This window comes from Janibacter zhangyanbonis, from assembly GCF_050507325.1.
Taxonomy (GTDB): Bacteria; Actinomycetota; Actinomycetes; order Actinomycetales; family Dermatophilaceae; genus Janibacter.
Genome location: NZ_CP191481.1, coordinates 1,517,614 through 1,969,234 on the forward strand (window position 1 = coordinate 1,517,614; position 451,621 = coordinate 1,969,234).

The 451,621-nt window shown below is 71.1% G+C and carries 427 protein-coding genes, 9 tRNA genes, 3 pseudogenes and 1 riboswitch (2 of these 440 running past the window's edge); of the genes and pseudogenes, 196 read left to right on the forward strand and 243 right to left on the reverse strand.

The genetic code is table 11. The features are described from left to right. The 3 genes in view from ACQBJO_RS07390 to ACQBJO_RS07400 are tightly spaced (each overlapping or abutting the next) and all read left to right on the forward strand, a layout consistent with a single transcriptional unit that may run on beyond the window. Positions 1-262 carry the 3' end of a DUF3710 domain-containing protein gene (locus ACQBJO_RS07390; protein WP_421008538.1) on the forward strand. The gene continues 470 nt to the left of window position 1, outside the view, so only the last 262 of its 732 coding nucleotides appear in the window; its start codon lies off the left edge, out of view; its stop codon occupies positions 260-262. Beyond that, positions 262-630: an OB-fold nucleic acid binding domain-containing protein gene (locus ACQBJO_RS07395; protein WP_255186115.1), complete on the forward strand. Its 369-nt coding sequence runs from the start codon at positions 262-264 to the stop codon at positions 628-630. Before ACQBJO_RS07390 ends, ACQBJO_RS07395 begins: the two co-directional genes overlap by 1 nt. Next, positions 620-1,339, forward strand: a complete 720-nt coding sequence (locus tag ACQBJO_RS07400; RefSeq protein ID WP_421008537.1) for a DUF3159 domain-containing protein — start codon at positions 620-622, stop codon at positions 1,337-1,339. Before ACQBJO_RS07395 ends, ACQBJO_RS07400 begins: the two co-directional genes overlap by 11 nt. A 39-nt stretch (positions 1,340-1,378) precedes the next feature. Here ACQBJO_RS07400 and ACQBJO_RS07405 read toward each other — a convergent pair whose 3' ends face one another. After that, positions 1,379-2,062 (reverse strand): potassium channel family protein, encoded by a 684-nt coding sequence (locus ACQBJO_RS07405; RefSeq protein ID WP_255186117.1) that lies wholly within the window; start codon positions 2,060-2,062, stop codon positions 1,379-1,381. A gap of 3 nt (positions 2,063-2,065) precedes the next feature. Then, on the reverse strand, positions 2,066-2,731 hold the full coding sequence (locus ACQBJO_RS07410) for a potassium channel family protein (protein WP_421008536.1): 666 nt from the start codon (positions 2,729-2,731) through the stop codon (positions 2,066-2,068). Positions 2,732-2,770: 39 nt separating this feature from the next. On the opposite strand from ACQBJO_RS07410, the gene ACQBJO_RS07415 reads away from it, so the two are divergent. The 11 genes from ACQBJO_RS07415 (at position 2,771) to ACQBJO_RS07465 (ending at position 17,282) form a co-directional block, all read left to right on the forward strand. Further along, complete coding sequence (locus ACQBJO_RS07415) at positions 2,771-4,780, forward strand: APC family permease (protein ID WP_421008535.1); 2,010 nt, start codon at positions 2,771-2,773, stop codon at positions 4,778-4,780. Beyond that, positions 4,777-6,084, forward strand: a complete 1,308-nt coding sequence (locus ACQBJO_RS07420; RefSeq protein WP_421008534.1) for a class I SAM-dependent RNA methyltransferase — start codon at positions 4,777-4,779, stop codon at positions 6,082-6,084. The genes ACQBJO_RS07415 and ACQBJO_RS07420 overlap by 4 nt, the downstream gene beginning before the upstream one ends. A 114-nt stretch (positions 6,085-6,198) precedes the next feature. After that, on the forward strand, positions 6,199-9,000 hold the full coding sequence (gene acnA / locus ACQBJO_RS07425; protein WP_421008533.1) for an aconitate hydratase AcnA: 2,802 nt from the start codon (positions 6,199-6,201) through the stop codon (positions 8,998-9,000). A 188-nt stretch (positions 9,001-9,188) separates the two neighbouring features. Beyond that, positions 9,189-9,632: a hypothetical protein gene (locus tag ACQBJO_RS07430; protein WP_421008532.1), complete on the forward strand. Its 444-nt coding sequence runs from the start codon at positions 9,189-9,191 to the stop codon at positions 9,630-9,632. Between the two features lie 101 nt (positions 9,633-9,733). After that, entirely contained in the window at positions 9,734-11,596 is a 1,863-nt protein-coding gene (gene dxs, locus ACQBJO_RS07435; protein ID WP_421008531.1) for a 1-deoxy-D-xylulose-5-phosphate synthase, read from the forward strand. A gap of 189 nt (positions 11,597-11,785) precedes the next feature. Then, positions 11,786-12,985, forward strand: a complete 1,200-nt coding sequence (locus ACQBJO_RS07440) for a substrate-binding domain-containing protein (protein ID WP_421008530.1) — start codon at positions 11,786-11,788, stop codon at positions 12,983-12,985. Next, positions 12,982-13,716, forward strand: a complete 735-nt coding sequence (locus ACQBJO_RS07445) for an ABC transporter ATP-binding protein (RefSeq protein ID WP_255186124.1) — start codon at positions 12,982-12,984, stop codon at positions 13,714-13,716. Before ACQBJO_RS07440 ends, ACQBJO_RS07445 begins: the two co-directional genes overlap by 4 nt. Beyond that, complete coding sequence (locus ACQBJO_RS07450) at positions 13,713-14,441, forward strand: ABC transporter ATP-binding protein (RefSeq protein ID WP_255186125.1); 729 nt, start codon at positions 13,713-13,715, stop codon at positions 14,439-14,441. The genes ACQBJO_RS07445 and ACQBJO_RS07450 overlap by 4 nt, the downstream gene beginning before the upstream one ends. Next, positions 14,438-15,322 (forward strand): branched-chain amino acid ABC transporter permease, encoded by an 885-nt coding sequence (locus ACQBJO_RS07455; RefSeq protein ID WP_421008529.1) that lies wholly within the window; start codon positions 14,438-14,440, stop codon positions 15,320-15,322. Before ACQBJO_RS07450 ends, ACQBJO_RS07455 begins: the two co-directional genes overlap by 4 nt. After that, a complete protein-coding gene (locus tag ACQBJO_RS07460; protein ID WP_421008528.1) occupies positions 15,319-16,350 on the forward strand; it encodes a branched-chain amino acid ABC transporter permease in 1,032 nt (343 codons plus the stop codon). Before ACQBJO_RS07455 ends, ACQBJO_RS07460 begins: the two co-directional genes overlap by 4 nt. Further along, on the forward strand, positions 16,347-17,282 hold the full coding sequence (locus tag ACQBJO_RS07465) for an alpha/beta fold hydrolase (protein WP_421008527.1): 936 nt from the start codon (positions 16,347-16,349) through the stop codon (positions 17,280-17,282). Before ACQBJO_RS07460 ends, ACQBJO_RS07465 begins: the two co-directional genes overlap by 4 nt. A 46-nt stretch (positions 17,283-17,328) precedes the next feature. Here the strand turns inward: ACQBJO_RS07465 and ACQBJO_RS07470 are convergent, their stop codons facing one another. Both ACQBJO_RS07470 and ACQBJO_RS07475 read right to left on the reverse strand, forming a co-directional pair. Next, positions 17,329-19,197, reverse strand: coding sequence for a helix-turn-helix domain-containing protein (locus tag ACQBJO_RS07470; protein ID WP_421008526.1), 1,869 nt, complete (start codon positions 19,195-19,197; stop codon positions 17,329-17,331). Between the two features lie 26 nt (positions 19,198-19,223). Then, the gene (locus tag ACQBJO_RS07475) at positions 19,224-20,006 is read right to left on the reverse strand and encodes a 3-hydroxybutyrate dehydrogenase (RefSeq protein ID WP_421008525.1); all 783 of its coding nucleotides are present in this window, start codon (positions 20,004-20,006) and stop codon (positions 19,224-19,226) included. Positions 20,007-20,186: 180 nt separating this feature from the next. Between ACQBJO_RS07475 and ACQBJO_RS07480 the strand changes: the two genes are divergently transcribed. Continuing rightward, complete coding sequence (locus ACQBJO_RS07480) at positions 20,187-21,686, forward strand: GntP family permease (RefSeq protein WP_421008524.1); 1,500 nt, start codon at positions 20,187-20,189, stop codon at positions 21,684-21,686. Positions 21,687-21,776: 90 nt separating this feature from the next. Here the strand turns inward: ACQBJO_RS07480 and ACQBJO_RS07485 are convergent, their stop codons facing one another. From ACQBJO_RS07485 to ACQBJO_RS07505, 5 genes are all read right to left on the reverse strand, one after another. Next, positions 21,777-23,318 carry a helix-turn-helix domain-containing protein gene (locus tag ACQBJO_RS07485; RefSeq protein WP_255186132.1) on the reverse strand — a complete coding sequence of 514 codons (1,542 nt, stop codon included), beginning with the start codon at positions 23,316-23,318 and terminating at the stop codon, positions 21,777-21,779. 159 nt (positions 23,319-23,477) lie between these two features. After that, a complete protein-coding gene (locus ACQBJO_RS07490) occupies positions 23,478-25,550 on the reverse strand; it encodes a 3-hydroxyacyl-CoA dehydrogenase NAD-binding domain-containing protein (protein ID WP_421008523.1) in 2,073 nt (690 codons plus the stop codon). Positions 25,551-25,552: 2 nt separating this feature from the next. Beyond that, positions 25,553-26,764 carry a thiolase family protein gene (locus ACQBJO_RS07495; protein ID WP_421008522.1) on the reverse strand — a complete coding sequence of 404 codons (1,212 nt, stop codon included), beginning with the start codon at positions 26,762-26,764 and terminating at the stop codon, positions 25,553-25,555. Between the two features lie 554 nt (positions 26,765-27,318). Then, a complete protein-coding gene (locus ACQBJO_RS07500; protein ID WP_421008521.1) occupies positions 27,319-28,608 on the reverse strand; it encodes an HRDC domain-containing protein in 1,290 nt (429 codons plus the stop codon). After that, positions 28,605-29,186 (reverse strand): DUF3000 domain-containing protein, encoded by a 582-nt coding sequence (locus tag ACQBJO_RS07505; protein ID WP_255186136.1) that lies wholly within the window; start codon positions 29,184-29,186, stop codon positions 28,605-28,607. The genes ACQBJO_RS07500 and ACQBJO_RS07505 overlap by 4 nt, the downstream gene beginning before the upstream one ends. Before the next feature lie 63 nt (positions 29,187-29,249). Here ACQBJO_RS07505 and hemE point away from each other — a divergent pair, with 63 nt between their 5' ends. Next, the gene (hemE, locus tag ACQBJO_RS07510; RefSeq protein WP_421008520.1) at positions 29,250-30,302 is read left to right on the forward strand and encodes a uroporphyrinogen decarboxylase; all 1,053 of its coding nucleotides are present in this window, start codon (positions 29,250-29,252) and stop codon (positions 30,300-30,302) included. A 12-nt stretch (positions 30,303-30,314) separates the two neighbouring features. Here the strand turns inward: hemE and ACQBJO_RS07515 are convergent, their stop codons facing one another. Beyond that, complete coding sequence (locus tag ACQBJO_RS07515) at positions 30,315-31,295, reverse strand: DUF4349 domain-containing protein (protein WP_421008519.1); 981 nt, start codon at positions 31,293-31,295, stop codon at positions 30,315-30,317. A gap of 126 nt (positions 31,296-31,421) precedes the next feature. Here ACQBJO_RS07515 and hemG point away from each other — a divergent pair, with 126 nt between their 5' ends. Then, positions 31,422-32,837, forward strand: a complete 1,416-nt coding sequence (gene hemG, locus ACQBJO_RS07520; protein ID WP_421008518.1) for a protoporphyrinogen oxidase — start codon at positions 31,422-31,424, stop codon at positions 32,835-32,837. Beyond that, a complete protein-coding gene (hemQ, locus tag ACQBJO_RS07525; protein WP_255186140.1) occupies positions 32,834-33,553 on the forward strand; it encodes a hydrogen peroxide-dependent heme synthase in 720 nt (239 codons plus the stop codon). Before hemG ends, hemQ begins: the two co-directional genes overlap by 4 nt. 50 nt (positions 33,554-33,603) lie before the next feature. Here hemQ and msrB read toward each other — a convergent pair whose 3' ends face one another. Continuing rightward, positions 33,604-34,032 (reverse strand): peptide-methionine (R)-S-oxide reductase MsrB, encoded by a 429-nt coding sequence (gene msrB, locus ACQBJO_RS07530; RefSeq protein ID WP_255186141.1) that lies wholly within the window; start codon positions 34,030-34,032, stop codon positions 33,604-33,606. A gap of 102 nt (positions 34,033-34,134) precedes the next feature. Next, on the reverse strand, positions 34,135-36,561 hold the full coding sequence (locus ACQBJO_RS07535; RefSeq protein ID WP_421008517.1) for a lamin tail domain-containing protein: 2,427 nt from the start codon (positions 36,559-36,561) through the stop codon (positions 34,135-34,137). 157 nt (positions 36,562-36,718) lie between these two features. On the opposite strand from ACQBJO_RS07535, the gene ACQBJO_RS07540 reads away from it, so the two are divergent. After that, positions 36,719-37,801, forward strand: a complete 1,083-nt coding sequence (locus ACQBJO_RS07540) for a DNA polymerase domain-containing protein (RefSeq protein WP_421008516.1) — start codon at positions 36,719-36,721, stop codon at positions 37,799-37,801. A gap of 86 nt (positions 37,802-37,887) precedes the next feature. On the opposite strand, the gene ACQBJO_RS07545 is transcribed toward ACQBJO_RS07540, so the two are convergent. After that, entirely contained in the window at positions 37,888-38,910 is a 1,023-nt protein-coding gene (locus ACQBJO_RS07545; RefSeq protein WP_430407173.1) for an ATP-dependent DNA ligase, read from the reverse strand. A 97-nt stretch (positions 38,911-39,007) separates the two neighbouring features. Between ACQBJO_RS07545 and ACQBJO_RS07550 the strand changes: the two genes are divergently transcribed. After that, positions 39,008-40,153, forward strand: coding sequence for an alpha/beta hydrolase family protein (locus ACQBJO_RS07550; RefSeq protein WP_421008628.1), 1,146 nt, complete (start codon positions 39,008-39,010; stop codon positions 40,151-40,153). 20 nt (positions 40,154-40,173) lie between these two features. Here the strand turns inward: ACQBJO_RS07550 and ACQBJO_RS07555 are convergent, their stop codons facing one another. Continuing rightward, positions 40,174-40,851: a dihydrofolate reductase family protein gene (locus ACQBJO_RS07555; protein WP_255186146.1), complete on the reverse strand. Its 678-nt coding sequence runs from the start codon at positions 40,849-40,851 to the stop codon at positions 40,174-40,176. Between the two features lie 46 nt (positions 40,852-40,897). Between ACQBJO_RS07555 and ACQBJO_RS07560 the strand changes: the two genes are divergently transcribed. Further along, positions 40,898-41,767 carry a polyphosphate kinase 2 family protein gene (locus tag ACQBJO_RS07560; protein ID WP_255186147.1) on the forward strand — a complete coding sequence of 290 codons (870 nt, stop codon included), beginning with the start codon at positions 40,898-40,900 and terminating at the stop codon, positions 41,765-41,767. Between the two features lie 15 nt (positions 41,768-41,782). Here the strand turns inward: ACQBJO_RS07560 and ACQBJO_RS07565 are convergent, their stop codons facing one another. Next, positions 41,783-43,456, reverse strand: a complete 1,674-nt coding sequence (locus ACQBJO_RS07565) for an acyl-CoA dehydrogenase family protein (protein WP_421008514.1) — start codon at positions 43,454-43,456, stop codon at positions 41,783-41,785. Positions 43,457-43,577: 121 nt separating this feature from the next. On the opposite strand from ACQBJO_RS07565, the gene ACQBJO_RS07570 reads away from it, so the two are divergent. From ACQBJO_RS07570 to ACQBJO_RS07605, 8 genes are all read left to right on the forward strand, one after another. After that, positions 43,578-43,650 (forward strand) — tRNA-Gly (locus tag ACQBJO_RS07570). A 31-nt stretch (positions 43,651-43,681) separates the two neighbouring features. Then, positions 43,682-43,756: transfer RNA gene (locus ACQBJO_RS07575), tRNA-Val, on the forward strand. Positions 43,757-43,981: 225 nt separating this feature from the next. Then, a tRNA-Gly gene (locus tag ACQBJO_RS07580) sits at positions 43,982-44,054 on the forward strand. Positions 44,055-44,079: 25 nt separating this feature from the next. After that, a tRNA-Cys gene (locus ACQBJO_RS07585) sits at positions 44,080-44,150 on the forward strand. A 26-nt stretch (positions 44,151-44,176) separates the two neighbouring features. Further along, a tRNA-Val gene (locus tag ACQBJO_RS07590) sits at positions 44,177-44,251 on the forward strand. Positions 44,252-44,654: 403 nt separating this feature from the next. Next, positions 44,655-45,215, forward strand: a complete 561-nt coding sequence (locus ACQBJO_RS07595) for a SigE family RNA polymerase sigma factor (RefSeq protein WP_421008513.1) — start codon at positions 44,655-44,657, stop codon at positions 45,213-45,215. Then, positions 45,212-46,024, forward strand: a complete 813-nt coding sequence (locus tag ACQBJO_RS07600) for a hypothetical protein (protein ID WP_421008512.1) — start codon at positions 45,212-45,214, stop codon at positions 46,022-46,024. The genes ACQBJO_RS07595 and ACQBJO_RS07600 overlap by 4 nt, the downstream gene beginning before the upstream one ends. Positions 46,025-46,076: 52 nt before the next feature. Then, positions 46,077-46,616, forward strand: a complete 540-nt coding sequence (locus ACQBJO_RS07605) for a PH domain-containing protein (protein WP_421008511.1) — start codon at positions 46,077-46,079, stop codon at positions 46,614-46,616. A 34-nt stretch (positions 46,617-46,650) separates the two neighbouring features. On the opposite strand, the gene ACQBJO_RS07610 is transcribed toward ACQBJO_RS07605, so the two are convergent. Beyond that, positions 46,651-48,864 (reverse strand): MMPL family transporter, encoded by a 2,214-nt coding sequence (locus tag ACQBJO_RS07610; RefSeq protein WP_421008510.1) that lies wholly within the window; start codon positions 48,862-48,864, stop codon positions 46,651-46,653. 192 nt (positions 48,865-49,056) lie between these two features. On the opposite strand from ACQBJO_RS07610, the gene ACQBJO_RS07615 reads away from it, so the two are divergent. Both ACQBJO_RS07615 and ACQBJO_RS07620 read left to right on the forward strand, forming a co-directional pair. Next, positions 49,057-50,418: a condensation domain-containing protein gene (locus tag ACQBJO_RS07615; protein ID WP_421008509.1), complete on the forward strand. Its 1,362-nt coding sequence runs from the start codon at positions 49,057-49,059 to the stop codon at positions 50,416-50,418. After that, positions 50,415-51,806: a condensation domain-containing protein gene (locus tag ACQBJO_RS07620; protein WP_421008508.1), complete on the forward strand. Its 1,392-nt coding sequence runs from the start codon at positions 50,415-50,417 to the stop codon at positions 51,804-51,806. Before ACQBJO_RS07615 ends, ACQBJO_RS07620 begins: the two co-directional genes overlap by 4 nt. 25 nt (positions 51,807-51,831) lie before the next feature. Here ACQBJO_RS07620 and ACQBJO_RS07625 read toward each other — a convergent pair whose 3' ends face one another. Further along, entirely contained in the window at positions 51,832-52,686 is an 855-nt protein-coding gene (locus tag ACQBJO_RS07625; protein WP_421008507.1) for a helix-turn-helix domain-containing protein, read from the reverse strand. 262 nt (positions 52,687-52,948) lie between these two features. On the opposite strand from ACQBJO_RS07625, the gene ACQBJO_RS07630 reads away from it, so the two are divergent. The 5 genes from ACQBJO_RS07630 to ACQBJO_RS07650 all read left to right on the forward strand — a co-directional run bounded on the left by ACQBJO_RS07630 (position 52,949) and on the right by ACQBJO_RS07650 (position 56,075). Beyond that, entirely contained in the window at positions 52,949-53,353 is a 405-nt protein-coding gene (locus ACQBJO_RS07630; protein WP_421008506.1) for an MmcQ/YjbR family DNA-binding protein, read from the forward strand. 21 nt (positions 53,354-53,374) lie between these two features. After that, entirely contained in the window at positions 53,375-54,397 is a 1,023-nt protein-coding gene (locus ACQBJO_RS07635) for a chorismate-binding protein (RefSeq protein WP_421008505.1), read from the forward strand. Beyond that, entirely contained in the window at positions 54,394-55,242 is an 849-nt protein-coding gene (locus tag ACQBJO_RS07640; RefSeq protein WP_421008504.1) for an aminotransferase class IV, read from the forward strand. The genes ACQBJO_RS07635 and ACQBJO_RS07640 overlap by 4 nt, the downstream gene beginning before the upstream one ends. A 26-nt stretch (positions 55,243-55,268) precedes the next feature. Beyond that, a complete protein-coding gene (locus tag ACQBJO_RS07645; RefSeq protein ID WP_421008503.1) occupies positions 55,269-55,820 on the forward strand; it encodes a PGPGW domain-containing protein in 552 nt (183 codons plus the stop codon). Between the two features lie 178 nt (positions 55,821-55,998). Beyond that, a tRNA-Val gene (locus ACQBJO_RS07650) sits at positions 55,999-56,075 on the forward strand. Between the two features lie 56 nt (positions 56,076-56,131). Here ACQBJO_RS07650 and ACQBJO_RS07655 read toward each other — a convergent pair. Next, the gene (locus ACQBJO_RS07655) at positions 56,132-56,401 is read right to left on the reverse strand and encodes an Ada metal-binding domain-containing protein (RefSeq protein ID WP_421008502.1); all 270 of its coding nucleotides are present in this window, start codon (positions 56,399-56,401) and stop codon (positions 56,132-56,134) included. 46 nt (positions 56,402-56,447) lie between these two features. On the opposite strand from ACQBJO_RS07655, the gene ACQBJO_RS07660 reads away from it, so the two are divergent. Next, a complete protein-coding gene (locus ACQBJO_RS07660; RefSeq protein ID WP_421008501.1) occupies positions 56,448-57,584 on the forward strand; it encodes a methyltransferase in 1,137 nt (378 codons plus the stop codon). 8 nt (positions 57,585-57,592) lie between these two features. Here ACQBJO_RS07660 and ACQBJO_RS07665 read toward each other — a convergent pair whose 3' ends face one another. Next, complete coding sequence (locus ACQBJO_RS07665) at positions 57,593-58,714, reverse strand: cysteine desulfurase family protein (RefSeq protein WP_421008500.1); 1,122 nt, start codon at positions 58,712-58,714, stop codon at positions 57,593-57,595. A 65-nt stretch (positions 58,715-58,779) separates the two neighbouring features. Here ACQBJO_RS07665 and ACQBJO_RS07670 point away from each other — a divergent pair, with 65 nt between their 5' ends. The 3 genes from ACQBJO_RS07670 (at position 58,780) to ACQBJO_RS07680 (ending at position 61,642) form a co-directional block, all read left to right on the forward strand. Then, positions 58,780-59,619, forward strand: a complete 840-nt coding sequence (locus tag ACQBJO_RS07670; RefSeq protein ID WP_421008499.1) for a PhzF family phenazine biosynthesis protein — start codon at positions 58,780-58,782, stop codon at positions 59,617-59,619. Between the two features lie 15 nt (positions 59,620-59,634). Continuing rightward, the gene (locus ACQBJO_RS07675; RefSeq protein WP_421008498.1) at positions 59,635-59,868 is read left to right on the forward strand and encodes a superinfection immunity protein; all 234 of its coding nucleotides are present in this window, start codon (positions 59,635-59,637) and stop codon (positions 59,866-59,868) included. 88 nt (positions 59,869-59,956) lie between these two features. Then, complete coding sequence (locus ACQBJO_RS07680) at positions 59,957-61,642, forward strand: ABC-F family ATP-binding cassette domain-containing protein (RefSeq protein WP_421008497.1); 1,686 nt, start codon at positions 59,957-59,959, stop codon at positions 61,640-61,642. Between the two features lie 15 nt (positions 61,643-61,657). Here ACQBJO_RS07680 and ACQBJO_RS07685 read toward each other — a convergent pair whose 3' ends face one another. From ACQBJO_RS07685 to ACQBJO_RS07705, 5 genes are read right to left on the reverse strand one after another with little or no spacing between them, the layout of a single operon-like run. Beyond that, positions 61,658-63,592: an acyl-CoA dehydrogenase gene (locus tag ACQBJO_RS07685; RefSeq protein ID WP_421008496.1), complete on the reverse strand. Its 1,935-nt coding sequence runs from the start codon at positions 63,590-63,592 to the stop codon at positions 61,658-61,660. Between the two features lie 25 nt (positions 63,593-63,617). Then, positions 63,618-64,859, reverse strand: coding sequence for an acyl-CoA dehydrogenase family protein (locus tag ACQBJO_RS07690; RefSeq protein ID WP_421008495.1), 1,242 nt, complete (start codon positions 64,857-64,859; stop codon positions 63,618-63,620). A gap of 9 nt (positions 64,860-64,868) precedes the next feature. Beyond that, the gene (locus ACQBJO_RS07695; protein WP_421008494.1) at positions 64,869-65,921 is read right to left on the reverse strand and encodes a phosphotransferase family protein; all 1,053 of its coding nucleotides are present in this window, start codon (positions 65,919-65,921) and stop codon (positions 64,869-64,871) included. Next, entirely contained in the window at positions 65,914-67,560 is a 1,647-nt protein-coding gene (locus ACQBJO_RS07700) for a class I adenylate-forming enzyme family protein (protein ID WP_421008493.1), read from the reverse strand. The genes ACQBJO_RS07695 and ACQBJO_RS07700 overlap by 8 nt, the downstream gene beginning before the upstream one ends. 7 nt (positions 67,561-67,567) lie before the next feature. Then, a complete protein-coding gene (locus ACQBJO_RS07705) occupies positions 67,568-68,524 on the reverse strand; it encodes a cyclase family protein (RefSeq protein WP_421008492.1) in 957 nt (318 codons plus the stop codon). A 137-nt stretch (positions 68,525-68,661) separates the two neighbouring features. Here ACQBJO_RS07705 and ACQBJO_RS07710 point away from each other — a divergent pair, with 137 nt between their 5' ends. Then, positions 68,662-69,570 (forward strand): TetR family transcriptional regulator, encoded by a 909-nt coding sequence (locus ACQBJO_RS07710; protein ID WP_421008491.1) that lies wholly within the window; start codon positions 68,662-68,664, stop codon positions 69,568-69,570. 230 nt (positions 69,571-69,800) lie between these two features. Here the strand turns inward: ACQBJO_RS07710 and ACQBJO_RS07715 are convergent, their stop codons facing one another. Genes ACQBJO_RS07715 through ACQBJO_RS07725 form a run of 3 tightly spaced genes read right to left on the reverse strand, consistent with a single transcriptional unit; the run spans position 69,801 to position 73,262 of the window. Continuing rightward, entirely contained in the window at positions 69,801-71,219 is a 1,419-nt protein-coding gene (locus ACQBJO_RS07715; RefSeq protein WP_421008490.1) for an MFS transporter, read from the reverse strand. Next, positions 71,216-72,568 carry a M20/M25/M40 family metallo-hydrolase gene (locus tag ACQBJO_RS07720; protein WP_421008489.1) on the reverse strand — a complete coding sequence of 451 codons (1,353 nt, stop codon included), beginning with the start codon at positions 72,566-72,568 and terminating at the stop codon, positions 71,216-71,218. The genes ACQBJO_RS07715 and ACQBJO_RS07720 overlap by 4 nt, the downstream gene beginning before the upstream one ends. 10 nt (positions 72,569-72,578) lie before the next feature. Beyond that, positions 72,579-73,262: a TetR/AcrR family transcriptional regulator gene (locus tag ACQBJO_RS07725; protein ID WP_421008488.1), complete on the reverse strand. Its 684-nt coding sequence runs from the start codon at positions 73,260-73,262 to the stop codon at positions 72,579-72,581. Between the two features lie 124 nt (positions 73,263-73,386). Between ACQBJO_RS07725 and ACQBJO_RS07730 the strand changes: the two genes are divergently transcribed. Genes ACQBJO_RS07730 through ACQBJO_RS07740 form a run of 3 tightly spaced genes read left to right on the forward strand, consistent with a single transcriptional unit; the run spans position 73,387 to position 76,893 of the window. Next, positions 73,387-74,676: an acetyl-CoA C-acetyltransferase gene (locus ACQBJO_RS07730; RefSeq protein WP_084452727.1), complete on the forward strand. Its 1,290-nt coding sequence runs from the start codon at positions 73,387-73,389 to the stop codon at positions 74,674-74,676. 34 nt (positions 74,677-74,710) lie between these two features. Beyond that, entirely contained in the window at positions 74,711-76,048 is a 1,338-nt protein-coding gene (locus ACQBJO_RS07735) for a 3-oxoacyl-ACP reductase (RefSeq protein ID WP_421008487.1), read from the forward strand. Next, positions 76,048-76,893, forward strand: coding sequence for a MaoC family dehydratase (locus ACQBJO_RS07740; RefSeq protein ID WP_421008486.1), 846 nt, complete (start codon positions 76,048-76,050; stop codon positions 76,891-76,893). The genes ACQBJO_RS07735 and ACQBJO_RS07740 overlap by 1 nt, the downstream gene beginning before the upstream one ends. Before the next feature lie 61 nt (positions 76,894-76,954). On the opposite strand, the gene ACQBJO_RS07745 is transcribed toward ACQBJO_RS07740, so the two are convergent. Beyond that, positions 76,955-78,343, reverse strand: a complete 1,389-nt coding sequence (locus ACQBJO_RS07745) for a GH1 family beta-glucosidase (protein ID WP_421008485.1) — start codon at positions 78,341-78,343, stop codon at positions 76,955-76,957. 9 nt (positions 78,344-78,352) lie between these two features. Next, complete coding sequence (locus ACQBJO_RS07750) at positions 78,353-79,633, reverse strand: MFS transporter (protein ID WP_421008484.1); 1,281 nt, start codon at positions 79,631-79,633, stop codon at positions 78,353-78,355. Between the two features lie 146 nt (positions 79,634-79,779). Here ACQBJO_RS07750 and ACQBJO_RS07755 point away from each other — a divergent pair, with 146 nt between their 5' ends. Continuing rightward, entirely contained in the window at positions 79,780-80,145 is a 366-nt protein-coding gene (locus ACQBJO_RS07755; protein WP_421008483.1) for a VOC family protein, read from the forward strand. Between the two features lie 2 nt (positions 80,146-80,147). Here ACQBJO_RS07755 and ACQBJO_RS07760 read toward each other — a convergent pair whose 3' ends face one another. The 3 genes from ACQBJO_RS07760 to ACQBJO_RS07770 form a co-directional block, all read right to left on the reverse strand. Beyond that, positions 80,148-81,416 carry a NupC/NupG family nucleoside CNT transporter gene (locus ACQBJO_RS07760; RefSeq protein ID WP_421008482.1) on the reverse strand — a complete coding sequence of 423 codons (1,269 nt, stop codon included), beginning with the start codon at positions 81,414-81,416 and terminating at the stop codon, positions 80,148-80,150. 77 nt (positions 81,417-81,493) lie between these two features. Then, complete coding sequence (locus tag ACQBJO_RS07765) at positions 81,494-82,228, reverse strand: MOSC domain-containing protein (protein ID WP_421008481.1); 735 nt, start codon at positions 82,226-82,228, stop codon at positions 81,494-81,496. A gap of 25 nt (positions 82,229-82,253) precedes the next feature. Beyond that, on the reverse strand, positions 82,254-83,360 hold the full coding sequence (locus ACQBJO_RS07770) for a sterol desaturase family protein (RefSeq protein WP_421008480.1): 1,107 nt from the start codon (positions 83,358-83,360) through the stop codon (positions 82,254-82,256). Positions 83,361-83,504: 144 nt separating this feature from the next. On the opposite strand from ACQBJO_RS07770, the gene thrS reads away from it, so the two are divergent. The 7 genes from thrS to ACQBJO_RS07805 all read left to right on the forward strand — a co-directional run bounded on the left by thrS (position 83,505) and on the right by ACQBJO_RS07805 (position 90,172). Further along, positions 83,505-85,553, forward strand: a complete 2,049-nt coding sequence (gene thrS / locus ACQBJO_RS07775; RefSeq protein WP_421008479.1) for a threonine--tRNA ligase — start codon at positions 83,505-83,507, stop codon at positions 85,551-85,553. Between the two features lie 97 nt (positions 85,554-85,650). After that, positions 85,651-86,115 carry a GNAT family N-acetyltransferase gene (locus ACQBJO_RS07780; protein ID WP_421008478.1) on the forward strand — a complete coding sequence of 155 codons (465 nt, stop codon included), beginning with the start codon at positions 85,651-85,653 and terminating at the stop codon, positions 86,113-86,115. 69 nt (positions 86,116-86,184) lie between these two features. Continuing rightward, a complete protein-coding gene (locus tag ACQBJO_RS07785; protein ID WP_421008477.1) occupies positions 86,185-86,745 on the forward strand; it encodes an HIT family protein in 561 nt (186 codons plus the stop codon). 67 nt (positions 86,746-86,812) lie between these two features. Next, complete coding sequence (gene pgsA / locus ACQBJO_RS07790) at positions 86,813-87,451, forward strand: phosphatidylinositol phosphate synthase (protein WP_421008476.1); 639 nt, start codon at positions 86,813-86,815, stop codon at positions 87,449-87,451. Continuing rightward, the gene (locus ACQBJO_RS07795) at positions 87,448-88,398 is read left to right on the forward strand and encodes a phosphatidylinositol mannoside acyltransferase (RefSeq protein ID WP_421008475.1); all 951 of its coding nucleotides are present in this window, start codon (positions 87,448-87,450) and stop codon (positions 88,396-88,398) included. Before pgsA ends, ACQBJO_RS07795 begins: the two co-directional genes overlap by 4 nt. After that, positions 88,395-89,612, forward strand: a complete 1,218-nt coding sequence (locus ACQBJO_RS07800) for a glycosyltransferase family 4 protein (protein ID WP_421008474.1) — start codon at positions 88,395-88,397, stop codon at positions 89,610-89,612. The genes ACQBJO_RS07795 and ACQBJO_RS07800 overlap by 4 nt, the downstream gene beginning before the upstream one ends. Beyond that, positions 89,600-90,172, forward strand: coding sequence for a hypothetical protein (locus ACQBJO_RS07805; protein ID WP_421008473.1), 573 nt, complete (start codon positions 89,600-89,602; stop codon positions 90,170-90,172). The genes ACQBJO_RS07800 and ACQBJO_RS07805 overlap by 13 nt, the downstream gene beginning before the upstream one ends. A 41-nt stretch (positions 90,173-90,213) precedes the next feature. On the opposite strand, the gene ACQBJO_RS07810 is transcribed toward ACQBJO_RS07805, so the two are convergent. Continuing rightward, positions 90,214-91,545, reverse strand: a complete 1,332-nt coding sequence (locus ACQBJO_RS07810; protein ID WP_255186195.1) for an aminotransferase class I/II-fold pyridoxal phosphate-dependent enzyme — start codon at positions 91,543-91,545, stop codon at positions 90,214-90,216. 124 nt (positions 91,546-91,669) lie between these two features. Here ACQBJO_RS07810 and pdxS point away from each other — a divergent pair, with 124 nt between their 5' ends. Then, positions 91,670-92,569, forward strand: a complete 900-nt coding sequence (pdxS, locus tag ACQBJO_RS07815; protein WP_421008472.1) for a pyridoxal 5'-phosphate synthase lyase subunit PdxS — start codon at positions 91,670-91,672, stop codon at positions 92,567-92,569. Positions 92,570-92,637: 68 nt separating this feature from the next. Here pdxS and ACQBJO_RS07820 read toward each other — a convergent pair whose 3' ends face one another. The 7 genes from ACQBJO_RS07820 to ACQBJO_RS07850 all read right to left on the reverse strand — a co-directional run bounded on the left by ACQBJO_RS07820 (position 92,638) and on the right by ACQBJO_RS07850 (position 96,390). Further along, entirely contained in the window at positions 92,638-92,826 is a 189-nt protein-coding gene (locus tag ACQBJO_RS07820) for a hypothetical protein (RefSeq protein ID WP_421008471.1), read from the reverse strand. Next, positions 92,823-93,197, reverse strand: coding sequence for a hypothetical protein (locus tag ACQBJO_RS07825; protein ID WP_421008470.1), 375 nt, complete (start codon positions 93,195-93,197; stop codon positions 92,823-92,825). Before ACQBJO_RS07825 ends, ACQBJO_RS07820 begins: the two co-directional genes overlap by 4 nt. After that, complete coding sequence (locus ACQBJO_RS07830) at positions 93,194-93,985, reverse strand: hypothetical protein (protein WP_421008469.1); 792 nt, start codon at positions 93,983-93,985, stop codon at positions 93,194-93,196. Before ACQBJO_RS07830 ends, ACQBJO_RS07825 begins: the two co-directional genes overlap by 4 nt. A 165-nt stretch (positions 93,986-94,150) precedes the next feature. After that, on the reverse strand, positions 94,151-95,209 hold the full coding sequence (locus ACQBJO_RS07835) for a YihY/virulence factor BrkB family protein (protein WP_421008468.1): 1,059 nt from the start codon (positions 95,207-95,209) through the stop codon (positions 94,151-94,153). Continuing rightward, a complete protein-coding gene (locus tag ACQBJO_RS07840; RefSeq protein ID WP_255186200.1) occupies positions 95,209-95,595 on the reverse strand; it encodes a DUF3618 domain-containing protein in 387 nt (128 codons plus the stop codon). Before ACQBJO_RS07840 ends, ACQBJO_RS07835 begins: the two co-directional genes overlap by 1 nt. Next, positions 95,592-96,032 (reverse strand): phage holin family protein, encoded by a 441-nt coding sequence (locus ACQBJO_RS07845; protein WP_421008467.1) that lies wholly within the window; start codon positions 96,030-96,032, stop codon positions 95,592-95,594. Before ACQBJO_RS07845 ends, ACQBJO_RS07840 begins: the two co-directional genes overlap by 4 nt. Next, on the reverse strand, positions 96,025-96,390 hold the full coding sequence (locus tag ACQBJO_RS07850) for a YtxH domain-containing protein (protein WP_255186202.1): 366 nt from the start codon (positions 96,388-96,390) through the stop codon (positions 96,025-96,027). The genes ACQBJO_RS07845 and ACQBJO_RS07850 overlap by 8 nt, the downstream gene beginning before the upstream one ends. 123 nt (positions 96,391-96,513) lie before the next feature. On the opposite strand from ACQBJO_RS07850, the gene pdxT reads away from it, so the two are divergent. The 10 genes from pdxT to ACQBJO_RS07900 all read left to right on the forward strand — a co-directional run bounded on the left by pdxT (position 96,514) and on the right by ACQBJO_RS07900 (position 106,707). Then, complete coding sequence (gene pdxT, locus ACQBJO_RS07855) at positions 96,514-97,125, forward strand: pyridoxal 5'-phosphate synthase glutaminase subunit PdxT (RefSeq protein ID WP_421008466.1); 612 nt, start codon at positions 96,514-96,516, stop codon at positions 97,123-97,125. 43 nt (positions 97,126-97,168) lie between these two features. Then, the gene (locus ACQBJO_RS07860) at positions 97,169-97,930 is read left to right on the forward strand and encodes a YebC/PmpR family DNA-binding transcriptional regulator (RefSeq protein ID WP_255186204.1); all 762 of its coding nucleotides are present in this window, start codon (positions 97,169-97,171) and stop codon (positions 97,928-97,930) included. Positions 97,931-98,030: 100 nt separating this feature from the next. Further along, a complete protein-coding gene (ruvC, locus tag ACQBJO_RS07865) occupies positions 98,031-98,549 on the forward strand; it encodes a crossover junction endodeoxyribonuclease RuvC (RefSeq protein ID WP_421008465.1) in 519 nt (172 codons plus the stop codon). Then, positions 98,546-99,142 carry a Holliday junction branch migration protein RuvA gene (gene ruvA, locus ACQBJO_RS07870; protein ID WP_421008464.1) on the forward strand — a complete coding sequence of 199 codons (597 nt, stop codon included), beginning with the start codon at positions 98,546-98,548 and terminating at the stop codon, positions 99,140-99,142. Before ruvC ends, ruvA begins: the two co-directional genes overlap by 4 nt. Before the next feature lie 17 nt (positions 99,143-99,159). After that, the gene (ruvB, locus tag ACQBJO_RS07875; RefSeq protein ID WP_421008627.1) at positions 99,160-100,263 is read left to right on the forward strand and encodes a Holliday junction branch migration DNA helicase RuvB; all 1,104 of its coding nucleotides are present in this window, start codon (positions 99,160-99,162) and stop codon (positions 100,261-100,263) included. A 142-nt stretch (positions 100,264-100,405) separates the two neighbouring features. Beyond that, on the forward strand, positions 100,406-100,708 hold the full coding sequence (gene yajC / locus ACQBJO_RS07880) for a preprotein translocase subunit YajC (protein WP_255186207.1): 303 nt from the start codon (positions 100,406-100,408) through the stop codon (positions 100,706-100,708). Position 100,709: 1 nt separating this feature from the next. Then, the gene (gene secD / locus ACQBJO_RS07885) at positions 100,710-102,584 is read left to right on the forward strand and encodes a protein translocase subunit SecD (protein WP_421008463.1); all 1,875 of its coding nucleotides are present in this window, start codon (positions 100,710-100,712) and stop codon (positions 102,582-102,584) included. Beyond that, positions 102,581-103,864 carry a protein translocase subunit SecF gene (gene secF, locus ACQBJO_RS07890; RefSeq protein WP_421008462.1) on the forward strand — a complete coding sequence of 428 codons (1,284 nt, stop codon included), beginning with the start codon at positions 102,581-102,583 and terminating at the stop codon, positions 103,862-103,864. The genes secD and secF overlap by 4 nt, the downstream gene beginning before the upstream one ends. Further along, positions 103,861-104,409 (forward strand): adenine phosphoribosyltransferase, encoded by a 549-nt coding sequence (locus ACQBJO_RS07895; protein WP_255186210.1) that lies wholly within the window; start codon positions 103,861-103,863, stop codon positions 104,407-104,409. Before secF ends, ACQBJO_RS07895 begins: the two co-directional genes overlap by 4 nt. Before the next feature lie 9 nt (positions 104,410-104,418). Beyond that, positions 104,419-106,707, forward strand: coding sequence for a RelA/SpoT family protein (locus tag ACQBJO_RS07900; protein ID WP_421008461.1), 2,289 nt, complete (start codon positions 104,419-104,421; stop codon positions 106,705-106,707). Positions 106,708-106,969: 262 nt separating this feature from the next. Here ACQBJO_RS07900 and ACQBJO_RS07905 read toward each other — a convergent pair whose 3' ends face one another. Then, positions 106,970-108,343 (reverse strand): DUF349 domain-containing protein, encoded by a 1,374-nt coding sequence (locus ACQBJO_RS07905; RefSeq protein ID WP_421008460.1) that lies wholly within the window; start codon positions 108,341-108,343, stop codon positions 106,970-106,972. A gap of 56 nt (positions 108,344-108,399) precedes the next feature. On the opposite strand from ACQBJO_RS07905, the gene ACQBJO_RS07910 reads away from it, so the two are divergent. Beyond that, complete coding sequence (locus tag ACQBJO_RS07910) at positions 108,400-109,101, forward strand: MBL fold metallo-hydrolase (RefSeq protein ID WP_421008459.1); 702 nt, start codon at positions 108,400-108,402, stop codon at positions 109,099-109,101. After that, positions 109,101-110,477, forward strand: a complete 1,377-nt coding sequence (hisS, locus tag ACQBJO_RS07915) for a histidine--tRNA ligase (protein WP_421008458.1) — start codon at positions 109,101-109,103, stop codon at positions 110,475-110,477. Before ACQBJO_RS07910 ends, hisS begins: the two co-directional genes overlap by 1 nt. 10 nt (positions 110,478-110,487) lie before the next feature. On the opposite strand, the gene ACQBJO_RS07920 is transcribed toward hisS, so the two are convergent. Continuing rightward, complete coding sequence (locus ACQBJO_RS07920) at positions 110,488-111,165, reverse strand: helix-turn-helix domain-containing protein (RefSeq protein WP_421008457.1); 678 nt, start codon at positions 111,163-111,165, stop codon at positions 110,488-110,490. 392 nt (positions 111,166-111,557) lie between these two features. Continuing rightward, positions 111,558-112,193, reverse strand: coding sequence for a hypothetical protein (locus ACQBJO_RS07925; RefSeq protein WP_421008456.1), 636 nt, complete (start codon positions 112,191-112,193; stop codon positions 111,558-111,560). Between the two features lie 104 nt (positions 112,194-112,297). On the opposite strand from ACQBJO_RS07925, the gene ACQBJO_RS07930 reads away from it, so the two are divergent. The 9 genes from ACQBJO_RS07930 (at position 112,298) to ACQBJO_RS07970 (ending at position 120,291) form a co-directional block, all read left to right on the forward strand. Continuing rightward, entirely contained in the window at positions 112,298-113,209 is a 912-nt protein-coding gene (locus ACQBJO_RS07930; protein WP_421008626.1) for a site-specific tyrosine recombinase XerD, read from the forward strand. A gap of 62 nt (positions 113,210-113,271) precedes the next feature. Then, entirely contained in the window at positions 113,272-114,159 is an 888-nt protein-coding gene (locus ACQBJO_RS07935) for a ParA family protein (protein WP_255186217.1), read from the forward strand. Next, positions 114,156-115,070, forward strand: a complete 915-nt coding sequence (locus ACQBJO_RS07940; RefSeq protein ID WP_421008624.1) for a segregation and condensation protein A — start codon at positions 114,156-114,158, stop codon at positions 115,068-115,070. Before ACQBJO_RS07935 ends, ACQBJO_RS07940 begins: the two co-directional genes overlap by 4 nt. Continuing rightward, positions 115,063-115,749, forward strand: coding sequence for an SMC-Scp complex subunit ScpB (gene scpB, locus ACQBJO_RS07945; RefSeq protein ID WP_421008455.1), 687 nt, complete (start codon positions 115,063-115,065; stop codon positions 115,747-115,749). Before ACQBJO_RS07940 ends, scpB begins: the two co-directional genes overlap by 8 nt. Next, on the forward strand, positions 115,749-116,660 hold the full coding sequence (locus tag ACQBJO_RS07950; protein WP_421008454.1) for a pseudouridine synthase: 912 nt from the start codon (positions 115,749-115,751) through the stop codon (positions 116,658-116,660). The genes scpB and ACQBJO_RS07950 overlap by 1 nt, the downstream gene beginning before the upstream one ends. After that, positions 116,657-117,781: a prephenate dehydrogenase gene (locus ACQBJO_RS07955; protein ID WP_421008453.1), complete on the forward strand. Its 1,125-nt coding sequence runs from the start codon at positions 116,657-116,659 to the stop codon at positions 117,779-117,781. Before ACQBJO_RS07950 ends, ACQBJO_RS07955 begins: the two co-directional genes overlap by 4 nt. A 22-nt stretch (positions 117,782-117,803) precedes the next feature. Next, positions 117,804-118,502: a (d)CMP kinase gene (gene cmk, locus ACQBJO_RS07960; protein WP_421008452.1), complete on the forward strand. Its 699-nt coding sequence runs from the start codon at positions 117,804-117,806 to the stop codon at positions 118,500-118,502. A 74-nt stretch (positions 118,503-118,576) separates the two neighbouring features. Beyond that, a complete protein-coding gene (gene der, locus ACQBJO_RS07965) occupies positions 118,577-120,058 on the forward strand; it encodes a ribosome biogenesis GTPase Der (RefSeq protein WP_421008623.1) in 1,482 nt (493 codons plus the stop codon). 159 nt (positions 120,059-120,217) lie between these two features. Beyond that, positions 120,218-120,291 (forward strand) — tRNA-Pro (locus tag ACQBJO_RS07970). 234 nt (positions 120,292-120,525) lie between these two features. Here the strand turns inward: ACQBJO_RS07970 and ACQBJO_RS07975 are convergent. After that, positions 120,526-121,479 carry a site-specific integrase gene (locus tag ACQBJO_RS07975; RefSeq protein ID WP_421008451.1) on the reverse strand — a complete coding sequence of 318 codons (954 nt, stop codon included), beginning with the start codon at positions 121,477-121,479 and terminating at the stop codon, positions 120,526-120,528. A gap of 4 nt (positions 121,480-121,483) precedes the next feature. On the opposite strand from ACQBJO_RS07975, the gene ACQBJO_RS07980 reads away from it, so the two are divergent. Continuing rightward, positions 121,484-122,731, forward strand: coding sequence for an IS256 family transposase (locus ACQBJO_RS07980; RefSeq protein WP_421008218.1), 1,248 nt, complete (start codon positions 121,484-121,486; stop codon positions 122,729-122,731). 32 nt (positions 122,732-122,763) lie between these two features. On the opposite strand, the gene ACQBJO_RS07985 is transcribed toward ACQBJO_RS07980, so the two are convergent. From ACQBJO_RS07985 to ACQBJO_RS08020, 8 genes are all read right to left on the reverse strand, one after another. Continuing rightward, positions 122,764-123,144 (reverse strand): hypothetical protein, encoded by a 381-nt coding sequence (locus ACQBJO_RS07985; protein WP_421009157.1) that lies wholly within the window; start codon positions 123,142-123,144, stop codon positions 122,764-122,766. Beyond that, positions 123,137-123,430, reverse strand: a complete 294-nt coding sequence (locus ACQBJO_RS07990; RefSeq protein ID WP_421009158.1) for a helix-turn-helix domain-containing protein — start codon at positions 123,428-123,430, stop codon at positions 123,137-123,139. Before ACQBJO_RS07990 ends, ACQBJO_RS07985 begins: the two co-directional genes overlap by 8 nt. Further along, the gene (locus tag ACQBJO_RS07995; protein WP_421009159.1) at positions 123,339-123,935 is read right to left on the reverse strand and encodes a hypothetical protein; all 597 of its coding nucleotides are present in this window, start codon (positions 123,933-123,935) and stop codon (positions 123,339-123,341) included. The genes ACQBJO_RS07990 and ACQBJO_RS07995 overlap by 92 nt, the downstream gene beginning before the upstream one ends. Before the next feature lie 12 nt (positions 123,936-123,947). Continuing rightward, positions 123,948-124,442, reverse strand: a complete 495-nt coding sequence (locus ACQBJO_RS08000; protein WP_421009160.1) for a single-stranded DNA-binding protein — start codon at positions 124,440-124,442, stop codon at positions 123,948-123,950. A gap of 83 nt (positions 124,443-124,525) precedes the next feature. Next, positions 124,526-126,304: a type IV secretory system conjugative DNA transfer family protein gene (locus ACQBJO_RS08005; protein ID WP_421009161.1), complete on the reverse strand. Its 1,779-nt coding sequence runs from the start codon at positions 126,302-126,304 to the stop codon at positions 124,526-124,528. Beyond that, positions 126,301-126,858 carry a hypothetical protein gene (locus ACQBJO_RS08010; protein ID WP_421009162.1) on the reverse strand — a complete coding sequence of 186 codons (558 nt, stop codon included), beginning with the start codon at positions 126,856-126,858 and terminating at the stop codon, positions 126,301-126,303. The genes ACQBJO_RS08005 and ACQBJO_RS08010 overlap by 4 nt, the downstream gene beginning before the upstream one ends. Next, positions 126,858-128,345 (reverse strand): ATP-binding protein, encoded by a 1,488-nt coding sequence (locus tag ACQBJO_RS08015; RefSeq protein ID WP_421009163.1) that lies wholly within the window; start codon positions 128,343-128,345, stop codon positions 126,858-126,860. Before ACQBJO_RS08015 ends, ACQBJO_RS08010 begins: the two co-directional genes overlap by 1 nt. Further along, a complete protein-coding gene (locus tag ACQBJO_RS08020; RefSeq protein WP_421009164.1) occupies positions 128,342-129,160 on the reverse strand; it encodes a hypothetical protein in 819 nt (272 codons plus the stop codon). The genes ACQBJO_RS08015 and ACQBJO_RS08020 overlap by 4 nt, the downstream gene beginning before the upstream one ends. A 156-nt stretch (positions 129,161-129,316) precedes the next feature. Here ACQBJO_RS08020 and ACQBJO_RS08025 point away from each other — a divergent pair, with 156 nt between their 5' ends. Next, entirely contained in the window at positions 129,317-130,087 is a 771-nt protein-coding gene (locus ACQBJO_RS08025; protein WP_421009165.1) for a hypothetical protein, read from the forward strand. A gap of 3 nt (positions 130,088-130,090) precedes the next feature. Here the strand turns inward: ACQBJO_RS08025 and ACQBJO_RS08030 are convergent, their stop codons facing one another. Genes ACQBJO_RS08030 through ACQBJO_RS08040 form a run of 3 tightly spaced genes read right to left on the reverse strand, consistent with a single transcriptional unit; the run spans position 130,091 to position 133,257 of the window. Then, a complete protein-coding gene (locus ACQBJO_RS08030) occupies positions 130,091-131,551 on the reverse strand; it encodes an SCO6880 family protein (RefSeq protein WP_421009166.1) in 1,461 nt (486 codons plus the stop codon). A 5-nt stretch (positions 131,552-131,556) separates the two neighbouring features. Continuing rightward, the gene (locus tag ACQBJO_RS08035) at positions 131,557-132,942 is read right to left on the reverse strand and encodes a conjugal transfer protein TrbL (RefSeq protein WP_421009191.1); all 1,386 of its coding nucleotides are present in this window, start codon (positions 132,940-132,942) and stop codon (positions 131,557-131,559) included. Between the two features lie 42 nt (positions 132,943-132,984). Further along, positions 132,985-133,257 (reverse strand): DUF6112 family protein, encoded by a 273-nt coding sequence (locus tag ACQBJO_RS08040; protein WP_421009192.1) that lies wholly within the window; start codon positions 133,255-133,257, stop codon positions 132,985-132,987. A 194-nt stretch (positions 133,258-133,451) separates the two neighbouring features. Here ACQBJO_RS08040 and ACQBJO_RS08045 point away from each other — a divergent pair, with 194 nt between their 5' ends. Continuing rightward, positions 133,452-134,315: a TIGR02391 family protein gene (locus tag ACQBJO_RS08045; RefSeq protein ID WP_421009167.1), complete on the forward strand. Its 864-nt coding sequence runs from the start codon at positions 133,452-133,454 to the stop codon at positions 134,313-134,315. Here the strand turns inward: ACQBJO_RS08045 and ACQBJO_RS08050 are convergent. The 11 genes and pseudogenes from ACQBJO_RS08050 to ACQBJO_RS08100 all read right to left on the reverse strand — a co-directional run bounded on the left by ACQBJO_RS08050 (position 134,312) and on the right by ACQBJO_RS08100 (position 144,044). Continuing rightward, the gene (locus ACQBJO_RS08050) at positions 134,312-134,578 is read right to left on the reverse strand and encodes a DUF6112 family protein (protein WP_421009168.1); all 267 of its coding nucleotides are present in this window, start codon (positions 134,576-134,578) and stop codon (positions 134,312-134,314) included. The two genes, ACQBJO_RS08045 and ACQBJO_RS08050, sit on opposite strands and share 4 nt — an antisense overlap. A gap of 11 nt (positions 134,579-134,589) precedes the next feature. After that, a pseudogene (locus tag ACQBJO_RS08055) lies at positions 134,590-135,780 on the reverse strand (M23 family metallopeptidase); the annotation flags it as partial. Positions 135,781-135,795: 15 nt separating this feature from the next. Further along, the gene (locus tag ACQBJO_RS08060) at positions 135,796-136,482 is read right to left on the reverse strand and encodes a hypothetical protein (RefSeq protein ID WP_421009169.1); all 687 of its coding nucleotides are present in this window, start codon (positions 136,480-136,482) and stop codon (positions 135,796-135,798) included. Positions 136,483-136,524: 42 nt separating this feature from the next. Then, entirely contained in the window at positions 136,525-137,526 is a 1,002-nt protein-coding gene (locus ACQBJO_RS08065) for a ParB N-terminal domain-containing protein (RefSeq protein WP_421009170.1), read from the reverse strand. Continuing rightward, positions 137,523-138,380 carry a hypothetical protein gene (locus tag ACQBJO_RS08070; RefSeq protein WP_421009171.1) on the reverse strand — a complete coding sequence of 286 codons (858 nt, stop codon included), beginning with the start codon at positions 138,378-138,380 and terminating at the stop codon, positions 137,523-137,525. Before ACQBJO_RS08070 ends, ACQBJO_RS08065 begins: the two co-directional genes overlap by 4 nt. A 91-nt stretch (positions 138,381-138,471) precedes the next feature. Continuing rightward, positions 138,472-138,843: a hypothetical protein gene (locus ACQBJO_RS08075; protein ID WP_421009172.1), complete on the reverse strand. Its 372-nt coding sequence runs from the start codon at positions 138,841-138,843 to the stop codon at positions 138,472-138,474. Further along, positions 138,840-139,520: a DUF2637 domain-containing protein gene (locus ACQBJO_RS08080; protein WP_421009173.1), complete on the reverse strand. Its 681-nt coding sequence runs from the start codon at positions 139,518-139,520 to the stop codon at positions 138,840-138,842. The genes ACQBJO_RS08075 and ACQBJO_RS08080 overlap by 4 nt, the downstream gene beginning before the upstream one ends. Further along, positions 139,520-140,416, reverse strand: a complete 897-nt coding sequence (locus ACQBJO_RS08085) for a bifunctional DNA primase/polymerase (RefSeq protein WP_421009174.1) — start codon at positions 140,414-140,416, stop codon at positions 139,520-139,522. The genes ACQBJO_RS08080 and ACQBJO_RS08085 overlap by 1 nt, the downstream gene beginning before the upstream one ends. Before the next feature lies 1 nt (position 140,417). Beyond that, positions 140,418-141,497, reverse strand: coding sequence for an ArdC-like ssDNA-binding domain-containing protein (locus ACQBJO_RS08090; protein WP_421009193.1), 1,080 nt, complete (start codon positions 141,495-141,497; stop codon positions 140,418-140,420). A gap of 275 nt (positions 141,498-141,772) precedes the next feature. Further along, positions 141,773-142,654 (reverse strand): helix-turn-helix domain-containing protein, encoded by an 882-nt coding sequence (locus ACQBJO_RS08095; protein ID WP_421009175.1) that lies wholly within the window; start codon positions 142,652-142,654, stop codon positions 141,773-141,775. A 274-nt stretch (positions 142,655-142,928) separates the two neighbouring features. Next, a complete protein-coding gene (locus ACQBJO_RS08100; RefSeq protein ID WP_427385412.1) occupies positions 142,929-144,044 on the reverse strand; it encodes an MFS transporter in 1,116 nt (371 codons plus the stop codon). A gap of 131 nt (positions 144,045-144,175) precedes the next feature. Between ACQBJO_RS08100 and ACQBJO_RS08105 the strand changes: the two genes are divergently transcribed. Continuing rightward, complete coding sequence (locus ACQBJO_RS08105) at positions 144,176-144,835, forward strand: CGNR zinc finger domain-containing protein (protein ID WP_421009177.1); 660 nt, start codon at positions 144,176-144,178, stop codon at positions 144,833-144,835. Then, positions 144,832-145,371 (forward strand): MaoC/PaaZ C-terminal domain-containing protein, encoded by a 540-nt coding sequence (locus tag ACQBJO_RS08110; protein WP_421009178.1) that lies wholly within the window; start codon positions 144,832-144,834, stop codon positions 145,369-145,371. Before ACQBJO_RS08105 ends, ACQBJO_RS08110 begins: the two co-directional genes overlap by 4 nt. A 25-nt stretch (positions 145,372-145,396) precedes the next feature. Here ACQBJO_RS08110 and ACQBJO_RS08115 read toward each other — a convergent pair whose 3' ends face one another. Continuing rightward, positions 145,397-146,257 carry an EamA family transporter gene (locus ACQBJO_RS08115; RefSeq protein ID WP_421009179.1) on the reverse strand — a complete coding sequence of 287 codons (861 nt, stop codon included), beginning with the start codon at positions 146,255-146,257 and terminating at the stop codon, positions 145,397-145,399. Continuing rightward, on the reverse strand, positions 146,257-147,108 hold the full coding sequence (locus ACQBJO_RS08120; RefSeq protein WP_421009180.1) for a MurR/RpiR family transcriptional regulator: 852 nt from the start codon (positions 147,106-147,108) through the stop codon (positions 146,257-146,259). The genes ACQBJO_RS08115 and ACQBJO_RS08120 overlap by 1 nt, the downstream gene beginning before the upstream one ends. 149 nt (positions 147,109-147,257) lie before the next feature. Between ACQBJO_RS08120 and ACQBJO_RS08125 the strand changes: the two genes are divergently transcribed. Beyond that, complete coding sequence (locus ACQBJO_RS08125) at positions 147,258-148,085, forward strand: oxidoreductase (RefSeq protein WP_427385414.1); 828 nt, start codon at positions 147,258-147,260, stop codon at positions 148,083-148,085. 21 nt (positions 148,086-148,106) lie between these two features. Here ACQBJO_RS08125 and ACQBJO_RS08130 read toward each other — a convergent pair whose 3' ends face one another. Beyond that, positions 148,107-148,859: an SDR family oxidoreductase gene (locus tag ACQBJO_RS08130; RefSeq protein WP_421009182.1), complete on the reverse strand. Its 753-nt coding sequence runs from the start codon at positions 148,857-148,859 to the stop codon at positions 148,107-148,109. A gap of 154 nt (positions 148,860-149,013) precedes the next feature. On the opposite strand from ACQBJO_RS08130, the gene ACQBJO_RS08135 reads away from it, so the two are divergent. From ACQBJO_RS08135 to ACQBJO_RS08190, 12 genes are all read left to right on the forward strand, one after another. Beyond that, the gene (locus tag ACQBJO_RS08135; RefSeq protein WP_421009183.1) at positions 149,014-149,835 is read left to right on the forward strand and encodes a helix-turn-helix transcriptional regulator; all 822 of its coding nucleotides are present in this window, start codon (positions 149,014-149,016) and stop codon (positions 149,833-149,835) included. A 319-nt stretch (positions 149,836-150,154) separates the two neighbouring features. Beyond that, the gene (locus tag ACQBJO_RS08140) at positions 150,155-151,288 is read left to right on the forward strand and encodes a hypothetical protein (RefSeq protein WP_421009184.1); all 1,134 of its coding nucleotides are present in this window, start codon (positions 150,155-150,157) and stop codon (positions 151,286-151,288) included. 51 nt (positions 151,289-151,339) lie between these two features. Then, complete coding sequence (gene mobF, locus ACQBJO_RS08145; RefSeq protein WP_421009185.1) at positions 151,340-154,888, forward strand: MobF family relaxase; 3,549 nt, start codon at positions 151,340-151,342, stop codon at positions 154,886-154,888. A gap of 270 nt (positions 154,889-155,158) precedes the next feature. Then, positions 155,159-156,205, forward strand: coding sequence for a hypothetical protein (locus tag ACQBJO_RS08150; RefSeq protein WP_421009186.1), 1,047 nt, complete (start codon positions 155,159-155,161; stop codon positions 156,203-156,205). A 173-nt stretch (positions 156,206-156,378) separates the two neighbouring features. After that, complete coding sequence (locus ACQBJO_RS08155; RefSeq protein WP_421009187.1) at positions 156,379-156,723, forward strand: sulfate permease; 345 nt, start codon at positions 156,379-156,381, stop codon at positions 156,721-156,723. 136 nt (positions 156,724-156,859) lie between these two features. Further along, positions 156,860-157,816: an AAA family ATPase gene (locus ACQBJO_RS08160; protein WP_421009188.1), complete on the forward strand. Its 957-nt coding sequence runs from the start codon at positions 156,860-156,862 to the stop codon at positions 157,814-157,816. A 119-nt stretch (positions 157,817-157,935) separates the two neighbouring features. Further along, the gene (locus ACQBJO_RS08165; RefSeq protein WP_421009189.1) at positions 157,936-160,431 is read left to right on the forward strand and encodes a S8 family peptidase; all 2,496 of its coding nucleotides are present in this window, start codon (positions 157,936-157,938) and stop codon (positions 160,429-160,431) included. 93 nt (positions 160,432-160,524) lie between these two features. Next, positions 160,525-163,200 carry a hypothetical protein gene (locus ACQBJO_RS08170; protein ID WP_421009190.1) on the forward strand — a complete coding sequence of 892 codons (2,676 nt, stop codon included), beginning with the start codon at positions 160,525-160,527 and terminating at the stop codon, positions 163,198-163,200. Positions 163,201-163,269: 69 nt separating this feature from the next. After that, entirely contained in the window at positions 163,270-164,619 is a 1,350-nt protein-coding gene (locus tag ACQBJO_RS08175; RefSeq protein ID WP_234993782.1) for an ISL3 family transposase, read from the forward strand. Between the two features lie 368 nt (positions 164,620-164,987). Continuing rightward, positions 164,988-166,165, forward strand: a protein-coding gene (locus tag ACQBJO_RS08180; RefSeq protein WP_421008223.1) for an IS3 family transposase whose coding sequence is annotated in 2 segments (ribosomal slippage) — positions 164,988-165,254 and positions 165,257-166,165 — 1,176 coding nt in all. Because the reading frame shifts where the segments join, the coding sequence is not laid out codon by codon here. 53 nt (positions 166,166-166,218) lie between these two features. Continuing rightward, positions 166,219-166,686, forward strand: coding sequence for a hypothetical protein (locus ACQBJO_RS08185; protein WP_421008224.1), 468 nt, complete (start codon positions 166,219-166,221; stop codon positions 166,684-166,686). Between the two features lie 377 nt (positions 166,687-167,063). Next, positions 167,064-167,195 (forward strand): hypothetical protein, encoded by a 132-nt coding sequence (locus ACQBJO_RS08190; protein ID WP_255186223.1) that lies wholly within the window; start codon positions 167,064-167,066, stop codon positions 167,193-167,195. 135 nt (positions 167,196-167,330) lie between these two features. Here the strand turns inward: ACQBJO_RS08190 and ACQBJO_RS08195 are convergent, their stop codons facing one another. After that, complete coding sequence (locus tag ACQBJO_RS08195; RefSeq protein ID WP_421008225.1) at positions 167,331-167,669, reverse strand: hypothetical protein; 339 nt, start codon at positions 167,667-167,669, stop codon at positions 167,331-167,333. Between the two features lie 262 nt (positions 167,670-167,931). Between ACQBJO_RS08195 and ACQBJO_RS08200 the strand changes: the two genes are divergently transcribed. Continuing rightward, positions 167,932-168,081 carry a hypothetical protein gene (locus ACQBJO_RS08200; protein WP_421008226.1) on the forward strand — a complete coding sequence of 50 codons (150 nt, stop codon included), beginning with the start codon at positions 167,932-167,934 and terminating at the stop codon, positions 168,079-168,081. 577 nt (positions 168,082-168,658) lie between these two features. Here the strand turns inward: ACQBJO_RS08200 and ppgK are convergent. The 4 genes from ppgK to zwf (ACQBJO_RS08220) are packed head-to-tail and all read right to left on the reverse strand — an operon-like array spanning position 168,659 to position 173,322. Beyond that, positions 168,659-169,438: a polyphosphate--glucose phosphotransferase gene (ppgK, locus tag ACQBJO_RS08205; RefSeq protein ID WP_185222156.1), complete on the reverse strand. Its 780-nt coding sequence runs from the start codon at positions 169,436-169,438 to the stop codon at positions 168,659-168,661. After that, positions 169,431-170,057 (reverse strand): bifunctional 4-hydroxy-2-oxoglutarate aldolase/2-dehydro-3-deoxy-phosphogluconate aldolase, encoded by a 627-nt coding sequence (gene eda / locus ACQBJO_RS08210; RefSeq protein ID WP_068312821.1) that lies wholly within the window; start codon positions 170,055-170,057, stop codon positions 169,431-169,433. Before eda ends, ppgK begins: the two co-directional genes overlap by 8 nt. Next, positions 170,054-171,868 (reverse strand): phosphogluconate dehydratase, encoded by a 1,815-nt coding sequence (edd, locus tag ACQBJO_RS08215; protein ID WP_421008227.1) that lies wholly within the window; start codon positions 171,866-171,868, stop codon positions 170,054-170,056. The genes eda and edd overlap by 4 nt, the downstream gene beginning before the upstream one ends. After that, the gene (gene zwf / locus ACQBJO_RS08220; protein WP_255186229.1) at positions 171,865-173,322 is read right to left on the reverse strand and encodes a glucose-6-phosphate dehydrogenase; all 1,458 of its coding nucleotides are present in this window, start codon (positions 173,320-173,322) and stop codon (positions 171,865-171,867) included. The genes edd and zwf (ACQBJO_RS08220) overlap by 4 nt, the downstream gene beginning before the upstream one ends. Positions 173,323-173,411: 89 nt before the next feature. On the opposite strand from zwf (ACQBJO_RS08220), the gene ACQBJO_RS08225 reads away from it, so the two are divergent. From ACQBJO_RS08225 to ACQBJO_RS08240, 4 genes are all read left to right on the forward strand, one after another. Then, complete coding sequence (locus ACQBJO_RS08225; protein WP_421008228.1) at positions 173,412-174,593, forward strand: ROK family transcriptional regulator; 1,182 nt, start codon at positions 173,412-173,414, stop codon at positions 174,591-174,593. 100 nt (positions 174,594-174,693) lie between these two features. Then, positions 174,694-176,388 (forward strand): glycoside hydrolase family 13 protein, encoded by a 1,695-nt coding sequence (locus tag ACQBJO_RS08230; protein WP_421008229.1) that lies wholly within the window; start codon positions 174,694-174,696, stop codon positions 176,386-176,388. After that, positions 176,389-177,402, forward strand: a complete 1,014-nt coding sequence (locus ACQBJO_RS08235) for a LacI family DNA-binding transcriptional regulator (RefSeq protein WP_421008230.1) — start codon at positions 176,389-176,391, stop codon at positions 177,400-177,402. It begins immediately after the preceding gene. Positions 177,403-177,476: 74 nt separating this feature from the next. Beyond that, positions 177,477-177,830: a helix-turn-helix domain-containing protein gene (locus ACQBJO_RS08240; RefSeq protein ID WP_421008231.1), complete on the forward strand. Its 354-nt coding sequence runs from the start codon at positions 177,477-177,479 to the stop codon at positions 177,828-177,830. A 3-nt stretch (positions 177,831-177,833) separates the two neighbouring features. On the opposite strand, the gene ACQBJO_RS08245 is transcribed toward ACQBJO_RS08240, so the two are convergent. Together ACQBJO_RS08245 and ACQBJO_RS08250 are read right to left on the reverse strand one after the other, a co-directional pair. Continuing rightward, positions 177,834-178,421, reverse strand: coding sequence for a ClpP family protease (locus tag ACQBJO_RS08245; protein ID WP_421008232.1), 588 nt, complete (start codon positions 178,419-178,421; stop codon positions 177,834-177,836). Next, positions 178,418-179,047 carry a ClpP family protease gene (locus ACQBJO_RS08250; RefSeq protein ID WP_421008233.1) on the reverse strand — a complete coding sequence of 210 codons (630 nt, stop codon included), beginning with the start codon at positions 179,045-179,047 and terminating at the stop codon, positions 178,418-178,420. The genes ACQBJO_RS08245 and ACQBJO_RS08250 overlap by 4 nt, the downstream gene beginning before the upstream one ends. A 90-nt stretch (positions 179,048-179,137) precedes the next feature. On the opposite strand from ACQBJO_RS08250, the gene ACQBJO_RS08255 reads away from it, so the two are divergent. Both ACQBJO_RS08255 and ACQBJO_RS08260 read left to right on the forward strand, forming a co-directional pair. Then, positions 179,138-180,538 (forward strand): magnesium chelatase, encoded by a 1,401-nt coding sequence (locus ACQBJO_RS08255; protein WP_421008234.1) that lies wholly within the window; start codon positions 179,138-179,140, stop codon positions 180,536-180,538. Continuing rightward, positions 180,528-182,552 (forward strand): vWA domain-containing protein, encoded by a 2,025-nt coding sequence (locus ACQBJO_RS08260; protein WP_421008235.1) that lies wholly within the window; start codon positions 180,528-180,530, stop codon positions 182,550-182,552. The genes ACQBJO_RS08255 and ACQBJO_RS08260 overlap by 11 nt, the downstream gene beginning before the upstream one ends. 234 nt (positions 182,553-182,786) lie before the next feature. On the opposite strand, the gene ACQBJO_RS08265 is transcribed toward ACQBJO_RS08260, so the two are convergent. From ACQBJO_RS08265 to ACQBJO_RS08285, 5 genes are read right to left on the reverse strand one after another with little or no spacing between them, the layout of a single operon-like run. Beyond that, positions 182,787-183,575, reverse strand: coding sequence for a putative hydro-lyase (locus tag ACQBJO_RS08265; RefSeq protein ID WP_421008236.1), 789 nt, complete (start codon positions 183,573-183,575; stop codon positions 182,787-182,789). Further along, on the reverse strand, positions 183,568-184,491 hold the full coding sequence (locus ACQBJO_RS08270) for a biotin-dependent carboxyltransferase family protein (protein WP_421008237.1): 924 nt from the start codon (positions 184,489-184,491) through the stop codon (positions 183,568-183,570). Before ACQBJO_RS08270 ends, ACQBJO_RS08265 begins: the two co-directional genes overlap by 8 nt. Continuing rightward, positions 184,488-185,102, reverse strand: coding sequence for a 5-oxoprolinase subunit B family protein (locus ACQBJO_RS08275; protein ID WP_255186239.1), 615 nt, complete (start codon positions 185,100-185,102; stop codon positions 184,488-184,490). The genes ACQBJO_RS08270 and ACQBJO_RS08275 overlap by 4 nt, the downstream gene beginning before the upstream one ends. Beyond that, the gene (locus ACQBJO_RS08280; RefSeq protein WP_421008440.1) at positions 185,099-185,869 is read right to left on the reverse strand and encodes a LamB/YcsF family protein; all 771 of its coding nucleotides are present in this window, start codon (positions 185,867-185,869) and stop codon (positions 185,099-185,101) included. Before ACQBJO_RS08280 ends, ACQBJO_RS08275 begins: the two co-directional genes overlap by 4 nt. Positions 185,870-185,907: 38 nt before the next feature. After that, positions 185,908-187,167: an NRAMP family divalent metal transporter gene (locus tag ACQBJO_RS08285; RefSeq protein ID WP_421008441.1), complete on the reverse strand. Its 1,260-nt coding sequence runs from the start codon at positions 187,165-187,167 to the stop codon at positions 185,908-185,910. Between the two features lie 131 nt (positions 187,168-187,298). On the opposite strand from ACQBJO_RS08285, the gene ACQBJO_RS08290 reads away from it, so the two are divergent. Then, positions 187,299-187,979, forward strand: coding sequence for a GntR family transcriptional regulator (locus ACQBJO_RS08290; RefSeq protein WP_421008238.1), 681 nt, complete (start codon positions 187,299-187,301; stop codon positions 187,977-187,979). Positions 187,980-188,050: 71 nt separating this feature from the next. After that, positions 188,051-188,953, forward strand: a complete 903-nt coding sequence (locus tag ACQBJO_RS08295) for an SDR family oxidoreductase (protein ID WP_421008239.1) — start codon at positions 188,051-188,053, stop codon at positions 188,951-188,953. A 4-nt stretch (positions 188,954-188,957) separates the two neighbouring features. On the opposite strand, the gene nhaA is transcribed toward ACQBJO_RS08295, so the two are convergent. From nhaA to ACQBJO_RS08315, 4 genes are all read right to left on the reverse strand, one after another. Continuing rightward, entirely contained in the window at positions 188,958-190,238 is a 1,281-nt protein-coding gene (gene nhaA, locus ACQBJO_RS08300) for a Na+/H+ antiporter NhaA (protein ID WP_421008240.1), read from the reverse strand. Between the two features lie 63 nt (positions 190,239-190,301). Continuing rightward, a complete protein-coding gene (locus ACQBJO_RS08305) occupies positions 190,302-190,472 on the reverse strand; it encodes a hypothetical protein (protein WP_421008241.1) in 171 nt (56 codons plus the stop codon). 79 nt (positions 190,473-190,551) lie between these two features. Continuing rightward, complete coding sequence (locus ACQBJO_RS08310) at positions 190,552-191,976, reverse strand: MFS transporter (RefSeq protein ID WP_421008242.1); 1,425 nt, start codon at positions 191,974-191,976, stop codon at positions 190,552-190,554. Positions 191,977-192,097: 121 nt separating this feature from the next. After that, entirely contained in the window at positions 192,098-192,589 is a 492-nt protein-coding gene (locus tag ACQBJO_RS08315; RefSeq protein ID WP_421008243.1) for a DUF6328 family protein, read from the reverse strand. Positions 192,590-192,730: 141 nt separating this feature from the next. Between ACQBJO_RS08315 and ACQBJO_RS08320 the strand changes: the two genes are divergently transcribed. Beyond that, positions 192,731-193,234 carry a type 1 glutamine amidotransferase domain-containing protein gene (locus ACQBJO_RS08320; protein WP_430407174.1) on the forward strand — a complete coding sequence of 168 codons (504 nt, stop codon included), beginning with the start codon at positions 192,731-192,733 and terminating at the stop codon, positions 193,232-193,234. Positions 193,235-193,238: 4 nt separating this feature from the next. On the opposite strand, the gene ACQBJO_RS08325 is transcribed toward ACQBJO_RS08320, so the two are convergent. Further along, positions 193,239-193,868 (reverse strand): cysteine hydrolase family protein, encoded by a 630-nt coding sequence (locus tag ACQBJO_RS08325; RefSeq protein ID WP_421008245.1) that lies wholly within the window; start codon positions 193,866-193,868, stop codon positions 193,239-193,241. Positions 193,869-193,969: 101 nt separating this feature from the next. Here ACQBJO_RS08325 and ACQBJO_RS08330 point away from each other — a divergent pair, with 101 nt between their 5' ends. Next, the gene (locus ACQBJO_RS08330; RefSeq protein WP_072624543.1) at positions 193,970-194,239 is read left to right on the forward strand and encodes a DUF7218 family protein; all 270 of its coding nucleotides are present in this window, start codon (positions 193,970-193,972) and stop codon (positions 194,237-194,239) included. A gap of 82 nt (positions 194,240-194,321) precedes the next feature. Here ACQBJO_RS08330 and ACQBJO_RS08335 read toward each other — a convergent pair whose 3' ends face one another. The 4 genes from ACQBJO_RS08335 to ACQBJO_RS08350 form a co-directional block, all read right to left on the reverse strand. After that, entirely contained in the window at positions 194,322-194,711 is a 390-nt protein-coding gene (locus ACQBJO_RS08335) for an ectoine synthase (protein WP_072624544.1), read from the reverse strand. Between the two features lie 46 nt (positions 194,712-194,757). Further along, on the reverse strand, positions 194,758-196,038 hold the full coding sequence (gene ectB, locus ACQBJO_RS08340; RefSeq protein ID WP_421008246.1) for a diaminobutyrate--2-oxoglutarate transaminase: 1,281 nt from the start codon (positions 196,036-196,038) through the stop codon (positions 194,758-194,760). Positions 196,039-196,090: 52 nt separating this feature from the next. Beyond that, positions 196,091-196,615, reverse strand: coding sequence for a diaminobutyrate acetyltransferase (gene ectA / locus ACQBJO_RS08345; RefSeq protein WP_255186250.1), 525 nt, complete (start codon positions 196,613-196,615; stop codon positions 196,091-196,093). A gap of 139 nt (positions 196,616-196,754) precedes the next feature. Then, positions 196,755-197,882: a MalY/PatB family protein gene (locus tag ACQBJO_RS08350; RefSeq protein ID WP_255186251.1), complete on the reverse strand. Its 1,128-nt coding sequence runs from the start codon at positions 197,880-197,882 to the stop codon at positions 196,755-196,757. 101 nt (positions 197,883-197,983) lie between these two features. On the opposite strand from ACQBJO_RS08350, the gene ACQBJO_RS08355 reads away from it, so the two are divergent. From ACQBJO_RS08355 to gcvP, 9 genes are all read left to right on the forward strand, one after another. Further along, the gene (locus tag ACQBJO_RS08355; protein WP_421008247.1) at positions 197,984-198,982 is read left to right on the forward strand and encodes a DUF881 domain-containing protein; all 999 of its coding nucleotides are present in this window, start codon (positions 197,984-197,986) and stop codon (positions 198,980-198,982) included. Further along, positions 198,979-199,311 carry a small basic family protein gene (locus ACQBJO_RS08360; RefSeq protein ID WP_130629221.1) on the forward strand — a complete coding sequence of 111 codons (333 nt, stop codon included), beginning with the start codon at positions 198,979-198,981 and terminating at the stop codon, positions 199,309-199,311. Before ACQBJO_RS08355 ends, ACQBJO_RS08360 begins: the two co-directional genes overlap by 4 nt. Next, the gene (locus tag ACQBJO_RS08365) at positions 199,308-200,198 is read left to right on the forward strand and encodes a DUF881 domain-containing protein (RefSeq protein ID WP_421008248.1); all 891 of its coding nucleotides are present in this window, start codon (positions 199,308-199,310) and stop codon (positions 200,196-200,198) included. The genes ACQBJO_RS08360 and ACQBJO_RS08365 overlap by 4 nt, the downstream gene beginning before the upstream one ends. 22 nt (positions 200,199-200,220) lie before the next feature. Continuing rightward, positions 200,221-200,610: a glycine cleavage system protein GcvH gene (gene gcvH, locus ACQBJO_RS08370; protein ID WP_421008249.1), complete on the forward strand. Its 390-nt coding sequence runs from the start codon at positions 200,221-200,223 to the stop codon at positions 200,608-200,610. An 80-nt stretch (positions 200,611-200,690) separates the two neighbouring features. Continuing rightward, positions 200,691-201,140 (forward strand): FHA domain-containing protein, encoded by a 450-nt coding sequence (locus ACQBJO_RS08375; protein WP_421008250.1) that lies wholly within the window; start codon positions 200,691-200,693, stop codon positions 201,138-201,140. A 2-nt stretch (positions 201,141-201,142) separates the two neighbouring features. After that, on the forward strand, positions 201,143-201,862 hold the full coding sequence (locus tag ACQBJO_RS08380) for a MerR family transcriptional regulator (protein ID WP_421008251.1): 720 nt from the start codon (positions 201,143-201,145) through the stop codon (positions 201,860-201,862). A gap of 33 nt (positions 201,863-201,895) precedes the next feature. Next, on the forward strand, positions 201,896-202,384 hold the full coding sequence (locus ACQBJO_RS08385; RefSeq protein WP_255186257.1) for a bifunctional nuclease family protein: 489 nt from the start codon (positions 201,896-201,898) through the stop codon (positions 202,382-202,384). 143 nt (positions 202,385-202,527) lie between these two features. Then, positions 202,528-203,103 carry a MerR family transcriptional regulator gene (locus ACQBJO_RS08390; protein WP_303708361.1) on the forward strand — a complete coding sequence of 192 codons (576 nt, stop codon included), beginning with the start codon at positions 202,528-202,530 and terminating at the stop codon, positions 203,101-203,103. 44 nt (positions 203,104-203,147) lie between these two features. Further along, positions 203,148-203,242: riboswitch (glycine riboswitch) on the forward strand. A gap of 70 nt (positions 203,243-203,312) precedes the next feature. Beyond that, positions 203,313-206,186 (forward strand): aminomethyl-transferring glycine dehydrogenase, encoded by a 2,874-nt coding sequence (gene gcvP, locus ACQBJO_RS08395; protein WP_421008252.1) that lies wholly within the window; start codon positions 203,313-203,315, stop codon positions 206,184-206,186. Positions 206,187-206,736: 550 nt separating this feature from the next. Here gcvP and ACQBJO_RS08400 read toward each other — a convergent pair. After that, on the reverse strand, positions 206,737-209,934 hold the full coding sequence (locus ACQBJO_RS08400; protein WP_421008253.1) for an AAA family ATPase: 3,198 nt from the start codon (positions 209,932-209,934) through the stop codon (positions 206,737-206,739). Next, positions 209,931-211,631, reverse strand: a complete 1,701-nt coding sequence (locus ACQBJO_RS08405; RefSeq protein ID WP_430407164.1) for an exonuclease SbcCD subunit D C-terminal domain-containing protein — start codon at positions 211,629-211,631, stop codon at positions 209,931-209,933. Before ACQBJO_RS08405 ends, ACQBJO_RS08400 begins: the two co-directional genes overlap by 4 nt. A 310-nt stretch (positions 211,632-211,941) precedes the next feature. Here ACQBJO_RS08405 and ACQBJO_RS08410 point away from each other — a divergent pair, with 310 nt between their 5' ends. After that, on the forward strand, positions 211,942-213,423 hold the full coding sequence (locus tag ACQBJO_RS08410) for a glutamate--cysteine ligase (protein ID WP_421008255.1): 1,482 nt from the start codon (positions 211,942-211,944) through the stop codon (positions 213,421-213,423). Positions 213,424-213,427: 4 nt separating this feature from the next. Here the strand turns inward: ACQBJO_RS08410 and ACQBJO_RS08415 are convergent, their stop codons facing one another. Further along, positions 213,428-214,024 (reverse strand): histidine phosphatase family protein, encoded by a 597-nt coding sequence (locus tag ACQBJO_RS08415; RefSeq protein ID WP_421008256.1) that lies wholly within the window; start codon positions 214,022-214,024, stop codon positions 213,428-213,430. Between the two features lie 82 nt (positions 214,025-214,106). On the opposite strand from ACQBJO_RS08415, the gene ACQBJO_RS08420 reads away from it, so the two are divergent. Then, on the forward strand, positions 214,107-214,562 hold the full coding sequence (locus tag ACQBJO_RS08420) for an OsmC family protein (protein ID WP_255186264.1): 456 nt from the start codon (positions 214,107-214,109) through the stop codon (positions 214,560-214,562). 6 nt (positions 214,563-214,568) lie between these two features. Then, positions 214,569-215,537: pseudogene (locus tag ACQBJO_RS08425) on the forward strand (FAD-dependent oxidoreductase); the annotation flags it as partial. A 69-nt stretch (positions 215,538-215,606) separates the two neighbouring features. On the opposite strand, the gene ACQBJO_RS08430 reads toward ACQBJO_RS08425, so the two are convergent. Beyond that, on the reverse strand, positions 215,607-216,161 hold the full coding sequence (locus ACQBJO_RS08430) for a YceI family protein (RefSeq protein WP_255186266.1): 555 nt from the start codon (positions 216,159-216,161) through the stop codon (positions 215,607-215,609). Between the two features lie 126 nt (positions 216,162-216,287). Here ACQBJO_RS08430 and ACQBJO_RS08435 point away from each other — a divergent pair, with 126 nt between their 5' ends. Further along, positions 216,288-216,908, forward strand: a complete 621-nt coding sequence (locus ACQBJO_RS08435; protein WP_255186267.1) for an L-threonylcarbamoyladenylate synthase — start codon at positions 216,288-216,290, stop codon at positions 216,906-216,908. Positions 216,909-216,959: 51 nt separating this feature from the next. Here the strand turns inward: ACQBJO_RS08435 and ACQBJO_RS08440 are convergent, their stop codons facing one another. Both ACQBJO_RS08440 and tdh read right to left on the reverse strand, forming a co-directional pair. Beyond that, positions 216,960-218,162, reverse strand: coding sequence for a glycine C-acetyltransferase (locus ACQBJO_RS08440; RefSeq protein ID WP_421008258.1), 1,203 nt, complete (start codon positions 218,160-218,162; stop codon positions 216,960-216,962). Positions 218,163-218,165: 3 nt separating this feature from the next. Further along, positions 218,166-219,206, reverse strand: coding sequence for an L-threonine 3-dehydrogenase (gene tdh, locus ACQBJO_RS08445; protein ID WP_421008259.1), 1,041 nt, complete (start codon positions 219,204-219,206; stop codon positions 218,166-218,168). Positions 219,207-219,354: 148 nt separating this feature from the next. Here tdh and ACQBJO_RS08450 point away from each other — a divergent pair, with 148 nt between their 5' ends. After that, complete coding sequence (locus tag ACQBJO_RS08450) at positions 219,355-219,678, forward strand: DUF4190 domain-containing protein (protein ID WP_421008260.1); 324 nt, start codon at positions 219,355-219,357, stop codon at positions 219,676-219,678. A gap of 16 nt (positions 219,679-219,694) precedes the next feature. Here ACQBJO_RS08450 and ACQBJO_RS08455 read toward each other — a convergent pair whose 3' ends face one another. Next, positions 219,695-220,822: a methyltransferase domain-containing protein gene (locus tag ACQBJO_RS08455; RefSeq protein ID WP_421008261.1), complete on the reverse strand. Its 1,128-nt coding sequence runs from the start codon at positions 220,820-220,822 to the stop codon at positions 219,695-219,697. Between the two features lie 111 nt (positions 220,823-220,933). Between ACQBJO_RS08455 and ACQBJO_RS08460 the strand changes: the two genes are divergently transcribed. Beyond that, positions 220,934-222,235, forward strand: coding sequence for a mechanosensitive ion channel (locus tag ACQBJO_RS08460; RefSeq protein WP_421008262.1), 1,302 nt, complete (start codon positions 220,934-220,936; stop codon positions 222,233-222,235). Positions 222,236-222,305: 70 nt separating this feature from the next. Here the strand turns inward: ACQBJO_RS08460 and ACQBJO_RS08465 are convergent, their stop codons facing one another. Next, positions 222,306-223,934: an AMP-binding protein gene (locus ACQBJO_RS08465; protein WP_421008263.1), complete on the reverse strand. Its 1,629-nt coding sequence runs from the start codon at positions 223,932-223,934 to the stop codon at positions 222,306-222,308. 76 nt (positions 223,935-224,010) lie between these two features. Here ACQBJO_RS08465 and ACQBJO_RS08470 point away from each other — a divergent pair, with 76 nt between their 5' ends. Next, positions 224,011-224,514 (forward strand): GNAT family N-acetyltransferase, encoded by a 504-nt coding sequence (locus ACQBJO_RS08470; protein ID WP_421008264.1) that lies wholly within the window; start codon positions 224,011-224,013, stop codon positions 224,512-224,514. A 54-nt stretch (positions 224,515-224,568) separates the two neighbouring features. Here ACQBJO_RS08470 and ACQBJO_RS08475 read toward each other — a convergent pair whose 3' ends face one another. The 5 genes and pseudogenes from ACQBJO_RS08475 to ACQBJO_RS08495 form a co-directional block, all read right to left on the reverse strand. Continuing rightward, positions 224,569-225,771, reverse strand: a complete 1,203-nt coding sequence (locus ACQBJO_RS08475) for an MFS transporter (protein WP_421008443.1) — start codon at positions 225,769-225,771, stop codon at positions 224,569-224,571. 35 nt (positions 225,772-225,806) lie between these two features. Beyond that, the gene (locus ACQBJO_RS08480) at positions 225,807-226,256 is read right to left on the reverse strand and encodes a MarR family winged helix-turn-helix transcriptional regulator (RefSeq protein ID WP_421008265.1); all 450 of its coding nucleotides are present in this window, start codon (positions 226,254-226,256) and stop codon (positions 225,807-225,809) included. Positions 226,257-226,280: 24 nt separating this feature from the next. Then, positions 226,281-228,373 (reverse strand): annotated as a pseudogene (gene betT, locus ACQBJO_RS08485) (choline BCCT transporter BetT). Beyond that, positions 228,373-230,130, reverse strand: a complete 1,758-nt coding sequence (gene betA / locus ACQBJO_RS08490; protein WP_421008266.1) for a choline dehydrogenase — start codon at positions 230,128-230,130, stop codon at positions 228,373-228,375. Before betA ends, betT begins: the two are co-directional and overlap by 1 nt. Beyond that, a complete protein-coding gene (locus ACQBJO_RS08495) occupies positions 230,127-231,635 on the reverse strand; it encodes an aldehyde dehydrogenase family protein (RefSeq protein ID WP_421008267.1) in 1,509 nt (502 codons plus the stop codon). The genes betA and ACQBJO_RS08495 overlap by 4 nt, the downstream gene beginning before the upstream one ends. A gap of 91 nt (positions 231,636-231,726) precedes the next feature. On the opposite strand from ACQBJO_RS08495, the gene ACQBJO_RS08500 reads away from it, so the two are divergent. Next, a complete protein-coding gene (locus ACQBJO_RS08500; RefSeq protein WP_255186280.1) occupies positions 231,727-232,314 on the forward strand; it encodes a TetR/AcrR family transcriptional regulator in 588 nt (195 codons plus the stop codon). A 3-nt stretch (positions 232,315-232,317) separates the two neighbouring features. On the opposite strand, the gene ACQBJO_RS08505 is transcribed toward ACQBJO_RS08500, so the two are convergent. Beyond that, positions 232,318-233,055 carry a class I SAM-dependent DNA methyltransferase gene (locus ACQBJO_RS08505; protein ID WP_421008268.1) on the reverse strand — a complete coding sequence of 246 codons (738 nt, stop codon included), beginning with the start codon at positions 233,053-233,055 and terminating at the stop codon, positions 232,318-232,320. 113 nt (positions 233,056-233,168) lie between these two features. Here ACQBJO_RS08505 and ACQBJO_RS08510 point away from each other — a divergent pair, with 113 nt between their 5' ends. The 5 genes from ACQBJO_RS08510 to ACQBJO_RS08530 are packed head-to-tail and all read left to right on the forward strand — an operon-like array spanning position 233,169 to position 239,588. Next, complete coding sequence (locus ACQBJO_RS08510) at positions 233,169-235,532, forward strand: ATP-binding cassette domain-containing protein (RefSeq protein ID WP_421008269.1); 2,364 nt, start codon at positions 233,169-233,171, stop codon at positions 235,530-235,532. Between the two features lie 53 nt (positions 235,533-235,585). After that, the gene (locus tag ACQBJO_RS08515) at positions 235,586-236,638 is read left to right on the forward strand and encodes a FecCD family ABC transporter permease (protein ID WP_421008270.1); all 1,053 of its coding nucleotides are present in this window, start codon (positions 235,586-235,588) and stop codon (positions 236,636-236,638) included. Next, positions 236,635-237,708, forward strand: a complete 1,074-nt coding sequence (locus ACQBJO_RS08520) for a FecCD family ABC transporter permease (RefSeq protein ID WP_421008271.1) — start codon at positions 236,635-236,637, stop codon at positions 237,706-237,708. Before ACQBJO_RS08515 ends, ACQBJO_RS08520 begins: the two co-directional genes overlap by 4 nt. Next, positions 237,705-238,550, forward strand: coding sequence for an ABC transporter ATP-binding protein (locus ACQBJO_RS08525; RefSeq protein WP_421008272.1), 846 nt, complete (start codon positions 237,705-237,707; stop codon positions 238,548-238,550). The genes ACQBJO_RS08520 and ACQBJO_RS08525 overlap by 4 nt, the downstream gene beginning before the upstream one ends. A gap of 27 nt (positions 238,551-238,577) precedes the next feature. After that, the gene (locus ACQBJO_RS08530; protein ID WP_421008273.1) at positions 238,578-239,588 is read left to right on the forward strand and encodes an ABC transporter substrate-binding protein; all 1,011 of its coding nucleotides are present in this window, start codon (positions 238,578-238,580) and stop codon (positions 239,586-239,588) included. Positions 239,589-239,597: 9 nt separating this feature from the next. On the opposite strand, the gene ACQBJO_RS08535 is transcribed toward ACQBJO_RS08530, so the two are convergent. The 5 genes from ACQBJO_RS08535 to ACQBJO_RS08555 all read right to left on the reverse strand — a co-directional run bounded on the left by ACQBJO_RS08535 (position 239,598) and on the right by ACQBJO_RS08555 (position 245,373). Continuing rightward, the gene (locus tag ACQBJO_RS08535; RefSeq protein ID WP_421008274.1) at positions 239,598-240,458 is read right to left on the reverse strand and encodes an SDR family oxidoreductase; all 861 of its coding nucleotides are present in this window, start codon (positions 240,456-240,458) and stop codon (positions 239,598-239,600) included. Continuing rightward, entirely contained in the window at positions 240,455-241,597 is a 1,143-nt protein-coding gene (locus ACQBJO_RS08540; protein ID WP_421008275.1) for a hypothetical protein, read from the reverse strand. Before ACQBJO_RS08540 ends, ACQBJO_RS08535 begins: the two co-directional genes overlap by 4 nt. Positions 241,598-241,667: 70 nt before the next feature. Then, positions 241,668-242,732 (reverse strand): AraC family transcriptional regulator, encoded by a 1,065-nt coding sequence (locus ACQBJO_RS08545; RefSeq protein ID WP_421008276.1) that lies wholly within the window; start codon positions 242,730-242,732, stop codon positions 241,668-241,670. 43 nt (positions 242,733-242,775) lie between these two features. After that, positions 242,776-243,789: a TerC/Alx family metal homeostasis membrane protein gene (locus tag ACQBJO_RS08550; RefSeq protein WP_421008277.1), complete on the reverse strand. Its 1,014-nt coding sequence runs from the start codon at positions 243,787-243,789 to the stop codon at positions 242,776-242,778. 174 nt (positions 243,790-243,963) lie between these two features. Then, positions 243,964-245,373: an FAD-binding oxidoreductase gene (locus ACQBJO_RS08555; RefSeq protein WP_421008278.1), complete on the reverse strand. Its 1,410-nt coding sequence runs from the start codon at positions 245,371-245,373 to the stop codon at positions 243,964-243,966. A gap of 177 nt (positions 245,374-245,550) precedes the next feature. On the opposite strand from ACQBJO_RS08555, the gene ACQBJO_RS08560 reads away from it, so the two are divergent. The 6 genes from ACQBJO_RS08560 (at position 245,551) to ACQBJO_RS08585 (ending at position 248,162) form a co-directional block, all read left to right on the forward strand. Further along, entirely contained in the window at positions 245,551-245,883 is a 333-nt protein-coding gene (locus ACQBJO_RS08560) for a single-stranded DNA-binding protein (protein ID WP_255186292.1), read from the forward strand. Positions 245,884-245,903: 20 nt separating this feature from the next. Next, the gene (locus ACQBJO_RS08565; RefSeq protein ID WP_255186293.1) at positions 245,904-246,038 is read left to right on the forward strand and encodes a hypothetical protein; all 135 of its coding nucleotides are present in this window, start codon (positions 245,904-245,906) and stop codon (positions 246,036-246,038) included. Between the two features lie 19 nt (positions 246,039-246,057). Continuing rightward, positions 246,058-246,975: a dihydrodipicolinate synthase family protein gene (locus tag ACQBJO_RS08570; RefSeq protein WP_421008279.1), complete on the forward strand. Its 918-nt coding sequence runs from the start codon at positions 246,058-246,060 to the stop codon at positions 246,973-246,975. Continuing rightward, positions 246,972-247,496, forward strand: a complete 525-nt coding sequence (locus ACQBJO_RS08575) for a putative immunity protein (RefSeq protein WP_421008280.1) — start codon at positions 246,972-246,974, stop codon at positions 247,494-247,496. Before ACQBJO_RS08570 ends, ACQBJO_RS08575 begins: the two co-directional genes overlap by 4 nt. 82 nt (positions 247,497-247,578) lie before the next feature. After that, complete coding sequence (locus ACQBJO_RS08580; RefSeq protein ID WP_255186296.1) at positions 247,579-247,815, forward strand: hypothetical protein; 237 nt, start codon at positions 247,579-247,581, stop codon at positions 247,813-247,815. Between the two features lie 8 nt (positions 247,816-247,823). Further along, positions 247,824-248,162 (forward strand): hypothetical protein, encoded by a 339-nt coding sequence (locus ACQBJO_RS08585; RefSeq protein ID WP_421008281.1) that lies wholly within the window; start codon positions 247,824-247,826, stop codon positions 248,160-248,162. A 166-nt stretch (positions 248,163-248,328) separates the two neighbouring features. Here the strand turns inward: ACQBJO_RS08585 and ACQBJO_RS08590 are convergent, their stop codons facing one another. The 5 genes from ACQBJO_RS08590 to ACQBJO_RS08610 all read right to left on the reverse strand — a co-directional run bounded on the left by ACQBJO_RS08590 (position 248,329) and on the right by ACQBJO_RS08610 (position 251,635). Continuing rightward, the gene (locus tag ACQBJO_RS08590) at positions 248,329-248,796 is read right to left on the reverse strand and encodes a phage tail protein (protein WP_421008282.1); all 468 of its coding nucleotides are present in this window, start codon (positions 248,794-248,796) and stop codon (positions 248,329-248,331) included. Positions 248,797-248,895: 99 nt separating this feature from the next. After that, positions 248,896-249,969: an FUSC family protein gene (locus tag ACQBJO_RS08595; RefSeq protein WP_421008283.1), complete on the reverse strand. Its 1,074-nt coding sequence runs from the start codon at positions 249,967-249,969 to the stop codon at positions 248,896-248,898. A 27-nt stretch (positions 249,970-249,996) separates the two neighbouring features. Then, positions 249,997-250,383, reverse strand: a complete 387-nt coding sequence (locus ACQBJO_RS08600) for a VOC family protein (RefSeq protein ID WP_255183405.1) — start codon at positions 250,381-250,383, stop codon at positions 249,997-249,999. A gap of 9 nt (positions 250,384-250,392) precedes the next feature. Then, entirely contained in the window at positions 250,393-251,124 is a 732-nt protein-coding gene (locus tag ACQBJO_RS08605; RefSeq protein ID WP_421008284.1) for a VOC family protein, read from the reverse strand. Between the two features lie 49 nt (positions 251,125-251,173). After that, positions 251,174-251,635 carry an Lrp/AsnC family transcriptional regulator gene (locus tag ACQBJO_RS08610; RefSeq protein ID WP_255183407.1) on the reverse strand — a complete coding sequence of 154 codons (462 nt, stop codon included), beginning with the start codon at positions 251,633-251,635 and terminating at the stop codon, positions 251,174-251,176. Between the two features lie 112 nt (positions 251,636-251,747). Between ACQBJO_RS08610 and ACQBJO_RS08615 the strand changes: the two genes are divergently transcribed. From ACQBJO_RS08615 to ACQBJO_RS08645, 7 genes are all read left to right on the forward strand, one after another. Then, a complete protein-coding gene (locus ACQBJO_RS08615) occupies positions 251,748-252,515 on the forward strand; it encodes a hypothetical protein (RefSeq protein ID WP_421008285.1) in 768 nt (255 codons plus the stop codon). After that, on the forward strand, positions 252,512-253,414 hold the full coding sequence (locus ACQBJO_RS08620; RefSeq protein ID WP_421008286.1) for a ketopantoate reductase family protein: 903 nt from the start codon (positions 252,512-252,514) through the stop codon (positions 253,412-253,414). Before ACQBJO_RS08615 ends, ACQBJO_RS08620 begins: the two co-directional genes overlap by 4 nt. Positions 253,415-253,494: 80 nt before the next feature. After that, positions 253,495-254,451 carry a dimethylsulfone monooxygenase SfnG gene (sfnG, locus tag ACQBJO_RS08625; protein WP_421008287.1) on the forward strand — a complete coding sequence of 319 codons (957 nt, stop codon included), beginning with the start codon at positions 253,495-253,497 and terminating at the stop codon, positions 254,449-254,451. A gap of 42 nt (positions 254,452-254,493) precedes the next feature. Continuing rightward, positions 254,494-254,628, forward strand: a complete 135-nt coding sequence (locus ACQBJO_RS08630; RefSeq protein ID WP_421008288.1) for a hypothetical protein — start codon at positions 254,494-254,496, stop codon at positions 254,626-254,628. A 12-nt stretch (positions 254,629-254,640) separates the two neighbouring features. After that, positions 254,641-255,087, forward strand: coding sequence for an alternative ribosome rescue aminoacyl-tRNA hydrolase ArfB (gene arfB, locus ACQBJO_RS08635; RefSeq protein ID WP_421008289.1), 447 nt, complete (start codon positions 254,641-254,643; stop codon positions 255,085-255,087). A 108-nt stretch (positions 255,088-255,195) separates the two neighbouring features. Beyond that, positions 255,196-256,572 carry an APC family permease gene (locus tag ACQBJO_RS08640; protein ID WP_421008290.1) on the forward strand — a complete coding sequence of 459 codons (1,377 nt, stop codon included), beginning with the start codon at positions 255,196-255,198 and terminating at the stop codon, positions 256,570-256,572. Position 256,573: 1 nt separating this feature from the next. Beyond that, a complete protein-coding gene (locus tag ACQBJO_RS08645; RefSeq protein WP_255183413.1) occupies positions 256,574-257,050 on the forward strand; it encodes a universal stress protein in 477 nt (158 codons plus the stop codon). 38 nt (positions 257,051-257,088) lie between these two features. Here ACQBJO_RS08645 and ACQBJO_RS08650 read toward each other — a convergent pair whose 3' ends face one another. Beyond that, entirely contained in the window at positions 257,089-257,673 is a 585-nt protein-coding gene (locus tag ACQBJO_RS08650; protein ID WP_255183414.1) for a hypothetical protein, read from the reverse strand. A gap of 126 nt (positions 257,674-257,799) precedes the next feature. On the opposite strand from ACQBJO_RS08650, the gene ACQBJO_RS08655 reads away from it, so the two are divergent. Together ACQBJO_RS08655 and ACQBJO_RS08660 are read left to right on the forward strand one after the other, a co-directional pair. Then, entirely contained in the window at positions 257,800-258,579 is a 780-nt protein-coding gene (locus tag ACQBJO_RS08655; RefSeq protein ID WP_421008292.1) for an NYN domain-containing protein, read from the forward strand. Between the two features lie 97 nt (positions 258,580-258,676). After that, complete coding sequence (locus tag ACQBJO_RS08660) at positions 258,677-259,993, forward strand: D-alanyl-D-alanine carboxypeptidase family protein (protein ID WP_421008293.1); 1,317 nt, start codon at positions 258,677-258,679, stop codon at positions 259,991-259,993. Positions 259,994-260,019: 26 nt separating this feature from the next. Here ACQBJO_RS08660 and ACQBJO_RS08665 read toward each other — a convergent pair whose 3' ends face one another. Beyond that, positions 260,020-261,378: an MFS transporter gene (locus ACQBJO_RS08665; RefSeq protein WP_421008294.1), complete on the reverse strand. Its 1,359-nt coding sequence runs from the start codon at positions 261,376-261,378 to the stop codon at positions 260,020-260,022. Between the two features lie 254 nt (positions 261,379-261,632). On the opposite strand from ACQBJO_RS08665, the gene ACQBJO_RS08670 reads away from it, so the two are divergent. Next, entirely contained in the window at positions 261,633-261,989 is a 357-nt protein-coding gene (locus tag ACQBJO_RS08670) for an RNA polymerase-binding protein RbpA (RefSeq protein WP_084452036.1), read from the forward strand. A 125-nt stretch (positions 261,990-262,114) separates the two neighbouring features. On the opposite strand, the gene ACQBJO_RS08675 is transcribed toward ACQBJO_RS08670, so the two are convergent. Genes ACQBJO_RS08675 through ACQBJO_RS08690 form a run of 4 tightly spaced genes read right to left on the reverse strand, consistent with a single transcriptional unit; the run spans position 262,115 to position 265,419 of the window. Then, a complete protein-coding gene (locus ACQBJO_RS08675) occupies positions 262,115-262,585 on the reverse strand; it encodes an FxsA family protein (protein ID WP_430407094.1) in 471 nt (156 codons plus the stop codon). Positions 262,586-262,638: 53 nt separating this feature from the next. After that, positions 262,639-263,427 carry a polyprenol monophosphomannose synthase gene (locus tag ACQBJO_RS08680; protein WP_421008296.1) on the reverse strand — a complete coding sequence of 263 codons (789 nt, stop codon included), beginning with the start codon at positions 263,425-263,427 and terminating at the stop codon, positions 262,639-262,641. Further along, positions 263,420-265,006 carry an apolipoprotein N-acyltransferase gene (lnt, locus tag ACQBJO_RS08685; RefSeq protein ID WP_421008297.1) on the reverse strand — a complete coding sequence of 529 codons (1,587 nt, stop codon included), beginning with the start codon at positions 265,004-265,006 and terminating at the stop codon, positions 263,420-263,422. Before lnt ends, ACQBJO_RS08680 begins: the two co-directional genes overlap by 8 nt. Further along, positions 264,997-265,419 (reverse strand): Lrp/AsnC family transcriptional regulator, encoded by a 423-nt coding sequence (locus ACQBJO_RS08690; protein ID WP_255183421.1) that lies wholly within the window; start codon positions 265,417-265,419, stop codon positions 264,997-264,999. The genes lnt and ACQBJO_RS08690 overlap by 10 nt, the downstream gene beginning before the upstream one ends. A gap of 35 nt (positions 265,420-265,454) precedes the next feature. Here ACQBJO_RS08690 and ACQBJO_RS08695 point away from each other — a divergent pair, with 35 nt between their 5' ends. After that, positions 265,455-266,390: a 5'-3' exonuclease gene (locus ACQBJO_RS08695; protein ID WP_421008298.1), complete on the forward strand. Its 936-nt coding sequence runs from the start codon at positions 265,455-265,457 to the stop codon at positions 266,388-266,390. 29 nt (positions 266,391-266,419) lie between these two features. Here ACQBJO_RS08695 and ACQBJO_RS08700 read toward each other — a convergent pair whose 3' ends face one another. The 6 genes from ACQBJO_RS08700 to ACQBJO_RS08725 form a co-directional block, all read right to left on the reverse strand. Further along, a complete protein-coding gene (locus ACQBJO_RS08700) occupies positions 266,420-269,221 on the reverse strand; it encodes a DEAD/DEAH box helicase (RefSeq protein ID WP_421008299.1) in 2,802 nt (933 codons plus the stop codon). A gap of 22 nt (positions 269,222-269,243) precedes the next feature. After that, on the reverse strand, positions 269,244-270,149 hold the full coding sequence (locus ACQBJO_RS08705) for a diacylglycerol kinase family protein (protein WP_255183424.1): 906 nt from the start codon (positions 270,147-270,149) through the stop codon (positions 269,244-269,246). A 10-nt stretch (positions 270,150-270,159) separates the two neighbouring features. Then, a complete protein-coding gene (tatC, locus tag ACQBJO_RS08710) occupies positions 270,160-271,017 on the reverse strand; it encodes a twin-arginine translocase subunit TatC (protein ID WP_255183425.1) in 858 nt (285 codons plus the stop codon). Positions 271,018-271,043: 26 nt separating this feature from the next. Continuing rightward, complete coding sequence (gene tatA / locus ACQBJO_RS08715) at positions 271,044-271,289, reverse strand: Sec-independent protein translocase subunit TatA (protein WP_421008300.1); 246 nt, start codon at positions 271,287-271,289, stop codon at positions 271,044-271,046. A gap of 88 nt (positions 271,290-271,377) precedes the next feature. Continuing rightward, positions 271,378-272,340 (reverse strand): helix-turn-helix transcriptional regulator, encoded by a 963-nt coding sequence (locus ACQBJO_RS08720; RefSeq protein WP_421008301.1) that lies wholly within the window; start codon positions 272,338-272,340, stop codon positions 271,378-271,380. Next, positions 272,337-273,326 carry a helix-turn-helix transcriptional regulator gene (locus tag ACQBJO_RS08725; RefSeq protein WP_421008302.1) on the reverse strand — a complete coding sequence of 330 codons (990 nt, stop codon included), beginning with the start codon at positions 273,324-273,326 and terminating at the stop codon, positions 272,337-272,339. The genes ACQBJO_RS08720 and ACQBJO_RS08725 overlap by 4 nt, the downstream gene beginning before the upstream one ends. Positions 273,327-273,364: 38 nt before the next feature. Here ACQBJO_RS08725 and ACQBJO_RS08730 point away from each other — a divergent pair, with 38 nt between their 5' ends. Beyond that, positions 273,365-274,486: a DUF3866 family protein gene (locus ACQBJO_RS08730; RefSeq protein ID WP_421008303.1), complete on the forward strand. Its 1,122-nt coding sequence runs from the start codon at positions 273,365-273,367 to the stop codon at positions 274,484-274,486. Between the two features lie 43 nt (positions 274,487-274,529). Here the strand turns inward: ACQBJO_RS08730 and ACQBJO_RS08735 are convergent, their stop codons facing one another. The 8 genes from ACQBJO_RS08735 to ACQBJO_RS08770 all read right to left on the reverse strand — a co-directional run bounded on the left by ACQBJO_RS08735 (position 274,530) and on the right by ACQBJO_RS08770 (position 281,350). Next, the gene (locus tag ACQBJO_RS08735) at positions 274,530-274,916 is read right to left on the reverse strand and encodes an FKBP-type peptidyl-prolyl cis-trans isomerase (RefSeq protein ID WP_255183430.1); all 387 of its coding nucleotides are present in this window, start codon (positions 274,914-274,916) and stop codon (positions 274,530-274,532) included. 43 nt (positions 274,917-274,959) lie between these two features. Then, a complete protein-coding gene (locus ACQBJO_RS08740) occupies positions 274,960-276,003 on the reverse strand; it encodes an FKBP-type peptidyl-prolyl cis-trans isomerase (protein ID WP_421008304.1) in 1,044 nt (347 codons plus the stop codon). 91 nt (positions 276,004-276,094) lie between these two features. Further along, the gene (pafA, locus tag ACQBJO_RS08745) at positions 276,095-277,483 is read right to left on the reverse strand and encodes a Pup--protein ligase (RefSeq protein ID WP_421008305.1); all 1,389 of its coding nucleotides are present in this window, start codon (positions 277,481-277,483) and stop codon (positions 276,095-276,097) included. 9 nt (positions 277,484-277,492) lie between these two features. Beyond that, positions 277,493-278,179, reverse strand: a complete 687-nt coding sequence (gene prcA, locus ACQBJO_RS08750; protein WP_421008306.1) for a proteasome subunit alpha — start codon at positions 278,177-278,179, stop codon at positions 277,493-277,495. Then, positions 278,176-279,006, reverse strand: a complete 831-nt coding sequence (gene prcB / locus ACQBJO_RS08755) for a proteasome subunit beta (protein ID WP_255183434.1) — start codon at positions 279,004-279,006, stop codon at positions 278,176-278,178. The genes prcA and prcB overlap by 4 nt, the downstream gene beginning before the upstream one ends. Then, positions 279,003-279,200, reverse strand: coding sequence for a ubiquitin-like protein Pup (locus tag ACQBJO_RS08760; RefSeq protein WP_255183435.1), 198 nt, complete (start codon positions 279,198-279,200; stop codon positions 279,003-279,005). Before ACQBJO_RS08760 ends, prcB begins: the two co-directional genes overlap by 4 nt. Before the next feature lie 35 nt (positions 279,201-279,235). Continuing rightward, the gene (dop, locus tag ACQBJO_RS08765) at positions 279,236-280,732 is read right to left on the reverse strand and encodes a depupylase/deamidase Dop (RefSeq protein ID WP_421008307.1); all 1,497 of its coding nucleotides are present in this window, start codon (positions 280,730-280,732) and stop codon (positions 279,236-279,238) included. A gap of 9 nt (positions 280,733-280,741) precedes the next feature. Continuing rightward, positions 280,742-281,350 carry a GNAT family N-acetyltransferase gene (locus ACQBJO_RS08770; protein WP_255183437.1) on the reverse strand — a complete coding sequence of 203 codons (609 nt, stop codon included), beginning with the start codon at positions 281,348-281,350 and terminating at the stop codon, positions 280,742-280,744. A gap of 63 nt (positions 281,351-281,413) precedes the next feature. Here ACQBJO_RS08770 and ACQBJO_RS08775 point away from each other — a divergent pair, with 63 nt between their 5' ends. The 5 genes from ACQBJO_RS08775 to ACQBJO_RS08795 are packed head-to-tail and all read left to right on the forward strand — an operon-like array spanning position 281,414 to position 284,717. Continuing rightward, positions 281,414-282,382, forward strand: coding sequence for an alpha/beta hydrolase (locus ACQBJO_RS08775; protein WP_421008308.1), 969 nt, complete (start codon positions 281,414-281,416; stop codon positions 282,380-282,382). Next, positions 282,379-283,383: an alpha/beta hydrolase gene (locus ACQBJO_RS08780; protein WP_421008309.1), complete on the forward strand. Its 1,005-nt coding sequence runs from the start codon at positions 282,379-282,381 to the stop codon at positions 283,381-283,383. The genes ACQBJO_RS08775 and ACQBJO_RS08780 overlap by 4 nt, the downstream gene beginning before the upstream one ends. Further along, on the forward strand, positions 283,376-283,978 hold the full coding sequence (locus ACQBJO_RS08785; RefSeq protein WP_421008310.1) for a DUF3054 domain-containing protein: 603 nt from the start codon (positions 283,376-283,378) through the stop codon (positions 283,976-283,978). Before ACQBJO_RS08780 ends, ACQBJO_RS08785 begins: the two co-directional genes overlap by 8 nt. Positions 283,979-283,987: 9 nt before the next feature. Next, positions 283,988-284,341, forward strand: a complete 354-nt coding sequence (locus ACQBJO_RS08790) for a hypothetical protein (protein ID WP_421008311.1) — start codon at positions 283,988-283,990, stop codon at positions 284,339-284,341. A 10-nt stretch (positions 284,342-284,351) separates the two neighbouring features. Next, positions 284,352-284,717 (forward strand): hypothetical protein, encoded by a 366-nt coding sequence (locus ACQBJO_RS08795; RefSeq protein ID WP_421008312.1) that lies wholly within the window; start codon positions 284,352-284,354, stop codon positions 284,715-284,717. A 31-nt stretch (positions 284,718-284,748) separates the two neighbouring features. Here the strand turns inward: ACQBJO_RS08795 and arc are convergent, their stop codons facing one another. The 3 genes from arc to ACQBJO_RS08810 are packed head-to-tail and all read right to left on the reverse strand — an operon-like array spanning position 284,749 to position 288,596. Continuing rightward, a complete protein-coding gene (gene arc, locus ACQBJO_RS08800) occupies positions 284,749-286,407 on the reverse strand; it encodes a proteasome ATPase (RefSeq protein ID WP_068315979.1) in 1,659 nt (552 codons plus the stop codon). A 54-nt stretch (positions 286,408-286,461) separates the two neighbouring features. After that, the gene (locus ACQBJO_RS08805) at positions 286,462-287,478 is read right to left on the reverse strand and encodes a tRNA (adenine-N1)-methyltransferase (RefSeq protein WP_255183444.1); all 1,017 of its coding nucleotides are present in this window, start codon (positions 287,476-287,478) and stop codon (positions 286,462-286,464) included. Between the two features lie 11 nt (positions 287,479-287,489). Continuing rightward, a complete protein-coding gene (locus ACQBJO_RS08810) occupies positions 287,490-288,596 on the reverse strand; it encodes a site-2 protease family protein (RefSeq protein WP_421008313.1) in 1,107 nt (368 codons plus the stop codon). Positions 288,597-288,672: 76 nt separating this feature from the next. On the opposite strand from ACQBJO_RS08810, the gene metH reads away from it, so the two are divergent. Then, entirely contained in the window at positions 288,673-292,395 is a 3,723-nt protein-coding gene (gene metH, locus ACQBJO_RS08815; protein ID WP_430407095.1) for a methionine synthase, read from the forward strand. After that, positions 292,392-293,216 (forward strand): RecB family exonuclease, encoded by an 825-nt coding sequence (locus tag ACQBJO_RS08820; RefSeq protein ID WP_421008314.1) that lies wholly within the window; start codon positions 292,392-292,394, stop codon positions 293,214-293,216. Before metH ends, ACQBJO_RS08820 begins: the two co-directional genes overlap by 4 nt. On the opposite strand, the gene ACQBJO_RS08825 is transcribed toward ACQBJO_RS08820, so the two are convergent. Then, a complete protein-coding gene (locus ACQBJO_RS08825; RefSeq protein WP_430407175.1) occupies positions 293,213-293,851 on the reverse strand; it encodes an HAD family hydrolase in 639 nt (212 codons plus the stop codon). The two genes, ACQBJO_RS08820 and ACQBJO_RS08825, sit on opposite strands and share 4 nt — an antisense overlap. Positions 293,852-293,930: 79 nt before the next feature. Between ACQBJO_RS08825 and ACQBJO_RS08830 the strand changes: the two genes are divergently transcribed. After that, positions 293,931-294,788 carry a PAC2 family protein gene (locus ACQBJO_RS08830; protein WP_255183449.1) on the forward strand — a complete coding sequence of 286 codons (858 nt, stop codon included), beginning with the start codon at positions 293,931-293,933 and terminating at the stop codon, positions 294,786-294,788. A gap of 5 nt (positions 294,789-294,793) precedes the next feature. On the opposite strand, the gene mshC is transcribed toward ACQBJO_RS08830, so the two are convergent. Genes mshC through ACQBJO_RS08850 form a run of 4 tightly spaced genes read right to left on the reverse strand, consistent with a single transcriptional unit; the run spans position 294,794 to position 298,126 of the window. Further along, positions 294,794-296,035 carry a cysteine--1-D-myo-inosityl 2-amino-2-deoxy-alpha-D-glucopyranoside ligase gene (gene mshC, locus ACQBJO_RS08835; protein ID WP_421008315.1) on the reverse strand — a complete coding sequence of 414 codons (1,242 nt, stop codon included), beginning with the start codon at positions 296,033-296,035 and terminating at the stop codon, positions 294,794-294,796. A 59-nt stretch (positions 296,036-296,094) separates the two neighbouring features. Continuing rightward, complete coding sequence (locus ACQBJO_RS08840; RefSeq protein WP_421008316.1) at positions 296,095-296,883, reverse strand: SCO1664 family protein; 789 nt, start codon at positions 296,881-296,883, stop codon at positions 296,095-296,097. 2 nt (positions 296,884-296,885) lie between these two features. Further along, positions 296,886-297,413: a DUF3090 domain-containing protein gene (locus tag ACQBJO_RS08845; RefSeq protein ID WP_255183452.1), complete on the reverse strand. Its 528-nt coding sequence runs from the start codon at positions 297,411-297,413 to the stop codon at positions 296,886-296,888. Next, entirely contained in the window at positions 297,410-298,126 is a 717-nt protein-coding gene (locus tag ACQBJO_RS08850) for an MSMEG_4193 family putative phosphomutase (protein ID WP_421008317.1), read from the reverse strand. The genes ACQBJO_RS08845 and ACQBJO_RS08850 overlap by 4 nt, the downstream gene beginning before the upstream one ends. 48 nt (positions 298,127-298,174) lie before the next feature. Here ACQBJO_RS08850 and corA point away from each other — a divergent pair, with 48 nt between their 5' ends. Next, positions 298,175-299,179 (forward strand): magnesium/cobalt transporter CorA, encoded by a 1,005-nt coding sequence (gene corA, locus ACQBJO_RS08855; RefSeq protein WP_421008318.1) that lies wholly within the window; start codon positions 298,175-298,177, stop codon positions 299,177-299,179. Between the two features lie 10 nt (positions 299,180-299,189). Here corA and ACQBJO_RS08860 read toward each other — a convergent pair whose 3' ends face one another. Continuing rightward, positions 299,190-299,504 carry a primosomal protein gene (locus ACQBJO_RS08860; protein ID WP_421008319.1) on the reverse strand — a complete coding sequence of 105 codons (315 nt, stop codon included), beginning with the start codon at positions 299,502-299,504 and terminating at the stop codon, positions 299,190-299,192. A 38-nt stretch (positions 299,505-299,542) separates the two neighbouring features. Here ACQBJO_RS08860 and ACQBJO_RS08865 point away from each other — a divergent pair, with 38 nt between their 5' ends. Next, positions 299,543-299,743, forward strand: coding sequence for a DUF5703 family protein (locus tag ACQBJO_RS08865; RefSeq protein WP_421008320.1), 201 nt, complete (start codon positions 299,543-299,545; stop codon positions 299,741-299,743). 9 nt (positions 299,744-299,752) lie between these two features. Here the strand turns inward: ACQBJO_RS08865 and ACQBJO_RS08870 are convergent, their stop codons facing one another. The 4 genes from ACQBJO_RS08870 to ACQBJO_RS08885 form a co-directional block, all read right to left on the reverse strand. Next, entirely contained in the window at positions 299,753-301,078 is a 1,326-nt protein-coding gene (locus tag ACQBJO_RS08870; protein WP_255183456.1) for a M20/M25/M40 family metallo-hydrolase, read from the reverse strand. Positions 301,079-301,107: 29 nt separating this feature from the next. Further along, positions 301,108-301,353, reverse strand: a complete 246-nt coding sequence (locus ACQBJO_RS08875; RefSeq protein ID WP_255183457.1) for a hypothetical protein — start codon at positions 301,351-301,353, stop codon at positions 301,108-301,110. 110 nt (positions 301,354-301,463) lie between these two features. Beyond that, positions 301,464-301,549 (reverse strand) — tRNA-Leu (locus tag ACQBJO_RS08880). A 115-nt stretch (positions 301,550-301,664) separates the two neighbouring features. Continuing rightward, on the reverse strand, positions 301,665-302,078 hold the full coding sequence (locus tag ACQBJO_RS08885) for a VOC family protein (RefSeq protein ID WP_255183458.1): 414 nt from the start codon (positions 302,076-302,078) through the stop codon (positions 301,665-301,667). A 57-nt stretch (positions 302,079-302,135) separates the two neighbouring features. On the opposite strand from ACQBJO_RS08885, the gene ACQBJO_RS08890 reads away from it, so the two are divergent. The 3 genes from ACQBJO_RS08890 to ACQBJO_RS08900 are packed head-to-tail and all read left to right on the forward strand — an operon-like array spanning position 302,136 to position 303,875. Continuing rightward, on the forward strand, positions 302,136-302,903 hold the full coding sequence (locus ACQBJO_RS08890) for a HipA family kinase (protein ID WP_421008321.1): 768 nt from the start codon (positions 302,136-302,138) through the stop codon (positions 302,901-302,903). Continuing rightward, the gene (locus ACQBJO_RS08895; protein ID WP_421008322.1) at positions 302,900-303,280 is read left to right on the forward strand and encodes a DUF3037 domain-containing protein; all 381 of its coding nucleotides are present in this window, start codon (positions 302,900-302,902) and stop codon (positions 303,278-303,280) included. The genes ACQBJO_RS08890 and ACQBJO_RS08895 overlap by 4 nt, the downstream gene beginning before the upstream one ends. Before the next feature lie 49 nt (positions 303,281-303,329). Continuing rightward, the gene (locus tag ACQBJO_RS08900; protein ID WP_421008323.1) at positions 303,330-303,875 is read left to right on the forward strand and encodes a YbhB/YbcL family Raf kinase inhibitor-like protein; all 546 of its coding nucleotides are present in this window, start codon (positions 303,330-303,332) and stop codon (positions 303,873-303,875) included. 35 nt (positions 303,876-303,910) lie between these two features. Here the strand turns inward: ACQBJO_RS08900 and ACQBJO_RS08905 are convergent, their stop codons facing one another. The 7 genes from ACQBJO_RS08905 to ACQBJO_RS08935 form a co-directional block, all read right to left on the reverse strand. Next, complete coding sequence (locus ACQBJO_RS08905) at positions 303,911-304,144, reverse strand: DivIVA domain-containing protein (RefSeq protein WP_421008324.1); 234 nt, start codon at positions 304,142-304,144, stop codon at positions 303,911-303,913. After that, entirely contained in the window at positions 304,141-304,950 is an 810-nt protein-coding gene (locus tag ACQBJO_RS08910; RefSeq protein WP_421008325.1) for a TrmH family RNA methyltransferase, read from the reverse strand. Before ACQBJO_RS08910 ends, ACQBJO_RS08905 begins: the two co-directional genes overlap by 4 nt. A 9-nt stretch (positions 304,951-304,959) precedes the next feature. Next, positions 304,960-305,685 (reverse strand): TSUP family transporter, encoded by a 726-nt coding sequence (locus ACQBJO_RS08915; protein WP_421008326.1) that lies wholly within the window; start codon positions 305,683-305,685, stop codon positions 304,960-304,962. After that, positions 305,682-306,455, reverse strand: coding sequence for a sulfite exporter TauE/SafE family protein (locus ACQBJO_RS08920; protein WP_421008327.1), 774 nt, complete (start codon positions 306,453-306,455; stop codon positions 305,682-305,684). The genes ACQBJO_RS08915 and ACQBJO_RS08920 overlap by 4 nt, the downstream gene beginning before the upstream one ends. A 54-nt stretch (positions 306,456-306,509) precedes the next feature. After that, positions 306,510-307,688, reverse strand: coding sequence for an SPFH domain-containing protein (locus ACQBJO_RS08925; RefSeq protein WP_421008328.1), 1,179 nt, complete (start codon positions 307,686-307,688; stop codon positions 306,510-306,512). Positions 307,689-307,715: 27 nt separating this feature from the next. Further along, positions 307,716-308,165: an NfeD family protein gene (locus tag ACQBJO_RS08930; protein ID WP_255183467.1), complete on the reverse strand. Its 450-nt coding sequence runs from the start codon at positions 308,163-308,165 to the stop codon at positions 307,716-307,718. Between the two features lie 104 nt (positions 308,166-308,269). Further along, the gene (locus ACQBJO_RS08935; RefSeq protein ID WP_255183468.1) at positions 308,270-309,055 is read right to left on the reverse strand and encodes an ABC transporter ATP-binding protein; all 786 of its coding nucleotides are present in this window, start codon (positions 309,053-309,055) and stop codon (positions 308,270-308,272) included. A gap of 38 nt (positions 309,056-309,093) precedes the next feature. Between ACQBJO_RS08935 and ACQBJO_RS08940 the strand changes: the two genes are divergently transcribed. Continuing rightward, complete coding sequence (locus ACQBJO_RS08940) at positions 309,094-309,849, forward strand: hypothetical protein (protein WP_421008329.1); 756 nt, start codon at positions 309,094-309,096, stop codon at positions 309,847-309,849. Continuing rightward, entirely contained in the window at positions 309,849-310,367 is a 519-nt protein-coding gene (locus ACQBJO_RS08945) for a GNAT family N-acetyltransferase (protein WP_421008330.1), read from the forward strand. The genes ACQBJO_RS08940 and ACQBJO_RS08945 overlap by 1 nt, the downstream gene beginning before the upstream one ends. On the opposite strand, the gene glgA is transcribed toward ACQBJO_RS08945, so the two are convergent. Then, a complete protein-coding gene (glgA, locus tag ACQBJO_RS08950; RefSeq protein WP_421008331.1) occupies positions 310,340-311,536 on the reverse strand; it encodes a glycogen synthase in 1,197 nt (398 codons plus the stop codon). The two genes, ACQBJO_RS08945 and glgA, sit on opposite strands and share 28 nt — an antisense overlap. An 86-nt stretch (positions 311,537-311,622) precedes the next feature. On the opposite strand from glgA, the gene glgC reads away from it, so the two are divergent. Both glgC and serB read left to right on the forward strand, forming a co-directional pair. Then, positions 311,623-312,870: a glucose-1-phosphate adenylyltransferase gene (gene glgC / locus ACQBJO_RS08955; RefSeq protein WP_421008332.1), complete on the forward strand. Its 1,248-nt coding sequence runs from the start codon at positions 311,623-311,625 to the stop codon at positions 312,868-312,870. A 44-nt stretch (positions 312,871-312,914) separates the two neighbouring features. Next, positions 312,915-313,610, forward strand: a complete 696-nt coding sequence (gene serB / locus ACQBJO_RS08960; protein WP_421008333.1) for a phosphoserine phosphatase SerB — start codon at positions 312,915-312,917, stop codon at positions 313,608-313,610. Between the two features lie 100 nt (positions 313,611-313,710). Here serB and fabI read toward each other — a convergent pair whose 3' ends face one another. Together fabI and fabG are read right to left on the reverse strand one after the other, a co-directional pair. Next, positions 313,711-314,466: an enoyl-ACP reductase FabI gene (fabI, locus tag ACQBJO_RS08965; RefSeq protein ID WP_421008334.1), complete on the reverse strand. Its 756-nt coding sequence runs from the start codon at positions 314,464-314,466 to the stop codon at positions 313,711-313,713. A gap of 46 nt (positions 314,467-314,512) precedes the next feature. Further along, on the reverse strand, positions 314,513-315,223 hold the full coding sequence (gene fabG / locus ACQBJO_RS08970) for a 3-oxoacyl-ACP reductase FabG (RefSeq protein WP_421008335.1): 711 nt from the start codon (positions 315,221-315,223) through the stop codon (positions 314,513-314,515). Positions 315,224-315,350: 127 nt separating this feature from the next. Between fabG and ACQBJO_RS08975 the strand changes: the two genes are divergently transcribed. The 3 genes from ACQBJO_RS08975 to ACQBJO_RS08985 are packed head-to-tail and all read left to right on the forward strand — an operon-like array spanning position 315,351 to position 316,611. Continuing rightward, on the forward strand, positions 315,351-315,626 hold the full coding sequence (locus ACQBJO_RS08975; protein WP_255183476.1) for a DUF3099 domain-containing protein: 276 nt from the start codon (positions 315,351-315,353) through the stop codon (positions 315,624-315,626). Then, a complete protein-coding gene (locus tag ACQBJO_RS08980; RefSeq protein WP_255183477.1) occupies positions 315,626-315,835 on the forward strand; it encodes a hypothetical protein in 210 nt (69 codons plus the stop codon). The genes ACQBJO_RS08975 and ACQBJO_RS08980 overlap by 1 nt, the downstream gene beginning before the upstream one ends. After that, on the forward strand, positions 315,835-316,611 hold the full coding sequence (locus ACQBJO_RS08985) for an SURF1 family cytochrome oxidase biogenesis protein (protein WP_421008336.1): 777 nt from the start codon (positions 315,835-315,837) through the stop codon (positions 316,609-316,611). Before ACQBJO_RS08980 ends, ACQBJO_RS08985 begins: the two co-directional genes overlap by 1 nt. Before the next feature lies 1 nt (position 316,612). Here ACQBJO_RS08985 and ACQBJO_RS08990 read toward each other — a convergent pair whose 3' ends face one another. From ACQBJO_RS08990 to ACQBJO_RS09010, 5 genes are all read right to left on the reverse strand, one after another. Next, a complete protein-coding gene (locus ACQBJO_RS08990) occupies positions 316,613-318,496 on the reverse strand; it encodes an ABC transporter ATP-binding protein (RefSeq protein WP_421008445.1) in 1,884 nt (627 codons plus the stop codon). Between the two features lie 88 nt (positions 318,497-318,584). Next, positions 318,585-319,232, reverse strand: a complete 648-nt coding sequence (locus ACQBJO_RS08995) for a sirohydrochlorin chelatase (RefSeq protein WP_421008337.1) — start codon at positions 319,230-319,232, stop codon at positions 318,585-318,587. 4 nt (positions 319,233-319,236) lie between these two features. After that, a complete protein-coding gene (locus tag ACQBJO_RS09000) occupies positions 319,237-319,977 on the reverse strand; it encodes a phosphoadenylyl-sulfate reductase (protein WP_421008338.1) in 741 nt (246 codons plus the stop codon). Then, positions 319,974-321,623, reverse strand: coding sequence for a nitrite/sulfite reductase (locus ACQBJO_RS09005; RefSeq protein WP_421008446.1), 1,650 nt, complete (start codon positions 321,621-321,623; stop codon positions 319,974-319,976). Before ACQBJO_RS09005 ends, ACQBJO_RS09000 begins: the two co-directional genes overlap by 4 nt. A 91-nt stretch (positions 321,624-321,714) precedes the next feature. Continuing rightward, positions 321,715-323,313, reverse strand: a complete 1,599-nt coding sequence (locus ACQBJO_RS09010; RefSeq protein ID WP_255183481.1) for an ABC-F family ATP-binding cassette domain-containing protein — start codon at positions 323,311-323,313, stop codon at positions 321,715-321,717. 116 nt (positions 323,314-323,429) lie between these two features. On the opposite strand from ACQBJO_RS09010, the gene ypfJ reads away from it, so the two are divergent. After that, positions 323,430-324,356, forward strand: coding sequence for a KPN_02809 family neutral zinc metallopeptidase (ypfJ, locus tag ACQBJO_RS09015; RefSeq protein ID WP_255183482.1), 927 nt, complete (start codon positions 323,430-323,432; stop codon positions 324,354-324,356). A gap of 7 nt (positions 324,357-324,363) precedes the next feature. Here the strand turns inward: ypfJ and ACQBJO_RS09020 are convergent, their stop codons facing one another. Genes ACQBJO_RS09020 through ACQBJO_RS09065 form a run of 10 tightly spaced genes read right to left on the reverse strand, consistent with a single transcriptional unit; the run spans position 324,364 to position 333,579 of the window. After that, positions 324,364-326,391, reverse strand: coding sequence for a BNR-4 repeat-containing protein (locus ACQBJO_RS09020; protein ID WP_421008339.1), 2,028 nt, complete (start codon positions 326,389-326,391; stop codon positions 324,364-324,366). A gap of 55 nt (positions 326,392-326,446) precedes the next feature. Next, entirely contained in the window at positions 326,447-327,034 is a 588-nt protein-coding gene (locus ACQBJO_RS09025; RefSeq protein ID WP_421008340.1) for an acVLRF1 family peptidyl-tRNA hydrolase, read from the reverse strand. Between the two features lie 13 nt (positions 327,035-327,047). Further along, the gene (locus tag ACQBJO_RS09030; protein ID WP_255183485.1) at positions 327,048-327,377 is read right to left on the reverse strand and encodes a metal-sulfur cluster assembly factor; all 330 of its coding nucleotides are present in this window, start codon (positions 327,375-327,377) and stop codon (positions 327,048-327,050) included. Continuing rightward, entirely contained in the window at positions 327,374-327,844 is a 471-nt protein-coding gene (gene sufU / locus ACQBJO_RS09035) for a Fe-S cluster assembly sulfur transfer protein SufU (protein ID WP_084451629.1), read from the reverse strand. The genes ACQBJO_RS09030 and sufU overlap by 4 nt, the downstream gene beginning before the upstream one ends. Then, positions 327,844-329,124 carry a SufS family cysteine desulfurase gene (locus ACQBJO_RS09040; protein ID WP_421008341.1) on the reverse strand — a complete coding sequence of 427 codons (1,281 nt, stop codon included), beginning with the start codon at positions 329,122-329,124 and terminating at the stop codon, positions 327,844-327,846. The genes sufU and ACQBJO_RS09040 overlap by 1 nt, the downstream gene beginning before the upstream one ends. A 2-nt stretch (positions 329,125-329,126) precedes the next feature. Continuing rightward, on the reverse strand, positions 329,127-329,906 hold the full coding sequence (gene sufC / locus ACQBJO_RS09045; RefSeq protein ID WP_255183487.1) for a Fe-S cluster assembly ATPase SufC: 780 nt from the start codon (positions 329,904-329,906) through the stop codon (positions 329,127-329,129). 28 nt (positions 329,907-329,934) lie between these two features. Continuing rightward, positions 329,935-330,270: a non-heme iron oxygenase ferredoxin subunit gene (locus ACQBJO_RS09050; RefSeq protein WP_192910302.1), complete on the reverse strand. Its 336-nt coding sequence runs from the start codon at positions 330,268-330,270 to the stop codon at positions 329,935-329,937. Then, a complete protein-coding gene (sufD, locus tag ACQBJO_RS09055) occupies positions 330,267-331,436 on the reverse strand; it encodes a Fe-S cluster assembly protein SufD (RefSeq protein WP_421008342.1) in 1,170 nt (389 codons plus the stop codon). The genes ACQBJO_RS09050 and sufD overlap by 4 nt, the downstream gene beginning before the upstream one ends. Continuing rightward, entirely contained in the window at positions 331,436-332,857 is a 1,422-nt protein-coding gene (sufB, locus tag ACQBJO_RS09060; protein ID WP_255183490.1) for a Fe-S cluster assembly protein SufB, read from the reverse strand. Before sufB ends, sufD begins: the two co-directional genes overlap by 1 nt. Next, on the reverse strand, positions 332,854-333,579 hold the full coding sequence (locus ACQBJO_RS09065) for a helix-turn-helix transcriptional regulator (RefSeq protein WP_421008343.1): 726 nt from the start codon (positions 333,577-333,579) through the stop codon (positions 332,854-332,856). Before ACQBJO_RS09065 ends, sufB begins: the two co-directional genes overlap by 4 nt. Before the next feature lie 87 nt (positions 333,580-333,666). On the opposite strand from ACQBJO_RS09065, the gene ACQBJO_RS09070 reads away from it, so the two are divergent. The 3 genes from ACQBJO_RS09070 to ACQBJO_RS09080 all read left to right on the forward strand — a co-directional run bounded on the left by ACQBJO_RS09070 (position 333,667) and on the right by ACQBJO_RS09080 (position 336,102). Then, complete coding sequence (locus ACQBJO_RS09070; protein WP_421008344.1) at positions 333,667-334,377, forward strand: ABC transporter ATP-binding protein; 711 nt, start codon at positions 333,667-333,669, stop codon at positions 334,375-334,377. Next, a complete protein-coding gene (locus ACQBJO_RS09075; protein ID WP_421008345.1) occupies positions 334,367-335,125 on the forward strand; it encodes an ABC transporter permease in 759 nt (252 codons plus the stop codon). Before ACQBJO_RS09070 ends, ACQBJO_RS09075 begins: the two co-directional genes overlap by 11 nt. A 65-nt stretch (positions 335,126-335,190) precedes the next feature. Then, entirely contained in the window at positions 335,191-336,102 is a 912-nt protein-coding gene (locus ACQBJO_RS09080) for a COX15/CtaA family protein (RefSeq protein WP_421008346.1), read from the forward strand. Between the two features lie 281 nt (positions 336,103-336,383). Here the strand turns inward: ACQBJO_RS09080 and ACQBJO_RS09085 are convergent, their stop codons facing one another. Further along, on the reverse strand, positions 336,384-337,334 hold the full coding sequence (locus tag ACQBJO_RS09085) for a heme o synthase (RefSeq protein WP_255183495.1): 951 nt from the start codon (positions 337,332-337,334) through the stop codon (positions 336,384-336,386). 314 nt (positions 337,335-337,648) lie between these two features. Here ACQBJO_RS09085 and tkt point away from each other — a divergent pair, with 314 nt between their 5' ends. From tkt to pgl, 6 genes are read left to right on the forward strand one after another with little or no spacing between them, the layout of a single operon-like run. Beyond that, positions 337,649-339,745 (forward strand): transketolase, encoded by a 2,097-nt coding sequence (gene tkt, locus ACQBJO_RS09090; protein WP_421008447.1) that lies wholly within the window; start codon positions 337,649-337,651, stop codon positions 339,743-339,745. Then, positions 339,742-340,881, forward strand: coding sequence for a transaldolase (tal, locus tag ACQBJO_RS09095; protein WP_255183496.1), 1,140 nt, complete (start codon positions 339,742-339,744; stop codon positions 340,879-340,881). The genes tkt and tal overlap by 4 nt, the downstream gene beginning before the upstream one ends. After that, positions 340,878-342,494: a glucose-6-phosphate isomerase gene (locus ACQBJO_RS09100; protein ID WP_421008347.1), complete on the forward strand. Its 1,617-nt coding sequence runs from the start codon at positions 340,878-340,880 to the stop codon at positions 342,492-342,494. The genes tal and ACQBJO_RS09100 overlap by 4 nt, the downstream gene beginning before the upstream one ends. After that, positions 342,491-344,035, forward strand: a complete 1,545-nt coding sequence (gene zwf, locus ACQBJO_RS09105; protein ID WP_255183498.1) for a glucose-6-phosphate dehydrogenase — start codon at positions 342,491-342,493, stop codon at positions 344,033-344,035. The genes ACQBJO_RS09100 and zwf (ACQBJO_RS09105) overlap by 4 nt, the downstream gene beginning before the upstream one ends. Next, positions 344,032-345,144, forward strand: coding sequence for a glucose-6-phosphate dehydrogenase assembly protein OpcA (opcA, locus tag ACQBJO_RS09110; protein ID WP_421008348.1), 1,113 nt, complete (start codon positions 344,032-344,034; stop codon positions 345,142-345,144). The genes zwf (ACQBJO_RS09105) and opcA overlap by 4 nt, the downstream gene beginning before the upstream one ends. A gap of 1 nt (position 345,145) precedes the next feature. Next, the gene (gene pgl / locus ACQBJO_RS09115) at positions 345,146-345,874 is read left to right on the forward strand and encodes a 6-phosphogluconolactonase (RefSeq protein WP_421008349.1); all 729 of its coding nucleotides are present in this window, start codon (positions 345,146-345,148) and stop codon (positions 345,872-345,874) included. A 155-nt stretch (positions 345,875-346,029) separates the two neighbouring features. Here the strand turns inward: pgl and ACQBJO_RS09120 are convergent, their stop codons facing one another. The 10 genes from ACQBJO_RS09120 to ACQBJO_RS09165 all read right to left on the reverse strand — a co-directional run bounded on the left by ACQBJO_RS09120 (position 346,030) and on the right by ACQBJO_RS09165 (position 355,197). Then, positions 346,030-346,380, reverse strand: coding sequence for an RNA polymerase-binding protein RbpA (locus ACQBJO_RS09120; protein ID WP_255183501.1), 351 nt, complete (start codon positions 346,378-346,380; stop codon positions 346,030-346,032). A gap of 27 nt (positions 346,381-346,407) precedes the next feature. Beyond that, positions 346,408-346,653 carry a preprotein translocase subunit SecG gene (secG, locus tag ACQBJO_RS09125; RefSeq protein ID WP_421008350.1) on the reverse strand — a complete coding sequence of 82 codons (246 nt, stop codon included), beginning with the start codon at positions 346,651-346,653 and terminating at the stop codon, positions 346,408-346,410. Positions 346,654-346,788: 135 nt separating this feature from the next. Next, a complete protein-coding gene (gene tpiA / locus ACQBJO_RS09130; protein ID WP_421008351.1) occupies positions 346,789-347,583 on the reverse strand; it encodes a triose-phosphate isomerase in 795 nt (264 codons plus the stop codon). A 1-nt stretch (position 347,584) separates the two neighbouring features. Beyond that, a complete protein-coding gene (locus ACQBJO_RS09135) occupies positions 347,585-348,790 on the reverse strand; it encodes a phosphoglycerate kinase (protein ID WP_421008352.1) in 1,206 nt (401 codons plus the stop codon). Between the two features lie 45 nt (positions 348,791-348,835). Next, complete coding sequence (gene gap, locus ACQBJO_RS09140; RefSeq protein ID WP_421008353.1) at positions 348,836-349,843, reverse strand: type I glyceraldehyde-3-phosphate dehydrogenase; 1,008 nt, start codon at positions 349,841-349,843, stop codon at positions 348,836-348,838. 108 nt (positions 349,844-349,951) lie between these two features. Beyond that, complete coding sequence (whiA, locus tag ACQBJO_RS09145) at positions 349,952-350,932, reverse strand: DNA-binding protein WhiA (RefSeq protein ID WP_421008354.1); 981 nt, start codon at positions 350,930-350,932, stop codon at positions 349,952-349,954. 45 nt (positions 350,933-350,977) lie between these two features. Then, positions 350,978-351,928 (reverse strand): gluconeogenesis factor YvcK family protein, encoded by a 951-nt coding sequence (locus ACQBJO_RS09150; RefSeq protein ID WP_255183506.1) that lies wholly within the window; start codon positions 351,926-351,928, stop codon positions 350,978-350,980. A gap of 3 nt (positions 351,929-351,931) precedes the next feature. Beyond that, the gene (gene rapZ / locus ACQBJO_RS09155) at positions 351,932-352,849 is read right to left on the reverse strand and encodes an RNase adapter RapZ (RefSeq protein WP_255186344.1); all 918 of its coding nucleotides are present in this window, start codon (positions 352,847-352,849) and stop codon (positions 351,932-351,934) included. Then, positions 352,849-354,792 carry an excinuclease ABC subunit UvrC gene (uvrC, locus tag ACQBJO_RS09160; protein ID WP_255183507.1) on the reverse strand — a complete coding sequence of 648 codons (1,944 nt, stop codon included), beginning with the start codon at positions 354,790-354,792 and terminating at the stop codon, positions 352,849-352,851. Before uvrC ends, rapZ begins: the two co-directional genes overlap by 1 nt. 9 nt (positions 354,793-354,801) lie before the next feature. Next, a complete protein-coding gene (locus tag ACQBJO_RS09165; protein ID WP_421008355.1) occupies positions 354,802-355,197 on the reverse strand; it encodes a Rieske (2Fe-2S) protein in 396 nt (131 codons plus the stop codon). A gap of 286 nt (positions 355,198-355,483) precedes the next feature. On the opposite strand from ACQBJO_RS09165, the gene ACQBJO_RS09170 reads away from it, so the two are divergent. The 5 genes from ACQBJO_RS09170 to ACQBJO_RS09190 all read left to right on the forward strand — a co-directional run bounded on the left by ACQBJO_RS09170 (position 355,484) and on the right by ACQBJO_RS09190 (position 361,052). Next, positions 355,484-356,680, forward strand: coding sequence for a branched-chain amino acid ABC transporter substrate-binding protein (locus tag ACQBJO_RS09170; protein ID WP_430407096.1), 1,197 nt, complete (start codon positions 355,484-355,486; stop codon positions 356,678-356,680). A 157-nt stretch (positions 356,681-356,837) separates the two neighbouring features. Continuing rightward, complete coding sequence (locus ACQBJO_RS09175) at positions 356,838-357,797, forward strand: branched-chain amino acid ABC transporter permease (protein WP_255183510.1); 960 nt, start codon at positions 356,838-356,840, stop codon at positions 357,795-357,797. After that, the gene (locus tag ACQBJO_RS09180) at positions 357,794-359,461 is read left to right on the forward strand and encodes a branched-chain amino acid ABC transporter permease (RefSeq protein WP_255183511.1); all 1,668 of its coding nucleotides are present in this window, start codon (positions 357,794-357,796) and stop codon (positions 359,459-359,461) included. The genes ACQBJO_RS09175 and ACQBJO_RS09180 overlap by 4 nt, the downstream gene beginning before the upstream one ends. After that, positions 359,458-360,342 carry an ABC transporter ATP-binding protein gene (locus ACQBJO_RS09185; protein ID WP_255183512.1) on the forward strand — a complete coding sequence of 295 codons (885 nt, stop codon included), beginning with the start codon at positions 359,458-359,460 and terminating at the stop codon, positions 360,340-360,342. The genes ACQBJO_RS09180 and ACQBJO_RS09185 overlap by 4 nt, the downstream gene beginning before the upstream one ends. Positions 360,343-360,347: 5 nt before the next feature. Further along, on the forward strand, positions 360,348-361,052 hold the full coding sequence (locus ACQBJO_RS09190; RefSeq protein WP_255186345.1) for an ABC transporter ATP-binding protein: 705 nt from the start codon (positions 360,348-360,350) through the stop codon (positions 361,050-361,052). A 282-nt stretch (positions 361,053-361,334) separates the two neighbouring features. Here ACQBJO_RS09190 and uvrA read toward each other — a convergent pair whose 3' ends face one another. After that, positions 361,335-364,421 (reverse strand): excinuclease ABC subunit UvrA, encoded by a 3,087-nt coding sequence (gene uvrA / locus ACQBJO_RS09195; RefSeq protein WP_421008357.1) that lies wholly within the window; start codon positions 364,419-364,421, stop codon positions 361,335-361,337. A 79-nt stretch (positions 364,422-364,500) separates the two neighbouring features. On the opposite strand from uvrA, the gene ACQBJO_RS09200 reads away from it, so the two are divergent. Further along, complete coding sequence (locus tag ACQBJO_RS09200) at positions 364,501-366,318, forward strand: glycoside hydrolase family 15 protein (protein ID WP_255183514.1); 1,818 nt, start codon at positions 364,501-364,503, stop codon at positions 366,316-366,318. Next, positions 366,315-366,992 carry an MBL fold metallo-hydrolase gene (locus ACQBJO_RS09205; protein ID WP_421008358.1) on the forward strand — a complete coding sequence of 226 codons (678 nt, stop codon included), beginning with the start codon at positions 366,315-366,317 and terminating at the stop codon, positions 366,990-366,992. Before ACQBJO_RS09200 ends, ACQBJO_RS09205 begins: the two co-directional genes overlap by 4 nt. 3 nt (positions 366,993-366,995) lie before the next feature. Here ACQBJO_RS09205 and ACQBJO_RS09210 read toward each other — a convergent pair whose 3' ends face one another. After that, a complete protein-coding gene (locus ACQBJO_RS09210; protein ID WP_421008359.1) occupies positions 366,996-367,613 on the reverse strand; it encodes a LysE family translocator in 618 nt (205 codons plus the stop codon). Positions 367,614-367,636: 23 nt separating this feature from the next. Between ACQBJO_RS09210 and ACQBJO_RS09215 the strand changes: the two genes are divergently transcribed. Next, on the forward strand, positions 367,637-368,527 hold the full coding sequence (locus ACQBJO_RS09215) for an EamA family transporter (protein ID WP_421008360.1): 891 nt from the start codon (positions 367,637-367,639) through the stop codon (positions 368,525-368,527). Between the two features lie 58 nt (positions 368,528-368,585). On the opposite strand, the gene ACQBJO_RS09220 is transcribed toward ACQBJO_RS09215, so the two are convergent. From ACQBJO_RS09220 to rpsA, 5 genes are all read right to left on the reverse strand, one after another. Further along, positions 368,586-369,575: a TerC family protein gene (locus ACQBJO_RS09220; RefSeq protein ID WP_255186346.1), complete on the reverse strand. Its 990-nt coding sequence runs from the start codon at positions 369,573-369,575 to the stop codon at positions 368,586-368,588. 244 nt (positions 369,576-369,819) lie between these two features. Further along, positions 369,820-371,913, reverse strand: coding sequence for an excinuclease ABC subunit UvrB (gene uvrB / locus ACQBJO_RS09225; protein WP_421008361.1), 2,094 nt, complete (start codon positions 371,911-371,913; stop codon positions 369,820-369,822). Positions 371,914-371,946: 33 nt separating this feature from the next. Beyond that, positions 371,947-372,300 carry a hypothetical protein gene (locus ACQBJO_RS09230; RefSeq protein WP_421008362.1) on the reverse strand — a complete coding sequence of 118 codons (354 nt, stop codon included), beginning with the start codon at positions 372,298-372,300 and terminating at the stop codon, positions 371,947-371,949. Then, entirely contained in the window at positions 372,300-373,508 is a 1,209-nt protein-coding gene (gene coaE, locus ACQBJO_RS09235; protein WP_421008363.1) for a dephospho-CoA kinase, read from the reverse strand. Before coaE ends, ACQBJO_RS09230 begins: the two co-directional genes overlap by 1 nt. A gap of 83 nt (positions 373,509-373,591) precedes the next feature. Beyond that, positions 373,592-375,079 carry a 30S ribosomal protein S1 gene (gene rpsA / locus ACQBJO_RS09240; protein WP_255183522.1) on the reverse strand — a complete coding sequence of 496 codons (1,488 nt, stop codon included), beginning with the start codon at positions 375,077-375,079 and terminating at the stop codon, positions 373,592-373,594. A gap of 150 nt (positions 375,080-375,229) precedes the next feature. Here rpsA and ACQBJO_RS09245 point away from each other — a divergent pair, with 150 nt between their 5' ends. Continuing rightward, complete coding sequence (locus ACQBJO_RS09245; protein WP_421008364.1) at positions 375,230-376,069, forward strand: class I SAM-dependent methyltransferase; 840 nt, start codon at positions 375,230-375,232, stop codon at positions 376,067-376,069. A gap of 76 nt (positions 376,070-376,145) precedes the next feature. Here the strand turns inward: ACQBJO_RS09245 and ACQBJO_RS09250 are convergent, their stop codons facing one another. From ACQBJO_RS09250 to ACQBJO_RS09265, 4 genes are all read right to left on the reverse strand, one after another. Continuing rightward, entirely contained in the window at positions 376,146-377,189 is a 1,044-nt protein-coding gene (locus ACQBJO_RS09250) for a DUF3068 domain-containing protein (RefSeq protein WP_421008365.1), read from the reverse strand. A gap of 76 nt (positions 377,190-377,265) precedes the next feature. After that, a complete protein-coding gene (locus ACQBJO_RS09255) occupies positions 377,266-377,835 on the reverse strand; it encodes an HAD-IIIA family hydrolase (protein WP_421008366.1) in 570 nt (189 codons plus the stop codon). A 29-nt stretch (positions 377,836-377,864) separates the two neighbouring features. Continuing rightward, a complete protein-coding gene (locus ACQBJO_RS09260; protein ID WP_421008367.1) occupies positions 377,865-378,473 on the reverse strand; it encodes a D-sedoheptulose-7-phosphate isomerase in 609 nt (202 codons plus the stop codon). Next, the gene (locus tag ACQBJO_RS09265) at positions 378,470-379,513 is read right to left on the reverse strand and encodes a GHMP kinase (RefSeq protein ID WP_255183527.1); all 1,044 of its coding nucleotides are present in this window, start codon (positions 379,511-379,513) and stop codon (positions 378,470-378,472) included. The genes ACQBJO_RS09260 and ACQBJO_RS09265 overlap by 4 nt, the downstream gene beginning before the upstream one ends. Positions 379,514-379,594: 81 nt before the next feature. Between ACQBJO_RS09265 and ACQBJO_RS09270 the strand changes: the two genes are divergently transcribed. Further along, entirely contained in the window at positions 379,595-380,782 is a 1,188-nt protein-coding gene (locus tag ACQBJO_RS09270; protein WP_421008368.1) for an acyltransferase family protein, read from the forward strand. Here the strand turns inward: ACQBJO_RS09270 and ACQBJO_RS09275 are convergent. The 3 genes from ACQBJO_RS09275 to ACQBJO_RS09285 are packed head-to-tail and all read right to left on the reverse strand — an operon-like array spanning position 380,673 to position 386,237. Then, positions 380,673-384,707 carry an alpha-(1->3)-arabinofuranosyltransferase domain-containing protein gene (locus ACQBJO_RS09275; protein WP_421008369.1) on the reverse strand — a complete coding sequence of 1,345 codons (4,035 nt, stop codon included), beginning with the start codon at positions 384,705-384,707 and terminating at the stop codon, positions 380,673-380,675. The genes ACQBJO_RS09270 and ACQBJO_RS09275 overlap by 110 nt on opposite strands. Further along, a complete protein-coding gene (locus ACQBJO_RS09280) occupies positions 384,674-385,396 on the reverse strand; it encodes a class I SAM-dependent methyltransferase (RefSeq protein ID WP_421008370.1) in 723 nt (240 codons plus the stop codon). Before ACQBJO_RS09280 ends, ACQBJO_RS09275 begins: the two co-directional genes overlap by 34 nt. 13 nt (positions 385,397-385,409) lie before the next feature. Continuing rightward, positions 385,410-386,237 (reverse strand): class I SAM-dependent methyltransferase, encoded by an 828-nt coding sequence (locus ACQBJO_RS09285; protein WP_421008371.1) that lies wholly within the window; start codon positions 386,235-386,237, stop codon positions 385,410-385,412. A 99-nt stretch (positions 386,238-386,336) separates the two neighbouring features. Here ACQBJO_RS09285 and ACQBJO_RS09290 point away from each other — a divergent pair, with 99 nt between their 5' ends. Then, complete coding sequence (locus tag ACQBJO_RS09290) at positions 386,337-387,569, forward strand: glycosyltransferase family 4 protein (RefSeq protein WP_421008372.1); 1,233 nt, start codon at positions 386,337-386,339, stop codon at positions 387,567-387,569. 81 nt (positions 387,570-387,650) lie between these two features. Here the strand turns inward: ACQBJO_RS09290 and ACQBJO_RS09295 are convergent, their stop codons facing one another. The 5 genes from ACQBJO_RS09295 to ACQBJO_RS09315 all read right to left on the reverse strand — a co-directional run bounded on the left by ACQBJO_RS09295 (position 387,651) and on the right by ACQBJO_RS09315 (position 395,929). Next, positions 387,651-387,803, reverse strand: coding sequence for a hypothetical protein (locus ACQBJO_RS09295; protein ID WP_255183533.1), 153 nt, complete (start codon positions 387,801-387,803; stop codon positions 387,651-387,653). Positions 387,804-387,874: 71 nt separating this feature from the next. Further along, on the reverse strand, positions 387,875-389,572 hold the full coding sequence (locus ACQBJO_RS09300) for a hypothetical protein (protein WP_421008373.1): 1,698 nt from the start codon (positions 389,570-389,572) through the stop codon (positions 387,875-387,877). Next, positions 389,569-390,678, reverse strand: coding sequence for a glycosyltransferase family 4 protein (locus tag ACQBJO_RS09305; protein WP_421008374.1), 1,110 nt, complete (start codon positions 390,676-390,678; stop codon positions 389,569-389,571). Before ACQBJO_RS09305 ends, ACQBJO_RS09300 begins: the two co-directional genes overlap by 4 nt. Beyond that, a complete protein-coding gene (locus ACQBJO_RS09310) occupies positions 390,675-391,526 on the reverse strand; it encodes a glycosyltransferase family 2 protein (RefSeq protein ID WP_255183536.1) in 852 nt (283 codons plus the stop codon). The genes ACQBJO_RS09305 and ACQBJO_RS09310 overlap by 4 nt, the downstream gene beginning before the upstream one ends. Then, a complete protein-coding gene (locus ACQBJO_RS09315; protein ID WP_421008375.1) occupies positions 391,523-395,929 on the reverse strand; it encodes an alpha-(1->3)-arabinofuranosyltransferase domain-containing protein in 4,407 nt (1,468 codons plus the stop codon). The genes ACQBJO_RS09310 and ACQBJO_RS09315 overlap by 4 nt, the downstream gene beginning before the upstream one ends. Positions 395,930-396,078: 149 nt before the next feature. Here ACQBJO_RS09315 and ACQBJO_RS09320 point away from each other — a divergent pair, with 149 nt between their 5' ends. After that, the gene (locus ACQBJO_RS09320) at positions 396,079-397,347 is read left to right on the forward strand and encodes a lipopolysaccharide biosynthesis protein (RefSeq protein ID WP_255183538.1); all 1,269 of its coding nucleotides are present in this window, start codon (positions 396,079-396,081) and stop codon (positions 397,345-397,347) included. A 6-nt stretch (positions 397,348-397,353) separates the two neighbouring features. Here ACQBJO_RS09320 and ACQBJO_RS09325 read toward each other — a convergent pair whose 3' ends face one another. Continuing rightward, complete coding sequence (locus ACQBJO_RS09325) at positions 397,354-398,190, reverse strand: class I SAM-dependent methyltransferase (RefSeq protein WP_255183539.1); 837 nt, start codon at positions 398,188-398,190, stop codon at positions 397,354-397,356. Then, complete coding sequence (locus tag ACQBJO_RS09330; protein ID WP_255183540.1) at positions 398,190-398,792, reverse strand: hypothetical protein; 603 nt, start codon at positions 398,790-398,792, stop codon at positions 398,190-398,192. Before ACQBJO_RS09330 ends, ACQBJO_RS09325 begins: the two co-directional genes overlap by 1 nt. Before the next feature lie 58 nt (positions 398,793-398,850). Here ACQBJO_RS09330 and ACQBJO_RS09335 point away from each other — a divergent pair, with 58 nt between their 5' ends. Further along, positions 398,851-400,797, forward strand: a complete 1,947-nt coding sequence (locus ACQBJO_RS09335) for an acyltransferase family protein (RefSeq protein WP_421008376.1) — start codon at positions 398,851-398,853, stop codon at positions 400,795-400,797. Positions 400,798-400,841: 44 nt separating this feature from the next. Further along, the gene (locus ACQBJO_RS09340) at positions 400,842-401,786 is read left to right on the forward strand and encodes a sugar phosphate nucleotidyltransferase (RefSeq protein WP_430407097.1); all 945 of its coding nucleotides are present in this window, start codon (positions 400,842-400,844) and stop codon (positions 401,784-401,786) included. 13 nt (positions 401,787-401,799) lie between these two features. Here ACQBJO_RS09340 and polA read toward each other — a convergent pair whose 3' ends face one another. Next, positions 401,800-404,466 (reverse strand): DNA polymerase I, encoded by a 2,667-nt coding sequence (gene polA, locus ACQBJO_RS09345; protein ID WP_421008377.1) that lies wholly within the window; start codon positions 404,464-404,466, stop codon positions 401,800-401,802. A gap of 87 nt (positions 404,467-404,553) precedes the next feature. Between polA and ACQBJO_RS09350 the strand changes: the two genes are divergently transcribed. The 3 genes from ACQBJO_RS09350 to ACQBJO_RS09360 are packed head-to-tail and all read left to right on the forward strand — an operon-like array spanning position 404,554 to position 407,469. Beyond that, positions 404,554-404,997: a hotdog fold thioesterase gene (locus ACQBJO_RS09350; RefSeq protein WP_255183543.1), complete on the forward strand. Its 444-nt coding sequence runs from the start codon at positions 404,554-404,556 to the stop codon at positions 404,995-404,997. Positions 404,998-405,000: 3 nt separating this feature from the next. Further along, on the forward strand, positions 405,001-406,701 hold the full coding sequence (locus ACQBJO_RS09355; protein WP_421008378.1) for a hypothetical protein: 1,701 nt from the start codon (positions 405,001-405,003) through the stop codon (positions 406,699-406,701). A 15-nt stretch (positions 406,702-406,716) separates the two neighbouring features. After that, entirely contained in the window at positions 406,717-407,469 is a 753-nt protein-coding gene (locus ACQBJO_RS09360; RefSeq protein ID WP_421008379.1) for a DUF554 domain-containing protein, read from the forward strand. Between the two features lie 55 nt (positions 407,470-407,524). Here ACQBJO_RS09360 and ACQBJO_RS09365 read toward each other — a convergent pair whose 3' ends face one another. From ACQBJO_RS09365 to hisI, 14 genes are all read right to left on the reverse strand, one after another. Further along, positions 407,525-408,124: an ANTAR domain-containing response regulator gene (locus tag ACQBJO_RS09365; protein WP_255183546.1), complete on the reverse strand. Its 600-nt coding sequence runs from the start codon at positions 408,122-408,124 to the stop codon at positions 407,525-407,527. A gap of 28 nt (positions 408,125-408,152) precedes the next feature. After that, positions 408,153-408,238, reverse strand: a tRNA-Leu gene (locus ACQBJO_RS09370). A 43-nt stretch (positions 408,239-408,281) separates the two neighbouring features. Then, positions 408,282-409,766 (reverse strand): pyruvate kinase, encoded by a 1,485-nt coding sequence (gene pyk / locus ACQBJO_RS09375; RefSeq protein WP_421008380.1) that lies wholly within the window; start codon positions 409,764-409,766, stop codon positions 408,282-408,284. Positions 409,767-409,852: 86 nt separating this feature from the next. Next, on the reverse strand, positions 409,853-411,310 hold the full coding sequence (locus ACQBJO_RS09380; RefSeq protein ID WP_255183548.1) for a glutamate synthase subunit beta: 1,458 nt from the start codon (positions 411,308-411,310) through the stop codon (positions 409,853-409,855). Continuing rightward, the gene (gltB, locus tag ACQBJO_RS09385; RefSeq protein ID WP_421008381.1) at positions 411,303-415,868 is read right to left on the reverse strand and encodes a glutamate synthase large subunit; all 4,566 of its coding nucleotides are present in this window, start codon (positions 415,866-415,868) and stop codon (positions 411,303-411,305) included. The genes ACQBJO_RS09380 and gltB overlap by 8 nt, the downstream gene beginning before the upstream one ends. 124 nt (positions 415,869-415,992) lie before the next feature. After that, positions 415,993-416,865, reverse strand: a complete 873-nt coding sequence (lgt, locus tag ACQBJO_RS09390) for a prolipoprotein diacylglyceryl transferase (RefSeq protein WP_255183550.1) — start codon at positions 416,863-416,865, stop codon at positions 415,993-415,995. Further along, positions 416,862-417,659 (reverse strand): DsbA family protein, encoded by a 798-nt coding sequence (locus ACQBJO_RS09395; RefSeq protein ID WP_421008382.1) that lies wholly within the window; start codon positions 417,657-417,659, stop codon positions 416,862-416,864. Before ACQBJO_RS09395 ends, lgt begins: the two co-directional genes overlap by 4 nt. Further along, entirely contained in the window at positions 417,656-418,135 is a 480-nt protein-coding gene (locus ACQBJO_RS09400; RefSeq protein WP_421008383.1) for a MauE/DoxX family redox-associated membrane protein, read from the reverse strand. Before ACQBJO_RS09400 ends, ACQBJO_RS09395 begins: the two co-directional genes overlap by 4 nt. Continuing rightward, positions 418,132-418,929 carry a tryptophan synthase subunit alpha gene (gene trpA / locus ACQBJO_RS09405; RefSeq protein WP_421008384.1) on the reverse strand — a complete coding sequence of 266 codons (798 nt, stop codon included), beginning with the start codon at positions 418,927-418,929 and terminating at the stop codon, positions 418,132-418,134. The genes ACQBJO_RS09400 and trpA overlap by 4 nt, the downstream gene beginning before the upstream one ends. Beyond that, positions 418,926-420,146: a tryptophan synthase subunit beta gene (gene trpB / locus ACQBJO_RS09410; RefSeq protein ID WP_255183554.1), complete on the reverse strand. Its 1,221-nt coding sequence runs from the start codon at positions 420,144-420,146 to the stop codon at positions 418,926-418,928. Before trpB ends, trpA begins: the two co-directional genes overlap by 4 nt. A gap of 14 nt (positions 420,147-420,160) precedes the next feature. Beyond that, a complete protein-coding gene (gene trpC, locus ACQBJO_RS09415; protein WP_255183555.1) occupies positions 420,161-420,949 on the reverse strand; it encodes an indole-3-glycerol phosphate synthase TrpC in 789 nt (262 codons plus the stop codon). Between the two features lie 9 nt (positions 420,950-420,958). Next, positions 420,959-421,549: a Trp biosynthesis-associated membrane protein gene (locus ACQBJO_RS09420; RefSeq protein ID WP_255183556.1), complete on the reverse strand. Its 591-nt coding sequence runs from the start codon at positions 421,547-421,549 to the stop codon at positions 420,959-420,961. After that, on the reverse strand, positions 421,546-423,117 hold the full coding sequence (locus ACQBJO_RS09425) for an anthranilate synthase component I (RefSeq protein ID WP_255183557.1): 1,572 nt from the start codon (positions 423,115-423,117) through the stop codon (positions 421,546-421,548). Before ACQBJO_RS09425 ends, ACQBJO_RS09420 begins: the two co-directional genes overlap by 4 nt. Continuing rightward, on the reverse strand, positions 423,114-423,488 hold the full coding sequence (gene hisI, locus ACQBJO_RS09430; protein ID WP_421008385.1) for a phosphoribosyl-AMP cyclohydrolase: 375 nt from the start codon (positions 423,486-423,488) through the stop codon (positions 423,114-423,116). Before hisI ends, ACQBJO_RS09425 begins: the two co-directional genes overlap by 4 nt. Before the next feature lie 95 nt (positions 423,489-423,583). Between hisI and ACQBJO_RS09435 the strand changes: the two genes are divergently transcribed. Beyond that, complete coding sequence (locus ACQBJO_RS09435; RefSeq protein WP_255183559.1) at positions 423,584-424,222, forward strand: TIGR03085 family metal-binding protein; 639 nt, start codon at positions 423,584-423,586, stop codon at positions 424,220-424,222. An 18-nt stretch (positions 424,223-424,240) separates the two neighbouring features. On the opposite strand, the gene hisF is transcribed toward ACQBJO_RS09435, so the two are convergent. After that, positions 424,241-425,029 (reverse strand): imidazole glycerol phosphate synthase subunit HisF, encoded by a 789-nt coding sequence (gene hisF, locus ACQBJO_RS09440; protein ID WP_255183560.1) that lies wholly within the window; start codon positions 425,027-425,029, stop codon positions 424,241-424,243. A gap of 82 nt (positions 425,030-425,111) precedes the next feature. Between hisF and ACQBJO_RS09445 the strand changes: the two genes are divergently transcribed. Further along, a complete protein-coding gene (locus tag ACQBJO_RS09445; protein ID WP_421008386.1) occupies positions 425,112-425,660 on the forward strand; it encodes a hypothetical protein in 549 nt (182 codons plus the stop codon). 28 nt (positions 425,661-425,688) lie between these two features. Here the strand turns inward: ACQBJO_RS09445 and ACQBJO_RS09450 are convergent, their stop codons facing one another. From ACQBJO_RS09450 to pnuC, 4 genes are all read right to left on the reverse strand, one after another. Next, positions 425,689-426,120 carry a PH domain-containing protein gene (locus tag ACQBJO_RS09450; protein ID WP_421008387.1) on the reverse strand — a complete coding sequence of 144 codons (432 nt, stop codon included), beginning with the start codon at positions 426,118-426,120 and terminating at the stop codon, positions 425,689-425,691. Continuing rightward, positions 426,108-426,896: an ATP phosphoribosyltransferase gene (hisG, locus tag ACQBJO_RS09455; protein WP_430407176.1), complete on the reverse strand. Its 789-nt coding sequence runs from the start codon at positions 426,894-426,896 to the stop codon at positions 426,108-426,110. Before hisG ends, ACQBJO_RS09450 begins: the two co-directional genes overlap by 13 nt. Positions 426,897-426,957: 61 nt before the next feature. Next, positions 426,958-427,221, reverse strand: a complete 264-nt coding sequence (locus tag ACQBJO_RS09460; protein WP_255183564.1) for a phosphoribosyl-ATP diphosphatase — start codon at positions 427,219-427,221, stop codon at positions 426,958-426,960. A gap of 11 nt (positions 427,222-427,232) precedes the next feature. After that, complete coding sequence (gene pnuC, locus ACQBJO_RS09465; RefSeq protein ID WP_421008388.1) at positions 427,233-427,946, reverse strand: nicotinamide riboside transporter PnuC; 714 nt, start codon at positions 427,944-427,946, stop codon at positions 427,233-427,235. A 224-nt stretch (positions 427,947-428,170) separates the two neighbouring features. On the opposite strand from pnuC, the gene ACQBJO_RS09470 reads away from it, so the two are divergent. After that, positions 428,171-429,028 (forward strand): hypothetical protein, encoded by an 858-nt coding sequence (locus tag ACQBJO_RS09470; RefSeq protein WP_421008389.1) that lies wholly within the window; start codon positions 428,171-428,173, stop codon positions 429,026-429,028. A gap of 186 nt (positions 429,029-429,214) precedes the next feature. Here the strand turns inward: ACQBJO_RS09470 and rpe are convergent, their stop codons facing one another. Genes rpe through fmt form a run of 4 tightly spaced genes read right to left on the reverse strand, consistent with a single transcriptional unit; the run spans position 429,215 to position 432,738 of the window. Further along, positions 429,215-429,871, reverse strand: a complete 657-nt coding sequence (gene rpe, locus ACQBJO_RS09475; protein ID WP_421008390.1) for a ribulose-phosphate 3-epimerase — start codon at positions 429,869-429,871, stop codon at positions 429,215-429,217. 25 nt (positions 429,872-429,896) lie between these two features. Next, positions 429,897-430,280, reverse strand: a complete 384-nt coding sequence (locus ACQBJO_RS09480) for a VOC family protein (RefSeq protein ID WP_255183568.1) — start codon at positions 430,278-430,280, stop codon at positions 429,897-429,899. 2 nt (positions 430,281-430,282) lie between these two features. Next, on the reverse strand, positions 430,283-431,809 hold the full coding sequence (locus ACQBJO_RS09485; RefSeq protein ID WP_421008391.1) for an RsmB/NOP family class I SAM-dependent RNA methyltransferase: 1,527 nt from the start codon (positions 431,807-431,809) through the stop codon (positions 430,283-430,285). Beyond that, complete coding sequence (gene fmt / locus ACQBJO_RS09490) at positions 431,806-432,738, reverse strand: methionyl-tRNA formyltransferase (RefSeq protein WP_421008392.1); 933 nt, start codon at positions 432,736-432,738, stop codon at positions 431,806-431,808. The genes ACQBJO_RS09485 and fmt overlap by 4 nt, the downstream gene beginning before the upstream one ends. Positions 432,739-433,134: 396 nt before the next feature. On the opposite strand from fmt, the gene ACQBJO_RS09495 reads away from it, so the two are divergent. Next, positions 433,135-433,260 carry a hypothetical protein gene (locus tag ACQBJO_RS09495; RefSeq protein WP_421008393.1) on the forward strand — a complete coding sequence of 42 codons (126 nt, stop codon included), beginning with the start codon at positions 433,135-433,137 and terminating at the stop codon, positions 433,258-433,260. Here the strand turns inward: ACQBJO_RS09495 and ACQBJO_RS09500 are convergent. The 15 genes from ACQBJO_RS09500 to pyrR form a co-directional block, all read right to left on the reverse strand. Beyond that, a complete protein-coding gene (locus ACQBJO_RS09500; protein WP_421008394.1) occupies positions 433,247-435,253 on the reverse strand; it encodes a primosome assembly protein PriA in 2,007 nt (668 codons plus the stop codon). The genes ACQBJO_RS09495 and ACQBJO_RS09500 overlap by 14 nt on opposite strands. Before the next feature lie 26 nt (positions 435,254-435,279). Continuing rightward, positions 435,280-436,086: an alpha/beta fold hydrolase gene (locus ACQBJO_RS09505; RefSeq protein ID WP_421008395.1), complete on the reverse strand. Its 807-nt coding sequence runs from the start codon at positions 436,084-436,086 to the stop codon at positions 435,280-435,282. 5 nt (positions 436,087-436,091) lie between these two features. Continuing rightward, a complete protein-coding gene (gene metK / locus ACQBJO_RS09510) occupies positions 436,092-437,312 on the reverse strand; it encodes a methionine adenosyltransferase (protein ID WP_255183574.1) in 1,221 nt (406 codons plus the stop codon). A 76-nt stretch (positions 437,313-437,388) separates the two neighbouring features. Continuing rightward, on the reverse strand, positions 437,389-438,624 hold the full coding sequence (gene coaBC / locus ACQBJO_RS09515) for a bifunctional phosphopantothenoylcysteine decarboxylase/phosphopantothenate--cysteine ligase CoaBC (protein WP_421008396.1): 1,236 nt from the start codon (positions 438,622-438,624) through the stop codon (positions 437,389-437,391). A 13-nt stretch (positions 438,625-438,637) separates the two neighbouring features. Next, positions 438,638-438,952 (reverse strand): DNA-directed RNA polymerase subunit omega, encoded by a 315-nt coding sequence (gene rpoZ, locus ACQBJO_RS09520; protein ID WP_168635252.1) that lies wholly within the window; start codon positions 438,950-438,952, stop codon positions 438,638-438,640. A gap of 25 nt (positions 438,953-438,977) precedes the next feature. Further along, positions 438,978-439,538, reverse strand: a complete 561-nt coding sequence (gene gmk / locus ACQBJO_RS09525; protein ID WP_255183576.1) for a guanylate kinase — start codon at positions 439,536-439,538, stop codon at positions 438,978-438,980. Next, positions 439,535-439,846 (reverse strand): integration host factor, actinobacterial type, encoded by a 312-nt coding sequence (gene mihF / locus ACQBJO_RS09530; protein ID WP_421008397.1) that lies wholly within the window; start codon positions 439,844-439,846, stop codon positions 439,535-439,537. Before mihF ends, gmk begins: the two co-directional genes overlap by 4 nt. Before the next feature lie 41 nt (positions 439,847-439,887). Continuing rightward, on the reverse strand, positions 439,888-440,784 hold the full coding sequence (pyrF, locus tag ACQBJO_RS09535; RefSeq protein WP_421008398.1) for an orotidine-5'-phosphate decarboxylase: 897 nt from the start codon (positions 440,782-440,784) through the stop codon (positions 439,888-439,890). Then, positions 440,781-441,764, reverse strand: a complete 984-nt coding sequence (locus ACQBJO_RS09540; protein ID WP_421008399.1) for a dihydroorotate dehydrogenase — start codon at positions 441,762-441,764, stop codon at positions 440,781-440,783. Before ACQBJO_RS09540 ends, pyrF begins: the two co-directional genes overlap by 4 nt. After that, positions 441,761-442,660: a dihydroorotate dehydrogenase electron transfer subunit gene (locus ACQBJO_RS09545; protein WP_421008400.1), complete on the reverse strand. Its 900-nt coding sequence runs from the start codon at positions 442,658-442,660 to the stop codon at positions 441,761-441,763. The genes ACQBJO_RS09540 and ACQBJO_RS09545 overlap by 4 nt, the downstream gene beginning before the upstream one ends. Further along, positions 442,657-445,959, reverse strand: coding sequence for a carbamoyl-phosphate synthase large subunit (gene carB / locus ACQBJO_RS09550; protein ID WP_255183581.1), 3,303 nt, complete (start codon positions 445,957-445,959; stop codon positions 442,657-442,659). Before carB ends, ACQBJO_RS09545 begins: the two co-directional genes overlap by 4 nt. Beyond that, positions 445,959-447,116 (reverse strand): glutamine-hydrolyzing carbamoyl-phosphate synthase small subunit, encoded by a 1,158-nt coding sequence (carA, locus tag ACQBJO_RS09555; RefSeq protein ID WP_421008401.1) that lies wholly within the window; start codon positions 447,114-447,116, stop codon positions 445,959-445,961. The genes carB and carA overlap by 1 nt, the downstream gene beginning before the upstream one ends. After that, positions 447,113-448,429: a dihydroorotase gene (locus tag ACQBJO_RS09560; RefSeq protein WP_421008402.1), complete on the reverse strand. Its 1,317-nt coding sequence runs from the start codon at positions 448,427-448,429 to the stop codon at positions 447,113-447,115. Before ACQBJO_RS09560 ends, carA begins: the two co-directional genes overlap by 4 nt. Further along, positions 448,426-449,400, reverse strand: coding sequence for an aspartate carbamoyltransferase catalytic subunit (locus ACQBJO_RS09565; protein WP_255183584.1), 975 nt, complete (start codon positions 449,398-449,400; stop codon positions 448,426-448,428). The genes ACQBJO_RS09560 and ACQBJO_RS09565 overlap by 4 nt, the downstream gene beginning before the upstream one ends. Next, complete coding sequence (gene pyrR, locus ACQBJO_RS09570) at positions 449,397-449,924, reverse strand: bifunctional pyr operon transcriptional regulator/uracil phosphoribosyltransferase PyrR (RefSeq protein ID WP_430407098.1); 528 nt, start codon at positions 449,922-449,924, stop codon at positions 449,397-449,399. Before pyrR ends, ACQBJO_RS09565 begins: the two co-directional genes overlap by 4 nt. 298 nt (positions 449,925-450,222) lie before the next feature. Here pyrR and ACQBJO_RS09575 point away from each other — a divergent pair, with 298 nt between their 5' ends. Together ACQBJO_RS09575 and ACQBJO_RS09580 are read left to right on the forward strand one after the other, a co-directional pair. Further along, positions 450,223-451,209: a methionine ABC transporter ATP-binding protein gene (locus ACQBJO_RS09575; protein ID WP_421008449.1), complete on the forward strand. Its 987-nt coding sequence runs from the start codon at positions 450,223-450,225 to the stop codon at positions 451,207-451,209. Then, on the forward strand, positions 451,206-451,621 hold the 5' portion of the coding sequence (locus ACQBJO_RS09580; protein WP_421008404.1) for a methionine ABC transporter permease. 286 nt of this gene lie beyond the right edge of the window; the window shows 416 of its 702 coding nt (coding positions 1-416); its start codon is at positions 451,206-451,208; its stop codon lies off the right edge, out of view. Before ACQBJO_RS09575 ends, ACQBJO_RS09580 begins: the two co-directional genes overlap by 4 nt.

Here is a 451,621-nt window from a genome sequence, read left to right on the forward strand (position 1 = left end):
CGTCGACGGACCGCGGTGGTTCCTGCGGGCCGTCTACTCCGGCTCGGCCGCCGTCGACGACGCCGCCCGCGCCGACCTCGACGAGATCGTGCGCAGCGCGGTCGTCGTCCGCGGCGACGACCCGCGCGCCCCGCGCGAGATGCTGCCGCTGAAGATGCCCGTGGCCCGGCAGTCCCGGTCGCAGGCCCCGACCGAGCCCGAGGGCCCGGTCGACGACCTCAAGCCCTTCGAGCGCGGCCCCGAGATCACCGAGGTGCGCTGATGGCCACCCTGCTGCGTCGACTCATCGACCTCGGCCGCTCCGACGACGAGGTCGCGGCCGACGAGTTGCGCGACGCGGCAACCGCCCACGGCTGCACCCAGATCACCGAGTCGACCGACCGCGAGGTCGTCACCGTGGCCGGCACCGTCACGGCCGTGACCCTGCGCCCCAAGGTCACCGTCCCGGCGCTCGTGGCCGACGTCTTCACCGGGTCGGCCACCGTGCAGCTGGTCTGGCTCGGCCGCCGCAGCATCGGGGGGATCAACCCCGGCGCCTACGTCAAGGCCACCGGCCTCGTGTGCCGCCCCAAGGGCACACCGGTCATGTACAACCCCGCCTACGAGATCCTCCCCGGCCATGGCGGCTGACGGGCCGGACGCCCCCGCGATCTCCGCGCCGGTCCACCCCACGGTCGAGGCGCTCATCCGGCACCGCCTCGGCGAGGCCTTCGGCGGTCTGCGCGGTTCCCTCGAGGCCGCGCTGCCGATGCTCGTCTTCGTCGTCGTGTGGTCGGTGACGAAGGACCGCACCCTCTCGCTCGGCTCGGCGGCTGCGCTGACCGTCGTCCTCGCCGTCGCGCGTCTCGCGCAGCGCCAGACGCTCCAGTACGTCCTCACCTCGATCTTCGCCACCGGGCTCGCGGCCTTCTTCGCGCTGCGCTCGGGCAATGCCGAGGACGCCTTCCTCCCCGGCATCCTCACCTCGCTGGCCTACCTCGTCGGCTCGCTCGTGTCGGTCCTCGTCCGCTGGCCGGTCGTGGGGCTGATGGTCGGCGTGGCCGACCAGGCGGCGGTCGCCGCGGGTGATCCCTTCCGCTGGCGCCGCAATGCGGCGGCCGTGCGCGTGTGCAGCCGCCTGACGCTCGTGCTCGTCGCGGTCTACGTCATCCGCGTCGGCATCATGGGCCCGCTCTACCTCGCGGGCAATGTCGCCGGTCTGACGATCGCCAAGGTCGCGCTCGGCTGGCCGCTGTGGGTCGGCGCGGTGGCCGTCATGGGCGCGATGCTCATGAAGGGCCACACCCCGATCGACCCCGACGACGAGCTGGTCCAGCCGGTCGACGTCACCCGGGCCTGACCACGGACGAAGGGGAGGGGCCTCCCCTTCGTCATGGGGTCACGCGGGGCGGCGCCGGGGTGCGGCGCCCGGGCGCATCATCGCCTCGAGCTCCGGCTCCGCGTCGGCGGTGGTGAGCAGCAGCAGCTCGTCGTGCGCCTCGAGGGAGTCGTCGGCCGTGGGGCCGAAGGGGCGACCGTCGCGGATGATGCCGACGAGGAGGGTGTCGGCAGGGAAGTCGATGTCGCCGACGCGACGCCCGACATTGGGGTTGTCGGCGGGCAGGGTGATCTCGGCCATCGACGCATTGCCCTGCTGGAAGTCGAAGATGCGCACGAGGTCGCCGACGCTCACGGCCTCCTCGACGAGAGCGGTCATCAGGCGCGGCGTCGAGACGGCGACGTCGACACCCCAGGACTCGTCGAACATCCACTCGTTCTTGGGGTTGTTGACGCGGGCGACGGTGCGCGGGACGCCGAACTCGGTCTTGGCGAGCAGCGAGACGACGAGGTTGGCCTTGTCGTCACCCGTGGCGCAGACGACGACGTCGCAGGTCTGGACCTCGGCCTCCTGGAGCGTCGAGAGCTCGCAGGCGTCGCCGGAGAGCCAGCTGGCGTCCGGCAGCTTGTTGACCCGGCTCTCGTTGGCGTCCTTGTCGATGAGCAGGACGGCGTGCTCGTTCTGCAGGAGCTCCTGGGCGATGGACCGGCCGACCGACCCGGCGCCGACGATGACGACACGCATGACTCAGACCTCCTGCGGGGGGTGGCCGTCGAGGACGCGCTCGACGTCGGGGACACGGTCGCGCGGGATGACGAGGTGCACGAGGTCGCCCTCCTGGTGGACCGTCTCGGGGCCGGGGATGATGCCCTCGCCGAGGCGGGTGACATAGGCGATGCGGGCGTCGGTCGCCTCCTCGAGTCGCGTCAGGCGATGGCCGACCCAGGCCGGGGAGACCTGGATCTCGGCGATGACGAGGCGGCCGGAGGCGTCGGTCATCTCGGTCGCCTGCCCCTGGGGGAGCATGCGCCGCAACACCTGGTCGGCGGTCCAGCGCACGGTCGCGACCGTGGGGATGCCCAGGCGCTGGTAGACCTGCGCCCGGTCCGGGTCGTAGATGCGGGCGACGACGTGCTCGACCCCGAAGGTCTCGCGGGCCACCCGGGCGGCGAGGATGTTGGAGTTGTCGCCGCTGGAGACCGCCGCGAGGGCATAGGCCTCCTCGATGCCGGCCTGCAGGAGGGTGTCGCGGTCGAAGCCGACGCCGGCCACGCGGCGCCCGCTGAACTCGCTGCCGAGGCGGCGGAAGGCGGCCGGGTCCTGGTCGACGACGGCCACGTCGTGCCCGAGGCGCTCGAGGGATCGGGCGAGCGAGGCGCCCACGCGGCCGCAGCCCATGATGACGAAGTGCACGGGTTGACGGTACCCCTCCCGGGACGGGCCTACACTCGCGTGGTGTCTTCAGGACGACTCATCAAGCGTCTCCTCGTCGGTCGCGCGATGCGCAGCGATCGGCTCGGCGAGACCCTCCTTCCCAAGCGGCTCGCCCTACCCGTCTTCGCCAGCGACGCACTGAGCTCCGTGGCCTACGCCCCGGACGAGATCCTGCTCACCCTGGGGCTCGCCGGAGGCGCCCTCGCCGTCACCCGGTCGTGGCCGGTCGCGCTCGCCGTCGTCGCGGTCATGGTCGTCGTCGTCGCGAGCTATCGGCAGAACGTGCACGCCTACCCTTCGGGCGGAGGCGACTACGAGGTCGCGAGCACCAATCTCGGCCCCAAGGCCGGCCTGACCGTCGCGAGCGCGCTGCTCGTCGACTACGTCCTCACCGTCGCCGTGTCGATCTCCTCGGGCGTGCAGAATGCCGCGGCCGCCTTCCCCTGGCTGCGCGGGCACGAGGTGCTCGGTGCGCTCGCCCTCGTCGCCGCCCTCACGGGGATGAACCTGCGCGGCGTGCGCGAGTCGGGCAAGGCCTTCGCCATCCCGACCTATCTCTTCATGCTGTCGGTCGTCGGCATGGCGCTCGTCGGCCTCGTGCGCCGGGCCACCGGCTCCCTGCCGCCCGCCGAGAGCGCGGGGCTGACGCTGGCCCCGGAGCCGGGCATGGAGCAGCTCGGCACGCTCGCCATGGCCTTCCTGCTGCTGCGCGCCTTCTCGTCCGGCTGTGCCGCGCTCACCGGTGTCGAGGCGATCAGCAACGGCGTGCCCGCCTTCCGCAAGCCCAAGAGCGCCAACGCCGCCTCGACGCTGCTGCTCATGGGCGGCATCGCCGTCACCATGCTGCTGTCGATGATCGCGCTCGCCACGTGGACCGGGGTCAAGGTCGCCGACGACCCGGCCACGCAGCTGCTGCGTGACGGCGTCCCAGTGGGGGACAGCTATGTCCAGCACACGGTGATGGCGCAGGTGGCCAGCTCGGTCTTCGACGGGTTCCCTGCGGGGGTCGTGATCGTCTCGGTCGTCACCGGCCTGATCCTCGTGCTCGCCGCCAACACGGCATTCAACGGATTCCCCGTGCTCGGCTCGATCCTCGCCCGCGACGGCTTCCTGCCCCGGCAGCTGCACACGCGCGGCGACCGGCTCGCCTTCAGCAACGGCATCATCCTGCTCGCGGCGTCCGCGGCGCTGCTCATCGTCATCTACGACGCGCAGGTCACCAAGCTCATCCAGCTCTACATCGTCGGCGTCTTCGTCTCCTTCACGCTCAGCCAGATCGGCATGGTCCGGCACTGGAACCGGCACCTCGCCGTGGAGAAGGACGTCCCGGAGCAGCGGCGGATGGTGCGCCGCCGGGCGATCAACGGCGTCGGCGCGCTGATGTCCGGGGTCGTCCTCGTCGTCGTCGTCCTCACGAAGTTCACCCACGGCGCCGGCTTCGCGATGGCCGCGATGGCCGCGCTCTTCGTCCTCATGGGCGCGATCAGCAAGCACTACCAGCACGTGAGCCAGGAGCTCGCCGTGCCCGAGGGCGACACGAAGCACCAACTGCTGCCCTCGCGCGTGCACGCCATCGTGCTCGTCAGCACGATCCACCGGCCGACGCTGCGGGCCCTCGCCTATGCCTCGGCGACCCGGCCCTCGCGGCTCGAGGCGATCACCGTCGAGGTCGACCACGAGGCGACGCGCGGCCTGCAGGCCGAGTGGGACCGGCGGGGCATCCCGGTGCCGCTCAAGGCGCTCGACTCGCCCTACCGCGAGATCACCCGGCCGGTCGTCGACTACGTCAAGTCGATCCGGTCGGGCAACCCCCGCGACCTCGTCGTCGTCTACATCCCGCAGTACGTGCTCGGCCACTGGTGGGAGCAGGCCCTGCACAACCAGTCGGCGCTGCGGCTGCGCAGTCGCCTGCTCTTCACCCCGGGTGTCATGGTGTCCTCCGTGCCCTGGCAGCTGGCGAGCTCCGAGGGCGCCGAGGAACGCATGGACGGCCCCGTGGTGGGCGACGTACGACGAGGTGGAGCATGACCGGACCGAGCGCAGACGAGCTGACCGTGGGGCACGAGGTCGACGTCGAGGTGGGCCCCGTCGCGCACGGCGGGCACTGCGTGGCCCGCTACGAGGGGCGGGTGCTCTTCGTCCGGCACACGCTGCCGGGAGAGCGGGTGCGTGCCCGGATCACCGAAGGGGGTCCCGGTGACCGCTTCCTGCGGGCCGACGCCGTCGAGGTCGTCGAGGCATCACCGCACCGCGTCTCCTCCCGCTGCCCGGTCGCCGGGCCCGGCGGGTGCGGAGGCTGCGACTTCCAGCACGTCGACACCGCCCACCAGCGCGAGCTCAAGGCGGCCGTCGTCGCGGAGCAGCTGCAGCGGCTCGCGGGGGTCGAGCGGGAGGTCGTCGTCGAGGCGCTTGCCGACGACGACGGGCTGCGCTACCGCACCCGGGTCGAGCTCGCCGTTGCGGACGGTCGCATCGGCCTGCGCCGGCACCGCAGCCACGACGTCGTGCCGGTGACCGGCTGCCCGATCGGGGTCGCGGCCGTCGACGAGGCGATCACCGACGCGCTCGCCGAGACCGAGAGCGCGCCCGGCGCGCTCGACGGGATCAGCGCGCTCGACGTCGTCGTCCCGTCGGGGGAGAGCGACACCGTCGTCGTCGAGGTCCCGCACGACGCGCCGACCCCGCCGATCACCGTGACCGAGACCGTCGTGACCGCAGCAGGGGAGCGGGCCATGCACGTCGACGCCCGGGGCTTCTGGCAGGTGCACCGGGATGCCCCCCGCGCCTTCGTCGAGGCCGTGCTGGCCGCCGCGGACGTCCGGCCGGGGGAGCGGGTGCTCGACCTCTACAGCGGCGTTGGCCTCTTCTCCGTCCCGCTCGCCGAGGCCGTGGGCCCCGAGGGTCAGCTCGTCGCCGTCGAGTCCGACCGCCGGGCCACCGACCACCTGCGCGACAACCTCGCCGGTCACCCGTGGGGCCTCGTCGTGCCGGGTCGCGTCGACGACCTGCTCGGCGTGCCCCGCAAGGGCCGCCGCCGCGGGCCGCGCCGCCCGGCGCGCTCCGACCTGCTGCCGCCGAGCGCGGACGTCGTCGTCCTGGACCCGCCCCGCACCGGGGCCGGACGCCAGGTCGTCGAGGCGCTCACCTCCCTTCGCCCGCGTCGTCTCGTCTACGTCGCCTGCGACCCCGCGGCACTGGCCCGGGACACCGCCTACCTCGCGGACCAGGGCTTCGACCTGGCGGGCCTGCGGGCCTTCGACGCCTTCCCGATGACCCACCACGTCGAGTGCGTGGCCACCTTCGAGCCGAAGGGGGCGCCGCCCGCCCCGTGACAGGGGAGGGCGACGTGGGGAAGAGTGCAGGGGAGCGCGCCGGTGGGTTCGCGTCCGCAGGCGCTGTGATAGTTTTATCTTGACGTCAAGATAACCACGACAGAGGAGTCGACTGTGGCCAGCTCGAACACCTTCAACGCCAAGGACACGCTCACCGTCGGTGACGAGTCCTACGAGATCTACCGGATCGACAAGGTCGAGGGCTCGAAGAACCTGCCCTACAGCCTCAAGGTCCTGCTGGAGAACCAGCTGCGCACCGAGGACGGCGAGAACGTCACCGCCGACCACATCAACGCGCTCGGCTCCTGGGACGAGAACGCCCAGCCCGAGACCGAGATCCAGTTCACGCCCGCCCGCGTGATCATGCAGGACTTCACCGGCGTCCCCTGCGTCGTCGACCTCGCCACGATGCGCGAGGCCGTCGCCGAGCTCGGAGGCGACCCGACGAAGATCAACCCGCTCGCGCCCGCCGAGCTCGTCATCGACCACTCCGTGCAGATCGACGAGTTCGGCACGGCACAGGCCTTCGCGCACAACGTCGACTTCGAGTACGAGCGCAACAACGAGCGCTACCAGTTCCTGCGCTGGGGCCAGACGGCCTTCGACGACTTCAAGGTCGTCCCCCCGGGCACCGGCATCGTCCACCAGGTCAACATCGAGCACCTGGCCCGCGTCACGATGACCCGCGACGGCGTCGCCTACCCCGACACCTGCGTCGGCACCGACTCGCACACGACGATGGAGAACGGCCTGGGCGTCCTGGGCTGGGGCGTCGGCGGCATCGAGGCCGAGGCGGCCATGCTCGGCCAGCCGGTCTCCATGCTCATCCCGCGCGTCGTCGGCTTCAAGCTCTCCGGCTCGATCCCGGCCGGCGCCACCGCGACCGACGTCGTCCTGACGATCACCGAGATGCTGCGTGACCACGGCGTCGTCGGCAAGTTCGTCGAGTTCTACGGCGAGGGCGTCGCCCAGGTGCCGCTGGCCAACCGCGCCACCATCGGCAACATGAGCCCCGAGTTCGGCTCGACCGCCGCGATGTTCCCCATCGACGACGTCACCCTCGACTACCTGCGCCTCACCGGCCGCTCCGAGCAGCAGGTCGCCCTCGTCGAGGCCTACGCCAAGACGCAGGGCATGTGGCACGACCCCTCCGTCGAGCCGCGCTTCTCCGAGTACCTCGAGCTCGACCTGTCGACGGTCGTCCCGTCGATCGCCGGCCCGAAGCGCCCGCAGGACCGCATCGCGGTCACCGAGGCCAAGGAGCAGTTCCGCGGCGACCTGAAGAACTACGTCGTCGACGGCAACGGCATCGAGAAGTCCTCGGTCGACGCCGAGCTCGCCGGCACCTTCCCGGCCTCCGACTCCCCGAGCCACGACGCACTCGAGGCGTCCGAGAGCGCCGGTCGGCCGTCGCACTCCGAGCCGCGCGCCAACGGTGACCGGGCCTCCAACCCGGCGAAGGCCGTCATCGACGGCGCCGAGGTCGAGATCGACCACGGCCACGTCGTCATCGCCTCGATCACCAGCTGCACCAACACGTCCAACCCGTCGGTCATGATGGCCGCCGCGATGCTCGCGAAGAACGCCGTCGAGCGCGGCCTGCAGGTCAAGCCGTGGGTCAAGACGTCGATGGCGCCGGGCTCGAAGGTCGTCACCGAGTACTACGAGAAGGCCGGCATGTGGCCCTACCTCGAGAAGCTCGGCTACCACCTCGTCGGCTACGGCTGCACGACGTGCATCGGCAACTCGGGCCCGATCATCGAGGAGGTCTCGCAGGCGGTCAACGCCAACGACCTCGCCGTGACCTCGGTCCTCTCCGGCAACCGCAACTTCGAGGGGCGCATCAACCCCGACGTGAAGATGAACTACCTCGCGTCGCCGCCGCTCGTCATCGCCTACGCGCTCGCCGGCACGATGGACTTCGACTTCGAGACCGAGGCCCTCGGCCAGGACGCCGACGGCAACGACGTCTTCCTCAAGGACATCTGGCCCAACCCGGCCGACGTGCAGAGCACGATCGACACCGCGGTCACGCAGGAGATGTTCACCGAGAAGTACGCGGACGTCTTCGCCGGTGACGAGCGCTGGACCTCGCTCGAGACCCCCGAGGGCAACACCTTCGAGTGGGCCGACGAGTCGACCTACGTGCGCAAGCCCCCGTACTTCGAGGGCATGAAGATGGACCTCGACGCCGTCGAGGACATCTCCGGTGCGCGCGTCCTGGCCAAGCTGGGTGACTCGGTCACGACCGACCACATCAGCCCGGCCGGTGCGATCAAGGCTGACAGCCCGGCGGGCGTCTACCTCGCCGAGCACGGCGTGGAGCGCAAGGACTTCAACTCCTACGGCTCGCGCCGTGGCAACCACGAGGTGATGATCCGCGGCACCTTCGCCAACATCCGGCTGAAGAACCAGCTGCTCGACGGCGTCGAGGGTGGCTTCACCCGCGACTTCCTCGGCGACGGCGGCCAGACGACGATCTTCGAGGCCTCGGAGAAGTACATCGAGGCCGGCGTCCCGCTCGTCGTCCTCGCGGGCAAGGAGTACGGCTCCGGCTCGTCGCGTGACTGGGCGGCCAAGGGCACGCGCCTGCTCGGCGTCCGCGCCGTCATCGCGCAGTCCTACGAGCGCATCCACCGCTCCAACCTCATCGGCATGGGCGTCATCCCGCTCCAGTTCCCCGAGGGGCAGAGCGCCGACTCGCTCGGCCTGGACGGCACCGAGACCTTCGACATCGCGGGCATCACCGAGCTCAACAACGGCTCGACGCCCAAGACGGTCAAGGTCACGGCGACCCGTGAGGGTGGCGAGAGCGTGGAGTTCGACGCGGTCGTGCGCATCGACACCCCCGGTGAGGCGGACTACTACCGCAACGGCGGCATCCTGCAGTACGTGCTGCGGTCGCTCGTCGGCTGACCTCCGACGCACCACCGAAGGGGGGTGGCCACCTACGGGTGGCCGCCCCCCTTCGTCGTGCGTGCTGTGCACGCTCCCCACCCTGCAGGACCCTGGGGTTGTGCAGGGTTGTGACCTCCGAACTCTGCAAGACCCTAGGGTTTTGCAGAGTTCTGGTGGGGTGGGTTCAGGGGCGTACACTCGAACACGTGTTCGATCAGTCAGTGCGTCCGCCGGTGCGGACGGCGCTGCCCGGGTCGCCGGGCGCGCGGACCGAGGCTGCGGGGGCGAAGGGGGGGCCGCCGGGGTGGCCGGACCGGGTCCCGCCGCCCGGGGTGCGCGGCTGGCAGCCGGCAGCGGTCTCGTGGCTGCTCGATCTGTGCCCGCCCGACTACCGCGGGCACGCGGTCCTGCGGCGCCACCCGGTCGCCCTGGCCTGGCTCGCGGAGCAGCACGTCGCCGCCCAGGTCGAGGCGATGCGACAGGCCTATCGCACCGTGCGGGTCGACCTCGCCGAGGCCCTGCCCGAGGGGACCGTCGACGCCCTGCTCGTGTGCCTCGAGCACGAGGGTCTGCGGCTGCGCTCGGCGCAGCGCAGCATCCTGCTGCTGCGCGAGGCGCTCGACGGCAACGTCTTCGTCGAGCGGCTGTGACCCCCTTCGCCCGACGTGGTGAGGACCGAGGCGGGTCACAGCCACGTGCCAGCCTTCGAGACGTAGACTCAGGCGGTCCCCGACACCGGAAGGAAGCCCGCGTGGCAGTCCTCGAGACGATCACCTCTCCCGCCGACCTCAAGCGACTCCCCGAGGAGCTGCTCGACACCCTGGCGCAGGAGATCCGTTCCTTCCTCGTCGCCGAGGTCTCACGCAGCGGCGGGCACCTCGGCCCCAACCTCGGCGTCGTCGAGCTGACCATCGCCCTGCACCGGGTCTTCGACTCGCCCGACGACACGCTCGTCTTCGACACCGGTCACCAGTCCTACGTGCACAAGCTGCTCACGGGGCGGCAGGACTTCAGCGCGCTGCGCACCCGTGACGGGCTCTCCGGCTACCCCAGCCGCGCCGAGTCCGAGCACGACGTGGTGGAGAACAGCCACGCCTCGACCTCTCTGTCGTGGGCCGAGGGCATCGCCAAGGGCTACCGCCTGCGCGGCGAGGAGCGGCACGCCGTCGCCGTCATCGGCGACGGTGCGCTCACCGGCGGCATGGCCTGGGAGGCGCTCAACAACATCGCGGCCGACAAGGACCTGCCGCTCGTCATCGTCGTCAACGACAACGAGCGCTCCTATGCGCCGACCATCGGCGGCCTCGCCGACCACCTCGCGATGCTGCGGACCAACCGTCAGTACGAGCAGGTGCTCGACTGGGGCAAGGACAAGCTCAACCGCACCCCGGTCGTCGGGCGGGCGGCCTACCAGGCCATCCACTCGATGAAGAAGGGCGCGAAGGACTTCTGGGCGCCGCAGGGGATGTTCGAGGACCTCGGCATCAAGTACGTCGGCCCCGTCGACGGGCACGACGAGGCGAGTGTCGAGCAGGCGCTGCGCCGGGCCAAGGCCTTCGGCGGGCCGGTCCTCGTCCACGTCATCACGCAGAAGGGCCGCGGCTACGAGCACGCGGTCGGTGACGAGGCCGACCAGTTCCACGCCGTCGGCAAGATCAACCCCGAGACCGGCCTGCCGCTCGAGATCGCCGGTCGCTCGTGGACCGACGAGTTCGGCGACGAGATGCTCGCGCTCGGGGCCGAGCGGCCCGAGGTCGTCGCGATCACCGCCGCGATGATGATGCCCGTCGGGCTGCAGCCCTTCGCGCTGGCCCACCCGGACCGGATCTTCGACGTCGGCATCGCCGAGCAGCACGCGACGACCATGGCGGCCGGACTCGCCTTCGCCGGGATGCACCCGGTCGTCGCGATCTACGCGACCTTCTTGAACCGCGCCTTCGACCAGCTGCTCATGGACTGCGCCATGCACAAGGCAGGCGTGACCTTCGTCCTCGACCGCTCCGGCGTGACCGGCCCCGACGGCGCCAGCCACCACGGCATGTGGGACATGTCGCTCGCGAGCATCGTGCCCGGCCTGCGCCTGGCCGCCCCCCGCGACGGGCAGCAGATCAGGGTCGCCCTGCGCGAGGCCGTCGACGTCGAGGACGGCCCGACGGTCATCCGCTTCCCCAAGGGCAGCGTCGCCGACCCGCTCGAGGCCGTCGCGACGGTCGACGGGCTCGACGTCCTCGCCGGTGACCCGGCGGTCGACCCCGAGGTGCTCGTCGTCTCGGTCGGCTCGATGGCCGGCACGGCGACGACGGTCGCCGAAAAGCTTGCGGCAGAGGGCCACTCGACGCTGGTCGTCGACCCCCGCTGGGTCCTGCCGGTGCCCGCTGCCCTCGTCGAGCTCGCCGCTCGCTCCGGCCGGGTCGCCGTCATCGAGGACAACAACGTCTCCGGCGGCGTCGGCGCCGAGGTCGCCCGCGTCCTCGACGAGGCCGGGGTCACCGCCCCGGTGCACCGCTTCGGCCTGCCCAAGGAGTTCCTCGCCCACGCCTCGCGGGCCCAGGTGCTCGAGAGCGTCGGGCTGACTCCCGAGCCGATCGTCGAGCGGCTGCGCGCGCACCTCTGAACCGACCACGAGACGAAGGGGGCGGAACCCCCTTCGTCGTGGTGCGGCATGCCATGACCCGGCGCCAAGAGTGGTGCGACAACCCACGCCACGGCGTGACCGCCACCGGTTGACTCCCGCCATCGGTCGAGCGTCAACGGTTCTCGTTGCAGCAAAGGCGCGAGCGCTCGCCGGGGTGGAGGTCCTGCCATGTCCATGTCGTGGAAGCTCGCTCTCGCGAGCGTCGCCGTCAGCCTGAGTGTCACCGCGTGCGGTGCCCCCGGCAGCCCCGGGTCGGGCGGCGACGGGGGAGACGCGGACGGGCCGCACAAGGTGGGCCTCGTCTACAGCAAGTCGGGACCACTCGCGACGTACGGCGCCCAGTACCGCGCCGCCTTCGACGCCGGCATCGACTACGCCACCGACGGCACCGGAGAGGTCGACGGCCAGCCGATCGAGATCACCGAGAAGGACGACGCCGGCGACCCGGCCAAGGCCGTCTCCGGCGCCACCGACCTCATCGGCCAGGACACGAAGATCATCGCCGGCTCGACGGCCTCGGGCGTGGCCCTGCAGGTCGCCCCGCTGGCCGAGGACAACAAGGTTCTCTTCATCTCCGGTCCGGCGGCGGTCGACGGCGTCACGGGCGCCAACGACTACACCTTCCGCTCCGGCCGCCAGACCTATCAGGACGTCGCGACCGCCGGGACGATGCTCGGCGACGTCAAGGGCAAGAAGGTCACCGTCCTGGCCCAGGACAGCGCCTTCGGCACCGCCAACATCGACGCGGTCAAGAGCGTGCTCGGTGCCCAGGGCGCGAAGGTGACCGCCGTCGAGGCGCCTGCGGGAGCCAAGGACTTCACCCCCTTCGCCACGAAGATCAAGGCCGGATCGCCCGACCTGCTCTTCGTCGCGTGGGCCGGCGACAACGCGACCGCGATGTGGAGCACGCTGTCCCAGCAGGGGGTCTTCGACGAGACCAAGGTCGTCACCGGCCTCGACATCAAGGCGACGCACGCGCTCTTCGGCGAGGCCGGGACCAAGATCGACTTCCTCAGCCACTTCTTCGCCGGTGCCGCCGACAACGAGGCCTACACCGCGCTGGAGGAGAGCCTGGCGAAGGACGGCGAGGAGGTCGACCTCTTCAGCACCGACGGCTTCGTCGCCGGCCAGATGGTCGTCCAGGCGATCAAGGAGGGCGGCAACGACCCGGACAAGATGGTCAAGGCCCTCGAGGGGTGGAGCTTCGAGGGGCCCAAGGGGCCGATGGAGATCCGCGCCGAGGACCACGCGCTGCTGCAGCCGATGTTCACCGTGTCGCTGGAGAAGAAGGGCAAGAACTTCGTGCCCGTCCTCGGCAAGACGATCGACGCCGCGGACGTGGCCCCGCCCGTCGCCGGGTCGAAGTGATCGCCGCTGCCGGTGTCGGGTGGCGCATCGGCGGCGCGCGGATCCTCGAGGACATCACGCTCGAGGTCGGCGTCGGCGAGCTGCTCGGCATCATCGGTCCCAACGGCGCGGGCAAGTCCTCGCTCGTCAACATCCTCTCCGGCGTCACCCGGCCGAGCGACGGGCGAGTGACGCTGGGGGAGGACGACGTCACCCGGCTGAGCGCGACGAAGCGCGCCCGTCGGGGGCTCGCCCGGTCCTTCCAGACCTCGGCGCTCTTCGACGGGCTGTCCGCGAGGGAGAACGTGCGGCTGGCCATCCAGGCGGCGGGGCCGGCGCCCTTCTCGCCCTTCCGTGCGGCCGGCGCCGTCGGCGGGGACCGGATCGACGACCTGCTCGCACGGGTGCGGATGCCCGGGAAGGGGCAGACCCTCGCCCGGGACCTGTCGCACGGCGATCGCCGCAAGCTCGAGCTGGCGATGGCGCTCGCGTCCGACCCCAAGGTGCTCCTGCTCGACGAACCCATGGCCGGCGTCTCGGCCGAGGACGTCGACGGGCTCACCGAGATCATCGGCGACGTGCGCGACAGCGGTGTCTCGGTCGCCATGGTCGAGCACCACATGCACGTCGTGCTCGGCCTCGCCGACCGGGTGGCCGTGCTGCACCACGGTCAGCTGCTCGCCGTCGGCAGCCCGACCGAGGTCACCTCGGACGAGCGCGTCCAGCAGGCCTACCTGGGAGAAGCACTGTGAACGACACGACCACGCCGCCGGTCCTCACCGTCGAGGACCTCCACGTGCGCTACGGCGGCTCGCACATCCTCCAGGGCGTCTCCTTCGAGGTGCCGTCCACCGGGGTCACCGCCCTCCTCGGGCGCAATGGCGTCGGCAAGACGACGACCCTCAAGGCGCTGCTCGGGCTGGCCCCTCGCACGGGCACGATCCGGCTCGACGGGCAGGAGATCCAGGGACGTCAGACGGTCCGGATCGTCCGCGACGGGATCGGGTACGTCCCCGAGGACCGGGAGGTCTTCGGTGGCCTGAGCGTCGACGAGAACCTGCGCCTCGTCGACGCGGCTGCCGGGGCGGACGCTCCGATCGTGCGTGACCTCTTCCCCGACCTGGTGACCCGCAGGGACCAGCGGGCGGGGACGCTTTCCGGCGGGCAGCAGCAGATGGTCTCGCTCGCGCGGGTCCTCCTGCGGGACAACCGGTTGCTCCTCATCGACGAGCCGACCAAGGGGCTGGCGCCCAAGCTCGTCACCGAGGTCGCCGACGTCCTCGCCGAGGTGGCTCGCACGACCCCGATCCTGCTCGTGGAGCAGAACCTGCCGCTCGTGCGCCGCATCGCCGACACCGTCGTCGTCCTCGACGCCGGCAGCGTCGTGCACACCGGCACGGCGGCCGACCTCGTCGCCGACCAGGAGCTCACCCGCGAGCTGCTCGGCGTGTCCATGCGAAGGGAGAGCGCGGCATGAGCGACCTGACCCTGATCCTCGGTACCGGCCTCGGGCTGGGCGCGCTGTACTTCCTCGCCGCGGCCGGGCTCAGCCTCATCTACGGCCTGATGGGCGTGCTCAACTTCGCCCACGGTGCCTTCATGATGGCCGGCGCCTATGCCGGCTGGGAGACCATGCAGCGGCTGCCCGGCGAGCTGTCCGTCAGCCTGCGGCTGCTCGCCGCGGTCGTCGTGGCGCTCCTCGTCGGGGCCCTCATCGGCGTGGTCGTCGAGGTCTGCCTCATCCGCCCCCTCTACAAGCACCACATCCAGCAGGTGCTCGTCACCGTCGGGCTCTCCCTCGCGGCGGTCGCCGTCGCCCAGGCCGTCTGGTCCGCCGACCCCAAGCCGGTGGAGAAGCCGTCGTGGATGGCGTCGACGACCCAGCTCGCTGGCGCGCACCTGCCCAACGACCGGCTGCTCTTCGTCCTCGTGGCCGGGCTCGTCTTCGCGGGGTTGCACGCCCTGCTGCGCTACACGCGCCTCGGGCTGGTGATCCGGGCCGGCGTCGAGAACCGCACGATGGTCGAGGCACTCGGCATCAACGTGCGGGCGACCTTCACCATCGTCTTCGCGATGGGCGGGGCCGCCGCCGCGCTCGCCGGTGTCCTGTACTCGCAGTACGCCGGCTCGGTGTCGCCCGCCCAGGGTGGCTCGCTGCTCATCTACGCCTTCATCGTCGTCGTCATCGGGGGCATGGGGTCGCTCACCGGCACCGCGGTTGCCGCGGTCGCCGTCGGGCTGGTGCAGCAGCTCGCCAACTACTACGCGGCCAGCGGTGTCGGCGACCTGTCCGTCGTCCTCCTGCTGGCCCTCGTCCTGCTGGCTCGTCCCGCCGCCATGAAGGGAGCACCCGCATGAGTGCCCGATCGGTCGCCAAGGCCCTCCCGGGCCTGGCCCTCCTGCTCGTCCTCGTCGCCCTGCCCTACGTGTCGGCGACGGTCCCGGGCGTGCTGCCCGGCCGGGTCAACGGCCCCGGCTCCTTGCAGCTGCTCGCCACCTGCTTCATCTTCGCCGGCTTCGCGCTGGGCTACGACGTGATCTTCGGCCGCACCGGTCTGCTGAGCTTCGGCCACGCGCTCTTCGTCGCGGTCCTCCTCTCGCTCGGGGTGACGCTCCTCCTCGCGCTCGTGGTGGGTGGCATCGCCCTGCGGGTCGGTGGCATCGCCTTCGCCATGGTGACGCTCGCCTTCGCCCAGGCCGCGTCGATCATCGTGCTGCGCAACCCCGGCGACGTCACCGGCGGTGAGGAGGGGCTCATCCTCCGCCGTGAGGCGGTCCCGGCGCTGCTCGTCGGGGTGCACAACGCCCCCTACCGCTACTGGCTCGCGCTCGCCTTCGTCGTCCTCGCCTTCGTCGCCGTGGCGCTGCTCGTCCGCACCCGCGCCGGGCACGCCATGGCCGCCGTCCGTGAGAACGAAGCGCGTGCCGCCGTCCTCGGCTACGACGTCTACCGGGTCAAGCTCCTGGCGATCGTCGTCGGCGCCCTCCTCGGTGGCCTCGGAGGCATCGTGCACGCCATCGTCCTCGGCGGCTCGAGTCCGCACGTCACGACGACCGAGTTCACCCTCGCGCTGCTCGTCATGGTCGTCCTCGGGGGAGCGGGTCGGCTGTGGGGCGCGGTCGTCGGCGGGTTCGTCTACCACTACGCCGACGCCCGGCTGGTCGAGGTGAGCGGCTCGTCGGCCGTCGCCGCCATGCCCGACATCGTCCAGCGCCTGCTCGGGGAGCCGCTGCTCATCCTCGGCGTGCTCTTCATCGTCGTCGTGTACTTCGCGCCCGAGGGGCTCACCGGCCTGGGCGCCCGACTGCTGCAGCGCTCCCGGTCCGGCCGATCCCGGCAGACCGAGGGCGCTCGGGGCCTCCTGCCGAGGAGGTCGGACGCATGAGCCCCGACGAGTCGACCTTCGTCATCGAGCAGCCCGTGGGCTCGCTCGCGGTCCACGACCTCACCGTCGCGCCTGCGCGCGAGGGGGCGCCCGTCGTGCTTGCCGTCCACGGCATCACCGCCAACGGGCTCTCGTGGCGTGCGCTCGCCGACGAGCTGCACCGACGTCACGGGCCGGGCGCGGTCCGGGTGCTCGCACCGGACCTGCGGGGCCGTGCGGCCAGCCGTGAGGCGTCGGGCCCCTATGGTCTGGCGGTCCACGCCCAGGACCTGGCCACGATCTCGGCGGTCTTCGGCGTGCGGCCGGTCGTCGTCGGGCACTCGATGGGAGCCTTCGTCGCCGCGCTCGCCGCCGCAGCCCAACCGGGCCTCTTCAGCTCCGTCGTCCTCGTGGACGGTGGGCTGGCCTTCCCCGCACCTGCGGACCTCGACATCGACGCGGCCCTCCAGGCCGTGATCGGGCCGGCCATGGACCGCCTGGCGATGCGCTTCGAGAGCCCTTCGGCCCACCTGGGCTTCTGGGCCCGGCACCCTGCGGTCGGCCCGCTGCTCGCGGGTCCGGCGGCGTCCGTCGTGCGGGCCTACCTCGGTCACGACCTCGTGCCGGCGCCCGACGTGCCGGGCCGGTGGATGAGCTCGTGCATCCTCGACGCCGTCCGCGCGGACGGTGCCGACGTGCTCGCCGACGCGACCGTGCACGCGGCCGCACGTCGAGCGCTCGAGCAGGACGTGCACCTCGAGCTCGTGTGGGCCGAGCGGGGGCTCATGGACGAGCCCCAGGGGCTCTACGACGAGTCCCGGCTGGCGGCGCTCGACCTCCCTTCGTCCCTGGCGACGCACCGGGTCGCGGCCAACCACTACGACGTCATCCTCACCGGAGAGGGGCTGACGACCGTCGCCGACGTCGTCGACCGATCGTTGGGCGACGGGTAGAGGTGCCAGCGACCGGATAGTCGGTCGGGGATACCTCAACCTGGCGTCAGCGGCTCTCGAGCAGTCGTCGCATGCGCAGGGCGAGCTGGATCTCCAGCGCGCGGTCGGGGTGCTGCCAGTCGTCCCCGAGCAGGGCGGAGACCCGAGCCAGTCGTTGCGCCACGGTGTTGACGTGGACGTGCAGCTCGCCGGCCGCGTGGCGCGGGCTCGAGCCGGCGGCGAAGTAGGCCACGAGGGTGCCGACGAGGTCGCTGCCCCGCTCCGCGTCGTAGTGCAGGACCGGACCGAGGACCGACTGGACGTAGTCGTGGACGTCGGGGTCGGAGCCGACGATGAGGCCGGCGAAGCCGAGCTCACGGGCCGCGGCGCCCGTGCCCGAGCGCCCCAGGGCGATGAGCGCGCCGGCGGTCCGGGCGCCGTCCTCGAAGGCCCGGGGGAGGTCGTCGACGTCGGTCAGCGGGCCGCAGCCGCCGACGGTCAGTCGGGGTCCGCGGGTGACGCGCTCGGCGAGCGAACGGGCGAGGTGGTCGGCGTCGTCGCCCCCCACGAGGGCGACGATCGCGCCGTCGTGCGTGCCGACGAGCGAGCCCTCGCCGAGGAGCGTGCTCACCGTGAGGGCCAGCGCTCGCTGCTGCGTGGGGTCGCCGCCCCGGGCGAGGAGGAGGCACATCGGCTCGCGCGGCTCGAGGCCGGCCGAGCGCAGGTAGCCGGTCCGTTCCTCGTGGCTGCCGCGACCGCTCAGCAGGTCGGCGAGCAGTCGGTTGCGGGCGGTCTGGCGGGCGTCGTCGGCCTGGCGCTCGAAGAGCAGGACGAGGGCGGTGACGACTGCGGCCCGCTCCACCGTGCGCTGGTCGGCCTCCTCGAGGGTGCCCGGGGCACCGACGACGAGGGTGCCGAGCTCCTCGTGCGAGGCGATGACGCCGATGGCGTGCACCCCGTCCTCCTCGACGAGTCGCCCGGCCTCGTGCCGCGCGCGGTCGACGACGGGCAGCGAGAGGAGCGCGTCCCGGTCCCCGTCGGGGGCCGGCGCCGGCCCGAGGGTGCTGCGCCGCTCGCCGGTGCCGTCGAAGAGCACCGCCCACCCACCGAGCAGGTCGACGAGGGCCCGCGTGACGTCGGCGACGCCACCGCCCTCGAGCACGACGGAGGCGAAGCGGTCGTGGGCCGCCGCGGCGCGCGCGACACCGGTGGCCTGCTGCCGGACGGTCTCGTGCGCCTCGGTGAGGGCGGCGAAGGCCGTCTGCGCGTCGGCGAGCGCACGGGTCTGGACGATGGCCAGGGCGGCGAAGGCCGCGAGGTCGCCGAGGAGGACGACCTCGGACCGGGAGAAGGGGCGCGGGCTGCGGTTGGCCGCGAAGAGCACCCCGACGAAGTTGGACTCGACGATGAGCGGGGTGCCGCAGATGGCGATGATGCCCTCGTCGCCGACCCCGTGGTCGATCTCGTGGGTGTGGCTGAAGCGCTCGTCGGCGGGGTAGTCGGCCGTCCAGTAGGGCTTGCGGGTCGAGGCGACGAGCCCGCCGAGGCCGTCGCCGAGGGAGAGCCGCAGTGACTGGAAGTCCGCGGACACCGAGCCGTCGGTGACCTTCATGAAGGTGTCGCCGGCCTCGGGGTCGTAGAGCGTCAGGTAGGCCAGGTCGGTGCCGATGAGGGTGCGGGCCCGCCGCACGATGGCCTCGAGGACGACCTCGGGTTCCTTCTCGGTCGACAGCTCGCGGGCGATGTCGAGCAGCGAGGACTGCGCCGACTCCCGTCGCCGGTGCAGCTCGCGGGTGGCTCCGATGCGCAGGGCGAGGTCGCGGGCCCGCTCGGGGGCCGGCGCGTCGGCGAGCTGGTCCACCGGGGCGTCTGCGGCGAGCAGCTCGAGCAGGTGAACCACCTGCTCGGTCTGCTCGTGATCCTCGGTGCCCGACATGGCCTGCATCCTAGGTACGCGGCCGCTCAGTGTGCGGTCCAGCCCCCGTCGACCGGCAGCGAGGACCCCGTGATGCTCGTGGCGGCGGGGGAGCAGAGGAAGAGCGCCATCGCGGCCACCTCGTCCACCTCGACGAGACGCTTGATCGCGACCGGTCCGAGCATGATCTGCTCGAGGACCTCCTCCTCGGCGATGCCGTGGGTGCGGGCCTGGTCGGCCACCTGCTTCTCCACGAGCGGGGTGCGCACGTAGGCGGGGTTGAGGCAGTTGCTCGTCACGCCGTGGGCAGCGCCCTCGAGAGCCACGACCTTGCTCAGCCCCTCGAGCCCGTGCTTCGCCGAGACGTAGGCCGACTTGTAGGCGCTGGCTCGCAGGCCGTGGACGCTCGAGACGTTGATGATCCGGCCCCAGCCCTGGGCGTACATGTGCGGCAGGACCGACCGGATGAGCCTGAAGGGGGACTGGAGCATCAACCTGTGGATGAGGTCGAACTTCTCGACCGGGAACTCGTGGACCGGGCTGACGTGCTGGATGCCGGCGTTGTTGACGAGGACGTCGACGTCCTCGGGCAGGTCGGCCAGCCCGTCGAGGTCGGCGAGGTCGACGGCCCGGGTCTCCACGGCCAGGTCGGGCAGCCCGCCGGCCAGGGCGGTCAGACCCCCTTCGTCGAGGTCGACCGCGGTGACGCGCGCCCCCGCGGCAGCGAAGCTCGCGACGCAGGCGGCGCCGATCCCGCTCGCGGCGCCGGTGACGAGGACGTGACGACCGGTGAGGTCGGTGAGGAGTGCGGACTCGGGCTGCTGGCTCATGACGAGCAAGGTACGAGCCCGACCACGCCGGCGAGGTGGTGCGCCGCCACGTGATATCGGTGAAATGGTGTGGCGACACACCCACGCCGCGACTCGTGGCCGGTGCGACCATCGACGGCGCCACACCTGGCGTCGGCCCCGCCGACGCCACCCCTGATCCCCCGAAAGTAGGAGACACCGATGTCCCTCGGACTTGTCGGCATCATCGCCTCGCTCGGCCTGCTGATGTATCTGGCCTATCGCGGCATCAACGTGCTGATCCTCGCCCCGATCCTCGCCCTGCTGGCGACCCTGATGTCCGGGGGGCCCTTGCTCGCCACGTACACGCAGGTCTTCATGCCGGCCCTGGGCAAGTACGCCATCACGTACTTCCCGCTCTTCCTCCTCGGCGCGATCTTCGGCAAGCTCATGGACGTCAGCGGCTCGGCCAAGGCGATCGCCGACTTCATCGTCGACAAGATCGGTGCGCAGCGCGCGATCCTCGCGATCACCCTCGCCTGCGGCATCCTCACCTACGGGGGTGTCTCGCTCTTCGTCGTCGCCTTCGCCGTCTTCCCGATCGCCGCGGCCCTCTTCAAGGAGTCGGGCATCCCGAAGCGGCTCATCCCGGCGACCATCGCGCTCGGCTCCTTCACCTTCACGATGACCGCCCTGCCGGGCACCCCGGCCATCCAGAACGCCATCCCCTCGCCCTACTTCTCGACCAATGCCTTCGCGGCGCCCGGCCTCGGCATCATCGCCGGCCTGATCATGTTCGTCGGCGGTGTCGCCTGGCTGCAGTACCGCTCGGGCAAGCTCGTGGCCGCGGGTGAGGTCTACGAGCCCCCGGTCGCCACCGGGGGTGGCTTCTTCGGTCGTGGCCGCACCGGCTCCGACGACGCGCCGCGCGGCGACGCCGACGGTGAGGGTGCCGTCACCGTCAAGGAGAAGGTCGAGGTCGAGCAGAGCGAGGCCGATGCCCAGCTCATGGACCGTCCGCACGTGCCGTGGGTGATCGCCTTCGCGCCGATCGTCGTCGTCATCGCGCTCAACTACGCGCTCGTCAACTGGATCTTCCCCTCGATGGACTTCGCCTACCTCAAGCAGGAGGCCTACGGCTCCGTCGGCATCGACGACGTCGCCGGCATCTGGGGCATCATCGTCGCCCTCGTCGCGTCGATCGCCCTGGTCCTCGCGGCCAACTGGACCCGGATCGTCGACGTCAAGGACGCGGTCAACGAGGGCACCATGGGCTCGCTGCTGCCGATCTTCAACACCGCCTCCGAGGTCGGCTACGGCGCCGTCATCAGCTCGCTCGCGGCCTTCGGCACGATCAAGGACGCCGTCCTCGGTGTCTCGAGCAACCCGCTGATCTCGCTGGCCCTGTCGGTCAACGTCCTCGCCGGCATCACCGGCTCCGCCTCCGGCGGCATGAGCATCGCGCTCGAGGCCCTCGGCGACCAGTTCAAGACGATGGCGCTCGAGCAGGGCATCTCGCTCGAGCTCGTCCACCGCGTCACGGCGATCTCCTCCGGCGGCTTCGACGCCCTGCCGCACAACGGCGCGGTCATCACGCTGCTGGCGATCTGCGGCCTGACCCACCGCCAGTCCTACAAGGACATCGCGGTCGTCGCGATCGCCGTCCCGGTCCTCGCCCTGATCACGATCATCGTGCTGGGCTCGGTCTTCGGCAGCTTCTGACGCAGGCGCGCCAGCGCCGTGACGAAGGGGAGGCCCCCACCGGATCACCGGTGGGGGCCTCCCCTTCGTCGTGGACCGTCCGCGGCGGCGTCAGCCGATGTCGCGGAAGGGGTGCACGCTGGCACCCAGGGCGTTGAGGCGCTCGGCGAGGTCCTCGTAGCCGCGGTTGATGACGTAGACGTTGCGCAGGTAGGACGTGCCCGGGGCGGCGAGCATCGCCAGCAGGACGACGACTCCGGGGCGCAGCGCGGGCGGGCAGGTGACCTCGTTGGCGCGCCAGCGGACCGGGCCCTCGACCAGCACGCGGTGCGGGTCCATGAGCGTGACCCGGCCACCGATCTTGTTGAGCTCGGTGAGGTAGATCGCGCGGTTGTCGTAGACCCAGTCGTGGATCGTCGTCGTGCCCTCGGCGCAGCTGGCGATGAGCGCGAAGAAGGGCAGGTTGTCGATGTTCAGACCCGGGAAGGGCATCGGGTGGATCTTGTCGATCGGTGCCTTGAGCGGCCCGGGGTGGGTCGTGATGTCGACGAGCCGGGTGCGGCCGTTGTGCGCGAGGTACTCCTCGGAGAGCGAGTACTGCATGCCCATGCCGGTGAGGGTCGCCAGCTCGATCTCGAGGAACTCGATGGGGGAGCGGCGGATGGTGATCTCCGACTTCGTGACCACGGCGGCCGCGATGAGGCTCATCGCCTCGATCGGGTCCTCGCTCGGCGAGTACTCGACGTCGACGTCGATCTCGCGCGCACCGGTGACCACCAGCGTGGTCGTGCCGATGCCCTCGACCCGGACGCCGAGCTTTTCGAGGAAGAAGCACAGGTCCTGGACCATGTAGTTGGGCGAGGCATTGCGGATCGTCGTGCGGCCCGGGTGGCGGGCGGCCGCCATGAGCGCGTTCTCGGTCACGGTGTCGCCGCGCTCGGTGAGCACGAAGGTCTTGTCCTGCGTGCCCTGGCCGGTCACCCGGGCCTCGTACCAGCCGTGCGTCGCCTCGACGTCGAGACCGAAGTGGGTCAGCGAGGTCATGTGCGGCTCGACCGTGCGGGTGCCCAGGTCGCAGCCACCGGCGTAGGGCAGGCGGAAGGAGGGGAACTCGTGCAGCAGCGGGCCGAGGAACATGATCACCGTGCGCGTGCGGCGGGCGGCCTCCTCGTCCATGCCGTCGAGGTCGAGCCGCTCCGGCGGGATGATCTCGAGGTCGGAGCTGTCGGGCAGCCAGCGGGTCTGCACGCCGATGGAGTGCAGCACCTCGAGGATGCGGTTGACCTCCTCGATGCGGGCGAGGTTGCGCAGCGTCGTCGTGCCCTTGTTGAGCAGCGAGGCGCACAGCAGCGCGACGGCGGCATTCTTGCTCGTCTTGACGTCGATGGCGCCGGAGAGGCGGCGGCCGCCCTCGATCTGCAGGTGGACGGCGCCACTGGTCGAGGTACGGGTCAGCGCGACGAGCTCGGTGTCGAGCGCTTCGCTGATCCGGGCGAGGTTGTCGAGCGTGAGGTTCTGCCCTCCAGCCTCGATGCGCGCGACGGCGCTCTGGCTCGTCTCGAGCTTGGTGGCGAGGTCGGACTGCGACAGGCCGGCGCGGTGACGCGCCTCCTTGATCGTCGTGCCGATGCGGGCGAGGTAGTCATCAGACATGCCGACAACGGTAACCCATATATGAGATATGTACAGCCCGTGTGGTTCCCCGCGTGTCGCCCCACCTCGATGCTGCCACACCCGGCCCATGACGAAGGGGAGGCCCCGCGCCGTGGCGGGACCTCCCCTTCGGGCTGACGCGGACGCGCCGAGCCGTGATCAGGCCGGGACGCTGGCCGCACCCGGCGGCAGGAAGCGCTGACCGGTGACCTTCTCCGAGACGCCCTCACGGTCCAGGAGCGGGGTGAGGCCGCCGTTCCAGAACTGGAAGCCGGCACCGGTGATCATCGCGAGGTCGATGTCCATCGGGGCCTGCGCGACACCGTCGTCGAGCATCGTGCGCACCTCCTCGGCGAGGACGCCGAGGACGCGCTCGCGCACCTGCTGCGCGGTGAGCACGACGGGGGACTCCGGAACGGTGAGCAGCTCGGCCGCTCCCTCGTCGTCGTAGGAGCGCTTGCCGGCCTCGACGAGCGCCTTGAGGTTCGGCGAGACGTAGAAGCGCTCGCCGAGCTCACGGTGGAGCGTCTCGCTGTTGTGCAGCGCGATCGCCGGGCCGACGAGACCGACGAGGACCAGCGGCGGCATCGGGGCCAGGCCCGCGATGCCCTCGTTGGCGACCTCGACCGGCGTGCCCTCGTCGACGATCTTCGAGAACTCGCCCATGAAGCGACCGAGCAGACGGTTGGCGATGAAGGAGGGGCTGTCCTTGACGAGGATGCACGTCTTCTTCAGGCCCTTGCCCGTGGCGAAGGCCGTCGCCAGCGCGGCGTCGTCGGTCCGCTCGCCCGGGATGATCTCGAGCAGGGGCATGACGGCGACGGGGTTGAAGAAGTGGAAGCCCACGACCCGCTCCGGGTGCTGCAGCTCGGACGCCATCTCGGTGATCGAGAGCGACGAGGTGTTGGAGGCGAGGACGCACTCGGGGGTGACGATCTGCTCCACCTCGGCCCAGACCTTCTTCTTGACGCCCATCTCCTCGAAGACGGCCTCGATGACGAAGCCGGCGTCGGCGAAGCCCTCCTTGCTCGTGGAGCCGGTGATCAGGCCCTTGAGCTGGTTGGCCTTGTCCTGCGTGATCTTGCCCTTGGCGAGGGACGCGTCGATCTCGCCGTGGACGTAGGCGACGCCCTTGTCGACCCGCTCCTGGTCGAGGTCGGTCATGACGACCGGCACCTTGAGCGAGCGGATGAAGAGCATCGCGAGCTGGCTGGCCATGAGGCCGGCGCCGACGATGCCGACCTTGCCGACGGGGCGCGCGAGCGCCTTGTCGGGTGCGCCGGCGGGGCGCTTCGCCCGCTTCTGCACCAGGTCGAAGGAGTACAGGCCGGCGCGCAGCTCGTCACCCATGAGCAGGTCGGCCAGGGCCTCGTCCTCGGCGGCGAAGGCAGCATCGCGCTCGGCGGTGCGGGCGGCGGTCACCAGCTCGATGGCCCGGTAGGGCGAAGGGGACTTCCGTGCGGTCTTCGCGTCGGCCAGCTTCGTGGCGGCCGCGGCAGCGGCCTCCCACACGGCGGCGTCGTCGCTGACCGGCTCGCGCTCGACCTTCGTCTCGCCGGCGAGGACACCCGCGGCCCAGATGATCGACTGCTCGAGGAAGTCGGCGGCGTCGAGGAGGGCGTCGGCCAGGCCGAGCTTCGCCGCGGCCGGGCCGTTGAGCATCCGGTTGGTGTTGAGCGGGTTCTCGACGATGACCTTGAGGGCCTTCTCCGGACCGACGAGGCGGGGGAGCAGGTAGCAGCCGCCCCAGCCGGGGACGAGCCCGAGGAAGACCTCGGGCAGCGCGATGGCCGGCACGGCCTTGCTCATCGTGCGGTAGTCGCAGGCCAGCGACAGCTCGACGCCGCCGCCCATCGCCGCGCCATTGACGAAGGCGAAGGTCGGCACGGGCAGGTCCATGATCGCCGCGTAGGCCGCGTGGCCGGTGCGGGCGATCTCGAGCGCCTGCTCGCGGCTGGTGATGCCCGGGACTCCGGTGAGGTCGGCGCCGACGGCGAAGATGAAGGGCTTGCCGGTGACGGCGACGGCGACGATCTCGCCGGCCTCGGCGCGCTGCTGCAGCGTGGCGACGGCGGCGCGCAGGCCGGCCATGCCCTCGAGGCCGAAGGTGTTGGGCTTGGTGTGGTCGTGGCCGTTGTCCAGCGTGACGAGGGCCAGCGTGCCGCCGTCGGCGGGGAGCTGGACGTCCTGGACGAGGGCGCGGGTGACGACCTCGGGCTTGGGCTCGCTCATGCTCAGTTCTCCTTGCCGTAGTCGGCGTGGTGCGGGTTCTCCCAGATGACGGCGCCGCCCATGCCGATGCCGATGCACATGGCGGTCATGCCGTAGCGGACGCTCGGGTCCTCGGCGAACTGCCGGGACAGCTGCGTCATGAGGCGCACACCCGAGGAGGCGAGGGGGTGACCGGTCGCGATGGCGCCGCCGTAGCGGTTGACCTTGTCGGAGTCGTCGTCGATGCCGAAGTGCTCGAGGAAGGAGAGCACCTGGACGGCGAAGGCCTCGTTGAGCTCGAAGAGACCGATGTCGTCGATCGTCAGACCGGCCTTGGCCAGCGCCTTCTCGGCGGCGGGGACCGGGCCGTAGCCCATGACCTCCGGCTCGACGCCGACGAAGGCGAACTCGACGAGGCGCATGCCGACGGGCAGGCCGAGCTCGGCGGCGGTCTCCTCCGCGGCGAGGATGCAGGCGGTCGCGCCGTCGTTGAGCCCGGCGGCGTTGCCGGCGGTGACCTTGCCGTGGGGGCGGAAGGGGGTCTTCAGGGTCTGCAGCGACTCGAGGGTCGTCTGCGGGCGCGGCGGCTCGTCGGTCGTCGCCAGGCCCCAGCCCTTCTCGGAGTGGCGGGTCGCGACCGGCACGAGGTCGGGCTGGATCTTGCCGTCCTCGTAGGCCTGGGCGAGCTTGCGCTGGCTGTTGACCGCGAACTCGTCCGAGCGCTGCTTGGTCAGGCTCGGGTAGCGGTCGTGCAGGTTCTCCGCCGTCTTGCCCATGACGAGGGCCGACGGGTCGACGAGCTTCTCCGAGACGACGCGCGGGTTGGGGTCGACGCCCTCACCCATCGGGTGGCGGCCCATGTGCTCGACACCGCCGGCGACGGCGACGTCGATCGAGCCGAAGGAGATGGCACCGGCGATGTTGGTCACCGCGGTCATCGCGCCGGCGCACATGCGGTCGATGGAGTAGCCGGGCGTGGTGTTGGGCAGCCCGGACAGCAGGGAGGCCATGCGGCCCAGGGTCAGGCCCTGGTCACCGATCTGGGTCGTGGCCGCGATCGCGACCTCCTCGACCCGCTCGGGCGGCAGCTCCGGGTGACGGCGCATGAGCTCGCGGATGCAGGTGATGACGAGGTCGTCGGCGCGGGTCTGGGCATACATGCCCTTCTCCCCGGCCTTGCCGAACGGCGTGCGAACGCCGTCGACGAAGACGACCTCACGTGAAGTGCGGGGCACGGTGGGCCTCTCTGTCGTGGTGCAGGTGGCACGACGGGCTGGAGCCCGTCCGCGATCAGGCTACTAAGCGCTTGCTCACCTCGGACAGGTGCGCCTCACGTGACCCCGCCCACGTTCGCCTCCGGTGGTCGAGGTGCAAGGAGCTCTGCGACGAGCCTCGAGACCCGGCTCCGGTCGACGGGGGACGTCGGCGCCCGACCCGCTCCCGGCGAGGAGGGCCGGCGCGCTGCGACGAGCCTCGAGACCCGGCTCCGGACGAAGGGGGACGTCGGCGTCCGCCGAAGTCCTTCGTTCGCGCATGGCCGGAGGTTGTCGTGCCTGACTTCGGCTTGATGTGCGCCGACATCCCCCTTCGACCTGCGCCTCACCCGCGGCCGCCTCGAAGGCAGCCCCGCGCCCGACTGCCGGGTTGAGGTGATCGCGTCCGACTATCCGGTCGCTGCTACCTCCACCCGCTCCCGCGCCCCGCCCCCGAGTGGTGGATTGAGGTGATCGCGTCCGACTATCAGGTCGCTGGTACCTCCACCCGTTGCGGCGCCCTGCCCTCGAGCCCGTCAGGCGTCGGGGTGGGCGGCGAAGGCGTCGGCGAGCATGGGGGCGACGATCTCGCGCTGCCAGGGGCGCACGCCGAGGTCGGCGAGGGCCTCGGTGAAGCCCTCCGGGCTGAGGTCCTGCGGCGGTGACCACACGACCCGGCGAAGGGGGTCGGGGGAGCAGACGTTCTCGATCGGGATGGTGCGCTCGTCGGCGAAGCTGCCCAGGGCCTCGCGGGTGGCCGTCAGTCGGTCGGCGGCGAGCGGGTCGCGGTTGGCCCAGGAGCGCTGCGGCGGAGGGCCGTCGGACTTGACCGAGGCCGGCGGCAGCTCGTCGTCGGGCAGGCGTCGTGCCCGGGCGACGGCGTCGAGCCAGGCGCGCTGGCTGCGCTGGATCGCGCGGTGCCCACGCGGCAGGTCACCGGGCGCCTGCGGGTCGGCCAGGGCGATGTCGACGAGAGCGGTGTCGGGGATCACCCGGCCGGGGGAGGTGTCGCGGTCGCGGGCGATGCGGTCACGCTCGTACCAGAGCTCGCGCACCGTCGCGAGGACCCGTGGCTGGCGGATCTTGTGCAGGCCCGAGGTCCGACGCCACGGGTCCTCCTTGACCGCCGGCCGCCAGCTGAGCAGCGCCTCGAACTCCTGCCGCGCCCACTCGCTCTTGCCCTGCGCGGCGAGGTCGGCGCCCATGAGGTTGCGCACCTCGGTGAGCACCTCGACGTCGAGGGCGGCGTAGCGCAGCCACGGCTCGGGCAGCGGCCGGGTCGACCAGTCGACGGCCGAGTGCTCCTTGGCCAGGCTGATGCCGAGGTAGTGCTCGATGACCGCGGCGAGGCCGACGCGGGGCAGGCCGAGCAGCCGGGCCGCGAGCTCGGTGTCGAAGATCTGCCGGGGCGCCAGACCGAGCTCGCGCAGGCAGGGCAGGTCCTGGGTCGCGGCGTGCAGGATCCACTCGCCGGTGCCGATGGCCCGGTCGAGCGGGGTGAGGTCGGGCAGGGTCACCGGGTCGATGAGCCAGGTGCCCGAGCCCTCGCGGCGGACCTGGACGAGATAGGCGCTCTGCCCGTAGCGGTAGCCGGAGGCGCGCTCGGCGTCGAGGGCCACGGCCCCGACACCGCTGCCGATCGCCTGGGCGCAGGCGTCGAGCTCGGACTCGAGGGTGATGACCGGCGGGATGCCCTCGGCGGGCTCGGTGAGGACCGGCAGGGGAGCCGGCTCGGGCGTCGAGTCGGGAGTCTCGTCGCCGGGCGGGGCGGCCACCTCGGGAGTGCTCTCGGGCTCGGGCGGGGCCCCGGTGTCCTGCGGCGTCACCGGCGACGCCCCGGCAGGGCCACGACACCAGAGGGCAGCGGCGGCAGACCGCCGACCGTGCCCAGCATGTCGGCCCAGGCCAGCAGGTGGGGGCCGACCGCGGAGTCGGCGGGGCTCCACGAGGCGCGGATCTCCATCTCGACGTCGGGCTCTCGGTCCTCGAGGTCGGCGAAGGACTCGGAGACGACGTGCGTCACCGTGCCGGCGAGGTTGGCGGCCTCGATGCCGTGCTCCTCGAGGGCGTCGGTGAGCCACGACCAGCCGACGGCTCCGAGCATCGGGTCGCCGGCGACCTCGGGCTCAAGCTCGGCGCGGGCGAAGGTGACGATGCGCCAGGCGCCGCCCCACGGCTCGGGCTCGCTCGGGTCGTGCAGCAGGACGAAGCGTCCGGTCGCGAGGTCCTCGCCGTCGGCGGAGTCGACGATGTCGGCGGTCATCGCGACGGCGTGGGGGGCCAGACGGGTCGGCGCGGGCACCTCGGTCAGGCGCACCTCGGGGCGTAGCCGGGTCTCGTGCAGGCTCCGCAGCGCATGGGCGAAGTCCGGCGACTGCGCCTCGGAGATCTCTCGGGTGGCCACCTGTCGAGCCTAGGTCGCGAGAGGCCCCGTCGGCGGGAGGGCACGCCGGGCGGGCATGGGAGGATGCGCCCCGTGACCACCCACGCCTCGCCCTCCGACAGCCCCCTCGTCCGCGCGGCCCGCGGAGAGTCCGTGCCCCACACCCCCGTGTGGTTCATGCGGCAGGCCGGCCGGTCGCTGCCCGAGTACCGCGAGGTGCGCCGCGGCACCGACATGCTCGAGGCCTGCCGCACGCCCGACCTCGTCACCGAGATCACCCTGCAGCCGGTGCGCCGGCACCGGGTCGACGCGGCAATCTTCTTCTCCGACATCGTCGTGCCGCTCGCCGCTGCGGGGGTCGACATCGACATCGAGCCGGGTGTCGGGCCGGTGCTGGACCTCCCCTTCGCCTCCCGCGAGGACCTCGACCGCCTGCCCGAGCTGACCCCGGACATGGTCCCCGACATCACCGAGTCGGTCCGCCGGATCGTCCTCGAGCTCGGTGCGACGCCGCTCATCGGCTTCGCCGGCGCGCCCTTCACCCTCGCCTCCTATCTCATCGAGGGCGGGCCGAGCCGCAACCACGAGCTGACCAAGTCGCTCATGCACGGCGACCCCCAGCTGTGGCACGACCTGTGCGCCCGGCTGTCGCAGATCTCCGCGGCCTTCCTCAAGGTCCAGGTCGAGGCGGGGGCCAGCGCGATCCAGCTCTTCGACTCGTGGGCCGGCTTCCTGTCGAAGGCCGACTACCGCCGCTACGTCCTCCCGCACACCGAGGCCACCCTGGCGGCGCTCGCCGACGCGGGCGTGCCGCGCATCCACTTCGGCGTCGGGACCGGTGAGCTGCTGCCGGACATGGCCGCGGCCGGCACCGAGGTCATCGGGGTGGACTACCGGGTGAACCTCGCCGAGGCCATCGAGCGCGTGGGTGGCAACCAGCCGGTGCAGGGCAACCTCGACCCGGCACTGCTCTTCGCGCCCTGGGAGGTCGTCGAGCGCGAGGTCCGTCGCATCCTCGACGAGGGTCGCGCCGCGCCCGGCCACATCTTCAACCTCGGCCACGGCGTGCTGCCCGACACCGACCCCGTGGTCCTCACCCGCGTCGTCGAGCTGGTCCACGAGGTCAGCGCCCGCTGAGCCCCGCGGGGCTCAGGCCTCCGCGGTCGGGGCCGTCGGCGTGGCGAGCGGACGAGACGCCCGCCGGCGCCGGACCCACCGCGCGAGCGGCCAGCCGACGACCAGGCCCACGACGGCGAAGGGGGTCACCGCACCCAGCACCGTCAGGCCGACGGTGAGGGCCCCGGTAAAGGCCGACCACCCGGACCCGAGCCCTGCGAGGAAGCCGGTGCGCTCCTCCTCGGGCTCGTCGGCGGGTGCGTCCTGCGTCGACAGGCTCACCGTGATCGGTGCCGTCGTCGTGCGCTTCTCGAGCGACTTCTGCTGGCTCGTCATCGCCTCGAGGTCCGCCTCGCGTCGGCTCAGCTCGCTCTCGAGCGTCACGACCTGGTCGAGGCCCTCGGCCGAGTCGATGAGCTTGCGCAGGCGCTCGACCGACTTCGTCATCGTGCGCACCCGCGCCTCGGTGTCGGTGTACTGCGCGGTGAGGTCCTCGGCCTCGCTCGAGCGGTGGGTCACCTCGCCGATGTCCGCGAGACGGGTCATCGTCGCGTCGAGGTCGTCGACGGGGACGGTGACGGTGATCTCGGCCCAGTCGCCGCGGTGCCCGTCGTCGGCCCGCGAGTCCTCGCTCGAGACGTAGCCGTCGACCCGGGCGGCCGTGGAGCGGACCTTGGCGGTCGACTTCTCGACGTCGTCGACGGTGATCGACAGGCTGGCCGTGCGGGCGACGTGCGTCCCGCTCGCGACCTGCGTCGTGTTGCCCGCCCGCTTCGACGAGCCCGAGTCGCCCGACCCGGAGCCGGCGGCTCTGTCGGAGCTGCCCGACTCCTGGTCCGCCGCTGAGGTCGCGGACGAGGCGGCGCCGCCCCCTTCGTCCTGGCTCATCGGTCGGCTGCTCACCGACTCGTCACCGCCGCCGCCTCCGCACCCGGCGAGCGCCAGCCCGCCGGCCGCGACGAGCGCCGCCCACCGTGCCGTCGTCCACCGTGCCGTGCCTGCCGTGGTGCCCATCGTCGTACCCCCTGCGTCGTGCGGCGGGTCGGTCCCGCCGCGGTGTCGTGGGTCTGACGGGAGCGGACCCCTGTTCGGTTCCCACCCCCGTCCGCGGGGCTCGAAGCGCGGTGGGAGAGTGGGGCCATGGGTCCGCGGGTCGTCGTCATCGGTGGTGGGCTGGCCGGCCTGGCCACCGCCCACCACCTCCTGCGGTCACGCCCCGACCTCGACCTCACCGTCGTCGACGGCGGTGACCGCCCCGGCGGCAAGGTGCGCCGCGAGCAGGTCGGCGGCGTCCTCGTCGACGTCGGCGCGGAGTCGGTCGTGGCCAGCAGCGCCGCCGCCCGGGACCTCGTCACCGGGCTGGGCCTGGCCGACCGCCTCGTCCACCCCGAGCCGGTCCCGGCCTCCATCTGGTCCCGCGGGCGCCGGCACGCGGTGCCCGGCCGCACCTTCATGGGGGTGCCCGGCCACGAGACCGACACCTCAGGTCTCCTCGACGAAGGGGAGGTCGCTCGCGCCGCGCAGCCGGCCCCCTTCGCCCTCGACCGTGACGACGTCACCGTCGCCGAGGCGGTCGCCACGGTCCACGGCCGGGCGGTCGTCGACCGCATCGTCGAGCCGCTGCTCGGCGGGGTCTATGCCGGCCGCGTCGACCGGCTGTCGCTGCGCGCCACGATGCCGGTCCTGTGGTCGGCGATGGCCGGCGGTCGCACGATGACCGAGGCCGTCGACGGGCTGCTGCCACCCCCGAGCGCCACGCCGCGACCCCGGGTCATGGGACTGTCCGGTGGCATCGGCGGGCTCGCCGACGCCCTCGCCGCGTCGGTGCAGGCCGCAGGCGGCCGGATCGAGACCGGCACGCTCGTGCGACGGATCGAGCGCATCCCGACGGGGTGGCGGGTCGTCACGGGAGCGACCACCGCGCCCCGGGCGCTCGACGCCGATCTCGTCGTCCTCGCGACCCCCGCGACGCCGACGTCGCGGCTGCTCGCCGACCACGCGCCCGCGGCCTCGACCGCGCTCGCGGGCATCGACTACGCGTCGATGGCCGTCATGACGATCGCCCTGCCCGCCTCGGCGGCACCCGCCCTCGCCGGCAGCGGATTCCTCGTCCCCGCGGTCGACGGCCGCACGATCAAGGCGAGCACCTTCTCCGCGAGCAAGTGGGCGTGGGTGCGCGAGGCCAGCGACGAGGTCGTCCTGCTGCGCGCCTCCGCCGGTCGTGCGGGGGAGGTCGCGGCCCTGCAGCGCGACGACGACGAGCTCGTCGCCGATGCGCTCACCGAGATCGGCCAGGCGCTCGGCGCACCGCTGCCGGCGCCGGTCGACCACCACGTGCAGCGGTGGGGCGGCGGGCTGCCGCAGTACGACCTCGGGCACACTGAGCGGGTCGCCGCCGTGCGCGCGGCGGTCGCCGAGCTGCCCGTGATCGAGGTCACGGGCGCGGCCTACGACGGTGTGGGCATCGGTGCGGTCCTCACCGGGGCCGCCGCCACGGCCACCACGATCCTCGACGCACTTCCCCCTTCGTCCACCCCTCGACAGGAGCCCAGATGACCACCCGGCCCGTCCCCGCCAAGCCCTCCCGCGAGCAGCTCGAGGCGATCAACAGCAGCGTGCACTACGCGATGTTCTCCGCCTTCGCGCTCGTCACGCCGATCGGCGACGACGACCGCGCGGCGATCACGCGCGAGGTGGAGGAGCTCTTCGCCGAGCTCACCGAGGACGGCGTGCGCATCCGCGGTGTCTACGACGTGGCCGGACTGCGCGCCGACGCCGACGTGCTCGTGTGGTGGCACGCCGACGACATCGAGCAGCTGCAGGACGCCTACAAGCGACTGCTGCGCACCGAGCTCGGCGCACACCTCGACCCGGTGTGGTCCAACGCCGCCGTCCACCGTCAGGCGGAGTTCAACCGCAGCCACGTGCCGGCCTTCCTCGCGGGGGAGGAGCCGCGCGACTACGTGTGCGTCTACCCCTTCGTGCGCTCCTTCGACTGGTACGTCATCGACGAGAAGGAGCGGCGCACGATGCTCGCCGAGCACGGCGCGATGGCCCGCGACTTCCCCGACGTGCGCGCCAACACGATCCCCGCCTTCGCCCTGGGCGACTACGAGTGGATCCTCGCCTTCGAGGCCGACGAGCTGCACCGCATCGTCGACCTCATGCGCGAGCTGCGCGCCTCCAAGGCACGCCTGCACGTGCGTGAGGAGATCCCCTTCTTCACCGGTCCGCGGGTGAGCGTCGAGGCGCTCGTCGCCGGCCTGCGCTGACGACATGCCTCGGGGGCCCCACCCGATGGTGGGGCCCCCGAGGGACGGGCTCAGCCCTGTGCCGGGCGCAGCGTCATCGAGATCGAGTTGATGCAGTAGCGCTGGTCGGTCGGGGTGTCGTAGCCCTCGCCCTCGAAGACGTGGCCCATGTGGCTGCCGCAGTTTGCGCAGCGGACCTCGACGCGGGGGCGGCCGGGGAGGGAGTCGTCCTGGATGTACTCGACCCGGTCCTCGGCGAGCGGGGTGTAGAAGCTCGGCCAGCCGCAGTGGCTGTCGAACTTCGTGTCCGAGGTGAAGAGCTCGGTGCCGCAGGCGCGGCAGGCGTAGACGCCCTCGGTCTTGGTGTCGGTGTACTCACCGGTGAAGGGCCGCTCGGTCCCGGCGGCCCGCAGGACGGAGAACTCGTCGGCCGACAGCTCCTCGCGCCACTGCTCGTCGGACTTGGTGACCGCGTAGTCGCGGCCGGTGGGCTCCATCATCGTCTGGCTCCTCGTCGATCGGTCTGCTCATCATGCAACGCGACGGCCCCCGGAGATCATCCGGGGGCCGTCGCACGCCGTGGTGGGCGAAGGGAGGTCAGCTCACTTCTTCAGGTCGAGGTGGACGACCTGCGGGTCGTGGTCGCTGTCCTGGTCGGCGAAGGGTGAGTTGGTGTGGACGATGTCGTAGGTGAAGGCCGGCCGCTGGCCCTTGCCGGGACGGAAGGGGCCGACCTTCGTGTCGAGCGTCGCCAGGGCCGGCGAGACGAAGATGTGGTCGAGCACCTGGCTGTTGCCCTCGTAGACATAGGTCCACCGCTCCGACTCCGGCAGGGTGCGCGGCAGGTCGGTCAGGGCCTTCGACCCGGAGCCCTCGACGATGTCGGCGAGGATGTCGCTCGTCTCGCTGAACTCGAAGTCGTTGACGTCGCCGGCGACGACGAGCTTCGCCTGCGGGTCGGCCGCGAGCAGGTCGTCGGCGAAGGCGCGCACCTCACGGGCCTGCTCGTGGCGGGCGTCCTCGCTCGAGCGCACCGGCTGCTGCCAGCGACCGAAGAGCGGGTCGTCGCCCCCCTTCGAGCTGAAGTGGACCGCGGCGACGAAGACCCGCTCACCGCGGTAGCGGTACTCGCCCACGAGCGGCTTGCGCGAGTCGTCGAAGGCCGCCGACGAGGGGGCGATGCGACCGGGCGACTCGGTGAGGTGGGCGCCCTTCTTGTCCGCGACCACGTCGGTGGCGTGGTCGGCGGCACCCGAGCTGCGCTCGACGAAGTCGATGTCGCGGTCGGTGCGGTGGAGCAGGACGTTGCGGATGTTGCCGCCGGGCTGACCGCCGTCGGTCTTGTCCTGCGGGTCGACCCAGTGGGCCTCGTAGGTGGGTCCGCCCGCGGACTCGATGGCGGCGATGAGCTTGTCGGTCGTCGCGCTGGAGTCGACGGTGCCGTCGTCGGTGGGCCCGCTGTTGTCCTGGACCTCCTCGACGGCGATGACGTCGGGGCTGCGCAGGTTGGTGACGACCTGACCGGCGAGCCGGTCGAACTTGCTCTGGTCGTTGCTCGGCGCGAGGTTCTCGACGTTGAAGGAGGCGACGGACAGCTCGCGGTCGTGCTGCGGCTGGGTCACCTCACGCTCGAGCCCGCCGTCCTCGACGGTCGGGACCTGCGTCGCCAGCAGCTTGAAGTTGGCGAAGGAGTAGTCGAGCGGGCCGGCGACGAGACCGGGCAGGCGGTCGCGGACGTCGGCGTCGGGCAGCGAGCCGCTCGGCAGGAGCACGTCGTCGACGAGCACCCGCATCGCATTGGGCTGGTCGTAGCCGCCGTAGACGACGCCACCGGCGGACGAGCGGGTCGCCTCGACCTGCGAGCCGGGGACGACGGGGATCTCGTAACCGGTCGGCCCGACGACCTGCGCGTCACGGACGGCGACCTGCATGCCCTCCATCGACTCGTAGAAGTCGATCGCGTCGCGGTCCGGGCGGAAGGCCGCCTCGGCGTACTCGACGCTCTTGGGATCCTCGGCGTCGATGGTCTGCTGCGGCGCGACGCGGTCCTCGCCGAGGACGACGGGCGCGGGCACCTCGCCGGTGCCGGTGCGGGTCACGACGGGGGAGACGATCTCGGTCGTCGTGAGGTTGTCCCATCCGCTCGAGCCGCCGGGGCGGAACTCGTCGACGACCCCGTCGACGCTCGCCGTGTCACCGACGGCGACGGTCGGCGTCGAGCGGGTGTAGACGAAGATCCCCTCGGACGTCGCCTCGTCGTCGTCCGGCGTCGTGCTCTGCAGCCAGAACCCCGAGGACGAGACCGCGGTGACGACGCCCTCGACGCCGTTGACCTTCGACCCGTCGAAGGGGGAGATGTGGTGGCTGCCCTGGATCTCGGCGATGGTCTCGGGCTCGTCGACCGGCGGCTCCCCGCCGTCGTCGGGCTCGCAGACGACCGGCGTGGTCGAGGAGTTCTGCGGGGTCGGCGCGCCAACGGCGAAGTCGGCGGCGTTGTTGTCGGTGTCGACGCACACGTCGGTGCGCGCCACGGAGGTCTCGTTGCTCGTCGCGTCGGCGGCAGCGCCCTCGGCGGTCGTGGCCGCGCCCCATCCGAGGCGGTCGGCGACCTGGCCGTCGGGTCGCACGATCTCGACGCGGGCGCCGGAGGAGGACATCGGCACGGTGCCCGTGGCATCCGGCGTCGGCAGTGCGGGCAGCGAGGTGTTGGCGCCGTCGGCCTGCTTGACGAGGTAACGACCGCCGGCGACGACCTGGCCGCTCAGCGACGTCGTCTGCGGCGTGGTGCCGCTCGCGGAGTAGTAGCGCAGCGTCCAGCCGGTGAGGTCGACGTCGGTCTGGCCGCGGTTGGCCAGCTCGACGAAGTCGCTGCGCAGCATCGCGCGCGAGTTGCCACCCCCTCCGTAGGCCTCGGAGATGACGAGGTCGGGGGAGGCGGCGGAGGCGCTCGGGGCGAGCACCGCGAGGCCGGTGAGGCCGAGCGGCGCGACGGTCAGTGCCGCGAGCACGCGGCGACGACGGGAGGGCATGTGGGCTCCTAGGAAGGGGTGGGTGTGGCCACGGGCACAGTAGGACCACCGGGTGCTCCGCGCAGCGCGAGCGGGTGAACGTCGCGTGACGATCACCCGACGGGACGAAGGGGGCGAGCCGCCCCCCTTCGTCGGTGGCAGCCCATACGCTGACCGCATGGCCAAGACCCCCGCCGTCATGGTGCCCGCCGGCGACCGGGAGGTGCGCGTCTCGAGCCCCGACCGGGTGATCTACGAGGCCACCGACCGCACCCCCGAGATCACGAAGCTGCAGGTGTGCGAGTACTACGCCGCCGTGGGCGAGGCGATGATGCGCCAGATCGGCGACCGCCCCACGGCGATGGAGCGCTGGCCCGACGGGTGGCGCGAGGGGATGCGCCTGGCGGTCGGGCCGCGGGACAAGGACGCCGACGGCTTCTACCAGAAGCGGCTGCCCCGGGGAGCGCCCGAGTGGATCGAGACGGTCGGCATCACCTTCCCGAGCGGCCGTGGTGCCGAGGAGCTGTGCCCGAGCGAGCCGGGGGCGCTCGTGTGGGCGGCGCAGATGGGCACGCTGACCTTCCACCCGTGGCCGGTGCGCCGACCGGACGTCGACCACCCCGACGAGCTGCGCATCGACCTCGACCCGCAGCCGGGCACGACCTTCGCCGACGTCCAGCGGGTCGCCGGCGTCGCCCGGGAGCTCCTCGAGGACCTCGGCATGCGCGGCTACCCGAAGACGAGCGGCAACCGCGGCATCCACGTCTACGTGCGCATCGAGCGGCGCTGGTCCTTCGAGGACCTGCGGCACGCGGCGATCGGCTTCGGCCGCGAGCTCGAGCGGCGTGACGACGGGGTGACGACGGCCTGGTGGAAGGAGGAGCGCGGCGAGCGGATCTTCGTCGACTTCAACCAGAACAACCGCGACCGCACGATCGCCGGCGCGTGGAGCCTGCGCGCCCGGCCCGGTGCTCCCGTGAGCACCCCGATGACCTGGGAGCAGATCGCCGAGGTCACCGACCCGGCCGAGCACAACATCCTGACCGTGCTCGACCACCTGGCCGGCGGCGACCCCTGGGCCAACATTGACGAGACCGCCCACTCGCTCGAGCCGCTCCTCGAGCTGTGGGAGACCCTGCCGGGCGGCGAGCTCAACTTCCCGCCCGACTACCCGAAGATGCCCGGCGAGCCGCCCCGGGTGCAGCCCAGCAAGAAGGTCGCCTCGCACTGGGACGAGGACGGCAACCGCATCGAGGAGTAGGTGCGTTGGCCCGCCTGCGTGACGGTCTGCTCACCTGTGTCACGCCATCGGGTCACACACGTGCACATGTCGTCACTCAGGCCAGATCAGTCGAGGACCTCGCCCAGGTCGTAGGCCGCGGCCCGGTCGATCTGGTCGAGCGTGCACGACTCGGGATCGCGGTCGGGCCGCCAGCGCAGGAACTGCACGGTGTGCCGGAATCGCCAGCCCTCGAGCTGGTCGAAGGCGACCTCGACGACCCGCTCGGGTCGCAGCGGCACGAAGCTGACGTCCTTGCCCGAGCTGAAGCGTGAGCGGTCGGTCTCGGCGTGCTCGATGTTGCCGTCGGCGTCGCGCCGCACGAGCGGCTCGAGCTCCTCGACGAGCTCGAGCCGCCGCTTCGCGGTGAAGGCCGCGATGCCGCCGACGTTGAAGAGCTGCCCCTCGTGGAAGAGCCCGAGGAGCAGCGAGCCGACCCCCTGGCCGGACTTGTGCACGCGATAGCCGGTGACGACCGCCTCGGCGGTGCGCTTGTGCTTGATCTTGAGCATCGTCCGCTTGCCGGGGGAGTAGGGCGAGGCGAGCGCCTTGGCGACGACCCCGTCGAGCCCGGCGCCCTCGAAGCGGGTGAACCAGTCGCGGGCCTCGTCGGCATCGCGGGTGACGCGCGTCAGGTGCAGCGGCGCCCCCTTCGCCATGCCGTCGAAGAGCGTCTCGAGCCGCTCCCGCCGCTGGGCGAAGGGAGAGCCCGTCACGTCCTCGTCGCCGACGGCGAGCAGGTCGAAGGCGATGAGCTCCGCGGGCGTCTCCTGCGACAGCTTGGTGATCCGCGACTCGGCCGGGTGGATCCGCTGCCCGAGGGCCTCCCAGTCGAGGCGCTGGGCCCCCGGCTCGCCACTGCGGACGACGACCTCGCCGTCGACGACGGCGCTGCCGGGCAGGTGCTCACGGATCGCGGCGACGAGCTCGGGAAAGTAGCGGGTGAGCGGCTTCTTGCCCCGGCTGACGAGCTCGACGTCGTCGCCCTCCTTGCGCACGATGCACCGGAAGCCGTCCCACTTGGGCTCGTAGGAGTAGCCACCCTCCACGGCATCCGGCGCGGGCACGTCCGTGACGGCCTTGGCGAGCATCGGGTCGAGCACGAGGTCAGCGGGAAGTGGTGTCACTCACCACATTCTGCCCGCGAGCCACGACATTTGAGACGATGACGCCGTGACTCAACGGACGGTGGCCGAGCGGGCCCTGACCTACGGCGCGGTCGCCGCGGGATCCGCCCTCATGGGCGCCGGTTCGGTGTGGGTCGGGGCGGGCACCTACTTCGCGCGCAAGGTGCTCACCCCCGACCTTGTCCGCCCCGACGACACCCGGATCCACGTCATCCACTCGGACAGCGTGACCCTCTCCGGCACCCCCGACCTGCTCGTCCCCGGTCGCTACGGACTGTGGCTGGACGGCGGTCGTGGCCACGCCCGCATCGGTGGGGTCCTCGAGGTCGACCACCGCCGGCAGCGGGTGCGCCGCGAGCTCCTCGGCGTCGACGAAGGCGTGCTGCAGCCCGGGACGGCCCGCTTCAACGGCTACTACTACGGCCGCGACCCCCAGGCCGACCTCGGCCTCGAGACCCAGGACGTCGTCGTGCCCGCGGAGCTCGGGCCGATGCCCGCGTGGGTCGTGCCCGGTGGCAGCGGCGACCGGTGGGCCGTCCTCGTCCACGGGCGCGGTGCGCGCCGGCACGAGACGCTGCGCGCCATCCCGGCGCTGCACGCCGCCGGCCTGACCTGCCTGGTCCCGAGCTATCGCAACGACGGCGACGCCCCGCGCGGTCCCGACGGGCGCTACAACCTCGGCCTGTCCGAGTGGCGCGACATCGAGGACGCCGTGCGCCTGGCGCTCGCCCGTGGCGCCCGCGAGATCGTGCTCGTCGGGTGGTCGATGGGCGGGGCGATCGTCCTGCAGTTCCTCGACCGCTCGCCCCTCGCCTCCGACGTCTCCCGGGCGGTCCTCGACGGTCCGGTCGTCGACTGGGGCGACGTGCTGCGGCACCACGCGGAGCTGCACCGCGTGCCCGCGCCCGTGTCCCACCTCGGCAGCGCGCTCATGGGCAAGCACTGGGCCCGTCGTCTCGTGGGCGTCAGCGAGAGCGTCGACGTCGCGAGGACCAACTGGGTCACCCGGGCGGAGGAGCTCGAGCACCAGATCCTGCTCATCCACTCGCGTGACGACGAGTTCGTGCCCGTCGGGCCGAGCGAGGCGCTCGCCGCGGCACGGCCCGACCTCGTGACCTTCGAGCCGTGGTCCCTCGCCCGGCACTGCAAGGAGTGGAACGTCGACCCGCGTCGCTGGACCGACACCGTCCTCGACTTCGTCCGCTAGCGCCGACTGCCGTCAGCCGGTCAGCGGCTCACCCGCCACAGGCCGAGGAGGGTCCCGTCCTCCTCGAGCAGGTGCCGGCACGACAGGCGAAGGGCGACCCCGTCACCGTCGAGGATGCGCGGGTGGTCGACGCGGCGCCCCCCGACGACCTGCGGGGTCCACGACAGGCCGAGCTCGTCGACGAGTCCGGCGCCGGCGAGGTCCGCGGCCAGGGAGGGCCCCCCTTCGCACAGCACGTGGGGCCCGAAGGTCTCCCGGGCGCGCTCGAGGACCTGCGCCAGGTCGACGGTCTCGTCGCCGCACAGCCAGGTGTTCTCCTCCTCGTCGATGCCGGCGGCGCTCGTCGTCGCGAGCACGACGTCGGGCTCGCCCCGGAGGGTCTCGGGCAAGTGCCCGCGGCGCGAGACGACGACGAGGGGCATGTCGGCGCTGCCATAGCCCTCCGCGCGGGCGGTGCCGGCGCCGACGAGCAGGACGTCCGCCGCGAAGCGCATCGCCGTGAAGGCCCGGTGATCGGCCGAGGAGTTGATCGACCCCGAGAGCCCGTCGCTGCCGGTGGCGGCGCCGTCGAGGGTCGTGACGAAGTTCAGCCGCAGGAGCGGACCGTCGTGGGCGTAGAGCGCGTCGAGGGTCTCCTCGTCGACGTCGGAGCCGGGGGAGACGTCGGTCGCCGCGTCGTCGGCGCTGAGGATCCGCATGGCGCGAGTCTGCCCCACGGGACCCCCGCCCTGACATGATGCGGCCATGGCCAAGGACAAGAAGTCAGCCAAGACGTCGTCTGCCACGTCCTTCCGCGAGGTGCTGCGTGCCGACCCCGGCACCGACCTGTCGAAGATCGACCCCCGTGGCACCCCCGGCTTCGACGGGGACAAGGCCGCCGGGCAGGCCGCGCTCGCCGAGCTCGCCGATGTCCTGTCCGAGCTGCAGGAGCGGCTCTTCGCCGAGTCCAAGGCGGGCGGCGGTCGCAGCGTCCTGCTCGTCGTGCAGGGGATGGACACCGCCGGCAAGGGCGGCATCATGCGACACGTCGTGGGCGCGGTCGACCCCCAGGGCGTCGACATCACGAGCTTCAAGGCGCCGAGCGCCGAGGAGCGCAAGCACCCCTTCCTGTGGCGCATCCGCAATGCGCTGCCCGAGCCGGGGATGATCGGGGTCTTCGACCGCAGCCACTACGAGGACGTGCTCATCGTGCGGGTCCACGACCTCGTGCCGCGCGCGCAGTGGTCGCGCCGCTACGGGCAGATCAACACCTTCGAGGAGACCGTCGCCGACAAGGGCACGACGATCATCAAGGTGATGCTGCACATCAGCAAGGACGAGCAGAAGGAGCGCCTCACCGAGCGTCTCGACCGCCCGGACAAGCACTGGAAGTTCAACCCCGGCGACATCGACGAGCGCGAGCACTGGGACGACTACCAGGAGGCCTACCAGGCCGTCATCGACAAGTGCTCGACCGAGGTCGCGCCCTGGTATGTCGTGCCGGCCGACCGCAAGTGGTTTGCCCGCCTGGCCGTGATGCAGCTGCTCAAGGAGCACCTCGAGGAGCTCGACCCGCAGTGGCCGAAGGCCGACTTCGACGTCGCCGCCGAGCAGAAGCGGCTCAAGAAGTCCTGACCCGCAGGACTCGGGTCAGGCGGTGACCGAGGCGCGCTCGATGGCGGCGGGGCCCGCCGCGGCCACGAGGCCGGCGTCGAGCGTGCCGAAGCTGTCTCCCTTCGCCCCGCCGAGCCGCGACTCGACGAAGGCCTCGGCCAGCTCGGCGGGCGAGTGCTGCACCATGAGGCTGCCCTGGAGGGTCAGGGCCAGCCGCTCGACGAGCCGGCGGGCGCCCGTGGCGGCCTCGACCCCGTCGAGCGCGGCGAGCCCGGCGCAGTCGCGCTCCACCTCGTCGAGCGCGGTGTCGAGCGTCGTGAGCCGGCCCCGGGCGACCGAGGCCTCCTTGAGCAGCGCCATGAGCGACGCCGGCTCGCGGCCGATCGCGCGCAGCACGTCGAGCGCGTTGACATTGCCCGAGCCCTCCCAGATGGAGTTGAGCGGCGCCTGCCGGTACAGCCGAGCCATGCCGTTCTCCTCGACGTAGCCGTTGCCGCCGAGGCACTCCAGCGCCTCCGCGACGAAGGGGGAGGTCCGCTTGCAGACCCAGTACTTGCCGACGGCGACGCCGAGGCGGGTCAGCTCGGTCTCGCCCTCGTCGACGGCGTGGGCCAGCCGCATCCCGAGGAGGGTCGCGGCCTCCGACTCGAGAGCGAGGTCGGTGAGCACGTTGCGCATCAGCGGCTGGTCGACGAGCAGCGCGCCGAAGGCCCGACGGTGGCGGGTGTGGTGGACCGCCCGCGTCAGGGCCGTGCGCATCGTGCCGGCGGAGCCGAGCACGCAGTCGAGGCGGGTCGCCGAGACCATGTCGATGATCGTGCGGACCCCACGCCCCTCCTCGCCGACGAGCGCGCCCCAGGTGCCGTCGAGCTCGATCTCGGAGGAGGCATTGGACCGGTCGCCGAGCTTGTCCTTGAGCCGCTGCAGAGCGAAGGGGTTGCGCGTCCCGTCCTCGAGCACCCGGGGGACGAGGAAGCAGCTCGGCGCGGCCTCGGGCGAGGTCTTGGCCAGGACGAGGAAGACGTCGCTCATCGGGGCGGAGCAGAACCACTTGTGCCCGGTGAGCCGGTAGGTCTCGCCGGTGAGCGGGCCGTCGGGGGTGCGCACGGCGAGCGTGGAGTTGGCCCGCACGTCGGACCCGCCCTGCTTCTCCGTCATCCCCATGCCGGCGATCGCCCCGGCCTTGGTCCCGACCTCGCGCAGCCCGAAGTCGTAGTCGCGGGAGGCGAGCTTGGGCGTCCACCGCTCGGCGAGCTCGGGGGAGTGGCGAAGGGCGGGGACGGCCGCGTTGGTCATGGTGATCGGGCAGATGTGCCCCGGCTCGACCTGGCTCCACGTGAGGAAGCCGGCGGCGCGGGTGACGTGGGCCCCGCTGCCCTGCGGTCGGGTCCACGGCACGGCGGTCAGGCCCGCGGCGGTCGCGTGGCCCATGAGCGCGTGCCATGCGGGGTCGAACTCGACCTCGTCGATGCGGTGGCCCCAGCGGTCGTGGGTCACGAGGCGGGGGATGTTGCGCTGGGCCCGGTCGGCGAGCTCGGCGGCCTCGGGGGACCCGGCGAGCCGACCGAGCGCGGACAGGTCCCTCATGGCCCCGGCGAGGTGCTCCGTGGGAACCCATCGCTCGACACCTTGTGCGACAACGGGATCGCTCGCGAAGACGTCGTGACCCCCGTAGGGCGGGACCTGGTTGGTGACCTCGTGCGTCGGCATGACCGCACGATACGGCCAGCGACGGACAGGGATCCCGGCAGCGTTCACCCTCGGTTTGGAATCTGGCCTCGCTCTGGGCTACTCTCGCTCAGCGCGGTCAGCAGAGATGCCGACAGCGAGTGCGGATGTAGCTCAGTTGGTAGAGCGCAACCTTGCCAAGGTTGAGGTCGCCGGTTCGAGCCCGGTCATCCGCTCTGATGGCGCCACTCCGGTGGCGCCGTCCCCGGGCGATTGGCGCAGCGGTAGCGCGCTTCCTTGACACGGAAGAGGTCACTGGTTCAAACCCAGTATCGCCCACCAGTCCCGGTCCGGTGGCGCGGCCCGGGACTACGTGTTTTCCAAATGCTGCACGTGGAGGCCCCGGACGGGAGAGCGGTCCGGGGCCTTCGTCGTGCTCGGACGTGGGCCTCGGGAGGGGGCGGGCGCCGGTGGCGGCGCGCCGTCCGGGCCGGGTTGGGAGTCTCGGGGGCCATGGGTTAATGTTTCTCCTCGTGCCCCGCGTTACAACGCGACCTGGCGGGGCGTGCGGATGTAGCTCAGTTGGTAGAGCGCAACCTTGCCAAGGTTGAGGTCGCCGGTTCGAGCCCGGTCATCCGCTCAGAAGGTTGAAGACCACCTTCGGTGGTGGAGTGGCCGAGAGGCGAGGCAACGGCCTGCAAAGCCGTCTACACGGGTTCAAATCCCGTCTCCACCTCGACCATGCAGACACCTGCATGACCCGGGCGATTGGCGCAGCGGTAGCGCGCTTCCTTGACACGGAAGAGGTCACTGGTTCAAACCCAGTATCGCCCACCAGTCCCTGTCCGCTGGCGCGGCCAGGGACTTCATGTTTCCCAGAAGCCATCCCTGTCCGCTGGCGCGGCCAGGGACTTCGTGTTTCCCAGAAGCCATCCCTGTCCGCTGGCGCGGCCAGGGACTTTGTGTTTCCCAGAAGCTGTCCCTGTCCGCTGGCGCGGCCAGGGACTTTGTGTTTCCCAGAAGCTGTCCCTGTCCGCTGGCGCGGCCAGGGACTTCGTGTTTCCAGAAGCAGATTCTTCCCATGCCAGCCAGACAGGCCCCGATCCGTCCGCGGACCGGGGCCTTCGTCGTGCTCCAGCGTCCCGTGCGCACCCTCGCTCCGCAAAGATCGTCGTGGGGACCGACCGATCGGCGGGCTGCACCGTGATGTCTGGTGAGAGCAACCGGAGAAGGGGAGAGCATGAAGGACACCGAGGTGGACGCCTTCAGGGAGTTCGCCGGTGCGGCCATCCCGCAGCTGCATCGCATCGCCCTCGCGGCCTGCGGCGACCGCCACGACGCCGACGACCTGGTCCAGACCACGCTGGAGAAGATGTGCGGCGCCTGGAGCCGGATCGAGCGCCGCGACGAGCCGCCCATGGCCTACGCCCGCACCGTGCTCGTGCGGGCCTTCATCGACAGCGGTCGACGGGCCTGGCGCCGGTCGGAGCGCTCCTTCGAGATCCTGCCCGAGACCGCCTTCGCCGAGCGCGGCTACGGCCAGGTCGACGACACCCCCGGCCTCTACGCGGCCCTGAGCACGCTCACCGCCCGACAGCGTCTCGTCGTCGTCCTGCGCCACGTCGAGGGTCTGCCGGTCGCCGAGGTCGCGCGCGTCCTCGGGTCGAGCGAGAGCAACGTCAAGTCGGCATCGGCCGAGGGGCTGGCCCGGTTGCGCCGGGCCATCGCGAGCCCCGCCGACGCCCGCACACCCACCCACCCGGCAGCACACCGGGTCGTCACCCAAGGAGCCCAGCGATGACCCGCACCGTCCTGCAGCCGTCCGACGAGGAGCTCGCTGCCCGCCTGCTCGCCGAGCTCAACGCGATGCCGCCGAGCATCGATGTCGAGGCCACGGTGACCGGCGCGCGACGGCACCGCCGACGTGCCGTCGTCGCGACCGCGGGAACGGTGGCCGGTGGCGTCGCCATCGTCGCCGGCGTCGTGGGGCTGGGCCTGGCCAACATGCCGCGGTCCGACTGGCCTGTCGCCCCCGCCGCGCCCGCCACCATGAGCGGGTGCACGCTGGCCCCGGCCACCTGCGACCCCGACGTCATCGACGCCTGGGTCGACGAAAAGGTCGTCGGCGGCACGACGACGGTGCACATCGGTGAGTACGGACCGTCGCCGACGGGCGACGGCGAGGGCACGACGATGGGCGCCTACGAGTCGCTCGTCACCGTCTACCGCGACCGGTCGGGGTCCAAGCCTCCCGAGATCGTCGGCGAGATCACCGTCTCGGTCAGCACGAGCGTGCAGGCGGACCGCCTCGTGGCGCTCAACGAGAGCGAGGGCACGCTGACCGAGCGCGAGTCGACGTGGCAGGTCGGCGACGAGGAGGTCACCGCCCGCGTGGTCGACATCGACCGGGGCATGCAGACCGAGGGCGAGCTCGACCAGCTGTGGATCGTCGAGGAGGACCAGTCGCACGGCGGACTGATCGTGTGGGCGTCGAGCTTCAAGGGCGCGGGCCGGTTCGTGCCCAGTGACGGCAGCGGTCCGGGCGTCACCGATGCCTCGGTCCAGGACCTCATCACCCGACTGCTCACCGAGCCGCCGGAGCAGGGCTGACCCAGGGGTCGCATCCTGCCGCGACGTCCCGTCCGGTGGCAGGATGCGACCCATGGGCCTCAAGGACAGTCAGCTCTCCGACGGCGAGGAGATCCGCCTCGAGATGCACACGCACTGGAAGGCGCTGATCCAGCCGCTGCTGACCCTCGTCGTCCTCGTCGCGGTCGTCGTCGCCGCAGCGATGCTCACGCGGGACTCCGACCAGGCTGGCTGGATCACGCTCGTCGTGGGGGTCGTCGCGCTCCTGCTCGCCGTCGTCGGGGTGCTCCTGCCGCTGTGGCGCTGGCGGTCGACCCACTACGTCTTCACCAACCGCAGGGTGAGCCACCGCTATGGCCTGCTCACGAAGCACGGTCGCGACATCCCGATCTACCGGATCAACGACGTCGCCGTCGAGAAGGGCCTGCTCGACCGGATGCTCGGCTGCGGCACCCTGATCATCTCCGACGCGACGGACAAGGCCGGCATGGAGCTGACCGACGTGCCGCACGTCGAGCAGGTCCAGGTCGAGCTGCAGAACCTGCTCTTCGCCGCCGACGACGGCAGCGACGACGGGGAGTGGCCGCCGACGGAGCCGCGTCGCCGCCGGTGACCGGCCCCGGCCTCCGGTGTCGGCCGGCCGGAACCTACTCGGTGATCCCGAACCGCGCGTGGAGGCGCTTCATCCACCGCGGCGCCCACCAGTTCCACTCGCCGAGGACCGACATGGTCGCGGGGACGAGCAGCATGCGCACGAGGGTCGCGTCGATGACGATCGCCAGCACGAGGGCGACACCGGTCTCCTTGACCGCCAGGACCCGCGCCAGCACGAAGCCTCCGAAGACGATGCACATGAGCAGCGCGGCGCTCGTGATGATCTTGCCCGAGCGCTGCAGGCCGAGCCGGACCGCCTCGTTGGTCGAGTGGCCGCGCTCGTGCAGCTCGACGATGCGCGAGAGCAGGAAGACCTCGTAGTCCATCGACAGCCCGAACCCGAAGGCGAGGACGAGCACCGGGATCGAGACCTCGACCGCCCCGACCGAGTCGTAGCCCAGCAGCCCCTCGAGGTGGCCGTCCTGGAAGACCCAGACGAGCACGCCGAGCGAGGCGCCCAGCGAGACGATGTTCATCAGCAGCGCCTTGATCGGGACGACGACCGAGCCGGTCATGAGGAAGAGCAGGACGAAGGTCGCGAGCACGACCGTGCCGATGGCCAGCGGTGCCGTGTCGGCGATCGAGCCGGTGAAGTCGGCGAGGTCGGCTGCCTGGCCGCCGACCTTGGCGTCGAAGGGGGGACGCTCCTCGTGCAGGTGCGTCACGAGGTCGCGCGTGCCGGGCCCGAGCGGACCGTCGGACGTGCGCAGGTCGACGCTGCGGACCGTCTGCCCGTCGAGCGTGCCGATGGTGACCACCTCGGCGGACTCGACACCGGGGAGGTCGCGGGCATCCCCCTTCGCCCAGTCCTTGACCTCGTCCGCCTCCGCCGTGGTCACGACCTGCAGGTCCGGGGAGGCGAGGAGGGGGTAGTCGCGGCCGAGGTCCTCGAAGAAGGTGCGCTGCTCGTTGTCGGCCGGGAGCAGCTCGACACCCGAGGAGGTGACCTCCATGCGGGTGGCGGGCAGGGCCATGGCGACGAGTGCGGCGAGGACGAGACCGACGACGAGCCACGGGGCGCGCTGCACACCGCCGGCGAGCGAGGCGAAGACGCCGGTGTCGGAGGTGCGGTCGGTGCGGCCACGCAGGAGGCGGCGGGCCGACAGGGCACAGATCGCGGGCACGAGGGTGACGGCCACCAGCAGGCAGAGGACGACGACGGAGACGCCCGCGGCGCCGGCCGCCTGCATGAAGACGGTGGGGAAGAAGAGCAGACCGGACAGCGCGATGGCCACGGTGACCGCTGAGAAGACGACCGTGCGTCCGGCGCGGTCCACGGTGCGCCCGGTGGCCTCGACCACGAGCTCGCGCGCGTCCGCGCCGAGCGGTTGGCCGTCGAGGAGGTCGCGCATCTCCTCGCGAAACCGGGAGACGACGAGCAGCCCGTAGTCGATGCACAGGCCCAGCCCGAGCACGCTCACGATGTTGACGACGGTCGCGTCGAGGTCGATGAGGTGGGAGAAGCCCCACAACGAAGCGAGGGCGCCCCCGATCGAGGCGAGGGCACCGGCGATCGGGATGCCCGCGGCGAGGAAGCCCCCGAAGACGAGGACCATGACGACGAAGGAGATCGGCAGGGCCAGGCCCTCGCCCACCTTCATGTCGGTCTCGACCTGGCCGACGACCTCGTCGACGAGGTCGGCGACGCTCCCGCGCTGGCTGCTCGTGCCCTGGGAGCCGAGGACGACCTGGTCGAGCTGGACGTCGACGTCGCGTCGCACCTTCGCCAGCTCGTCGTCGTTCAGGGTGCTGTCGTACTCGACGACGGTGAGGAACCCGTAGCGGCGGTCTCCGGGCTCGTCGACGACGAGCGGCTCGGCACGGGGGTTCTTGACGCCACCGTCGAGGACGAGCGGGTTGACGACCGAGGCGACCCCGTCCATCTCGTGGATCCGGCGGAGGGGCTCGGCGACGCCACGGCGGACGAAGGGGTCCGTGGCCGGCGACCCCGACACCATGAGGGTGTCGCTGGCCAGCTCGCTGCCGCCGGAGTCAGCAAGGAGGTCCCGGGCCTGCTGGGCCTCGCCGGGCGTGGTCATCTCGCCGCTGTGCAGCCGGTCGAAGAGACCCTGGCCGGTGACCCCGCCGAGCGCGAGCGCGAAGAAGGAGACGACGAGCACCGCCCAGGCCCCGACGATCGCCCACGGGTGCCTGGCCGTGCCGGAGCCGAGTCGGTGCAGGAGGGTGCGGCGGTCTCGGCTGGTCACCGGGACAGCCTGCCACCCGGGCGGACCCCGGGCGTCGTGGCGGCCGATCCTGCCCACCATGTGGCGCGGAACCGTTGCGGCACAAGCGGATTCGCGACGTCGAGGGAGGTCCAGATCACACCGGGAGCGGTCGCGAGACCTGCGCTCCGCTGCGACGCTTGCACCGCACCTCACCGACCCCAGGAGGCCTGCATGATCCCCTGCACGCTGGCCGACCAGGAGCTGCGAGGCGGTGACGTCACCCGCTGGGAGCTCGATGTCACGACGCTCGCACGCTGGAGCGAGCAACCCACCGACCCGCGCCCCGCGAGCTTCGACCAGCAGGGCCGACTGCACGAGGACCCGGACGGCACGGCCCCCTCGTCGGCGTGGATCGGCCTCTCGGTGCTGCTCCCGGACGCGACGCCGAAGAGCCTGCGCGCCACTCTCACCGCATGGGTGCGACAGCACGAGTCACTGCGCAGCCGCCTCACCCTCGACGACGGCAGCATCCGTCGGCGGACCCTGCCGGCCGACGCCGTCGACGTCACCGCGACCGCGCTCGGAGACCACGACGAGGAGGCACTGCGCGCGCTCCTCGTCGACGAGTTCCACACCCGGTGCCGCCCGAGCGCGGCGCCGGCCTTCGCCATCTTCACCGTCGAGGTCGACGGCGGCCACGTCCTGCACGGCGCCTTCGACCACATCACCTTCGACGGGCTGTCGGCCTACGCCGCGGTCGGCGCTCTGGCCGGACTGCACACCGCGATCGTCGCCGGCCTGCACGAGCCGCACACCTCCCCGAGCCACGTCGAGACGACGACGCTCGAGCGCGCCGTCGGCGACGGGCTGGGCGACGACGACGCGCGACTGCGACCATGGCGGGACTTCCTCGCCGGGGGGTCGGTGCCGGGTGCCCCCGCTGCGTCCGGGATCGACCCCGAGGGCCGGTACGAGCACGACCTCGTGCGCCACGACATCTGCGACGGCGACGTCGCTGCCACCCTCGACCTGCTCTACGCCGCCGAGGGGATCCCGACCGGCATGCTCTGGACCGCGGTGCTCATGCAGGCGATGGGCGACGAGGTGCACGCGATGGTCTCCACCCACGGGCGGCCCTCCGCGCTGTGGACCGAGTCGGTCGGGTGGTTCGCAGGGGTCGCCCCCTTCGCCCTGAGCATGCCGGCAGGTGCCACCTCCCGCGACTGGGTCCTCGCCGCCGTCGACAGGTGGCGCGCGTCCGCGCCGGCCGCAGCGCTCCCGCTCGGCCTCGTCCACCGGGTCCTCGACGTGCCGGTCGCCCCCCAGGTCGTGCTGTCGACGATCGACGGGTCACGGGTCGAGGGGCACGAGTGGTGGCGGCCGCTCGAGGCGGGGATCCAGCTCGGCGACGTGCCACCGAGCAGCCAGACCCACCTGTGGCTGACGATCCTCCCCGAGGGCGTCAGCCTCGTCACCCGGCTGCCGCTGGCACCGGGCAGCCGCGACTGGCTCGACGGCGTCGCCGCACGCCTCGCCCGGCTCGTCGACGGCGAGACGTCCGCCCCCTTCGTCCAGCAGGAGCTGTCCGCATGATCAAGATGCAGCGCATCACCGACCGCGACACGATCGGCGGCGACTACCTCGCCTTCGTGCCGACCGCCGGGATGGAGCGTGCGATCGCCACGGCGACGCCGGGGGACCGGCAGCCGTCCTACATGCAGGCCGCGCACCTGGACCTGCGCTCCGACACGCTCGGGACGGGTGCGCAGGACGACATCTGGCTCGGCTTCACCTACCGGATCCCCGGGCGCCTCGACGCCGACGCCCTCGCGCGCACGATCTCGCGCTGGGTGCGCCGGCACGGCGTCATGCGCGGCTGGTTCACCCGCGACGAGCAGCGCCAGACCGGCTGGGCCCGGGTCGACCTCGCGCCGGAGGACATCGCCTTCGAGCCCCGGGGCGAAGGGAGCGTGGCCGCGGAGAACGCCAACGCGCGGGTGAGCGACGACTTCCGGGTCGGCTGCAACCCACTCGGCCGCATCGGCTACTGCTTCCGGGCCGTCGTCGCCGAGGACGAGACGATCCTCTACCTCGGGCTCGACCACACCTACACCGACGGGTTCTCCTTCTTCCTCGTCTTCTTCGAGCTCGACGCGATCTATCGCGAGGAGACCGGGGGAGAGGCGATCGAGCTGCCGCCGGTCGGCGACTTCATGGACTTCGCCCAGGCCGAGCGCGAGCGCACCGCCGACATCGACCTGACCCACCCCGCGCTCGCGGCCTGGGCCGGCTTCTGGTTCGCCGGCGACGAGGAGCTGGGCCGCTTCCCGCTGCCCCTGGGCACGACTGCGGACCAGCCCGTGGAGCTCGAGCGCTACCACGAGCCGCTGCTCACCGGGGAGGAGGCCGAGGCCCTCGACCTCGTCGCCGAGCGGCTCGGCGCGCGCACCACCCAGCTCGTCTACGCCGCGGTCGGGGTGGCCGCGCGCGAGCTGGGCGGGGCGCAGAGCCTGCGCTTCCTCAACCCCGTGCACACGCGCGACGCCCCGGAGTGGCTGCTCGCCGCCGGGTGGTTCATCAACGTCATGCCGGTGCACGTCGACGTGGCCGAGGGTGATCTCGTCGAGGTGGCCGGACGCGTGCGGCAGTCCTTCCGCGAGGCGCGCGGGGCGTCCGCGCTGCCGGCGCGGAAGGTCTACGACGTCGTCGAGCAGACCCTCGGCGCCAAGCTCTCGCAGGTCGGGGAGCGCTTCATGCTGTCGTACATGGACCTGCGCCACCTGCCCGGCGCGGCGACGTGGGGCGACGCCGACGCGGTGCTCGTCTCGCGCGGGGGCCGGGACAGCAATGTCACCGCCTGGGTCATGCGGGAGGAGTCGGCGATGCACGTCCTCGCCCTGCTGCCCGGCACGCCCGAGGCCGAGGACGGCGTGCAGCGGCTCTTCGCCCGGGCCGGGGAGCACCTGCGCGCCCTGCTCTGACGTCCTCCTCAGGGGACCCTCCGGCTCACCACTGCCAGGTGAAGCCGAAGGCGCCCGGGCCGGCGTCCTCGAGGACGATCGACGCCCGGCGGTCGTCGTCGAGGGTCACGGCCCCGCCGAGGACCAGCTGACCCCCGGGTGGACACTCGACCCGCGTGACCGCGGCCGGTGGGACCTCGAACTCCACCGACACGACGACCGACCGGGCCGTGTGGGGCGGACCCCAGACGAAGCCGTCGCTGTCACCCAGGTCGGCGTCCGGTGCCACCTCGTCGATGATCTGGTACGCGTAGGCGTGCATCTCCCCCTTCGTCAGACGGCGGGGGAGACCCACCTCGAAGACGACGACATTGCTGTCGGGGAAGTCCTGTCGGCCCAGCAGGGAGCACCCGAGCAGCGGGACGAAGCGCATGTCCGCCGCGCACGTCGTCTCGTCGCCGCCCTGGACGCTGAAGACCCGCTCGAGGCCGTCCTCGACGGCGGCGATGGAGGTGTGGCACCCAGTGCGGGTGATGCGGCGGTTGGCCGCGACGCTCGTGCGCCACACCTGGCTGATGACGCGGTAGGCGCCCAGCGAGGGGCGGGTCAGGGCGTCGATCTGCTCGAGCTCGCTGAGCCCGGGGTCGAGCAGCTCCTCGAAGGTGATGAGCCGCTCGGTCGCCCAGGCGTGCATGAACTCGGTCTGCTCCTGGGGCGTGAGGCCGAGGGCGACGGCGAGCTGCTGGAGGGTGGCGATCTGCGGGGCGAGGATCTCGCCGCGCTCGAGGCCGCGGATCGTCCGGACGCTGACGCCGGAGCGTTCGCTCAGGTCACCCTGGGTCAGACCTTCGTCTCGGCGGTAGCGACGGAGCCGGGCCCCGCCGCGCGGTGCGCGGCTCATGGCACCAGAGTGCACCAGCGGAGGGCTCCGTGAGGGGCCAGACGTGCCGGGACTCCGCGGGCTGTGCGCGGCAGCACGAAGGGGGCCGCACCGGTCGCCGGTGTGGCCCCCTTCGCCCTGTCCCCCGGAGCAAGCGCCGCGGGCAACGCTAGGCGGGCTCCCAGCGGCTATCCAGTGTTTCGGCAGGAATTGCCGCTGGATTGCCGCTTCTGCGGCTCTCGCCGCTCGGGCCGGGGCGAATTCGTGCCCCTAGGCTGGCGGCATGGCGCACCCGCTGATGTTCGACGACGCCGACCCGCTGCTGGCGCGGGTGCGCACGATCGCGCTCGAGCTGCCGGGGGCGGCGGAGAAGATCAGCCACGGGCACCCCGCCTTCTTCACGACGAAGGTCTTCGGCTACTTCGGCGGCTCGATCAAGGTCGACGGCGCCTACGTCCAGCACGAGCACTCGCTCGTCGTCCTGCCGGACGAGGAGGAGGCCCGGGCCCTCCTCGAGGATGCCCGCTGCTACCGACCGGCCTACCTCGGGGCGAGCGGCTGGGTCGGCCTCGACCTCGACGAGCGCACCGACTGGGACGAGGTCGCCGAGCTGCTCGAGATCTCCTACCGGCGCACCGCCGGCAAGCGCCTCGTCGCCCGCCTCGACGCGGAGCGCGGGGCCGGCTGACCCTGCGCCTATCCTCGTCGCGTGGAGTTCGCGCGCTTCGGGTCGACGACGTGGTCCGACCCGGTCGAGGTCAGCCACGACCCCGCCGACCTCGAGCGTGGCCGGTGGGCCGTGGTCGTCACCTTCGAGGGCGAGCTGACGGCGGTGCGCTTCGCCCGGCAGGACGAAGGGGGCGCCGCCCCTGGTGACGCAGATGGCTGGCCCGCGGTGACGGACTGGCGCCCGTCGCTCGACGAGGCCCGCTACGTCGCCGGCGTCGAGGAGATCCGCCGCCGCATCGCAGCAGGCACCGTCTACCAGGTCAACCTCACGACGGTCCTCGAGGCACCGCTGCCGTCGCACGCCCGGCTCCCCGACCTGGCCGCGCGCCTCGCGGCCGGCAACCCCGCCCCCTTCGCCGGCATCGTGCACGTGCCCTCCGCCGGGGTCGACGTCGTCACGGCCTCACCCGAGCGCTACCTGACGCGCCGCGGGGACCGGCTCGTCTCGAGCCCGATCAAGGGGACCGCACCGACGCTCGACCAGATGCTCACCAAGGACGTCGCGGAGAACGTCATGATCGTCGACCTCGTGCGCAACGACCTGCAGCACGTCTGCGAGCCGGGCACCGTTGTCGTGGAACGGTTGTGCGGGCCCGAGGAGCACCCCGGGCTGGTCCACCTCGTGAGCGATGTCGCCGGCACCCTGCGGTGCGGGACGACGTGGGCGCAGGTGCTGGGTGCGAGCTTCCCGCCCGGGTCGGTCAGCGGGGCGCCGAAGTCGAGCGCGCTCGCCGCGATCGCCGATCTCGAGCCGGTGCCACGTGGTCCCTACTGCGGCGCCGTCGGCTGGGTGGACGCCGACCATCCCGACGGGCCGCGCGGGGAACTCGCGGTGGGGATCCGCACGTTCTGGACGACGACGGGCCTTGACGGGGTGCGTCTGCTGCGCTTCGGCACCGGGGCGGGCATCACCTGGGCATCGCAGCCCGAAGGGGAGTGGCGCGAGTGCGAGCTCAAGGCGCGGGTCCTCGTCGGGCTGGCATCTGGAAGAGTGGTGACATGAGCAACGAGGTACGGGTCTGGGTCGACGGCGCGCTCGTGGGGGCGGACCAGCCGGCGCTGGCCGCCCTCGACCACGGGGTCACCGTGGGCGACGGCGCCTTCGAGACGTGCAAGATCGTCGACGGGCAGGTGTTCGCGGCCGACCGGCACTACGCCCGTCTCGACCGCACCCTCGCCGGGCTGGGCCTGCCGCCCGCCGACCGCGAGGTCATCGAGCAGGGTGTCGCGGCGGTCCTCGGGGCCGGCCCCACGATCGGCTTCGGCCGGCTGCGCTACACGATCACCGCGGGTCTCGGGCCGCTCGGCTCCGACCGGGGCGACAGCGGCATGACCTACATCGTCACCGCGGCAGAGGTTCCCCCCTTCGCCCCCAGCGTGGCGGTCGCGACCGTGCCCTGGACCCGCAACGAGCGGGCGGCCACGGCGGGGCTCAAGACGACCTCCTACGGCGACAACGTCATCGCGCTCGCGCACGCCAAGGCCCGCGGGGCGTCGGAGGCGATCTTCGGCAACAACCGCGACGAGCTGTGCGAGGCGACCGGCAGCAACATCTTCGTCGTCGTCGACGGCGTGGTGCGCACACCCGCGCTGAGCAGTGCACCGCTGGCCGGCATCACCCGTGAGCTGACCATCGAGTGGGCCCGTGCCGCCGGCATCGAGGTCGTCGAGGAGGCCCTGCCGATGTCCGTCCTCGAGACGTGCGACGAGGTCTTCCTCACCGGCACCACCCGCGACGTGCACCCGGTCCACCGGGTCGACGATCGTGAGCTGCCGGCGCCCGGCCCCGTGACCACCCGCGTCCAGCAGGCCTGGGCCGCGGCGTCCGCGACCGAGATCAACCCCTGACCGGAGTGGAGACCATGGCGGGGGACGTGGACACGACCAGCGAGACGGCTGGTCAGGGCAAGGACGCATCGGGGGCCCGACGGGCCTACCGTGACGTGCGCCGCGAGCAGCACGCGATCGTGCGCCAGGAGCTGCTCGACCGCTTCGGCGAGGACGGCCGGATCGACGCGCACGAGGACCCGATCCGCTGGCGACGGGCGCTGCGCACCCATCCGGTCATCGGGCCGGTCTACCGGGTCGTCATCGCGACGCTCGGCCTGCTGCTCATCATCGCCGGCATCCCGATGGTCCCGCTCGTGGGGCCGGGGTGGGCGGTCATCTTCATCGGCCTCTTCCTGTGGAGCACGGAGTTCATCTGGGCCCGCCGGGTGACGCAGTTCGTCAAGGCCGAGGTCAAGGCCTTCGATCAGTACACGCGCGCCCTGCCGTGGAAGGCGAAGATCCCGATGCTGCTGCTCTCGGCGGCCTTCGGGTGGTTCTGCTTCTACCTCGCGCTGCTCATCACGGGCGTCCCCGGATGGCTGCCCCAGCAGGTGCTCGACCTGCTGCTGCAGGTCCCGGGGCTGCACCGGGCCTGACCCGGTCCCTGCCCTTCGAGACATTCGCCCGCTTCGCGGACTCTTTCCTCAGGACCCGGAGGCCGCCCGCGGCCGTCTCGAAGGGGACGACACGCCGCGGGACCGATTGGCACCGAAGGGAGCCCGCCGGGTACTCTGCTCAGGTTGACCGGCCGGGAGACTGGTCAGGGAGCACCACGGACGTATAGCTCAGTTGGTTAGAGCGTTCGCTTCACACGCGAAAGGTCAGGGGTTCGAGTCCCTTTACGTCCACCACACCGAAGGCCCGAGACCTGCATCAGCAGGTCTCGGGCCTTCGTCTTGCTGGCACCTCAGCCGGGACCAGACGCCTGCTTCCAGACGGCGTACTCCTGCGGCAGGCAGACGGCACAGGGGCGGAACCCGGCAGCGATCGCCGTGGCCTCGTCGGCGAAGAACACGCGCTGGGTGACGTATCCGCCCTTCGCGATGGCCCGCAGCGCCGTCGGGCAGTCGAGACGACCGTAGATCCGTCCCTTTCGGTGCCCGCCCAAGGTGCCGGGGGTCGGGCTCTCGTACCGCACCTTGTCCGCGCCGAGCAGCGTGTACGTCTTCCTGGTCATCGGGCGCTCCCTTCGGTCGACGTGACGACCGTAGACTCACCGCACCATGGACACCATCCACTGGGTCGAGGACGGCACCGACCACGAGGCCGAGTGGCACTCCGAGAGTGGCGCGCCCGCCCCGTCCCGGGTCGTCGTCGCCGACGACACGATGACTGCGGACGCGGCGATGCGGCTCGCCTCCCGTGGCACCGCGATCCTCTGGCGCGGCGACCACCACAACGCCCGCCAGCTGCTCAAGGCCATGGACCGTCGCATCGAGCGCCGCGCTTCGCGGCGGCAGCGCGGCGAGGTGACCTTCGCCGGGCACCGGGCCGAGCGAGCCGAGCGGGCGAGGCTCATGGCGCAGCTCGTCGTCGAGCTCGGTGCCGACCGCTCGCTCGACCTGCGGCGCGCGCCCGACGTGCGCGCGGCCTGCCTGGCCGCCTACGGCCCGGGGTTCGGACCCATGGTGGTCGCCCTCAGCGAGCTGCTCGGCGTCATCGGGGCCCACCAGTGGCAGACGAAGGGGGTGCACGTCCCGGCGCTCGGGGCGAGCATCCACCCGGCCTACGGCGTCTTCTCCCCGGTCCGCGGCGAGTACATCGATCTCGTGGCCGATGCGCCTCTGGCGCAACCGATCCCGCGCACGGCCTTCGACCTCGGGACGGGCACCGGCGTGCTCGCCGTCGTGCTGGCGCAGCGCGGTGTCGAGCGGGTCGTCGCCACCGACATCAACCCGCGCGCCGTGGCCTGCGCCCGCGACAACGCGCACCGGCTGGGCGTCGCCGACCGGGTCGAGGCGCTCGAGGCGGACCTCTTCCCGGACGGTCGGTCCGATCTCGTCGTGTGCAACCCGCCATGGCTGCCCGGCGAGCCGACCTCCGACCTCGAGGCGGGCATCTACGACCCCGGCTCGGACATGTTGCGCCGCTTCCTCGCCGGCCTCCCGGAGCACCTCGAGCCGGGGGGCGAGGGCTGGCTGGTCATCTCCGACCTCGCCGAGCACCTCGGTCTGCGCGCTCGGGAGGAGCTGCTCGGGCTCATCGGCGATGCCGGACTCGAGGTCGTCGACCGGCTGGAGACGGTGCCGCGCCACAGCCGGGCGAGCGACGCGAAGGACGCCCTCCACGCCGCTCGACGTGCCGAGGTCACGTCCCTCTGGCGGCTGACGGTGGCCCAGGGAAGCCAGCCGGCCCGGTAGCCGGGCACTCAGAGCGCGACGAGTCCCCGGGCCAGTGCGGTTGCGGCCGACTCGACGTCCTCGGTGCTCGTCGACCGGCCGAGCGAGAGCCGGAGGGCACCGAGCGCGGTGTCGGCGTCGAGGCCCATGGCGAGCAGCGCGGCGTTGGGCGAGTGCACGCCCGCGTGGCAGGCGCTGCCGGTCGATGCCGACACGTCGCTGACCGCCTCGAGGACCTGCGCCCCGAGACGACCGGGGAGGGACACCATGAGGGTGTTGGGCAGGCAGCCGACCTCGGGAGAGACCCGCACCAACCCCGGCACGGCACGAGCGAGCCTGTCCCACAAAGCCTCTCGCAGAGCGGCCTGACGCTCGACCTCCGCGGAGAGCAGCTGCCCGGCGACCTCGGCGGCGACCCCGAGACCGACGATGAGCGCGACATTTTCCGTCCCCGGGCGCAGGCCACCCTCCTGCCCGGCTCCGAGGACGACGGGGGAGACCCGGGTGCCGCGGCGCACGTAGAGGGCACCGACCCCCTTCGGCCCGTAGAGCTTGTGCCCCGCGATCGACAGCAGGTCGACCCCGAGCTCCTCGACGTCGACCGGGATCTTGCCGACCGCCTGGGCCGCGTCGGCGTGGACGAGGCCACCCCGACGGTGGACGCGCTCGGCGAGCTGCGCCACCGGCTGGATCGCGCCGGTCTCGTTGTGCGCGAGGATCAAGGTGCCGAGCCCGATCGCACCGGTGGGGAGCGCGTCGAGGCGGACCCGGCACCCGCCGTCGACCGGCAGCTCGTGCACCTGCCAGCCGTGGTGCTCCTGCAGGTGCGCCAGGGGAGCGGCGGTCGCCGGGTGCTCGACGCACGAGGTGACGGCCACGCGGGTCGTGAGGTGCCGAGCGCTGCCCCGGATCGCGATGTTGTTGGCCTCGGTGCCACCCGAGGTGAAGACGATCTCGTCGGGCTCGGCGCCGACGAGTGCCGCGACCTGCTCGCGGGCCCGGTCGACCGCAGACCGAGCACGCCGGCCCTGCATCGAGGCGCTCGACGGGTTGCCGAAGTCCTGCGTCAGGTGCGGCCACACCGCCTCGGCGACCTCGCGGGCGATGGGCGTCGTCGCGTTGTGGTCGAGGTACACGGGGTCGGCGGTCATGCCCCCATGATGTCGAGCGTTGCCCGGCCGGGGAGGATGGGGCCACCCCCGACGAGAGGACCGCGATGCCCCGCTCCCGTGCCTTCACCCAGGTCGACGTCTTCGGCACTCGGCCGTACTCCGGCAACCCGCTGGCCGTCGTCCTCGACGGCGAGGGCATCGACGACGACCTGCTCCAGGAGGTCGCGCGCTGGACCAACCTGTCGGAGACGACCTTCGTCCTGCCGCCCATCACGCCCGAGGCCGACTACCGGGTGCGCATCATGACCCCCGGCGGCGAGCTCCCCTTCGCCGGTCACCCGACGCTCGGGACCGCCCACGCCTGGCTGACCCACGGAGGCACCCCACGACACGAGGACCGCATCGTGCAGGAGTGCGGCGCCGGGCTCGTCGACGTCCATCGCGAAGGGAGCGAGCTCGCCTTCACCGCACCGCCGTTCGTGCGCACGGGGCCGTTGGACGACGCCGACCTCGACCGCCTCGTCGCGGCCCTGGGCATCACGCGCGCCGACGTCGTCGGGCACCAGTGGGTCGACAACGGTCCGGGCTGGGCCGCGGTGCGCCTCCCTTCGGCCGAGCACGTGCGCGACCTGCGACCGGACTGGTCCCATGCACCCGACGCAAAGGTCGGCGTCATCGGCTGGCATGAGGACGGTGGCGAGCACCTCTACGAGACGCGGGCCTTCGTCCCCGGTCTCGGCGTCGGCGAGGACCCCGTCACCGGGAGCCTCAACGCCGGCATCGCCCAGTGGCTCGTGGCCGAAGGGGAGGTCCCGCACCGCTGGACCGTGACCCAGGGCGGGTGCATCGGGCGCTCCGGCGTCCTGTCGCTCACCGCCGAGGGCGGCGAGGTCCGGGTCGGCGGCACGGTCACCTCACTCGTGCAGGGCACGATTAGCCTCTGACCCTAGGCTGGAGCCATGGCACGCATCGTCACCGACCAGAAGACCCGAGTCGTCAGCGCCCCGGTGGCGATCATCGTCGCCGTCGTCAGTGCCGGCTACATGCTCCCGTGGGCGATCGCGGCCGTGCGGGGCAACCGCAACGCCTGGTCGGTCTTCTGGGTCAACCTGCTCCTCGGCTGGACCGTCATCGGGTGGATCATCGCCCTCGTCATGTCGATCAAGGAGCACCGGATCCTCGAGGTGCGCTGACCCTTCGAGACGGCCGCGGGCGGCCTCCTCAGGGACCGGCAAAGAATGCTGTTGGTGGCCGACGGCTGATGGGGGAGGATCCCCCTTCGTGGGACATGTCGACGTCGCCGGTGTCAGGTACGAGCTCTCGGACGGGCGCGTGCTGCTCGACGAGGTCTCCTTCCGCGTCGGCGAGGGCGCCAAGGTCGCCCTCGTCGGGGCCAACGGCGCCGGCAAGACGACGCTGCTGCGGATCGTCACCGGGGAGCTGACGCCGCACGCCGGGTCGGTCGCTCGCACGGGTGGGCTGGGGATCATGCGCCAGCACGTCGGCGCAGGTCTGGGGGAGCGGCCCACGGTCACCGACCTGCTGATGTCGGTGTCTCCCAAGGCCGTTCGTGACGCGGCCGCCGAGGTCGACCGTCTCGAGATGGCGCTCATGGAGACCGAGGACGAGCGCACCCAGATGCGCTATGCGACGGCCCTGTCCGACTTCGCCGACGCGGGCGGATACGACCAGGAGGTCGTGTGGGACGTGTGCACGACGGCCGCGCTGGGCGTCCCCTTCGAGCGCTGCAAGTACCGCGAGCTGAGCACGCTCTCCGGGGGCGAGCAGAAGCGGCTCGTCCTCGAGTACCTGCTGCGCGGGCCCGACGGGGTCCTGCTGCTCGACGAGCCGGACAACTACCTCGACGTTCCCGGCAAGATCTGGATGGAGGAGCAGATCCGCGCCTCCGACAAGACGATCCTCTACATCAGCCACGACCGTGAGCTGCTCGCCAACACCGCCACGCGCGTCGTCACCGTCGAGCTCGGGACTGCGGGCAACCGCGTGTGGACCCACCCGGGCGGCTTCGGGACCTACCACGAGGCCCGCCAGGAGCGCTTCGCCCGCTTCGAGGAGCTGCGCAAGAGGTGGGACGAGGAGCACGCGAAGCTCAAGGCGCTCGTGCTCATGTACAAGCAGAAGGCGAAGTACAACTCGGACATGGCCTCGCGCTACCAGTCGGCCCGCACCCGGCTCGAGCGCTTCGAGCAGGAAGGGCCGCCGAGCGAGCAGCCCCGCGAGCAGAAGGTGACGATGCGCCTGCAGGGTGGCCGCACCGGCAAGCGCGCGGTCGTGTGCGAGCGGCTCGGGCTCACGGGGCTGATGCAGCCCTTCGACCTCGAGGTCTGGTACGGCGAGCGGGTCGCGGTGCTCGGGTCCAACGGCTCGGGCAAGTCGCACTTCCTGCGCCTGCTGGCCGCCGGCGGCAGCGACCCGGAGGTCGACAACCTCCCGGTCGGCGAGGCCGTCATCGAGCCGGTCGCGCACACGGGACGGGCCCGGCTCGGTGCGCGGGTGCGCCCGGGCTGGTTCGTCCAGACGCACGAGCACCCCGAGCTCATCGGGCGCACCCTCCTGGCGATCCTGCACCGGGGCGACGACCACCGATCGGGTCTCGGGCGCGAGGCCGCGAGCCGGGTCCTCGACCGCTACGAGCTGGCCCACGCGGGGGAGCAGACCTTCGAGTCGCTGTCGGGCGGCCAGCAGGCGCGCTTCCAGATCCTGCTCCTCGAGCTGTCTGGCGCGACGCTCCTCCTCCTCGACGAGCCGACCGACAACCTGGACGTCGAGTCGGCCGAAGCCCTCGAGGAGGGTCTCGACGCCTTCGCCGGCACCGTGCTCGCCGTGACCCACGACCGGTGGTTCGCCCGAGGCTTCGACCGCTTCCTCGTCTACGGGGCCGACGGGCGGGTCCGGGAGACCGACGGCCCGGTCTGGGACGAAGGGAGGGTCACCCGCGCTCGGTGACCCTCCCGTCCCGGTCTAGAAGGCCGCGAGGTCGGCCATCATCTCGGTGCCGAGCCAGGCGTCGGGGATGCCGAAGCCCGAGACGAGGGTCGCGGCGTGGGGCCGCAGCTCGCCGCACAGCTCGTTGACCCGCGCGACGACCCCCTTCGACTGGCTGGCGCTCAGCCGCCCGTGCTCGATGAACCACGCGCGGTTGGCCTCGACGGTGCTGAAGACATAGAGGTCGCACACGAGGTTGAGCAGGTCGCGGCCGGGGCCGTCAGGGGCCTCCTCGATCGCGGTGACGAAGGCCTCGAGCGCGATCCGGTCGATGTGCGCGCGCGCCGACTCGAGCAGGTGGTCCTGGGCCTCGTTGAAGACCCGGAAGGAGTCGGCGCCCTCCTCGCCGGCGCGGCGCAGGCGCATCGCGAGCGTCTCGGTGAGGTGCGACTCGCGGTCCTCGAAGAAGGCGAGCTGACCGCCGCGGTCCTCGAGCGCGTTGTCGCCGTCCTTGCCCGGGGCGCCGGAGATCAGTCGCTGGATGATCGACCCGCCGATGGTGTGCTCGATGACCGAGGTCGTCACCTGCCGGGCGCCGAAGAGGATCGCGCCGCGGGTGTCGAGCTCCTGGAAGTCGCTCTTGTAGTCGGTGAGCATGCCCTTGGCGAGCAGCTGCAGCAGCACCGTGTTGTCGCCCTCGAAGGTCGCGAAGACGTCGGTGTCGGCCTTGAGGTCGGCGAAGCGGTTGAGCGCCATGTAGCCGGCCCCGCCGCACGCCTCCCGGCAGGCCTGGATCGTGTCGTTGGCGTGCTCGGTCGTGATCGCCTTGAGCCCGGCGGCGCGCGCCTCGAGCTCGCGCTGCGAGGACTCGTCGGTGATCTCGCCGGTGCTGATGTCGGCGAGCTTGCCGGTCAGGGCGTTCTGCGCGAGGGCCAGCGCGTAGGACTTCGCGAGCCGGGGCAGGAGCTTGCGCTGGTGGGCCCGGTAGTCCATGACGACGACCTCGTGCTCGCCGTCGGGGTAGGTGAACTGCGTGCGCTGGAGGCCGTAGCGCACCGCGAGGGTGAGGGCGCTGCGGGTGGCTGCACCGGCGCCGGCGGCGACCGTGACCCGCCCCCGCACGAGCGTGCCGAGCATGGTGAAGAAGCGCCGGTTGACGCTCTCGATGGGCGAGGAGTATCGGCCCTGGTCGTCGATGTCGCCGTACTTGTTGAGCAGGTTGGCCCGGGGGACGCGCACCTGGTCGAACATCAGTCGGCCGTTGTCGACACCCTTGAGGCCGAGCTTGGTCCCGCAGTCGCCGATCGTCACGCCGGGCATCGGCTGCCCCGCCTCGTCGCGAAGGGGGACGAGGACGCAGTGCACACCGTGCTGCTCCTCGCCGACGACGAGCTGGGCGAAGACCGCTGCGAGCCGGGCATCGCGGGCGGCGCCGCCGATGTAGTCCTTGCGCGCGGCGGGCGAAGGGGAGTGGACGACCAGCTCGTCGGTGTCGGGGTCGTAGGTGGCCGTGGTGAGGATCGACTGCACGTCGGAGCCGTGGCCGGTCTCGGTCATCGCGAAGCACCCGGGCAGGGACAGGTCGGCCATGCCGGGGAGGTACTCGCGGTGGTGGCGCTCGGTGCCGAGGTTGGCGATGGCCCCGCCGAAGAGGCCGAACTGCACGCCCGCCTTGACGAAGACCGACAGGTCCCCGTGCCCGATCATCTCCAGCCCGGTCACCGAGGCCCCGACGTCACCACTGCCGCCGAGCTCGACCGGCAGGGTCGCCCGGACGAGCTCGGTGTCGGTGAGGGCGGTGACGAGCTCGAGGGTGCGCGCCCGGTGCTGCTCGAGGTCGAGCCGCAGGTCGGGCTCGGCGACGGGGAAGCGCGGGTCCGCTCGCAGCTGCTGACGCGTCTCCTCCCACCGACCGTCGAGGACGGAACGGATCTGCTCGGCGACGGGGTCCTTGGTCTGCTCGGCGCTCATGTCCTGCATGCTCGCAGATGCGACCTCACCACGGGGTGCTCGGCACCCCCGGCGGGAGCTCGGGCTGCCCGCGCAGCTCCGACTGGGCGATGGAGCGCAGGTGGACCTCGTCGGGACCGTCGAAGAGCCGCATGGCGCGGTGCCAGCCATACATCGCCGACAGGGGCGTGACGTCGGTGACGCCGGCGCCGCCGTGGACCTGGATGGCGCGGTCCATCACCCGGGTGGCCGCCCGAGGCACGGCGACCTTGGCCATCGCCACGAGGTGCCGGGCCGAGCGGTTGCCGGCGGTGTCGATGACCTGGCAGGCCTGGTGGCACAGCAGGCGCGCCTGGGCGATCTCGAGGCGCGACTCGGCGATCTGCTGCTGGACGACTCCCTGGTCGCTGAGCGGACCACCGAAGGCGACACGCTCCTTGGCCCTCGCGACCATGAGCGCAAGTGCGCGCTCGGCTGCGCCGAGAGCACGCATGCAGTGGTGGATGCGACCGGGGCCCAGCCGCATCTGCGCGGCGGCGAAGCCACCCCCTTCCTCACCGAGGAGGTTGCGCACGGGTACGCGCACGTCGGTGAGCTCGACGACGGCGTGACCGTGCTGGTCGTGGTGGCCGAAGACGGGCAGGTCCCGCACGACCCGCACGCCCGGGGTGTCGATCGGGACGATGACCATCGACTGCTGCCGGTGCTTCTCCGCGTCGGGGTCCGTCTGGCCCATGACGACGAGCACCGCGCAGCGTGGGTCCATGGCGCCGCTGGTCCACCACTTGAGGCCGTTGATGACGTACTCGTCGCCGTCGCGTCGGATGCGCGTGCGGATGTTGGTCGCATCGCTGCTCGCGACCTGTGGTTCGGTCATGGCGAAGGCGGAGCGGATCCGCCCGTCGAGCAGCGGCTCGAGCCACTCGGACTGCTGCTCGGGGGTGCCGATCAGGTGCAGCAGCTCCATGTTGCCGGTGTCCGGTGCGGCGCCGTTGATCGCCTCTGGCCCCAGCTCGAGGCTCCAGCCGGACAGCTCGGCGATCGGTGCGTACTCGAGTTGGGTGAGCCCGGACTCCGCGGGGAGGAAGAGGTTCCACAGGCCGCGCTCCCGCGCCCTGGACTTGAGGTCCTCGAGGACCTCCGGCGGGTCGTGGAGGGAGCCCTGCGCACGCTGGGCGTGGTAGGTCTCCTCGGCCGGGAGCACCTCGTCGCGCATGAAGTCACGCATCTCTGCGAGCAGCTCCTCGGCGCGGGCGGACGGCGCGGTCAGGGCATGGGTGGTGGTCATGGGTCTCTCTCAGGAAGGCTGGTCGGTGTGCGCGGCCCAGGCGGAGTCGAGCAGGCCGGGCACGAGCGGGCCGAGCCGCTCGAAGCCGTCACCCACCGTGAGCCCCTCGTCGTGCCGGTGGCGGATCCCCTCGAAGATCGCCGCGATCTTGAAGAAGGCGAAGGCGAGGTACCAGGGCAGGTGGGTCAGGTCGAGGTCGGAGTGCTCGGCATAGGCGGAGACGAGCAGGTCGCGGGTGGGGTAGCCGGCGATGTCGCCGGGGTGCGCCGCCACGGGCATGTCCATGCCACGCATCCCGTCCCACCACACGAGCGTCGAGGCGACGTCCGCCAGCGGGTCTCCTCGTGTGGCCATCTCCCAGTCGAGGACCGCGACGATCTCCTCGTCGGCACCCACGACGACGTTGTCGAGGCGGTAGTCGCCGTGGACGAGGCTGGTCCGCTGGGTGCTCGGGAGACTCTCGCGCAGCGCCGCGGCGACCTCCTCGAAGCGCCCGAGCAGCGGTGAGTCGATCGAGCCGACCTGCCGCAGCCAGCGGTCGAGCTGACGTGTGAGGTAGCCGTCGGGACGGCCGAGAGAGCCGAGCCCGACCTCGTCGGGAGCCACCGCATGCAGCTGGGCAAGGCATCGCATGAGCGCGGGGGCGAGACGGTCGGGGTCACCCACCGCCGCGAGCTGGTCAGGCTCACGCAGGACCGCGCCGTCGGCGAAGCCCATGACGAAGAAGGGTGCCCCGAGGATCTGCGTGCCCTCCTCGTCGCCGAGGTGCACCGGCGCGGGGACCGGCACGCCGGTGGGGTGCAGGGCCCGGATCATCCGGTACTCGCGGTCCATGTCGTGGGCGGTCTCGAGCACCACCCCGAGCGGGGGCCGGCGCAGCACCCAGCGCCGGTCCCCGTCGGTGAGCAGGTAGGTGAGGTTGGACCGCCCCCCGGAGATCAGCGACGCCGTGAGCGGGGCGTCGCCGATCTCGGGGACGTGCCGGGCGAGGTAGGGCGCCAGCCGACGAAGGGGGAGTCCCGGCAGTTCACCCGCGGCCGCCTCGTCGGTCGGGTCAGCCACGCAGCTCCCTCCGCAGGATCTTGCCCGTGACCGTCTTGGGCAGCTCGTCGATGATCTCCACCTGGCGCGGGTACTTGTAGGCGGCCATCCGCTCCTTGCAGAAGGCGATGATCTCCTCGGGATCCACCGAGGCACCGGCACGCGTGCTGACGAAGGCCTTGACTGTCTCGCCGCGCTTGTCGTCGGGAACCCCGATCACGGCGGCCTCGCGGACGGCCGGGTGCTCGGCCAGGACGTCCTCGACCTCGCGCGGCCACACCTTGTAGCCGGAGGCGTTGATCATGTCCTTCTTGCGGTCGACGATGAAGATCCAGCCCTGCTCGTTCATGAAGCCCACGTCGCCGCTGTGCAGGGCGCCGCCCGGCAGGGAGGCGGCGGTCTCCTCCGGCTTGTTCCAGTAGCCGGCGACGACCTGCGGGCCCTCGGCCACGATCTCGCCGATCTCTCCCAGGGGCAGGTCCCTCCCTTCGTCGTCCTGGATCCGCACGATCGTCGACGGGACCGGCGCCCCGACGGACAAGGCACCGGAGGCAGGGTCGACCGGCGACTCCGTCCCGAAGGGGGTGAGCGTCATCGGGCTCGTCGTCTCGGTCAGGCCGTAGGCGTTGTGCACCTGGCGACCGGTGACCTCGAGGAAGCGACGCTCTGCCGTCGGCGAGATCGGTGCGCCACCGGAGTAGACCGTCTCGAGCGAGGCGAAGTGCTCCGGCGTGACGTCAGGGTGGTCGAGGAGTGCGTTGAGCGCGGTGATCGCCCCGATCGTGCACGTCGGACGGTGGCGCTCGAGGGTGTCGAGCATGACCCCCGGCTCGAAGCGGTAGGCCAGCACGAGCGGCATCGGTGCGAGCAGGCTCAGGGCGATGTGCCCGATGAGCCCGGTGATGTGGAAGAGCGGCGCGATGGCCAGGACCGAGCCGCCGGGGGCGAACTTCGCGCAGTCGCGGTAGACCATCGCGGTGAAGACGACGTTGCCGTGCGTGTTCATCGCGCCCTTGGGGCGGCCGGTCGTGCCCGACGTGTAGGTGAGGAAGGCGATGTCGTCCGCGCTCGGGCTCACCGGCGGAGGCACCTCTCCACGGTGCCGCTCGATGAGCTCGGTGAGGTCGCTCGTCCCCTCGTGCCGCACCCGGCTGCTGCCGGCGAAGAGCCGCTCGTCGGACTCGGTCTGGTGCTCGAGCTCGCTCGTGGTGAGCACCAGCCGCACGGGGGAGTCGGGGACGACGTGCCGGGCGACCTCGTCGTAGAGCCCCTCCTGCGAGAGCAGGACGCTCGCACCCGAGTCCTCGAGCAGGTAGCGCAGCTCGCGCTCGCGGCTCATCGGGTTGATCGACACGAGCATCCCGCCGGCCTTCCACGCGGCGATCATCGCGATGACGAACTGCGGGACGTTTTGCAGGTAGACCGCCAGCCGGTCACCGGGGGCGAAGCCCTCGGCGAGCAGACCGACGGCGAGGGCATCGCTGCTCTCGTCGAGCTCGCGCCGCGAGATCACCCCGTCGAAGTAGCGGATCGCGTCGCTGTCGGGGTCGGCCTGCACGCCGGCCCGGAACATCTCCAGGGCCGAGGCGTGCTCGGGCTCGATCGTGGCGGCCTGCTCGCCGTACAGCCCCAGCCAGGGGCGCTCGTCGTAGACGCTCATCCACGCCTCACTTGATGACGATCGGGTTGACCGGCGAGCCGCTGCCCTGGGCCACCTTGAGCGGGGCCGCGGCGTAGAAGACCTCGTAGGTGCCGTCCTCGGCGCAGTCGGCGGCCAGGTCCTCGAGGTCGACGATCTCGGTGAAGGCGATGCCGAGGTTGCGCATCAGGGCGTTGTGCAGCGTCAGGGCGACGCCGGTCTCGGGGTCGGTCGTCACCTCGTTGGCGATGGTGTCGGTGACGAGGTTGGGGATCTCCATGTCGGCGAACCACTGGACGAGCTCCGGGCTGTAGATCAGGCCCGGCTCGCAGAAGTCGTCGTAGAAGGCGTCACCGAGCTCGTGGAAGAGGGCGAGGTAGTTGGTGCGGATGAGGATGATGTCGCGCTTGCGCAGCTCGACGCCCTGCTGGGCGGCGCACGCGAGCAGGTCCTCGTGGGTGTACGTCTCGGCGGACTCGAGCTTGTCCTTGCCGCGGTATCGGGCCATGTCGAGCAGGACGGCCCGGCCCACGACACCGCGCTCGGCGATGGGCTGCACGCTCGCCTTGTCCATGCCGCCGACGGTGGTCCGTGCGTCGTAGCCGTTCCACAGCTTGCCGCCGAACCAGACGTGGCCGAGCGCGTCGTACTGGGTCGACCCCTGGAGGAAGGCCTCGATCTTGTCGTCGGCGTAGTGCAGGCCGCCGGGGAAGGCCGGGGCGTCGTCGCCGTCCCAGGTCGCCTCGTCCATGATCTGGGTGCGGGTGGCCGGCTGGCGGCTCGGCCACACGGGGTCGCCCTTGGGGTCGCCGATGAGGCGCTGGATCGGGAAGACCTTGCCGCTGCGGATGAGGCCGGCGGCGGCGATCACCTGCTCCGGACCGAGGTAGTTGAGCGAGCCCACCTCGTCCTCGGGCCCCCACTTGCCCCAGTTGGTGGGGGCGTCCTTGAGCAGGTCGGTCAGGTCGGGCGCAGCGTCGGTCATGGCTCCTCCTTGAGCACGGCGGACTGAACAATCACTTGGTTGATCAGTGATGTGCCTACCGTGCTAGCCCGGGATCTAGGGTGTCAACGATGATCTTGTTCAGCGCCGCTGAACACTAGGCCGAAGGGGTGAAGACCATGGGCGGACACGTGGAGCCATCGGCGCACCGCGTCGCGATGGGCCGCGCGGTCCGTGACCTGCGCACGGGGCGCGGCCTGACCGTGCGTCAGGTCGCGGACCGGATCGGGGTGAGCATCGGCACCGTCAGCGCCATCGAGAACGGTCACGTCGCCACGTCGACGGAGCGGGCCGTCGAGCTCGCCGACGTGCTCGGGGTCCGGCCCGAGCGGTTGCTCCTGGGCGTCGTCGAGCCGATCCGCGACGAGCGGTGGCGCGTGGCGTCGGGCGAAGGGGAGGGGGCCGGTGCCGAGCACTGGCGCCACTACGAGCCGCTCGACCTCGACCCCGCCCTGCGCGGTGCCCTCGCGTGCTTCCTCGAGCTCGGCTACCACGGCTCGACGATGCGGGGTGTCGCGGAGCGGGCCGGCCTGTCGGTCGCCGGTCTCTACCACTACTACGCGAGCAAGCAGCAGCTCCTCGTCTCCATCCTCGACCGGACGATGGACGAGCTGTCGCGCCGCACCTCCGCGGCGCAGGCCGAGGCCGACGAGCCGTGGACCCGCTTCGCGCGGCTCGTCGAGTGCCAGGCGCTCTTCCACAGCCACCGGCGGGAGCTCGGCTTCATCGGGGCGACCGAGATGCGCAGCCTCGCCGGCCCCGCCCGTGCCCGCATCGCGCAAGTGCGTCGGCAGGAGCAGACGCGCATCGACGACGAGGTGCGTGCCGCCTGTCGGGCCGAGGCCTTTGCCACGCCCCTGCCGCACGAGGCCGCCCGTGCGGTCGTCACGATGTGCACGGCGATCCCGCAGTGGTACCGGCACGGGGGAGACTCCACGCCCGAGCGGGTGGCGCAGTGGTACGTCGACTTCGCGCTCGACCTCGTGCAGTGCGACCCTGCCCTCCGCCCGACCTCTGCATTGCCATAGGGCAATGCAGCCTCGGGGTGGCTCAGGCCCCGACGGGCTCGAGTTCCCGGCCTTCGGAGTCAAAGACGTCCCGCGTGTTCAGGCACGCGGGACGTCTTTGATTCGCCGGATCGGTGACGCGGGCGAAGGGGGAGGAGGCCGGCGGTGGTCGTGGGTTCGCATTGCCGTTGGGCAATGCAGATAGGGGGTGCGCACGACCTCAAGGAAATGCGGCCTGGGGCGGCGGTGGCTCAGGCCTCGACGGGCTGCAGTTCCCGGTCGGTGGTGGGCAGGCGGGTCAGGGCGAGCGCGGCGAGCAGGGCCGAGCCGGAGCAAATGCCCCACACGACGAGGTATCCCGACAGGGGCGCGTGGCCCTCCGTCGGGTCGGAGATGCTGCCGGTGGACGCCAGCGCCACGGCGAAGAGGGCCGAGGCCAGGCACCCGCCGACGGTCTTGGTCGCATTGGTCAGGCCCGCGGCCTCGGCCGTGCCGCCGTGCGTGGCGGCCGCGGCCGCGGCGGCCGGGAGTGAGGCGACGAGCGCTCCCGACCCCAGGCCGGCGATGCCCATGGCGAGCATCGCGTGCACCAGCGCGTCGTGCAGCGGGATGAAGGTCGCGTAGCCGACCGCGACGAGCACGGCGGCCCCGACGAGCATGCCCCGCACCCCCAGACGACGAGCGGCGAAGGGGGAGAGCAGCGCCCCGACGGCCATCGCGACGACGTAGAGGCCGATGAGGTTGGCGATCGCGGCGGCGTCGACGCCGAGTCCGTAGCCCACCTCCGCGGGGTCGGTCCGGGCGAAGGTCGACAAGGGGATCTGCGCGCCCAGGACGCTCATGCCGAAGAGGGCGGCGGCCAGCTGCACCGGCCACATCGTCGGGGCGGCGAGGGCGCGCACGTCGAGGAGCGGCGAGCTGCTCGCCCGCTCGACGCGGACGAAGAGCCACAGCACGGCGCAGCCCAGGGCGACGAGCAGCCAGGCCGGGGGACTGCCCAGGCCCTGAAGGCGCACCAGCACGAGCCCGCCGAGGACGAGCAGGAGCCCGGTGCTCAGCAGAGCGGTGCCGACGAGGTCCAAGCGGCCGGTGGCCGGAGCCGACTCGTCGCGCACTCCGAGGAGGATGGCCACCAGGGCGATCGTCGTCGCGGCGGCGGGCACGGCGAGCAGTGCGGTCATGCCGAGGACCGGCTGGAGCGCGCCGGCCCCCAGCGCGCCGGCGATGACGCCGACCTCGAGTGCCATGACGAGGAGGGCGGCGCCGCGCCTGACGAGCGCCGGGCGGTCGGGGTGCTCGCGAGAGCGTTCGTGGAGGATGGCGATCTCCATCGGGAGCCAGACCGTGTAGGCGCCCTGGACCGCCCACCCGACGAGGAAGGTCCAGAAGCCGGGAGCCAGGGCCACGACCCATCCGCCGATCGCCGTGATCACCGTCGCGACGACGAGCACCCGACGGTGACCGTGCAGGTCACCCAGCCGCGAGAGCACCGGCACCGCCAGTGCCACGACGATGAGCTGGGCCGCCTCGAACCAGTTGACGTCGCCGTCGGCGATGCGGAGGTGGTCGGCGATGTCGCTGTAGATCGGCGTGTAGTAGCCCTGCAGGATGCCCGACGCGATCTCGACGGCGGCGAGGAAGCCGACGATCCGCCAGATCGTCGGGCTCATCGCACGCCTGCCAGGCCGTCGAGCAGGGCGCGGTACCAACGGATCCCGTCGAGGAAGTCCTCGACCCCCAGACGCTCGTCGTAGGAGTGGATCGCCTCGCGCTGGTCGGCGCTCATCCGGAAGGGCGCGAAGCGGTAGACCCGCTCGCAGATCGCCGTGAAGTGGCGCGCGTCCGTCGCGGCGTACATGACGTAGGGCACGGGCACCGCCTCGGCGAAGACCTCGGTGATCGTCCGCTCGAGGAGCGCGAAGGCAGGGTCGTCGACGGGCGAGAGCGGGCTCGGCTCGTGCGCGTCGGCCACCTCGATGTCGATGTCGGGCCCGACGACCCGCCGGATCCGGGTGGTGGCGTCCGCCGTAGTCTCGCCGACGGCGATGCGCAGGTTGAGCCCGGCGACGACGGAGGTCGGGCTGACGTTGATCGCCGGCGACCCGGTGAGCGTCGTGACCGCCACGGTCGTGCGCGCCAGGGTGGCGGCCTCCGGACCGGCGGCGACGAGCAGCCGGGCGAGGGCACCGGGGAAGCGGTCGGCCCGCTCGACGACCGGTCGCAGGGGCCGCGGCAGGTGCGGTGCCAGGCGCCGCAGCATCTCCAGGGTCGCGGGGGAGACGTGGGCCGGGAAGGGGTGGCGCTCCAGCCGGGTGATCGCCGCGGCCACGCGGGCGGCGGGACCTCCCTTCGCCGGTCGTGATGCGTGACCGCCGCGACCGCTGGCGGTGAGCCGAAGGGAGAGCACGCCCTTTTCGGAGACGCCCACCACCCCGAGGGGCCGGGTGACCCCGGGGAAGGCCTCGGAGGCGACGGCACCGCCCTCGTCGAGGACGAACCAGGGCTGGACTTCCCGCGCGCGCAGCACCTCCACGGCACGCTGGGCGCTGCTACCCATGACCTCCTCGTCGCTGCCGAAGGAGAGCCACACGTCGCGGGCGGGCCTCCGCCCGTCGGCCAAGAGGGACTCGACGGCGGCGATGACGGCGACGAGCTGCCCCTTGTCGTCGAGGGTGCCCCGGCCCCAGATGACGCCGTCGACGACCTCGGCCGCCAGCGACGGGTGCGTCCACAGGGTCTCGTCGCCGAGCGGGACCACGTCCATGTGCGCCATGAGGACGACCGGGTCGGCCGCGGCGGTCGGCGAGGCCGGGTCGGCGGGCACGCGGATGAGCAGCGCGTGCGGCGGGACGTCGATGACCTCGCCCACCTCGTGGGTCAGCGGGAAGTGCTCGCGCAGGCGGGAGTGCAGCTCGACGAAGGGAGCGGGGTCGGTGAGATCCGGGTCCTCGGAGGCCACGGTGGGCAGCCGCAGGATCTCGCGCAGAGCCGCGACGGGGGCCGCGTCGATGGGGTCCATGAGCGGGACCCTACTCGTCGGTAGGCCGCTTCCAGGCGATCTTCAGGCCCGACCAGGCGAGGTCGGTCAGCTGGGCGGTGACCTCCTCGCGGGAGACCTCGCCCGCGGCGCCGGCAAGCCACGCGTCGGCGCCGGCTCGCACCAGTCCGACCATCGACTGGCCCCACAGCATCGCGGGGGCCGGGTCGTTGCCGCGCTCGACGAGGGCGGCTGCGACGAGGTCGCTGATCTGCCCCGCCATCCGACCCGTGGCGCTGGCGGCGACCTCGGCGGCGTTGCCGCCGGTCGAGGTGCCGACGATCGGCGCGGAGACGATGAATCGGTAGACCTCGGGGTCGCGCTCGACGAGCTGGAGGTAGGCGTCGATCGCGGCGTGGATCACCGAGCGCGGGTCGACGTCGAGCGCGTCGAGCCCGGAGCCGGACCCGCCCGTCCGGCGACCGAGGACCTTGCCGATGTCGCGCAGGATGAGCTCGTCGACCCGGGCGGCGACGGCCTGGTAGAGGCCGCGGCGGTCGGTGAAGTGCCGGTAGAAGACGGTCTTGGACGTGCCGGCGTCGGAGGCCAGCTCGTCCATGCCGACGGCGGCGCCCCGGCTGCGGATGGTGCGGATCGCCGACTCGACGAGGGCCTTGCGGCGCTCCTGGCGATGCACCTCCCAGCGGGCGCTGCGGCCGTCGGTGGTGTCACTCACAAGGCGGGACGGTATCAGGGACGAGGGGTACCTGCTACCGTCCGTATCGCATAAAGTCAGTGGTGGGAGAGGCGGCGCACGACGCCGTCCCCGACTGACACCAACACGACCCAGGAGACCTGTGGTGGCTAACAACCTGCCGCGTCGCGCCGCCGTCCTCGGTGGCAACCGCATCCCCTTCGCCCGCCAGTTCGCCGCGTACGCCGAGGCGTCCAACCAGGACATGTTCACCGCCGCACTGGACGGGCTCGTCGCCCGCTACAACCTCGGTGGCAAGCACATCGACGAGGTTGCCGGTGGTGCGGTCATCAAGCACTCCCGCGACTTCAACCTCGTCCGCGAGGCCGTCCTCGGCTCGGCGCTGGCCCCGACGACCTCCGCCTACGACCTGCAGCAGGCCTGCGGCACCGGCCTCGAGACCGCGATCCTCGTGTCCAACAAGATCAAGTTGGGCCAGATCGAGTCCGGCATCGCCGGTGGCGTCGACACCGCCTCCGACGCCCCGATCACCGTCACCGAGTCGCTGCGCAAGAAGCTGCTCAAGGTCAACCGGGCCAAGGGCGCCAAGGCGCAGGCCCTGGCGCTCACCAAGATCCGCCCGACGGACCTCGGCATCGCCACCCCGGCCAACGTCGAGCCGCGCACCGGCCTGTCGATGGGTGACCACATGGCCATCACGGCCAAGAAGTGGGGCATCACCCGCGAGGCGCAGGACGAGCTCGCCATGAAGAGCCACCACAACCTCGCCCGCTCCTACGACGAGGGCTTCCAGGACGACCTCGTCACGAGCTTCATGGGTCTGTCCAAGGACCAGAACATGCGGGCCGACTCCTCGATGGAGAAGCTCGCCAAGCTCAAGCCGGTCTTCGGCAAGGGTGACGACGCGACGATGACCGCCGGCAACTCGACGCCGCTCACCGACGGCGCGTCCGTGGTGCTGCTCGGCTCCGAGGAGTGGGCAGCGGAGCAGGGCCTCACCCCGCTCGCGTGGTTCGTCGACGGCCAGGCCGCCGCGGTCGACTACGTCCACGGTGCCGAGGGCCTGCTCATGGCTCCCGCCTACGCGATCCCGCGCATGCTCGAGCGCAACGGCCTCACCCTCCAGGACTTCGACTACTACGAGATCCACGAGGCCTTCGCCGCGACGGTGCTCTCCACGCTCGCCGCGTGGGAGGACGAGGACTTCTGCCGCGAGAAGCTCGGCCTGGACGCCCCGCTCGGGTCCATCGACCGCGACAAGCTCAACGTCAACGGCTCCTCGCTCGCCGCTGGTCACCCCTTCGCCGCCACCGGTGGCCGCATCGTCGCCGCGCTGGCCAAGATGCTGCACGCCAAGGGCCCGGGCAGCCGTGGCCTGATCTCCATCTGCGCCGCCGGTGGACAGGGCGTCGTGGCCATCCTCGAGGGCGCCTGAGCCTTCCCCGCACCGACTCAAGGAGAACACCCACATGGGATTCGAGTACGGCAAGTTCGTCAGCTCCGGTCTGGGCAAGCAGATCGCCAACACCCTCGGCCTGCCCCGTCCGACCAAGCTGCGTCGCCACAAGGCCGGCGCCCCGCTCATCGGCGGCGCGGTCCTGCTCGCCGGGCACGGTGACGCCCCGGTCGCCGCTCTGCTCACCGAGGCCCTGCAGGCCGACGGCGTGCAGATCGCGACCTCTCCGTCGACCTCGGTCGCCGGTGTCGTCGTGGACATGACCCAGGCCCGCACCCCCGCGGACCTGGAGACCCTGCGCGGCATCCTCGCCCCGGCGCTGAAGACCCTGGCCCCCACCGGTCGCGTCATCGTCATCGGCCGTCCGGTCGCGGACACCGACGACGTCGCCGAGGCCGCGGCCCGCCGCGCGCTCGAGGGCATCGTGCGCTCGGTCGGCAAGGAGATGCGCGCCGGCGGCACGGCCAACATGGTCTACGTCGCCGAGGGCGCCGACGCCAACGCCGAGGCGACCGTCCGCTTCTTCCTCTCCGGCCGCTCGGCCTACGTCTCGGCCCAGGTCGTGCACGTCGGCGAGGCCGTCGGCGACATCGTGGTCCCCGAGAGCTGGGACGCCCCGCTCGAGGGCAAGGTCGCGGTCGTCACCGGCGCCGCGCGCGGCATCGGTGCGGCGATCGCCGAGGTGCTCAGCCGTGACGGCGCGACCGTCGTGTGCGTCGACATCCCCGCCGCCGGCGGCCCGCTGGCCGAGGTGGCCAACCGCATCGGTGGCTCGGCCCTGCAGGTCGACGTGACCGCGGAGGACGCCGGGGCCAAGATCGTCGAGCACGCGAGCCGGCTGCACGGTGGCTTCGACATCGTCGTGCACAACGCGGGCATCACCCGCGACAAGTTGCTCGTCAACACCGACGCCGACCGCTGGGGCTCGGTGCTCAACGTCAACCTGCTGTCGATCCTCACGATGAACGAGGCGCTCGTGCCCGCCATCAACGAGGGCGGTCACATCGTCAACGTCGCCTCGATCGCCGGCATCGCCGGCAACCGCGGTCAGGCCAACTACGGCGCGAGCAAGGCCGGCGTCATCGGCATGACCGCGAGCCTGGCCAAGGACCCGCAGGTCCTCGCCAAGGGTGTGACGGTCAACGCCGTCGCCCCCGGCTTCATCGAGACCGAGATGACCGCCAAGATCCCGCTCGCGACGCGCGAGATCGGCCGTCTGACCAACTCCCTGTCGCAGGGTGGTCTGCCGGTCGACGTCGCCGAGACGATCGGCTGGTTCTCGTGGGACAGCAACCGCGCCGTCACGGGCAACACCGTCCGTGTGTGCGGTCAGATGCTGCTGGGTGCCTGATGGCCGACACGAACGTCAAGAGCATCCCGGCGCTCGGGCCGATCTACGCCAAGGCGGCGCTGGCGGGCAAGGGCGGCGGCTCGTCGCTGCCCGACACCCGGCTGCGCCTGGAGGGCCACCAGATCGACCGGCTCGACCTGCTCGAGTACCAGCGCATCTGCGGCTTCAACAACAGCGACGTGCTGCCGCACACCTACCCGCACGTCGTCGGCTTCCCGCTGCAGATGCAGCTGATGTCCGGCAAGGGCTTCCCCCTGCCGCTCATGGGCCTGGTCCACGTCGAGAACGTCATCACGGTGCACCGTGAGGTCCGCTTCGACGAGGCCCTGGACATCACCGTCTCCGCCGACAACCTGCGGGCCCACCCCAAGGGCAAGGTCGTCGACCTCGTCACCGAGGTCGACGTCGCCGGCGAGCGTGTCTGGGAGGGCCGCTCGACCTACCTGGCCCGCGGCAAGGGTGACGCCGAGGCGGACCGGGGTGCGCAGCCCCCGGCGATCCCCACGGGCCAGGCCGCCGCGAAGTGGTCGCTGCCCGGCGATCTCGGTCGCACCTACGGGCTCGCGTCGGGTGACATCAACCCGATCCACATGAGCGCCGTGACGGCGAAGGCCATGGGCTTCCCCAAGGCGATCGCCCACGGCATGTGGACCTATGCACGGGTCCTCGGCGCCATCGGGCCGCGCACCAGTGGTCCGTGCACGAGCCACGTGTGGTTCAAGAAGCCGGTGCTGCTGCCGGCCAAGGTCGACTTCGTCATCGACACCACCGGCGAGGAGGTCGTCGCGGGACTGCGCAGCACGCGCAAGCCCGAGACCGAGCACCTCGTGCTCACCCTCGCCTGACCGCCGAGGTCACGACGGCCCGTGTCCCGCAGGGGGACACGGGCCGTCGTGGTCGCCGTGGTCAGCCCCGGGTCCGGGTCTCCCGGATGCGCTCGCGCAGCCAGGCATAGCTGTCCTTGGGCACCCGCTGCTGGTCGCCCTCGACGTCGACCCGCACGAGCCCGAAGCGCTGGGTGTATCCCTCCGCCCACTCGAAGTTGTCGAGCAGCGACCACACGAAGAACCCCCTGACGTCGACCCCGGCGTCGATGGCGTCGGCCACGGCGTCGAGGTGCTGGTCGAGGTAGCGGATGCGCGCGTCGTCATGCACGGTGCCGTCCTCGACCACGTCGTGCGTCGAGCAGCCCGACTCGGTGATGTGCACCGGGGGGAGCTTGTCGCCGTAGCGCTCGCGCAGCTGCACGAGGACCTCGGTCAGACCCTCAGGCGCGACCGGCCACCCGAAGGCGGTGTACTCGCGCGCCGGCACCGGCACAAGGTCGAAGGGGATGCCCTCGGGGACCGCCAGCTGGACCTGCTGGTCGGGCACCGCGGCGCGGGCGGCCGCGGTGCCGGGCGACCCGGGCATCCCGACGAGCGTCGGGTTGTAGTAGTTGACCCCGTAGGCATCGAGGGGCGAGCTGATGACCGTCAGGTCCTCGGCGACCGGGCCGGGCATCCCGTCACCCATGCCGTTGGGGTACTCGCCGAGCAGGATCGGCTCGGCGAAGGCCCGGTTGTGGATCGTGTCGTAGAGCGTTGCGGCAGTGACGTCCTCGTCGGCGTCGCTCACCGCGTGCACGGGCGTGTGGTTGTTGGCCGTGCCGATCGCCGCCGCCCCCGCCGCGCGCAGTGCCCGGGTGGCCAGCCCGTGGCCCAGGAGCAGGTGGTGGGCCGCCGCCAGGGCCTCGAAGCCGCGTGACTCACCGGGCGCGTGGACCCCGATGGCGTGGCCGAAGAGCGTGGCGACGACCGGCTCGTTGACCGGGAGCCACATGGCCACCCGGTCGGCGAGGCGGTCGGCGACGAAGGCCGCGTAGTCGCCGAAGCGCTCGGCGGTCTCGCGGGCCATCCAGCCTCCCTTCGCCTGGAGGGCGGCGGGCAGGTCCCAGTGGTAGAGCGTGGCGAATGGGGCGATCCCCGCCTCGCACAGGGCGTCGACGGCGCGGTCGTAGAAGTCGAGACCCTGTGGGTTGGCCGGACCGGCCCCTGTCGGCTGGATGCGGGGCCAGGCGAGGGAGAAGCGGTAGGCGTCGACGCCCAGCCCACGCAGGAGGGCGACGTCCTCGTCCCACCGGTGGTAGCTGTCGCAGGCCACCGCACCCGACGACCCGTCGGCGATCGCGCCGGGCCGCTCGCAGAAGTCGTCCCAGATGCTGCGACCACGACCGCCGGCGCTCACGCCCCCTTCGATCTGGTAGCTGGCGGTGGAGGTGCCGAGGACGAGATCTCGGGGCAGGGGGCGGGGCATCGGGGACTCCTAGGCGACGCTGCGGATCTTGCGGATGAGGACGGCGGCCGCCAGCCCGATGGCCGCGGCCAGCAGGTAGAGCGTGCGGTACCCCGCGGCGTGCGTGGCGTGGGCGGCGAACCACGTGATGATCGGTCCGGCGATCGCAGGGGCCAGGACCTGGGGGAGGGCATTGGCGATGTTGATGACCCCGAGGTCGCGGGCCCGGTCACCAGCCCGCGGGAGCACCTGGGTGATGAGCGCGAAGTCGACGGCGAGGTAGACGCCGTAGCCGATGCCGAGGATCACCGCGCCGACGAGCGCCGCGGACCACGTCTGGACGATCGCGAGGAGGACGGCAGCGGTCGACATGACGACGCCGGAGGCGGTGACGAAGGGCTTGCGCAGGCCGATCCGGTCCGACCAGATGCCCGCGACGATCGCGGAGACGATGAGGCACGCGGCGTAGAGCAGGGTGAGCACGAGGACGCCGAGCTCGGGGTCGGCGACGCCGACGGCGTCGGTGAGGAAGAAGAGCAGGTACATCGTGCAGATCGAGTTGGCGACCGTCGCGAGGAAGCGCGTGGCCCAGGCCCACGCGAAGTCGGGATGGCGTCGTGGCGAGATCCAGAAGCCGGCGAGGAACTGCCGCACGGGCGTCCTCGGGAGGTGGCCGCGGGGGAGTGGCCGGTCGAGGGAGCGCAGCACGAAGGGGGTGACCGCGGCGACCGCGAGCACGGCCAGGACGAGGTAGGCGCCGGTGGTGCCGGAGACGAGGGTCGCGACCCCGGTGCCGACGACGATGCCGAGGGTCTGGGTCATGCCGACGACGCCGCTCACCAGCCCGCGCTGCTCGACGGGGACGAGGTCGGGCACCGCGGCCGTGAGGGCGGCGAGAGTGCCGTTGAGCCCGGCCTGGACGAGGCACCAGCCGAGGATCATCACGGGGACCGACTCGGCGACGGCGAGGACGACGAGGCCGAGTGCCCCGACGAGGGTCCCGCCGACGAGCCACGGGACCCTCCGGCCGAAGCGCGAGGTCGTCCGGTCGCTGAAGGCTCCGGCCAGCGGGTTGGCGAGCGTCGACACGGCGGCGCCGATCCCGGTGACGAGGGAGAGGGTGGCCTCCTTGTGGTCGGGCGTCAGGCTTGCGGCCTGGAGCCCGAGGAGGACCTGGATCGGGCCGAACCAGCCGGCGCACATGCCCACACCGGCAAGGCCGAGGCGGGCGATCCACCCGGGCGGGACCGGTGTCGTGGGGTCCGCGAAGGGGTCCGGGGCGTCGACGGTGACGCCCGAAGGAGGCTGCATGGCCGCACGCTACTCGTCGGTAGGTCGTGGCGGGAGGATCACGGCGAGCGGATCGCGCCGGCCAGCCTCGACGGCGTCGCGGGGCGGCCCCGACCGTTCACCTCGTGGGTGTGGTGGCTGTCACACGTCGCTGCCATGCTCGGGAGATGGCACACGGAGACATCACACACATCGACATCCCGGTCAGCGACCTGACGGCCGGAGCGGCCTTCTACAGCGGACTCTTCGGCTGGCAGATCGCCGAGATCCCCGGATTCGAGGGCTACCCCATGTGGCAGGCCCCCAACCAGATCAGCGGCGGCGGACTGGCGCCCAGGGGCGAGGGCCTCGAGCAACCGCGGTCCTATGTCGAGGTGGACTCGATCGACGAGGTCCTGACCAAGGCGCAGGAGAGCGGAGGGTCGGTGGTCATGGACAAGGCACCGATCAGCGAGACGAGCTGGTTCGCCGTGCTCGCCGACCCCGACGGCAACCACATCGGGCTCTACGAGGGCACGACCGACGCGGGCTGAGCTCAGCCGAGCATGATCCCGGCGATCGTCGCGCTCATCAGGTTGGCCAGGGTCGCGGCGAGGATCGCCCGCATGCCCAGGCTGGCGATGTCCTTGCGGCGGCTCGGGGCCATCGACCCGAGCCCGCCGAGGAGGATGCCGAGCGAGCTGAGGTTGGCGAAGCCGGTGAGGGCGAAGGTGACGATCGCCTGCGTGCGGGCGCTGTAGGACTCGACCTCGGGCCCGAAGGTGGTGAAGGCGACGAACTCGTTGACGATGACCTTCTGCCCGAGGAAGGACCCGGCGTCGACGGCCTCCTGCCACGGGACGCCGATCATCAGCATGATCGGCGCGAAGACGTAGCCGATGATCGTCTCGAAGGACAGGTCGGGGTGGCCGAACCAGCCGCCGACCCCGCCGATCATCGTGTTGAGCAGCGCGATGAGCGAGATGAAGGCGAGCAGCATCGCGCCGATGTTGATCGCGAGCTTCGCGCCGTCGGCGGCACCGGCCGCCGCCGCGTCGATGACGTTGCGGTGCTCGGTGACGTCGCCGAGCTCGCTCGGGGTGTGCTTGGCCGCCTCGATCTCGTCCTCGTCGAACTCGATGCCGGCCGCGACGTTGTCGGGCTCCTCGGGCACGAGGATCGTGGCCATGAGCAGGGCTCCCGGAGCGGCCATGAAACTCGCGGCGATGAGGTAGTCGAGCTCGGCGCCGAGCAGCGCGTAGCCGACGAGGACCGACCCCGCGACCGTCGCCAGGCCGCCGACCATGACGGCGAAGAGCCCCGAGCGGGTCAGGCCGGCGACGTAGGGCCGGATGACCAGGGGCGCCTCGGTCTGCCCGAGGAAGATGTTGGCAGCCGCATTGGTCGACTCGGCCTTGCCCGTGCCGAGGACCCGCTGCAGTCCGCCGCCGAGCACCCGGACGACGACCTGGAGCCAGCCGAGGTGGAAGAGCACCCCGGTGAGCGAGGCGAAGAAGACGACGACGGGCAGCACCTGCAGGGCGAAGACGACGCCCTCGTCGGGCAGCAGGGGGCCGAAGAGGAAGCTGATCCCCTCGGTGGCCGAGTCGATGACGGACTGGAAGCCGTCGGAGACCCACCGCAACGCGGTCCGGCCCCAGGGGACGAAGAGCACGAGGGCCCCGAAGCCGACCTGGATCGCCAGCGCCGGCAGCACGGTCCGCAGCCGGATGGCGCGGCGGTTGGTCGACAGGGCAGCGGCGATGAGGAGCAGGCCGAGCATGCCGCCCAGCCCCCAGATGACGTGCATGGTCGTGCCTTCCATGGGTGGCGCCGTGGTGTGCCCGCCCACACTCTCAGATCAGTGCGGGGGCTCGCGTCCCGACCGAAGGGAGGCAGTCCTCAGGCCCCGGTGGCGGCCGCGACCACCGCGTCGCCCACGTGCACCGTGCCCGGCTCGAGGACGTCGGCGTCCAGGCCGAAGGGCACCTCGCCCTCCGGTCGGTCGCGGCGCGCCAGGGTGTGCAGGTGGCGCGTGTCGAGGTCGCCGGTGGCGGTGTTGACGTCGACGACCCGGCAGCGGGGGATGGGGCCGCGCACCCGGACGACGGCGTCACCCAGGTGCAGCACGGTGCCCGGCGCGGGGTCGCTCTCGGCGTCGACGGTCACCGTCGCCCGGAACCGCGCGCCCTGCTCCTCGCCGAGGTCGCGCAGGGCCCCGGTGGTCACCAGGCTGACCGACCCGCCGTAGACGACCGCACCCGGGCGGAGGGCACGGGCGAGGCGGACCGGCCTCCCGAGGTGGGCGGCCAGCAGGTCGGTGAGCGGTGAGTCCATCACCTCGAGCTCGGCGCGCCGCCCCCAGTAGTCGCAGGAGCGGATGTCGCCGGTGGGCTCTGGTGCGTGCGCGACCGGTCGCGATCCGGGCGTGCCGACGGTGAGGACCGTGCCGTCCCAGGCGGTGGAGACGAGCACCATCGTGGGGTTCTCCACGGTGCGCAGCACCCGGTCCTCGTCGGCCTCGAGCAGGCAGAAGAGCCGGTCGCCGCGTGGGCCCGTCGGGTCGACGTGGAGGTGGGCGAGGTCGGCGTGGCGGGCGCCCTTGAGCGGGGTGAGTCCGATGCGGGTGATGTGCACGGCTGCCAGTCAACCAGCCGTGGGCTCAGGCGACGTGACGCTCGTAGTCGCGGTCACCGCGGAAGGGCATGAGGTGCTGCTCGACGATGCCCTCCGGCACGCTCTCCAGCCGCAGGACGCCGTACTCCTGCGGCCAGCTGCCGTCACGGGGGAGCTTGAAGCTGCCCATGAGCATGTCGACGACCGGCAGGTGGATCGCGTAGTTGCGGTCCCAGTAGTCGACGTGCCGGGCGTGGTGCCAGTGGTGGTAGCGCGGCAGGACGACGAGGTACTCGAGCCAGCCGAAGCGCACCCCGATGTTGGCGTGGGCCACGACGGCCTGGAGGCCGACGATGATGACGTAGGCGTTCATCGCGGGGGTCGAGAAGCCGAGGACCATGAGCGGCAGCAGGACGATGCTGCGGGTCAGGACGGTCTCGGCGAGGTGGACGCGCGAGCCGGCGAGCCAGTCGAGGTCGCGGCTGGAGTGGTGCACGGCGTGGAACCGCCAGAGGCTCTTCACCCGGTGGTAGGCGCGGTGCAGCACCGCCTGGGCGAGGTCGGCGACGAAGACCGCGAGCAGGACCTGCAGCCACAGGGGGACCGCGCGGACCAGGTCCTTGACCGGGTCGACGGCGATGGCTGCGGCGACCGTCGTCGTCGACGTCGTGACGACGATGAGGATCAGCTGGACGAGGACGTGGCTGAGGAAGAAGTAGCAGACGTCGGTGCGCCAGCCCCGGCGGAGCACCGGGTGCGGTCGGTGGGCGAGGTGGCGCTCGAGCGGGATGAAGACGACCGCCGAGAAGACGAGCGAGAGGATGAACCAGTCGACACCCAGCGACCACGGGGTCGCCTCGATCTCGCCGAGGGTGACCTCGGACCCACCCAGCAGCACAGCCACCGTGGCCGCGACGACCCCGGTGAAGGCGATGGGCCGTCGCTGCCCGGCGAGCACGGCGACCGTGCCGATGACCAGGGCTGCGATGATGCCGACGAGCAGCAGCCCGCGGGCGAAGCCCGAGGTGTAGACGGGGCGGAACTCCTGGCTCGTGAGCAGCTCGGGGAAGTGGAAGCACAGCACGGCGAGCAGGCTGAGCACGCCGAACCAGCAGGCGGTGTGCGGGAGGAGTCGAGCGTCCTTGGTGAGCATGCATCGACGGTAGGGAGGGCGAAGGGGGCGCGGCCTGAGGTCTGGTACTCAAGGTGGAATGCGTTGGGGGCCGCCCCCTTCGCGGGGATAGAGTTCTTCGCGGTGCCCGGCCGGGCACCGCACCCCGTCCCACAGGAGCATCCCGTGTCTGCCCAGATCACCATCAACGTCGCCGGAGACGAGCGATCGGTGGACCGGGGGACTACTGCGGCGGACCTCTTCGAGGGAGACCGGGCAGTCCTCGTCGCCCGGGTCAACGGCGAGCTGCGCGACCTGGCCCACGAGGTCGCCGAGGGTGACGTCGTCGAGCCGGTCACGGCCGCCGAGCAGGATGGTCTCGACGTCCTGCGCCACTCCACGGCCCACGTGCTCGCGCAGGCCGTGCAGCAGATCAACCCCTCCGCCAAGCTCGGCATCGGCCCGCCGATCCGCGACGGCTTCTACTACGACTTCGACGTCGAGGAGCCCTTCACCCCCGAGGACCTCAAGGCGCTCGACAAGGCGATGCAGCGGATCATCAACGAGGGCCAGGCCTTCGTGCGCCGCGAGATCAGCGACGACGACGCGCTCGTCGAGCTGGCCGACGAGCCCTACAAGTGCGAGCTCATCGGGCTCAAGGGCGGCGCCTCGGAGGACGCGGCCGAGGGCGCCTCGGTCGAGGTCGGCGGCGCCCAGCTGACGATCTACGACAACGTCCGCCGCGACGGCACCCGCGCCTGGGGCGACCTGTGCCGCGGACCGCACGTGCCGAGCACCAAGGTCATCGGCAATGCCTACAAGATCATGCGCAGCGCCGCGGCCTACTGGCGCGGCAGCGAGAAGAACCCCCAGCTGCAGCGTGTCTACGGCACGGCCTGGCCGTCCAAGGACGAGCTCAAGGCCTACCTCGACCGGCTCGCCGAGGCGGAGAAGCGCGACCACCGCAAGCTCGGGCGCGACCTCGACCTCTACTCCTTCCCCGACGAGATCGGCTCCGGCCTGCCGGTCTTCCACCCCAAGGGTGGCGTCATCAAGCGCGAGATGGAGGACTACGTCCGCCAGCGGCACATCGAGGAAGGCTTCGAGTACGTCGGCACGCCGCACATCGCCAAGGAGGGGCTCTTCCACACCTCCGGCCACCTGCCCTACTACGGCGAGGGGATGTATCCCCCCTTCGACGTCGACGGCATGGACTACCGCCTCAAGGCGATGAACTGCCCGATGCACAACCTCATCTACCGCAGCAAGCAGCGCTCCTACCGCGAGCTGCCGCTGCGGCTCTTCGAGTTCGGCCACGTCTACCGGCACGAGAAGTCCGGTGTCATCCACGGCCTGACGCGGGTGCGCGGCTTCGCCCAGGACGACAGCCACTCCTACGTCACCAAGGAGCAGGCGCCCGACGAGATCCGCCACCTGCTCGACTTCATCCTCGGGCTGCTGCGCGACTTCGGTCTCGACGACTTCTACCTCGAGCTGTCCACCCGGGACGAAGGGGGCGAGAAGTCCAGCAAGTTCATCGGCAGCGACGAGGACTGGGCCGAGGCGACCGCCGTCCTCGAGCAGGTGTGCTCCGAGACCGGGCTCGAGCTCGTGCCGGACCCGGGCGGCGCCGCCTACTACGGCCCCAAGGTGTCGGTGCAGGCCCGTGACGCCATCGGCCGCACCTGGCAGATGAGCACGATCCAGTACGACTTCAACCAGCCCTCGGCCGACCGCTTCGCGCTCGAGTACCAGGCGGCCGACGGCTCGCGGCAGCAGCCGGTGATGATCCACTCGGCGAAGTTCGGCTCGATCGAGCGCTTCATCGGTGTGCTCGTCGAGCACTACGCCGGCGCCTTCCCGGTGTGGCTCTCGCCCGTCCAGGTGCTCGGCGTGCCGGTCGCCGAGGAGTACAACGACTACCTCTGGGACGTGCTGCAGCAGATGCGGACGAAGGGGATCCGCGTCGAGCTCGACGAGAGCGACGACCGCTTCCCGAAGAAGATCCGCAATGCGAGCAAGTCCAAGGTGCCCTTCACCCTCATCGCCGGCGAGGAGGACCGCAGCAACAACGCCGTCTCCTTCCGCTACCGCGACGGCAGCCAAGAAAACGGGCTGCCGATCGAGACCGCGATCGCGCGGGTCCTCGCGGCCATCGAGGCCAAGGACCAGATCACCTCGGCCCCGAGCCTGACCAACCCCGGCCCCGACGCCGCCCCTGCCGGCACCATCTGAGGCGTCGCGCCCACAAGAACCCGCATTTCCTTGAGGTCGTGCGGCCTCCGGGCCGCATTTCCTCAAGGAAGTGCGGGTTCTTGGCTATGTTGCGGGCATGACGACGCGGATCCGCCCGATCGAGCGCGACGACGCGCTCTCGCTCGGCGCGCTGCGCCTGCAGCAGGACCGGGAGGTCGGGCACACGCCGCGGCCCGGCTTCCTCACCGACTACGCCGATGCGCTGCTCGCCGACTTCGACGGGGTCCGTGGCTGGATCGCCGAGGAGCCCGACGGGCGGCCGGTCGGCTGCGTACTCGCGCTGCGCGTGCGCAAGCTGCCCACGCTGAGCCACCTCGGGCGGCCGGAGTGGTGGTACGTCCAGCAGGTCTTCGTCTCTGCCGACCGACGCCGCGAGGGGCTGGGCCGCCGCCTGCTGCACGCGGTGCAGGAGGCCGCGACCGCCGAGCGGGTCCGCTTCGTGCGGCTCAACGCCAGCGACGCCGGGCGGCCGCTCTTCGACGCCACCGGCTTCGACGACCCGACCGCCCGTCTGCGCGAGTGGGTCCCGGGGCAGGGCTGAGCGCCGGCCCGGCCACGGGACGAAGGGGGCGGACCCCCCTTCGTCACGGGGCGTGACAGGATCGGGCCCATGAGGCAGCAGGACCACCCGACCGAGGACGCGCGCTCCCTCGTGGGCGTGCCCGACGGCTTCGACCGGCTGTGGACGCCGCACCGCATGGCCTACGTGACGGGGGAGCGGCCGAGTGACGACGCGGGAGACGGGTGTCCCTTCTGCGTCGCCCCGGACAAGGACGACGACGAGGGGTTGATCGTCCACCGCGGCGAGACCTGCTTCGTCGTCATGAACCTCTTCCCCTACAACGCCGGTCACGTCCTCGTCTGCCCCTATCGGCACGTCTCGCTCTACATCGACCTCACCGACGAGGAGACGGCGGAGTTCACGGCGCTGACCAAGACGGCGATCCGCGCGCTGCAGGCCTCGTCCAACCCGCACGGCTTCAACCTCGGGATGAACCAGGGCGCCGTCGCCGGCGCCGGGGTGGCAGCGCACCTGCACCAGCACGTCATCCCGCGGTGGGGCGGGGACATGAACTTCCTGCCGATCATCGCCCAGACCAAGGCGCTGCCGATCCTGCTCGAGGACGCCCGTGCGGCCCTCGTCGCGGCGTGGGAGGACGCCAGCCGCTGAGGCTGCTCGCCCACACGCCGGTGCGCCGTCCGGCGGCGGTGCGGGGCGCGGTTACGCTTGACCCGCCATGCTCAATCGATACGCACGCGCCGCCGTCACCCGGATCCTCACCCCGGTGGCGCGCCTTCTGCTCCGGATGGGCATCAGCCCCGACGCCGTCACGATCATCGGCACCCTCGGCGTCTGCCTCGGTGCCCTCGTCTTCTTCCCCCGCGGGCAGCTGCTCGTCGGCGTGCTCGTCATCACCGCCTTCGTCTTCTCCGACACGATCGACGGGATCATGGCCCGCCAGCTCGACCGGTCGAACCGCTGGGGTGCATTCCTCGACTCGACGCTCGACCGGCTCGGTGACGCCGCGATCTTCTCCGGCCTGGCGATCTGGTTCTTCCAGGGCGGCGACGACCGGCTCATGGCCTGGCTCGCCCTGGCCTGTCTCGTCCTCGGCAGCGTCGTCTCCTACGCACGCGCCCGCGCCGAGGGGCTCGGGATGCGGGCCGACGTCGGCATCGCGGAGCGGGCCGATCGGCTCGTCGCCGCGCTCGTCACGACCGGCTTCGTCGGCATGGGCCTGCCCGAGGAGGTGCTCAAGGTCGTGCTCGGGCTGCTCGCCGTCGCCAGCGTCGTGACGATCTTCCAGCGCGTCCTGCTCGTGCGCCGGCAGGCCTTCGCTCCCGAGTCCTCCGGCACCGCACCCGCCGGGTCATGACGCGGCTGCGGCAGCGCGCCACCGTCCTCGCCTTCCTCCTGGCGTGGCGGGCGCTGCGGCTGCTGCCGGCCCGGCTGGCCTACCTCCTCTTCGACCTCGCGGCCGACCGCACCCACCGCGCCGACGGCCCGTCCGTCCAGCGGCTGCGGGCCAACTACGCCCGGGTCCGCCCGGAGCTGTCGGCGGACGACCTCGAGCGGCTCGTCGCCGATGGCGTGCGGGCCAGCCTGCGCTACTACGTCGAGGCCTTCCGGCTGCCCGCGGTGAGCGGCGAGCACGTCGACTCGGTCGTGCGCTTCGAGGGGGCGATGCCGCAGCTCAAGGCGGACCTGCTCGCCGGCCGACCGGTCCTGGCCTTCCTCGGCCACACGGGCAACTGGGACCTCGCCGGGGTCTGGTGCGCGCGCCACCTCGGCACCGTCGTCACCGTCGCCGAACGGCTCGAGCCGGAGGAGATGTTCCGCGCCTTCCTCGACTACCGAGAGAGCCTGGGCATGGTGATCCACCCGGCCGAGCGGGGCACCTTCGTCAGGCTGCGCGAGCAGCTCGCGACGGGGGAGCCGGTCGTCATGCCGCTGCTCGCCGACCGCGACCTGTCCGCGAGCGGCGTCGAGGTCGACCTGTGCGGGCACCGGGCGCGCATGGCCGCCGGCCCGGCGGCCCTCGCCGTCGAGACCGGCCTGCCGCTCTACCCGGTGACGCTGCGCCACGAGCGGGTCGGCGGCACCTGGGGCATGGTCGTGACCGTCCACGACGCCGTCGCCGTCGCACCGGCGAGCGCGCCCGACGCGGTGGCCCGCACGACCCAGGCCTGCGCCAACGCCTTCGGCTCGGCGATCCGCGAGCACACCGCCGACTGGCACATGATGCAGCGGGTCTTCGTCGACGACCTCGACCCGGCACGCGATGCCGCCCGACGCGAGGCCTCCCGACGGGAGGTCGCATGAGGATCGGCCTCGTCAGCCCTTACTCCTTCGACGTGCCCGGGGGAGTGCAGTTCCACATCCGCGACCTCGCGGAGTACCTCGGCGCCCACGGTCACCAGGCCTCCGTGCTCGCCCCGGCCGACGAGGGCACCGCGTTGCCCGACTACGTCGTGCCCGCCGGCCGCGCCGTGCCGATCCGCTACAACGGCTCGACCGCCCGCCTGCTCTTCGGCCCGGTGGCGGCGGGCAAGGTGGGCCGCTGGCTCGAGGAGGGCGACTTCGACGTCGTGCACATCCACGAGCCGCTCGCACCGAGCCTGTCGATCCTCGCGCTGTGGGCGGCGACGACCCCCGTCGTCGCGACCTTCCACACCTCCAACGTCCGCTCCCGCGTCATGCAGGCTGCCTACCCCCTGCTGCGCCCCTCGTTGGAAAAGATCCACGGCCGCATCGCCGTCTCCGAGGACGCCCGCCGCACGGTGACGACCCACATCGGCGGGGACGCCGTCGTCATCCCCAACGGCGTCGACACCTCCGCCTTCGCCTCGGTCACCCGTGACCCGCAGTGGACCGGTGCGCCCGGCCGACCGACGATCGTCTTCCTCGGCCGCATCGACGAGCCGCGCAAGGGTCTGCCGGTCCTCACCGAGGCCATGCCCGCCGTGCTCGACGCCGTGCCCGGGGCGCGACTGCTCGTCGTCGGGCCGGGCAGCGCCGAGGCGGCGCGGGCGCGCATGCCCGAGCGGGTCGCTGCCGCAGCCGAGTTCCTCGGCGCCCTGTCCGACGAGGACAAGGCGCGTGCGCTGGCCTCGGCCGACCTCTACGTCGCGCCGCACACCGGGGGAGAGAGCTTCGGGATCGTGCTCGTCGAGGCGATGGCCGCCGGTGCGCCGGTGCTCGCCAGTGACCTCGCGGCCTTCCAGCGGGTCCTCGACGGAGGCCGGAGCGGCATGGCCGGGGCGCTCTTCCACTCCGAGCGCCCCGACGACCTGGCGGCACGCACGATCGAGCTCCTCGGCGATCCGGCGCGACGCGCGACGCTCTCACAGCTGGGCCGGGAGCGGGCACGCGTCTTCGACTGGGACGTCGTGGCCCGCGAGATCATCGCCGTCTACGAGACGGTCCTCGACGCCGGGCACCGGCACCACGAGGTCACCCGTCTGCGGCCGGGGCTGGGGCGCCTGACCGGCGAGGGCCGTGACCACGGTCAGGCAGGAGAGCCATGGAGACGCTGAGCTGGATCGCCCTCGCGCTGTGCGTGGTCCTCGTCCTCGCCTGGTACCTCTCCTACAGCGCGGCGCGGCTCGACCGGCTGCACGCGAAGGTCGAGGGGGCCCTGTCGGCCCTCGACGCCCACATCGTGCGGCGTGCCGAGGCCAGCCTCGAGCTGGCCAACTCCGGTGCCCTTGACCCGGCGAGCGGCTTCCTCGTCGCTGCGGCGGCCAGCGAGTCGCTCGAGCGCGTCAACGAGCGGACCTTCGAGACCGATCTGCTGGAGGGACAGCACTTCGCGGGGCGTGAGGCGGTCGAGAGCGAGCTGACCGAGGTGCTCCACGCGGCCCTGCCGCCCGAGGTCGCGCGAGGGATCGATGCGGACGGCGGGTCGGGCGCCGCCGCGCTGGAGCGCGTGCGCGAGGCCGGGCTGCGGGTGCAGCTGGCCAGGCGCTTCCACAACGAGGCGGTCAAGGAGGTCCAGCGGGTGCGGGCCAAGCGCGTCGTGCGACTCTTCCGCCTCGCCGGCTACGCCGCCCTGCCCCAGACGGTCGAGTTCGACGACGCCCTCCCGGGGGCGTGAGCCGAGCCTCCCTTCGGCCCGGCCACAGGGGCGAAGGGAGGTCAGGAGCACTCGTCGACGGCAGCCAACAGGTCGTCGGCGAGCGCGGCGGCCTCCGCGTCGGTGAGGTCGTGCACCGTGAGCCGCAGGTGCTGTGACGGCTCGTCGCCCTCCTCGAGGCGGAACCCGTCGCCCGTGCGCACGAGCCAGCCGCGCCGGGTCAGTCGCTCGGTGACCTCGCGGGCGGGAACCGGCAGAGGGACCCACAGGCTCATCCCGTCGCCCGCGACGGTGGGCAGACCCCGGTCGGTGAGCAGCCCGGCGAAGCTCGCGTTGCGCTCGGCGTAGTGCGCACCGGCCCGCTCGATGAGCGCCAGCGCCGCCTCGTCGGTCATCACCGCGTGGGTGATCCGCTGCAGCAGGTGACTCACCCACGTCGTGCCGGGGCTCAGGCGCAGCTCGAGCCGGGCTGCGGTCTCCGGGTCGCACGCGGTCACGGCGAGGCACATGTCGGGCCCGGCGAACTTCGACACCGACCGCACGAGGGCCCAGCGCTGGTGCTCGGGGCCCACGATCGAGTGGAAGGGCTGCCGGGACAGGTAGGAGTAGTAGTCGTCCTGCACGACGAGGACGTAGGGGTGGTCGGCGAGGACCTCGCGCAGCGCCGCGGCTCGCTCGGCGGTGAGCGACGCCCCCGTCGGGTTCTGCGCCCGCGGGGTGCACACGACCGCCCGCGCGCCCTGCTCGAGCGCGTGCCGCAGCCCCGCCACGGTCATCCCCTCGTCGTCGACGGGGACCGGGACCGCCCGATAGCCGCCGAGCTGGGCCAGGTGGATGCTCGCGAGGAAGCACGGGTCCTCGAGGGCGACGGTGTCGTCGCGCAGGAGCGCCTGGGCGAGCAGCCGCTCGACCGCGTCGACGGCGCCGCTGGTCAGGGTCAGGCGCAGGTCGTCGGCCCCCACGGGCACGTCGGGCGCCATCCACTCCCGTGCCCAGGAGCGCAGGTCGGCGTCGATCGTCGGCTCGCCGTAGAGCACGTGGCGTCCGGCAGCGGCCGCCAGCGCCGGGCCGAGGTCTGGGATGAGGCTCGGGTCCGGGTTGCCGGTGCCGACGTCACGCAGGGCACCCGCACCGGCGAAACCCTCCTGGGGCACCCGGCTGCGTCGGGCCACGCGGGTCCCCGCCCGTCCCTGGGAGATGACGACACCGGAGCGAGCGAGGTCGCGATAGGCCGCGACGGCGGTGTTGCGGTTGACGCCGAGCTGTTCGGCCAGCGCCCGGACCGGGGGCAGCGCCTCGCCGGGGGCGAGCTGCCCGCGCTCGACGAGGCCGCGCACGCTCTCGGCGATCTCGGCCGCGGTGCCGCCGGAGATCTGCGGCGTCTGGGTGCTCACGACAGCCGAGTCTAGGTGGCGTCGTCCCCATCTGTGGACGGGGGATCGGCATTGTCCTGTGCCGTGCTAGTTTTTGGCCTAGATCAAACGACATCGCAACCTGCGACCCGACGAGGAGCACGACATGAGCACCGAGACCCAGACCCAGACCGGGACCGCGCGCGTCAAGCGAGGCATGGCCGAGATGCTCAAGGGCGGCGTCATCATGGACGTCGTCACCCCCGAGCAGGCGAAGATCGCCGAGGACGCCGGAGCCGTCGCCGTCATGGCCCTCGAGCGCGTCCCCGCCGACATCCGCGCCCAGGGTGGCGTCTCGCGGATGAGCGACCCCGACATGATCGACGGCATCGTCAGCGCGGTCTCCATCCCCGTCATGGCCAAGGCCCGCATCGGCCACTTCGTCGAGGCGCAGGTCCTGCAGTCGCTGGGTGTCGACTACATCGACGAGTCCGAGGTGCTCACCCCGGCCGACTACGCCAACCACATCGACAAGTGGGCCTTCACCGTCCCCTTCGTCTGCGGCGCGACCAACCTCGGCGAGGCGCTCCGTCGCATCACCGAGGGCGCGGCGATGATCCGCTCGAAGGGGGAGGCCGGCACCGGCGACGTCTCCAACGCCACGACCCACATGCGCCAGATCCGCCAGGAGATCCGCCGCCTCCAGGGGCTGGCGGAGGACGAGCTCTACGTCGCGGCCAAGGAGCTGCAGGCCCCCTTCGAGCTGGTCAAGGAGGTTGCGACTGCCGGAAAGCTCCCGGTCGTCCTCTTCACCGCCGGTGGGATCGCCACGCCCGCCGACGCCGCGATGATGATGCAGCTGGGCGCCGAGGGCGTCTTCGTCGGCTCCGGGATCTTCAAGTCCGGCAACCCCGCCCAGCGGGCCGAGGCGATCGTCCGGGCGACGACCTTCTTCGACGACCCGGACATGCTGGCCAAGGTCTCTCGCGGGCTCGGTGAGGCCATGGTCGGCATCAACGTCGACGAGATCCCGCAGCCGCACCGCCTGGCCGAGCGCGGCTGGTGACGTGTCACCCAGCGCATGGGTGAGGGGCCCCGGTCGACGACCGGGGCCCCTCACCTGCCGCCGGCCGGTCAGTAGCTGCCGACGAACTGGGTCCATCCGGGGTACAGCTCGGCGCCGTCGGACACCAGGATCTTGCGGTCCGCGGCCTTGCGCAGGTCGAGCGGGCGGCCCAGCTTGAAGCTGTAGATGCGGATGACCGAGCGACCGCCCCCGCCGCTCAGGCCCGCCCGCAACCCGTGGTCGGTCTTGCCGCTCATGGCGACCGTCGTGGTGGAGATGATGTTGTGCGGGGGCCGTAGACGGCCACGTACCCGGCCCGGTCCACGCCCAACCCGGTGACCCCGGTGCACAGGTGATGTCGGTTGCCGTAGGCGAGCGCGTCGGCAGACGTCTCCGAGAAGCGGATGCGACACCCGCGCTGAACGAGGGCGATGGGTTCGACGGAGCCGTCCATGAAGGGTCCGTATGCGTGCGCTGCGGGCGTCGTCACGGCATTGGACACTCCCGGTCGCTGGGTCGTCTTGGTCCAGGAGAGCCACACGTTCGCGGTGCTGCCGACCACTCGCGCGTAGTCCTGCAGCTGCCGCAGGTCGAGCCGCCGACGCAGACGGGAGTCGAAGATGCTCACCGTCTGACCGACGCGGTCGCGGACACGCCGGTGACCAGACCGCGGGTGGCGAGCGTCTCGTCGGGGTCCGCCTGGGCGTTGACGACCGCTCCACGCTGCTCGGTCGACGAGACGACCTGCAGGTCACCGGTGGATGACAGGCGCACGGACGAGACCCCGATGCATCGGTGCGACGAGTTGGCGTGGACGCGCGGGGTCTCGCTGTCGAAGCGGATGACGCATCCGCCCGCGATCGTCGTCTCCGACGTCGCCGTGCGGTCACGGTAGGGGCCGAGCGCGTCGTACCCCGGGTCCTTGAGCAGGGACGCCGCGGTCGTCCCGGACGGTGTCACCTTGACCCAGCCGATGACCAGGTCGGCGCCGACCACCCTCCGCCGCTGCGTGGTGCTGCGCAGGCTGATCCGGCTCTTGTCCCGGGCGTCGTAGAACCTCACGGTGACGTGCTTGCCGTTGCCCGTGGCACTGGTGGCAATGCCGCGAGCACTGAGCACGGGGCCGGCCTGCACCATGATCCACAGCGAGGGATACGGCGCCTGGGGCGTCATCCGCACGATGAGGTCGCCGCGGCTGTCGACCCCGAGCGAGCTGACGCCCACGCAGGGCCGCCCCGCGGAGCCGACCGGACTCGCGGTCCCGGCCGCGTCGAAGGCGATCCGGCACCCTCCGACGACGTACCGGTCGACCGGGACGAACTCGTCGTCGATGGCCGCAGCGTTCCCGGACGGGACGAGGAGGACGGCGAGGAGAAGTGCTGACAGGACGGACGCGATCAGCCCGCGGCGAGGCATGATGAGCAAGGTGACCCCCGGTGACCAGCCCGGGCTTCCCCTCCGGGCAAGGCACGCACACTGCGTGCGGGGGAAAACCCAGCGCACCGTTCCGCGCCGTGGGCGAGGCGGACGTCCGTGCATTTCCGCGGCGGTTCCGACCGGGGCACACCGCGTGGCCTGCGCTCAGTCGCCGTCGGTGCGCCCGTGCCCCCTGCGGCGCAGTGCTCGCGCATCCCGGACGTCCGCCTCGTGCTTGTCCTTCTTCTTGTCGATGCCGGTCGTGTCCCGCCGAGGCAGCTGGATCTCGTCCTCGGCGGGCATGCCGGCCTGCAGCTCCCGCCCACGCTCGAGCTCGGCGTCGAGCTCAGCACCGAAGAGCAGGGCGAGGTTGGTCAGCCACAGCCACAGCAGGAAGACGATGACGCCGGCCATCGATCCATAGGTCTTGTTGTAGGAGCCGAAGTTCGCCACGTAGATGCCGAAGGCCACGGACGCGAGCACCCACACGAGGATCGCCACGAGCGCGCCGGGGCTCATCCACCTGATCTTCGGCTGGCGCACGTTCGGCGTCGACCAGTACAGCAGCGCGACGATGACGACCACGGCGAGGAGGAGGACCGGCCACTTGGCGATCTGCCAGACCGTGACGACACTCGACCCGAGCCCCAGCAACGAGCCGATCGACTCCGCGACCGGTCCCGAGACGACCAGTGCCACGAGCACGGCGGCCACCAGGACGAGAAGCACCGCGGTGACGAGGAGCATCAGCGGGCGCAGCTTCCAGACCGGCCGGCCCTCGGTGACGCCGTAGATCCTGTTCATCGCCCGGGAGAAGGCGTTCACATATCCCGATGCCGACCACAGGGCACCGGCGAGGCCGAGCACCAAGGCCAAGCCGGCGCCGGTGCCCTGGGCCAGTGAGGTGAGGACCGGCTCGAGGGTGTCCGCCACGGAGGCTCCCGCCGTGTCCCGCAGGACGCCGAGGACCGTGTCGACCGTCTGCGGCCCCTGCCCGACGAGGCCCACGAGTGAGACGAGCGCGATGAATGCCGGGAAGAGTGCCAGGACGGCGTAGTACGTCAGTGCCGCCGCGAGGTCCGTGCACTCGTCCGCGGAGAACTCCCGCGCCGTCCGGCGCAGCACGTGGCGCAGCGTGGGCTTCTCGAGGTCGGTCGGTCCGTCCGGCGCGCGGGAGTCCTCCGAGTGCGGTGCTGGACCGCTGCGGTCAGCTCGTCCGGTCATCAGAGCCGGTAGCCCCGGTACCGGTGGAGCCGTCTGCCACGTGAACGGACGAGGCGCACGGCGAGCGGCAGCCCGACGAGCGCGACGGCCGCGGCGACACCCGCTGCCCAGACCTGCGGCAGCGGCTTCCCCTCACGATCGGTCGCGGAGCGCCGCACGTTGGCCACGGCGTGCTGCACCCGCGCCTTCTGCTCGTCGGCCCCGTGCTTCGCCCGCGTCCTGACGTCGAGCTTCGCGGCGAGTGCGTCGACCGTCTCACCGAGCTCGGCTCGCGTGGCGGCGGCCTCGCGCTCCAGCTGCTCGACCCCCTCGTCCGGTGACGGATGGTGCTCGTCCGGGACCGCGCGGAGGTCATGGCGGGGTTCCTGCTCGTCGAAGGTGCTCACGGGTGGTTGCCTCCCCTGACCGTGTCGATGTCGGCCTTGACGTTGTGGACGGTGCGCTCGGCGGGCGGTGCCGCCTCGGACACCTGCTTCTTGCCCACGAGGGCAAGGAGACCGGCGACCGCCAGGAGGACCACGCCGACGACCAACGCGGCCAGCCACAGGGGCATGACGAGGTCGAGGGAGATGATGGCGGTCGCGACGAGCGCGGCGACGCCGTACAGCGCGACGAGACCGGCACCTCCGAAGAGTCCCGCTCCCGTCCCGGCCTTCTTCGCGCTCTGCGTCAGCTCGGCACGAGCGAGCGCCATCTCCTGACGGACGAGCTGTCCGATCTGCTCGGTGGCGTCGGCGACGAGCTGCCCCGTGCTCTCGTGCTGGGTCGGGATGTCGTCGCGGCCCGCGGCGTGCGAGCCGCTCGCGTGGGTGGGATCAGCCAAGGCCGCCACGTCCCGGGGTGGTGCCGGGGCCCGAGGTGGGCTCGCCCGACCCGAGACCGCCTGCGCCGGTCCCGGGGGTGGTGCCGACGCCGGTGCCGGGGGAGGCGGTGGTGGTCGTCGTCGGGGTGTCGGTGGAGTCGTTCCCCGCCTTTTCCTTGACCTTGGCGGTGATCTTGTCCCCCGCCTTGTGCCCCAGGTCCTCGGCGGCCTCCTGGGCCTGACCGGCCTTGCGCTGCACCTTGGGGTCCTTCCACAGCCGCTTGGCCTGGCCGCTGATCTTGTCGTACTGCTCACGGCCGGCTCGCGTGCCGAACACGTAGCCGATGGCTCCGGCGGCGAGCATCGAGATCTTGCCCATGACAACCTCCTGGGTTGAGTCGTGCGGTTGGTTCATCTGGCTACCCGCTGACCGGGGGACCAAACACGTCCACGCATCGAGGCGGCGGCAGTCGCAGGCGTGCGGGCGACTACATTCCGCTCCATGAGCGACCTCTCCCGTCCCGTCATCGGAGTCCTCGCGGTCCAGGGCGACGTCCGGGAGCACCGAGCCGCCCTCGAGGAGGCCGGCGCAGCGACGCTGCCGGTACGTCGACCGGAGGAGCTGGCGACGGTGGACGCGCTCGTGCTCCCCGGAGGGGAGTCGACGACCATCGACAAGCTCACCCGCACCTTCGGCCTGCGTGACCCCCTTCGCTCCCGGATCGCCGACGGTCTGCCGGTCTACGGCAGCTGCGCCGGGATGATCCTGCTCGCCGACCGCCTGCTCGACGGGCACCCGCAGCAGCAGACGCTTGGCGGGCTCGACATCACGGTGCGGCGCAATGCCTTCGGCCGCCAGGTCGACTCCTACGAGACCGATCTCGAGGTGGCCGACATCGCCGGCGGGCCGGTCCGCGCCGTCTTCATCCGGGCTCCCTGGGTGGAGCAGGCCGGCGACGGCGTCGAGGTGCTCGCCGGCGTGGAGGCGAAGGGGGAGACCCGTCCGGTCGTCGTGCGGCAGGGCCACCTGCTCGCCACGAGCTTCCACCCCGAGGTGACCGGGGACCACCGCGTCCACGCGCTCTTCGTCGAGATGGTGCGGCGCGCCGCGTAGGATCGACCCTCGGACCACCTGCCAGCCACAACGAGGAGACAACGTGTCCGGCCACTCCAAGTGGGCAACCACGAAGCACAAGAAGGCGGCGATCGACGCCAAGCGCGGCAAGCTCTTCGCCAAGCTGATCAAGAACATCGAGGTCGCGGCGCGCACCGGTGGCGGCGACCCCACCGGCAACCCCACGCTCTACGACGCGATCCAGAAGGCGAAGAAGAGCTCGGTCCCCAACGACAACATCGACCGCGCCGTCAAGCGCGGCTCGGGCGCCGAGGCCGGTGGCGCCGACTGGGAGAACATCACCTACGAGGGCTACGCCCCCGGCGGTGTCGCCATCCTCATCGAGTGCCTGACCGACAACAAGAACCGCGCCGCCACCGAGGTGCGCACGGCCCTGTCGCGCAACGGCGGCAACCTCGCCGACCCCAACTCGGTGGCCTACCTCTTCAACCGCAAGGGCGTCGTCATGGTGCCCAAGGCGGAGAAGAGCGAGGACGACCTGCTCGAGATCGTGCTCGAGGCCGGCGCCGAGGAGATCAACGACTTCGGCGACTCGTGGCAGATCGTGTCCGAGGCGACCGACTTCGTCGCCGTCCGCACGGCGCTCCAGGAGGCCGGGGTCGACTACGACTCGGCCGAGGCCTCCTTCCTGCCGAGCATGCAGGTGCCCCTCGACAAGGAGGGCGCCAAGAAGATGATCCGCGTCGTCGAGGCCCTCGAGGACAGCGACGACGTCCAGGACGTCTTCACCAACGGCGACATCTCCGACGAGGTCCTCGCCCAGCTCGAGGCCGACGAGTCCTGAGCCCGGCGTGTCGGCGGCGCCCGGTGCGCCGCCGACACGTAGTCTCGACCAGAACAGGTGTTCGAGTCGATCCGGGAGGCCGCAGGTGCGAGTGCTCGGCGTGGACCCCGGGTTGACCCGGTGCGGTCTCGGCGTCGTCGAAGGGGAGGCCCGTGCCCTGCGCATGGTGGCCGTCGGTGTCGTGCGCACCTCGGCGGACCGCTCCACCGGTGACCGACTGGCCTACGTCCAGGACGAGCTCGACGCCTGGCTCGACCGCTTCGAGCCCGACGCGATCGCGCTCGAGCGCGTCTACGCCGCCGACCACGTGCCGACCGTCATGACGACGGCACAGGTGAGCGGGCTGGTCCACCTCGCCGGGGCCCGCCGCGGGCTGCCGGTCACCCTGCACACGCCCACCGAGGTCAAGGCGGCCGTCTCCGGCTCCGGCCGGGCAGACAAGGCACAGATCACGACGATGGTCACCCGCATCCTCTCCCTGGCCGAGGCCCCCCGGCCGGCCGACGCGGCCGACGCCCTGGCGCTGGCGATCTGCCACCAGTGGCGCGGGGCCGGTGCCGCCCGCCGCGACCTCGCCGCCGCGAGCGAGCGGGCCCGCCTGAGGTCGGTCGCCCGATGATCGCCTCCGTCACCGGCACCGCCCAGCACGTCGGCCTCGACCGGGTCGTCGTCGACGTCCACGGCATCGGGCTGCTCGTGCACACCCCGCCGGCGGTGGCCGCCGCGACCCGGGTGGGCCAGCCGGTCGAGCTCGCGACGAGCATGATCGTGCGCGAGGACTCGATGACCCTCTACGGCTTCGCCGAGGCCTCCGAGCGCGACACCTTCGACCTCGCGCAGACCGTCACCGGCGTCGGCCCGCGCGTCGCCATGGCGCTGCTGTCGGTGCTCAGCCCCCAGGAGCTCGCCGCCGCCGTCGCCGCGGACGACATCGCCACGCTGACCAAGGTCCCCGGCATCGGCAAGAAGGGCGCCGAGCGCATCGCCCTCGAGCTGCGGGGCAAGCTGCCGGAGGTGCCCGGGGCCGCCGCCGCGGGTGCCGCCGGGGGAGCGACGGCCGCGCCCTGGCAGGACCAGGTCATCGAGGCGCTCGTGGGTCTGGGTTACTCCGCGAGGCAGTCCGCGGACGCGGTGGCCAAGGTCGCCGACGAGCACGGTGACGGTGGCGTCTCCAGCGTCCTGAGGGCCGCCCTGCAGGTGCTCGCCCGGTGAGCGGCTTCAGCTCCGAGATGCGGGTCGCCGACGACGAGGACCCCCGGGCCTCCGACGGTTCCTACGACGCAACCGCCCGCATCGTCGACGCCGGCGGCACCGACGACGACACCACCGTCGAGGCGGCGCTGCGACCGCGACGGCTCGACGAGTTCCCCGGCCAGCCCAAGGTGCGCGACCAGCTCGGTCTCGTGCTCGAGGCCGCGCGCCGCCGCGGCGCCCCGCCCGACCACGTGCTCCTGTCCGGTCCGCCCGGCCTGGGCAAGACGACCCTGGCGATGATCGTCGCCGCCGAGCTCGAGCAGCCGATCCGGGTGACCTCCGGCCCCGCGATCCAGCACGCCGGCGACCTCGCGTCCGTCCTGAGCTCGCTGTCGGAGGGGGAGGTGCTCTTCCTCGACGAGATCCACCGCATGTCCCGCCCCGCCGAGGAGATGCTCTACCTCGCGATGGAGGACTTCCGCGTCGACGTCGTCGTCGGCAAGGGCCCGGGGGCCACGGCGATCCCGCTCGAGCTGCCCCCCTTCACCGTCGTCGGGGCGACGACCCGGGCCGGCCTGCTGCCGGCGCCGCTGCGCGACCGCTTCGGCTTCACCGGTCACCTCGACTTCTACGAGGTCGCCGACCTCGAGCGCATCCTCGCCCGCAGCGCCCGGCTGCTCGGCGTCACCGCCGACGACGCCTCGCTCGCCGAGATCGCGATGCGCTCCCGCGGCACCCCCCGCATCGCCAACCGACTCCTGCGCCGGGTGCGCGACTGGGCCCAGGTGCACGGCACCGGGCAGGTCGACGTCGACGCCGCCCGGGCCGCGCTGGCGCTCTTCGACGTCGACGAGGCCGGGCTCGACCGCCTCGACCGGGCCGTGCTCGACGCGCTGTGCCGCCGCTTCGGGGGCGGGCCGGTCGGCCTGTCGACCCTCGCCGTCGCCGTCGGCGAGGAGACCGACACCGTCGAGACCGTCGCCGAGCCCTATCTCGTGCGGCAGGGCTACATCGTGCGCAGCCCGCGCGGACGGATGGCCACGCCGGCGGCCTGGGCCCACCTCGGCCTCACCCCGCCAGCGGGGGAGCAGGGGGCTCTCCCCTTCGCCGGGCGGCCGGACACCGGCCGTCTCGGCTGACGTCACACGGAACCAGATCGCCCGCCGTGTCTGTTGGTGAGGGCGCAGGTGCCTGACCTAGACTCTGCCACTGGCTCGGGCGACCCCGAGCCACTGCGACGTCACCTCGACCGACCAGTCCCGACCCAGGAAGTCCGCACTCATGAACCAAGGCTCGCAGACCGCCAGCCTGATCCTGCTGATCCTCCCGCTGATCCTCATCGGATTCATGCTCTGGAGCGCGCGGCGACGGCAGAAGACCATGGCGGACTTCTCTGCCTCCCTGCAGGTCGGGGAAGAGGTCGTGACGACCTCGGGCATCTTCGGGCGGATCACCGAGGTCGAGGACGACCGGGTGCGCCTCGAGGCCGCCCCGGGCATCGTGCTCACCCTCGACCGACGCGCCATCGGTGCCAAGGTCGCGCCGGGCGGGGACGTCACCACCGACACCGACGGGCGGGACTGACATGGCTGACCGGCGACGCAGCAAGGACGTGGCCCGCAAGGACAACGCCAAGCGCACCCTGATGTGGCTCTTCGCCTTCATCATCATGCTCACCGGCGCGCTGGGCTACGGCGTGTGGAAGAAGGATGCCTCGTGGACGCCCGCGCTCGGGCTCGACCTCGAGGGCGGCTTCCAGTTCATCCTCTCGCCGCGCAGCACCGAGGGTGGCTCGGTCTCCCAGCAGCAGCTCGAGGAGGCCCGCGACATCATCGTCCAGCGCATCGACGCGCAGGGAACCTCGGGGGCGGAGGTGACCACGCAGGGCTCGTCCAACATCGTCGTCGCCATGCCCGGTGTGCCGACCAAGGAGCAGCAGGACGCGATCGCCGCGTCGTCGCAGATGCAGTTCCGCCCGGTGCTCGCGACGGACCTCGGCTCGCCGCAGGCCGCCGAGCCGACGCCCTCCGCGACGACCTCCGGGTCCGGCAGCGGGTCCAAGAGCAGCTCGTCGAGCAGCTCGACCCAGCCGAGCGCCAGCCGCAGCAGCTCGACCGCCGCCTCGCGCGAGCAGGAGCGCACCGCCGAGCCGACCTCGACGCCGAGCGGCTCGAAGTCGAGCACGACGTTGGGCACGAAGACCACGTCCGGCACGAAGACCACCTCGGGCGCCACTCCCACGGCGAGCGAGCAGTCGTGGAAGCCCTCGGGCAAGCCGACCGACGAGCTCGACCCCAACAACATCTCGACGAAGGTCTGGAAGGAGTTCCAGGACCTCGATTGCTCGAAGCCGCCGGAGGACCAGCCGGCCGGCAACACCGACAGCGCGATCGTCGCCTGCAAGGAGGACGGCTCGCTCAAGTACGTGCTCGGCCCGGTCGTCGTCGCCGGTACCGAGATCGCCGACGCGCAGGCCGGTTACCGGGTCGGCCCGCAGGGCCAGCAGACCAACGAGCCCGAGATCCAGCTGACGCTGACGAGCAAGGGCCGCAAGGAGTACGGCGACGTCTCCAAGCAGATGGTCAAGCTGCAGGGGCTCAACCCGGCCAACCCGACCAACCCGCCGGCCTCCTACAACGCGCTGGCCGCCGTGCTGGACTCCAAGGTCCTCATCGACCCGGGCTTCAACGAGGCGATCCCCAACGGTCAGGCGAGCATCTCCGGCTTCTCGATCGACGAGGCACGGTCGCTGGCCAAGTCGCTGAAGTTCGGCGCCCTGCCGCTGTCCTTCGACGTGGAGAGCCGTAAGGAGATCAGCCCGACGCTCGGCTCCGAGCAGCTGCGCTACGGCATCATCGCCGGGCTCATCGGCCTCTTCGTCGTGCTGCTCTACTCGCTCGTGCAGTACCGCGCGCTGTCGATCGTCGTCATCGGCTCGATGCTCGTGGCCTTCGGCATCACCTACCTGGCGATCGCCCTGCTCGCATGGGGCTACAACTACCGCCTCGACATGGCCGGCGTGACCGGCCTGATCATCGCCATCGGTGTCACCGCCGACTCCTTCATCGTCTACTTCGAGAGAGTGCGGGACGAGCTGCGCGAAGGGAGGAACCTGCGGGCAGCGGTCGAGGCCGGCTGGGCCCGGGCCAAGGGCACGATCCTCGTCGCCGACGGCGTCAACCTCATCGCCGCCGTCGTGCTCTACGTCCTCGCCAGCTCGGGTGTGCGTGGCTTCGCCTTCACGCTGGGCCTGACGACGCTCATCGACCTCGCGATCTTCTGGCTCTTCACCCACCCGCTGCTGACGATCCTCGCCCGCAACAAGTTCTTCGCCTCCGGGCACAAGTGGTCCGGCTTCGACGTCGACACCCTGCGTGAGGCCAAGGTCCGCTACAAGGGTCGCGGCAACTTCGACATCGACAACCCGGTCGCCGTGCCGGCCGAAGGGAGCGCCCGATGAGTCGCATGGCGCAGTGGGGCAACGACCTCTACACCGGCGACCGGTCGATCGACTTCGTCGGCAAGTCCAAGACCTGGTACATCGCTTCGGCCGTCATCATGGCGGTCGCCGCACTCGGCTTCGTCGTCCAGGGGCTCAACCTCAGCCTCGAGTTCACCGGCGGTTCGGAGTTCCGCGTCGTCACCCAGGGGGCACCGGCCTCCTACGAGGACGACGCGACCTCGGCCGTCCGCGAGGTCGCCGGTGGCTCCGCCTCGGCCAATGTCACCACCATCGGCGGCAACGTCGTCCGGGTGCAGACCGAGGAGCTCGACGGCAACGAGTCGCGGGAGGTGGCCCGCGAGCTGGCCAGCACCTTCGGCGTGCCCCAGTCGGAGGTCAACTCCAGCTTCATCGGCCCCTCGTGGGGTGCCTCGGTCAGCCAGCAGGCCCTGCGGGCCCTGGTGGTCTTCCTCGTCATCACGACGGCGCTGATGGCGCTGTACTACCGCAACTGGAAGATGGCGATCTCGTCGATCGTCGCGCTGGCGCACGACATGCTCATCACGGTCGGCATCTACACGTGGACCGGCTTCGAGGTCTCGCCGGCGACGCTCATCGGCTTCCTCACGGTCCTGGGCTACTCCCTCTACGACACCGTGGTCGTCTTCGACCACGTGAAGGAGAACACCCGGGCCGCCTTCCAGAACAAGCGCTCGACCTTCGCGCAGGCGGCCAACCTCGCGGTCAACCAGACGCTCGTGCGCTCGATCAACACCACGGTCATCGCCGTGCTGCCGATCGTCGCCGTCCTCATCATCGGCTTCGCGAAGCTCGGCCCCGGCACCCTGCTCGACCTCTCGCTGGCGCTCTTCATCGGCATGACGGTCGGTGCCTTCTCGTCGGTCTTCATCGCGACCCCGCTGCTCGTCGACCTGCGGCGCAAGGACGCCGACGTCGTCGCGCTCGACAAGGCGGCGACGAAGCACCAGGCATCGGCCGCGCGACGGGCCGTGCCCGCCACCGCCGGTGCGCGCACGGGGGCCGGCTCGACCGGCGCCGGCGAGGGCACGGCGACGGTTGGTGCCACGACCGCCGGCACCGCCACGACCGCCGGGACCGCCACGACGGCCGGCGACTCGTCCGGCACGGCCACGACGAGCGAGGCGGCGCCCCCTTCGTCCTCGGCGGACCCGGACGAGGCCCAGACCGTCACCGGGCGCAAGGTGCACAAGTACGCCCAGGCCGGGCCGCGCAACCAGCCGAAGAAGACCCCGCGCAACCGGCGGGGGAAGGCGTGAGCCAGGTCGACCGCGACGTGCCGGCGCAGCTGCGGGAGCAGATCCTCGGTGCGCTGCGCGACGTGGCCGACTTCCCCGAGCCGGGCGTGACCTTCAAGGACATCACGCCCCTGCTCGGCGACGGGCGGCTCTTCGGCGAGGTGACCCGGGACCACGCACGGGTCTGGGACGGACAGGTCGACGTCGTCGCCGGGCTCGAGGCGCGGGGCTTCATCTTCGGCGCGGCGGTCGCGCTGCACCTGGGTGTGGGGTTCGTCCCGGTGCGCAAGGCCGGCAAGCTGCCGGGGGAGACGGTCGGGCTCGACTACGCGCTGGAGTACGGCACGGCCCGCATCGAGGTACATGCCGACGCCGTCGCCCCGGGAGCCAGGGTGCTCGTCGTCGACGACGTGCTCGCGACGGGTGGGACGGCCCGAGCGGCGTGCGATCTCCTCGAGTCCTGCGGCGCAGAGGTGCCCGGCATCGAGGTCCTCGTCGAGATCGCCGCTCTCGGCGGACGCGCAGCGCTGGCGGGGCGTGACGTCCGCAGCCTCGTCACGGTCTAGGCTCACTCCATGAGCGAGCGCAACGCCGGCAGCAGCGGATTTTCTCCGCGGTCGCTCGCGCGCGCCTCGCTGGCTCGTATCGGCGGCGGACGAACCGCGACTCCGGGAGTCCTCGACCCGCTGCTGCAGATCGTGCGGCAGGGCCACCCCAAGGCCGACACCTCGATCATCGAGCGCGCCTACGTCGTCGCCGAGAAGGCGCATCGCGGGCAGGTCCGCAAGAGCGGCGACCCCTACATCACGCACCCGCTCGCGGTGACGACGATCCTCGCCGAGCTCGGCATGACGCCGGTGACCCTCGCCGCGGCGCTGCTCCACGACACGGTCGAGGACACCGACTACGGCCTCGACGACCTCGAGGAGGAGTTCGGCGCCGAGGTGGCCAAGCTCGTCGACGGGGTGACCAAGCTCGACAAGGTCACCTACGGCGACAATGCCCAGGCCGAGACAGTCCGCAAGATGATCGTCGCGATGGCGCGCGACATCCGGGTGCTCGTCATCAAGCTCGCCGACCGTCTGCACAATGCCCGCACCTGGCGCTACGTCTCCGCCGCCTCGGCCCAGCGCAAGGCGCAGGAGACGCTGGAGATCTACGCTCCGCTCGCGCACCGGCTGGGCATGAACACCATCAAGTGGGAGCTCGAGGACCTCGCCTTCGCGACGCTCTACCCGAAGGTCTACGAGGAGATCGTGCGCCTCGTCGCCGAGCGGGCGCCGGCGCGCGAGGAGTACCTCACCACGGTCAAGGCCCAGGTCGTCACCGACCTGCGTGAGGCGCGGATCAAGGCGACGGTCACCGGGCGGCCGAAGCACTACTACTCCGTCTACCAGAAGATGATTGTCGGCGGCCGCGAGTTCGGGGAGATCTACGACCTCGTCGCGGTCCGGGTCCTCGTCGACACCGTGCGCGACTGCTACGCGGCGCTCGGCGCCCTGCACGCCCGGTGGAACCCGCTGCCCGGTCGCTTCAAGGACTACATCTCGCTGCCGAAGTTCAACATGTACCAGTCCCTGCACACGACGGTCATCGGACCGCAGGGCAAGCCGGTCGAGATCCAGATCCGCACCCACCAGATGCACCGTCGCGCCGAGTACGGCGTCGCCGCGCACTGGAAGTACAAGGACCAGGGCAGCCCGGACGGGGGCCGCGTCGACGACGGCCAGGTGGGGGAGATGGCGTGGCTGCGCCAGCTGCTCGACTGGCAGAAGGAGACCTCGGACCCGAGCGAGTTCCTCGACTCGCTGCGCTACGAGATCAACACCCAGGAGGTCTACGCCTTCACCCCGAAGGGGCAGGTCATCGCCCTGCCCGCCGGGTCGACGGCCGTCGACTTCGCGTATGCGGTCCACACCGAGGTGGGGCACCGGTGCATCGGTGCCCGGGTCAACGGCCGTCTCGTGCCGCTGGACTCACCTCTCGAGAACGGTGACGCCGTCGAGATCCTCACCTCGAAGGCCGAGGGCGCCGGTCCGTCGCGCGACTGGCTGACCTTCGTGCGCTCGGCGCGCGCCCGCAACAAGATCAAGCACTGGTTCACCAAGGAACGCCGCGAGGAGATGGTCGACGCCGGCAAGGAGGCGATCGCCAAGGTCGTGCGCAAGCAGAACCTCCCGCTGCACCGCATCGTCACCGTCGAGAGCCTCACCGCCGTCGCGAGCGAGCTGCGGCGCCAGGACGTCGACGGCCTCTACGCCGCGGTCGGGGAGGGGCACGTCTCCGCGCAGCACGTCGTCTCGCGACTCATCGCCGCGGCCGGTGGCGAGGACGGCGCGACCGAGGACCTCGCCGAGGCCACCCTGCCCGGGCCCGTCGGGCGTCCGCGCAGCAGCGGCGACCCCGGGGTGGTCGTCCGCGGTGTCGACGACCTGTGGGTCAAGCTCGCGAAGTGCTGCACGCCGGTCCCCGGTGACGAGATCATGGGCTTCATCACTCGCGGCAACGGCGTCTCCGTGCACCGCGTCGACTGCCCCAACGCCTCGTCGCTGAAGAAGGAGGCCGAGCGGCTCATCGACGTCGAGTGGGCCCCGAGCAGCACGAGCCTCTTCCTCGTGCAGGTGCAGGTCGAGGCGCTCGACCGGGCCGGCTTGCTCTCCGACGTCACGCGCGTGCTCTCCGAAAGCGGGGTCAACATCCTCTCGGCCGCCGTGCAGACCTCACGCGATCGCGTCGCCGTCCTGCGGTTCACCTTCGAGATGGGCGACGTCGCGCACCTGAGTCACGTCATGGACCAGGTCAAGCGGATCGAGTCGGTCTTCGACTGCTTCCGGATCACGGGCGGCACCAGCAAGAAGGGGTGAGCTTCGCCCTGCGGAGCCTGCGGACCGCTCCCGGTGAGGAGGGGTGGCGCGCTGCCGAAGTCCTTCGTCGTCGTGTGGTCACGTCGTCGTTCTCGACTTCGGCTTGATGCTGCGCCACCCCTCCTCACCGTCCGCTGTGCTGCCGGCCGCCGTGAGACACGCGTCCAGTGCTGCTGCGCCGGATCTCCCGTCCGGGAGCGGGAGCGGACCCTTCGAGACGCTGCGGGCGCGGGCGGCCCTGCTCCTCAGGGACCGCGCGGGGTCAGCCGCCGAACTCGTCGAGCCCCTTGCGGGCCTGGTCGAGCCACGCCTGCTGGGCGTCGAGCTGCTCGCGCAGCTTCGTCGCGCGGGAGGTGTCACCCTTCGCCTCGGCTGCCTCGACGTCGGCCTGCAGCTCGGCGACCTTCGACTCCAGCTGGGTGACCATCGAGGAGGCGCGGGCCGACAGCTCCGGGTTGGAGGAGGCCCACTTCTTGTCCTCGGCCTCGCGCACGGTCTGCTCGACACGGCGCATGCCCTTCTCCATCCGGTCGATGTCGGCGCGCGGGACCTTGCCCGCAGCCTCCCACCGCTCCTGGATGCCGCGCAGCGCGGCCTTGGTGCGCTCGAGGTCCTTGACCGGCAGCAGGGCCTCCGCCTCGGCGAGCAGGCCCTCCTTGACCTCGAGGTTGCCCTGGTGCGCCTCGTCCTCCTTGGCGGCCTCGGCGTCCTTGGCGTTGAAGAAGGTGTCCTGGGCGCTGCGGAAGCGCTCCCACAGGCGGTCGTCGTCGGCGCGGCCGGCGCGACCGGCGCGACGCCACTGGTCCATGAGGCGCTTGTAGGCGCCGGCCGTGGCATTCCAGTCGGTGGAGGTCGACAGGCGCTCGGCCTCGACGACGAGGTCCTCCTTGATCCCCTTCGCCTCGCCGCGGGACTGCTCGAGGTGGGCGAAGTGCGAGCGTCGTGCCTTGTCGAAGCCGTTGCGCGCCTTGGAGAAGCGCTGCCACAGCGCGCTCTCGACGTCCTTGTCCAGCCGGACCTTGCCGCGCTGGTGGGCCTTCCACTCGTCGAGCAGGGCGCGCATCCGCGCGGTCGACTGCTTCCACTGGACCTTCTCGACCGGCTGGGCGGCGATCTGCTCGGCCTCGGCGACGATCTTCTCGCGCTCGGCGCCGGCGACCTTCTTGGCCTCGGCGCGCTCGGCGGACTCGGTCTGACGCTTTGCGGTCAGGCCCTCCTCGAGCTCGCCGATGAGGGTGGCGAGGGCGGGCAGGTCGCCCACGACGTTGGGCTGCTCGGCGTGCTCGCGCAGGGACTTCAGGCCGTCGGCGATCTCCTTGGCCGAGACGTCGTGGGAGTCGAGGCGCTGCCGCAGCAGGGTCGCCGAGGCGAAGAGCTCGTCGTACTTGCGCGCGAAGTACTGCAGCGCCTCCTCGGGCGTGGCGCCCGGGTAGGAGCCCACCTCACGCTCGCCGTCGCCCTCGCGCACGTAGACCTTGCCCTCCTCGTCGGCGCGGCCGAAGGCGGCTGACGCGGAGTGGTCGTCGGTGACCGCAGGCACCTCGGGGGCCGGGGTCACGGAGGGGCGGGGGGCCATGCGGGCCAGGGCCGCAGGCGAGGGCGCAGCGGGGCGCGGGGCGTTGGTGTCGTCACTCACAGGCCCGAGGTTACCCATTCCCGCGGCTCGTGCGTGGGCGCACGTAGGGTTGGGACGTGCTCACCGTGTCCTTCCCGGCCCAGGCGTTCGGGACCAACTGCTATGTGCTCGCCGATGCCCCCGGCGAGGAGTGCATCATCGTCGACCCCGGGATCGGCATCGAGGAGACGCTGCGGGAGGTGCTCGCCACGCACCGGCTCAAGCCGGCAGCGGTGCTGCTCACCCACGGTCACGTCGACCACGTCTTCTCCGTGACGCCCGTCTGCGGGGGCGAGCTCGCCGCCTACATCCACACCGACGACCGTTATCGCCTCGAGGACCCGCTGTCCGGCTCCTCGCTCGGACCTGCCCTGAGCGGCATGCTCGAGCAGCAGTTCGGCAAGCAGGTCACCTGGCGCGAGCCGGAGCGGGTCGTCGAGATCCGGGACAGCGAGACGGTGACCGTGGCCGGGCTCGAGCTCGAGGTCGCCCACGCACCCGGCCACACCGAGGGCTCGGTCGTCTTCGGCATGCGCCGGGTCCCCGATGGGATTCCGGACGAGGCCCAGGTCGACCGCACCCTGATCACGGGTGACGTGCTCTTCGCCGGGTCCATCGGCCGCACCGACCTCCCGGGCGGGTCGCACGAGGCGATGCAGGACTCCCTTCGTCGCGTCGTCCATCCGCGGCCCGACTCGAGCCTCGTCCTGCCCGGCCACGGACCGGCGACGACGCTCGGCCGTGAGAAGGCGACCAACCCGTACCTGCAAGGACTGTGATGACTGACCGCACCACCCCCCGCCCGACGAAGGTCACGCCCCTGTCGGGCTTCCCCGAGTACCTGCCCGAGCAGCGGGTCGTCGAGCAGCACTTCATCGACGTCATCCGCTCGACCTTCGAGCTGCACGGCTTCCCCTCCATCGAGACCCGCGCCGTCGAGCCGGTCGAGCGCCTGCTGGGCAAGGGGGGCGATGCCGACAAGGAGATCTACGGCATCCACCGCCTCGCCGAGGACGAAGGGGGTCCCGCCGCCGGTGGTCGTGAGGGCGAGCTCGGTCTGCACTTCGACCTGACCGTGCCCTTCGCCCGCTACGTGGTCGAAAACGCCGGCAAGCTCAACTTCCCCTTCCGCCGTCACCAGATCCAGAAGGTCTGGCGCGGCGAGCGCCCCCAGGAGGGTCGCTACCGCGAGTTCACCCAGTGCGACATCGACGTCGTCGACGCCGGCGAGCTCGCGCCGCACTTCGAGGCCGAGATGCCGCTCGTCATGGCGGAGATCTTCGCCAAGCTGCCGATCCCGCAGATGGTCATCCAGGTCAACAACCGCAAGATCCCCGAGGGCTTCTACCGGGGTCTGGGCATCGAGGACGTCGCGGGCACCCTGCGCATCGTCGACAAGCTCGACAAGATCGGGCCGGACAAGGTGGCCGCCCTGCTCGTCGAGGCCGGGCGCACGCCCGAGCAGGCGCGAGCCTGCCTGGCCCTAGCGGAGATCCGCACCGAGGACACCTCCTTCGTCGAGCGGGTCCGGGAGCTCGGCGTCGAGCACCCGGTCCTCGACGAAGGGTTGGCCGCCCTGGCCGCCGTCATCGAGACGGGCGCGGCCGCTGCACCCGGGGCGATGGTCGCCGACCTGCGCATCGCCCGCGGGCTCGACTACTACACCGGCACGGTCTACGAGACCCAGCTCGTCGGCTACGAGTCGTGGGGCTCCTTCTGCTCCGGCGGTCGCTACGACGAGCTGGCGAGCGACGGACGGACCACCTATCCCGGGGTCGGCATCTCGATCGGTCTCTCGCGGCTGCTCGGTCTGCTCCTCGGCAAGGGCCTCGTCGGGGCCAGCCGCAAGTCGCCGTCGGCGGTACTCGTGGCCGTCACGGACGAAGGGAGCCGCCCCCGCTCCGTCGCCGTCGCCACCGCGCTGCGGGCGCGGGGCATCCCGTGCGAGGTCGCGCCCGCTGCGGCGAAGTTCGGCAAGCAGATCCGCTTCGCGGAGCGGCGTGGCATCCCCTTCGTGTGGTTCCCCGGAGCGGGGGAGGACGACGGGGACCAGGTCAAGGACATCCGCTCCGGCGAGCAGGTCGACGCGCAGGCGTCGGTGTGGGAGTGCCCGGAGGAGGACCTGCGGCCTCAGGTCATCGCGCTCGAGGGCTGAGCGGCGCCTGTCACGCGGCTGAGCCGCGGGGCCGTCGCCAGGTCCACGCCCGCCCCTTGACGGAGGAGTCCTCGCGCAGCTCGTTCGCCGGGTGCCAGGTGACCTGCGCGTCGGGTGGCGGGCGCCGGTGGCGGGCATCGCGCGCCAGCAGGTCCTCGGCACCCCACCAGGTACTCGGTGGCTCTGCCGCCGCGAGATCTGGTGGGCGGGCGACGGGCAGCGCCGGCGCGACGGGGTCGGGCGGCTCGGGATCCGGCGGCCACGGACCGGGCTTGGTCGGGTCCACCGGCAGCAGGGCCAGGCGGTAGCCGATGTGACGCAGGAGGCTGTCGACCTTGTCGACGGACTGCACGCCGGCATCGCTCTCCAACCTGCCCAAGGAGGCGCGGCTCCACCCGACCTCGGCGGCCAGGTCGCGTTGGGTCAGGTGGTGCAAGCGACGGTGGAGCCGGGACAGGAGCCCGATCCGATCGGCGAGCCCCAGGTCGGCCCGGGCGGCCTCCAGCTCGCTCGCCTTGCTGGGGTGGGCGTATCCCCGAGGTGGGGGAGCAGGAACCTGGTCCTCGTCAACCAACCGGGGCCAGTAGAGGCAGTCGAGGCAGTCGTCGCAATCACCCGGTGCCGTGCAGACCGTGCACTCCATCGGGCAGGTGGTCTCGGGTTCGTGCGGATCGTGTGTGCTCGTCATGATCCGATCCTTCGCCGTCCGCGTCGGGCTCGGGAGAGACACGACGAACCTGTGGATGGCAGCCCCTGCCACGCCCCGTCTGTGGACGACGGTCACGGGCGACGTTGCTCCGTACGACGGGCCGGGTGGGGGCCCGCGGGGCAGTGCCCACCTGCCCCGTTCGCTACGCCGCTGCTCCGTACGACGGGTATCGCTACGCAGGACCGTGCTCGCCGTACGGCGCAGCGCGGCCGTGCTCGTCGTACGGCGCAGCGCGGCCGTGCTCGTCGTACGGAGCAATGGCGAATACCGGGATGGCCCCCGTCGCTTGGCGGCTGGGCAGGTCCGGCTCGTCGTACGGAGCAACGGCGTATGGGCCCGCGGTCCTCCCCGGTCGTCCGCTGAGCGGGTGGTCAGCGCCCGGAGCCGGGGGAGTCGCGAGAGCCCGCGGGCGGGCGCAGGCCGCAGTCGGCGAGCTCGAGCAGCGCGAGGCTGCGGATCACCTCGCTGTCGCCGCGCCGCCAGGCGCCGGCCGGGTCGGAGCTGATCCGGGAGAGCGCCGGGAGCGGCTGGTTGGCCATGGCCCGCAGCGCGAAGAGGTCGAGGTCGTCCACGTCGTCGACGAGCGCCTGGGCCGCGGTGGCCCGCCGCACGAAGCGCCACCGCTGGGACAGCCACAGCGCGCCGACGATGAAGATCGGCGTGAGCGCGGTGACCCAGCCGAGCACGTCCGCCAATTTCTCGCAGGCATCGACGAGATCGCGACCAGCGTCCTCGATCGACGTCCCCGCGCCCGCGGCGTCGCGGAAGGGATCGGCGACCCGGTCGTCGAGGATCGGCAGGTCGTCGACGCCGTCGCCCGCCGACTCCAGCCGTTCGCGGAAGCCGCTGCCGGCCGACTCGAGGCGCCGCCCCGGAGCGGCCAGCTGCAGCGTCGAGTCGTGGACGGCCAGCCCGATCCTCGCCCAGACCACGACCCAGGCGAGGAGGAAGAGGTCAGCGACGATCTGTCGGGTTCGACGCGCGGGCAGATCCGCGTAGAGCTTCATGCAGGCCATTACACTCCCGATCCGTGGCCCTGCCACCCGTGGGCACAATGGCGTGCCCGCGGCACATCCCTCCACGGAAGGCTGGACCGGTGAGCACGACCCCCATGGAGCGGGCCGTGCGGACCTGGCTGACCCAGCTGGACGTCGAGCGCGGCGTCTCCGCCCACACCCTCGCGGCCTACACCCGCGACGCTCGGCGTTACGTCGACCACCTCGCGACGCACGGCGTCACCGACCCCGCCGACGTCACGGAACTCCACGTCTCGGGTTTCCTCGCCTCCCTTCGCTCCGGTGATGGCGACCACCCGCCGCTGGCCGCCAGCTCGGCCGCTCGCACGCTCGTCGCGGTGCGGGGCCTGCACAAGTTCCTCGCGCTCGAGGGCGAGACCACGCACAACCCGGCCCAGGACGTGGCGCCGCCGGCACCCCCTTCGCGCCTGCCCAAGGCCATCGGCCGCGACGAGGTGGTCCGCCTCATCGACGCCGCCGGCGTCGGCGACGGCCCGGTACCGCTGCGCGACCGGGCCCTGCTCGAGCTCCTCTACGGCACCGGTGCCCGCATCTCCGAGGCCGTCGGCCTCGACCTCGACGACCTCGACCTCGACATCGGCGCTGCGCGGCTGCTCGGCAAGGGCGGCAAGGAGCGGGTCGTCCCGCTCGGCTCCTATGCCGTCGACGCCGTGCGCGCCTGGCTGGTGCGGGCCCGTCCCGAGCTGTCGGCGAAGGGGAGGGCCGGGCCGGCGCTCTTCCTCAACCGACGCGGGGCGCGGCTGTCCCGGCAGAGCGCCTGGGAGGTCATCACGACGGCCGCCGGCCGGGCCGACCTCGCCGGCCACGTCTCGCCGCACACGCTGCGCCACTCCTTCGCGACCCACTTGCTCGAGGGCGGGGCCGACGTGCGCGTGGTCCAGGAGCTGCTCGGGCACGCGTCCGTGACGACCACGCAGATCTACACGATGGTGACCGTCGACCAGCTGCGCGAGGTCTACGCACAGAGCCACCCCCGTGCCCGCTGATAGTGTCGTCGCTGATCAGCGAGAGGCTGACCGACCGCCAGACCCGATGGAGTGATCCGCCTGTGGCATCCGAGGTGACGCCGCCGCTCGACTTCGAGCACGACTTGGCCCAGCCGGGTCCGACCGGCCGACCCCTGCCCTCCTTCCCCGAGCCGCCGCCCCTGGCGTCGCACGGCCCGGCGCGCATCATCGCGATGTGCAACCAGAAGGGCGGCGTCGGCAAGACGACGACCACGATCAACCTCGGCGCGGCCCTGGCCGAGGCCGGGCGCCGGGTCCTGCTCGTCGACTTCGACCCGCAGGGTGCCCTCTCCGTCGGCCTCGGCGTGCCGACCCACACCCTCGACCTGACGATCTACGACCTGCTGGTCACCCGCGGCCACGAGATCACCGAGATCATCCAGCACACCGCCGTCGAGGGGCTCGACGTCGCCCCGGCCAACATCGACCTGTCGGCCGCCGAGGTCCAGCTCGTCGGCGAGGTCGCCCGCGAGCAGATCCTCTCGCGCGTGCTGCGCCCCGTCGTCGACGACTACGACGTCGTGCTCATCGACTGCCAGCCCTCGCTCGGCCTGCTCACCGTCAACGCACTCACCGCGGCGCACGGCGTGATCATCCCGCTCGAGACCGAGTACTTCGCCATGCGCGGTGTCGCGCTGCTCGTCGAGACGATCGACAAGATCACCGACCGGCTCAACCCCGGCCTGACGATCGACGGCATCCTCGCGACGATGTTCGACGGACGCACCCTGCACAGCCGCGAGGTCGTCGGGTCGGTCGTCGAGCACTTCGGCGACAAGGTCTTCCACACGGTCATCTCCCGCACGGTGAAGTTCCCCGACGCCACGCTCGCCGCGGAGCCGATCACCACTTACGCCACCGGCCACTCGGGCGCCAACGCCTACCGTCAGCTGGCCCGCGAGCTCATCTCGCGCGGCGGCGCCCCCTGACGTCCGTGGAGGCCCCCGAGGTCGCTGTCCCGGGCGGCGTCATCACCAAGCGGGGCGCCGAGCAGGCCTTCACCGTCCACCTCGACAACTTCGAAGGTCCCTTCGACCTGCTGCTCGGCCTGATCAGCAAGCACCAGCTCGACATCACCGAGATCGCGCTCGCCAAGGTCACCGACGAGTTCATGGCCCACCTGCGGGCGCTCCAGGCGAGCGAGCCCTCGTGGGACCTCGGCCAGACGAGCGAGTTCCTGCTCGTCGCCGCCACGCTGCTCGACATCAAGGCCGCCCGCCTGCTGCCGAGCACCGGTGATGGCGACGAGGAGGACCTCGAGCTCATCGAGGCGCGTGACCTGCTCTTCGCGCGGCTGCTGCAGTACCGCGCCTTCAAGGACGTGGCGCGCTTCCTCGGCGAGACGATGGCCGCGACCGGTCGGATGACCGCCCGCCAGGCCGGCCTCGAGCCGCACCTGGCCAAGCTGCTGCCCGAGCTGGTCATCAGCGTCACGCCCGAGCAGCTGGCGATGGTCGCTGCCCGCGCCCTGACGCCCAAGGAGCCCGAGACCGTCGGGCTGGCCCACCTGCACGCGCCCGCGGTGAGCGTGCGCGAGCAGGCGGTCGTCGTCGTCGACCGCCTGCGCCGCGACGGCACGACGTCCTTCCGGTCGCTCGTGCGCGACGCGGACTCGACGCTCGTCGTCGTCGCGCGCTTCCTCGCGCTGCTCGAGCTCTTCCGCGACAAGCAGGTCGTCTTCGAGCAGCCCGAGGCGCTCGGCGAGCTCGAGGTGAGCTGGACGGGCAGCGAGGAGGGCACCGTGGACGTCGGTGCCGAGTTCGACGAAGGGGAGGCCCCGCCCCCTTCGCCCGAGCAGGACGAGCAGGACGAGCGGGTCGTGGAGGAGAGCGATGACTGAACCAGACGCCCCGGTCCCGGAGGCGGTGCCGGAGGCGGCCGCGGAGGCCCTCGAGCCCGAGAGCCTCGAGCCCGAAGGCGTCGAGCCCGAGGGCGACGACGTGCAGGTGGCCTTCGACGTCGGTGAGCTGCCGGGCGGCGCCCGGGCGGCCATCGAGGCCGTGCTCATGGTCGTCGAGGAGCCGGTCACCGACCACGCGCTCGCCTCCGCGCTCGAGCTGCCGGTCGAGGAGATCCGCGACCACCTCGCCGACCTCGAGCGGCAGTACACCGACGGCTCGCACGGCTTCACCGTGCGCAACGTCGGCGGCGGCTGGCGCTTCTACAGCCACCACGCCTACGCGCCCGTCGTCGAGCGATTCGTCCTCGACGGCCAGCAGTCGCGCCTGACCGCGGCCTCGCTCGAGACCCTCGCCGTCGTCGCCTATCGTCAGCCGATCTCCCGCGCGCGCATCTCCGCCGTGCGCGGGGTCAACGTCGACGGCGTTGTGCGAACCCTCCTCACCCGTGGCCTGATCATCGAGGTGACCAAGGACGAGGAGTCGGGTGCGACGCTGTACGGGACGACGCCCTACTTCCTCGAGCGCATGGGCCTGAACTCCCTCGACGACCTGCCGCCCATCGCCCCCTACCTGCCCGACGCATCCGTGCTCGACGAACTCGTGAACGAGGCCCGCTGATGACCCCACCCCGCAACCGCCGCCCCGGAGGACCCCAGGGAGCCCCGCGCGGCACCGGACCGAAGAAGCCGCCGCGCCCCGGCCGCCGACCCCAGCCCGACCGGGGGACCACCGGTCGCAGCCGAACCGGCCAGCCGGACCTCGCGCCCCCGCCGCCCACCGGCCCGACGATCGACGTCCACAACCCCGAGGGCACCCGCCTGCAGAAGGTGCTGGCCGCCGCAGGCGTCGGCTCCCGCCGCGCCTGCGAGCTGCTCATCGCCGAGGGCCGCGTCGAGGTCGACGGCCAGGTCGTCACCGAGCTCGGGGTGCGCGTCGACCCCCTTCGCCAGACCGTCCACGTCGACGGCGAGCGGATCCAGCTCGACGAGTCGCGGGTCTACCTCGCCTTCAACAAGCCCGCCGGCGTCGTCACGACGATGTCCGACGAGCTCGGCCGGCTCAACATCGGCGACTACGTCGCCGGCCGTCCGGAGCGGCTCTTCCACGTCGGCCGCCTCGATGCCGACACCGAGGGCCTGCTCATCCTCACCAACGACGGCGACCTCGCCCACCGCCTGCAGCACCCCGCGCACGGCGTGCTCAAGACCTACATCGCCGAGATCCCCGGTCCGGTGCCCAAGGACCTCGGCAAGACGCTGCGCGCCGGCGTCGAGCTCGACGACGGGCCGGTCCAGGTCGACTCCTTCCGCATCGTCGACTCCAAGCCGGGCAAGGCGATCGTCGAGGTGATCCTCCACGAGGGGCGCAAGCACATCGTGCGTCGTCTCCTCGAGCATGTCGGTCACCCGGTCATCTCGCTCGTGCGCACCCAGGTCGGACCGATCACCCTCGGCTCGACGAAGTCCGGCCGCTGGCGCCCGCTCAGCCAGCGCGAGATCAGCGACCTCTACAAGGCTGCGGGGCTGTGACCGCCTCCACCGAGGCGAAGGGAGCGGCATCCGCCCTGCCCCCGGTGCACGTCATCGGGACCGGCCTCATCGGCGCGAGCATCGGGCTGGCGCTCACCGCCGCCGGTGCCGACGTCACGCTCGAGGACCAGTCGGAGACCTCGGTCTCGCTCGCCCGTGACCTCGGGGCAGGACGGATCAGCAAGGACGCTGCTCCCGGGGTCGTCGTCGTGGCCGCGCCGCCGGACGTCACGCCTCGACTCGTCGTCGCCGCCCTGCAGCGATGGCCCGAGGCCGTCGTCACCGACGTCGCGTCCGTCAAGCAGGTGATCCTCGCCGACCTCGTGCGCGCCGGGGTCGCCATCGAGCGCTATGTCGGCAGCCACCCGATGGCCGGCCGCGAGCGGTCGGGCGCGATCAGTGCCCGGGCCGACCTCTTCGAGGGGCGGGCGTGGGTGCTCTGCCCGCACGAAGGGAGCGACCCGACCGCCACGCAGGTCGTCGCCCAGCTCGCGCAGGCCACGGGTGCCGCGGTCACGACCCTCAGCCCCGCCGACCACGACGCCGCCGTGGCCGCCGTCTCCCACGCTCCGCAGGTCGCCGCCTCGCTCGTCGCGGCCCGGCTGGAGCACCTGAGCGAGCAGGCCGTGGGCCTGGCCGGCCAGGGCGTGCGTGACGTCACCCGGATCGCCGCGAGCGACCCCGGCCTGTGGACCCAGATCCTCTCCGGCAACGCCGGAGCCGTCGCGCAGGTGCTGCGCGCGATGTCGCACGACCTCGTCGGGATCGTCGAGGCCCTCGAGGCCCTGTCGACCGACCCGCACGTCGCGGACGCCCCCGGGGCCCGTGCGGTGCTCGCCCGCAGCATCGCCGACGGCAATGCCGGCCACGCACGCATCCCCGGCAAGCACGGTGCACCGCCCGCGGCCTACGCCGTGGTGCGGGTCGTCGTCGACGACCGGCCCGGTGAGGTGGCTCGGCTGCTCACCGAGATCGGCGAGGAGGGGGTCAACATGGAGGACCTGCGCCTCGATCACGGCCTCGGACTGCCCTTCGGCGTGGCGGAGATCTCCGTGCTCCCGGCCGCTGCCGGACCGCTCACCGAGGCCCTGCAGACCCGCGGGTGGCAGATCCACTCCTGAGCGGCGACTAGGCTGACCCCTCGTGACCAGCCAGCCCGCCCCCTTCGTCATCGGCATCGACGGACCCTCGGGATCCGGCAAGTCCAGCGTCTCGCGCGCCGTCGCCACCCGGCTCGGCGCCGGCTACCTCGACACCGGTGCGATGTACCGCGCCCTGACCTGGTGGTGCCGACACACCGAGGTCGACCTCGGGGACGCCGACGCGATCATCACGGCCGCGCTCGGTCTGCCGCTCGAGATCGGCGACGACCCGCAGGCGCCGACGGTCGCCGTTGACGGCACCGACGTCGCCGCGGCGATCCGCACCAGCGAGATCAGCTCGCTCGTCTCGACCGTCGCGACCGTGCCCGAGGTGCGCGTCGAGATGCAGCGCCGCCAGCGCGCGCTCATCGACGACATCGCCGCGCGCCACGGCGCGTGCGTCGCCGAGGGGCGCGACGTCACGACGGTCATCGCGCCCGACGCCCAGGTGCGCATCCTGCTCACCGCGAGCGAGGAGGCCCGGCTGCGGCGCCGCTCGCTCGAGGTGCACGGCGCCACCGACGACGCGGCCATCGCCGCGACCCGCGACCAGGTCGTGCGGCGCGACCGCGACGACTCGACCGTCTCGCAGTTCACCGAGGCCGCGGAGGGTGTGACCGTCGTCGACACCTCCGATCTCGACTTCGAGGGCTCGGTCGCCGCGGTGATGGACGTCGTCGCTGCCGCGCGAGCGAGCTGACACCCCCTTCGACATCGGCGGCCCCGGCCGCCCACGGCTGCGACAATGGCCGTCACCACCGACTGACCAGGAGCATCGTGGACACCACCGAACCCACCGCACCCCACGGGGACGACGAGAGCGCCGAGGGCGTCGAGCGGGTGCTGCGTGCCGGGCTCGAGGACTTCGAGCTCACGGCCGAGGACCGCGCGATCATCGACGGCTTCCAGCCGGACGAGGAGGAGCACGCCGCCGGGCCGCTGCCCGTCGTCGCCATCGTCGGCCGGCCCAACGTCGGCAAGTCGACCTTCGTCAACCGCGTGCTGCGGCGCCGCGAGGCGGTCGTCGAGGACACGCCGGGCGTCACCCGTGACCGGGTCGCCTACGACGCCGAGTGGTCCGGCCGGCGCTTCACGCTGCTCGACACGGGCGGCTGGGAGATCGGCGCCGAGGGCATTCACCTGCGCGTCGCCGAGCAGGCCGAGGTCGCCATCGAGATGGCCGACGTCGTCGTCTTCGTCGTCGACGCGATCGTGGGCGCGACGGACGACGACGAGGCGGTCGTGCGCCTGCTGCGCAAATCCGGCAAGCCGGTCGTCCTCGTCGCCAACAAGGTCGACGACCAGCGCTTCGAGGCCGATGCGGCCGCGCTGTGGAACCTCGGCCTCGGCGAGCCGCTGCCCGTCTCCGCCCTGCACGGGCGGGGGAGTGGCGACGCCCTCGACGCCGTCCTCGACGTCATGCCGGAGGTCTCCGCCTCCGCCAAGGCACTGCCCGAAGGGGGTCCGCGTCGCGTGGCCCTCATCGGCCGGCCCAATGTCGGCAAGTCGAGTCTGCTCAACAAGCTCGCGGGGGAGGAGCGGGTCGTCGTCGACGACTTCGCCGGGACCACGCGTGACCCCGTCGACGAGATCATCGAGCTCGGCGGGCGTCCGTGGCGCTTCGTCGACACCGCCGGCATCCGGCGGCGGGTGCACCAGACCAAGGGCGCCGACTTCTACGCCTCGCTGCGCACCCAGGCGGCGCTCGAGAAGGCAGAGGTCGCCGTCGTGCTCATCGACACGCACGAGTCGATCACCGAGCAGGACCTGCGGATCATCAGCCAGGTCGTCGAGGCCGGGCGCGCGCTCGTCATCGCCTACAACAAGTGGGACATGCTCGACGAGGAGCGGCGCTTCTACCTCGAGCGGGAGATCGAGCGCGAGCTCGTGCAGACGCAGTGGGCGCCGCGAGTCAACATGTCGGCGCTCACCGGTCGCCACGTCGACCGGCTGACGCCGGCTCTCGACACGGCTCTCGACTCGTGGGACACCCGTGTGCCGACCTCGCGGCTCAATGCCGTGCTCGGCGAGATCGCCTCGGCGCACCCGCACCCGGTGCGCTCGGGCAAGCAGCCGCGGATCCTCTTCGCGACCCAGGCCTCGACCCGTCCGCCGCGCTTCGTCATCTTCGCCTCGGGCTTCATCGAGGCCGGCTACCGACGCTTCCTCGAGCGCCGTCTGCGCGAGGAGTTCGGCTTCGAGGGCACGCCCATCGAGATCTCCGTGCGGGTACGCGAGAAGCGTCGTCGGCGCTGATCCGAGACCCGCGGACCTCGATTCGGTGAGTGCCGGGGACGTGGGATATGGTGACGTTCGCTCCTGAGGGAGCAGCCACGGGCTGTGGCGCAGCTTGGTAGCGCACTTGACTGGGGGTCAGGTGAGTTAGAGCGGCGGGACTGTCCGAAAACTAAACAACGGGATGTGGCGCAGCTTGGTAGCGCACTTGACTGGGGGTCAAGGGGTCGCAGGTTCAAATCCTGTCATCCCGACAAAAAGCCCTGGTGAGAGGCAACTTTCACCAGGGCTTCGTCGTATCTGAACGTGGTCACTGGCTGGTCCACTTCCCTCATCCGCCCGTCCCGCTCGTTCGCGGATTGGTCCACTTCCGTTCGGTCTCGTCGGCTGCGGAGTGCACCAAAAGGTGACCATGAGGTGCACCAAAACGCGGGCATGACGGTGCTCCGGCCCCCTCTGGGAGGGTCGGAGCATGGGTTCTGAAGTGGTCACAAGCGGGGTCCGTCGCGGCGGCTAGCGTCCTTCCTCTGAGGTGTCCTGGAAAGGAACTGATTAGCCTGTCTCGCGGCTTCGGCGAGGTGTCGATGGTCGGGGTGGAGATACCCCTTGGTCGTCTCGATCGACTGATGCCCAAGGATCTCCTGGAGCACATGCAAAGCGATACCGGCGTCGGCCATCCACGTCGCCCCCGTATGCCGGAGACCGTGCCGGGTGAGGTCCGGCAACCCGAGGCCTGCGACGAGGTCATCCCAGTGCGTCGCATCCCGCACCGTCGCAGTCGTGAGCACCCCACCCCGTGGCCCACGCAGGAGCGGAGCTTCGGGCAACTTGTCTTGGGTGAGGCGTTCGAGGATCGGTTCGAGCGCATCGAGCATCGGCACCGGCCGGTCTCTACGGCCCTTGGTCTTCTTCACGACGAGGCCGCCCTTGCCGGGGTAATGCTGGCGTCTGATCCACACGATGTGGTTCTCCCAGTCAACATCACCGACTTGGAGGCCGGCGACTTCCGAACCACGGGCAGCCAGGAGGCTGGCGAGCATGACGTGATCGGAATACGCCTGATGTACCTTCCCGCAGGCTTTCGCGAGCTTCCGTAGCGTCGCGAGATCCGGCAGTGCGTGTTGACGGAGTGCTCCGGTGGTGTGGGTGACGTTGTTGCCGAGGTTGCGCCGAGCACGATGCTTGGCGGGGTTGATGGAGATGACGTCATCACGCACGGCCTCATCCAGTACCCGGACGAGTGGGGCGATGGAGTTCTTGATCGTGGACGCGGAGTGTTCGGCTTCCCAGGCGTCGATGGTGCGGTCGATCATCCCGGCGGTGAGTTGAGTCCCCGATAGTGGTGTAGCGCGGTTGCCGAGTTCATCACCGTGATGGACATAGGCGCGGCCACCGCGTGATCCTTCGAGCGAACGTCTCACAGCACTCTCGAACGGAGTCATCACGATGACCGCACCACACATTGTCGACCCTGCAGGCCTCCTGGGTGAAGCCCTGTCCGAAGCATCACCGGACATGATGCGATCGCTGCTGCAGACCATGATCAACGCCCTGTTGTCCGCGGACGCCGATGCGGTGATCGGCGCGGAGTACGGCCGGCCCACCCCAGGTCGGTCGGCGCAGCGCAACGGCTACCGCCACCGCGACCTCGACACTCGCGTCGGCACCGTCGACGTCGCCGTCCCGAAGCTGCGCACCGGCAGTTACTTCCCCGAATGGCTCCTCGAACGCCGCAAACGCGCGGAGTCCGCGTTGATCACTGTCGTGGCCGACTGCTACCTCGCCGGCGTGTCCACCCGCCGCATGGACAAGCTCGTCAAGACCTTGGGGATCGACTCCCTGAGCAAGTCCCAAGTCAGTCGCATGGCCGCTGACCTCGACCAGATCGTCGACGAGTTCCGCCACCGCCCCTTGGCCGAGGCAGGACCGTTCACGTTCGTCGCCGCGGACGCGCTCACGATGAAGGTCCGCGAGGGCGGACGCGTGATCAACGCCGTCGCGCTGGTCGCGGTCGGCGTCAACGGCGATGGCCACCGCGAAGTCCTCGGACTGCGCGTGGCGACCTCGGAAACCGGAGCGGCGTGGAACGAGTTCTTCGCCGACCTCACTGCACGCGGCCTGACCGGCGTCCGGCTCGTGACCAGCGACGCCCACAAGGGCTTGGTCGAGGCCATCGCGGCGAACCTGCCCGGCGCGGCCTGGCAACGCTGCCGCACCCACTACAGCGCGAACCTCATGAGCGTCACACCCAAGTCGATGTGGCCGGCCGTGAAAGCGATGTTGCACTCGGTGTACGACCAGCCCGACAAGGACGCCGTGCAGGCGCAGTTCGACCGGCTGCTGGACTACGTCGACGGCAAGCTTCCCGACGTCCACGAACACCTCGACGCCGCCCGAGCGGACATCCTGGCCTTCACCGCTTTCCCCAAAGACGTGTGGACCCAGATCTGGTCGAACAACCCCGCCGAACGCCTCAACCGCGAAATCCGACGCCGCACCGACTCCGTTGGAATCTTCCCCAACCGCGCCGCGATCGTGCGCCTGGTCGGAGCCGTCCTGGCCGAACAAACCGACGAATGGGCCGAAGGACGGCGCTACCTCGGCCTCGACGTCCTCGCCAGATGCCGCGTCAACATCGTGCCCGCCCTCGACCCCGAGATCGGAGGCGACAACCTGCCCGCATTGACCGCCTGAACCACCAGAAGGAACACGCAGGCGCTACACCACTACCCGGGGCTTGACCCGGCGGTGATCTTCGCAACCCGCACATGCCCGAGCGCGGGCAGCACCCGGAGCCGGAACCCGGTCTCGTACAGCTCGGCAGTGGAGGTCGGGTCCAGGCCCCGCTGCCACCGGTCCCCGATCGAGGCGGCGTAGTCGGCGAGGGTGACGGTCGGGTCGTTGCCGGTCTCGGTCGCTGCCCGCATCTGATCGAAGAACTCCTCCACCTCCTCCTGCGAATGGACGTGGGCGACGCGGCCGACACGCTTGTGAGTGGACGGGTCGGTCCAGCGGACGCGGGCCCGGAACCCGTCGACGCGGCGTTCGACATCGGTGGTGAGCTTCACCCCGACCGGCGGCATCCGCCGATTCCGCGGATCAGCCACGATCCCGACCCTGTTCCTGCTCGGTGACCCAGGCGCGCACCGTGGCCGGGTTGTAACGGGAGACACCACCGACCCGAAGGAACGGCGGCCCAATCCTCTCTCTGCGCCAGCGCGAGAGCGTGGCCTGGGAGACGTTCAAGAACTCGGCCACATCCCGCGCACACCACAGGGCCTCAACGGGGGTGATGCCGTGCTCAAGCGCTGTTGGGGCGTTCATCGTCGAGACTCGCGTAGAAGGCGTCCTCGGCCGCCTGGCGCTGGGCGATGTCAGCGGCAACGAACGCATCGAAGTCCGCCGCCCGATCCAGGATCACGACATCCTCCACCGGCGGTGCAGGCTTCTCGCCCGGCCAGACGGTCTGCCGAGTGGGACGGTCGCGATCCAGCCGGGTGACGGAGCCTGCGACCCAGTCGCGGAGCCGCTGCTTGGCATCGACGAAGTCCCGGTGCCAACCGATAGGCGCGGAACCGTTCTGATCAGGGTCGTAGGCGCACAGCCAGTGCAGATGCAGCGCGGACAGTTCCCACACCAGTTCGGGGTGCCGGTGCCAGAACGGCGGAATGACGTTCGCGGACAGGCCGTAGGTGTGACGGAGCCAGTTCACCCACCGATCCAGTTCCAGCCATTCCGCCCCTGCCTCGTCGGCGGTCAGCAGGTTCCAGTTCACCGGATGCGGCGGCCCAGGAATCGAATCGGGATCAGACAGCGCCGGCTTCGTGCCAGGTTTCTCGTCCTGGAGTGCGGGTTCGGGCTCGTCGATCTCCGGGATATCCGTGGCGATGGTGCTCATGGTGGCGTCTCCTCAGAGTCGGGGCGCGGGCGGCGTCGGCGCGCTGCTGCGATTCGGTACCTGGAACTCCGGCGCTGGCTGGGCTGGGGTCTCCCGTGCCGGTGCTTCCTGAGTCGGGGCGTTCTGGTCGAGCTGTTGGGTTGGGGTGCGGGGTGTGCGGTCGACGTCGTAGCGGGTGCGGGCGGTGTCGTGTCCGATCTTCTTCGCGACGAACTGCTCGGCCTGGATCTGCTCACCATCGCGGGTGGTCTCGTACTCGCGGACGTAGCCCTCGGCGACGAAGCTGTCGCCCTTCTTGAACCGCTCGTGCGCCCGCTCTGCACTCGCCCGGAACAACACGAGATCGTGGAAGGTCGAGTCGAGCTGAGTGAAGGTGCCGTCGGGGTTGCGGTCGAAGTGCTCTTGGCCGAACCTCGCGTAGAACCGGGCCTGGTTCTGGTCGTTGTAGCTGAGCTGCGGGTCCGAGGCGATGAACCCCGAGATCGACTGCTGCGTGTGAATGTCCATCGAAATGCTCCTTGACGATCACGCGACCCCACTTGTCAGGGGTCATCCGTGAAAGTCAGGTGCACTACACCAGCCCAACCACTTCAGGCGTCGGAAGTGCGCTGCAACAGCCCCTCGATCTCGGCCCGGTCGCGCTTCAACTGCTCCGCATCGGGACGGCTCGGCCAGGCGCGCAGGTCGGTGACGATGGGTGGTGCGGCACGGAGGAGGGTGACGCCGGTGCCGAAGGGCAGGGTGCGGATGCGGTCGGGCGGCAGGATCGGCACCCGCCTGATCGAGCGTTGGTTCGACCGGCTGCCGTGGTCCCCGAGGGTGACGGAGTCGGTGAACTCGTCGCGTTCGCCGATGAGGGTGGAGAGGTCTTGGAGGTCTTTGGAGTTCGACGCCCCACCGAGAATGACCTTGACGATGGAGGCATCCCAGATCGCTCCGGCCTGGTTCTCCGACCACTTATCGCGGGCCTGCGCGAGTGACTGCAAGACCGGGAGCGTGGTGATGCCCGTGCCGCCGCCCTCTGCCATGAGTGTCGGCAGTGACGGGAGGGGCGCGAGGTTTCCAATTTCGTCGAGCGCGAGTAGGAGGGGTGGGTCGAGGCGGGCTCCGGGTGATCGTGCGGCGATGCGGCGTGCGGTTTCGATGAGGTCTTCCACGAACGCCGCCACCAACGCTGCAGACGCACCAGCCCCCGCTCCGGTGGCGAGGAGATACAGCGTGCCGCGGTCTTTGATGAAGGCTTCGGGGTCGAAGCTCTCACCCTCACTCGGCGACACGGCATCCAGCACCCTGGGATCAGCGAGGGCACCGAGCGCGAGGGAGACGCCTTGCCAGATGGAGTCTCGGGTGCGGGGGTCGGAGTCGATCATCGCCTCCAAAGAATCCGCCCAACCTGCGGCCGCGTTCGGGTTCGCGGTGAGGATCGCGACCGCCTCCGCCGCAGCCGACGGGTCGAGGGTCCAGCGGAACAGTTCGGCCGGTGAGCGATGATCGAGGGCGGCGGCGTGGAGGAGGCCTTGGAGTGCGGTGCGGGTCTTTCCTTCCCAGAACCCACCGGACTCGACACCGCCAGCGGAGAGGCCGGTGGCGGAGGCGAGTCCGGTGGCGCGGATCATCGCCGTCAACGGGTCCTCACACCCCCGTACCGGCGACCAGCGCAGGCCTGCGGGGACGCCTTCGGCGAGGTGCTGTGGATCGAACACCGCCACCGGCCCCGCATTACGCCGCCGGGCGCGGAGGGTGGCGGTGAGATTGTCCGGCCTCGTGGAGGTCGTCACCACGGCTCCGGGGGCGTCGAGGATGGCGTTGATGACGACGTGCAGGCCCTTGCCGGAGCGGGGCGGCCCGATCAGCAAGATCGAGTCCTCGACCGACGCCCAGACCTGCTTGCCCCGCGAGGAGCCGAGGAGGTAGCCGACATCGGCTGGTGATGGTTCGTCGAGCGATGGCCGCAGCGTCGCAGCACGCTTCAACAAGGCCTTGGGCGACGCGGTCTGGGTGACCTCATGGCTGGTCGCGGTGCCCGCGAGGCGGCGGGGGTCGGTCTCGACCTTGCGGTTGTGGCGTCGCCATTTCGTCCAGCACCAGCCCAGCCCGACCGTCACCGCAGCAAGGAGCACGACGGTGACGATCCAGTAGACGACCGGGCTCAGGCCCTCAGCTCCGAGGGCGCCGCCGGGGTCGCCGGGGTTGAACAGCACCCCCATCCCGCCCGTCGGCCCTGACGTGGGCTGCGCGGTCCCGGTGAGGAACGCGGCGATGGAGCCTGCGCCGCGGAGGACGAGCCCGAGGGCGAAGATTCCGATGAGGCCGATGAGGGCGGCGTTGGTGAGTTCATCACCCATCGAGCCCGGCTGCCGCTCGTTCATGGCAGTGTCTCGATGTGGACGGTGCCGGAGATCCGGCCAAACAGCAGCACGTCCTGTGCCCTGCTTGTTGGTGTCGGGAGCTGGTTGAGATCCAGCAGGGCGCACGCACGTCCGCCCGCCGCATCCGTATGGGAGACGATGATTGCGACGGCGACATCTTCGCCGGGCAGGAACCCGTCGGCGGTGACCTCGACCAGCACTGGCCCCTTCAGCTTCCATACTGGCTTCGCGGGCTCGGACGGCGGCACGGATTCGGGGGTGCGTGTGCGTTTGCGGGGGTGGATGAGGTCGGTGAACACCGACCCGTCAACCTCGCGGACCTCGATCCGCACCGCCACGCTTCGGTCCTTCGTGACCGCGTCGAGGAGGTCGGTGAAGCTGCCGCGCGTCCATTCCCCGCGAGGAGGCGGCGGGAACACGGCACCGTCCACCGTGACATCGAGGGTCCCGGTGTCAGTGACGATCACACGGACGTTCGGGAGCACCGCCTGCACCGGCCCCGGTGTCTCGTTCGACGCTGCGGCGGCGTGTTTCTTCTGGGGACGCACGTTCATCACTTCACCCCCGAGGTGAGGCGGGAGCTGGTGTCGAACATCTCCAGCTCGGCTGGGTGGAGCTGATGCTGCGTCACGAACGACCTGTCCTTGATCCGCCACAACCCCTGCCCGACACCGAGACCGGGAAGGAGCTTCTGCTCGGTCCCGGTCAGCCCGAGCGCACTGGCGGTGGCTCCGAGCTGGTCGGATTCCTGCCGGTACACGATCCGGGTCTCCGCATTCGCGAGCAAGGAGTTGGCAAGGGAGCGCATGGCTGAGCCTTGGTCGCCGACATTGTCCAAGTCGGTCAACTTATGAAAAATCAACATGTTCGCGATCCCGTAATGCCGCGCGAGCCGCCAGTGCGCATCCATCCGGCGCAGGAGCGCGGGGTGGGACATGAGTCGCCAGGCTTCGTCGTAGATCACCCACCGCTGCCCACCATTCGGGTCCAACAACGCCGATTCCATCCACGCGCTGGAGCACGTCATCAGCACCGAGATCAACGTCGAGTTCTCGGTCACGCGGGAGAGGTCGAGGGAGATCATCGGCAACGACGGATCAAACCTGACCGTCGATGGCCCATCGAAAAGACCGGCGAGGTCGCCGGCGACGAGGCGGCGGAGGGCGTGGCCGACGAGCCGCCCATCCTCCGCGAGCCGGCCGTCGGTGTCGTCACTGGGGTTGAGGACGCGGTCAACGACCATTGGCAGAATCGGCACCGTGTTCTCCCGCACCGTCTGCGTCAACGCCAAGTCGATCGCAGTGTGTTCCAACGGCGACAACCCCCGCGCCAGCACCGTCTCCGCCAGAGCCCCGATGAGATCCCTCCGGCGAGAGGCGACGGTCGCGGCCCACTGCTCATCCGACAGGCCGGAGGTCCGCATGCCCTCATCGAGCGGATTCAACCGCGTGTTGAGGCCGTGGCCGAGGACGATCGCTCGACCCCCGACAGCCTCCGCTACCGCGGTGTGTTCCCCCTTGGGGTCGCCGGGGACGTAGACGCGACGCCCGAACGGCAGTGACCGCGTGTAAAGGGATTTTGCGAGTGAGGATTTCCCGGAGCCGACGATTCCGGCGAGGACGACGTTGGGTGCGGTGATGATGCCGCGGGCGTAGAGCACCCACGGGTCGTAGACGAAGCTGCCGCCGGAGTAGAGGTCCTGGCCGACGAAGACGCCGTCGGAGCCGAGACCCCCTTCAGCGACGAACGGATACGCCCCAGCGAGAGTCGCGCTGGTGTCCTGGTGACGTGGCACCTTGAACCTGCCCGGCGACCGTAACCCAGCTGCGCCCGGCTCGCCCGACGCAGGCAGATACGTTGTCGCTAGGCGTTCGGCACGCTCGGCCTCCGCCTTCGCCACCGCAGCCGCCTTCTCGGCCAGCCGCTTCTCGGCGGTGATGCGGGCGGCGGCCTGCCGGCGTTGCTTCCGCAGCTTGCGGCGCTCGGACGCTGGGGCGACGAGAACCGAGGTATGTAGCCGTTCGGGCTCACGGGCGCTCACAGACCCAGCCCCCGACCCGAGGTGTGCGACGAGCGAGTGGTGTTGGCGAACCAGTCCTTCTCGACCGCGACGCCCTGCGCAGCGGACGGCCCCGCAGCAGCGGCTGCACGAGCAGGACTACCCGCGACCCTTGCCGGATCGGCCGCTGGTGGCGAAGGAGGCTCGGTCGATTCTGGTTCGAGGGGCACGTTGTGGGCGCGGTGCAGGGAGACGTGACCGTGGAACGGGTTGTAGGTAAGGGCGTAGTCGCCGTCGGTGACCGCGCGGTCGAGATCACTGACCGGTGGGGTGTCGTAGACGTATCCGTTCTCCAACGCCGCATCAGTGGTCTCCTCGCCGTAGTCCCACTGCTTCAAATGCTCGATCCCTGCCGCCGGGCCGTCGCGGCTGATGAGGTCCATCACCTGGTCGGCCTCCTCGCCCTGGAGGAAGACGATGTTGACCCACTGCCGGATCGAGCGGGAGGTGCCGGGTTGCCAGGCGATCCGCCCTGCCGCGTTCATGGCCGCGTCGAGGCGGTCGTGTGCGGAGTCAATCAGGGTCGCTGCCTGGTGCAGTTCGTCCGCTGCCGCGAGAGCGTCACGGGCACCTGCGGCGGGGTTGCCGTGATCGTCGGTCGCGTGGATCTGCCGCGATGCGTGGGCGTTGGCAAGCTGGTCGAGGACCTGCCGCAGCGACCGCACCCCGGCGAGCAGATCACCCATCACCGGATACATCTGCGAGGGCTGACCGAACGTCCGGCTGGCATGAGCCAGACCCCGCATCGCTTCGGATGCTTCAGCGGCGTCTTTGGTGGGGTCGGTGAACGTGGGCATGAGGAACCTCCCTGACGATGGATGTCAGAGAGGAGGTGAGCGACAGGCTCCTCGTCTTGCTCGCTCTTGGCACGGGCAGCAGTGCTCGTGGGGAGATGTGTCGGTGGTACATGCCAGCATCTGCGCAAACGAGCAGACCCACACCGGGAGGAACTGATGTTGAGTGCGATCAAGGAGATTCCGGGCACGATCAAGAGCTGGCGCGACAACCGAGAGTCGATCTACAACCTCGTTGCGACTATCGCTGCTGCCCTCGTCGTTGCGGCCGTTGCGACAGGAACGCGACCGAGCGACGCCCTGGCCGCGGTCGCGCGCCATATCCAACTCACGCCGGTGGCGGAGTGGTTGACTGGCCTATCGCTCGCTAACGACCCGGCCCCCGCCGTGAACGGGATCATGCTTACGGCTCTGCTTGTTCTTCTGGCTTGGATGGTCGTGATCCCGTTGGTGCGCAGCAGACATGATGACAACCAGATGTTCGCCTACGAACCTCTTCGCCTCGTCGGTGCGCCCGCAGCTGCGACCGTCTGGCTTCTTCTTTTCGTCGCGGCACAGTACGGCGACATCGCGGCACCGCTGCGCTCATGGGCGCACACCGCGTTCGCCGCAGCGCTATGGGTGTTGGGCGGGCTCGCCGCTGCGGGTGTTCTCTACCTCCTCGCGCGGCGATACGGAATGGACGACCTTGCCCGTCTCCTGTTGTGGCCCCCGGCAGTGGTCGTTTACCGCGTCTATGTGGGGATCTGTTTCACGGGTGTCGCAGTAGTTGTTGCCGCTGTCGGCATCCCGGTCGGGATCATCTCGTGGTTTGCCGGATTGGAATCTGACCGTAGCCGCAAGATTCGTGACGACATTGAGCGAGAACGTATCGAACGCGAACCTGTGGCCACAGGCGCCGCCATCGTCCGTCTCGACCGCGCCGCCTAAAGATCACACCTTCCGGCACAACGGCAATGCGGCGGCCGTGAACGCGGCGGCCTGCTGCCCGACGAGGAGTCGGGTTTCACACGAGGCCTGGATCGCTGCTTGTTCGATCGCCGCGACGGCGGCGTCCAACTCGTTGATGGTGGGTGCGGTGATGGTGACGAGGCCGGTGTAGCGGAGGATGCCGTGCCCGGCGGTGAGGTCGGCCTCCTGTTGGAGGACGTCTTGGTATTCGGCGGTTTGGGAGGCGTCTTCGATCTGCCCGATCCGCTGCCGCTGCGCCGCATCACTGATGTGCTCCACCTTCTTCTTCCGAATATCCCGCGCCGCTTGGTCCGACCGCATGGGTGTGCAGATCAGCGAGAAGGATCGCTGGATGCCGGTGGAGAGCAGCACGGGTGAGAGGAATCCCGGATAGACCAGAGAGCGGGGCCATTCGGAGATCCAGAGGGTGGCGTGGTGGGCGGAGTCGGTGCGGATACGTCCCCAGGATTCGTTGACCGCGAGCGGGCCTGCGGTGGCGAGGGATTGTCCGATTTGCCCGTGCCGTTCCAAGGTCGCGGCGATCGCGGGGTCATACGCGGAGCGGAGAATCACGGCGATCTGCCCTGGGGTGAGCCATCCGGACGGGGTCAGGTCCGCCGACCGGAGCGCCGCGGTCAGCGTCGCCATCTCCTGCCGGAGGACGGCGGCCGCGCCACGGATGCCGCCGCCGGCGGTGCGGATCTGTCGCCCGGCGGCCCGCATGTCCAAGGACAGTGACAGGGTGGTGGCGTGGCGTTCCCCGGCAGGACCTGCCCGGTCGATCAACTCGCCATAGGTCGTGGAGGCCCAGGAGTCGTCGTGGGTGCCGTGCGCAGCCCACCACTCCGCCAATCCAGTGCCGGAGTCCGGGAGGGTGCGTTCGAGGATCTGCAAGGTCGCGATGCGCCCGGAACGGCAGACGGTGGCGAGCACGCGGCCCCAGGAAGTGACGCGGCGTTCCTGCTCACCGGGATCGAGGAGTACGAACGCCGGATGGGTGACCTCGCAGACCACAGTGAGGGTGCCCGCGTGCGGGTCGTGGATCATCCCGGCTTCGGTTTCGGGGTCGGTGAACTCCCGCAGCCGCGCCATATCGCCCGGCAGCGCGAGGGTGCCGACCGGGCGGGGTGCGACGACTTTGCGGCGGTAGATGAGCTGCCCGATCGTGGTGCGGTAGAGCCACCAGCATCCGACCGGCAACCATTCGACCAGGGGCCTTCCCGCAATCGGCACCCACGTCAACGTGATGGAGAGTGCCCAGATGGGTGCGGTGTAGGCGAGCAGGATGCCGCCGCCGGCGTAGAGGGCCCCGACGAAGGAGAGGATGCCGACCGCGAGCGTCACGAGCTGCGGAAGCGATAACCCGAGGAGGACGCCGCGGCGGGTGAGGCGGGAGAACTTCACCGGCACCAGTTCGCTCGCATTCTTACTGCTGCTGCTCATGGGGTTCACTTCTTCCCGGGTGTGGGGTCGGGCGGTGTCGGGTCCTGCGGTGGTGTCGGCGTCTTCGGCACCGGGGACGAGGGTGGTGCCGTGTCACTGCCCTGGGGTGGTGGGGTGATGTTGCTGCTCGCACCGTCGGCGGCTGCTTCGCCTTGACCGCCGAGCTTGTCGCCGAGGTCGTGACCGGCGTTGAAGGAGTCCTTGGCGACCTTCGCCGCGATCACCGCCGCAGCGACCGGGGCCGCGACCGCAGCACCCGCACCCGCCCCACCTCCGGCTGCCGCGGTTGAACCACCACCGGATGCGGCAGGCGCAGCACTCTCAGGCGGAGTGCCACCCGTGGAGGCCGGTGTCGGCTTCGGCGGCGGAGTCGTACCGCCGCCGCCGTTGCCGCCACTGCCTTTGCCCCCGCCGCTGTTGTTGCCGTCGAGGACTTTCTGCGCGTCCTGCCCCTGCGGCTTCGACGGCACAGGCATCGGGCGGTTGAGAGCCTGCTTGGCGTCTTGTTCGGAGCCGATCGCGTGATACATGTCGAAGCCGACGAACGCGATGAACTTGTACGTCAGATACGGCGCGAACGCGGCCATCGCCATCAGCACGACGCCCGCGATGGGGTCACTGATCGACGCGAGATCCATGTCAATCGGTGCCGACACCTGCGTGATCGCGACGAGGAACATGACGACCAGCACGAGCTTGGAGGCGATGAGGGCGATTACGAACATCGCCCACTTGCTGATCCACCCCCGGCTCGCGTCCCAGGAGGCGCCGGAGAACGCCAACGGTGCAAACACGATCGCAACCAACAGCAAGGCTTTGCGGATCAGGAGGGAGAGCCAGACGATGGCGGCGGCCGAGATCGCCAGTCCTGCGAGGAAGATGGTGATGATCGCACCCACACCCGGAGCCGCGATATTGATCCCCGCCAGCCCCGCAACCAACAGGGTGATCTTGTCGCCCATCGTGGTGGTGGTTTCGCCTGCGGCTTGGATGATGCCGGTGCAGAGCTGATCCACGATCTCCAACCCGAGCCCGGTCAACGTGATGACGACGAATGACCCAAGCACCGATTTCGCCAGCCCCAACGCAGCCCGAGACAGGGCGGTGGGGACTCGTTTGATGAGGCCGGTGATGAGTTGGAGGCAGAAGAACAGCAGCATGATGAACACTGCGATCCCGAACACCAGGTTGTACACCGAGATGTAGCCGTCGCTGGTGACGTCGACCAACGTGGTGGTGTCGAAGACGTTCCAGACTGCCTCGAACAACCACCCGGCAGCGTTGCCCATTGCCTGGGCAAGCCAATCAAACGGTGCCGAGATCAGGGCGCCGGCGGCGTCGCCTGCGATATCGCAGACGTTGGAGATGATGGGTATATCGCACACGCCCATCACGCACCTCCTTCAGATTGAAGTCGTTGGTGGTGGGCGGGGTCAGACTTGCTGGCCGACGTTCCAGAAGAAGTTCACGAGCGTCACCGACGCCCCGCAGATGACCGCGGCTCCGCAGGAGACGAGGACGCCGATCTTTCCCCGCCCTGCCAGATGCGGGTTCGAGGAGTTCGCGCCGAAGCCCCAGACGATCGCGCTGATGATGAGCGCGAGGACGGAGAGGATGAGGCCGACGGTCATGACCGCGCCGACGATCGTGCGGAGCTGCGCGATACCGGGAAGGCCGGAGTCGTTGGGGTCGATGTTCACCTCCATCGGAACGAGAACCGGGGCGGCGAGGACGGACGAGATGAGATCGAACACGATGGGCTCCTGACACGAACAAGGCCCACAGGAATCGTGGGCGGGGGAAGGGTTCGCGGATCAGGTGCGCCTTCGATACCGACAGCGCATCCTCTGCCGTGTCGGGGGTGCCGCCTACGCTTGGGGACTGGTGAGAGGAGGCCGGTATGGCGGAGTACAGCGCGGATTATCTGCGTCGGTTGCGTTCGGCAATCGAACAGTTTGAGGGAGCCTTCGAGGCGTGGATGCAGACCCAGCACGAGTCGACACATATGGAGTCACGCGGTCTTTTCCCTACTGTCTGGGCCAAGGAGGGAGAAGACAGCGCTGCCATCCAGGGACTTGAACTCGATGTTGCTGAAGCAGCAGGACTTGCAGCGCGTGCCGTCGCCGTCACGGGGGCTTATATCGCAGTGCAGGGTCTGGGAATGATCGATCCTGTCTCGAACTGGTCGTTCATGGCGGCACCGAAGGCTCCGCTTGCACCCCGCGATGTTCGGATGACCGCGTCCAACGTCAAGGGGCGGCTCGATGCGATGATCGCCGACGCGGAAGCGCGTGACGATTCCGGCCTTCCCGGTTTCTCTCCTGCCGAGCTGCACAAAGTGATCTGGGCTGCGGCGGCGGCTCATTGGACAACGCATCAGTATCGCGTCGCCGTGCGCGAAGCGGCAGAAGCGCTCACCGTCCATTGGAAAAACCGACTTGGCCGCAACGATGTGGACGACACCCCGTTCTGGCAACAAACTTTGTCGCCCGGCGAGCCCCTTCCCGACCGACCGAAACTTGTGTGGCCAGGCGAGCCTTCGGATAAGACCACCAAGAGCATGCGCGGTGGTCTCGAACCGATGGCTAAGGCCCTGACGAATCTAGCAACAGGCGTCAATCTGACGGTGCGAAACGTCACGACACATACGCGGAGCGAACTCACCGAGCAGGAAGCAATGGAACGCCTCGCTGCTTACAGCTACCTTGCGCGGCTACTCGATCAGTGTGAGATCCAGCGTGCTGAGACCGCTGACGATCTCTAGAGCTGGTCGCCGATGGCGATGAGCCAGTTCATCCACGCGACCGCGCCACCGGCGAGAGCAGCAGCGCCGACAGCGACGAGGAGGCCGGTGCGGGCTTTGCTAGCGGTGGCGTGGTTGCCGTGCGCGGAGGCTACCGCCCAGGTGATGGCGCACACAATGAGCATGAGCACGGCGATGATGAGCACGAACGTCAGCAAGGCTCCGATGACTTCTTTGAGGTCTCCGATGCCGCTGATGCCCTCGAAGTCGGGAAACACGTTCACGATCCACTCCCTCCGTTGCTGCATGATCCTGTTGGGGTGATGTCTCCGACGGGGAGGTCCGCGGCCCCGTGCTCGGTGAGCCAGGCGGCGGGGTCGGTGTAGTCGCCGTTGGTGCCGCCGATACGGACCTCGAAATGCAGGTGCGGCCCCGTCGAATACCCCGACGAACCCACGTCGGCGATGTGCTGCCCCGCCGTCACCCGGTCACCGACGGAGACGTGGATGCCGTTCTCCCACGAATGCGCATACGCCGTCGCAACGGTCTGCCCGTCAACGGTGTGCTCGATCACGACAAGCCCCCCGTAGCCGCCGGTGTATTCGGCGACGGTGACGATGCCGTCGGCGGCGGCGAGGATCGGTGTGCCGTCGGGGCCTGCGAAGTCGGTGCCGGTGTGGAGCTTGTATTCGCCCGTGATCGGGTGCTCGCGCATCCCGAAGGGGCTGGTCATCACCCAGGTGCCCTCCGGCAGCGGGAACACGATCCGCGACGACTCCGCCACCGGGCCAGCCGCCGCACCACCGGTGCCCGCCGGCTGCGTGTTGTTGCTGCCGCTGTTCACAGTCAGTGCTTGAAGGATGGCCTCGGCGACGGGCTCGTAGTTCTGATACCTGTCCGGGTACGCGGAGACCTCGACGGCTTGGGCTACTTCGCCCTTGTCCATCGACTCCCACCCGGGGATATCGAGCAGGCCCCTGGGGCTCGGGTAGTTCGGTCCGGTGGGGCCGCCGAAGAACGCTTTCGCTTGGTAGGTCGGGTCCATGAGGTCGGCGACGGTGCCCCACCCGGACTGCGGACGCATCTGGAACAAGCCGAGACTATCGTGATCCCCGCCATCACCATCGTTCGGATAGTCGGCCGACTCCGGGTAGGTGCTGGTGTTGGAGAGCATGCGGAGGGTGGATTCGGTGAGGGCGGCCATGATCGCGATCTGCACCGCATCCCGATCCACTCCCTCGATCTGGGAGCCGGTGGTGATGATCGTGGCGGCATGTGTGAGCTGCCGCTTGTTCAACGTGAACGAGTACCCATCCGCCGTCGTCACCGACAGGGAATCCGGGATCTCGCCGACGGTCAGCCCGGTGGTGAGGCAGGTGGCGTTCGCGGTCTGCGCGGGGTTGATGAGCGCCCCGATGGACACGAGCATGACGGCCGGGGCAAGGAAGACCAGGGCGATCCCCGCGATAGCGAGCTTCTTGAACACGACACACCACCCGTCCTATTTGAGGGGGTTGTCGAGCTGCGAGAGCCGCAGGAGCGAGCAGGTGTCGTAGGTGGGTGCGCAGACGATAAACACCGTGAACGCCACCTGATGCTCCGACGCGGCGGGGGTGCCGTTCCATTCGCCGTCGCGATGCCTCGTGCCCTCGATCGTGTAGGCGACGGTCCCTTCTGCGAGCTGCCCCGGCTGCGCCTGCGCCACCGCCGTCTCCCACGACTCCGGGACGTAGATGCTGTCGATGGTGAGGGTCTGGGCGGTGACATACTTGCGTAGCTCCATCCAGGAATCCCGTGTCGGCAGATACGCCGCCACGTCCGACGCGAGCCCGGCTTGTTCCTCACCGGAGGGGTCGCCGACATCGAGGATCACGCTGCTGTAGTCGAGGGGCATGAATCCGCTGCCGGTGTCCCAGGTGAACAAGGCTTCGGCGACGTTGCGGGCGAAGGTTTGCGGGTCCGCCGACCGAGGCACGGACGGGAGCCGTGGCGTCGCCGTCGGATTCGACGTAGACGGTGATGTCGAAGCCGGTTCGGAAGCGGATGGTTCGCTGGGTGTGGTGTCTCTGGGGCCGGTGATGAGGCCGTAGATCCCGATTCCGGCGAGGATCAGGAACACCACACCGGCGGCGATGGTGGCGATGAGGCGGCGCTTGAACCCTGGACGGCTGCTATCGAAGAAAGTCATGCCCCACAGGTGCACGAGACACCGCAGCCACGAGCTGAGCGGTCAGAGAGCGCGAAGCAGCCGCGCATCCTCGGCGGTGTCCGCCGTGCCACGCGCAGTACGGAGGCGATCAGCGAACGCGACGGTGCCATCGACGGTCGCGTAGAAGGCGTCGGCTTGCTCGTCGGTGAGTTCGGTAGCGATCTGGTGGAGGTCGTAGCGTTCCCACCAGTCGATCAGCTCGCCCCAGGTCAACACAAACGCCCGCACGGGGAACTGCACGATCTCCCCAGCAGGAGCGGGTGCTGGCTTGCGGGGCTTGTTCTTCTTCCGAGCAGCCTTGTTCTCAGCATGGACGCGCGCCAAGGTCTCTTCCGCGATCTGATGTAAGTCCTCTGCCGGTCGGCCTTCGGCTTGTTCGCGGATGCGTTGGTAGGCGGGGTTGACCGGCGCTCCAGCTTTCACGGCGTCCAGCTCGCGCCGTGCCTGGGCGCGGAGGTCATCAGGCTGGGCGGGATCGGCGGCGACCTTTTCGAGGTAGCCGACTTGTTCGAGCTTGGAGTAGGACGCAGTGCCGGTGACCATCTGTGCGGCCTGTCGGCGCGCATCCCCGGTCGGGCTGGTCAACGGCTCCGCCGAATCGGCGGAGCCGTTCCACCTCGGCTGATGCGCAGTCGTGAACTGATTCGCCGCCTCACGCCGCGCCGCATCCTCAGCCATTAGGACCTTCAGCTCCCGATACAGCGCTGCCGCCTCCACTGAGTTCAGGGGCTTATGGAGCACGTTGTCGTCCTGCTCTGCGAGGAGTTTCCCGAGTCGGTCGGAGATCCCGGATCGCATCCACACGTTGATCGTCTTCTTCCCGAGGAGTTTCACCGCCGCCAAGCGCCGGGCACCGCAGACGAGTGACCCGTCGGGGGCGATTGTGATGGGCTGAAGCAGGCCGACTCTCTTGATGGAGGCGGCGAGGGTGTCGATGTCGCCGAGTTCTTTGCGGTGCCTCGCGCCGACGGTGATGGCGGGTACGGACCATTGGACCTGGACGCCGTCGATGTCGCCGCTCATCGCTCGTCCTCGATCCGGGCGGCTGCGAGGGAGAGGGCGAGCATGAGGTCGTCATCGCGCAGCAGGAGCCGCATGGGTTCTTCCATCGCCAACCGCAACAGAATCCCGCGCCCCGCACTCGTGGTCGCAAGCGCCGGATCAGGATGGCCGAGGAGGGCACGGATGAGGGTGTGCCAGCAGGGAGCGGGAATGTCGAGGAGGGAGCGTGCGACCTTATCGCGCCGCAACCCCTCATACGCCGACTGGCGGGTGCCTGAGCGCATGAGGGCTCCGCAGACGTGCTCGACGCCTGCGCGGGCGACATCGGCCGGCCACTTCGCCAGCACGAGCACCCCGATCGCATCCTCCACCGTCGAATGCGCCGACCCGGTACCACCATCCTGCTCAGCAACGGTCTGCTCTGTGTCGGGGTCGTCGGTGATGCGGAACGCGGGGTGGTAGTCGGTCAGCGGGTTCTCCCTGTCACTGAAGCGTTCGGGGTCGTGGAAGGCGGAGATGTGGGGGCGGCGGGCTTGGTGGACGGAGCAGAGGAGGCCTTGGGCGCGTTCCTCGAAGATGCAGGTGAGCCGCACCGCATGCGTCACCACAGCCCACGGATCAACCGCCGACCTCGCCGATTTGGTGCGCATCACATCGAACGCCGCCGACGCCGCCTCCCACGGGTCCAACCCATGCTTGACCGCGAGGGGCGCGTACTTCTCGCAGGCATAGGCCATCAACTCTGCGGCGACCGGATCGTGTTTCCAGGCGTCGGGGCCGCTGTCGTGGAGGCGATGGAGTAGAGCGCGTAGGCCCTCGCTGCTTTGGTAGTCCTCCGGGCCATCCGGGGCTGCGGTCATCGTCCTGTAGCTCATGGTCGGACACCTCCTCGACCCAAACCAGGTGCACTACCCACCCACAGAAAAGATCCCGTCATCGATTGCGTGTTCATGGCATCTCACCGGCCTAGCTTTTCCCGACCGCACCACGAGTCACCGGCTCCCGCGAGCTGGTGCGGCGACCGAACGCGGACAGGGGCGGCAACTGCTTCGCCCGCTCCGCCAACGCCTTCGCACCGGCACCGACCGCTCTTGCGCCGGTAGCGATGCCGGTGCGAGTGCGACGCGACAGTTCGGCTTGGAAGTCGATCCCGCGCCCCGCAACCACGGCAGAGTGCCGGGCCATGAGATCGGTCGGGCGCACCCAATCCACACCCCGCGCCTTGTGCTGCTCTTGGGCGAGGTCGGCGGCTTGCTGTCGGGTCTTCTCGGCCTCGATCGCATCCGGCGTCATGTCCTCGACCTCGCGCTTGCCAGGGCCGTTGTTCTGATTGTTCATGGTGTTCTCTCTTCCTCCACCGCTGTGGGCGGATCATCGGTTTCTTCTTGTGGTTCTGGGGTCGGGAGCCAGCGGCCCACCGTTGACGGATGCACGCCGAGTTCGCGGGCGATCTTCTTGTTCGACCACCCCTCAGCGCGCAGCTCCGCCGCCTGTTCTCGCCGGTCACCGGAGTCATCGGGCGCAGCGGACTCGACGGCGGTTACAGACGCGGTGGGTGTGGCGAGATTGAGCGGCACCCGACTCTCGGGAACGGGCGATGCAGCGTTGGTAGTGCTGCGGGTGAGGATCACGGTCAGATGCGTGATCGCCAGCAGAACCACGGGTGGCACCGCAGCAACGGCCGCTGCCAGCAGCGCGGGTACGTCGGTTTCGGCGGTGAGGATGGCGTGGATCGCGTTCGCGGTCACCGAGACGGCCGCCCCACCCATCAGCAGAACCCACGGATACCACGCCGCCCGCTGCCCAGCCAAGGCAACGACCGCAACGGTTGCGACGACGATGATGCCGTCCACGATCAGCGGCCACGCCCACGCCTGCCCCGCACTAATCCCGGAACGACGCGCCAGATCAGCAAGCGCGGTGAATGAGAGCCAGAACGCCCCCAACGCGATCAGCACCGTTCCCGCGATCGCGGTGACGACCGCGAGCCGCACACTCCGCGTCCGCGTCTCCATCACAGCCCCCGTCCGGTAGCGGCAGGGGCGCGCGTTCTCGGGGCGTCACCGAAAGGGCGCGCGCTACTTGCCGGTGCCGGGTTGGTGGTGCGGTAGGCGGAGCGGATCGTCGCCGACACCTCCCGCGTACTCAGGCCGATGTGCTCGGCCGCCGGCCCGAGCGCGGCGAACGTCTCAGCAGGCCTGGTGCCTGCTTCTGCCAATCGGCAGGCGGCCCAGAACAGGCCACGATTCCGCTCACCCTCACCCAGCGACGCGACCCAGCGGCCGAGACGATCCGCATCCAGACTCTGTGCCGGCACCGACCGAGACGGGAGCGGTGGGCGCGGGTCTAGGAACTCCCGCAGCCGGGTGGCATCCACCGGCTGCGCCTCGACAACACCAGTGGCGCGCAGCTCGTAGACTCCTGTGCTGCCATCCGGCTGGGTGACGCCGGAGGGTGGGGCGATGATGTAGCCGCCCGCGCCACGGAAGTCGATATGCGCCGGTGGTGCCTGCCACGACGACTGCCCATCCTCCAGGTCGGCCGGGAAGTAGATGTGCAGGCCACCCGACGGTGACCGCACCAGTCCTGCCCACGCCGGGATCAGCCCCGCCCGACGAGCCCGCTGCAACGCCGGGAACCCCGACTCCTCGCCGTGGATATCCACGTCAACGACATCCACCCCGGATGCTGGGCCGGTGGGGATGCCGATGTTCGCTGTCGGCCACCGCCCCCACCAGGCGCTGATCTGATCGGGATCGGTCGTGGCGTCGTGGAAACCGTGCTGAGTCAGTGGCCGTTTCTCACCAGGCACGCACGGGAACACCGGCACCCCGGCAGCAGCAAACACGGCCGCGGCCTCCGTCAGGGTGAGGCGGCTGGTGTGGGCGAGGAGATCGCTGATCGACGGCATCTCACAGCCCCCTCACGACCCCAGATGACCGAGACGCCGATGACGCAGCAGGAACCGGCGACGATGCGACCGTGCGCTGCGGCTGCTCTTGTTTCGGCGCCTCACGATCCAGCCCTGGTGGGGTGCCATCAGCGACCATCACGGTGTCGAGCTGATCGAGAATCCCCAGAGCCGCCTTCCGCACCCGCTCACCGGTTGCCTTGACGACCTCGACCGGCTCCTTCCCATCGACACGCGCAGCCCAGGAAGAGACGTACGGGATCGTGTAACCGGAGGTGTCCATCCCGTGAGCGGCACCAACCATCAGGGCAACGGACTCGGCCTCGACCTCACCGATCCCGCGATGATGCCGCGCATCCTCGCTATCCGGGTCATGCAGCAGCACATGACCGAGTTCGTGGGCGAGCGTCTTGACCTGCGCGGCGGGGTCCATGTTCTCCCGCACCGTCACTGTCCGCGCCTGCCAATCCGTCATGCCATTCGCGCCGTGAATCATCCCCTCATGCGGCACCATCAGCAGCGTGAACCCCGCCGCCTCCACCTGCGCGACCAGCCCCTCCCACAGCTCAGCCGGAGCTTCACCCTCCAACAGCTTCGGCGCGGGCGGCTCCGGGATCGGATCACCATCGGTCTGAGAGACATCCCACACATAGGCAGGCCGGGCGGCGATCATCCGCGACCGCACCACCTCCCCAGCACGGGGCTTCTCGCCGCGCTCCAGCCGCCGCCACGAATCCGCATCTGCCGGATTCGAGGACGCGAATCGGCCCGTGACGGGGGCGAAGATTTGTAGCCCCGGCTGCCCCTTCTGCACCTGACGTCCGAGTTGCTGCCACTGCCGATACCCCGCCACGAACGACGGGAACGGCTCAGCAACCCGCCCCGCAGCGAAGTTGGCTTCGTGCTGCACCCAGATCAGCAACGTGTTGTTGAACGAACGCGACCGGAACCGCGCCGCGAACGACAACGCCCGCGCCCAGTCCTCACCAGAAACCAGCGTCTCGACCTCGCCAGTCAAGCGCTCGTGAAGTTCGTCGAGCTTCGCATCCCGCGCGGCTCGGGCTTCCTCTTTCGTCGCCATCATCGGACCTCCTCCCGGCGAGGCCCACGACACGACAGCCGCGAACCCTTGCGACCATGAGGTACGCGCCGGGGTGTTCAGGAGGCCCGAGAGGAACGAGTGAGTACGAGACCGCCAGGGATCTGACCAGACCCGACGAGTCCGATCCGGTCTATCTCCTGGCTCGCGGTGATGTCGAGCCTTTGGGGGCTGTCCGGGTCGCTTGACGAGTAACGCGATTCATACGACGAGTTCGAGAGGGCGCCACCCGCCGACGAGCGCGCGGGAACTCGTCGCTACGCAGTTTCGCTGCCGGGCGTGGGTAGGCGATGCCGGTAGTGGGTCGGCGTTACGCCGAATCGTCTAGAGAACCACGCCGAGGCGACGCGCGGATCGGCCCAGCCGACCGCTTGTGCCGCTTGACGGACTGATAGATCAGTCTCATCAATGAGGCGGCTGAACTCGGTCAAGCGAACTTCGGTAAGAAATCGCATTGGGCTGGCCCCCATGTGCGTCGAGAACAGCCGTGTTAGGTGCGTGCGAGACAGCGCGAGCTCTTGGGCCAGCGACGCAACAGTCCACGGCTCGCCCATGCGCTCCCGAAGCAGCCGCGCAGCCCGTCCGACGTGCCCAATCATTGCCGGATCTGCCTGCCGCTCCGAAGACGGCACTTGATTCCGGGTGGGCACGTGGAGAGAGCGACTGTCTTCAGTAAGGAAGACCGGTGCGACTGTGCCAACCCACCTCGCGAGAAGCTCGACTGTGCGAATCGATATCTCTTCGGGCGATGAACACGTATCTGGAAGCACACTTATCTGTCGCCAGATCGGTTCCAGCCGCCGAAAGGACTCGATTCCTGGGGTAAGTACCAGGGAGTTGCCGTCCCAGTCATCAGGATGCACGCCTCGACGAACGTGCTGCCGTGGCCGCAAGAGCCAGCGCATCTGCGCCCTAATGAAGGGTTCGTCGGCATAGATCACCCACAGCCGTGATGGCGATAGCGGCAACAGTTGGTGCCTCCTGTGCGAGCCGAGCGCCACCGCTGACCCGGGTGCCAAGCGCTGTATCGACACATCCGTACAAAAATCGATCTTTCCGGACACTACGTGGATGAGCGTGACGACCGGAAACGTCAACTCCTGCGTCGGGACGCAGCGCAATATCTCGATCGCTGACATGAGCCCGAACTGTTCTCCGGGCGACGCGTCTATCGCAGGGTCGCACGCCTCACGAAGTCTGCTCTCGCCGGCCGCTTCGGCGGACACGTCCCATCCGCTTCCTCAGCCCAATTGGTGGCGTGGGCTGGCCGGACTCGTTGTAACAGCAAGAAGGAGACTGCGCGTATGTCCATGATTCGACGACCGAGAGGCTGCCGGTTCAAAGAGCAGGTCGATGCGCGAGCAAAGGTGATACCGGCCTACTCGACGTCGAACAGATATGGTGTTGTCGCCACTATGCATGGGACTCTCTGGATCTGATCGCGATGCCGACCATGGTCACAGTGGCCACGATGGCGGCGAGGACCGCGTAGAGAGTTTGGGCGTTCGGCGTCACTGCGACGAGTGCAAAGACGAGTGGCTGGGCGAAGCCGATATAGGAGAGCGAGTAGAACGCGGCGTTGAGCCGTGCGCGATCTTTCGGATGACCGATCTCCTCCATGCGACGAAGACCTGCGACGAGCACCAAGCCGTACGCGGCGCCGAGGGCGATAGCGCTGGGGAGCATCAGGATGGTGAGCCGCGCCGCGAAGGTTCCCGCGGCCAGGAGCATCCCTAGAGCGGCGATTCCCATCCCTAGAGGGAAGGCTCGTCCGGCCCTGCCGCGCTCGATGCGTTGCGCCAAAGGCTGGATGAGTGCCCCGGTGCCCATGGTGAGTCCCGTGATGATCCCCGCCGTGGCGGCCTCGAATCCATGGACATGGATGACCGACGGGATCACGGCGAAGCTCATCGTCGCAGCGCCAAAGACCCACGGAGCCGTGAGCGGAATGGTCCAGAGGAATGGCCGTGTCATGATCGCGCTCCAGAAACTCGCTCGGCGTCTCGATACGGGTTCTGGGGCGGAGACTTCAGCCTGCTCGACGAGTTCTTCGTGGTCGAGGGAGGTATCTGGGGCCCGCCATAGCAGCGCAGCCGCGATGGCCGAGATGAGCAGGTGGAGGGCGTAGGGCAGGACTTCCGGTAGCGGTGCCCATTGCGCGACGAGCCCTGCTGCGAGCGGGCCGCCACCAAACCCGACGGAGAGCGCGACCGCCACTCGCTTCGGAGCAGCGGAGCGGTCATCCGCAGACAAGTCCGTCACCCATGCCGTGCCTGGACCGAGAACTGCACCAGCCGCTGCACCGGAGAAGAACCTGCCCAGAAGGAGAAGCCAGGCGTCCTGCGAGCCGAGGCACAGCACGACAGAGGCGACAGCGGAAAGGATGACCGCAACTCGGACCGGCCAACGTCGGTCAACGCGGTCCGCGACCTCGGCGGCGACGAAGAGCACCGGGATGAGACCCACGATGTAGGTAGCGAACGCGAGGGCGATGAACGAGTCCGGCAGGCCGGCGGTCTCCCGGTACACCGGTAGCAGAGCAGCGAACTGGTTCGCTCCCCACCCCACGACGGTGATACCGGTCGCGACGCGTGCCCAACCAGGCAATCGAGTTCCCATACACTCTCCTAAGTAACCGTTCTATCGGTTACTATAGTTGCATGGTTACCGACCTTCGAACCAGCACGGCACTGCGGAAGCTTCGTTTCGACGGTGGCTCCCTCGTTCTCAACCTCACCGCAACCGTCGGGCGGCGGGGCGCTGGCGAAGAGCATCGCGTCGAGCGCCTCGACGGTGAGGAGGCCCTGGAACAGTGGCTCGTCGGCGTAGGTATCGAGGTCGACGCGAGCGTGGATCGGGGAGCGCTGCTGACGGAGTTGCGTGAGCTTCGCGAGGATGCCTGGGAAGTGCTGTCGGGGGTCGTACACGAGCGACCCGTGTCATCGTTCGCCGTGCAGCGGATAGAGCGGTGGGCCAGCGCCGATGTTCCCCCGCCCCGCTTGGCGAACACCTCGCATGGACCGCAAGCTCAGATGGTGGCACTCAGCCACAGCGCGATGTGCGCCCGCGCGGCTCGGGATCTGCTGGAGATCCTCGCAAGCCCTGACGTGCGTCATCGACTCCGGGAGTGCGCGAGCGAGGAATGCCGCATGATCTACCTGCTCCCGTCTGGTTCGCGAGAGCGTCGCTGGTGTTCGATGAGTCAGTGCGGTAACCGCGCGAAAGCCGCCGCGCACCGCGCACGTTCACGCCAACCGCGAGAGCGCACCACCAACGTTGACGTGACGGAAGATCGCTCGATCAAGGAACCGGGAAGATGACGTCACCCGGCTCGCATGTTGCGAATCCAGACGGCCTCTGGCTTGACGACCTCGCCGTCGGAATGCAGTTCCATTCGCCCGTTGTACTCCTGCGCGAGGAGGACATCGTTGCCTTCGCCGAACAGTTTGACCCGCAGGCATTCCATCTCTCTGCCACGGCGGCCCGAGACAGCTTCTTCGAAGGACTCGCTGCGAGCGGATGGCATACTGCTGCGTTGTCGATGAAGCTGCTCGCGCAGGCTTTGCCCTTGGCTACAGGAATCATCGGTAAAGGCGTGGAGATCGAATGGCCAAGCCCAACACGACCGAATGACGAACTCAGGGTCGTTGCCCAAATCGACACGATCACGCCGTCGAAGAGTCGCCCTGATCGCGGATCGATCACCGTGGGCTACCAAACTCTGAACCAGAGCGGCGATATCCGGCAGCGCGCGCGCATCACGCTCATAGGCTGGAAGTGCCACGTTGGAACTCAGGCCACAGCACTGGGTGCTGAGAGCGGCGAAAAGGCGATCAAACGCGGAGAAAGTCGCTGAGTCGTACCTAGTCTGGCAGCGCGTACTACAGGCTGATAGCGGCAATGCCGGCAAGTACGATCACGGCGCCGATCAGCCGGCGGACAAGGTGCCCTTCGCCGAAGAGACGCCAGGCCAGAAGTGCGCCGATCACGATGGATGCCTCCCGCAGTGGCGCGACGAGCGCCACGGGCGAGGTTTGCATTGCTGTCAGCACCAGGATGTACGCGAGCGGGGACAGCACTGCGACCGCGGCGATAGACGCGCGATTGACGCGGAGGGTGTTCGCGAACGCTGTGCGGCGTCTGATGATGGCCGGAGCCACGAACACGACCTGGACGACGAGCGTGCCGGTGTAGTAGCTGACTGGGGCGAGTCCGATGGAGCCGATCGCGAACGAGTCCCAGAGCGTGTAGGCGGCGATCGTTGCCCCGGTGGCAGTACCCCATACGATGCCGCGGAGGGGGCGGGCGCCCGTTCTCTGAAAGGGGTTGCCGGTGACGACGAGGATGCCTGCGAGAATGGCGAGCGCTCCGATGACCGCCAGTGCCGTGGGGCGTTCTCCGAGCAGGAGGATAGCGATCACGATGGTGAGCAGCGGCCCCACACCCCGAGCGATCGGATAGACGACTCCGAGGTCTGCTCGGTCGTAGCCTGCCTGCAGGGTGAGCGAGTACGTCAGATGCAGGGCGGCGGACACGGCCGCAGCGGCGACCAGGGTCCAGGTGATCGGCTGCGAACCGGTGACGGCGGCACCGATCGCGAGGGGGAGGCACAGAATCGCGGAAGAGGTCGTGTAAGCGCCCACGAACAGCAGCGTGTCGCCCTTCTTGTACTTCGATACGAGGTTCCAGCCAGCGTGGGCGACTGCGGCGACGAGGACGATCGCAACGGTTCCCGGCGGCATCAGGTGATGTCGGGCAGATCGATCCCGGCCCGCTCGGCGCGCGAGACACGGTCGGGATCGCGCAGTGCCAGCGCGGCCGCGAGAGCATCGACGACGACAAGCTGCGCCAGACGGCTCCCGGCAGCGGCCATCTGCGTCGTCAGCGGTGCGCCACCCACGACCAGTGCAACCGTGGAAACATCGGTGAGTGGCGTGCCGTACTGGTTGGTGATGGCGATGACCGTCGCATCGGCGGTCGCGGCGGCGTCGGCGATCGCGACGGTCATGTCGGTGCGGCCGGTGGAGCTGACGGCGACGACGACATCGCCAGGGTCGAGCAGGCGTGCCGCGATCATCGCGGACTCGTGATCGACGACTCCCGATGTCCGCACGCCCAGCGAACGCAGCCGGAACACGACATCGGCCGCGACCGTCGCCGAAGGGCCCGCACCATAGGCGAGGAGCTGCCCCGCGCCACGAATCGCAGAGACCGCCTGGTCGAGAGCGTCCGGGTCGATCGCGCCGCCCAGGGCGGTGAGCGCGTCGATCCCTGTGCGCGCTGTCGTGTCGATGATCGTGCGCGTCGAATCGGTGCTCGTGAGCGTGTGTGGCGGGGCGAAGAACTCCGCTGTTCCGCGAGCGCGGGCGATTTCCAGCTTCAGTTCGGCGAAGCCCGAGAACCCGATTGCCCGGGCGGCACGGACCACGCTGGGTGCCGAGACCCCGGCACGGTCGGCGACTTGCGCCGTCGTGCTCCTCCCTACGAACAACGGGTCCTCCAGCACGAGGTCGACGACCTTTGCCTCGCTTGCCACTAGGCCCGCGCTCCGCGCCTGAACCGTTCCGAGCCAGCGGCGCAGTGGGTCCTCCACTGCCGAAACTGCGTTACGTGGTGATTCTGTCACGGGTAATAGCGTAACATTGGGGCATGGTGACAGAGCAACGGCGCGGCTCCGCTGGAGGGCGCATACGGGTTGGCGTGGTGGGTCCGGGGGCTATCGGTACGACGGTGTCAGCGCTTATGCATGAGGCAGGCAGCACGCCGACGCTCTATGGTCGTACGACGCGAACGGAACTCACCCTGATCGACGGCGACCGCCGGATCGTCGTCCCCGGCCCCGTGCGCACCGATCCCGCTGCACAGCCCGAGAGGGCGGATGTGCTCTTCTTGGCGGTCAAGGCCACCCAGACCGCTGCGGCAGCCCCCTGGCTGCGTTCTCTGTGCGGTCCTGGGACTGTGGTTTGCGTGTTGCAGAACGGCGTCGAGCAGATCGCTGCCGTTCGACCCCACGTTCCTGAGGGAGTCGAGGTCGTCCCCGCGGTCGTCTGGTTCCCGGCGCAGTCGCAGGAAGACGGCACCATCCTCCTGCGGGGCGAGCCCCGGCTGACGCTTCCCGCATCACCGGGGGCGGAGCGCATCGCGGACGTCCTGCGCGACACGCGCTGCCAGGTCGAACTCGCGGCGGACTTCACCACCCTCGCCTGGCGCAAACTTCTCCAGAACGCCGCCGCAGGGCTCATGGCACTCACCGGCCGGCGCGCCGGCGTGTTCAACCGCCCTGACTTCGCGTACCTCACGCTCGCCTACCTGGCAGAGTGCGTGGCCGTCGCGCAGGCCGAAGGCGCGGCCCTCGGTGAGGACGCGCCTGCCGCCATCCTGGCCCGCTTCCAAGCATTCCCCGCCGACATGAGCACCTCGATCCTCACCGACCGGGAAGCCGGCCGGCCGCTCGAATGGGATATCCGCAACGGCGTCATCTCGCGTCTCGCGCGCAGACACGACATCCCTACACCGATCAGCGACACGATCACTACGCTCCTTGCCGCCACAAGCGACGGGCCAGGATGATCCGGTTGTCGCCGTTCCGGCTCAGCGTCCAGGGAGGTTGCTGAGCGACTGGGACCGGGCGGCGAGGAGTTCCTCGTAGGTATCGTCGTGCTCAGCCCAGCGGAGGGGCTTGGCACGCTCGACGACGATCTCCTTCGGAGTCGGGTTCTGGGTGAGCAGCCCGATGACTTCGTCGAGGAAGTCGCCCATGGGCAGGGCATTCGGGTTGAGCTTCTCCTGGCCGGCGTTGGCGACGGCCGGCGGGATCAGCTCGGTGACGGCGATACCAGTGCCAGCGAGGTGCGCGCGCAGCGATTCGGTGTACGAGTGCACGGCCGCCTTCGACGCGCCGTACGTCGCCATGAGAGGGAACGGCAGGAAGCCGATGCCCGAGGAAACGGTGATGATGTCGCCGGCGCCACGGCCGAGCAAGTGGGGGGTGAACGCGTCGATCACGCGGATCGTGCCGAGCAGGTTCACCGAGATCGTGGTCTCGGCCTGGGCGATGTGGTCCGGCTCGCGCAGATCCTCAGTGAGCATGACCCCCGACATCGTCACGACGACGTCAAGGTCGGGGTGCTTCGCCAGCACCTCATCGCGCGCCTGAGCGACTGACGCCGCATCGGTGACGTCGATGCGCACCGTCTCGACGCCGTCGACCTGCTCGATGTTGCGCCCGCCGACAACGACCGTGCTGCCCGCGTCAACGAATCGCTGGGCGAGGGCACGTCCGATTCCCGTGGTGCCTCCGACGATCAGGACGGTACGTCCGCTGATATCCATGTGCTTCCTCACGTGTCCATCTCCGACCACTGGCCGGATGGTCTCCCGGCTCGATCGCCGGCATGCATCCATGCTCGGCCGATGTTCGAAGCCGAGGAAGGACCCCGCTGATCCGCGTCCCGACAGGGCACCTTTCGATCGGCCGGGAATAGCTACCGTTGATCACATGGACGGCAACAACGACAACCGCCTCGGGAAGTACCTGAGCGCACGCCGTGCGCTGGTCACTCCCGAGCAGGCGGGCATACCCGCTGGATCGGGGCGCCGAGTCCCCGGTCTTCGGCGTGAGGAGGTTGCGCTCCTCGCCGGCATTAGCGCTGACTACTACTTCAGGCTCGAACGTGGCCGCGACAAGAACCCCTCACCTCAAGTCCTGGAATCGCTCGCCCGGGTGCTGCGCCTCGACGACATCGAAGCCGACCACCTGATGAGCCTCGGCGGGCCGCGCCCTCGTGTCCGCCGCGCGAAAGCCGCCGGGCGCACTGAGCGGGTGCCGGCCCGGCTGCGCGACCTGCTCGCAGCGCTGAACATGCCCGCGTTCATCGAGAACCGCTACTTCGACGTCCTTGCCGCCAATCCGTTCGCGATCGCGTTCAACCCCCGCCTGGAGCCAGGGAACAACCGACTGCGCTCGTTAATGCTGGACCCCGCCGAGCGCGACTTCCACGAGGACTGGGAGACGGCGGTCGACGAGTTCATCGCTGCTTTCCGTCGTTCCCTCGGCGACGAGACCGACGACCCGCGCGCCATCGAACTCGTCGGCGAGCTCTCGCTCGCCAGCGCACGCTTCCGCACACTGTGGGCTCGACACGACGTCCGGCAACTCGCGGGTGGCACCGCGGTTGTCAATCATCCAAGTCTCGGCGTGCTGCGCCTCCACCGCGAGAAGATGCCGATCGACGACCTTGTCCTTGTCGTCTACTACCCGGCCGAACAGAGCGCCGACGCCGAAAAACTCGACCTTCTCGCATCCCTCACCGCCGAATAGGGCCGCCGGGTGCCGCCACCGGAGAACAGCGACCCCACGGCAAGGGGCCTCTGCTGAGAGTCGGTGCTATCTGACATGAGGACTCCATCTGTTCGATGACCCCGGTCGGAAGTCGCGTCTGCGATCTCCTCGGAGTTAGTCACCTGCCAGGTACGCCGCTCGCCGCAGAGCCACAGCGCGAGCGTCCGTGAAGTTGTCAGCAGCCTTCGCTTCCTGACCCGCTTTTGAGCTGCCACACGTCTTTCAGAAGAGGTTCGGGCGGTTGTTCCGCTAGCGTTCTGGAGCAGGAGATCTCCGCAGGAACGAGGACGGATTACACATGGGCACCGAGCGCAACGTCGCGGTTCTGGTCGGCAATGGCCTGTCTATCGCGTTCAATCCGGACTTGAATCTTCAGCGCATCACGGAGGAGGTCCTCCGGAGGATCGAGCGGGCCGACGGTGGTGATGTCGTTGCCGCAATGCAAGAGATCGCAGAACGCACGCTCCCGGATGGGGCGAGGAGCTCCGACGACTTCGAGGCACTGGTCGGCGCGTTTGGTGCGGAATCCCGGACTCTGGACGTTTTGGACGCGCTCGCCGAACTTACAAAGCCGCGCGACAAGAAGCTTCGGAAGGCGATACGAAGAGTTACCAGGTTCGCCGAGCAGGTGCGGGACACGGGTGTGTCGCACGTCCTCGAGGTGATCGCGGAGAGGTCCCACGCGTACGTGGATGAGGCCGAGAATCTGCACCGACTTGTCGAGGCGGTCACGACCTCCTTCAGTGGACGTGTGACCATCGGGAATCTCAACTACGACACGCTTCTTCTCGCTTCATTGCTGGCAACGTGCCAGTCGGATCTAGTCGACATGGGGCACGGGTACCGTCGTGTGAACATCCTCGCGGACGGTGAAATCACACACACGGTTCAGGCTCTTCGGTCAAGCAGCGGTGAGTTCCCGGACGGCAAGAGAGTCAGGTTGCTCCACCTGCACGGGTCGCTCACTTTCTGGGCGACGCGTGATCGCAAGATATACGCAAAGCTGCCCAGGGAGTTGCTCGAAGACGGAGATCAGTGGCGGTCTGTTCGTGAACAAACTACAAATGTTCGACCGGTCGTGGTGCTGGCGAATAGAAGAGATAAAGCAGAGCATGTGGCGCGTTTCCCTTTTAGCCTCGCGTACGAGATGTTCTCTGATGGACTCTCCAACGCCGAAGATTGGCTGGTAATCGGATACTCGTTCAAAGATCATCCAGTGAACTCCGCTTTACGTTCGGAGTTCATTGACCGTGAGGTGAAGCCAAGGGTCCTCGTCGTCACCTACGGGGAAGAACCTCGTCGGCGCGACGTAGAGAGGGCTTTCGGATGGGGTACCGAAGACGGTTCATCAAAGGAATGGCTGACTATAAATAGAGACGGCGCGAGTGGTGTCGAAGACACTCGCGATTGGGAGCGTTTCGTGAACGTCTAGTGGGAATGCATCGGCCGATGCTGGTGGTAGCTTCGCGACCACCTGACCGGCATGACGGTCTCGATGCGCGTGATGTCTGCCGGCGACGGCTACAAGTACCTTCTGCGATCCGTCGCTGCCGGTGATGGTGACCGTTCCCTCTCGACGCCGTTGACGCGGTACTACGCCGAGGCAGGGAACCCGCCCGGTCACTGGCTCGGTTCCGGGCTCTCGGCGCTTGGGAGTGGCGAGCTCTACGATGGTGCGCAGGTGAGTGAGGCGCAGCTTCAGCTTCTGATCGGTATGGGCCACGACCCGATCACCGAGGCTTCGTTGGGGCGGGCGTATCAGCAGTTCGCGTCGGTCAGCGAGCGGATCGAGACCCGAACCAAAGCCCTGCCTGTTGATCTGGGGCCGTCCGCACGGGCGGAGCAGATCGTGCAGATCGAAGCCGAAGAGGCCGAGCGTGGCACGCGGCGTGCGGTGGCGGGGTTCGATTACACGTTCAGCGTCCCGAAGTCCGTCTCCGCGCTCTGGGCTGTCGCCGATGCCGGGACGCAGGCGCTGATCGCAGACGCGCATCACGCGGCGGTTGCAGAGCTGGTTGCGTTCATGGAGCGCGAGGTTGCATCGACCAGGGTGGGTGCAACTGGCCCCGACGGGGCGGTTGCACACGTCGATGTCGCAGGCGTCGCCGCCGCAGCGTTCGATCACTACGACTCCCGGGCTGGTGATCCGCAGTTGCATACCCATGTCGTGGTGAGTAACAAGGTCTTCACCGTGCAGGACGGGAAGTGGCGGACGCTGGCAGGGCGGCCGATGCATCAGGCGGTGGTGGCGATCTCGGAGATGTACAACGCGGTCCTCGCCGATCAGCTCACCCGCACCCTCGGCCTGACCTGGGAAGCCCGAGATCGCGGACGCGACCGGAGCCCCGCGTGGGAAATCACCGGCGTCCCACAAGAACTGATCGACGAGTTCTCCACCCGAACTAGGCACATCGAGGAGGAGAAGGAACGACTCATCGCCGATTACGTCGCTCAGCACGGTAAGCAACCCACCGCCACGACCGTCCTGAAACTCCGCGCCCAAGCAACCCTCGCCACTCGCCCCGAGAAAGAGATCCACTCACTCGCCGAACTCACCACCGACTGGCGCGGCCGCGCTCGCCGCATCCTCGGCCAGGACGCAACCGGCTGGGCACGCGAGCTCGCCACAAATGCATCCGTGCTGGTGCTGCGCGCCGACGACGTACCCCTGGAAATGATCGGTGAGATCGGGCTGGCGGTGATGGAGGCGGTCGGTGAGCGGCGCTCGACGTGGCAGCGCTGGAATCTGCACGCCGAGGCATCCCGGCAGTTGATGGGATGGCGGTTCGCCACGATGCAGGATCGGGAGGCGATCACCGGGATGGTCGCCGACGCTGCCCAACAAGCATCCCTGCGTCTGTCGCCGCCGGATCTTGCGTCGAGCCCGGTGCTGTTTCAACGGGCGGATGGGTCGAGCAGATTCCGGCCCGCGCACGCCAACATTTACTCATCAAAAACCCTCCTCGACGCCGAAGACCGTCTCCTGGAAAGATCCCGCACCACCACAGCACCCACCGTGGCGTTGGAGACAGTCGAAAAGGTCACCACTCATCCGGATCGGCAGGGTCGGGTACTCAGCGACGACCAAGCCGCAGCCCTCACCGCGATCGCCGTCTCCGGCCGCCAGATCGATGTTCTCGTCGGCGCCGCCGGGGCGGGGAAGACCACCGCTATGTCCGCCTTGCGGCAGGCATGGGAGACCGAACACGGACGAGGTTCTGTCGTTGGCCTCGCACCGTCTGCGGTCGCTGCTGCGGTGCTGGCGGAGGACCTCGGGATCGCGACCGAGAACACAGCGAAATGGTGGAGCAACCACACCCTCCACGGCACCACCTTCCAAGCCGGTCAGCTCGTCATCGTCGACGAAGCCTCCCTCGCCGGAACCATCTCCCTCGACCACATCACCGATGCAGCGGCGCGGGCGGGGGCGAAGGTGCTGCTGGTCGGTGATTACGCCCAGCTCCAATCCGTCGACGCCGGCGGCGCGTTCAACCTCCTCGTCTCCGACCGTGACGATGCGCCCGAGCTGGTCGATATTCACCGGTTCACGAACGAGTGGGAGAAGACCGCCTCCTTGAGCCTGCGGCACGGACGCACCGACATCATCGACACCTACCTCGACCACCAACGAATCCACGACGGCGACGCCGACACCATCACCGACGCTGCTTATGTGGCTTGGCGAGCCGACACCCAGAACGGACGTGCGTCGATCCTGATCGCCGAGACGAACGAGACCGTCACCGCCCTGAACAACCGGGCCCGTGCTGACCTCATCATCGACGGCACCATCACCCCAGTGAAGGAGATCGAACTGCACGATGGCAGCACCGCCTCCGTCGGCGACACGGTCATCACTCGTCGTAACGACCGGAGGCTCCGCAACCGACACACCTGGGTCCGCAACGGCGACCGCTGGCAGATCACCAACGTCCGAGACGACGGCTCCATCACCATCCGTCCCCACGGACGCCGGTTCGGAGGTGCGATCATCCTGCCAGCCGCGTACGCCTCAGAATTTTTGGATCTCGGATACGCAGTCACCGCGCACAGGGCGCAAGGCGTCACCACCGACACCGCCCACACTGTCGTGACGGCAACGACGACGCGGGAGAACTTCTACGTCGCCATGACCCGCGGCCGCCACGCCAACCACGCCTACGTCGTCACCGACCAGCCCGACCACGACCATCGGCATCCGCACCCCAGCGACAACACCGACGCCACCGCGAGGTCTGTCCTCTATGGAGTGCTCCAGCATGTCGGTGCCGAGCTCTCCGCCCACGAGAGCATCACTGCGGAGCAGGAACGGTGGGGCTCGATCGCGCAGCTCGCGGCCGAGTACGAAACCATCGCCCAAGCAGCCCAACACGACCGCTGGGCCGGGCTCCTTCGCGCATCCGGTCTCACTGACGAGCAGACCGATGATGTCCTGGCCTCCGACGCCTATGGTGCGCTGTCTGCCGAACTCCGACGTGCAGAAGCCAACCACCACAACATCGACGCCCTGCTTCCGCGCCTGATCCAGGCCCGGCCGCTCGGCGATGCCGACGATCTTGCCTCTGTCATCCATCACCGTGTCGAACGCGCTACCGCACGCCCCGCTGGCTCCGGGCGTACTCGCCGTGCGCCACGTCTGATCGCTGGGCTCGTCCCGGAGGCCACTGGCGCTATGACGCCAGAGATGCGGCGTGCGCTCGATGAACGACGAATGCTTATCGAGCAACGAGCCGTTTTCTGCCTCGACACCGCGGTGACCAACGCAGAGCCTTGGCTGACAGCCCTCGGCACGCCGCCCACAGAGCCTTGGGAGAGTGCGACTTGGCGGCAATGCGCGACGGTGATTGCTGCCTATCGCGACCGCTACGGCGTCACGACTACGTCAGCGCTTGGCGCAGCGGAATCGACCAGGCAGAAGATCGACGAGGCCCGCGCCCGGAATGCCTACGACCAACTACACGACTTGACTCGATCGCGTATGGAAGTTCCTTCTCGCCGCACGTCGTCAGGTGTTGCCCTCGGAGGCCTCTGATTCGCGCGTGGTGTCTACTGCGACACGGGCTCGTCAGGGCCGCGATGTCGGACCCCCTCGGTAGAATCGAGCTGTGATTCTCACCACCTATTAGCAGCGTCGGGAACGAGCTCCAACCTCGGAACCGGGATTGGAGATCAGACAGTGCAAGAGGACGAACCAGCATCCGAGCATCGCTCGGCTATCGCAAGCGAGTTGCGACGTATTCCCTCACGAGTACACCGACTCTTGGGGATACCCGACTGGCTGCCGGAAGCGCTCGATGTCGGAGTGGCCACGCTCCACGATCTGTTGGATGACTCCGAAGAACAAGACTGGGAGAGCCGGTTTGATCGGATCGTTGTTCGTATCGAGCAGTTCTTCCCCGACGGTGTTCCAGATGAGAGAGTCACGAAGTTCCTAGAGTTCAACGAATCTGAGCTCAAGACCAGAGTCGAGCGCTACGCCGCGCGGTACAAAGACGGAAACGGCAAGCGGTTCATGAACCGGCTCCTTGGAACCAAGACGTTTGACCGACTGAAGTCGGCTGTCGAACAAGACTGGTCCCTATTTCTTGTCGGATCGCGCCGTCTGCTTCGGGCCGCGATGCCGCTCGCGCAAGCCATTGAAGATGCCGTTCTTCCGCTTTCGGCGCAGGAACGCTCTAGCCTTGGCGCACTCACAGAAGCCCAGGCAGTGCTCCTGAACAGCGCGCTGCAGATCGATCAACAGATCGGCGCATTCTTCGATAAGCGCGACATGGACTTCATTGAGCTGAATCTTCCGATACGAGATGACGAAGCCACCACACTCGACATAGATGTGTCGGAGCTGTCCACGATGATGCGCGGGTTCCTCGACAATGAGGTCCAGCGCCGTGCAGCAGAACTCAGCGATGTTCTCGCACGAAAGCTCCGTGGGTTTGAGCACGCGCTTGCCAACTCTGACGATGGCGTCTCCCAGGCCGCGTCTAGCCTGGTTGAGTTCATCGACCGATTGTTGCGGATGTCCTTCACCACTCAAGAGGTGTTGACCTGGATCGACTCGAGCTTGCCCGATGACAAGACTCTCGTGTTCGAGCGAAACGGACAGCGAGTACCGACGAAACGTGGGACAGCGCTGTGCTTCGCATACGCAGGACAGCCTCCCATGGAGAACTCGACTCTGGAGCCGTTGGTCGCGCTGAGCCTCGTGAAAGTTCGGAACGCAGCAGAGAAGCTGAAGCATGCCGATGAAGGCACACCAGAAGAAGCGGAACAGCTACGACACTTGATGCAAGCCCTCCGGGGTGCGCTGATGTTCATCTTCCGATTCAGTTGGCAGCTTAATAGCCGGTGATGGTTATGACCGGCTCCGCGAGAAGTTCATGCAACACGCTGCTTAGAGGCTCTAAAGTGGATGACGAGGCGGCCTCTAAATATGTGCTGTCGCTCGTCGCGACAGTATGGCTCCACCGCTTGCGGGTGAGTCCTTCAAGGTTCTTGTCGCCGAGACCATGACAGGACTCCGCCATGCTCCGACTCATCTGGACCCTCAGCGTCCGCACCCGCAACTTCCTGCGCCGCTACATGCCCACCAACCGGCTCCTCGATGCGATCCGCACCCGCCGCGGACTCAAGTGGGGCGTCCCGGCGATGCTTCTCGCCATTCCGTACCTCCTCGGCGCAGCCGCCTTCCGAGATCTCATCGAAGACGGTGGGCCCGGATGGCTGCACCTCCTGGTTCTCCTGTGCATCTGGAACTCGATGAAGCTGACCATCATCGGACCCGTCAGCCTGGTTCTCCTGACCCATGCCCGCATCGGAGAGACACTCACCCGGCGGCGTGCTCGCCAGGCCAAGGCGGTGGACGCGTAATCCGAAATTGGCATCTGAGGCCCTCGACGCTTGTCCTGCCGCTAGCTGCATCTGTGTCGGTGCGCCTCGGTAGCCTCGGAGCTGTCAACGGTAAGATCGGACCAGATGACACCACACGCGGCTGAGGAGGCGGGACATGGCACGAGCGGACCTGCTCCTCGACCTCGTTGAGGCCGAACGTAGGGGCGATAAAGACCGATTCCGGGTGCTCGTTGAGGCTGTCATCGCCGAGGAGCGCGCCAACCAGCATCATCTCCTGGCGGATCGTCTCTCAGAGATCATCACCACAACTGGGCAGAGCCACGTCCGAGATGACAGGGCGGCAGCGATCCGTGACCTCGTCCAAGAGGTTGTTCCGACACGTCGGCTCAGCGACATCGAACTCGCCTCTGTACCCCAACGGGTCGTCACCGAGCTGATCGAAGAGCAGAAGCGGGCTGAGCTGCTACGCAGCTACGGGATCGAACCGCGAAATCGTCTTCTGCTGTCCGGGCCTCCGGGCAACGGAAAGACCAGCGTTGCTGAGGCGATCGCCGCCGAGCTGATGCTTCCGTTTTACGTCATCCGCTACGAGGGTGTTGTGTCGAGCTTCCTCGGTGAGACTGCCGCCCGGCTCGACAACGCTTTTGAGTTCGCCCGGACCCGGCGATGTGTTCTGTTCTTCGATGAGCTGGACACGATCGCGAAAGAACGGTCCGATGAACACGAGACTGGTGAAATCAAGCGGGTTGTATCGACGCTGCTGCTCCAGATCGATCGACTCCCTGCGCATGTGATCTTCGTTGGAGCGACTAACCACAGCGAGTTGCTTGATCGTGCTGCTTGGCGGCGTTTCCAGATTCGTGCGGAGCTTGACGCACCCAGCAGAGCACAGGCGACCAGGTTCTTGGAAAGTCTCGCAGTCAGGCTCGGCGGTGACCTTGGCTTCACGCCGCGCACATTGGCCGACAAGCTGGCTGGGGCCAGCTATGCCGAGCTGGAGGAGTTCGCTCTCGACGTGCGTCGTCGGGCCGTATTGGAGTTACCGGACAGCAACCTGCGTCGTATTGTGCAGGAACGTCTTGAACATAGGCGTGGTCAGGCAGCGGGGTGACCGCGGAGCGCAGGCCGCTCCTGGCATTCGGACCGCCAGTCATCGTTGATCGGCCCTCACAACCAAACCGGGACATGCCGCGTCTCACTAAGCCGGGTGCTCGGCGCCAGGGTGAGCGATTGTCTCCTCAGTTTCGCGAACTCACGGCGGCATTCGACGCCGAGCGGGCGCGACTCGCGGCGGACATGCCTGACGAGGTTGATCCCGAGTTAGTCGTCGTCTTCGACCTCGCAGGAAGTGTGAAGGACTTCCAGAACGCCATTAAGCGCATCGAAGGGCTGGAGTTCCTGTCTGAGCTTGTCGGCGACGAGGTCGATCCCGACGACGACTTCCATATGTCAGAGCGAGAGACAGGACGCACCGAAAAGTCGGTGAAGCATTCGCTATACCTTGTGATGTCGAACGCAAAGGCGATCGACGAGCTGGTGCGACTCTTCCGCAAGTGGCAGGAGAACCCGACTGCCTCCTTCGAGTATGGGCTGGGGAAATTCAAAGACGCCTTCCTGCAGTTGACAGCGATCCGGCGATGGAGCGCGGAAGACCGCATTCGAGAGACTGGACTGCGCGAGCGATGGCAAGAAACCCTCTCCATCGTCGGCCAATCGATCAGCGCCGTGAAAGTCGAGGTCGAACTCTGGCATCGGAGCGATCCGTCACAGCGAACAGCCGCCGAATCCCACGTGGAACAAGTCATCACCGCGAGCGGCGGTACCATCCTGGACCGCTCGCAGATCGGAGAGATCAGCTACCACGCCATCCTGGCGGAGCTGCCGATCCAGCAAGTCGAGGCCGTCCTCCGAGACGGAGCGACGGCTATCCGCCTCCTCACCACCGATGAGGTGATGTTCGTCAGCCCGTTCACTCCGATGAACGTTGCTCCAGCGACGCTGGACCCGGTCGCTGAGGTGCAACTTCCCATCGGCGAGCAAGTAGCAGGACTACCACGTGTCGCACTGCTGGACGGCATGCCATTCCAGAACCACGATGCGTTGGCGGGCCGACTCACGGTCGATGACCCCGACGGGATCGGCGAGGACTATGCGATGGCGGCCCGCCACCACGGGACGGCGATGGCATCGCTCATCATCCACGGTGACCTTTCCGCACCCGGTGAGCCATTGGATCGCAAGCTGTACGTTCGGCCGATCATGCGCCCACACGAGTTCCACACCGGGCATGAACAAGTCTTGCCGGACCGACTGCTACCCGACCTTCTGCACCGTGCGATCCGTCGCATGCAAGTGGGAGAATCCGGACGACCGGCGACTGCTCCGAGTGTTCGCGTCGTCAACCTCTCCATTGGCGCGCAAACGCGAGCGCTCACTCGACGGATGAGCCCAGTCGGTCGACTCCTGGATTGGCTCGCGAACGACTACAACTTGCTGTTCATCGTTAGCGCAGGCAATCACCACGACGCGATCTCGATTCCCGCAACTGACTCGCCTGATGTCGAGACGGTGCGGAAGGCCGCGACGCGCGCCGTTTACGAAACGAGTTTGCTCCGTGGCATCCTGCCGCCTGGTGATGCACTCAACTCGCTCACCGTCGGCGCAACTCATGAAGATGGATATGGTGACATTGAGCTCCCGGATACTGTCTGGGACATCACAAGTCCCAGAGCGCCGTCGCACTACAGCGCGACCGGTCCCGGTGTCGACCGCTCGATCAAGCCTGACGTCCATCACATCGGTGGACGAGCCGTCTACCTCCGGCCCGTTCACACGCCTGGCGAAGCGCAGACCACTCTGGAAATCGCTCCATCGGGAGTCACGGGACCGGGGCTCCAGGTCGCCAGCCCCGGTCGGGGAGGCGCGACGAACAGCACGGTCTTCACGTTTGGGACGAGCAATGCCACCGCCCTGGTCACTCGGGAGGCGAGCAGACTGTTCGACATCCTCGAATCCGGGACTGGCGATGCAGAGGACGCGCCTCTGCCCGACCCGCTTTACCACCCGTTGCTCGTGCGAGCCCTCCTCGCGCACGCAAGTAGCTGGGGCGAATGGGAGACGCGCCTACGTCGCGAACTCGGGCTCACGGGCCAAGACGTTCGACGCAAGCTGTCATTGTTGCTCGGCTACGGCAAGCTCGACACGGCACGGCTTGGCCGCGCGGCAACCAATCGCGCTGTGCTCATAGCAGGGGGCCTCATAGCGCGCGATCAGCGCCATACATATGAGCTTCCGCTTCCCCCGTCGCTGCGGTCGCGCTCTGCATGGCATCGCTTCACGATCACCCTCGCTTATGCCGCCCCCACAGCCGGTCAGCTCAAGCGCTACCGCGCGGCAAAGGTCTACTTCGCTACACCAGACACCCATCTTGCCGCAGGCGACCGCGTAGAGGGGGAACACTTCGCTGTGCGCCGCGGAAGCCTGCAACACGAACTCGTACAGGGCACTCAGGCAATGGTCTTCGGCGACGGTGCCGGATTCCCAATCCACATCGAGTGCATGGATGATGCGCAACGACTCCGCGCAGGCAATCGTGTCCGGTACGCGCTTGTCGTGTCCGTCGAAACTGCGGAAGAGGTTTCGACCACGATTCATGATGAAGTTCGCGCGCGGCTGCGCGAGCAGATACGGGATCGCGCGCGAGAGCGAGTCCGAGGGAATGGCTAATCTGAGCCTCCCTTATGTGGCTCGTATGGGAACTGCCGAGGCGTACATCGCAGTCAGTCTTCGATTCGACGGACTAGGCATAGGAATCGGATGATGACTGCAGACACCACTCAGGCGGTTGGAATGATCCGCTCGTTCGGCGCCTTCGCGGTTGTTGGCGCCGGGCTTTCTGCCGGTGGCTACCCGATGACGGCTCAGCTTCCCCCGCTTCTATGGCAGGCAATCGAGGACGTCCCGGAGGCGCTTATCGCGCTGCGCGAGAGAACCGGCATCGCGGGTAGCGCGAAGGAGGTCCTGAGCTCAGGTCGCAGCGCACTAGATGAAGGGTGGCGGCTGGTCCGAGCTTTCCCACTCGTCAGAACCGCTTTCCAGACAGCTTTCGCGGCGCTCGATGCTGATCGCGACCCGTCAAGTGCCCATTTCGATCTCGCCCGTCTCGTGAACAGTGGCCACATCGAGGGCGTGGTTTCGTTCAACTGGGACACCTGTGTAGAACGTGCCTACGAGCACATGTACGGCGTGGCGTTGCCAACAGGTGTGCTCCACAAGCCGCACGGCGATGCTGCTCATCCTGAGGACGATTGGGTCCTACCGGACGAAGACGGCGTGGTTTCGTCCGAAGTGCTCGATCACGTCGTCGCTTTATCGGATCGACCCCGAACACTCCTCGTACTCGGATACAGCGGAAGCGACGCAGCGGTCGTGGAGTCTTTGTTGGCACCATTGGAAGAGCGGTGGCCCGTTGTTCGAGTCGGACCGTCCGCAACCGGCGAAGGCGCAATCAGAAGCACAGCCGACACTGCTCTATCAGATGTCGCCTCCCAGCTCGTGCCACCGGACCCGCTGGCGGGTTGGAAGCACGTCACCTTCGCACGCAGTAGAAGTTTTCTCGCGGCACTGCGAGGAGAGAGACTTCGTCCTACGGATGTGAACGCATGCCCTGAGTTGCCGGCTGCGCCGAGGCTGGCTGAGCGGCTTTTGGCTTCGAGGTTTGCGACTCTTTCGGGGTCGAGCGGCACCGGAAAATCGGTGACGGCTTTTCATGCCGCACGTCGACTCAATCGCGATGGGTGGCAGGTAGTCGAGTTGAAACAGGCTGGAGTGGCGACCCCAGCAGACGTAGCGGAGTTGACGCGAATGCGGGGCCCCGTGCTTGCAGTCGTCGATGATGCCCAAGCTATTGATCGCAATGTGATCGCGGCCTTCGAGTCTTCTGTCGATGATGGTCATGCGGTGCTCTTGGTTTCGACGGAGCAGCTCGAACCGCGTGATGGCGAGATGCTCCTTGCCAATCAGGCAGTCGCTACGTTGCATGCGTACTGTCGCGCCAATCTGAACACGATTGGCCCATTAATGACTGAGCTTGACGATCGAGTCCGATGGTCGGCGTTCTCCGATACCCCCGAACAGCGCCTCGAGCTTGCGGCTCGCACGGCCACTGAGCCGTGGCTATACATGTTCGTTGCTTCCGGCGGCGAACGCCGCATCGTTGGCACGTTGGATCGCGCGGTTGAGAACATTGATGCCGCGCTGGTGTTCGCCTTCGTTTGCGTCGGACAGATGACCTCTCGCGACGCCGGTGTCACGCGAGGTGAACTCGACTCAACGGCAATGAAGATTGGAGGAGCGCGCTTCTCCTCTGACGGCGTGCTGGACACGGAACGCATTGATCGTGCGCTTCTCTTTCTGTCCAACTCAAGACTCGTTCGTGAGCAAGACGACCGTATACGCGCGTCGCATATTCGCATCGCTGAGCGTGCTCTTCAGAATTTGGGGCTCCGGGCCGAGTCAGGAATCGGAGCGATCGTGCGCGAATGCGTCCGGGCCGCCTTGCTCGACGTGCGGGTGGACGCGGCGGGTAAGTTTTGGCTTCTCCGAGTCTTCGATCGGATCGACACTTATAGATATCAATGGGCGAGTGCCCTCGTGGACGAGGAGGTCTCCGAGGCCCTGGTAGACCAGTGCCTCGGAGCATCTCCTGGCAGCGACCGCGGCGTCGCTCTCAACCTCGTGTGGACCTCTGAGTGGTTCCGCAAGTTGTCCGACCAGGCCGCCGAGGAGCTCGCAGACAGCATCATCGACTGGCTGCCGGCCATGACCTCGGAGGAAGCAAACGGATACAAATGGATGTTCAGCGGCTTGCGCTCAAGCCACGAGGCCGCTTACGAGCGCATCCGCAACTCGATTCCGGCATCGGTGATTGCTGAGCGAGTCTCTGTCGCAGGTAGTCGCCAGACAGCGATGGACTGGACACATATCATCCAGGAGTTGTGCACGGATTGGCGCACGGGGGATCTACTTGCGTGGAGCGCTGAGTTTGAACGCGGAATAGACGCAGGGGCGCTCAAGGAGTGGCTATCGATGCGAGACTCTCGATCCCATCCCTTCGAAATCTACGACTTTGTCGACGCGCTTGCTTCGATCTCCCCGCAGACGGCAGTGATCGTGTTTGACGTCTGCGCTGATGAGATACGCGAAGCAATGGAGCGCGACCTCGCAGACGCGGCCAGCAATTTTTCAGATTGGGTATTCGGCACGATGCTTATCGTCGCGATGCTTGCTGATGCTCCGTCGGCGAGCGATGCCGACGAGGAAGACGCCAAGCGCGAGCCGCACGAGTCAGATGGTGTTCGCGCGGCGTTCATGGAGGCTAAGGAGCCCGCGCTTCGCGAGCTCGCGGATGCTGTGCTCGTTGCGATGCAGAAGGTCGATTGGGGGCTCTTCACCGATGAGTGTGGGGTGAGCGCGACGCGCCGGGGCGTGGGGTAAGGGTGGAAAGGGTCGAGGCCCTCGAAGATCAGAGGACTCTTACCTCTCCTGATCGCAAGGACCTCGACGATGCCCGAGCCTACGTTGTGCTGCCGTGTGCGCGGCGGCTACTGCGACCGTTGCGACGTGCTCGTCGGACTACCCGGGCTGCATGTGATCGCTGTCGAGCAGCACGGTGACGACCGGTTGGTCGTGACGGTGGAGTCGGCTCCGGAGCCGATGGGATGCCGCTCCTGCGGGGTCATCGCCCGCGGCCACGGACGGGTGGAGGTGCGCCTGGTCGACGCGCCGGCGTTTGGCCGGCCGGTGCGGATCATCTGGCGCAAGCGCCGCTGGCTGTGCCTGGAGCCCGCGTGCGGGGTCGGCTCGTTCGTGGAGCAGGACGACGCTGTCGCGACGCCTCGCGGGTTGTTGACGGCCCGGGCGTGCCGGTGGGCGATCGAGCAGATCCGCCGCGAGCACGCCAGCGTCAACGGGGTACGGCGCCAGCTCGGGACAGGGTGGCGGACCGTGTGGGAGTCGATCCGGCCGCTGCTGCAGGCCGCAGCCGACGACGTGTCGCGCTTCGAGGGGGTCGCGATCCTCGGGGTCGATGAACATGTGTGGCATCACGTCTCGACCAAGCCGATCGAGGACGGCGGACGCGGCCCGAAGGAGCTGACCGGGATGGTCGACCTGACCCGTGATGCGGGCGGGCGCACCAGGGCCCGGCTGCTCGACCTCGTCCCGGGTCGCTCCGGCGCCGTGTACAAGGACTGGCTCGACCAGCGCGGCCAGGCCTTCCGAGCCCGGGTCGAGGTGGCCACGCTGGACCCGTTCCACGGGTACAAGAACGCGATCGACGACCAGCTCGAGGACGCCCGCTCGGTCCTGGACGCCTTCCACGTCGTCAAGCTCGCCACCGCCGTCGTCGACGACGTCCGCCGACGTGTCCAGCAGCAGATCCACGGCCACCGAGGCCGCAAGAACGACCCGCTGTACCGGATCCGCAACATCCTGCGCGCCGGCGCCGAGAACCTCACCGAGCGACAACGCGCCCGGCTCGAGGCGGCGTGGGCTGCCGACGAACGCCACCTCGAGGTCGAGGTCGCCTGGGTGTGCGCCCAGCAGGTCCGCTCCGCCTACCACCAGGCCACTCATGCTGCCGGGCGAGCGGTCGCCGAGAAGATCCTCGACACCTTCGCCTCATGCCCGATCCCCGAGGTCGCCCGCCTGGGCAAGACCCTGAACACCTGGCGCCGCGAGTTCCTCGGCTACTTCGACACCAACGGCGCCAACAACGGCGGCACCGAAGCCATCAACGGCCTCATTGAGCTCCACCGCCGCGTAGCCCGCGGCTTTCGCAACCGCGACAACTACCGCCTCCGCATGCTCCTCATCGGCGGCGGCCTCAACCTACGACCCCACACTCATCGGTGAAGAGCCCGATTGGGTGGCCGCCACGAGGTCGCTCGAATCCAAGAAGCGCTACCAGCTTCACAACCTCGACATACTTCTCGGTTGGTTGTCCTACCTGTCGACTGACATCACGGATGAGATCGCGATGAACCTCTCTACCGATTGGCTATTGAACGTTGTAGATGAAGCGCGACAAGAGGGGTGGCCAGAGGGTCGCCCATTCGGTGCCGTAGATCATCTGCTTCACCATCTTTCTTTCGGGAATCGAGGAGCTAGCGTCGTACGTGGGTTTCTGTTAAGTAACGAGAGCGATATCGAACGGGCGTGAGGAACGAATCGGTGACAACTGATCGTTAGTGCCGGGAGGCGCTGACGGGGAGGATGTCATCATGCCCGGTCCCTATCCCAGAGAGTTCCGCGAAGACGTTGTCGCGGTCGCTCGCAGCCGCGAGAGCGGCGTCACCATCAAACAGATCGCCACCGACTTCGGTATCAGCGAAGCGACCCTGCAGAACTGGCTCCGTCAAGCCGATGTCGAGGACGGCAACCGTCCCGGCCAGACCGCCGCGGACGCCGCCGAGGCTCGGGAACTGAAGAAGCGGATCCGGTTACTCGAGCAGGAGAACGAGGTCCTCCGGCGAGCGGCGGCGTATCTGTCGCAGGCGAACCTGAAACTCGGTGGCTCCCCAAAATGACCTACCCGCTCGTATCTGAGCTCGCCGACTCGGGGATCCCCGTGACGGTGTCGTGCCGGGTCCTCAAGCTCGCCCGCCAGCCCTACTACCGGTGGCGAGGCGACCCTGTCAGGGATGCCGACGTGCTCCGCGCGTATCGGATCAACGCGCTGCACGACGCGCATTACGACGACCCGACGTTCGGCTACCGATACCTCGCCGACGAAGCCCGCCGAGCGGGGTGGCGGATGAGCAGGCGCACGGCGTGGAAGCTGTGCTCGCAGGCCGGGATCCTCTCCTCGGCGCAACGGCGGCGACGCGGGAAGGGCAAGAAGGCCGGGCCGCCGGTGTTCGACGATCACGTGCAGCGTGTGTTCCGCGCCGACGCCCCGAACAGGCTCTGGCTCACCGACATCACGGAGCACTGGACTGCCAAGGGCAAGCTCTACTGCTGCGCGATCAAAGACGTGTTCTCCAACCGGATCGTCGGCTACTCCATCTCGGATCGGATGACCGCGAAGCTCGCCGTCGACGCCGTCCGAAACGCCGTCGCCCGCCGCGGTGAGGTTGCCGGGTGCATCCTGCATGCCGATAGGGGTAGCCAGTTTCGCAGCCGGGCCATGGCCCGCGAGTTGCGCCGTCACGACATGGTCGGATCGATGGGCAGAGTCGGCGCCGCCGGGGACAACGCGGCCATGGAGTCGTTCTGGTCGCTGCTGCAGACGAACGTTCTCAACCAGCAGCGGTGGGCAACTCGGCAGGAGCTGCGGCTCGCGATCGTCGTCTGGATCGAGCGGAAGTATCACCGCCAGCGCGCCCAGGACACCCTCGGCGGCTTGACGCCCATCGAGTTCGAAGCCAAGCTAACCGAGCCGCTCACACTCGCGGCCTAAACCGAACCTGTCACCAGTTCGTTCCTCACGCCCAACCGTTCCCTTCCACGCTCGTGAAGCTCTATCCCGACCTGGCAGTCCGTTGGCTCAAGCAAGGAAGGCTCGTTGAGGTCCACGGGCCGCGCGGGTCTGGATGGAGCAGTATTTCTGCTGATTTGGAAGCCGTAGCCCTCGTCGACCGGGAGGCCGCAGGAAGTTGGCTTTCCCAGATGCACAGCGACCTGCTTGCCGCACTCAACCAGCCGCAGAAGCACGACTTGGTTGATGCCGGCCGCTTCATCGCGTTGGCGGACTCGTTGGACTCATCCGTGCTCGATTCAGTGATCGCGCAGCTCGACAGCCAACGCACACAGGACAGTTGGTCGGCGAGGTGGGAAGACGCACGCGACGCTCTGCGGCCGATGCTCCGCCGCGTCTCACTGGTTGCCTGTGACGCAGCGAACACGGCCAGGGCATTGCTCCGTCAGGACGAGGTTCAGGTGGTCCAGGACAGCCAGGCCGGTGGCAACGAGGCCAGCTAATTCGGTACATCCGCCGCCGTGGATGAAGTGGACCAATTAGGTGACCAACAACCTGCAAACCCTGCGAAATGTGACGCGCAGAGCGCGCTCCTGAAACGCAAAACCCCTGGTCAGGTGGGCTATGAGCCTTGTTCCTGCCACCTGGGGGTCAAGGGGTCGCAGGTTCAAATCCTGTCAGCCCGACGGGTAAAAGGCCCGGAATCTCAACGGATTCCGGGCCTTCGTCATGTCCGGGGCGAGGAGCGAGAGCGTGTCTGACAGCAACCGTGACAGCAACGGGGAAACGCGGCGTGGTCGGGAAGCGTCAGACAGCAATGCGCAAGGCGCCTCGCGTGAGATTTGTTGCGGAGGGTCAGGCGCGGGCCTACCGTCGCCGCATGGATGAGATCGAAGGGGGAGAGGCCGGGGCGACCTTCGTCGTCGTGGCCAGTGAGGACGGGCGCGCGGTCGCGCTCTTCAGTGACGGGTCATGGGGCCCGGCGGAGGAGTTCGGGCTCGGAGAGGGCTAGAGCGCGCGCGGAGCGGCCGAGGTCCCGACCCCACGCCAGAACGCGGCCGGGGAGACCGACAGGGGCGCGGTGCGCCGAGGCAGGCTCTAGCGACGGCGGCCCAATGTCGGCAGACCCCGCTCACCGGCCGGCCGGTCATGCCGTCGCGGGCTGCGGGTACCCCCGCGCGCGTCGGTCCGCCGCGCGCGCTTCCATCCGCTCGATCTTACGGGCGTCCTCGGCGTCCTCACGGTCCAATAGATCGAAGATCGAAAGGCGGCGCCGATCGGCGGCGGCAGCCTCCTCGACGCTCGCCGCGCGTCGCTTCCGCGTCGTGGCGCTCCCACCCTTAGCGCTCGGCGACGGGCGGCGCCCGCTGCCCTGTTGGTGCCGTCCTGCGGCCCTGTTGAGCGAGGGGACGGTGATGCCAGCACCGGAGGGAGTCGCCGAGAGGATGCCTTGCCCCACCATGGCCCGGACCTCGTCGGTCGTCACGCCGAGTTGCTCGGCGGCTTCGCGCACGGAGACCGACGGCGGTGAGGCCGTGCAGGGCGCCGAGGAAGGCATCCTGCATCGCATCGCCGAGGCAGGGGGCGGGGGGCGTGCGAAGGGGGCGGGGGTGGGCGGTGTTGTTTACACGGGGCATCGCGCCCGGCCGCGAGTCGGTGCGCGAACTACGTGCGATGGCCGTCGCCCTGCGAGAAGACAACGAATTCGACCTGTCCCGGCTCCGGGGCCTGATGAAAGTGGCAACCTCATGAGCATCTCGATCCTTCGAACCGCCGACGCCTGGTGGGTCCAGACCACCGAGGGCGCCGTTCGGGTCGACACCTCGGCGACGATCACCGGAGAACTGCTCGCCGACCGTGCGGCCGGCGACCGGGATGGTCGGCACCATCAGTCCTGAGGACTACGACGGGATCGCCGAGCTCCGCTTCGCGGGTGTCGTCGGAGCCGTCCGCAACATCCCGCACTCCAAGGCTGTCTACTTCGACGAGCAGAACCCCTTCGAGACCGTCATCGGCTACCAGACCGGCCAGTCTCGAGGGCGGTGGTGGACCGAACGACTCGACGACAGCGTCGGGCATCGGACCGTCGTCATGATCCGGCAGCGCAAGGGCACCCGGTCCCGTGATTTCCGCACCTTCATCCACGACGAGCTGGGACGAGCGTTGCACGGGGCCGGCGCCCAGGATCTGCGCACGTACACCTTCATGCGCTACATCGCAGCCATGTGGAGCACCCCGGGCGTGAACCACGCGGGCCCTGCGCACCGCCGCCACCACGCGGCTTTGGTCATCGGAGCCGACTCCCGCCAGCAGTTCGACGACATCCTCAAGTCCACGGAGGTGGCCGCTGTCATCGATCGTCAGGAGCGGCACATCACCGCAGCACACGCCTACACCGTCGATCGGACCGTTCCCGGCATCAGGATGAAGCCGGGAAGGTCACCGACGAGCCCGGCCCGACTGAGGACCCCATCGTCATCCGGCCGCGGGCATCACCACGGGTTGGTCGGCGACCCGTCGGCCTGCCAGAGCGGCGCCGATGACCCCCGCGTCGTTGCCGAGCGCTGCCGGGACGATCGGGGCGCGGGTGCGCACGTGCGGGAGGAACCGGTCGGCCGATGCGCTCACCGCCCCGCCGACGACGATGAGGTCGGGGGTGAGGAGGCTCTCGAGGAGCCCGTAGTAGGCGGTGAGCCGCTCCGCCCACTTCACGTACGAGAGCCCTTCCCGCTCCCGAGCCGCGGTCGAGGCGAGGTGCTCGGCGGGGCGGCCCGACATGGGCAGGTGACCCAGCTCGGTGTTCGGCACGAGGGTGCCGTCGACGAGGAGGGCGCTGCCGATGCCGGTGCCGAGGGTCGTCACGACGACGACACCGGAGCCTGCCGCCGCGGCGCCCCGCCTGGTCTCGGCGATGCCGGCGGCATCGGCGTCGTTGACGGCCGTGACGGGGCGCGCCAGTGCCGTGTGGAGCGAGTCCTCGACGGGGTACCCGATCCACGACGGGTCGATGTTCGCGGCCGTCTCGACCACCCCGCGCCGGACGACGGCCGGGAGGGCGATGCCGACGGGGGTGGCGTCGGTCGGTGCCAACGCCCGCACGATCTCCGCCACACACTCGGAGATCGCCGCCGGCGTGGCCGGCCGGGGGGTGTCGGCGACGAATCGCTGTCCCATGAGGATGCCGCTGCCGGCGTCGACGAGGGCGGACTTGATCGTCGTCCCGCCGACGTCGACCCCGACGACGTGCTCAGGCACGGATGGTCCCGGCCACCGCGAGCGCCTCGCTCGCGAGGCGGGTGATCTCGCCCCAGTCAGCGACCTCGACCACGGCCGCGGGGGTGATCCACGAGCCGCCGACGCAGCCGACGTTGGGGAGCGCGAGGTAGTCGGCGGCGTCGGCCGGGCCGATCCCACCCGTGGGGCAGAAGCGCATGTCGGGCACCGGGCTGTGCACCGCCTGGAGGAAGGGAGCACCACCCGAGGCCCGCGCGGGGAAGACCTTCGCCTCGCGGATGCCGCGCTCGCGCAGGGCGAGCATCTCGCTCACGGTCGCGGTGCCGGCGAGGAAGGGCAGCCCGGTCTCCGTCATGGCGTCGAGGAGGGGGTCCGTGGCGCCCGGGGAGACGAGGAAGCTCGCCCCCTTCGCTGCAGCCTGCCCCGCCTGCGCCGGGTCGACGACCGTGCCCGCCCCGACGGTGATCTCGGGCACCTCCTCGGCGATCCGCTCGATGGACTCGAGCGCGGACGAGGTGCGCAGGGTGAGCTCGATGATGTCGATGCCGCCCGCGACGAGGGCCCGTGCGAGCGGGACCGCCCGGCTGGCGTCCTCGAGGATGACGACGGGGATGACGGGGGAGATGTCGAGAAGGCTCATGCGTGACCACCTGAGAAGAAGAAGGACGCGCCCTCGTCGGCCGGGCCGGCCGACGCGCGCATGTTGTCGAAGAGCTCACGGCCGGTGCCCGTGAAGTCGTGGGAGACGAGGTGCGCCTCCCGCGCACTGATGTCGTCGTGGACGAAGAAGGTCCCGGCATCCGCGTCGACGGTGACGAGATCGCCGTCCACCACGCGGCAGAGCGGGCCGTCGAGGCTGGCCTCGGGCGTGACGTGGATGGCCGCGAGGATCTTGCCCGAGGCGCCGGACATCCGGCCGTCGGTGACGATCGCGACCCGGTGGCCTCGGTCCTGGAGGACCCCGAGCGCGGGCGTGAGCTTGTGCAGCTCCGGCATCCCGTTGGCCGCCGGACCCTGGTGCCGGACCACGGCGACGAGGTCGCCGTCGAGGCTGCCCTCCTCGAAGGCGCGCAGCAGGTCGTGCTGGTCGTCGAAGCACCGCGCCGGTGCGGTGACGCTCCGGTGCTCCGGCGCGACCGCGGAGACCTTGACGACGCCGCGACCGAGGTTGCCCTCGATGACCCGCAGACCGCCGTCCGTGGCGAAGGGGGCGTCCACCGTCCGCAGCACGGACTCGTCGAGGCTCTCTGCCGGTCCCTCCTCACGCACCACCTCGCCGTCGCGCAGCCGCGTCTCACGGGTGTACCGCCGCAGGCCCCGGCCATCCGCGGTGAGGACGTCCTCGTGGAGCAGTCCGTGCTCGAGGAGGGTGCGCACGGTGACGGCGAGCCCGCCCGCCGCCGCGTAGTGGTTCACGTCCGCGGAGCCGTTGGGGTAGATGCGGGCGAGGAGGGGCACGACCGTCGACAGGTCGGCGAGGTCGTCCCAAGAGAGGATGATGCCGGCGGCCCGCGCGATGGCCACGAGATGGAGAGTGTGGTTCGTCGAGCCGCCCGTTGCGAGGAGCGCGACGCACGCGTTGACGACCGCCCGCTCGTCGACGACCTCCCCGAGCGGCGCCTGCCCGGCGAGCGCGAGCTCGGTGACCCGGCGCCCGGCCTCGACGGTCAGCGCCTCCCGCAGTGGCGTGCCGGGGTTGACGAAGGTGGCTCCCGGCAGGTGCAGGCCCATGACCTCCATGAGGAGCTGGTTGCTGTTCGCCGTGCCGAAGAAGGTGCACGTGCCCTCGGAGTGGTACGAGCTGGCCTCCGCGTCGAGGAGGGCGCGCCGGTCGACCTTGCCCTCGGCGTACTCCTGCCGCACCCGCGCCTTCTCACCGTTCGGCAGTCCCGAGGTCATCGGACCCGCGGGCACGAAGAGGGTCGGCAGGTGGCCGAAGGACAGCGCACCGATGAGCATGCCCGGCACGATCTTGTCGCACACGCCGAGCAGGAGCGTGCCGTCGAACATGTCGTGCGAGAGCGCCACAGCGGTCGACATCGCGATGACGTCACGGCTGAAGAGCGAGAGCTGCATGCCGTCGCGTCCCTGGGTGATCCCGTCGCACATCGCGGGCACGCCGCCGGCGACCTGCGCGATGCCGCCCGCCCCGAGCACCGCCTTCTTGAGCGTCTCGGGGTAGCCGGCGAAGGGGACGTGCGCGGAGAGCATGTCGTTGTAGGCCGTGACGATCGCGATGTTGGGCTTGACCAGGCCGCGCAGGTCCCCCTTCGCCTCCCGAGGTGCTCCGGCGAAGCCGTGGGCCAGGTTGGCGCAGCCGAGCCGGCCGCGGGCGGGTCCGCGGTCGGCGGCGGCACGCACCCGTGACAGGTAGGCCCGGCGGGTCGTCGCGCTCCGCTCGCGGAGTCGGGTGGTCACGTCGTCGATGACGGGGTGGAGGGTGGGGTTCATCGGGTCACGTCCTCGTTCCATGAGCGTCCGTCACGCTCGATCAGCAGGTCGGCCGCGGCGGGGCCGTCGGTGCCGGCCGCGTAGGGGCGGGGTCGGCGGGCACCGACCCCACGGATGATCGGCTCGACCCAGCGCCAGGCCGCCTCGATCTCGTCGCGGCGCATGAAGAGCGTCGTGTTGCCGCGCACGACGTCCATGAGGAGTCGCTCGTAGGCGTCGGGGGAGGGTGCGCCGAAGGCCTGGGAGAAGTTGAGGTCGAGCGAGACGGGGCGGACTCGGATCCCGCCGGGTCCGGGCTCCTTGGCGACGAGGTGGAGCCTGACGCTCTCGTCGGGCTGGAGGCGCATGACGAGCCTGTTCGGCTCCTGCGTCCCTTCGCTGCCGGGGAACATCGGGTGCGGGGTCGGCTTGAAGGCGACGACGATCTCGGAGCAGCGCTCGCGCATCCGCTTGCCGGTGCGCAGGTAGAAGGGGACGCCCGCCCAGCGCCAGTTGCGGACCTCCGCCCGGAGCGCGACGAAGGTCTCCGTCCGGCTCGGCGCCTCGACCTCCTCGACGTAGGAGGGGGCGGCCGCGCCGTCGACGAGACCGGCCGTGTACTGCCCGAGGACGCACGCGCCGTCGAGGTCCTCGAGCGGCGTGAGGGCCTGCAGGACCTTGAGCTTCTCGTCGCGCACCGACTCACCGGCGACCTGGGTCGGGGGTTCCATCGCGACGAGGCAGAGGAGCTGGAGCAGGTGGTTCTGCAGCATGTCGCGCATCGCGCCTGCACTGTCGTAGTAGCCGCCGCGGCTCCCGACACCGACCGACTCGGCGACCGTGATCTGCACGTGGTCGATGGCCGTGGCGTGCCACAGCGGCTCGAAGACCGAGTTGGCGAAGCGCGTCACGAGGAGGTTCTGCACGCTCTCCTTGCCGAGGTAGTGGTCGATCCGGAAGATCTGCGACTCGGCGAAGACCTCGCCGACGGAGTCGTTGATCTCCCGGGCAGAGGCGAGGTCGTGCCCGAGCGGCTTCTCGAGGACGACACGGCTGCTCGGCTGGACGAGCCCGATCTCGTCGAGGCGGTGGCAGATCGTCCCGAAGAGGGCCGGCCCGACGGCGAGGTAGAAGACCCGGACCGGGTTCGCCCGCTCGCGGAGGCGATCCCCGAGTGCGTGCCAGTCGTCCGGCTCGTCGACGTCGAGGCACACGTGCTCGAGCCGCGCGGCGAAGTCGTCGATCTCGCCCGACGTGACGCCGGGGACGAACTCCGGGAGCGCGCCGCGCACCTTGTCGCGGTAGCCGGCGTCGTCGAGACCGGCGCGCGAGACGGCGACGACGCGCGTCCGCGTGGGCAACTGGCCGTCGCGCAGTCGGAGCAGCAGCGCGGGGAGCAGCTTGCGGAGGGCGAGGTCGCCCGTGCCTCCGAAGATGACGAAGTCGGTGGCCTCGAGAGGCGCGGTCACGTTCATGGGCGGTGAGCCTAGGGAAACTTATGAACGCTGGCAATACAAAAGTCAGTATTCGAAAGAACTAAAGTCCTGCGTGGTTGAATGACGCGGTGCCCGCCCCCTCCGCGCCCGCCACTGCCGGGGAGGTCCTCGCACTCATCCGCGAAGGGCGAGCGACGACCCGAGGCGATGTCGGTCGGGTCACCGGGCTCTCCCGCACCGCCGTGACCGCTCGGCTGTCCGCGCTCCTCAGGGCCGGGCTGCTCGTCGAGACAGTCGTCGAACCCTCGGGAGGTGGCCGCCCGCCGGCGCGCCTGACCTTCAACTCGGACTTCGGGGTCGTCCTCGCCGTCCCGCTCGGACGGAGCCGGACCCAGGCCGCGGTGTGTGCCCTCGACGGCGAGGTCCTCGCCGCCACGGCCTTCGACCACGCCGACGGGGCATCGCCGGAGGAGATGATGCCGCGGATCCTCGGGGCACTCGAGGAGCTCCTCGCATCGATCGACGTGCCGCCGGAACGAGTCCGGGGCATCGGGGTCAGCCTGCCCGGCACCGTCGACACCGAGCGCGGCATGAGCCTGTCCTCGCCGATCATGCCCGGGTGGGACGGCGTGCCGCTCGCCCCCTTCTTCGACGCCTACGGGGAGGCCCCGGTACGCGTCGAAAACGACGCGACCGTCCTCGCCCTCTCGGAGGCCGACGGCCACCGTCGGCGCTTCGACGACTTCGTCGCCCTCAAGGCCTCGACCGGGATCAGTGTCGGCATCTTCGGCGGAGGGCGCCTCCTGCGGGGCGCTCTCGGCGCGGCCGGGGAGATCGGGCACACCCGCACCCCGGCGGCGGCGGGACGCACCTGCCGGTGCGGTGGCACGGGCTGCCTCGAAGCCGTCGCGGGCGGCTGGGCGCTCGTCCAGGACACGGTGGCCGCGGACCGTCCGGTGGCCCACGTGCGCGAGCTCGTCGCCAGGGCCATCGAGGGCGACGCCGCCGCGCGTCGGCAGCTGCGCGAGAGCGGACGGCGGGTCGGCGAGGTGCTGTCCGGGGTCGTCAACCTGCTCAACCCCGGGGCGGTCGTCGTCGGTGGCGACATGGCTGCGGGCTACGACTTCTTCGTCGCGGGACTGCGCGAGACCCTCTACGCGGAGGCGACGGCACTCGCGACGCGGGACCTCGAGATCCTGCCGAGCACGCACGGGCAGGAGGCCGGAGTCGTCGGCTGCGCCCAGCTGGCCCTGAGTGAGGTGCTCCGACCCGAGCGGGTGGACCGCTACCTCGCGCGGGCGGGGTCCTGAGGGCTCGCGACACGCGCTTGCAGCAAGTTGCAGATCTCTTGCACGGCAACTTGCGGCTGCGTTACCGTCGGTCGGCACTCACCCCGACCGAGAGAGACCGATGACCCACCCCGCACCCACCGCACCCACCGCGCCCGCCTCGGCCGCCCCCTTCGCCCACGAGGACGCGGCCGACTGGTACCGCGGCGCCGTCATCTACCAGGTGTACCCGCGCAGCTTCGCCGACAGCGACGGTGACGGCATCGGTGACCTGGCCGGCATCCGCGCACGGCTGCCCTACCTGCGGGACCTCGGCGTCGACGCCGTGTGGATCTCGCCCTTCTACGCCTCACCCCAGGCCGACGCCGGCTACGACGTCTCCGACTACCGCAAGGTCGACCCGGTCTTCGGTGACGCCGCCGACGCGGAGGGGCTCGTGCGCGAGGCCCACGAGCTCGGGCTGCGGGTCATCTTCGACATCGTCCCCAACCACTGCTCCGAGGAGCACGAGTGGTTCCAGCGGGCCCTCGCCGAGGGGCCCGGCTCCGCCAGCCGCGCGCTCTTCCACTTCCACGAGGGGCGGGGCGAGGCCGGCGAGCTGCCGCCCAACGACTGGGAGTCGATCTTCGGCGGGCCGGCGTGGACCCGCGTCGAGGACGGCGAGTGGTACCTGCACCTCTTCGCCCCACAACAGCCGGATCTCAACTGGGACAACCCGGTCGTGCGCGAGGAGTTCCGCTCCGTCCTGCGCTTCTGGCTCGACCTCGGGGTCGACGGATTCCGCGTCGACGTCGCCCACGGCCTCGTCAAGGCACCCGGCCTGCCGGACATCGGTCGGACCGGTCAGGTCGGCCTGCTCGGCAACGCACCGATGCCCTTCTTCGACCAGGACGGTGTCCACGAGATCTACCGCGACTGGCGGCGTGTCCTCGAGGAGTACCCCGGTGAGCGAGTCCTCGTCGCCGAGGCGTGGACCCCGACCATCGAGCGGTCGGCGTGCTACGTCCGCCCCGACGAGATGCACCAGGCCTTCAACTTCACCTACCTCGCGACGGACTGGGACGCCTGCGCCCTTCGCGAGGTCGTCGACACGACGCTCGAGGCGATGCGGCGGGTGGGCGCCCCGGCGACCTGGGTCCTGTCCAACCACGACGTCACCCGGCACACGACCCGTCTGGGCAACCCACCCGGCTCGGGGACCCAGATGGTGACGCCCGGCGACCCGGTCCTCGGCCTGCGCCGCGCCCGGGCCGCGACGCTCCTCATGCTCGGCCTGCCCGGCTCCGCCTACCTCTACCAGGGGGAGGAGCTCGGCCTGCCTGACGTCACCGACCTGCCCGACGAGGTCCGCGCCGACCCCTCCTTCCACCGGGCGGCCGGGCAGGAAGGCTTCCGGGACGGCTGCCGCGTGCCCATCCCGTGGTCCGGGACGAGCCAGCCCTACGGCTTCGGCCCACGAGAGGGCGGCCCGAGCTGGCTGCCGCAGCCGGACGCGTGGCGCGAGTTGAGCGTCGAGGCCCAGACCGGGGTCGCCGGGTCGACCCTCGAGCTCTACCGCTCCGCCCTCGACGTGCGCCGCGAGCAGCCCTCGCTCGGAGCCGGCGACGAGGTCGAGTGGCTCGACGCGCCCGACGGCGTCCTCGCCCTGGTCCGGCGCGGCGAGGACGGCGCGCCCGTCGTCGTCACGACGAATCTCACGAGTGAGGAGGTCCGCCTCCCGCTGCCCGGGGGCCTCCTGCTCGCATCGGCGGAGCTCGCGGTCGACGGCGACGAGGCCGTGCTGCCGGCTGACACGACCGCGTGGTGGCTGGGCTAGATGACCGAGTCGCGCCCGGGAGCCCGTCTCGCCGACGTCGCTGCCCACGCCAGGGTCAGCCAGGCGACGGTCTCGCGCGTCCTCAACGGTCGGGCGGGCCCCTCCGCGTCGACGCGACAGGCCGTCCTGGCCGCGCTCGACGTGCTCGGCTACGAGCGACCCCGCCGGCCCAAGGAGACGAAGGCCGGTCTCGTCGGGCTGATCATGCCGGAGCTGAGCAACCCGATCTTCCCGGCGATCGCCCAGGTCATCGAGCAGACCCTCGCGATACACCGCTACATCCCGGTGCTCGGCACACAGACCCCGGGCGGGTCGACGGAGGACGACCTCGTCGAGGTGCTCATCGCGCGCGGCGTCGACGGGATCATCTTCGTCTCCGGCCTGCACGCCGACATGACGGCCGACCACGAGCGGTACGCACAGATCGCGGCGCAGGGCATCCCCTTCGTCCTCGTCGACGGGTACAGCGAGCGGATCTCGGCCCCCTTCGTCTCGGCCGACGACGCCGCGGCCATGGAGATGGCCGTGAGCCACCTCGCCGAGCTGGGCCACGAGCGAGTGGGTCTCGCGCTGGGGCCCGAACGGTTCGTCCCCGTCGCCCGCAAGGTCGCCGGGTTCGCCGACGCGATGCGCCGCAGGGGCCTCGACGCAGGCCACGTCGAGCACTCGCTCTTCACCCTGGCGGGTGGGCAGGCGGCCGCCGGTGCGCTCCTGGACCGGGGGTGCACGGCGATCGTGTGCGGCAGCGACATCATGGCGCTGGGCGCGGTCCGTGGCATCCGTGCCCGTGGGCTCTCGGTGCCCGAGGAGGTCTCCGTCGTCGGCTTCGACGACAGCCCGATGGCGGCCTTCTCCCATCCCGCACTCACGACGCTGCGCAAGCCGGTCGAGGCGATGGGGACCGCAGCGGTCGACGCGTTGCTCGACGAGATCGGCGGCAGCACGGCCCACCGCGCGGAGTTCCTCGTCCAGCCCGAGCTCGTGCTCCGCGGGTCGACAGCGCGGGCACGCTGACGCGACTCGACCCCCGGATTCTGTCGGGAGCGGAACTCTCACCGCAGCGCCGCCGGCCAGTCCTACGCTGAGGCATGGCCGAGTCAGCCCAGACCACCCACCGCGAGGCGACCCCCTTCGAGCGGGCGCTGCTCCAGCGACGACGAGCAGCCGAGCCACTGTGGCGCGATGCCCTGGGCGAGCAGCTCCGGCGACGACGCCACGAGCGTCGCGACACCCTCGACGACACGGCCACCCGAGCGGGGATCTCCCCCCAGTACCTCTCGGAGATCGAGCGCGGGCTCAAGGAGCCGTCGAGCGAGATGATCGCCGCGGTCGCCGGCGCGCTCGACGTCACCCTCCTCGACCTCACCCTCTCGGTGGCGGCGTCGCTGCAGGCGCCGGCCAGGGCGCGGGGGAGCGCGTCCACCCTGGCCCTGGCCGCCTGACGCTCACCGCACGTCCATCACCTCGTCGACGATCCCGAAGTCCTTGGCGGCCGCGGCGGTGAGGACCCGAGTGCGGTCGGTGTCGCGCCGCAGCTGCTCCGGCGTGCGGCCGGTGGCTCGGGCGAGGATGCCCTCGATGTCGGACCGCACGCGCACCAGCTCGTCGGCCTCGAGGATGAGGTCGGGGATCGGGCCGCGCCCCTGGGTCGACGGCTGGTGCAGCACCACCCGGGCGTGGGAGAGCGCTGCGCGCTTGCCCGGCGCGCCCGCCGCGAGCAGGACTGCACCGACCGAGATCGCCTGTCCCACACAGGTGGTCGCGACGTCCGGGCGGATGTAGCGCATCGTGTCGTGGATCGCGAGCATGGCGCTGGGGTCGCCCCCTTCGCAGTTGACGTAGAGCTGGACGTCGCGGTCGGGGTCGACCGACTCGAGGTGGATCAGCTGCGCGATGAGCGCGTTGGCGACGCCGGCATCGATGGCGGTGCCGAGGTAGATGATCCGCTCGGTGAGCAGGTGCGAGTAGACGTCCATGATCCGCTCGCCGCGCGGGTGCTGGGCGATGACGTTGGGGATCGGGTAGGTGCTCATCGGTTGCTCCCGACGAGTCCGCCGCGGAATCCCGTGGGCGCGCGGCCGCCCGGGACCACGTCGTCGAAGCTCGCGACGATCTCGTCCACGAAGCCGTAGTCGAGCGCCTCGGTCGCGCTGTACCAGCGGTCACGAAGGGAGTCCTCGAAGACCCGCTCGAGTGGTTGCCCGGTGTCGCCGGCGATCAGGCCGAGCACCGTGTCGCGGGTGTGCCGCAGGTCGTCGGCCTGCAGCTCCACGTCGACGGCCGTGCCGCCGATGCCGGCCGAGCCCTGGTGGAGCAGGATCCGTGAGTGCGGCAGAGCGCGTCGCTTGCCCGGGGTACCCGCCGAGAGCAGGAACTGGCCTGCGCTGCAGGCGATCCCGAGCGCCAGCGTGCTGACGTCGTTGGGCACCAGCCGCATGATGTCGCGGATCGCGAGCATCGCGGGGACGGAGCCGCCGGGGGAGTGGATCCACAGCGCGATGTCACTCGTCGGGTCGTCGGCGGCCAGCGACATCAGCTGGGTCATCAGCAGCGTGCCGTTGCCGTCGTCGAGGACGCCGTCGAGGACGAGGACTCGCTGTCGCTGCAGCTCTCGCCGGGTGCGGTCGTCGAAGGAGGTGGGTGTCGGTGTCTCGCTCATGGGTCCACCGTCGCGCGGCGCAGCGCGCCCGGCGGCACGAATCCGCCTGCGGCGGATCCGCCCACAGCAGAGGGGTCTAGCCTGCGGAGGGTGAGCACCGCGACTGCCGCCCCCACCATCTCCACCGTCGGCGAGCTGCGCGCCGCCGGCCACGAGGCCAAGCCCCTGCGGGTCGAGATCCGCGACAACCTCCTGGCCCGACTGCGCGCCGGGGAGGACCCCTGGCCGGGGTTGCACGGCTACGAGGACACGGTCATCCCGCAGATCGAGCGGGCCCTGCTCGCCGGGCACGACATCGTCCTGCTCGGCGAGCGCGGTCAGGGCAAGACCCGCCTGCTGCGCACCATCGCCGGCCTGCTCGACGAGTGGACGCCGGTCATCGAGGGCTCGGAACTGGCGGAGCACCCCTTCGAGCCGATCACGCATGCCTCCCGCCGGCGGGCCGAGGCCGAGGGGGACTCCCTTCGCATCAGCTGGATGCACCGCGACGAGCGCTATGTCGAAAAGCTCGCCACCCCCGACACCTCCGTCGCCGACCTCATCGGCGACGTCGACCCGATGAAGGTCGCCGAGGGACGCTCGCTCGGCGACCCCGAGACGATCCATTTCGGGCTCATCCCGCGCAGCCACCGCGGCATCGTCGCGATCAACGAGCTGCCCGACCTCGCGGAGCGGATCCAGGTGGCGATGCTCAACGTCATGGAGGAGCGCGACATCCAGATCCGCGGCTACGTCCTGCGCCTGCCGCTGGACGTGCTCGTCCTCGCGAGCGCCAACCCCGAGGACTACACCAACCGCGGGCGGATCATCACGCCGCTCAAGGACCGCTTCGGCGCCGAGATCCGCACGCACTACCCGCAGGAGCTCGAGGCCGAGGTCGCCGTCACCCGGCAGGAGGCGCACCTCGTCGCCGAGGTCCCCGACCACCTGCTCGAGATCCTCGCCCGGTTCACCCGCAACCTACGGGCCTCCTCGTCCGTGGACCAGCGCAGCGGCGTGAGCGCCCGCTTCACCATCGCCGGGGCCGAGACCGTCGCCGCGTCGGCCTTGCACCGCGCGGCACGTCAGGACGAAGGGGAGGCCGTCGCCCGCGTCGTCGACCTCGAGACCACCGTCGAGGTGCTCGGCGGCAAGATCGAGTTCGAGAGCGGTGAGGAGGGCCGCGAGCAGGAGGTGCTCACCCACCTGCTGCGCACGGCCGTGGCCGACACCGTCCGTCACCTGCTGCGCGGCATCGACCTCGGCCCGCTCGTGGCCGCGATCGAGGACGGCGCGGAGGTCGCGACCGGCGAGCAGGTCACGGCGCGTGACGTCCTCGACGCACTGCCGGCGCTGGGGGAGGCGCAGGTCTACGAGGAGCTCTTCGACCGGCTCGGGGCCACGAGCGACGGCGAGCGGGCCGCAGCCGCCGAGCTCGCGCTCGAGGGCCTCTACCTGGCGCGCAAGGTCGGCAAGGACTCTGCCGGGGGCGAGACCGTGTATGGCCAGTAGCCGCAGTCGATTTCGTCGCTACGCCGGGGGTGACCCGCTCGCCCCGCCCGTCGACATCGCCGAGGCGCTCGACGACATCGGCGAGCGGGTCATGGGCGGGTCCTCGCCCGAGCGGGCGCTGCAGGAGCTGCTGCGCCGGGGCACGTCCGACCAGATCGGGCTGGACGAGCTGTCCCGACGCATCCACGAGCAGCGGCGGGAGCTGCTGCAGCGGCACAACCTCGACGGCACCCTCCAGCAGGTGCGCGAGCTGCTCGACCGGGCCGTGCTCGAAGAGCGGGGGCAGCTGGCCCGGGACGTGCAGATGGACGACACCGACCGGGCCTTCGCCGAGATGAGGCTCGACGGGCTCCCTTCGTCCACGGCGGCGGCGGTGAGCGAGCTGCAGGACTACTCCTGGCAGTCCTCGCAGGCGCGGACCGACTACGAGCAGATCAAGGACCTGCTCGGCCGCGAGGTGCTCGACCAGCGCTTCGCCGGCATGAAGCAGGCGCTGGAGGGGGCCACGGACGAGGACCGTGCTGCCGTAGGGGAGATGCTGCGCGATCTCAACTCCCTGCTCGAGAAGCACCAGCGCGGCGAGGACACGCCGCAGGACTTCGACGACTTCATGGCCGAGCACGGGGAATTCTTCCCCGAGGGACCGCAGGACATCGACGAGCTCGTCGACGCGCTGGCCCAGCGAGCCGCCGCAGCCCAGCGGATGCTGGCCTCGATGACGCCCGAGCAGCGCCAGGAGCTCATGGAGCTGTCCGCGCAGGCCTTCGGCTCGCCCGACCTGATGGAGGCGCTGGGGCGGCTCGACGGCAACCTGCAGGCCATGCGTCCGGGAGAGGACTGGAGCGGGTCGGAGCGCTTCGGCGGTGACCAGGGGCTGGGCCTGGGCGACGGGACCGGGATGCTCCAGGACATCGCGAGCCTCGATGCCCTGGCGGAGCAGGTGTCGCAGACCTACGGCGGAGCACGACTCGACGACATCGACCTCGACGCCCTCGCCCGGCTCCTCGGTGAGGACGCCGCTGTCGAGGCCCGCGCGCTCCGCGAGCTCGAGCAGGCCCTGCGTGGCAGCGGGGCGCTGCGCCGGGATTCCGAGGGACACCTGCGGCTGACGCCCAAGGCGATGCGGCAGCTGGGCAAGGCCCTGCTGCGTGACATTGCGCAACGCATGTCCGGCCGTCAGGGCCAGCGCGACCTGCGACAGGCGGGCGCGGCGGGGGAGCGCTCGGGCGCGACCCGGCCCTGGGCCTTCGGCGACACCGAGCCGTGGGACATCCCGCGCACCGTGCTCAACGGCGTGCTGCGCCGGGCGGGTGCCGGCGCCGACGGTGGTCGGCTCATCACGACCGAAGACATCGAGGTGGCCGAGACGGAGGCGCGCACCCAGGCCGCCGTCGCGCTGCTCGTCGACACCTCCTTCTCGATGGCGATGGACGGACGCTGGGTGCCGATGAAGCGGACCGCGCTGGCGCTGCACACCCTGATCCGCACCCGCTTCCGCGGTGACCACCTCCAGCTGATCGCCTTCGGTCGGCACGCGCGCGTCATGGAGATCGAGGAGCTCACCGCGCTGGACGCCTTCTGGGACAAGGGGACCAACCTCCACCACGGTCTGCTCCTGGCGCACCGGCACTTCCGCAAGCACCCCAACGCGCAGCCCGTGCTGCTCGTCGTGACTGATGGCGAGCCCACCGCCCATCTCGAGCCGCACGGGGAGACCTTCTTCGACTACCCGCCGCACCCCCTGACGATCGCGCGGACGGTGCGCGAGCTCGACGCGGTGAGCCGGCTCGGGGCGCAGACGACCTTCTTCCGGCTCGGCGAGGACCCGGGTCTTGCCCGCTTCATCGAGTCGCTCGCCCGGCGGGCGGACGGCCGGGTCGTGGCGCCCGAGCTCGACGACCTCGGCGCTGCGGTCGTCGGCTCCTATCTCGGCTCACGGCAGCCGGGCCGCGGAGACGAAGGGGGCGACTTCGGCGGCTGGTTCGGCGGCCGGGGCTTCTGGTTCGACGAGTGACGCCGCCCGATGGGGCGGGGTGTGCGGCCGTGCTGACTGCTACGCCGTTGCTCCGTACGACGAGCGGCGCGTCGTACGGAGCAATGCCGAAGGGTGCGTGCTGGGGGCGGCTTCGACCCCGCGTGGGCTCGTTGTACGGAGCAACGGCGCAGTGCGCGGATCGACAGCAGCCCCGACCACCGTGGCCCGTCGTACGGAGCAACGGCATAGCGCGCCGGAGCCCCGGTGGGTGTGTCAGGGCACGAGGTAGTCGGAGTCGCGCGCGTCGGTGATCGCCATCATCCCCGGCGCGTGCCCGATGGCGAAGGGCGGGCGGGACTGCATGATCGCCGCTTGCGGGGTCACGCCGCAGGCCCAGAAGACCGGGACCTCACCGGCGCGCACGGGCACAGCGTCGCCGAAGTCCGGCGACCCGAGGTCGCGGATGCCGAGAGCGGCAGGATCGCCGACGTGGACGGGTGCGCCGTGCACCGCGGGGTAGCGCGAGGTCACGCGGACCGCGGTGGCGACCTGGTCCGCAGGCATCGGCCGCATCGACACGACGAGCGGCCCGCCGATCTGGCCCGCCGACCGGCACTGCCGGTTCGTGGAGTACATCGGCACGTTGCTGCCGACCTCGATGTGGCGCACGGGTGCCCCGGCTTCGAGCAGCGCCGCCTCGAAGGTGAAGCTGCACCCGACGAGGAAGGCGACGAGGTCGTCGCGCCACACGTCGCGGACGTCGGTCACCTCGGCGACGAGCTCGCCGTGCTCGTAGACCCGGTAGCCGGGCAGATCCGTGCGCAGGTCGCCGTCGAAGATCGAGCAGGCCACCTCGCCCGGCTCCGTGACGTCGAGGACGGGGCACGGCTTGGGGTTGCGCTGGGCGAAGAGGAGCACGTCATAGGCCTGCTCGCGCGGCACCGCGATGAGGTTGGCCTGCGTGTAGCCCGCGCTCCAGCCGGAGGTCGGGACGGACAGCCCGTCGCGAAATCGCGCACGAGCCTCCGTGGGGGACAAGGCGGCCGGGACGAGGTCAGCCACGGCGAACACTCCCTTCGAGCTCGAAGCGAAGGCGCTGGCCCGGCTGTGCCTGGGCCGCGCGCCCGATGTCGGCGGCGATGACGACCCCGATGACGGGGTAGCCACCGGTCACCGGATGATCGGCGAGGAAGAGCGTGGGCTGCCCGGTCGGCGGCACCTGGAGAGCTCCGGGCACCATGCCCTCGCTGCTGAGCTCACCCTCGCGGGCGCGCTCCAGCCGCGGCCCGGACAGGCGCATCCCGACCCGATCGCTCTCCGAGGTCACCTCGTACGTGCCGCCGAGGAGGGCGTCGAGGGCCGTGGGCTCGAACCAGTCGTCCCGCGGTCCGGGGACGACCCGCAGCCGCACCTCGCCGGTCGTCGGCGCGGCGACCGGCGCCAGGTCGACGAGCGGCACGGCGAAGGGAGCCCGTCCCACGGGCAGCAGGCTGCCGGGGGAGGGCACCGCCGGGCCGAGTCCGGCGAGGGTGTCGGTCGAGCGGGAGCGCAGCACCGGCTCGACGTCGATCCCACCGCGCACGGCGAGATAACTGCGCAGCCCGGCCGCCGCCGCCCCAAGCCGCAGCCGCGCCCCGTCCGGCAGCCAGGTCACCGCCGCGTGGCCCACTGGGACCCCGTCGACGGTCGCGGGGGTGGTCGCCCCCGTCACGGCGAACCACGTGCCGCCGACGGACCGCACCTCGAGCCCGCCGAAGGTGACCTCGAGGGCCGCGGCCCCCTCCCGGTTGCCGAGCAGCCGGTTGGCCAGCCGGAGCGAGCCCGGGTCGGCGGCGCCGGACCGGCCCACGCCCAGCCCGGCGAGCCCGACCCGGCCGAGGTCCTGGACGGTCGTCTGCGGCCCGGTCGCGAGGACCTCGAGCGCCCGCGTCCCGGCCCCGGCCCGGGCCGCCGTCCCGGTCACCGCCCCGGTACTCACGACGACACCTCGACGTAGCGCACCGTCGTGCCGGGCACGAGCAGCGCCGGGGGCTCGCGGCCGATGTCCCACACCTTGAGCGTGGTGCGGCCGATCAGCTGCCAGCCTCCCGGGGACTCGCGCGGGTAGACGCTCGCGAACTCGCCGGCGATCGCCACGGACCCGGCCGGCACGCGCGTGCGGGGGTTGTCGCGTCTCGGCACCCGCAGCCGCTCGTCCCCGCCGATCATGTAGCCGAAGCCGGGCGCGAAACCGCAGAAGGCGACGGTCCACGGAGACCCGGTGTGTGCCTCGATGACGCCCCGCTCGCCGAGCCCGGTGATCCGACCCACCTCGGCCAGGTCCTCACCGTCGTAGACGACCGGGATCTCCACCTCACCCGTCGTGGCCCGCTCGTGGCTGCCGACGGTGACGCCCGAGACCTGCCGCGAGATCCGCTCCACGTCGGTCGCCCTCGGGTCGATCGTCACGAGCAGCGTCGACGCGGCCGGCACGAGGTCGATGACCCCCTCGGGCAGGTCCTCGTCGAGCTGGGCGTAGAGCGAGAGCACCTCGTCGAGGTCGCCGAGCTCGACGAGCAGCGCGGTGTCACCCGCGGGCATCAGCCTCATGCCGCCCCCAGGGCGAAGGGAGTGAGCCGCACCCCGGCATCCTCGAGCCCGGCGCGCACACGCCGGGCGATCTCGACCGCACCGGGGCTGTCGCCGTGCACGCACAGCGACCCGGCGGGGGCCGGCACGACGCTGCCGTCGACGGCGACGACCTCTCCCTTCGTCGCGATCCGGATGCACCGTTGCGCGATCTCGTCGGGGTCGTGGAGCACGGCGCCGGCCTCGCGTCGCGAGACGAGGGTGCCCTCGGGGGTGTACGCCCGATCGGCGAAGGCCTCGCCGACCGTCGTCAGGCCGGCCTCGCCGGCCAGCCGCAGCCAGGCCGAGCCGGGCAGGCCGAGGACGGGCAGCGTCGGGTCGTACTGCACGACGGCCGCGACGACCGCGGCGGCCTGCTCCTCGTGGTGGACGATGGCGTTGTAGAGCGCCCCGTGCGGCTTGACGTAGCGCACCCGCGTCCCGGCGACCCGGGTGAAGGCCTCGAGCGCGCCGATCTGATAGAGCACGTCGTCGGTCAGCTCGGCCGGTGCGATGTCGATGAAGCGTCGCCCGAAGCCCGCCAGGTCCCGATAGCCCACCTGGGCGCCGATGGCGACGCCCCGGGCCGCGGCCTCCTCGCAGCTGTGGCGCAGCACCGACGAGTCGCCGGCATGGAATCCGCACGCGACGTTGGCGCTCGAGACCACCTCGAGCATCGCGTCGTCGTCGCCGAGGGTCCAGCGGCCGAAGCTCTCACCGAGGTCGGCGTTGAGGTCGATCTGCATCATCTGCTCCTGTCGTCGTACGTCGTGGTCGGTCCCGGGACTCACTGCTCCCAGAGGTCGACGATCCCGCTGAAGGACTCGTAGCCGAGGTAGATCGTCAGCAGCCACACGACGAGCCCGACGTAGGCCAGGACCTTGGGGTAGCGGTAGCCGCCGAGCAGGTCCCGCCGCATGAGTGCCACCCAGATGAGGATGCCGAAGCCGAAGGGGAGGATGAGGCCGTTGAGCGCACCGGCGAGGACGAGCAGCGTCGCCGGAGTCTGCCCGAGGGAGAGGTAGATGGCTGCGGAGAAGATGATGAAGCCGACGACGACCCACTGCGCGTGCCGCTTGATCGTCTCGCTGAAGGTCGTCAGGAAGCTCACCGAGGTGTACGACGCCCCGATGACGCTCGTGATGCTCGCGGCCCAGAGGATGACACCGAAGATGTGCAGCCCGACCTTGCCGAGTGCCGACTCGAAGGCCACGGCCGGAGGGTTGTCGACCCCGACGAGGTTCACGCCACCGACGACGACTCCGAGGATCGCGAGGAAGAGCAGTGCACGCATGACGCCGGTGACGAGGATGCCGGTGATCGAGCCGCGGCTGATCTCGGCGACGCGCTCGGGGCCGGTGATGCCGGAGTCGACGATGCGGTGGGCGCCGGCGTAGGTGATGTAGCCGCCGACGGTGCCGCCGATGAGGGTGGTGATGATGAGGAACTCGACCTTGTCGGGCATCACGGTCTGCTTGAGCGCCTCGCCGTAGGGCGGCTCGGTCGCGACGGCGGCGTAGGCGACCATCGCGATCATCAGCACGCCGAGGACGACGACGATCCGGTCCATGGCCACGCCGGCGCGCTTGCTGACGAAGATGCCGATGGCGACGAGGGCGGAGATCGCACCGCCGATCTTGGCGTCGACGCCGAGCATCGCGTTGGCGCCCAGCCCGGTCCCGCCGATGTTGCCGATGTTGAAGACGAGCCCGCCGAAGACGACGAGTCCGGCGAGGACGTAGCCGAAGCCGGGGATCACCTTGTTGGCGAGGTCCTGGGCGCGCAGGCCGGAGACGCCGATGACGCGCCAGACGTTCAGCTGCACGGCGATGTCGACGATGATCGAGATGACGATCGCGAAGGCGAAGGCTGCGCCGAGCTGCGCGGTGAAGACGGTGGTCTGGGTGATGAAGCCCGGGCCGATCGCGCTGGTGGCCATGAGGAACATCGCCCCGAGGAGCGCGCCCTTCGTGGCCGTGGCGGCCGTGCCGGGGGGCGGCTTCACCGATCCGGCGTCGTGGGTGTCGGGGCTGGGAGCCTGCGTCATCGGGGTTCTCCTGTCGCTCACGGGACCACCTCAGTGTGCTCCCGATCAGCCAAAGTAGCGATTGTTCAACAATCCCGCAATACCCCTATCGGCTAGAGTCGCCGCAGACCGGTGACGAAGGGGTGAGCGGGATGGCGGACGACTGGGTCGCGGCGCTGGAGGCGCACCGAGAGCAGATGGAGCGCGCGAGTGCGACCGACAAGGTCGCCGATGCACTGAGGACGCGGATCACCGAGGGCGATCTGCGCCCGGGGGTGCGGTTGTCCGAGGAGCGCATCGGGCGAGCGCTCGGCGTCTCCCGCAACACCCTGCGCGAGGCCTTTCACCTGCTCGGCCACGAGGGTCTGGTCGTCCGTGAGTTCAACCGCGGGGTCTTCGTCCGGTCGCTCGATGTCGACGACGTGCGCGACCTCTACGCCTTCCGTCGCGTCCTCGAGACCGCAGCGCTGCGTCGGCTGGCGGAGGTCGGTGGCGACCTCACCGGTGTGCGTGCCGCGGTGGACGAAGGGGGGCGCGCCGCGGCCGACGAGGACTGGCGGGCGCTGGGCTCGGCCAACATGCACTTCCACGCCGAGCTCACCGCCCTGGCGGGGATCCGGCGACTCGACGAGGCGATGCGACAGGTCCTCGCGCAGATGCGCCTGGTTTTCGCGACGATGGACGACCCCCGCACCTTCCACCAGCCCTACCTCGCCCACAACCGTGTGCTCGTCGAGCTTCTCGACGCCGGCCGGTGGCCCGAGGCGGAGCAGTCCCTGCTCGACTACCTCGCGACGGCAGAGAGCCAGCTCCTGGCAGCCATGGCCGCCTGAGCGCCGGGTGCAGTTTGCCGGCGCGGAGGGTTGGGTACGTCCCCTTCGTCCCGACGACGAAGGAGCACCTGATGATCGAGGCAGAGATCGCCCGACGAGCCGCGCAGCTGGCCAACGGCCCCGAAGGGGGATTCCTCGCCCAGCAGCAGCAGTTGCCGGGCGAGACTCGCGAGATGGACCCCGTCCCCGACCACGGTGAGGACAGCTGGGTGGGCGCCCAGCGGCTGCAGGGTGTGCGGGCCCTCATCACCGGGGGCGACTCCGGCATCGGCCGAGCCGTGGCCATCGCCTTCGCCCGGGAGGGCGCCGACGTGGCACTGGGCTACCTGCCGCAGGAGCAGGACGACGCCGAGATGACAGCCGACTGGGTCGAGCGGGCGGGTCGCACGGCGGTGCTCTGCCCGGCGGACATCAGTGACCGCAGTGCCTGTGACGAGGTCGTCGCCGCTGCGGTCGACGGACTGGGTGGGCTCGACGTCCTCGTCAACAACGCCGGGGTGCAGATGGCCCGCGACGAGGGCCTCGAGGACATCAGTGATGAGCGCATCGACCGGGTGCTGCGGACCAACCTGCACGCGCTCTTCTGGCTGACGCGCGCGGCGCTGCCGCACCTCGGGCGGGGTTCGAGCATCATCAACGTCAGCTCGATCCAAGCCTTCGAGCCCTCGACGTCCCTGCTCGACTACGCGGCGACCAAGGCGGCGATCAACAACTTCACCGTCAACCTCGCCGCAGAGGTCGGGTCCCGGGGCATCCGGGTCAATGCCGTTGCCCCGGGACCGATCTGGACGCCGCTCCAGCCGGCCACCCAGAGGAGGGAGAAGATCGAGGCCTTCGGGGCGGACACCCCGCTGGGTCGCGCTGGCCAGCCGGCGGAGCTCGCCGGTGCCTTCGTCTTCCTCGCCTCCCCTCGAGAGGCGAGCTACGTCTCGGGCACGGTGCTCGGCGTGACCGGAGGCAAGCCGGTCTTCTGACGGATCAGGAGGGTGCGGCCCCGGCGGCACGGGCCGCCCGGCTGCGCATCGCGAGCAGACCGCCCCCGACGAGCGCCGAGACGAGCGAGCCCAGGAGCACGCCGATCTTGACGTGCTCGTCGGCGACGCTCGCAGCGCCGTAGGCGAGCTCGCCGACGAGCAGCGAGACGGTGAAGCCGACGCCGGCGACGAAGCCCATGCCGATGATGTCCGGCCAGCGCAGCGTCTCGTCGAGCTGGAAGGCCGGCAGGCGGCTCAGCAGGAAGGTCGTCGTCGTGATGCCGATCGGCTTGCCGATGAAGAGCCCGGCGATGATGCCGATGGTGATCGGGTCCTGCATCGCGGTGCGGAAGCCGTCGAGTCCACCCACGGTGACCCCCGCCGAGAAGAAGGCAAAGACCGGGACCGCCACGAGCGTGGTGAAGACGCCCCACTGGTCGGCGAGGTAGGCCGTCAGGCCGTCGTAGACGGGGGTCCCGTCGTCGTCGGTCGAGGCCTGGACGCGGGCCCGCTCGGTGGCCACGACCGGGACGGTGAAGCCGAGCAGCACCCCGGCGACCGTCGCATGGATGCCGGAGGCGTGGACCAGAGCCCACATGAGGACGCCGAGGGGGACGAGCAGCCACCAGGAGATGACGCCACGCTGCACGAGGAGCGCGAAGAGGGCGAGCGGCACGAGCGCGAGCAGCAGCCACTGCAGCTGCAGGCCCTCGGTGTAGACCACCGCGATGACCGTGATGGCGATGAGGTCGTCGACGATCGCCAGGGTCAGCAGGAAGACCCGCAGGGCCGGTGGCAGGAAGCGACCGACGACGGCGAGGACGGCGACGGCGAAGGCGATGTCGGTCGCGGTGGGGATCGCCCAGCCCCGCAACGCGCCCTCGGAGTCGGACGCGATGGCGATGCCGGCGAAGACCAGCGCGGGCACGACGACACCGCCGAAGGCCGCGGCGATGGGCAGCGCGGCCTGTCGCGGGTTGCGCAGCTTGCCCGCGACGAACTCCTCCTTGAGCTCCAGCCCGACGACGAAGAAAAAGATCGCGAGCAACCCGTCGGCGGCCCACTCGCCGATCGTCAGGTCGAGGTGAAGGGCGTGGGGGCCGAGGGTGAAGTCACGGACCGAGGTGTAGAGGTCGGCGGCGGGGGAGTTGGCCAGGAGCAGGGCGACGACGGTGGCGATGAGCAGCAGGGCGCCGCCGACGGCATCGCTCTGCGCGGTGGCGTGCACGCCCCGCCACAGCTCGTGGGGAGCCAGGCGACTCGTGGATCGGGGGGACTGGGACATGGGTGGGGCCTGTCTGGTGGGAGGGAGATGGGCTGCCTGTCGGCGCCCGTCGTCGCGGGCGCCTCAGCCGCTCGGCGGAGGGCAGCCGGCGATCTCCCCGTGGGCATTGGTGCCCCACGTGCTGATCCAGCCGTTGGTCCCGGGGTGGCGCACCGTGCGCATGTGCGCGCGCAGCCGAGCCGCCTCCGCGAGGAGGCGGGGCTGTGCGGCGGTGCGCGACTGGGGACCGGTCACAGGCTGAGTCTAGGGATCGACGAAGGGAAGTGACCGGCGGACTCGCCGCGGTCACCTCCCTTCGTGCTCCGCTCGTGGCTCAGCGACCGCAGGCGTCGAGCGCTGCCGACTCCTCGGCGATCGCCTCCGAGCCGTAGTCCTCCGGCTCGGACTCGGGAATCTCGGTGCCGTGGAGCGAGGCGCCGGCGGTCTCCTTGACGAAGAGCATCGCGATCATGCCGATGACGCAGGCGCCCATCATGTAGGCCGCCGGGAACTCGAGGAAGCCGGTGCTGTCGACCACGCCCTCGTTCACGGAGGCCGCGGTGCCGCCGAAGGCCGCGGTGAAGACGTTGTACGTCACCGCGAACCCCGCGAAGCGCACGTGGGCGGGGAACATCGCAGGGAAGGTCGCCGAGATCGTCGACAGCTGCGGGATGTAGAGCAGGCCGAGGACGGCGAAGCCCACCATCGCGCCGACGAAGCCGGTGCCCATGAGGAAGTACATCGGCAGCGCGAAGACGAAGAGCCCGATGAGCGAGAACCACCACATGGGCCTACGCCCGACGATGTCGGAGAAGTGCCCGGCGAAGGGGATGAGCAGCATCATCAGCAGCTCGCCGACGATGATGACCACGAGCGACTCGGTCTCGCCCATGCCGATCTTCGTCCCGAGGTAGGTCGGCATGTAGGTCAGCAGGGTGTAGTTGACGACGTTGAGCGGGATGACCAGCCCGGCCATCGTCAGCATCGGCTTCCAGTACTCGACCATGAGGTCGCGAAGGCCCTTCGTGGCCGACTGCTCGCTCTCGCCGGCGTCGTCCAGGTCCTCGTAGACGGGCGTCTCGTCGAGCTTCGAGCGCAGGTAGAGGCCGATCGCGCCGAGCGGTCCGGCGACGAAGAAGGGGATGCGCCAGCCCCAGTCGTTCATGGCGGCCTCGCCGAGCACGAGCTGCAGGACGAGCACGACCGAGGCGCCGAGGGCGAAGCCACCGAGCGTGCCGAACTCGAGGAAGCTGCCGTAGAGACCACGGCGCTTGTCCGGGGCGTACTCGGCCATGAAGGTCGCGGCACCGCCGTACTCACCGCCGGTCGAGAAGCCCTGGACGAGGCGCAGGATGATCAGCAGGATCGGGGCGCCGATGCCGATGGTCTCGTAGGTGGGCAGCAGACCGATGCAGAAGGTCGCGGCCGACATCATGATGATCGTCATCGCGAGGACACCCTTGCGACCGAGCCGGTCGCCGAGCGGGCCCCAGAAGAAGCCACCGAAAGGTCGGGCGATGAAGGACACGGCGAGCGTGGCCAAGGTCAGCAGGGTCTCGTGCTCACCGGGGAAGAAGTGGTGGCCGATGTAGGTCGCGACCACCGCGTAGGCGCCGTAGTCGTACCACTCGGTGGCATTGCCCATCGCGGAGGCGGCGACGGCCTTGCGGATCGTCGGTCGGTCCGGCAGGTCCTCGAAGGCCGTGGCGCCGGCTGCGCCTTCGGCAGCCGGATCACCAGCCGTGCTGTGCGTGCTCATGGATCTCCTTGGGTTGATCTTTTCCACGCCGGGGCGCGGCTTGGCACGTCGTCGCACATTACGTAGATCCGATCCCTGCCGCCATCCGAAACGCCCGTGTCCGATGGATGGAATGCCCGTCTCACTTCTCGGATGCGGGCGGGCGGCCACCGATGACACGGGGGAGGAGCACGAGCGAGCCGAGGACGAGCAAGGTCATCCCCCCTCCGACCGCGAGCGCGCCGGAGCGTCCGACGACGACGTCGAAGACGAAGGTCGCGATCCCCGCGACGAGGAGCGAGACGAGCGCGAGGACGACCCGGGCGATCACGTGGCCGGCAGCGACCAACCGGTCCTTGCGCCGCCAGCGGAAGACCCGACGGTGGATGGCGATCGGCGCGACGAGCGCTGTCGTCGTCACCGCCGCCAGGACGACCAGCACGAGGTAGAGCCCACGTTGGAAGGGGTCCAGATCGGGGAAGGCCGACTGGAAGGGCAGGGTGAGCAGGAAGCCGCCGAGCACCTGCACCCCCGTCTGCAGGACGCGAAACTCCTGCAGCAGGTCGTTCCAGTTGCGGTCGGCCCGCTCCGCGGGAGTCTCGTGGCGGTCGCCGTCACCGGCGTGCACGTTCATCACCCCATCCTGCCCCGGGGTGACGACGCATGGGGGCAGCGGTGCCGGGTAGGGGCAGGGGACACCCGCACCCGACGACAGGAGCAGACCGTGACGTCCGCAGACGAGCGCACCACCCGCAACATCGCCGTGCTCGTGGCGATGGAGGGCATCGAGCAGGTCGAGCTGACCGGCCCGTGGAAGGCCTTGGAGGACGCCGGCTGGGAGCCGGTCCTCGTCGCCCCGGACCGGGGCGACGTCCAGGCCTTCGAGCACCTCGACCGGGCCGACAGGTTCCCCGTGGATCGCACCGTCGCCGACGTGGCGGTCGAGGACTTCGCCGGCCTGGTGCTCCCCGGCGGGGTGGCCAACCCCGACGCACTGCGGACCGATGCCGCGGCCGTCGATCTCGTGCGCGGTTTCGTGCAGGGCGGGGCGCCGGTCGCGGCGATCTGCCACGCCATCTGGATGCTCGTGGAGGCGGACGCGGTCCGCGACCGCACCCTCACGTCGTGGCCGAGCCTGCAGACCGACGTGCGCAATGCCGGAGGGACGTGGGTGGACCAGGAGGTGGTCACCGACGGCTCGCTCGTGACGAGCCGCAAGCCTGACGACCTGCCGGCCTTCAACGCCGCGATGCTCGACGTGCTGGGTGCCGTCGGCTGAGCGGTCACCGCGCCCCCTCGGTCGGCCTGGTCGTCACCCGGCAGAGAGCATCGGCGGAGACCACCGGGAAGCGGTACTCGTCGCGGAGCACGTCCAGGACGAGCTCGTGCAGCTCGGGCCGGTACGAGGCGATCGCGTCGCGGACGAGTACGACCTCGAGGTCCGCGGCGAAGGCATGGGCCGCGGTGAGCTGCACGCACGTGTGCGTCGACACCCCGACGACGACGACGGCCTCGACGGCCAAGGAGCTCAGCACCTCGGCCAGGCCCGTCTCCACGAAGGCGTCGTCACGCGTCTTGACGACCTCGATGGCCGAGGTCAGGTCGAGCTCGGCCAGCGACGCCGTGTGGGGGGCGCCGTCGAAGAGGAATCCCTGATCGTCCTGGCGCATCGTGATCGTCCACGTCGACCGGTCCCTCCGGTGGACCGTGCGCACTGCGACGACCGGCAGCCGCTCGGCCTCAGCCCAGCGCAGGACCTGCCGGCACCGGGCGACCAGGGCGTCTCGGCGGGCGGCGAGAGCGGGGTCCTCGAAGAAGGCCTCCTGCAGGTCGATGGCGAGCACGGCCGTGCGCTCGAGCGGCGCCCGCCACGGAGCATGGTCGGCGTGCGGCCCGGCGGTGGATTGGTCCATGCCGCCCATCTACCCCGCCGCAGGAGGATCATGCCGTCCGGCGCATGTCACGCGAGGGCCGGGGGTAGAACGGTCTGACGTGACCACGAGAGGAGCACACCATGCCCGAGCGGACACCAGGCCCGAGCGTCAAGGACGACGAGCTCTACGAGGAGCTCCGCGACGACGGAGCGAGCAAAGAGAAGGCGGCGAGGATCGCCAACGCCGCGGCCAACAGCTCACGCTCCGAGGTCGGGCGCCGCGGCGGCGAGTCCGGGTCGTACGACGACTGGAGCGTCGACGAGCTGCGCGAGCGCGCCAGAGAGCTCGAGATCGAGGGGCGGTCGTCGATGGACAAGGCCGAGCTCATCGACGCCCTGCGTCACCACTGATCCCGACCTTCCCACCAGAGCGCGAAGGGGGGCGGACCACGCGGGTCCGCCCCCCTTCGTCCGGCCGAAGCCTGGGGAGTGCTCAGTCCTCGGTGAGGACCGGGTAGACGCCGTTCTCGTCGTGGACCTCACGGCCGGTGACCGGGGGGTTGAAGACGCACGCGCAGTGGATGTCCTCCTCGACGGTCACGGTGTGCTTGTCTGCGTCGTCGAGCATGTACATGACGCCCGGCTCGAGGACGTACTCCTCGCCGGTGTCGCGGTCGAGGAGCGTGCCCTTGCCCTGGTAGACGTAGACCGCCTCGACGTGGTTGGCGTACCAGAACTCCGAGGACGTCCCGGCCTTGAGGATCGTGATGTGGAAGCTGAAGCCGACCTTGTCCTTGGCCAGCACCATCCGGCGGCTCTGCCAGTTGCCGTGCGTGACGTCGTACTCGGTGCCGTCCAGGTCGTTGACGTTGAGGACCTTCATGCGGATCTCCTTGTCTCGTGGTGCAGTTCGGTGGGGCGAAGGGGGATCAGGCGCCGGTGCGAGCCGGTGCCCCGAGGACCTCGCGGGCGGCGTCCTCGAGCTGGTCGAGGCCGGCGGCCATCTCGTCCTCGGTGATCGTCAGGGGCGGCATGACCTTGACCGCCTCGCTGTCGGGACCCGAGGTCTCGACGAGGAGCTTGCGCGCGAAGGCAGCCTTGGCGATCTTCTCGGCGACCTCGTGGTCGGCGAAGGCGACGCCGGCCAGCAGCCCGCGGCCGCGGACCTCGCTGCCCTCGGCGAGGCCGGCGAGGACCTCGAGCCGCTCACGCAGCTGGGCGGCGCGGTCGGCGATGTTGCGCTCCAGGGCGTCGTCGGTCCAGTAGGTGCGCAGCGCCTTGGTCGCGGTGACGAAGGCCGGGTTGTGCCCGCGGAAGGTGCCGTTGTGCTCGCCGGGCTCCCAGTCGTCGACCTCGGGCTTCATCAGCGTCAGCGCCATCGGCAGACCGTAGCCGGAGATGGACTTGCTCAGCGTGATGATGTCGGGGTCGAGACCGAAGGGCTCGAAGGAGAAGAAGGTGCCGGTGCGGCCGCAGCCGGCCTGCACGTCGTCGATGATCAGCAGGACGCCGTGCTCCTTGCACAGGGCCTCGAGCTCCTTGAGCCACTCGCCGCGGGCGGCGTTGAGGCCGCCCTCGCCCTGAACCGTCTCGACGATGACCGCGGCGGGCAGGTTGTGGCCCGAGCCGCTGTCGGCCCAGATGCGCTTGAGCCAGGCGAAGTCGGAGGTCTCGCCGACGATGTAGTCGTCGTAGGGGGCCGAGGTCGCGTGGTAGAGCGGCGTGCCCGCACCGGCGCGCTTGAAGGCATTGCCCGTGACGGCGAGCGAGCCGAGCGTCATGCCGTGGAAGGCATTGGTGAAGGAGACGATCTCCTCGCGGCCGGTGACCTTGCGCGCGGTCTTGAGCGCGGTCTCGACGGCATTGGTGCCGGTCGGCCCGGGGAACTGGATCTTGTGGGTCAGTCCCCGCGGCTCGAGGATGACCTCGGTGAAGGTCTCGAGGAAGTCGCGCTTGGCCTTGGTGTGCATGTCCATCGAGTGCGTCACGCCGTCGCGGGAGACGTAGTCGAGGAGCGCCTCCTTGAGCACGTCGTTGTTGTGCCCGTAGTTGAGCGCGCCGGCGCCGGAGAAGAAGTCGGTGTAGACCTCGCCGTCCTCGGTCGTCTGGTAGACGCCCTTGGCGGTGTCGAAGACGACGGGCCAGTTGCGGCAGTAGCTGCGCACCTCGGACTCGCGCTCGGTGAAGATCTGCGTGGCGGGGTGGGTCATGTGGGGTCCTTCCTCGAAGGGGGAGTGTGGCGGGGCTGTCGTTGGGGCCGGGTCAGAACGGTCCGATGCGGTGCAGCACCTCCGGGTCGTGCCCTTCGTCGGGGAAGTGGGCCTTCACGAAGAGGTCGGTCTCCTCGTGCTGAGCGTCACGGGTGCGGGCGAAGCGGGCGAAGAGCGCCCGGGAGGCCCCGTTGTCGTCCGTGATCGTGGTCTCGAGCATGGTGACGCCGGGGACGTGCTCGGCGAGGTGGTCGAGCATGCGGCCGGCCAGCCCGTGGCCTCGCTGGTCGGCGTCGACGGCGACCTGCCAGACCATGAGCGTCTCGGGGGAGTCGGGGCGGAGGTAGCCGCTGACGAAGCCGACGACGGCACCGTCGCGCTCGGCGACGACGCTGGTCGCGGCGAAGTCCCGTGCCCACAACAGGTAGGCGTAGGAGCTGTTGAGGTCGAGGGTCTGGCTGTCCCTCGCCACGCGCCACATCGCGCCACCGTCCTGGACGGTCGGCGGGCGCAGCACGAAGGGGGACGGCTCGGTCGTGGGGGTCGTCTCGTCGGGGGCGGTCACCTCGTCGAACATAACGTGACCATGTCCAAGATCAAATCGAGTCCCGTCTCAGGTGGCCAGATCCGTTGCGCCCCAAGGGATCTGGCGTGTTCGTGATCCGGACCACCTCGCCACCGGCGGGTCGGGGGAGTGGCGGTGGTCACCCCCTTCGTCATGGCAGCGAGGCGGCCATGCGCTCGACGGCCGCGGTGATGATCTGCGGCGAGGCGGCGAGGTTGAGCCGGGCCCAGCCCTCGCCGGCGCCGAAGGGGAGGCCGGAGCTCAGGGCGACCCTGGCGTGCCGCTCGAAGTGTCGCGCCGGGTCCTCACCGAGACCGAGCTCGCGGAAGTCCAGCCAGGCGAGATAGGTCGCCTCGACCGGCTGCCACCGCACCAGCGGCAGGTGCTCGCGGAGCAGGTCGGTCAGCAGGCCCCGGTTGGCGTCGAGGTCCGCGACGAGGTCGGCCAGCCATGGGCGGTCCTGCTCGAGGGCGACCCGGTGCAGTCGGACCGCGAGGTGGCTCGTCGTGTAGCCCAGACCCTCCGGCAGCGCCGCGAGGAGGTCCCCGGCGGCGCCGCCGCCGGCGATCCCGGCCGCCTTGACCCCGGCGAGGTTCCACCCCTTCGCCGCGGAGATGACCGACAGCCAGCCTTGCGCCTCGGGGACCGCGAGTGCGGGGGTGAAGCGGGCGCCCGGCAGCACGAGCGGGGCGTGCACCTCGTCGCACGCGACGGAGACGCCGTGGCGATCGGCGACCTCGGCCACGGCCCGTAGCTCGTCGGCCGTGTGGACCACTCCCGTGGGGTTGTGGGGGCTGGCGAGGAGCAGGGCGCCACGGCCGTCGCGGCCGAAGGCCTCGTCGAGGGCGGCGGCGTCGAGCCGACCCTGCGGGCTCAGCGGCACGGTCACGAGGCGGCGGCCGAGCTCGCCGACGATCGCGTGGAAGGGCGGGTAGACCGGCACGGTGACGTAGACCGGGTCGCCGGGCTCGGTCATCGCGCCGACGGCGGCCTTCATGCCGCTCATGACGTCCGCGGCCGGTCGCATCCTCTCGACCGTGACGTCCGCGCCGTGCTCCACGTAGAAGTCGGCCAGGGCTTCGAGATAGGGCCCGTTGACGGGGTATCCGGTGTCCCCGTCACGCGCGATGCGGGCCAGCTCCTCGGCGACGCCGGGCGCGGGCATGACGTCCATCTCGGCGATCCAGAGGGGCAGGACGTCCTCGGGGTACTGGCGCCACTTCAGGCTCGTGCGGCGTCGGCAGGTGGCTTCGTCGAGGGTGAGCAGACGTCGGTCCATGGGACCACTCTGGCACCGCCCCGGCGTGGTGGGCTGTACTGGATCCCGTCCGACATCTACGGTCTCGGGGGCACCCGACCCGCGCACGAGAGGAGCAGCGAGTGCGACCTGACGCACCCGACGGCGCACGCCGTCCTGCTCCGGCGCGGATGAGCGAGGAGGACCTCGGCGAGGACGAGGTGGACTACGCCGACGCCTCGGGCGTGGCCCACCCCGCGCGGCGGCGTGACGCCTCGATGACGCTGCTCACGTCGATGCTCGAGCGGCCGCTCGACCCCGGCTACGCAGCTGCCGCGGAGCAGCGACGGGCCGCCGGCCTGCCGGACTCCAGCGGGACGCGCCGGCCCATCCTGCTCGTGTGGCTGCTCATCATCGGCCTGGTCATCGGCGTGAGCACCGCCGCCCTGCGCGACCGCGACGGCACCCGGGCCCAGGCACGTGCCGAGCTGATCCAGCAGATCGAGGACCGGCAGTCCGACGTCGACTCCCGGGACAAGCGAGCCCTGGAGCTGCAGCGCGAGATCGACCGGGCGACCGCCCGCCTCGACCCGGACCTCGTGGGCACCCAGCAGGCCGAGCTCGACGCCCTGCGCGTCGCGAGCGGGCTCGTCGCCGTCGACGGGCCGGGGCTGCGGATCACGCTCGACGACGCACCCGGCGGCGACACCAGCGCCGACGGCAACCCGCGCACGAGCGTGAGCAACGAGGGGCGGGTGCAGTCCAAGGACATGCAGCTGATCACCAACGGCCTGTGGGACGCGGGCGCCGAGGCGATCAGCATCAACGGCCAGCGGCTCACCTCGCGCACCGCGATCCGATTTGCGGGCGAGGCGATCCTCGTCAACTTCCGCCCGCTCACCCGGCCCTACACGATCGAGGCCATCGGTGACTCCACCGACATGCAGACCCGCTTCGCCGAGGGCGCGGCCGGCTCCTACCTCACGGGGCTGAGCAGCAACTACGGCATCCAGACCTCGCTGACGACGCAGGAGGAGCTCCACCTGCCCAGCGCCGTCAACGTCAGCACCCGTGAGGCCACGGTCGTCCCGCAGGGACGGACCGCACCCCGGGTGACCCCACTGAAGAAGGAGACCTCGTGATCCCCGCCCTCGGACTCGTGGCCGGGATCGTGCTCGGCCTCGTCCTGCAGCCCGACGTGCCCGTCTGGCTGCAGCCCTACCTGCCGATCGCGGTCATCGCCGCCCTCGACGCCGTCTTCGGTGCCGTGCGGGCGACGCTCGACGGGATCTTCGACGACAAGGTCTTCGTCGTCAGCTTCCTGTCCAATGTCGTCGTCGCCGCCTTCATCGTCTTCCTGGGCGACCAGCTCGGTGTCGGCTCCCAGCTGTCCACGGGTGTCGTCGTCGTCCTCGGCGTGCGGATCTTCTCCAACGTCGCCTCCATCCGCCGACACCTCTTCAAGGCATGACCAGCACCCCCAGCACTCCCGAGACCCCCGACGAGTCCGAGCCCACGACCGAGGCGCAGACGGCGAAGGGGGAGCCGCCCACGTCCGAGGCGAACCCCGAGGCCACGACGCCGAAGGGGGAGCCGCCCACGTCGTCGGCTGCCGCCGCGGCCCCGACCAGTGCGTGGCGCCGGGTCCACCTCATGGCCAGACCACGGGCCACGCGGGCCAACGCCTTCGCGCTCCTGCTGGCGTGCCTGCTCGGCTTCGCGATCGCGACCCAGGTGCGCCAGACGCAGTCGCAGGGCCTCGAGGACCTGCGGCAGGACGAGCTCGTGCGGATCCTCGACGACGTGACGCAGAACGGCAACCGCCTCGACGACGAGATCGCCGAGCTCGAGTCGACCCGTGACGGTCTCGCCACGAGCGAGGGCAACTCGCCGGAGGCGATCGCTGCCGCGCAGGAGCGCGCCGACACGCTCGGGATCCTCGCGGGGACCGAACGTGCCACCGGCCCGGGCATCACCCTGACGATCGAGGACCCCGACGGCGGGGTCGATGCCGCCACCCTCCTCGACACCGTGCAGGAGCTGCGCGATGCGGGGGCCGAGGCGATGCAGGTCGACGACGTGCGCATCGTCGCCAGCACCTGGTTCCGCGACGACGCGGACGGAGTCATCGCCGACGGCGCCTCCCTGGAGCGTCCGTACACCTTCACGGTCATCGGTGACCCGCAGACGATGAGCTCCGCGATGGAGATCCCCGGAGGCGTGTCGGAGTCGGTGCGCAGCAAGGGAGGGGAGGTGACGATCCGCGAGTTCTCGACGATCAACGTCGAGGCATTGCACACCGATTCGTCGCCTCGTTACGCTCAGCCCGTCCCGGAGCCGACCGACGGCTCGAAGTGATCCGGGCTCGACGAGGAGAGAGATGACCGACGCGACCTACCCCGAGGACCTGCGGTACACGAGCGACCACGAGTGGGTTCGTGAGAGCGGAGCGGGCGTCGTCCGCGTCGGCATCACGCACTACGCCCAGGACGCGCTCGGCGACGTGGTCTACGTCAGCCTGCCGGCGGTCGGCGACGCGGTCGACGCGGGGGGCTCGTGCGGTGAGGTCGAGTCCACGAAGTCGGTGAGCGACCTCTACGCGCCCCTGGCCGGGACCATCACCGCGGTCAACGACGCGCTCGACGCGACCCCCGAGCTGGTCAACTCCGACCCCTACGGCGAGGGCTGGATGTACGAGCTCCAGCTCGCCGACGGCACCGACACCTCGGGCCTGCTCGACGCCGCGGCCTACGCGGCCGAGATCGGCTGACCACACCGCACCACGGTGACCGGCACCGAGTGGTGCCGGTCACGTAGGCTTGACCACGGACACACAGGAGGGAGCGCTGGATGAGCGGCAACGACCACGACCAGCCCGCACGACAGGACCCGGCGACGCAGCAGTTCACCGGGGCGGAGGTGGGCCTGCCGGCCGACGCGCCGGACTCGGACTACCACCTCACCCGCGACGAGCAGGCGACCGTCGACGCGCTCATCCCCGGCACGGCGCTGCTCATCGTGCTGCGGGGGCCCAACACCGGGGCGCGCTTCCTCCTCGACGACGCCGAGGTGACGACCGGGCGAGGCCCGGACAGCGACATCTTCCTCGACGACGTCACGGTCTCGCGCAAGCACGCGGTCTTCGCCCGTGACGGCCAGGGCTACGGCGTGCGCGACGTGGGCTCGCTCAACGGCACCTACGTCAACAAGGAGCGCATCGACCAGGCGACGCTCCGCACGGGCGACGAGGTCCAGATCGGCAAGTTCCGGCTGGTCTACTACGCCAGCTCCGCCAGCTGACGTTGCCCGGCGACCGCATCGGGATCGGCGCCCTGATCGAGCGGCTGGAGGGCGACTTCCCCGACATCTCGATCAGCAAGGTGCGCTACCTCGAGAGCGAGGGGTTGGTCTCTCCGGAGCGGACGGCCTCGGGGTACCGCAAGTACTCCGAGGACGACGTCGACCGGCTGCGCTTCGTGCTGACGGCGCAGCGTGACCGCTTCTGGCCGCTCAAGGTGATCCGTGAGCGGCTCGACGCCCACGACCGTGGCCTGGACGTCGCCGACGACGGGGCGGTCGTCGCCCCGTCGTCCGACGGTGGCGACGGTCAGCCGACCACCACCGGACGGCTGGCACCCGCCGACCGGGGTCGCCCCCTTCGCCTCACGGCCATCGAGCTGCAGCACGCCGCCGACATCGACACCGGGACCTTCCGCGAGCTCGTCGCCTACGGTCTACTGCCCAAGCAGCGTGACCACTTCGACCGCAGCGACCTCGAGGTCGCCCGGGCCTGCGGGGCGCTCGTGGCGGCCGGGATCGACGTGCGGCACCTGCGCCCCTTCAAGAGCGCGGCCGAGCGCGAGGTCGGTCTGGCCGAGCACGTCCTGGGCCAGCAGGCGCTGCGGGGCCGTGCCGCGGATGCCGTCGGTCTCGACGACGAGACCGTGCGGCGGCAGGTCGTCGAGGACTGCCTCGAGCTGCACCTGGCGCTCGTGCGCCGCGGCCTCGCCGACGGTGCCTGACCGCTCCTCCCGGTGGAGGGATACGGTGTGGGGGTGAAGCCTCTCGACGTCCTCGGTGTCCGGGTGGAGATGCCCACCTCCCAGCCGATCGTGCTCCTGCGCGAGCGCGACGGTGGCCGTCACGTCCCGATCTGGATCGGCGCGGCCGAGGCCACCGCCATCGCCTACGCCCAAGAGGGTGTCGAGCCGCCCCGCCCGTTGACGCACGACCTGCTCGTCGACGTCATCGAGGCCCTCGGCCGGCACCTCGTGACCGTGCGGATCGACGCCGTCGTCGAGGGCGTCTTCCACGCGACCCTCGTGCTCGACGACGACACCGAGATCCCTTCGCGCAGCTCGGACGCGATCGCCCTCGCGCTGCGGACGGCGGCCGAGGTCGTCACCACGGACGCCGTCCTCGACGAGGTCGGCATCGAGTCGTCCGACGAGGAAGAGGACGAGGTGGCGAAGTTCAAGGAGTTCCTCGACGAGGTCTCGCCCGAGGACTTCGAGGCGCCCGACGAGGACCCTCCCGCGACCTGATCGTTACCGACACGCCCCGCCTCCCGCGGCGGGGGTGTTTGACCGTTTGCTGGCACCGCCGTAGCGTCGAAGACATCACCGGAAGCACACCGGTGTCATCTCCGACCGCTCGGGTCGGACCGACGGTGACTCAGGAGGGCGTAGTGGACGCCACCAGCGACGAGGGCAAGACCCCGGTCCGCGCTCAGGGCGTGCTCTTCGACGACGACCTGCCCGAGCTCTCCGAGGACATCGGCTACCGCGGTCCCGCCGCGTGCGCCGCAGCCGGCATCACCTACCGCCAGCTCGACTACTGGGCCCGCACCGGCCTCGTCGAGCCCTCGGTCCGTGGAGCGGCGGGCTCCGGCAGCCAGCGTCTCTACGGCTTCCGCGACATCCTCGTGCTCAAGGTCGTCAAGCGACTGCTCGACACCGGTGTCTCCCTCCAGCAGATCCGCGTCGCCATCACGCACCTGCGTGAGCGCGGCGTCGAGGACCTCGCCCAGATCACCCTGATGAGCGACGGGGCCAGCGTCTACGAGTGCACCTCCGCCGACGAGGTCATCGACCTCGTCCAGGGCGGTCAGGGTGTCTTCGGCATCGCCGTCGGCCGTGTCTGGCGCGAGGTCGAGGGCTCCCTGCTCGAGATCCCGAGCGAGCGCATGGGTGGCGGCGACGCCGCGCCGACCGAGCTCCCCGGTGACGAGCTGTCGGCTCGCCGCCGCGCCAAGCTCGCCTGACGCACCGTACGGGGCCACGGCCGCTGATAGCCTGTGGCCGCTGCTCACCCCACGGGGGAGAGTCCTCGCGCGTCTCGCGCGGGGCGCCGAAGGGGCAAACTCCCCGGAACCTCTCAGGCGCCAGGACCTCGTGGATCAGGCACCTCTGGAGCGCCCTCGCGTGACAGATGGGGAGGCTGGCTTTGTACACCCGCGTCCAAGGGAGCCTCATGAGCGCCTCGTCCCCCCTGTCCGAGTTCGTCGGCCGTCACGTCGGTCCCCGTGAGGGCGACGTCGAGCAGATGCTCGCCACGATCGGGCAGCCCACCCTCGACGCACTGTGCGACGCGGCCGTCCCGGGGGCGATCCGCCAGACCGAGGCCCTGACGATCGAGGCAGCCCCGAGCGAGCTCGCGGTCGTCGAGGAGCTGCGCGCCCTCGCGGCGAAGAACACAGTGCTCACCTCGATGATCGGCCTCGGGTACTACGGCACGGTGACGCCGGCCGTCATCCAGCGCAACGTCCTGGAGAACCCTGCCTGGTACACCGCCTACACGCCCTACCAGCCCGAGATCAGCCAGGGGCGGCTCGAGGCGCTGCTCAACTTCCAGACGATGGTCGCCGACCTCACTGGTCTGCAGACGTCGGGTTCGTCGCTGCTCGACGAGGGCACGGCCGCGGCCGAGGCGATGACCGTGATGCGGCGCTCGAGCAAGGTCGCCAAGGACGCGGTCCTGCTCGTCGACGCCAACACCTTCCCGCAGACCCGGGCGGTCATCGACACCCGCGCGGTGCCGCTCGGCATCGACGTCGTCGTCGCCGACCTCACGGGGGTCACCTCGGCCGAGGCGCTGCGCGAGGCGGCCGGTGGCCGTGACGTCTTCGGCGTGCTCGTCCAGTACCCCGGTGCCGACGGCATCATCAGCGACTGGCGTGCCCTGACGGACGCGGCCCACGAGGTGGGTGCCCTCGTCACCGCCGCGGCCGACCTGCTCGCGCTCACGCTGCTCACCGCGCCGGGGGAGTGGGGCGCCGACGTGGCCGTCGGGACGACCCAGCGCTTCGGTGTCCCGATGTCCTTCGGTGGCCCGCACGCCGGCTACATGGCGGTGCGCGCCGGGCTGGAGCGCACGCTCCCCGGCCGGCTCGTCGGCGTCTCCGTCGACTCCGCCGGTCGCCCGGCCTACCGTCTGGCGCTCCAGACGCGCGAGCAGCACATCCGTCGTGACAAGGCGACGAGCAACATCTGCACCGCGCAGGTGCTCCTCGCCGTGATGGCTTCGATGTACGCGGTCTACCACGGCCCCGACGGCCTGCGGGCGATCGCCGAGCGAGTCCACGGCACCGCGGTCGCCCTCGCCGAGCGGCTGCGCGCCGCGGGCGTCGAGGTGGCCGAGGGCCCGTGGTTCGACACCCTGCGCGTGCGCGTGCCCGGGGGAGCTGCCGCCGCGGCCGCGGCCGCCGTCACCGCCGGGGTCAACATCTGGCAGCACGACGAGAGCACGGTCCTCGTCTCCGTCGACGAGACGACCGATGCGAGCGAGATCTCGGCCGTCGCGGGTGCGCTGGGCGCTGCCACGGAGGTCGCTGACGTCGAGACCGCGCGCATCTCCCCGAGCTGGCCGCAGGAGCTGGTGCGCACGAGCGACTACCTCACTCACCCGGTCTTCCACTCGCACCGCAGCGAGACCGCGATGCTGCGCTACCTGCGACGGCTTTCCGACCGCGACTTCGCGCTCGACCGAGGCATGATTCCCCTCGGCTCCTGCACGATGAAGCTCAACGCGACCACCGAGATGGTCGCCATCACGTGGCCGGAGTTCGCGGGGCTGCACCCCTTCGCACCCGATGACCAGACCGTCGGCATCCGTGAGCTCGTGGGTCAGCTGAGCGGCTGGCTGAGCGAGGTCACCGGCTACCACTCGGTCTCGCTCCAGCCCAATGCCGGGTCGCAGGGGGAGCTGGCCGGGCTGCTGGCGATCCGTGCCTTCCACGCGGCCAACGGCCAGTCCGAGCGGCACATCTGCCTCATCCCCGCCAGCGCCCACGGCACCAACGCGGCCTCCGCCGTCATGGCGGGCATGAAGGTCGTCGTGGTCAAGACCGCCGAGGGCGGTGACATCGACATGGACGATCTGCGGGCCAAGGTCGAGCAGCACCGTGACGACCTCGCGGCGATCATGGTGACCTACCCGAGCACCCACGGTGTCTACGAGGACACCATCAGCGAGCTGTGCTCCCTCGTCCACGACGCGGGTGGCCAGGTCTACGTCGACGGCGCCAACCTCAACGCGCTCGTCGGGCTCGCCCAGCCGGGCCGCTTCGGTGCTGACGTCAGCCACCTCAACCTGCACAAGACCTTCTGCATCCCGCACGGTGGCGGTGGCCCGGGCGTGGGGCCGGTGGCCGTGCGCGAGCACCTGGCTCCCTACCTGCCCAACCACCCGCTCGCCGAGGCAGCGGGACCGGCGACCGGCGCGGGCCCGATCAGCGCCGCTCCCTATGGCTCGGCCGGCATCCTGCCGATCTCGTGGGCCTACGTCCGACTCATGGGTGGGGCGGGTCTGGCTCGGGCGACGCAGGTGGCGGTACTCAACGCCAACTACGTCGCGCGTCGTCTCGGCAGCCACTTCCCGGTCCTCTACAGCGGCCCCGGCGGGGTCGTGGCCCACGAGTGCATCCTCGACCTGCGTGGCCTGACCAAGGACACCGGCGTGACCGTCGACGACGTCGCCAAGCGCCTCATCGACTACGGCTTCCACGCCCCGACGATGAGCTTCCCGGTCGCCGGGACCCTGATGGTCGAGCCCACGGAGTCCGAGGACAAGGGCGAGCTCGACCGCTTCTGCGACGCGATGATCGCCATCCGCGAGGAGATCGACCAGGTCGGCGACGTCGAGTCCTCCGTCCTGCGCAATGCCCCGCACACCGCGGCGGAGCTCGCAGGGGAGTGGCCGCACGACTACGACCGCGCCACCGCCGTCTTCCCCGTCGGGGTCGACGCAGCCGACAAGTACTGGCCGCCGGTCTCGCGGATCGACGGCGCCTTCGGCGACCGCAACCTCGTCTGCTCCTGCCCCTCGCCCGAGGCCTTCGAGGACTGAGCCACCGGGGCGCCCCCGAACCACGGGTGACCCGACGAGCCCCGGCGTCGCACGCATCTCGTGCGAAGCCGGGGCTCGCTGCTGTACTGGACGGCGGAGGGCGGGGACGACCGGCACTGGTCCCCGCCCACGGGGACGAACGGAACTGACGACCCACGCCTCGGGCCGACATCCTGCGCTCGATCCACCGCCCCCGCGGCTGAACCCTGCAAAACCCTAGGGTCTTGCAGGGTTGGGGCTGGTTCCGCCCAACGGCCGCACGACCATAGGGAATTCGAAGGGGGAGGGGCGGTCGTCAATGCGGCGAGACCAACGGGACTGGTCCCCGCCCACGGGGACGAACGGAACTGACGACCCACGCCTCGGGCCGACATCCTGCGCTCGATCCACCGCCCCCGCGGCTGAACCCTGCAAAACCCTAGGGTCTTGCAGGGTTGGGGCTGGTTCCGCCCAACGGCCGCACGACCTTAAGGGAAATCGAAGGGGGAGGGGCGGTCGTTGATGCGGGGAGACGAACAGGACTGGTCCCCGCCCACGGGGACGAAGGGGATCAGGCCGCGCCCTGGACCCCCACGACCGTGACGGTCGAGCCGTGCTGGGCCTTGTCGACCCGCACCTGAGTGGGGATGCGGGTGCGCATCTCGCTGACATGGCTCACCACACCGACGCAGCGCCCTCCGTCGCGCAGCGCGTCGAGGACGTCGAGCACCTGCTCGAGGCTGTCCTGGTCGAGACTGCCGAATCCCTCGTCGACGAAGAGCGTGCCGAACTCGAGCCCACCCGACTCCTCGCGGATCGCATCGGCCAGCCCGAGAGCCAGAGCCAGTGACGCGGTGAAGGACTCGCCACCGGACAGGGTCGCCGTCGTCCGATCCTGACCGGTCCACAGGTCGCGCACGACCAGGCCGAGCCCGCCGCGTCGACGGCCCCTGGCAGAGGCGTCGTCGTGGGCGAGCTCGTATCGGCCGTCTGCCATCACCGACAGCCGTGAGTTGGCCAGCTCGACGATTCGCTCCAGCCGGGCAGCGAGGACATAGGTGCTCAGGCGCATGCGCTTGTCGTTGTCGGCGCTCGTCCCCGTCACCAGGTCGGCCATCCGACGCACGAGCTCGGCCTCGGCTGCAGCAGGTCCGATGCGCGTGCACTCGTCGACGACGAGCTGGGTGACCCGCGTCAGCTGTCGGTGCACGGTCGACGTGCTTGCCTGGTGCCGGCGCGCGTCATCTGCGGCGTGCTTGGCCCGGGACGCGGTCTCGGCCAGGTCGTCGACGTCGACGGGCTGGGTCTCGAGCGCGTCGACGACGTCCGGCTCGGCGAGGATCCCACGGGCCGTCGCCAGCTGCTGCTCGTGGGCATGCACGCGCGCCTCGAGTGCGGCGATCTCTGGCCGCGGAAGAGCCGCGGCCCGCGCCTCGGCCGCACCGTCGAAGCCGTGCTCGCCCAGGGCGCCCGCCAGGTGCTCGGCGGCGTCGGTGACCGCGTCCCGGGCGCGGCGCTCGTCGAGGGTCGCCGAAGCGAGGTTCTCCGCGAGGGCTCGGGCGCGGGAGTGACCTTCGTCGACATCCCGGGCGGCATCGAGAAGGGGAGTGACCCACCCGACGGACCCGTCGGCCATCGGTGAGAGCGCGACGTCGTGCCCGCCGGCGTGGTCGTCGTGGTCGTCAGCCGGGTCGGCACAGACGCAGGCGGCGTGCTCGAGCACGACTACTCTCACGATGTCGGCGGCCTCGACCATCTGCTCGGTGATCTGATCGTGCCGGGCACGCAGGGCCGCGAGCTCGTCCGCGGCGACGCGCACGGACTCGTGTGCGCGCTCCAGCCGCGCGGCGCGCGCGTCGACGCGACGCGCCACGTCGGCGGCGGCGCCGACCGCGGTGCGCAGCCGGGCAACGTCCTGCGCAAGCTGCTCGCGTGCGCGCACCTCGGCGGCAGACACCTCGAAGGGGTCAGCGCTCGCGTCGGTCGTGCCGGACTCGTCCGCCCCAGCCAGTCGGGCGACCTCGGCGCGAGCGACCTCGAGCCGGGAGGTGACGGCGTCCCGTGCCTGGCGTGCGGCCTCGTGGACCTGCTCGGCACGGGTGGCGGCCGCACGGGCCGCGTCGATGTCCTCGGGCCTGACCACGCGGGCGGCTTCGGCCAGCCGGGGGTGCTCGGTCGACCCGCAGACGGCGCACGGGTCCCCGTCGGAGAGCAGCCCTGCGAGCTCGCCGGCCATGTTGTCGAGTCGGGCCGCGACGAGCTCGTTGACCGCCTCGCGCAGCTCCTGGGCGTGCTCGCGAGCCTCCTGCGCCTCGTCGGTCGCCCGGCGAAGCTGCTCGTCGATGGTCCGGCCCTGCCGGCGAGCGGCGATGCGTGCCTCGACACGCTCCAGCTCCGCTGTCGACACGGTCAGCTGGTCGCGCTCGCGCTGGAGCTCCTCGCGGATGGTCTCGTCGGCCTCGGCCTCGGTCTCGAGGCGGGCCACGAGCCCCTCGGTTCGCTCGAGCGCGGAACGTGCATCTGCCAGCCGCTCGGCCACGGCCGGCAGCTCCGCCGATCGGCGCCGCAAGCCGGCCGCCTCGTGCCGCGCCCGCTCAATACGAGCGCCACCCGCGTCGAGCACCTCGAGCAGCTCGACCCCACGGGCCTGCGCGGACACCTCGGCCTCACGGCCGGGCGGGGAGGCCTCCCACCGTGCACGCAGTTCCTGGGGGAGAGCCTCGGCAGCCGCCTGCCGGGCCAGCTGAGCCTCTTCGAGTGTCGACTCGGCGCGCGCCATGGCCTCGACGTGCGGGAGCACGGCAGCCGCGGCCCGTGCCTTCTCGAGGGTGTGGCGACGCCGGGCGTGCTCGTCGGCGACGGACTCGAGCTCCGCCACCTGCCGCCGGGCCACCAGGCCACGACGCCGCAGGTCGGCTCGTCGACGCTCCGCGTCGAGGGCCTCGCGCGATGCGACGGCGGCGGCGTCGGTGCGGTCCACGCGGGCCATCGCCTCCGCGGTCACCATGTCGAAGGCCTCGCCGACCGCCCGGAGCGCGACCGGCAGCTGCGTCGGGTCGAGCTCGGCCCACGGGGCATCGGGCTCGGGCAGCTCGACGTCGATCGCGGACAGCACGTCGACGAGGTGCGTCACATGGGTGGTGAGCCGTCCGCGTGACTGGGAGAGCGTCGCCTCGGCGTCCTGTCGACGTCGGACGAGCACGTCCTCGACCGCGGCGAAGTCGGAGACGTCGAAGAGCCGCTCGAGGACCTCGCGGCGCTGCTCGTCGCTCGCGCGCAGGAAGGCGGCGAAGTCGCCCTGGGGCAGCATGACGACCCGGCGGAACTGCTCGAGCCCCATGCCGAGCAGGTCGTCGAGGAACTGCGCCGTTTCGTCGATGCGGGTGCTGAGGGTCCGCCACCCAGAGCTCTCGCGCTGCTCGAGACGCACGCCCGCCGGCTCGGTGGTCGTCCCGGACCCTCGCCGCTTGGGGCGCTCATGAGCAGGGTGACGCACCACCCGCAGGCGACGCCCGGCCAGGGTCAGCTCGAGCTCCACCTCGGTCGGCACGTCCACGGCAGCGTGCTGGCTGCGCAGCGAGGTGCTCTGCCGGTCACCCGGCACCCCCGCGTAGAGCGCGAAGCAGATCGCGTCGAGCAGGCTCGTCTTGCCCGAGCCGGTCGGGCCGTGGATGAGGTAGAGCCCGCCCTCGCCGATCGTCCCGAGGTCGAGCTCGACGGTGCCGGCGAAGGGTCCGAAGGCGCTGGCTCGAAGGCGGTGCAGCCTCACGCCACGCCTCGCCGTCGTCGCCGGGGGGCGCCGTGCTCCTCGGCCAGGTCCCGGTCACGCCGGCCGGCCTCGAGGGCGTCGGCCAGCAGCCGGCGCTCGGACTCGTCGGCCATCGCGCCGCGACGCACGTCGCTGACGAAGTCGCAGCACACGTCGAGCGGCTGGCGCTGCCGCACCCGGGCGGCATAGCTGCGCACGGGCACGACCTCACCCGTGGGCTCGAAGCACAGCTGCAGCAGGTGCGGGAAGCGTCGACGCAGCCGGTCGTAGGCACCGACGGGACGGACCGGGTCGGTGAGCGTGACCTGGACCCAGGCCTGCTCGGCGGCCGTGTGGCGGGCGTCGGTGAGGACCTCGTCGAGGTGCCCCCGCACGAGGGCGAGCTCGCGGTGGACGGGGGCGGCGACGTGCTCGACCGTGGTCAGGCCACGCTCGTCGATCTCGACGAGCAGCGACCCCTTCGTCTGGCCTGCCTCGCCGAAGGACATGGCAACGGGGGAACCGCTGTAGCGGACGGTCTCGCCGATCTGCTGCGGGCGGTGCAGGTGACCGAGAGCGGTGTAGGCGGCCCCGTCGAAGGTGCTCGCGGGCACCATCGCGACGCCGCCGGTCGTGATGTCGCGCTCGGAGTCGCTCGCCGCCCCACCGCTCGCGAAGCAGTGGGCCATGACGACGCTGCGCGGTCCCCGCCCGGCCAGGTCGGCACGGACCCGGTCCATCGCGGCGCCGAGCACCGCCGTGTGGGACCGCTCGGTCACGCCGAGGGCGTCGGTGACGGTCGTCGCGGTCGGCTCGAGGTAGGGGATCGCGTGGATCGCCATGTCGCCGACGAGCACCGGGGTGCCCACGGTGCTCACGTCGGAGCGGATGTGCAGGCCGGCCCGGCTGAGCAGGTCGGCGGCGAAGCCGAGTCGGATCGCCGAGTCGTGGTTGCCGCTGGACAGGACGACCTGGGCGCCGGCGTCGATGAGCCGGGTGACGCTCTCGGAGAGCAGCTCCACGGCGTCGGGCGGGGGCAGGGCGCGGTCGTAGACATCGCCCGAGACCAGGACGGCGTCGACCCCCTCGGAGCGGACCGTCTCGACGAGGTGGTCCACGTACTCCGCCTGGGCAGGCAGCAGGCCGGCGCCGTGGAAGGAGCGCCCCAGGTGCCAGTCGGAGGTGTGGATCAGCTTCACGACCACCAACCTAGGAGCCCTCACCGACAACCCCGTGGCGCGACACCCCCTTCGCCCGAGCCGTGGCACGAGACGCGAAGGGGGTGGGGCCGCCCCGTGCGCGGCCTCACCCCCCCGGGCAGTCGGCCCGTCAGTCGGCGGCCAGCGCAGCGGCCGGGGCGACCCCGTGCCGCCCGACGGGCCGACAGCGCGGACGTCGATCGCTCCGTCGAAGGGATCCGACTCCTGGACGATCCGGTAGGCCGCGAGCCCGACCTCGCGGGGCACCTCGTGCAGGTCGGCCAGCCCCTCGGTGGGGGCGTAGGCGAGGTGAGGGACCTCCCCTTCGTCGTCCGTGGTGCGCAGGACACCCACGAGGTGCCGGGTCTCGGCGAGGGCCCCGCGGGCGGTCGTACCGATGGTCGTGAGCGCGGCGTGGGCCTGCTCCCGGCCGAAGTCCGTGCCGTGCCGGGCGGCGCAGGCGGCGCCGTCGGCCTGCACGACGACGACGCTCAGCGGCTGGGCCACGACGTCGTGCATCTCGCGCGCGATGCGGGTGCGCTCGCCCTGGACGGCGATCCGGGCTCGCTGGTCACGATCGCGGCGAGACCCAGGCCGAGGCGTCTGATGCCGGCATCGGTGAGTCGGCGGCGACGAGCTGACCCACGTGCCCGTCGAACCAGTCCCGGACGCGGGTGGTCGCTCCCGCTCGCCGGGGTGCCGTCTCGGAGATCACCGACCGAGGGTAGGCAGGACGAAGGGGGTGCCGCATCCGACCGTGGTCTGATCCTCGCCGCGGGTCGGTCGCGTGGGTAGATTCGACTGCAGCCGACCCGGAAGAGGTGTACTCATGGGCAAGGAAGTCGCCGCGCAGAGCTACTCGCGCGAGGAGCGTCAGCGCTACCGGGAAAAGGTGCGGCAGAACCTCGACGTCTTCGAGCGCATGCTCAACGAGCGCGCCTTCGACGAGGAGGTGCCGCTCACCGGTCTGGAGATCGAGCTCAACCTCATCGACGAGGGGCAGCAACCGGCCTTCGTCAACGACGAGGTCCTCGAGGCGATCGCCGATCCCGAGTACCAGACGGAGCTCGCGCAGTTCAACATCGAGCTCAACGTCGCTCCGCGGCCCCTGCCCGGGGACTCGGCGCTGCAGCTCGAGGAGAGCCTGCGCGAGTCGCTCAACCGCGCCGAGGGCAAGGCCGAGGACGCCGGCGCGCGGATCATCGCCATCGGCATCCTGCCGACGATCCGGCCCGAGCACTTCCAGGGCGAGTGGATCAGCGCCAACAACCGCTACACCGCGCTCAACGACTCGATCTTCGTCGCCCGCGGCGAGGACATCGTCATCGACATCGAGGGGCCGACGGGGGAGCGGCTGCACACCTTCGCGGACTCGATCGCCCCGGAGTCGGCGTGCACCTCGGTCCAGCTGCACCTGCAGGTCGGTCCGGGCCAGTTCGCCGACCACTGGAATGCCGCCCAGGTCATCTCGGCGCCCCAGCTCGCGCTCGCGGCCAACTCACCCTTCTTCTTCGGTCGCCGCCTGCACGCCGAGACCCGGATCGCCCTCTTCTCCCAGGCCACGGACACCCGGCCCATCGAGCTGAAGAACCAGGGCGTGCGTCCACGGGTCTTCTTCGGCGAGCGCTGGATCACCTCGATCTTCGACCTCTTCGAGGAAAACGTGCGCTACTTCCCGGCGCTGCTCGCCGAGGCGACCGACGAGGACCCCGTGGCGGTGCTCAGCGAGGGCGGCACCCCCGACCTCGGCGAGCTCAACCTCCACAACGGCACCGTCTACCGGTGGAACCGACCGATCTACGACCCCGGCAAGGGTCACCCGCACGTACGGGTCGAGAACAGGGTCCTCCCGGCGGGCCCGTCGATCATCGACACCCTGGCCAATGCCGCCTTCTACTACGGGTGCGTGCGCACCCTCGCCCACGAGGACCGGCCGATCTGGACGCGCATGTCCTTCCCCGCGGCCGAGGCCAACTTCGAGGCGGCGGCCCGCGACGGCATCGGCTCCCGCCTCTACTGGCCGGGGCTGGGCGAGCTGGGCGCCGACGAGCTCGTCCTGCGGCACCTGCTGCCCATGGCTCGCGCCGGTCTGCAGGACTGGGGCGTCGCCGAGAGCGTCATCGAGCGCTATCTGTCGGTCATCGAAGGGCGGTGCACCACCGGCGTCAACGGCGCCGTCTGGCAGGCCGAGTGCGTGCGCCGGCTCGAGAAGGCCGGGCTCGACCGGTCCGCCGCGCTCGCCGAGATGACCGGGCTCTACACCGAGCATATGCACCGCAACGACCCGGTGCACACCTGGCCGCTGCCCTAGCCCGTCAGCAGTTCCAGCTGAGGATGCAGGGGTCCTCTCGGTGGTGGCCGAGCACCGCGAGCCGGGAGGCGTCGAGCGTCAGCTGGGCCGCCAGCCGGGGAGCGGTGCGCAGCCACACCGTCGCGAGGATCCGCGAGGTGTGGCCGTGCCCGACGAGGACGACGTCGCCCTCGAGCAGGTGCGGCCGCACGCGGGCGAGCACGCGTGAGGCACGGGCCGCGACCTCCTCGACCGTCTCGCCCGGGGTCGCCCCGGGGACCACACCGTCACGGAAGACGTCCCAGTCGGTGCCGAGGTCCTCCCGGATCTGGGCCGTCGAGCGCCCTTCGTAGCCGCCGTAGTCCCACTCGCGCAGGTCGCGGTCGACGGTGGCGTCGAGCCCGGCGAGAGAAGCCGTGTCCCGAGCTCGCTGCAGGTCCGAGGTCAGGGTGAGCACGGGGCGGACACCGAGCTCCTCGAGCCGCCCGGCGGCCTCGGCGGCGCGGGCCCGGCCCTCGTCGGTCAGGGGCAGGTCCGTCGAGCCGGTGTGCCGCCCGTCGCGGCTCCACTCGGTCTCTCCGTGGCGCAGCAGGACGAGGCGGTGCGGCGGGGTCGCGTGCATGCGGTCAGGCTAGTGGCGCCCGGTCTGCGAGGATCGGACCAGCACGGGGCGCGCCCCGCAGACCAGTGACGTGGAGGTAGGCATGACGAGCGACGAGACGACCGGCGGGAGCGGGCCCGGCCACCGCAGCGTGGAGCTGACCCGGCTGGCCCTGGGGCGCTACGAGATCACCAATGCGCGCGGCGGCCGGATCACCATCGGTGACGGGTCCACCGACGACTTCACGCCCGTCGAGCTGCTGCTCGCGGCCCTCGCCGGCTGCAGCTCCGTCGACGTCGACCACATCACCTCGCGGCGGGCCGAGCCGGAGTCCTTCGAGGTCGTCGCCGAGGGGGAGAAGGTCTCGACCCCCGAGGACGGCAACCACATGAGCGACCTCGCCGTCACCTTCCGCCTGGGCTTCCCCGAGGGCGAAGGGGGCGACGCCGCCCGTGCTGCCTTCCCCCGGTCGGTCGCGCAGTCCCGCGACCGGCTGTGCACCGTCTCGCGGACCGTGCAGATCGGCGTCCCCGTGGAGATGACGGCAGAGGACGCCTGAGGCTACATGCGCCGAGAGGTCGACGTCGCCGTCATCGGCGGAGGTCAGGCTGGGCTGGCGACGGCCTACCACCTGCGCCGCCGGGGGATCGAGCACGTCGTCCTCGACGACCGCGACGAGCCGGGCGGAGCGTGGACCTCGACGTGGCCCTCCCTTCGCCTCTTCTCGCCGTCGGCCTACTCGTCGCTGCCGGGGTGGCCGATGCCCCCGCACCCCGACACCTTCCCGCCGGTCGAGCATGTGCGGGCCTACCTGCGTGCCTACGAGGAGCGCTACGACCTCGACGTCCAGCGCCCGGTGCGAGTGCACGACGTGCACGCGACGCGCGAAGCGCTCGTGCTCGACACGAGCGCCGGGCAGCTGGCCGCGCGCTGCGTCGTGAGCGCCACGGGCACGTGGTCCGCTCCCTTCGTGCCGATGGTCGAGGGTGCGACGAGCTTTGCCGGGCGCCAGCTGCACAGCGCCCACTACCGGGGGCCGGAGGACTTCGCCGGGCTGAGGGTCGCCGTCGTCGGCGGCGGCAACTCCGGGGTCCAGATCACGGCCGACCTCGTCGACGTCGCCGACCGGGTCTCGCTCGTCACCGCGAGACGGCTGCGCTTCCTGCCTGACGACGTCGACGGCCGGCACCTCTTCGACCAGGCGACCGCGCGGCTGCGTGACCCGGGCGAGGCACAGGCTGCCTTCGTCGGCAATGTCGTCGCCCTGCCCCAGGTGCAGCGCGCCCGGGCCGCGGGTGCGCTGAGGGTGCGCGCGATGTTCGACCGGATGGTCCCGGAGGGCGCGATCATCGGCCGGGACCGGCTCGAGCTCGACGCGGTGATCTGGTGCACGGGCTACCGGCCCGCGCTGCGGCACCTGCGCTCCCTGCGGCTGCGGACGTCCGAGGGTGTGCCGCAGGTCGTCGACAACCAGTCGGTGCGCGACCCGCGGGCGTGCTTCGTCGGCTACGGGGACTGGACCGGACCCGCGTCGGCGACGCTCATCGGGGTCGGCCGCACGGCCAAGGCGCTCGCCGCACGCCTGGAGACGCAGCTGGGCGGACTACTGGTCCTGCTTGACCAGGGAGATCTCGAACTCGAGGTCGATCTTCTCGGAGACGAGGACGCCACCCTTGTCGAGCGGCATGTTCCACTCGAGGCCGTAGTCACGGCGGTTGACCCGGCGCGACCCCTCGAAGCCCGCGCGCACGGCGCCGAAGGCGTCGACCATGACGCCGCCGAGCTCGAGCGGGATGGTGATCTGCTTCGTGACGTCGCGGATCGTCAGGTCACCGCTCACGATGTATGCGCGCTCGCGGATCTCCTCGATGTTGGTGCTGACGAAGGTGATGTCGGGGAAGCGCTCGACGTCGAAGAAGTCGGGGCTGCGCAGGTGCTCGTCGCGCTGGTCGTTGCGGGTGTCGACGCTCGCGGCCTTGAGGACGACGCGGGCCGTGGATGCATCGAGGTCGTCGACGTCGACGTGCACCTCGCCGGAGACGTCGTTGAAGGAGCCGCGGACGGTCGAGATCATCGCGTGCCGGGCCGAGAAGCCGCAGCGGCTGTGGCCGGGGTCGATGGTCCAGTGACCGTTGAGGTCGAGGTCGGTGTCGGTCATGGGCTCCCCTGAGAGACGAAACTTTTGTTGAAGATTGTAGCAACTCGGTGTGGCGCCACCAGTCTTGCAGGCGCGCGGGCGCGGATGGTGCGCCACGCCCGGGCCCGCGCCGCCTACGGTGGACTCATGGCCACCTTCGTCGAAGTGCACCCGGACAACCCCCAGCCCCGCACGGTCGGCAAGCTCGTCGAGCGGATCCGCGAGGGGGCGCTCGTCGCCTTCCCCACGGACTCGGGCTATGCCCTCGGTGGGCGGCTCGACGACCAGGACATCAAGGACCGCATCCGCACGATCCGCCGCCTGGACGACCGGCACCACTACACGCTCCTGTGCGCCGACTTCGCCCAGCTCGGGCAGCTCGTCCACGTCGACAACGCCGTCTTCCGCGCGGTCAAGGCGGCGACCCCGGGGCCCTACACCTTCATCCTCCCGGCCACGAAGGAGGTGCCGCGTCGGCTGCTCCACGCGAAGAAGAAGACGGTCGGCGTGCGGATCCCGCAGCACCCGCTGACCCAGGCCCTCCTTGAGGGCCTCGGCGACCCCATGCTCACCTCGACGCTCCTGCTGCCGGGGGAGGAGCGCACCCCGACCTTCGGCTGGGACGTCAAGGAGGCCCTCGACCACCAGGTCGACATCGTCGTCGACGCCGGTGAGGTGAGCACCGAGCCGACCACGGTCGTGGACTTCTCGTCGGGTGCCGCCGAGGTGGCCCGGCACGGCGCCGGTGACCCGGCCCCCTTCGAGTGACGAAGGGGGCCGGCCCGCGGCTCGCGTAGCGCGCGCCGCGTCGGCGGACCGCTAGGCGGTGGGCTGGTCCCCGAGCACCTCGGCCCGGGCGGCGACGAAGGCCGCGACGCAGGTGCGCACGTCCTCCTCGCTGTGCGCCGCGGACAGCTGCACCCGGATGCGCGCCTGGCCCTGCGGGACCACGGGGTAGGAGAAGGCGATGACGTAGACGCCGTGGGCGAGCATCGCGTCGGCGATCTGCGCGGCCTGACGGGCTCCGTCGTCGCCGGGGAACATCACCGGGGTGATCGGGTGCGACCCGGGGAGCAGCTCGAAGCCCGCGTCCGTCATCAGCTCACGGAAGAGAGCCGTGTTGCGCTGCAGGGTCTCTCGCGCCTCGTCGGACCCGCGCGCGATCTCGATCGCCTTGAGGGAGCCAGCCGCGACGACCGGGGCCACGGCATTGGAGAAGAGGTAGGGCCGCGACCGCTGGCGCAGCAGCGCGATGACCTCCGCCGGGCCGCTGACGTAACCACCGCTGGCCCCGCCGAGCGCCTTGCCGAGCGTGCCGGTGAGCAGGTCGACACGGTCGGCGACGCCGCACGCCTCAGGAGTGCCACCACCGCTGGCGCCCACGAAACCCACCGCGTGGGAGTCGTCGACGAGGACCATCGCGCCGTACTCGTCGGCGAGGTCGCAGATCTGCTCCAGGGGAGCGAGGTAGCCGTCCATGGAGAAGACGCCGTCGGTGACGATGACGGTGCGGCGGGCCCCCTTCGCCGCCTCGAGCTGGGCGCGCAGGTCGTCCATGTCGGCATTGGCGTAGCGGTAGCGCGCCGCCTTGCTCAGCCGGATGCCGTCGATGAGCGAGGCGTGGTTGAGCGCGTCGGAGATGATCGCGTCGTCCGTGCCGAAGAGCACCTCGAAGACGCCGCCGTTGGCGTCGAAGCAGCTCGAGTAGAGGATCGTGTCCTCGGTGCCGAACCAGTCGGACAGCGCGCCCTCGAGACGGGTGTGCTGCTCCTGCGTGCCGCAGATGAAGCGCACGCTCGCCATGCCGAAGCCCCACTCCTGCAGGGCATCCGTGGCCGCGGCGAGGACGTCGGGGTGGTCGGCCAGACCGAGGTAGTTGTTGGCGCAGAAGTTGATCGCCGAGGTCTTCGTCGTCGTGATGTGCGCCTGCTGGGGGCTCGTCAGCTGCCGCTCGTCCTTCCACAGCCCGGCGTCCCGGATCTCCTGCAGGGTGGCGGCGAGGTCGTCCTTGATCGTGTACATGCGTCAGCTCCAGTCCATGATGACCTTGCCGCACTCTCCCGAGGCGGCGGTGGAGAAGGCGTCCTCCCACTGCTCCGCGGGGAAGCGGTGCGTGATGACCGAGGAGATCGCCTCACGCAGGGTCGGCGAGGTCGAGAGCATCGCGCTCATCGTGTACCAGGTGTCGTACATCTCCCGGCCGTAGATCCCCTTGATGGTGATCATGTGGGTGATGACCTTGCCCCAGTCGATCGGGTAGGGGTCCTTGGGCAGGCCGAGCATGGCGATCCGGCCGCCGTGGTTCATGTGGTCGAGCATGTCGCCGACCGCCGGGGGAGCGCCGGACATCTCGAGGCCGATGTCGAAGCCCTCCTTCATGCCCAGCTCGCGCATCGCGGCGCCGAGGTCGCTGCGCGCGGCGTTGACGACGAGGTCCGCGCCGGCCCCCTTCGCCAGCTCGAGGCGGGTGTCCGACAAATCGGTGACGGCGATGTGGCGGGCGCCCACGTGACGGGCGATCGCCGCCGCCATGACGCCGATCGGCCCGGCGCCGGTGATGACGACGTCCTCGCCCGCGAGCGGGAAGGACAGGGTCGTGTGGACGGCATTGCCCAGCGGGTCGAAGACCGCGCCCAGGTCGGGGTCGATGTCGTCGTGGTGCACCCAGGCATTGGACGCGGGGATGACGACGTGGTCGGCGAAGGCGCCGTCGCGGTTGACCCCGACGCCGATGGTGTTGATGCACAGGTGCCGTCGTCCGGCGCGGCAGTTGCGGCAGGTGCCGCACACGAGGTGGCCCTCGCCGGAGACCCGGTCGCCCTCCTGCACGGAGGTCACGTCGCGCCCCACCTCGTCGACGACGCCGTAGAACTCGTGGCCGATGACCTGCGGCGTGCTCGGCACAGCGGAGGCGGCCCACTCGTCCCACCCGTGCAGGTGGAGGTCGGTGCCGCACAGGCCGGCGCGCAGCACGCGGATGCGCACCTCGCCGGGACCGGCGTGCGGCTCGGGGACGTCGGTCAGCTCCAGGCCCGGTCCGGGGCGGGGCTTGACGAGTGCTCTCATGCGTTCTCCTGTCGGGACTGCGGGGTGACCGCGACCCCGACAGTAGCCGCCCGGAGGCGCAGGTCACACCAGCCTCGACCACGCGGTGTCGACGGGGGAGTCCTCCCCGTGGTGCACCGCGGCGGCGAGGTCCTACGGTGGGAGCACCATGACCCAGCAGCCAGGCCCCTACGCCCCGTCGCCCTACCCCTTCCCGCAGCAGCGCGCGCACGGCACCGCGACCGCGGCGCTCGTGCTCGGCATCGTCGGCCTGACCGTCGTGCCGGGCCTGGGGATCCTCGCGTGGGTGCTCGGCGCCTCGGCGATGAAGGAGATCGACGCCAACCCGCAGGCGTGGAGCAACCGCGACCACGCGAAGGTCGGCACGATCCTCGGGATGGTCGGCACGGCGATCTTCGCGGTCTTCTTCCTGCTCGGCCTGCTCTACTTCATCGGGGTCATCGTCTTCGTCGCGTCGGCACCGGGCACCTGACGGATCGCGCTCCGGCTCAGCGCCGCTCGAGCAGCACGGCCACCTCGTGGTGCTGGGTCTGGGGGAACATGTCGAACAGGCGCGCCTGCGTCCCCCGGTAGCCGGGCAGCGCGGCCAGGTCGACGGCGAGGCTGCGTGCATTGCAGCTGGAGTAGATGACGTGCGCAGGTGCGGCGGTCTCGATCGCGGCGCACAGGGGCGCCCCGATGCCGCGTCGTGGCGGGTTGACGACGACCAGCTCGTGGCCGACATCGGCGAGAGCCCCCGCGTCACCGACGCGGAAGTCGGCGGCCACCCCGAGCTCGGCCGCCGAGCGGCGGGCGCTCTCGACGGCGTCGGGCGCCACCTCGACCCCCTCGACACGGCGCGCGTGGTCCCCCTTCGCCACGGCGGCGTTGAGGGCGAAGCCGCCCACCCCGCAGTAGAGGTCGAGCACGCTCGCCGGGTCGAGCCGGGCCACCCACTCCCGGGCCTGCCGGTAGAGACCGGCCGCGACGGTCGTGTTGGTCTGGAAGAAGCTGCGCGGCCGCAGGTGGAAGGTGATGTCGTCGAGCCGCATCGGCAGGGTGTCCTCCTCGGTGAGGACGAGCTCCTCGTCGCCCTCGAGCACCGCCTTGTGCTCGGGCTGGAGGTTGACCGAGACGACCCTCAGACGGGGCACGGCCTCGCGCAGCGACTCCAGACCGCGGCGGATCCGACCGACCTGACCGGGGGAGCGCAGGACGAAGCGGGCCATGAGGTCGCCGTCCGGTGACCCGGTGACGATGAGGTGCTTGAGCTCGCCCTGCCGTCCCGGCACGTCGAAGGGCACGAGGCCCAGCTCCGCGACGGCGGGCACGAGCCGGTCGAGCGCTGCCTCGAGCTGCGGCTCGTAGAGCCCGCACTCGGGCAGCGAGACGCCGCGCAGGTCGGCATCGAGGATCCCGAAGGTCGGGGCGTCACGGGTTCCTCCGACGACGAGCTTCGCCTTGTTGCGGAAGCCGGCCTCCGGTCCGACGAAGGGGGTGCCCCATGCCTCGTCGTCCACGGTGTCGGTGAGCAGCCCGCGCACCTGCGCGGCGAGGTCGACGACCTGGCGCTCGTAGGGGCGGCCCATGAGGGTGCACGAGCGGCACTCACCGGCCTCGTGATGGGAGCAGCGCATGGGTTCACCTAACCATCCGGAATCCGGGGGCCTCTCATCCGGCACCGACGGCCGATCGTCAGTACGGTCGAAGGGCCAGACACACACATGTCACGACAACGGGAGGACATCATGGACACCGGCTTCTTCGACGGGGTCGATTGGCCAGGACTGCTCGGCAAGGCCTTGGCTGCCGTGGCGATCCTCGTCATCACCTGGATCGTCGCGATGATCGTCAAGTCGCTCTTCACCAAGCTCTCGGGCAAGATCCCGGCGCTGCAGCGGGCAGGTGCCGACGGCGCCTCCGTCGGGACGACGCTCGGCTCGATCGGCTCCCTCGTCGTGTGGATGCTCGGTCTCGTCGCCATCCTGCAGGTCCTCGGCCTGAGCCAGGTGCTCACGCCGATCCAGGGCATGGCCGACGGGGTCCTGGGCTTCCTGCCCAACCTCATCGGTGCCGGCATCGTCTTTTTCGTCGGTGCCCTGCTCGCCAAGGTCGTGCGTCAGCTCGTGGAGACCGCGCTCGCGGCCCTGCCCTTCGACCGCTGGCTGAAGAAGGCCGGCTCGACGACGAGCTCGCTCCCCGGCGCCCCGGCCGTCTCGCAGGCCGGTCCGCCGCCCCCGCCGCCGGGTCAGCCGGCCCCGCCGCAGCAGCACCCGACCCAGCAGGTGCACACGGCCGGTGGTCAGCAGGGCGGTGGCGCGGCCGCGTCGATCCCGCGCACCATCGCGACGGTCGTCTACGCCCTCATCATGATCGTGGTGACGATCGCGGCCCTGCAGATCCTCGGCATCGCCTCGATCTCGCGCCCGGCCGAGCAGATGCTCCAGTCGATCTTCGACGCCGTGCCGGTCATCATCGCCGCGGGCATCATGCTCGCCCTGGGTGTCTTCATCGCCCGCTTCGCCGGTGACATCGTCGAGCAGGTGCTCGACGGCATCGGGGTCGACCGCCAGCTCGCCGAGCTCGACGTGCTGCCGCAGGGCACCAAGGTCGTGCCGATCGTCGCGCGCATCGTGCAGATCGGCATCGTGCTCTTCTTCGCGGTCATGGCGGCCCAGCTGCTCGACTTCCCGCAGATCACGGCCTTCCTCAGCGAGGTCCTCGGCCTCGGCGGCAAGGTGATCTTCGGTGCGGCGATCATCGCGGCCGGCCTCTTCATCGCCAACCTCTTGGCCAAGCTCCTCTCCGGCGCCGGGGCCACGATCGTCAAGTACGCGACGATCGTCCTCTTCGTCGCGATGGGCCTGAAGTACATGGGCATCGCCGACTCGATCATCGAGCTCGGCTTCGGTGCGCTCGTCGTCGGTGGCGCTGCCGCCGCGGCGCTCGCCTTCGGGCTCGGTGGTCGCGACGCGGCCGCCCGCACCCTGGACAAGCTCTCGGCCAAGGCCGAGCAGCAGTCCTCGGCGCAGGGTGACCAGCAGGTCTGACCCACCGCACCACAGCACGAAGGGCGGCACCCCGGCTACCGGGGTGCCGCCCTTCGTCATGGGTCACCGCTCAGGGGCGCAGGATCTCCACGGCCTGCTCGCGCATCTCGACCTTGCGGACCTTGCCCGTGACGGTCATCGGGAAGGCCTCGGTGACGTGGACGTAGCGCGGGATCTTGTAGTGGGCGAGCTTGCCGGTCGCGAAGTCGCGCACCTCGTCGGCGGTGAGCGTGCCGACGCCGTCCTTGAGGACGACCCACGCCATGAGCTCCTCGCCGTAGCGCTCGTCGGGGACACCGATGACCTGCACGTCGGCGATCGACGGGTGGGTGTAGAGGAACTCCTCGACCTCGCGGGGGTAGACGTTCTCGCCCCCGCGGATGACGAGGTCCTTGATCCGGCCGACGATCTCGACGTACCCGGCCTCGTCCATCGTCGCCAGATCGCCCGTGTGCATCCACCGGGCGCGGTCGATCGCCTCGGCCGTCTTGTCCGGCTCCTCCCAGTAACCGAGCATGACGCCGTAGCCGCGGGTGCACAGCTCGCCGGTCTCGCCACGGGGCAGGGTCACGCCGGTCACCGGGTCGACGACCTTGGACTCGATGTGCGGCATCGAGCGGCCGACCGTCTCCGTGCGCCGGGCGAGGTCGTCGTCGGTGCGGGTCATCGTCGACACCGGTGAGGTCTCGGTCATGCCGTAGCTGATGGCGACCTCGGCCATGTTCATCTCGGCGACGACCCGCTTCATCACCTCGACCGGGCACGTGGAGCCGGCCATGATCCCCGTGCGCAGGGAGCTGAGGTCGTAGTCGGCGAAGTCGGGCAGCCCGAGCTCGGCGATGAACATCGTCGGCACGCCGTAGAGCGAGGTGCAGCGCTCGTCGACGACCGCCTGCAGGGTGGCCGCCGGCTCGAAGGAGGGGGCGGGGATGACCATGCAGGCACCGTGCGAGGTGGCCGCGAGGTTGCCCATGACCATGCCGAAGCAGTGGTAGAAGGGCACCGGGATGCAGATGCGGTCGGCCTCGGTGTAGCGGATCATCTCGCCGACGAAGTAGCCGTTGTTGAGGATGTTGTGGTGGCTGAGGGTGGCGCCCTTGGGGAACCCGGTCGTGCCCGAGGTGTACTGGATGTTGATCGGGTCGTCGGGGGTGAGGGTCGTACCGCGCTCGGTGATGGCCTGGTCCGCGATGTGGCTGCCGCCGGCCACGAGCTCGTCCCACGACGGGTCGCCGATGAAGACGACGTCCCGCAGGTCGGGCAGTCCACCACGCACCTCCTCGACCATGGCGCGGTAGTCGGAGGTCTTGTGCCGCTGGGCGCTCACGAGCATCCGCAGTCCGGACTGCTGCGCCACGTAGGTCAGCTCGTGGGAGCGGTAGGCGGGGTTGATGTTGACGAGGATCGCGCCGATGCGGGCGGTGGCGTACTGGAGCAGCGTCCACTCGGCGCAGTTCGGTGCCCAGATCCCGATGCGCTCGCCGGCGGCGACGCCCTTCGCCAGCAGCCCCTTGGCCAGGGCGTCGACATCGGTGAGCAGCTCGCGATAGGTCCAGCGCCGACCGCTGGGCACGTCGACGAGTGCCTCCCGGCCGCCGTGGGTCGCCACGGTCCGCTCGAGGTTGCCGCCGATCGTGTCCCCGAGGAGGGGCGCGTCCGAGGTTCCGGACGAGTACGAAGGGAGCGCGGGCTGGGTCATGGGTCGAACCTCCGATGGTCGCGTCGTTGCGATGCAGGGGTCAGCCTGCCACCGCAGGGCCTGCGATGCTGGCGACATGACGATCGCCGACCCGAGCATCCGACCCGCGACCGACGACGACTGGCGGCAGATCTTCCCCTTCTGGGCCCGCATCGTGACCGAAGGGCGGACCTATGCCTACCCGGAGGGCCTGACGTCGGCGCAGGCGCACGGGCTGTGGATGGAGCGGGCGCCCGGTCGCACCGTCGTCGCGGAGGTCGGGGGCCGCATCGTCGGCTCGGCGAAGATGGGCCCCAACCGTCCCGGTCGTGGGGCGCACATCGCGACCGCGTCCTTCATGGTCGATGCCGAGGCCGGGACCAGGGGCGTGGGACGAGCCCTCGGCGAGCACGTCGTCGCGTGGGCTCGCGAAGGGGGCTACGCCGGGATCCAGTTCAACGCCGTCGTCGAGACCAACGAGCGTGCCGTGCGGCTGTGGCGATCGCTCGGCTTCGAGGTCATCGGGACCGTGCCCGGGGCCTTCGACCACCCGGAGCACGGCCCCGTGGGCCTGCACGTGATGTTCCTGGACCTGGGGTAGGACGCCCGCCCCGGTCCCTGAGGAGGTCGCGAAGCGACCGTCTCGAAGGGCCGCTCAGTCGGCGTCGCCGACGAGCACCGCCTCGCCCTCGGCGGGGCTGTGGGCCGCGGGGGTCTGCTCGCCCCGGAGGAAGCGCGAGCCGTAGACGAAGATCGCCACACCGACGAAGACCGCGACCGTCGCCATCCAGTAGGGAGCGCTGAGGCCGACCTCCTCACCGAGACGCCCGGCGGCCCACGGCGCGACGGCACCGCCGGAGAAGCGCACGAACGAGTAGGCCGACGAGGCGACCGGACGCTCGACCGGCGCCGAGCCCATGACGGCCTCGGTGATCAGCGTGTTGTTGACGCCGAGGAAGGCGCCGGCGAGGACGACCCCGACGACGAGCGCCGCCTTGGAGTCGACGAGCAGCGCCATCATCGCCAGGTCGAGGCCGAAGAGCGTCAGGGCGCCGATGATCGAGGGGATCGTGCCGAAGCGGCGCTGCAGCCACGGGGCCGTCTTGACCGAGGTGACCGCGAGCAGCACGCCCCAGCCGAAGAAGACCCAGCCCACCTGCGAGGCGGTCATGTCGAGGGGGAAGGGGGTGAAGGCCAGCAGGGTGAAGAAGCCCATGTTGTAGAAGAGCGCGGTCAGGGCGACGGTGAGCAGGCCCGGGTGGCGCAGCGCCTTGAGCGGTGCGGCGAGCGAGGTCTTGTGGCCCGACGGGGGAGTGGGCGGCAGGAGGAAGGATGTGACGACCACGGCGATGACCATGAGGACGGCGACTCCGAAGAAGGGCGCCCGCCACGAGATCGAGCCGAGCTGGCCGCCGACGATCGGCCCGACGGCGATGCCCAGGCCGAGAGCGGCCTCGAAGAAGATCACGGCCTGACCGACGCTGCCGGCCGAGGCGACGACGATCGTCGACAGGGCGGTGGCGACGAAGAGCGCATTGCCCAGGCCCCAGCCGGCCCGGAAGCCGACGATGGCACCGATGCTGTCGGAGGCGCCGGCGAGCGCGGAGAAGACGATGATCAGGACGAGGCCCGCGATCAGCGTCCGCTTGGCGCCGATGCGCGAGGAGATGAAGCCGGCGACGAGCATCGCCACGCCCATGATCGCCATGTAGCTCGTGAAGAGGAGCGAGGTCTCGCTGGGCGTTGCGCCCAGCTCGTCCGCGATCGGCTTGAGGATCGGGTCGACGAGGCCGATGCCCATGAAGGCGATGACGCACGCGAAGGCCACGGCCCACACGGCGCGCGGCTGCTTCCACATCGACGGGGTGCTCTCGGCGGGTACTGCTGGGGTTGTCACTGCTGACCTTCCTGCTGGGACGAGCTGGCCTCCATGACCGCGCGCAGCACCGCGACGGCGGTGACGAGGTCCTCGGGGGTCAGGGTGGGGTGCTCCCGGATGGTCCGGGAGACGGTGGTGGCGCTGCGCTCGCGGACGACGGCGAGGGCGCGGCGTCCGTCGTCGGTGAGGGTGACCCTCGTGGCGCGGGCGTCGGACGGGTCGGGCTGCTTGGTCACCCAGCCGCGCTCGACGAGCGTGGTGACGGCTCCGGACATCGTCGGCTGGGTGGTGCGGTCGAGCTCGGCGAGGCGGCCGATGCCCGTGGGCCCGTGCTCGTCGAGGAGGGAGAGCACCCGGATGCCCGCGGGGGGAGTGCGGTGGATGTGCTGGCGCGAGGCGCGGACGAGCCGGGCGGCATAGGTGACGAGGTCGCTCGCGGTCTGGTCGATGGAGTCGTCGGGCACGTCCCGCTACGTTACATAGGGATCCTATGTATTGCAATCGGGTAGACGAGAGGGCCGCGACACCGGGTGGGTGTCGCGGCCCTCTCGGGTGGCCGGTGGTCCTAGACCTGGTCGGCGAGGACCTCTGCGGCGGTCCAGCGCTCGAGGTGGTCGAGCACGTCGGTGGCAGACCTCCTCGCGGTCGTAGGCGAAGACGTCGTACCCACCGCCGGTCGGCAGGGCGACCTCGAGGCGCGCCGTGCGGTCGTCGGCCTCGATCATCCGGGCGCCGTAGCTCGGCGCCGCGACCTGACGCACCTGGACGGACCAGACGAAGGGGGAGACCCCCTCGCCGACGACGAGCCGGGCGGACCCCGGCCGGTTGGGGCCGCCGTCGTTGACCTCGACGGTGGCGGTCCTCCCTTCGTCGGTCATCGCGTCGGCGACCTCCTGCAGGGCCGGGACGACGACGCTCGCCAGGCGCTGGTTGGCGCGCTTGAGGCTCACCGTGCCCAGGGTGTTGGCGACCCGGCGGCGCCAGGAGCCCTGGTGGGCGCCCTCGCGGCCGACGAGGTGCGATGCGAGCGAGAGGCGGGCAGCCGTCGTCTGGGTGCGCTCGGCCTCGAGCGCCCGGTACAGGCCGATCATCACGAGGACCATGACGATGGCGAAGGGCAGCCCCATGACGATCGTCGCGTACTGCAGCGCGACGATGCCGCCGACGACGAGCATGGCGATCGTCAGCACGCCGGTGGCGCCGGCCCACAGGATCCGCAGCCACGGGCGGGCGTCGGTCTCGCTGTCGGGGAGCTCGGAGCTGAGGTTGGCCATGACGAGGGCGCCGGAGTCGGCGGAGGTGACGTAGAAGAGCAGCCCGACGAAGGTCGACAGCCCGACGAGGAAGAGCGCCCCGGGGTACTGCTGGAGGAGGGCGTAGAAGCCCTGCTCCGGCTGGTTCATCGCCATCTCGCCGAAGGCCGCGTCGCCGTCGGCGATCTGCTTGACCGCGCTGTTGCCGAAGATCGAGACCCACATGACGATGTAGCTGAAGGGGATCGTCAGCGTGTCAAGCATGAACTGCCCGATGGTGCGGCCCTTGGAGATGCGCGCGAGGAACATCCCGACGAAGGATGCCCAGGCGATCCACCAGGCCCAGAAGAAGAGCGTCCACAGGGACATCCACTCGGTCGGGTGGTCGTAGGCCATCGTGTCGAGGGTCATCCCGGGGAACATCGAGACGAAGTCGCCGACATTCATCGTGATGGCGCGCAGCAGGAAGGCGGTCTCCCCGGTGACGAGGATCCACAGGGCGAGGAAGATCGCGAGCAGCACGTTGAGCTGGCTGAGCAGCCGGATGCCCCGGTCGACACCGGTGGTGGCCGACACGGTCGCGGTGGCGACGGCGAGGACGACGAGACCGATCTGGGCGGGGATGCCCTGCGGCACGTCGAACATCACGCCGAGGCCGACGTTGAGCATGACGACGCCGATGCCCAGCGAGGTCGCGACGCCGAAGATCGTGCCGAGGACGGTCGCGATGTCGACCGCGTCGCCGATCGGCCCGCGCACTCGCTTGCCGACGAGCGGGTAGAGCGCCGAGCGCACGGCCAGGGGCAGCTTCTTGCGGTGTGCGAAGTAGCCCAGGGCCACGCCCATGAGCGCGTACATGCCCCAGCCGGTGATGCCGTAGTGGAAGAGGGTCCACACGGTCGCCTCGCGGGCGGCCTCGACGGTCTCGCCCGGCCCCTGCGGGGAGCGAGGTACTGGCTCGCGGGCTCGGCGACGGCGAAGAACATGACGTCGGTGCCGATGCCGGCCGCGAAGAGCATCGAGGCCCACGCGAAGGTCGAGTACTCGGGACGGTCGTCGTCGTCACCCAGGCGGATGCGGCGGTAGCGCATGCCGACGTAGACGACGAAGACGAGGATCGCGGTGGCCAGCAGGATGTAGAACCAGCCGAACCAGTTGGCGATCCACCCCACCACGCTGCCGAGGGTGGCCTCGGCGTGGGTCGGGGCGATGAGGGCCCAGGCCGCGACGACGACTGTCGCGACGACCGAGACGACGAGGACCGACTTCTTCGCACGGGGTTTCGTCACCCGGTCCTGCGTCAGCTCGGGGTCGATGACCGTGCTCATCAGGCGTCCCCCTTCGACTGCGCATCACGCACTGCCGCAAGGGCGCTGGGGATCTCGGTGCGCGCATCCCAGGCGTCGTTGCGCGGGTCGCCCTGCGGGTAGAGGGGCATCCCCTGCTTGGCCCGGTAGACCGGCGGGTGCTCCGCCGCGAGCGGCGTGTTGCCGGCGATGAGGTCGGCCGCCTTCTCCGCGACCATCATCACCGGGGCGTAGATGTTGCCGTTGGTGATCGTCGGGAAGACCGAGGCGTCGACGACGCGCAAGCCCTCGGTCCCGTGGACCCGCATCGAGCCGGGGTCGACGACGGCCATGTCGTCGGTGCCCATCTTCGCCGAGCACGACGGGTGCAGGGCCGTCTCGGCGTCCTTGGCGACCCAGTCGATGATCTCCTGGTCCGTCTGCACGTCCGGCCCGGGCGAGATCTCGCCACCGTCGAAGGGGGCGAAGGCCGGCTGCGAGAGGATGTGCCGCGCGGCGCGCACGACCTCGACCCACTCACGCCGGTCGCGCTCGGTCGACAGGTAGTTGAAGAGGATGCCCGGCTTGGTCCGCGGGTCGGCGTTCTTGATGTGCACGTGGCCGCGCACGTCGGAGTTCATCGGCCCGATGTGCACTTGGTAGCCGTGCTTGCCCTCGGCCGCCGTGCCGTCGTAGCGCACGGCGATCGGCAGGAAGTGGAACATGAGGTTGGGGTAGGCGACCTCGTCGTTGGTGCGGATGAAGCCGCCGCCCTCGAAGTGGTTGGAGGCACCGACGCCCCGGTTGAGGAAGAGCCACTCGGCGCCGATGTAGGGCGCCTTCCACTTCTTCAGCCACGGCGAGATCGACACCGGCTGCAGGCTGGTGTGCTGCAGGTAGACCTCGAGGTGGTCCTGCAGGTTCTCGCCGACACCCGGCAGCTCGACACGGGTCTGCACGCCCGCGGCGCCGAGCACCTCGGGGTCACCGACGCCGGAGAGCTCGAGGAGCTGCGGCGAGTTGAAGGCGCCACCGCAGAGGATGACCTCACCGGCGTCCACCGAGTGCCGGCTGCGGCCGGCGCGCACGAAGTCCACACCGGTCACGCGGGTGCCCTGCCAGCGCAGCCCGGTGACCATGGCCAGCGTGGTCACGTCGAGGTTCTTGCGGTCGCGGACCGGCCGCAGGTAGGAGCGCGAGGCCGACATCCGGCTGCCCTTGTAGACATTGCGGTCGAAGGGGGCGAAGCCCTCCTGGCGATAGCCGTTGACGTCGTCCGTCCGGGCGAAGCCGGCCTGGGTCGTCGCCTCGAAGAAGGCCTGGAAGAGGGGCGAGTCGGCGGGGCCGCGCTCGAGCTTGAGCGGGCCGGCTCCGCCGCGCCACGCGTCGGCGCCGGCGATCGTCGTCTCCATGCGCTTGAAGTAGGGCAGGCAGTGGGCGTAGTCCCACGCCTCCATGCCGTCGAAGGAGGCCCAGGTGTCGTAGTCACCGGGGTTGCCGCGCTGGAAGATCATGCCGTTGATGCTCGAGCTGCCGCCGAGCACCTTGCCCCGGGCGTGCGGGACCCGACGGCCGCCCATGTGCGGCTCGGGCTCGGTCTCGTAGGCCCAGTCGTAGAGCGGGTTGCCCGAGGGGAACATCAGCGCCGCCGGCATGTGGATCAGCGGGTCGGCGAGGAAGTCCGCCCGCCCGGCCTCGAGGACGAGGACGCTCGTGCCCTCGTCGGCGCTCAGGCGGTTGGCGAGGGCGGATCCTGCGGACCCACCTCCGACGATGACGTAGTCGTAGCGATCTCTCATGCGTCCTCTCCCTCGGTCGTGGCGTCGTCGAACCACCCGGCGCGGGCCGGGCGGGTGTTGTGCCAGATGTGCTTGGTCTCCTGGTACTCGTGCAGGCCGGCGAGCCCGAGCTCACGCCCGATGCCGGACTGCTTCATGCCGCCCCACTCCGCCGCGGGGACGTAGGGGTGGAAGTCGTTGATCCAGATGGTCCCGTGGCGCAGTCGGCGGGCGACGCGCTCGGCGCGCCCCGCATCCTGGGTCCACACGGCACCGGCCAGGCCGTAGATCGTGTCGTTCGCGATGGCCACCGCGGCGTCCTCCGCCGCCTCGCGGGTCTCGCCGGCGAAGGTCTCGACGGTCAGGACCGGCCCGAAGGACTCGTCCTGGACGCACGACATCTCGCTCGTGCACCCGTCGAGGATCGTGGGCGGGTAGTAGCTGCCGCCCGCGAGGTCGCCACCGGGGCGCTCGCCGCCGCAGCGCAGCACCGCGCCCTCGGCCAGACCCGCGGCGACGTAGGCCTCGACCTTGTCCCGGTGGGCGTCGCTGATGAGCGGGCCGGTCTCGGCGCGCTCGTCGAAGGGGCCGCCGAGACGGATCGCCCGGGCGCGGCGGACGAGCTCGTCGACGACCTCGTCGTGCACCGACTCCTCGACGACGAGGCGCGAGCCCGCGGAGCAGACCTGGCCGGAGTCGAGGAAGATCGCGGTGAGCGCGTTGTCGATCGCGGCGTCGAGGTCGGCGTCGGCGAAGATGACGTTGGGGTTCTTGCCGCCGAGCTCGAGGGCGATCTTCTTCACCGTCGGGGCAGCCGCCGCCATGATCGTGCGGCCGGTGTGCAGGCCGCCGGTGAAGGAGACGAGGTCGACCTCGGGGGCCTCGGTCATCGCGGCGCCCACGGTGGCGCCCGGCCCGAGCACGAGGTTGGCGACGCCGTCGGGCAGGCCGAGCTCGGCGAGGGTGCGCACGAGCCAGATCGAGGTCTGCGGGGTCAGCTCGCTCGGCTTGAGGACGAAGGTGTTGCCCGCGGCCAGCGCCGGGGCGACCTTCCACGCCGTCTGCAGCAGCGGGAAGTTCCACGGGGTGATGAGCGCGCACACGCCGACGGGCTCGCTCACGACACGGGAGGAGACGTCGGGCATGCCGGGGTCGACGACCCGGCCGGCCTCGGCCTGGGCCAGGCCGGCGAAGTGCCGGAAGACCGCGACGATGTCCTGCATGTCGATGCGCGTCTCGACCATCCGCTTGCCGGTGTCGAGGGCCTCGAGACGCGCGACCTCCTCGAGCTCGCTCTCGAGTCGATCGGCGAGGCGGTGCAGGAGGGCGACCCGCTCGGGCGCCGGGGTGCTCGGCCACGGGCCGGAGTCGAAGGCTTGTCGGGCGGCGCGAACGGCCTCGAGGGCGTCGGCGGCACCCCCTTCGTCGACCGTCGCGACGACGGATCCGTCGGCGGGGCAGGTGATCTCACGGGTCTCTCCGGACGCGGCGGTCCGCCACTGCCCGTTGATGTGCAAGGTCGTCATCGGTGGCTCCCTGTCGGTGGCGTGGGTCGGCACCGACCGTAACGCACGTTTCAGTTCCATGTGAAACGCGCGTTACGGTTAGGCTGGCGACATGGCCACCACGGAGCGCCGTCGTCCGGCGCGGGAGCGGCTGCTCACCGCAGCCGACGAGCTGATGTTCGTCGAGGGTGTCGTGCTGACGCCCGTCGACGTCATCCTGCGACGTGCCGGCGCCTCGCCCGCCACGCTCTACGCCAACTTCGGCAACAAGGACGGGCTCATCGCCGCGGCGCTCGAGCGAAGGCTCGGGGAGTGGACCGAGGTCTGGGACGCGGCGCTCGCCGCCGCCGCCACGCCCACCGACCGGCTGCTCGCGATCTTCCCGGCGCTGCGGACCTACCAGCGCGAGCGGCTCGACGAGCGGTGGTGCGCCTTCAGCGGGACGGCCGCCGCGACGGGCAACCCGGCACCCGCGGTCGCCGAGATGCTCACGGCTGAGGACACCCTCCTGCACGAGCGGATCGAGGCGCTCGCCGCCGAGGTCGTGCCGGGGGAGCGTGGCGTGCGACTGGCCGACGAGGTCGTCGTCGCCTACCTCGGCGCCATCACCGGCATGCTCCGCGGCGACCAGGAGCGGGCCATCGCCGCCGGCGAGCGCACCGCCGCGCACCTCGTCGAGGTCGCCCTCGCCGAGTTCTGACCGTCAGGGTCGGCGCCACACGCTGACGTGGGACTCGCTGTCGGGGCCGAAGGGGGTACCGATCCAGTCCTCGTGGCGGGACTCGAGCTGCAGGCCCGCACAACGCGCCATGAGGTCCAGCTCGCTGGGCCAGACGTAGCGGTAGTTGTGGGTGCCCCGGCGGTAGCTGCCGTCGGCCTGCCGAGTCAGGTGGTGAGACGTCGCCTGCTGGGTCACCGGGTCGAAGGTGTCGAACCCGAGGTGGCCGTCGGAGACGTCGAAGGGGACCGCCACCTGGCCCGGGACGAGCCGGCGCAGGGGAGGGACGCCGACCTCCACGACGAACCGGCCGCCGGGGGAGAGGTGACGGGCGGCGTTGCGGAAGCACTCGACCTGCTCGTCCTGCGTCCGCAGGTTGCCGATGGTGTTGAAGACGAGGAAGACCAGGGTGAACTCACCGTCGACCCGTGTCGTCGCCATGTCGCCGACGACCACGGGCAGCTGTGCCGCGGAGACCTTCGTCCGCAGGACGTCGACCATCGGGGTGGACAGCTCGATCCCGGTGACCGGGACCCCCTTCGCCAGCAAGGGGACGGCGACGCGACCGGTGCCGATCGCGAGCTCGAGCGCGGGCCCGCCACCCGCGAGCTCGGCGAGCGCGTCCACCACGGGATCCAGCACCTCCGGCGCGGACATCCCGGTGCCCGCCGGGTCGTCGTAGCGCTGCGCCTGCTCGGCCGTCCACACGTCGCTGCTCGTCATCGCACCAGCACAGCAGGGCGAGGTCGCGGGCCGCCACCGGATTTCGACGACGTCGTCGGGACGATCTGGTTGGATCACAGGCGGCCCACCCACCCCCTTCGTCTGGAGCTCGCATGCCGCACGCCGCCGACAGCCACGACCTCATCCGGGTGCAGGGAGCGAGGGAGAACAACCTCAAGGACGTGAGCGTCGACCTGCCCAAGCGGCGGCTGACGGTCTTCACCGGGGTCTCGGGCTCGGGCAAGAGCTCGCTCGTCTTCGGGACGATCGCGTCCGAGTCGCGCCGGCTCATCGACGAGACCTACAGCGCCTTCCTCCAGGGCTTCATGCCCTCGCTGGCACGGCCCGACGTCGACCACCTCGAGGGCCTGACGACGGCGATCATCGTCGACCAGGAGCGCATGGGGGCCAACCCGCGCTCGACCGTCGGCACGGCGACCGATGCCAATGCGATGCTGCGCATCCTCTACTCGCGCCTGGGCCAGCCGCACGTCGGGCCGCCGACGGCCTTCTCCTTCAACGTACCCACGCGCAAGGCGAGCGGGTCGATGACGACGGACAAGGGCACCCACACCGAGCGCAAGACGGTCAAGCAGCAGGTCTACCTCGGCGGCATGTGCCCGCGCTGCGAGGGCATGGGGCAGGTGAGCGACATCGACCTCACCGCCCTCTACGACGACACCAAGACGCTCGAGGACGGCGCACTGACCGTCCCCGGCTACTCGATGGACGGCTGGTACGGCCGCCTCTTCGCCGGCATGGGCCTGCCGATGGACAAGCCGATCAAGGACTTCACGACGAAGCAGCTCGAGACGATGCTGTGGAGCGAGCCGACGAAGATCAAGGTCGAAGGGGTCAACCTCACCTTCGAGGGGATCATCCCCAAGATCCAGAAGTCGATGCTCAGCAAGGACCCCGAGGCGATGCAGCCGCACGTGCGCCGCTTCGTCGAGCGGGCCGTGACCTTCCAGACCTGCCCCGAGTGCGAGGGCACCCGCCTCACCCCCGAGGCCCGCGCGTCGAAGATCAAGGGCAAGAACATCGCCGACCTGTGCTCGATGCAGATCAACGACCTGGCCGCCTGGGTGCGCGAGCTCGACGAGCCGGGCTTCGAGCCGCTGCTCGCCGGCCTGCAGCACCTGCTCGACTCCTTCACCGAGATCGGTCTGGGCTACCTCTCCCTGGACCGCCCAGCAGGCACGCTCTCCGGAGGAGAGGCCCAGCGGGCGAAGATGATCCGTCACCTCGGGTCCTCGCTCACCGACGTCACCTATGTCTTCGACGAGCCGACGATCGGGCTGCACCCTCACGACATCGACCGGATGAACGACCTGCTCCTGCGCCTGCGCGACAAGGGCAACACCGTGCTCGTCGTCGAGCACAAGCCGGAGACGATCGCCATCGCCGACCACGCCGTCGACCTCGGCCCCATGGCGGGGTCGAAGGGGGGAGAGATCGTCTTCGAGGGGTCCGTCGAGGAGCTGCGGGCCAGCGACACCCTCACCGGGCGCCACCTCGACCACCGCGTGGCGCTCAAGGACGAGGTCCGCTCCGCCACAGGGGCGCTCGAGATCCGGGGCGCCAGCACGCACAACCTCCAGGACGTCGACGTCGATGTCCCCACCGGGGTCCTCGTCGCGGTGACGGGCGTCGCCGGGTCGGGCAAGAGCTCGCTCATCCACTCCGGTCTCGACCACCGTGACGAGGTCGTCGTCGTCGACCAGTCGGCGATCAAGGGCTCGCGGCGCAGCAACCCCGCGACCTACACCGGCCTGCTCGAGCCGGTGCGCAAGGCCTTCGCCAAGGCCAACGGCGTCAAGCCGGCGCTCTTCAGCTCCAACTCCGAGGGCGCCTGCCCGACCTGCAACGGCGCCGGCGTGATCTTCACCGAGCTCGGGGTCATGGCTACCGTCGAGTCGCCGTGCGAGGACTGCGAGGGTCGCCGCTTCCAGGAGGCGGTCCTCGAGTACGAGCTCGCCGGCAAGAACATCGCCGACGTGCTCGAGATGTCGATGAGCGAGGCGGAGGCCTTCTTCGCCAAGGAAGGCCCGGCGTCCCTGCCGGCCGCGCACAAGATCCTCACCCGGCTCGTCGACGTCGGTCTGGGCTACCTCACCCTCGGCCAGCCGCTCACGGCGCTGTCCGGCGGCGAGCGCCAGCGCCTCAAGCTCGCGGTGCACATGGGGGACAAGGGCGAGGTCTACGTCCTCGACGAGCCGACGACCGGCCTGCACCTCGCCGACGTCGACAACCTGCTCGCCCTGCTCGACCGCCTCGTCGACGCGGGCAAGTCGGTCATCGTCATCGAGCACCACCAGGCCGTCATGGCGCACGCCGACTGGATCATCGACCTCGGTCCCGGTGCCGGCCACGAGGGTGGTCGGGTCGTCTTCGAGGGCACACCGGCCGATCTCGTGGCGAAGGGGGAGACCCTCACCGCCACGCACCTGGCGGCCTACGTGGGTCACGAGAGTTAGGATCGCCTCACCTTCAGCGCCGGCCGGTGGCGCTGGGAGCGAGGAGGTGAGGCATGACGACGACCGCGACGCGACTCGAGCTCGCACGCGAGGCGACGCGGACACCCCCTTCGCTCGGCCGACGGGCGATCTCCCTCCTCGTCCTCGGCGCACTGCTCGTCGGGGTCGCGCTCGTCTCGCTCTTCGTCGGCAGCGGCGACATCCCGGTGGGCGAGGCGTGGCGGGCCCTGTGGCACGACGACGGCAGCACCAACGCCGAGATCATCCGCGGGTCGCGACTTCCGCGCACCCTTCTCGGCGTCGCCGTCGGCGCCGCGATGGGTGTCGCCGGCGCGCTCATGCAGGCGATCACCCGCAACCCGCTCGCCGACCCCGGGCTCCTCGGCGTCAACGCCGGGGCCTACTTCGCCATGGTCGTCGGCTTCTCCCTCGTCGGCGCCACGTCGACCGCCGGCAGCATCCCCTTCGCCATGGCCGGAGCCCTCGTCGCCGCAACGCTCGTGCACGTCGTCGGCTCCCGGGGCAGGGGAGGGGCCAGCCCGGCGAAGCTCGTGCTCACCGGCGTGGCCGTCAGCTGTGTCTTCACCGGGGTGGCCTTCGGCATGACGATGGTCGACCCCAAGGCCTTCGACGCCATCCGCGGGTGGCAGGTCGGGTCCCTCGACAAGGACCACGCGCTCGACCTGCTGGCCGTCGCGTCACCGTGGATCGCCGGCGGGCTGCTCGTCGCGCTCCTGCTCTCGGCCCAGCTCAACGCACTGGCCCTCGGTGACGACCGGGCGCGCTCCCTGGGTGTCCCGGTGACCGCGGTGCGCACCATCGGCTTCCTCGCCCTGACCGTGCTCTGCGGCGCGGGGACGGCTGCCGTCGGGCCGATCTCCTTCCTCGGCCTGATGATCCCGCACGCCGTGCGCACGCTCGTCGGTCCCGACCAGCGGTGGCTTCTGTCGGCCTCGGCGCTGGCGGCGCCGGTGCTCTTCCTCGCCGCCGACGTCGTCGGCCGGGTCCTGCTCGTCACCGAGCTGCCGGTGGGCATGGTGACGGCCTTCATCGGGGCACCCGTGCTCATCCACCTCGTCCGATCGCGCGGGGCGAGCGAGCTGTGAGCACGCCGGCCCAGATCTGGCCGCGCCGGGTCCGCGTGCTGCGCACGCGCTCGGGGCGCACGAGCCTGCGCGTGGACCTGCGCACGAGCCTCACGACGCTCGCCCTGACCCTCCTCGCGCTCGTCGTGGCCGTCTGGTCGCTCGGAGTCGGCTCCACGCCGGGGTCCGACCTGCCGCTCGACCGCGTCGTCGGGGCCTTCACGGGCACCGAGTCGGAGGTGGTGCGGCGCATCGTCGTCGAGGGCCGCCTGCCCCGGGTGCTCGTCGCGCTGCTGGGCGGCGCGGCCCTGGCGCTCGGCGGCGCCATCCTCCAGACGCTGACCCGCAACCCCCTCGGCAGCCCCGACATCATCGGCTTCACCAGCGGCGCCAACACCGGCGCCCTCGGCGCCATGCTCGTGCTCGGCACCGGCTATGCCGGGGCGACGGTCGGCTCGCTCGTCGGGGGTCTGCTCACGGGTGCGGTGATCTACCTCCTCGCCTTCAAGGACGGCGTGCACGGCACCCGCCTGATCGTCATCGGCATCGGCGTGAGCGCGATGCTCGTGGCCTTCAACGGATTCCTCCTCGTGCGGGCCCGGGTCGAGAATGCCGCGGCCGCCGCGGCCTGGGGTCAGGGCATCTTCGACCAGCTGCGCTTCGTCGACGTCATCGCCGTGGGCGCCGCGCTGGCGGTCCTGCTGCCGGCGCTCGCAGCACTGACCCCGAGCCTGCGGATGTTCGAGCTGGGGGAGGCCGCCGCCCGGAGCAAGGGCGTCGACACCACCCGCGACCAGCTCCTCCTGCTCGTCGTCGCCGTCGCGCTCGTCGCCGCGGTGACCGCCGTGGCCGGGCCGGTCGCCTTCGTCGCGCTCATCGCCCCGCAGGTCGCCGCGCGGCTCGCCCGCAGCCCGGGCATCCCGCTGACGACGACCGCGGCCGTCGGGGCCTCGCTGCTCGTCGTCTGCGATGCCGTGGCACGCACTCTGCTGGCGCCCGTCCAGCTCCCCGTGGGGGTCATCACGACCGCGCTCGGCGGCGTCTACCTGCTCGGTCTGCTCCTGCACCAGTCCCGGAAGGCCACGACATGAGCCCCTCCCGCCTGCACGCTGCCGACCTGCGGGTCGGCTACGACGACCGGGTGATCATCGAGGACCTGTCCGTCGAGATCCCCGACGGCTCCTTCACCGTCATCGTCGGCCCCAATGCCAGTGGCAAGTCCACCCTGCTGCGCGCCCTGTCCCGCCTGCTGCGACCGACGCACGGGGCGGTGCTCCTCGACGGCCACGACGTGCGGGAGATGGGCGGCAAGGAGTTCGCGAGGGAGCTCGGCCTGCTGCCGCAGGAGTCGATCGCGCCCGAGGGGATCACCGTCGTCGACCTCGTCGCGCGGGGGCGCTTCCCCTACCAGCGGCTCTTCCGGCAGTGGAGCGACGAGGACGAGCGCGCCGTGTGCGAGGCGCTCGAGGCCACCCAGCTGCTCGAGCTGTCCACCCGCCCCGTCGAGGCCCTCTCGGGCGGGCAGCGGCAGCGGGTCTGGATCGCCATGGCGCTCGCCCAGGAGACACCGATCCTGCTGCTCGACGAGCCGACGACCTATCTCGACCTGGCGCATCAGCTCGAGGTGCTCGAGCTGTGCACCCGCCTGCACCGACAGGGACGCACCCTCGTCGCCGTCCTCCACGACCTCAACCAGGCCGCCCGCTATGCATCGCACCTCGTCGCGATGTCGTCGGGGGCCGTTGCGGCGCAAGGGACCCCGAGCGAGGTCGTCACCGAGGAGGTCGTCCACCGCGTCTTCGGGGTGCGGGCCCGCGTGATCGACGACCCCGAGTCCCACACACCCATGGTCATCCCCCTGGCCAGCGGGGCGGTCTCCGCCGCCGACCTGCCCGGTGACACCGCCATCGCCCACGACCCGTCCCACCCCTGACCCACCCCCTTCGGAAGGACCCCTCCCATGGCACCCCTGCGACGACTCGTCGTCACCCCGACCCTCGTGCTCGCCCTGACCGCACTCGCCGCGTGCGGCTCGTCCGAGGACTCCACGGAGGGCGGTGACGGCGGCAAGGTCGTCGGCACCGTCGAGCGCGGACCCGAGACCGACGTGACCCAGGCCGGCGACGAGCTCAAGGTCGTCGCCCTCGGCTGGTCCGACGGCGAGATCGCCGCCTCGCTCGGGGTCACCCCGACGGCGATCTACGACTGGCAGGGCCACGGCGCGGACAACCAGGGCGTCGGCGAGTGGGCCCAGGACGACGTCGAGGACGCCGACATCGAGGTCATCAAGAACTCCGGCACGACCTACAACTACGAGCAGATCGAGCTGCTCGAGCCCGACCTCATCCTCAACGTCCGCGCGGCGGGCGACGACAAGGTCTTCGACCGCCTCTCGAAGATCGCGCCCGTGGCCTCGGCCCCGAAGGACGCGCCCGACTTCGCGGTCGACTGGCGCACCCAGACCGAGATCATCGGCAAGGCCCTGGGCAAGGACGAGGAGGCCAAGGAGGCCGTCGCCGAGACCGACGAGGTCATCAAGGACGCCGCGGCCGAGCACCCGGAGTTCAAGGACAAGACCTTCGCCTACGGCGTGAAGTTCGGTGAGGCCTACGGCGGCTACGTCGAGGGCGACGCGCGCTTCGACGTCTTCGGCGAGCTCGGCTTCGTCGAGAACCCCGCGCTCAGCAAGCTCACCCCGAGCGGTGGCTTCTTCGCCGCGGTCGCGGCCGAGCAGGTCAAGGCCTTCGACGCCGACGTCGCCGTGCTGTCGACGATCGGCCTGCCGCTCAAGGACCTCGAGTCCGACGCCAAGATCAGCTCCCTGGCCGTCGTCAAGGAGGACCGCGCGCTGGTCCTCGACGAGAAGGACGAGGTGAACGTCGCCCTCGCGGCCGGCACCCCCGAGTCGATCGCGCTCGCCGTCGAGGAGGTCACCCCCGACCTCGCCAAGGCAGCCGCCAAGGCGAAGTGACCGTCGGGCTCAGCCTCGGCCGAGCCGCCGGCGACCCTGCTGCTGCTTGCGCATCCGACGCTGAGTCCGCTCGCCCTGCCGGACGACGAAGGGGGTCAGCGCCAGCCCGAGGGCCGGGAAGAGGTCGCCGAACCGCACGACGGCACCCCGCCACCTGGGCAGGGCGGTGACGAGCCGGGGCTCGTCGAGGACCTTGCCCACCGCGGTCACCACCTCGTGGGGCTGGAGGAGCTTGCCGGAGAAGGAGAGCGCAGCGCCGGGGTCGTCGAGCTTGTCGTGGAGCATCGGGGTCCAGATGCCGTCGGGGCAGATGCACGAGATGTGCACGTCCTTGACCTTCGCCGCGCGCAGGTCGGCCATGGTGCTCAGGCTGAACCCCATGACCGCGTGCTTCGAGGCGGAGTAGACGCCCTCTCCGGGGACCGCGGTGATGCCCGCGAGCGAGGCGATGTTGATGATGTGGCCGCCGCCGCTCCCGCGCCGCATGGCGCCGACCGCCGCGAGGGTGCCGTTCATCGTGCCGAGGGCGTTGACCTCGAGCATCAGCCGTCGCGTCGCCTCGTCGTGCTCCCATGGCGGGCCGGTGACGAGCACTCCCGCGTTGTTGACCCAGACGTCGAGCCGTCCGGCCACCTCGACGATGCGGTCACGCGCTGCCAGGACCTGGCTCTCGTCGCGCACGTCGACGGTCATCGCCGTGGCCAGGCTGCCGAGCGCGGCGGCGGTCTCGGTGGCAGCCGCCCCGTCGACGTCGGTGACGAGGACGTGGTGGCCGCGCTCGACGAGCATCGTGGCGATCTGCCGCCCGAGACCGCGCCCGGCGCCGGTCACGACGGCACCGGCGGGCCAGCGGGTGGGGGAGGAGCTCATCGCCGACCCGCCCGGATCGTGCCGTAGTCGATGCCGCCGTGGTGATGGGTCGGCACGACGGGCCAGAAGCGCTTCCACGGGGCGAGCTCGCTCGAGGGGAGGATCTGCAACCACCGCGGGTCCTCCTTGCTCGGGTCCGCGAGCGTCTTCTCCTTGATCATCGAGTCGTACTGGTCGAGCGAGTCCTCGAGGGTGTTGCCGTTCGGGCAGATCTCACGGCCGTACTGCTGGTGGTAGAGCTTCACGCCCGGGATCCGGGACTGCTCGGGCTGCCAGTTGTCGAGCGCGATCCCGTTCTCCGACGAGACCCAGACGCCGTCCGGGGTGTTGACGACGAGCGAGTGGTTGCCGTCGGTGTGCCCTGGGGTCCACAGCAGCGCGACCCCCGGGCCGAGCTCGATGTCGCCCTCGAAGGTCGCGAACTTGTCCAGGTCGACGCCCTCGAGACTGCCCTCGACGTACCAGGCCCACTGCATGGGATGCAGGTTCTGCAGGGTGGCCAGCTCGCGCGTGTTGACGAGCATCTTGGCCTCGCCGAAGATCGGGCCGCGCGGAGCCTGCTCTCCGGGGATGGTCGTGGAGGAGCCGAGGATCATCCGCGGGTCCTGCACGTGCAGGTGGTCGAAGGCGCAGAAGTCGACGTCCTCGGGGCCCAGACCGACCTGGGCCAGCGCCTCGTCCGGCTCGTTGTAGTAGTTGACGATGACCTGCTCGGCGCGATTCGCGTAGGGGATCTTGTTCATCAGGCGCTGCAGCTTGTCGAAGAAGGGCGCCTTGGCCGAGCCCTCCGGCACGGTCGGCTCGAAGACGAGCGTGCGTGGCCGACCGTCCCAGTCGTCGTACTGCACGACGACCATCCGGTTGATGATCGGGATCAGCGGGCTGTGCGGCCCGATGACGGCGGTGTTGAAGCCGTACTTGACGGGGTAGGGCGCCGAGGCGATGTCCACCGACTTCACCGCGGTGACCTGGCCCTGGGCCGTGAAGCGCTTCTTGTAGGCGACGGCCGCGCTGCGCACCGCCTCGAGCCGGTCACCGCGCGGCCAGATGTCGTGCACCCCGTCGAACTCGGGGATCGTGCGCGCCCCGAGGGAGCGGACGTCCGTGGTCGTGGGGTGGGTGGTCGGGGTGTCGGTCACGTGGTGCCTCCGGGGTCGGTGCGGTCGCAGTGCCGTCCAGCATGGCCGTCGCGTCCGGGCAGAACTTGACTCAGCGCGACAGATTGTCCGGCCCCCCCCCGCGTGTCGACCGCACCTCCCGAGGGCTCGAGCCGGTCCAGCGACGCACCGCGCGGGTCAGCGTGCTCTGCGAGGTGAAGCCCACCATCGTCGAGATCTGGGCAAGGGGCAGCGTGCTCGTCGAGATGAGGCGAAGGGACAGCGTGCGCCGGACGTCGTCGAGCACCGCCTCGTAGGTCGTCCCCTCTGCGGCCAGCGCGCGCTGGAGGGTCCGCGGGTGAATCGCGAGGAGGCGGGCCACGTCGGCGAGGGCGTGGCCGGTGGTCCCGATGGTCTCGACCAGCAGCTGGTGGACCCTGACCGAGGTCGTCTGCCCCGGGTCGCGGTGGTCCCTGGCCAGGTGGGCGATCGCCAGGGCGCGGATCGCCTCGTCGGCGCCCGCGAAGCGCACGTCCATGGTGCGCTGGTCGACCCGCAGCGCCGCGACCTCGGTGCCGAACCTCACCCTGTCGCCGAAGACCTCGGTGTAGCGGGTGAGCGGGGACATGGGTGCGTGGGGGAGGTCGACCGATCGCAGCCCCGCGGTGGTCCCCACGAGCGCCGTCGAGATGCGGAAGAGCAACCCGATGCCGAGCTCCATCGCCTGAGGGGAGTAGGGGGACTCGCGCAGCTGCTTGCGGTAGGTGATCGCCACGACGCCCTTCGCTCCGCTCGGGTCCTCCTCGACGGCGATCCGCAAGGCCGGGCTGTGGACGAAGAGGAACCTCGTGACGCACTCGAGTGCCTCGTTCACCGTGCCCGACGCCTCGATCGCCACGGCGAGCGGGCCGAGGATCGTCAGGTCCTGGGCTGCGGCGAGCCGCAGGCCGAGGTCGGGGCAGGCCAGCTCGACGGCCGCCCGGTCGAGCATGAGGTCGTGACCGGTGATGGGGAGCACCCCGTCGTCGGCCTCGAGGACCTCGGGGTCGATCCCGTGCTGCTCGAGCGGGTCGAGCGGGTCGCCCCCGAGCTCGCGCACCAGCTCGGGGAACCCGCGCAGGCTGGCGCTGCGGATGAGGCCGGCGTCGCTCACGGCCAGGGGAGGCGGCGGGTGCATCCGAGCAGTCTCCCGCACGCCACCCCTGCCCGTCCGGCTCCGGTCAGTGGTCGACGCGCTCCCGCTCCTCGTCCTGCGTGGCGCTCGCTCGGTCGAGCGAACGCATCCGCCACAGGGAGGCGATCACGGCGACGACCATCGACACGAGGATGACGACGAGCGAGTGCCAGGTCTCGATGTGCGGCACCCACGTGATCGGCTCGCCGCCGTTGATCCAGCTCACCTCGTTGGCCTCCATGGCGTGCAGCACGAGCTTGACGCCGATGAACCCGAGGATCGCGGCGATGCCGTAGTGCAGGTAGACGAGGCGCTCGAGCAGCCCGCCGAGCAGGAAGTACAGCTGGCGCAGACCCATGAGCGCGAAGATGTTGCACGCGAAGACGAGGAAGGGGTCGGTGGTCACCGAGAAGATCGCCGGGATCGAGTCGATCGCGAAGACGAGGTCGACGGTGCCCAGGGCGAGGATCACCAGGACGAAGGGGGTGAAGAAGCGCACCCCGTCCTTGCGCACGACGGCCTTGGCCCCGTGCCACTCGTCGGTGAAGTTCAGGCGGCGCTTGAGGGTGCGGATCACGAGGTTGTCGGGGGCGCCCCCTTCGTCGTCGTGGCCGAAGGCCTGCTTCCACGCGACGTACACGAGGTAGGCGCCGAAGAGGTAGAAGACCCAGGCGAAGGACTCGATGACCTGCACGCCGACGAGGATGAAAATGCCTCGCAGGACGATGGCGATGAGGATGCCGATCATCAGCACCCGCTGCTGGAGCGCGTGCGGCACCGCGAAGCTGCCGAGCAGGATGATGAAGACGAAGAGGTTGTCGATCGAGAGCGAGTACTCGAGGAGCCAGCCCGTGAGGAACTCGCCGGAGCGCTGCGTGTCGCCCATGGCGAGGAGCACGCCGGCGAAGACCAGGGCGAGGGAGACGTAGACGGCGACCCAGGCGCTCGCCTCCTTCATCGACGGCACGTGGGGACGCTTGATGACGAGGAGCAGGTCGAGGATCAGGATCGCGCTGAGCACGGTCAGCGAGGCGATCTCGAAGATCTGGTAGGCGGACACGGAGGAACCCTTCGGGTGGGGGACGGCGGACAGGTCCGCGAACGTCTCTCCCACGCTGTGCGCGCCTCCACGACCGGGAGCCGGGGCTCCGTAGTGACGATCGTGGGGTGTCGGGATACTCCCCTTCGCTGGTCGGAGTCTACGGAGACGGCCCCCGACGGAGAAATCGTGCGCTCAGAGAATGACGGCGTCGGGGTCGTAGGTGCGGCGGACCCGGGCGTGCCGCGTGGCATTGGTCGAGAGGTACTCGCGCTGCGGTCGCCCGGCCTCGAGGTAGCCCAGGTAGCCGCCGGAGCTGCGCGTGCCCATGAGGTCGTGGGCGTGCGCGAGCCACGAGCGGGCACGTGAGTACTGCGTCGACCCGGCGTCCGAGGGCATGCCGACGTACCACTGGACGCTCGCGGTGTGGCCACGCCAGGGGAAGGGGGTGTCCGTCGACCCGAGCGTGCGCACCGCCCCGTCGAGCGGGTCGAGGATCGTGGCGGCGGCCAGGCCGCGGGAGGCGGCCGAGCGCATCGCCTCGACGACGGCCTCGGCGGTGCCGCTCGTCATGACCCGCACGATGTCGGAGCCGGCGACGAAGCGCGTGCGCGGTGTCGTCGTGCCACCGCCGAGGTAGGCCACCGCGGCGAGGTGGGTGCGCGACGTCGTCGACGTGCGCAGGGGAGTGACGCCGATGGCGGAGCGCGCGGAGGCCGCCCGGGAGTCCTGGCGGCCGGCGGGGCAGACGCCGAAGACCCGGACGGACAGCGAGGACCCCGAGACGTCGACGTGCGCGTTGGCCCACGTGTCGCTGGGCTGCTCGGCCACCCATGCGGCCCAGCGGCGCACGACCGTCGCGGCCGCCGAGGCCGGGTAGCTGAGGGTGAAGAAGCCCATCGACGTGGCCGGGATGGTCCGGTAGGTGAAGGAGGTGACGATGGCGGCGCCCGATCCGCCGCCCCGCAGCGCCCAGTAGAGGTCGGCGTCGTGCGCCGCGTCGACGGTGCGGATGCGTCCGCGCCCGTCGACCACGGTCGCGCGCACGAGCCGGTCGGCCGTCAGGCCGTAGCGACGGCTGTCGACGCCCAGCCCGCCGGCGAGGGTGAGACCGGCGGTGCCGACGGTCGGGCAGGTGCCGGTCGGGATCGAGCGTCCGTGGGCGGCGAGGGCCTCGTGCACGGCGTAGAGGCCGGCTCCGGCGCCGACGGTCGTCTGCGTGCGGCCGGGCGTGAGCGAGACGGTGCGCAGGCTGCGGGTGTCGACGACGAGTGCACCGGTCGTGGCCGAGGCGCCGACGTAGGAGTGGCCACCGGAGCGCCCGGTCACCTGCAGCCCGTGCGCCCGGGCGAACTCGACGCAGGTCGCGACGTCCCGGGTCGACAGCACGCGGGCGATCGCCGCCGGTCGGCGGAAGTCCCACCGCGGGTCGAAGAGCGTCCGACGGCTGGAGTAGAGGCTGCTGCCGGGTCTGGCGATGCTGCCGCGGATCGCGGCGTCGAGGTCGGCCCAGTCCGTGGGGCTCGGCCCGGCTGACGCTGCCTGGGGTGCGACGAAGGGCAGCGCGGCCCCGGCACCGAGGACGGTTCGACGTGAGATGTCCATGATTCCCCCGACGCGCCCGGCCCTGTCGTGGTTGCCGTCGTCACCCATCCGTGACCTGACGTCGTCCACATCCTCCTCCGGTCGACGGGCTGCGTCCACAGCCTCGGGCGGGCCCGTCCGCGGACTCTCCGGTTCGGTGAGGCTGGACGCACCACATGCCGACGAAGGGGGAGTGCCATGGCCACGACGAGCACGGGCGAGGCGGTCGAGGAGGTCAACGAGGTCGTGCTGACCGGTCGGCTGAGCGGCGGGACGCAGGTCCGCGAGCTGCCCAGCGGCGACGAGCTCGTGACGCTGCGGGTCGTGGTCACCCGGGGAGCGGGCCACGTGGTCGATGCCATCGACTGCGCCTGCTGGACGGCGGTCACCCGCCGCGCCGCGCAGCGCCTGTCCGAGGGGGACCGGGTCCGGGTCGAAGGGAGCCTGCGTCGCCGCTTCTTCCGCACCCCGGCCGGTGCCGCGAGTCGTTACGAGGTCGAGGTCCGGCGGCTCGTCCGGGATCGCCGATGAGCGATGTGTACCGTGGACGGATGGGGTCCACCAACTTCGAGATCGCCCACGACGAGGTGCCGGTCATGACGCGCGACGAGATGCTCGCCATGGAGGGCAGCGGCTGGACGGGCGACCTCGAGGCACTGAGGTCCGACCTCGTGGAGTCGGTGTGACGCACGTTGGCACCTCGCTGTGACGACCACCGACCTCCGCGGGTTGAGCGCCTTCCCGCTGACGCCGATCGTCGACGACGCGGTCGACGAGGCAGCCTTCGCGCGCATCGTCGAGCAGCTCGACGGCTCGGCGGTCGACAGCATCACGGCCCTCGGGTCGACCGGCAGCTATGCCTACCTCGACCGGGACGAACGCCGCCGGGTCGTCGAGCTCGCGGTGGCCACCGCCGGTGACGTCCCCGTCCTCGCAGGCATCGGTCACGTGCGCACGCGCGAGGTGCTGCGCCACGCCGACGACGCGCAGGCGGCAGGAGCGAGCGGCCTGCTGCTCGCACCCGTCACCTACCAGGCGCTGACCGACGACGAGGTCTTCCAGCTCTTCGCCGACGTCGACGCGGCGGTCTCGGTGCCCGTCGTCGTCTACGACAACCCCGGCACCACGCACGTGGCCTTCAGCGACGAGCTGCACGCGCGGATCAGCCGGCTCCCACACGTCGCGGCGATCAAGATCCCGCCGGTCGCCGGGGGAGTGGACGTGGTGAGAGCCCGGGTCGACTCCCTTCGCTCGGCCATCGCGCCCGAGGTGAAGATCGGCATCAGCGGAGACGCCGTGGCTGCCGATGCCCTGCTCGCCGGGTGCGATGGCTGGTACAGCGTGCTCGCCGGCACGCTGCCGGGGCCGTGCCGCGCGATCGTCGACGCGGCCGCCGCCGGCGACAGTGCGATGGCGCAGCGGCTGTCCGGCCGGCTCGACCCACTGTGGCAGCTCTTCGGCGCCCACGGCAGCTACCGAGTCGTCGCCGCGCTCGCCGAGGAGCTCGGCCTCGTGCAGCACCCCACGCTGCCCCGCCCCGTCCTGCCCCTGGACGAAGGGGGGCGCGCCGACGTGCGGGCGGCGCTCACCTCCCTTCGTGACGCGGGTGTGGTCGAGCGGTGATCCTGCCGCCAGTGCGTGACCCCCGGATGATCACGGTCCGGCGTGGCGGGACGCTCACCGACGCCGACCACCGGCTCCTCGCGCTGTGGGCCGCCGAGTGCGCGGAGCACGTCCTGCCACTCTTCGAGGCGGCGGTGCCCGACGACCGTCGGCCGCGCGAGGCGATCGCTGCGACCCGGACGTGGGCCGATGGCGAGATGCCGATGATGACGGCACGCGCCCTGGGCGGGCATGCGATGGGTGCGGCTCGCGAGCTGCGCGGACCCGCACGGTTCGCCGCCTACGCCGCCGGCCAGGCGGCCTGTGTCGGCCACGTCGCCGAGCACGACCTCGGGGCGGCCGCCTACGCGATCAAGGCGACCGTGGCGGCGGCACCCGACGACGGGGGCGAGCAGGCCCGCCGGGTGGAGGCTGCGTGGCAGCGCGAGCGTCTCCCTCACGCGGTCCGCGAGCTGGTCCTCGAAGACATGGCAGGGCGCAACGACATCTGCTGGTCGGTCTTCGACGTGGACGGTCACTGACGACGCGACACCCGTGCGTGGCGCTAGGCGTGACGTGCAGGAGGGCCAGCGGTACCTTGGTGGACGAAGGGATGTGATCCAGATGACATTCGAGATCCACGACCTGGGCTCCGACGTCGAGACTCGTCTCAGCGAGGTGGCCCGCAGCCACGGACGCACGATGGAGGCCGAGGCCGCCGGCATCCTCACCGCCATCACCCAGGGTCGAGCGCACGACCCCGAGGCCGTCATGAACCTCTACACGGCCGCGCGGCGCAAGGTGTCCAAGGAGGCGCTGGCGCCGCCGACGCAGGTCGACTTCACGCCTGACGGCTACTGATCCGGCCGGTGCGCTCCGTCGACGACCTCGTCGCCGAAGCGGCCGCCGCCGACGTCACGGGCTGGGGATTCGCTTGGCTCGACGGGCGGACGACCGAGGAGCGCCCACCATCGAGTTATGTCAGATTGATCGAGGCTGCGCTGGCTGATGCCGGCGCCGCACTGGACATCGACACCGGCGGGGGAGAGGTGGTCGACGAGGCCGCTGACCTCCCTTCGCGCACCGTCCTCACCGAGGCCTGGCCACCCAACGCGGTCCGGGCACGTGCTCGTCTGGGGCCGGGTGGTGCCGAGTCGTCGGCGCCCGGTCCGACGCCTTGCCCTTCGAGGATCGACCCTTCGACCTGATGACCTCGCGGCACCCTGCGTCTGGTGGGTCCCGGACTTCACGGTCGAGCGCCACGAGGCCACGTTGCACTGGACCCGGCACCTCGTCCGTGCCCACCCCGGGACGCTTCTGACATAACGTCTGGCTTGTCCTCGCGGTCACGCTCCAAGGGGGGAGGCTCGCCGGTCAGACCGGGTAGTCGCCCTTGATGACGAAGTAGCTGCCGCGGATCGTCCCGGCGAGCTTCGACTTCTGGCGCGCGAACTTGAAGGCGGACAGCTCCTCGGGGACCTCCATTCCGTCGGACAGCTTGAAGCCGACGGCGCGCTTGCCGCCGTCCTCGAGGGTCCACAGCACGTTGATCGCGAGGCCGGACTCGTAGAAGACGTGCGTCCAGTGGATGCCGTCCACCTCGACGACGGTGGCCTGCAGCGGCCGAGCGGCGATGACGATGCCGCGCTCGTCCTCGAGGATGCGCGAGACCCGGTCGATGACCTCGGGCACGTCGGCCGCATCGTCGACGGCGAAGGTGTGGTCGTACTTGTTCTTGAAGTAGCGCGCCTCGTTGGCACGCAGCCCGGCGAGGGCGTCGGCGACCGGCGAGCTCTCGAGGCCCTCGGTGGACACGTGCGTGAAGTCGACGACTTGGCTCATGAGGCTCCTTGCGTGGTGTGCCGGTGAAGGAAATCTACGCCTGAGAACCGCTCACGACACCGGAGACGACATAACGCCGATAATCCACATTATGTCAGTTCAGTCATGACTGGACGTCGAACCCTGCCCCCCACGCCCGTCGGCACCCAGCTCGTGCCGGATGCGCCGCAGGTCCTCCATGAGCGAGCCGACGAGCACCCATCGCATGCCCTGCGGTGCGCTCGTGTCGAGCGGCTCGGTCAGCGCGGGCGCCGTGTCCTCGAGCGCGTCCGCCGACGTGGTTGGCACGGCCAGCCGCAGCTTCATCCGGGTGTCGTGCGCGGCGCGCTCCAGCTCCTCGGAGATGCCGGCGACCAGCGGCTCCTGCCGGACGCCCTCGTCGTAGTGGTCGACGTAGGCCCGGGTCATCCCCCGCACCTGCGTGCCGACCTTGGCGAGCATGTCGAGCGTGTCGCGCAGCGCCGCGAGCTCACCGCGGTAGCGCGCTGCGCGCGGGTTGAGCAGCAGCGAGTCCTCGGCCGCGTCGATGGCCTCCGTCGCCTCGTCACGAAGGGGGTGCAGCCGCCGGGCGTCATGGAGCAGCAGCAGGCGGCCGGGTCGGGTCTTGCGGGAGACGAGCGCATCGGCCAGGCGTTCGAGGGCTTCTGCCGTCTCCTCCCCCAGCAGGTCGAGCGCCGTACGAGCCGGCGCCAGCGCGACCGGCGGGACGAGCATCAGGTGCACGACGATGCCGATGACGGCACCGATCATCGTCTCGACGATGCGGATCGTGGCGTAGTCCGGCGTCGACGCGCCGAGGGTGAGGACGAGCAGTGCGCTGATCGCGATCTGGATGCCCGACCCGGTCGTCAGCCGCAGCGCCCACGACAGCACGAGTGCCGCGCTCACGGCCAGCATCACGACCCATGACGCCGTGCCGAGCACGACACCCATGCCGGTCGCCAGCAGGACCCCGGCCACCACGCCGACGCTGCGCTCGACCCCCTTCGTCAGGGACTGGTTGAGACTCGGCTGGACGACGAGCATCGCGGCGATCGCCCCGAAGACCGGCGGCGGACCGTCCGGGATCACGAGGTCGCAGACGATCCACGCGACGATCGTCGCCAGGGCGGTCTTGGCGACGTGCAGGAGTGGGTCGCGTGCGGAGGCGCGCACGGCCGCGGTCAGGCGCATGGCCTCACCGTAGGCCGTCGGCGCTCGTCATCCGCGCTTGGCCACGAGCTCGACGAGCGTGCCGTCGGGGTCCAGAACCACGGCATTGCGGTTGTCGTTGCCCGTGTCGTGGGGCTCCGTGTGACCGACGACCCCGTGGGACTCGAGATCGCGGTAGGTCGCGTCCACGTCATCCACCCAGAAGACGAGGCTCATCGCGGGGCTGCCGACCTGCGGATCGAGGCCATGGACGCGGCGCGCGGCCTCGGCGCTGCTGATCGCCACGACGAAGCCCCCTGCGGAGAGCTCCGCGTGCTCGGGCACGCCGTCGGTGGGCGTCCGGAAGGTCTCCGTGAGCCCCAGCCGCCCGCCGTAGAACTCCAGCGCCCGGAGCACGTCGTGGGTGAAGACGTTGACGAGGCCCGAGGTGATCACGAGCCCACGCTATCCCCCGGCATCGCCCTCGCTCCCCTGCGCGACGACGGAGAACTCGTTGTCGTCCGGGTCGGCCAGGAGCACCTCGCCCGGCTCGAGCTCGAGGTCGAGCCGCCGAGCCCCCAGCCCGACGAGTCTCTCGACCTCGTGGTCGAGCGTCGAGTCACCCGTCACGACGAGATCGAGTCGGAGCTTGTCGAGCCCCTCCTTGGCCGCGACGGGCGGGCCACCCCAGGCGATCTTCGTGCCACCTGCCGGGGACTGGATGGCGGTCTCCTCCCCCTCGTCCCAGACGAGCGGCCACGCCAGGGCCTCGCTCCAGAAGAGGCCGACCGCGCGGGTGCCGTCGCACGACAGCGCCCCGATGCGCGCGGTGTCGGCGAGGAAGCCGTTGCCCGCCTCGATGACGCAGAACTCGTTGCCCTCGGGGTCGGCGAGCACGACGTGCCCCTCCTCCGGCAGCTGTCCGACGTCGATGTGCGAGGCACCGAGGTCGAGAGCCAGCGCGACGGTCGAGTCCTGCTCTGCCGCCGTGGCGCTCGTCAGGTCGAAGTGAGCTCGGCCAAGCCCTTGTCGCACGTCGTCACGTCGGCAGAAGCGGATCGCGACGTCGCTCGGGCCCGCCGGGAGCAGCTCGGTGCCGGACTCCCCCACGTCTCTGCCGAGGACCCGCGCCCAGAAGGCGGCCAGCGCGGCCGGGTCACGCACGTCGAAGGACAAGGACCTCAGCTCGCAGCTCATCCACCGACGCTAGGGCGGGCGGTCGGGTGCCGCAACGGACTTTCGACCCCTAGTCGAGCCCGGCGAGTCCCCCGGGGTCGATCTCGAGGTCGTGCAGCACCATGCGCGACCGGATGGCGACGACGCCGTGGTCGGCGCGCAACAGGTCGACGATCGACTCGAACTCCTCCGCGTCCCGGCAGGCCAGGCGCAGCTCGTAGTCGTAGTCGCCGGTCAGGCGCGACCCGGCGACGATCTGCGGGATGGCCGCGAGGCTGGCGGCAAACTCCCTGCGGACCGTGGACTCGCGCAGCCGCACCTCGCTGACCATCGTCAGCGGCCGACCCAGGGCAGCCGCATCGAGCTCGGCGCGGTAGCCACGGATGACGCCGGACGCGCGCAGGTGGCGCACCCGCTCCGCGACCGAGCTCGCCGACAGGCGGACCTCGCGGGAGAGTTCCTGATAGGTCGCGCGGCCGTCGCGCACGAGATGGCCGAGGATCTGGCGGTCGAGGCGATCGAGTGGACTCACCGTGACATCATCGCCCATTCCAGGCCCTAGCCGCGATCATCACGGCCAGACCCGCGCACCGGGGCCACAACCCGCGCCATCCAGGGTCGCCGTCCGACGAGGGTGGTGCCACGTGGAAACCATCGCGCTCCGTCTGCTCCTCCCGCCCCTCGTCATCGCTGTCGCGAGCCTCGCGCAAGGCCGTCTCGGTGATCGCCTCGGGGGCCTCGTCGTCGGGCTCCCCCTCACCTCCGGCACCTTCCTGGGCCTGCTCCACCTGTCACATGGCCCCGAGGCACTCGCCCACGGCGCCCTGGGCATGCTCGGTGGCCAGATCGCGGTCGTCGCCATGTGTGTCACCTATGCGACCGCAGCCCCACGCCACTCCTCCGCCGTCGCCCTCGCCATGACCCTCGTCGCCTGGGTCATCGGCATCGCCCTCGTGCGGACGTTCGCGCAGGGAGTCCTCGTGACCGCCGCACTCCACGTGCTCGTGGCCCTGGCAGTGATGGCCTGGTGGCCCCGTGCCGAGCCGGTCACGATGGCCGGGCCCGGGCGGAGCGCACGGCACGACCTCGTCGTCCGCGTCGCGATCGGCTCCGCTCTCGTCATCGCGCTGACCGCGACCGTCGAGACCCTGGGCTCGGGCCTCGCCGGCACGCTGGCGGCCGCCCCGCTCGTGGCGCTCGTGCTCTCCCCGTCGACCCATCGGTACCGCGGAGCCCGTGCCGTGCAGGACCTCCTGGGCGGAGTGGTCCGGGGCTCGCTCGGGGCCGCCGCCTTCGGTCTCGTCGTGGCCTGCACCGCGCCGCACCTCGGTGGGCTCGCGCTCGTCGCAGCCACGACGGCATGCCTCGCCGTGGTCGGGCTCGTCGGGCGCCTCGATAGCCTGCGGCCATGAGCCAGGCCATCGAGTCCGTCGCCGTCGTCGGGGCAGGTGCCATGGGCGCCATGTACGCCGCGCACTTCGTCGAAGGGGGTCTGCGCACCTCCCTGGTCGCCTCGGGTGAGCGGGCCGGACGCCTGCGCACCGACGGCCTGACCGTCAACGGCGCCCCGCTGCAGGCGTCCGTCCTCGATCCCGGCAGTGACGCTCCGCAGCCGGTCGACCTCGTGGTCGTGGCGGTCAAGCACCACGACCTGGCGGCTGCGATGGACGACGTCACCCCCTTCGTCGGGCCGCAGACCACACTCGTCTCCGTGCTCAACGGCTTGGACAGCGAGGAGGTCCTCGCCGGGCGGTTCGGCGCGGAGAGCGTGCTGCTGTGCATCGCCCTCGGCATGGCGGCAGGCCGCGAAGGGCGTGAGGTCACCTACCTCTCCCCCGGCCAGCTGACCCTCGGCACGGCGCCCGGCCTGGCGTCGACCGATCGTGTCCACGCCGTCACCGACGCGCTCGACCGTGCCAGCCTGCGGTGGGAGACACCGGCGGACATGCGCCACGAGATGTGGTGGAAGTTCATGGTCAACACCTGCATCAACCAGGCCTCTGCCGTGCTGCGCCGGCCCTACGCGGACTTCACGGTCGAGGGTCCGGCCCGCTCGCTCATGCTCGCCCTGCGTGACGAGGTCATCGCCGTCTCCGGGCCCGAGGGAGTGCCGCTCGGCGAGGCCGACTGCGAGCGGTGGGACCAGGTCCTCGCCGGCCTGCCCGGCGAGGGGCGCACGTCGATGCTCCAGGACGTGCTCGCCGGCCGCCCCACCGAGGTGGCCCTCTTCGCCGATCGCGTGGTCGAGCTCGGCAGGCGGCACGGGGTGCCCACGCCGCACAACCAGACGATCTCCTGGATCCTCGCCTGACCACGAACCGAGACACCTTTGGGTGATCGAACTCCTTCTTATTTGGTAGGACTAATCCGCAGTCGACCGAAGGAGCCATCGTGACCAGCCCCGACGCCGTGAGCTTCGCCTACTGGGTCCCCAACGTGTCCGGCGGCCTCATCGTCTCCGACATCGAGCAGCGCACCGACCACTCCCCCGCCTACAACATCGACACGGCGCGCACGGCCGAGCAGGTCGGCTACGACTACGCCCTGACGCAGGTGCGCTACCTCGCCTCCTACGGCGCCGACGCCCAGCAGGAGTCGGTGGCCTTCTCCCTCGCCCTCCTCGGGGCCACCGAGCGGCTCAAGGTCATCGCCGCCGTCCACCCCGGTCAGTGGCCGCCGCACATCCTCGCGAAGCTGGCCGCGACGGCTCAGTCCACCTCCGGCAACCGCCTGGCGCTCAACATCGTCTCCGGGTGGTTCAAGAAGGAGTACACCGACCTCGGCCTGGCCTGGCTCGACCACGAGGAGCGCTACCGCCGCGCCGAGGAGTTCATCGAGGTCCTGCGCGGCCTGTGGGACGAGGAGGAGTTCACCTACCGCGGCGACTTCTACCGCACCCGCGACGTCACCTTCCGCCCGGCGCCCGACACCAACCCGGAGATCTTCCAGGGCGGCAACTCCACGTCGGCGCAGGCCATGGCCGGGCGTCTGTCCGACTGGTACTTCATGAACGGCAAGACGCTCGAGGGTGCCGCCGAGCAGGTGCAGGCCGTCCGCGAGCAGGCGGCCCTCCACGGCCGCCGGGTCCGCTTCGGCATCAACGGTTTCGCCGTCGTGCGCGACAGCGAGGCCGAGGCCGTCGCGGTCGTCGACGAGAACATCGCCAAGGCGAACACCGACAAGGTCAACGACTTCGGCGAGGCGGTCAAGCAGGCAGGATCTTCCACCGCGGACAAGAAGGGGATGTGGGGCGACAGCGAGTTCAAGGACCTCGTGCAGTACAACGACGGCTTCCGCACCGGGCTCATCGGGACGCCCGAGCAGGTGGCCCAGCGGATCGTCGAGTAGAAGAAGGTCGGGATCGACCTCGTCCTCACGGGATTTCTCCACGTGCGCGAGGAGGTCGAGCGCTTCGGCCGTGAGGTCATCCCGCTCGTGCGTGAGCTCGAGCGGGACCTGCCGGAGCAGCAGCACAGCCAGCGCCTCGTGGCGGCCGGTGGCGGGGTGGCGCGCACTGTCGGGTGAGACCCTGACGTCATGAACGAGCTGCGCGTGCCCTCGGGGCCCGGGATCCCCGGCGGGCTCGTCGTGCCCGCCGGCGAGCTCACCGAGCAGTTCAGCCGGGCCAGCGGACCCGGCGGCCAGGGGGTCAACACGACCGACTCCCGCGTGCAGCTCTCCCTCGACCTCGCCACGACGACCTCGCTCACCGACCATCAGCGGGAGCAGGCGCTGGCCCGCCTGGCGCCCCGTCTCGTGGGTACGACCCTCACCGTCGATGCATCGGAGCACCGCGCACAGCGCCGCAACCGCACCGCCGCACGTGAGCGGATGGCCGCCCGGCTGCGCGAGGCACTGGCGCCCCCTCCCCCTTCGCGTCGGGCCACGAAACCCACCCGCGGGTCGCAGCGCCGCAGGCTCGCCGCGAAGTCCCGACGGGGCGAGATCAAGCGGGCCCGCTCACGCCCGTCCGGCGACGACTGACGACACGCTGCGTCCACCCTCCGTTTGACACGGCGCCTCGTGCGTTGTGGTGTGGATCACGGGACGCACGCGCCGCACCGGCGGCGCACCCGGGCCGGAAGGACGCCGATGTCCGTCGACACAGCCAACCCCGAAGGGTCGTCCGAGCTCAACGCCGACTCCGAACTGAAGCAAGGTGTCAGCGGCCGCCTCCTCTACTTCTACGTGCTCGGTGACGTCCTCGGGTCCGGCATCTACGTCCTCATCGGCCTCGTCGCCGGAGCGGTCGGCGGCGCCTTCTGGGCCGCCTTCGCCGTCGGTGTCACGGTCGCGACGATCACCGGGCTCGCCTATGCAGAGCTGGTGACGAAGTACCCGCAGGCGGCGGGGGCCGCCCTCTACGTCAACAAGGCCTTCAAGAACAAGACCCTGACCTTCTTCATCACCTTCTGCATGCTGTCGGCGAGCTATGCGGCGGCGGGCTCCCTCGCGACCGGTTTCGCCCAGTACTTCGGCGAGGTGTGGGAGGCGGCACCGGCGCTCGTCGTCGCCCTGGCCTTCATCGTCGCCCTGGCGATCATCAACTTCATCGGGATCACCGAGTCGGTCGTGGCCAACATGCTCATGACCTTCGTCGAGGTCACCGGCCTGGTCATCGTGCTCGTCATCGGCGTGGTCGCGGCCGTCCAGGGCAAGGTCGAGCTCGGCCGGATCGCCGAGTTCTCGACCGACAGCAACCCCGCCCTCGGCCTGCTCGCGGGCGTCGCGCTGGCCTTCTTCGCCATGACCGGCTTCGAGAATGCCGCCAACCTCGCCGAGGAGACGCGCAACCCGCGCCGCGACTTCCCGCGGGCGCTCATCGGTGGCATGGCGACGGCCGGCGTCCTCTACGTCCTCATCGCGGTCACCGCGGCCGTCACGGTCCCCATCCAGCAGCTGGCTGAGTCGGATGCCGCGCTGCTCGAGGTCGTCAAGACCGGGATCCTGCCGATCTCGGTCGCCGTGCTGACGATCATCTTCGCGATCATCGCCATGGTGGCCATCACCAACACCTGCCTGGTCTGCCTCGTCACCGAGTCGCGGATCCTCTACGGCATGGCACGCGAGGACGTCGTGCCCGCCCCCTTCGCCAAGGTCAGCAGCCGTCAGGTGCCATGGCTGGCGATCCTCTTCTCCGTCCTCGTCATCGCCGCGCTGCTCGTCTCCGGCGCCGACCTGGCCCAGCTGGCCAATGTCACGGTGGTCTTCACCCTGCTGATCTACGCGCTCGTCATCGTCTCCGCCGTCAAGCTCGACCGCCACGACCGCACCGACGAGACCTTCAGAGCGCCCCGGGCACTCCTCGCGATCGGTGTCGTGGCCAACTTCCTCATCCTCGGCTACGTCATCTACGACGACCCCGGGTCGCTCCTCTACTGCGCCGCGCTGCTGGGCGTCGGCGTCGTCCTCTTCATCGCCGAGCGGCTGCTCGGCGGCGGCACCCCGACCACCGATCTGGAGAGCTGACATGCACGTGCTCATCGCCACCGACGGCTCCCGCCAGTCCCTGCGGGCCGCCCGGCACCTCAAGTCCTTCGCGGACCCCACCAAGGTCGAGAGCATCCTCGTCCTGGCCGTCACCCGGCCCCTGGCGAGTGTGTCCTTCGTCGACGAGATCTCGGCCGACGCCAGGGCCCCCAGGCAGCTCACCGGGAGCTCCTTCAAGGCCGAGGCGGAGGCTGCGGTCGCGGTCATCGCCGCGGAGTTCGACGACTGGTCCGAGACGACCACGGTGCGCACCCGGGTGCGCAGCGGCACCCCGTCGACCGAGATCATCCGGGCGGCCAAGGTGTCGGGCATCGAGCTGATCGTCGTCGCGAGCGGCAGCCGGGGTCTGACGGACAAGGTCCTCATCGGCAGCACCGCCCAGCGGGTGCAGAGCACTGCACCGTGCCCGGTGCTCGTCGTGCGCCCGATCCCCCGGCCTCGACGCAAGAAGTCGTGACGTCGCCGCCGGCACACGGGCCGGCGGCGACGTCGACCTCACGCGCCGAAGGTCGTGACGAGCACCGAGGCGCTGGTCGGGGCCTTGCCACCCAGCAGGCCCGTGACGCGCCCGGAGCCGTTGCGCACGTTCATGTCCGGGCCGAAGGAGTGCTCGCCGCCCGGGTTGGTGTAGAAGAACTTCAGGGTGCTGCTCAGCGAGCGAGAGGTCCCCGAGCGGGACGTGAGACGGCCGGTGAAGGACCCGGAGCGGCCGGTGCTCGAGACCCAGGCGGTCGTCGCGTCGGTGTTGCGCATCGGCGTCGTCGCGACGAGCGTGCAGGCGGCCGGCACCGGGCCGGCCGGAGGCACGACGGCACCACCCGTGCAGGAGAAGGACTCGACGTTGACGAAGTTCTGCTGGTTCTTGCCGAAGGTGCTCGTGTTACCGCGCTTCATCAGCACGGAGACCCGGTGGGTGTCGCCGGGGAAGCCGGCGAAGGTGGTGTCGTAGACGCCCACGTAGGTAATGGTCGACAGCTGCGGCGGGGTGCTCGTGGTGGCCGCGGAGACGGCCCCACCGGCGGCGACCGCGGCGGCGGCGACGGCGGACGAGATGGCGATGGTGCGGCGGGACAGGTGCATTCGTGAACTCCTGACAGAGGTGTGGGTGTGGCGGATCCCGGCCCCCGTTGACACTCCCCTGGGCCCGTCGTCCGGGGGAAGTATGTCCCCCTTCGCGTGCGAGCGCCAGAGGGTAGCGTCGCCGACATGGACGACCCTCGCTCGACGACCCGCATCGCCGTTCTCATCGACTGCGACAACGTCTCCGCCAAGCACATCTCCGCCGTGCTCGAGGAGCTCGCGAAGTACGGCACCCCGACCGTCAAGCGGGCCTACGGAGACTGGACGACGACCCAGCTCGGCGGCTGGAAGCCGGAGCTGCACCGCAATGCCATCCAGCCGGTCCAGCAGTTCGCCTACACCGTCGGCAAGAACTCCACCGACAGCGCGCTGATCATCGATGCGATGGACCTGCTCTGGCAGGGCAACGTCGAGGCCTTCGCGCTCGTCTCCTCCGACTCCGACTTCACGCGGCTGGCGACCCGGCTGCGCGAGTCGGGCAAGCGGGTCTACGGGCTGGGTCTGCGCAAGACCCCGGAGTCGCTGCGGCGTGCGGTCGACCAGTTCGTCTTCCTCGAGCTGCTCCAGGAGCAGGCCCGCGACGACGAGCCGCCCCAGGACGAAGGGGGTGCCCCCTCCCCTGCCGAGGCCGAGCCGGAGACGACGATCAACCTCCAGTCCGCACTCACCAAGGCGATCAACGCGACCTCCGACGACGACGGCTGGAGCACGCTGGGCACCGTGGGGCAGCACCTGAGCCGGGCGCACGCCGACTTCGACCCGCGCACCTTCGGCCACCAGAAGCTGTCGACCCTCGTCGACGAGCAGCCCTACCTCGAGACCCGGACGGCGGGCCCTCAGCTGCAGGTGCGGCTGCGCCGGCGCAAGGCCGCGGCGAAGGTGAAGGCGAGCTCGAAGACCGCCTGAGGACGCCCCCTTCGCCCTGCGCTGCGTCCACGGGGACGTGTACGTCGACGACCGACGGCCCTATGATTGCTCGGTCTGTCCCTTCCCAGGAGAACCCATGCGAGCTCGTCCCCGCCACGGCGGTGCGACCAGCGCGGTCGTCGCGCTGTGTCTGACCACCGGTCTGGCCGCGTCGTCGGCGTCGGCGGAGCCCGTCGACCCCACCCCCACGACGAGCGCCCCCTCCAGCCCGAGCACCGCCTGGTCCGTCGACGAGGAGGGCCTGCCCGTCGGCGACGGCAACGACACCCCGCTCTCCTCGAGCGACCTCGAGGAGCAGATCGCCGAGGCGGACCGGCTGACGGCCGACCTGGTCAAGGACAACAAGGACATCGCGGCGGCCGTGAAGTCGCTGAAGTCGTACTCGACGAAGGCCAACAAGCTCCTGCAGAAGAAGGCGGAGGCACGCGACGAGTACGACTCCGCGAAGGCCGAGGCCGACACCGCTCAGCGCGAGCTCGACAAGTACCGCAACCGGCTGGCGAAGGGACGCGCCGACCTGCGCAGCTGGGCCTTCGACACCTACACCCAGGCCGGCGGGTACAGCGACACGATGACGATGATCGGGACGCTCACCGACAGCTCGAAGACCAAGGGCGAGTCCGCGGGCGACCTGAGCTACCTGACCGACGAGCGGATCCGCACCGTCGACCTCGTCCGCAAGGACACGGTGACCAAGTCGTCGCTGACGAAGAAGAAGAACTCGGCCCTCAAGAAGGCCGCCAGCGCCAAGCGTCGTGCCGACCGGGCCAAGCAGCGTGCGGACGAGGTGCTCAAGGAGCGCAAGGACGAGCTCGCCGAGCTGCGCCGCAAGCACGCCGCGGAGCTCAAGGAGGCCGGCCCGGTCGTCAACGCGCTGATCAGCCGCCCCGACGGGCGGGCGCAGGGGGCGAGCGACCGGCTCACCTCGGCCCTGAAGAAGCTCGGCCAGGACGTCAGCCAGTTCGAGGGGCTCAAGCCCTGCTCGACCAATGTCGGCACCTATCCCAACGGCCAGGTGCCGCCGAGCGCGCTCTGCCCGCTCATCGGGGCGCCGGGCGAGTCCCTGCGACCCGCTGCCGCGGCGGCCTTCAACACGATGAGCAAGGCCTACCAGCGCGACACCGGGCACCTGCTCTGCGTCACCGACTCCTATCGCTCCTACGCCGACCAGGTCGTCACCAAGCAGCAGCGCGGCGGCTGGGCTGCGGCGCCCGGCACGAGCAACCACGGCTTGGGCAAGGCCCTCGACCTGTGCGGTGGCGTCAACAGCTTCGGCCACCCCGCCCATGCGTGGATGCAGCAGAATGCGCCGCTCTACGGGTGGTTCCACCCGTCCTGGGCCGCGGCCGGCGGTGCGCTGCCCGAGCCGTGGCACTGGGAGTACGCCGGCTGATCCGCCCGGCGGGTCCGTCCCGCCGATCAGCCCGCCTGGGGCCCGACCTGCTCCTGCGGGGTCTTGACCGGGATGAGCACTGCGAGCCCGGCGACGAGGACGAGCGCGATGCCGAGGATGCCCCAGTACTGGGTGTTGGACTCCCCCGTGATCCGTGCGCCGATCCAGATGAAGAGCGCGAAGGCGGCCGGCGAGAGGAACGACACGACGCGTCCGGTCGTCGCGTAGAGGCCGAAGATCTCACCCGCCTGCCCCTCGGGGATGACCCGGGCGAGGAAGCTGCGGGAGGCGGCCTGGGCCGGTCCGACGAAGGCGGTCATCGCCAGCCCCAGGGTCCAGAAGACCATCGGGCCACCGTCGTGCAGGACGAAGACGCCGGCGCCCAGCAGCACGAGCGCGACGAGCGAGATGAGGATGACCCGCTTGGGCCCGAGCACGTCGTCGAGCAGGCCGAAGAGCATCGTGCTGATGCCGGCGATGATGTTGGCCGCGGCGCCGAAGATGATGACCTCGCCGGCCGACATCTCGAAGGTGCCCGCGGCGAGGACGGCGCCGAAGGCGAAGACGCCGGCGAGCCCGTCGCGGAAGAGCGCCGAGGCCCCGAGGAAGTAGACCGTGTGCCGGGAGTGACCCCACAGGCGACGAAGGGAGGCCCCGACGAGCTTGTAGGAGTCGACGACCCCGACGCGAGGAGCCTTCTCCCGCGGGCGGTCCCGCAGCACGAGGAAGGTTGGGATGGTGAAGAGCAGGGTCCACAGGCCGCAGACGACCATCGACACCCGGATGTCCATGCCGTCGTCGCCGGTGACGCCGAAGAGGCCCACCTCGGGCTGGATGAAGACGAAGTAGAGCAGGAGCAGCACGAGGATGCCGCCGAGGTAGCCCATCCCCCAGCCGAAGCCGGAGACCCGGCCGACATTGTGCGGGGAGGCGACCTGCTCGATGGACGCGTTGTAGTTGACGCTCGCGACCTCGGAGACGATCGAGCCGATGCCCAGCAGGACGAGGCCGAGCACGAGGAATCCCGGCTCCGGCTTGACGAAGAAGAGCGCGGCCGACAGGGCCGCCAGCAACCAGGTCTGCAGGCGCAGGTTGCGCACTCCCCTGCCGGACCGGTCCGAGTTCTGCCCCAGCACGGGCGCCAGCAGCGCGACGAGCAGACCCGACAGGGCGGTCGAGATCGCCAGCGCGGTCGAGGTGGTGTTGGTGGCGCCAAAGCTCTCGCTCGTCAGGTAGACGGAGAAGACGAAGGTCGTGATGACCGTGTTGAAGGGCTGGGTCCCCCAGTCCCACATGGCCCACCCGATGATCCGGCCCTTGCCGCCCTGGGGCTCGGATCGCAGGGCGGTCGTCGGCTCGCTCGTCGGTGGGATCACGTCGGTCACGTGGTGAGGCTAGCGGGCGGAGCGGGCTCGATGTGCGCGACACGGTGGCACTCCGCTATCCTGTGGGGTCGGCCCAGGTCGTGCCACGAGCACACCGCCAGATCGGGCCCCACTCGGAAGGCCCGCCCACGGGTCACGGCGCCGCAATGATGCGTGCAGCCGGAACAGATGACGCACCACGAGCGTTGTCATGTGACGAGGGGCCCGCGCGGCAGGGGCGCGGACATCGCGAGAGACACCAGGAGACTTGCAACATGGCAGAGCGCACGCTGCGCGGAACGCGCATGGTCAGCTTCAGCATGGAGACGACGGACAACGTCGTCCCCAGTGACCGTCAGATCACGACCTACGTCTGTGACGACGGGCACCGCACGGAGCTGCCCTTCTCCGTCGAGGCCGACATCCCCGGCACCTGGGAGTGCCGCTGCGGCAAGCTCGGCAAGCTCCTCGACGGCCCGGAGCCCGAGCTCAAGCCCGCCAAGCACGTCCGCACCCACTGGGACATGCTGCTCGAGCGTCGCTCCATCCCCGAGCTCGAGGAGCTGCTCGAGGAGCGCCTCGAGCTGCTGCGCGCCTCCCGTGGCGAGAAGCCGCGCAAGCGCAGCGCCTGACCTCGGCGCCCCAGCACGACGAAGGGGGTGGCCCACCGATCACGGGTGGGCCACCCCCTTCGTCATGTCCTTCGGTCCCCGCCCTTCGGTCCCTGAGGAGGCCGTCCGCGGCCGTCTCGAAGAGGTCAGTCGTCGACGATCTCGCCCTCGACGACCTCTCCCCCGTCGTCGCGCCCCTCACGTCGCGGCGAGCGGCGCACCCGGGCCTCGCCGGGCGCGACCGGCAGGCCCGCGGCGAGCAGGCGTCGCGCGACGACGGCCTCGAGGCCGATCCGGGCGATGGGCCGCGTGAAGGGCAGCACGACGACGAGACCGACGACGTCGGAGACGAAGCCGGGCAGGGTGAGCAGCAGTCCCCCGACGAAGACGAGCGCGGCGTCGGCGATCTCGCGCGAGGGCATCTGACCGCTGCGCAGCGCCTCGCGCAGCGCCACCCACGTCCGACGCCCCTCGCGCCGCAGGAACCACACGCCGAGGGCCGACAGAAGCACGAAGGCGAGCAGGGTCCACCAGACGCCGACGAGCTGCACGACACCGACGACGGCGGCGATCTCGACGATCAGCCACAGGACCAGGGCCAGCGGGATCCACGCCACCCGACGGCGACGGCGGGGCGATGGGCCGGGCCCCGAGGGACCCGACCCGAAGATCACAACCGGTGCCACGTGGGCTCCCGGTCGACGAGCCGACGCAGCTGCTGGCGACGGTGTGCCACGCCCCAGCCGGTGATCCGGGCCATCGACTCACGCACGACGTCACCGTCCATCTTCGAGTCGCCGATCTCGCGCTCGACGAAGGTGATCGGCACCTCGACGACCCGCAGCCCGGCGCGCACCGTGCGCACCGTCAGGTCGGTCTGGAAGACGTAGCCAGCGCTCTCCACCTCGTCGAGACCGATGGTCCGCAGGGTCTCGGCGCGGTAGACGCGGTAGCCCGCGGTCGCGTCGTTGACCGGCATGCCGAGGACGAGCTTGATGTACATGTTGCCGGCCATGGAGATCGCCTTGCGGTCGATCGGCCAGTTGACGATCTTGCCGCCGCGCACGTAGCGCGAGCCGATGACGAGGTCGGCGTCGGCCGCGACCTCGAGCATGCGGGGCAGGTGCTCGGGGCGGTGCGATCCGTCGGCGTCCATCTCGACGATCGCGTCGTAGCCCTGCTCGAGCGCCCACCGGAAGCCGTGCAGGTAGGCCGCGCCCAGGCCCTGCTTGCCCTCGCGGTGGATGACCGAGACCTGCGGGTCTGCGGCGGCCATCGCGTCGGCGACGTCACCGGTGCCGTCCGGGGAGTTGTCGTCGAGGACGACGACGTCCGCCGTGGGGACCGCGCGGCGCAACCGGTCGACGATCAGCGGCAGGTTGTCGCGCTCGTTGTAGGTCGGGATGAGGACCGCGACCCGCTCGATCGGCGGTCGCTGGGCATGCTGCGTGTCAGGCACCGGTGGTGGCTTCCTCGGTCTGCTCGGTCGGGCTCTGGTCGCTCCGTGGCTCGTCACCGACACTACCCGTCGGTCGTCGGCGCAGGCGCCAGACCACCGCGAGCAGCAGCACGAGGGCGCTGCCCCACTCGACCCAGGGGCCGAGGCGGTCGGAGACCGTCAGTCCGCTGCGCAGGACGACGTCGTCGACCGGCTGGGCGGCGGTGAAGAGCTGCGTGACCGGCGTCGTGCTGCCGTCGGGGTTGACGAAGCCGGAGACGCCGACCGTCGAGACGTGGGCGACGCTGCGGCCGTGCTCGATCGCCCGGATGCGCGAGATCGCGTACTGCTGCGTCGACTCCGCGGTGTAGCCGAAGGTCGCGTTGTTGGTCTGGACGACGAGGAGGCTGGGGTCCCCCTTCGTCTCCGCGTCCTTGACCGCCGAGCGCATGAGGCCGTCGTAGGCCACCTCGAAGCAGATCGTCGGGACGGCGGAGAAGTCGCCATCGCGGCCGGGCACGGTGAAGGCGGCGTTGCGGTCCCCCTTCGCGAAGCCGACGCGCACGAGGTCGACCTTGCTGCTGAAGAGGCGGTAGAAGTCGCGGTGAGGCACGTACTCGGCGAAGGGGACGGGGTGCTGCTTGACGTAGCGCGCCGGCTCCTCTCCTCCGGGCCGGTAGTAGAGCGAGGCATTGGACACCGCCGGGGAGGGCTCGTCGAGGATCGCCCCGACGATGATCGGCACGTCGACCGCCGTGAGCGCGCGCTGCACCTGTTCCGCGGCGTCGGCCTTGCGCAGGGGATCGATGTCGGAGGAGTTCTCCGGCCAGATGACCAGGTCGAGGTCGTCGTGGCGCTCCGCGAGGGCCTCGGTGCCGGCCACGTGGTTGTCGAGCACCTTGCGCCGCTCGGCGTTGAAGTCCAACCCGGCCCGCGGGACATTGCCTTGCACGAGGCCGACCCGTGCCGTCGCGTCGCCGCTGGTCGGCACCGGCACGACGAAGGCGCCGGCCACGGCGACGACCGCGAACCCCAGGGCCACCCACGGCGGGCGGCGGGTGACGACGACGAGGATCAGCGGGACCGCGACGAGAGCCACGGCGAGCGTGATGAGGGGCGCTCCCCCGATCGCGGCCCATCGGGCGAAGGGGGTGTCCGCCTGGCTGAAGGCGATGCGGGCCCACGGGAAGCCGCCGTAGGGCAGCGTGCCGCGCACCCACTCCTGAAGCACCCACAGCACGGGGACGAGCAGGGCGGCCGGCAGGAGGCGTCCTCGCCGCACCAGCGGGCGCTGCACGGCGGCGAGGACGGCACCCATGCCGGCGACGTAGAGCGACTCGGTGACGGCGAGGGCCATCCAGGGGAAGGTGCCGACGAAGATGCCCGACCAGCTGAGCGTGGGGACGAAGCAGCCCAGCCCCGCGACGAGGCCGAGCAGGGCACCGGCGCGGGGGCTGACATCCCACATGGCGACCCCGACGAGGCCGACGCCGACGATCGCGAGGAGCGCGAGGTCGTGGTCGGGGAAGGACAGCCACAGGCACAGCCCACCGACGAGGGCGAGGAGGAGCCGCAGGGGCAGGCGGGTCGTCACTCCCACGGCGTCGACAGGACGATGGTCGTGCGCGTCGACACGCCGCCCTTGTTACGGACCGTCGCGAGGAGCTCCTCGAGGTCCTGCGGGGTGCCCACGCGCACCCGGAGCATGTAGTTGGCGTCCCCGGCGACGGAGTAGCACGCGTCGATCTGCGGGATGTCGCGCAGCCGGTCGGGGATGTCGTCGGGCTCGCGGGGATCGAGCGGGGTCACCGAGATGAAGGCCGTCAAGGGCGTGCCGACGGCGGCCGGGTCGACCACCGCGGAGTAGCCGGTGATCACTCCCCGCTCCTCGAGCCGCCGCACCCGCTGGTGCACGGCGGAGGTGGACAGGCCGATGGCCTTGCCCAGGTCGGTGTAGCTCGTGCGCCCGTCCTGGCGCAGGAGCTCGATGATGCGTCGATCCGCCGCTTCCATGCATGAACAATAAGCGAGACCCGTAGGGTCGGAGCATGTCCGACTCGGCGCGCTCCCGCCTGCTCCTGCTCGACTCCGCCTCGCTGTACTTCCGCGCCTTCTACGGCGTGCCCGCTCGCGCCGACGCGCCCTCGGGCATCCCGACCAATGCGGTGGCCGGCTTCCTCGACATGATCGCCACCCTCGTCACCCGCTACCGCCCGACCCACGTCGTCGCCTGCTGGGACGACGACTGGCGCCCGCAGTGGCGCGTCGACGCGATCCCGACCTACAAGGCGCACCGGGTCGCCGATGACCCGGGCGAGGGCGAGGAGGTCCCCGACGAACTCTCCCCGCAGGTCCCCGTCATCGCCGAGGCGCTCGCGGCCATCGGGATCGCCCGCATCGGCGCGGCCGGCTACGAGGCCGACGACGTCATCGGCACCCTGGCGATGGCCCACCGCGGTCAGATGCCGGTGGACGTCGTCACGGGTGACCGCGACCTCTTCCAGCTCGTCGACGACGCCTCCGCGACCCGGGTCGTCTACACCGCACGCGGCGGAGTGCGCGACCCCGACCTCGTCACCCAGGCATTCCTCGAGGACAAGTACGGCGTCGCCTCAGGTGACGCCTACGCCGACATGGCGGCGCTTCGCGGCGACACGAGCGACGGGCTGCCGGGGGTCAAGGGCATCGGCGACAAGACCGCTGCGACGCTCATCCGCGACTACGGCTCGCTGGCCGGCGTGCGTGAGGCCGTCGCCTCCGGCGACCCCGGGATCAAGGGAGCCCGCCGGGCCAACCTCGAGGCGGCGAGCGACTACCTCGACGTGGCTCCGCTCGTCGTGCGGGTCGCCCACGACGTGCCGATCCCCGACGTCGACCTGCGCCTGCCCGGCGACATCGCCGACCCGGCCGCGATGAGCCGGCTGGCCGTCGACCACGCGCTCACCTCCCCCTTCGACCGGGTGGCGACCGCCCTGCGCGGCTGAGCGCACCCACCCGGCGAGCGAAGAGGAGGTCAGTCCAGGCGGTCGGCGGCGACGACCCCGCGCATGACCTTGTCGACGGCGGTGCGGGCCACACCACGCAGGTGCGGCTCGGGCGCGGCATCGGCGACCTGGTCGAGGAGGTCGACGACCTGCTTGCATCGGCGCACGAAGTCCCCCGCCGTCAGGTCCGAGCCGGAGAGCACCTCGTCGAGCCGGCGCCCGCTCGCCCACCGGTGCACCGCCCACGCGAGCCCCCCGTCGGGCTCGCCGGTCGCGGGCAGGGCATTGGCCTGCTCGAGGTCCTCGAGCTCGCTCCACCGGCGGAGCATGTCCTGCCACGCGTCCGAGACGTTGTCCGTCGGCATCCGCGGGAAGGGGTCGTCGTCGTGCCGGGGCTCGTGGATCAGCATCGAGACGACGGCGGCCAGCTCGGCCGGGTCGAGCCGCTTCCACGCTCCCCCGCGCAGGCACTCGGCCGCGAGCAGGTCCTTCTCGGTGTAGAGCCGGCGTAGCCGGCTGCCGAGATCAGTGACGGTCTCGCCGTCCTCGCCGAGATAACCCATCTGGCTCAGGACGACGCAGATCCGCTCGAAGGTCTGCGCCACCGAGTTGGTGCGGTGCTCGACCTTGCGCTGCAGGGCCGAGGTCTCGCGCTTGAGCTTCCACCAGCGAGCCGCCCAGCGGGCGTGGTCCTCGCGCTCCGGGCACTGGTGGCACGGGTGCGACTTCAGCTCGCGGCGCAGCTGCTCGAGGCGCTCGTCCTCCCCCTTCGCACTCTGGACCGCGTGGCTCTGCACGCTCGGCGCGTCCTCGTGCGGTGCCTTGGCCCGCAGGGTCGCGGCGAGGTCGGAGCGCTGCTTGACCGACTTGGGGTTGAAGCCGCGGGGCACCGCCAGCCGGCCGAAGGGGGTGACCGGCCCGTCGAGGTCCGCTGCGGTGAGGCGGCGGATCTGCTTGTGCTCGGTGAGCACGGTCGGCGCGGACAGCTCGCCCTTGTAGGAGCGCGGCGGCGCGACGACGATCGCGATGCCCGAGCGACGGCCGCCGATGCGGATGATGTCGCCGACCGACAGGGCCTCGAGGGAGACGGCGATCTCGGCGCGCCGGTTGGCATTGCGCTTGCGCGAGCTCTCCTTCTCGACGTCGGAGATGCGCCGGCGCAGCGCGGCGTACTCGCGGAAGTCGCCCATGTGGCAGTGCATGGCCTCGGCATAGGCGTCGAGGGACTCCTGCTGCTCGCGCACCTTGGACGCCAGCCCGACGACGGCCCGGTCGGCCTGGAACTGCGCGAAGGAGGTCTCGAGCACCTCACGGGCCGTCTGGCGGCCCACCTGGGCGACGAGGTTGACGGCCATGTTGTAGGTCGGCCGGAAGCTGGAGCGAAGGGGGTAGGTCCGGGTCGACGCGAGACCGGCGACCGACATCGGGTCGAGCCCCCGGGACCACACGACGAGGGCGTGACCCTCGACGTCGATGCCCCTGCGCCCCGCACGGCCGGTCAGCTGCGTGTACTCGGCAGGGGTGATCTCGACGTGCGACTCGCCGTTGAACTTCACGAGCTTCTCCAGCACCACGGTGCGCGCCGGCATGTTGATGCCCAGGGCGAGGGTCTCGGTGGCGAAGACGGCTCGGATGCGACCGGCGGTGAAGAGCTCTTCGACGATCTCGCGGAAGAGCGGCAGCATCCCGGCGTGGTGGGCGGCGAAGCCGCGCGAGATGCCCTCGACGAACTGGTGGTAGCCGAGCACGTCGAGGTCCTCGCCCTCCAGGACGGAGGCGCGCTCCTCGACGGTGCGACGGTTGAGCTCGCCCTCGCGCTCGGAGACCAGGCGCAGGTCGTTGGCCAGGAGCTGACCGACCGCGCCCTCGCACCCGGCCCGGCTGAAGATGAAGGTGATAGCGGGCAGCAGGCCGTCGCGGTCGAGCTCGCGGATGACCTCGGTCCGGGAGGCGGCACCGCCGAAGCGGCCACCTCCCCCACCGCGCGGCCCCTGGCCGCCGCGGCCCCGGTCGTCGCGACGGCCGCGTCCGCCGCGACGGTCACGACCACCCCGGTGGCCGCCGCGGCCACGCTGGTCGTCCTCGCCGCCACCTCGCACGCGGGCGCGGATGGCGTCGAGCAGCTCGGGGTTGACCTTCGCCGGGGTGCCCGCGGAGCCGTCGTCGACGAAGAGGTCGTGGACGTCGCGGCCGACCTGCATGTGCTGCCACAGCGGGACCGGGCGCTCCTCGGAGACGATGATCTCGGTGCCGCCGCGCACCTCGGCCAGCCAGGCGCCGAACTCCTCGGCATTGCTCACCGTCGCCGAGAGGGAGACGACCTGCACTGAGCGGGGCAGGTGGATGATGACCTCCTCCCACACGGCCCCGCGGAAGCGGTCGGCGAGGTAGTGCACCTCGTCCATGACGACGAAGGCGAGGGTGTCGAGGGTCGTCGAGCCCGCGTAGATCATGTTGCGCAGGACCTCGGTCGTCATGACGACGACGGGCGCCTCGCCGTTGACCGAGACGTCGCCAGTGAGCAGACCGACCCGGTCGTAGCCGTGGCGGGCGGCGAGCTCGTGGTACTTCTGGTTGCTCAGCGCCTTGATGGGCGTCGTGTAGAAGGCCTTCTGCCCGCGCGCGAGGGCCAGGTGGACGGCGAACTCGCCGACGACCGTCTTGCCCGCGCCGGTCGGGGCGGCGACGAGCACGCCATGTCCCGCCTCGACGGCCTCGCAGGCGTCCTGCTGGAAGGTGTCGAGCTCGAAGCCCAGACCCTCGACGAAGGGGGTGAGCTCCCCCGCGCTGCGACGGCGGGCGGCGGCATAGCGTTCGGCGGGAGAGGACATGCCCCCACGCTATGCCAGCGGCTCAGCGCACGATCGACAGCGCGCCGCGGGCCGCCTCGACCGTGGCCGGAAGCGGCGCGACCCGCTCGCCGTCGGCATAGCTGACGATCCGCTCGGTCGCCACGGTGACCCGGGCGCCCCGGATGATCTCGACCGCCGGGTGCGTCGTGTGGGTGCCGGAGAAGACCTTGGGGAAGACCGTGAGGAAGGTCGGGACGGGGATCTCGTGGACGATGACGACGTCGAGCAGACCGTCGTCGACGTCGGCGGCCGGGGCGATCTTCATCCCGCCGCCGAAGGCGCGGCCGTTGGCGATGCACACGAGCATCCCGTCGACCTCGCGCTCGGCTCCGTCGATCGTCAGGTCGTAGTGGATCGCGCCGAAGACCGGGAGCTCGCGCAGGATCGCGAGGTTGTAGCGCTGCGGACCCCGGGGCCAGGACATGCGGTTGGCGCGCTCGTTGACCACGGCGTCGAAGCCGCAGGAGAGCACGCCGAGGTAGTCGCGGACCGGCTCGCCGTCGGGGCCGCTCACCCGCCCCAGGTCCATCTGTCGCACCGAGCCCTGGAGGATCCGCTGGACCGACGCCTCGACGTCCTGCACCGGCAGCCCGAGCTCGCGGGCGTTGTCGTTGCCGGTGCCGACCGCGACGATGCCGAGCGGGACGTCGGTGTCGGCGCAGATGTTGGCCCCGAGCCCGGCGGCCCCGTCGCCGCCGGCGACGACGAGCATGTCGATGTCACCCGTCGCCACGGCTCGGCGGGCCTTGGCCTCGGCCCGCGCGGCGTCGAGGCCGGTGAGATCGACGACCTCGCGTCCGCCGGCTTCGAGGAGGTCGGCCACACGGGTGCCGATCTGCTCCCCGCGGTGCTTGCCGGCGGTGGGGTTGACGAGCAGGCCGATGCGGTCGGCAGTCACACGGGTCATGGACCCGAGACTAGGTGAGCGGTGACGCCTCGTCGTCCGAGAGGTCCGACCAGTCGGGCTCCTCGCCCCGCTCGATCCGCCGCCTGTCGATCCAGAGGCAGATCGCGAGGGCGACGAAGTACAGGACGCACAGCGGCCCGGCGAGCAGGAACATCGTGAAGGGGTCCGGCGTCGGGGTGATGATCGCCGAGGCGATGAAGATCAGCAGGATCGCCATCCGCCAGGACTTCTTGAGGGTGCGGCCGGGCAGCACGCCGATGGCGCACAGCCCGACGAGGAAGACCGGCAGCAGCCACGCCAGGCCGAAGGCGAGGATGAATCGGGTGATGAAGGTGAAGTAGTCGCTCGCCTGCTGGATGTTGCTCGACTTGTCGTCGTCGGGGGTGAAGCCGAAGAGGATGAGCAACGCCTTGGGCAGCGTCTGGTAGGCGAAGAAGCAGCCGGCGAGGAAGAGCGGCAGGGCCGTCCCGAAGACGCCGAGCGACAGGCGCTTCTCGCGCTTGGTCAGTCCCGGGAGGATGAAGGCCCAGATCTGCCAGAGCCAGATGGGGCTGGAGATGATGACCCCGGTGAAGATCGACAGCCCGAGCTGGGTGGAGAAGGCCGACGTGGCATTGCCGAAGTTCAGCGTGACGACGCTGCCGGGGTTGGCCTTCTTGTACTCGGTGAAGGGCAGGGTCAGCTGCTCGTAGACACCGCCGTAGGTCCACGGCCCGACCTGCACGGGGTTGTAGATGATCCACCCGACGACCGCGCCCACGACGATCGCGGCGGCGGCCTTGATCAGCCGGTTGCGGAACTCGAGGAGGTGCTCCTTGAGCGGCATCCGCCCCTCGGGGTCCTTGGGCGTGCGGGGGCTACGGGCCATGCGTGCGGAGGGCGAAGGGAGGGTGCTCAGGCGACCGGGCCGGACTGGTTGTCCGTGCGCGGCTTGGCCTCGTCGATGACGGCATTGCCGTCGGTCGAGGTACCGGCCTCACGCGTGCGCTTGGCCTCCTCGCGCTGGCGGTCCTCTTCCTTCATCTCGTTGACCTCGGCCTTGAAGACCCGGGCCGACTTGCCGAGGCTACGGGCGGCATCCGGCAGCTTCTTGAAGCCGAAGAGGAGCAGGATGACGACCAGGATGAGGATGATTTCCATGGGACCCAGAGTGGGCATGGCAAGACCTTTCGGATGGCGACCAACAAGTTGCAGTGTATGCCCCGACCCTGAGGGGCGCTGACGCCCCTCAGGCGGGGTCGTAGGCGGCGAGGGCCTGCGTCGCGTGCCCCGTGACCGCGGTGCGCAGCGCCTCCGGCTCGACGACCTCGGCCGCGCCGCCCAGGCGCAGCACGAGTCGGCGCAGGAAGCCCTCGTTGCTCGTCGGCAGGGTGACGACGAGGTCTTCACCCGAGGTTTCCCGAGATGTCACCGGGTAGTACTCCGCGACCCAGTGGGCGGAGGGTGCCAGGCGCAGGGTGACGGGCAGGTCGCCCTCACCGCGCTGGTAGGCGCCGGCGCTCAGGTCCCGTCGCACGGCGTCCGCCGGGGGCTCGGACGGCACGTCGAGCACCTCGACGGCCTCGATCCGGTCGGTGCGGAAGAGGCGCACGTCCTCGGCCCGGTGGCACCACCCTTCGAGGTACCAGTGGCCCTCGACCCGGGCCAGCCGCATCGGGTCGACGTCGCGCTCTGTCCGCTCGTCCCGACTGGGCACGTGATAGGTCAGGTGCACCCGGCGACCGGCCGAGAGCGCGTCCTGCAGCACCGAGCGGGTGCGCCCGGCCTCGGTGTCGTCGTCGACGACCATGACCCGGTCGACGCCGGGGATCGCCCCGGCGACCTCCTCGAGCTTGGCCAGTGCCCGCTCGACGGCGCTCGACTCCCCCGCCTCGAGGGCCGACAGGGACCGCAACCCGACGATGAGGGAGATCGCCTCGTCGACGCTCAGGCGCAGCGGCCTGGCGATCGTGTCGGCATTGCTGACGAAGACCCGCCCGCCCTCGTAGCTGACCTCGATGAGCTCGTCGGTCATCGGGCCGTAGCCGCACATGAAGAGCAGGTCGAGGTCCTTCTTCAGCTGGTCCTCGGTGATGCCCAGCCCCTCGGCGGCCCGGGAGATCTCGATGCCCTGACGTCCGACGAGCCACGGGACCATCGTGAGCAGCCGCTCGACCCGGCTCGTCGCGGTCTCCACCTGCGGCCGGCTCATCGGCTGCTCCCTTCGTGCGTGGTGACGACGGCCCGCAGCCGGTCGACGACGGCCGTCCGCAGCTGCGCCGGCTCCTCGACGACGACGTCGCTGCCGTGGCTGACGACCTCGCTGACGAAGCCGTCGAGGTCGGAGTGGTCGAGCTCGACGCGGTCCCACTCGCCGTCGAGCGAGGTCACCGAGGTGGCCCGGCGGCGCAGGCCGTGGCCGGTGCCGACGCGCACCCGCAGCGCGACCGGCGAGGCCTGACCCGGGGCCGGGTCGGTGGCGGCGATCATCGAGACGGGGTCGAGGTCGTCAGGGACGGGCACGGTCGGTGCCTCCCCCGTCGACGTGACGGCCGAGGCGATCCGCGACAGCCGGAAGACCCGCGCCGCCTCGCGGTCGAGGTCGTGCCCAACGAGGTACCAGCGGCCGTGCCAGGCGGTGAGGTACCACGGCTCGACGTGGCGGGGTCGCGACCCGCCGGCGCCGGGCCGCGCGTAGTCGAAGCGGACGGGCGTGGACTGCAGCACGGCGTCCTTGAGCGGCTCGAAGGCCGGCTCGGTGCCGCCGAGCTGCGGCTCGAGACCGACGAAGGGGTCCTCCCCCACCTCGTCGTCGGCAGCGATCTTGCGCCAGGCCGTCGCGGCCGTGCCGGCCATCGTCGCGTGCGCCCACGCCCGGCTGGCGAGTCCGACCACGGCACGCTCGTCGGTGGTCAGCTCCACGGGGGCCAGGGCGTAGTCGCGCCGGTCGATGCGATATCCCTGCTCGTCCTCGAAGACCCCGATCTCCTCGGTGACGAGCGGGATCCCCATGGCCCGCAGGTCCTCCTTGTCGCGCTCGAACATCCGGTCGAAGGCCTCGTCGGACTCGACCGACCGGTAGGCCTCGACCATGCGCCGGATCCGCTGCTTGGGCAGGGGGATCCGGGTGCTGAGCAGGCTCATCGTGAGGTTGAGCAGGCGCTCGGTCTTGGCCGCGGGCGTGTTGGGTGCTGCCACATCGCTCCCTTCGTCGTCCTGAGGCTAACCTGCCGCACATGATCCACTGGCGCAGCGGCACGGTCCGCGAGATCGGCCGCGCCCGGCGTGGCGCGGTGCGCCTGGTCGTCGACGTCGACGGGGTCGCCACGCCCGCGCTCGCCCTGCCCGAGCTCGTGGGCACCCCCGAGGCCGGCGACACCGTCCTGCTCAACGTCTCCGCCCTGCGCCGTGGGCTGGGCACCGGTGGGCACGCCCTCGTCGTCGCCGACGCCAGCCGCCTCCCGGCGGACCCCGCCGACGGGCCCGGCCACATCGTCAAGGCGCGCTACACACCCCTGCAGCAGATGGTCCTCGCGCTCGAGGAGCAGGAGTCACCGCACCACGAGGCGATGCGCGAGCACCCGGCCGTCGCCGCCGGTGACCTCCAGGGGATGCCGGTCGTCGTCGCGGAGCTGCACTCCGCCCTGCCTGCGGTCCTCGCGGGGCTGCGCGCCGCCCGCCCGCAGGCGCGGGTCGGCTACGTCATGACCGACACGGCGGCGCTCCCCTTCGCCCAGTCGGACCTCGCCGCCGTCCTCGTCGACGCCGGGTGGCTCGACACGACCATCTCGGCGGGGCAGGCCTTCGGCGCGGAGCACGAGGCGATCACCGTCCACTCCGCGCTGCTCGCCGCGCGGCACGTCCTCGGCTGCGACGTCGTCGTCGTCGCGCAGGGGCCGGGCAATGCCGGCTCGTCGACGACCTGGGGGTGGTCGGGCCTGGCGACCGGCGACGTCCTCAACGCCGTGCACGTGCTGCGGGGCCGCGCCATCGCCGTGCCCCGGGTGTCCGCGAGCGACGCCAGGGAGCGGCACCTCGGGCTCTCGCACCACACGACGACCGTCCTGTCGCGCGTGCTGCTCGGCAGCGCCGACGTCGTCGTGCCCGACGACGCGACCGACCCGTGGCCGCGCGTCCGCGAGCAGGTCGAGGCCGCGGTCGGGGCCTCGGCCGGGTCACCCCGGGTCGTCCCGCTCGCGACCACGGACGTCACCGACGACCTCGCGACGAGCCCGGTGACCCTCTCGACGATGGGCCGGTCCGTCGCGGCCGACCCCACCCCCTTCGTCACGGCCGCCCTCGCCGGCCGCCACGCCGCCGCCCTGCTCCACGACGACCAAAACCCTGCAGGACCCTAGGGTCCTGCAGGGTTATGGGAGCCTGCTGCGGGCGAAGGGGGCGTCAGCCGACCTTGACGAGGTCGACGACGAAGATCAGGGTCTCGCCGCCCTTGATCGCGGCGCCGGCGCCGCGGTCGCCGTAGCCGAGGTGCGGCGGGATGACGATCTTGCGACGGCCACCCTCCTTCATGCCGAGCAGGCCCTGGTCCCAGCCCTGGATGACCTGGCCGATGCCGGCGGTGAAGGCGAGCGGGGCGCCACGGTTCCACGAGGCGTCGAACTCCTCGCCCGTGGAGAAGGCGACACCGACGTAGTGCGCCTGGATCGGGGACCCGGCGGTCACCTCGGCGCCGTCGCCGACGGTGATGTCCTCGACGACGAGCTCGGTGGGGGCGTCGCCCTCGGGGAAGTCGATCTCGGGCTTGGTGGTGCTGGGGTCGAAGGGCATGTGGGGCTCCTTGTCGTGGGTGGCGGGGATCAGGGGGTGGAGATCAGGGTGCGCCGAGGACGTCGACGGTGAAGACGAGCGTGGAGTTGGCCTTGATCGGGCCCTGGGCCTGCGAGCCGTAGGCCTCCTTCGGCGGGGCGACGATGAGGAGGCGGTCGCCGACCTTGGCGCCCTCGACGGCCTTGTCCCAGGCGGGGATGACCTGCTGGCCACCGACCGGGAAGGAGAAGGGCCCGCGGCCGTCCTTGAGCGAGGAGTCGAAGACCTTGCCGTCGTCCCAGGTGACGCCGGTGTAGCTGACGTAGACCGTGTCGCCCTCCTTGATCGTCTTGCCCTTGCCCTCGATGAGGGTCTCGGTGACGAGCTTCTTCGGCTTCGTCGCGCCCTTGGGGATGGTGATGTCGGCGGGCTTGCCGTCGTTGTACTTCACCTCCGGCATGTCCTTGCCGAGCGTCTTCTGCTTGCCCTCGACCTTTTCGGGCAGCTGTCCGCGCACGTCGTAGACGAGCACGAGGCTGTCCTTGCCGTCGACGCCGTACTCGGGCATGCCCTTGGAGCCGAAGAGGTCCTTGGGCGGCATGACGGCGACGCCGCTGCTGCCGATCTTCTGGTCCTTGATCGCCTTGATCAGGCCGGGCAGGGCCTGGGCATTGCCCAGGTCGAGGACGATCGGCGAGCTCGTGTAGGTCTCGGAGCCCTCGATGGCCTTGCCGTCCTTGCCGGAGAACATCGCGAGGTCGACCTCGGCGTAGGCGTCGTCGGCGAGGTCCTCGCCCTTGCCCTCGGTGCGGATGTCGCGCGTGGTCTCCGAGACCTTGACCGGCGAGTCGTCGAGCTTGATCGACGGGCCCTTCTTGCCCTTCGCCTCGGTGACCGCGATGGCCTCGACGGCCTTGGCATCAGCCGGCTTGGGCTCGGCGAGGGTGACGTCCTTGGCGTCCTTCGCGTCGTCGCCGGAGGCCTTGGACGAGGACTTCGACGCGTCGCTCTTGGCGTCACCGCCGGAGTCGCCTCCGCAGGCGCTCAGGGCGAGGACGGCGGCGGCGGACGCCGCGAGGGCAGTGGTCAGGCGGGCGGCCTTCGGCACGATCTACCTCAATGCTTCGGGGACAACGATCGGGCTCACCCTAACCACGCTCCCTGTGCGCTCGCTGACCCGACCGCACCCCGCGTGGCGCTCAGGGCCGCGCGGGGGTACCGCGCGAGGTCAGCAGGTCGATCAGCGTGTCGACCCGCGCGTCGACCGCGGCGAAGGGGTCCTTGCACAGGACGGTGCGCTGGGCCTCGTCGTTGATCTTCAGGTGGACCCAGTCGACCGTCACGTCGCGTCCGTGCTCCCGGGCAGTCCGCACGAAGTCGCCACGCAGCTTCGCCCGGGTCGTCTGGGGCGGCAGGTCGACCGCACGCGCGATGTCGTCGTCGGAGACGACGCGAGCGACCTTGCCCGCGCGCTGCAGCACGTGGTGGATCCCCCGGTCGGGGTCGATGTCGTGGTAGGCGAGGTCGATCTGGGCGAGCCGCGGGTCGGCGATGTCCAGACCGTGCTTGGCGGCGTAGGCGTCGAGCAGGCGGTACTTGATGACCCAGTCGATCTCGGTGCCGACCTGCGCCAGGTCGTCGCTCTCGACGGCGGCGAGGGTGCGCTCCCAGAGGTCGAGCACCTGCAGGCTCACCGGGTCGTCGATGCCCTCGCGCTGCGCGTAGTCCTGCGCCCGGGCGAGGTACTCGCCCTGGATCTCGAGGGCGCTCATCCGTCGGCCGTCGGCGAGCTTGACCGGGGTGCGACCGTGGCGGTCGAGGCTGATGTCGCGGATCGCCCGGATCGGGTTGTCGAGGGTCATGTCCGGCAGCGCGACGCCGTCCTCGAGCATGCGCAGCACGAGGTGCGCCGAGCCCACCTTGAGCAGCGTCGTCGTCTCGGTCATCGTCGAGTCGCCGACGATGACGTGCATCCGCCGGTAGTGCTCGGCGTCGGCATGGGGTTCGTCGCGGGTGTTGATGATCGGGCGCGAGCGGGTCGTCGCGGACGAGACGCCCTCCCAGATGTGGTCGGCGCGCTGGCTGACGGAGAACTGCGTCGTCCGCCCCGTCGACATGAGCTTGCCCGTGCCGGCGATGAGCTGCCGGGTGATGAGGAAGGGCAGCAGCCCGTCGGTCACCGCGGCGAAGTTGGACGTGCGGGCCACGAGGAAGTTCTCGTGGCAGCCGTAGGAGCTGCCGGCCGAGTCGACGTTGTTCTTGAAGACGAAGATCTCACCGGCCACGCCGTCCTCGCGCAGCCGCCCCTGGGCGTCGACGACGAGGTCCTGGACGATCCGCTCCCCCGCCCGGTCGTGGGCGATGAGGGTCAGCAGGTCGTCGCACTCGGCGGTCGCATACTCGGGGTGGCTGCCGACGTCGAGGTAGAGCCGGGAGCCGTTGGGCAGGAAGACATTGCTCGAGCGGCCCCACGTGACCACCTTGCGGAAGAGGTAGCGCGCCACTTCGTCGGGCGTCAGCCGTCGCTGGCCGTCGGAGACGGCCGTGATGCCGAACTCGGTCTCGATCCCGAAGATGCGTCGCTCCACGTCTGCAGGCTAGCTCTCGTCGCGAAGGGGGGCGCTCACCCGGCGGAAGCAGCGTCGCGACCGGCCGCGCTCCAGCACGGCGATCTCGAGCCCCTCGGGGGCGACCGGGTCGCCCCCTTCGTCCCGCAGCGACAGCACGTCACGGGCGAGGTCGAAGGCGTCGTGCAGGTCCATGCCCGGCACCCAGCGGGAGCCGAGCTCGTCGTTGAGCCGGTCGCTGTCGCCGCCGATGGCCACCCAGCCGCGCTCGTCGGTGACGGAGCCGTCGTAGGTCAGCCGGTAGATGCGGTCGTCGGCGAGCAGCCGCCCGACCTCGGCGACGACGATCTCGACCTCGTAGGGCTTCTGGTCCTGGGTGAAGACGGTGCCGAGCGTCTGGGCGTAGGCATTGGCGAGCGCCCGTGCGGTGACGTCGGATCGGTCGTAGGAGTAGCCGCGCAGGTCGGCGTAGCGGATGCCGGCGACCCGCAGGTTCTCGAACTCGTTGTACTTGCCGACGGCCGCGAAGGCGATGCGGTCGTAGATCTCGCTGATCTTGTTGAGCGAGCGGCTGGCCGGGTTGTCGGCGACGAGGAGGATGCCCTCGTCGTAGCCGAGCACGCAGACCGAGCGGCCGCGGGCAATGCCGGCCCGGGCGAAGTCGGCCCGGTCGGCCATGACCTGCTCGGGCGAGACGTAGAAGGGGGGTTGGCTCATCGGGTGCCTGCCTCACCACGGCGGTCGGCGAGGATCGCCTCGACGAGTCGCTCGCTGTCCGCCTCGTCGACGAAGGTCACGCCGGCGGCGTCGGCGACGCCGACGACCGGCCAGATGCGGCGGTGGACGTCGGGCCCGCCCGTCGCGGAGTCGTCGTCGGCCGCGTCGTAGAGGGCTTCGAGGGCGACGCGCACGGCGGCCTCACGGTCGAGGCCCGGGCGCCACAACTTCTTGAGCGCACCCCGGGCGAAGAGCGAGCCGGAGCCGACGCTGTGGTGCTCCTGCTCCTCGTAGCAGCCACCGGTGACGTCGTAGGAGAAGATCCGCCCCTGCCCCCGGCCGGGGTCGAAGCCACCGAGGACGGGCACGACCGACAGGCCCTGCATGGCCAGGCCGAGGTTGCCACGCAGCATCGCGGCGAGCCGGTTGGCCTTGCCCTCGAGGGACATGACGACGCCCTCGATCTTTTCGTAGTGCTCGAGCTCGACCTGGAAGAGGCGCACCATCTCGATCGCCACGCCTGCCGCTCCGGCGATGCCGACGAGCGAGTGCTCGTCGGCGGCGAAGACCTTGCGCATGTCGCGGTTGGCGATGAGGCTGCCGAGCGTGGCGCGACGGTCCCCCGCCATGACGAGGCCGTCGGCGCAGGTCAGGGTGACGATCGTCGTCGCGTGGGGCGTCTCGATCGGGTGGCCTCCGACCGGCCCCGCGGCCCGGCCACCGGGCAGCAGCTGCGGGTCGTGCCGGGCCACGAACTCCGTGAAGGACGACCCGCCGGCCGCGAGGAAGGCGGCGGGCAGGCGGCCCTGCGCGGGGTCGCGGCTCACTGGCCGCCCTTCTGCACGAAGCCCTTGACGAACTCCTCGGCGTTGGACTCCAGGACGCCGTCGATCTCGTCGAGCACGGAGTCGATGTCCTCGTCCCGCGCCGCGTTGGTCGCGCTCACCTGGCCGAATCCGTCATCGGGCTGGGCGTCGTCGCCCCCACCGCTGGACCGGGGTCGGATCTGCTCCTGCGCCATCGTGTGCTCCTGTCGCGTCGGGTCGTGCTCCGAGCCTATGCCCCGAGACCCGCCACGAGGTCGTCGACGTCACCCCTCGACACGAGCTCCTCGACGGCGTCGCGGCCGTGGGCGAGCGGGTCGGTGAGCGGGATCCGCGCGATGCGGCCCGCGCGGGGCATCCGCAGCACGAGGGAGTCCCACGACGCGGACACCACCGCGTCGCCGAAGTGCTCGACGACGCGCCCACGCAGCCAGGCGCGGGTGTCGGCGGGCGGCTCCGCCACCGCGGCGCGCACCTCCTCGTCGGTCGTCAGGCGGGTGATCCGCCCGGCCGCCTCGAGCTTGTGGAAGATGCCCTTGTCCTGCCGCACGTCGGACCACTGGAAGTCGATGGCGCTCAGTCGGGCATCGCCCCAGTCCATCCCGTCGCGCTCGCGGTAGCGCTGCAGCAGAGCGAGCTTCGCGACCCAGTCGATGTCGCGGGCGGCGTCCATCGGGTCGCCGGCCAGCAGCCCGACGAGTCGCTCCCAGTGGTGCAGGACCTCGTCGGTGACCGGGTCGCTCCCTTCGCGCTCCACGAAGGACGTCGCCATCTCGAGGTACTCCGTGAGGATCTGCACCGCCGTGAGCTCCCGACCGTCGCGCAGGGGCACGGTGGCCCGGCAGGTCGGGTCGTGCGAGATCGTGCGCAGCGCCGTCACCGGGTGCAGCAGCGCGAGGTCGCGGTCGAGCGCACCGGCCTCGATGAGTCGCAGGACGAGGGAGGTCGACCCGACCTTGACGAGGTTGGCCACGTCCGCGTGGGTCGCGTCCCCGATGATCACGTGCAGCCGGCGCCACCGGTCGGGGTCGGCGTGGGGCTCGTCGCGGGTGTTGATGATCGGCCGCTTGAAGGTCGTCTCGAGACCGACCTCGGCCTCGAAGAAGTCGCTGCGGGAGGAGATCTGGTAGCCGGTGCGCTCGCTCTCCTGGCCGATGCCGACCCGGCCGGCACCGCACATGACCTGCCGGGCGACGAAGAAGGGCGTCAGCCCCGACACGATCCTGTCGAAGGGGACGGCCCGCTCCACGAGGTAGTTCTCGTGGGTGCCGTAGGACGCGCCCTTGCCGTCGGTGTTGTTCTTGTAGAGCGTGATCCCCGGCGGGGTGTCGGCGAGGCGCTCGACGACCTCGCGCATGACGAGCCCGCCCGCCCGATCCCACACGACGGCATCCCGCGGCGAGGTCACCTCGGGCGAGGAGTACTCGGGGTGGGCGTGGTCGACGTAGAGGCGAGCGCCGTTGGCCAGGACGACATTGGCCAGGGTCGGGTCCTCGGCATCGGTGAGCTGGGAGATGTCGGCCCGCGCCCGCGGCAGCTCGAAGCCGCGCGCGTCGACGAGCGGGTGCTCGTCGCTGTAGTCCCACGCGCCGTGCCCGGCCCGCAGCCCGTGCGCCCGCGCATAGGTCGTGACGACGACACCGGAGGCGGTCATGGGGTTGGCCCAGGGCTGCCCCGGCACCGCGATGCCGTACTCCGTCTCGATGCCCATGACCCGCCGCACGCTCATGGGCCCACCCTAGGTGCGGTCCCTCGCGAGCAGCCCGAAGACCCACGAGTCGGAGACGACACCGTCGACGACGCAGTCCTCCCGGAGCGTGCCCTCGTGGACGAAGCCCAGCTTGTGCAGGACCCGCCCGCAGGCGATGTTGCGCGTGTCCGCCATGGCCTGGACCCGGTTGAGGTCGAGGGCGTCGTAGGCCCAGTCGAGCAGGGCCGCCGCTGCCTCGGTCGCGTGGCCGTGCCCCCAGGACGTCTCCCCGAAGCACAGGGTCAGCTCCGCGCTGCGGAAGGTCGGGTCCCAGCTGCTCAGCCCGCACCACCCCAGGCGGGCACCGTCCGCCACCCTCTCCACCATCACCCGCGCACCGCTCCCTTCGGCCGCAGCCCTGCGGGACCGGTCGACGAACCCCTGGGCCCGCGACGGATCGCTCCACGGCGGCTCGTCCCAGTAGCGCAGGACGAAGGGGGAGGACATCAGCTCCCAGAGGAAGCCGGCGTCCTCGTCCTCCACCGGACGCAGCCGCAGCCGCTCGGTCAGCAGGGTCGGGGTCGCCAGCTCCATGACGGCCATGCTCGTGCAGCGGCCGGCGGTGCACCAGCGAGTTTCGACGTCGAGGACGGCCACCCCCGGTGGTCGAGGTGCGACGAAGGAGCCTCGAGAGCCAGTGGGCCGTGTTGGAATGAGCCCGTGACTTCGACGTGGATGCCGTGGCGGACGCGGGTGCTGGGGTGGCTGACCCGCAAGGGCGTGCCCGCCGAGGAGATGACGGCCGCCCAGCTGTCGCGGATGCGCGCCAACATCCCGATGCGCGCGCCGTACACGTGGTTCTTCGGCCGCCCCGAGCGCGACGTGACCTCGCAGACGCAGCGGATCACCGTCCGCGACGGCCACGAGATCAAGGTCCGGGTCCACCGCCCCGAGGCCGACGGGCCGCTCCCGCTGCTCATGCACTTCCACGGCGGGGGCTTCGTCCTCGGCCACATGGGTGTCTACGACCCGCTGTGCACGCAGATCGCCGCGCAGGCGCAGGTCGTCGTCGTGACCGTCGCCTACCGCATGGCCCCCGAGCACCGCGCTCCCCTGGCCGCCCACGACTGCCTCGACGCCACCCGCTGGGCCATCGAGCACGCGGCCGAGATCGGGGCACGCACCGATGCCGTCGGGGTCACGGGCGACTCGGCCGGCGGCAACCTCGCCGCCGTCGTGGCGCAGACGCTGCGCGACGAGGGCTTCGCCGGCCTGCGGCACCAAGCGCTCGTCTACCCCGCGCCGGACCTCTCCGACCGCGAGACCGAGGACCTCCAGCTGCTCACGCAGCGCTACCCCGTGCTCACGCCCGACATGCTGCGGTCCTTCCGCAGTCTCTACCTCGGCGAGGAGGGCGACGACCGCGACCCGATCGTCTCCCCCGCCTTCGGCGATCTCGCCGGCCTGCCGCCGGCGCTCGTGCAGACGGCGGAGGTCGACCCCCTTCGTCCTGACGGTGATGCCTACGCGCAGGCGTTGCGGGAGGCCGGGGTCGAGGTCCGCCACACGACCTACCGCGGGGCGCCGCACGGCTACCAGACCTTCCCGGGGCTGGCCCCGGCCGCCGCACCGGCCCTCGAAGAGCTCATCGGGGAGATCGCCCACCACCTGCACGAGGAGCACCCGTGAAGCGCCCCTACCCCGGCCTGCCGCCGCTCGTCGCGACCCTGACGACCTTCCTCGACAACATCGGTCGGGTCTCGATCGTCGACGCGACGCTCGAGGACATCCGGGCGGCCCGCGCCAAGGTCTACCCGACGTCCGCTCCCTTCTCGTGGATCACCGGGCGCGTCCCCGCGGACGTGACGATCGACGACGGCAGCGCACCGGTGCGCGATGGCGCGAGCATCCCCCTTCGCTGGTACACGCCGGCCGGACGAAGGGAGGACCGCCCCCTCCTCGTCTACCTCCACGGTGGTGGCTGGGTGCAGGGGTCGACCCGGATGTACGACCCGCTGTGCGCCCACCTGGCGGCCGAGCTCGACGCCGTCGTCGTGAGCGTCGACTACCGCATGGCGCCCGAGCACCGGGCCCCGACGGCGACCCACGATGCGATCGACGTCGTCCGGTGGCTCCACGAGCACGCCGACCACGGGGTCGACTACGACCGCATCGGCCTGTGCGGTGACTCCGCCGGCGGCAACCTGTCGGCGATCGTCGCCCAGCAGCTGCGCGACCTGCGGACGGCCACGGGCGAGCCGGTCATCCGCCACCAGGCACTGATCTACCCGGCCACCGACCTGACGATGGCCTCGCCCTCGATCCGCGAGCACTCCGAGGGGGCGATCCTCACCGAGGCCAAGATCATCGCCTTCCGCTCGCTCTACATCGGCGAGGCCGACGACGCGATCGACTACGCCGACCCGGTCGTCTCGCCTCTCTTCGGCGACGTCTCCGGGGTCGCCCCGGCGCTGGTGCAGACCGCCGACCTCGACCCGATCCGCGACGACGGACTCCGCTACGCCGACGCGCTACGAGCCGCCGGCGTCGAGGTGCGGGTCACCAACTACCTCGGGCTGCCGCACGGCTTCGCGAGCTTCCCCGGGGTGGCACGCAGCGGGGCGCAGGCACGCCACGAGCTCGTCACCGAGATCCGACGCCACCTCGTCGAGGGCGGTCGCGGTGCGTGAGCGCGACGAGGCCCTGGTGTCGCCCGGTCGGCGGACCGCCCTCGCGGCCGGTCTCGACGTGCTCGTCGTCGCGGTCTTCACTCTCATCGGCCGGCGTACCCACGCCGAGCCGCTCGACCCGGCCGGCTGGTGGGGCACCGCCTGGCCCTTCCTCGTCGGCCTGGCTCTCGGCTGGGCCGTGGTGGCCCTGTCGAGCCAGACCTGGCCGACCCGCTGGTGGCACGGCCTGACCGTCTGGATCGCCACGGTCTTCGGCGGGATGGCCCTGCGGGACATGGTCGGTCAGGGCACGGCCCTGCCCTTCGTCATCGTGGCCACGATCTTCCTCGGCGTCACGCTCGTCGGGTGGCGCCTGGTGCTGTGGTTCCTGGACCGTCGGCGCCCGGAGCCGACGAGCGACCCGCGCCGGGGACGTGGCCGCCCGCCGGTCGAGCACACCCGCGTGGGTGACCCGCTCGGCCTCGAGGACCTGCACGGTCCGTCCGACCGCACACGCGGCCGCGGCGTCGTCCCGCCCGGCGACCGGGACCGGGTCGCCGAGGAGCTGGACATCCGCCAGCCGCGCACGCCCGAGGACCCTCGGCCGCAGGACTAGTCTGACCTCATGGACACCACCACGAAGGGCTCTCGATGCCTCCGTGCCGCCGGGGCCTCGGCGGCCGTCGTGGCCTGGCTCTTCGTGACACCCGTCATCCTGCCCATCGTGGCGGCGCGGCTGCTGCCCCCCGAGATCGGCGGGGGGATCGGCTACCTCCTCCCGTACTTCCTGGTCGTGGCCGCTCCCTTCCTCGTGCCCGCGCTCGTCGTCGGGCTCGCGGTCGCGCTGGGCGGGGCGCATGCGCGAGCCCTGCCGGGGCGCAGCGCCTGCGCGCTGGGCAACGTGTCGAGCCTCGTCGGCGTCGCCACGGTGGCCGCGACCGTCACGCTCATGTGGCTCGCCGTGAGTCTGATCGCCTGACACGGCCGGCATGACCCCTCCCCCTGCGCCGCACCGCGGTCGCCGCGCGGTGGTGACTCTCGGCGTCTGGCTGCTGCTCGCCATCGCGTGCTGGGGCGTCGCCTGGGTCGTCGCACCCGACGCCAACGCCGGCGGTCAGTGCGAGGGGCTCGGCTTCGGGTGCACCCTCACGCCGAAGGACACGCTGGTCTTCGCCGCCTTCCTCGCGACACCGGTCGCCGTCGGGACGCTCCTGCTCGCAGTGCTCGTCGTCGTCGTCGCCGTGCAGCGGTCCTGGCTGCCGCGGCTCGGCGGCATCGCGCTCGGCACGCTCGCGGGCGCCTGCGGTCTCGCGCTCACATTGGGCATCGCCGCCGGACTCGTCGTCGTCCTGTGAACCCCGTGGACTGCGTCCGGGCGCGCTGCGCCTAGAGGTACTGCCCGGTGCGCGTGCCGGTGTCGATCGAGCGGCCCGGCTCCGCGGCACCGGACTTGCCGCCGATGAGCGTGCGGATGTAGACGATCCGCTCGCCCTTCTTGCCCGAGATGCGCGCCCAGTCGTCGGGGTTGGTCGTGTTGGGCAGGTCCTCGTTCTCCTTGAACTCCGCGATGCACGCGTCGAGCAGGTGGCCGACCCGCAGGCCCTCGGCGCCGGTCGTGATGAGGTCCTTGATCGCGGCCTTCTTGGCCCGGTCGACGATGTTCTGGATCATCGCGCCGGAGTTGAAGTCCTTGAAGTAGAGGATCTCCTTGTCGCCGCCCTGATAGGTCACCTCGAGGAACTGGTTGTCGTCGCTCTCGGCGTACATCCGCTCGACGACCGCCTCGATCATCCCCTCGACGGTGGCCTGCCGGTCGCCGTCGTGCTCCTCGAGGTCCTCGGGGTGCAGGGGCAGCTCCGCGGTGAGGTACTTGCTGAAGATGTCGCGGGCACCCTCGGCGTCCGGCCGCTCGATCTTGATCTTCACGTCGAGGCGCCCGGGACGCAGGATCGCCGGGTCGATCATGTCCTCGCGGTTGGTCGCGCCGATGACGATGACGTTGTCCAGGCCCTCGACACCGTCGATCTCCGCGAGCAGCTGCGGGACGATCGTCGTCTCGACGTCGGAGGAGACGCCGGAGCCACGGGTGCGGAAGAGGCTGTCCATCTCGTCGAAGAAGACGACAACGGGGGTGCCGTCGCTCGACTTCTCCCGAGCGCGGTGGAAGATCAGCCGGATGTGCCGCTCGGTCTCGCCGACGTACTTGTTGAGCAGCTCCGGGCCCTTGATGTTGAGGAAGTAGGCCGTCGCGCTGTCCTGCCCGGTCCGCTCGGCGACCTTGCGCGCCAGCGAGGCCGCGACCGCCTTGGCGATCATCGTCTTGCCGTTGCCGGGCGGGCCGTAGAGGAGCACGCCCTTGGGCGCCTTGAGCTGGTGGCGCTCGTAGAGCTCGGCGTGCAGGTAGGGCAGCTCGACGGCATCGCGGATCGCCTCGATCTGCGTGCTGAGGCCACCGATGTCGTCGTAGTCGAGGTCGGGCACCTCCTCGAGAACGAGGTCGGCGACCTCGGCCCGCGGGATCCGCTCGACGGCGATGTTGCTGCGCTGGTCGACGAGCACGGCGTCGCCGACGCGCACCTGCTTGCCGGTCACCCGGCCGCCGCTGCGCACGACCCGCTCCTCGTCCTGGCGCATGAGCACGAGGAGGCGGTCGTCGTCGAGGACCTCCTTGACGACGACGACCTCGCCGGCGACGTCCTCGGGGTGCACCGACACGATGTTCATCGCCTCGTTGAGCCGCACCTCACGACCCACCCCGAGCTCACCGGTCTCGACCGCCGGCGAGACGGCGACGTGCATCTTGCGGCCGCCGGAGAGGACGTCGGCGGTCCCGTCGTCGTTGACGTCGACGACCACGGCATAGGACGAAGGGGGCTGGGCCAGCCGCTCGATCTCCTCCCGGAGGGTGACGATCTGCTGCCGGGCGTCCTTGAGCGTGCGCACGAGGCGCTCGTTCTGCGAGGCGACGGTCGCCATCTGCGACTTCTGCTGGGTCAGCTTGTCCTGCAGGGCCCGCACGTCCTGGGGCGTGGGCTCGGTCGTCATCGTCGTGCTCCCTTCGGGCCGGGGTGTCGGCTGCCTCCAGTCTCCCCCTTCGCCCTATCGCGGCGTCGGGGGGACCACGCCTCGGGCGAGCTTGCGCATCTTCTTCTCCGACGCGACCCGCTCCCCGAGGGCCTCGGAGGTCCACTCGGCGTCGTCGGCGCCCGGTGGCACCTCGGCCGGAGCCGTGCTCTCGTCGCCCTCCTGGGCGGCGTAGCCCTTGCCCGGGCGACGCTTGCGCATCGGCGGGGTGACGCCAGGGGCGAGCCGGCGGGTCGTGATGAGGAATCCGGTGTGCCCGTGCATGCGGTGCTGCGGGCGCACGGCGAGACCCTCGAGGTGCCAGCCGCGCACGAGCGACTCCCACGCCTCGGGCTCGGTGAAGGTGCCGAAGTCGCGCATCGCCTCGGCGACCTTGCTCAGCTGGGTGGCCGTGGCGACGTAGCAGATGAGCACACCACCGGGCGCGAGCGCCTCGGCGACGACCTCGAGGCACTCCCACGGGGCGAGCATGTCGAGGACGACCCGGTCGACGGTGCCGGGCTCGACCGCCCCGGGCAGCGACTCGACGAGGTCGCCGACGGACACGGTCCACGCCGGGTGGTCCTCGCCGAAGAAGGCGCGGGCATTCGCCGTCGCGATCTCGGCGAAGTCGGCGCGGCGCTCGAAGGACAGGACCCGACCGGTGTCGCCGACCGCGCGCAGGAGCGACATCGACAGGGCACCGGAGCCGACTCCGGCCTCGACGACCGTGGCGCCCGGGAAGACGTCGGCCATCGCCACGATCTGGCCCGCGTCCTTGGGGTAGACGACGGCGGCGCCGCGCGGCATCGACATGACGTAGTCGGAGAGCAGCGGCCGCAGCACGAGGTACTCGGTGCCGGCCGTGTTGGTGATCGTCGACCCGTCGGGGGCGCCGATGAGGTCGTCGTGCTTGACGTGCCCTCGGTGGGTGTGGAACTGCTTGCCCGGCGTCAGGGTGATCGTGTGCATCCGCCCCTTGGGGTCGGTCAGCTGCACGCGGTCACCCTCACGGAAGGGGCCGCGACGGTAGGCGGATCCGGTGGCGGTCATGGTGGGCGAGTCTAGTTGCGCGCCAGGGCTGCGTTGACCCGCTCGACTCGCACGATGCCCCGCAGCACTCCCCCTTCGCTCACCGCGACGATCCGCGAACGCGACTCCTGGAAGCCACGGACGAGGTCGGTGGCCTCGTGGCCGGGCGTCAGCTCGACGGCCCACCCCTGCGGGGCGCGGGCCACGACGGCGGAGACGGGGGTCGTGCCCACCGCGGTCGGCGGGACGGCCCGCAGGGCGTCGTGGTCCACGAGACCGACGGGGCTGCCGTCGGCCGCCACGACCACCGGCAGGGCGCGAAGGGAGGTCAGCTCCGCCACGGGCGCGTCGAGCCCGATGGGCGCCGCCGGCTCGACGAGGCTCGGCACGTCGAGCCGGCCGAGCTGGCCCATCGCCCGACCGTGGGCGATGGCCGAGGAGGCGCCCGACCACAGGAAGGCGGCGATGAACATCGTCCAGACCATCGTCGACAGCTGGGGCTGCTGGCCACGCAGCAGCGGCAGGACCACGACCCCCACGACGATGGCGACGACGAGGACCCGGCCGAGGACGCCGGCGGCCACCCGGGCCCGGCCCTGGTCTCCCGTCACGCCCCAGACGAGGGACTCGACGACCTGACCGCCGTCGAGCGGGAGGCCGGGCAGCATGTTGAGCACCGCGAGCGCACCGTTGACGAAGGCGATGCCGCCGAGCACCGAGGCGACGAGACCGTCGCCGAGCGCCGCGGCCAGCAGGAAGCAGACGATGCCGAGGAGCGCATTGGTCAGCGGACCGACGATCGCGATGGCCGCCATCGTCGCCGGCGTGCCGCGCGTCGCCTCGAAGGTCGTGTGCCCGCCCCAGAGGTCGGCGACGACCCGGTGCACGGTGTGGCCGAAGGTGCGGGCTGTCACCGCGTGCGCCGCCTCGTGGGCGAGGACGCTCAGCAGGAGGGCCAGGGCGTAGACGGCGGCGACGCCGTAGCCCACAGCGGGGCCGTGCACGCGGGCGGCCGAGGGGCCGATGAGCAGGAGGATCAGCCCGCCCATGAGGAGCCAGGACCAGCCGAGGAAGACCGGCACGCCGCCGATCGTCGCCAGGCGGATGCCGCGGGGAGTGTCGTCGAGGGGCGCCGCCATGGACACGACCCTAGGCGAGGCGGGTGAATGGGGATAATGAGTGGTCCACCGCCCCCTGTGCACAAGGATCGACCAGGTGACCGACACCGCCCTTCGCCCCGACGCCACCGCCGAGCTGAAGGAGACGCTGGCCCAGCGTGTCCTGATCATGGACGGGGCGATGGGGACGATGATCCAGCGGCAGGGGCTGTCGGAGGCGGACTTCCGCGGGGAGCGCTTCGCCGACTGGGGCAGCGACCTGCAGGGCAACAACGACCTGCTGGTGCTCACCCAGCCCGAGCTCATCACCGAGCTGCACCGGCAGTACCTCGAGGCCGGTGCCGACCTCATCGAGACCAACACCTTCAACGCGCAGCGGATCTCGATGGCCGACTACGGCATGGAGGACCTCTCCCGGGAGATCAACGTCGAGGCTGCGCGGCTGGCCCGTCTGGCCGCCGACGAGTTCACCGCCCAGGACCCGTCGCGGCCGCGCTGGGTCATGGGTGCGCTCGGCCCGACGAACCGCACCGCGTCGATCTCGCCGGACGTCAACGACCCCGGCAAGCGCAATGTCACCTTCACCGAGCTCGTCGACGCCTACCTCGAGCAGGCCCGCGGCCTCGTCGAGGGCGGGGTCGACCTGCTCATCGTCGAGACGATCTTCGACACGCTCAACGCCAAGGCCGCGATCTTCGCCCTCGAGACGCTCTTCGAGGAGCACGGGCGGCGCTGGCCGGTCATCATCTCGGGCACGATCACCGATGCCTCCGGCCGCACCCTCACCGGGCAGACGACCGAGGCCTTCTGGAACTCCGTTCGCCACGCCCAGCCCCTCGCCGTCGGGCTCAACTGCGCGCTCGGCGCCGAGGAGCTGCGCCAGTACGTCGTCGAGCTGGGCCGGGTCGCCGACACCTTCATCTCGGCCTACCCCAACGCCGGGCTGCCCAATGCCTTCGGCGAGTACGACCAGGACCCGGAGTACATGGCCGGCCTCGTCGCGGAGTTCGCGACCTCCGGGCTGGTCAACCTGCTCGGCGGGTGCTGCGGCTCCAGCCCCGAGCACATCGCCGCCATCGCGAAGGGGGCGGCCGCCGCTCCCCCGCACGTCCCGGTCGAGGTCGAGCCGGCCCTGCGCCTGTCGGGCCTCGAGGCCTTCAACGTCACCGCCGACAGCCTCTTCGTCAACGTCGGCGAGCGGACCAACGTCACCGGCTCGGCGAAGTTCCGCAAGCTCATCGAGGCCGACGACTACCCGGCCGCCCTCGCGGTCGCGCAGCAGCAGGTCGAGAGCGGCGCCCAGGTCATCGACATCAACATGGACGAGGGGATGCTCGACGGCGAGGCCGCCATGGGCACCTTCGTCAACCTCGTCGGCTCCGAGCCGGACATCTCGCGTGTGCCGCTGATGATCGACTCGTCGAAGTGGCACGTCATCGAGACCGGCCTGCAGCGCACCCAGGGCAAGCCGATCGTCAACTCGATCTCGATGAAGGAGGGCGTCGAGCCCTTCGTCGAGCAGGCCCGGCTGTGCCGCAAGTACGGCGCGGCGATCGTCGTCATGGGCTTCGACGAGGAGGGGCAGGCCGACAACCTCGAGCGGCGCAAGGAGATCGCCCAGCGGGCCTACACGATCCTCACCGAGGAGGTCGGCTTCCCCGCCGAGGACATCGTCTTCGACCCCAACATCTTCGCCCTGGCGACGGGCATCGAGGAGCACGCCGAGTACGGCACCGACTTCATCGAGGCGACCCGGTGGATCAAGGACAACCTGCCGCACGCGCTCGTCTCCGGCGGCGTCTCCAACGTCTCCTTCAGCTTCCGCGGCAACAACCCCGTGCGCGAGGCGATCCACGCCGTCTTCCTCTACCACGCCATCGAGGCGGGCATGGACATGGGCATCGTCAACGCCGGCGCCCTCGTCCCCTACGACACGCTCGACCCGCAGCTGCGCGAGCGGATCGAGGACGTCGTGCTCAACCGGCGCGAGGACTCCACCGAGCGCCTGCTCGAGATCGCCGAGGAGCACCGCGGCAGCGGTGCCGTCGCGGAGGCCGCGACCGAGGAGTGGCGCGAGCTCCCCCTTCGCGAGCGGATCACGCACGCACTGGTCAAGGGCATCGACACCCACGTCGTCGACGACACCGAGGCCCTGCGCGTCGAGATCGACGAGGCCGGCGGCGAGCCGCTCGAGGTCATCGAGGGGCCGCTCATGGACGGCATGGGGGTCGTCGGCGACCTCTTCGGCGAGGGCAAGATGTTCCTCCCGCAGGTCGTGAAGTCGGCCCGGGTGATGAAGAAGGCCGTCGCCCACCTCATCCCCTTCATCGAGGCGGCCAAGAAGCCCGGCGACGCCAGCCGCTCCAAGGGCCTGATCGTCATGGCGACGGTCAAGGGCGACGTCCACGACATCGGCAAGAACATCGTCGGCGTCGTGCTGCAGTGCAACAACTACGACGTCATCGACCTCGGGGTCATGGTGCCGACGCAGAAGATCCTCGAGACGGCCAAGGAGCACGACGCAGACGTCATCGGCCTGTCGGGCCTGATCACGCCGTCGCTCGACGAGATGGTCGGGGTCGCCTCGGAGATGCAGCGCCAGGGCTTCGACATCCCGCTGCTGCTCGGTGGTGCGACGACCTCGCGCGCCCACACGGCCGTCAAGGTCGACCAGCAGTACGACGGGCCGGTCGTGTGGGTCAAGGACGCCTCGCGCTCGGTCCCGGTGGTCAGCCAGCTGCTCAGCCCGACGGCGAAGCCCCAGCTGCTCGAGGAGGTCTCGGCCGACTACGAGGCCCTGCGTCGGCGGCACGCCAACAAGCAGGGCGACCGACCGCTGCTGTCCTACGAGGAGGCCCTCGAGGCGCGCACGCCCGTCGACTGGTCGGCCGAGCAGCCGCACCTGTCGGGCGTGAGCCCGACCCGGCAGGTCTTCGTCGACTACGACCTCGCCGAGCTGCGCGAGTACTTCGACTGGCAGCCCTTCTTCAACGCCTGGGAGCTCAAGGGGTCCTTCCCCGACATCCTCAACAGCCCGGCGACGGGCGAGGTCGCGCGCAAGCTCTACGACGAGGCGCAGGCGATGCTCGACCGGATCATCGAGGAGCGCTGGCTGACGGCGAAGGGTGTCATCGGGCTCTTCCCCGCCAACGCCGTCGGTGACGACATCGAGATCTACACCGACGAGTCGCGCTCCCAGGTCGCGCACACCCTGCACATGTTGCGCCAGCAGGGGCAGCACCGTGCGGGCGTGCCCAACCGGTCGCTCGCCGACTTCGTCGCCCCCCGGGACACGGGCATCAAGGACTGGGTCGGCGCCTTCGCGGTGACGGGCGGCATCGGCGCGCAGGAGCGCATCGCGCAGTTCAAGGCCGACAACGACGACTACAACGCGATCCTCCTCGAGGCGCTCGCCGACCGCTTCGCCGAGGCCTTCGCCGAGCGCATGCACGAGCGGATCCGCACCGAGATCTGGGGCTATGCCCCCGACGAGCAGCTCGACAACCGTCAGCTCATCAAGGAGCAGTACGCGGGCATCCGACCCGCACCCGGCTACCCGGCCTGCCCCGACCACACCGAGAAGCAGACGCTGTGGAAGCTGCTCGACGTCGACGAGATCGGCATCGAGCTCACCGAGGGCATGGCGATGTGGCCCGGCGCCTCGGTGTCCGGCTGGTACTTCGGCCACCCCGACAGCCAGTACTTCGTCGTGGGCCGGCTGGGCAAGGACCAGGTCGAGAGCTACGCCGAGCGCAAGGGCTGGACCCTGGCCGAGGCCGAGCGCTGGCTCGGGCCCAACCTCGGCTACGCGCCGGAGTGACCCCGAGCATCTCGCCGTCGCGGGCGGCCGACTTCAAGCAGTGCCCGCTGCTCTACCGCTTCCGCTCGATCGACCGGCTCGACGAGGCACCGTCACCGGCGGCGGCCAGGGGCACCCTCGTGCACGCCGTGCTCGAGGAGCTCTTCGACCTGCCCGCGGCCGAGCGCACTCCGGAGGCTGCTGTCGGGCTGCTGCCTGGCCGGTGGCAGGCGCTCGTCGACGACCGGCCCGAGCTCGCCCAGATGATCCTCGACGATGCAGCCCTCACCGAGGAGTCGTGGTTCGCCGAGGCGGCGAAGCTCGTCGAGCGGTGGTTCACCCTCGAGGACCCCTCGAGGCTCGAGCCGTCTCGACGTGAGGTCAAGGTCGAGGTCGAGGTGGACGGGCTGACCCTGCGCGGCATCATCGACCGGGTCGACGTGGCGCCGACGGGCGAGGTGCGCATCGTCGACTACAAGACCGGCCGCTCCCCCTCCGAGCGCTTCGAGGGCAAGGCGCTCTTCCAGATGAAGTTCTACGGCCTCGTGCACTGGCGCACCACGGGACGGGTGCCGGACCTGCTCCAGCTCGTCTACCTGCGCGACGGCCAGGTCATCCGCTACGTCCCCGACGAGGCCGACCTGCTGGCCCTGGAGCGCAACGTGCGCGCCGTGTGGCAGGCGATCGAGCAGGCCACGGCCACCGGCGACTTCCGGCCCAACCCGTCGCGGCTGTGCAGCTGGTGCGACTTCAAGGCGCTGTGCCCGGCCTTCGGCGGGACACCGCCGCCTCTCCCCCCTTCGCCTGCGACGGAGGAGACCACGGACGCCGCGCGACCCTAGGGCCGCGCGACCTCCCCCAGTGCCAGCGGCACCAGGTCGAAGGGGGTGAGCCCGGCGAGCGTGTCGACGCGGACCGAGCCCGGGATGTCCGGGATCTCGACGATGTGCGGCACGGCGAGCGTCGGCACGCCGGCAGCCGTCGCGGAGCGCACGCCGGTCGGCGAGTCCTCGATGGCGATGCAGGCTGCCGGGTGCACGCCGAGCTTCTCCGCAGCGGTGGCATAGGGCTCGGGGTGCGGCTTGCCGTGGGTCACGAGGTCACCGGTGACCATGAGGCCGAAGGAGCCCGACTCGGTGGCCTCGACGACGGCACCGGCGAGGTCGGTCCACGACATCGTCACGAGCGCCTGCGGGATGTCGAGCTCACGGCACGCGGCGAGCAGCTCACGTGCTCCGGGGCGCCACGGCACCTCCTGGGCGATCTGCTCGACGACCCGGGACTGCAGCCGGTGGACGACCTCCTCGGCGGGCAGGTCGACGGGCGAGTTGTCGAGGATGAACTGCGCGGAGACGAGGAGCGGGTTGCCGACGAGCTGGACGGCCAGCTCGTGGGTCCACGTACCGCCGAACTCCTCGACGAGCTCGTGCTCGGCGGTGATCCAGTAGGGCTCGGTGTCGACGAGGGTGCCGTCCATGTCCCACAGGACGGCGGCGGGCAGGGCGGCGGGCTCGGTGCTCACAGGCGCCAAGATTACGCGTCGTAGGGTGGTGGTCGTGATCGAGATCGAGGACCTGCCCGAGCTGCACGACCCGGTGATGATCTGCGCCTTCGAGGGCTGGAACGACGCCGGCGAGGCTGCCTCCCGGGCGATCGAGCACCTCGGGAGTCTGTGGGACGCCGAGACCGTCGCGGCCATCGACCCGGAGGACTACTACGACTTCCAGGTGACCCGCCCGCGGGTGATCAACCAGGGTCAGGGGCGCGGCATCCACTGGAACACCACGCGCATCCTGCTGGCCTCCCCCGACAGCCTCGGGCGCGACGTCCTGCTCGTCACCGGCATCGAGCCCTCCTTCCGGTGGCGTGCTTTCACCACCGAGCTGCTCGACCTCGCCGCGGCCAACGGCGTCACGACCGTCATCACCCTCGGTGCCCTGCTCGCGGACGTCGCCCACTCCCGGCCCATCCCCGTCGTGTGCACGAGCGAGGACGAGGCGGTCGCCTACAAGCACGACCTCGAGCCCGCCCGCTACGAGGGCCCCACCGGCATCACGGGCGTCGTGGCCGACGGGGCCCACCAGGCGGAGATGGTCTCGATCTCGGCCTGGGCGAGCGTGCCGCACTACACCTCTCAGGTCCCGTGCCCCAAGGCCTCGCTCGCCCTGCTCAGCCAGCTCGAGGACCTGCTCGACACGGTCATCGACCACGGTGACCTCGAGGAGGAGGCGCAGGCCTGGGAGCGCGGCGTCGACGAGCTGGCCAGCACCGACGAGGACGTCGCCGAGTACGTCTCGGCCCTCGAGAGCGCGCAGGACACGTCCGAGCTGCCCGAGGCGAGCGGCGACGCGATCGCCAAGGAGTTCGAGCGCTACCTCCGTCGTCGCGGCGACGGCACCGACAACCCCGCCTGACCGCCTCAGAGGCGGATGCCGAGGAGGGCGTCGATCGCCCGCGCCAGCTCGCCGGGCGCGGAGCGCACCTCGCCCGGGCCCGCGAGCGACTGCTCGGCCCAGGCGTCGACCGCCCGCAGCGCGGTGGGGGTGTCCAGATCGTCGGCGACGGCCTCGCGGATCGCGGCAATGGTCGCGGTCGCATCGGGGCCACCATCGGTGGAGAGCCCGGCGCGCCAGTGCTCGAGGCGCTCCTGGGCGCGGGTGAGGTCCTCGGCCGTCCACTCCCACTCACCGCGGTAGTGGTGCGCCAGCAGGACGAGGCGGATCGCCATCGGGTCGACGCCCTCCGAGCGCAGGGTCGACACCCGCACGAGGTTGCCCTTGGACTTGCTCATCTTCTCACCGTCGTAGGCGACCATCGCCTGGTGCGCCGTGTGCCGGGCGAAGGGCCGCTCCCCCGTGATCGCCTCGGCCTGGACGACCGACATCTCGTGGTGCGGGAAGACGAGGTCGGTCCCGCCGCCCTGGACGTCGACGTGGTCACCGAGGTGCTCCATGGCGATCGCCGTGCACTCGATGTGCCAGCCGGGACGCCCCCGGCCGAGCTCGCCTGCGTCCCAGGCGGGCTCGCCCTGACGCTCGCCGCGCCAGAGCATCGGGTCGAGCGGGTCGCGCTTGCCGGGGCGCTGGGGGTCGCCGCCGCGCTCGGCGGAGAAGGCGAGCATCGTATCGCGGTCGAGGTGGCTCAGCTCGCCCAGTCCGCCGGCGGCGGCCAGGTCGAGGTAGGTGTCGCGGACGCCGTCCTCGACGACCTCGTAGGTCACCCCGAGCGCGACGAGCCGCTGGACCGCGGCGATGATCGTCGGCATCGACTCCATGACGCCCATGAAGTGGTCCGGCGGGATGACGCCGAGTGCGGTCATGTCCTCGAGGAAGAGGGCGATCTGGTCGCTGCCGAGGTCACGCCAGTCGACCCCGTCGCGCGCGGCCCGCTCGAAGAGCGGGTCGTCGACGTCGGTGACATTTTGCACGTAGGTCACCGCGCGCCCACCGTCGCGCAGCGCGCGACCGACGACGTCGAAGGTGACGTAGGTGGCCGCGTGCCCCATGTGCGTCGTGTCGTAGGGCGTCACGCCGCACACGTAGAGACTCGCCGTGCCCTCGGGCTCGACGGGGGCCACCTCGCCCCGGGCCACGTCGTGGAGGCGAAGGGAGATCGGCTCTCCGGGGACGACGGGCAGGTGGGGTGCAGGCCAGGCTCTCACCCGGACAGCCTACGAGGTCGGCGAGGTGATCACGCCAGCGCCCGAGACGCGGTGCGGCCTCACAGCGGAGGCCACGGGATCGCCGGCCAGTCGCCGGTGGGCACCGGGTGCGAGCCTGTGGTCAGCAGGCTCTCGACGCGGCCCCGCAGCGCCTCGATCTCGGTCGGCGTGATGAGCTCGACGAGCTCGGCCACCACCTCGGGTCGCGACAGCTCGCCGTCGAGACGCGACAGGCGCTCGAGGTCCCCAGCAGTGAGCGGGTCACCTGCCCAGCCCCACAGCACGGTCCGCAGTTTGGGCTCCTCGTGGAGGCTCACTCCGTGGTCGATCCCCCACAAGCCTCCGTCGTGCTCGAGCACGTGACCGCCCTTGCGGTCGGAGTTGTTGAGCACCGCGTCGAGCACGGACATCGAACGCAGCCGGGAGTCGTCGGGGTGCGACAGCAGCAGGGGCGCACCGGTCTCGTCCTCCCCCTCGAGGACGACGAGATTGCCCTCGGGCACGGCACCGGGTGGGGTGACGGCCACCGGCGTCGGGCACAGGCTCGTCGGCTCACCGACCCACCGCTGGACGGAGCCCGGCCCGGCCGGTCCGTCGCGCCACACGGTCTCGGGCACGAGCCCGAAGCCGCCGAGGGCGTCGGTGCGCCACGCGGCGACCTCGCGGGCGGCGAGCGAGCCGTCGGGGAAGTCCCACAGCGGGCGCTCGCCGTCGACCGGCTTGTAGGCGACGGTCACCGCGGGCCCGCCGGCTGAGCGCACCTCGGCGACGAAGACGGCATTGCTCGCCAACGGGTGCCGTCCGAGGACGACGAGCTCCCCGTCGGTGAGCGAAGGGGGTGACGCCACCGTCAGCGCTTGTAGCCGTTGGCACGCGGGCAGATGTGCCCGTCGGCATCGACCGCCCCACCGCAGAAGGGGCAGGCCGGACGCCCGGCGCGCACGACCGTCTCGCACCGGCGGGCGAAGGCACGCGCCTGCGCCGGCCCCAGCGACACCCGCAGGCTGTTGAGGTCGGGCGTGGCCTCGAGCTCGTCGACCTCGTCGGGGTCGTGGTCGTGGGCCTCGATGAGCACGACGTGCCGGTCGTCGTCCCACGACAGGGCGAGGGCCTGCACGCGGAAGTCCTCGGAGATCGGGGTGTCGAGCGGGGCGTTGTCGGCCGCCTCGGCCGCGGCCGCGACGGTCGCCTCGAGCCCCGCGACCTGGTCGAGCAGCTCCCCGATGCGCTCGGCGAGGACCTGGGCGTGCAGCTTCTCGAGCGACACCTGCACGCGTCGGCTCTCGTCGCTGGCCTGCAGGAAGAAGGTCCGCTGCCCGGGTGGGCCGACGGTGCCCAGGACGAAGCGCTCCGGGGGGTCGAACTCGACGACGGTCATGACGTCGACCCTAGTCCTGCCCCGCCGCCGACGACCGCGTCCCCCGCTGCCGGGGTGTCCGGAGCAGGGGGCGGCGGCTTCAGCGCGGAGCTGCCGGTGTCGTTGCTGCGCAGCAGCATCGGCCGGCTCTCGGTGTAGTGCACGACGGAGATGGAGGCCGGGTCGACGTGCAGCCGCTGGAAGTCGTCGAGCGGGGTGCCCACGGCATCGGCGAGCACCGCCTTGATGACGTCGCCGTGGCTGACCGCGGCCCACACCGCGTGCGCACCGTGCTCGGCCGTGACCGCGGCATCGATCTCTCGGACGGCCGCGACGGCGCGGTCGGACATCGCCTGCATCGACTCACCGTCGTAGTCGTCGCCGGCGGGGAAGGTCACCCGGCTCGGTGTGTCCTGCACGACCCGCCACAGCGGGTCCTTGGCGAGCTCGGAGATGGCCCGACCGGTCCACGCGCCGTAGCGGCACTCCCCCAGGCCCTCGTGGACCTGTGCCTCCAGCCCGAGCGCCGCGAGCAGCGGCTCGGCCGTCTCGCGGCAGCGCTGCAGCGGCGAGGTCGCGACGTGGACGAAGGGGGTGTCCTCCAGCCGCTCGACGAGCCGGGCGGCCTGCTGCCGGCCGGTCTCGTCGAGGGAGACGCCGGGGGTCCAGCCCGCCAGCACTCCCTTCGTGTTGGCCGTCGACCGTCCGTGCCGGATGAGGATGCAGTACGCCACGCCCCTCACACTAGGCGCCCCGGGCGCTGCGCCTGAGACGATGCCCGGGTGATCGTCGACCAGGCCCGCTACAGCGACGGGCGCCGCCTCCCCTGCACCGACATCGGAGCCAGCCTCCACGAGATCCGGACGCAGGGCAGTCGTGACTTCCTGTGGATCGGCATGCGCGACCCATCTTCCGAGACCTTCGACGAGGTGTCCGAGCAGCTCGGGCTGCACCCGCTCGCCATCGAGGACTCGGTCAAGGGTGACCAGCGGCCGAAGGTCGAGCGCTACGGCGACGGTCACTTCGTCGTGCTGCGTCCGCTGCGCTACGTCGAGGCGACGTCCGACGTCGAGTCCGGCGAGATCATGGTCTTCATCGGCCCCGGCTACATCGTCACCATCCGCCGTGGCGAGGCCAGCCCGCTCGCCGGTCTGCGCAGCCGACTCGAGACCGACGACCACGAGGCGCTGCAGCACGGCCCGTGGGGCGTCTTCTACGCGATCATCGACTTCGTCGTCGACCAGTACCTCGACATCGAGGACGAGCTGCAGCGCGACCTCGACGACATCGAGGCCAGGGTCTTCTCACCCGACGAGCAGGTCGACACCGAGGAGATCTACGCCCTCAAGCGCGAGGTGCTGGAGTTCAAGCGAGCCGCGGTCCCGCTGAGCCGTCCGCTCTCCCAGCTCATCGGGGTCGACACCCCGGTGCCGACGGACGAGCTGCGGCTGTACTTCCGCGACGTCTACGACCACGTCACCCTCGTCATCGACAACACCGAGTCCCAGGACCGGCTGCTCTCCGACGTGCTCAACGCGCACCTCGCGCTCGTCGGCGTGCAGCAGAACCAGGACATGCGCAAGATCTCGGCGTGGGCCGCGATGGCGGCGCTGCCGACGATGGTCGCCGGCGTCTACGGCATGAACTTCGAGGGGATGCCCGAGCTCACCGCGAGCGTCGACGTCTCCGGCCACGAGGTCTACTACGGCTACCCGCTGGCCCTGCTGGCGATGGTGCTCATCTGCCTCGGGCTCTACCGGCTCTTCAAGCGCTCCGGCTGGCTGTGAGCCACCGGGCTCAGGACCGGTCGTCGTCCCGGTCGTAGTCCTCGTCGTCGAGACCCGAGTAGGACTGGTCGTCCTCGTCGTCGTCGTAGTCGTCGTCCGACTCGTCATCGTCGTCGACCATGAACTGCTCGTCGACGACGACCAGCGGGGTCATCTCGCCGGTCGCGTCGTGGAGGGCGTCGTCGTAGGCCTCGAAGGCATCGGCCAGGTCCTCGTAGGCGGCGACGACCGTCGGGTCGTCCTCGCCGCGACGCTGGGACGAGGCCTCGAGGTGACGCTCGAAGGCGGCGATCAGCTGGTTCAGGGCGGGGCGCGGGTCGCTCATGGGCATGACGCTACCCGTCATGGGCGACAATGGCACCGATGGCTGAGTACGAGTTCCGCACGATCGTCTTCCCGCGCGATGCCGCACGCTCCGCGATCCGTCAGGAGCTGGCCGACCACGCCGAGTACGGCCGGTGGGAGCTGCACCGCACGGTCGTCTACATGAGCGGCAAGCAGCGGGCATGGTTGCGGCGCAAGATCATCCGCGTGCCACGCCCGCCGATGCTGCCCACTCCCTGAGCCGGGACGTCAGCAGTCCTCGACGAGGCGCCACAGCACCCGCGCACCGAACTCCAGGGACTCCAGCGGCACCCGCTCGTCGATCCCGTGGAACATCGGGGCGAAGGGCAGGTCCGCGGGCAGCCGCAGCGGCGCGAAGCCGTAGCCGACGACCCCGAGCGCCTCGAGCGCCTTGTTGTCCGTCCCGCCGGAGAGGCAGTAGGGCAGAATCGTCGCCTCCGGGTCCTCCCCGAGCAGCGCGGCGCGCATCCTGTCGACGAGCTCGCCGTCGAAGGGCGCGTCCAGCGAGATGTCACGGTGGTCGACGACCACCTCGACGTGCTCCCCGGCGAGCTCGCGGATGGTCGCCATGAGGTCCTCCTCGTGGCCGGGGAGGAAGCGGCAGTCCAGCGAGGCGCTCGCGGTCTGCGGTACGACGTTGTGCTTGTAGCCGGCGTCGAGCATGGTGACGTTGGCCGTGTCCTGCAGCGCGCCGCGGACGAAGCCGGCGGCCGGCCCGATCCGCTCGAGCAGCGCCTCGGCGTCCTCGTCGCTGTAGCCGACACCGGTGAGCTCGCTCAGCCCGTCGAGCAGGCCGCGGACGCTGGCGATGAACTCACGGGGCCACTTGTGGGCGTCGATCCGGGCGATGGCCTCGGCGAGGTGGACGATCGGGTTGTCCGAGGTCGGGACGGAGCCGTGACCGGCCGTGCCTTTCGCCTCGAGCCTGAGCCAGGCGATGCCCTTCTCCGCGGTCTGGAGGAGGTAGGCCCGGCGGGGCTCCCCCTTCGCGTCGTCGACGGTGACGCTGTAGCCACCGACCTCGCTGATCGCCTCGGTGACGCCGTCGAAGACCTCGCGGTGCTCACGGACCATGAACTGGCTGCCGAGGACGCCACCGGCCTCCTCGTCGGCGAAGAAGACGAAGAGCAGGTCGCGCGGCGGGACCGTGCTGGTCCGCGCGAGGTGCCGCAGGCAGGCGAGCATCATCGCGACCATGTCCTTCATGTCGACCGCGCCGCGGCCCCAGAGGCACCCGTCACGCTCCACGCCGTCGAAGGGGGGAACGCTCCAGTCCTCGGCGTGCGCCGGCACGACGTCGAGGTGCCCGTGGATGCACAGGGCGCCGCGGTCACGGTCGGCGCCGGCGATGCGCACCGCCACGGTCGTGCGACCGGGCTCGGACTCGAAGACCTGGGGCTCGAGGCCGACCTCGCGCAGCTGGGCGACGACGTAGTCGGCGGCCTCGCGCTCCCCCGGGCCGTCCTGGCCGGGGCCGTAGTTGCTCGTGTCGATCCGCAGCAGGTCGCGGCAGATGCGCACGACCTCCTGCTCGGGCGCGGTGGTCTCGCTCATGTCGGCAGCGTACGTGCCCCGGGTGGTAGTCAGGGGGCGCGGTAGGGGTTGGCCGGCTCCTCGCCGAGGGTCCACCACTGCGCATCGCCCCACTGCCGGGCCATCTCGCGGCCGGCCTCGAAGCCCTGCTCCCAGGCCACGGCGGGGTCGGGCAGGCACCCGGCATCGCGCAGCGCCTCCGCCACGGCCAGGCTCTCGTCGAGCCCGAGGAAGGTCACCTCGGCGACTGCCCGCCGGACCACCTCGGCCGCGTGCTCGATGCGGGGATCGGTCATCGTCACTCTCCCTTCGTGTGATCGTCCGTCCTACCAGACGCAGGCAGCGATCGCCCTCGGACAACGCGATCGGCCCCCCGCTCCGAGGAGCGAGGGGCCGATCCGATCTGTGTCCGAGGGGGGACTTGAACCCCCATGCCCTAATACGGGCACTAGCACCTCAAGCTAGCGCGTCTGCCAATTCCGCCACCCGGACGAGTGGTGCATCCGGCGGTTGGGAACCACCGGGGCAACGACGTGAAACTTTACACGCGGATGTCGTGAGTGCGAAATCCGCTGCGACACGACCCCGCCCGCACCTCGAGAACCGGTCAGGACGGGGTCTGCGCCGCCTGCTCGGGTGCGCCGACGTAGAGGCAGAAGGGGTGGCCGGCGGGGTCGATGATCACCCGGACCTCCTCCTGCGGCTGGTGCTCCGACAGACGGCCACCGAGGCGCAGCGCGGCGCTGACCGCGGCCTCGAGGTCGCTCACCTCGATGTCGAGGTGGATCTGCATCTGCTGGTCACCGGGCTGGGCCGGCCACACCGGCTCCACGTGGTTGCGCTCGAGCTGGAAGCCGAGGTAGACGTGGGAGCGCTCCGGCGCGATCGTCGCCCAGTCCTCCTCGTCGCTGTGGATCGTCCAGCCGAGGACCTCGGCGTAGAAGCGGGCGAGCCCCCGGGGGTCGGGCGTGCCGATCACGGTGCCGAGGTAGTCGTGGGGCGGGCGGCGTCCTGGAAGCATGCCTTCCACCATTGCCTGAAGTCGGGGGTCGGGGCAAACCGTGCATAGTCTGGGGCCGTGCTCGAGACCGTCACCGCGACCCGATTTGCGGTCCCCCTGCGCGAAGGGGGGTCCCTCCCCGGCCTCGTCGACGCCGACGACCTCGGCATGTACGTCGTGAAGTTCCGCGGCGCCGGTCAAGGGCTCAAGGTGCTCGTCGCGGAGGTGCTCGTCGGCGAGATCGCCCGCGCCCTCGACATCCCGGTCCCCCGCCTGGCCGTCGTCGACCTGCCGCGCGACATCGCCCGCTACGAGGCCGACGAGGAGGTCCAGGACCTGCTGACGGCCTCCGTCGGGACCAACCTCGGTCTCGACTACCTGCCGGGCAGCTTCGGCTACGACGGCAGCCGGCCTGCGACCCGCGAGCAGGCGGAACCGATCGTCTGGCTCGACGCCTTCACCGCCAACATCGACCGCACCTGGGCCAACCCCAACCTCCTCGTGTGGGGTGGCAACCCCTGGGTGATCGACCACGGTGCCGCGCTCTACTTCCACCACGCCTGGGCCCGCCGTGCTCCCGACGCCGCGCGCTTCGCCCGGCAGCCCTACGACGCCAGCGACCACGTCCTCGCCGACCTCGTCGACGACCTCGCCCCGACCCACGCAGACCTGGCCTCCCGGCTCACCGACGACGTGCTCGCCGCGATCGTCGACCTCGTCCCCGCGGAGTGGCTCGAGACCGGGGAGCACCTCCCTTCGCCCGATGCGGTCCGAGAGGCCTACGTGCAGCACCTCACGGCCCGCCGCGACCACCCCTCCGCCTGGCTCCCCGGAGGTGGCCGATGACCCGTCACCCCTACCAGTACGTCGTCCTGCGCTGCGTCCCCCGGGCCGAGCGCGAGGAGTTCATCAACGTCGGCATCGTCCTGCGCAGCCAGTCCGCCGACCACCTCGAGGCCGCCTTCGCCGTCGACGCCGACCGGGTGCGTGCGCTCGCCCCCGATCTCGACCTCGACGAGCTCGACGCCGCGCTGCGGACGGTCTGCGCGGTCGCCTCCGGCCGGGAGGGCGGCGGGCTGCCGCGACTCGGCGACGACGGGCGCCGCTTCGGCTGGCTGAGCGCCCCCCGGTCCACCGTGGTGCGACCCGGGCCGGTCCACAGCGGGCTCACCGACGACCCTGCCGCCGAGGTGCAGCGGCTCCTCGACCGCCTCGTCCGCTGACGCCGCGGGCCGCCTTGACGCGTGCCCGTGACGTCCTAGGGTCGGGGTCATGGACCTCACGCGACCGACCGCACCGGCCCCCTACGACCTCCTCCCGCCGACGGCCTCCTTCGAGGTGACGAGCGAGAGCTTCACCGACGGTGGCGATCTCGCCGACGCCCAGGTCTTCGACGACTGGGGCTTCAGCGGGGGCAACCTCAGCCCCCAGCTCAGCTGGTCGGGTGCCCCGGAGGGGACCAAGGGCTACGCGGTCTCCTGCTTCGACCCGGATGCACCGACGCCCGCCGGCTTCTGGCACTGGACCGTCGTCGGGCTGCCCGCCGACACCACCTCCCTCCCCGAGGGCGCCGGCACCGAGGGCGGCACGCAGCTGCCCGAGGGCGCCTTCATGACCGCGACCGACTACGGCACCAAGGCGTTCGGCGGAGCGGCCCCGCCGCAGGGCGACATCGCCCACCGCTACGTCTTCGCTGTCCACGCGCTCGACACCGACGACCTGGGCATCGACGACTCCGTCTCGTGCACCGTCGCGGCCTTCACCTACCTCCAGCACACGATCGGGCGCGCCGTCATCACCGGCATGTACCGCAGCTGACGCTGCAGCACCCACGCCGCGCGGCGGGTCGGCCCCTACTGACCGGGCAGGCCCGCCGCGAGCTCGTCGAGGAAGGCGTCGACCTCGGCCATGTCGTAGCCCTGGCCGAAGCGGGTGGGGCGGAAGACCGCACTCGCGACGTCCGGCACCGGCTGGCCGGTCGAGAGCGCGTGGAAGACCCGGTCGAGGAAGTCGTCGACATCGGCCACGGCATAGCCCTCGCGCCAGCGGGTCGGGGTGAACTGCGGGCGGGCGGCACCGGCGCTCATCGCACCCTCAGCTCCCAGGCGGCGACGGCCCCGGCGGCCGCGACGTTGAGGGAGTCGACTCCCCCGGCCATCGGGATGGTCACGGTCACGTCCACGTGCCCGAGGGTACGCCGGGCCAGCCCGTCGCCCTCGGTGCCCAGCACGAGGGCGAGGCGCTCCGGCGGGTCGGCGGACAGCTCGTCGAGCGAGACCGCGTCATCGGCCAGGGCCAGCGCCGCGACGGTCCACCCGGCTTCCCGCAGGTCCTCGATGCCCGCAGGCCACGGTTCGATCCGGGTCCATGGCACCTGGAAGACCGTGCCCATCGAGACGCGGATCGCCCTGCGGTACAGAGGGTCTGCGCATCGCGGCGTCACGAGGACGGCATCGGTGCCCAGGGCTGCCGCGGAGCGGAAGATCGCCCCGACGTTGGTGTGGTCGACGACGTCCTCAATGATCAGCACCCGCCGTGCGCCGTCGAGCACCTCCGCGAGCGTCGGCAGCTGCGGACGGTGCATCGAGGCCAGCGCGCCGCGGTGGAGGTTGTAGCCGGTGATCCCCTCGATGACCTCGGCCGACCCGGTGTAGACCGGCACCCCGTTGGCCTCGGCGTCCGCCACGACGTCGGCGAGGTCGGTGAGCCAACGCTCCCCCATGAGCAGCGCCCGGGGCCGGTGCCCCGCGGCCAGCGCCCGGCGGATGACCTTTTCGCTCTCGGCGAGATAGAGCCCACCGGCGGGCTCGAGCACCCGTCGCAGCTTGACGTCGGTGAGTCCGACGAAGTCCCGCAGCCGCTCGTCGGTGGGGTCGGTGATCGTGATCGGCACCTGAGCAGGCTAGACGAGCGCCCGGGCGATGACGCTGACGCTCGCGATGACGCAGAAGACCAGGACCCCCCGGCGCACCGTCTCCGGAAGGATCCGTCGGCGCACCGGTCCGGCGAGCAGGTGCCCCACGAGGACGAAGGGGGCCCACAGCAGTCCCGCACGGATGTCCTCGGCATCGACCTGGCCCCCGATGGCCAGACCCGTCATGCCGATGACGGTGCCCATGAGGAAGAAGGCGGCCAGCGTCCCCCGGAGCCGCTCGGGCCGCTCGTGCTGCATTACGAGCGCGAAGAAGGGGCCACCGATCGAGGCCGCGGTCCCGGAGACGCCGGTGATGGCACCGGCGAGGGCCGAGTTGCGCCGGTCGAGGCGGATGTCGACCGCCCACACCGAGGCCGCGACGGAGACGAGGATGAGCACGCCGACGGTCACGGCGATCACGTCGGCCGGGGCCACCGCGACGACCAGCACCCCGAGCGGGGTGGCGAGCACGCGTGCGCCGAGGGCCCACCCGAGGTGACGCCACGCGATGTCACGCGCGCCGCCCAGCAGCTGCAGCACGGGCAGGAAGAAGACGCAGACGATGAGCGAGGCCGGCATGAGATCGGGTCGGGCCGTGACGACGAAGGGGGCCGCGACGACCGCGATCCCGAAGCCGATCGTCGACTGCACCATCGCCCCGATGGCGACGACGACGCCGAGGGCGAGGATCGTGGGGTCCAGGATCTCGGTCACGGGAAGAAGACGAACTTCACCAGGCCCGCGACGCCGACGACGACGATGACGGCCCGCAGCGCGTTGGGGGGCAGGCGTCGACCGTAGCGGGAGCCGAGGACTCCCCCGACGATGGCGCCGACCCCGACGAGGGCGGCGATCCGCCAGTCGATGAGGTCCGGCGCGGTGATGATGAAGACGAGCGAGCCGACCGCGTTGACGAAGAGGCCGAGCAGGTTCTTCAGACCGTTGAGGGACTGCAGCGGCTCGGTGGACAGAGCCGACAGCAGGCCGATGAGGATGACGCCCTGGGCGGCACCGAAGTAGCCGCCGTAGACGCCGGCCACGAGCACGCCCGCCATGAGCGCGACGAGGTGGCTCGTCGGCATCGAGCCGCCCTCCTCGTGCCGTGACCTCGTCCAGGCCTGCAGGCGGGGACCGAAGATGACGAGCAGGATCCCGATGCCGATGAGCACCGGCACGATCGCCTCGAAGGCCTCGGGCGGCAACCACAGCAGGAGCAGTGCACCGGTGATCGCGCCGAGCACGGACATCGGCACGAGCTGGGCGACCCGCCGCCCCATGCCCTTGAGCTCGGGGAGGTAGCCGATGGTGCCGCTCACTCCCCCGGCGACCAGGCCGATGGAGTTGGAGACATTGGCCGTGACGGCCGGTGTCCCCAGAGCGAGCAGCACGGGGAAGGTCACGAGGGTCCCGGACCCGACGAGGGTGTTGATCGCTCCCGCCCACACCCCCGCGAGGACCACTGCACCCATCTCCAGCCACGACACCCGGCCACCCTAGTGAGGGCGGGCCGGGTGTCGTGGAGCGGGGTCGCGGTGTGGTCAGCGGGCCGCGTCGGGCCCCTCGGTCGACTCGGCGGCGTCCGTCTGCGCGGGGGCCGGGGGCTGCCCGGCGGGTGCCTCGGTCGGCTCCGGCAGCCGGACCCCGGGGCCCTTCGCCGGCTGGACCCGCGAGGCGGGCGTCGCGTGCTCGGTGGCCTCGCGGCTGGCCTGACCGGCCTGACCGCGCGCCTCGGCGAGGGCGTCGCCCGGGTCCTCGAGCGCAGTCTGGTCGAAGACGTTGGCGTCCTCCGGGCCGGGGTCGACCCACTCCTCCGAGTCCAGACCCCCCTTCGGCCCGTCGCCGTCGCCGCCACCGAGCGCACCACCGATGCCGCGCAGGGCGTCGGTCAGCTCGCTGGGGATGATCCACATCTTGTTGGCGTCGCCCGTCGCGATCTGCGGCAGCACCTGCAGGTACTGGTAGGCGAGCAGCTTCTGCGTCGGCTTGCCACGGTGGATCGCGTCGAAGACCTGCTTGATCGCCCGCGACTGCCCCTGGGCCTCGAGGACGGCCGCCTGGGCGGAGCCCTCGGCGCGCAGGATCGCCGACTGCTTCTCACCCTCGGCGGTGAGGATCTGCGACTGCTTGACGCCTTCGGCGTTGAGGATCGCGGCGCGACGGTCACGCTCGGCCTTCATCTGCTTCTCCATCGACTCCTGGATCGACATCGGCGGGTCGATCGCCTTGAGCTCGACCCGGTTGACCCGGATGCCCCAGCGGCCGGTCGCCTCGTCGAGGGCGCCGCGGAGCTGGCCGTTGATCTGGTCACGGCTGGTCAGCGTCTGCTCGAGGTCGAGCGAGCCGATGACATTGCGCAGCGTCGTGACGGTCAGCTGCTCGATGCCCTGGATGAAGTTGGCGATCTCGTAGACGGCCCGCTTGGAGTCGATGACCGTGTAGTAGATGACCGTGTCGATGTTGACCACGAGGTTGTCCGAGGTGATCACCGGCTGCGGCGGGAAGCTGACGACCTGCTCGCGCAGGTCGATGCTGGCGCGCACCTTGTCGACGAAGGGCACGAGGATGTGGATGCCCCCCTCGAGCGTGCGCGAGTAGCGACCCAGGCGCTCGATGATCAGCGAGGTCTGCTGCGGGACGATGCGCACCGTCTTGAAGAGGATGACGAGCGCGAAGACGAGCAGCGCGAGCAGGAAGATGAGGATTCCGGCGCTGTCCATGGGCGAGTCCTTTCGTGGAGGGTCAGGTCAGGGGGTCTTGGTGACGATCGCGGTCGCGCCGTCGATCGACACGACGCGGACCTCGTCACCCGGCATGCACGGCTGCGCCCCGTCGGGGACGCGGGCGCTCCACGTCTCACCGGCGAGCCGGACCCGCCCGTCGGTCTCGGTGACGGTCTCGAGGACACGGGCCTGACGGCCGGCCAGGGCACCCGACCCGATGTCCGCGGAGGCGGCTGGATCGGTGAACTGCCGCTTGACGATCGGGCGCACCACCGCGATGAGCAGCAGCGCCACGGCCACGGCCACGACGATCTGCACGACGACGGGTGCGCCGAGACCGGCGGCCAGCGCCCCGACGAGGGCCCCGCCGAAGAGCATGACGAAGACGAAGTCGACGGTGGCCGCCTCGATCGCGATCAGGACGAGCGCCAGGCCCAGCCACGCCAGCCAGAGGTTGTCCCCGAGCCACTCCATGTATTGCCCCCTAGGTCGTGCGTCGAGCCCCCATCATGTCAACCGCACCCCGACGAAGAGGGATCAGCCCACCGGTCGTGACCACAGCGTGTCCGGCACCGGCCTCAGGAGCGCGCGCGGGCCGCCCAGCGCTGCCCGTGCTGCTCGAGCACGAGGTCGAGCCCGAAGGTCTCGGAGAGGTTGGCCTCGGTGAGCGTGATCTCGAGCGGGCCCTGCGCGACGACCTGACCCTCGCGCAGGAGGAGCACGTCGGTGAAGTGCGGCGGGATCTCCTCGACGTGGTGGGTCACCATGACGAGCGCAGGGGCCTCGAGGTCACCGGCGATCTGGCCGAGCCGGCCGACGAGGTCCTCGCGGCCACCGAGGTCGAGGCCTGCCGCTGGCTCGTCGAGGAGCATCAGCTCGGGGTCGGTCATGAGGGCCCGGGCGATCTGCACCCGCTTGCGCTCGCCCTCGGAGAGGGTGCCGTAGGTGCGGTCGGCGAGGTGGCCCGCGCCGAGGGCCTCGAGCAGCTCGAGGGCCCGCGCGTGGTCGAGGCCGTCGTAGGACTCGCGCCAGCGGCCGACGACGCCCCAGGAGGCGGTGACGACGACGTCGGCCACCCGCTCGCGGCCGGGGATGCGCTCGGCGAGCGCCGCCGAGGCCAGACCGATCCGGGGCCGCAGCTCGAAGACGTCGACGGCACCCATCACCTCGCCGAGGATCCCGACGACCCCGCGGGTCGGGTGCATGCGCCCGGATGCGAGCTGCAGCAGCGTCGTCTTGCCGGCGCCGTTGGGCCCGAGCACGACCCAGCGCTGACCCTCCTCGACCTCCCAGTCGATCTCGGACAGCAGGGTGGATCCCCCGCGGACCACGGTCGCACCGGCCAGGGCGAGGACATCACTCATGGACCCGACCCTAACCGTCGCTGACTACCATCTGTCAGATGCCCGAGCTGCCCGCATCCGTCCGTGTCGCCGCCTGGGTGACGCACGCCTGGGCGGGCGGCGTCACCCTCACCGAGGCCGTCGAACGGGCCCTGCCCGACGTCGACCACACCGAGGGCCTCGTCGAGCAGCTGCGGCTGTGGCGCGACCTCGGCGAGGCGGCGGTGCTCGTGGCCCTGCCCTCTCCCGGCGACCTCGCCGGGCTGCCGCGCTGCGGCCCGATCGCGACCGATGCCGCGGCCGACGCCGGGGAGGCGCTCTACGTCGCCGGGCTCGGCGGCCTCCTCGTCCCGAGCGTCTCGACCTTCGGCTCTGCGGGGGCCGAGGGCCTGCGCATCGACTGGATGGCCCACGACGCCGACCCCGTGCCCCCGCACCGCATCGAGGCGCTCGAGCCCTCGCAGCTCGAGCGCCACCTGCGCCGCCGGCTGCTCCTGGCCATCGACGAGCTCGACGCGGTGGGCGGCACCCCGTGGGCCGACGAGATCGCCCGCGACCTCGTCGACGAGCGTCTCGGCACCGACTGGGCCCTGCCCACCGCGCTGCCGGAGCGGGCCCGCAAGGTCATCGCGCTCGCCGGCACCGTCTCGCTCGCGGCCGAGGTGGGCCTGCAGGCCTCCGGCGCCCTCACGGCTGCGGGTGACGAGTCGCGCGCCGTCGCCCTTCGCTCCTTGCGGCGGGAGAGCGAGCGGACCCTCGCCGACGCGACCAATGCCGCCTGCGCAGCGATGGCCGGTTGGGTGCCGAGCCGGTGATGCGCACGCTGACCACGTCTCGCCTGCGGCTGGAGCCGATCGTCGCGCGGGACCTGGACTTCCTCGTCGAGCTCGACGGCGACGCGCAGGTCCTGCGCCACATCCTCGGGCGGGCCCGCACCGAGGCGGAGGCGCGCGACTTCTGGACGCCGCAGATCCCCGGGCCGATGTGGGTCGGGTACGTCGAGGACGAGCCCGTCGGCTGGTGGTCCCTGTGGCCGCGCGAAGGGAGTGCCGCCGAGCTCGGCTACCGGCTCGCCCGCCGCTGGTGGCGGCAGGGTCTGGCCGTCGAGGGGGCGAGAGCCGTGCTCGCAGAGTGCTTCGCCGACCCCGGCCTCGACGTCGTGCGCGCCGAGACGATGGTCGTCAACACCGGCTCTCGCGGCGTCATGCGACGCCTCGGGATGCGCGAGGTGCGCATCGAGGTCCGCGAGTGGGAGGACCCGCTGCCCGGCGCCGAGCTCGGCGAGGTGATCAGCGAGATCACCCGTCAGGACTGGGCAAGCACCGTCTCGTAGACCGCCATCGTCCGATCGCCGATGCTCGTCCAGCTGAAGTGCTCGACCGCACGCTGCCGCCCGGCGAGACCACGTTCGCGCGCCCGCCCGGGGTCGGACACGGCGTCGACGAGGGCCGCCGCGAGGTCGGCCTCGAAGCGCGCCGGGTCGACCGGCGCGCCGGTGCCGTCCTGGACCTGCTCGATCGGCACGAGCCACCCGGTGACGCCGTCGTCGACGACCTCGGGGATCCCGCCGGTGGCCGTTGCGACGACCGGCAGCTCGCACGCCATGGCCTCGAGGTTGACGATGCCGAGAGGCTCGTAGACCGACGGGCAGGCGAAAACCGTCGCCGCGGTCAGCAGCGCGATGACCTCGGCACGGGGAAGCATCTCGCTGATCCACACCACCCCGTCCCGCCGCGCCCGCAGCTCGGCGACGAGGGCCTCGACCTCCGCGAGGATCTCCGGGGTGTCGGGGGCGCCGGCGCAGAGCACGACCTGCACCTCGGGCGGCAGCTCGCGCGCCGCGCGCAGCAGGTGCGGCAGGCCCTTCTGCCGGGTGATTCGGCCGACGAAGACGACCGAGGGGCGGTCGGGGTCGACGCCGTGGCGCCGCACGACGTCGAGGTCGGGCGCGGGCTGCCACAGCCGGGCGTCGATGCCGTTGTGCACCACGTGGACCTTGTCGGGGTCGATCGCAGGATAGCTGCGCAGGATGTCGGCCCGCATGCCGTGGCTGACCGCGATGACGCCGGCCGCTGCCTCGTAGGCGGTGCGCTCGACCCACGACGAGAGGGCGTAGCCGCCACCGAGCTGCTCGGCCTTCCACGGGCGCAGGGGCTCGAGGCTGTGCGCCGAGACGACGTGCGGCACGCCGTGCAGCAGGCTCGCCGTGTGGCCGGCGAAGTTGGCGTACCAGGTGTGGCTGTGCACGAGGTCCGCTCCCCCGCAGTCGGCCGCCATGGCCAGGTCGACGCCCATCGTCGTCAAAGCGGGGTTGGCCCCCTGCAGACCCTGCGGGTCGGGATAGGCCGTCGTCCCCCCTTCGTCCCGCGGGGCGCCGAAGCACCGCACCCGCACGTCCGTGTCACCCCGCTCCCGCAGGGCCCGGGTCAGCTCGGCGACATGGACTCCGGCACCGCCGTAGACCGCCGGTGGGTACTCCTTGCTGAGGATGTCGACGCGCACCCTGTCAGCCTAGGGCGAGGGGGCGGACAGGGACACCGGCGAGCCACTAGGTTGGCCCTGACAACAGCACCGCGAAGGGAGTCGACATGGTCCGCAGGGGTCAGCCCAGTGTCCTGACGATCGTCCTCGCGGGAGGTGAGGGCAAGCGGCTGATGCCGCTCACCGCGGACCGGGCCAAGCCGGCCGTGCCCTTCGGCGGGATCTACCGGCTCGTCGACTTCGCGCTGAGCAATGTCGTCAACTCCGGCTACGCCAAGATCATCGTCCTGACGCAGTACAAGTCGCACAGCCTCGACCGCCACGTCAGCCAGGCCTGGCGGCTGGCCTCCCCGCTCGGTCACTACGTGGCGCCCATCCCGGCCCAGCAGCGCCGCGGCAAGAGCTGGTACACGGGCAGCGCCGACGCGATCTACCAGTCGCTCAACGCCATCACCGACGAGCGCCCGGACATCGTCGTCGTGGTCGGGGCGGACCACGTCTACCGCATGGACTTCTCCGACATGGTCGAGCAGCACCTCGACACCGGCGCGGAGTGCACGGTGGCGGCGATCCGGCAGCCGATCTCGACGGCCGACCAGTTCGGGGTCATGGAGGTCGGCGAGGACGGGCGACGGATCACGGCCTTCCGCGAGAAGCCCTCCGACCCCGTGGGCCTGCCGGACGCACCTCACGAGGTCTACGCGTCGATGGGCAACTACGTCTTCTCGACCGATGCCCTCATGGATGCCGTCAAGCGCGACGCCGAGGCCGACAGCCGGCACGACATGGGCGGCGACATCGTGCCCGACTTCGTCGCGCGGGGCAGCGCCCACGCCTACGACTTCGCCGACAACACCGTGCCGGGGTCGACCGACCGGGACCGCGGCTACTGGCGCGACGTCGGCACGATCGACAGCTACTTCGACGCCCACCTCGACCTGACGTCGATCCACCCGGTCTTCAACCTCTACAACTACAGCTGGCCGATCAACACCAACCACGGCCCCTACCCGCCGGCGAAGTTCGTCCACGCCGACGACGAGCGAGCGGGCGGCGCGACGAACTCGATCGTCTCCCCCGGCGTCGTCGTCTCGGGCGGCCACGTCGACAACTCGGTGCTCTCGCCGGGGGTCTTCGTCCACAGCTACTCCGAGGTGCGCGACAGCGTGCTGCTCGACGGTGTCGACGTCGGTCGGCACGCGCGGCTGCACCGGGTCATCGTCGACAAGGGCGTGCGCCTGCCGGCCGGTATCGAACTGGGCGTCGATGCCGAGGCCGACCGCGCCCGCGGGCTCCACGTCACCGAGTCCGGGATCACCGTGGTCGGCAAGGGGCACGTCTTCGACGCCTCCTAGACTGCGGCCATGCCACGCAGCCACGCAGAGGTCGGGGACCGCCCGTGAGCCGGCTCCCCGGAGAGGGCCCGATCGCCCTCGTCATGGACGTCGACAGCACGCTCATCCGGGACGAGGTGATCGAGCTCATCGCCGAGCACGCCGGCACCCGTGAGGAGGTCGCCGCCGTCACCGAGGCGGCGATGCGCGGTGAGCTCGACTTCGCCGGCAGCCTGCACGCGCGGGTCGCGACCCTCGCCGACCTGCCGGTCGAGGTCCTCGACCGCGTGCGGGCGAGCGTGCGCCTCACCCCCGGCGCCCGCACCCTCGTCACCACGCTGGTCGAAGGGGGTCACACCGTCGGGCTGGTCAGTGGCGGCTTCACCGAGATCGTCGACGACCTGGCCCGCGAGCTCGGCATCCCCACCGCGCGGGCCAACAGCCTCGAGGTGGTCGACGGTCACCTCACCGGCAAGGTGCTGGGCGAGGTCGTCGACCGCGCGGCCAAGGCCGACTTCCTGCGCCGGCTGGCGGCCTCCGCCGGCATCGAGCCGGACCGCACCGTCGCCGTGGGCGACGGGGCCAACGACCTCGACATGATGGCCGCCGCCGAGCTGGGCATCGCCTTCTGCGCCAAGCCCGCGGTGCGCGAGCAGGCGGACGCGAGCATCGACGAGCCCGACCTGCGCCGGGTCCTCGACCTCATCGGCCTCGACCCGCTCCCCCAGCCCGACGACGAGGGCGGCCACCCCCTCGCCTGACCGCCCACCGCCCCACCCAACCCCGCAAAACCCTAGGGTCTTGCGGGGTTGGCGGGCCGGAACTCTGCAAGACCCTAGGGTTTTGCAGAGTTGGCGGACGTCAGACGCCCATGGCGTGCACGCCGCCGTCGACGTGCACGATCTCGCCGGTCGTGGCGGGGAACCAGTCGGACAGCAGCATCGTGCAGGCCTTGGCCGTGGGCACCGGGTCGTTGACGTCCCAGCCGAGGGGCGAGCGGTCGTCCCACGACTCCTCGAACTGCTCGAAGCCGGGGATCGACTTCGCCGCGGTCGTGCGGATCGGGCCGGCGGCGACGAGGTTGCAGCGGACCCCCTTCGGGCCGAGGTCACGGGCGAGGTAGCGGTTGGTCGACTCGAAGGCCGCCTTGGCCACGCCCATCCAGTCGTAGACCGGCCAGGCGAAGCTCGCGTCGAAGGTCAGCCCCACGATCGACCCGCCCTCGGTCATCATCGGCAGCGCCGCGACCCCGAGAGCCTTGAGCGAGTAGGCCGAGACATGCATCGCGGTCGCGACGTCCTGCCACTCGGCGTCGAGGAAGGTGAAGGCCCCCTCGGGGGCGAAGCCGATCGAGTGCAGGACGCCGTCGAGGCGCTCGGTGTGCTCGCCGATGCGGTCGGCGAGGGCCGCGAGGTCCTCCTCGCTCGTGACGTCGAGCTCGATGACCGGGGCCTCCTGAGGGAGGCGCTTGGCGATCGTGCGGGTGATCTTCATCGTCCGCCCGAAGCTCGTGAGGATCACCTGCGCGCCCTGCTCCTGCGCGAGCTTGGCGACATGGAAGGCGATCGAGGACTCCATGAGGACGCCGGTGATGAGGAAGGTCTTGCCGGTGAGCATCTGCTGCCTTTCGCGAAGGGGGTTGTCCGGGGGTGAGCGGGAGGGCTCAGTGGCCCATGCCGAGGCCGCCGTCGACGGGGATGATGGCACCCGAGACGTAGGCCGCGTCGTCGGAGACGAGGAAGGCGACGGCGCCGGCGACCTCGTCGGCCTGGCCGTAGCGCCGCGCCGGGATGGCGGCCTGGTACTCGGCCTTGGTCTTGTCGGGCAGCTCCGCGGTCATGTCGGTCTCGATGAAGCCGGGCGCGACGACGTTGGCGGTGATGCCCCGGGCGCCGAGCTCACGGGTCATTGAGCGGGCGATGCCGACGAGCCCGGACTTCGAGGCCGCGTAGTTTGCCTGGCCCGGCGAGCCGTAGAGGCCCACGACGCTCGAGAGCAGGACGACCCGGCCGAAGCGGGCCTTGACCATCGGCGTGGCCGCGCGGCGCACGCAGCGGAAGGTGCCGTGCAGGTTGGTGTCGACGACGGACGAGAAGTCGTCGTCGGTCATCCGCATGAGCAGGGTGTCCTTGGTGACGCCGGCATTGGCGACGAGGACCTCGACCTCACCGTCGAGCAGCTCCTTGGCCGCGGTGAAGGCCGCGTCGACGGAGTCGCTGTCGGTGATCTCGCAGGCGACGACGTCGAGCCCCTCGACCGGGTCGCCGGACCGGGAGGTGACGACGACGCGGTGGCCGTCGGCGAGCAGGCGTCGCGCGATCGCCTCCCCGATGCCTCGGTTGCCTCCGGTGACGAGCACTCGCCGCGATGTCATCTCTCTCCTTGGTGTCCGCTCGTGTGGGTCAGGTCACGCCCGTCCCGACGCTAGAGCACTACCCCCGGGTAGCCGGACACGGACCGCCCCTCGGATGGCTCCCAGACACGCGACGTACCCTGAAGGGGTGCCCCACACGCCCGTCCCCTCGGTGACCACCGCGCCGATCTCGCTCCACGAGGAGCAGGCCGGCCGGATGCGCCAGTACCTCGCGACGATGGCCCTGCGCACCGCCTGCTTCATCGGCGCCTACTTCTTCGAGGGCTGGCTGCGCTGGGTCTGCGTGGGCCTCGCCGTCGTCCTGCCCTACATCGCCGTGGTCCTCGTCAACGCCGTCCGCCCCCGCGCCGCCGACGAGACCTTCCAGCCCGTCACCGACCACCGCCGGCAGCTGGGCGCCTGATGGACGAGCTCATCTGCAGCCGCAAGGCGTGCCGGCAGACGGCGACCCGCGCCGTCCTGTGGCGCAACCCCCGCATCCACGACGAGTCCCGGCGCAAGGTCTGGCTCGCGTGCGACGAGCACGAGGAGGTCCTGCGCGAGCACCTGGCGGTGCGCGGCTTCCCCGTCGCGACTTGCGCGGTCGACGAGATCCCGGACGACGCCGGCTGATGCTGCGCCGTGCCCTCACCCCGAGGTGGCTCGGGTGGTTCCTCCTCGTCCTCGTCGTGTCCCTGGCCTGCGTGTGGCTGGGCCAGTGGCAGTGGGGCAAGTACGAGTCCAGGTCCGCCAGCGCCGACCGGATCACGAGTCACTACACCGCCGACCCGGTCCCGGTGACGGACGTCCTGGGCACCGACCCGGTGGGCCTGGACCACGAGTGGACCCGGGTGCGCGCGACCGGCGAGTACCTCACCACCGAGCAGGTCCTCGTGCGCAACCGGCCCCTCGACGGGACCTACGGCTACGAGGTGCTCCTCCCCCTTCGCCTCGAGGACGGCGGTGTCGTCCTCGTCGACCGGGGCTGGGTCCCCAACAGCCCGAAGGGGGCGGACGTCGCCCCCGAGGTCCCGGCCGCGCCGCGTGGGGAGGTGACCGTCACCGGCTGGGTCCGCCTGGGAGAGAAGAGCCTCGGGCGGGACATGCCGACCGGTCAGGTCGCGAGCATCAACCTCGACGAGGTCTCGCAGCAGATCGACGCCGACGTGCTCGGCGGCTACGTGGCGCTCCAGTCGGAGGAGCCGGACGGGCCACGCCCTGACCCGCTCGAGGTGCCCGACACCGACACCGGGCCGCACCTGGCCTATGCGATCCAGTGGTGGCTCGTCATCCCGGCGCTCTGGGTCTTCGTCGTCCTCGCGCTGCGCCGCGAGAGCCAGGAGCAGGGCGACGCCGGGCGCGCCCCCAAGCCCAAGAAGGTGCGGATCTGGGACGAGGAGGACGGCTGAGTCAGCCGACCTCGACCGGGTCGCCCTCCCCCTCGAACTGCGTGGCGTGCAGCGACGCGTAGAGCCCGTGCGCGGCGAGCAGCTCGTCGTGCGTGCCGCGCTCGACGACGCGACCCGCGTCGACGACGAGGATCTGGTCCGCGGCCCGGACCGTCGACAGCCGGTGGGCGATGACGATGGCCGTGCGCCCCTCGAGAGCGGTGTCGAGCGCCCGTTGCACCGCGACCTCCGACTCGCTGTCGAGGTGCGCGGTCGCCTCGTCGAGGATGAGCACGGCCGGTGACTTGAGCAGCAGCCGGGCGATGGCGAAGCGCTGCTTCTCCCCACCGGACAGCCGGTGCCCCCGGTCCCCCACGACCGTGTCGAGCCCGGCGGGGAGCGCCGCGACGAGCGAGCGGATCTGCGCGGCCTCGAGCGCGGCCCACATCTCGTCCTCGCTCGCCTCCGGGCGGGCATAGGCGAGGTTGGCGCGGATGGTGTCGTGGAAGAGGTGCGCCTCCTGGGTCACCATGCCGACCGAGGCGCTCACCGAGTCGAGGGTCGCCTCGCGCAGGTCGAGACCGCCGATGCGGACGCTGCCGCTCGTCGGGTCGTAGAAGCGGGTGACGAGAGAGGTGATCGTGCTCTTGCCGGCACCGCTCGGCCCGACGAGGGCGACGAGCTGACCGGGCTCGGCGCGCAGCGTCACGCCCTGCAGCACCGGACCGCCCTGCTCCCGGTCGCCGGTGGTTGCACCTTCGAGCGAGCGAAGGGAGATCGCGTCGGCTCCGGGGTATGTGAAGTGCACGTCGTCGAGCTCGACCGACAGCGCCTCGCCCTGCGGCAGCGGCCGGGCGTCGGGTGCCTCCCGGATGCTCGAGGGCATGTCGAGCAGCTCGAAGAGGCGGGCGAAGGAGACGAGGGCGGTGAGCACGTCGACGTGCACGTTGGACAGTGCCGTGAGCGGCCCGTAGAGGCGGGCGAGGAGCGCGGCCAGGGCGAGCAGCGTGCCGACGGTCAGCGCTCCGTCGACGGCCATGACCCCGCCGACGCCGTAGACCATCGCGGTCGCGAGCGAGGCCAGCGCGGTGAGCATGACGAAGAAGAAGGCCCGGTTGGTCGCGATCTTGACGCCGATGTCGCGCACGCGGGCGGCCCGCTGGTCGTACTGCTCGATCTCGCGGGCCGGCGAGCCGAAGATCTTCACGAGGAGGGCACCGGCGACGTTGAACCGCTCGGTCATCTGGTTGCCGAGGTCGGCGTTGAGGTTCATCTGCTCCGAGGCGAGCCCGGCCAGCCGTCGGCCCATCCACTTCGCCGGGAGGACGAAGAAGGGCACGAGCACGAGCGAGGCGAGGGTCAGCTGCCACGACAGGGCGAACATCGCGCCGAGGATGAGCACGAGCGAGATGACATTGCTGACGACCGACGAGAGCACCGTCGTGAAGGCCTGCTGGGCCCCAATGACGTCGCTGTTGAGCCGGCTGACGAGGGCACCGGTCTGCGCGCGGGTGAAGAAGGCGATCGGCTGGCGCAGCACGTGGGCGAAGACCTCGGTGCGCAGCAGGTGGATCAGCCCCTCGCCGATGCGCGCGGACAGCCACCGCTGGACGAGGCTCGTCACGGCCTCGACGACGGCGATCGCGGCGACGAGCAGGGCGATGACGACGACGACCTGCCGGTCCTGCGGCGTGACCCCGTCGTCGATGAGGCGCTGCAGGAGCAGTGGCACGGCCACGACGGTCATCGAGCCGACGGCGACGAGCCCGAGGAAGGCCGCGATGGTGCCCTTGAAGGGCGCCGCGTAGCCGAGGACCCGCCTGGCGGTGCCCTTGGGCAGCGGCGTCGAGGTCACCGAGTCACCCCGGCTCATCGACTGCATGAGCCCCCAGGTGCTGTTCATCATCATCGTCCGCTCCTTGTCGTCCCCGGTGCGACAACCACGGTGCACCACAAGGGATTCCCGCGCACGCAAAGTGCCGCGGGCGCCGGCCTCAGCCGAGGACGCGGTGCAGGACGAGGCGTGCGACGGCGTCGGTGTCGGCCAGTCCCCCCGGGACGAAGGGGGCACCGTTCGCCTCGGCGAGGGCGGCCACCCTGTCGTGCAGCACACCCTCCGCGAGGGTGGCCGGCACGATGAGCCGGCCCCGTGCGGCACCGGCGCGGGGCGCAGCGAGGGTCATGGTCAGCCAGCCCTCGCGCGGGTGCGCGTCGAGCAGCCGACGGATGCTCTGCCCGGCCTGCCCGGAGCTCGACCCGCCGGCGACGAGCAGGGTCGGACTGCCGGGGTCGTGGCCCGCGGCCCGCAGCCGCTCGTCGACGGCGTCGAGGAGCAGCGGGTGGCCACCGAGGGCGCTCGTGACCCGGGCGTGGGCACCGCCAGCGCCGAGGGCCCGCACGGCCGCCGGGACGTCGACCCGCGCGTGGAATGCCGGGGTGATGAGCATCGGCACGACCGTGACCTCGTCGGCGATGCCGGGCCCGAGCTCGTCAGGACGCGGGTGGTCGTGCTCGATGTAGACGAGGTGGGTGCTCCCGCGCCCCGCCTCGTCGAGCGGTCCGGCGACCCGGGCGCGCAGCCGCTCCAGGGTCGCCGCGTGCCGCGCGTCGGGCGAGCCGTGCGCGAGCAGGACCGTGGTCACGAGCTCACGTGTGCAGGCCGCACTCGACCTTGTCGGTGCCCGACCAGCGTCCGGCGCGGGCGTCCTCGCCCTCGGCGACCGGGCGGGTGCAGGGCGCGCAGCCGATCGAGGCGTAGCCGCTCTGGCGAAGGGGGTTGAGGAAGACCGACTGCTCTGCGGCGTACTGGTCGACGTCGTCCTGCGTCCAGCCCGCGATGGGGTTGAGCTTGACCATGCCGCGACGCTCGTCCCACCCGACGACGGTGATGTCGGTGCGGGTCGGCGCGTCCTCGCGGCGCATGCCAGTCACCCAGGCGTCGTGGTCCTCGAGCGCCCGGTTGAGCGGCTCGACCTTGCGCATCGCGCAGCACAGGTTGGGATCCCGGTCGTGCAGCTTCGGCCCGTGCTCGGCGTCCTGCTCGGCGACGGTGAGCTTCGGGTAGATCGTGCGGATGCTGATCGGCAGCATGGCCTCGTAGGCGTCGCGGGTACCGAGCGTCTCGGCGAAGTGGTAGCCGGTGTCGAGGAAGAAGACATCGGCGCCCTCGAGGGTCGTGCCGACGAGGTGGACGAGCACCTCGTCACCCATCGAGCTGGCGACGGTCAGCCCCTCGCCGAAGGTCTCGTGGGCCCACTTCAGCGCCTGCCGGCCGATCTCGATCCGGCCCTCGTGGGTACCGCCGAGCTCCGCCTCGAGCGCGTCGAACCGCTCCTGCCCCTCACGGGCGAGCTCGCGCAGGCGGTCGGTGTCCAGGAGCGTGCTCATCGGATGTCGTCCTCGTCGGCGCGGCGCACCCACAGGGCGAAGGACTCCCCTTCGTCCCGCTGGGCGAGGTAGGTGCGGGCGAGGCGCTCGATGTAGTCGGGCAGGTCGTCGCCGGCGACCTTGAGTGCGCGGGTCTTGCGGGCCAGCGCGGTCTCCTCCGCGAGGGCGCCACCGAGGTGGACCTGGAAGACCTCCTGGTGGGTGCCGTCCTCGCGCTTGTCGAGCATGCCCTTGAGGCCCACGTCGGCGACCTGGCTGCGGGCGCAGCTGTTGGGGCAGCCGTTGAAGTGGATGCTGAAGGGGACGTCGATGGTCAGGCGCTTCTCGAGCTCCTCGACGGTCCACCGGGCGCGGTTCTTGGTGTCGGTCAGGGCGAGCTTGCAGAACTCGAGGCCCGTGCACGCGAGGACGTTGCGGCGCCACTCGCTCGGGTGGACGTCGAGGTCGATCTCCTTGAGGTCCGCGGCCAGCGCGTCGGCCCGGTCGGGCTCGACGTCGAGGACGAGGATCTTCTGGTGCGGGGTGAAGCGGATCCGCTGCGATCCGGCCGCCTCCGCCAGCTCGGCGAGGCGGGTCAGCTTGGTCCCCGTCATGCGTCCGGCGATCGGCGCGGCGCCGACCCAGACCCGGCCGTCGACCTGCTCGTGGATGCCGACGTGGTCGCGGCGGCTCCCCTTCGGAGCGACCGCCTCCGGCCCGTCCACGAGACGGCGGCCGAGGTAGTCGTCCTCGAGGACCTGGCGGAACTTCTCCGCGCCCCAGTCGGCCATGAGGAACTTCAGCCGGGCCTTGTTGCGCAGGCGCCGGTAGCCGTGGTCACGGAAGATCGAGGTGACCCCGTGCCACACAGCAGGGACGTCCTCGATCGGGACCCAGACGCCGAGACGCTGGGCGAAGATCGGCTTGACCGACAGGCCGCCGCCGACCCACACGTCGAAGCCGGGACCGTGCTCGGGGTGCTCGACGCCGACGAAGGAGATGTCGTTGATCTCGTGGGCGATGTCGAGCACCGGCGAGCCGGAGATCGCCGTCTTGTACTTGCGCGGCAGGTTGGAGAACTCGGGGCTGCCGATGTGCTCGCGCTTGATGATGTCCATGGCCGGGGTGCCGTCGATGATCTCGGCCTTGTCGATGCCGGCGACCGGCGAGCCGAGCATCGTGCGCGGGCAGTCGCCGCAGGCCTCGGTGGTCGACAGGCCCACGGACTCGAGGCGGCGCCAGATCTCCGGCACGTCCTCGATGCGTACCCAGTGCAGCTGGATGTTCTGCCGGTCGGAGACGTCGGCGGTGTCGCGGGCGAACTCGGTGCTGATCCCCGCAACGGTGCGCAGCTGCTCGGTGCTCATCCGACCGCCGTCGCTGCGCACGCGCATCATGAAGTACTCGTCGTCGAGGCCGTCCTCGCCGGTGTGCGTGCCGTCGAGGCCCTGCTTGCGCTGGGTGTAGAGGCCCCACCAGCGGAAGCGACCGGACAGGTCGTCCGGGGCGATCGAGGCGAAGCCGCCCTGCGCGTAGACGTCCTCGATCCGGGCGCGCACGTTGAGCGCGTCGTCCTCCTGCTTGAACTCCTCGTTGTGGTTCAGCGGGGTCCGGTCGCCGTCGGCCCAGGCGCCGGTGGACTTCGTGCGGGTGGGGCGGGTCGTCACAGTCACCCGCCCATCCTACGAGTGCCCTTATGGATTGCATAACTGCCTGTTATGCGTCTCACCTGATGGAGCGCGAGGTGGGCCGGCGTGGTCAGGCGAGGGTGACGAGGTCCCGGTAGTCGGCGCTGTAGAAGTCCTCCACGCCGTCGGGCAGCAGCAGGATCCGCTCCGGCTGCAGCGCGTCGACGGCCCCCTCGTCGTGGGTGACGAGGACGACCGCGCCCTTGAAGGTCGACAGCGCCCCGAGGATCTCCTCGCGGCTGGCGGGGTCGAGGTTGTTGGTCGGCTCGTCGAGGAGCAGGACGTTGGCGCTGGAGACGACGAGCAGGGCGAGGGACAGCCGCGTCTTCTCGCCGCCGGAGAGCACCCCGGCCGGCTTGTCGACGTCGTCACCGGTGAAGAGGAAGGAGCCGAGCACCTTGCGCACCTCGGTCTCCCCCAGGTCGGGGGCCGCGGACTTCATGTTCGCCAGGACCGAGCGGTCCACGTCGAGGTTTTCGTGCTCCTGCGCGTAGTAGCCGAGCTTGAGGCCGTGCCCGGGCTCGACCTGCCCGGTGTCCGGTGCGTCGACCCCGGCGAGCATCCGCAGCAGCGTCGTCTTGCCGGCGCCGTTGAGCCCGAGGACGACGACCTTGCTCCCCCGGTCGATCGCGAGGTCGACGTCGGTGAAGATCTCGAGGCTGCCGTAGGAGCGGGAGAGGCCGGAGGCACGAAGGGGGGTCCGCCCGCAGGGCGCGGGGTCGGGGAAGCGCAGCTTGGCCACCCGGTCCTGGGTCCGCTCCCCCTCGACGCCGGCGAGCATCCGCTCGGCGCGCTTGATCATCTGCTGGGCGGCGGTGGCCTTGGTGGCCTTGGCGCGCATCTTCTCGGCCTGGTCGAGCAGGGCGCCGGCCTTCTTCTGCGCGTTCTGCAGCTCGCGCTTGCGGCGGCGCTCGTCCGTCTCGCGCTGCTGGAGGTAGTTCTTCCAGCCCATGTTGTACTGGTCGATCTCGCAGCGGTTGGCGTCGAGGTGGAAGACGCGGTTGACGACGACCTCGAGCAGGTCGACGTCGTGGCTGATGATGATCAGCCCGCCCTTGTAGCTCTTGAGGTGGTCGCGCAGCCAGGTGATCGAGTCGGCGTCGAGGTGGTTGGTCGGCTCGTCGAGCAGCAGGGTCTCGTGGCCGGAGAAGAGGATCCGGGCGAGCTCCACCCGACGACGCTGGCCACCGGAGAGGGTCTCGAGGGTCTGGTCGAGCCGGGCCTCGTCGATCCCGAGCGCCGAGGCGATGCTCGCCGCCTCCGACTCCGCGGCGTAGCCTCCGGCGGCCTCGAACTCCTCCTGCAGCCGCGCAAAACGCGACATCGCCCGCTCCTGCGTCTCGGCGTCAGCGCTCGCCATCCGCTGCTCTGCCGTACGGCGGTCCGTGACGATGCGGTCGAGTCCGCGGGCGGAGAGGATGCGCTGACGCGCGGTGACGGTGAGGTCACCGGTGCGCGGGTCCTGCGGGAGGTAGCCGATGCCGCCGCTCGAGGTGACGCTCCCGGCGGCCGGCTGACCCTGCCCTGCCAGGACCTTGGTCAGGGTGGTCTTGCCGGCGCCGTTGCGTCCCACGAGACCGACCCGGTCGCCCGCCGCCACACGGAAGCTGGCGTCCTCGAGGAGGATCCGGGACCCGGCGCGCAGCTCGATGCCGCTGGCTGTGATCACGGGTGGTTCTCCTGCACGTACGAAGGGTCGGTCGGCGGCTAGTGTAAGTCGCGGATCCGGGGGTTCCCGCATCCGCGTGCATCGGTCGAGACCCTGCCCCCGATGGAGGCCAGCAGATGAGCATCAACGACAACGCGTCGCTCGACACCTCCCGCATGGGTGGTGGAGGAGGCGGCGGAGGCCGCGGCCCGGTCATCGCGGGTGGCGGCGGCATCGTCGGCGTCATCGTCGTCATCGTCATGGTCCTGCTCGGCTTCGACCCGACCGGGGGCGGCGGTGGCGGTGCTCCGCAGGACACGGCGGGAGCGGGCGGCGACTCCTGGGTGCAGGACAACTGCAAGACGGGCGCCGACGCGAAGAAGGAGCGCCGCTGCCTCATGGTCCTCGGCGAGAACAGCCTGCAGGACTTCTGGAGCGACCAGCCGGACCTGGCCAAGGCCCTCGACGACGCCGGGCAGCAGTTCCGCGGCCCGGCCCAGACGGTCGTCTACACGGGTCAGACCCAGTCCCAGTGCGGCACCGCGAGCAACCAGGTCGGGCCCTTCTACTGCCCCCTCGACGAGAAGATCTTCATCGACACCGACTTCTTCGACATCATGGAGCAGCAGCTCGGCGCCCAGGACGGCACGCTCGCCGAGCTCTACGTCCTCGCCCACGAGTACGGCCACCACATCCAGAACGTCTACGGCATCCTCGACCGCGCGCAGCAGGACCCGAAGGGCGCCGACTCGGGCGCCGTGCGCGTCGAGCTCATGGCCGACTGCTTCGCCGGCATGTGGATGAAGCACGCGACCGAGACCAAGGACGCCAACGGCGAGGTCCTCATCACCGACATCAGCGAGTCGGACATCAAGAACGCCATGGGCGCTGCCAAGTCCGTCGGCGATGACGAGATCCAGAAGAAGTCGGGCGGCGGTGTCAACCCCGAGAGCTGGACGCACGGCTCGGCGAAGGCGCGTCAGGCCTGGCTCCTGCGCGGGATGAAGACCGACTCGGTCAACACCTGCGACACCTTCGAGGTCAGCGACCCCAACAACATCTGAGCGGGGCTCAGCTGCCCGTCCAGTGACTCTCGCTCGTCGCCGAGCCCCACCCGCTCTGCGCCGGCACCTGCAGTCGGATGCGCGTGCCCTTCGGGTAGTAGCGGTTGATCCCCAGGTGCACCGATCCCTGCGTGTCGGTCACCGCTGAGTTGCGCCGCTGCTCGGTCCCGCCGGGGAAGCGCGCCAGCACCCACACCTTCGCGCCGACCCGGGGCGCGCCGTCCCGGACCTGCGTCACCGAGGCGCCGACGCCCAGGCCCCGGTCCCACCCGGGCAGCCACGTCGAGTCCAGGTCGATGGCCGTCGTGTCCGTGGCGGTGTCGACCGACGCGGTGCTCGCCCGCCCCCATCCGCCGGCAGCCGGCACCTCGACCCGCACCCGCGTCCCCCTCGGGTAGTAGCGGTTGACCGCGAGGTGCACCGATCCGTCGGCGTCGGTGAGGGCCGAGTTCCTCCGGCGCTCCTCTCCACCGGGCAGCCGGGCGACGATCCAGGCGCGCTGGCCGGGGACGCCGACTCCGCCGACACCCGCGGTGATCCGGCCGTCGATCCCCTTGCCCTTCGACCACCCGATCGGCCACGTCGAGCGCAGCTCGAGGGGCGCCGGGTCGGTCGTCTCGATGGAGACCGTCGTCGCCCACTGGCCCGAGCTGAAGGAGGTGTAGGGGCCGGCGAGCCATGCCGTCGACACCGGCCCGTCCTGCGCTCCCCACGGGGCGGCCGGGGTCCGGTTGCCCTTGGTCGACCCGTGCGTCACCGCACGCGCCTGCCAGGACGCCCCGTCGTCGCCCGTGCGGTACTCGTAGAGCTCGCGGCTGCCCACGTCCCCCTCCCCGCGGGAGAGGAAGACGCGGTCGGCGTCGTCGTGACGCAGGGTGATCCCCGACGGCTGCGCGCCGCCGGCACGGTCGAGGGTGCGCATCGTCCACGTGCCTGCGAGGTGGCGGAACCACTTGTAGGTCCACGTGCCGTCCTCGGCGCCCGTCGTCAGGACGATGGTGGGCACCCCACCCGACACGGCGATGTCGTAGACGCGCGCCCGGCCGTCGGCGCTGCGACCGTCGTAGACGAGGGTCGCCTCGCGCGGGTCGATGGGTCGTGGGGCCTGACCGGCGCTCCCCGCGACCTCGGCCAGCGTGCGGATCGGGGTGCCGTCGCTCTGGCGGAAGACCCCGTCACGCAGCGTCAGGTGGTACATCGAGCTGCGCTGCCCGGGTGAGGCCATCGTGTCGGACACCGCGATGTGGATGGTGCCGTCGCCCGCCGTCACGAACTTCGGGTAGGGCGGGTCCTCCCGCCCCTCGTGCGCGAAGAGCCGCACGGCCGGTGTCCACGTCGCAAGGTGCTTGCTGCGCGTCATCACCCACGCGTTGTCCGACGTGCGTCGGGTGAAGAGGTGGTAACGGTATGCGGCTCCCCCCACCTGCAGCATCGTCGTGTAGGTCGAGGGGGCCGACTCCAGCCCCGAGCCGGTGAGCCGGAGCGTGGGACCGAAGCTCGACAGGTCACCCGGGCGCTTCGTGATGCGGTAGCGCGCGGGAACGCTCGAGTGCGCCGTCCAGAAGGCCGCGATCCGCCCGTCGGGCAGCTCGGTGAGCGAGGGCGCGTTGTGGTCGTCCGCCTGGAAGCGGGCGGCGAGGACGGTGTGCGACAGCTCGGCGCTCACCCGGGCCACCTTGGTCACCTGGATGTCGCCGTTGTTGCGCACCGAGCTGAGATAGGTCGCGGTGCGCGTGCCGAGGACCCGCGGATCCATGTACCAGGACCACGCCGAGTCGGCGACGACCGCCGCGGTCCGCACCCCCGGCCCCAGGGATCGGCGCTGTGGGGCGCTCGCCACCGGGGACTGCGTCTGCGGCGTGCCCTGGTAGGCCTGCGGAGCCACCTCGCCGGGACGCATCCACGGCTCGGGCAGGGGAGGCGTCGAGGTCGGTGCGGGCGTCGGCGCCGCGGGATCGGCGGCGACCGCCGAGGCACTCACCACGGTCCACGAGAGGCCGAGCGCCACGAGGGCGACGAGTGGTCGACGCAGCATGAGATCCCCCGATCCCCCGGGCGGGCCGCCGTCGGCCCGCGTTCGCGGGGGCACTCTAGTCGAGCGCTCCTCCGTCGGTCCGCTCCGGTGTGATCACGACCCGCACCGCCCGAGCCCGGCGCGCGGCGTCCCGCAGGACCGCCAGCCGTGGGTCGGGCAGGCCCCACAGTGTCCGGCGCGGCAGGTCCCGCAGGTGCGCCAGACGGGGGTCGTCGAGGACCTGCTCAGCCATCCTCCGGTCACCACCGAGGACGAGTGCGTCGACCGCGCCCGGCCCCAGATGGCGAAGGGAGATCTCCCGCACCTTGTCGAGCACGCCGTCGGCCTGGTTGCCACGCCGACGGGCATAGCGCTGCTGGCTCCAGCCGCCCTTCTTCGTCCGGGACTGCACATAGGCGGTGCCGCACGTGTGCGCGGTGAGGTCACCCCCTTCGTCACGGCCGACGGCGTACCCGCCGCGCCGCACGAGGACCAGCCCGATCCGCTCGTGGTCGAAGCGCTCCCCCGTCGCCGTGGCGCCGTCACCGCCGGTGAGCGCGACGGTGCCCGGCTCGTCGGCGCGCATGACGCCGTCGTGCCGGGCACCGAAGCCCTCGACCCACCGGTCCAGCCGCTCGGGGCCGACCTCGACCGTGCGGGTCATCGTCAGGGGTCGCTCAGATGTTGAAGCCGAGGGCGCGCAGCTGCTCGCGCCCGTCGTCGGTGATCTTGTCCGGGCCCCACGGCGGCATCCAGACCCAGTTGATCCGGGCGTCGGCGACGATGTCGGCCAGCGCACCGTCGACCTGGTCCTCGATGACGTCGGTCAGCGGGCAGGCCGCGGACGTGAGGGTCATGTCGATGACGGCGTGGTTCTGCGGGTCGACGGTGATGCCGTAGACGAGGCCGAGGTCGACGACGTTGATGCCGAGCTCGGGGTCGACGACGTCGCGCAGGGCCTCCTCTACGTCGGCGACATTGCTCGGGGTCGGGGCCTGGGCGGTCATGCGGACTCTCCTTCGGTCGTGCTGGGGACGTCGACGCCGGCCTGGGCCAGGGCGTCGGTGAGGGCCATCCAGCCGAGCAGCGCGCACTTGACGCGCGCCGGGTACTGGGCGACACCGGCCAGGGCGACGCCGTCGCCGATGACCTCCTCGTCGCCCGGGTCCTGACCACGGCTGGTCAGCATGTGCCGCATCGCGGCGTGGACGTCCATGGCGTCGTGGATCACCTCACCGGTGACCTCCTCTGCGAGGATCGAGGTGCTCGCCATCGAGATCGAGCAGCCCATCGCCTCGTAGGAGATGTCGGTGATGTGGGCGTCGGGGCCGGTGCCGTCGAGGTGGACGCGCAGCGTCACCTCGTCGCCACAGGTCGGGTTGACGTGGTGCACCTCGGCGACGTGCCCCTCGCGCAGGCCGTGGCCGACCTTGCGCTTGGAGTGGTCGAGGATGAGCTCCTGGTAGAGGTCCATCAGGCGGCCCCCCGATCGATGCCGAAGATCTCGGGCACCCGGTCGAGCGCCGCGACGAGCGCGTCGATCTCGGCCGGCGTGTTGTAGACCGCCAGCGAGGCGCGGGTGGTCGCCGCGACGCCGAAGGCGCGGTGCAGCGGCCACGCGCAGTGGTGGCCGACGCGCACGGCGACGCCCTGGTCGTCGAGGACCTGGCCGACGTCGTGGGCGTGCACCCCGTCGACGACGAAGGAGACGGCCGAGCCGCGGTGGTCGGTGTCGGCGGGGCCGACGAGACGCACCCACGGGCGCTGCGCGAGCGCGTCGAGCAGCCGCGCGGTGAGCGCCTGCTCGTGCGCGGCGATGCGCTCGACGCCGATCTCCTGCGTCCAGCGCACGGCGGCGCCGAGGCCGATCGCCTGGCTGGTCATCGGCACGCCGGCCTCGAAGCGCGTGGGCGGCGGCGCATAGGTGCTGCCCTCCATGCGCACGATCTCGATCATCGAGCCGCCGGTGAGGAAGGCGGGCATCTGCTCGAGCAGGTCGTAGCGACCCCAGAGCACGCCGATGCCGCTCGGGCCGTACATCTTGTGGCCGGAGAAGGTGAGCAGGTCGACACCCAGCTCGGTGACGTCGACGGGCAGGTGCGGCACCGACTGGCACGCGTCGAGGACCGTGATGGCCCCGACGGCGCGGGCGGCGGCGACGACCCGCGGGACGTCGGTGACGGCCCCGAGGACGTTGGACGCGTGCGTGAAGGCCACGACCTTGGTCCGCTCGGTGACCATCTCGTCGAGCTGGTCGAGGTCGAGCCGGCCCTCGGTCGTCACGCCGATCCAGCGCAGGGTCGCGCCGGTGCGTCGGCACAGCTCCTGCCACGGGATGAGGTTGGCGTGGTGCTCGGCCTCGGTGATGAGCACCTCGTCGCCCTCACCGAGACGAAGGGGGGACCCCACCTCGGCGTTGGAGAAGGCGTAGGCGGCGAGGTTGAGCGCCTCGGTCGCGTTCTTGGTGAAGACCACCTCGCGCGGCTGGGCGCCGATGAGCCCGGCGATGTCGGCCCGGGCGCTCTCGTAGGCCTCGGTGGCCTCCTCGGACAGCGCGTGCGCACCACGGTGCGGCGCGGAGTTGGCGGTGACGAGGAAGTCGCGCTCGGCGTCGAGGACGGCGAGTGGCTTCTGCGAGGTCGCGCCGGAGTCGAGGTAGACGAGCGGCTTGCCCCCGCGCACGGTGCGCTCGAGGATCGGGAACTGACCGCGGATCGCGGCCAGCTCCTCCTCGGGGATCAGCTGCGAGGTCATCGTCAGGCCCCTGCGGTCGTGGCGGGCTCCCCCGTCGCGATGAAGCGGTCGTAGCCCTCGGCCTCGAGCTGGTCGGCCAGCTCCGGGCCGCCTTCCTCGGCGATCTTGCCGTCGACGAAGACGTGGACGAACTCGGGCTTGATGTAGCGCAGGATCCGCGTGTAGTGCGTGATGAGCAGGACGCCGGCGTCGGTCGACTCCTTGGCGCGGTTGACGCCCTCCGAGACGACGCGCAGCGCGTCGACGTCGAGGCCGGAGTCGGTCTCGTCGAGGACGGCGAACTTCGGCTTGAGCAGCTCCATCTGGAGGATCTCGTGGCGCTTCTTCTCACCACCGGAGAAGCCCTCGTTGACATTGCGGTCGGCGAAGGAGGAGTCCATGCGCAGCTCCTCCATCGTTCCGCGGACCTCCTTGACCCAGGTGCGCAGCTTGGGGGCCTCGCCGTCGATGGCGGTCTTGGCGGTGCGGAGGAAGTTGCTCACGGTGACACCGGGGACCTCGACGGGGTACTGCATCGCGAGGAAGAGGCCGGCGCGGGCGCGCTCGTCGACGGACATCGACAGCACGTCCTCGCCGTCGAGGGTGACCTCACCGGAGGTGACCGTGTACTTGGGGTGGCCGGCGATCGAGTAGGCGAGCGTCGACTTGCCGGAGCCGTTGGGGCCCATGATCGCGTGGGTCTCGCCGGACCGGATGGTCAGGGTGACGCCCTTGAGGATCTCCTTGGGGCCGTCTTCGGTCTCGACGCTGACGTGCAGGTCGGTGATCTGGAGCGTTGCCATGTCGGTTCTTTCGGTCGAAGGGGGAAGGTCAGTCGGCGAGGGCGACGAGCACGTCGCCGGCCTCGGTGACCTGGACGGTGTGGACGGCGACGGGCACGGTCGCCGGCAGGTGGCTGGGGGCGCCGGTGCGCAGGTCGAAGCGCGAGCCGTGCAGCCAGCACTCGATGGCGCAGCCGTCGACCTCGCCCTCGGAGAGCGAGACGTTGGCGTGGGTGCAAGTGTCGTCGACCGCGTGGACGGTGCCGTCCTCGGTGCGCACGATCGCCACGAGGCGGCCACCGATGTCGGCCTTGGCCGCCTCACCCGGGGTCAGCTCGTCGAGGCTGCAGACGCGGATGTAGTCGGGCTCGGCGACGGCACTCATGCGGCGCCGCCCTCGAGCTCGACGTCGATCGCGGCCATGATCCGGTCGCTGATCTCCGCGTCGCCGATGCGCGCGACGATGCTGTTGAAGAAGCCGCGCACGACGAGGCGACGGGCCTCGTCCTCGGGGATGCCACGAGCCTGCAGGTAGAAGAGCTGCTGGTCGTCGAAGCGCCCGGTCGTCGAGGCGTGCCCGGCGCCGACGATCTCGCCGGTCTCGATCTCGAGGTTGGGCACGGAGTCGGCCCGCGCGCCGTCGGTGAGGACGAGGTTGCGGTTGAGCTCGTAGGTCTCGGTGCCCTCGGCGGCCGCGCGGATCAGCACGTCGCCGACCCACACGGTGTGGGCCGTCTCGCCCTGCAGCGCGCCCTTGTACTCGACATTGCTCGAGCAGTGCGGCGCCTCGTGGTCGACGAAGAGCCGGTGCTCGAGGTGCTGGCCGGCGTCGGCGAAGTAGACGCCCAGGCCCTCGAAGGAGCCACCCGGACCGGCGTAGGTCGCGTTGGTGTTGAGGCGCACGATGCCGCCGCCGATGGTCACGGCGATGTGCCGCACGCTCGCGTCGCGGCCGACGACCACGTCGTGCTGGCCGAGGTGGTGCGCGTCGTCCTCCCAGTCCTGGAGCGTGACGATCGTCAGCTGCGAGCCGTCACCGGCGAGCACCGAGAGCAGCTCGGTGTAGTCGGCGGTGCCGGAGTGCTCGACGACGATCGTGCCGCGGGCGAAGCGCCCGACCCGCACGACGTGGTGCGCCCGCACGATCTCGCCGCCGGTGCCGGCGAGCGAGATGCGGACCGGCTCGGTGAGCTCGGCCTCGGCGGGGATGTCGATGAGCGTCACGTCACCGCCACCGGCGGCGACGGCCGCGGCACGGTCACCGGGCGCCGGCACGCCGAGGGCACGGGCCTCCGCGGCCGGGACGACCGACCGGGTGACGCCCGCGGGCAGGTGGTGGGTCACGCCGAGCTCGGCGGACCCCCCTTCGTCCGCCAGGAGGTCGGTGAGGCGACCCACGGGGGTGAAGCGCCAGTCCTCCTCGCGGCCGGTCGGCAGCTCGAAGTCGGCCACCGACCACGAGCGCGTGCGCTCGGCGCGGGACTGGTCCGGGACCAGGGTGTCGGCGGAGTGGGTGTGGGCCTTGGGGCCCGAGTCAGCCAGAAGGCTCATCAGCCGACGGCTCCTTCCATCTGGAGTTCGATGAGGCGGTTGAGCTCGAGGGCGTACTCCATCGGCAGCTCACGCGCGATGGGCTCGACGAAGCCGCGCACGATCATCGCCATGGCCTCCTCCTCGCTCAGCCCGCGGGACATGAGGTAGAAGAGCTGGTCGGCCGAGACCTTGGAGACGGTCGCCTCGTGACCCATCTGCACGTCGTCCTCGCGGACGTCGACGTAGGGATAGGTGTCGGAGCGGCTGATCGTGTCGACGAGCAGCGCGTCGCAGACGACATTGGACTTGCTGTTCGTCGCGCCCTCGAGGACCTGCACGAGGCCGCGGTAGGAGGTGCGACCGCCACCACGGGCGACCGACTTGCTGATGATCGAGCTCGAGGTGTTGGGCGCGGCGTGCACCATCTTGGCGCCGGCGTCCTGGTGCTGGCCCTCGCCGGCGAAGGCGATCGAGAGGGTCTCGCCCTTCGCGTGCTCGCCGAGGAGGAAGCACGCGGGGTACTTCATCGTCACCTTGGAGCCGATGTTGCCGTCGACCCACTCCATCGTGCCGCCCTCGGCGACCGTGGTGCGCTTGGTGACGAGGTTGTAGACGTTGTTCGACCAGTTCTGGATCGTCGTGTAGCGCACGCGGGCGTTCTTCTTCACGACGATCTCGACGACGGCGCTGTGCAGCGAGTCGGTCTTGTAGATCGGGGCGGTGCAGCCCTCGACGTAGTGCACGTAGGAGCCCTCGTCGGCGATGATCAGCGTCCGCTCGAACTGGCCCATGTTCTCGGTGTTGATCCGGAAGTAGGCCTGCAGCGGGATGTCGACGTGGACACCCGGCGGGACGTAGATGAAGGAGCCACCCGACCACACGGCCGTGTTGAGCGCGGCGAACTTGTTGTCGCCGGCGGGGATGACCGTGCCGAAGTACTCGCGGAAGAGGTCCTCGTGCTCGCGCAGACCGGTGTCGGTGTCGACGAAGATGACGCCCTTCTCCTCCAGGTCCTCGCGGATCTGGTGGTAGACGACCTCCGACTCGTACTGCGCGGCGACGCCGGCGACGAGGCGCTGCTTCTCCGCCTCGGGGATGCCGAGCTTGTCGTAGGTGTTCTTGATGTCCTCGGGCAGGTCGTCCCACGACGCGGCCTGCTTCTCCGTGGACTTCACGAAGTACTTGATGTTCTGGAAGTCGATGCCGGTGAGGTCGCTGCCCCAGCTCGGCATGGGCTTCTTGTCGAAGAGACGCAGCGACTTCAGGCGCAGGTCACGCATCCACTGCGGCTCGCCCTTGCGCTCGGAGATGTCGCTGACGACGGCCTCGTTGAGGCCCCGCTTGGCGCTGGCACCGGCGGTGTCGGCATCGGCCCAGCCGAACTCGTACTTGCCGATGTCCTTGAGCCCGGGGTTGAGCTCTTCGATGTTGGTGCTCATCGGGTGGACCTCTCTGTGTGGGGACGCGCCCCCGCGGTGGGGACGAAGGTGGTGCAGACGTGATCGCCCTGGGCCAGGGTGGCCAGGCGCTGGACGTGGACGCCGAGGAGTCGGCTGAACGCATCGGTCTCGGCCTCGCACAGCTCCGGGAACTCCGCGGCGACGTGCTGGACCGGGCAGTGGCCCTGGCACAGCTGGAGGCCGACGACGACGTCGTCGCCGACCGTGCGGGCGCTGGCAGCGTAGCCCTCGGCGCGAAGGGCGGACACCAGGGCCTCGGTGCGGGCCCGGGGGTCGTCGCCCGCGGCGTCGACCTGTGCGGCGCAGCGGGCCTCGAGGGCGCTCATGCGCTGGTCGGCGAAGGCACGGACGGCCTCGGGGCCGGCGGTGTCGCGCACGAAGCGGACCGCATCGGTCGCGAGGTCGTCGTAGTCGGAGGCGAGCCGCTCGTGGCCGGTGTCGCCGACGACCCACTCACGGGCGGGGCGGCCGCGGCCGCGCTTGCCGGCGTGCGGTGCCCGGCTGGTCACGGCGCCGGTCTCGGCGAGCTGGTCGAGGTGGCGGCGCACGCCGGTGGCCGTCAGTCCGAGGAGGGCGGCGAGGTCGGCCGCGGTGATCGGGCCGCGCTCGCTGATCATCGCGAGGACGCGGTCCCGGGTGCGGGCATCGCGGGTCGCGGCGTCGGAGTCCGACGCCTGAGGTGCCCGCGGGGAAATAACCACACATCCATGTTATGTAATTCGACGCAACACACAACAAAGGTATGCCTAACCCCACACCCGAAGGGGGTCTGCCTAGACTTGCCGCTCGTGACTGCTGCCGTCGTCGTGGAGGACCTGCGCCGCGTCTTCGGTGACACCATCGCCGTGGACGGGGCCTCGTGGGCTGCCGGCACGGGCGAGATCACCTGCGTCCTCGGACCCAACGGTGCCGGCAAGACGACGACCATCGAGTGCCTCGAGGGGCTTCAACGCCCGGACGGCGGGACCTGCCGCGTCCTCGGCACCGACCCCTGGCAGGCCAGCGCCGAGCACCGCGCCCGCGTCGGGGTCATGCTCCAGGACGGCGGCCTCCCCCAGAGCGTGCCGGCCACCCGCCTGCTCGCCCACCTCGGCCGGCTCCACCGGACCCACCGCGCCGCGGAGCTCGTCGAGCGACTCGACATCACCCCCTTCGCCCGCACGCCGGTCCGACGCCTGAGCGGCGGCCAGCGCCAGCGGGTCGCACTCGCCGCCGCCCTGCTCGGCGACCCCGAGGTCGCCTTCCTCGACGAGCCGACCGCGGGGCTGGACCCGCACGCCCGTCTGGACGTGTGGGACCTGCTGCGCGAGCGGCGCGACGAGGGCGTGGCCCTCGTCGTCACGACGCACGGCTTCGAGGAGGCCGAGCGTCTCGCCGACCGGGTCGTCATCCTCGCCGGGGGCCGGGTCGTGGCCGACGGCACGCCCGACGAGATCGCCGACGGCGCGCGTCTCGAGGACGCCTACTTCGCGCTCACCGGAGGCCTGCGTGACCGCTGAGACCACGACGAGCACCGTCCAGCCGCGCGGCCGGCGGGCCCTGGCCCAGGCGCGCTTCGAGGCCGAGATCCTCGTCCGCAACGGCGAGCAGCTGCTCGTCTCGCTCGTCCTGCCCGTGCTCGCCATGCTCGCCCTGACCGCGACCTCCTACCCGGACCTGCCCGAGCCGCGGATCGCCCTCGTCGCGCCCGGGGTGCTCGCCCTGGCCATCGTCTCCACGGCCTTCACCGGGCAGGCGATCCAGACCGCCTTCGACCGGCGCTACGGCGTGCTGCGCCTGCTCGCGACCTCACCCGTCGGCACCGACGGGCTGCTCGCCGGCAAGGCGCTGGCCGTCGCGTCCGTCGTCGTCGGCCAGCTCGTCGTCCTCGGGGTCGTCGCCGCCGTCCTCGGCTGGCGCCCCGACCCGGTCGGCCTACTCGTGACGCCGGTGAGCGCGGCGCTCGGGGTGTGGGTCTTCGTCGCCCTCGCCCTGCTGCTCGCCGGCGTGCTGCGCGCCGAGGCCGTGCTCGCGGTCGCCAACCTCGTGTGGGTCCTGCTCGCCGGGGCCGGCGGCCTGCTGCTGCCCGGCGACACCTTCGGCGGGCTCGACGCGGTCGTGCGCTGGCTGCCGTCGGGCGCGCTCGGCGATGCCCTGCGCCAGGCCCTCACCGGCGACGGCGTGCCGCTGCTGCCGTGGCTCGTGCTCGTGGGGTGGGGCGCGGTGCTCAGCCTCGCCGTCGTGCGGGCCTTCCGCTGGCGGGACTGACCCCCCCTTCGCCTGCTGCCGACCCGGTGGTCGGAGCTGCCTCGGCTACGACATACCGTAGTGGGGTGCCCGAGACCCTCCCCCAGGCTGCCCGCACGTGGCTGCCGCGCCTGCTCCTGCTCAACCTGATCGTCGAGGTCGGCATCGTCGTCACCGGCGGCCTCGTCCGGCTCACCGGCTCCGGGCTGGGCTGCCCGACGTGGCCGGAGTGCGTCCCCGGCTCCTACGTGCCGACGGTCGAGCAGGAGGAGGGCATCCACAAGCTCATCGAGTTCGGCAACCGCACGCTCACCGGCCTGCTCGGCTTCGTCGCGCTCGCGCTGCTCGTCGCGCTCTACCGCTGGGCCCGCGACCGGCGCGAGCTCGTCGTCGGCACGTGGGTCGTCATGGCCGGCATCCTCGCCCAGGCGATCGTCGGGGGTATCACCGTGCGCACCGGGCTCAACCCCTGGATCGTCGCCTTCCACTTCCTGTGCTCCATGGGCCTGATCGCCGTCTCCTCGTGGCTCTACTGGCGCCAGCGGCAGCCCTCGGGCGCGACCCGCTCGCTGCTGCACCCGCTCGTCGCCCGGCTGCAGTGGCTCCTCGTGGCCGTCGCGGCCGTCGTCCTCGTTCTCGGCACGATCGTCACCGGCTCCGGACCGCACTCCGGCGACGCCGACACCCCGGCCCGCACGGGCTTCGACCCCCGGACGATCTCCTGGCTGCACGCCGACGCGGTGATGCTCTTCGTCGGCATCTGCGTCGCCGTCTGGCTCGGCGCGAAGCTCACCCAGCGCACCGCCGGCCCCGACCGCGCGTGGTGGGTCGTGCTCATCGTCACCCTCGCCCAGGGCCTCATCGGCTACGTGCAGTACGTGACGAAGCTGCCCGAGGTCCTCGTGCTCGCCCACATGCTCGGCGCGAGCCTGCTCGTCGTCGCCATCACCCGCGCGATCGTCCTCTCCCGGACGACGGAGCCCCTGCCGGCCGACTGAGCCCCGGCGCCCACGGGCTCGGACACGCGCTTCGAAGAAGGAACGCCCGCTCGAGCGAGCGTTCCTTCTTCGACCCGGCGACGGCGGCAGCAGACGAAGGGGGCCGGTCACCGCACATCCAGCGGACGAAGGGGGTGGGTCGGCGCGAATCAAGCCGAAGTCGAGCTCGACAACTGGACCGGACGACGACGAAGGACTTCGGCCCAGCGCCGACCTGCCCCCTTCGTCAGCGCGAGGAGCAGGACGACTCGGCCCCGCGAGTGGTACCGGACCCGAAGAGGTCAGGCGAGGCCGGGCAGCGGCAGGTGCAGCAGCGGGTCGATCGCCACGCCGAGGAAGAGCAGCGTCACGTAGGTGATCGAGAAGTGGAAGAGCCGCATCGGCTTGAGGACCGACTGCTTCGCGCCGCGCTTGGCGGCGGCGTGGAGGCGGTGCGCCTCACCGACGAAGAGCCCGCCGGAGACGACGGCCGCGCCGAGGTAGACCCAGCCCATGTCCGCGACGGGGATGAGCGCGAGCGAGGTCAGGACCATCACCCAGGAGTAGGCGACGACCTGCCGCGACACCGTCGTCATCTGCTCGACGACCGGCAGCATCGGGACGCCGGCGTTGGCGTAGTCGTCGGTGAACTTCATCGACAGCGGCCAGTAGTGCGGCGGCGTCCAGAAGAAGATGACGAGGAAGAGGATGATCGCCGGCCAGCCGACGGAGTTGGTCACGGCCGACCAGCCGATGAGCGTCGGCATGCAGCCGGCGATGCCGCCCCACACGATGTTCTGCGGGGTGCGACGCTTGAGGATCATCGTGTAGCCGACGGCGTAGAGGACGATCGCGGCGAGCGAGAGCACCGCCGAGAGCGGGTTGACCAGCAGCCACAGCCACGCGGTCGACAGCGCCGTGAGCACCATGCCGAAGACGAGCGCGGCCCGCGGGGTCACCTCGCCGGTGACGAGCGGACGGTTCTGCGTCCGGCCCATCTTGGCGTCGATGTCGCGGTCGTAGACCATGTTGAAGGTGTTGGCTGCGCCGGCGCTCAGGCTGCCACCGACGAGGGTGAGCACGATGAGCGCGAGGGAGGGGACGCCACGCTCGGCGAGGAACATCACCGGGACCGTCGTGACGAGCAGCAGCTCGATGATGCGCGGCTTGGTGAGCGCGATGTAGGCGCCCACGGTGCGGCGCCACGAACGGGTCGCCGGCGACAGCTCGCGCGTCGACTCGAGAGTGGTCACGGACTGCCTTTGCCGAAGGGGGTTGGGTCACGGCCGAACTGGGCCCGGCCTCCGAGGAGTCTACCCGCGACGGGCAGTGCTCCCGGCCCCGGGTTGCACTCGTCACGGCCCCGGCGGACGGGACTAGTGTGGGCGGCAGCACGCACGCTCCCGCAGCAGAAAGGTCCTCCGTGAGCACGGACACCGCCACCTCGCCCAAGGCTCCCGCGAAGAAGGCAGCCGGTAGCGCTGCCCCGAAGGGAACGACCCGCACCGTGGCCTCGGCCAACCCCGCCGGTCCCGCCGGCACCTCGTCCCGCTCGAGCGACCTGCCGATGCCCGTGGTGAAGAAGGCCGGGTGGAGCGACCTCGACGTGCGCGCCGTCGACACCGGCCGGCTCCTCGCCGCCGACGCGGTCCAGGAGTGCGGCAGCGGTCACCCCGGCACCGCGATGAGCCTCTCCCCCGTCGCCTACCTGCTCTACCAGCAGGTGATGACGCACGACCCGGCCGACCCGACGTGGCTCGGTCGCGACCGTTTCGTCCTGTCGGTCGGGCACTCCTCCCTGACGCAGTACGTCCAGCTCTTCCTCTCCGGCTACGGCCTCGAGCTGAGCGACCTGAAGTCCCTGCGCACCTGGGGCTCGCTGACCCCGGGCCACCCTGAGGTCCACCACACCGCGGGCGTCGAGATCACCACCGGCCCCCTCGGGTCGGGACTGGCCTCCGCGACCGGCATGGCGATGGCCCAGCGCCGCCAGCGCGGTCTCTTCGACCCCGACGCCAAGGCGGGGACCTCCCCCTTCGACCACACGATCTGGTGCCTCGCCTCCGACGGCGACATGCAGGAGGGCGTCTCCGCGGAGGCCGGCTCGCTCGCCGGCCACCAGGAGCTCGGCAACCTCAACGTCATCTACGACGCCAACCAGATCTCCATCGAGGACGACACCGACATCGCCTTCAGCGAGGACGTGGGTGCGCGCTACCGGGCCTACGGCTGGGAGGTCATCGACGTCGACTGGCGCAAGACCGGTGACGGCAAGGCCTACGTCGAGGACGTCGACGCCCTGCTCGCCGCGACCCAGCAGGCGAAGAAGAACACGAAGGCCCCGACGCTGATCGTGCTGCACACGATCATCGCGTGGCCGGCCCCGACGAAGCAGGACACCGGCGCCTCGCACGGCTCGGCGCTCGGCGAGGACGAGGTCGCGGCGACGAAGGAGCTGCTCGGCTTCGACCCGAAGAAGTCCTTCGCCGTCGAGAAGGCCGTCCTCGACCACACCCGCGCTGTGAAGAAGCGCGGCAAGGAGGCCCACAAGGAGTGGGACAAGCGCTTCGCCGCGTGGCGCAAGGCCAACCCGGAGCGCGCCGAGCTGCTCGACCGTGTCGTCGCGGGCAAGGTCCCGGCGGGCCTGGACAAGGCGCTGCCGACCTTCGAGGCCTCGGACAAGGGCCTGGCCACGCGCGCCGCGTCGGGCAAGGTCCTCACCGCTCTCGCCGACGTCATGCCCGAGCTGTGGGGCGGCTCCGCCGACCTCGCCGGCTCCAACAACACGACGATGGACGGCCAGCCCTCCTTCACGCCCAAGAGCAAGCAGACCGACACGTGGAAGGGCGACGAGTACGGCCGCACCCTCCACTTCGGCATCCGTGAGAACGGCATGGGCATGGCGATGAACGGCATCGCCCTCGAGGGCCTGACCCGCGTCTACGGCGGCACCTTCCTCGTCTTCTCCGACTACATGCGCCCCGCCGTGCGCCTGGCGTCCCTGCAGCAGCTGCCGGTCACCTATGTCTGGACCCACGACAGCATCGGCCTCGGCGAGGACGGCCCGACCCACCAGCCGATCGAGCACCTCGCGTCGCTGCGGGCCATGCCCGGCCTCGACGTCGTCCGCCCGGGCGACGCCAACGAGGTCAGCGTGTGCTGGGGGCAGGTCCTCAAGAACCGCTCCACCGCGGCCCTCGCGCTCTCCCGTCAGGGCACGCCGACCGTCGACCGGTCGGAGTACGCGTCGGCGAAGGGAGCGGCCAAGGGTGGCTACGTCCTCGCCGAGTCGAGCACCGAGGTGCCCGACGTGATCATCGTCGCCACCGGCACGGAGGTCGCGGTCGCGCTCGAGGCCCGCACGACGCTCGAGAAGGCCAAGATCGGCACCCGCGTCGTCTCCATGCCGTGCCGCGAGTGGTTCGACGCCCAGTCGAAGGCCTACAAGGAGAAGGTCCTGCCGGCCGCCGTCCGGGCGCGTGTCTCGGTCGAGGCCGCGACCCCCTTCGGCTGGCGCGAGGTCGTCGGCGATGCCGGTGAGATCGTCGGCATCGACCACTTCGGCGCCTCCGCCGACGCGGCGACCCTCTACGACAAGTTCGGCATCACGTCCGCCGCCGTCGTCAAGGCGGCAAAGACCTCCATCAAGAACGCGAAGGGATGACCGCCATGGCCGACCAGCTCCCCACCGCTCCCGCCCCGATCGCCGCGCTGCGCGACGCAGGAGTCTCCGTCTGGCTCGACGACCTCAGCCGCGAGCGGCTGCGCTCGGGCAACCTCCAGCAGCTCATCGACACCACAGGGATCGTCGGCGTCACGACCAATCCGTCGATCTTCCAGGCCGCGCTCGCCGACGGCGACGCCTACACCGAGCAGCTCGGCCGGCTCGCCGCCGAGGGCAAGGACGTCGACGAGGTCGTCTTCGCCCTGACGACCGACGACGTGCGCGAGGCCTGTGACCTCTTCGCCCCGATCTTCGAGGCGACCGACGGTGTCGACGGCCGGGTCTCGCTCGAGGTCGACCCCCGCCTGGCCCACGACCCCGAGGCCACCGCGGCCTCCGCCCAGGAGCTCGCCGCCGCCGTCGACCGCCCCCAGGTGCACATCAAGATCCCGGCGACGCAGGCCGGCCTGCCGGCCATCACCCGCACCCTCGCCGAGGGGATCAGCGTCAACGTCACGTTGATCTTCAGCCTCGAGCGCTATCGCGCGGTGATGAATGCCTTCGTCGAGGGCCTCGAGCAGGCCCTCGCCGCGGGCAAGGACATCTCGAAGATCCACTCCGTGGCCTCCTTCTTCGTCTCCCGCGTCGACACCGAGATCGACGCCCGGCTCGACGCCATCGGCACGGACGAGGCCAAGGCCCTGCGCGGCCAGGCGGGCGTGGCCAATGCCCGTCTCGCCTACCAGGCCTACGAGGAGGTCTTCAGCACGCCGAGGTGGCAGCGTCTCGAGGCCGAAGGGGGGCGCCGCCAGCGTCCGCTGTGGGCCTCCACCGGCGTGAAGGACCCCGCCTACCCGGACACGCTCTACGTCACCGAGCTCGTCGCGGCCGACACGGTCAACACGATGCCGGAGAAGACCCTCGACGCGACCATCGACCACGGCGAGGTCACCGGCGACACCATCACCGGCGGCTACGCGCAGGCCCAGGAGGTCCTCGACCGGCTCGAGGCCCTCGGCATCAGCTACACCGAGGTCACCGACAAGCTCGAGGTCGAGGGCGTCGAGAAGTTCGAGAAGGCGTGGGGCGAGCTCCTCGACGGAGTGAGCGCGGAGCTGACCAAGGCCGCGAAGTGACCAGCCTCTCCGTCGCGGCTGCAGGCGCGGCGGCCGACGCGGTCGCCGCGCACGTCCCCGCCCTCGTCGCCGACGGCGTCGCGAGCGGGATCTTCGCCCAGGACGCGAGCCTGTGGGGACCGGCGGCCGAGGAAGAGGCCGCCAAGCGGCTGTCCTGGGTGGGCCTGGGGCGCACCTCGCGCCACCTCGTCGGCGAGATCTCGGCGCTGCGCGACCGGCTGCGCGAGCAGGGCGTCGACCGGGTCGTCCTCTGCGGCATGGGCGGCTCCTCGCTCGCGCCCGAGGTCATCTGCGCCACCGCCGGCGTCCCGCTCGTCGTCCTCGACTCGAGCCACCCCGATGTCGTGCGCGGGGCCGTGACCGATCTCGAGCGCACCGTCGTCGTCGTGTCGAGCAAGTCCGGCTCCACCGTCGAGACCGACTCGCAGCGTCGGGTCTTCGAGCAGGCCTTCGCCGACGCGGGCATCGACGCCGCGCAGCGCATCGTCGTCGTCACCGACCCCGGCAGCCCGCTCGACGAGCAGGCCCGCGAGAGCGGCTACCACGTCGTCAATGCCGACCCCGGTGTCGGTGGGCGCTACTCGGCCCTGACGGCCTTCGGTCTCGTGCCCTCCGGGCTCGCCGGGGCCGACGTCGAGGCCCTCCTCGACGACGCCGAGGCGGTCGCCGACCTGCTCGCCGAGGACGACGAGGCCAACCCCGCGCTGCGGCTCGGGGCGGCGATCGGCGGGACCTCCCCCCTTCGCGACAAGGTCTACCTCGTCGACCACGGCACGCAGGCTCGGGGGCTCGGCGACTGGGCGGAGCAGCTCATCGCGGAGTCGACCGGCAAGGCCGGCACCGGCCTGCTGCCGGTGGTCCTCGACCGACCCGGCGAGGGCGCTCCCCCGGCCGACGCGACGATCGTGCGGCTCGTGCCCGACGACGGTGACGACAGCGCCCCCGTGGCCGCCTCCACCGTGGACGTCGGCGGCTCGCTCGGCGCGCAGTTCCTCCTGTGGGAGGTCGCGACCGCGGTCGCCGGTCGGCTGCTCGGGATCAACCCCTTCGACCAGCCCGACGTCGAGAGCGCCAAGCAGGCCGCCCGCGACCTGATGTCGGGGTCCGGCGGGGACGAGGCGACCGACGACCTCGTCGACGGCCCGGTCACCGTGCGGCACCTCGGCGGTGACTGGCTCGGTGGGGCGACGGACGTCGACTCCGCCGTCAGCGCCCTGCTCGCCCAGCTCGACCCGCAGCACGGCTACGTCGCCGTCATGGCCTACCTCGACCGCGAGGGCGATGCTCCCTTCGCCGAGGTGGCCGACGCGCTCGCCGAGCGCGTCCAGCGCCCCGTGACCTTCGGCTGGGGGCCGCGCTTCCTGCACTCGACGGGGCAGTACCACAAGGGCGGCCCGGCCACCGGGGTCTACCTGCAGGTCACGGACACCCCGCGCGAGGACCTGCCGGTCCCCGGTCGTGACTTCACGCTCGGTGACTTCATCGCCGCGCAGGCCGGCGGTGATGCCCAGGTGCTCGCGGACCACGGCCGGCCCGTGCTCGTCCTGCACCTCACCGACCACGACGCCGGACTGGCTGCGGTGACGCGAGCCCTCACGGGGCGTGACGCATGAGCCCGGCGCGGGTCACCGCCGACTCCAACCCGCTGCGCGACCCCCGCGACAAGCGCCTGCCGCGCATCGCGGGGCCGTGCAGCCTCGTCCTCTTCGGCGTGACGGGTGACCTGGCCCGCAAGAAGCTCATGCCGGCGATCTACGACCTGGCCAACCGTGGGCTGCTGCCGCCGGGGTTCTCCCTCGTCGGCTTCGCCCGTCGTGACTGGGCGGACCAGGACTTCGGCAAGGTCGTCTACGAGGCCGTCCGCGAGCACGCGCGCACGCCCTTCCGTGAGGAGGTGTGGCGCAGCCTGTCCGAGGGGTTCCGATTCGTCCCCGGCACCTTCGACGACCCGGCGGCCTTCGACCTGCTCGCGCAGACGGTGCGCGAGCTCGACGAGGCGCGCGGTACCGGCGGCAACCACGCCTTCTACCTGTCGATCCCGCCGGGGTTCTTCTCCACCGTCTGCGAGCAGCTGCAGCGCTCCGGGCTGGCGACGCCGACGGACGACTCGTGGCGACGGGTGGTCATCGAGAAGCCCTTCGGGCACGACCTGGAGAGCGCGCAAGAACTCAACACGATCGTCGAGCAGGTCTTCCCGGCGGACTCGATCTTCCGGATCGACCACTACCTCGGCAAGGAGACGGTGCAGAACCTCCTCGCCCTGCGCTTCGCCAACCAGATGTTCGAGCCGGTGTGGAACAGCCACTACGTCGACCACGTGCAGATCACCATGGCCGAGGACATCGGCATCGGTGGCCGCGCGGGCTACTACGACGGCATCGGCGCCGCCCGCGACGTCATCCAGAACCACCTGCTCCAGCTGCTGGCCCTGACCGCGATGGAGGAGCCGACGAGCTTCAACGCCGCCGCGCTGCGCACCGAGAAGGAGAAGGTCCTCGAGGCCGTCCGCGTCCCCGAGGACCTCGAGACCGCGACCGTGCGCGGGCAGTACGCCGGCGGCTGGCAGGGCGGTGACAAGGTCATCGGCTACCTGCAGGAGGACGGGGTCGCCGCCGACTCCACGACGGAGACCTACGCTGCCGTCCGCCTCGACATCGACACCCGCCGCTGGGCCGGTGTCCCCTTCTACCTGCGCACCGGCAAGCGGCTCGGGCGACGGGTCACCGAGATCGCCGTCGTCTTCAAGCGGGCACCCCACCTGCCCTTCACCGACACCGAGACCGAGGAGCTGGGGCAGAACGCCGTCGTCATCCGCGTCCAGCCCGACGAGGGCGTGACGATGCGCTTCGGCGCCAAGGTCCCGGGCAACCAGATGGAGGTGCGCGACGTGACGATGGACTTCGGCTACGGCCGCGCCTTCACCGAGTCCAGCCCCGAGGCCTACGAGAGACTCATCCTCGACGTGCTCCTCGGCGACCCGCCGCTCTTCCCCCGCCACGAGGAGGTCGAGCTGTCGTGGAAGATCCTCGACCCGATCGAGCGCTTCTGGGCCAAGCAGCGCGGAGGCGTCGACCAGTACCCCGCCGGCACCTGGGGTCCGGCGGCCGCCGACGAGATGATGCAGCGTGACGGACGCACCTGGAGGATGCCGTGATCGTCGACCTGCCCAATGCCACCACGGCGCAGATCAGCCACCGGCTCGTCGAGATCCGTGAGGACGTGGGCGCCATGGCGCTCAGCCGCGTGCTCACCCTCGTCATCGTCGTCGACGAGGACGACGCCGAGGATGCCCTGGCGGTCGCCAACTCCGCGAGCCACCAGCACCCGGCCCGCATCGTCTGCGTCATCCTCGCCAATGCCCGCGGCAAGGCGCGTCTCGACGCCCAGATCCGGGTGGGTGGCGACGCCGGCGCCTCCGAGGTCGTCGTGCTGCGACTCTTCGGCGAGCTCGTCGGCCATGCCCGCAGCGTCGTGACGCCACTGCTGCTGCCCGACTCCCCCGTCGTCGCCTGGTGGCCGCGCGAGGCGCCCAAGGACCCGTCCGCGGACCCCGTGGGTGCCATGGCCCAGCGACGGATCACCGACTGCGCCGTCGCCGACAACACGGGTAGCACCCTCAAGCGGCTCGCTCGCACCTACCAGCCGGGCGACACCGACCTCGCCTGGAGCCGGGTGACCCTGTGGCGCGGCCTGCTGGCGACGACCCTGGACCGGGCTCCCTTCGAATCCGTCGAGTCGGCCACCGTCGTCGGCGGCGCCGACTCCCCATCCGCCGACCTCCTCGCCGGCTGGCTGCGGGCCCGGCTGCGCTGCCCCGTCTCGCTCATCCGGTCGCGCGCCGGCTCCGGCATCGTCAGCGTCCGGCTCGAGCGCGCCTCCGGACCGATCGACCTCGTGCGGCCGCAGCACGGGGCGACGGCCACCCTCGACCAGCCGGACCAGCCGCAGCGGGCCATCGCGCTCGCGCCGCGGTCGGACGCCGAGTGCCTCGCCGACGAGCTGAGCCGGCTCGACCCCGACGAGGTCTACGAGGACGCCCTGACCTCGGGTCTACCCAAGATCACCCGGCGACGGATGACGATGACCGAGGCCGTCGACGCGGGGCTCGTCCCGTCGCCGAGCGAGGCGCGCCGCACGACCGAGCGCCTCGCGGAGGAGTCGAGCGAGATCATCCGCAGCGCGATGGTGGAGGCCGCGCCGGAGCAGGCCGACCGGAGCACCAAGGCGGTCAAGCATGCCGTCCGCGAGCGTCTGGAGGACTGAGATGGCCCAGCGGATCGTCCTCGTCCACCCGGACGCCGCCACGACGGCGACGATGATCGCCGGCCGGCTGCTGGCGAGCGTCCAGGAGGCGGTGGCGCTGCGGGGCGAGGCCCACGTGGCACTCACCGGCGGATCGATGGGCTCCGCCCTCGTCGCGGCCCTCGCCGATCACCCGGCGGTCGACGTCGTCGACTGGTCCCGGGTGCACGTGTGGTGGGGCGACGAGCGGTGGCTGCCCCTCGGCGACCCCGACCGCAACGACACCCAGAACGACTCGGCGGGCCTGGACCGCCTCCCCCTCGACCCGGCTCGGGTTCACCGGGTCCCCGGCCCCGACACCTCGGAATCACCCGAGGCCGCGGCGATCGCCTACGAGCGGGCGCTGCGGGTCGACGGCGGGGGCGCCTGGGACGTCTTGCTCCTCGGTGTGGGGCCAGACGGTCACGTCGCCTCGCTCTTCCCCGGCCACCCGGCGCAGCTCCGCGACGACGCCCTCGCGATCGCCGTCCACGACTCCCCCAAGCCTCCCCCCACCCGGGTCTCGCTCACCCTCGGCTGCCTCGCCCGCTCGCACGAGGTGTGGTTCGTCGTGGCGGGCGCCGACAAGGCCGAGGCCGTGGCGAAGGGGGTCTCCGGCGCCCCCGCGCAGGAGAGCACCGCCGCACAGCTGCAGGCCCTGGGCCGAACCCTCTGGCTGGTCGACGAGGCCGCCGCCTCCCGGCTCACCTGACGCCGGCCCCCGCAGCCCATCTGACGCCCGGAAGCCCCCTGCGGACGGCCGAACACCGCCGGACAGACCTGAATCCGCATGACCCCAGGGTCATGCGGATTCAGGTCTGTCCGGCCGGGTAAATGGCCGTGGCTGAGCGGAGGCCGGGCCGTGGGTCAGCGGATGAGGCCGCGATCGCGCAGCTCGCCGAGGCGCTCCTCGAGGATCGCCTCGCCCTCGCTGTCGGAGCGGCGCTCCTTCACGTAGGCCAGATGGGTCTTGTAGACCTCGGCCGTCGGCGGTGCCGGCGGGTTGTCCTTGTCACGGCCTGCGGGCAGGCCGCAGCGCTTGCACTCCCACACGTCGGGGACCTCGACACCGTCCTCGACGGCGAAGGAGGGCGTCACCTCGTGGCCGTTGGCGCACCAGTAGGAGACGAAGGTGCGGGGCGCGGCCTCGCCGCGCTCGGCCTCACCCATGGGTCCGGCGCCGATGCGGCTGCCGCGGATCGCATTTCCACCTGCCATGTGGTGCTCCTGGGGGTGCGGGACGCGTCAGGCGTCGAAGCGGTCGATGAGTCCGATGCCGACGACGGCGGTGAACCAGACGAGGCCGACGACGATCGTGAACCTCGTGAGGTTGCGCTCGGCGACGGACGAGCTGCCGAGAGACGCCGACATGCCGCCACCGAACATGTCGGACATGCCACCGCCCTTCCCCTTGTGCATGAGGATGAGCAGGGTGAGGATCAGGCCGGTGATCACGAGGATCACCTGCAGTCCGATGCGGACGGCGTTCACGCGATCAGGTCCTTGTCGGTCGGGTCTCGGGTGCGGCACCGCCACGGCGGCGCCCGGGTCAGGATACCCCTGCAACCTGCGCCACGGGTCAGGCCGGGTGGGCGCGGCGCGCCCCACCCGGCACGACGGTCGTGGTCAGGCCGTGAGGTGCTGCTGGTAGCGGCAGATCGAGGAGAACTCCTCGGCCTCGAGAGAGGCTCCACCGACGAGGGCGCCGTCGACGTCGGCACCGGCCATGATGCTGGCGACGTTGCCGGACTTCACCGAGCCCCCGTAGAGGACGCGCACCTTGTCGGCGGTCGCGTCGGACCACATCTGCGCCAGCTTGCCGCGGATGGCCGCGCAGACCTCCTGCGCGTCCTCCGGCGTCGCAACCTCACCCGTGCCGATGGCCCACACCGGCTCGTAGGCGATGACGACCGTCTCGGCCTGCTCCGGCGTGATCCCGGCGAGGCTGCCCTCGACCTGGGCGAGCACGTGGCTGACGTGCTCGCCCGCCTGACGGACCTCGAGCCCCTCGCCGACGCAGACGATCGGTATCAGCCCGTGGCGGAAGGCCGCGACGGCCTTGCTCGCCACGACGGCGTCGGTCTCATCATGGCCCTCACGACGCTCGCTGTGGCCGACGACGACGTAGCTGCAGCCGAGCTTCGCGAGGAAGGCTCCGGAGATGTCGCCGGTGTAGGCGCCCGAGTCGTGCGGGCTGAGGTCCTGGGCTCCGTAGCGAAGCGCCAGCCTGTCACCGTCGACGAGCGTCTGGACCGAGCGCAGGTCGGTGAAGGGGGGCACGACGACGACCTCGACGGCACCGAAGTCGTGGCGGGCGTCGCGCAGGGTCCAGTCGAGCTTCTGCACGAGGTGGGTGCCCTGCAGGTGGTCGAGGTTCATCTTCCAGTTGCCCGCCATCAGCGGGGTGCGTGCGCCGGCCATGTCAGGCCTCCTCGCCGAAGACGGCCAGGCCCGGCAGGCGCTTGCCCTCGAGGTACTCGAGGCTCGCGCCGCCACCGGTGCTGATGTGACCGAACTGGTCGTCGGTGAAGCCGAGCTGGCGCACCGCGGCCGCGGAGTCGCCACCACCGACGACGGTGAGGGCGCCCCCCTTCGTCGCCTCGACGAGGGCCCGGGCCACGGCCTCGGTACCGGCCGCGTAGGGCGCCATCTCGAAGGCCCCCATGGGGCCGTTCCAGAAGACGGTGCGGCAGTCGGCGAGCTTGTCGGCGAAGAGCCGACCCGACTCGGGACCGATGTCCAGACCCATCCGGTCGGCCGGGATCGCATCCGCGGCGACGACCTCGTGCTCGGCGTCGGCGGAGAACTCGGTGGCCGCCACGACGTCGGTCGGCAGGACGATCTCGACCCCGTCACGCTCGGCCCGCTCGAGGTACTCGGTCACCGTCGCGAGCTGGTCGTCCTCGAGCAGGCTCTTGCCGACCTCGTGGCCCTGGGCCTTGAGGAAGGTGAAGACCATGCCGCCGCCGATGAGCAACCGGTCGGCGGTGCCGAGGAGGTTGTCGATGACGCCGAGCTTGTCGCTGACCTTCGCCCCACCGAGGACGACGGCGTAGGGACGCTCGGGGTCGCGCGTGAGGCGCTGCAGCACCTCGACCTCGGCCCCGACGAGACCGCCCATCGCGGCCGGCAGCCGGGTGGCGATGTCGTAGACGGAGGCCTGCGCCCGGTGCACGACGCCGAAGCCGTCCGAGACGTAGGCGTCAGCCAGCGAGGCGAGCTCGTCGGCAAAGGCACCCCGCTCCGCCTCGTCCTTGCTCGTCTCACCGGCGTTGAAGCGCAGGTTCTCGAGCAGGGCGACCTGACCGTCGGCCAGCCCGTCGACGACCGCGCGGGCCGACTCCCCCACGGTGTCCTGCGCGAAGGCCACGTCGGCCCCGAGCAGCTCGCCCAGCCGCGCGGCGACGGGGGCGAGCGAGTACTGCGGGTCCGGCGCGCCCTTGGGGCGACCCAGGTGGGCGCAGACGATGACCCGCGCCCCGGCCTGCGCGAGGGCGGAGATCGTCGGCAGGGAGGCGCGGATGCGGCCGTCGTCGGTGATCGTGGTCCCGTCGAGGGGGACGTTGAGGTCGGATCGGACGAGGACGCGCTTGCCGCGCAGGTCCCCGAGGTCAGCGGTGGTCTTCACGGTGGCCTTTCGGGCGATGCGGTGGTGGTGTCGGGTGGGATCGTCTCAGAGACGCGACCCGACGTGGACGGCGAGGTCGACGAGACGGTTGGAGTAGCCCCATTCGTTGTCGTACCAGCCGACGACCTTGACCTGGTTGCCGATGACCTTGGTCAGCAGCGAGTCGAAGGTGCAGCTGGCCGGGTCCGTCTCGATGTCCGTGGAGACGATCGGGTCCTCGGTGTAGACGAGCTTGCCCGCGAGCGGACCGGACTCGGCGGCCGCGCGGACGATGGCGTTGACCTCCTCGACGGTGGTCTCGCGGCTCGCGGTGAAGGTCAGGTCGGTCGCGGACCCGGTCGGCGTCGGGACGCGAAGGGCGTAGCCGTCCAGCTTGCCCTCGAGCTCGGGCAGCACGAGTGCGACGGCCTTGGCGGCTCCCGTGGACGTCGGCACGATGTTGAGTGCTGCGGCCCGGGCGCGGCGCAGGTCCTTGTGCGGGCCGTCCTGGAGGTTCTGGTCCGCGGTGTAGGCGTGGATCGTCGTCATCAGCCCGCTCTCGATGCCGAGACCGTCGTTGAGCACCTTGGCCATCGGCGCGAGGCAGTTGGTCGTACACGAGGCGTTGGAGATGATCGTGTGCTTCTCCGGGTCGTAGAGGCCGTCGTTGACCCCCATGACGATGGTGATGTCCTCGTGCTTGGCCGGCGCGGAGATGATGACCTTCTTGGCGCCGCCCTCGACGTGCGCCCGGGCGGCGTCGGCATCGGTGAAGAAGCCCGTCGACTCGACGACGACGTCGACGCCGAGGTCACCCCAGGGCAGGGCGGCCGGGTCGCGCTCCGCGAGCGAGGTGACCACGCGGCCGTCCACCTCGATGCCACCGTCGACGACGGAGACGTCACCGTCGTAGCGCCCGAGGATGGAGTCGTACCTGAGCAGGTGCGCCTGCGTGGCGTCGTCGCCCAGGTCGTTGAAGGCCACGACCTCCACGTCCGCCCCGGACGCCTTGACCGCACGGAAGAAGTTGCGGCCGATGCGGCCGAACCCGTTGATCCCTACACGAACTGTCACGGTGAATACCTCCACGTCGGTGGTGCCGGAAGCAGGTCGTCGGTGCGACCCCGGTCACGTCCACCCTAGGGCCTGCCCACGATGCCGTGGCAGGCGCCGCGCCCCCGGTCAGCCGTCGAGCATGTCGGAGGTCAGCGAGGCCTCCGTGCCCGGGATGCCCTCATCCTCGGCGCGCTTGTCGGCCATGGCGAGCAGCCGGCGGATCCGACCGGCCACGGCGTCCTTGGTCATCGGCGGGTCGGCCCGCTGGCCGAGCTCCTCCAGCGAGGCCCCGGTGTGCTCGAGCCGCAGCTGGCCGGCCTCGCGCAGGTGGTCGGGCACCTCGTCGCCGAGGATCTCCAGCGCCCGCTGGACGCGCGCCCCGGCGGCGACCGCCGCGCGCGCGGAGCGGCGCAGGTTGGCGTCGTCGAAGTTGGCCAGACGGTTGGCCGTCGCCCGGACCTCGCGCCGCATCCGGCGCTCCTCCCATGCCATGACGGCCTCGTGGGCGCCGAGCCGGGTGAGCATCGCCGAGATGGCGTCGCCGTCGCGGATGACGACGCGGTCGACCCCGCGCACCTCGCGCGCCTTGCTCGGGATGCCGAGACGACGGGCCGCCCCGACGAGCGCCAGCGCGGCCTCCGGCCCGGGGCAGGTGATCTCGAGCGAGGAGCTGCGGCCGGGCTCGGTGAGCGAGCCGTGCGCGAGGAAGGCACCGCGCCACGCCGCCTCGGCGTCGCAGACGGACCCACCGACGACGCGCGGCGGCAGACCGCGCACGGGGCGTCCCTCGGCGTCGACGAGACCGGTCTGGCGGGCCAGCGCGGGGCCGTGCTCGGCGATCGTCACGACGTAGCGGCTGCCCTTGCGCAGGCCGCCGGCGGCCAGGACCATCAGCTCTGAGGGGTAGCCGTAGAGCTCGGAGATGTCCTTGCGCAGGCGCCGGGCGGCGTTGGCGGTGTCGAGCTCGGCCTCGACGACGATCTTGCGGCTGACGATGTGCAGACCGCCCGCGAAGCGCAGCAGGCTGGCGACCTCGGCCTTGCGGCAGCAGGTCTTGGTCACCTCGAACCTGCTCAGCTCGTCCTTGACCTTGTCGGTCATCGCCATCGGTGGGTTCCTCTCGGTTGCTCGCTCGTGATCACGGGTGCGCGGTCACGAGAGGATGTCACGATAGGCCGCCGCAAGACGCAGCGCATCGTGCTGCCCCGGGTGCTCGAGGCGGGCCAGCGGGGCGACGACGAGCTCGGCGCCCAGGCTCGCGCAGGCTCGGGTGAGCCGGTCACGGTCGTCGATCGTCTGGGGGTCGGCGAGCACGGTGTCGACCGTGAGGTCGGGAGCCGTGTCGTGGAGGGTCTCGATGTGTCGCGTCGCCGAGAATCCTCGGGTCTCGGCCGTGTTCATCTCGAGGTTGAGGGTGAGCACCTTGCGCGCCCGCGCGTGGACGAGGGCCTCGCGCAGCTCGGGGACGAGCAGGTGGGTGAGCACCGAGGTGTACCAAGAGCCCGGCCCGAGGATGATGTGGTCGGCCGCGTCGACCGCGGCGACCGACTCCGGTCGCGCCGGTGGGTTGTCGGGCACGAGCGCGATGGACTCGACGAGCCCGGTGGTCCGGGCGACCGCCACCTGACCGCGGACGGTCTCGATGTGCGCGGGGTCGTGCGGGTCGAGCCCGCTGACCTCGGCGACGAGCTCGAGCGGCACGGCCGCCATCGGCAGCACCCGACCGCGTGCGCTCAGCAGCCGGCCGACGAGGTCGAGTCCGGTGACCGGGTCGTCGTGCAGCTGCCAGAGGGCGACGATGAGCAGGTTGCCCAGCGCGTGCCCCGAGAGGTCTCCCTCCCCGGTGAAGCGGTGCTGGAGCACGTCGCTCCACGTCTGGCCCCACTCGCTGTCGTCGCACAGTGCGGTGAGCGCCATCCGCAGGTCACCGGGCGGCAGGACGTCGTAGTCGCCCCGCAACCGCCCCGAGGAGCCGCCGTTGTCGGCGACGGTGACGATGGCGGTCACCTGCTCGCAGACGAGACGCAGGGCGGAGAGGCTGGCGGCGAGACCGTGGCCGCCGCCGAGCGCGACGACCCGGGCATGACGAAGGGAGTCGACCACGCCTCACTCCTGCCCGAGGTCGCGGTGGACGACGAAGGTCGCCACGTCTGGGCTGGAGAGCCGGGTCGCGAGCGCCTCGGCGACGGCCACGGAGCGGTGCTTGCCGCCCGTGCAGCCGACGGCGAGGGTGACGTAGCGTCGGTTCTCGCGCAGGTAGCCGGCGATGACCGGCTCGAGGAGCGTGTCGACGCCGTCGAGGAACTCGGCCGCGCCCGGCTGCGACAGGACGTACTCGGAGACCTGGGTCTCCCGGCCGGTGTGCGAGCGCAGCTCCGGCACCCAGTAGGGGTTGGGCAGGAAGCGCATGTCGAAGACGAAGTCGGCATCGAGGGGCACGCCGTACTTGAAGCCGAAGGACAGCACGGCCAGGCGCAGCCGCTGGGAGGTCTCCCCCTGGAAGAGCGGGCTGATCTTGCGGCTGAGCTGGTGGACGTTGAGCCCCGAGGTGTCGATGACCGTCTCGGCGCTGGCCCGCACGCCGGCGAGCACCTCGCGCTCGCGGACGATGGCGTCGAGCATCCGGCCCTGTCCCTGCAGGGGGTGGGGCCGGCGCACGCTCTCGAAGCGCCGCACGAGCGACTCGTTGGTCGCCTCGAGGAAGACGAGGTGCGTGCGCCACCCGCGCTCGGCAAGGGTCTCGAGAGACGCCGTCAGCGTGTCGAAGCCCTGGGCCCGCACGTCGAGGACGATGCCGACGCGCACCGGGCTGCCGTGGGTGGCGAGGTCCTGGGCCTGCTCGGCGGACAGCCGGAGCAGGTCCGGCAGCAGAGTCACCGGCAGGTTGTCGATGACGTACCAGCCGTGGTCCTCCATGACGTTGCCGACGGTCGAGCGGCCGGCGCCGCTCATGCCCGTGACGACGACGACCTCGGGCACCCCTCCCTCACCCGCGGGGGTGGGCAGGCGGTCCTGTGCATCCATCACGTCAGCTCTCCTTCGTCGAGGACCTCACCGGTGGTGAGGTTCACGGCGGGTGCGGTCGTCCTCTCGGCCAACTCTGCCGCAATTCGCTCGGCGAGCGAAGGTCCGATCCCCGGCACCTCGGTCAGCTCCTCGATGCTCGCGGCCCGCACCCTCTTCACCGACCCGAAGCGGGCGAGCAGCGCCTTGCGCCGCGCCTCCCCCAGCCCCGGGATCCCGTCGAGCGCGCTGCGGGTCATCGACTTGCTGCGCCGCTCGCGGTGGAAGGTGTTGGCGAAGCGGTGCGACTCGTCGCGCAGCCGCTGGAGCAGGTAGAGCGCCTCGCTGTTGCGGGCGAGGATCACCGGGTGGTCGTCACCGGGCACCCACACCTCCTCGAGGCGCTTGGCGAGGCCGACGATCGCGACGTCGTCGACGCCGAGCTCGTCGAGCACCTGCTGGGCGGCGGCCACCTGGGGCGCGCCGCCGTCGACGACGACGAGGTTGGGCGGGTAGGCGAAGCGCCGCGCCTCGCCCGTCTCCGGGTCGGTGGCGTCGCGCTCGCGGTCCTTGAGGTGGCGCTGGAAGCGCCGCGTGAGGACCTCGTGCATCGCGGCGGTGTCGTCGGTGCGTCCGTCGACGTCACCGCGGACGATGAAGCGCCGGTACTCCGGCTTGCGCACGAGTCCGTCCTCGAAGACGACCATCGAGCCGACGACGTCGCTGCCCTGCACGTGGCTGATGTCGTAGCCCTCGATGCGAAGGGGGGCGTCGTCCAGACCGAGGGCCTCCTGGAGCTCCTGCAGGGCCTGGCTGCGGGCGGTGAGGTCGCCGGCCCTGGCCACCTTGTGCCGGGCGAGGGACTGCTCGGCATTGCGGGCCACGGTCTCCATGAGGGCCCGCTTGTCGCCGCGCTGCGGCACCCGCAGGCTCACCGCGCTGCCGCGTCGCTCGCCGAGCCACGCCGAGACGCCGTCGGCATCCGGCGGGAGCACCGGGACGAGGACCTCGCGAGGCACGCCCTCGCCCCCTTCGCCGCCGTAGACCTGCTGGAGCAGGTGCTCGACGAGCTCGGGCAGGTCCTCCGCGTCCTTCTCCGCCACCCAGCCCCGCTGGCCGCGGATGCGGCCACCGCGAACGTGGAAGACCTGGATCGCGACCTCGAGCTCGTCGTCGGCGAGCGCGAAGACGTCCGCGTCGGTTCCGTCGGGCAGGACGACGGCGGACTTCTCGAGGGCCTTGGTCAGTGCCGCGACGTCGTCGCGCAGGCGGGCGGCCTGCTCGAAGTCGAGGTCCGCGGCCGCGGCCTTCATCTGCCGCTCGAGGCGGCGCACGAAGCGGGCGGTGTCACCGGCGAGGAAGTCGCACAGCTCCTGGGCCAGGGCCCGGTGCTCGTCGGCGCTCACCCGGCCGACGCAGGGCGCGGAGCACTTGTCGATGTAGCCGAGCAGGCAGGGCCGACCGGACTGCTCGGCCCGCTTGAAGACACCCTTGCTGCACGTGCGTACGGGGAAGACGCGCAGCAGCAGGTCGAGGGTCTCGCGGATGGCCCACGCGTGCGTGTAGGGGCCGAAGTATCGCGTGCCCCGGCGCTTGGCACCTCGCAGGACCTGGGCGCGGGGGTAGTCCTCGCCCATCGTCACCGCGAGGTAGGGATAGGACTTGTCGTCGCGGTACTTGACGTTGAAGCGCGGGTCGAACTCCTTGATCCACGCGTACTCGAGCTGCAGGGCCTCGACCTCGGTGGACACGACGGTCCACTCGACGCTCGCACCGGTGCGCACCATCCGCGAGGTGCGTGGGTGCAGCGCCGAGATGTCCTGGAAGTACGAGGACAGCCGCGAGCGCAGCGACTTCGCCTTGCCGACGTAGATGACCCGGCCGTGCTCGTCCCGGAATCGGTAGACGCCCGGGTCGGTCGGGATCGACCCCGGTGCGGGACGGTAGGTCGACGGGTCTGCCACCCCTCGACCCTACGAGACGGTGACCTCGTCGCCGTCGACGGTCGCCTTCATCGGGGTGAGCCCCTCCGTGGCCGGCCCCTGCAGCACCGAACCGTCGGTGATGTCGAACTGGCTGCCGTGGCACGGGCAGATGATCGCCTCGGTCGTCACCTTCGAGACGGCGCAGCCCTGGTGCGGGCAGGTGCCGTCGAAGGCCTTGAACTCCCCCGCGCTCGGCTGGGTGACGACGACGCGGTCGCGGGCGAGGCCACCGCCCTCCGGCACGTCGGCGACGGGGAAGCTCGTGCCGGCGGCGCTCCCCCCTTCGCCCCCGCTCGAGGGTGTGGAGTCGTCACCGCAGGCAGCGACGACGGCGGCGGACCCGCCGACCGCGGCGATGGACAGGGCGGTGCGTCGGGTCGTCATCGGAGGCCTTCCGTCGAAGGGGGTCGAAGGTCCCATCATGCTCGCACGCCAGCGCCCGGCGCGATGCCTGCGTGCGGGATGCATGACCTGCGGGTAACCCTCCTCGCCGACCACTTGGTAACGAGCAGGACACGGCTGCCCCCAATGTGGGTCAGAACACAGTCAGACCGGACTACTGTCCCTCCACAGCCCGCGACACCCAGGTCGCCGGCCGCGGCCCCAGGGCCACACTTCTTCACCAGGAGGACACGTGATCAGGCGTTCCGTCATCTCAACGGGGGCGACCATGCTCGTCGCCACCATGGCCCTGTCCGCATGCGGGACCCGCGGCGGTGACAGCGGCGGCTCCGGAGACGGCGACGGCGGGGGCGACAAGAAGGTCGTGAAGATCGGCGTCATCTCGCCGCTCTCGGGCGACCTGTCCGCTCTCGGCCTCGGCATCCAGCACTCGGTCGAGCTCGCGGCCGAGCAGGCCAACGAGTCCGGCGATCTCGGCGACTGGGAGATCGAGGTCGTACCCGAGGACGACGAGGGCAAGCCCGAGGTCGGCAAGAACGCCGCCTCCAAGCTCGCCTCCGACCCGGAGGTCGTCGGTGTCGTCGGCACCCTGAACTCCTCGGTGGCCGGCCCGGTCCAGCCGATCCTCGACAAGGCGAAGATCACCATGGTCTCGCCGGCCAACACCAACCCGACCCTCACCCGCGGCGCGAAGCCGGACGACTCCCCCGAGCGCGTCTACGCGAGCTACTTCCGCGTCTGCACCACCGACACCGTCCAGGGCCCCTTCGCCGCGCGCTACCTCTACGAGAAGGCCGGCATCAAGGAGCTCGCGACGGTCCACGACAAGAAGACCTACGGTCAGGGTCTCGTCGACGCCTTCAGCGAGGAGTACAAGAAGCTCGGCGGCAAGATCGTCGCCGCCGAGACGATCAACCCCGACGAGGACAAGTACGACGCCGTCGTCTCCTCGCTCAAGGCCAAGAACCCGAAGGCGGTCTACTACGGCGGCGAGTACCCCCAGGCCGCCCCGCTGAGCCAGCAGCTCAAGGCCGGTGGCCTCAAGGTGCCGCTCATGGGTGGTGACGGCATCTTCTCGCCGGAGTTCATCAAGCTCGCGGGCAAGGGCTCCGACGGCGACCTGGCCACCTCCGTGGGTGCGCCGACCGAGAGCCTCGACGCCGGCAAGAAGTTCCTCGACGACTACGAGAAGGCCGGCTACTCCGACCCCGCCGAGGCCTACGGCGCCTACGCCTACGACGCCGGCCAGTCGATCATCGAGGCGCTCAAGGTCTCGCTCAAGGACGCCGACACCGTCGAGGACGCCCGCCAGGCGACCATCGACGCGATGAAGGACGTCTCCTTCGACGGCGTGACCGGCAAGGTGGCCTTCGACGAGTACGGCGACAACACGACGCGCGTCCTCACCGCCTACGAGGTCAAGGGTGGCAAGTGGACCGACGTCAACACCGAGGAGTTCAAGTGATCGACCCGGTCATGACCTTCTCGGTCTGACCACGGGAGGGGGCGGGGTGCCGCGCGCACCCCGCCTCACCCCTGCCCAGCTCCCCTTCGTCATCTGTCGACCACCCCCTCGACACACGTGGTGGCCGCACGACCTGTGGTCACGCCCAGGAGGACACGTGGAACAAGTCGCCCAGCAGATCGTCAACGGTCTGACCATCGGGTCCCTGTATGCCCTGATCGCCGTCGGGTACACCGTCGTCTACGGCATCATCCAGCTCATCAACTTCGCGCACGGCGAGATCTTCATGATCGGCGCCTTCGGTGCGCTGTCCACGTCCCTGATCCTCTTCCCGGGTCAGACGGCACTGTGGACGCTCCCCCTCATCCTGGCCGGCGCCATCGCGGCGTCGGTCATCGTCGCCGTCGTCATGGAGCGGGTCGCCTACCGCCCCCTGCGCAGTGCCCCGCGCCTGGCCCCGCTCATCACGGCCATCGGCATCTCGGTCTTCCTCCAGGAGCTCGTGCGCGTCGGCTACAACGACCCGACGCTCTTCGTCTCCGACGTCAACCCCTTCGGCTTCCCCTCGGCGAAGCAGAAGGTCGTCTTCCCGCAGGTGGACGGCATCTCGGGTGAGGCCTTCGAGCTCGGCGGCGTGACGCTGCAGCGCCCGGCGCTCTTCACGATCGCCTGCCTGGCGATCTGCGCCGTCGGCCTGTGGTTCTACATCAACCGCACCCGCACCGGGCGCGCGATGCAGGCTGTCTCGCAGGACCCCGACACCGCCCGGCTCATGGGCATCAACGTCGACCGGATGATCGTCACGGCCTTCGCCGTCGGTGCCGCGCTCGCCGCGATCGCCGGTGTCGCCTACGGCCTGCAGACGACGAACATCAACTTCAAGATGGGCTTCATCTACGGACTCAAGGCCTTCACCGCCGCCGTCCTCGGCGGCATCGGCAACATCCAGGGCGCGGTCGTCGGTGGCCTCGTCCTCGGTGTCCTCGAAGCCATCGCCATCCAGTACCTCCCCGGCGGCTCGCCGTGGAAGGACATCTGGGCCTTCTCCATCCTCATCCTCGTCCTCGTCTTCCGACCGCAGGGCATCATGGGCGCAAAGGTGGTGGACCGCGCATGACCACGCTGTCCCGCAATCCCCGTCTCGGCGGCATCCTCGCCGTCGTCGGCTCCGTCCTGCTCCTGCTCTCCGGCCTGCTGTCGTGGAGCTACGAGCCCATCCTCGGCGACATCTCGGTCCGCTTCTGGCCGGTCACGCTGCAGGTCTACGCGATGGTCATCGGTGCGGTCGCGCTCCTCCTGGCGCTGGTCGCCAGCGGACCGCTCGGCCGCTGGGCCGAGCACATCGACCCGGCCCGCGGGCTGCGCACCATCGGCGTGACGGGCGTGCTCTTCGCGCTCGCCTCGCTCATCGCGGTGACACTCGAGGCTGGCGGCCTGATCAACGCCAACGAAGGTGTCTGGATCGCCCTCGTGGGAGCCGTGCTCGTCACGGTCGGCGGCTACCTGCGCCCGGAGACCAAGGTGCTCGACCCGAGCACCATCGCCCTGCCGGCATGGGTCGAGATCATCACGATCGCGCTCCTGCTCGGGGTGGCGCTCTTCACGGCGCAGTACGCGCTCAAGCAGGAGGAGCCCTGGGTCCTCGTGCTGCTCGTCGGCATGCTCATCGGCGTCACGCTGACGATCACCCGATCCAACCTGGCCGCCTGGCTCGGCGGGGTGACGACGCGCCACCGTCGGGTCTTCACCTTGGCGACCTTCGTCGTGGCGCTGGCCTTCCCCTTCACGCAGGGCGGCTCGGAGGCCAACCTGACGATCGCCGGCAACGTGCTGATCTTCGCGGCGACCGCCCTCGGCCTCAACATCGTCGTCGGTCTCGCCGGTCTCCTCGACCTCGGCTACATCGCCTTCCTCGGAGCCGGCGCGTACGTCGGTGCCTCGATGTCCATGTCGGCCTTCGCCACGATCGGCTGGAAGCCCCCCTTCCTCGTCGTCATGGTCATCGGTGGGGTCGTCTCGAGCATCCTCGGCCTGATCATCGGCTCGCCGACGCTGCGCGTCTCCGGTGACTACCTGGCCATCGTGACGCTCGCCTTCGGCGAGATCTTCCGACTGGCGATGTTCAACCTCGACGGCACGTCCGGCCCCAACATCACGCGGGGGTCCAACGGCATCAACGCGATCCCGGACCTGAACCTCTTCGGGTTCAACTTCGGGGAGACGCACACCCTCCTGGGCATCGAGATCCCGCGAGCGGGCAACTACTACTTCGTGCTCATCGCGCTCATCGTCTTCGTCATCGTGGTCTTCACCCACCTCAACAACTCGCGCATCGGTCGCGGCTGGGTCGCCATCCGCGAGGACGAGCGGGCTGCCGAGGCCATGGGTGTCAACGTCTTCGGCCTCAAGCTGCTCGCCTTCGCCGGCGGCGCCTCGCTGGCCGGCATGGCCGGCACGGTCAAGGCACACATGGACCAGGCCGTCTCCCCCGACAGCTACATCTTCCTCGAGTCGGCCTTCCTCCTCGCGGCGGTCGTGCTCGGCGGCATGGGCACGGTCGGCGGCGTCCTCATCGGTGCGGCACTGCTGAAGTTCCTGCCGGAGAAGCTGCGCTTCCTCGACGACTACCGCCTGCTGATGTTCGGCCTCGTGCTCGTCGTCATGATGCGCGTGCGTCCCGAGGGTCTGGTCGCGAGCAAGCGTCGTCAGCTGGAATTCCACGACGACGACGAGGACCTGGCCGAGACAGTGGCCATCGACGAGCTGGAGGCAGCAAAGTGAGCACCGCGACCGTCACCCCCAGCACCCCGGGGTCGAAGGGGGCGCCGACCACCATCCTCGACGCCCGCAACGTCACCATGCGCTTCGGTGGTCTCGTGGCCGTCAACGACGTGTCGATGGAGGTGCGTGAGGGCGAGATCGTCGGCCTCATCGGCCCCAACGGCGCCGGCAAGACGACCTTCTTCAACTGCCTCACCGGCATGTACAAGCCCACCGAGGGCCGGGTCTCGCTCTTCGACACCGAGATCCCGCCAAAGCCCCGGGCGGTGGTGCGGGCCGGCATGGCCCGCACCTTCCAGAACATCCGGCTCTTCGGCAACATGACCGCGCTCGAGAACGTCATGGTCGGCCGCTTCTGCCGCACCTCCTCCGGTGCCTTCACCTCGATCATCCGGGGACCGAAGTTCCGCCGTGAGGAGCAGGAGACGACCGAGAAGGCGCACGAGCTGCTCAAGTACGTCGGGCTGGGGCAGAGCGCGCACCTGCTGGCGCGCAACATGCCCTATGGCGACCAGCGACGCCTGGAGATCGCGCGAGCCCTCGCGACGGACCCCAAGGTGCTGCTGCTCGACGAGCCGACGGCCGGCATGAACCCGCGCGAGACCGAGCAGGCCATGGAGCTGATCTTCAAGATCCGCGACTCCGGCCTCGCGGTCGTCGTCATCGAGCACGACATGCGGTTCATCTTCAACCTCTGCGACCGCGTCCTCTGCCTCGTGCGGGGCGAGGTCCTCGTCCAGGGCACACCCGGTGAGGTGCAGTCCGACCCGCGGGTCATCGAGGCCTACATCGGTGGCGCGGAGGACGAGGACGAAGAGGTCGCCCCGCTCGAGGTCGAGACGGCCTTCAGCGCGGCCGAGGACGAGAAGGAGGACCGATGAGCGCCATGCTCGAGGTCAAGGACCTGGAGGTCTCCTACGGCAAGATCATCGCCGTCAAGGGCATCTCCTTCAGTGTCGACGAGGGTGAGGTCGTCACGCTCATCGGCACCAACGGCGCCGGCAAGACGACCACCCTGCGCACCATCTCGGGCCTGCTGCGCCCCAGTGGTGGTGAGATCCGCTTCCGCGGGGAGCGCATCGACGGCACCGCGGCACACCAGATCGTCGGGATGGGCCTGGCCCACTCCCCCGAGGGTCGGCGGATCTTCCCGCGGATGACCGTCGAGGAGAACCTGCTGCTCGGCGCCTTCGGGCGACGTGACAAGGAGGTCCCGAAGGACCTGCAGGCGGCCTACGAGCTCTTCCCGATCCTCGGGGAGCGCAGCAAGCAGCCGGCGGGCACCTTCTCGGGTGGTGAGCAGCAGATGCTCGCCATGGGCCGGGCGATGCTCTCCCGGCCGAAGCTGCTCATGCTCGACGAGCCCTCGATGGGTCTGTCGCCGATCATGATGAAGCGGATCATGGCCACGGTGAAGACGCTGCAGTCGCAGGGCACGACGATCCTGCTCGTCGAGCAGAATGCCCGTGCCGCGCTCAAGCTCGCCTCGAAGGGCTATGTCCTCGAGGTCGGCAAGATCGTCACCGAGGGCACCGGTCAGGAGCTGCTCACCTCCGACGAGGTGCGCAAGGCGTATCTCGGCGAGGACTAACTCGTCCCACCCCCTTTCTCGCCGCTCCGTGGTCAGGGCGGCGAGGAGGGGGTCGGCGCCCGCCGAAGTCCCTTCGTTTCCCTACGGCCGCGGGTTGACGTCCCGGACTTCGGCTTGATGTGCGCCGACCCCCTCCTCACCTTCTCGCGTTGGCTCAGCAGCCCCGGGCCTCGCCTTCCCTGCTCAGCCGGCCAGCCCTCCTGGCGCGGCGGGCCGTGGTGCGTCAGAACTCCGCAGGACCCTGGGGTCCTGCGGAGTTCTGGCGCGGGGAGGGGGCCTGACTCAGCCGGCCTTCTTCGCGCGGCGGGCGGCTGCGGTCGCCTTGCTGGAGACCGTCGCCTTCGTGGCGGCGGTCTTCTTCGACGCCGTCTTCTTGGTCGCTGCGGTCTTCTTCGCTGCGCTCTTCTTCTTGGCCGTGGCCCTCTTCGCAGGGGCGGGCGCGTCCTCGCGGACGAGCTCGCCGACCACGGCCTGCGTGGCGCTCTTGGCGAGGATCGGAGCGAGGAACTGGCCGGTGAAGGACTCGGGTACGGCGGCCACCTGCTCCGGGGTGCCGGTCGCGACGACGGTGCCGCCGCCGGACCCCCCTTCGGGTCCCATGTCGACGAGCCAGTCGGCGCACTTGATGACGTCGAGGTTGTGCTCGATGACCAGGACGGTGTTGCCCTTGTCGACCAGGCCCTGCAGGACGAGGAGCAGCTTGCGGATGTCCTCGAAGTGCAGGCCCGTCGTCGGCTCGTCGAGCACGTAGATCGTGCGGCCGTTCGAGCGCTTCTGCAGCTCGGCCGCGAGCTTGACGCGCTGCGCCTCGCCGCCGGAGAGCGTCGTCGCCGGCTGGCCGAGCCGCACGTAGCCCAGGCCGACGGCGTTGAGCGTCTTCATGTGCCGGGCGATCGCCGGGACCGCCGCGAAGAAGTCCTCGGCCTCCTCGATCGGCATGTCGAGCACCTCGGCGATGTTCTTGCCCTTGAAGTGCACCTCGAGGGTCTCGCGGTTGTAGCGGGCGCCGTGGCAGACCTCGCACGGGACGTAGACGTCCGGGAGGAAGTTCATCTCGATCTTCAGGGTGCCGTCGCCGGAGCAGGCGTCGCAGCGACCGCCCTTGACGTTGAAGGAGAAGCGACCGGGCTGGTAGCCGCGGACCTTCGCCTCGCTCGTCGCGGCGAAGAGCTTGCGGATGTGGTCGAAGACGCCCGTGTAGGTCGCGGGGTTGGACCGCGGCGTGCGCCCGATCGGGCTCTGGTCGACGTGGACGACCTTGTCGAGGTTGTCCAGACCGGTCACCGTCTTGTGCCGGCCGGGGACCCGACGCGCGCCGTTGAGCTTGTTGGCCATCACGTTGTAGAGGATGTCGTTGACGAGGGTCGACTTGCCGGACCCGGACACCCCGGTGACGGCGACGAAGTTGCCGAGCGGGAAGGTGACGTCGACGCCCGAGAGGTTGTGCTCCCGGGCACCGCGCACGGTCACCTCGCGGCCCGGCTCCTGCGGGCGACGCACCTGCGGCACCGGGATCTCGAGCTCTCCGCTCAGGTAGCGCCCGGTCACCGATCGCTCGCTCGTCAGCAGCTCGGCGAGCGGGCCCGAGTGGACGACGTGCCCGCCGTGCTCACCGGCGCCCGGGCCGATGTCGACGACCCAGTCGGAGGCGGCGATCGTGTCCTCGTCGTGCTCGACGACGATGAGGGTGTTGCCCAGGTCGCGCAGGCGGGTGAGCGTCTCGATCAGGCGGTGGTTGTCCCGCTGGTGCAGCCCGATGCTCGGCTCGTCGAGGACGTAGAGGACGCCGACGAGACCGGACCCGATCTGGGTCGCGAGACGGATGCGCTGGGCCTCACCGCCGGAGAGGGTCCCGGCCGCCCGCGAGAGCGAGAGGTACTCCAGCCCCACGTCGAGGAGGAAGCCCAGTCGGGCGTTGATCTCCTTGATCACCTGCTCGGCGATCGCCCGCTCCCGCTCGGTGAAGTCGACGGTGTCGAGGAAACCGGCCGCCTCCCCGATCGACAGGGCCGAGACGTCGGCGATGCTGCGTCCGCCGACGAGGACGGCGAGGGACTCGGGCTTGAGGCGGGTGCCGCGGCAGGTCGGGCACGGGATCTCCCGCATGTAGCCCTCGTACTTCTCCCGGCTCCAGTCCGACTCGGTCTCCGTGTGCCGACGCTTGATGAAGGGGATGACCCCCTCGAAGCCCGTGCTGTAGGAGCGCTCGCGGCCGAAGCGGTTGCGGTAGCGCACGTGCACCTTGTGGTTGTTGCCCTCGAGCAGGGCCGTGCGGGCCCGGCTCGGCAGCGCCCGCCACGGGGTCTCCATGTCGAAGCCCAGGTCGTCGCCGAGCGCGGCCATCGTCCGCTGGAAGTACTGCGCCGACTGCGTCCCCTGCGCCCACGGGGCGATCGCCCCCTCGGCGAGCGTCAGGTCCTCGTCGGGGACGATGAGCTCGGGGTCGACCTCGAGCTCGGTGCCCAGGCCGGTGCAGGCCGGGCAGGCGCCGAAGGGCGAGTTGAAGGAGAAGGACCGCGGCTCGATCTCGTCGATGTTGAGCGCGTGGTCGTTGGGGCAGGCCATGTTCTCGGAGAAGCGACGCTCGCGCTGCGGGTCGTCCTCGTCGCGGTCGACGAACTCGACGACGAGCACACCACCGGCCAGACCCAGTGCCGTCTCGACCGAGTCGGTGAGGCGCTGCTTCGCCGCGCGGTCTCCCTCCCCCTTCGCCACGAGCCGGTCGACGACGACGTCGATCGTGTGCTTGACCTGCTTCTCGAGGGTCGGCGGCTCGGCGAGCGAGATGACCTCGCCGTCGACGCGGGCGCGGCTGTAGCCCTTGGTCCGCAGCTCGGCGAAGAGGTCGACGAACTCACCCTTGCGCGAGCGCACGACCGGCGCCAGGACCTGGAAGCGGGTGCGCTCGGGCAGCTCGAGGAGCCGGTCGACGATCTGCTGCGGGCTCTGCCGGGTGATCGGCTCGCCGCAGACCGGGCAGTGCGGCCGCCCGACGCGCGCGAAGAGGAGCCGCAGGTAGTCGTGGACCTCGGTGATCGTGCCGACCGTCGAGCGGGGATTGCGGTTCGTCGACTTCTGGTCGATCGAAACCGCGGGCGACAGGCCCTCGATGAAGTCGACGTCCGGCTTGTCCATCTGGCCGAGGAACTGGCGCGCGTAGGCCGAGAGCGACTCGACGTAGCGGCGCTGCCCCTCGGCGAAGATCGTGTCGAAGGCCAGCGACGACTTGCCCGAGCCCGACAGGCCGGTGAAGACCACGAGCGAGTCTCGGGGGATGTCGACGTGGATGTCCTTGAGGTTGTGCTCACGGGCCCCCTGGACGACGATCCGGTCGTGCAGGCGGGAGCCGGCGGCCTTGGCAACAGTCACGCCCTCCACCTTAAGTGGCGCCACCGACAACGCCGTCAGGCCTCCGGGCGGTGGGGCCGCCGACCACTAGCCTGTCGGGATGAGCACCCCGATCGAGGACTACGCCGCCATCGGTGACACCGAGACCGCAGCCCTGGTGTCGAAGGGGGGTTCCGTCGACTGGCTCTGCCTGCCGCGCTTCGACTCCTCGTCGTGCTTCACCGCGCTGCTCGGTACCCCCGAGCACGGCCGGTGGCTCATCGGCCCGGTCGCCGAGGCGACGACGACCCGCGCCTACCGCGGCGACTCCTTCATCCTCGAGACCATCCACCGGACCGCCACGGGGGCGGTCAAGGTGACCGACCTCATGCCGCTCGGGGACGGTCGCGCCGACCTCGTGCGGGTCGTCGAGGGGCTCGAGGGCGAGGTCGAGATGGAGCACGAGTGGGTGGTGCGCCTCGGCTACGGCCGCATCCGCCCCTGGGTCGCGCACTCCCCCGGCCACGAGCTCGACGACGAGGTCATCACGGCCATCGCCGGCAACGACATGCTCGTGCTGCGCGGCTCCCGCCTGCCGCGGCCCGACGGCGACCACCACCGCGACCGCTGGACCGTGCGTGCCGGCGAGCACTACAACTTCTCGACGACGTGGTTCGCCTCCTACAAGGCGATCCCGCCGCCGCTCGACATCAGCTCGCGCATCGAGGCCACCCACGAGCGCTCCTCGCAGTGGGCCGCCCGGTGCACCTACGAGGGCCCCTACCGGTCCGAGGTCGTCCGGTCGCTGCTCACCCTTCGCCTCCTGACCGACACCCGACGTGGCGGCATCGTCGCGGCCGCGACCACCTCCCTGCCCGAGGACTTCGGCGGGGTGCGCAACTGGGACTACCGCTACTGCTGGCTGCGCGATGCCTCGCTCACGCTCGAGGCACTGCTCAAGTCGGGTTACGTCGGCACGACGAAGCTGTGGCGCGACTGGCTGGTGCGCGCCATCGCCGGCGACCCCGAGGACATGCAGATCATGTACGCCGTCGACGGCGGCCGCGAGCTGCCCGAGCGCGAGCTCGACCACCTGCCCGGCTACGCCGACAGCCGCCCCGTGCGCATCGGCAACGGCGCCGTCGACCAGAAGCAGACCGACGTCCTCGGCGAGGTGATGATCGCCCTCGAGGACGCCCGGGCCCAGGGCCTGCAGGAGTCACCGCAGTCGTGGGCCGTGCAGCGCTCGCTCGTCAACAACCTCGCCGAGCACTGGGACCAGGCCGACAACGGCCTGTGGGAGATCCGTGGTCCGCTGCGCCACTTCACCCACTCCCGGGTCATGGTCTGGGCCGCCCTCGACCGCGCCATCCGGGCGGTGGAGGTCCACGGCTACGAGGGCGAGGTCGAGCTCTGGCGCGACCTGCGTGAGCGGGTTCGCGCCGACGTCCTCGAGCGCGGCTGGAACGACGCCAAGCAGACCTTCACCCAGCACTACGACACCGACGAGGTCGACGCCTCGCTCCTGCTCATCCCCATGGTGGGCTTCCTCCCGCCCGACGACCCGCGGGTCCTCGGCACCGTCGCCGCGGTCGAGCACGACCTCATGCGCGACGGGTTCCTCCTGCGCTACCGCACGGAGAGCGGTGTCGACGGGCTCGCCGGCGACGAGCACCCCTTCCTCGCCTGCTCGTGGTGGCTCGTCAGCGCCTATGCCCTCACCGGACAGCTCGACAAGGGCCACGCGCTGATGCAGCGCCTGTGCGGCCTGCTCAACGACGTGGGCCTCGTCGCCGAGGAGTACGACGTCGAGGGCGACCGCCAAGCCGGCAACTTCCCGCAGGCTTTCAGCCACCTGACCCTCATCGGCGCTGCCTATGCCCTGCGCGACGCCGAGGCCGCCGCGGCCGCCACCCCCGACGAAGGAGACCCCGCATGAGCACCCCCACCGACGCGTACGACCCGGACGTCCAGCCGGGCGGCCCGTGGTCGACCCGCGAGCTGGCCCACCTGACGATCCGCAAGATGGCCGTCTCGCAGATGCACAACAACGTCTACCTCCTCACCTGCCGCACCACCGGCGAGCAGCTGCTCGTCGACGCCGCGGACGAAGGGGAGCGCATCCGTGAGCTCGTCGCCGCCGGTGGGTCGGGCCTCGCCCAGCTGGTGACGACGCACCAGCACTGGGACCACGTGCGTGCCCTCAAGGAGACCGCTCAGACCTTCTCCCCCACGACCCAGGCGGGCGAGGACGACGCCGACGCCCTGCCGCTCGCGCCCGACGTGCGACTGCAGCACGGCGACACCGTGCGCTTCGGCGAGATCACCCTCGACGTCGTCCACCTGCGCGGGCACACCCCGGGCTCGGTGGCGCTGGCCTACGACGACCCGCAGGGGCACACGCACCTCTTCACCGGGGACAGCCTCTTCCCCGGCGGTGTGGGCAACACCAAGATGGAGGGGCAGAGTTTCGACGCGCTCTTCGCCGACGTCACCCAGCGGGTCTTCGACGTCTACGACGACGACACCTGGGTCTACCCCGGCCACGGCTCCGACACCACCCTCGGCGCCGAGCGCCCGCACCTCGACGAGTGGCGCGAGCGCGGCTGGTGACGGTCAGTGGGTCGTGGCGACCTTGGCGCTGAAGCCGATCATCGCCGCGCCCATGCCCCCTTCGATCCGTCGACGCACGCGCGGGGCGGACACGAAGGACCGGGCCCGGTCGGCGAGCAGCACGACCGTCGACAGGTAGAGCGACCCGAGGGCCACGAGGCTCAGGGCGTAGAGGGCAAGGACGGGCAGACCCGCGCCGTCGCCGACGAACTGCGGCAGCACCGCGAGGTTGAAGGCCAGCACCTTGGGGTTGGTGATGTTGCACAGGAAGCCCTGGGCGAAGAGCCGACCCCGACCGCGCGACTCCGGCTCCCGGGCGGCCTCCGCCGAGAAGTCACCCCGCCAGGCCGTCCACAGCGCGTGGCCCCCAAGCCACAGCAAATAGGCCGCACCCACCCACTTGACCGTGAGGAAGAGCGGCTCGCTGGCGACGATGATCGCGCCCAGCCCGCCGGCTGCGAGCAGGCCCTGCACGGCGCCTGCGCAGCTGACTCCGGCCATGGTCAACAGCCCGGCCCCGCGCCCGCGCGCGAGGGCGGCACGCAGGGTGAGTGCGGTGTCCGGACCCGGGGCGATCGTGATGACCAGGACCAGGGCGAGGAAGGACAGATAGGTCGCCATGGGGCGAAGACTAGGGTGACGCCGTGAGTCGTGTCGATGCCGTCCCAGCCCCGCTCCTCGTGCTCGCCGGGGTCGTGTCGGTCCAGTTCGGCGGAGCCCTCGCCGCCACCCTCGTCCCACAGATCGGCGCCGCCGGATCCGTCGTCCTGCGACTGCTCCTCGCGACCGCGCTGCTGCTCGTCATCGCGCGGCCCCGCTGGCGCGGTCACAGCCGTCGCGACTGGGTGACCGTCATCTGCTTCGGCGTGGCGCTGGGCCTGATGAACTTCGCCTTCTACGCCTCCCTCGGGCACCTGCCGATCGGCGTGGCCGTGACGATCGAGTTCATCGGCCCCCTCGCCCTCGCCGCCGTGCTCTCGCGCCGCCCCCGAGATCTGCTGGCCGTCGCCGCGGCCGCGATCGGGGTGCTGCTCATCTCGCAGGCCCTGAGTCTGCCCCTCGACGAGCTCGAGGGCACCGGCATCGTGCTCGCCCTGGCCGCCGGCGCCTGCTGGGCCGGCTACATCGTCTTCTCCGGGCGGACCGGTGCGGCCTTCCCCCAGCTCGAGGGCCTGGCACTGGCCATGGTCGTCGCGACGGTGCTCGTCCTCCCCTTCGGCATCTGGGACGTGAGCGTCCACGGCACCGGGGCCTGGGACGGCACCGTCCTGCTCAAGGGCCTGGGCATCGCCGTGCTCAGCTCGGTGCTGCCCTACTCGCTCGAGCTCGTCGCCCTGCGGCGCCTGGCACCGGCGGTCTTCGGCATCCTGCTCAGCCTCGAGCCAGCGGTCGCCGCCCTCGCCGGGCTCCTCGTCCTGGGCCAGCGCCTGTCGCCCGTCCAGCTCGGCGGGATGGCCCTCGTCGTTCTCGCGAGCGTCCTCGTCCTCGGGCTGGGTGCGCGCCGCACCGGTCCCTCCCCCGAGATCCCGGTCTGACAACACGACGAAGGGGGGTGGTCACCGTGCGGTGACCACCCCCCTTCGCACCTGCGGATCAGTGACCCGAGTCGATGCCCTCCTTGGCGTCCTTGTTGGACTTCCAGAGGCTGGCGACGGTCGTGACACCGAGGATGACGACGATCGCGCCGAGGGAGAAGACGGTCGAGATCTCCGGGACGGAGACGTGCTCACCGCCGTTGATGAAGGGCAGGTTGTTCTCGTGAAGGGCGTGCAGGATGAGCTTGACGCCGATGAAGGCGAGCAGCACCGACAGGCCCAGGCTCATGTAGACCAGCTTCTTCAGCAGGCCACCGATGAGGAAGTAGAGCTGCCGCAGACCCATGAGGGCGAAGAGGTTGGCCGTCAGGACGATGTAGGGCTCCTTGGTCAGGCCGTAGATCGCCGGGATGGAGTCGAGCGCGAAGAGCAGGTCGGTCATGCCGAGGGCGATGACGACGATGAAGATCGGGGTGGCGACGCGCTTGCCGTTCTCCTTCGTGAAGAGGCGCGAGGACCACTCGGTCGTGCTCGGCACGGTGCGCTGGAACCACTTGATGATCGCATTGGGCTCCCAGTCCTCCTCCTCGTCATGACTCTCCGTCGCCAAGTTGTAGGCGGTGTAGATGAGGAAGAGGCCGAAGATGTAGAAGACCCAGGCGAACTGGTTGATGGCCGCGGCGCCGACGAAGATGAAGATCGTCCGCAGCACGATGGCGATGATGATGCCCCACAGCAGCGCGGTCTGCTGGAAGCGGCCCGGCACTCCGAACTTCGCCATGATGATGATGAAGATGAAGAGGTTGTCGATCGAGAGCGAGTACTCGGTCAACCACCCGGCGAAGAACTCCGTCCCGCGGTCACCGCCCTCGAGGAACCACAGGGCGATGCCGAAGAGGACCGCAGCCGCGACGTAGATCCCGAGGACGACCGAGACCTCCTTGGTGGAGGGCACGTGGGGCCGGCGGGCGACCATGATGACGTCGAAGGTGAGGACGACGGCGGCGACGGCGAGCGTGAGCAGCCACGCCCACGTCGGCACGTCCATCGTGCCGCCGCTCATGATCGCGGGTTGGAGGGTGGAGATGGTGGTCAAGGCGAACCTTCCGGACAGGGGTCAGTCGTCCGGAGGTCTCTCCCACCCTGGTGGGCCGGTGCCCCGGGCCGGAGACCGGCCGTGTTGACGAGACACCGCTCGGGGATACTCCCCTCCGCTGGCTTCTCGAAGTCTCTCACGTCACACGCCCCGGTGCGGGGACGCGTCGGCGACCGGACCGCCTCGGGGTCCCCAATCAGCGGGTGGCGGCGGTCATCTGCCGCAGCTCCTTCTTGAGGTCCCCGATCTCGTCGCGCAGGCGCGCCGCGAGCTCGAAGTGCAGGTCCGTCGCCGCCTGGTGCATCTGGTCGGTGAGCTCCTGGATGAGCCGGGCCAGCTCGCCCGCCGGGAGGTCCCGATCACGCCGGGCGGTCGACTCGTCGGGTGCCGCGGCGAGCTTGCCGCCCTTGCCCCGGCTCTGGCTGCGGCCCGAGCCGAGCAGCGCGTCGGTGTCGGCGTCCTCGCGCTGGAGCATGTCGGTGATGTCGGCGATCTTCTTGCGCAGGGGCTGCGGGTCGACCCCGTGCTCGCGGTTGTAGGCGATCTGCTTGTCGCGTCGACGCTGGGTCTCGTCGAGCGCCTCCTGCATCGACGGGGTGATCTTGTCGGCGTACATGTGCACCTGGCCGGAGACATTGCGCGCCGCGCGACCGATCGTCTGGATGAGCGACCGGGCGCTGCGCAGGAAGCCCTCCTTGTCGGCGTCGAGGATGCTCACGAGCGAGACCTCGGGCAGGTCGAGCCCCTCGCGCAGGAGGTTGATGCCGACGAGGACGTCGAACTCGCCGAGCCGCAGCTCGCGCAGCAGCTCGACGCGCCGCAGGGTGTCGATGTCGGAGTGCAGATAGCGCACCCGCACGCCCTTGTCGAGCAGGTAGTCGGTGAGGTCCTCCGCCATCTTCTTCGTCAGGGTCGTCACGAGAGCCCGCTCGTCGCGCTCCGCACGGGCGCGGATCTCGTGGAGCAGGTCGTCGATCTGGCCCTTGGTCGGCTTGAGGACCACCTCGGGGTCGACGAGACCCGTCGGGCGGATCACCTGCTCGACGTGCCCGTCGGACTTGGCCATCTCGTAGTCGCCCGGCGTCGCCGAGAGGTAGACCGTCTGCCCGATGCGCTCGAGGAACTCCTCCCAGGTGAGCGGACGGTTGTCCATCGCGCTGGGGAGCCGGAAGCCGTGCTCGACGAGGGTGCGCTTGCGCGAGGCGTCGCCCTCGTACATCGCGCCGATCTGGGGCACCGTCTGGTGCGACTCGTCGATGACGAGCAGGAAGTCCTCGGGGAAGTAGTCGAGCAGGCAGTTGGGTGCCGAGCCGGGCGAGCGCCCGTCGATGTGCATCGAGTAGTTCTCGATCCCCGCGCAGCTGCCGACCTGACGCATCATCTCGATGTCATAGGTCGTGCGCATGCGCAGGCGCTGCGCCTCGAGCATCTTGCCCTGGCGCTCGAGGGTGGCCAGCTGCTCCTCGAGCTCGCGCTCGATGCCGGAGATCGCCCGCTCCATGCGCTCGGGCCCGGCGACGTAGTGCGTGGCGGGGAAGACGTGGACGGTCTGCTCCTCGCGCACGACCTCGCCGGTCAGCGGGTGCAGCGTGTGGATCGCCTCGATCTCGTCGCCGAAGAACTCGATCCGCACGGCGAGCTCCTCGTAGACCGGGATGATCTCCACCGTGTCGCCGCGCACGCGGAAGGTGCCGCGGGTGAAGGCGAGGTCGTTGCGCGTGTACTGCATGGTGACGAACTGCCGCAGCAGCTCGTCGCGGTCGATCTCGTCGCCGACGCGCAGGTTGACCATCCGGTCGACGTACTCCTGCGGGGTGCCCAGGCCGTAGATGCACGAGACCGAGGCGACGACGACCACGTCGCGCCGGGTGAGCAGGCTGTTGGTCGCGCTGTGCCGCAGCCGCTCGACCTCCTCGTTGATCGAGCTGTCCTTCTCGATGTAGGTGTCGGTCTGCGGGACGTAGGCCTCGGGCTGGAAGTAGTCGTAGTAGCTGACGAAGTACTCGACGGCGTTGTTGGGCAGCAGCTCGCGGAACTCGTTGGCCAGCTGGGCGGCCAGTGTCTTGTTGGGCGCCATGACGAGGGTCGGCCGCTGCACCTCCTCGATGAGCCAGGCCGTCGTCGCGGACTTGCCGGTGCCCGTGGCACCGAGCAGCACGATGTCCTGCTCCCCCGCGCGCACCCGCCGGGCGAGCTCGGCGATCGCCGTCGGCTGGTCACCGGCGGGCTCGTACTCGGAGATGACCTCGAAGGGAGCCACCGTGCGTTGCAGATCGGTCACCGGGCGCATGACGACAACGGTAGGCCACACCCCCGACAGCGGTCAGAAGTCGACGGGGTGCTCCGGCACGCCGTCCCTGGCATCACCGCTGCGGATCGTGCGCCAGTGACCGCCAGGACCGCGGCGCAGGGTCCAGGTCCCGAGGTGCGCCACGGGCGCCAGCGCGGCGACGAGCGCCCGCACGGCGTCCTCAGCCTCGTCGTCCTCCCGGGCGTCGTGGCTGCCGGTCACGAGGAAGCGCAGGTGGATCTGCGGCTGGCCCCGCACGAGCTCGACGGAGCGGTCCTCGACCCGGTGCCCCACGGCGAGCAGCTCCTCCGCCCGCGGCAGCAGGTCCTCCGGCGCGTAACCCGGCACCACGCCGTGCACGTCGATCGCCACCCGGTACGAGGGCATCAGCGCCCCTCCGGGGTCCACCCGGTCTCGCGCGCCCAGACCTCGAGCCGCTCGTGGATCCCGTCGAACCACGGCTCCTTGGCCTCGGCGTAGTCCTCCATCGACAGCCGCCGCGCCTCGACCCCCCGCTTGACCGCGGCGTACTCCTCGCGCGCAGCCGGCTCGGTGCGCAGCCAGTCGCGGAAGAGCAGGGCCCACCGCCAGCCCGGAGAGCCCACCTCACGCACATGCAGGTGCACCGCGACGCCCGGGTCGCAGTTGCCGTGGAATCTCTTGGGCCACTCCTGCGGCGTCTGCCCGTCGACCCGGGGGGTGTCCGCCAGGTAGCCCTCGACGCGCGGGTAGCCGGCCGCGGTGAGCGCCTCGACGAAGCCCGGCTCGTCGGCCTCGGCGAGCGAGGTGACCCCGACCTGCAGGTCGAGGACGTCCTTGGCCACGAGCCCCGGCACGGCCGTCGAGCCGATGTGGTCCAGGGTCGCGGCCCGGTCACCGAGGGCGTGGCCGATGCGGGCCAGGTGGCGGGCCGCCTGCTCCGGCCACGTCGGGTCCGGCTCGGAGAGGCTGATCACCGGCTCGCGCTCGCGACGGCGGCCCGCCGCGAGGTTGTCGGCGAAGGGGGTCAGCCTCGCCTCCCAGAGCCGGTCCACCTGGGCGGCCAGCTCCTCGGGGGTCCCGTTGTTGTCGAGGAGCACGTCGGCGGCGGCTCGTCGCTGGGCATCCGTGGCCTGCGCCGCGATGCGAGAGCGGGCCTCGTCCTGCGGCATCCCGCGCAGCTCGACGAGGCGCTGCAGACGCACCTGCTCGTCGGTGTCGACGACGACGACGAGGTGGTACTCCCCCGCCATCTGCTTCTCGACGAGCAGCGGCATGTCGTGGACGCCGATGGCACTGCCATCGGCCTCGGCGGCAGCGAAGCGCTCGGCGGTACGCCGCCAGATCGCCGGGTGGGTGATGCCCTCGAGGTCGGCGAGAGCCTGCGGGTCACCGAAGACGACCCGGCCGAGCGCCGGGCGGTCCAGGGCACCGTCGGCGGTGAAGACCGCCTCGCCGAAGCGCTCGCGGATCTGCTCCAGCGCCGGCTCCCCCGGCTCGACGACCTCGCGGGCGATCTTGTCGGCGTCGACGACGACCGCCCCGAGCTCGGCGAGCCTCGCGGAGACCGTCGACTTGCCCGAGCCGATCCCGCCTGTCAGTCCGATGCGCAGCATGTGCCCGATCCTAGGCACGTCCACCGACGACGAAGGGCGCCGCACCAGATGGTGCGACGCCCTTCGTCAGGAGTGCTCTCGGGTCAGTTGCCCGTGAGCTTCTCGCGGAGCGCGGCCAGAGCCTCGTCGGAGGCCAGCGTGCCCTCGGTCGCCGGCGCGGACGAACCGGCGCTGGGGGCGGGGGTGCTGTCCGAGCTGTAGGACGTGGCGACGGACTCGCCAGCGCCCTCGGCGGCAGCGGCGTCGTCGGCCGCGGCCTTCTCGATCTGGGCGCGGTGCGCCTCCCAGCGGGCGTGGGCCTCGGCGTACTGCTTCTCCCAGGCCTCGCGCTGCGTGTCGTAGCCCTCGAGCCACTCGTTGGTCTCCGGGTCGAAGCCCTCGGGGTACTTGTAGTTGCCCTGCTCGTCGTACTCGGCGGCCATGCCGTAGAGCGTCGGGTCGAACTCGGTGAGGTTGGCACCGTCCTCGTTGGCCTGCTTGAGGCTGAGGGAGATGCGACGACGCTCGAGGTCGATGTCGATGACCTTGACGAAGATCTCCTGGCCGACGTTGACGACCTGCTCCGGCAGCTCCACGTGGCGCTCGGCCAGCTCGGAGATGTGGACCAGACCCTCGATGCCGTCCTCGACGCGCACGAAGGCACCGAAGGGGACGAGCTTGGTGACCTTGCCCGGGACGACCTGACCGATCGCGTGGGTCCGGGCGAAGTGCTGCCACGGGTCCTCCTGCGTCGCCTTGAGCGACAGGGAGACACGCTCGCGGTCCATGTCGACGTCCAGGACCTCGACGGTGACCTCGTCGCCGACCTCGACGACCTCGGACGGGTGGTCGATGTGCTTCCAGGACAGCTCGGAGACGTGGACGAGACCGTCGACGCCACCCAGGTCCACGAAGGCACCGAAGTTGACGATCGAGGAGACGACGCCGGAGCGGACCTGCCCCTTCTGGAGCTCCTTGAGGAAGGTCGTGCGGACCTCGGACTGGGTCTGCTCGAGCCAGGCACGGCGCGACAGGACCACGTTGTTGCGGTTCTTGTCGAGCTCGATGATCTTGGCCTCGATCTCCTTGCCCACGTAGGGCTGGAGGTCGCGGACGCGGCGCATCTCCACGAGGGAGGCGGGGAGGAAGCCACGCAGGCCGATGTCGAGGATGAGGCCACCCTTGACGACCTCGATGACGGTGCCGGTGACGACGCCGTCCTCCTCCTTGATCTTCTCGATGGTGCCCCAGGCGCGCTCGTACTGCGCACGCTTCTTGGACAGGATGAGTCGGCCTTCCTTGTCCTCCTTCTGGAGGACGAGGGCCTCGACGCTGTCACCGACGGTGACGATCTCCGAGGGGTCGACGTCGTGCTTGATGCTCAGCTCGCGCGAGGGGATGACACCCTCGGTCTTGTAGCCGATGTCGAGGAGCACCTCGTCGCGGTCCACCTTGACGATGTGACCCTCGACGATGTCGCCGTCGTTGAAGTCCTTGATCGTGGCGTCGATCGCGGCGAGAAGATCTTCCTCAGAGCCGATGTCGTTGACGGCGATCTGAGGGGCGGTCGTGTCGACCGTGCTGGCAGTCATGTAGTAGGAACTCCGATTGTGGACAGTTGATCTCGTGTGGACCGGGTGCGGAAGCGCCCGGGGCGCCCGGGTGGGCACACAAAGTGCTTCTCCATCGTAGTGCTTCCCTGCCGAAGGGAGCAAAAGCGCCCGTGGGCTAGCGTCGCGACCATGGATCAGGGCATCGAAGAGGGCCACGCGACCGGACCGGACGCCGTCCACCGGCGCGACAGCGCCCAGTCCGAGACCGTCGACGCCAACCGCGCCTGGTGGGACCGCGAGGCCGACGACTACCTCGCCGAGCACGGCGACTTCCTCGGCGACGCCGATCTCGTGTGGGGCCCCGAGGGCTGGTCCGAGGACGACCTGCACGTCCTCGGCCCACCCGGCTCGCTCGCCGGCCGCGCCGTCCTCGAGTTCGGCGGTGGCGGTGGTCAGGGCGCCAGGTGGTGCGCCGCACACGGCGCCCGGGTCGTCTCGACCGACCTCTCCGGCGGCATGCTCGCCACGGCCGCCCGGCTCAGTGCCCGCTCCCCCGGCCCGGCGCCCCTGCTCGCCCAGGCCGACGCGACCCGCCTGCCCTTCGCCGACGCCTCCTTCGACGTCGTCTTCTCGGCCTACGGCGCCACCCCCTTCGTCGCCGACTCCGCCGGGCTCATGGTCGAGCTGGCCCGCGTCCTGCGCCCGGGGGGCCGGCTGGCCTTCTCCACGTCGCACCCGATCCGCTGGGCCTTCCCCGACGTCCCGGGGCAGGCGGGCCTGACAGCCACCGGCTCCTACTTCGACGAGACGCCCTACGTGGAGTCCACGCAGGGGCGGGCGAGCTACGTCGAGCACCACCGCACGACGGGCCACCGCATCGCCGAGATCGTCGATGCCGGACTCGTCCTCGACGCCCTGCTCGAGCCGGAGTGGCCGCCGGACAACACGCAGACCTGGGGCGGCTGGTCACCGTTGCGCGGGGCGCACCTGCCCGGGACCGCGATCTTCGTCGCCCACCGGCCGGGCTGACCGGGACGACGAACGAGGCCGGCCACCACCCGAGCGGGTGGTGGCCGGCCTCGTCACGGGACCAGCTGCGTGGTCGTCAGCTGCCGTGGATGTCGCTGCGGCGGACCGTCGTCTCGTCGGGGTCCGAGGGGCCGAAGACCGGGTCCGGACGGTTGTCGACGTAGGCGGGCTGCTCGTCGAGGTCGCGGCGCCGACCGATGAGGATCGACAGGATGAGGCCGGTGAGCAGGAGCAGCACGCCGAGGATGCCGAAGACGATCGGGAAGGTCGACTTGACCATGCCCAGGAGCGAGGACTTCGACTTGTAGTCCTCGACGTTCTTGTCGACGGTGTCCTTGGTGAACTTCGAGGTGGTCTCGAGGGCCGTCAGCGTCTTGCCGTTGTAGCGGAACTCCTGGTGCTGCTCCTCGACGCGGTCGATGACGACACCGGTCACCGGGTCCACCCAGAAGGTGCGCTTGTTGGAGTAGTAGCGGTCCGCCTCGACGGCACCGGAGCTGGCGGCCCCACCGAAGAGGTTGCCGGGCAGCTCACGGGTGGCGTACTTGGTCTCGGGGACCTCCTGGGTGAACTTGTAGACGTTCATCCCCTGCAGGTCCTCCTCACCCTCGAAGGTGACGGGGAAGGACTTGCCGACGGTGCTGTCCCACCAGTTGTAGGAGCCGTCCTTCTTCGTGTCGAAGGGGAACTTCACGAGCAGGCCGTCGCGCTTGACCTCCTCGCCGTTCTTGGACTCGCCGCAGCAGTTGACGGCCTCGCCCGTGTGGCGGTCGAAGACGTAGACCTCGGTGCTGCCGTCCATCGGGATGTTGTCGCCGTTGTTGTCGCTGATCTGACCGCTGTTCCACACGGCCAGGTCGCGCCCGGACTCCTCGGAGGCGTTCTCGGCCGCCTGCGGGTCACCGATGATGCGCGCGGTCGTCGTCAGCTCGCCCTCGGCGGGCTTGACGTTGTCGGCGTCGAAGAACTTCGCGTCCGGGTCCTGCACGATCTGCGTCGTGTTCTGGTCGTTGGGGACCACCGCGAGCTTGGGATATGCATAGAACCGGAAGAGCAGCCCCATGGTGAGAATGAATGCGCCGACGCCCATGATGATCGCCGGCAACAGGTACTTGCGCACGAGTTGACCCTCCTTGGCCCTATGAAACTTACCGGACAGTAGCACTTTGACAGCGTCGCAGCAGCCGGTCGACAGCCTAGGGGACGTGGCCTTCACCACGTCGCACGCCGCCCGCGGCCCGGCGCGCCCCACCCCGTGGCGCGAGGAGCGCGACGACGTCCGCGAGATCGCGCTGCGTCGTGACCCGCTCGGTCCGCATCCCGAGACCCCGCGCCGGCGTGAGGTCGCTCGGCATGTCACCGACCATGACGCACCGCTCGGGGTGGGCCCACGGGGCCGCCGCGAGGGCCGCGCGGAAGAGACCGTCGAGCGGCTTGCGGCAGGAGCAGACACCCGTGTCGTGCGGGCAGACGGCGATCGCGTCGACGCGTCCGCCCTCGGCGGCCAGCGCGTGAGAGAGACGCTCGTGGACCGCCTCGAGGTCGCTGCGGTCCATGAGCCCACGGGCCACACCCCGCTGGTTGGTCACCAGGACGGTCCGGCAGCCGGCCGCCGTGAGCGCCCCGACCGCCGCGGCCGCGCCCGGCAGCAGACGCAGCTCGTCGGGCCGGGTGACGTAGCCGTCGGGGATGCGCACGTTGATCGTGCCGTCACGGTCGAGCAGGACGAGGTCGAAGGGAGCGCCCTCCCCCGGCGGGTCGAGCACCGGCGGTCCGAACCACCACGGCTGGGGGGTCAGCGGGGCCCCTGCATCGACAGGTCGACCGCCTCGCACCACGCGTGCGCCCAGAGCATGTGGACCTCCTGGATGCGTGGCGTCTCGTCGCTGGGCACGACGAGCAGGTGGTCGGCGAGGTGCCCCTGCCCCGCGCCCTTCGCGCCGGTCATGAGGATCGTGCGCAGGCCGCGGGCCCGCGCCTCCTCCAGGGCCGCGACGACGTTGGGGCTCGTACCGGAGGTGGACATCGCGAGCAGGACGTCGCCCGGGCGGCCGAAGGCCTGCACGCCACGCAGGAAGACCTGGTCGAAGCCGTAGTCGTTGCCGATCGCGGTGAGCGAGGAGTGCGACTCCGCGAGGCTGATCGACGGCAGCGGGTGCCGGTCGTGGATGCACTTGCCGAGGAACTCCGCGGCGACGTGGCTGGCGATCGCGGCCGACCCGCCGTTGCCGGCGACGAGGAGCGTGCCCCCCGCAGCGAGGGCGTCGACGACGTCGCGCCCGGCAGCCTCGACGGCCTCACGCACCCCGGGTGCCGAGATCTCGCTGGCCAACCGGGCCCACGCCGCGATCCCCGCGTCGAGCTGCTGGGTGACGAGCGCGTGGCCCCCCTGCGTCGCTGTCATTGCTGGCCCTTCCAGGTCGTGACGCCGTGCTTGGTGAAGGTGAACTCGGAGACCGTCAGGCCCAGGCGGATCAGCTCGTCGGCGACGAGGTGGCGCTTCTCGAACTCGCAGATGAAGATCATGTGCCCGCCGCCACCGGCCCCGGTGACCTTGCCACCGAGGGCGCCGTGCGCGAGCGCGCTCTCGACCGCGTCGGCGATGAGCGGCGTGGTGATCCGCGAGGACATCCGCTGCTTCTCCTGCCATGCCTGGCCGAGGAGGTGACCGATCTCGTCGACCCGGCCGCGCAGCAGCGCCACCCGCATCGCGTCGGCGAGGTCTCGCTGCGCCCGCAGCCCCGCGATCGCGTCCGCGTTGCCCGTCTCGTAGCGGGAGACCTGGTCCTGGATGATGTGGTCGCTCACGCGGGTGCGCCCGGTGTAGGCGAGCAGCATGTTGTGCTCGAGCTCGTGGACGGTGTCCGGCCGCACCCGCAGCGGGTTGACGACGACCTGCCCGTCGGTGCGGAACTCCATGAAGTTGAAGCCGCCGAAGGCTGCCGCGTACTGGTCCTGGTAGCCGCCCGGGATCGCCAGGTCGTCGCGCTCGAGCCGGTACGCCAGCTCGGCGGTCTCGTGCGGGCCGAGGTCGAGGCCGCAGTGCCGGGCCACGAGCTGGATGACCGCGACCATGACCGCGCTCGAGCTGCCGAGGCCGGACCCGGGCGGGGCATTGGTGTGCAGGAAGAGGTCGAAGCCGTCGGAGGCCATGGCCCCGTCGAGCGCCATGATCCGGGCGATCGCGGCCTTGGGCAGGTCGAGCTCGCCGCCCAGCTCGAAGGGGGTGCCGACGTCGTAGCCGATGCTCGTGCCGTAGTCGTGCGACTCGACGGTGATGTGCCCGTCGGTGCGCGGCCGCAGCGTCGCGTAGGCATAGCTGCCGATCGTGGCGCTGAGGACCGCGCCGCCCTCGCGCTCGGTGAAGGGTGCGACGTCGGTGCCGCCGCCGGCGAAGCTCACCCGCAGGGGTGCGCGGGCGCGCAGCACGGGACGGAGCGTCATCCGAGGTCCTCTCGAGCAGGCAGAATGGGCGATCGTTACCGAATGGTAGGTGAAGGCATCGACACACGACAGGCTCCCCCGGTGAGCGGCACGTCACGCCTGCTCGGCCTCGACCTGCTCCGAGCGGTCGCGGCCTGGCTCGTCCTGCTCTCGCACGTCGCCTTCTGGACCGGCGCCGGCGAGCAGGGTGTGGTCGGCGGCCTCGCCGTGCGCGGCGAGCTCGGCGTGGCGGTCTTCTTCGCCCTCTCCGCCTTCCTGCTGTCGACCCCCTTCGTCCGACGTGCGCTCGGCGAGGAGGTCGACTGGTCGGCGCGGCGCTACCTCGTGCGGCGGGCGGCGCGCATCTACCCCGGGTACCTCCTCGCGCTCGTCGCCGTGGTCGCCGTCGCGATCTGGCTCGGCGGAGCCGCCGCGAGCGCCCTCGACCTGCCGACCGTCCTCGTGCACCTCGTCGTCGGGCAGGGCTGGACGGGGCGGACCTTCCAGTCCTTCACCCAGACGTGGAGCCTGACGAGCGAGCTGACCTTCTACCTCGCACTGCCCCTCGTCGCCGCCGTGATCGCGCCCGTGGTGCGCGGCGCCGCCCCCGCGACGGTCGCCCGTCGGCTCCTGGCGGTCTGCGCCGGCATCGCGGTCGCCGGGCTCGTGCTCCAGACGCTCGCCGCGGTGCCGGACGGCCGGTGGGGCGGCATCCTCGCGACGAGCGCGGCCGGTCACGCCACGTGGTTTGCCGTCGGCACCGCGGTCTCGGTCGTCGTGCAGGCGGAGCGGGCCGGGGTCGTGGTCACCCCGCGCCCGTGGCTCGAAGCCGTGCGGACCAGCCCGGGCACCCTCGTGCTCCTCGCCGCGGTGCTGTGGCTGGTCTCCTCGACGCCGGTCGCCGGACCCCGCGGGATCGAGCACTCCTCGCCCGCGCAGGCACTCGCGGCGGAGCTGCTCTACGGGCTCGTCGCCGGGTGCCTCCTGCTGGCGGGCACGACCCGAGGGCTCGCGGAGACGATCACCGGCTCACCGGTGGCCGGAGCCGCCCGGTGGCTCGGCGACATCTCCTACGGGGTCTTCCTGTGGCACGTGCTCGTGCTGCAGGTGACCTTCGCCCTGCTCGACCTGCGGCTCTTCGCGGCGCCCTTCGCCGCGACGCTGCTGCTCGTGACGGTCGTCAGCGTGGGTCTGGCGCACCTGTCGTGGTCCCTGCTGGAGCGTCCGGTGCTGCGTCGCGCGCACCGGACGACGGACGCACCAGCGCCGCAGCCAGCACCCCGAGCGTGACCGCGCCGAGGACCTGCGAGACGAGCGAGCCCGCCGACTGACGCTCGGCGACCCCGAGAACGGCCAGGGCGATACCCGCAGCACCGAGGACGAGGGCCACCGCCGTCGCTCGACGACGCACCGGCAGCACGGCGCCCACCGCACCGGCGAGCAGCCCCCACCAGCCGGCGACGAGCAGCCCGACGAGCGCGCCGAGCAGCACCCCGAGGACGAAGGGGGCCACCCCCGCCTCCGCGTCGGCGGCGACGTCGCCCAGCTCGGTGTCCACGTCTGCGTCCACGTCACGCACCGTGGCGTGGACGACTGCGGCCTCCCCGTCGGCGGTGGTCACCGCACCGGAGCGACGCCGCAACCACACCTCGAGCGCCCCCCAGAGCACGAGCAGGCCGGCGAGCAGGGCACCGATGCCCAGGGCCAGCCGGTGGTGGCCGTTGGGGACGAAGTCGACCGTGACCCCGACCGCTCCCCCGGCAGGGACGACGAAGGCCTGGCGCCATCCGTCGACGGTCACCGGCTCGAGGATGCTCCCGTCCTCGGTCGTCGCCCGCCAGCCCGCGTTGGCCCCCTGCGAGAGCACGAGCAGTCCCTCCCCGCCCCGGCCGACGTCGACCTGCCAGCGGCCGGTGTGCTCACGGGTGCTCGTCACGGTGCGGTCGGGCTCGGCGGCGGCGCGCTGCCAGCCCTGCGGCGTGAGGGTGACCATCTCGGGCACGAGCGGTCCGGCCGCGGCCGCGGTGACCGTGCCGCTGCCGGCCGGCAGGTTCCCGCACGACGTCGCCGGCACGGCCGCCCCGGAGACGAGCGCGGAGCGCGAGGCCGTGAGAGCCAAGCCGATACGACCGCTGTCGCGCCCGACGGCCCCGGCCTCGCTGCACTCGAGCGACACCCGCGACGCCGGGCCCGGCACGCCCTCGACAGTCACCTCGGGGCCCGACCACGCGGCCTGGGTCCGCGGCCGCGCGAAGGTCAGCGTGAGGTGTCGGGTGCTCTGCTGCGGGATCGTCAGGGTCGTGCCGCTCGGCAGCACGTAGCGCTCGTCGTCCGTCGCGACGGTCACGGGACCGGCGGCCCGGTCGAGGGTGATCGTGCTGACCGCTTGCTCCTGCCCGAGGTCGATGTCGAGCACGGGCTCCGCACCGGGTGCCGGGCGCCAGCGGGTGGCGGGGTCCCCGTCGACGGCCGCGACGGGCCACCGGGTGAGGTCCCGCGCCGCCTCGGCCGTCGCCGGCTGGGTGCTGCCGACGAGGCTCCACGGGGCCGTGACGAGGTCCTGCGCGTCGTCGCCCGGGCGCAGCCGGACCGTCGTCGAGATGCTCGACTCCGGCAGGTCGCCGACCTCACGGACGAGGTCCTGCGGGTCCTCCCCCGCCGCGAGGTCGGCGCCCGCCCGCGGGTCCCGGGTGATGAGCACCGGCCCGTCGCCGGCGGGCACGGTCAGCCCGGTCTCGATGCGCGGGCCGTCCTCGAGCTGCACCTCGCGGATGCCGAGTGGTGCCTGCGCGGCGGCCTCGGACGCCCGCGTGAGCTCGAGGGTGACCGTCCGGCGTTCGCGCCCGTCGAGCGGGATGCGCCAGGTCGTCGTGGAGCCGACCCGCACCCCGTCGCTGCCGTCGACCTCGACGGCAGCGAGACCGGCGAGGTCGCCGCCCCATGCCTCGTGGACGAGCAGGGCCGTCGGTCGCGCCCCCGGCGCCAGGGTGAGGGTCACCCGCTGGGTCCGGGCACCGTCGCCGCTCACCCACGCGGTGCGCGGGTCGCCGTCGACCATCGATGCGGGCCCGTCGCCGGCGCTGCGCCATTGCCGGGCGAAGGGGTCGGCTGCGCTCGACGAGACCACCACCCGGGTGATGCCGTCGTGGAAGCGCGTCGTGCGTCCCCGCTCCTGCCCACCGGGCTCGAGGTCGCGCGTGCCGAGGAGCTCGGGCCAGAGGTTGTCCGCCGCCAGGGTCGGGCTGTGCCCGGCGGCCGGCGGGCGGCCGGAGTTGAGCGCCTGCCAACGCAGCGTGTCGGTGCGCACGTCGGCGGACCCCCCGGCCGTCGTCGTGACCGCTGCGGGGTCGAGCAGCCCGGTGGCGACGAGCGCGAACCACGCCTCCGGCGCCCCGGCCACGCCCACGACGCCGCCCTGCGGCACGACGGACACCGGCGTTGCCGGCACGTCAAGGCGCCAGATGCTCACCTCCTCCGAGCCGTCACCACGCGACCAGACCCGGGTCAGGCCGGGTGATGCCGCGAGGGTGGCGGCGACGCTCTGGGAGTCGACGGCCCCCACGTCGGGGTCGAGACCACCCCGCACGACGACTCGCGAGATGCCGAGCCGGCGCAGTCCCGTCGCCAGCTGCGGCTGGCGCCTGCCGGTGGCCACGAGCTCGTCCACCTCGTCGAGCACGCGGGTGGCTGCGGGGTGACCGAGCGGCGCGGCGGCACGGGCCAGCACCGGCGACGCGGCGAGCGCCCCGAGGGGTTCGTCCGTCACCCGACCCCACGTGTAGTCCGCGGTGCGAGCGCCCGGCAGCACGAGGGTCGTCCCGCCGTCGCTGGCAGCCATCGTGTCGACCTCGCTCGCCGCGGCGCGCCAGGTCTGCGGCACGTCGGTCGGCGCCCAGGCATCTCCGACGCGGCCGGCCCACACGGGGGCGAGCGAGCCGACGAGGGCGAGGACCGTCGCCACGACGACGAGCTGTCGGACGAAGGGGGTGGCCCCCCGCTCCACGCGCGTCGCCCAGTGCGCGAGCAGCCCCACCCCGATCGCGACGGGCAGCCGGACCAGGAGGTCGGCCTTGTGGACGTTGCGGAAGGGCGCCAGCGGTCCGTCGAGCCACCGCTGCACGATCTCCGCGAGCGGGCCGGAGGCCGAGCCGGACCGTCCGACGGCCATGGCGACGACCCCGAGGAGGACGAGTGCCAGGGCCCACCGGGTGAGGTGCGCGCCCTCGCGCTCGGGGCGCCGCCGCACGAGCCCGGCGAGCCCCAGGCCGGCGAGCACCGACGTCGCGATGATCGCGTCGACGGACTGGGCGAGGACCCAGCCGGACTGCCAGGTCGGGTGCTCCCCCGCCGTGAGGATGTAGGCGATCCAGTGGTTGGCGCCGCGCAGCACATTGGTCACCGAGGCCACGGCGGTCGTCGTCGAGGCGACCTCGATGTGGTCGAGGAAAGGGTAGGAGTAGCGGCCGAGCACGAGCAGCGGCCCGAGCCACCACGCAGCCCCCGCTGCCGCACCCAGGCACCACCACGCGAGCGCGCGCACGCGGCGCCGCCCGGCGGGAGCGAGCAGCAGCCACATGGCTGCCGGCACGAGCGCGACGAGCGAGACGGTCGCGTTGACCCCGCCGAGGCACGCGGCGAGCAGCCCGGTGACCACGGCCATCCGACGCCGGTCACCGGCCGTCGTTCCGGGGGCGACCCCCTTCGCCGCCACGAGGAGCAACCACGGCGCGACCGCCTGCGGCCAGACCTCGACGGAGATCTCCGACAGGACGGTCAGTACCCGGGGCGACAGGGCGAAAGCGCCGCCGACGAGCAGCGCGGGGATCGTCGGCAGGCCCGCGAGACGCCGGGCCACCCGCTCCGCACCGACGAAGCCGACGACGAGCAGAAGCGTCCACCACACCCGCTGGACGGCCCAGCCGGGTGCGCCGACCGCGTCGCCGAGCAGGAAGACCGGCCCCATCGGGAAGAGGTAGCCGTAGGCCTGGTTCTGCAGCTCACCGATGCCGGTGTGGTCGTTCCACGCCCACAGGGCACGGCCGAGGTAGCGGGCCGGGGAGAGCACGAGGTCGGTCTTGGTGTCCGGCTGGAGCGTGCCCGGCGCGACGAGCCAGGGCAGGACGGCGACGAGCAGGGTCGCGGCGAGGCGCTGGATGCGTGACCTGACCGCCTCGACCGCGGTCATCGGCGACGCAGGACGAGCAGGAGGTTCCACGTGACGACCTCGCGCAGACCCGGCACCCGCAGGACGGCGGCGCAGCCGTCGGGCAGATACCGCGGCCGGGCCACGAGAACCTGCGCGTCCGCCCCCTTCGCCCAGTCCAGGCCCTGGCGCACGCTCACCCGATGGAGGGTCTCGCCGACGCGGTTCTTGGGCAGGTGCCCGTGCTTGCGCTCGTAGCGGCGGATCGCCCGCTCGCCGCCGAGCCAGTGCCACGGGGAGGTCTCGTGCCCACCCCACGGGGAGAGCCAGTTGGTGTACGACAGCAGGACGACACCACCGGGCCGGGTCACGCGCAGCATCTCGTCGGCCACGGCCTCCGGGTCCGGCACGTGCTCCCACATGTTGCTCGAGAAGACGACGTCGACGCTGCCGTCGGCCAGGGGCAGGCGCAGGGCGTCGCCGACGACTCCCCCGTCACGCACCGACGCGACCGAGGCGTCGTGGTCGACCGGGACGTAGCGCGCGCCCTCGGCACGGAAGGCGCGGGCGAACTCGCTCGGCCCGGCGCCGACGTCGAGGACGGTGCGGCCGGCGAGGTCGGTGTGCTCACGCAGCAGGGCGATCGAGTCGCTCGCGAGGGTCGAGTAGAAGACCTCCGGCTGCGTCTGCTCGAGGAGGAAGGCGCGGAAGAGGCGGACCGACCGGCGCAGCCCACGGCGCTGCATCGGGGCGGGGGTCATCGGCACCCCACCATCATGGACGACGCGCCAGAAGCTGCAGCGTGGGACGGCTGCGCGGTGCCACGACCCGCTGGCCGATGACGAGGGGCACGCTGGCCACCGCCGCCGCGAGCACGGACCTCGAGCCGAGGACACCTCGCGGGCGCTCGCCGGGGCGCACCGCCCGAGCGAGGCTCGCGGCGTCGACGCTCAGGCTGTCGAGCAGCAGACGGCGCACCTCGATGTCGACGAAGCCGGCCCGCTCGGCCGCCCGCGCCAGCGAGTCGGCGGTGAAGAAGCGGATGTGCGTCGGGTCCTCGAGCATCCACCAGGCGGCCCCGTAGCGGTCGACGCCGCTGCTGTCGCCGGCGGGCGTGATGAAGCTCGCTCGTCCGCCGGGGCGCAGCAGCTCCAGCGACGAGCGCAGCGCGGCGTGCGGGTCGGTGACGTGCTCGAGCACGTGGATGCCGTAGACGAGGTCCTGCTCGCCCGGCAGGTCGGTGACGTCCTCGATGCCGCCGGTGCGCAGGTCGCCCCGCGCCCGCACGAGCTCGTCGACCCCGATGCCGAGCTGGTCCGGGTCGACGCCGGCGACCTGTGCCCCGTCGTCGAGGAAGCGGCGCAGCATCGAGCCGGCACCGAAGCCCACCTCGAAGACCCGGCTCGGCACGCCGTCGCGCACGAGCTCGCGGTAGGTCAGGTCGAGCCGGATGCGGTCGAGGGTCGGCTCGCCGCCGTAGGCGAGGTCGCGGTGGTGCGCCGGGCAGCGCTCGAGGTCGCGCTCGAGGTGGCCGCAGCGCTCGCAGCGCTCGACGACGCAACCTCCGCGCAGCGCCTGCCCGCGCACGGGAGCGCCGCACATCTCACACCGGCGATCGGGGCCTACGCCTACCGTTGGGTAACTCACGGCGTTAGCCTATCCGTCGGCCCGTGACACCCACGCGGCCGGCAAGGAGCGATGATGACCCAGAGCACGACCACCCCGACGCAGCGGCTGCGGGTGCTCTACCTGTCCTGGCGTGACCGCGAGAACCCCGAGGCGGGTGGCGCCGAGACCTTCACCGAGCGCACCTCCGAGGTGCTCACCCAGCAGGGTCACGAGGTGACGATCTTCACCGCCGCCTTCGCCGGGTCGAGCCCGCGCACCCGGCACGGTGACGTCGACGTCGTGCGCCGCGGGTCGAAGTTCAGCGTCTACCTCCACGGCATGTGGCACGTGCTGCGCCACCGCGACGACTACGACGTCATCCTCGACGTGCAGAACGGCGTGCCCTTCTGGGCCCCGCTCGTCGCCGGCCGCACCCCGGTCGTCAACATCGTCCACCACGTCCACCGGGACCAGTGGGCCGCGGTCTTCGGGGCCAAGGTCGCCCGCCTGGGGTGGTTCCTCGAGTCCCGGGTCGCCCCCTTCGTCTATCGGCGCAGCCGCTACGTCACGGTCTCCAAGTCCACCCGCAGCGAGCTCGAGGACCTCGGCGTCGACCCCGGCCGCGTCGACCTCGTCTACTCCGGCAACGACCGCCCCTCCGACCTCGACGGTTATGCCCGGCTCGAGCGCACCGAGGTGCCGACGATGCTCTTCCTCGGGCGGCTCGTGCCCCACAAGCACGTCGAGCAGGCCGTCGACATCCTCGCCTCGCGGGCGATGACCCACCCCGACCTCGAGCTGCACGTCGTCGGCGGCGGCTACTGGGAGGACGCCATCGCCGAGCACGCGCGTGCCCGCGGCGTCGCCGACCGGGTCCACCTGCACGGCTTCGTCGAGGAGAGCCGCAAGCACGAGCTGCTCGCCCGCGCCTGGGTCGTCGTCATGCCCTCGCACAAGGAGGGCTGGGGCCTGACGATCGTCGAGGCCGGCCTGCACGGCACGCCCGCCGTCGCCTACGAGTTCGCCGGCGGCCCGAGCGAGTCGATCGTCCACGGCCGCACCGGCCTGCTCGCCGACTCGGTCAGCGAGTTCGAGGACCACGTCATCCGCCTCGTCGACGACCACGCGCTGCGCCGCGAGCTCGGCCGCACCGCACGGCTCTACGCGAGCTCCTTCGACTGGGGGCGCACCGGCCGACGTCTGGAGTCGGTGATCCGCTCGGTCCTCGGTCTCGCCGACCGCTACCAGGACGACGTCATCGACCTCGATGCCCTCATCTCCTCCCGCCCCGAGGGCACGGCGCGGCTGGCGGCCGTCGCCTCCTGAGGCTCCGGCCCTCCCCGGGCACGACGAAGGGGGCGTCCGCTCGGTCGAGCGGACGCCCCCTTCGTCGTGGGGCGGGATGCCTCAGCTGTTGTAGTTGATGACCTGCTGGTTCTCCTGCGGCATCGACTGACCGTTCTGCACCTGGACGATGCCGAAGATGGCCAGGGCCGCGAGGAGTGCGCCGAGCACGGTGCCGCCGACGTTGTAGGCGACCTTCTTGGAGCCGGTGTTCACTTCGAAGTCCTCCGTTGGCGGTGTGTGGTTCGCAGGCCACTCTATACCGGGCGGTCACTTGAGGCGAGTCGTCACGGTGTCGCGCGGGTCTCATGTCGGCGAGCGACCAGGACGAGCGCCAGCGAACCGATGACGGCGGCCGCGGTGCCGGCCAGGCCGAGCCACCGGGCGGGGTCGGCCGGCGCCCGCGAGGTCGTCACCGGCCCGAGGTCGTGGACCTCGAGGTCGCCGACGGTGCGCGACGGGGTGCCCGCGAGGTCGGGGAGGCTGCCCTCCGGTACCGGCTGGTCGGTGGCGACGACGACCCACCGCACGCCGTGGCGGCGCAGGACCCCGGTGACGTCCCTCCCTTCGGCCAGGGCGGAGGCCACGGCACTCGCCGCAGGGTCCTCCCCCGCGACGACCCGGTCGCGCAGCGGCAGCCGGTCGTCCGCGACGACCTCCTGCGGCAGGAGCCGGTTCCACGGGTCGAGCACGACGCGGTCGTCGTCCCAGGCATAACGGCGATAGGTCGACCACGGGAAGACGGCCACGGGGGCGCCGCTCTCGCTCAGCTCCCGGCTCACCGTGAGCACGTCGTCGGGGTAGTCGACGCTGCCCCAGGCACCGGAGTGCCCCCACGCGAGCGAGGGCAGGGTGGCGACCGGCCACAGCACGGCCACCACGGTGACGACACCGGGGAGGCCACGCTCCCGGAGTCGGTCGACGACGACAGCGGACGCGAGGGTGAGCAGCAGCACCCACAGCACCGCGAACTTCTGCCCGTCACGCAGCAGTCCCCCGCCGGGAACGGTGGTGACGACCCACTCGAGGAGCGTGCGGCCGCCGGGCAGCGCCGCCAGCGCCGCGACGGCGAGACCGACGAGCCCGGCGATGCTCGCACCCCGGGTACGTGGGTCACGCCACCAGCCCGGGCTGCGCCCCGCGACGACGAGCACGAGGACGACGGCGAGCAGCGCCACGAAGGCGACCGGCCAGGTCGTGCGCTCGACGAACCACGTGCGGTCGTTCCACAGCCCACCGCCGAGGAAGAGCGAGCCGAGGACACCGAAGGGGGTGTCGGCGCCGGCCGCGAAGGCGCTCGCCCCACCGGGGTCGGCGGCCCGCGACGAAGCCCGCAGGAAGGGCCACCACCACGCGGCATTGGCGAGCAGCGCCGTCACGACGACGACGGCGAGGTCGCGCACGACGAGGCGAAGGGGTCCACCCCCGACCGCGACGACGGTGACGGCGAGCAGGGTGGCCAGCACGCCGGGGGTCGAGCCACCGAGCGAGGCGAGGGTGAGGGCGAGGACGAGACCGGCCGGGCTGCGGAGGTCGCCGCGCCGTCGGCTCGCGGCCGCAAGCACCCACGGCAGGAGCGCGGCGCCGAGGACGTAACCCCAGTGACCGATGCCCAGGCGCTCGCCGAGCCAGGGGTTCCACGACCACAGCAGTGCTGCCGCGACGGCCCCGGGGACGGTGCGCGCCAGCCGTCCGGCGCCGGCCCCGCCGACGACGAAGGCGAGCAGGAGCAGCGCCTTCTGCACGAGCCACCCCGGGAGCACGAGGCCGAGCAGGGCGACGACGAGGTCGTTGGGCACCGCCCGCGGCACGCTGCCATCGGTGCCGAGGGTGCGCGGCGACAGCGGCAGGTCGGGGACGAAGACGAGGTCGTAGTGGAGCGTGTAGCCGGGCGCGAGGGCCGGCCCGAGGACGACGAGCCCCGCGAGGGCACCGGTGAGCGCCCCGACGACGCCGGGGCGCGCGAGCCCTCGTCGATCGCTCACCGTGAGTGCAGCGCCTCGATCTCGGCGAAGGCCTCGCCCATCGCGACGCACTGGGTCGCCAGGTCGTGGTGGGTCAGGACGTGCTCCCGGTTGGCCGTGCCGACCTCGGCCCGGTGGGCGGGGTCACGCAGGAATCCCGCGAGCGCATCGGCAAGGGCCTCGACGTCGTCGTCGACGAGCGCGTTCGGCGCCTGCACCGCCTCGTCGTTGGTCCCGCACCGGGTCGTCACGACGGGCAGCCCGCAGGCCTGGGCCTCCAGGTAGGCCAGGCCCAGCTGCTCGGTCCACTTCCACGTCGGGCGGGGTGCGGTGGCGAAGACCGCGGCCGAGCGCATGAGGTCGGCGACGCCGGCCGTGTCGAGCGACCCGACGAGCTCGACGCCGGAGCCGGGGCGTGCCGCCGCCTCGCGCACGAGCGGCTCGAGGTGGCCGCGGCCGGCGACCTTGAGCCGGGCCTCGGGGATCTCGCGGCGCACGATCGACATGGCGTCGAGGAGGCGGTCGATGCCCTTGTTGTCCGCGAGCGGCGAGGCGAAGACGACGACGGGGTCCTCGACCGGCCGGTCCGCGGGGTGGAAGAGCTCGGTGTCGACCCCGGGCTTGACGACCCGGATCAGCTCGTCGTCGAAGTCGTTGGCCAGCAGGTGGTCGCGTGCTGCGTCGACCATGCACAGCAGGAGGTCGGCGTCCCGGCAGGAGTTGAGCGCCTGACGGTAGGGCGGCACCTTGTAGAGCGGCTGGTCGGGCAGGTTCTCCCACGTGATGACCGCCTGGAGCGGACGGGCCGCTCCCCCGCGGCGAGCCCGCCGGCGCCAGCGGGACGCCTGTCCGGTGACGAGGGAGCACAGCTCGAGGGAGGTCACCCAGTCGTACTCGCCGGCCGGCTGCTCGTCGAGGCCGCGCACCCAGGCGAGGGCCCCGGCCTCGATGAAGCGCTTGATCGGCCGGCGGTAGGTGCTCGGGATCCAGTCGATGTCACCCACGGGCTCCTGCTGGGCCATGGCCCGCACGCGGGTGCCGGGCATCCGCGACATCCAGTAGAGCTCGCGCCGGGCTCGCTGGTCGGGTAGCGAGACCCACAGCATGCGGCGCAGGGCCTCGCTCACGACGCCGCCCGGTCCCGCCGGTCGCGTCGACCGCGACGGGCGCCGAGGGCATAGCCCCCGGCCTCCATCGCGCGCAGGGCGACCATGCCGGCGGCGTGCACCGGGTCCTGCAGCAGGCGACGGTGGTTGCGCACGTAGGAGCGCAGCACGGCCTTGCCCTGGGCACCGACGGCGCCCTCGTGCTCCTGCGCGAAGGCGGGGATGCTGCGCCCGTAGTAGTAGCGCTTGCCCATGACGTCGCGGACGGTGAGGCGCCCCTCGTCGTGGTCGACGATGATCGGGGCCAGCTCGATGCCCGCGCCGGTCGCGCGCATCTTCATCCGCAGGTCGGCGTCCTCGGGACCGGACATGTCGGTATGGAAGGCGCCCTCGCCGAGGAGGTACTCGCGCCGGACGAGGCGGGGGTTGTGGAGCCACGGGTCGTCGAGGTAGCACTCGCGCTCCAGGGCCCGGCAGGCGGTCCAGAAGCCCTCGCCGATGGTGCGCTCGGGCAGGGCGATGCCCGTCGCGCCGGTCGCCCGGGCGGTCTCGAGGGCCAGCGCGATGGTCCGCGGCGGCAGGATCATGTCGCTGTCGAGCCAGAGGACCCACTCGCCGCGCGCCGCCTCGATGCCGGTGTTGCGCTGCGCGGAGCGCTCCGGACCGGCCGTGATCACCCGGTCGGCGAGACGCTCGGCGACCTGCGGGGTGCCGTCGGTGCTGTGGTTGTCGACGACGATGAGCTCGACGTCGGGGTGGCTCTGCTCGACAACCGAGCGCAGGCAGGCCTCGATCGTGCGGATGTTGTTGCGGGTCGGGACGACGACGGTGACGGACTCCGTCGTCTCCTCCGGCTGACGGTCGGTCACGGGTCGATCTCCTCCGGTGGGTCAGGGCGCAGATAGGTGCCGATGATGGCGAGCACGAGGCCGACGCCGGCGATGTGGTGCGGGACGAGGGCCGAGCGCACCGAGTCGGCGCTCACCGACCCGAGCGTGCCGTCGACCCAGGCCAGCTGGGCGACGAAGGCCAGGGCGGCGAGAACGAGCAGGCCGGCCCCCAGCGCGATGAGCCGCCCGGGGCGAGGGCCCCACCGGCGCACGAGCACGAGGGCGAGCACCGCGGCGAGGGCGCCGCCGAGCCCGGCGAAGACGCCCGCGACGAGCACGACGGAGGCTTCGAGGCCGAGGCGACGACGACCGGTGCGTTCCGCGAGGGCCGCGCCCAGCCCGCGGAAGGGCAGGCCCGCGCGAGGTGCCGGGGCCTCCCCTTCGTCGGGGGCGGTGGGCGAAGGGGGCAGTGCGGTCGTGGCCGTCCGGGTCGGGGCGACGACGAGGTCGAGCTCGTCCGCCCACTCGTCGTCGGGGTCGGTGGTGGCGGTCCGGGTGGCCTGCGGGGCGTCCGCCGGCGGCGCGTCGCCGTCGACCTGCGCCGCGGGCGTCTCCCACTCGTCCTCACGGCCGGCGCGGACCTCGCCGATGCGGCGACGGGCGAGCGGGAGGAAGAAGATGACGAGGGCGGCGAGCAGCCCGAGACCGGACAGGACGAGACCGATGTCGGCGCGGGTCTGCGGGCCGTAGCGCACGGTGATCTGCTGTGCCTCGCGGCTGTCGACGTACCACCCGGCGGCGTAGCCGTCAACGACCACGGGGGCGCCGAGGTCGGTGCCGTCGGCGAGGGTGGCCTTCCACCGAGGGTCCTGCCCCTGGCCGATGGACAGGAAGTAGGGCCCGGTCGACGGGCCGACGTCGACGGTCATCGACGACGACACCGCGCTGCGGTGCACCTCGACGACGGGGGCTGGGACCGCCTCGGCCGCATCGCGCTGGCGGTCCTCGAGCGAGAGGCCGTCGACCTGCACGCCGTCGACGGGCCGCACCCGGTGCTCCCCCCAGGGGACGTCGAGGTTCCCGCAGCCGACCCAGCTGGTCGCCGGGCCGGAGGGGCCGTTGATGAGCTCGGGGTCCTCGGGTCGCATCCGCACGGGCTCGCCGTCGAGCGTGGCGACGGTCGTGCAGGGCCGTGACTGCGGGCCCCGGTCGATCGTGGCCCCGGTGTCGATCGTCGTGAAGCGCGGCGGGCGCTCGCCGTCGGAGTCGTCGGACTCGTCGATGCGCAGCCGCACGGTGCGCCCGCTCGTGCCGGCGGGTAGCTCGATCGTCGAGGTGCCGCGGCCGAGCTCTCCCTCGGCGACCTCTTCGCCGTCGACGAGCACGGTGGCCCGCGTCGCCCAGGCGGTGTCGCCCTCGTCTCCGGGCCCGCGCTCCTGGGTGACCGTGACCTGCGGGATCTCCCGGCGAGGGCCGGTCATCTGCCACCACGACTCGGTCATCTTGCCGCCCGGTACCCACGCGGTCCGGTCCGAGTCGTCGGCGGCCTGGGAGGCGCGGTTGGCCAGGGAGTCGAAGTAGGTGTAGCTCGAGCGCGCGCGATAGGTCGTGTCCAGACCCGAGAGCTCGTCGGCGAGCTCCTCGCGGTTGCCCTCGACCCGCACCCGTCCGCTCGTGGCGAAGGTGCGGTCGTCGGGCAGCGTGAAGTCGCGGCGCAGCCCCTGCTCGGCGTCGTCGGCCGTGTCGTCGGTGTTGGTGACCCGGGTGAGGAAGACGTCGAGGGGCGTCTGCGCGAAGGTCGAGCGTTCCGTCGACGACAGCTCGCCGTAGAGGTCGGTCAGGGTGCTCGGCAGCCGGGTCGTGCGCGTGGCGACGAGGTCCGGGTCGCCGAGGTCGATCTCCGAGACACCGACGAGGCTGAACCCCTCGCCGCGCAGGTCGCCGACGGTCAGCGTGATCGTGTCGGTGTGGGCACCCTCGAGGTCGACCTTCGCCACGCCGTCCTCGTCGACCTTCGCCGTCGTGCGGGTGTCGCCGGCGCGCACGTCGAGGTCGGCGATGCGCACGTCGCCGAGCGCGGTCGTGTCGACGGTCATCGTGTCCAGGGTGCGTGCCCGCGGGAGCTTCAGCGTCAGGGTCGTGCCGGGTGCGCGTCGGAAGTCACCGAAGAGCCACGAGGTCGACGGGTCTCCGTCGATGGCATTCTCGGCGACCCCGTGGGGCAGGTCGAAGAAGGCACCACCGGTCGAGGAGGCCTTGACCCGCACCCCCTCGCGCACGAGGGTGCTCTGGTCGTCGGCATTGCCGAGGGCCCGGGTGACGCCGGGGTCCTCGTCGGCCGCGAGCACGGCACCCTGGCCGGAGCGCAGCCGGTTGGTGATCGCCGAGCGGCGCTGGTTGGTGTCGGTGAGGACCATGCGGGAGTCGGCGGCGATGAGCCGTCGCAGCTGGTCGGGGGTGACGTCCTGCGCGTAGCGGATCGCCGGCGACTCCTCGAGCAGGCCGGCCCGGTCCATCGCCGGGACCGACCAACCGTCGCCCGCGACGACGAGGGTTCCGCTCGCGGGGGTCGCCCGCACGGCGGCGCGCGAGTCACGCACGCCGTAGAGCTGCAGCGGCGAGAGCACCGCCTCCTCCTGCGACTGCGGCGGCACCGAGCGGGTGAACATGTTGTGCCCCGGCTCGCCGTAGTTGCCGAGGCCACGCAGCCCGGGGTCACCGGCGAGCGCACGCGCGGTCTCGGCCGGGCGGGCGCCGCCGTCGCCCTCCCACTCGACGTCGTGCCGCAGCAGGACCTGGTCGGCCCCCAGATAGCGGGCGAAGGGAGAGACGTCACGGCTGCCGGAGACTCCGGACTGCAGCGTGTCGTCGAGGGCGGCGAGGAAGTTGCCGCCACTGGCCGAGGTGTTGGGCAGCGTCTCGGGGATCACCGCGTCTCGCGTGAAGAGCGAGTTAGGCAGGTCGTCCGGTCGCTCGAGGCTCCACCGGTAGCTCGATCGCGTCTGGCCCGGCAGGAGGAGCACGCGCTTGTCCGGGTCCCCCTTGTCGACCTCCTTGGCCGCCTGCCGCCAGTAGTCAGGGACGTCGAGGGGCGAGACGTAGAGGTTGCCGGTGACGGCCGGGGCGACGAGGGCGACGACCACGGCGGCGCCCGCAGCGCCGACGACGGGTGCCGCGATGCGGCCGCGCAGCAGCCGCGGCAGGGCGTGCACCAGCGCCCAGCCGATGACGAGGGCGAAGGCGAGGGCGAGCCCCGCGCCGATCTTGTTGGTCGTGCGGAAGGCGACGAGCGGGCCGACGTGCTCCAGCACCAGACGCAGCAGCCAGGAGAAGGGCGACCCGCCGTTGCCCCCGGGGTACAGGCCGACCATGATCACGGCGGCGATGCCCGCCCCGGCGGCCGCCAGCCGGGCGAGCCTGGCCGGGACCACCCGCAGCGACAGCATGGCGGCAGCCGGCCAGAGCATCGTCAGCAGGATGATGACGCCGCTCGTGAAGTAGACGGCGTACTGGGGCAGCCAGGGCCCCGCGTCGGAGGAGCCGTAGTAGGACCAGAGCCCGAGGCCGCGCAGCACCTCGACGAAGGAGCTCGTCCGGGCGATGCCGTCGAGGGACTCGGAGCTCTCGGCGATCTGCCCACCGGTGCCGCTCGCGGCAGCGCCCGGGATGAGCCAGTAGAGCGAGACGACGACGACGAAGAGCGCGCACTTGGCCAGGGCGGTGACGATCTCGCGCAGCGTGAGGCCGCGCTCGGCCCGCACGAAGAGGATGAGCGGCACGATGAGCAGCAGCTGGAAGACCGGCACGACGCCGACGTTCATCCCGCTCATGCCGAAGAAGACCAGCCCGACCGCTGCCGGCCAGGCCCAGCCCGAGGGCTCGCGCAGGGACCGGGTGACGGCGACGAGCAGCCAGGGCAGCAGCGCCATCGGCAGGGCGATCGCCAGGGTGCCACCGGCGGCCACCGCGTAGGGGTTGGCGATGTACGCGGCACCGGCGACGAGACCGGCCCAGACTCCGGCGCGGGGCACGAGGGTGCGCAGCAGCCGGTTGGCACCCCAGGCGGCCAGCGCCCAGAGGATCAGGTGGTAGACCTTGAAGGCCATCTCGGCGTCGAGGCCGATCGCGCGCAGCAGCGCGGTGACGACGAGCACCGGGACGAGGCCGACGTTGAAGTTGGGCGAGCCCAGGTAGGGCGAGGAGGTCCACGCGGACAGGTAGCGCGGCAGCATCTCCCCCGGCGCGAGGTAGACCTCGGGCTTGATGTCGGTCTGGAAGACGCCCCAGCTGTTGGCGAAGACGACGACGCCGAGGAGCACGAGGAGCAGCAGCGCGACGGCGCGTGAGGTGCCGAGGCGGGCAAGCCAGGAGGCCGATCGCGGGCTTCGCGAGGGGCGCCTGCGGGTCGAGCGGGCACGAGGGAACCGGAACCGGCTGCGCACCGGGACGCCTCCTCTCGTCGTCGTCAGGATGACGCACCTGCAGCACGCCGGACCCGGCCGATCCTAACCGACGGACACCCACGCGCTACCGGGGCGTAACATCGTGGCGGTCACATCCGACCCCTTCGTCCACGACCGTCAGGAGCACCATGCCCACGCGTGCTCGACGTGTCCTGCCCTTCGCCGGGCTGACGCTCGGGGTGGCCATGGGGCTGGCCAATGTCATGAGCTACGTCTTCGTGGCGCTCGTCTCCTCGACGCTCGGGCCGGCCGACTTCGGTGGCTTCTCCGCGCTCAACACCTACGGCGTGCTGCTCGCGATGCCGGCTGGTGCCTTCCAGGTCGTCGTCGCCCGACGCCAGACCACGACCGACCGTGAGATCGGCTCGCAGGTGACCGGACTCCTCCCGGCGCTGGCCGTCGGCTGCACCCTCGCTGCCGCCACGATCGCCGTCTCGCCCCTCATCCGCGACGGGCTGCGGCTCGACAGCGCGTGGTCGGTCGTGTGGATGGCGCTCATGCTGCCCCCGATGACCGTCACCGGCGCGCTGCAGGGAGTGCTCCTCGGACGCGAGTCCTACGGGCGGCTCTCGACGGTCTACCTCGTCACCGCCGGGACCCGGGTGGTCGCCGCCCTCGCCGCCACCGGGCTCGACTTCACGGTGGTCGAGGTCTTCGCGTCGATCTTCACCGCGTCGCTCGTGACCCTCGTCGTGGCCCTGGTCCTCACCCGTGCCGACCTGACGACCGGCCGGGCCGCACCGCGCCCGCTCGTGCTCCTCGCCGACCTCGTCCGCAGCAACATCGCCCTCGCCGGCCTCATGGCCCTGTCCAGCCTCGACGTCGTCCTGGCCCGCTCCGTCCTCGGCGACCACGACAGCGGCGCCTACGCGCTGGCCGCGCTCTTCGGCAAGGTCGTCTTCTGGGGCACCCAGTTCGTCGCGCTCGCCGTCGTGCCGTCGGTGGCGGGGGCGGACGAAGGGGGGCACGTGCGGGCCACCCTGCACCGCTCCGCCGCAGGAGTGCTCGCCATCGGCCTCGTCGTGGCACTCGGCTGCGCCGTCCTGCCGGGGCCGCTCGTCGCGATCACCGGAGGCAACGCCTTCGTCGACGCGGAGCCGCTGCTCGTGTGGTTCGCCCTCATCGGGACGTTGTGGGCGGTCATCCAGGTCTGGCTCTTCGCCGGGATGAGCCGCGACGACCACGTCATGACCCTCGTCGTGTGGGTGGCCGCGGGCGTGCAGAGCGCCCTCGTGCTGCTGTGGCTGCACGACTCCCCCGCCCAGGTGCTGACGGCCGTCGGCGGCACGGCAGCGGTCGTCGCCCTCGTCGGGCTGCTGCGCGTGCCGGGCGACGAGGTGACGCCGGGCCCCGGGTCGGCCGAGACGAGCGAGGCGCTCGGCCTGACCCGGGAGTGAGCGCCGTCAGTCGATGGAGCTGGCCTTCTTCGACGGGTAGAGCTTCTTGGCGAGCGGGATGAGCTCGGGGAAGCGGTGGATCGCCTTCCACGCGGCCTTCTGCCCCGGCCCGAGCGACGCGAGGTAGGCCAGCCGACGCCAACGCACGTCCCACGGCTCCTGCGCACCGCGGGCGGTGGCCTCGTCGCGGCGGAAGCTCAGTGCGTGCAGGCCGTTGGCCCAGCGCGGGTCGTTGTTGGACGCAGCATCCCAGCGGCGCTCGATGCGCCACTGCGGGTGCGCCGCGACGAAGGCGTCGTGGGCGTCGGTCACCATCGGGTAGGTCGCGTCGTCGACGAGGACGACCGCCTCGTCCGCGAGCCAGGGCTCGATGATGCCGAGGGCCAGGTAGTGCGACAGGCCGGTGTGCTCGCCGTCGTAGAAGTAGACGCCGACCGGACGGTCGATGACCCCGGGGCGGTGCAGCAGGGAGAAGCAGTTGCCCTCGAGCAGGCGCACGTCGACGTCGCGGGCGTGCGTCGCGAGGTTGCGGTCGAGCTCCTCGCGGGCCTCCTGCCCCTGCATGCCGAACTCGAGGTAGTTCTCCACCACGTAGAAGGTCTTGCCGGAAATGCCCTGCACGGCGGCGGACATCGAGCGGCCCTTGTAGCTGCCGACCTCGAGGTAGCACTCGTCCTCGGGCAGCGCCCGGGCCGCGGCGTTGAGCACCGCCAGCTCGTTGACGGCGGTGTAGCCGTTGACCGTCTCGGCGATGTGCGCGAAGACCGGGTCGACGGGGTCGCTGGTCTGCGGGTCACCGTCGAAGGAGCGCTCGACCTCGGTGAGGAAGTCCTCGACCCGCATCAGCGCCAGCCGTCCGAGGACCAGTCGTCGTCCCGGCGCCGGCTGCGCGAGTCCAGGTCGAGATCGTCGTCACGCCGGCTGCGGCGCACGTCCTCGCGTCGCGAGGAGCGGGTCTCGTCGAGATCGAGGTCGCGCTCGGCACGCGTGTCGGTGGTGTCCCGGTCCTCGTCGGGCTCCCGACGCTCCCGGCGGGCACCGCGCAGCTCGCCCTCACCCCGACGACGGTCCCCGTCGTCGGAACGCAGGTCGATGTCGTCACCACGGCGGCGGCGCGGACGCTCGTCGTCCCACTCGTCCTCGTCGTCCCGACGCTGACCGCGAAGGAGCCACCCCGCACCCAGGCCCACGAGGGCCACGCCGGAGAGGCCCGAGTAGATCGCCTTGTTGCGGGCAGCCTTCTCCGGCTGGGCGCAGACGTTGTCGGCGTCGGTGTTGGGCGAGCTGGGCGAACCACACTTGAAGATGCCCTGGTCACCACCGGTCACGAGGGTCACCGGACTGGTGTAGAAGAAGATCGCCGCGAAGATCAGCGGGATGCCGAGGATGATGGCCAGGGGCGCGAACTGCCGCGTGGGCGAGGTCGCCTCGGTGTGGTCGGTCATGGCCGTCATATTACCCACGAGTTGGGTCATAATGGGCCGCCCCCTTCGGAAGCAGGACATGTCCAGAGCAACGCAGCACGCCTCCCTGCCCTACCGCCCCGCCATCGACGGTCTGCGGGCCCTGGCGGTGGTGTCCGTCATCGCCTATCACGTCTACCCGCGGTCGGCTCCGGGCGGCTGGTTCGGGGTCGACATCTTCTTCGTCATCTCCGGCTTCCTCATCACCTCGCTGCTCCTCGCGCAGTACCGCGGCAACCGCGGTCGCATCGACCTCGTCGACTTCTGGCTGGCCCGCGCACGACGCCTGCTGCCCGCGCTCTTCGTCGTCCTCGCTGCGGTCCTCGTCGCGGCCACCTTCCTCACCCTCCCGGGGCGTCGGGGCAGCGTGGCCGGCGACGTGCTCGCGACGATCTTCTACGTCGCCAACTGGCGCTTCGTCCTCGGCGACGAGGCCTACTTCGGGCAGGTGGCCTCCCCTTCGCCGTTGCGGCACGCCTGGTCACTGGCGGTCGAGGAGCAGTTCTACATCGTCTACCCGCTGCTGCTCGTCGTCCTGCTGGCCCTGCTCCGGCGCCGCGCCACGCTCACCTGGGTGCTCGCCGGTCTCGCGGCCGCCTCGGCCCTGCTCATGGCGGTCCTGCACCACCCGGGGCTCGACCCGAGCCGGGTCTACTACGGCACGGACACGCGGGCCCACCAGCTGCTCGTCGGCGCCGCGGTCGGCGCCTTCGTCAGCGGGGGGCCCGGCTCGGTCTCACGTGACCTCGTGCGCACCGTCGACCTGTGGTGCCGTCGTCTGGCGATGCCCGCCCTGCTCGTCGTGGTGTCCGCATTCTGGTGGGCCGACCGCGCGCAGAGCGCGATCCTCGAGGGGCTGGCCGTCCCGCTCTCGCTGCTCATCACCGTCGTCCTCGTCGCCGCCACGAGCCCCGCCAGCTCGATCACCCAGCGCGTCCTCGCACTCGAGCCGCTGCGCCGGATCGGCATGATCTCCTACGGCCTCTACCTGTGGCACTGGCCGATCGTCGTCTTCCTCAACGACCAGGTGCTGCCCGTGCCGACCGCGGCGAGGGTCGCCGTCCAGGTCCTGCTCACCGTGCTGCTGTCCTGGCTGTCCTACCGCTTCGTCGAGCGGCCAGTGCGCCGCGAGGGGATGACCGCGCTCATCCCCCGCCTCCCCCGGATGAGCCGGGTCGTGTGCTGGGCCAGCGCACCCCTGCTCGTCGTCGGCGCGCTCGCGCTGCCGGCTGCTGCGTCACGAGTGGCGCCGAGCACCCCGGTCGGCGCCACCGGCGAGGTCGACCTGCCGAAGACGACCTATCAGCCGGGCGGCCGGATGACCCGAGTCACCCTCGTCGGCAACTCCATCCCGCTGAGCCTGGCGACGAACTTCCGGAGCAGCGCGCACCCCGACCTGCAGGTCGACACGGTGACCGATGTCGGCTGCGACCCGCTCGACGTGCCCCGCTACAGCGACGGCAAGGTGCAGGACGACTCCCAGTCCTGCCGCGACTGGCGCGCGTCGTGGCCCCGCGCCATCGCCGACGAGCAGCCCGACGTCGTCGTCTACTTCGTCTCCCAGAGCCTGGTCACCGATCGGCAGGTCGATGGCAAGGTCGTGGACTTCGGCTCCCCCGCCTGGGTCGACCTCATCGAGGCCAACCTCGACCAGGCCCGCGAGTCCGCGGGCGAGAGCCACTTCGCCCTGATGAACCTCGCCTGCCACTCGATGCCGACCTTCAACAGCGAGGAGATCGAGCGGATCAACGACCCGGAGTACGTCCGCACGCTCAACAGCACCGTGACCGCCTGGGCGGAGAAGCACGACGTCCCGGTCATCGACCAGTACTCCCTGCTCTGCGCCGGCGACGAGATGCACGACACGATCAACGGCGTCCCGCTCTACGAGGACTCGATCCACTTCACGAGCGAGTCCGGTCCGATCTTCTGGCGCTGGCTGGCCCCGCAGGTGCAGGCGATCGCCCGCGGCGAGGACCCGTCCTGACCGGCGTCGCCGCGGTCGTCCTCGCCGGTGGCGTGGGCAGTCGGATGCACCCGCTGACGGCCGACTGCCCCAAACCTCTGCTGCCCGTCGGCCCGTGGACCCTCGTCGAGCACCAGCTGAGCGCCCTCGAGCGGGCAGGCATCCGCCGGGTCGTGCTGTCCACGGGCTACCGCCACGAGGACTTCCTCCCGCTCGTCGAGCGCTGCCGGGCGAAGGGAGTGGACCTCACGATGGTCGTGGAGGAGACCCCGCTCGGCACGGGTGGCGGTCTGCGGGAGGCCCTGCGCCGGTTGCCCGACGCCGACACGGTCGTCGTGCTCAACGGTGACCTGCTGAGCGGCCACGACATCGGTGCCCAGGTCGAGGGGCTGGTGGACTCCCCTTCGCACGTCGTCGCCTCGGTCCACGTGCGGGACGTCGAGGACGCACGTCCCTACGGCAGCGTCGTCGTCGGTCCCGACGGGATCGTCACGGCCTTCGTCGAGAAGTCACCCACCCCACCGTCGCTCACGGTCAACGCCGGCACCTATGTCGTGCGCCCCTCGCTGCTGACCCACCTGCCCGACTCGGGGTCGGCCTCGGTCGAGCGCGACGCCTTCCCCGCCCTGGCAGCGCAGGGCGCGCTCGTCGCGCACCGGGAGGACGCCTACTTCCTCGACGTCGGGACACCGGCAGCGCTCGTCACCGCGACCCGCGACCTGCTGCTCGACCCCTGGCCCGGAGCCGCCCCGGCACCGCTCGGCGAGGCGCTCGTCCTCGACGGCGCGGAGGTCTCCCCCACGGCCGCACTCCTCGGCGGCTCGGTCGTGCACCCGGGGGCGGTCGTCGGCGACGGAGCGCGGCTCGACGCGGCAATCGTCCTCGAGGGTGGTCAGGTCGGTGCCGGCGCGCGGGTCACCCGCAGCGTCGTCGGTCGGCGGGCTCGCATCGGTGCGGGCACGACCCTGACCGACGCCGCCCTCGGCTCCGACGAGGTCGCCGGCGCCTGAGCGCGCCCGCCGGTCAGTGGGCGGCGTCGTGCCAGCTGCGCCCGAGCCCCACCGAGACGTCGAGCGGGACGTCCATCTCGACGGCCGCGCCCATCTGCTCGCGCACGAGGGCCTCCACGGCCTCGGCCTCACCGCTCGCGATCTCGATGACGAGCTCGTCGTGCACCTGCAGGAGCACGCGGGAGCGCAGGTCACCCGCGCCGAGCTCCCGGTCGACACGCAGCATCGCGAGCTTCATGATGTCGGCCGCGGAGCCCTGGATCGGCGCGTTGAGCGCCATCCGCTCGGCCATCTGCCGACGCTGACGGTTGTCGCTCGTCAGGTCGGGCAGGTAGCGGCGCCGACCGAGCATCGTCTCGGTGTAGCCCGTGGCCCGGGCCCGGTCGACGACCTCCTCCAGGTAGTCGCGCACCCCGCCGAAACGCACGAAGTACTCGTCCATGAGGTCGCTCGCCTCGCCCGTCGAGATGCCCAGCTGCTTGCTCAGGCCGAAGGCGCTCAGCCCGTAGGCGAGGCCGTAGGACATCGCCTTGACCTTGCTGCGCATCTCGCTCGTCACGTCCTGCGGCTCGACGCCGAAGACCCGCGCGCCCACGAAGCGGTGCAGGTCCTCACCGGTGCGGAATGCCTCGATGAGCCCCTCGTCGCCCGACAGGTGGGCCATGACCCGCATCTCGATCTGGCTGTAGTCGGCGGACATGAGCGACTCGTGCTGCGGCCCGACGACGAAGACCTCGCGGATGCGCCGGCCCTCCTCGGTGCGGATCGGGATGTTCTGCAGGTTGGGGTCGGTCGACGAGAGTCGTCCGGTGGCGGCGATGGTCTGCTGGTAGGTCGTGTGGATGCGGCCGTCGTCGGCCACCGACTTGATCAGACCCTCGACCGTCACCCGCAGGCGGGTGGCGTCGCGGTGGCGCAGCAGCGCCTCGAGGAAAGGGTGCTCGGTCTTGGCGTAGAGGTCGGCCAGCGCGTCCGCGTCGGTCGTGTAGCCGGTCTTGGTCCGCCGGGTCTTGGGCAGCCCGAGGGTCTCGAAGAGCACCGTCTGCAGCTGCTTGGGCGAGCCGAGGTTGATCTGCTCGTCACCGATGGCGGCCCACGCGTCGGCCTGGGCGGTCGCGACCTTGTCGGCGAAGACGGCCTCGAGGCCGGTGAGCGCGTCGCTGTCGACGGCGATGCCCGCTGCCTCCATGGCGGCGAGGACCCCGACGACGGGCAGCTCGACCTCACGCATGAGGTGGGTGCCGCCGGTCTCCTCGACGAGCTCCTCGAGGACGGGCGCCAGCTCCACGGCCGCCGCTGCGCGGACCATGGACGAGCGGCCGGCCTCGGAGTCGTCGGCGGAGAAGTCGAGCATGCCCTGGTCGGACTCCTCCTCACCTGCGGTGAGGTCGCGGCCGAGGTGGCGCACGGCGAGGTCGGCGAGGTCGTAGGAACGCTGGTCGGGGCGCACGAGATAGGCGGCGATGGCCGTGTCGACGGCCAGTCCGTCGAGCGGCAGGCCGGAGGCGGCGAGGGCGAGCATCGGGCCCTTGGCGTCGTGCATGACCTTGGGTCGCTCGGCGTCGGCGAGCCAGGTGCGCAGGGCGGCCTCGTCGTCGGGGGCGAGGTCGGTGACCGGCACGTGGGCGGCCTCGCCCTCAGGCGTGGCCAGCCCCAGCCCGAGCACCTCGCCGCCGCCCCGGCCCCACTCACCGACGACGTCGACGCCGAGCCGGTCGGTGCCGTGCTCCTCGAGCCAGGGGCCGACCTCGCCGGCACCGAGCACCCGGCCGTCGACCTCGACCCCACCGGTGACCTCCGACTCCTGGGCGTCGAAGGTCGCGAAGAGCCGGTCGCGCAGGACCCGGAACTCGAGGCTGTCGAAGAGCGTGTGCACCTGCTCGCGGTCCCACTCGCGCCGGGCGACGTCGTCGACGCCGACCGGCAGGTCGACGTCGCGCAGTAGGGCATTGAGCCGACGGTTGCGCAGGACCTGGTCGAGGTGGTCGCGCAGCGACTGGCCGGCCTTGCCGCCGATCTGGTCGACCGAGGCGACGATGCCCTGCAGGTCGCCGTGGGCGTTGATCCACTTCGCCGCCGTCTTGGGGCCGACGCCGGGGACCCCGGGCAGGTTGTCGCTCGCCTCGCCGACGAGCGCGGCGAGATCGCTGTAACGCTCCGGACCCACGCCGTACTTGTCCGCGACCGCCTCGGGCGTCATCCGCACGAGGTCGGAGACGCCCTTGCGCGGGTAGAGGACCGTCGTGCGCTCGTCGACGAGCTGGAGCGTGTCGCGGTCACCGGAGCAGATGAGCACGTCCATGCCGGCCTCGCGCCCCTGGGTGGCCAGCGTCGCGATGATGTCGTCCGCCTCGAAGCCCTCGAGCTCGACGTGCGTGATGTTGAGCGCGTCGAGCACCTCCTTGAGCAGCGGGATCTGCCCGGAGAAGGCGTCGGGGGTCGCGCTGCGACCGGCCTTGTACTCCGCGTACTCCTCGCTGCGGAAGGTCGCGCGGGAGACGTCGAAGGCGACGGCGACGTGCGTGGGCTCCTCGTCGCGCAGGACGTTGATGAGCATGGCGACGAAGCCGTAGACGCCGTTGGTGTGCTGGCCCGTGCTCGTCGAGAAGTTCTCGGCAGGCAGCGCGAAGAAGGCGCGGTAGGCGAGGGAGTGTCCGTCCAGCAGCAGTAGTCGACTCACACGGCACACCCTAGGTGTTTGCACCGACGACCCGCCCCCGTGGCAGGCTGACCCGAGACGTCCGACCCCACTCCGCAGGAGAGCCTGATGACCCAGTCCCCCGACCGTCCCGCTGCGCCGACGCTGGAGGGCGAAGCCCTCTCCGCGCACCGGGGTGCCCTCGCCGAGCGCATGGGCATCGAGGTCCTCGAGGCCGCGGCGGACAAGATCGTGGCGCGGATGCCGGTCGAGGGCAACACCCAGCCCTACGGGATCCTCCACGGGGGCGCGAGCGTCGTCCTCGCGGAGACCCTCGGATCCATCGGATCTGCCCTGCACGCCCACACCCTCGGCAAGATCGCCGTGGGTCTCGACATCAACGCCACCCACCACCGGGCCGCCCGCGAGGGCTGGGTCACCGGCACGGCGGTCCCGGTGACGCTCGGTGGCAGCGTGGCCTGCTACGAGGTGACGATCGTCGACGACTCCGGCCGGCGCACCTGCACCTCGCGCATCACCTGCATCCTGCGTGCCGCGGCGCCGGGCGCCTGACGCTTGGGACCGCGCAAGGACGCCCCCCTTCGTCGTCTCGCCGACCTGCGGGAGCGGCTCGACCCCCGCGGCTGGACGACGACCGACCGGCTCGTCGCGGTCGCGATCCTGGCCGTGCTCGTCGCCCCCGTGGCAGCCGCTGTCCAGGCCATCGCCCACGGCTGGCAGCCGACGGGTGACGACGCGACCATCGCGCTGCGCACCGCCGGCATCCTCGACGGGCACCTGCCCGCCACCGGCATGCGCAGCACCTCCGGCGACGGCGGCGACCAGTCCCTCGCGACCCACCACCTCGGCCCGCTGCAGTTCTACCTGCTCGCGCTCCCGCTCGCCCTCGCCGGCGGTTCGGCCGCCGGCCTCGTCGTCGGTGGTGCCCTCGTCGCGGCGACCGCCTCCGTGCTGTCCGTCGTGTGGGCCCGTCGGCTCGGTGGCGCCCTCGGGGTCGCCGTCTTCGCCTTCGGCGTCCTGCTCACCCAGTGGGCCATCGGAGCCGAAGGGATGTTCCGTCCCTTCAACCCCTACGCCCCGCTGCTGCCGACCTTCCTCGCCCTCCTCCTGCTGTGGGCGCTGGCGCAGGACGATCGCCGGGCGCTGCCTCCCTTCGTCGTCGCGGTCTCGCTCATCGCCCAGTCCAACCTGGCCTTCCTGCCCCTCGCGCTGGCCCTGACGGCGCTCGCCGCGGGCCTGCTCCTGTGGCCGCGCCTGGCCCGCCCCCGCCGCCGTCCTCGACGACGCCCGCGTCCGCGCCCGGGTGACCGCACGGCGCACCGGTGGGCCCTCGGACTCGGGGTGCTCGTGTGGCTGCCGAGTCTCGTCGAGTTGGTCGTGCACCACCCCAACAACCTCAGCCAGCTCGTGCGCTGGGCCACCTCCGGCACCGGTGATCCCATCGGTCTCGCGGCCGGCATCGGGCACCTCGACCTCATCGCTCCGGGCCCCGGCGGCTTCCGCCGCAACTCCCCCGACCTGCTCGTCGACGGTGGCGGCTTCGCCACGGTCCTGGGCATCGGGCTCCTCGTCCTCCTCGCGGTCATCGCCACCGGCTACCGCGTCCCCCAAGGGCGTGCGAGCAGCGCCTGGCCGGCCCGGGTCGCCCTCGTCGCCAACCTCGGGATGCTGGCCACGGCCTCCCGGCTGCCGGAGTGGCCGCTCGCGCCCTACTGGGTCGTCACCTGGCTGCCGGTCGCGGCCTTCACGTGGTGCGCCCTCGCCTGGCGCGTTCTGGCCTACCTCGAGTCGGCGACGCCGCGACTGCCGCTGCGCATCGCCCGCCCCCTCGGGGCCGGCCTCGTGGCCGGCGGGGTCGCCGCGAGCGTCCTTGCGCTGCAACCGGCCTGGGCCGAGTACACGTCGATCACCCGCGTGGCGACCGCCACGGCGGACGACCTCGGCCCGGGCGAGGGGCGACACGTCCAGATCAACGGCCTGGGCTTCGTGCCCACCCTGAGCGCCTCGCCGGCCGTCGCGTGGCAGGCTCACCGGCAGGGCTGGCAGCCGCACTACCTGACGCCGTGGCCCTTCGCCGAGGACGCCGAGCACCTGTGGGCCGGCACGGCACCGGAGGGCACCGACGTCGTCCTGCTCACCGACACCGCGGAGCCGGAGCTCGCCGACGACGTCCCGGCCGGAGCCCGGCAGGTCGCGACGATCCCCCTCGAGCACCGCGAGGGCACGATCGGCGTCTATCGTGACCCCGGCAGCTGAGCGAAGGGCGACGACGTGGACTTCATCGGTGCGGGCACGGTCATCAACGTGCTCGCGGTGGTCGCCGGCTCGCTGGCCGGCATGGCCGTCGGCGGGCGCCTGCCCGGGCACACCCGGCAGGTGGTCACGGACTGCCTCGGCCTGGTGACGCTGCTCATGGCCGGGCTGTCGGCCATGGACGTGACCTCCCCGGCCCTCGCCGACGCCGTCGGCTCCGGCGCGCCGGTGCTCATCGTCCTCGGCTCGCTGCTCGTCGGCGGCATCTGCGGTTCGCTGCTGCGCATCGAGGAGCGGCTCGAGCTGCTCGCGGGGCGGGTGCAGGCCTTCGTCGGGTCGCGGCGCGACGACGCCGCGGGTCGGGAGCGCTTCGTCGAGGGGTGGCTCACCGCCAGCCTGCTCTTCTGCGTCGGGCCGCTCACCATCCTCGGCAGCCTCGACGACGGGCTCGGTCGCGGCATCGACAAGCTGGCGCTCAAGTCGGTGCTCGACGGTTTCGCCAGCCTCGCCTTCGCCTCGACCTTCGGCATCGGGGTGCTCATGTCGGCGGTGAGCGTCGCGGTCGTCCAGGGGTCGCTGACCCTGCTCGGCGTCGCGCTCGGCGCCCTCCTGCCGGAGGCGCACATCGCCGCCCTCACGGCCACGGGAGGGCTCGTGCTCGTCGGGATCTCGTTGCGGCTGCTGCAGATCCGCCAGATCCCGGTCGGCGACATGCTGCCGGCCCTGCTCGTGGCGCCGCTGCTCACCCAGCTGGTCATGACGCTGGGCTGAGGCGCCGGGCCGGGAGCCCGACGCCGTACCGGGGCGCGTGCCCCGGGAGGTCGGGTCAGGCCTTGTCCATCCCGGCGACGACGGCGTCGGCAACCTCGCGCATGCCGAGGCGGCGGTCCATGGCGGTCTTCTGGATCCAGCGGAAGGCCTCGGCCTCGCTGATCTTGAGCTTCTTCATCAGCACGCCCTTGGCCTTCTCGACCGCCTTGCGCGTCTCGAGCCGCTCCCCGAGGTCGGCGACCTCGGACTCGAGGGCCTTGAGCTCGGCCCAGCGCGAGGTCGCGACCTCGATGGCCGGCGTGACGTCGGAGACGGTGAAGGGCTTGACGATGTAGGCCATGACGCCCGCGTCACGGGCCCGCTCGACGAGCTCCTTCTGGGAGAAGGCGGTGAGCATGATCACCGGGCAGATGCGCTTCTCGCCGATCGTCTCGGCCGCCTGCAGCCCGTCCATCACCGGCATCTTGACGTCCATGATGATCAGGTCGGGCTGCAGCGACTCGGCGAGCGAGACCGCCTCCTCGCCGTTGCTCGCCTGACCGACGACGTCGTAGCCGGCGTCGGTGAGCATCTCGGCGAGGTCGAGGCGGATCAGCGCCTCGTCCTCGGCGAGCAGCACTCGCTGCCCCTGGGGGGAGTCGGTCTGCGCGGTCATGCTGCACCCTTCGTGGTTGGTTGTGCTGTGGTGCCGAGGGCGGGACTTGAACCCGCACGCCCTTGCGGGCAAAGCATTTTGAGTGCTCCGTGTCTGCCATTCCACCACCCCGGCCGGGGCGTGGTCAGCATACCGATCGGGAGGCGTGACCCCCGACTCAGCCCATGCCGCCGGGCAGCGCCCCCGTAGGCGGCTCGTGCCCGTCGCGGTAGGCCACGGCCGTCTTGTTGCGCGCGTCCCCGATGCGGTGCACGCGCAGGGCATTGGTCGAGCCCGGCACGCCGGGCGGCGAGCCGGCGACGATGACCACCCGGTCGCCCTCCTCGACCCAGCCGAGGTCGAGCAGCTGCTCGTCGACCATCAGCGCGTACTGGTCGGTGTGGGTGACCGGCGGGGTGAGGAAGGTCTGCATGCCCCACACGAGCGAGAGCTGCGACCGGGTGTCCTGCACCGGGGAGAAGGCGAGCATCGGCAGGCCGGAGCGCACCTGCGCCAGTCGCCGGGCCGATCCCCCGAGCTGGGTGAAGGCGATGAGATACTTGACCCCGAGGGCCTCCCCCGTCTCGGCCGCCGCTGCCGCGATGACCCCACCCTGGGTGGTCGGCGGGGCCATGAGGTCGCGCATGCGGCTCAGGCCCTCCTCCTCGGTCGTCTCGATGATCTTGGACATCGTCTTGACGACCTCGATGGGGAACTTGCCCACCGCGGTCTCCCCCGACAGCATCAACGCGTCGGCACCGTCGAGGACGGCATTGGCGGCGTCGGAGGCCTCGGCGCGGGTGGGTCGCGAGTTGTCGATCATCGACTCGAGCACCTGGGTGGCCACGATGACCGGCTTGGCCTTCTGCCGGCACAGCTCGACGGCCCGCTTCTGCACGAGCGGCACCTGCTCCAAGGGCAGCTCCACGCCGAGGTCGCCGCGGGCGACCATGATCCCGTCGAAGGCGTCGATGATCTCCTCGAGGGCCTCGACGGCCTGCGGCTTCTCGATCTTGGCGATGACGGGCAGGCGCACGCCGACCTCGTCCATGATCTCGTGCACGCGGGTGATGTCGTCGGCCGAGCGCACGAAGCTCAGCGCGATGTAGTCGGCTCGCAGGCCGAGCGCCCACCGCAGGTCCTGCTCGTCCTTGTCGGACAGCGCCGGCGCGCTCACCGCGGCACCCGGCAGGTTGATTCCCTTGTTGTCCGACAGCGGGCCGCCGTAGACGACGACGCAGCGCACGTCGGTCTCGTCGACGTCGTGGACCGCGAGGGTGATCTTGCCGTCGTCGACGAGGATCGTGTCGCCCGCGCTCACGTCACCGGCCAGCCCGGCATAGGTCGTGCCGACGACCTCCTGGTCACCGGGCACGTCCCGGGTGGTGATGGTGAAGTGGTCGCCGGCGGCAAGGGTGATCGGACCGTCGGCGAAGCGCCCGGTGCGGATCTTGGGCCCCTGCAGGTCGACGAGCACACCCACGGCGTGGCCGGTCGCGTCGCTCGCCTCGCGCACGCTGCGGTAGTTGGCCTCGTGGACGGCGTACTCGCCGTGCGAGAGGTTGAGCCGGGCGACGTCCATGCCGGCCGAGACCAGCTCACGGATGCGCTCGGGGGTGGATGTCGAGGGACCGAGGGTGGACACGATTTTGGCGCGACGCATGTCACCACCCTATGACCGCGACGTCACCACGGACGAAGGGGGATGACCGCCGAGACGGTCATCCCCCTTCGTCGGGCCGTGCCGGCTCAGACGACGAGCGGACGGTCCGTGGGGTTGATCGGGCGCGGCAGCTGCGAGCGGCCCATGAGATAGGTGTCCACACCGTTGGCTGCGGCGCGGCCCTCGGCGATCGCCCACACGATGAGCGACTGCCCGCGGCCAGCGTCACCGGCGACGAAGACGCCCGGGACACCGGTCTGGTAGTCCTTGCCGCGCACGATGTTGGAGCGCTCGTCGGTCTCGAGCCCGAGCTGCGCCACGACACCCTCGGGGTCGGGGCCGAGGAAGCCCATGGCGAGCAGGACGAGCTGGGCCGGCAGGACCCGCTCGGTGCCCTCGACCGGCTCGAAGCCCTGGTCTGTGCGCTCGACCTCGGTCAGGCGCAGGCCGGAGACCTTGCCCTCGTCGTCGCCGATGATCTCGGTCGTCGACACGGCGTAGACCCGGTCGCCGCCCTCCTCGTGCGCCGAGGCGACGCGGAAGAGCATCGGGTAGGTCGGCCACGGCTGGCTGCCCGGACGCTCCGTGCCCGGCTGCGGCATGATCTCCAGGCTCGTCACGGACTTCGCGCCCTGACGGATGGAGGTGCCGATGCAGTCGGCGCCGGTGTCGCCGCCACCGATGATGATGACGTCCTTGCCCTCGGCGGTGACCTGGCCCTCGACCTCCTCGCCGAGCGCGACCCGGTTGGCCGGCGGGAGGAAGTCCATCGCCTGGACGACACCGTCGAGTTCCCGGCCCGGGACCGGCAGGTCGCGGGGCACGGTCGCACCGATCGCGAGGACGACGGCGTCGTAGCGGTCCCGCAGCTGCTGGCCGGTGATCTCGTTGCCGATGTCGACACCGGAGCGGAATCGGGTGCCCTCGGAGGTCATCTGCTGGATGCGCCGGTCGAGGACCCGCTTCTCCATCTTGAACTCCGGGATGCCGTAGCGCAGCAGGCCGCCCGGGGCGTCCGCGCGCTCGTAGACGGCCACGGTGTGACCGGCGCGGGTCAGCTGCTGGGCCGCGGCCAGGCCGGCCGGGCCCGAGCCGACGACCGCAACGGTCTTGCCGGTGAGCCGGTCGGGGATCTGCGGGGGCACGTCGCCGCGGCCGAAGGCCTCCTCGATCGTGCGCACCTCGATCTGCTTGATCGTCACGGCCGGCTGGTTGATGCCGAGCACGCAGGCGGTCTCGCAGGGCGCCGGGCACAGGCGACCGGTGAACTCCGGGAAGTTGTTGGTCGCGTGCAGCCGCTCGATGGCGTCGTGCCAGTCGCCGCGCCAGGCGAGGTCGTTCCACTCCGGGATGAGGTTGCCCAGCGGGCAGCCCGAGTGGCAGAAGGGGATGCCGCAGTCCATGCAGCGGCCGGCCTGGCGCTGCAGCTGGCCGCGCTCCTGCTCCTCGTAGACCTCCTTCCAGTCCTTGATGCGCACGTCGACGGGGCGACGCTGCGGGAGCTCGCGCTCGCGGGTGTTGAGAAAGCCGTGCGGGTCAGCCACGGGAAGCCTCCATGATCCGGTCCCAGACGACGGAGCCGTCGACGTCGAGGCCCTCGGCCTCGGCGTCCGCCCGCACGTCGAGGACGCGCTGGTAGTCGCGGGGCAGGACGAGCTTGATGCGGTCCAGGCCCGCACCACCCTCGTCGAGCAGACGCTGGGCGACGGCGGAGCCGGTGCGCTCGAGGTGCTGCTGGAGCAGACCACTCACGACCTCCCGGTCGCCCTCGCGAAGGGGGGTGACATCGACGAGCTCGGGGTTGACGAGGGACTCGTCGAGATCGAGCACGAAGGCATTGCCCCCGGACATGCCGGCCGCGAAGTTGCGGCCGGTCGGCCCGAGGACGAGGACCGTGCCACCGGTCATGTACTCGCAGCCGTGGTCGCCGACGCCCTCGACGACGGCGGTGGCGCCGGAGTTGCGGACGCAGAAGCGCTCGCCGACGACACCACGGAGGAAGATCTCGCCCGAGGTGGCGCCGTAGCCGATGACGTTGCCGGCGATGACGTTGTCCTCGGCGACGTACTTCGCGTCCTCCGGGGGCCGCACGATGATGCGACCACCGGACAGGCCCTTGCCGACGTAGTCGTTGGCATCGCCGACCATCGTCACGGTGATGCCTGCGGGCAGGAAGGCGCCGAGGCTCTGACCGGCCGAGCCGGTGAGGGTCAGCTCGATCGTGCCGTCGGGCAGGCCCTCCGGGTGCCGCTTGGTCACCTCGTGGCCGAGCATCGTCCCGAGCGTGCGGTTGACGTTGCGCACCGCGAACTCCGCCGCGACGTGCTCGCCACCCTCGAGGGCCGGCTGCGCCGCCGCGATGAGCTCGTGGTCCAGCGCCTTGTCGAGGCCGTGGTCCTGGGCCCGCGCGTGGCGCACGCCCGAGCCGTCGAAGGAGCTGACCTTGGCGAAGATCGGGCCCAGGTCGAGACCCGAGGCCTTCCAGTGCTCGACCGCCTTGCGGGTGTCGAGCAGGTCGACCCGGCCGATGGCCTCGTCGAGGGTGCGGAAGCCGAGCTCGGCGAGCAGCTCACGCACCTCCTCGGCGATGTACTCGAAGAAGGTCTCGACGAACTCCGGCTGGCCCGAGTAGCGCTCGCGCAGTTCGGGGTTCTGCGTCGCGATGCCGACCGGGCAGGTGTCGAGGTGGCACACCCGCATGAGGATGCAGCCGCTGACGACGAGCGGTGCCGTCGCGAAGCCGAACTCCTCGGCACCGAGCAGCGCGCCGATGAGGACGTCGCGGCCGGTCTTGATCTGCCCGTCGACCTGCACCGCGATGCGGTCGCGCAGGCCGTTGAGCACGAGGGTCTGCTGGGTCGACGCGAGGCCGAGCTCCCACGGACCACCGGCGTGCTTGAGGGAGGTGAGCGGCGAGGCACCGGTGCCGCCGTCGTGACCCGAGATGAGCACGACGTCGGCGTGCGCCTTGCTCACGCCCGCCGCGACCGTCCCGACACCGATCTCGCTGACGAGCTTGACGTGCACGCGCGCCTGCGGGTTGGCGTTCTTCAGGTCGTGGATCAGCTGCGCCAGGTCCTCGATCGAGTAGATGTCGTGGTGCGGCGGCGGGCTGATCAGGCCGACACCCGGGGTCGAGTGACGGGTGCTCGCGACCCACGGGTAGACCTTGTGGCCCGGGAGCTGCCCCCCTTCGCCCGGCTTGGCGCCCTGGGCCATCTTGATCTGGATGTCGTCGCTGTTGGTCAGGTAGGCCGACGTGACGCCGAAGCGGCCCGAAGCGACCTGCTTGATCGAGCTGCGACGCTCGGGGTCCATGAGGCGCTCGAGGTCCTCGCCCCCCTCACCCGTGTTGGAGCGGGCACCGAGGCGGTTCATCGCGACCGCGAGGGTCTCGTGGGCCTCGCGGCTGATCGAGCCGTAGCTCATCGCACCGGTGGAGAAGCGCTTGACGATCTCGCTCACCGGCTCGACCTCGTCGATGGGGATCGACGGGCGGTCGTCAGCGAGGGCGAAGAGCCCGCGCAGGGTCATCAGCCGCTCGGACTGCTCGTTGACCCGGTCGGTGTACTGCTTGAAGATGTCGTAGCGCCGCGCCCTGGTGGAGTGCTGGAGACGGAAGACCGTCTCCGGGTCGAAGAGGTGCGGCTCGCCCTCGCGACGCCACTTGTACTCGCCACCGACCTCGAGGACCCGGTGCGGCGGGCGCATGCCCTCCGGCGGGTAGGCCCGCGCGTGCCGGGCCGCGGTCTCGGCCGCGATGACGTCGAGACCGATGCCGCCGAGCTGGCTCACCGTGCCGGTGAAGTACTCGTCGACGAGGTCCTGGCTCAGGCCGAGCGCCTCGAAGACCTGGGCGCCGCGGTAGGAGGCCACGGTGGAGATGCCCATCTTCGACATCACCTTGAGCACGCCCTTGCCGAGCGCCTTGATGAGGTTGCGGACCGCCGTCTCCTCGTCGACAGCGGTGATGACCCCGCGACGGACCATGTCCTCGACGGACTCCATGGCCAGGTAGGGGTTGACCGCGGCGGCGCCGTAGCCGATGAGCAGCGCGACGTGGTGCACCTCGCGGACGTCACCGGTCTCGACGATCAGGCCGACCTGGGTGCGCGTGCGCTCCCGGATGAGGTGGTGGTGCACGGCCGAGGTGAGCAGCAGCGACGGGATCGGCGCGAGGTCACGACCGGAGTCGCGGTCGGACAGCACGATGAACCGGGCGCCCTCGGCGATCGCGTCGGAGACCTCGGTGCAGATCCGGGTCAGGGTGGCGCGCAGCGCCTCCTCTCCCCCGGTCACGTCGTAGAGACCGCGCACGACGTGCGTCGCCTTGCCCGGCAGCTCGCCGTCGGCGTCGATGTGGACGATCTTGGCCAGCTCGTCGTTGTCGATGACGGGGAAGGGCAGGACGACCTGGCGGGCGTGGTCGGGGTCGGCGTCGAGGACATTGCCCTCCGGGCCGATCGCCGTGCCGAGCGCGGTGACGAGCTCCTCGCGGATCGCGTCGAGCGGCGGGTTGGTCACCTGGGCGAACATCTGGGTGAAGTAGTCGAAGATCAGCCGCGGCTTCTCCGACAGGACCGCCACCGGGGTGTCGGTGCCCATCGAGCCGAGCGCCTCCATGGCCTTCTCCGCCATGGGCGTGAGCAGGATCTTCAGCTCCTCCTGCGTGTAGCCGAAGGTCTGCTGGCGGCGGGCGACGGACGCCGGCGTGTGCAGGATGTGCTCGCGCGGCGGCAGGTCGCCGAGCATGATCCGGCCCTCGTCCAGCCACTGCCCGTAGGGGTGCTCGGCCGCGAGCTGGCCTTTGATCTCGCCGTCCTCGACGATCCGCCCGGCGGCGGTGTCCACGAGGAACATGCGACCCGGCGTCAGACGCCCCTTCTGGACGACGTGCTCGGGCTCGAGGTCGAGCACGCCCGACTCGGAGGCGAGGACGACCAGGCCGTCGTCGGTGACCCAGTAGCGACCGGGACGCAGGCCGTTGCGGTCGAGGACCGCGCCGACGAGGCTGCCGTCGGTGAAGGTCACGCAGGCCGGGCCGTCCCAGGGCTCCATGAACATGGAGTGGAACTCGTAGAAGTCCTTGAGCTCCTGCGGCATGGTCGCGTGGTTCTCCCACGCCTCGGGGATCATCATCAGCACGGCGTGCGGCAGCGAGCGACCACCGAGGTGGAGCAGCTCGAGCACCTCGTCGAAGGACGCCGAGTCCGACGCCTCCGGGGCGCAGATCGGCATGATCCGCTGCAGGTCGCCGGGGATGATGTCGCTGCTCAGCAGGGACTCGCGCGCCCGCATCCAGTTGCGGTTGCCCTTGACCGTGTTGATCTCGCCGTTGTGCGCGATGAACCGGAAGGGGTGGCTGAGCGGCCAGCTGGGGAAGGTGTTGGTCGAGAAGCGCGAGTGGACGAGCGCGAGCTCGCTCTCGAAGCGCTCGTCCGACAGGTCCGGGTAGAAGGGCTCGAGCTGCGCGGTGGTCAGCATGCCCTTGTAGGCGATGGTGCGGGCCGACAGCGAGGCGAAGTAGACGCCGGTCTCGCGCTCGGCGCGCTTGCGGGCGACGAAGGCCAGGCGCTCGAGGGTCAGGCCGGAGACCTCGCCGCCGGGGGCGGCGACGAAGAGCTGCCAGAAGTCGGGCATGCAGTCGCGGGCCATCTGGCCGACGATCTCTCGCTCCACCGGCACCTGACGCCAGCCGAGGACCTGCAGGCCCTCCTCGCGGACGATCTCGTCGATGCGCTGGGTCATCGCCTCGCGCTCGGCCGCGTCCGTCGGGACGTAGGCGGTGCCGACGGCGTAGTGCCCGGCCTCGGGCAGCTCGAAGTCGACGACCTCCCGGAAGAACCGGTCGGGGACCTGGCTGAGGATGCCGGCACCGTCTCCGACGAGCGGGTCGGCGCCGGTGGCGCCACGGTGCTCGAGGTTGGTCAGGGCGAGCAGGGCGTGGTCGACGATGTCGTGACCGGCGTGACCGCGCATCGTGGCGACCATGGCGACGCCGCAGGCGTCCTTCTCGGTGTCACGGCGGTAGAGACCGGTGTCGGGCGGCAGGGCGGACCAGCGCTCATAAGGGGAGAAGGACACATCGGTCACGTCGGTCACCGTCCTCGGGTGTGAAAGTTCGGGAAGGTACCCGGGACTCCGGTGCCGGGTCGACGGGTACCTGTTTCAGGGGCATCCGCGGACGTCGACGGCCACGGCGAGTGGAAGTGTAACAGCGCCTGTCTTACCTACTGAGAGGCGACTTCTCACTATCTGAGATATTCGTCTCCTCGCCCGAGCGTGCGCGCCGGCCGAGGACGATGTACAGAACCACACCGAGGACGAAGACGGCGAGGCTCGTCCAGATGTTGACGCGCAGTCCCAGGATCGTGTTCGCGGCATCGGTGCGCAGCATCTCGATGAAGAAGCGCCCCACGGGGTAGCCCGCGATGTAGAGGGCCATGACCTGCCCCGGCGCCAGCCGCACCCGCCGGTCGACGGCGATGATCACGATGGCGAGGACGAGCAGGAAGAGCGACTCGTAGAGGAAGGTCGGGTGGAAGGTGCCCAGGACGATCGGGTCCCCCGCCGCGTCGACCGCCGCGCGACCACCCGCCCAGCGATGGATCTCCAGGCCCCACGGCAGATCGGTCTCGGGGCCGTAGATCTCGTTGTTGAACCAGTTGCCCCACCGGCCGATGGCCTGGGCCACGAGGATGCCGGGCGCCACGGCGTCGGCGAAGGTGAGGAAGGACACCCCGAACTGCCGGCAGCCGATCCAGGCACCGACGGCGCCGAGCGCCACCGCACCCCAGATGCCGAGCCCGCCCTCCCAGATCTTCAGGGCGTCGAGAGGGTGCCCCCCTTCGCCGAAGTAGGGCTGGGGCGTGGTGATGACGTGGTAGATCCGGCCGCCGACGATGCCGAAGGGCACCGCCCACATGGCGACGTCGAGGACCGCACCCTCCTCGCCCCCGCGGGCGCGCAGACGCTGGTCACCGATCCAGATCGCCGCGGCGATGCCCGCGAGGATGCACAGGGCGTAGGCGTGGATCGTCAGCGGCCCCAGCTCGAGGACCCCGACGGTGGGCGAAGGGAGGAGCGCCGGAGTCGTCACGGGGTGGCCACCAGGTCCTGCGGGACCTTGCCACTCGTGAGAATCTCCTCGAGGCGCTGGGTGTCGGCGGTCATGGAGCCCTGGTCGAGGAGCGACCCCCAGTTGAGCTGGGTGCCCTCCACCTCGATGACCGGCGTGCCGGTGATCCCGTCCTTGACGCTCTGGTCGTCGACGCTCTGCACGTAGTCGACGTAGGTCTCCTTGTCGGTGCACTGCTGCCATGACGACATGGCGTCCCCCGAGAGCCCGGCTTCCTTCGCCGCCTTGGTGTAGTCGCTCGTCGGGAAGCCCTCGCGGGTCTCCTCCTTGGGCTGCAGCGCGAAGAGCGCCTGGTGGAACTCCTCCCACTTCCCCTGGTCGGCGGCGCAGACGGCGCTCGACCCGGCGACGGCCGACGAGTCGCCGCCGGTGTTGGTGTCGATGACCGTCTTGAGGTGGACGCGCAGGCGGATCTTGCCGTCCTTGGCCAGCTCGTTGATCGAGTCGCCCATCGACGACTCGAAGGTCCGGCAGATCGGGCAGCGGAAGTCCTCGTAGACATCGACGACCGGGGCGTCCTCGGCCGGCTTCGCCGAGGCGAAGGGCTCGATGGGCTCCCCCTTCGTCACGCCGTCGGGCAGCTGGCTCGCGCCGCCGCCCGAGCCGCCGCCGTCGCGGCTGGCCCAGATGACACCGCCCACGACGAGGGCGATCGCCAGGACGGCGACGATGCCGGCGACGACGATGACGTTGGCGCCGCCCCCGGTGCCCCGGGCGGCGGCCTGCGCCTTGGCCTTGCGGTCGTTGGTGCTCACTGCATCTCCTTGTCCCCGAAGAGGAGCCGGTCGAGGCTCCAGGTCGATCTCGACCGGATGGCCAGCCATGCCCCGCACACGGCGAGGCCGAGGTCGCGAGCGATCTCGCGACCGTACTTCGTCTGCTCGGGAGCCACCTGACCGCCGCCTCCGAAGCAGCCGCAGTCGATGCTCAGCCCGCGGGCCCACGCCTGCGCGATGCCGATGACGAAGGCGAGCATGAGCACGGTCCCGATGACCGCGGACACCCGGGTGAAGAGCCCGAGGACGAGCAGCACGCCGACGACGATCTCGACCCACGGCAGGGCATAGCCGATCCAGCGCGCCAGCTCGAAGGGCAGGACGTCGTAGGCCTGCACGGCCCGCGCCGCGCCGAGCGGGTTGCCGACCTTGAGCGCGCCGGCGACGACGAGCACGACCCCGAGGACGAGCCGGGCGAGCAGCCCGACGTGGTCGCGCAGGGCGGCCCGGCTCACGCCCGGCCCCGCACGCCCTCGGCGAGCTCGGCGGTCAGCTCCCGCAGCGCGGCGAGCCCCTCGTCACGGCCGCGGTCGAGCAGGGTGGCCACGAGCGCGCTGCCGACGATGACCCCGTCGGCGAAGGAGGCGACCTCGGCCGCCTGGGCACCCGTGCCGACGCCCAGGCCGACGCAGACGGGCAGGTCGGTGACGGCGCGCACGCGCTCGACGAGGCCCGGCGCCGCCGAGCCGACGGCGCCCCGGGCTCCGGTGACGCCCATCGTCGAGGCGGCGTAGACGAAGCCGCTGCACGCAGCGGTCACCGTCGCGAGCCGCTCGGGCGTCGAGCTGGGGGCGACGAGGAAGATCCGGTCGAGGCCGTGACGGTCGCTCGCCTCGATCCACTCCCCCGCCTCCTCGGGCACGAGGTCGGGCGTGATGATGCCGGTGCCGCCCCCGGCCGCGAGGTCGGCGGCGTAGCGGTCGACGCCGCGGCGCAGCACGAGGTTCCAGTAGGACATGACCACCGGCACGGCACCCGCGCCGCGCACGGCGGCGGTGGCCCGGAAGACGTCGTCGACGTGGACCCCCTTCGCGAGGGCCTCGGTGGCGGCGCGCTGGATGACCGGGCCGTCCATGACCGGGTCGCTGTAGGGCATGCCGACCTCGACGATGTCGGCGCCGGCCTCGGCGAGCGCGGCCACGGCCGCGATCGATCCCTCGACGTCGGGGTAGCCGACGGGCAGGTAGCCGATGAGCGCCGCACGCCCCTCGGCCCGGCACCGCTCGAAGACACCCTGCAGCGCGCTCATGCCTGTCCCTCCTCGTCGTCGACGAGGCCGAACCACTGCGCCGCCGTGTGCATGTCCTTGTCGCCCCGGCCGGAGAGGTTCACCAGGAGCAGCGCCTCGGGGCCGAGCTCGCGACCCACCTCGAGGGCTGCCGCCAACGCGTGCGAGGACTCGAGCGCCGGGATGATGCCCTCCGTGCGGCAGAGCAGCTGGAAGGCGTGCATCACCTGCTCGTCGGTGGCATAGCGGTACTCGGCCCGGCCGGAGTCGCGCAGGTGGGAGTGCTCGGGGCCGACGCTCGGGTAGTCCAGGCCCGCGGAGATCGAGTGCGTCTCGAGGGTCTGGCCCTCGTCGTCCTGCATGAGATAGCTCATCGCCCCGTGGAGGACACCCGGCTCGGCCGTCGCGAAGCGCGCGGCGTGCCGACCGGTCTCGATGCCCTCGCCGCCGGCCTCGACGCCGACGAGGCGGACGCCCTCGTCGCCGACGAAGCGGTGGAAGATGCCCATGGCATTGGACCCGCCGCCGACGCACGCGATGACGGCATCGGGCAGGCGCCCGGTGAGCTCGAGCACCTGCTCACGGGCCTCCTCGCCGATGATCTTGTGGAAATCACGGACCATCTCGGGGAAGGGGTGCGGGCCGGTCACCGTGCCGAGGACGTAGTGGGTGTGCTCGACGTTGGTCACCCAGTCGCGCATGGCCTCGTTGATCGCGTCCTTGAGGGTCGCGCTGCCGTGCTCGACCGCGACGACCTCGGCGCCGAGGATCTTCATGCGGGCGACGTTGAGCGCCTGCCGCTCGGTGTCGACCTTGCCCATGTAGACGGTGCACTCCAGGCCCATGAGGGCCGCGGCGGTCGCCGTCGCGACACCGTGCTGCCCGGCGCCCGTCTCGGCGATGACCCGGGTCTTGCCCATGCGCTTGGTGAGCAGCGTCTGGGCGAGCACGTTGTTGATCTTGTGGCTGCCCGTGTGGTTGAGGTCCTCGCGCTTGAGGATGATCCGGGCGCCACCGGCGTGCTCGGCGAAGCGCGGCACCTCGGTGATGATGCTCGGCCGGCCCGTGTAGGTGCGGTGCAGCCGGGCGAGCTCGTCGACGAACTCGGGGTCGACGGCGGCCTTCTGCCGGGCCTCGTCGAGCTCCTCGAGCGCCGGGATGAGCGCCTCGGGGACGTAGCGCCCGCCGAAGCGGCCGAAGCGGCCCGCCGCGGGCTCGGGGGTGGTCTGGTCGGTCATGGGTCCTCCGGTCGTCACTGCTGGCCTGCGGCGATCATCGCGCGCACCCCGCCGGCGGGGTCTCCGCCGACGACGAGAGCCTCGCCGACGAGGATCGCGTCGGCCCCGGCCCGGGCGAAGAGCTCGGCCTCCTGCGGTCCCGTGACGCCGGACTCGGCGATCCGGACGCACGAAGGGGGGATGAGCGGGGCGAGGCGGGCAAAGGTGTCGGTGTCGACGTCGAGCGTCTTGAGATTGCGGTTGTTGACGCCGATGACGGTGGCGCCGGCGTCCACCGCGCGGGTCGTCTCGGCCTCGTCGTGGACCTCGACGAGCGCGGTCAGGCCGAGGCTGCCGGCCAGGCCCATGAGGTCGGCCAGGCGCCGGTCGTCGAGCGCGGCGACGATGAGCAGGATGATGTCGGCGCCGTGGGCCCGCGCCTCCCAGATCTGGTACTCGCTGACCATGAAGTCCTTGCGCAGGACCGGCAGGTCGACGGCGGCGCGGACGGCGTCGAGGTCGTCGAGGCTGCCGCCGAAGCGGCGCTGCTCCGTGAGCACGGAGATCGCGCTCGCCCCACCCTCGGCGTAGGCGCTCGCGAGCGCCGCCGGGTCGGGGATGTCCGAGAGGGCGCCCTTGCTCGGGCTGGAGCGCTTGACCTCCGCGATGACGCTCAGGCCGGGGCGCCGCAGGAGCGCCTCGGCGTCGCGTGGGGCGGGCAGTCCGTCGCACTGGCGCTGCAGGCGCTCGAGCGACGTCTGCGCCTCGCGCCCGGCCAGGTCCTCACGGACGCCGTCGATGATCTGGTCGAGGACGCTGGGCATGCCGACAGGCTAGTCGACGCTCGGGTCGTCCCCGAGGGTGACCCGGTCCCAGTCGGAGGCGACCCGCTCCCCGCGCGCCCCGCTGACGTCACCGGCGTCCGGGTCGCCGCCCGGGCGCTCGTACTTGCCGCCGAGACCGCCCCACCGACGACCACCGACGACCCCGCCGACGCAGGAGATCGCGAGGAGCCCGGCCGCGACGACGGCGACCCAGGGCCAGGTCGTCGCCGATCCGGTCGCCTCGAGGGCGCCGGTCCCGCCGGAGTGGGTGGCCGCGACGGACCCGAGGACCGCGGGAGCGTCGAGGACGGCCCTCAGGGAGAGGGCGACGACCCCGGCGGCGACGAGGCCGAGCACGGCGAGGCAGATCCAGCGGGCGATCCGGCCCGAGGTCGTGGCGGCGATGGCCGCGGCCATGGCGACGAGCGCGATGCCGGCGAGACCCGGGGCGGCCTCCGAGCCGGTGGCGCTGCTGCGCACCGGGCCGGCGACACCGTCGACGGTGCCGGTGATCCAGTCGGCGCGACCGGCGGCGAGCAGGACGATCCCGGCCGCGATGGCGAGCAGGACGACGACGGGCTTGCGGGTGAGCAGCCTCACGAGGCACCCCCGACGGGTCGCACGGCGCGCGCGGACGCGACCGCGGCGAGCGCGGCCCCGGCCTTGTGCACCGTCTCCTCCTGCTCGAGGCTCGGCACCGAGTCGGCGACGATGCCGGCACCGGCCTGCACGTGGGCCCGCCCGTCCTTGACGAGCGCGGTGCGGATGGCGATGGCCATGTCCATGTCGCCGTGGAAGTCGAGATAGCCGACGACCCCGCCGTAGACCCCGCGGCGACTGCGCTCGTAGTGCTCGATGAGCTGCAGGGCGCGCGGCTTGGGCGCACCCGAGAGCGTGCCGGCGGGGAAGGTGGCCACGAGGACGTCGAAGGCGTTGACCCCCTTCGCCATCTCGCCGACGACGGTCGACTCGAGGTGGATGACGTGGCTGTAGCGGCGCAGGTTCATGAACTCGACGCACTCGACGGTGCCGGCGGAGCAGACCCGCTGCAGGTCGTTGCGGCCGAGGTCGACGAGCATGAGGTGCTCGGCTCGCTCCTTGGGGTCCTCGATGAGGTCCTCCTCGAGCTGGAGGTCCTGCTCCGGGGTCTTGCCCCGGGGACGGGTGCCGGCGATGGGGTGGGTGATCGCCCGGCGGCCGGTCACCTTGACGAGCGCCTCCGGCGAGGAGCCGACGACCTCGTAGACCGACCCGTCGGGGTGCGGCAGCCGCACGAAGTACATGTACGGGCTCGGGTTGGACCGCCGCAGCGCGCGGTAGACCTCGAGCGCATCGACGGGGCAGGGGGTGCTGAAGCGCTGCGACAGCACGACCTGGAAGACCTCGCCGGAGCGGATGTCCTCCTTGGCCTGCTCGACGATCTCCTCGAAGCGCTCGACCGTCACGTCGCTCTCGACCTCCCTGCGGGCCGCGGCCGCTGCCTCCGGGTCGACGGTCGCGACCGTGCTCGGGGCCGGGGCCGCGAGCCGCTCGGTCATCGCGTCGAGTCGGGCGACGGCGTCCTGCCAGGCCTCCTCGACCCGCTCGTCGGTGTCGTCGTAGTTGATCGCATTGGCCACGAGCAGGAGCGAGCCGTCGCTGTGGTCGAGGACGGCGACGTCCGTGGCGAGGACCATGCCGAGCTCGGGCACGCCGAGCACGTCGGGCAGCTCGCTCGGCACCCGCTCCCACCGGCGCACGGCGTCGTAGGTGATCGCGCCGACCATGCCGCCGGTCAGGGGCGGCAGCCCGTCGATGGGGTCGGTCGACAGGGCCTCGAGGGTCGCCCGCAGCGCAGCGGTGGGGTCGCCGTCGGTGGGCACGCCGACGGGCGGCTCGCCGATCCAGTGCGTCTGCCCGTCGCGCTCGGTGAGCGTCGCGCGGCTCTGCGCGCCGATGATCGACCACCGCGACCACACGCCGCCGTGCTCGGCCGACTCGAGGAGGAAGGTGCCGGGCGCGTCCCCCGCGAGCTTGCGGTAGACGCCGACCGGGGTCTCGCCGTCGGCGACGAGGCGTCGCACGACGGGCACGACCCGGCGGTCCCGGGCGAGGACGCTGAAGGTGTCGAGGTCGGGCCAGGTGCGTCCGGGGGTGAGGTCGGGCACCTCCGTCTGCGGTGCCGTCACGCCGTCGCCCCCACGCTCGCACCGAGGTCGCCGGCGTCGAAGCAGGTGCGGTCGCCGGTGTGGCAGGCCGCGCCGACCTGGTCGACCTGCACGAGGAGGGCATCGCCGTCGCAGTCGAGGGCGACCGAGCGCACGTGCTGCACGTGGCCCGAGGTGTCGCCCTTGCGCCAGTACTCCTGCCGGCTGCGGGACCAGAAGGTCACCCGACCGCTCGTCAGCGTGCGGTGCAGGGCCTCGTCGTCCATCCAGCCGAGCATGAGCACCTCGCGGGTGTCGTGCTGCTGGACGATCGCGGCGACGAGACCGGCCGGGTCCCGGCTCAGCCGGTCGGCGATCTCGGGGGGCAGGGGCGAGGTCGAAGGGGTGGACACCCCCGCATTCTGGCACTCGCTCGCGTCGCGCCGCCGACGTGCCCGGGGTTACCCTGCGACGTCAGACAGACCGCCCACCGGCCGAGGAGGCCCACGTGATCCGCCATGCACGCGCCGAGCGCCTCGCCCTGTGCGACACCCTCCTCGAGGTCGGCCCCGACGTGCCGACCCTGTGCGGCACGTGGACGAGCGCGGACCTGCTGGCCCACCTCCTCGTCCGCGAGGGCCGCCCGGACCTGGCCGCGGGGATCTTCGCCGCTCCCCTGGCCGGCCGCACCGAGGCCGCGATGGCCGGCCTGCTGGCGAAGCACGACTTCGGTGACCTCGTCGAGCGGCTGCGCCAGGGGCCGCCGCGCCTGCACCCGGCGCGGGTGCCGGCCGTCGACGAGCAGATGAACCTCGTCGAGATGTTCATCCACCACGAGGACGTCCTGCGGGCGCAGCTCGGCGCGCCCCGGCGCACCCTCAGCAGCGAGATGACCTCGGCCCTCGGTGACCGCCTGGGCCTCATGGGCCGGATGCTCTTCCGCAGTGCGAAGGGGGTCGACCTCGCCCTCGTCACCGCCAAGCGGCGCACGAAGGTCGGCTCGGGCAACGGCCCGGTCGTCGAGATCCACGGCCGACCCGGCGAGATCCTGCTCTTCGGCTACGGCCGGCAGGCGGTCGCGGAGGTCGAGCTCATCGGCCCGCCCGATGCGGTCGAGACGGTCCGCACCGGCAGCTACGAGGTCTGAGCAGCCGGTCGGCGCGGCTCAGTCGGCGCGGCCGCGCCGCACCGGGTGCCCGGCCGCGTCGAGGGCGTCCTTGACCTCACCGATCGTCACCTCGCCGAAGTGGAAGATGCTCGCCGCGAGCACCGCATCGGCCCCGGCCTCGACCGCCGGCGGCATGTGCTCGGCGGCGCCGGCCCCACCGCTGGCGATGACCGGGATGCCCACCTCGGCGCGCACGGCCCGGATCAGCTCGAGGTCGAAGCCCGCCTTGGTGCCGTCGGCGTCCATGGAGTTGAGCAGGATCTCCCCCGCCCCGAGCTCGGCGGCGCGGGCGCACCACTCGATGGCGTCGAGCCCCGTGCGGGTCCGACCGCCGTGCGTCGTCACCTCGAACCCGCCTGCGGCAGAGCCGTCCTCGCGGGTGCGTCGGCGCACGTCGGCCGACAGCACCAGCACCTGGGCGCCGAAGCGGTCGGCGACCTCGCTGATGAGCTCGGGCCGCGCGATGGCGGCCGTGTTGACCCCGACCTTGTCGGCGCCGCAGCGCAGCAGCCGGTCGACGTCGTCGACGGTGCGCACTCCCCCGCCGACCGTGAGCGGGATGAAGACCTCCTCGGCCGTGCGCGTGACGACGTCGTAGGTCGTCGCCCGGTCGGAGCTGCTCGCCGTGACGTCGAGGAAGGTCAGCTCGTCGGCCCCCTGCTGCCCGTAGCGCCGGGCGAGCTCGACAGGGTCACCGGCATCACGCAGGTGCTCGAAGTTGACGCCCTTGACGACCCGTCCGGCGTCGACGTCGAGGCACGGGATGACACGCACGGCGAGAGACACGCGGGGCAGCCTACCCAGCAGGGCGAAGGGAGCACCGCCGCCGGTCACGTGGTGGGCCGGGCCGGCGGCTACGCTCCGTGCGGTGTCCGCCCTTCGCCAGGTCCTCGATCACGCCGCCACGGCACCGCCCTCGTGCGGCCGGGTCCACGTCATCGCCGTCGACGGGCGCAGCGGCTCCGGCAAGACCTCCCTCGCCCGCGAGGTCGCGGCCGCGTGGGAGGCGCCGGTGGTCTCGATGGACTCGATCTACCCCGGCTGGTCCGGGCTGGCCGCCGCCACGGGCCTGCTCGTCGAGCACGTGCTGCTCCCCCTGACCCGCGGCGAGGACCCGATCGTCCCGACGTGGGACTGGCTCGCCGACCGACCCGGCCCGCGCATCCCGCTCGAGGTCGACGAGCGGCTCGTCGTCGAGGGATGCGGGAGCACGGTGGGCGCTGCGGCTCCCTTCGCCGGCACGCGGGTGTGGCTCGACGGGGCGCCGGAGCTGCGCCGGGCGCGGGCGATCGCCCGTGACGGGGCGGTCTTCGAGGCCCACTGGGAGATGTGGGCCGCGCAGGAGGAGGCGGTCTTCGGGGCGGACGGCACCCGTGAACGGGCCCACCTGTCCCTCTCCATCTCGGCAAGACCCTAGGGTCCTGCAGGGTTGGCAGCCTCCGGTCTCAGCCGATGAGGTCCGCCAGGCGCTGTGCCTCGTCCATCGAGCCCGCGCCGTCAGAGCGCTGGATCGCCATGACCGCCATGTCGAGGCCGTCGGCGAGGTCGATGCGCGGCCACGGCATCCCCTGGGAGAAGCGCACGGCCGTGATCTGCTCCCACGGCACGAACTCGCCGGGCCCGAGGTTGCGCACGTAGAGCCCCTCGGCGGTCGGCCGGGCGTGGATCGTCGCGTAGCGCGACATCAGCGCGGCGACACCGACCCCGATGCCGATGCACGTCAGCTGGTCCATGATCTCGTAGCGGTCGGGCAGGCTGAGCGCGAGCAGCACCGACCCGACGAGGGTCGCGACGCCGAGGACCGTCGCGACCCACCGCCCGCGGGTGGGACGGAAGACGGCGGCGGCGGCGCGGTCGGGGGCGGTCACAGTCGGCACGCGGTGATCTCGGTGACGAGGATGGCCCTGGCGCCGAGGTCGTAGAGCTCGTCCATGATCCGGTTGGTCCGACCCCGGGGCACCATCGAGCGCACCGCGCACCAGCTCTCGTCGTGCAGGGTGCTGACCGTCGGCGACTCGAGGCCCGGTGTCAGCTGCACCGCCTGCTCGACGATGGCGGCCGGGCAGTCGTAGTCGAGCAGGACGTACTCGCGGGCCGTGACGACGCCGGTGAGGCGACGGTGGAGGACGTCGATCCCCCCTTCGCTGGCGTCCGCGCGGCGGATGAGCACGGCCTCGCTGCGCAGGATCGGCTCGCCGAAGACCTCGAGCCCCTGCTGGCGCAGGGTCGTGCCGGTCTCGACGACGTCGGCGATCGCGTCGGCGACGCCGAGGGTGATGGCGGTCTCGACGGCGCCGTCGAGACGCACGACGTCGGCGGTGACCCCCTTCGCCTCGAGGTGCGAGCGCACGAGGCCGGCATAGGAGGTGGCCACGCGACGACCGTCGAGGTCGGCGGCGCTGCTCGCCTCGCCGGGGCGGCCGGCGAAGCGGAAGGTCGAGCCGCCGAAGCCCAGACCCATGACCTCGGTGGCCGTGGAGCCGGAGTCGAGGAGCAGGTCGCGGCCGGTGATGCCGGCGTCGACCTGGCCCTTGCCGACGTAGAGGGCGACGTCACGCGGACGCAGGTAGAAGAACTCGACGTCGTTGTCCTGGTCGGCGACGATCAGCTCCTTGCTGTCGCGGCGGACGCGGTAGCCCGCCTCGCGGAGCATCTCGACGGTCGGTTCGGACAGGGAGCCCTTGTTGGGGACGGCGATGCGCACGGGAGTCCTCTCAGAGGTGGGTGTAGACGTCCTCGACGGTGAGCCCACCGTCGATCATGAGGACCTGCAGGTGGTAGAGCAGCTGGCTGATCTCCTCGGCCAGCTCCTCCTTGCTCTGGTACTCGGCCGCCATCCACACCTCGGCGGCCTCCTCGACGACCTTCTTGCCGATGGCATGGGTCCCCGCGTCGAGCTGGGCCACGGTGCCCGAGCCCTCGGGCCGCTCGGCGGCCTTGCGGGTGAGTTCGTCGAAGAGGCTCTCGAAGGTCTTCACAGGGCCCCAGACTAGTTGGCGAGCGCGGTGGGCTCGTCCACGGGCTCACGGTCCGGACGCTCCGCGCGCGAGGCACGCAGCCACACGACGAAGCCGTAGAGGACGAAGCCCGCGTAGACGGCGTAGAGGACGGCCGTCGGCAGGTAGCCGCTCGTCCACAGCAGCGGCACGCCGACGAGGTCGACGCCGATCCAGATGAGCCAGAACTCGTTCCACCCGCGGGCCATGGCATAGGTCGCCAGGAGCGAGCCCATGAAGATCCACGCATCGGCCACGTGGTACCAGCGCGGGGCGGGCCAGCCGGCACCGAGCATCGTGAAGACCTGCTGGGCCACCGCGATGCCGACGACCATCATCACGGCCAGGCCGGCGCGCTCGCCCCACGTGGCCCACCGCGGGGTGATCGCGTGGGCGTCACCCGTGTGCTGCTCGCGCTTGACCTGCCGCCAGCGCCACCAGCCGTAGACCGAGGTGATGATGAAGAAGATCTGCCGGGCCGACTGGCCGAAGAGCGGCGCCTTGTCGTCGACGCCCAGGGTGATGCCGATGTAGACGAAGAAGAGGATGACGTTGCCGACGATCCCGATCGGCCAGGCCCAGACCTTGCGGAGCATGCCGCCGACCGCCGAGGCCAGGCCGAAGCCGATGCCGATGACCTCCATGAGGGAGAGCCGGTAGCCGGCGATGTCGACGCCGGCCGAGTAGATCCATTCGATGATGGACATGGGTGATCCGATCCGCGCGCGCCGCTCCCGTCCGGACTGTCACCGTCGGCCCCGGGGTTCTGTTACCGGAGTTCACCGCCTGCCGCAGCAGTCGGGTCGCGGGCTCTCACCGCCGGTGCGGAGTTTCACCGCGTCACGTGGCACGTGCACGACCATTGTCCGAAGGGAGGGTCCGCGCGGCAATTCGGTGGTGCCGTGAGACGCGACACCCGCACACTGGGCCCATGGAGCTGACCGAGCAGTCCTTCCGTGCGCTGGCGCGCAGCTCGCCGTGGCGGTGGCGCTCCGTGCACCTCGTGCGCGAGGTCGGCGGCCCCGTGGGCGAAGGGGACGTCGAAGCCGTGATCCGGCGACCGCACCTCATGCGGGTGGTCGCCGACGGCGAGGTGCACGTGGTGCGGGACGGACCGACGCGGGTCGCGCCCTACACGCGCGACGGCAGGAGTGGCCCCGTCGACCTGCCCACGGCCGCCGATGTCAGGCCCGTGCTCGACGCCGACGGCCTGGTGCGCGTCCGTCCGGACAGTGCAGTGGTGGGTCTCGACGACCCGATGTGGCAGTCCTACGACTGGGTGGCGATGCTCGACCCGGTCGAGCTCGCGGACGGTTCGCCGTGGCGGGACCCCGCGACCGGCGCCGACGTCGAGACGCCACCGCTGGCCCCCGAGCCCTACCCCGAGCTGGACTGGCCGACGCGTGTCCCGGTCCCGGGCACGCTCGTGTCCGACCTGCGTGCCGGTGACCGGCACGGTCGGGCGACGTGGTGGGCGCGGGTCGTGCCGACGTGGGCCTACGAGCCGCGGTGCAGCTGCTGCCCGCTGCTGCCGAGCGAGGTCGCGGACCGGCTCGAGCACGACGAGGAGGGGTCCCCCTTCGTCCCGGGGCGCGCGTACCCGCAGGCTCACGACGTCGCGCTCGACGTGGCCACGGGCATCTGCGTCGAGATCCACGCTGTCGGCGGACCCGCACCCGGGCTCGTGCACGACGTGCGCATCCACGCGGTCGACGAGGCATACGGCGACGAGCTCTTCATCGAGCGCAGCCGCTGGCTGCCTCGCGCCCCACGGTTCCGGGGGCGCTGACCCGGCCGCGGCCGCAGGGTCTCGAAGGAAGGTGGTGGCGTTGACGTCACCCGACGGCGTTGGTGCCACCTGGTTGCCCGGAGAAGGGGGACCAGGTGGCACCAACGCTCCCAACTGCGCAGGCCCCTGTCCGCCCGCCGCTGCCCGCTCCATCACACGGGTGACGGCCGCGGGCCGGATACCAGGTCAGTGCGCGTGCGCCCGGGCCAGCTCGCGCAACTCGTCGACCGCCGCGGCGGCCGACTCGGCCCCGTAGACGGCCGACCCGGCGACGAAGACGTCGGCGCCGGCCTCGGCGCACTGCTCGATGGTCTTTGCCGAGACGCCGCCGTCGACCTGGACCCAGATGTCACCGCCGTGCTTCTTCACGGCCTCGCGCACCTGCGCGACCTTGGGCATCTGGTCGGCCATGAAGGACTGCCCGCCGAAGCCGGGCTCGACGGTCATGACGAGCACCATGTCGAGCTCGGGCAGCAGCTCCTCGTAGGGCGCGAAGGGAGTACCCGGCTTGATCGCCATCGACGCCCGGGCGCCCTGGGCACGGATGTCGCGGGCCAGCCGCACCGGGTCGTGCGCCGCCTCGATGTGGAAGGTCACGCTCTGCGCGCCCGCCTCGGCGTAGGGCGGCGCCCACCGGTCGGGGTCCTCGATCATCAGGTGGCAGTCGATCGGGATCGGGCTGACCTTGAGCAGTGATTCGATGATCGGCAGACCCAGGGTGAGGTTGGGGACGAAGTGCGCGTCCATGACGTCGACGTGGGCCCAGTCGGCGTTGTCGATCGCCTGCAGCTCGGACTGCAGGTTGGCGAAGTCGGCGGACAGGATGCTCGGGGAGATCTGCACGAAGTTCCTTGTGGGAGAAGGGTGGTCAGCTCTGGTGGATGGACAGGACGTTGCCGACGGTGTCTTCGATCTGGAAGTGCTTCCCGATCGCGTCGTGCGTCAGCTCGAGGCGGAAGACGATGTCACCGCGCGCGCGGAGCCGCTCGTACTCCGCCTCGACGTCGTGGACGGCGAGCATGAGCGCGGTCAGACCCTCCCGGAACTGGTGCTCCTGGAAGCGGCGGGTGATCTCGTCGGTGATCGGCTCGAGGTTGATCTGGCAGCCCATCTCCCACCCGGTGCTCGGGCCGAGGATGTAGAGCTGCTCGGAGTGGACGACGAGGGCGTCGCGCCAGCCGAGGACCTGCGTGTAGAAGTCGTAGGCCTTGGGGCCGTCGTTGACGTGGATGCCGGCGACGAGGACGCGCACGGTCAGGCCTTCTTCCGCAGGAGGGACAGGAACATGCCATCCGTGCCGTGCACGTGCGGCCACAGCTGGGCGTGCGGGCCCTCGCCGAGGGCACCGAGGTCGGCGACCGCCGCGCCGGCGAGCAGCTCGCGGGCGTCGAGCACCTCGACGTCGTCGCGCTTCTTGACGACGTCACGCACGACGAAGGTCGTCTCCGACAGGTGCGGGCTGCACGTCGCGTAGGCGACGACACCACCGGGGCGGGTCGCGTCGATCCCGGCGGCGAGCAGGTCACGCTGCAGCGGCCCGAGCGCAGCCAGGTCACCGGGCTGGCGGCGCCAGCGGGCCTCGGGCCGACGGCGCAGCGCGCCGAGGCCGGTGCACGGCGCGTCGACGAGCACCCGGTCGTAGACCTCCGGCTCGTCGACGCCGACGTCGCGCCCGTCACCGGTGCGCACGACGATCTCGCGACCGGCGTCGGCCGCGGCGGCCACCGCCGGTCGCAGGCTCTGCCGGACGAGGTCGGTGCGGTGCTCGCTCACCTCGTTGGCCACGAGGTCGGCGCCCTGCTGCAGCGCGAGGGCCGCGAGGAGACCGGCCTTGCCGCCGGGGCCGGCGCACAGGTCGAGCCACCGCTCGGGCGCACCGTCACTGCGCGGGGCGACCGGCGCGGCGGCGAGCGCGAGAGCCAGCAGCTGGCTCCCTTCGTCCTGGACCGCGGCGCGACCATCACGGATCGCCTCGAGGTCACCGGGGGCACCCGACTCCAGCTCCGCGGCGAAGGGGGACCACCGCCCGGGCTGCGCACCGGCGGCGAGGAGCTCGTCGATCGTGGCCAGGCCGGGGCGGGCGACGAGCGAGACGTCGGCGGGCACGTTGTGCGCGGCGAGCAGGTCGGCGAGCACGTCGTCGGCGCTCTCGGGCGTCGCCGCACCGTGACCGATGAGCGCCTGGCGCAGCGCCTTGACCACCCAGACCGGGTGCGACTGCGCGACCGAGAGGCGCTCGACGACCGGCTCGGCGGGCACGACCGCCTCGAGCCAGGCGTCGCGGCTGCGCTCGCCGATGCGGCGCATCACGGCGTTGACGAGGCCGGCTGCGCCCTGACCGGCGACCGAGCGGGCGAGCGCGACCGACTGGTCGGCGGCGGCGTGCTCGGGCACCCGCATGCCGAGCACCTGGTGGGCCCCCATCCGCAGCACGTCGAGGACTCCCCCGTCGAGCTTCGAGACGGGGCGCTGGGCCGCCTCGGCGATGATCGCGTCGTAGAGGCCCTGCATGCGCAGGGTGCCGTAGGTCAGCTCGGTGGCGAACCCGGCGTCCCGCCCGCTCAGCCGCGCCCGGCGCAGCGCCTTGGGCAGCTCGAGGTTGGCATAGGCACCCTCGTGCGAGACCGCCCGCAGCACGCGCAGCGCGGTCGTGCGCGGCACGTCCCCCTGGCGGGAGCGGGCCGAGGGTGCGGTCCGGGACTTCTGCCGCGGTCCGCGGTGCCCACCCCGGTCGCGCTGGCCGCCGCGCTGCCCGCGCCCTCCGTCACGTCGCTCGCTCATGCCGACTCCTCCCCGAGACGCTCACCCGCGTCGATCCGGACCCCACGGGCCCAGTCCGCGGCGGGCATGGGCTTCTTGCCGAGCGGGGTCACCTCGCCGAGGCGCACCGCGCGGTCGGCGGTGCCGACGAGCACCTCGCGCTTGCGGGCCTCGACGGTGCCGGCGGGCAGGCGCTCGTCGGTGACCGTCAGCGGCCCGACCTTGAGCCGCTCCCCGCGGAAGGTCGTCCACGCACCCGGCGCCGGCGTGCAGCCGCGCACGAGCCGGTCGACGGCGAGCGCCGGGTGACCGAAGTCGATCCGGGCGTCGTCGACGGTGATCTTGGCGGCATGGCTGACACCTTCGCCGGGCTGTGCCTGCGGCTCGAGGTCGCCGGAGGCGATGCCGTCCATCGTCGCGACGAGCAGGGGCGCACCGGCGTCGGCGAGCCGCTCGAGGAGCGCCCCGGAGGTGTCGTCGGGGCGGATCCGCTCGGTCATCGTCCCGAAGACCGGGCCGGTGTCGAGGCCGGTCTCGATGAGGAAGGTGCTCGCGCCGGTGATCTCGTCACCGGCGATGAGGGCCCGCTGCGCGGGAGCCGCGCCACGCCACGCCGGGAGCAGGGAGAAGTGCAGGTTGACCCAGCCGTGGGTCGGGATGTCGAGCAGCTGTGCCGGCAGCAGCGCGCCGTAGGCGACCACCGGGCAGCAGTCAGGGGCCAGCTCGGTGAGCCGGGCGACGAAGTCCTCGTCCGTCGGCCGGGTCGGGGTGAGCACCTCGAGGCCGGCCTCCAGCGCGGCGGCCTTGACCGGGGAGGGCTCAAGCCGACGGCCGCGCCCGACGCGGGCATCGGGTCGGGTGACCACGGCGACGACCTCGTGGTCGGAGTCGAGCAGGGCACGAAGGGAGGGGACGGCGACCTCGGGGGTCCCGGCAAAGATCAGTCGCACCCGGCGAAGTCTAGATGCCCCCGGCAGACGCTTCGGGGCCCGGCGGTCAGCCCGGTCCGTCCGGGCACGCAGGGCCGGGTTACGGGAGAGCCAGCCACTCCTCGACGTCCGCCACCCTGCGGACCAACGGGTGGTGGTGGAAGACGCTGTCGTGGTGGACCTCCCCGACGAGCACGACGTCGACCGCCTGGCCAGAGCTGGCGCGCGCCAGCGCCGCCCCGAGCTCGAATAGGTGCCACCTCCCTCGTGCTCCGTGGCCAGGACGAGGACGGCGTCGGCAGCCAGCGCTCCGTCGAGGTCGTTCGTGGCAATGCGCTTCGCAGCCTCTGGAGCGTCGGCGTAGCCGCTATCCCCCACGTCGATGTCCTCGCTCCGGGTCCAGTCGAAGGTCAGCTGATGACCAGCCGCGACGACTGCCGCCTGCAGGGCCTGGACCTCGGTGACCGCAGCCAGGGGCGCTGCGACGTAGACCTTCATGCCGGGATGGTCGCAGGGCCCGCCGACAGCCTCACCCGGCAGTGAGGTGCCCGACCTTGACCGAGGTCAGGTCCGGCGCCTTGCGCGCGCTCTCGCCCGCCCGCACGTCCTTGAGGGCCGCGGCCACGAGCGGGCCGTCGGCGAAGGGAGCGGTGACGACGAGTCGGCGCTTGTCCTGCGAGCCCGTGACGGGCAGCGGCCCCAGCAGCTGCGCCTGCGTCGCGGCCGCCCGCACCGCGTGCTCGATCGGCTCGACCCTTTTGCGGTCGGCGACGACCTCGGCGGTCCACGTCGTCGGGGGCAGCGACAGCTCGGCCCGCTCGGCCAGCTCGCGCGCGGCAAACCACTCCGGGTCCCACCGCACCAGGGCCTCCACGGCGGGAATCGTCACGTGGGAGGGCGCCCCGCACAGGACTACGACGCCCCCGTCGCTCCACGAGCGCGTCAGCGCGGCCGCGGCGAACCACCGGCGCACCGCCTCCTCGGCTGCCCGCAGCTCGGGACGGTCGAGACTGGCCCAGGCGTCGAGGAGCAGCACGGCGGCATAGCCGCTCTCTGCGACGGGCTCGGCACCCGGCGTGGCCACGACGATCGCGGGCTCGCTCCCGACGCTCTCGTGGACCTCGCCCGCGCCGGAGGTGATGACGCGGATTCCCGGGAAGGAACGGCCGATCTCCTCGGCCGTGCGGCGTGCGCCGATGATCCCGGCACGCAGCCGGTCACCGTCGCAGTGCGGGCACTCGAAGCCGCGCGGGCTCTTGCCGCACCAGCCGCAGCGGGGTGGTTGGTCAGGCGCCGGCAGGGCGAGCGGTCCACGGCACTCGGGGCAGCGTGCCGGGGCCCGGCAGGTGGCGCAGGACATCGCGGGCAGGTAGCCCCGCCGAGGCACCTGCAGGAGGACCGGCCCCTGCTGCAGCGCCGCCGACGCGGCCCGGTGCGCCGAGGAGGGGATGTGCGCACGCGCGCCCGGCCCGTCACGCTCCTCGTCGAGTCCCTCTCCGGCGACGAGCACCCGCGGGGCCTCGCGCCGTGGGGTCGCTCCCCCGACGAGGTGCACCCGACCGGCGTCGACGAGCGCCGCGACGTCGGTCGACATGGCCAGACCACCGACGAGCAGGGCGCAGCCCTCGACGTCGGCCCGGGTCGACAGCACCTCTCGCACGTGCGCATAGGGCGCGCGCGGCTCCTCGTGAAGGTCGTCGCCGTCGTCCCACCACGCGACGAGGCCGAGGTCGCGCACGGGCGCGTAGGCAGCGGCGCGCGTTCCGACGACGACCCGGACGTGGCCGCGCAGCACCTTGAGCCACGCGGTGTACCGCGCCTGCGGGCCCTGGTCGGCCGCCAGCCGCACGTGCTGGTCACGGCCGAGCACCTCGGTCAGGGCCGCGTCGACCCGCGCGACGTCGCGCTGGTCGGGCACGACGATGACCGTGCCGCGGTCGGAGAGCAGGGCCGCGCGCGCCGCCTCGGCGAGGGCTCGCGGCCAGTCGCTCTCGGCCGGCCGCGAGGGGCCGGCGAGCCAGGCCGCGCGGGGCGACTCCCCCGCCGCGACACGTGACCACCACGCCGCACCGGCGCGGTACCCGGCCCATACCTCGGGCACGGGGGCGGGCGACGGGAGATCCTCCCCTTCGCTCTGCTCGTCCGTCGCCGACTCGTCGGCCGCGCTCTCGTCGGCCGCCGGCGGCTCGACGGGCAGCGCTTTCTCGGCGCGGGCGTGCCGGGGCGGGATCGCTAGCCGCAGCACGTCCATCACCGTGCCGGCCTGGTGGCGGGAGACCCGACGGGCCAGCTCGAGGACCTGCGGCGTGAGCACGGCCTCCGGCGAGACGACGGTGCGGATCGGGGCCAGCCGCCCGGTGTGCTCCGCGACGTCGCTGCGCTCGACGACGTAGCCGGCGAGGTCACGCCCGGCGAAGCGCGCCTTGACCCGCACGCCCGGCTGCGCGGCCTCGTCGAGCTCCTCGGGCACGAGGTACTCGAAGGGCCGGTCGAGATGGACCAGCCCCGAGTCGACGAGGACCTGGGCGACGCGCACGGGGACAAACGTAACCGGGCGGTGTGTCAGCCGGCCGGGTGCACCTGCCAGGCCCAGTCGGCGAGCAGCGCGGCGACCACCTCGGGGCGGTCGAGGTGCACGTTGTGACCGGCCCGGTCCAGCGACGCGGTGCTCCCCCGCGGCAGCCCACGGGCCCAGTCCCACTGGTCGTCGACCCCGACGATCGCGTCCTGGCGCCCGGTGACGACGAGGACGGGCAGGTCGAGGTCGCCGGGCGAGGGCATCGGCAGCGCGTAGGCGGCCGCGAGGCGCCTCCCGGCCTCTGGGTCGCCCGCCCGCAGCCCCGGCAGGACCGCCCGGCGGAAGGCCTCCCAGCCCTGCCGGGTCTGGTCGACGGCGACGGCCGCGTACTCCACGGCGTCGGCCGGGTCGAGCGACGCGAGCAGTTGCGGGTCCTCGCGGACCTGGGCTCGCGCCCGCCTCCGCCGGTCGTGCTGTGCGACGACGACGGGGGCCAGCAGCGCCAGCCCGAGGCACTGCCCGGCCCGGCGGGCGGCGAGGTCTGCCGCCAGCAGGCCACCCATGGAGTTGCCCACGACGGCGAAGGGGGTCTCCCCCACGGTCTCGCCGACCCACGCGTCGAGCCAGTCGGCGAGGTCGGTGAGACCGCCGCGCCCCTCGAGCGCCGGGCTGCGGCCGAAGCCGGGCAGGTCGACGTAGATCCGTTCCCACCTCCCCGGGGCGGCGAAGACCTCGTCGAGCTCGAGGAGCAGGCGGTGGTCGACGCCGTTGCCGTGGACCATGACGAGAGGGACGCCCGTCCCCCGGCGCACGACGTGCGGGCGGGGACGGACGTCCCTCTCGGACGTCACGGGGATCAGCGGACCGCGGCCTGCAGGGCCTCGACCTTCGTCGTCTGCTCCCACGGGAAGGGGTTGTCGTAGCCGGCGGCCTCGGTGCGACCGAAGTGGCCGTAGGCGGCGGTCGGCGCGTAGATCGGGCGGAGCAGGTCGAGCTCCTCCACGATGGCCAGCGGCCGCAGGTCGAAGACCGCGTTGACGGCCGCCTGGATCTTGTCGACCGGGACCTTCTCGGTGCCGAAGGTCTCGATGTAGAGGCCGACCGGCTGGGCGGCGCCGATCGCGTAGGCGACCTGGACCTCGCAGCGACCGGCGAGGCCGGCGGCGACGACGTTCTTGGCGACCCAGCGCATGGCATAGGCGGCGGAGCGGTCGACCTTCGACGGGTCCTTGCCCGAGAAGGCGCCGCCACCGTGACGGGCCATGCCGCCGTAGGTGTCGACGATGATCTTGCGACCGGTGAGGCCGGCGTCGCCCATGGGGCCGCCGATGACGAACTTGCCGGTGGGGTTGATCAGGGTGCGGTAGTCGGACGTGTCGAGCTCGACGCCGGACTCCTTGAGCGCGGCCATGACCGGCTCGAAGACGTGCGCCTTGATGTCGGCCGGCAGCTGGCGCTCGTGGTCGATCTCGGCGGAGTGCTGCGTCGAGAGCACGACGGTGTCGAGGCGCACAGCGCGGTCACCGTCGTAGTCGATGGTCACCTGGGTCTTGCCGTCGGGGCGCAGGTAGTCGAGCTCGCCCGACTTGCGCACCTCGGTGAGGCGCTGCGAGAGCCGGTGGGCGAGGAAGATCGGCAGCGGCATGAGCTCGGGCGTGTCCTCGCAGGCGTAGCCGAACATCAGACCCTGGTCGCCGGCGCCCTGCTTGTCCTTGGGGTCGACGCCACCGGTGCGGTTCTCGTAGGCCGTGTCGACGCCCTGGGCGATGTCGGGGCTCTGCGCGCCGATGGAGATCGAGACGCCGCAGGAGCGACCGTCGAAGCCCTTGTCCGACGAGTCGTAGCCGACGCCCTCGGCGATGACCTTGCGCACCAGCTGCGGGATCTCGACATAGGCCTCGGTGGAGACCTCACCGGCGATGTGGACCAGGCCCGTGGTGACCATCGTCTCGACGGCGACCCGGCTGCGCGGGTCGGCCTCGAGCATCGCGTCGAGGATCGAGTCGGAGATCTGGTCGCAGATCTTGTCGGGGTGACCCTCGGTCACCGACTCCGAGGTGAAGAGACGTCCGGACACGCAGCACTCCCATGGTCGTGGACGGACGATCGTGGTGACCGCCCGGTACGGGCCCGGCCAGTCTAAGCACCTTGGCTCAGTCGGCGACGGTGGATCCCACGACGACGTCCCAGATCCGGTGGGAGACGACCGACTTGCTCGCCGGGCCGATGTCGACGACCGCGTCCCGGCCCCGGGTGAGCACGTGCACCGTCGTCTCGTCGGCGCCGAAGGTCTTGTCGACCCCGACCTCGTTGACGACGAGCAGGTCGCAGCCCTTGCGCTCGAGCTTGGCGCGGCCGAGCTCGAGGACGGAGCCGGTCGCGTCGCCGGTCTCGGCGGCGAAGCCGACGATGATCGGCGAGCTGGCCTCGCCGCGGGCCGCGACGAGCCCGGCGAGGATGTCGGGGTTGCGCACGAGCCGGATCGTCGGCGCCGCGTCGGGGTCGGCCGGGTCGTGCGTCTTCTTGATCTTGCTCTCGGCGTACTCCGCCGGGCGGAAGTCGGCGACCGCAGCCACCATGACGACGACGTCGTGCTCCGTGGCGCGGGCCGTCATCTCGGTCTCGAGCTCGAGCGCGGTCTGCACCGGCACGACGGTGATGCCGTCCGGCACCGGCAGGTCGAGGTTGGCCGCGACGAGGGTGACCCGGGCACCCCGGGCCGCGGCGGTCTCGGCGAGGGCCAGGCCCTGCTTGCCGGAGCTGCGGTTGCCCAGGTAGCGCACCGGGTCGAGCGGCTCGCGGGTGCCGCCGGTGCTGATGAGCACCCGGCGTCCCTCGAGGTCGCGGGTCGGCGACGAAGCGCTCGCCTCGACTGCGGCCATCGCGGCGGCGTGGATCACCTCGGGCTCCGGGAGGCGCCCGGGGCCGGTGTCGGCGCCGGTCAGCCGGCCGGAGTCGGGCTCGACGACGGTGACCCCGCGCTCGCGCAGGGTGGCGACATTGGCCCGCGTCGCCGCGTGCTCCCACATCTCGGTGTGCATGGCCGGGGCCATGACGACCGGGCAGCGGGCGGTGAGCAGGACATTGGTCAGCAGGTCACCGGCGAGGCCGTGCGCGGCCTTGGCGAGCAGGTCGGCCGTCGCGGGCGCGACGACGACGAGGTCGGCGGTCTGGCCCAGACGCACGTGCGGCACGTCGGTGATGTTGCTCCAGACGTCGGTCTGGACGGGGCGACCCGAGAGGGCCTCCCACGTCGGGGCCCCGACGAAGCGCAGCGCGGCCTCGGTCGGGACGACCGTCACCTCGTGCCCGCCCTCGGTGAGCAGGCGCAGCAGCAGGGCAGCCTTGTAGGCGGCGATGCCGCCCGCGACACCGAGGACGATGCGCACGAAGGGGGACCCGTCAGGCCTCGTCGACCGGCGCCTCGGCGACCGGTGCGGCGGGCGCGGCGCCCTCCTCGGGGGTGGCCTCCTTGGTCAGCAGGCCTTCGTTGATCTCGCGCAGCGCGATCGACAGCGGCTTGTCGTGGACCTGCGCGTCGACGAGGGGGCCGATGTACTCGAGCAGGCCCTCCTGCAGCTGGGAGTAGTAGGCGTTGATCTGACGGGCGCGCTTGGCGCCGTAGATGACGAGGGCGTACTTGGAGTCCGCCTTGGTCAGGAGGTCGTCGATCGGCGGGTTGGTGATGCCGATGGGGTTGGCCTGGGTGCCGGACACGTCGAGATGGTCCTTGTCGTCGGGGTCAGGTGGTCGATCTCATCAATGATACGAGTTCCTCCGCCGCACGACGAATGTCGTCGTTGACGATGACGTGGTCGAACTCGCCCTGGGCCGCCAGCTCGACCTTCGCGGTCTCCAGCCGGACGGCTCGCTCCTCGGCCGTCTCGGTCCCCCGACCCTCGAGCCGACCGACGAGCTCCTCCCACGACGGGGGCGCGAGGAAGACGAAACGCGCGTCGGGCATCGAGGCCCGCACCTGACGTGCCCCCTGCAGGTCGATCTCGAGCAGCGGCAGCCGGCCGGCCTCGAGCGCGTCGTCGACGGGCCCGCGCGGCGTGCCGTAGGAGGCCCGACCGTGGACGACGGCCCACTCGAGCATCTCGCCGCGCGTGACCATGTCGGCGAAGTCGTCGCCGCTGATGAAGCAGTAGTGCACGCCGTCGACCTCGCCCGGCCGCGGCGGTCGGGTCGTCGCGGAGACCGAGAGCCACACCTCGGGGTGGTGCTCGCGGATCCACGCGGCGACGGTCCCCTTGCCGACGGCGGTCGGGCCGGCGAGGACGGTGAGGCGGGGGCTGCTCATGTGAACCTCTCCAGGAGTGCGGCGCGCTGGCGGGGACCGAGCCCGCGCAGTCGGCGCGAGTCGGCGATGTCGAGCTCGTCCATCACCCGACGGGCGCGGGCCGGGCCCACGCCGGGCAGGGACTCGAGCACGGTGGCGACCCGGGTGCGGCTCAGGACCGGGTCGTCGTCGGCCGCGGCGAGGGCCTCGGCCAGGGTGGTGCGCCCGTGCTTGAGCCGGTCACGCAGCAGCGAGCGCTGCCGCCGGGCCTCGGCGGCCCGCTCGAGCGCCCGGGCACGCTGCTGCGCACTGAGGCTCGGGACGGACACTGCTCCTCCAGGGCGACCGGGGACGGGGTGCCGTCACCTTCTCACGCCGCGGTGATGCGGGCCACCTCGGTCGCGACCTCACGGGCCCGGGAGCGAAGGGAGGAGACGTCCGGTCCCGCACGCAGCACGTCGCGGCTGCTGCTGGCGAGGACCTGCGGGAGCGCGCCGGCGAAGACGTCGCGCACGTCCTGCGCGGTGCCACCCTGCGCCCCCAGGCCGGGAGCGAGGATCGGCCCGGCCATGGCCGGCAGGTCGACGCCCAGGTCGCGCACGGCCGAACCGACCGTCGCACCGACGACGAGCCCGATGCTGCCGAGCTCGCCGGCCTCGCGGGCGGCGGCGTTGTCGGCGGCGGCCTCGTCGGCGACCGCGCCGGCGACCGAGCGCCCGTCGGCCAGCCGCGCGTGCTGGACGCTCGCCCCCTCGGGGTTGGAGGTCAGCGCGAGGACGAAGACCCCGCGACCGGTCGCGTGGGCGAGGTCGATCGCCGGGCGCAGCGAGCCGTAGCCGAGATAGGGGCTCAGGGTGATCGCATCGGCCGCGGCCGGTGCGTCCTTGCCGAGGAAGGCCTCGCCGTAGGCGTCGACGGTCGTGCCGATGTCGCCGCGCTTGACGTCGAGGAGGGTCAGGGTGCCGGCGTCACGAAGGTCGGTGAGGGCCCGCTCGAGGATGGCCACCCCCTTCGCCCCGAAGACCTCGAAGAAGGCCGACTGCGGCTTGACCGCGGCCACCGAGCCACCGAAGGCCTCGACGCAGGTCATCGTGAAGCGCTCGAGCCCGGCGAGGTCGTAGGTCAGCCCCCACGACTCGACGAGGGCCCGGTGCGGGTCGAGACCCGCGCACAGCGGACCGTGCTCGTCCATCGCGGCCCGCAGGCGCTCCCCGAACGTTCCCTGAGGTGCGACGGAGTCGCCTCGAAGGGTGGTCTCGGTGCTCATGGCGTGAACCTCTCGTGGGCGATGCCGACGACGTCGGCGAGACGGGTGAAGCCACGCTCTGCGACGAGCGCTTCGAGCTCGCGACCGACCCGCTCGGGGGCGGTCGGGTCGTTGAAGGCCGCGGTGCCGACCTGGATCGCGCTCGCACCGGCGGCGACCAGCTCGAGGGCATCACGGCCGCTGCGCACTCCCCCGACACCGACGATCGGCGCGGTCTTGATCCGCCCGGCCCGCATCGCCCCGGCGACCTGCCAGACGGCGCGCACGGCCATCGGCCGGATCGCCGGGCCGGAGAGCCCTCCGGTCGCGGCGATGAGGTGCGGCCGCAACCGGTCGACGTCGATGGCCACCCCGAGGGTGGTGTTGATCATCGTCAGGCCGTGGGCGCCGGCCTTGAGGACCGTGTCGGCGATCTCGACGATGTCGGTGACATCGGGGCTGAGCTTCGCGAGCATCGGCAGGCCCCGCGGGACCTCCTCTCGCACGAGGGTCATCACCTTGTGGGAGCTCGCCGGGTCGCAGGCGAAGACGAGCCCGCGGTTGGCGACGTTGGGGCACGAGATGTTGACCTCGATGGCGGCCACCGCGCTCGCGTAGCGGCTGCGCACGACGGCGCGGGCGACGCCCGCGAACTCCGAGGCGGTGTTGCCGGCGATCGAGACGACGACCCGGGCCCCGATCGAGTGCAGCCAGGCGAGGTCCTCGTCGACGAAGGCCTGCACCCCCGGGCCCTGCAGGCCGATCGAGTTGAGCATCCCCGAGGGGGTCTCCGCCATCCGCGGGGTACCACGCCCGGAGACCGGCCCGGGCTTGACCGACTTGGTGACGAAGGCGCCGAGCCGGGTGATGTCGATGAAGCGGTGCATCTCGCGGCCGTTGGCCGCGCAGCCGCTCGCGGTCATCATCGGGTTGGGCAGGCGGGCCCCGGCGAGGTCGACGGACATGTCCACAGGCGAAGGGGGTGCAGCGGGCGTGGTCATCGGGCCTCCTTCGGGGCGCCGACGGCGTCGGCGGGCACGTGGCACAGGCCGTCCTCGAAGGCATCCCAGCGCACGCGGTCGCCGCGGAAGACCGGGCCCTCGAGGCAGCTGCGGATCATCTTCGTCGTGCCCTGCGCGTCACGCACGGGCATGACGCAGGTCATGCAGATGCCCACACCGCAGGCCATGGCCTCCTCGACGGCGACCTGGGCGACGATGCCGTGGTCGGCGGCGATGTCGCTCATCGAGCGCAGCATGCCCATCGGGCCGCAGCCGTAGAGCACACCGGCCCCGGTGCGGGCGATGAGGTCGGGCAGCACGTCGGAGACCCAGCCCTGCGTCCCGGCGGACCCGTCGTCGGTGGTCACGGTGACCCCGTCGGCGACGCGGCGGGCCTCGACGACCCCGAAGAGCCGGTCGGCGGAGGCGGCCCCGAGGACGATCTCGACCGGGCAGCCGCGCTCGCGCAGCTGCTCGGCGAGCCAGAAGAGCGGCGCGGAGCCGTAGCCACCGCCGACGAGGATGCACGGCACCGGCTGCGAGGGCAGCGGGAAGCCGCGACCCAGCGGGCCGACGACGCTCACCGACTCCCCCGGCTCCAGGGCCGTGAGGATCTGGGTGCCGGGGCCGTGGGCGGCGACGACGATCTCGGTCGTGCCGCCGTAGGTGCCGACCGGGCTGACCCGGTGGATCGAGAAGCTGCGCCGCAGCAGCATCGAGCTCGTGCCGTCACCGACGGCGAGCGCGACGAACTGCCCCGGTCGGGCGATCTCCGCCAGGCCGGGCGTGACGAGCGTCAGGTGCCGGTAGGCACCGACCGCGACATTGCCGAGGACCTCGGCCTCGACCTGGACGACGCCCGCACCCTCGCGGGCGGCGACGGTGCGGGCGGTCACCGCCGGACCCCGTAGAGGTCGAGGTCGCGCGCGTGCTCCTGCAGCGGCTTGACCCGCAGCTCGCCGTGCATCCGCGCCTCGATGGCCTGGACCGCGGCGGTGAGCTGCTGGACCGTCGTGACGATCGGCTTGTCCATCGCCGTCGTCGCCGCGCGGATCGCGTAGCCATCGGCCCGGGCGTGCTGCCCCGACGGGGTGTTGAAGACGATGTCGACGTCGCCCGCGAGGATCCGGTCGACGATGCTCGACTCCCCTTCGCCGCGCTCGGAGTGCTTGGTGACGACCTCGCACTCGACGGCATTGCGGCGCAGCACGTCGGCCGTGCCCTCCGTCGCGAGGATCGTGAAGCCGAGGTCGGCCAGGCGCTTGATCGGGAAGATCATCGCCCGCTTGTCGCGGTTGGCGACGGAGACGAAGACATTGCCGTTCGTCGGCAGGCCGCTCGCCAGCGAGCCGAGCTGGCTCTTGGCGAAGGCCGCGCCGAAGTCGGCGTCGATGCCCATGACCTCGCCCGTGGAGCGCATCTCGGGGCCGAGGAGGGAGTCGACGACGTCGCCCTCCTTCGTCCGGAAGCGCTTGAAGGGCAGCACGGCCTCCTTGACCGACATCGGCGCGTGCGCCGGCATCGAACCACCGTCGGCATCGCGCGGGAGCATGCCCTCGGCCTTGAGCTCGGCGATGCTCGCGCCGAGCATGACGCGGGCCGCGGCCTTGGCGAGCGGCACGCCCGTGGCCTTGGCGACGAAGGGGACGGTCCGCGAGGCGCGCGGGTTGGCCTCGAGGACGTAGAGGACGTCCTGCGCCAGGGCGAACTGCACGTTCATCAGGCCGCGCACGCCGATGCCCTCGGCGAGGGCGAGGGTCGCCTCGCGGACGCGCTGCAGCTCGGAAGTGCCGAGCGTCGCCGGCGGGAGGGTGCAGCTGGAGTCACCGGAGTGGATGCCGGCCTCCTCGATGTGCTCCATGATCCCGCCGAGGTACATCTCGGTGCCGTCGTAGAGCGCGTCGACGTCGATCTCGATCGCGTCGTCGAGGAAGCGGTCGACGAGGATCGGGTGCTCGGGGCTGGCGATCGCCGCCCGGGTGACGTACTCCGAGAGGGTCGCGTCGTCGTAGACGATCTCCATGCCGCGGCCACCGAGGACGTAGGACGGCCGCACGAGGACCGGGTAGCCGATCTCGCGGGCGATCTCGACGGCCTCCTCCGCGCTGAAGGCGGTGCCGTGCTTGGGGGCGTTGAGCCCGGCCTCGTGCAGGACCCGGCCGAAGTGGCCCCGGTCCTCCGCCAGGTCGATCGCCTCGGGCGAGGTGCCGACGATCGGCACACCCTCGGCCTTGAGCTGGTCGGCCAGGCCGAGAGGCGTCTGCCCGCCGAGCTGGACGATGACGCCGGCCACCGGTCCGGCCTGGGTCTCGGCGTGGATCACCTCGAGGGCGTCCTCGAGGGTGAGCGGCTCGAAGTACAGGCGGCTGCTCGTGTCGTAATCAGTCGAGACCGTCTCGGGGTTGCAGTTGACCATGACCGTGTCGTAGCCGGCATCGCGCAGGGCGAAGCTCGCGTGCACGCACGAGTAGTCGAACTCCACGCCCTGGCCGATGCGGTTGGGGCCCGAGCCGAGGATGATGACCGCCGGCCGCTCGCGCGGCTCGACCTCGGTCTCCTCGTCGTAGGAGCTGTAGTGGTAGGGCGTGCGCGCGGCGAACTCCGCGGCGCAGGTGTCGACCGTCTTGAAGACCGGGCGGACCCCGAGGGCGTGCCGGACCCCGCGCACGACGGCCTCGTCCATCCGGCGCAGCCGGGCGATCTGGGCGTCGGAGAACCCGTGGCGCTTGGCCAGGCGCAGCACCTGCGGGTTGAGCTCCGGGGCGTCGTGGACCTGCTGGGCGACCTCGTTGATCAGCTCCATCTGGTCGAGGTACCAGGGGTCGATCTTCGTCGCCTCGTGGACCTCCTCGACCGACAGACCCGCACGCATGGCCTGCTGGACCTGGACGATCCGCCCGTCGGTCGGCACCTTCGCCGCCTCGAGGAGTGCCCGGCCCTGCTCGAGCGTCGGCTGGTCACCGTCCCAGTGGAAGGCGGCGCCCGAGCGCTCGGCGGAGCGCAGCGCCTTCTGCAGGGCTTCGGTGAAGTTGCGCCCGATGGCCATCGCCTCGCCGACGGACTTCATCGTCGTCGTGAGGGTCGGGTCGGCGGCCGGGAACTTCTCGAAGGCGAAGCGCGGCACCTTGACGACGACGTAGTCGAGGCTCGGCTCGAAGGCCGCGGGGGTCTCCTCGGTGATGTCGTTGGGCACCTCGTCGAGGGTGTAGCCGATGGCCATCTTCGCCGCGATCTTCGCGATCGGGAAGCCGGTGGCCTTCGACGCCAGCGCCGAGGAGCGCGAGACGCGCGGGTTCATCTCGATGACGATCATCCGGCCGTCGGCGGGGTTGATCGCGAACTGGATGTTGCAGCCGCCGGTCTCGACCCCGACCTCGCGGATGACCGCGATGCCGACGTCGCGCATGCGCTGGTACTCGCGGTCGGTGAGGGTCAGGGCGGGGGCGACGGTGATCGAGTCACCGGTGTGCACGCCGACCGGGTCGAAGTTCTCGATCGAGCAGACGACCACGACGTTGTCCGCCGTGTCGCGCATGACCTCGAGCTCGTACTCCTTCCACCCGAGGATCGACTCCTCGAGCAGGACCTCGGTCGTCGGGCTGTACTGCAGGCCGGCGCCGGCGATGCGGCGCAGGTCGGTCTCGTCGTAGGCGAAGCCCGAGCCCAGGCCGCCCATCGTGAAGGAGGGACGCACGACGACCGGGTAGCTCAGCTCCTCGGCGGCCGCGAGGCACTCGTCCATCGTGTGGCAGATGACCGAGCGGGCCGACTCGGCGCCGCAGCGCTCGACGACGCCCTTGAAGCGCTCGCGGTCCTCGCCGAGCTCGATGGCCTCGACGCTCGCACCGATGAGCGGGCAGCCGTACTTCTCGAGCACGCCGGCCTCGTGGAGCGAGATCGCGGCGTTGAGGGCTGTCTGGCCACCGAGGGTGGCGAGCACGGCGTCGGGGCGCTCTCGCTCGATGATCTTCTCGACGACCTCGGGGGTGATCGGCTCGACGTAGGTCGCGTCGGCGAACTCCGGGTCGGTCATGATCGTCGCGGGGTTGGAGTTGACGAGGATGACCCGGATGCCCTCCTCGCGCAGGACGCGGCACGCCTGGGTGCCGGAGTAGTCGAACTCGCAGGCCTGGCCGATGACGATCGGGCCGGAGCCGATGACGAGGACGCTGGAGATGTCGTCGCGCTTGGGCATCAGGCCTGCGCCTCCTTCGTGCTGAGCAGGTCGGTGAAGCGGTCGAAGAGGTAGGCGGCATCGTGCGGGCCGGCCGCGGCCTCCGGGTGGTACTGGACGGAGAAGCCGAGCAGCCGGCCCCCGTCGTGCAGCTCGAGCCCCTCGACGACGTCGTCGTTGAGGCACACGTGGCTCACGGTGGCCGTGCCGAAGGGGGTCTGCGTCGCCTCGTCGAGGGGTGCGTCGACGGCGAAGCCGTGGTTGTGCGCGGTGACCTCGACCTTGTTGGTCGTCCGGTCGAAGACCGGCTGGTTGATGCCCCGGTGGCCGTACTTGAGCTTGTAGGTGCCGAAGCCGAGCGCCCGGCCGAAGAGCTGGTTGCCGAAGCAGATGCCGAAGTACGGCAGCCCCCGGCGCAGCGCCTCCTGGAGCAGCTCGACCTGGTCACCGGCGGTCGCCGGGTCGCCGGGGCCGTTGCTGAAGAAGAGCCCGTCCGGGGAGACCGCCAGCACGTCCTCGATCGTCGCCGTGGCCGGCAGGACGTGCACCTCGATCCCGCGCTCCGCGAGGCGGGTCGGGGTCATCGTCTTGATGCCGAGGTCGAGGGCCGCGACGGTGAAGCGCTTGTCCCCCTTCGCCTCGACGACATAGGGCTCGCTCGTGCTCACCTGGGCGGCGAGGGCCGAGCCGGCCATCTCGGGGGCCGAGGTGACCCGCTCGAGCATCGCGGCCTCGTCGGTCACGGCCTCGCCGGAGAAGATGCCGACCCGCATGGCCCCGCGCTCGCGCAGGTGACGGGTCAGGGCGCGGGTGTCGATGCCGGCGATGCCGACGACACCCTGCGTCGTCAGCTCGTCCTCGAGGGTGCGGCGCGAGCGCCAGTTGCTCGGGCGCAGCGCGGGGTCGCGCACGACGTAGCCCGCGACGTGGATGCACGAGGACTCGTCGTCCTCGTCGTTCCACCCGGTGTTGCCGACGTGCGGGGCCGTCATGACGACGACCTGGCCGCGATAGCTCGGGTCGGTGAGGGTCTCCTGGTAGCCGGTCATGCCGGTGCTGAAGACCGCCTCGCCGACGGTCTCGCCGACGGCCCCGTAGGCCGTGCCGGCGAAGGTGCGCCCGTCTTCGAGGACGAGGACGGCCGGTGCGGTGTCACCGGTGCTGCTGTGCGTGCTCAATTGCTGACCTCTCCGTCGGCGGCCGTGACGCGGCCGCGCAGGATCGTCGTGCGGACGCGCCCGGTGAGGGTGTGCCCGGCGAAGGGGGTGTTGCGGGACAGGGAGTGCGACGCGGCCGGGTCGACGGTGATCCGGTCGGTCGGGTCGACGAGGACGAGGTTGGCGGGGGCGCCCACCTCGATCGCGCGACCGTGGTCGGTGAGGCCGGCGATGCGCGCCGGCGCGTGGGACATCCGCTCGGCGAGGGTCGCCAGGTCGATCCGACCCGAGTCCACCATGACGTCGTGGACGACGGCGAAGGCGGTCTCCAGGCCGAGCATGCCGAAGGCCGCGTCGGGGAAGGCGTGCTCCTTGTCGTGGCGGGCGTGCGGGGCGTGGTCGGTGGCGACCGCGTCGATCGTGCCGTCGGCGAGGGCCTCGCGCAGGGCCTCGACGTCCTCGGCGGGGCGCAGCGGCGGGTTGACCTTGTAGACCGGGTCGTAGCCGGTGAGCAGGTCGGTCGTCAGCACGAGGTGGTGCGGCGTGACCTCGGCGGTGATCCGGGCGCCGCGGCGCTTGGCCCAGCGCACGGCCTCGACGCCCTCGGCCGTCGAGACGTGGGCGACGTGCACCCGGGAGCCGGTGTGCAGAGCGAGCTCGGCGTCGCGGGCGATGATGCTCGACTCGGCGACGGCGGGCCAGCCGGTCAGGCCGAGCCGACCGCTGAGCTCGCCCTCGTGGCAGCAGGCCGCCGGGCCGGCGAGCGCCGGGTCCTGGCTGTGCTGCGAGATGACGCCGTCGAAGGCGCGCACGTACTCGAGCGCCCGGCGCATGACCCGCGCGTCGTGGACGCAGCGGCCGTCGTCGGAGAAGACGCGCACCCGGGCGCGGGAGCGGTGCATCAGGCCGAGCTCGGCGAGCTCGGCGCCCTCGAGCCCCTTGGTCACCGAGCCGATCGGCTGCACGTCGCAGTGACAGGCGGCGACTCCGAGGTCGAGCACGCGCTCGGCGGCCTCGGCGGTGTCGGTCACCGGGCTCGTGTTGGCCATGGCGAGCACCGCGGTGAATCCGCCCGCGGCGGCCGCGGCGGAGCCCGTCGCGACCGTCTCGGCGTCCTCGCGACCGGGCTCGCGCAGGTGGGTGTGCAGGTCGACCAGACCGGGCAGGAGGGCGAGGCCGTCGCCGTCGACCCGGTGGGTGTCGGTGCCGGCACCTGCCGCGGCGTCGGCTCCGACGGCTGCGATGACGCCGTCGCGGACGAGGACGTCGGCGGTCGTCGCGCCGAGCAGCGAGGCACCGGTGATGAGCAGGTCGCGGGTGTCGAGGTCGCTCATGCCGCGCCCCCCTTCGTCGTCGGGCCGGAGGCCAGCAGGTGGTAGAGGACGCTCATCCGCACGGCGACGCCGGAGCTCACCTGGTCGAGGACCAGGCTGCTCGCCGCGTCGGCCGCGTCGGCGGCGATCTCGAGGCCACGGTTCATCGGGCCGGGGTGGCAGATGACCGCCTCGGGGTTGGCCGCCGTCAGCGCGGCGAGGCGGTCGCGGGTCAGGCCGTAGCCGACCGTGTACTCGCGGGCCGTGGGGAAGAAGCCGCCGGACATCCGCTCTCGCTGCACGCGCAGCATCATCAGCGCGTCGACCCCGGAGGCGATGACCTCGTCGAGGTCGTCGCTCAGGGCGAAGCCCTCGGCCTGCGCCCACGCGGTCGCGCCGCTCGGCATGAGCGTCGGCGGGGCGACCACGGTCACCTCGGCACCCATGCGGGGCAGGGCCAGCACGTTGGAGCGGAAGACGCGGCTGTGCGTCACGTCGCCGACGATCGCGACCCGCTTGCCCTCGAGCGAACCCAGCCGGCGCTCGATCGTGTAGGCGTCGAGCAGTGCCTGCGTGGGGTGCTCGTGGGTGCCGTCGCCGGCGTTGACCACGCTCGTCGGCGTGCTCGACTCGTCGAACCACCGCGCGACCTGGTGGGCCGCACCGGAGGCCTGGTGGCGCATGACGATCGCGTCGACCCCCATGGCCGCGATGGTGCGCACGGTGTCGCGGAGGGACTCCCCCTTCGACGTGCTGGAGCCCTTGCCGGTGATGTTGATCGTGTCGGCACTCATCCACTTGCCCGCGATCTCGAAGGAGGAGCGGGTGCGGGTGGAGTCCTCGAAGAAGAGGTTGATGACGGTGCGCCCGCGCAGGGTCGGGATCTTCTTGACCTCGCGGTGCTGCACCTCGTGCATCTCGGCGGCGGTGTCGAGGACCGCCCGCAGGGCGTCGTCGTCGAGGTCGGCGACGGAGAGCAGGTGGCGGGTCATCGCTCACCACCCCCGGAGATCGTCACCGCGTCGTCGACGCCGTCGTGCTCCGCCAGGCGCACGGTGACCCGCTCGGCCTGGGAGGTCGGCAGGTTCTTGCCGACGTGGTCCGCGCGGATCGGCAGCTCGCGGTGGCCACGGTCGACGAGGACCGCCAGCCGCACCGCGCGGGGGCGGCCGTAGTCGGCGAGCGCGTCGAGGGCCGCGCGCACGGTGCGGCCGGAGTAGAGCACGTCGTCGACGAGGACGACGATCCTGTCGTCGACCCCGGAGGCGGGGAAGGTCGTCTGCTGCGGCGCCCGCGTGGGCCGCGCGCGCAGGTCGTCGCGGTACATCGTGACGTCGAGGGAGCCGACCGGCACGGAGCTGCCCTCGATCTCGGCGACGAGGTCGGCGAGGCGGTGGGCGAGCTCGACGCCGCGACTGGGGATGCCGAGCAGGACGACGTCCGCGGCCCCCTTGTTGCGCTCGACGATCTCGTGGGCGATGCGGCGCAGCGCTCTGCCGACGTCGGAGGTGCTCATGACCTCACGGGCGGGCGGCTGCTGGCCGTCCTCTGGGGGCGTGTCCGGACACATGGGTGTCTCAAGACCTCCTTCTCTGCCTCACGGGACAGTGGTTAAAGGATGTCGATCGGCCCCGACTCTACCCGCGCCCGACCGCTCGGCCGAACCCGTCTCACCAACCCTGCATCACCCTAGGGTCGTGCAGGGTTGGGTTGGCCCAACTCTGCACGACCCTAGGGTCGTGCAGAGTGACGCAGGCGTTTTGCTTATGCGTTCCATAACTTCCTATTATCTTCCGGTGACCGACACCCCCGCTCTGCTCGACGTGCGCGGCCTGCGCAAGGAGTTCGCCTCCGCCCGCGGCCCCGTCGTCGCCCTGGACGACATCACCCTGTCGATCCCCCAGGGCTCCATCCACGGCATCGTTGGCCGCTCCGGCGCCGGCAAGTCGACGCTCATCCGCTGCCTCACCGGGCTCGAGCAGCCGACCGCCGGGACCGTCGTCCTCGACGGCACCGACATCCCCGGCCTGCGCGGTGCCGAGCTGCGGGCGGCCCGTCGCCGCTTCGGCATGGTCTTCCAGCACGCCAACCTGCTCGACTCCCGCTCGGCCGCCGACAACATCGCCCTGCCGCTCGAGATCGCCGGCTGGTCGGCGGACGAGCGATCGGCCCGGGTCGCCGAGCTGCTCGACCTCGTCGGGCTCGCCGACCGGGCCGACAACCACCCCGGTCAGCTCTCCGGCGGCCAGCAGCAGCGCGTCGGCATCGCCCGCGCCCTCGCGACGCGCCCCGACATCCTCCTGTGCGACGAGCCGACCTCCGCGCTCGACGCCGCGACGACCCGCCAGATCCTCGGGCTGCTGCGCGACCTGCGCGATCGCCTGGGCATCACCGTCGTCATCATCACCCACGAGCCCGCCGTCGTGCGCGAGGTCTGCGACGCGGTGACCCTGCTCGGCGAGGGCCGGGTCCTCGAGACAGGCAGCATCGGCGAGGTCGTCGCCGACCCCGCGGGCCGGCTGCACCGCGACCTCATCCCCCTTCCCCCGCTCCCCCTCGGCCACACCGCCGGCTACGTCGAGGTCGCCCTCGGCGACTCCCGCGCCGCGACGACGAGCGTCGACGCGGTCCTCGACCTGCTGCGCGCGGCCGACGTGCCGGCCGAGGTCGCCGCCGCCACCCTCGAGACCATCGCCGGCCGCCGGGTCGGCCGCATCCAGCTCGAGGTCGACCCCGCCCGCACCGCCGAGGCCGTGCGCGTCCTCGAGGCCGCCCACCTCTCCCCGGAGGCGGCCGCATGAGCGCCCTCGCCAGTCTGGGCACCGCCGCCGCCGATGGGTGGCTCGACAACCCCGTCATCCGGGAGATCGTCCCGACCGCCGTCCTCGAGACCCTCGCCATGACGGCCCTCGCGAGCATCATCACGGCGATCATCGGCATCCCCGTCGGCGTGCTCCTGCACAACTCCTCGCCGGGCGGCATCGCGCCCCATCCCCTGCTCCACCGGGTGCTCGGCGCGGTCGTCAACATCGGCCGCTCGCTGCCCTTCCTCATCCTGATGATCGCGATCATCCCTTTCACCCGGCTCGTCGTCGGGACCTCGATCGGCTGGCAGGCAGCGGTCGTGCCGCTCACCGTCGGCGCGATCCCCTTCTACGCCCGACTCGTCGAGACCTCGCTGCGCGAGGTGCCGAGCGGCAAGGTCGAGGCGGT

Bases quoted from the DNA above. Each gene is read 5' to 3' on its own strand.
- trpB (WP_255183554.1), bottom strand. From the start codon at position 420,146: ATGACCGACCAGACCACCCCCGAGCCCGCGGCGGGCCGCTTCGGCCGC.
- ACQBJO_RS08160 (WP_421009188.1), top strand. From the start codon at position 156,860: ATGGCACGAGCGGACCTGCTCCTCGACCTCGTTGAGGCCGAACGTAGG.
- ACQBJO_RS09230 (WP_421008362.1), bottom strand. From the start codon at position 372,300: ATGCCCTCGTACCGGGTGGCGATCGACGTGCACGGCGTGGTGCCGGGT.
- ACQBJO_RS08240 (WP_421008231.1), top strand. From the start codon at position 177,477: ATGGCCGAGTCAGCCCAGACCACCCACCGCGAGGCGACCCCCTTCGAG.
- sufC (WP_255183487.1), bottom strand. From the start codon at position 329,906: ATGGCAACGCTCCAGATCACCGACCTGCACGTCAGCGTCGAGACCGAA.
- mobF (WP_421009185.1), top strand. From the start codon at position 151,340: ATGACGGTCTCGATGCGCGTGATGTCTGCCGGCGACGGCTACAAGTAC.
- pdxS (WP_421008472.1), top strand. From the start codon at position 91,670: ATGAGCACCGAGACCCAGACCCAGACCGGGACCGCGCGCGTCAAGCGA.
- ACQBJO_RS09000 (WP_421008338.1), bottom strand. From the start codon at position 319,977: ATGAGCACGCTCCTGGACACCGACCGCCTGCGCGAGCTCGCCCGTGAG.
- sufU (WP_084451629.1), bottom strand. From the start codon at position 327,844: ATGGACCTCTACCAGGAGCTCATCCTCGACCACTCCAAGCGCAAGGTC.
- ACQBJO_RS08940 (WP_421008329.1), top strand. From the start codon at position 309,094: ATGCCCGAGCTGCCCGCATCCGTCCGTGTCGCCGCCTGGGTGACGCAC.
- ACQBJO_RS07820 (WP_421008471.1), bottom strand. From the start codon at position 92,826: ATGAGCGGCAAGACCGACCACGGGTTGCGGGCGGGCCTGAGCGGCGGG.
- ACQBJO_RS07640 (WP_421008504.1), top strand. From the start codon at position 54,394: ATGAGCAACGAGGTACGGGTCTGGGTCGACGGCGCGCTCGTGGGGGCG.
- ACQBJO_RS07975 (WP_421008451.1), bottom strand. From the start codon at position 121,479: ATGACTCCGTTCGAGAGTGCTGTGAGACGTTCGCTCGAAGGATCACGC.
- ACQBJO_RS08870 (WP_255183456.1), bottom strand. From the start codon at position 301,078: ATGAGCGAGACCACCGCGCCCGAGCAGGAGGTCGTGCGCATCTGCCGC.
- gcvH (WP_421008249.1), top strand. From the start codon at position 200,221: ATGACCGACGCGACCTACCCCGAGGACCTGCGGTACACGAGCGACCAC.
- uvrB (WP_421008361.1), bottom strand. From the start codon at position 371,913: ATGCGCCCGGTGACCGATCTGCAACGCACGGTGGCTCCCTTCGAGGTC.
- zwf (WP_255186229.1), bottom strand. From the start codon at position 173,322: ATGAACGTGACCGCGCCTCTCGAGGCCACCGACTTCGTCATCTTCGGA.
- ACQBJO_RS08125 (WP_427385414.1), top strand. From the start codon at position 147,258: ATGCATGAGGCAGGCAGCACGCCGACGCTCTATGGTCGTACGACGCGA.
- ACQBJO_RS07615 (WP_421008509.1), top strand. From the start codon at position 49,057: ATGATCCCCTGCACGCTGGCCGACCAGGAGCTGCGAGGCGGTGACGTC.
- rapZ (WP_255186344.1), bottom strand. From the start codon at position 352,849: ATGGATGCACAGGACCGCCTGCCCACCCCCGCGGGTGAGGGAGGGGTG.
- ACQBJO_RS07555 (WP_255186146.1), bottom strand. From the start codon at position 40,851: ATGCGGATCCTCAGCGCCGACGACGCGGCGACCGACGTCTCCCCCGGC.
- ACQBJO_RS08565 (WP_255186293.1), top strand. From the start codon at position 245,904: ATGGGGTCCACCAACTTCGAGATCGCCCACGACGAGGTGCCGGTCATG.
- arc (WP_068315979.1), bottom strand. From the start codon at position 286,407: ATGACGACCGAGCCCACGCCCCAGGACGTGCGGGCCCTGCAGGACAAG.
- ACQBJO_RS08035 (WP_421009191.1), bottom strand. From the start codon at position 132,942: ATGGGCGTGTGCGATATACCCATCATCTCCAACGTCTGCGATATCGCA.
- ACQBJO_RS08640 (WP_421008290.1), top strand. From the start codon at position 255,196: ATGTCCGTCGACACAGCCAACCCCGAAGGGTCGTCCGAGCTCAACGCC.
- ACQBJO_RS08250 (WP_421008233.1), bottom strand. From the start codon at position 179,047: ATGAGCGAGACACCGACACCCACCTCCTTCGACGACCGCACCCGGCGA.
- yajC (WP_255186207.1), top strand. From the start codon at position 100,406: ATGAACCAAGGCTCGCAGACCGCCAGCCTGATCCTGCTGATCCTCCCG.
- ACQBJO_RS07675 (WP_421008498.1), top strand. From the start codon at position 59,635: ATGGCACGCATCGTCACCGACCAGAAGACCCGAGTCGTCAGCGCCCCG.
- pgl (WP_421008349.1), top strand. From the start codon at position 345,146: ATGGCCCAGCGGATCGTCCTCGTCCACCCGGACGCCGCCACGACGGCG.
- ACQBJO_RS07565 (WP_421008514.1), bottom strand. From the start codon at position 43,456: ATGCCGACGCACGAGGTCACCAACCAGGTCCCGCCCTACGGGGGTCAC.
- ACQBJO_RS08590 (WP_421008282.1), bottom strand. From the start codon at position 248,796: ATGAGCCAAGTCGTCGACTTCACGCACGTGTCCACCGAGGGCCTCGAG.
- ACQBJO_RS07460 (WP_421008528.1), top strand. From the start codon at position 15,319: ATGAGTGCCCGATCGGTCGCCAAGGCCCTCCCGGGCCTGGCCCTCCTG.
- eda (WP_068312821.1), bottom strand. From the start codon at position 170,057: ATGAGCCTTCTCGACATCTCCCCCGTCATCCCCGTCGTCATCCTCGAG.
- sufD (WP_421008342.1), bottom strand. From the start codon at position 331,436: ATGAGCCTTCTGGCTGACTCGGGCCCCAAGGCCCACACCCACTCCGCC.
- ACQBJO_RS08065 (WP_421009170.1), bottom strand. From the start codon at position 137,526: ATGAGCGGCGACATCGACGGCGTCCAGGTCCAATGGTCCGTACCCGCC.
- ACQBJO_RS08310 (WP_421008242.1), bottom strand. From the start codon at position 191,976: ATGAGCACGCACAGCACGGCTGGTGATCCGGCTGCCGAAGGCGCAGCC.
- ACQBJO_RS07595 (WP_421008513.1), top strand. From the start codon at position 44,655: ATGAAGGACACCGAGGTGGACGCCTTCAGGGAGTTCGCCGGTGCGGCC.
- ACQBJO_RS08795 (WP_421008312.1), top strand. From the start codon at position 284,352: ATGACCCCTCCCCCTGCGCCGCACCGCGGTCGCCGCGCGGTGGTGACT.
- ACQBJO_RS07770 (WP_421008480.1), bottom strand. From the start codon at position 83,360: ATGCTCACCAAGGACGCTCGACTCCTCCCGCACACCGCCTGCTGGTTC.
- ACQBJO_RS08000 (WP_421009160.1), bottom strand. From the start codon at position 124,442: ATGGACATTCACACGCAGCAGTCGATCTCGGGGTTCATCGCCTCGGAC.
- ACQBJO_RS08040 (WP_421009192.1), bottom strand. From the start codon at position 133,257: ATGGAGGTGAACATCGACCCCAACGACTCCGGCCTTCCCGGTATCGCG.
- ACQBJO_RS08900 (WP_421008323.1), top strand. From the start codon at position 303,330: ATGGACCTCACGCGACCGACCGCACCGGCCCCCTACGACCTCCTCCCG.
- ACQBJO_RS07830 (WP_421008469.1), bottom strand. From the start codon at position 93,985: ATGCCTCGCCGCGGGCTGATCGCGTCCGTCCTGTCAGCACTTCTCCTC.
- ACQBJO_RS08580 (WP_255186296.1), top strand. From the start codon at position 247,579: ATGACATTCGAGATCCACGACCTGGGCTCCGACGTCGAGACTCGTCTC.
- ACQBJO_RS08315 (WP_421008243.1), bottom strand. From the start codon at position 192,589: ATGAACGTGCACGCCGGTGACGGCGACCGCCACGAGACTCCCGCGGAG.
- ACQBJO_RS09025 (WP_421008340.1), bottom strand. From the start codon at position 327,034: ATGACCCGCACGGTCGAGGTCGGCCCCGAGCGGCTGGACCGGTGGGTC.
- ACQBJO_RS09485 (WP_421008391.1), bottom strand. From the start codon at position 431,809: ATGAGCGAGCGACGTGACGGAGGGCGCGGGCAGCGCGGCGGCCAGCGC.
- ACQBJO_RS07740 (WP_421008486.1), top strand. From the start codon at position 76,048: ATGGCCGACACGAACGTCAAGAGCATCCCGGCGCTCGGGCCGATCTAC.
- ACQBJO_RS07715 (WP_421008490.1), bottom strand. From the start codon at position 71,219: ATGAGCCCGACGATCTGGCGGATCGTCGGCTTCCTCGCCGCCGTCGAG.
- ACQBJO_RS07395 (WP_255186115.1), top strand. From the start codon at position 262: ATGGCCACCCTGCTGCGTCGACTCATCGACCTCGGCCGCTCCGACGAC.
- hisS (WP_421008458.1), top strand. From the start codon at position 109,101: ATGACTGACCGCACCACCCCCCGCCCGACGAAGGTCACGCCCCTGTCG.
- pgsA (WP_421008476.1), top strand. From the start codon at position 86,813: ATGCTCAATCGATACGCACGCGCCGCCGTCACCCGGATCCTCACCCCG.
- ACQBJO_RS08455 (WP_421008261.1), bottom strand. From the start codon at position 220,822: ATGCGCTGCTCCCATCACGAGGCCGGTGAGTGCCGCTCGTGCACCCTC.
- ACQBJO_RS08620 (WP_421008286.1), top strand. From the start codon at position 252,512: ATGAGCCAGGCCATCGAGTCCGTCGCCGTCGTCGGGGCAGGTGCCATG.
- ACQBJO_RS08430 (WP_255186266.1), bottom strand. From the start codon at position 216,161: ATGACCGACACCGACCTCGACCTCAACGGTCACTGGACCATCGACCCC.
- ACQBJO_RS09245 (WP_421008364.1), top strand. From the start codon at position 375,230: ATGGATCAGGGCATCGAAGAGGGCCACGCGACCGGACCGGACGCCGTC.
- ACQBJO_RS07795 (WP_421008475.1), top strand. From the start codon at position 87,448: ATGACGCGGCTGCGGCAGCGCGCCACCGTCCTCGCCTTCCTCCTGGCG.
- ACQBJO_RS09205 (WP_421008358.1), top strand. From the start codon at position 366,315: ATGAGCACCCCCACCGACGCGTACGACCCGGACGTCCAGCCGGGCGGC.
- ACQBJO_RS07980 (WP_421008218.1), top strand. From the start codon at position 121,484: ATGACCGCACCACACATTGTCGACCCTGCAGGCCTCCTGGGTGAAGCC.
- ACQBJO_RS08460 (WP_421008262.1), top strand. From the start codon at position 220,934: ATGGACACCGGCTTCTTCGACGGGGTCGATTGGCCAGGACTGCTCGGC.
- ACQBJO_RS09210 (WP_421008359.1), bottom strand. From the start codon at position 367,613: ATGGCGACCTATCTGTCCTTCCTCGCCCTGGTCCTGGTCATCACGATC.
- zwf (WP_255183498.1), top strand. From the start codon at position 342,491: ATGAGCCCGGCGCGGGTCACCGCCGACTCCAACCCGCTGCGCGACCCC.
- hemG (WP_421008518.1), top strand. From the start codon at position 31,422: ATGGGTCCGCGGGTCGTCGTCATCGGTGGTGGGCTGGCCGGCCTGGCC.
- ACQBJO_RS08515 (WP_421008270.1), top strand. From the start codon at position 235,586: ATGACGACGACCGCGACGCGACTCGAGCTCGCACGCGAGGCGACGCGG.
- ACQBJO_RS09290 (WP_421008372.1), top strand. From the start codon at position 386,337: ATGACCCAGAGCACGACCACCCCGACGCAGCGGCTGCGGGTGCTCTAC.
- ACQBJO_RS08735 (WP_255183430.1), bottom strand. From the start codon at position 274,916: ATGCCCTTCGACCCCAGCACCACCAAGCCCGAGATCGACTTCCCCGAG.
- ACQBJO_RS08235 (WP_421008230.1), top strand. From the start codon at position 176,389: ATGACCGAGTCGCGCCCGGGAGCCCGTCTCGCCGACGTCGCTGCCCAC.
- ACQBJO_RS08295 (WP_421008239.1), top strand. From the start codon at position 188,051: ATGATCGAGGCAGAGATCGCCCGACGAGCCGCGCAGCTGGCCAACGGC.
- ACQBJO_RS08705 (WP_255183424.1), bottom strand. From the start codon at position 270,149: ATGACCCGTGTGACTGCCGACCGCATCGGCCTGCTCGTCAACCCCACC.
- pyk (WP_421008380.1), bottom strand. From the start codon at position 409,766: ATGCGTCGCGCCAAAATCGTGTCCACCCTCGGTCCCTCGACATCCACC.
- gmk (WP_255183576.1), bottom strand. From the start codon at position 439,538: ATGAGCAGCCCCCGCCTCACCGTCCTCGCCGGCCCGACCGCCGTCGGC.
- ACQBJO_RS07700 (WP_421008493.1), bottom strand. From the start codon at position 67,560: ATGAGCGTCTACGACGAGCGCCCCTGGCTGGGGCTGTACGGCGAGCAG.
- ACQBJO_RS09200 (WP_255183514.1), top strand. From the start codon at position 364,501: ATGAGCACCCCGATCGAGGACTACGCCGCCATCGGTGACACCGAGACC.
- ACQBJO_RS08945 (WP_421008330.1), top strand. From the start codon at position 309,849: ATGCGCACGCTGACCACGTCTCGCCTGCGGCTGGAGCCGATCGTCGCG.
- tatA (WP_421008300.1), bottom strand. From the start codon at position 271,289: ATGGAAATCATCCTCATCCTGGTCGTCATCCTGCTCCTCTTCGGCTTC.
- ACQBJO_RS08560 (WP_255186292.1), top strand. From the start codon at position 245,551: ATGGCCACGACGAGCACGGGCGAGGCGGTCGAGGAGGTCAACGAGGTC.
- hemE (WP_421008520.1), top strand. From the start codon at position 29,250: ATGCGCCCCGTGACCACCCACGCCTCGCCCTCCGACAGCCCCCTCGTC.
- ACQBJO_RS09495 (WP_421008393.1), top strand. From the start codon at position 433,135: ATGACCAGCCGCGACGACTGCCGCCTGCAGGGCCTGGACCTCGGTGAC.
- sufB (WP_255183490.1), bottom strand. From the start codon at position 332,857: ATGAGCACCAACATCGAAGAGCTCAACCCCGGGCTCAAGGACATCGGC.
- ypfJ (WP_255183482.1), top strand. From the start codon at position 323,430: ATGAGCATCAACGACAACGCGTCGCTCGACACCTCCCGCATGGGTGGT.
- dop (WP_421008307.1), bottom strand. From the start codon at position 280,732: ATGAGCGTGCGGCGGGTCATGGGCATCGAGACGGAGTACGGCATCGCG.
- ACQBJO_RS08700 (WP_421008299.1), bottom strand. From the start codon at position 269,221: ATGTCCTCTCCCGCCGAACGCTATGCCGCCGCCCGCCGTCGCAGCGCG.
- ACQBJO_RS08810 (WP_421008313.1), bottom strand. From the start codon at position 288,596: ATGGCGGCGCCCCTCGACGACACTCCCCGCGGCATCCGCCTGGCGACG.
- ACQBJO_RS07540 (WP_421008516.1), top strand. From the start codon at position 36,719: ATGGCCAAGACCCCCGCCGTCATGGTGCCCGCCGGCGACCGGGAGGTG.
- ACQBJO_RS08990 (WP_421008445.1), bottom strand. From the start codon at position 318,496: ATGATGAACAGCACCTGGGGGCTCATGCAGTCGATGAGCCGGGGTGAC.
- ACQBJO_RS08595 (WP_421008283.1), bottom strand. From the start codon at position 249,969: ATGCGCCTGACCGCGGCCGTGCGCGCCTCCGCACGCGACCCACTCCTG.
- whiA (WP_421008354.1), bottom strand. From the start codon at position 350,932: ATGGCGATGACCGACAAGGTCAAGGACGAGCTGAGCAGGTTCGAGGTG.
- secF (WP_421008462.1), top strand. From the start codon at position 102,581: ATGAGTCGCATGGCGCAGTGGGGCAACGACCTCTACACCGGCGACCGG.
- secD (WP_421008463.1), top strand. From the start codon at position 100,710: ATGGCTGACCGGCGACGCAGCAAGGACGTGGCCCGCAAGGACAACGCC.
- ACQBJO_RS09120 (WP_255183501.1), bottom strand. From the start codon at position 346,380: ATGGCAGGTGGAAATGCGATCCGCGGCAGCCGCATCGGCGCCGGACCC.
- ACQBJO_RS08095 (WP_421009175.1), bottom strand. From the start codon at position 142,654: ATGTCAGCGATCGAGATATTGCGCTGCGTCCCGACGCAGGAGTTGACG.
- ACQBJO_RS07660 (WP_421008501.1), top strand. From the start codon at position 56,448: ATGGACACCATCCACTGGGTCGAGGACGGCACCGACCACGAGGCCGAG.
- ACQBJO_RS08865 (WP_421008320.1), top strand. From the start codon at position 299,543: ATGGCTGAGTACGAGTTCCGCACGATCGTCTTCCCGCGCGATGCCGCA.
- ACQBJO_RS07685 (WP_421008496.1), bottom strand. From the start codon at position 63,592: ATGAGCGCCGAGCAGACCAAGGACCCCGTCGCCGAGCAGATCCGTTCC.
- ACQBJO_RS09180 (WP_255183511.1), top strand. From the start codon at position 357,794: ATGACCACGCTGTCCCGCAATCCCCGTCTCGGCGGCATCCTCGCCGTC.
- nhaA (WP_421008240.1), bottom strand. From the start codon at position 190,238: ATGTCCCAGTCCCCCCGATCCACGAGTCGCCTGGCTCCCCACGAGCTG.
- ACQBJO_RS08435 (WP_255186267.1), top strand. From the start codon at position 216,288: ATGGCCACCTTCGTCGAAGTGCACCCGGACAACCCCCAGCCCCGCACG.
- ACQBJO_RS07755 (WP_421008483.1), top strand. From the start codon at position 79,780: ATGGCACACGGAGACATCACACACATCGACATCCCGGTCAGCGACCTG.
- ACQBJO_RS08875 (WP_255183457.1), bottom strand. From the start codon at position 301,353: ATGACCGATCCCCGCATCGAGCACGCGGCCGAGGTGGTCCGGCGGGCA.
- fabI (WP_421008334.1), bottom strand. From the start codon at position 314,466: ATGCTCACCGGCAAGACCTTCCTCATCACCGGCGTCCTCATGGAGTCC.
- ACQBJO_RS08285 (WP_421008441.1), bottom strand. From the start codon at position 187,167: ATGACGCAGGCTCCCAGCCCCGACACCCACGACGCCGGATCGGTGAAG.
- ACQBJO_RS08030 (WP_421009166.1), bottom strand. From the start codon at position 131,551: ATGAGCAGCAGCAGTAAGAATGCGAGCGAACTGGTGCCGGTGAAGTTC.
- ACQBJO_RS09330 (WP_255183540.1), bottom strand. From the start codon at position 398,792: ATGACCGACCACACCGAGGCGACCTCGCCCACGCGGCAGTTCGCGCCC.
- ACQBJO_RS09340 (WP_430407097.1), top strand. From the start codon at position 400,842: ATGCACCCGCTGACGGCCGACTGCCCCAAACCTCTGCTGCCCGTCGGC.
- ACQBJO_RS09260 (WP_421008367.1), bottom strand. From the start codon at position 378,473: ATGACAGCGACGCAGGGGGGCCACGCGCTCGTCACCCAGCAGCTCGAC.
- ACQBJO_RS07670 (WP_421008499.1), top strand. From the start codon at position 58,780: ATGCCCCGCTCCCGTGCCTTCACCCAGGTCGACGTCTTCGGCACTCGG.
- ACQBJO_RS07600 (WP_421008512.1), top strand. From the start codon at position 45,212: ATGACCCGCACCGTCCTGCAGCCGTCCGACGAGGAGCTCGCTGCCCGC.
- gcvP (WP_421008252.1), top strand. From the start codon at position 203,313: ATGAGCGCCTCGTCCCCCCTGTCCGAGTTCGTCGGCCGTCACGTCGGT.
- ACQBJO_RS08510 (WP_421008269.1), top strand. From the start codon at position 233,169: ATGCCGCACGCCGCCGACAGCCACGACCTCATCCGGGTGCAGGGAGCG.
- ACQBJO_RS09280 (WP_421008370.1), bottom strand. From the start codon at position 385,396: ATGACCCCCGCCCCGATGCAGCGCCGTGGGCTGCGCCGGTCGGTCCGC.
- ACQBJO_RS07995 (WP_421009159.1), bottom strand. From the start codon at position 123,935: ATGAGCACCATCGCCACGGATATCCCGGAGATCGACGAGCCCGAACCC.
- msrB (WP_255186141.1), bottom strand. From the start codon at position 34,032: ATGATGGAGCCCACCGGCCGCGACTACGCGGTCACCAAGTCCGACGAG.
- arfB (WP_421008289.1), top strand. From the start codon at position 254,641: ATGAACGAGCTGCGCGTGCCCTCGGGGCCCGGGATCCCCGGCGGGCTC.
- scpB (WP_421008455.1), top strand. From the start codon at position 115,063: ATGACTGAACCAGACGCCCCGGTCCCGGAGGCGGTGCCGGAGGCGGCC.
- ACQBJO_RS08190 (WP_255186223.1), top strand. From the start codon at position 167,064: ATGGATGAGATCGAAGGGGGAGAGGCCGGGGCGACCTTCGTCGTCGTG.
- ACQBJO_RS08085 (WP_421009174.1), bottom strand. From the start codon at position 140,416: ATGCCGTCGATCAGCGATCTCCTCGCCCACACCAGCCGCCTCACCCTG.
- ACQBJO_RS08060 (WP_421009169.1), bottom strand. From the start codon at position 136,482: ATGACTTTCTTCGATAGCAGCCGTCCAGGGTTCAAGCGCCGCCTCATC.
- ACQBJO_RS07605 (WP_421008511.1), top strand. From the start codon at position 46,077: ATGGGCCTCAAGGACAGTCAGCTCTCCGACGGCGAGGAGATCCGCCTC.
- ACQBJO_RS09285 (WP_421008371.1), bottom strand. From the start codon at position 386,237: ATGTGCGGCGCTCCCGTGCGCGGGCAGGCGCTGCGCGGAGGTTGCGTC.
- ACQBJO_RS08090 (WP_421009193.1), bottom strand. From the start codon at position 141,497: ATGGCGACGAAAGAGGAAGCCCGAGCCGCGCGGGATGCGAAGCTCGAC.
- coaE (WP_421008363.1), bottom strand. From the start codon at position 373,508: ATGCTGCGCATCGGACTGACAGGCGGGATCGGCTCGGGCAAGTCGACG.
- tatC (WP_255183425.1), bottom strand. From the start codon at position 271,017: ATGGCCCGTAGCCCCCGCACGCCCAAGGACCCCGAGGGGCGGATGCCG.
- ACQBJO_RS07465 (WP_421008527.1), top strand. From the start codon at position 16,347: ATGAGCCCCGACGAGTCGACCTTCGTCATCGAGCAGCCCGTGGGCTCG.
- ACQBJO_RS08555 (WP_421008278.1), bottom strand. From the start codon at position 245,373: ATGGACATCTCACGTCGAACCGTCCTCGGTGCCGGGGCCGCGCTGCCC.
- ACQBJO_RS08930 (WP_255183467.1), bottom strand. From the start codon at position 308,165: ATGGAGTGGCTCGGGGACAACCTCTGGCTGGCGTGGCTGGGCCTGGCG.
- tkt (WP_421008447.1), top strand. From the start codon at position 337,649: ATGCCCGTGGTGAAGAAGGCCGGGTGGAGCGACCTCGACGTGCGCGCC.
- ACQBJO_RS08690 (WP_255183421.1), bottom strand. From the start codon at position 265,419: ATGGAAGCGGCGGATCGACGCATCATCGAGCTCCTGCGCCAGGACGGG.
- ACQBJO_RS07485 (WP_255186132.1), bottom strand. From the start codon at position 23,318: ATGTCTGATGACTACCTCGCCCGCATCGGCACGACGATCAAGGAGGCG.
- carB (WP_255183581.1), bottom strand. From the start codon at position 445,959: ATGCCCAAGCGCGACGACATCTCCAGCGTCCTCGTCATCGGCTCCGGC.
- ACQBJO_RS07785 (WP_421008477.1), top strand. From the start codon at position 86,185: ATGAGGCAGCAGGACCACCCGACCGAGGACGCGCGCTCCCTCGTGGGC.
- ACQBJO_RS08245 (WP_421008232.1), bottom strand. From the start codon at position 178,421: ATGAGCACCTACCCGATCCCCAACGTCATCGCCCAGCACCCGCGCGGC.
- glgC (WP_421008332.1), top strand. From the start codon at position 311,623: ATGGTCCGCAGGGGTCAGCCCAGTGTCCTGACGATCGTCCTCGCGGGA.
- ACQBJO_RS07625 (WP_421008507.1), bottom strand. From the start codon at position 52,686: ATGAGCCGCGCACCGCGCGGCGGGGCCCGGCTCCGTCGCTACCGCCGA.
- ACQBJO_RS07750 (WP_421008484.1), bottom strand. From the start codon at position 79,633: ATGCAGCCTCCTTCGGGCGTCACCGTCGACGCCCCGGACCCCTTCGCG.
- tpiA (WP_421008351.1), bottom strand. From the start codon at position 347,583: ATGGCCGGCGCACGCACCCCGCTGATGGCGGGCAACTGGAAGATGAAC.
- ACQBJO_RS08365 (WP_421008248.1), top strand. From the start codon at position 199,308: ATGACCAGCACCCCCAGCACTCCCGAGACCCCCGACGAGTCCGAGCCC.
- ACQBJO_RS08730 (WP_421008303.1), top strand. From the start codon at position 273,365: ATGATCCACTGGCGCAGCGGCACGGTCCGCGAGATCGGCCGCGCCCGG.
- tal (WP_255183496.1), top strand. From the start codon at position 339,742: ATGACCGCCATGGCCGACCAGCTCCCCACCGCTCCCGCCCCGATCGCC.
- pyrF (WP_421008398.1), bottom strand. From the start codon at position 440,784: ATGAGCACCGAGACCACCCTTCGAGGCGACTCCGTCGCACCTCAGGGA.
- ACQBJO_RS08500 (WP_255186280.1), top strand. From the start codon at position 231,727: ATGGCCACCACGGAGCGCCGTCGTCCGGCGCGGGAGCGGCTGCTCACC.
- trpA (WP_421008384.1), bottom strand. From the start codon at position 418,929: ATGAGCGCGCTGCAGGGTGTCTTCGAGCGGTGCCGGGCCGAGGGGCGT.
- ACQBJO_RS08010 (WP_421009162.1), bottom strand. From the start codon at position 126,858: ATGAACGTGCGTCCCCAGAAGAAACACGCCGCCGCAGCGTCGAACGAG.
- ACQBJO_RS08075 (WP_421009172.1), bottom strand. From the start codon at position 138,843: ATGAACAATCAGAACAACGGCCCTGGCAAGCGCGAGGTCGAGGACATG.
- ACQBJO_RS08005 (WP_421009161.1), bottom strand. From the start codon at position 126,304: ATGAACGAGCGGCAGCCGGGCTCGATGGGTGATGAACTCACCAACGCC.
- ACQBJO_RS08475 (WP_421008443.1), bottom strand. From the start codon at position 225,771: ATGTGGAAGCAGCCGCGCGCCGTGTGGGCCGTGGCCTTCGCGTGCGTC.
- ACQBJO_RS08115 (WP_421009179.1), bottom strand. From the start codon at position 146,257: ATGCCGCCGGGAACCGTTGCGATCGTCCTCGTCGCCGCAGTCGCCCAC.
- ACQBJO_RS09540 (WP_421008399.1), bottom strand. From the start codon at position 441,764: ATGACCACGCCCGCTGCACCCCCTTCGCCTGTGGACATGTCCGTCGAC.
- pnuC (WP_421008388.1), bottom strand. From the start codon at position 427,946: ATGTCCATCATCGAATGGATCTACTCGGCCGGCGTCGACATCGCCGGC.
- fabG (WP_421008335.1), bottom strand. From the start codon at position 315,223: ATGACATCGCGGCGAGTGCTCGTCACCGGAGGCAACCGAGGCATCGGG.
- pdxT (WP_421008466.1), top strand. From the start codon at position 96,514: ATGAGCGACCTCTCCCGTCCCGTCATCGGAGTCCTCGCGGTCCAGGGC.
- ACQBJO_RS08845 (WP_255183452.1), bottom strand. From the start codon at position 297,413: ATGACCGTCGTCGAGTTCGACCCCCCGGAGCGCTTCGTCCTGGGCACC.
- ACQBJO_RS07900 (WP_421008461.1), top strand. From the start codon at position 104,419: ATGAGCGAGCGCAACGCCGGCAGCAGCGGATTTTCTCCGCGGTCGCTC.
- ACQBJO_RS07655 (WP_421008502.1), bottom strand. From the start codon at position 56,401: ATGACCAGGAAGACGTACACGCTGCTCGGCGCGGACAAGGTGCGGTAC.
- ACQBJO_RS07760 (WP_421008482.1), bottom strand. From the start codon at position 81,416: ATGGAAGGCACGACCATGCACGTCATCTGGGGGCTGGGCGGCATGCTC.
- ACQBJO_RS07535 (WP_421008517.1), bottom strand. From the start codon at position 36,561: ATGCCCTCCCGTCGTCGCCGCGTGCTCGCGGCACTGACCGTCGCGCCG.
- ACQBJO_RS08420 (WP_255186264.1), top strand. From the start codon at position 214,107: ATGACGAGCGACGAGACGACCGGCGGGAGCGGGCCCGGCCACCGCAGC.
- ACQBJO_RS07920 (WP_421008457.1), bottom strand. From the start codon at position 111,165: ATGACGAGCACACACGATCCGCACGAACCCGAGACCACCTGCCCGATG.
- ACQBJO_RS07470 (WP_421008526.1), bottom strand. From the start codon at position 19,197: ATGTCGGGCACCGAGGATCACGAGCAGACCGAGCAGGTGGTTCACCTG.
- ACQBJO_RS07560 (WP_255186147.1), top strand. From the start codon at position 40,898: ATGGCCAAGGACAAGAAGTCAGCCAAGACGTCGTCTGCCACGTCCTTC.
- hisG (WP_430407176.1), bottom strand. From the start codon at position 426,896: ATGCTCCGCGAGGCGGGCTACCGCGTCCGCCGCGACAGCAAGGAGCTG.
- ACQBJO_RS08350 (WP_255186251.1), bottom strand. From the start codon at position 197,882: ATGGACCGACGTCTGCTCACCCTCGACGAAGCCACCTGCCGACGCCGC.
- ACQBJO_RS09165 (WP_421008355.1), bottom strand. From the start codon at position 355,197: ATGACGACCCGACGCACCGCCCTGTCCATCGCCGCGGTCGGCGGGTCC.
- ACQBJO_RS07480 (WP_421008524.1), top strand. From the start codon at position 20,187: ATGTCCCTCGGACTTGTCGGCATCATCGCCTCGCTCGGCCTGCTGATG.
- ACQBJO_RS08650 (WP_255183414.1), bottom strand. From the start codon at position 257,673: ATGCACCTGTCCCGCCGCACCATCGCCATCTCGTCCGCCGTCGCCGCC.
- ACQBJO_RS07800 (WP_421008474.1), top strand. From the start codon at position 88,395: ATGAGGATCGGCCTCGTCAGCCCTTACTCCTTCGACGTGCCCGGGGGA.
- ACQBJO_RS08935 (WP_255183468.1), bottom strand. From the start codon at position 309,055: ATGAGTGATGTCCTCGCCCTGGCCGGTGCGACCGTGGTCCGCGGGGGA.
- ACQBJO_RS08070 (WP_421009171.1), bottom strand. From the start codon at position 138,380: ATGAGCTACAGGACGATGACCGCAGCCCCGGATGGCCCGGAGGACTAC.
- ACQBJO_RS07735 (WP_421008487.1), top strand. From the start codon at position 74,711: ATGGGATTCGAGTACGGCAAGTTCGTCAGCTCCGGTCTGGGCAAGCAG.
- ACQBJO_RS08805 (WP_255183444.1), bottom strand. From the start codon at position 287,478: ATGACCGCCACCGGATCCGCCTACCGTCGCGGCCCCTTCCGTGAGGGT.
- ACQBJO_RS07930 (WP_421008626.1), top strand. From the start codon at position 112,298: ATGGAGCGGGCCGTGCGGACCTGGCTGACCCAGCTGGACGTCGAGCGC.
- ACQBJO_RS08530 (WP_421008273.1), top strand. From the start codon at position 238,578: ATGGCACCCCTGCGACGACTCGTCGTCACCCCGACCCTCGTGCTCGCC.
- ACQBJO_RS07990 (WP_421009158.1), bottom strand. From the start codon at position 123,430: ATGCGTTCGTTGCCGCTGACATCGCCCAGCGCCAGGCGGCCGAGGACG.
- ACQBJO_RS09040 (WP_421008341.1), bottom strand. From the start codon at position 329,124: ATGACCTCGCAGCTGATCCCCGAGGAGGAGCTGGCCGCGATCCGCGGT.
- trpC (WP_255183555.1), bottom strand. From the start codon at position 420,949: ATGCCCAGCGTCCTCGACCAGATCATCGACGGCGTCCGTGAGGACCTG.
- ACQBJO_RS07545 (WP_430407173.1), bottom strand. From the start codon at position 38,910: ATGCTCGCCAAGGCCGTCACGGACGTGCCCGCGCCGGATGCCGTGGAG.
- betA (WP_421008266.1), bottom strand. From the start codon at position 230,130: ATGAGAGATCGCTACGACTACGTCATCGTCGGAGGTGGGTCCGCAGGA.
- ACQBJO_RS09350 (WP_255183543.1), top strand. From the start codon at position 404,554: ATGACCCAGTCCCCCGACCGTCCCGCTGCGCCGACGCTGGAGGGCGAA.
- ACQBJO_RS07665 (WP_421008500.1), bottom strand. From the start codon at position 58,714: ATGACCGCCGACCCCGTGTACCTCGACCACAACGCGACGACGCCCATC.
- ACQBJO_RS08925 (WP_421008328.1), bottom strand. From the start codon at position 307,688: ATGGACAGCGCCGGAATCCTCATCTTCCTGCTCGCGCTGCTCGTCTTC.
- ACQBJO_RS08230 (WP_421008229.1), top strand. From the start codon at position 174,694: ATGACCCACCCCGCACCCACCGCACCCACCGCGCCCGCCTCGGCCGCC.
- ACQBJO_RS08275 (WP_255186239.1), bottom strand. From the start codon at position 185,102: ATGAGGCTGATGCCCGCGGGTGACACCGCGCTGCTCGTCGAGCTCGGC.
- ACQBJO_RS08080 (WP_421009173.1), bottom strand. From the start codon at position 139,520: ATGGAGACGCGGACGCGGAGTGTGCGGCTCGCGGTCGTCACCGCGATC.
- ACQBJO_RS08320 (WP_430407174.1), top strand. From the start codon at position 192,731: ATGGAGGGCATCGAGCAGGTCGAGCTGACCGGCCCGTGGAAGGCCTTG.
- ruvA (WP_421008464.1), top strand. From the start codon at position 98,546: ATGATCGCCTCCGTCACCGGCACCGCCCAGCACGTCGGCCTCGACCGG.
- ACQBJO_RS08760 (WP_255183435.1), bottom strand. From the start codon at position 279,200: ATGGCGCAGGAGCAGATCCGACCCCGGTCCAGCGGTGGGGGCGACGAC.
- ACQBJO_RS07780 (WP_421008478.1), top strand. From the start codon at position 85,651: ATGACGACGCGGATCCGCCCGATCGAGCGCGACGACGCGCTCTCGCTC.
- ACQBJO_RS08140 (WP_421009184.1), top strand. From the start codon at position 150,155: ATGGGCACCGAGCGCAACGTCGCGGTTCTGGTCGGCAATGGCCTGTCT.
- ACQBJO_RS07620 (WP_421008508.1), top strand. From the start codon at position 50,415: ATGATCAAGATGCAGCGCATCACCGACCGCGACACGATCGGCGGCGAC.
- ectA (WP_255186250.1), bottom strand. From the start codon at position 196,615: ATGTTCGACGAGGTGACCGCCCCCGACGAGACGACCCCCACGACCGAG.
- ACQBJO_RS09365 (WP_255183546.1), bottom strand. From the start codon at position 408,124: ATGACCGCGCAGACCGACTCCCCCCAGGGGCAGCGAGTGCTGCTCGCC.
- ACQBJO_RS08175 (WP_234993782.1), top strand. From the start codon at position 163,270: ATGCCCGAGCCTACGTTGTGCTGCCGTGTGCGCGGCGGCTACTGCGAC.
- ACQBJO_RS08155 (WP_421009187.1), top strand. From the start codon at position 156,379: ATGCTCCGACTCATCTGGACCCTCAGCGTCCGCACCCGCAACTTCCTG.
- ACQBJO_RS09325 (WP_255183539.1), bottom strand. From the start codon at position 398,190: ATGCGGGTCGAGGACTTCCTCACCGAGGTCGAGCGCTCCTTCGACGGT.
- ACQBJO_RS07925 (WP_421008456.1), bottom strand. From the start codon at position 112,193: ATGAAGCTCTACGCGGATCTGCCCGCGCGTCGAACCCGACAGATCGTC.
- ACQBJO_RS07720 (WP_421008489.1), bottom strand. From the start codon at position 72,568: ATGGACCCCATCGACGCGGCCCCCGTCGCGGCTCTGCGCGAGATCCTG.
- ACQBJO_RS08645 (WP_255183413.1), top strand. From the start codon at position 256,574: ATGCACGTGCTCATCGCCACCGACGGCTCCCGCCAGTCCCTGCGGGCC.
- ACQBJO_RS08170 (WP_421009190.1), top strand. From the start codon at position 160,525: ATGACTGCAGACACCACTCAGGCGGTTGGAATGATCCGCTCGTTCGGC.
- ACQBJO_RS08525 (WP_421008272.1), top strand. From the start codon at position 237,705: ATGAGCCCCTCCCGCCTGCACGCTGCCGACCTGCGGGTCGGCTACGAC.
- ACQBJO_RS07745 (WP_421008485.1), bottom strand. From the start codon at position 78,343: ATGCCCCGCCCCCTGCCCCGAGATCTCGTCCTCGGCACCTCCACCGCC.
- ACQBJO_RS08505 (WP_421008268.1), bottom strand. From the start codon at position 233,055: ATGACGAGCAGCGACGTGTGGACGGCCGAGCAGGCGCAGCGCTACGAC.
- ACQBJO_RS07420 (WP_421008534.1), top strand. From the start codon at position 4,777: ATGACCGGACCGAGCGCAGACGAGCTGACCGTGGGGCACGAGGTCGAC.
- ACQBJO_RS08045 (WP_421009167.1), top strand. From the start codon at position 133,452: ATGGCGGAGTACAGCGCGGATTATCTGCGTCGGTTGCGTTCGGCAATC.
- ACQBJO_RS09265 (WP_255183527.1), bottom strand. From the start codon at position 379,513: ATGACGCTCCGTCCCGTGCTGCGCGCCCGCGCACCCCTGCGGGTGAGC.
- ACQBJO_RS08660 (WP_421008293.1), top strand. From the start codon at position 258,677: ATGCGAGCTCGTCCCCGCCACGGCGGTGCGACCAGCGCGGTCGTCGCG.
- ACQBJO_RS07475 (WP_421008525.1), bottom strand. From the start codon at position 20,006: ATGAGCCAGCAGCCCGAGTCCGCACTCCTCACCGACCTCACCGGTCGT.
- ACQBJO_RS08375 (WP_421008250.1), top strand. From the start codon at position 200,691: ATGAGCGGCAACGACCACGACCAGCCCGCACGACAGGACCCGGCGACG.
- prcA (WP_421008306.1), bottom strand. From the start codon at position 278,179: ATGAGCCAACCCCCCTTCTACGTCTCGCCCGAGCAGGTCATGGCCGAC.
- ruvB (WP_421008627.1), top strand. From the start codon at position 99,160: ATGCGGGTCGCCGACGACGAGGACCCCCGGGCCTCCGACGGTTCCTAC.
- ACQBJO_RS08290 (WP_421008238.1), top strand. From the start codon at position 187,299: ATGGCGGACGACTGGGTCGCGGCGCTGGAGGCGCACCGAGAGCAGATG.
- ACQBJO_RS09050 (WP_192910302.1), bottom strand. From the start codon at position 330,270: ATGAGTGCCGTCGCCGAGCCCGACTACATCCGCGTCTGCAGCCTCGAC.
- rpsA (WP_255183522.1), bottom strand. From the start codon at position 375,079: ATGACTGCCAGCACGGTCGACACGACCGCCCCTCAGATCGCCGTCAAC.
- ACQBJO_RS09320 (WP_255183538.1), top strand. From the start codon at position 396,079: ATGCCCACGCGTGCTCGACGTGTCCTGCCCTTCGCCGGGCTGACGCTC.
- ACQBJO_RS09220 (WP_255186346.1), bottom strand. From the start codon at position 369,575: ATGGACGTGCCGACGTGGGCGTGGCTGCTCACGCTCGCCGTCGCCGCC.
- ACQBJO_RS07630 (WP_421008506.1), top strand. From the start codon at position 52,949: ATGGCGCACCCGCTGATGTTCGACGACGCCGACCCGCTGCTGGCGCGG.
- ACQBJO_RS08025 (WP_421009165.1), top strand. From the start codon at position 129,317: ATGTTGAGTGCGATCAAGGAGATTCCGGGCACGATCAAGAGCTGGCGC.
- ACQBJO_RS09470 (WP_421008389.1), top strand. From the start codon at position 428,171: ATGGAGCTGACCGAGCAGTCCTTCCGTGCGCTGGCGCGCAGCTCGCCG.
- ACQBJO_RS08695 (WP_421008298.1), top strand. From the start codon at position 265,455: ATGTCCGACTCGGCGCGCTCCCGCCTGCTCCTGCTCGACTCCGCCTCG.
- ACQBJO_RS07805 (WP_421008473.1), top strand. From the start codon at position 89,600: ATGGAGACGCTGAGCTGGATCGCCCTCGCGCTGTGCGTGGTCCTCGTC.
- edd (WP_421008227.1), bottom strand. From the start codon at position 171,868: ATGAACCCCACCCTCCACCCCGTCATCGACGACGTGACCACCCGACTC.
- ACQBJO_RS08335 (WP_072624544.1), bottom strand. From the start codon at position 194,711: ATGAAGGTCCTCAACGTCAACGACCTGGACGGCACCGAGTACGACGTC.
- ACQBJO_RS07705 (WP_421008492.1), bottom strand. From the start codon at position 68,524: ATGACCGACGCTGCGCCCGACCTGACCGACCTGCTCAAGGACGCCCCC.
- ACQBJO_RS08330 (WP_072624543.1), top strand. From the start codon at position 193,970: ATGCCCGAGCGGACACCAGGCCCGAGCGTCAAGGACGACGAGCTCTAC.
- ACQBJO_RS07850 (WP_255186202.1), bottom strand. From the start codon at position 96,390: ATGGGCAAGATCTCGATGCTCGCCGCCGGAGCCATCGGCTACGTGTTC.
- ACQBJO_RS08535 (WP_421008274.1), bottom strand. From the start codon at position 240,458: ATGAGCTCCTCCCCCACCCGCTGGCCCGCCGGTGCCGTCGTGACCGGC.
- ACQBJO_RS08110 (WP_421009178.1), top strand. From the start codon at position 144,832: ATGACGTCACCCGGCTCGCATGTTGCGAATCCAGACGGCCTCTGGCTT.
- ACQBJO_RS08415 (WP_421008256.1), bottom strand. From the start codon at position 214,024: ATGCACGCGACCCCGCCGCACCGCCTCGTCCTGCTGCGCCACGGAGAG.
- ACQBJO_RS08655 (WP_421008292.1), top strand. From the start codon at position 257,800: ATGGACGACCCTCGCTCGACGACCCGCATCGCCGTTCTCATCGACTGC.
- ACQBJO_RS07405 (WP_255186117.1), bottom strand. From the start codon at position 2,062: ATGCGTGTCGTCATCGTCGGCGCCGGGTCGGTCGGCCGGTCCATCGCC.
- ACQBJO_RS09190 (WP_255186345.1), top strand. From the start codon at position 360,348: ATGCTCGAGGTCAAGGACCTGGAGGTCTCCTACGGCAAGATCATCGCC.
- ACQBJO_RS08135 (WP_421009183.1), top strand. From the start codon at position 149,014: ATGGACGGCAACAACGACAACCGCCTCGGGAAGTACCTGAGCGCACGC.
- ACQBJO_RS07835 (WP_421008468.1), bottom strand. From the start codon at position 95,209: ATGACCGGACGAGCTGACCGCAGCGGTCCAGCACCGCACTCGGAGGAC.
- ACQBJO_RS07455 (WP_421008529.1), top strand. From the start codon at position 14,438: ATGAGCGACCTGACCCTGATCCTCGGTACCGGCCTCGGGCTGGGCGCG.
- ACQBJO_RS09170 (WP_430407096.1), top strand. From the start codon at position 355,484: ATGCTCGTCGCCACCATGGCCCTGTCCGCATGCGGGACCCGCGGCGGT.
- pyrR (WP_430407098.1), bottom strand. From the start codon at position 449,924: ATGAGCACCTCCGACGTCGGCAGAGCGCTGCGCCGCATCGCCCACGAG.
- ACQBJO_RS08860 (WP_421008319.1), bottom strand. From the start codon at position 299,504: ATGAGCGACCCGCGCCCCGCCCTGAACCAGCTGATCGCCGCCTTCGAG.
- hemQ (WP_255186140.1), top strand. From the start codon at position 32,834: ATGACCACCCGGCCCGTCCCCGCCAAGCCCTCCCGCGAGCAGCTCGAG.
- ACQBJO_RS08325 (WP_421008245.1), bottom strand. From the start codon at position 193,868: ATGGACCAATCCACCGCCGGGCCGCACGCCGACCATGCTCCGTGGCGG.
- ACQBJO_RS07710 (WP_421008491.1), top strand. From the start codon at position 68,662: ATGGGCGGACACGTGGAGCCATCGGCGCACCGCGTCGCGATGGGCCGC.
- ACQBJO_RS08670 (WP_084452036.1), top strand. From the start codon at position 261,633: ATGGCAGAGCGCACGCTGCGCGGAACGCGCATGGTCAGCTTCAGCATG.
- ACQBJO_RS07440 (WP_421008530.1), top strand. From the start codon at position 11,786: ATGTCCATGTCGTGGAAGCTCGCTCTCGCGAGCGTCGCCGTCAGCCTG.
- ACQBJO_RS09020 (WP_421008339.1), bottom strand. From the start codon at position 326,391: ATGCTGCGTCGACCACTCGTCGCCCTCGTGGCGCTCGGCCTCTCGTGG.
- ACQBJO_RS08450 (WP_421008260.1), top strand. From the start codon at position 219,355: ATGACCCAGCAGCCAGGCCCCTACGCCCCGTCGCCCTACCCCTTCCCG.
- ACQBJO_RS08905 (WP_421008324.1), bottom strand. From the start codon at position 304,144: ATGAGCGCCGGTGCCGCCCGCCCGCAGTTCACCCCGACCCGCTGGCGC.
- ACQBJO_RS08410 (WP_421008255.1), top strand. From the start codon at position 211,942: ATGGGCAAGGAAGTCGCCGCGCAGAGCTACTCGCGCGAGGAGCGTCAG.
- ACQBJO_RS07690 (WP_421008495.1), bottom strand. From the start codon at position 64,859: ATGACCACCACCCATGCCCTGACCGCGCCGTCCGCCCGCGCCGAGGAG.
- ACQBJO_RS07515 (WP_421008519.1), bottom strand. From the start codon at position 31,295: ATGGGCACCACGGCAGGCACGGCACGGTGGACGACGGCACGGTGGGCG.
- ACQBJO_RS08495 (WP_421008267.1), bottom strand. From the start codon at position 231,635: ATGACGACCTTGCACATCAACGGGCAGTGGCGGACCGCCGCGTCCGGA.
- ACQBJO_RS08020 (WP_421009164.1), bottom strand. From the start codon at position 129,160: ATGCCCACGTTCACCGACCCCACCAAAGACGCCGCTGAAGCATCCGAA.
- ACQBJO_RS08895 (WP_421008322.1), top strand. From the start codon at position 302,900: ATGACCCGTCACCCCTACCAGTACGTCGTCCTGCGCTGCGTCCCCCGG.
- ACQBJO_RS09565 (WP_255183584.1), bottom strand. From the start codon at position 449,400: ATGACCCGCCACCTGCTCTCCGTCGCCGACCTCGACGACGACGCCCTG.
- ACQBJO_RS08405 (WP_430407164.1), bottom strand. From the start codon at position 211,631: ATGCACGACGTCGTGGCCCAGCCGCTGAGCGTCGTCGTCGTGCAGGCC.
- ACQBJO_RS08825 (WP_430407175.1), bottom strand. From the start codon at position 293,851: ATGGACGGCACCCTCGTCGACACCGAGCCCTACTGGATCACCGCCGAG.
- ACQBJO_RS07400 (WP_421008537.1), top strand. From the start codon at position 620: ATGGCGGCTGACGGGCCGGACGCCCCCGCGATCTCCGCGCCGGTCCAC.
- ACQBJO_RS08980 (WP_255183477.1), top strand. From the start codon at position 315,626: ATGGACGAGCTCATCTGCAGCCGCAAGGCGTGCCGGCAGACGGCGACC.
- ACQBJO_RS09335 (WP_421008376.1), top strand. From the start codon at position 398,851: ATGTCCAGAGCAACGCAGCACGCCTCCCTGCCCTACCGCCCCGCCATC.
- ACQBJO_RS08605 (WP_421008284.1), bottom strand. From the start codon at position 251,124: ATGAGCTGCGAGCTGAGGTCCTTGTCCTTCGACGTGCGTGACCCGGCC.
- ACQBJO_RS08105 (WP_421009177.1), top strand. From the start codon at position 144,176: ATGGTTACCGACCTTCGAACCAGCACGGCACTGCGGAAGCTTCGTTTC.
- ACQBJO_RS07950 (WP_421008454.1), top strand. From the start codon at position 115,749: ATGACCCCACCCCGCAACCGCCGCCCCGGAGGACCCCAGGGAGCCCCG.
- ACQBJO_RS08720 (WP_421008301.1), bottom strand. From the start codon at position 272,340: ATGAGCCGGCCGCAGGTGGAGACCGCGACGAGCCGGGTCGAGCGGCTG.
- ACQBJO_RS08200 (WP_421008226.1), top strand. From the start codon at position 167,932: ATGAGCATCTCGATCCTTCGAACCGCCGACGCCTGGTGGGTCCAGACC.
- ACQBJO_RS08465 (WP_421008263.1), bottom strand. From the start codon at position 223,934: ATGACCCAGCCCGCGCTCCCTTCGTACTCGTCCGGAACCTCGGACGCG.
- tdh (WP_421008259.1), bottom strand. From the start codon at position 219,206: ATGAGAGCACTCGTCAAGCCCCGCCCCGGACCGGGCCTGGAGCTGACC.
- ACQBJO_RS08545 (WP_421008276.1), bottom strand. From the start codon at position 242,732: ATGCACCCGCCGCCTCCCCTGGCCGTGAGCGACGCCGGCCTCATCCGC.
- ACQBJO_RS08790 (WP_421008311.1), top strand. From the start codon at position 283,988: ATGGACACCACCACGAAGGGCTCTCGATGCCTCCGTGCCGCCGGGGCC.
- ACQBJO_RS08985 (WP_421008336.1), top strand. From the start codon at position 315,835: ATGCTGCGCCGTGCCCTCACCCCGAGGTGGCTCGGGTGGTTCCTCCTC.
- ACQBJO_RS08260 (WP_421008235.1), top strand. From the start codon at position 180,528: ATGGCCAGTAGCCGCAGTCGATTTCGTCGCTACGCCGGGGGTGACCCG.
- ACQBJO_RS08280 (WP_421008440.1), bottom strand. From the start codon at position 185,869: ATGATGCAGATCGACCTCAACGCCGACCTCGGTGAGAGCTTCGGCCGC.
- ACQBJO_RS08470 (WP_421008264.1), top strand. From the start codon at position 224,011: ATGACGATCGCCGACCCGAGCATCCGACCCGCGACCGACGACGACTGG.
- ACQBJO_RS09560 (WP_421008402.1), bottom strand. From the start codon at position 448,429: ATGAGCGACCTCGACACCCGCGACCTGCTCATCACCGGTGCCTCGCTG.
- ectB (WP_421008246.1), bottom strand. From the start codon at position 196,038: ATGACCCACCCCGCCACGCAGATCTTCACCGAGCGCGAGTCCGAGGTG.
- ACQBJO_RS09030 (WP_255183485.1), bottom strand. From the start codon at position 327,377: ATGACCGCCCAGGCCCCGACCCCGAGCAATGTCGCCGACGTAGAGGAG.
- ACQBJO_RS08440 (WP_421008258.1), bottom strand. From the start codon at position 218,162: ATGTACACGATCAAGGACGACCTCGCCGCCACCCTGCAGGAGATCCGG.
- ACQBJO_RS08885 (WP_255183458.1), bottom strand. From the start codon at position 302,078: ATGCTTCCAGGACGCCGCCCGCCCCACGACTACCTCGGCACCGTGATC.
- ACQBJO_RS07490 (WP_421008523.1), bottom strand. From the start codon at position 25,550: ATGAGCGAGCCCAAGCCCGAGGTCGTCACCCGCGCCCTCGTCCAGGAC.